This window comes from Streptomyces sp. AJS327 (assembly GCF_013450295.1).
Taxonomy (GTDB): domain Bacteria; phylum Actinomycetota; class Actinomycetes; order Streptomycetales; family Streptomycetaceae; genus Streptomyces.
The window spans coordinates 1,164,619-1,557,500 of the sequence record NZ_SKBR01000001.1 but is presented as its reverse complement, the minus strand read 5'-3'; the positions used below and the strand labels follow the sequence as shown (position 1 = coordinate 1,557,500).

Below are 392,882 nucleotides of genomic sequence, written 5' to 3'. Positions count from 1 at the left end.
CTCCAGGCGAAGGTGGAGGTGGAGACGGACGACGGGGAGACGAAACGCAACATCGACTTCGGGCAGCTGCGGCTCGGGGGCGCGTTCCAGTTGCACGAGGGCGCCGCGCACGTGGTGCCGTTCAGCCTTGAGGTTCCGTGGGAGACGCCGATAACCGCGTTCCTCGGCCAGCACCTCGCGGGGATGCAGATCGGAGTGACGACCGAGCTGGCGATCGCCCGGGCGGTGGACACCACCGATCTGGACCCGGTGACGGTGCATCCGCTGCCGGCGCAGCAGGCACTGCTCCAGTCGTTCGGTGAGCTGGGATTCCGCTTCAAGGCCGCGGACCTGGAGCAGGGCCACATCAGGGGGACCCGGCAGACGCTGCCGTTCTACCAGGAGATCGAGTTCCACGCGCCACAGCAGTACCGGGGACTGCGGGAGGTCGAACTGTCCTTCGTGGCCGACAGCCGGGAGATGGACGTCGTCCTGGAGATGGACAAGAAGCCGGGTGTGTTCACCTCCGGCGGAGACTCGTTCCGCGCCTTCCAGATGGACCTGGTCAACTACCCGCAGACCGACTGGACGGCCTACCTGAACCAGTGGCTCTCCGAGGTCGGCGGTAAGCGCAACTGGCTGTGACCGGCTGAGGGAGACGACCGGGGTCCGGTCCGTCTCCGGCCCCTCCCGGCGTACGACTCGTACGCGGTCTCGGTGCGCGTTCCCGCGGACCGCTTCCGGTTACCGGCGTCGGGGCGGGCCGCCCGGCGGACTCCCACGCCATGGCCGGGGCTCGGGGCGGCTCCTCCCGGGAGGGAGAACTCACCGGGAAGCGGGGGGCGGGCGAGACACCCGGAGGCGCTCACGCGAGAAGCGCGGTCAGCGGGGCGTCCCGGACGGCCCAGTAGCCGGTGGCGGCGGCGAGGGTCTCGGCCGCGGTGGCCGCCGTCGCCGGGTCGGTGGCGGCGAACTCCGTCCAGCTGGTGACCAGTACCAGATAGCCGTTGGTCTCACCCCACCAGGAGAGGTCGGTGAGACAGTCGGCGAGCGCGTCCCAGTTCCGTCCGAAGTATCCGGGCAGTTCGAGTCCGGCGGCGCAGCGGTCCATGAACTCCGCCTTGTTGCTCGCGCCCGTCAGGTCCACGACGGTGCCGACCCATCCCGCCGCCTCGGCCTGCATCAGCGCGTCCGGTCCGACGGAGGCGCACCGGTAGACACCGGGCGGAACCGTGCCGTCGAAAATGCCGGGCAGGTCGCCATAGGGCAGTTCGGGCAGTTGCGCGGAGCTGGTCATGATTGCACCACCGATATGAAGTGTCGTCGTGGTCACTGTCGTCACAGCACTCCGCCATGGTGGCAAACAGGGGTGCTGAGGGTCGTTAGGCTGGCCGTCACAGCGATTCGCGCGACGAGGAGGTCCTGACGTGTCCGAGCAGGTGCGGCGCCCACTTCCCCATGATTTCCACCCCCGGGTGCCGACGTTCGAGGTGACGAGCGATGACGTACCCACGGGTGGCCGACTGCACTCCGCGCAGCTGTACTCGGAGGGGAACACCTCTCCGCACCTGCGCTGGGAGGGTTTCCCGCCGGAGACCAGGAGTTTCGCCGTCACCTGTTTCGATCCGGACGCGCCGACGGGCAGCGGTTTCTGGCACTGGTCCGTCTTCGACATTCCCGCTTCGGTGACCGAACTGCCCACGGGCGCGGGCACGGGGGACATGAAGGGACTTCCCGAGGGCGCGGTGCACGTCCGGAACGACTTCGGCACCCGGGACTTCGGCGGGGCCGCGCCGCCCCCCGGAGACGGTCCGCACCGCTACGTGTTCACCGTCCACGCGGTGGACAGCGAGAAGCTGGGGCCGGACGCCGAGGGCTCCCCGGCCTTCGTCGGGTTCAACCTGCGGTTCAGGACGCTGGCGCGTGGTGAGCTGATCGCTGAGCACGAGGTGCCGGGCGAGGGCTGAGCGAACGGCGGATCTCCGGGCTGCCGGGCCGGTACGCGATGTGCGTGCCGGCCCTTCGCGTGTGCGGGTCCAGCGGTTCGCGTGTGCGGGTCCTGGGGTTCGTGGCGTTGCCTCACGGGGCGCGGCGGGCGGACCTCGGGTCGGCTCTCGCGAAGGGCTGGCGCGGTGAGCCGGGGGACGGGGTGAAGCCGCCACGTCGGGAAATTGCGTTGTTCCCCGGTGAGGGCCTCGGCACAGTGGAGCCACCTCGTCGCCCGGGCGGGGCACGGACGGGGAGGTGGACGGGATGCGGGAGACGCTGGTCCTCAACGCGAGCTTCGAACCGCTGTCGACGGTGTCGCTGCGCCGCGCGGTGGTGCTGATCATGCAGGACAAGGCGGTCGCGGAACGGTCCCACCCCGGTCTGCTGGTCCGGGCCGCACATCTGGAGTTGCCGGTACCCCAGGTGATCAGACTGCGCAGATACGTGAAGGTGCCGTTCCGACAACGGGCGCCGTGGTCGCGTCGCGGCGTCCTGGTGCGGGACCAGCACCGGTGCGCGTACTGCGGTCGCCGCGCGACCACGGTGGACCACATCGTGCCGCGCTCCCGGGGTGGCCGGGACGACTGGCTGAACACGGTGGCGGCCTGCGCGTCGGACAACCACCGGAAGGCCGACCGCACGCCGCAGCAGGCCGGGATGCGGCTGCTGACCAGACCGTTCGAGCCGACTCCGGCGGACGCGCTGGTGCTGGCGCTGGGGCCGCGCGGAAGCGAGCTGTTGCCGGACTGGCTGGCCGCCAGTGTGCGCGGGGCCTCGCCCGCGCCCGCCGCGGCCTAGCGGGGAGTCGGTGGGCGGCCCGACCGGCTGCCGGTGGGTCGCTCACCCGGCCGTGAACGGCCGGGAGTCCGGTGCCGTGAACGGCCGGGAGTCCGGTGCCGTGAACGGCCGGGAGTCCGGTGGGGTCGTGGTGGGCTGTTCAGCGCAGCAGGAGCTGCACGATGGCCACGCTGCCGACCGCGACGATGACGATCCGCAGCACCGTGGGGGCCAGCCGGCGCCCGATCCGGGCGCCGAGCTGGCCCCCCAGGGCCGCCCCCACCGCGAGGATCAGCACCGCCTGCCAGTGGAACTCAGCGACGAAGAGGAAGAAGAGGGCGGCCGTTCCGTTGGCGACCGCGCCGAGCACGTTCTTGACCGCGTTGATGCGTTGCAGGTCCTCAGGGAGCAGCAGCCCCATCAGCGCCAGGTAGATCACGCCCTGGGCCGCTCCGAAGTAACCGCCGTAGGCACTGGCGAACAGCATTCCGGAACGGAGGGTCAAGCCGCCGTCCGGGGGTGCCTCGGTTCCGTCGCGCTCCCGGCGGGCCTGGAGGGCGCGGGCCAGTCGCGGCTGGACGATGACGAGCACCAGGGCCAGCGCGACCAGGACGGGGACGATGGCGTCGAAGGCGCTGGAGGGCAGGGTCACCAGCAGGATGGCGCCGCCCAGCGATCCGACGAAGGTGACGACGCTGAGCCGGAGCACCCGGGATCGCTGGCCGCGCAACTCCCGCCGGTATCCGACGGCTCCGCTGATCGAGCCGGAGACCATGCCGAGCGAGTTGGAGACGTTGGCGGTGACCGGTGGCAGGCCGATGGCGAGCAGGACCGGGAAGGTCAGCAGGGTGCCGGAACCGACGATGGTGTTGATGGTGCCCGCGCCGATACCGGCCAGGCCCACGCCCAGCGCTTCCCAGAGAGTCACGCCTCACCCTTCGTCGTGCACAGATCAGTTCGTCTGGCACTGATCATGCATGAGCGTGAAGCGGCTTGGATACCGGAGTCCAGCAGACGGAACCGATCAGGAACGGTCGTCCGGGTGGGGAGCCGTACAGAGGCGGAGTTCGCGAGCCGCCGCTGTCGCGCGGCGCGGCGCACACGCACCGGGGCGCCCGGCCTCCGCTCGGCGGAGAGGCGGGCGCCCCGGCGTACGTCGCGCGCTCAGTCGATCGGCGGCTGCTCGCGGGGCGGTGTGGGCGGGGCGGGCGCGGTGGTGGCACTGGAACCGCCGTTGCCGCCGCCCGGCCGGAAGGTGTCCAGGGCACCACCGAGGCCCTTGAGCGCGTCGCCGATCTCGCTGGGCACGATCCAGAGCTTGTTGGCGTCGCCCTCGGCGATCTTCGGGAGCATCTGGAGGTACTGGTAGGAGAGGAGCTTCTGGTCCGGGTCGCCCGCGTGGATCGACTCGAAGACCGTCCGGATGGCCTGCGCCTCGCCCTCGGCGCGGAGCGCCGCGGAGCGCGCCTCACCCTCGGCGCGGAGGATGGCGGACTGCTTCTCACCCTCGGCCGTGAGGATCTCGGACTGCCGGACACCCTCGGCCTGGAGGATCGCGGCGCGCTTGTCGCGGTCCGCGCGCATCTGCTTCTCCATCGAGTCCTGGATGGAGGTGGGCGGTTCGATGGCCTTCAGCTCGACGCGGTTGACCCGGATGCCCCACTTGCCGGTGGCCTCGTCCAGCACGCCACGGAGCGCGGCGTTGATCTCCTCACGGGAGGTCAGCGTCCGCTCCAGGTCCATGCCGCCGATGATGTTCCGGAGCGTGGTGACCGTCAGCTGCTCGATCGCCTGGATGTAGCTGGCGACCTCGTAGGTGGCCGCCCGCGCGTCCGTCACCTGGTAGTAGATGACGGTGTCGATGTTGACGACCAGGTTGTCCTGGGTGATGACCGGCTGCGGAGGGAAGGGGACGACCTGTTCCCGCAGGTCGACACGGTTGCGCACGGTGTCGATGAAGGGGACGACGATGTTCAGGCCCGCGTTGAGTGTGCGGGTGTAGCGCCCGAAGCGCTCCACGATGGCGGCGCTCGCCTGCGGGATGACCTGGATCGTCTTGATGAGTGCGATGAAGACCAGCACCACCAGGATGATCAGGACGATGATGATGGCATCCATCGCGTGCCCCCTGACTGCGGTAGGAGTCGATGCGTATCCGATTGTCGGCCCACATCACATCACGACGGCGGTCGCTCCGTCGATTTCCACGACGTCCACCTGACTGCCCACGTCATAGGTGTCATCGACATCGAGTGAACGGGCCGACCAGACCTCGCCCGCGAGCTTGATTCGGCCTCCCTGACCGTCCACCCGCTCCAGCACGACGGCCCGACGCCCCTTCAGCGCGTCGACGCCGCTGCTGAGTTCGGGGCGCTCGGTGCGCATCCGCCGCGCCACCGGTCTGACCACGAGGATCAGGGCCGTGGAGACGACAGCGAAGACCACCACCTGGATCACCAGGCCACCGCCAAGTCCCGCCGCGATGGCCGCTGCCACCCCACCGACCGCGAGCATGCCGAACTCCGGCATCGCGGTCAGCACGAGCGGGATTCCCAAGCCTACGGCGGCGACGAGCCACCACACCCATGCGTCCACGCCCCCATGGTAGGCGCGGTGTCAGCCGAGCGGCAGGCCCTGTGCCGTCCAGCGGTCGCCCCGGCCTTCCAGTACCAGCGGCAGTCCGAAGCAGAGGGAGAGGTTCCGCGAGGTCAGTTCGGTCTCCAGGGGACCGGCGGCGAGGACGCGGCCCTGTCTGATCATCAAGACGTGCGTGAAACCTGGCGGAATCTCTTCGACGTGGTGGGTGACCATGATCATGGACGGGGCGAACGGGTCGCGGGCCAGCCGTCCGAGACGGCGCACCAGGTCCTCCCGGCCGCCGAGGTCGAGTCCGGCGGCCGGCTCGTCCAGCAGCAGCAGTTCGGGGTCGCTCATCATGGCGCGGGCGATCAGGGTGCGCTTCCGCTCCCCCTCGGAGAGGGTGCCGAACTTGCGCCCCAGGTACTCGCTCATGCCGAGCCGGTCGAGGAAGGCACGGGCCCGCTCCTCGTCCACCGCCTCGTAGTCCTCCTGCCAGTGCGCCGTCATGCCGTAGGCGGCGGTGAGTACCGTCTCCAGGACGGACTGGCCCCGGGGCAGTTTGTCGGCCATGGCCACGCCGGCCATGCCGATCCGGGGGCGCAGCTCGAACACGTCGACGCGGCCGAGGCGTTCACCGAGGATCGTCACCTCGCCGGACGTCGGGAACAGGTAGCTGGAAGCGAGGTTCAGCAGCGTGGTCTTGCCCGCGCCGTTGGGACCGAGGATGGCCCAGCGCTCCCCCTCCTTCACCGACCATGAGACATCGTCCACCAGAGCACGGCCCTCGCGGACCACGGATACGTCCCCCAGCTCCAGTACTTCGCTCATGAGCGCCCTGTCTCCTCAACCTGTCGTGTTGTCTGCGCCTGTGGGCACACTCCCCGGGTAAAACCTACGCCACCACGCGAATCACCGGTTCTCTAGGCTGGGTGCATGCTCAGGGAACCTCGTTCAGGGCGGCTGGCCGCCTGGGGAAACGCACTGCTCGCCGGAGCGGTCTCGCCGGACGCCGCGGCGGCCTCGATCACCGGCGAGGACGTCACACACCGCGTCACCGACCTCCCGCTCGCGGCGGGGCGGACCGGAGTGGAGCCGGTTCCCGTGGGGCTCACGCTGGCGCTCGGGCGGCTGCGCGCGCTGGGGGTGCGCGGTCTGCGGGTGGCGCTGCCCGCCGCCGGTCACCCCCTGGGGCTCACCGGACCACCGGAGTTCAACGAGCGGGCGCTGGAGGTGGGCGAGGCGGTGCTGGCGCCGGAGGCCGGGATCGGGCTGGTGCCGGTGGTCCACTCGGCGGGACCGGACGGCGGCGAGCCGGGGCAGCTGGCGGACCCGCGCTTCGGTCCGGCCGACACGCACACCGAAGTGGTGTGGGAGTGCCTGCCCGTCCGGGTGGCGCCACCGGCCGACGTGCCCACGCTGTCGGAGGCCGAACGGGAGCTCGCCGAGGCGATGAGGTCCGCCACCGAGGCGCTGACCCGCCTCGACGTGGCCGGTTCGGGCCCCGTGGCGGACGCCGCGCTGGAGGCGTACCGCGCCCGGGCCGAGGCGGGGCGGGAGGTGCTGGCGCCGGGCTATCCACCGCGTGCGGTGCGGGTGCTGGAGCTGGCGCAGCGGGTGGGCGCGCTGGTGTCGATCGCGCAGGGGGACGGCGGGGACGGACGGGCGTACGGCGGAGCCGTCAGCGCCTCCGAGATCGCCACCCGCTCCGCCCTGTTGCGGCCGGTCGAACGGACCGCGCGCCGGGCGCAGGTGGCCGCGTACAACGCGTACGCGGAGGAGCGGGAGCGGGACGCCGGGCGCTGAACGGCCGGGCGGCAAAGGCGAGTCGGGCGGGAACCGGGAAGACGGCGAGGGCGACGGGCACGGCGGTGCGGGGCCCCGGCCACGACGGGCCCGGAGCGTTCCCGTCGGGGCGCGGACAGCGGAACGGCCCCCCGATGGGGGGCCGTTCGCTGGGAGCGCCAGGACTCAGCCGAGGTTGGCGCCGGAGTTCCCGATGGCCGGGTTGAGCACACCGATCACGTTGACCGAGTTACCCACCAGGTTGACCGGCACATGCACCGGGATCTGAGCCGTGTTGCCCGAGATCACGCCCGGGGAGCCCTTGGAAACCCCTTCGGCACCGGACGAGGCGGCGGCGGCACCGGCTCCGGCGGCCACCAGACCGCCCGCGGCCATGGTCACCGCTACCGCTCTGTGCATGTTCCTCATGTTCGACCCTCCTCACGACTCGCCGCGGCCAACCGCCGCGACGCACACTGGAGAACGGGTCACGCGCCGTCAGGGTGCGCCATGCGCCCCCACCTCACACGACAGTATGAACCGGTGTCCGGTCGGCGGAACCGGGAACCGGTGGGGAATCAGGTGGTCAGCCCGTGGCGGACGGCCCAGAGCGCCGCCTGGGTCCGGTCGGCGAGGTCGAGCTTCATCAGGATGTTCGACACATGGGTCTTGACGGTCTTCTCCGAGAGCACCAGGGCCCGGGCGATCTCCCGATTCGAGCGGCCGTCCGCTATCAGGCCCAGCACCTCCCGTTCCCGGTCGGTGAGTTGGTCGGCGCGGGCCGTCGAACCCTCGCTCTCCTCGTCGCTCAGCAGCGCCCCGGCGACCTCGGGCTGGAGCAGGACGTGTCCGGCGTGTACGGAGCGGATCGCCCCGGCCAGCGCCTCCGGATCGACGTCCTTGTAGACGTACCCCGCCGCGCCGGCCCGGAGCGCGGGCACGACGGTGCGGCGCTCGGTGAAGCTCGTGACGACCAGGACGCGGGCCTCGTTGCCCCGTTCGCGCAGTCGGCGGAGCGCCTCGATGCCGTCGACGCCGGGCATCTTCACGTCCATCAGGACGACGTCGGGCCGCAGTTCGTCGGTCCGGGCGACGCCCTCCTCACCGTCCGCCGCCTCCCCGACCACCACGATGTCGTCCTGGATCTCCAGGAACGTGCGCAGTCCGCGCCGGACGACCTGGTGGTCGTCGACGAGCACCACGCGGATGGGTTCAGCCACCGGGCACCTCCATGTCGATCGTGGTGCCCTCGCCGGGCACCGACTGGATCGTCAGCCTGCCGCCGACTCCGGCGGCCCGGTCCCGCATCGACGCCAGACCCAGGTGGCGTCCGGCTCGGCGGACGGTGGAGGGGTCGAAGCCCCGGCCGTCGTCGGCGATCCGGAGCCGGTTGCCGTTCTCGGTGCGGACGAGCGTGACCGCCAGGCGGGACGCCTCGGCGTGCCGCAGCGCGTTGTGCATCGCCTCCTGCGCCACGCGCAGCAGCGCCTCCTCCTGGGCCGCCGGGAGGGCCCGGATACCGGCGGCCGAGAAAGTGACCCGGGCCGAGTGCGCGCGGTCGAGCACCTGGGCCTGGGCGCTGAGCGTGGCCACCAGACCGTCGTCGTCCAGGGCCGCGGGGCGCAGTTCGACGACGGCGGCGCGGAGTTCGTCGGCGGCCTCGGCGGACAGCCGGGCGATCTCGCGCAGTTCGTGCTTGGCGCGCCGGGGATCGCGGTCGACGAGCTTGGTGGCCGCCTGGGCGGTGAGGCGCAGGGAGAAGAGCTTCTGGGCGACGGCGTCGTGCAGTTCGTGGCCGATTCGGGCTCGTTCCTCGGCGATGGTCAGCTCCCGGCTGCGCTCGTAGAGCCGGGCGTTGGTGAGCGCGATGGCCGCGTGCTGGGCCAGCAGCCGCAGGAGTTGCTCGTCCTCGCTGGTGAAGCCGCAGCCGTCGGTGGCGGGCTGGCCGGGCGGGCGGCGTTTGTTGGCCAGGAACAGCGCGCCGAGCACCTCGCCGTCGTCGGCGATGGGGGTCCCGAGGAAGTCGGCCATCTCCGGGTGGGCTTCGGGCCAGCCCTGGAAGCGGGGGTCCTGCCGGACGTCGGCGAGGCGCTGCGGGGTGGCGTCGTGCAGCATCGCGGCGAGGATGCCGTGCTGGCGCGGCAGCGGACCGATCGCCTTCCACTGCTCCTCGCTGACGCCGTCCACCACGAACTGGGCGAAGCCGCCGTGGTCGTCCGGGACGCCCAGGGCGGCGTACTCGGCGTCGACCACCGTACGGGCGGAGGCGACGATGGTCTGGAGGACGTCCCGGACCGCCAGCTGGCGGTTCATCGCCAGCAGCGCCGCGCTGACCGCCGCGATCCCCGGGTGACTCTCCGGACTTCCCATGCCGCCACGGTACCGGTGTGATCGGATCCCGGTATCGGCCGCTGGGCCGGGGAGCGGGGGACCGGGGACCTAGGACGCGCACCGGGCGGCCTCCTCACCTCGCGGTACGGCCGGGCCCGTGGCGGGGCCGACGGGTACGGGCGCGGGTCGGGCGGCGCTGGCCGCCGCGCCGCCCGCGTGCGGAGGGTTCGGGTACCGACGTGGGCGGTCAGTGCGGGTGAGGAGCCGGGACGTCCCGTCCGGTGTCCGCTCAGACGCCGTTCGCGGGGCGGGGCGGACGCCGCATCGACCACACCACGGGCCCGCCACCGGGCAGTCGCGCCTCGCCGGTCACGGTGAAGCCGAAGTGCTCGTAGAAGGGAAGGTTGTTGGCCGAGGAGGACTCCAGGTGGGCGGGCAGGCCGGCCGCGTCAGCCTGGGCCAGTCCGGAGCGCAGCAGGGCGGCTCCGTGACCCTGGCCGCGGGCGGCCGGGTCGGTCCCGATCACGGCGAGGTACCAGGAGTCCTCGGTGGGGGCCTCCTCCCCGGCGCCCTCGACGGCGGCGCGGAACAGCGCGGCGCGGTCCCCGAGGATCTCCTCCAGCTCCCGGACGGTCTCCGCGTCGGGCACGGCCTTCTCCCTGCCCTCCGGGGGTACCCAGAAGGCGGCCGCCGCGTCGGTGCGCTCGCACACCCCGTGGTGGGCGTACTGCCGGGTGAGGAGCGTGGTGAAGTAGCGGCCCACCGCCGTCTCGCGGGAGGCGTCGTCGGGGAAGAACCAGCGGATCATCGGGTCGTCGGTGAAGGCACGGGCCAGTACGCGGCTGACCGGGGAAGCGTCCTCGGCGGTGATCACGCGCGGCGTGGCCGGGGCGACGGTCCGCGAATCGTTCGGCTCACGCGCCGTGTTCGGTTTGTTCGGCATACCCGACATTCTGCGTTTCCGCCGGTCACGGGTGACGACCGGGGTCGTTCTGGCGCGGGCGCCCGGCTGGCGGGTGCGATGAGCGAGCGGGGTGGGCGGTCGGAACGGCGCGGCGGGCGGTGACCCTCCGGGGGTCACCGCCCGCCGCGCGGTGTGGTGCTGGGCCGGGGGCCTGTCGGGGTCCCTCGGCCGGGTCGGTCACTTCCGCATGACCTCCGGCTCGTGCCGCCGCAGGAGCCGGGCGACGACGACGCCGCAGATGACGCCGAGCGCCAGCAGCACGCCCATGTCGAGCACCCAGGTGCTCATCTCGTGCTCCCACAGCGGGTCGAGATCGGTCGGGTTGTCCCGGTCCATGGGTGGCATGGTGTGCGAGAGGTCCAGCGAGGAGCCCGCGGCCGCGATGGCCCAGCGCGAGGGCATCAGCCAGGCGATCTGCTCGATCCCGAGAGAACCGAAGATCTTGAACAGCACACCGGTGAACACGACCTGGACGATCGCGAACATGACCAGCAGCGGCATGGTCTTCTCGGCGGTCTTCACCAGCGAGGAGATGATCAGGCCGAACATCATCGAGGTGAAGCCGAGCGCGATGATCGACAGGCAGATCTCGACGGCGGGCGGGAGGAAGAGGGCCTCCTCCGGCAACTCGCGGGGCATGAGGCCGATCACGCAGATCAGCACGCCCTGGAAGGCGGTGACCACGCCGAGCACGATGACCTTGGACATCAGGTACGCGGAGCGGGACAGGCCGGTCGCCCGTTCCCGTTCGTAGATGACCCGTTCCTTGATCAGTTCTCGTACCGAGTTGGCCGCGCCGGAGAAGCACATCCCGACCGCGAGGATCAGCATGATGGTGCCCGCGTCCGAGTTGAACATCCCCTTGTTGGGGTTGGGCGCGAGGCCGTAGTCGGACGGGATCACCGTACTCACGCCGCCGAGGATCAGTGGCAGCACCACCGTGAGGGCCAGGAAGCCCTTGTCCGAGGCGATCACCGAGATGTAGCGCCGTATCAGGGTCCCCAGCTGGGATCCCCAGCTCTGCGGTTTCTGCGTCCGGGCGGGTGGCGCCTGCACCGCCTGCGCCTGCGGCGCGACCGAGTCGAGGTCCGCCGCGTACAGCTGGTAGTGCTGGGAACCCTGCCAGCGCGCCATCCAGTCGTAGTCGCGGTAGTTCTCGAAGGCGGAGAAGACGTCGGCCCAGGTGTCGTAGCCGAAGAAGTTGAGCGCCTCCTCCGGCGGGCCGAAGTAGGCGACACCTCCACCCGGCGCCATCACCAGCAGCTTGTCGCAGAGCCCGAGTTCGGCCACCGAGTGGGTGACGACCAGCACCGTACGGCCGTCGTCGGCGAGGCCGCGCAGCAGCTGCATCACGTCGCGGTCCATGCCCGGGTCGAGGCCGGAGGTCGGCTCGTCCAGGAAGATCAGCGAGGGCTTGGTCAGCAGCTCCAGGGCGACCGAGACCCGCTTGCGCTGACCGCCGGAGAGCGAGGTGACCTTCTTGTCGGCGTGGATGTCGAGCTTGAGCTCGGCCAGCACCTCCTCGACCCGCGCGTTCCGCTCGGCCTCCGCGACGTCTCCGGGGAAGCGGAGGCGGGCGGCGAAGCGGAGGGCGGTGCGGACCTTCAGCTCCTTGTGCAGGATGTCGTCCTGCGGAACCAGGCCGATACGCTGCCGCAGCTCGGCGAAGTGCTTGTACAGGTTCCGGTTGTCGTACAGCACCTCGCCCACATCGGCTGGCCGGTAACCGGTCAGCGCGCGCAGCAGCGTGGACTTGCCGGAGCCCGAGGGGCCGATGACCCCGATCAGGGACTTCTCCGGGACCCCGAAGGTGACGTTGTTGAGGATCACCTTCCCGTTGTCCACCTTCACCGTCAGGTGGCGGGCGGAGAAGGAGACCTCACCGGTGTCGACGAACTCCTCCAGCCGGTCTCCCACGAGCCGGAAGGTGGAGTGGCCGACACCGACGGTGTCGTGCGGCGTGATGACGGCGCTGCCGGACTTGGGGAGCGGCTGACCGTTGACGTACGTGCCGTTGTGGCTGCCGAGGTCGCGGATCTCGAAACGGCCGTCGGGCGAGGCGTGGAACTCCGCGTGGTGCCGGGAGACCTGAAGGTCCGAGACGACCAGCTCGTTCTCCAGCGCACGGCCGATGCGCATCACCCGGCCCAGCGAGAACTGGTAGAAGCTCGTCGGACCACGGTCCCCCGTGGAGGGCATGTCACCGGCCTGCTGCTGCGGCATCTGCGGCGCCCCGTGCTGCGGGGGCATCTGCTGGGGCGGACCCTGGTACGGCATCTGCTGGGACGCCGCCTGCTGCGGTACCTGCTGGGGCGGGGCCTGGTGCGGAGCGAACTGCTGCTGCGGCGGGGGCTGCTGGCCCTGCTGCGGCTGGTGCGGGTGCTGGGGCTGGCCCTGCGGCGGCTGCTGCCAGCCGGGCTGCTGTCCCCAGCCCGGGTCACCACCGGGCTGTTGCCGCGGCGGCGCCTGCGGCGCGGCCTGCCCGCCGTACGCGTCGGCGCCCTGCGCGGCGCCCACCTGGGCCTGCGCGCCGGAGCCGGAGAAGGTGAGCAGCGGGCCGTCGGTGGCGTTGCCCAGGTTGATGCTGGTGCCGGGGCCCAGTTCCAGCTGCTGGACCCGCTGGCCCCCCACGTACGTGCCGTTGGTGCTGCCGTGGTCCTCGATGACCCAACCGCGCCCGCCCCACAGGATCGTGGCGTGCCGCCAGGAGACCCTGGCGTCGTCCAGCACCAGGTCTCCCTGGGGGTCACGACCCAGGCTGTACGTCCTGGACGGGTCTAGCGCCCAGGTTTGTCCATTCAATTCCAGTACGAGTTCCGGCACTCCATGCCCCACAAAGTTGTCCCCCGAGCTACTCCCTGCGTTGGGAGTCTAGGGATGGTGAACATCGTGGGGAACTATTCCAGGCTCAAGGGCGGGACAGAAAGCCACCCCTCGTGGAAGCCACTGTTCCCGGCACCGCGACGGCGGGGGAAAACCCAGCAGACAGCCGCAGTCCACCGGAAATCCGGTGAAGTACCCCCGCAGCGCCAGGAAAGCGGATCCATCCCCGATATCCCGGATCCCGCCCGGGCGGTGACCGACAAAGGGCCCATCGACGGATACGGAGGGCGGCTCGCGCCGCACCCATGCGCGATCTTCACCGCCTCCCCCTGGACCCTCCCCGTTCCGGCCACCGGCACGGACGGCCGGACACGGACAGGAACGGCGTCCCGACTGCTCTTCCGCGTCAGGCCGCCGGAAAACCCGTGCCACCTCTCGTTTCGATAACGGAAGGGCACGCGCCCGGCGCGACGACCTGTCCCCCACCGCCCCCACGGTCACCCGACCCTCCGCGCGTCCGTCGCCCCCACCCGCTCTCCGTACCCCCGAACGCCCCCGAACGCCCTCGACCGCCCCCGGCAGCCCTCGGCGCCGGAGAGGTGGTCTCGCGCTCTCCCCGGGGTCACCCGGTCCCGCCCCCGCCCTGGTGCCGGCACCAGTCCCGGTCAGCGCGGGGCCGTCCTCCCCCGGCCGTGCCTCACCCCAGCGGCGTAGCCGCCGGCGGGTACGGCCGCGAACCAGCGGCGCACGGCGGGGCCGGGGCGGGCGCGAAGCTGTGACCTGGCCCTCAGTACGCCCCCTGAACGATCCGCACGCCCCGCAACGGCTACTGTGAAATCACCATGACCACTTCGATGGCTCTCCCCCCTTCGTACGCGGACACCCCGACTCTCCTGGTCAAGATCTTCGGCAAGGACCGGCCCGGTATCACCGCCGGGCTCTTCGACACGCTCGCGGCCTACGGTGTGGAGGTCGTCGACATCGAGCAGCTCGTCACCCGCGGCCGTATAACGCTGTGTGCCCTGGTCACCGCTCCGGACGCGGGGTTGGCCACCGAGGGTGAGCTGCGGGCGACGGTGCACAACTGGGCCGAGTCGATGCGGCTCGAAGCGGAGATCATCTCCGGCGTGGGGGACAACCACCCCCGCGGCATGGGCCGCTCACACGTCACCGTCCTCGGACAGCCGCTGACCGCCGACTCGACCGCCGCCATAGCGGCCAGCATCACGGCGACCGGCGGGAACATCGACCGGATCTTCCGGCTCGCGAAGTACCCCGTACTCGCCGTGGAGTTCGACGTCTCCGGTACCGAGACGGCGGAGCTGCGCACCGCGCTCGCCATGGAGGCCGCACGGTACGGCGTGGACATCGCCGTCGTCGCCTCGGGGCTCCAGCGCCGCGCGCAGCGCCTGGTCGTGATGGACGTCGACTCCACCCTGATCCAGGACGAGGTGATCGAACTCTTCGCCGCCTACGCGGGCTGCGAGGAGGAGGTCGCCGCGGTCACCACCCGCGCGATGCGCGGCGAACTGGACTTCGCGGAGTCGCTGCACGCCCGGGTCGCCCTGCTGGCCGGACTGGACGTCTCGGTGGTCGAGAAGGTGCGGGCCGACGTGCGGCTCACCCCCGGGGCACGCACCCTGGTGCGCACCCTCAAGCGCCTCGGCTACCAGGTGGGCGTCGTCTCCGGCGGGTTCACCCAGGTCACGGACGCCCTCCAGGAGGAGCTGGGGCTGGACTTCGCCTCCGCCAACACGCTGGAGGTGGTGGACGGCAAGCTGACCGGCCGGGTCACGGGCGAGATCGTGGACCGGGAGGGCAAGGCCCGGCTGCTGCGCCGGTTCGCCACCGAGGCCGGGGTTCCCCTGGGGCAGACGGTCGCGATCGGCGACGGCGCCAACGACCTGGACATGCTGAACGCGGCCGGACTCGGGGTGGCCTTCAACGCCAAGCCGGTGGTCCGGAAGGCCGCGCACACCGCCGTCAACGTCCCGTTCCTGGACACCGTGCTGTACCTGCTGGGGATCACCCGGGACGAGGTGGAGGCGGCGGACGACGCGGACGGTGTGCTCGCCGAGTACGGCGAGGCCCCGGCCACGGGGCACCCCGAGCCCTCCACCCGGTAGCCCTCGACCGCCCGCGATCCGCGACCGCCAGCACCGGCGTCCACTCGGGCCCGCGTGGACGCGCCGACGGCCCCCGGCACTCGACGCCGGGGGCCGTCGGCGTGGGCGGACAGGCGGCGGCCGTCAGGCGTGCGGCGTCCAGAAGGTGGTGAGGGCTCCCGCGCCCGGGCCGAGCGACTTCCAGGCGCCGGTGTAGCTGACCACCGCCACCGCCGAGGTGGGGAAGCCCAGCGCCATCCGCGCTCCCGCCTCCTCGTCCGCGCTGCCGGACAGCACCTCGGAGACGTTCTGCATGCCCGGGTTGTGCCCGATCACCAGCACCTCCCGGACCTCGTCCGGGAGGTCGTTGAGCACCTCGATGACCTGTCCGGCCGGGGCGTCGTACAGCCGCTCCTCGTACACCGTGCGGGGGCGCCGGGGCAGCTTGGGCGCGGCCAGCTTCCAGGTCTCCCGGGTGCGGGCGGCGGTGGAGCAGAGCGCCAGCTGGGGATCGATCCCCTGGGCGGCGAGCCACTCACCGGCGACCGGGGCGTCCTTGCGGCCTCGCTCCGCGAGGGGGCGTTCGTGGTCCGGCACCTGGGGCCAGTCGGCCTTGGCGTGCCGGAGGAAGACGAGGGTGCGGGAGACATCGACGCTCATGCGTCCCAGCTTCGCACGAAACGATCCGCCGGGCCCGGGGTGTTGGTGCGCTCGACAGCTCCGTCAGGGGTTCGGGCGCGCGCGACCCGGCGCGCACCGCGCGAGCACGCGACCGGCACTCACCCGGCGACCACGCGCCACACCAGCTCGAACAGCTCCAGCGGGGACTGGGCGCCGGAGTCCCGCCACTCCGCCGCACCGGCCTCCCCGCCACTGGTCAGCAGCAGAAGCAGGGTGGCGAAGGCGATCGCCGGAAGGGCAACGGCCCACCACGGAAGGCGCGTCTGGGCGGCGGCGCACGCCTGGCCCGCGGAGGCCGGGCCCGGGCGCGATCCGCCGCGGTCGCCGTCGGGGCGGGTACTGCCGGGGAGCGGGCGGGCCGTCATACGGGGCCTCCGTGGGGTTGTCCGGAACCGTCCCGGCTGACGCTACGGAGCGCGGGGGCGCGCTCCCATCCGGTGACCCACCCAGTTCCCCCTGAGCCCAGCCCCCTAGGGGACGGTGGGGCCACCCCCACCCCCGGGCCCACGCGAGCGGTCCCGTACCAGGGGCCGAGGAGGAGCCGGCGAGGGGTGACGCTCGATCGAAACGGGACCGGGCAGAGCTGATCAGACCGGGTCACGCATGGTCACGGCGGGGGCCGTCGCCCGGGACGCGGTACGCGCCGCGCGGCCGTCGGCGACCGCCACGGGTGCGGGAGGGACGGACCGGTCGCGGCCGGGTGGCCGGGGCGCGGAGTGGGTCAGGGGGCCGCGATACTCGCGATGATCCCGATGACCACGGTCACGCCGATCATGGCGCCGAAGACGAGCAGCAGTTTCTTCCGCGGGTTGGGCGGATGGGGCTCAAGGACTGGCATGCCCGTCAGTGTCGCACTCAGCCGTCGTCCTCCACGACCCGGTCCCGGCCCGCGAGCACGCCGACGGCCATCTGCGTCAGCATCAGCCCCGTCATCAGCACCAGGGGGACCCGCCAGCCGCCGCTCGCGTCGTGCAGCGCCCCGACGAGCAGCGGCCCGGGGACGGAGATGAGGTACCCGGTGCTCTGCGCGAAGGCGGAGAGCTTGACGACGCCGTCGGCGGTGCGGGCCCGCATCCCGATCAGGGTGAGGACGAGCGGGAAGGTGCAGTTGGAGACGCCGAGCAGGATCGCCCAGAGCCAGGACCCGGCCCCCGGCGCGAACCACAGTCCGGCGTAGCTGGCGAGTCCGCACGTGGAGAGGGCGATCACCAGGGGGCCCTGGTGGCGCATGCGGACGGCCACCTTCGGCAGGACGAAGGAGAGCGGTATGCCGGTCCCCATCGTCACCGCGAGCATCAGTCCCGCCGAGGAGGCCGGTACGCCCGCGTCCCGGAAGATCTGCGGGAGCCAGCCCATCGTGATGTAGGCCGCGGACGCCTGGAGTCCGAAGAACACCCCGAGCGCCCAGGCGGTGGGCGACCGGGCGATCCGCACCCCGGCCCCGGCGGCGCCCGCCTCGCTCCCCTCTGGGGCGCCCGCGCGCGGATCGGCGGCGGGCCCGGACCGGGGGTCGTCCGAAGTGGTCGCGCGCCCGGCCGCGTTGGCGGCGTCCGGGCGGCTTCCCAGCACGGCGGCCGGTGACTCCCCCGCCGTCCGTCCCTCCGTCTCCCCGGCGCGGTCCCGTCCGCCGTCCGGGGCGGGCGCCCGGCCCGCCCGGCCGCCGAGGATGGCGGCCCACGGGACCAGCGCGCCGAGGGCGAGGAACGCCCAGGTCGCCAGCCCGACCCGCCAACTCCCGCCCAGCGCCTGGGTCATGGGCACGGTGACCGCGGCGGCGAGCGAGGTGCCGACCGCCAGCGCCATGGAGTAGAGCCCGGTCATCGCCCCGACGCGGTCCGGGAACCAGCGCTTGACGACCACCGGCATCAGCACGTTGCCCACCGCGATCCCCGCGAGGGCGAGCGCGCTGGCGGCCAGGAAGGTGACCGTGCCGTTCGCGAGGGGGCGCAGCGCCAGGCCGAGGGTGATCGCGGCCATTCCGGCGAGGACCACGGCGGCCGGGCCCCAGCGGCGGGCGAGTCGCGGGGCCAGCGGCCCGAAGACCGCGAAGCAGAGCGGCGGTACGGAGGTGAGCAGCCCGGCGACGGTGCCGTTCATGCCAAGGCCGTCCCGCACCTCCGCGAGCAGCGGCCCGAGGCCGGAGATGGCGGGACGCAGGTTGAGCGCGGCCAGCACCAGCCCGATCACGACGAGGCGCGGTCCCCAGCGCGAAACGGCCCCGGACGGAGTCGTCCGGGGCGCGGGGGGCACGGCCCCGGTACCGGGGGCGCGCTTGTCGAGATCGTCCTCTGCCATGACCATAGCGGCCATCATAGAATCATGGGATGAATCTGGGCCACCATGATTCCGGGGCGCCCTCGGCGGCGGTCCGGCGGCGCCGTCAGCCGGAGCCCCGGGCGCCACGGCCAGGGACGCGGCTCCGCGCCGGTCCCGTCCGACCAGACCCGACCCAGACCCGACCGATCGCGATCGGCACCAACCAGCACCGACCAGCACGGGCCAGAATCGGACGTGCCCGGCCGGGCCGGGTCCCCAGCCCCTCGCCTCCAGCGAGCGACGCGGCACCGGCGGCAGCCCGTCCGGCGACTCCCCGTCCGGCGGCGGCCCGCGGCCATCGGCCGCACCGCGTCAACCGTCGTGCCGTCGCACCCGGCCGCCGAGCGGGACCGCACGCCGCGCGGTCCGGATCGGGGGAGCCGCGCGCCGCGCGGGACATACGGCCAGCGGCCGTGTCCGTCACTCCGCCCACGTCCCTCACGCCCTCCACATACCGGGAGAGTCATGCCCCTGTCCGCACCGAACCGCTCCGCGCTCGCCGACCAGGTGATCGCGGCCCTTCGCGCGCAGATCACCTCCGGTGAGTGGCCGGTCGGGTCCCGCATCCCGACCGAACCGGACCTCGTGCGGCAGCTCGGGGTGGCCCGGAACACGGTGCGCGAGGCGGTCCGCGCGCTCGCGCACAACGGGCTGCTCGACATCCGGCAGGGGTCGGGTACCTACGTCGTCGCCACGAGCGAGCTGGCCGGGGTGATGCACCGCCGGTTCGCGGAGGCCGACCCCGGGCACGTGGGGGAGCTACGGGCGGCGCTGGAGACCTCGGCCGCCCGGCTGGCGGCGCTGCGCCGCACCGACCGGGACCTGCGTCAGCTCGACGCGCTGCTCGAACGGCGGGAGGCCGCCTGGGAGTCGGGGGACGCGGGGCGCTTCGTCGAGGCCGACGCCGGTCTGCACCTCGGCATCGTCGCGGCCTCGCACAACGAGGTGCTCACCGCCGTCTACGCCGACTTGGGCGACGTGATGCGGGCCTTCCTCCGGCACGACGTCGGCGAGGAGCTGGCGCCGGAGGAGCACATGGACCACGCGCGGCTGGTCGAGGCCATCCGCGCCGGGGACGCCGAGACCGCGGCGGACGAGGCGCGCTCCTACTCCGCGCAGTGGGGCTGCGGCGCCCGGCTCGCCACCGGAGGCTGAACCGGAGTCGTCCACGCCACGGGCCGGAGTCGTCCACGCCACGGGAGCGCGCCCCGGCCGGGGAGACGCGGGGCGGGCACGCGCGAGGTCCCGGCCCGGGGGTGACGGGCCGGGACCTCGGGTGATCCGGGTGGGAGCGCTCAGGCGCCCATCATGTGGACGCCGCCGTCCACGTGCACGATCTCGCCGGTGGTCTTCGGGAACCAGTCCGAGAGCAGGGCGACGATGCCACGCCCGGCCGGTTCGGGGTCGGTGAGCTCCCAGCCGATCGGGGCGCGGGCGTCCCAGACGTCGGCCAGCTGCTCGAACCCGGGGATGGACTTGGCCGCCATGGACTTGAGCGGACCGGCCGCGATCAGGTTGCAGCGGATGTTCTGGTGGCCGAGGTCCCGCGCGAGGTAGCGCGAGGTGGATTCGAGCGCCGCCTTGGCCACGCCCATCCAGTCGTACTTCGGCCAGGCGACCTGGGCGTCGAAGTCCAGCCCGACGACCGAGGCACCGCGCCCCTCCACCGAGCCGTCCTCCGGGGCCAGCAGCGGCAGCAGCGCCATGGTGACCGACTTGAGGGAGTAGGCGGAGACCTCGAAGGCCGTCGACACCGACTCCCACTCGGTCTGGAGGAAGTTGCCGCCCAGCGCGTCCTGCGGGGCGAAGGCGATGGAGTGCACCAGGCCGTCCAGCGGCACGCCCTCACCGAGGTGCTCGGCCACCCGCTCCGCGAGGGTGTCCAGGTGCTCCCGGTTCTGCACGTCCAGCTCGATCACCGGCGCCTCCTTGGGCAGCCGCCGGGCGATCCGCTGGACCAGCGAGAGCCGACCGAACCCGGTGAGGATGACCTCGGCGCCCTCCTCCTGGGCGAGTTTCGCGGCGTGGAAGGCGATCGAGGCGTCGGTGAGCACCCCCGTGACGAGGATGCGCTTGCCCGCGAGAAGTCCGCTCATGTTCAGTGACCCATGCCCAATCCGCCGTCGACGGGAATGACGGCTCCGGTGATGTACGCGGCCTCCTCGGAGGAGAGGAAGCGGACGGTGGCGGCGACCTCCTCGGGCTCCGCGTACCGCCCCAGCGGCACCTGCTGGAGGATTCCCGAGCGCTGCTCGTCGTTGAGCGCGCGGGTCATGTCGGTGTCGACGAAGCCGGGGGCCACGACGTTGCAGGTGATGCCGCGCGAGCCCAGCTCCCGCGCCAGGGAGCGCGCGAACCCGACGAGACCGGCCTTGGAGGCCGCGTAGTTGGCCTGCCCGGCGGAGCCCAGCAGCCCGACCACCGAGGAGAGCAGCACGATCCGGCCCTTGCGGGCCCGCAGCATCTGCCGGGAGGCGCGCTTTACCATCCGGAAGGTTCCGGTCAGGTTGGTCTCCAGTACCGAGGTGAAGTCCTCCTCGGACATCCGCAGCAGCAACTGGTCGCGGTTGACGCCGGCGTTGGCGATCAGCACCTCGACCGGGCCCTGCTTCTCCTCGATCTCCTTGAACGCCTGCTCGACCTGCTCCGCGTCCGTGATGTCGCACTTGACGGCGAGGAAGCCCGCGGGCGGGTCGCCGGAGCGGTAGGTGACGGCGACGTTGTCGCCCGCCTCCGCGAAGGCGTGCGCTATGGCCAGGCCGATACCGCGGTTGCCTCCGGTGACGAGTACCGAGCGGCTCAAGGTGGGACCACCCTTTCTGAGTTCTCCGCGCGGACGCGGCGGATGTGGGGCACAGCACCGGGGTGCGCCGCCGACGCGGCACCCGGGGGCCGGTCCGCCCGGCTCCGCCGCGCCGCTCACACGGCGCCGCCCGGAACGCTGTCCGTGAGAAAGCTATCGAATGCGGTGTGAGCACGCGGAATCGGGCGACGACAGGGGGGCAGCCGAAGCGCTGTGGGATGTCTACAGATGGTCGGGACATCAGGGGCGCGGAACGGGATGATTCCCTGACGGCCGTCCCCCGGCGGCCGCCCCGCGACGGACAGGAGGCTCCATGCCCCACTCCCCCGGTGATCCCCCCGGCGGTCCCCACGTCGGTCCCCCCGGCTCGCCGCCGGCTGGCTCCCCCGGCCGGGGCGCCGGACGGCAGCCCCTCGACGAGACCTTCCTCGCCCTCCCCCTGCGTCAGCTGGCCGACGCGGCGCTCGGGCGGGCCCGCGCGCTCGGCGTCACCCACGCGGACTTCCGGTTCGAGCGGGTGCGCGCGGCGGGCTGGCGGCTCCGGGACGCGAGACCGGCCGGTTCGGCGGACACCACCCGCACCGGCTACGCGGTCCGTGTGGTGCACCGGGGTGCCTGGGGCTTCGCCTCCGGCGTCGACGGCACCCCGGAGGCCGCCGTGCTGGTGGCCGAACAGGCGGTCGCGATGGCCGAGTTGTCCGCGCGGGTGCTGGCCGCCGGATCGGGTGCCGGGGCGGCCGACGCCGTGGAGCTGGCCGACGAGCCGGTGCACGGCGAGCGCACCTGGGTGTCCGCCTATGACATCAACCCGTTCGAGGTGCCCGAGGCGGAGAAGACCGCGCTGCTCGCCGAGTGGAGTGCCCGGCTGCTGGGCGCGGAGGGCGTCTCGCACACCGACGCCTCACTGCTCACCGTCCAGGAGAACAAGTTCTACGCGGACACCGCCGGGACCGTCACCACCCAGCAACGCGTCCGGCTCCAGCCCCAGTTGACCGCCGTCGCGGTGACCGACGGCGGTGAGTTCGAGTCGATGCGCACCCTCGCCCCGCCGGTCGGGCGCGGCTGGGAGTACCTGCTGGGCACCGGCTGGGACTGGGACGACGAGCTGGCGCGGATCCCCGGGCTGCTGGCCGAGAAGCTGCGCGCCCCCTCGGTCGACCCCGGCGTCCACGACCTGGTGATCGACCCGTCCAACCTGTGGCTGACCATCCACGAGTCGGTCGGCCACGCCACCGAACTCGACCGGGCGCTGGGCTACGAGGCGGCCTACGCGGGCACCTCCTTCGCCACCCCGGACCAGCTGGGCACCCTGCGCTACGGCTCGCCGCTGATGAACGTCACCGGTGACCGGACCGCCGAGCACGGCCTGGCGACCATCGGATACGACGACGAGGGGGTGCGCGCCCAGTCCTGGGACCTGGTGCGGGAGGGCGTCCTGGTCGGCTACCAGCTCGACCGGCGCATCGCGCGGCTGACCGGGATGGGCCGCTCCAACGGCTGCGCCCACGCCGACTCCCCCGCCCACGTCCCGCTCCAGCGCATGGCCAACGTCTCGCTGGCCCCGGCACCCGGCGGACCGGGGACCGAGGAACTGATCAGCGGGGTGGACCGGGGGATCTACCTGGTCGGGGACCGCTCCTGGTCCATCGACATGCAGCGGTACAACTTCCAGTTCACCCAGCAGCGGGCGTACGAGATCCGTGGCGGCCAGCTCCGCGGCCAGCTCCGCGACGTGGCCTACCAGGGCATCACCCCCGAGTTCTGGGGCTCGATGGACGCGGTGGGCGGCCCGGGCACCTACGTGCTGGGCGGCGCCTTCAACTGCGGCAAGGCACAGCCGGGGCAGGTGGCCGCCGTCTCACACGGCTGTCCCGCCGCCCGCTTCCGTGGTGTCAGCGTCCTCAACACCGCACGGGAGGCGGGCCGTTCATGAGCACGGCGGCAGTATCCACCACCGGCCGGGAGCGGCGTCCACGCTCCCCGGTGGCCGGGGCGGACCGGCGCACCGGCCCCCCGTCCGGACGTCCCGCGCGGGGAGCGGACCGCGCCGTGCCGTACGGCGCGCGGCACGACGCACGGCACGGCGGCACGACCAGCCCCACACCGCCCCGCACCGGCGGGCACGTCACGAGGGAGGCAGGATGAGCAGCGCGGCGAGCGCTTCCGTCAGCACACCGCACGAGGTGGTCGAGCGGGCCCTGGAGCTGTCCCGGACCGACGGCTGCGTGGTCATCGCGGCGGAGACCTCCTCGGCCAACCTGCGCTGGGCGGGCAACGCGCTGACCACCAACGGCGTCACCCGGGGCCGGGAGGTGACGGTGATCGCCACCGTGGACGGCGCCGAGGGCGCCGCCTCCGGGGTGGTCTCCCGCTCCGGCGCCACCCCCGGGGAGCTGGAGGGCCTCGTGCGGGCGGCGGAGGAGGCCGTGCGCGCCTCCGAACCGGCGGAGGACGCCCAACCGCTGGTCGAGGGCGGGCCACCGGCCGCCGACTTCACCGAGCCACCCGCGGAGACCTCGCACGCGGTCTTCGCCGAGTTCGCGCCGGAGCTGGGCGAGTGCTTCGCGCGGGCCCGCGCCGCGGGCCGGGAGCTGTACGGCTTCGCCTCGCACGAGCTGGTCTCCAGCTACCTCGGCAGCTCGACGGGGCTGCGGCTGCGGCACGACCAGCCCACCGGCTCGCTGGAGATGAACGCCAAGTCCACCGACCACACCCGGTCCGCCTGGGCCGGGCGCGCCACCCGCGACTTCAGCGACGTGCGCCCCTCCGAGCTGGACGCGGAACTCGCGCGGCGGCTCGGCTGGGCGGAGCGGAGCGTCCAGCTGCCCGCCGGACGGTACGAGACGCTGCTGCCGCCCACGGCCGTGGCCGACCTGCTGATCTACCAGCTCTGGTCGTCCGGCGCGCGGGACGCGGCGGAGGGCCGGACCGTCTTCAGCAAGGCCGGTGGCGGCACCCGCGTCGGCGAGCGGCTGGGGCGGCTGCCGCTGACCCTGCGCAGCGATCCGCACGCCCCCGGTCTGGAGTCGGTGCCCTTCGTGCTGGCGCACGCCTCGGGAGACACCAGCTCGGTGTTCGACAACGGCCTGCCGCTCACCGCGACCGACTGGATCCGGGAGGGCACGCTGACCACACTGCCCGCCACCCGGCACAGCGCCGGGCTGACGGGCCTCCCGGCGGCGGGGGCGCCGGACAACCTGCTGCTGGAGGGCGGGGGCCCACGGAGTCTGGAGGAGATGGTGGCCGACTCCGGCCGGGACGGCCCCTGTCTGCTGCTGACCTGCCTCTGGTACATCCGCGAGGTCGACCCGGCGACGCTGCTGCTCACCGGCCTGACCCGGGACGGCGTCTACCTCGTCGAGGGGGGTGAGGTGCGCGGGGCGGTGAACAACTTCCGCTTCAACGAGTCGCCGGTGGACCTGCTCGGCCGGGCCACCGAGGCCGGACGTACCGAGCGGACGCTGCCCCGCGAGTGGTCGGACTGGTTCACTCGCGCCGCGATGCCGCCGCTCCGCGTCCCGGACTTCAACATGAGTTCGGTCAGCCAAGGCGTCTGAGCGGTGCTCCCCCGCCCCGGCATAGACTCGGGCCCGACCCGTATCCACCGACCTCAGGAACGTGACGTGACACGCCTCGGCGACTCCGTACAGCGTGCCGGCGAACTGCTGGCACAGGACCTCTCCTCCGACCGGACGGCCGAGCGGCTGCTGACGGAAACGGGCTCGCGGCGCTATCTCGACCTGAGTGACCTGCCCGCCCCGGAACAGGCGGCGCTGATCGCGTCCCGCGCGGTCGACGTGCTGCCCTCCGAGGAGCGGCTGGCGGAGACGATCGAGGCCCGGCGAGCCGAGGGCGGGGGGCTGCACGTCAAGCTGGGGATCGACCCCACCGCGGCCGAGGTCCACCTGGGCCACGTGGTGCCCATGATCATCCTCAGCCGGTTCCAGCGGATGGGGCACCGGGTGACGCTGATCATCGGGGACTTCACCGCGAAGATCGGTGACCCCTCCGGGCGCAGCGCGGAGCGTCCGCCGCTGACCGACGCCGACATCGCGCGGAACCTGGCGGGCTACCAGGAGCAGGTGAAGCCCTTCTTCGACTTCGAGCAGGTCGGTTTCCGGCACAACAGCGACTGGCTCGGCTCCTTCGGCTTCCCCGAGCTGGTCACCCTGCTCGCCCAGGTCCCGGCCTCCGCGCTGCTCCAGCGGGACGACTTCCGCAACCGCCTCGCGGAGGGCTCCGGGCTGACGATGTCCGAGCTGATCTACCCGGTGGCGATGGCCCTCGACTCCGCCGAACTCGACTGCGACGTCGAGCTGGGCGGGATCGACCAGCTGCTGAACATGCAGATGGGCCGTCGGGTGATGGAGGTCTACGGCCAGCGTCCGCAGATGATCGTCACCATGCCGCTGATCGAGGGCACGGACGGCTCGGGCGCGAAGATGTCGAAGTCCAAGGGGAACGCGGTCGCCCTGACCGCCGCCGCCGACGAGGTGTTCGGCAAGGTCATGTCCATCCCGGACCGGCTGATGGTGCCCTACCTGCGAGCCTGGACGGAGTGGACCGACCCGGAGATCGAGCTGGTCACGGCCCGGATGGAGGCCGGGACGCTGCACCCGATGGACCTCAAGCGGATCCTCGCCGGGGAGGTCGTCACCGCGCTGTACGGGGTGGCGGCGGCGATGACCGCGCGCGCCGGGTTCTCCGCCCGGTTCTCGCGCAGGTCCTTCGCCGAGGTGGAGAGCCTGCCGGTGCTCTCGCTGACGGAACACGGCGCGGAGGGCGTCACCGCGATCCTCGCCCGGGTCCTGGAGTTCGCGCCCAGCGCCTCGGCCGCCCGCCGGGTCGCCAAGCAGAACGGGCTGCGGCTGGTCGTGGAGACGGCGGACGCGGGTCAGGTGACGCTGGTCCTCACCGAGGCGGACGCGCTGCGCCCGGCGGCCGAGGTGCTGCCGGAGAAGCTGGCCGAGGCCGGGGCGAGCGGCACCGTCTACCTGAAGGCGGGGCGCCGGGTGGCGGAGGTCCAGGGGCTCTGAGCCGGCTGAGCCGGCGCCGCTATCGGTGCCGGCCCCGGCTCCGCCCCCGGACCGCCTGCCAGAGGGGTGCGCCGAGCGCCACGATCACCACGGCGCCCGCGAGTTGCAGCAGGTGCCGGATCCAGTCGACGCCCTTGGTGTCGTGCACGCCGAGGCCGCTGGCCAGCGCGTTGCCGATCAGGCTGCCCAGGATGCCGAAGATCACGGTCAGCCAGAGCGGGATGCGCTGCCTGCCGGGGAGGATGGCCCGCGCGAGCAGACCCAGTACCAGTCCGACGATGATCGCCCACAGCCAGCTCATGGCGTCTCCCGGGTGACGTCTCGTGCTCGTCCGCGCCCCGGCACGTGGGGCGGTGCCGGTGTCCGCCCAGTCTGCGCCCGGCGGGGCTACGTCGCATGACGGAGGGCGCCATGCGTGCTCCGGCGGAGCCGGTCCGGTCGGCCCGGCTGGCCTCCCCCGCCTCGAACGCGGGGGAGGCGGGGCGTACCGTAGTAGCGGTCAGGGACCTCATATGCCGGGCCGGGTCCGGCATGAGGAACAGGTGGTGGAATGTGATGCGGAAGCAGGCTTCCCCCGAGGTCTTCCGGATCACCGGAGCCCGCCGGGGCCTTCAGGAGGACGTGCGCGGCCGTCAGCGGCGGTACGTGATCACGATGTTGGTGCGCACCCTGTCGGTGCTGCTGACGGTGGCCCTGTGGAACGTCCAGCGTCCGCTCGCCATCGCGGCCCTCGTCCTCGGCACCCTGCTGCCGTACGTCGCGGTGGTGATCGCCAACGCGGGCCGGGAGAACGCCGTATCGCTGCCGTCGACCTTCGGCGGGGCGCCCGCGCGGCCCGCCCTGGGCAGCGCGGAACCCGTGGCGGAGGATCCGGGAACGGAATCCAACGGACCGTCCACGACGCGTGGTTGAGCCCGGTACCCGAGCGAAGCTCAAGAAAAGCTCAGATCAATCCTTCGGTTCTGGTGCACCGCCCAGGGTGTCGCGTGCCATACTTCAAGAGCGCTCCGCATCCCCCGTCGGAGCGACAGACCGACGCCGGGCAGCTCCCCCCGTGGCTGCCCGGCGTCGCTTGTGTGCGGTCCTTCCACCGGCCGCGCTGGTCAGCGCGGTGCGGTCGACCTTTTGGCGGGGCCGGGGCGGCGAGGGATGATGGAGCGGTGATCTCTTTCCCCTCCTCCGACGAAGGCCCGTCCGGCTCGCCCGGTCCCGAGACGCCCGTCTGCTCGGCCAAGGGCTGCCGGGCCGACGCCGTGTGGGTGCTCGCCTGGAACAACCCGAAGCTGCACACCCCGGAGCGCCGCAAGACCTGGCTGGCCTGTGCCGAGCACCGGGAACACCTCTCCTCCTTCCTCAGCGTCCGCGGATTCCTGCGGGACGTGGTGGAGTTGGCGGAGTGGCGGGCCCGCCAGGCGGCCGGGTCGGACCCGGCGGACGGGCCGGAGGCGCCGGGCGCGACCGGCGGGCCGGAGCGCGGCGCCAGCTGAGGCGCGCGGCGGCACCGGCCGTCGGCGTCCCGCCCCGGGAGACCGGGGCAGGACGGGTGGGACGGGTGGGCCGGGTCAGCCCACCCACCGGGCGCCGGCGGGCACCGCCGAGCCGGGTCAGCCGCCGATCGCCGACATGGGGCGGCGGGGCTGGACGAACTCCGGGTCGTCGATCCCGGCACCGGCCTTCTTGCCCCACATCGCGGTCCGCCAGCGGGCGGCCAGCTCCTCGTCCGAGGCGCCGCCGCGCAGGGCGCCGCGCAGGTCGGACTCCTCGGTGGCGAAGAGACAGGTGCGCACCTGACCGTCGGCGGTCAGCCGGGTGCGGTCGCAGGCGCGGCAGAACGGCCGGGTGACCGAGGCGATCACGCCGACCCGGCCGGGGCCGCCGTCCACCAGCCAGCGTTCGGCGGGTGCCGAGCCGCGGGCCTCCTCGCCCTCCTGGGTCAGGGTGAACCGGGTGCGCAGCGCGGCGAGGATGTCCCCGGCGGTGATCATTCCGGCGCGCTGCCAGCCGCGCTGCGGGTCGAGGGGCATCTGCTCGATGAAGCGGAGCTCGTACTCGTGCTCCAGCGCCCAGGCGAGCAGGTCCGGCGCCTCCGACTCGTTCACCCCGGGCATCAGCACCGCGTTGACCTTCACCGGGGCGAGCCCGGCGGCCCGCGCCGCCGCCAGACCCCGCAGGACGTCGCCGTGCCGTTTGCGGCGCGTCATGCGCTGGAACACCTCGGGGTCGAGGGTGTCCAGGGAGACGTTGACCCGGTCGAGCCCGGCGTCGCGCAGCACCTCCGCGGTGCGCTCCAGGCCGATGCCGTTGGTGGTCAGCGAGATCCGGGGGCGCGGTTCCAGCGCGGCGCAGCGCTCGACGAGGCCGGTGAGGCCGGGGCGCAACAGTGGTTCGCCGCCGGTGAAGCGCAGTTCCTCGACGCCGAGCCGGGTCACGGCGATCCGCACGAGCCGGACGATCTCGTCGTCCGTGAGCAGCTCCGGCTTGGCCAGCCACTGGAGCCCCTCCTCCGGCATGCAATAGGTGCAGCGCAGGTTGCAGCGGTCGGTCAACGAGACACGGAGGTCGGTGGCGACCCTCCCGAATGTGTCGAGCAGCATGGCTGCGGCCCTCCCACGGTTGCTGGAACTGCTTGGCAGCGTACGTGAGGGTCGGCGGTTCGGGTACGGCGGTGGGCCTCCGGCCGGTGCCGGGCGCCGGTGCCGATCCGCAGGTGAGGGGGTGGTGGCGGCCGGTTCCCGGGGGTCGCGGCGGCCGCGGCGCCGCCTCCGCGCGTGTGCGGGGGCGGCGCCGGGTGGCGTCAGTGGGCGCCGGTGCCGGTCATGGAGCGGACCTCCAGCTCGGCGTACTTCTTGCCACCGGCTCCCTCGTCCTTCGTCAGCAGGGCGCCGATCCAGCCGAGCAGGAAGCCGACCGGGATGGAGATGAGGCCCGGGTTCTCCAGCGGGAACCAGGCGAAGTCCGCGTCCGGGATCATCGAGGTCTCCTTGCCCGAGACCACGGGCGAGAAGATCACCAGGCCCACGGCGGAGATCAGTCCGCCGTAGATCGACCAGAGGGCCCCCTGGGTCGTGAACCGCTTCCAGAAGAGGCTGTAGACCAGGGTCGGGAGGTTGGCGGAGGCGGCCACCGCGAAGGCGAGCGCCACCAGCCCGGCGACGTTGAGGTTGCCCGCCAGGGTGCCGAGTCCGATGGCCACCATGCCGATGATCACGGCCGAGATGCGCGCGGCCCGGACCTCCTCCTGCTCCGTCGCCTTGCCCTTGCGGATGACGTTGGCGTACAGGTCGTGCGCGAAGGACGAGGACGAGGCGAGGGTGAGCCCGGCGACCACCGCGAGGATGGTGGCGAAGGCGACCGCCGAGATCATCGCGAGCAGGATCGCGCCTCCGGTCGAGTCCGCCCCGCCGCCGATCTCCTGAGCCAGCAGTGGCGCCGCGGTGTTGCCCGCCTTGTCCGCGTCGGTGATCTCCTTGTTGGAGAGCAGCGCGGCGGCGCCGAAGCCGAGCGCGATGGTCATCAGGTAGAAGACACCGATGATGCCGATCGCCCAGTTCACCGACTTCCGGGCGGCCTTGGCCGTGGGCACGGTGTAGAAGCGGATGAGGATGTGCGGCAGTCCGGCGGTGCCGAGCACCAGCGCGATCCCCAGCGAGATGAAGTCGATCTTCGAGGTGGTCGTCAGCCCGTACTTCAGCCCCGGTTCGAGGAAGGCCGCGCCCTTGCCGCTGTTGTCCGCCGCCGCGCCGAGCAGGGTGGACAGGTTGTAGTTGAACTTGTGGAACACCAGGAAGGTGATGACGAGCGTGCCGCCGATCAGCAGCACCGCCTTCACCATCTGCACCCAGGTGGTGCCCTTCATCCCACCGATCGTGACGTACAGGATCATCACGATCCCGACGAACACCACGATGAGGTTCTTGCCCAGGTCGCCGGTGATGCCGAGCAGGAGGGCGACGAGGGCGCCGGCGCCGACCATCTGGGCCAGCAGGTAGAAGATCGAGACGGTGATGGTGGAGACCCCGGCGGCCGTCCGGACGGGACGCTGCCGCATCCGGTAGGCGAGCACGTCACCCATCGTGTACCGGCCGGAGTTCCGCAGCGGCTCCGCGACGAGCAGCAGCGCGACGAGCCAGGCCACCAGGAAGCCGATGGAGTACAGGAAGCCGTCGTAGCCGAACAGCGCGATGGCGCCGGCGATTCCGAGGAAGGAGGCGGCTGACATGTAGTCACCCGAGATCGCCAACCCGTTCTGGAAACCGGTGAACTGGCGGCCACCGGCGTAGAAGTCGGCGGCGTCCTTGGTGCGTCGGCCCGCCCACACGGTGATGGCCAGGGTCGCGACCACGAACAGCGAGAACAGCGTCACGATCAGCGGACGGTGCTCGCTCGCCCCTCCGGCGGCGAGTTGGTACGTGAGGCTCATGCGTCCGCCTCCAGGCGGGTCTTGATGGCTTCGGCCTTGGGGTCGAGCTTGGTCGCGGCATGCCGCGAGTACCACCAGGCGATCAGGAACGTGGTGACGAACTGCGCCAGCCCCAGCACGAAGGCGACGTTGATGTTCCCGACGACCTTCGTCGCCATGAACCCGCCCGCGTAGTTGGACAGCAGGACGTACAGCAGGTACCACGCGATGAACGCGAAGGTCAGGGGAAACGCGAACGAACGGTAGGAGCGGCGGAGTTCGGTGAACTCCGGGCTCTGTTGTACCTGCACGTAGTCCCGGGTGTCCCCGTTTTCCTGGGGACCGGAATTCTCGTGCTCCGGTGGGGTGTCCACAGTGACTCCAGACAGAACGTGACGATGGGGGACGGTGTGACGGACGTCTCCCTGGTCGTGCGGTGCGCGCATCGTAGATCCACGCTCGGCGGAACAACAGGGGTCGGTTGTTGAATCCCAAAGGTCACGGGCTTGTCACGCCCCGATAGCAGTCGCACTTTCTTTCGGTATCCATTGCTCGCCCGCAGTACACGGCGATAGCTTCGCTCGTCTGAGCGCACCTCAGCCGCACACTTGACGTACGGATGTGCGCCTGAGTACCGCTCAGCGGACAACTGCACACGAGACTCGGAGACCACATGGTTCCCAGACCTTCCAGATTTTCCGGACCCACGGGGTCCGCACGGCCCGCGAGACGCCGCCGCGCGCTCGCGATGCCGCTGGGGCTGGCACTGACCGCCTCACTCGGCCTGGCCGGGGCCGCCGTGGCCACGGCTCAGGACTCCCCGTCGGCGCCGAAGGCCGCCGACACCTTCAGCTACGTGGTGAACACCGAGACGGACTCGGACACCGTCAAGCGGGTGGAGAAGGAGATCGCCTCCGCCGACGGCAGTGTCGTCGAGACGTACGACCAGATCGGTGTCATCGTCGCCCATTCGGCCAATCCGGACTTCGGCAAGACCCTCCGCGCGGTGGACGGAGTGGACTCGGCCGGTGCCACCCGGACGGCTCCGCTGACTCCGGCGGCCTCCACGGACATCGGCAAGCCCGAGTACGTGAAGGCTCCCAAGGCGTCGGCGGCCGCCAACGCCAAGGCCAAGGGCGAGGAGCCGCTGGAGTCCCTCCAGTGGGACAAGCGGGCGATAAAGGCGGACAAGGCCAGCGAGATCAGCGGTGGCAGCGGCAAGGTGACGGTCGGTGTCATCGACACCGGCGTCGACGACACCCACCCGGACCTCAAGGCCAACTTCGCCAGCAAGCAGTCGGCGAACTGTGTCGGCGGCAAGGCGGACACCTCGAAGGGCGCCTGGCGCCCCTACACCGCCGAGGACTACCACGGCACCCACGTCGCGGGGATCGTGGCCGCGCCGCGCAACGGCGTCGGCGTCGCGGGCACCGCGCCGGGTGTCAAGGTCTCGTCCATCAAGGTGAGCGAGCCCGACACCTCGCTGTTCTTCGCCGAGGCCGTCGTCTGCGCGATGGTCTTCGCGGCCGAGAACGACGTGGACATCACCAACAACAGCTACTACGTCGACCCCTGGCTGTACGCCTGCCGCGATGACGCGGACCAGAAGGCGCTGGTCGACTCGGTGAGCCGCGCGATGACCTACGCACGCGACAAGGGCACCGCGCACATCACCTCGGCGGGCAACGACAACCAGGACCTCGCCGCCGAGGAGATCACCGACGAATCCAGCCCGAACGACAGCGAGCCGGTGACGCGCACCGTCGACACCGAGAACTGTGTCGACATGCCGACTCAGCTGGACGGAGTCACCTCGGTCTCCGCGACCGGGCCCGAGAAGAACCTCAAGTCGTTCTACTCGAACCACGGCCTGGGTGAGATCGACGTGGCCGGCCCCGGTGGCGACACCCGCTACCAGACGCCGGACGCCCCGGCCAAGAACGGCGGGGTGCTCTCCACCATGCCCGACGGGGACTACGCCTACCTCCAGGGCACGTCGATGGCCGGACCGAACGTCGCCGGTGTCGCCGCGCTGCTGAAGAGCCAGAACCCGAAGGCCACGCCGCAGGACATCAACTGGATGCTCAAGGCCCAGTCGAAGAGCGTGGCCTGCCCGACGGACTACGACCCGGACGGCGAGGGCACCTACGCGGCCGAGTGCACCGGCACCGACCGGGACAACAGCTTCTACGGTCACGGCATCGTGGACGCGTTGAAGGCCGTCTCGAAGTAACGTTCCGCTCGCTCCGTGCCGTCGTTGACGGCGGCCCGGGGCACCGGCGGTGACGCCCGGCGGGGTGTCGGATCGTCCGCGATCCGGCACCCCGCCTTCGTGCGCGCGCCCGCCGGGCCGACGCCTCCCGCACGCCCGACGGCCGCTCAGGACCGGGCGCGGCGACCGACGGGAGCGGCCGGTGAGACGAACGGCTGGCGACGGGAGCGGCCGGAGCCGTCAGGCCGGAGACGGGGGGGGAAGAGACGGACCGGAGGCAGCCGGAGGACGGCCGTGGTTGCCCGGGGCAACCGCCGCCGCGCCGCGTTGAGTTGAGTCTCCGTGACGGGTGCCCGGGTTCGCCCGGACGGGCCGGGCCAGCCGGGTCAGCCGGTGCTGGCCGGTACGGCCTCCTGGCCAGCGGGGCCGGAGTCACCGACGGGACCGGAGTCGGCCACGGGAGCGACACCGGCCGCCGTACCGGGGGCGGGCTCCGCTCCCCCCGGCTCGGGGGCGGGCTGCCATCCCGGCCCCCGGAAGACCCGTCCCGCGCGCTCCCGCCAGCTCCGCGCCGCGCGCAGGTCGCGTCCGATGGCCAGGTACTCGTGGGTGGCGACGCGCAGCGGGTTGTGGGTGCCGATGTTCTTGGTGAGGCCGAAGACACAGGGCTTGGTCTCGGGGACGAAGGTCCCGAACATCCGGTCCCAGACGATGAGGATGCCGCCGAAGTTGCGGTCCAGGTAGTCGCCCTGGGAGGCGTGGTGCACCCGGTGGTGGGAGGGCGTGTTGAAGACGAACTCCACCGGGCGCGGCAGCTTCCCGACCCGCTCCGTGTGCACCCAGAACTGGTAGACGAGGTTGGCGGAGGAGCAGAAGGCCAGTGCCGCCGGATGGACGCCCAGCGCGATCAGCGGCAGGTAGAACGGCCAGACGGTCCAGCTCGTCCAGGGCTGGCGCAGCGCGGTGGTGAGGTTGAACTTCTCGCTGGAGTGGTGCACCACGTGACAGGCCCACAGCACCCGGATCACATGGTGGCCCCGGTGCGACCAGTAGTAGAAGAAGTCCTGCGCGAGCAGCATCAGCGGCAGCGTCCACCACACGACCGGCACGCTCAGCGGCGTCAGTTCGTAGACGGCCACGTAGATGGCGACGATCGGGATCTTCCACAGCGCGTCGAAGACCAGGCTGCCGAGCCCCATGGTGACGCTGGTGGCCGCGTCCCTGGTGGAGTAGCCCGCCGCCCCCTCCTCGGGGCGGAGTCGGACACTCACCATCTCGACCACGGTGAGGAGCACGAAAGCGGGTATCGACCAGAGCACGACGTCCGGGAGACTTGACGGCATATCGGCACGGTAGACCGGAAACCACGTGCTTACCAGAGGGTGTTACCTGCAAGTAAGAAGTGATCACCGCCCGCACCCCGCCGCCGTCCCTCCACATCCCGGGCCCGTCGGCGCTCCGGTCCGGGCTCCCCCACGATCCGTCCGGAGCGGTGCCGCACTCCGCACCGTCGGCCACCCCGGGGGCTGGCGCGGGGGAGGCACGTAACCGACGACCCCTCAGTTTCCGGGCGCGCGCCCGCGCGTGGGGCCCTGGGCCCGGAGGGCGGCCCCCCGGATGTCCGGGGTGGGGCGGGCCGGGAGGGGGCCCACGGTGTCAGTCGGGACCCGTATTCTCTGGGACCATGCTCGAAGACCAGACGGCGCTCCCGGAAGAGACGGCCGGCGCGGCTCGCCTGCCCTCGCAACCCGCCGCGGCGGAGACCGAGGCGGCCCGCTGGCCCGCCCAATACCCCAGCGGCTACGCGGTCGTGGACGTCGAGACCACCGGTCTCCGGCGGGACGACCGCATCGTCTCGGCCGCCGTCTACCAGCTCGACGCCCGGGGGAACGTCCAGGATCACTGGTACTCCCCCGTCAACCCGCAGCGTGACCCCGGCCCGGTGTGGATCCACGGGCTGACCTCCGAGGCCCTGGCGGACGCCCCGCTCTTCGCCGAGATCGCGGACGCCTTCGCGGAACGGCTCGCGGACCGGGTCCTGGTCGCCCACAACGCCCTCTTCGACTGGTCGATGATCGCCCGGGAGTACGCCCGCGCCGAGCGCGAGGCCCCCGTGCGCCAGCGGCTGTGCACCATCGCGCTGGCGAAGGAACTCGCGCTGCCGCTGCCGAACCACAAGCTGGAGTCGCTCGCCGCGCACTACGGCGTGGTCCAGCGCCAGGCCCACCACGCCCTGGACGACGCCCGGGTGCTGGCCGAGTCGTTCCGGCCGAGCCTGCACCTCGCGGCCCAACGCGCGGCCCGGCTGCCGCTGCACGCCTGTCAGTCCCTCGCCGAGTGGTCGGACTCCGTCCTGCCCGGCACCGGGCAACCGGCGGACGGCCGGGGGCAGCGTCCGTACGCGAACAGCTGGCGGCCCTCCCGCAGACGGCCCGCCTGCCCCTACCCCAACCCGGGCCGTTACGAGCCGGGCGGCCGCCTGGTCCAGGGGATGCGCGTGGCCATCTCCGGCGACACCTCCGTCGACCGGGAACTGCTGGAGGACCGGGCGATCGAGGCCGGACTGCACATCGCGACCAGCGTCTCCCGCCTCACCAGCCTGGTGGTGAGCAACGACCCCCAGTCCCCCGCCGCCAAGGTGGCCAAGGCCCACTCCTTCGGCACACCGGTGATCGACGAGGCCGCCTTCAGCCAGCTCCTGCGGGACGTGGCCCCGGCCTCCGCGCGCTGAGGCCGGGCGCGCGGAGGGGCGTTCGGGCGGGACGGCCCGGTCCGCCGCCTCGGGCCCGCCCCGGCGGCGGGTGGCGCGGCCCCGCCGGGTACCGTCGGGAGGCGTGTACCGCTTCCTGCTGTCCCGGCAATGGGTGATGCTCACGCTCGTCGCGCTGCTGCTCATCCCGGTGACGATCCGGCTGGGCTTCTGGCAGCTGCACCGGCACGAGGACCGGGTCGAGCGCAACGACCGGGTGGCGGCCAGCCTCGACGCCCCACCCGTCCCCGTCACTCGGCTGACCAGCACCGACGCGGGCCCGCGCACGGAGGACAAGTTCCGCGCGGTGACGGCCACCGGCCGGTACGACGCGGAGCACGAGGTGGTGGTGCGGCAGCGCACCGCCTCCGACGAACAGTCCATCGGCTACTTCGTGGTCACCCCGCTGGTGCTGGCCAACGGGGACGCGCTGCTCGTCAACCGGGGCTGGGTGGACGCGGACAACGACCTCACCCAGCACCCCGAGGTGCCCGCCCCACCCCGCGGCGAGGTGCGGGTCACCGGGCGGCTGATGCCGGACGAGACCACCGCCGCCAGCGGCATCAAGGACCGGAAGGGACTGCCGCCCCGCCAGGTGATGCTGATCAACAGTCGGCAGCAGGCCGCCCGGCTGGACGGTCCGGCGCTGCACGGCTTCATCCAGCTGACCGCCACCTCCCCGAAGCCCGCGGGCACCCAGCCCGAGCTGCTGCCGAAGCCGGACAGCTCGGGTATCGGCCCGCACATGGCCTACGCGGTGCAGTGGTGGCTGTTCACCGCCGCCGTTCCGGTGGGGTGGATCATCCTGCTGCGCCGGGAGCGCGCGGACCGGCTGGCGGCACGCGCCAACGGCGGCGCGGACGGACCGGACGGCGCGGGCCCCGCGGGTGACACGGCCGTCCCGGACGGCGCAAGCGGTCCGGACGGTACGACCACCCCGGACGGACCGGACGGACCAGACGGACCGGACCCATCAGACGGACCGGACGGCTCCTCCCCGGCCGTTACGACTGACGGCGGGGGCGAGCCGGAACCGGGCGACACCGCTGACGCCCCCGAGCGGACGGCGGACGAGACGGCGGAGGGCGCGGCGGAGGGCGGCGCCCCGGCGGCCACCGCACGGCGCCCGGGCGGCGGTCCCGTGGCGGCCACCGCCGACTGACCGCCGAGCCGGGGCGCCCGCCGGGGACATGGGAGACGTCGGGGACGTCGGGGGCACCTCGCACACGTCGGGGCCGTGGGGTCCGGCGGGGTCATGGGCCCCTGGCACTGGGGGCACCTGGAGTGCCCGGGGTACCCGGGTCGCGTCCGCGGGACCGCCGGTTGTCCGGCGCGCGCCCCGCCGCGCTTCCGCGAACTCCGGCCGCTCCCGGGGGTCTTCCACGTCCCCCCTGGCCGGGTGCCGGGCGGCGGGAGGCAGACTGCTCCCATGGATCTCGGACTGACAGATCGCGTGTACGTCATCACCGGTGCCACCCGCGGCCTCGGTTTCGCCAGCGCCCAGCAGCTCGTCGCGGAGGGCGCCCGGGTGGTCGTCACCGGGCGCTCCGCGGAGGCCGCCGAGGCCGCCGCCGCCGAGCTGGGCGAGGGCCGGGCCGTGGGGGTGGCAGCGGACAACGCGGACCCGGCGGCCCCGGCTCGCCTCGTCGAGGCGGCCCGCTCGCACTTCGGACGGCTCGACGGCGTGCTGGTCAGCGTGGGTGGCCCGCCCGCCGGTGTCCCGGTGACGGAGGTGGACGACGAGCAGTGGCGGTCGGCCTTCGACAGCGTCTTCCTGGGCGCCGTCCGGATGGCACGCGCCGTCGCGGCCGAGCTGACCGAGGGCGGGGTGATCGGGTTCGTCCTCTCCAGTTCGGTGCACGAGCCGGTTCCCGGGCTGGGGATCTCCAACGGGCTGCGCCCGGGCCTCGCGGGCTTCGCCAAGACCCTCGCGAACGAGCTGGGCCCGCGCGGGATCCGGGTGCTCGGGCTGCTGCCGGGGCGCATCGGCACCGAGCGGCTGGCCTACCTCGACTCGCTGGCCGACGGCGCGGACGGCAGCGCCGCCCGGAAGCGCAACGCGGAGACGATCCCGCTGCGCCGCTACGGCAGCCCCGAGGAGTTCGGCCGCACGGCGGCCTTCCTGCTCTCCCCCGCCGCCTCCTACCTGACTGGCGTGATGCTCCCGGTCGACGGGGGCGCCCGGCACGGCTTCTGAACCGTCCGGCGGGCACCGGCCGTTCACCCGGCGCCCGCCGCCTGGGCCGTCCTCCTCAGACGACCCGGCGGGCGCGGTGCCGCGCGGAGCGCAGCCGGACCTCGGCCGGGAGGGCGGCCACCCCGATGGACGACCGGGCGTGCTCCAGCGCCTCGCCGTGCAGCTGACGGACGGCGGGGCCGGGTTCGGCGTGCGGGGCGAGCAGCAGCCCGATCCGGGTGCGCGGCCCGGTCCTCCGGCCGGTCAGCGTGACCCGGGCGCGCTCGACGCCCGGCTGGCCCTCGGCGTCGGCGGTGAGCGCGTCCTCCAGGGCCCGGCCACGCAGCAGTCCGGCCACCCCCTCCTCGCTCCCCTCGGGGGCGGCGATCAGCACCTCGCCGAGCCTGCGGCGGCGGGCCTGGGCCAGCACCCACCAGAGGGTGAGCAGGACGAGGGCGCTGAGCACCCCGATCACCACCGGCCACCACCAGCCCGTGTCCCGCCAGCGCGTGCGGTCGCCCTCGGCGAGGGGCACGTCCCCGCCCCGCGCCCACGGCCAGTCCGAGGGCAGGCCCAGCCCCCAGCGGTGGGGCAGTTCGAACCCGCCCGCCAGCAGGGCCAGTCCCACCGCCAGCGACAGCAGGCCGGTCAGTCCCAGCAGCACCCGGTTCACCACACGGAGCACGGCGCCCTCCTCACGGTCTCGCCGCTCGCCGTACCCGGACGGAGAGCGCGGGCTGGCGGTCGAGGCCGAGTTGCTCGATACCGCGTTCCAACTCCCCGTCCAGATCGGCCCGGACCGCGTCCAGCTCCCGGAAGTGCGCCTGGGCGCGGACGCGGACGCGGCGGCGCCGGACCCGCACCCGCAGCGAGTGCACCCCGGAGACGTCCATGCCCCGGTCGCGGAGCACCAGTGCGGCCGCGCGACGTTCCAGCCCGGCCCGGACGTGCGGGGAGACCCGCCGCATCGGCAGCAGTCCACGCCGTCCCGGGGTCAGCGCGAGCAGCAGCAGCCAGAGCCCCAGCAGGACGGCGAGGGCGGCGGCGATCCGCACCCCGGCGCTGTCGAGCCGGGCAGCCGCCAGCTCGTCCGCGAGCCAACGGCGCCAGGCCATCGCGGGCCGCCCGGCGCGGACGGCGGCGATGTCGTACAGCAGCAGCGCGCTCGCGGCGAGCAGCGCCAGCGCGAGCAGTCCGGCGGACAGCCGCCGGGTGGACCAGAAGCGGCCCGAGGCGCGTCCGCCGGAGGTCTCGCCCGGCTGGTAGGCGGCGGCCGAGGCGGACTGCTCCATACCGCCCGCGGGTTCGCCCTTGTCCAGTGTGGTGGGGCCGTCGCTCACGTCACCCTCCCGGGCCTCCGGCCGTCCAGCGCGGCGGAGCGCAGCCGCCGCACGGTGACGGCCACCTCCGGTACCGCCATGTCGACCAGTTCCCTTACCCGCGAAGTGACCTGACGACGCACGGCGGAGCACTGCGCGGCGATGTCGGAGGGGTAGGGCAGCTCGACGACGATCCGGATCCGCGCCGTCCGGTCGCCCACGGTGACCTCCGTGTGCGGCATCCGGTCCCCGGCGCCGGGCGGTCCCGTGGCGCGCAGGGCCTCCCGCGCGGCCTGCGCGGCGATCCTGGCGACCACCCGGTCGGCGACGGTGAGGGCACCCCGCTCGGCGGCGGGAGGGGCGGGGGGTGCGGCGGCCGGGCTCACCGGATCACCCGCGCCGCTCGCCGCGGCCCCGGAGCAGGTCCCCCGGGTCGAGGTCCCCCTCCAGGAACCTGCCCGCCACGAAGCCCACCACCCCCAACGCCGCCACCAGCAGGAACGCGCCGAAGCCGCCGAAGTACCCGGCGAAGCCCAGCGCCATGCCGGCGATCATGCCGATCACGGCCATGCTCATCTCGTACTCCTTCGTTCACCGGCGCCCGGGCGCCGGGGCACGTGTGCGGTGCGGTGCGGCGGCGTCGGGTGGGCGGCGGCGGGGCCGGTGCGGCTCCGCGCGGGACGGGCCGGGGTGCCGGTCCCCTCCGGCCCCGGGGACTCCGAGGGCGCCGGTACCGGGATCCGGGAGGGGGACCCGGGCGTCCGGCCAGCGGCGGCGGGCGACGGGGGCGGGAGGCTACTGGAGGCGACGCTGATCGTCGTTCTCCTCGCCGTCCTCCTCGGGCAGTTTCACGTCCCCGACCGCGATGTTGACCTCCACCACCTCCAGGCCCGTCATCCGCTCGACCGCGCGGATCACGTTCTCCCGCACGGCGCGCGCGACCTCGTCGATGGAGACGCCGTAGTCGACCACGATGTCCGTGTCGAGCGCCGTCTGGACCTCGCCGACCTCGGCCTTGACGCCCCGCTGGACGGAGCGGCCACCGCCGGGCACCCGGTCGCGCACCGCGCCGAGGGTCCGGGCCATCCCCGCCCCCATGGCGTGCACCCCGGGCACCTCGCGCGCCGCCATCCCCGCGATCTTCTCCACCACGCCGTCCGCGATGGAGGTGCGCCCACGCTCGGCCGGGGGTCCGCCACCTCCGCGCTCCCCCGGCCCGCCGGAGCCCCCTCCGCCCTCGCCCGAGCGGCGGCTCTCCTTACCCGAGGACGTGCCGGACGACCCTCGTTGCGCGGTATCGGACATCGCACTCACCCCTATCCGGTGCTCGCCGGTGGCGCGGAGCTGCGCCGCTCCGCTGACCACACTAGGCACGCCGAACGCCCCGCCCCGGGGTGATGCACGACCGAACGGGTGGGGGCGGGGACGGGGGACGGCCGGACCGGACGGCGAATCCGGGCCACGGACCGGAAAGGCGGGCCCGGAGCGCGGGCCCGGTCAACGGCGAAGTGGGGGCGGGCGGTTCAGTCGCCCAGGCCCACCAGGTCGCGCAGCCGTCGGCCCTGCGCGGCACGCTCGGCGGCGCGCTGCTCGTCGAGCGTGCGGGAGGCGGCTCCGGCGAGCAGCGCCTTGGTCTCGATCACCGCGTCCCGGGGGGCCGCCAGCAGCGCGGCGGACAGGTCGGCGAGGGCTCCGTCCAGCTCCTCGGGAGCGACCACCAGGTTGGCGAGACCGGTCCGCTCGGCCTCCTCCGCCGCGACGAAGCGGCCGGTGGCGCAGATCTCCAGCGCCCGGGCGTAGCCCACCAGGGCGACGAGCGGCTTGGTGCCGGTGAGGTCGGGGACGAGGCCGAGGCTCGTCTCCCGCATCGCGAACCGCGCGTCGGTGGCGCAGACGCGCAGGTCGCAGGCGAGCGCGAGCTGGAAACCGGCGCCGATCGCGTATCCCTGGACCCCGGCTACGGTGATCAGGTCGCTCCGGCGCCACCAGGTGAACGCCTCCTGGTACTCGGCGATGAGCGAGTCCAGCCGCTCCTCCGGCTCCCTGGCCATGTCGAGGAAGGACGGTTCGCCCTCGAAGCCCTCGGGCTCGAACGCCTGCCGGTCCAGACCGGCGGAGAACGCCGCACCCTCACCGCGCAGCACGACGACACGGACGTCGCCCGGCAGCACGCGCCCCGCCTCGGCCAGGCCGCGCCACATCGCGGGGGTCTGGGCGTTCCGCTTGGCGGGGTTGGTGAGCGTGACCGTGGCCACGGCACCGTCCACCGCCAGGTGTACGCCGTCCTTGTCGAGCAGGGTCATCGTGCGTCCTCCGGTGGCTACTCCACGGTTTAATTAACCGAAGAGTAACCACCGGGGACCGGTGCTCGGAAGTCCCGTCCCGACGGGCTGGCTCACGACGCGGCCGACTTCTTTCCCCTCGTCGCGCCGCCACGCCCACGCAGGGTCACCCCGGACTCGCTGAGCATGCGGTGCACGAACCCGTAGGAACGGCCCGTCTCTTCGGCAAGCGCCCGGATGCTCGCGCCGGATTCGTACTTCTTCTTGAGGTCTGCCGCGAGCTTCTCGCGTGTGGGGCCGGTCACCCGGCTGCCCTTCTTCAGAGTCTCGGCCACCCGTGCCTCCTCGTGGGAAGTGCGCTCTGTGCCTCTCATGATCACCCCTCCCCCCGCATCTGGCCACCCATTCGGCAAGGTCGGTACGGGCGGCGGCGGGCCGGGAACGCGGCACCAGCGGAACGGAATTTGACACTCCGGACTCTCCGGTAGCCCCGCCCGGCCGGGCCCCACGGCGAAGCGGCAGGTCAACAGCGCCCCACCGGAGCCAGCGGACGCGACGGCCGCGCCTGCCACAGCGCGGCCGGGCCCCGCTGGGCCCGCGCCGTGGTATGAGCCGTCCTCACTCAGATGAAGGATCACGGGTAGGCCGAATGATCCAGAACCGGGGGATCACGCCGCCTCAGGCGGCGACTGGACCCGCCCGCCCGCCGCCCGGCGGCCGCCCCGGACGGCTTCCGGCGGCGGGGCGCGGGGCCGCGCGGCCCGGGCGCGGGGCGGTCAGGCGAGGGCGACCAGGTCGGCGTAGCTCTCGTTCCACAGGTCCTCGACGCCGTCCGGCAGCAGGATCACCCGCTCCGGCTGGAGCGCCTCGACCGCCCCCTCGTCGTGCGTGACGAGGACCACCGCGCCGGTGAAGGTGCGCAGCGCCCCGAGGATCTCCTCGCGGCTGGCCGGGTCCAGGTTGTTGGTCGGCTCGTCGAGCAGCAGCACGTTCGCGGAGGAGACCACCAGGGTGGCCAGGGCCAGCCGGGTCTTCTCGCCGCCGGACAGCACCCGCGCGGGCTTGTCGACGTCCTCCCCGGAGAAGAGGAACGAGCCGAGCGTCTTGCGAAGCGCCACCAGGTCCATGTCCGGAGCGGCGGAGCGCATGTTCTCCAGCACGGTGCGGTCGGCGTCGAGCGTCTCGTGTTCCTGCGCGTAGTAGCCGAGCTTGAGGCCGTGCCCGGCGATGACCTTGCCGGTGTCCGGCTCCTCCACCCCGGCGAGCAGCCGCAGCAGGGTGGTCTTGCCCGCGCCGTTCAGGCCCAGGATGACCACCCGGGATCCCTTGTCGACGGCGAGGTCGACGCCGGTGAAGATCTCCAGCGAGCCGTACGACTTGGAGAGGTCCTCGGCCGTCAGCGGGGTCTTGCCACAGGGGGCCGGATCGGGGAAGCGGAGCTTCGCCACCTTGTCGTCCTGCCGCTCCGACTCCAGGCCGGAGAGCAGCTTCTCGGCCCGCCGGGCCATGTTCTTCGCGGCGACCGCCTTGGTGGCCTTCGCACGCATCTTGTCCGCCTGGGAACTGAGCGCGGCGGCCTTCTTCTCCGCGTTGGCCCGCTCCCGCTTGCGGCGCTTCTCGTCGTCCTCGCGCTGGATGACGTACTGCTTCCAGCCCATGTTGTAGATGTCGATCGCGGAGCGGTTGGCGTCCAGGAGGAAGACCTTGTTCACCACCGTCTCGATCAGCGCGACGTCGTGGGAGATCACGATCAGTCCGCCACGGTAGGTCCTGAGGAAGTCCCGCAGCCAGATGATCGAGTCGGCGTCGAGGTGGTTGGTGGGCTCGTCGAGCAGCAGGACGTCGGCGTCCGAGAAGAGGATGCGGGCCAGCTCGACCCGGCGCCGCTGACCGCCGGAGAGGGTGTGGAGCGGCTGGCCGAGCACCCGGTCGGGCAGGCCGAGGCTGGCCGCGATGGTGGCGGCCTCGGACTCCGCGGCGTAACCGCCCCGGGAGAGGAACTCGGCCTCCAGCCGCTCGTACTTCCGCATCGCCTTCTCGCGGGTGGCTCCCTGGCCGCCCGCCATGCGGTCCTCGTTCTCCCGCATCTTGCGGATGACGGTGTCCAGGCCGCGCGCGGAGAGGATCCGGTCCCGGGCGAGGACGTCGAGATCGCCGGTGCGGGGGTCCTGCGGGAGGTAGCCGACCTCGCCACCGCGGCTGATGGTGCCGCCCGCCGGGGTGCCCTCTCCGGCGAGGCACTTGGTCAGCGTGGTCTTGCCCGCTCCGTTGCGGCCGATCAGCCCGACGCGGTCACCCCTGCCGACGCGGAAGGTGGCGGACTCGATCAGGACGCGGGCTCCGGCGCGCAGCTCAAGGTCGGAGACGGTGATCACGGGAGGTACTCCAGGGCATGGGTGACGGGCGTACGTACGGACCGGGGCGCGGACGTACGGGGTCTAATGCACGAGGAGATGAGGCATGACCCCAGTCTAACCGCGCGCGGCAAACCGTTTTCCGGGGCGGTCGGGCGGGGGCGCCGGAGGGTGGGAGTCGCGCGTCCGGCCCCCCGGAACACGGGCCACGGCCACCGGCCTCGCCGGTCCCGGTCCGCACGGGCTCCGAAGGCCGGGGCCCGGGGCGGGGCCCGGGCCCCGAGGGGAGCCGGGCCGCCGCGTCCGGTGGGGCGGAGGCCCTCGCCCGGCAGACGGCCGGGGGGCCGGGACGGCCGGGGGGCCGGGACGGCCGGGGGGCCGGGACGGCCGGGGGCTGACGGGTCAGGAGCCGCCGCGGTGGACCTGGAAGGCCGCCCGCCGCACCGCCTTGGCCAGCGCCGCGTCCGGGTGCGCGGCGGCCAGCGCGACCAGGACCTGCACGGTACGGGGGTGGCCGGTGGCGCGGACCTCCTCCAGCAGCCTGGGCACCGACCCCTGCACGGCGGTGGCGAGGTGGTCGACGAGCAGCTGCTGTTCGCCGTGGTCGGCCACGGCCGCGGCCGTGTCCACCCAGAGCCAGGTCGCCTCGTCCCGGGTGAGCACGCCGGGCGCCCCGCCCGCCAGGTCCTCCGGGTCGGCGCCCTCGTGCTCGGCGAGCCACAGCAGCGCGTAGGGGCGCAGCGGGGCCTCGTCCGCCGCCTCGCGTACCGCGGACTCGGCGGGATCGCCGACCACCCGCAGCGCCTCGAAGGCGAGGCCACGGATCAGCGGGTCCTCGCCACGCGCCGCCTCCAGCAGCTCGGCCACGGCCGGTCCGGTCGGACGGACGGCGAGCCAGGCCCGGTACTCGTCGCGCGCGGGGCCGGGGGTCAGCCGGGCGCAGCCGCGCAGCATGTCCTCGGCGGGGCGCTCGAAGTTGCCCGCGGGGCTCTGCGCGGCGACGCAGACCTGCTCCAGCTTGGTCCACACCGACCAGTTGCCGAGCGGGGTGAGGACGGCCGAGCCCTGCCGCACCCCGGTCTCCTCGTCCGGGCAGCGGGTGAGGGCGCCGACCGCGGCGAGGCCGTCCAGCGCCCAGTCGAGGAGGCCGGGGAGGACCTCGGCCTCCTCCTCCGCGCTGCGTTCGGCGCGGAGTTCGGCGACGCGCTGGCCGAGCAGGTCGTAGAGGGCGGGGAAGGTGACGGGGCCGCCGGAGAGGTGCATGACGGCGAGGAACTGCGGCGCGGCGACGACGACTTCGGAGACCAGGCCCTGTTCGTGCGGGGTGGGCGCCGGATAGGCGAGCGACCAGGCGTCGAACAGCGCCACCCAGCCGCGCAGCGCGGCGCCGTCGTCCCGGTCCCAGGCGCTGAGCCGCCATCCGGCGCGCGGGGTCTCGCCGTGCAGTTCGACGAGTCCGGCGAGCCGGGCGCGGTCCCAGTGGGTGCGGACCGCCTCCGGCGGCAACCGCAGGGCGGCCGCGGCCTGTTCGACGCCCCCGGCGTCGAAGGGCAGCACGCCGGTGTCGGCGGCCCAGCGGGCCAGCCGCACGGCGTCCGCGAGCAGGGCCCGTGCCTGGCGGGCGAGTTCGGCGCGGGGCGGCACCCCGGCGGGCGGTGGCGGCGCGGGCTTCGCGCGTGGGGCTCGCATCGTCCGCCGAGCGGCGGCGATGGGGCGGCTCGGGACCAGTCGGAGGCGGGAGTCTCGCGGGTTACCGGACGGGGTCACGGGAGCAGTCTTCCCGCTGTGTGGAGGAAACCCAAAACCGGGGTGGCGACCGGGGGGTGGCCGATCCGGCGCCGCCGGGGGCCACCCGTCCACGAGGTGCGGCGACGCGTGGCGTCGCCGTTCCGGGGGCGGTCCGCCCGGTACGGAGGGCGGTGCCCCGGCGGCGGATGGCGTGGAACGGCCCCCGGAACGGGGAACGGCGGGGCGCCACGACAACGCCCCGGCGTGGCGGGAGCCGGGCACTCGGGCGGGGCGGGGGCTCCCGGGGAGCGGGCGGGGCCCGGTGTCACATCAGCGGGGTGAGGAAGCGGCGGAGCGTCTCCTCGTACGGTCCTGGGCCGGCGTTCCACATCGCGGCGTGCGGGGCGCGGTCGACGGTGTGCAGACTGACCAGCTCGGGGCGGGCGGCGGCGTACGTGCGGGAGGGGCCCCAGGGGGCGATGGTGTCGTCCGGCCCGTGGACCAGCAGCAACGGGACGTTCAGCAGGGCCGGGTCGGCGACCGCCGCCACCCGCTCCGCGTGCCCGGCGACCCGGCCGAGCGCGGCGCGCACGGCCAGCGGCAGCAGCCGTCGGGGCACGTGCCGCTCGGCGGCCAGCGCGCGCAGGGTGACGGGCAAGTCGAGCACCGGGGAGTCCAGGACGAGTCCGCTGATCCGGCCGCGTAGCGCCGAGTACACGGCGGCGTGCAGCGCCATGGTGGCCCCGCTCGACCAGCCGTAGAGGATGACGCGCTCCGCTCCGGACCGGAGGGCGTAGTGGATCGCGGAGTCGAGATCGCGCCATTCCGTGCCGCCGAGGTGGGCGGCGTTCTCCGGGGGGCGGGGCGCGCCGGGGTCGCCCCGGTAGGCCAGGTTCAGCACGGGGAACCGCTGCGCGTGGAGGAAGGGGACGAGGGCCAGCGGCGCCTCCCGGGTGGCGCCGAGGCCGTGCGCGGTGAGCACCCAGGTGTCCCGGTCCCCGGGGACGAACCAGGCGGGCAGCGGGCCGAGTTCGCCGGGGACGCGCACCTCGCTGACGGGCAGGCCGAGGGCGGTGCCCGGGTCGCCCGCGTAGATCTGCGGGGTGATCCGCACCTTGGTTCCCGGCGTCAGCTCGCCACGCAGGACCCGGCGCAGCTCCCGCACCACGGTGTCCGGGCCGGAGGCGGCGGACTCCTCCTCCAGCACCGGCCCGGCCACCGCGTGGCAGCCCCGTCCGACGAGTCCGTAGCGGCCGGGCAGCCCCGCGCTGAGCGAGCGGGTCAGGGTGACGGTGTCCTCGGTGGCCGCGTGGACCGTGAGGGCGGGGCCGTCGAACCCGGCGGGGAGCGGCGCCCGGCCGGGGCGTGGGCGGGCGGGCCGCAGCGCGGCGTCGGCGGCGTACCGGCTGGCCGCCACCGCGACCGCTCCGGCGCCGAGTACGGAGGTGGCGGCGAGGCCCGCCGCGGTACGCGTACGCATCGGGCCCAGTGTCGGTGGCCGCCCGGCGGCGGGCCAGCGGAACGGGGCCAGCCGGGTCCGGAGGCGGCGGTTCGCGCGCCGGGAGCGCGCGCGTCGGGGAACCCGGACGCCGGAGCCGCGGGTGTCGGCGGCTCAGGCGTCGGGGCGCTGGCCGTAGCCGCGCAGCCGCTCCGCCACGCGCTCCAGCTCCTCGGGCGGCAGCAGGCTGGGGGCGCGTCCGGGGAGGGCGGAGGCGGTGAGCCAGACCTGGCACATCCACTCCAGCTGGGCGGTGCGGTCGTACGCCTGGTCCAGGGTGGCCCCGTAGGTGACGGTGCCGTGGTTCTGGAGCAGGCAGCCGCTACGGTCCTCCAGCGCGGTGAGCATCCGCGCGGCCAGCTCCTCGCTGCCGTAGGTGGCGTACGGGGCGACGCGGACGGGGCCGCCGAGCGCGGCGGTCATGTAGTGGATGGCCGGGAGCTCCCCGACGAGGGTGGACACGGCGGTGGCGTGCACCGCGTGGGTGTGCACCACGGCGCCCGCGTCGGTGGTGCGGTAGATCGCGAGGTGCATGGGGAGTTCGCTGGTGGGGCGGAGTGATCCGGGCAGCGGCTCCCCCGCGAGGTCCACGGCGCACAGGTCGTCCGGGCCGAGGCGGTCGTAGGGGACGCCGGTGGGCGTGACCAGGACGAGGTCGGTCTCCCGGCCGCTCTCGGCGGCGGGGACGCGGACCGACACGTTGCCGGAGGTGCCCACCACCAGACCGTCGCTGACCGAGCGGCGCGCGGTCTCGACCAGGCGCCACCAACGGTCCCGCACCGCCCCAGCCTCCGGCCTCACCCCGGTCTCCGGCGTCTCCGGTGCTTCCGGTGTCTTCGAGGTGTCCCGCATGTGTGTCGTCCCTTCGGCCCGCTGTGCCCCACCCGGTACCCCCGCACGCACTGTAACGGGCGCCCGCGACCCGCCGGTCCGGCCGGGTAGCTGGACGCCGCTCCGGCGACGGGGTGAAATCCCCGCGTACGGCGGCTGATCGGCCGTCGATCACATGCTCACGAGAGGAGCCGGGTGGTGACACTTCGATGCCCGGCCCAGTTCACCTTCTGTTCACCCGGCGTCCTTACGTTCACCGGGTCCATGACCTTCGAGCGGATTGTGCCTGGTGAATGGAACACATCACGCTTCTCATCGGGATCGTGATCATCACGGCCTTGGTGTTCGACTTCACGAACGGCTTCCACGACACGGCCAACGCCATGGCCACCACCATCTCCACCGGCGCGCTCAGGCCCAAGGTGGCCGTGGGGATGTCCGCCGTCCTCAACCTCGTCGGGGCCTTCCTCTCCGTTGAGGTGGCCAAGACCATCTCCTCGGGAATCATCGACGAGGGGTCGGGTATCCGACCCGAAGTGATCTTCGCCGGTCTGGTCGGCGCCATCATCTGGAACCTGCTGACCTGGCTCGCCGGACTCCCCTCCAGCTCCTCGCACGCCCTGATGGGCGGTCTGATGGGCGCCACCGTCGCCTCCGTCGGCATCGGGGCGGTGAACGGCGGCGTGGTGGTGATGAAGGTCCTCATCCCGGCCCTCGCCGCTCCGCTCGTCGCCGGTATCGCGGCACTCCTCTCGACCCGGCTCACCTACCGGCTGGCCCGGAACGCCGACCCGGAGAAGACCTCGCAGGGCTACCGCGCCGGCCAGATCACCTCGGCCGCCCTGGTCTCCCTGGCCCACGGCACCAACGACGCGCAGAAGACCATGGGTGTCATCACCCTCGCGCTGGTGACCGGCGGTGCGCTGGCCCCGGGCTCGGACCCGCCGCTGTGGGTCATCGCCTCGGCCGGTATCGCCATCGCGCTCGGCACCTACCTCGGCGGCTGGCGCATCATCCGCACGATGGGCAAGGGCCTCACCGACATCCAGCCGCCGCAGGGCTTCGCCGCCCAGACCGGCGCCGCCGCGACCATCCTGGCCTCCTCGCACATCGGCTTCTCGCTCTCCACCACGCACGTGTGCTCCGGCGCCGTGATGGGCTCCGGGCTCGGCCGCAAGGGCGGCGTCGTGCGCTGGTCCACCGCGGGCCGCATGGTGGCGGGCTGGGCGCTGACCCTCCCGGCCGCGGGTGCGGTGGCGGCCGCCGCCGCGATCCTCGCGGACCAGGGTGACTGGGGCGTCACGCTCGTCGCGATCCTCACGGTCGTGATCTGCGGCGCCATCTGGCTGCGGTCGCGGCGCGAGCCCGTCGACCACACCAACGTGAACGACGTGGAGCCGATCAGCCCCGACGCCGGGACCCCGGAGACCTCCGCGGCCCCGGCGCACCCGGCTCCGGCCGCCGCTCCGGAGCCCGCCGGGGTCGTCACGACCGCGCTGCGGACCGTGGCCCCTCCCCCGCCGCCGGGGGCGGACAGCCAGCCGGCGGGTGAGCCGGTGGCCGTGGCGGAGACGGCCGAGGCCCCGGCGCCGGACGGCGCCGACCAGGTCCCGGCCCAGCGGGCGGCGCGGCCGTCCTCCGCGAGCAGCCTCACCTGACCCCGGACCCGCCGCCACACCACACACCGACGCGCACCGACAGACGAGAGAGAAGCACGCTATGGACATCGACTGGGCCGCACTGGGCCAGGTCTTCGGCGTCAGCCTGCTGGCGACCGTCGGCCTCGTCGGGGTGTTCACCCTGGGCATCGTGGCCAGCTCCCGGACCACCACCGGCGGCGGCGGGGCGGCGCTCGCCCGCACGAGCGCGTACGCCTGCTTCGCCGTGTGCGCGGCGGCCGTCGCGTACGGCATCTACCTGATCGCGGCCTGACCGGCGCGCGGTCAGCGCACGGCACCTCCACGCGGGGGAACGGGAGCGCTCCCGTTCCCCCGCGTGTGTCTGCTCACACTCTCCCGTCCCTGGTCACAGGCGAGTTGACGGCTCACCGGGAGCGTGGTGGACTTCCGGTGCCATACGGCGGCAACGAGAGGAAGCCGGTGCGATTCCGGCGCGGTCCCGCCACTGTCACCGGGGAGCGTCCCCCACGTCGAGCCACGGCCCACGGGCTGGAAGGCCGGGAGAGACGCCGATCCGGGAGCCAGGAGACTTTCGCCGCCGGTCACGTCGAGCCAGGGCGAGGACCCTGAGTGAGGACACACCATGCGCGGCCTGCCTGCCGTCCGCCCCGCTCCCGCCGTCGCCGGGTCCGGTGACGCCCTCCCGCGTTCCGGCCACCCGGCCCGCTCGCGCCCCGTACCGGGCCGCCCCGGCCGTCTCCGGCCCACGGCGCGCTGACGGTGCGGGCCTGGTACCGCCGCCCGCTCCGCTTCCCCCGCCCCTCCGGTCACGCCGGCCACCCCGCCGTCCCGGGCCTCTCCGGTACTTCCGGACGTCCCGGTCCGGCCGGGCTGTCCGCCCGGTCCGGTCCGCTCCCGGTGGTCAACTCCCCCGGGGCGCCCGGGTGGTGGCGAGGTCCGGTCCGCGCGGCCGGGGGCGCGCGCGCCTGCGGGCTGGCGCTCGGCTACCTCGCGGACCTGGCGCTGGGCGACCCGCGGCGCGGGCATCCGGTGGCGGCCTTCGGTGGCCTGGCGAACGCCCTGGAACGGCGGCTCTGGCGTGACCACCGGGGAGCGGGCGCGGCGCACACCGCGCTCTGCGTGACCGGGGCGCTCGCGGCGGGCGCCCTGTTCCGGTGGGCGGGGCACGCCCCGCCGGTCCGCCCACGGGTCCTCTCGCCGTCCCCGCGCGCGCGGACGGCCGGGGCGGCGGTGGACGTCCTGGTGACGGCGGCGGTGACGTGGAGCGTGCTGGGCGGTACCGGGCTGGCCCGGGCCGCGCGCGCGGTCGCCGGGGCGCTGGACGCGGGGGAACTGGCCCGGGCGCGCGCCCTGTTGCCCGCGCTCTGCGGCCGGGACCCGCGCGCGCTGGATGCGGAGGACCTCGCGCGCGCCGTGGTCGAGTCGGTGGCCGAGAACACCTCGGACGCGGTGACCGGCGCGCTGCTGTGGGGCGGACTCGCGGGCGACGGGGGCCTGTTGGTCTTCCGCGCCGTCAACACGCTGGACGCGATGGTCGGTCACCGCTCCCCGCGTCACCTGCGCTTCGGCTGGTCCGCCGCCCGGCTGGACGACCTGCTGGGCTGGCCCGGCGCCCGGCTCACCGCACTGCTCGCCACGGTGGCCGCGCCCGATCCGCGCGGCGCGCTGCGCGCCTGGCGCGCGGACGCGCACCGGCACCCCTCTCCCAACGCGGGCCGCGCGGAGGCCGCGTTCGCGGGGGCGCTCGGCCTGCGGCTGGGTGGTGTCCTCTCCTACGGCGGCCGGGTCGAGCACCGTCCGTCGCTGAACGCGGCGGGCGCCGCGCCCACGGCGGCCGACGTCGAGCGGGCGGTGCGGCTGTCGCGGCGGGTGGGCGCGCTGGCGCTGGCGGTCTCGGCGGCGGTGGCGGTGCTCCGCCGTCCTCCCGGACGGGGACGGCCGGGTGGTGTCCGACGAGACGGAACGGCAGGGGGCGGAACGGCGTGCGCGGGACGGACGGCATGAGTGGGACAGACGGCGTGACGGGCGAACGGGCGCGCGGTGGCGGGCTGTTGGTGGCGGGGACGACCTCGGACGCGGGCAAGAGCGTGGTCACCGCGGGCATCTGCCGTTGGCTGTCCCGGAAGGGGCTGCGGGTGGCGCCGTTCAAGGCGCAGAACATGTCGCTGAACTCGTTCGTCACCCGGGGCGGCGCCGAGATCGGCCGCGCCCAGGCCATGCAGGCGGCCGCGGCGCGCACCGAGCCGACCGCCGCGATGAACCCGGTGCTCCTCAAGCCCGGCGGGGAACGCAGCAGCCAGGTCGTCCTGCTGGGCAGGCCGGTGGGCGAGCTGAGCGCGCGCGGCTACCACCGGGGGCGGCAGGAGCGGTTGCTGGAGACGGTCACCGGCTGTCTGGAGGAGCTGCGCCGCACCCACGACGCGGTGATCTGCGAGGGCGCGGGCAGCCCCGCCGAGATCAACCTGCGCCGGAGCGACATCGTGAACATGGGCCTGGCGCGGGCGGCGCGGCTGCCCGTCGTGGTGGTGGGCGACATCGACCGCGGCGGCGTGTTCGCCTCGTTCTTCGGCACCACGGCGCTGCTGACGCCGGAGGACCAGGAGTTGCTCGCCGGGTTCCTGGTGAACAAGTTCCGCGGGGACGTCACGCTGCTGGAGCCGGGGTTGGCGCAGCTGCGCCAGCTCACCGGGCGGCCGACGCTCGGGGTGCTGCCGTTCCGGCACGGCCTCGGCATCGACGAGGAGGACGGGCTGCGGATCTCGCTGCGCGGCACCGTCCGCGAGTCGGACTCGGCCCCGCCGTACGGCGCCGACGTGCTGCGCGTCGCGGTACTGCCGGTCCCGCTGATGTCGAACTTCACCGACGTCGACGCGCTGGCCGCCGAGCCGGGGGTGCTGGTCCGCTTCTCGGACCGGCCGGAGGAACTGGCCGACGCGGACCTGGTGGTCGTCCCCGGCACCCGGGGCACCGTGCGGGCGCTGGACTGGCTGCGGCGCCGGGGCCTGGCGGACGCGCTGTGCCGCCGTGCCGCCGAGGGCCGCCCGGTGCTGGGGATCTGCGGCGGCTTCCAGCTGCTGGGCGAGCGGATCGAGGACGAGGTCGAGTCCCGCGCGGGCACGGTGCCGGGGCTCGGACTGCTGCCGGTGCGGGTGCGGTTCGCGGAGGAGAAGACCCTCGCCCGGCCGGAGGGCGTGGGCCTGGGCGAGCCGGTGGAGGGCTACGAGATCCACCACGGCCGGGCCGAGGTGCTGGGCGGCGCCCCGCTGTTCCACGACACGGCGGGCGCCGCGCTGGAGGGCTGCCAGCTCGGCACGGTGCGCGGCACGCACTGGCACGGTTCGCTGGAGTGCGACGGGTTCCGCCGGGCGCTGCTGCGGCGGGTGGCGGCGGAGGCCGGACGGGACTTCACGCCCGATCCCGGCACCAGCTTCGCCGCGCTCCGGGAACGCCAACTGGACCTGCTGGGCGACCTCGTGGAGGAGTTCGCCGACACCGACGCGCTGCTGCGGCTGATCGAGTCGGGGCCGCCCCCGGGGCTGCCGTTCGTCGGACCCGGGGCGCCGGAGCCCGTGGAGGTGGGCGGGTGACCGCCGGACCGGCGCGTCGCCGCCCACCCACCGTCCGCCGTCCCACCCGTCCCGGCCCGCGCCCGCGCGGGCCCCACCGTTCCCCCACCGAGAGGATGACGCCAGCGTGAGCGTCCCCTATCCGTTCACCGCCATCGTGGGTATGCGCGACCTCCAGCTCGGGCTGCTGCTGAACGCCGTCCACCCGGCGATCGGCGGCGTCCTCGTCCGGGGGGAGAAGGGCACCGCCAAGTCGACCGCGGTACGCGCGCTCGCGGCGCTGCTGCCGCCGGTCGCGGTGGTGCCCGGCTGCCGGTTCCGCTGCGACCCCGGGGCGCCCGACCCCGGGTGCCCGGACGGCCCGCACCCGGACGGGCCCAACAGCCCGGCGGCGTCCGCGCCGACCCGGATGGTGGAGCTGCCGGTCGGTGCGACCGAGGACCGGCTGGCCGGGGCGCTGGACATCGAGCGCGCGCTGTCCGGCGGGGTCACCTCCTTCGAGCCGGGGCTGCTGGCGGAGGCGCACCGTGGCGTGCTCTACGTGGACGAGGTGAACCTGCTCCACGACCACCTGGTCGACCTGCTGCTGGACGCCGCCGCGATGGGCGCCTCGCACGTGGAACGGGAGGGCGTGTCGGTGCGGCACGCGGCGCGGTTCCTGCTGGTGGGCACCATGAACCCCGAAGAGGGCGAACTGCGCCCGCAGTTGCTCGACCGCTTCGGGCTGACCGTCGAGGTCGCGGCGTCCCGCGCGACGGACGAGCGGGTCGAGGTGGTGCGGCGGCGGCTGGCGTTCGACGAGGACCCGGCCGCGTTCGCCGCCCACTGGGCCGCGTCGGAGGACCGGCTCCGGGCGCGCGTCGCCACCGCCCGCGAGGTGCTGCCCCGCGTACGGCTCGGGGAGGTGGCGCTCCGTCAGATAGCCGCCACCTGCGCCGCGTTCGAGGTGGACGGGATGCGGGCGGACCTGGTCATGGCGCGCACCGCGACGGCGCTCGCCGCCTGGGCGGGGCGGGAGGAGGTGCTGCCGGAGGACGTGCGGCAGGCGGCGCTGCTGGCCCTGCCGCACCGTCGGCGCCGCAACCCGTTCGACGCTCCCGGGCTGGACGAGGAGAAGCTGGACGAGGTCCTGCGCGAGAACGGCGGCGAGGACCCGCCCGAACCGGAGGACCCGGGTCCCGAGGACGGCCCCGGAACCGGCGGGCCGGACGGCGGACCCGGGGCGGAGGGCCCCGGCGGGCCGCCGCCGGAGGACGACGGCCCCGGGGAGGCGCCCGGCGCCGGGGACCTCCCCCGTCAGGACCGCCCCGGCGACCGGGAGCCGTCGGCCACCGAACCCGGCGGCGCGGCGGACGGCCCCGACTCCGGCCCCGCCAGCGAAACCGACCCCGAACACGCCGACGCACAGGGCGCGTTGCCGGGGTCCGGCGGTACGGGCGGCGCCGCGCCGGCGGCACCCGCCGGGGAGCCGTTCAGCACCCGGCCGCTGACCGTGCCGGGGCTGGGCGAGGGCGCCGCCGGCCGGCGCTCCCGCGCCCGCACCACGCACGGCAGGACGACGGGGGCGCGCCGCCCGGCTGGCACGGTGACCCGGCCGCATCTGGCGGCGACGATCCGGGCCGCCGCCCCGCACCAGCGTGCCCGGGGGCGGACCGGCCCGGGGCTGCTGCTCCGCCGGGACGACCTGCGGGAGGCGGTGCGCGAGGGCCGGGAGGGCAACCTGGTGCTGTTCCTGGTCGACGCCTCCGGGTCGATGGCCGCGCGGCGGCGGATGGGCGCCGTCAAGGGGGCGGTGCTCTCGCTGCTGCTCGACGCCTACCAGCGCCGCGACAAGGTCGGCCTGGTCACCTTCCGGCAGTCGGGCGCGGAGCTGGCGCTGCCGCCGACCTCCTCCGTGGACGTGGCCGCCGCGCGGCTGGAGTCGCTGCGCACCGGGGGCCGCACCCCGCTCGCCGACGGGCTCCTGCGAGCCCGGGAGGTGCTGCGGGTGGAGCGGCTGCGCGACCCGTCCCGGCGTCCGCTGCTGGTGGCGGTCACCGACGGGCGGGCGACCGGCGGGCCGGAGCCGCTGCCCCGGGCGCGCCGGGCCGCCCGGCTGCTGGCCGGGGACGGCACGGCCGCCGTGGTCGTGGACTGCGAGGCGGGTCCGGTGCGGCTGGGCCTCGCGCGGTCCCTGGCCGGGGAGTTGGGCGGTCCCGCCGTGACCCTGGAGGAGTTGCGCGCGGACGCGGTGGCGGGGGTGGTGCGCGCCGCCGGGGCCGCGCCCGGCCGCGCCGCCGCCCGCCGCGCCCCCGCGGAGGTACCGTCCCCCCGCCCGGCGCACGGCGCACCCGGCACGCCCGCCGTACCGTCCCACCATTCCGTCTGGAGGACCGCCTGATGCCGAAGGGCCAGCCCAGCTCCGTCCCACGGGACGGACTCACCACCCGGCAGCGCCGGAACCGTCCGCTGCTCGCCGTGCACACCGGCGCGGGGAAGGGCAAGTCGACCGCCGCGTTCGGCATGGCGCTGCGCGCCTGGAACCAGGGGTGGCCGGTCGGGGTGTTCCAGTTCGTCAAGTCCGCGAAGTGGCGGGTCGGCGAGGAGCGGGCGCTGCGGGTGCTGGGCGCCTCCGGCGAGGGCGGCCCCGTCACCTGGCACAAGATGGGCGAGGGCTGGTCGTGGATCCAGCGCAACGTCCGGGACGGCGAGTTGGGCAACGAGGAGGCGGCGCGCGAGGGCTGGGAGCAGATCAAGCGGGACCTGGCCGCCGAGACGTACCGGCTGTACGTGCTCGACGAGTTCGTCTACCCGCTGCGCTGGGGCTGGGTGGACACCGGGGAGGTCGTCGAGGTCCTGCGGGAGCGGCCCGGCTTCCAGCACGTGGTGGTCACCGGACGGGAGGCGCCGGAACCGCTGCTCGCGGCGGCCGACCTGGTGACGGAGATGACGAAGGTCCGGCACCCCATGGACGCGGGCCAGAAGGGCCAGCGGGGCATCGAGTGGTGACCCGGTGCTGAACGTTCCCCGGCTCGTGGTGGCCGCCCCCGCGTCCGGCAGCGGCAAGACCACCGTCGCGATGGGCCTGATGGCGGCGTTCACGCGCAGCGGGGTCGCCGTCTCGCCGCACAAGGTCGGTCCGGACTACATCGACCCCGGCTACCACGGGCTCGCCGCCGGGCGCCGGGGCCGGAACCTGGACGCCTACCTGTGTGGGCCCGAACGGATCGCGCCGCTCTGCGCGCACGGTGCCGCCGGTGCCGAACTGGCCGTCGTCGAGGGCGTGATGGGGCTGTTCGACGGGGTGAGCGGCGCGGGCGAACTGGCCTCGACCGCGCACGTCGCGAAGTTGCTGCGGGCCCCGGTGGTGCTCGTGGTGGACGCCTCGGCCCAGTCACGGTCGGTGGCGGCGCTGGTGCACGGCTTCGCCTCCTGGGATCCGGAGGTGCGGATCGGCGGGGTGATCCTCAACAAGGTCGGCTCGGCCCGGCACGAGGAGCTGCTGCGGGACGCCATGGAGGGCTCCGGGGTGCCGGTGCTGGGCGCGTTGCGGCGCGACGCGCCGCTGCGCACCCCGAGCCGCCACCTCGGGCTCGTCCCGGCGGCCGAACGGAACGCGGAGGCGCGGGAGTCGGTGAGCGCTGTCGGTGAACGGGTGCGCGCGGGCTGCGACTTGGCGGCGCTGTACGCGCTGGCCCGTACCGCCCCCGCGCTGCCGGTGACCCCCTGGGACCCGGTGGCGGAGACGCGGCGAGCGGAACCCGCCGCACGCCGGGGTCCGGCCGGACGGCGTCCGGTGGTGGCGGTCGCCGGGGGCGCGGCGTTCACCTTCTCCTACGCGGAACACGCCGAACTCCTCGGCGCCGCCGGGGCGGAGGTGGTCCCGTTCGACCCGCTGCGGGACGAGGCGCTGCCGCCGGGCGCCACCGGGCTCGTCATCGGCGGCGGCTTCCCCGAGACGTACGCGCCGGAGCTGTCCGCCAACCGGCCGCTGCGCGAGGCGGTGGCCGCCTTCCCGGGGCCGGTCAGCGCCGAGTGCGCGGGGCTGCTCTACCTCGCCCGCACCCTGGAGCCCGCCGAGAACGCCCCGGGCGAGGGGCCGTTGGCCCCCGCGCGGGCCGGAGAGCCCGCCGCGTCCGACGGCCGCACGACCCGGGAGTACCGGGGGCGGACGGCGAACAACGCGCCGTCCGGGGGCGGTTGGCCGATGTGCGGAGTGCTGGACGCCACCGGCCGGATGACCGGACGGCTCACCCTCGGCTACCGGGAGGCCGTGGCCACCACCGCCAGCGCGCTGGCCCCGGCCGGAGCGCGGGTGCGGGGGCACGAGTTCCACCGCACCACCGTCAGCCCCGGCGCGGGCGCCGATCCGGCCTGGGGGCTGGTGCGGCCGGAGCGCCGGACGGAGGGCTTCGTGCGGGACCTCCGCGCGGGCGTCGGCCGGGTGCACGCCTCCTACCTGCACCTGCACTGGGCGGCGGCACCGGAGCTGGTGACCCGCTTCGTGGAGCACTGCGCCCCGTGACGCGGGAGGCGGTGCCCGGTCCGGAGCGCCACCGGGACACGGTGCTCGGCCTCGGTCTGGCCCGGGGGGCGGGCGAGACCGAGGTGCGGGAGCTGGCCGCCCGGATGCTCCGCGCGGCGGGCGACCCGGCCGGGCGGCGGCTGGCCGCGCTCGCCACCGTCGAGGAACGGGCCCTGGAACCCGTGCTGTTGGCGGTGGCGGAGCGGTTCGGGGTGCCGCTGCGCGGCTACCCCGCCGGGGCGCTCGCGCGCGTCCCGGTCCCCCATCCCTCGCCGGTGCCTAGCCGTGCCCTGGGCACCGCCTCGGTCGCGGAGGCGGCGGCCCTGCTGGCCGCCGGGGCGGGGAGCCGGATCGTCGTCGGCAAGCGGAGGTCGGCTCCGCCGGGCGGCCCGGCACGCGCGACGGCCGCCGTGGCCCGGGGTGCGCCCGCCCCGGGTGGGACGCCCCGGAACCGGTGACCGGGCACGGCGATAGGCTCCTTCCGGCACCCGGCCCCGCGCCGCACGCCGGAGCGGTCCGTCGCGCTCCTCCCGTGCCCCGCCCGGCACTTCGCGGGGGCGCGAGGGGCGGCCCACCGGACGGCGGGTGGTACCCACCCGGTACCGCCACCGGGCCGGAGAGGCGCCCGCCGCCGCACTCCGGCACCGGACGTTCGCAGGAACAGCCAGCATCACCTCAAGGAGGCACCGTGACCGCCCCGCCCGCACTGCTACTCGTCGGTTCCGGCACCCGGGACAGCGCCGAGGCCGCCGCCTTCCGGTCCCTGGTGGAGGAGTTGGGCGAACACAGCCCGCGGACCCCGGTCGCCGGGGGCTTCGTCTCCGGCGTCTCGCCCACCCTCGGTGAGGCGCTGGACGAGCTGGTGGAGGGCGGGGCCGGGAGCCTCACCGCCGTCCCGCTGTCCCTGGCGCCCGGCCGCGCCGACGCGCCGGAGGCGCTGGCCCGTGAGGCGCTGCGCCACCCGGAGGTGGAGTACACCTGCGCCCGGGCGCTCGGCGGCCACTCCTCGCTGCTGCCGGTGCTGGAGCGGCGGCTGGAGGAGGCGCTGGACGGGGTGGCGCGGACGGCGAACGACCGGGCGGACACCTGGGTGCTGCTCGTCGGGCCCGGGTCGAGCGAGGCCGAGGCCAACGCCGAAGTGCTGCGCACCACCCGGCTGTTGTGGGAGGGCAGTGGATACGCGGGCGTGGAGGCGGCGTTCGCCTCGGTCGCCGCGCCGGACGTGACGTCCGGGCTGGACCGCTGCCACCGGCTCGGCGCCCGCCGGATCGTGGTCCTGCCGTACCTGCTGTTCGCGGGTGCCGCCACCCAGCGCCTCGGGCAGCAGCTCGCGGGCTGGTCGGCCGTGCACCCGGACACCGAGGTCCGGGAGGCGGCTGCCCTCGCGCCCGCGCGGGAGCTGGTGGAACTGGTGTGGGAGCGCTACCGGGAGGCCGCGGCGGGCGCGGGCGGCGGCGCCACGGAGGGGGCGGCCGAGCCGGGCGGGAGCCATGCCCGGATCAGCTGATCCCCGCCCACCGGCCACCGCCCCCGCACCTCCCCCGGCGGCGAGCGGCCCCTCCCGCCAGTACGCGCTGCGCCACCACGGCGACGCCGAAGTACGGGATGACGGCGCCGAGTTGACGGACCTCGCGGTCAACGTGCGGACCGGCACCCCACCGCACTGGCTGCGCGAGCGCATCGCCACCTCACTGGACGGGCTGGCCGCCTACCCGGACGGCCGCGCCGCGCGCCGCGCGGTGGCCGCCCGGCACGGACTGCCCGAGGAGCGGGTGCTGCTCACCGCGGGGGCCGCGGAGGCGTTCGTGCTGCTGGCCCGCGCCCTGCGCACGGCCCAACCCGTCGTGGTACACCCGCAGTTCACCGAGCCCGAGGCGGCGCTGCGGGACGCGGGCCACCGGGTGCGGCGGGTGCTGCTGCGCCCGGAGGACGGATTCCGGCTCGACCCCGCGGCGGTCCCGGACGACGCCGACCTGGTGGTGGTCGGCAACCCGACCAACCCGACCTCGGTGCTGCACCCGTCCGGCACGCTGGCGGCGCTGGACCGGCCCGGCCGCACCCTGGTCGTCGACGAGGCGTTCATCGACGCCGTACCGGGTGAACGCGAGTCGCTGGCACCGCTGTTGGCCCCCTCCCCGCCCGGCCCCGATGCGGCGGGAGCGGCCGGGACGGCCCTCGGACCGGGCCAACCCGCAGCTACGCGGGGGCGGTTGGTGGTACTGCGCAGCCTGACCAAGACCTGGGGCCTGGCCGGGCTCCGCGTGGGTTACGCGCTGTCCGACCCCGGAACGATCGCCGCGCTCGCCCACGAACAGCCGCTGTGGCCGGTCTCGTCCCCGGCGCTGGCCGCCGCCGAGGCGTGTGTCACCCCCGAGGCGCTGGCCGAAGCGGAGGCGGCGGCCCGGCGGTTCGGCGCGGACCGGGACCATCTGCTCGCCCGGCTGGGGGAGTTGCCCGGGCTGTCCGTCGCGGGGTTGCCGGAGGGCCCGTTCGTGCTGGTGCGCCACCCGCGCGCGGCGTGGCTGCGCTCCGCGCTGCGCGAGCGCGGGTTCGCGGTGCGGCGCGGGGACACCTTCCCGGGGCTGGGCCCGGAGTGGCTGCGCCTCGCGGTGCGGGACCGGGAGACGACCGGCCGGCTCGTCGCCGCGCTCGCCCGGCTCCTCGGCTGAGCCGGGCCGTTCGGGCACCGGACGACCCCGGCCGGCCCCGGACGGCTGACGGGACCGTGGGGCGCGCGGCGCCCCACGGCGTGGCCCACTACCGCAGGACGCGTCCGCGCAGCACCACGTGCCGGGGCGCGGCCAGCACCCGCACGTCGGCGCGCGGGTCGGTGTCGTAGACGACCAGGTCGGCCGGGGCGCCCTCCTCCAGCCCGGGGCGGCGCAGCCACTCCCGGGCGCGCCACACGGCGGCCGAGAGCGCCTCGCGCGGCGGGATGCCCGCGGTGACGAGTTCCCCGACCTCCTCGGCGAGCAGCCCGTGCGGCAGCGAGCCCCCGGCGTCGGTCCCGGTGTAGATCGGGATGCCCGCGTCGTACGCGGCGCGCACCGTCTCGTAGCGCCGCTCGTGGAGTCGGCGCATATGGGCCGACCAGCGGGGGTACTTGGACTCGCCGCCGTCGGCGAGCCGGGGGAAGGTGGCGATGTTGACCAGGGTCGGCACGATGGCGACCCCGCGCTCCGCGAAGAGCGGGATGGTCTCCTCCGTCAGGCCGGTGGCGTGCTCGACGCAGTCGATCCCGGCCTCCACCAGGTCACGCAGCGAGTCCTCGGCGAAGCAGTGGGCGGTGACCCGGGCGCCCTCCCGGTGCGCGGTCTCGATCGCCTCGTCGATCGCCCAGCGCGGCCAGCAGGCGGAGAGGTCGCCCTCGGACCGGTCGATCCAGTCCCCCACCAGCTTCACCCAGCCGTCGCCCCGGCGGGCCTCGCGCCGGACGTAGGCGGCGAGGTCCCCCGGCTCGATCTCGTGCGCGTAGTTGCGGATGTACCGGCGGGTGCGGGCGATGTGCCGTCCGGCGCGGACGATGCGCGGCAGGTCCTCGCGCTCGTCCATCCACCGGGTGTCGGAGGGCGAACCGGCGTCCCGGAGCAGCAGGGTGCCCGCGTCCCGGTCGGTCAGCGCCTGCTTCTCGGCGGTGGGGTCGTCGACCGGGCCGTGCGCGTCGAGGCCGACGTGGCAGTGCGCGTCCACCAGCCCGGGCAGCGTCCAGCCGGGCAGCCGCGTGGCGGTCGCGCCGGGGGCGCGTGGCCGGTCGAAGGTGATCCGTCCGTCCACCACCCACAGTTCGTCCCGTACGTCCTCGGGCCCGACCAGCACCGGCCCGGTCAGGTGCAGCAGCTCACGCTCGATCATGCGTGCACTGTACGAGGCGGGGCCGCGCGGGTGGAGTGGGGGAACGCGCCGGGACCGGAGGCGCCACCGGCGTGGGAGACCGGGCTCCCCGAGGGCTCCGCCGGACGGCCCGGCGAGGCGGGCGGCGGGACCGGCGGTGAGAAGGAGCGGCGCGGGGGCGGGACGCCGGGCCGGGGCACCGGGATGGGGGGCTCCGGGATGCGGCCCGGGGTTCCCGGTGATTCCCTGGAAATCCCAGATTTCTTCGGACCTGATCGAATACGATTGTTCACGGAATCGTTGCCGAGCACAGCTTTCCGACTTCTTCTGCCCGCTCTCGTGGTTCTCAAACGCAGATTTTTCGCTGGCCCGCGCTTCCGTAATTCGGACGGGTTCCACGGTCGTTACGCCACTGTGACTGACTCCACAACCCGCCCTTCCTGCCCGGGTAAAGCACCATTTGCCCGGCTGAATCGGACCCTCGTTGCGCGCCTGCGCGCTCCCGCGCGATAACACAGCACCCCGTTGTCGCGTAACCCCTTCCCGCCGTGCGGTTTCAGATTCTGCTAGGTAAATTTGATCCGCATGACCGCCGCACAAGCAGACCATGCACGTGCCCCTAGCGATTTCCTGGAAATGCCGGAGGGATTGAAGCTCGACACTCCACGGGTGGAGGACGGAGCCGCGATCTGGCGTATCGCCCGCGACTCCGGGACGCTCGACCTCAACTCCTCCTACAGCTACCTGCTGTGGTGCCGCGACTTCGCCAGCACCTCCGTCGTCGCCCGGAGCGCGGACGGCACGCCGGTGGGCTTCATCACCGGCTACATCCGCCCCGAGGACCCCACCACCCTGCTCATCTGGCAGGTAGCGGTGGACGAGGTGGCGCGCGGACGCGGACTGGCCGCCGCGATGCTCGACGGACTGAGCCGCCGGGTGGCCGAGGAGCTGGGCACCCAGGGAATCGAGACCACGGTCACCCCCGACAACACCGCCTCCAACCGCTTGTTCACCTCGTACGCCCGGCGGCACGGCGCCGAGGCGAAGAAGGAGGTGCTGTTCGACGCCGGCGCCTTCCCGGGCTCCGGGCACCAGCCCGAAGTGCTGTACCGGATCGGCCCGGTCGCGTTTTCCAGCGCCACGCGGCGCTGACGTACCGCGTACCAGGCCGTGCGCGCCCCGTGCGAGGCGACGGCGCGAGCGCGCCCGCCGGTCCGGGCGGGCACCGGCGCACGGCACCGCCGTGCGGGACCACCGGTGCGTGACCACCCGTACCGACCGCCGGGCCACCCCACAGACCTTCCCCCACGTGACTCACTCCCAGGAGCATGTCGTGACCATCACCCAGCCCGACCTGAGTGTCTTCGAAACCGTGGAGTCGGAGGTGCGCAGCTACTGCCGTGGCTGGCCCGCCATCTTCGACCGGGCCAAGGGCTCGCACATGTACGACGAGGACGGCCGCACCTACCTGGACTTCTTCGCGGGCGCCGGCACCCTCAACTACGGCCACAACAACCCCGTGCTGAAACGCGCCCTGCTCGACTACCTGGAGCGGGACGGGGTGACGCACGGACTGGACATGTCCACCTCGGCGAAACGCGCCTTCCTGGAGACCTTCCAGCAGGCCGTGCTCCAGCCGCGGGGCATGGACCACAAGGTCATGTTCCCCGGCCCCACCGGGACCAACGCCGTCGAGGCCGCGCTGAAGCTGGCCCGCAAGGTCAAGGGCCGCGAGTCGATCGTCTCCTTCACCAACGCGTTCCACGGGATGTCGCTCGGCTCGCTGGCCGTGACCGGCAACGCCTTCAAGCGCGCCGGTGCCGGTATCCCGCTGGTGCACGGCACCCCGATGCCGTTCGACGACTACCTCGACGGCAAGACCCCCGACTTCATCTGGTTCGAGCGGCTCCTGGAGGACCAGGGCTCCGGACTGAACAAGCCCGCCGCCGTGATCGTGGAGACGGTGCAGGGTGAGGGCGGCATCAACGTCGCCCGCCCGGAGTGGCTGCGCGCCCTGCGCGAACTCTGCGACCGCCACGACATGTTGCTCATCGTGGACGACATCCAGATGGGCTGCGGCCGGACCGGCGGGTTCTTCTCCTTCGAGGAGTCCGGCATCATGCCGGACATCATCACCCTGTCGAAGTCCATCGGCGGCTACGGTCTGCCGCTGGCGCTCACCCTCTTCCGTCCCGAGCTGGACATCTGGGAGCCGGGCGAGCACAACGGCACCTTCCGCGGCAACAACCCGGCCTTCGTGACCGCCACCGCGGCGCTGGAGACCTACTGGACCGACGGCCAGATGGAGAAGCAGACCCAGGTCCGGGGTGAGCAGGTGGAGTCCGCGCTGCGGGCCATCGCCGAGGAACACCCGGCGGAGATCGTCGACTTCCGTGGGCGCGGCCTGGTGTGGGGCCTGGAGTTCCGCGACAAGCCGCGCGCCGGCGCCGTGGCCCGCCGCGCCTTCGAACTGGGCCTGCTGATCGAGACCTCCGGCCCGGAGAGCGAGGTGGTGAAGCTGCTTCCGGCGCTCACCATCACCCCCGAGGAGCTGGACGAGGGCCTGCGCATCCTCACCCGGGCGGTACGCGAGTCCGCCTGACCCACCGGAACCGGCCGCGGGCGCCCTTCGGGGCGCCTGCCGTCGGTTGCGGCCCGCCCGCGCGGCCCGCCCGGGCCCGCACCCCCGTACGGACCGTCACCGACCGGCGGCCAACCGTCACCCACTGGAAAGGCGTTTATCCATGATCGTTCGTTCGTTCAAGGACATCGAGGGCACCGACCGGGACGTCCGGTCGGCCTCCGGTACCTGGCGCAGCAAGCGCATCGTGCTGGCCAAGGAGCGCGTCGGCTTCTCGCTGCACGAGACCACGCTCTACGCGGGCACCGAGACCTCGATGTGGTACGCGAACCACATCGAGGCCGTGCTCTGCGTCGAGGGCGAGGCCGAGCTGACCAACGACGAGACCGGTGAGAAGCACTGGATCGGTCCCGGCACGATGTACCTGCTGGACGGGCACGAGAAGCACACGATCCGCGCGAAGAGCGACTTCCGCGTCATCTGCGTCTTCAACCCGCCGGTCACCGGCCGGGAGGACCACGACGAGAACGGCGTCTACCCGCTGCTCACCGAGCCCGCGGCGGACTGACCGCGACACCCCCTTACCGGGCCCACGCCGACGGCCCGGACGGTCCGCCGACGCTCCCGGGTTGCCCCGGGACCGTCGGCGGACGCATCCTCGAAGGAACAGCTCCCCGACCGACACGGTGACCGCCCCGACCAGGCACCGCGTCGACGGCGCCGCTCCCCCGGCTCGCACCGGGTGGGGGCGCCGCCCGGGGCCCCGCCCCGGCGCCGCGGAGCGAACCGCTCCGGCCGCACCAGCCGGGTGCCCACCGGTCGCCGCGCGTCGCGGAACGGCCGTCAGCGCGGACAGCACACGCGAGGCGTGGGAGCGCCGGGAGGCGCGAACCACCGGACCCGCGTGGACCCCACGCGCGATCCGCGCGACGCCGCACAGTGACGCGGAGCGTCCCGTGGCCATCCGGTTCCGGAGCCACGCCAGAGCGGGAGAGACGACACCGCGCCGGGCCGTGCCCGGACGGTGCGGGCGGCGCCGCCGCCGCGCCCCTCTGAGAGGGCCTACGAGAGGAGAGGAAGGCACAGTCATGACCACCGCACCCGAGCGCACCGTCGACCTGTACCCGACCCGCGGAGCCACCGAGGTGGCGACCCCGCGGCAGGACCCCGTCGTGTGGTCCGAACCGGGTACCCGGGGGCCCCTGGGGGCCGCGGAGTTGGCGGGCTACGAGCGGAACGGGTTCCTCACGGTGGACCAGCTCATCACCCCCGATGAGGTCGCGGTCTACCGGGCGGAACTGGAACGGCTCACCTCGGATCCGGTTCTCCGCGCGGACGAGCGCTCGATCGTCGAGCCCGCCTCGCAGGACATCCGGACCGTGTTCGAGGTGCACAGGATCAGCGAGGTCTTCGCCGGTCTGGTGCGGGATCCACGCGTCGTCGGCAGGGCGCGGCAGATCCTGGGCTCGGACGTCTACGTCCACCAGAGCCGGATCAACGTCAAACCGGGCTTCGGCGCGTCCGGTTTCTACTGGCACTCGGACTTCGAGACCTGGCACGCCGAGGACGGGCTGCCCGCGATGCGCACGGTGTCGGTGTCGATCGCCCTCACCGAGAACCACGACACCAACGGTGGCTTGATGATCATGCCGGGGTCGCACCGCACCTTCCTCGGCTGCGCCGGGGCGACCCCCCGGGACAACTACAAGAAGTCGCTCCAGATGCAGGACGCCGGGACACCCTCCGACGAGGCGCTCAGCGAACTGGCCACGGCGCACGGCATCCAGCTGTTCACCGGCGCGCCGGGGTCGGCCACCTGGTTCGACTGCAACTGCATGCACGGCAGTGGCGACAACATCACCCCCTACCCCCGCAGCAACGTCTTCATCGTCTTCAACAGCGTCGAGAACCGGGCCGTCGAGCCGTTCGCCGCACCGGTCCGGCGCCCGGCCTTCATCGGCGCCCGGGACTTCACCCCGGTGCGCTGACCCGACGCGGCGGCGGTACGGCGGCGCTCCCCGGCGGGCACCGCCGTACCGCGCGCGGCGACGCTCAGTCGCCCACGCCCTCCAGGACGTTGAGCGCGTGGTCGACCTCGTGTTCGGTGTTGTACAGGTAGAAGGCCGCCCGCAGGTTGCCGTCCCGCGCGGAGGTCACCACCCCGGCGTCCGCCAACGGCCCCACGGCGTGCCCGAGTCCGGGCACCGCGACCACCGCTGACTCCCCGAACTCCGCGGCCACCGGCCGGTGTCCGAGCCGCAGCAGTCCGGCGCGGAACCGCGCGGCCAGCGCGCGGGCGCGCGCCCCCAGCGCCTCCTGCCCGACCTCCTCCACCAGCGCCAGCGAGCGCTCCGCCGCGAGGTACGGGAGCAGCGCGGGCCCCTCGTCGAACCGCCGGGCGTTCGGCGCCAGCCGGGTGAGCGGACCGTAGACGCTCTCCCAGGGGTGCTCCGCCGCCACCCACCCGGCGTGCAGCGGCGTGAGGAAGCCCGCCTCGTACGCCTCGTCCGAGACGGTCAGGAAGGCCACCCCGCGCGGGCAGAGCAGCCACTTGTAGGCGCTGCACACGGTGAGGTCGACCGCGCCCGCGTCCACCGGCAGCCACCCCGTCGCCTGCGTGGTGTCCACCAGGACGCGCGCCCCCACCGCACGCGCCGCGGCGCGGATCGCCGGGAGGTCGGTGATCCGCCCGTCGTCGGACCGCACGGCGCTGACCGCGACGAGGGCGGTTTCCGGCCCCACCGCCCCGGCCAGCTCCGGCAGCGGGACGGTACGCGACCGCAGATCGTCGCGGACCGAGAACGGGCCGACGAGCGAGCTGAACTCGCCCTCGGCGGCTAGGACTTCCGCGCCCGAGGGCAGCGCGGCCGCCACCAGCCCGACGTGCGTCGCGGTCGACACCCCGGTGGCCACCCGGGACGCCTCCACCCCGGCCAGCCGGGCGAAGGAGGCACGGGCCGCCTCGACCGCGGCGAAGGCCCCGGTCAGGTCGATCCGTCCACCGCTCATCCGGGCGACGGCGGCGTGCAGGGCCCCGGCGGAACGGGCCGGGAGCAGCCCGTGCGAGGCGGTGTTGAGGTAGCTGAGTCCGGGCTCGGGGGTGAACTCCCCGGCGGGCGGGCCCGGAACGGGCCCGGGGTCAGGGGTGACGGTGTCCATGGCGGCAGTCTCACCCCGGGCACCGGAGGCGTCCATCACCCCCGCACCCGCACCCGCACCCGACGTACGCCACGGCCCGGCGACCCCGCGCGCCGGTTCGCCGCGCCGCGTGGGCACCTGCCCGGGCCCATCCGCCAGCCCGGCCCGGGCAGCCCGACGCCCGGGCCCGTCCCGACAGTCCACGGCCGGGGCCCAACACCCCGGTTCAGCCTGTCGGTTCGGGACCCGGACGAGCGCGGTCCGTCCGGGACCCGGCCCACCGCACGGGCCCTGCCCGTCAGTTCACCGCGTCGGTACCGGAAACGGGCTCGGAGCGCAGGGGGATCGAGCAACGGTCGGAGAAGCCCTGCCCGGTGAGGCCGAAGGCGCTGTTCGCCCGCGAGCGGAGGTTCTCCACCGCGACCATCAACGTCAGCTCGACGAACGCCGGTTCGCCCAGCCGCTCCAGCAGCTCGGCCGCCAGCTCGTCGGTCACCGCGGGCTCGGTCTCCGTCATCGCCTCCGCGTACTCCATGACCAGCAGCTCCAGTTCGCCGAACAGCCCCCGGTGCGCACGCCACTGGGGCACGTGCCGCACCCGCTCCAGCGGCAGCCCCTTCTCCTCCGCCTCCCAGTAGCCGAAGTCCACACACCACGAGCAGCCGATCCGGGCCGCCGACACCATCACCGCCAGGTGCTTCAGCCCCGGGTCGAGCGCCTTCCACCGTTCCACCTGGGCCTCCAGCACCGCGTTGGCCAGCAGCGCCCGCGGGTGGTGCCCGGCGGCGGCCAGCGGGTCCAGCCGCGCGCCGAACCTGCGCCGCGAGTACCACTCGGCGATCCGTACGACGAGACCGCGCGGCGGGTCGAGCGAGATGCGGGCCATGGTCATCCTCCCTGTGCCGGGCCGTCTCCGGCCCTTCTCGGTTCCCGGGTCCGCGCCCTGGGAGGCCGGTTTCCGGCTTCCGTCTCCCGGACGCGCGGCCCCCGAGGGGGCCGGTTCCCGTCCTGTTCCGGCGGCGTCGCGCCGGTGCCACCCCTGTGACGGATCGCCGCGCCGGGATGTGACATCCGCGTGCGGCGGCCACCGCGCGGCCACCACACGTCTCCGGCTCCGGCGCGCGAGGCCGGGCACGGAGGTGGCGCGAGAGGCGACGGGACCGTGGGGCGAGAGGTGACGCGAGGGGCGACGGGACGGGTGACACGAAAGCGGAGGGGCAAACCCCGCGCAAAGGAACCGCAAAGCGCGCTCGCTCGTTGCCCCGCCATGACCGCAATGACTCCTGGCTCCAACCTTCCGCTGACCGCGCCCCGAGTGGCGGTCGATGTCACCGCGCCCACCCGGCTCGACATCTCAGGCCTGCTGCTCGGCCCGGACGGCAAGGTCCGCTCCGACAACGACTTCGTGTTCTACAACCAGCCCACGGGCCCGGGTGTGACACACGGCGGCGGCCAGGTCGACACCATCACGGTGGACACCGGAGCCGTCCCGGCGGACGTCGACAAGGTCGTCGTCACCGCCAGCCTGGACGCCCCGGGCGCCACCTTCTCCGGTACCGAGCCCACCGCCACCGTGCGGGACGCCGGTTCCGGAGCCGTCCTCGCCACCTTCACCCCGCCCCGGCTCGGCAGCGAGACCGCGCTGGTGATGGTGGAGGTCTACCGCAGGAACGGCGCCTGGAAGGTCCGCGCCGTCGGCCAGGGGTACGCCAACGGCCTCGGCGGTATCGCCACCGACTTCGGCGTCAGCGTGGACGAGGAGCCGAGCGCCCCCGCCCCGCGGGCTGCTCCCCCGGTGGCCCCGGCTCCCTCCGCGCCTCCGGCCCCCGCCGCCGCGCCGCCGCCCCCCGGCAAGATCAATCTGGACAAGGGCACCGTCAACCTGCGGAAGAACGAGACGGTCTCGCTGGTCAAGGGCGGCCAGCCGGTGCTCACCTCGGTGCGGATGGGACTCGGCTGGGAACCGGCCTTCCGCGCGGGGAAGCGGGTCAAGGAGATCGACCTGGACGCCTCCGTCATCGCGTACGACGCCAACCGCAAGAAGGTGGACGTCTGCTACTTCGGCAAGCTCCAGATCCTCAAGGGCGTCATCCAGCACTCCGGCGACAACCTCACCGGCGAGGGCGCGGGGGACGACGAGTCCATCACCGTCCACCTCGGTGACCTCCCGGCCGAGGTCTCCGGGCTGGTCTTCACGGTGAACTCCTTCTCCGGCCAGAAGTTCACGGACGTCGCCAAGGCGTACAGCCGCCTGCTGGACGGCCGGACGGGCGAGGAGCTGGCCCGCTTCGACCTGACCAACTCCGAGGCGCGCACCGGGGTTCTGATGTGCAAGCTCATCCGGCAGTTCTCCGGCGAGTGGGAGATGACCGCCCTCGGGGAGTACGTCGACTCGCGCACCGTGCGCGGCATGATCAAGCCAGGCGGCGCCGCGCTCTGACGCCCGGCCCGGGGAGCGCCCGTCGGTGCGGCGGCCGACGGGCGCTCCGGGCGGCGCGGGCCGTGGCCGTCCATACCCGCCCGGGCCCGTCCGTACCGGTCAGGCGGTGCTCAGCCCTCCTCGGCGTCCTCCGGGTACCAGCGCAGTTCGACGGTGTTCCCGTCGGGGTCGCGGACGTAGACCGAGTAGGCCGTGCCCCGCGCGCCGAAGCGCTCGACGGGCCCCTCCAGCACCGTGAAGTCGCCCGAGTCGACGACCTGCCGCCACTCCAGCGGCTCCACCACCAGGCAGAAGTGGTCGACGTTGGACTCGCCGCGCTCCCCCGCCAGTACGTCGATGATGGTGGTCCCGGAGACCCGGACGGAGGGGAACGGCACCTTCCCCGCCCGCCACTCGTCCACTCGGACCGGTTCCATTCCGAGCCGTCCGCAGTAGAAGTCCAGTGAGCGCTCCACGTCTCCCGTGGTGAGCACCAGGTGGTCGAAGTCCGTTACCCGCAGGGCGGTCTTCCGTTGGTTCACGTGTCCCCTCGTTCCTCAGTGACGTCGTCCCGGAGGCCGGTGCCCCGGCGACCCGGGAACCTCAGCGAGCAGGGGCCGGCGGCCCCCTCACGTAGTTCAGACGGACGAGTCCCCGAAGTCCAGACGTAACGGTCAACGCGTGGGATATCTCCGCCTGTTCGACGAGATCAACTGGACGCGGCCGGAACCGGACCCTCGGGTCCGAGTCCTCGGTCCCCGGCCTCGGCACCCAGGGTCAGCCCCCGGGTCTCGGGTTCGGAGACTCAGGTTCGGGCTCAGGTTCCGGGCAGCGCCTCCTGCTCGGTCTCGTTCGGCGGTGGGTCGGGCGCCAGGCGGAGCCGCACCTTCGCCCGGCAGTCGGGGCCGAGACCCCACATCCGGGAGACGCGGTCGCGCAGCACCGCGCCACACATCCGGCAGTGACGCGCGTCCGGTGGCTCGGGGACGCTGTCCGGCAGCGGTTCGTCGGGTCGGTGGCTCACCCCTCCGGTGTAGCATCCCGCGCCGACAGCCGGAGCCGACCAGTCCGAGCCGGACACCCGTTCCGCCCGGCCGTCGCCAACCACCGCTGCCACACGGCCCGTTCCGCACGGCCGTACACAACCACCGCTGCCGCGCGGCCTGTTCCGCGCCACGGGTACCGCGCGGCCGGTCCCCCGGCGAGCCCGCCCGGCCGCCCCGTCTCGTCCCGCCTCCCCGACGGGCGTTCCCCGGGCGGGAGTTCACGGACACCGGGGAGGCGGCCGCGCGGACCGCGCGCGGTGGCAGGGCTCGCCTCAGGCGCGGGAGCGGGCCTTGAATGCCGCCTTGCGGGCCTCCTTCGCCGTCCGGCGGTCGGGGTGGACACGGCCCATGGCCTCCAGGACGTCACCGGTCGCCGGGTGGTCGACCCGCCATGCCTTGTCGAAGAAGCCGGTGTGCTGGTCGACCAGGCCCTGGACCAGCTCCTGGAGTTCGGCGGCCTCGCCCACCGCCGTCAGCTGCGCGGCGATGGTGTCGACGGTCAGCCAGAAGACCATCTCCTCGTCGGGCTGCGGCACGTCGGCGGCGCCACGCTCGGCGAGCCACACCCGCGCCAGCCCGCCGAGCTGCCGGTCGGCCAGCACCTCCCGGAGCGCGGGCTCGGCGCTCGGCCCGATCAGGGTGAGCGCCTGCTGGCAGGCGAGCCGCCGGGAGGGCGCGTCCGCGTCGTTACCGCGCGCGGCGGTCAGCAGCTCCCGGGCGGCGCGGCCGTGCCCGTCGTCGCTGGCGTCCGCCGGGCGCGCCGCCAGCCAGCACTCGATCTCGGCCTGCGCGCTGGCCTCCGGGTAGCCGGGCAGGGTGTCCAGCAACTCCCGGGCGTCAGCGGTGGCGAGGTCCCCGACGGCGGGGGCGTCCAGCCCGGCCTCGCGCATCCGCGCGCGGACGCCGTGCAGGCCGAGCGGGGTGAGCCGGACCATGCCGTAGCGGGAGACGTCCTCGTCGTCGAGTTCGGGGAGTTCCTCGGACTCCTCCGCCTCGCGGGTCAGCTCCTCGTCGACCGGGCGGTACTCCAGCAGGCCGATCGGCGTCAGCACACGGAACTGGCCGTCCAGCCGCATCATCGCGGTGGAGACCTCCTCCAGCACCTCGTCGGTCGGCTCCTCCATGTCCTCGGGGACGGTCATCGAGGCGGCGAGGGCCGGGAGCGGCAGCAGCGCCCCGGAGGCCACCGTGGCGTCGCTGACGGTGAGCAGGTAGAGGTTGCCGAGCGCGCTGTCGAGGAACCCGGCCGCCTCCTCGGGGTCCCAGTCGAGCTGGTCCATGTCGATCGAGGACGGGTCGGCGGCCGAACCCTCCACGACGGCCTGGAGATCGCCCAGCAGCTCCTCGAAGGTCGGGGTCACCGCCTCGGCGAGCACGCACTCCATGCCCTCTTGCCAGATCTCCAGCACGTCGGCCGGGGAGCCGGAGAGGAGCCGGGGCAGCGCCTCGCCGGACGTGGCGGTGCCCACCGGCTCGTCGGCGGCCAGGCCCCCGGTCCCGCCGGAGGCGCCCTCCCCGCCCTCGGCCGGGTCGTTCTCCTCGAACTCGACGAGGCCGGTGTCCACCGCGAAGTTCCACGCCTCGGCCGCGAGGTCGGCGGCCTCCCGCTCCTCCTCCCCGGCGATGTCGCGCGCCGCCCCGGCCTCGGCGAGGCCGAGGTGGTCGGCGGCCTCCTTGAGCTGCCCGGCGAGCAGCTCGCCCCCGGCGCCGACGGGCACTCCGGACTCGGCCCAGCGGGCGAGCCGCGCGGCCCGGGAGAGCAGCGGCGCCGCTAGGGCCTCCCGGGCCAGCTCGGCCTCGGAGGGCAGCCGCACGGGCGGCATGGTGGAACGGGCGTCACCGGTCATCAGCGCGTTCATCTCCTAGAGCTGTTACGGGGGTTGGCCGGGCGGGTGGCCCCGGCCCCGGCGGTGGAGTGGGGTGGGGCCCCGGCGCGGCGGGACGGGACGAGTGGACGCTCCCGGTCGGGTCCGGGCTGACGTCGGCCCCCAGCGTAGACGGGATCTGTCCGCCGCTGCCCGAATCGTGCGCCCACCACACAACCGGAGGAGCACGTCCGTCTCCCACGATCCGTCACGCCCTTGACAACTGGCGTTTCCCGGCCAGGCTGAACGCGCGTAGACACTGCGCGACACATCCTCGTCCCCAACTCCCCCGCCGCCAGCGCGGGGTCCCCACACCGGAGGGAACCGTTGTCGTCTCGAACCAGCCGTACCTGCGCGATCACCGTCGCCGCGCTCTGCTCCTCGCTCCTGCTCGTCCCCTCGTCCGCGGTCTCGGCCGCCCCGCTCCCGGCGGACGGCCAGCGGATCCACGACATCCAGGGCAGTAGCCGGATATCGCCCCTCGTGGGGAAGGAGGTCACCGACGTGCCGGGCGTGGTGACCGCCGTCCGCGACTCCGGCTCCGCGCGGGGCTTCTGGCTCCAGGACCCGAAGCCGGACGACGATCCGGCCACCAGCGAGGGGATCTACGTCTTCACCGGCGAGGAGTCCCCCGACGTGACGGTGGGCGACGCGCTCCGCGTCTCGGGGAAGGTCGCGGAGTACTACCCCGGCGGCGAGGAGTCCGGCGGCCAGTCCGTCACCCAGCTCACCGGGGCCAGCTGGACGGCCACCGCGCGGGAGGCCGAACTGCCCGCCACCTTCCGGCTGTCGGCGGACAGCGTGCCGGACCGGTACGCCCCCGGGGCGGACGGCGAGAACATCGAACCGCTCACGCTCCACCCGAAGAAGTACGCCCTCGACCGGTACGAGGCGCTGGAGGGCATGCGGGTCGCCGTGGAGGACGCCCGGGTGACGGGCGCCACCTCGTCCTACGACGACCTCTGGGTGACGGCGGACCCGCGGCAGAACCCCACCCCGCGCGGCGGCACCCTCTACGGGGGCTACGACCAGCACAACGGGGCGCGGCTGAAGGTCACCTCGCTGCTCGACCCCGAGAAGAGCCCCTTCCCGCGGGCGAACGTGGGCGACACCCTGTCCGGCGCCACCGCGGGCCCGCTCGACTACGACCAGTTCGGCGGCTACACCGTGCGCGCCACCGCGCTCGGCGAGCACGAGGACGGCGGGCTGGAGCGTGAGCGCACCCGGCCGCACGAGAAGGACGAGCTGGCCGTCGCGACGTACAACGTGGAGAACCTCTCCCCGCGGACCGAGCCGGAGAAGTTCGACCAGCTCGCCGAGGGGCTGGTCACCAACCTCGCCTCGCCCGACATCGTGATGCTGGAGGAGGTACAGGACGACACCGGGCCGGACGACGACGGCACGGTCTCCGCGGGGAAGACGCTCGACCAGCTGACCGAGGCGATCGCGAAGGCGGGCGGCCCCGCCTACGAGTACCGCCAGATCGACCCGGAGGACAAGGCGGACGGCGGGCAGCCCGGCGGCAACATCCGGGTCGCCTTCCTGTACAACCCCGAGCGGGTCTCCTTCACCGACCGGGAGGGCGGCGACGCCACCACCCCGGTCGAGGTCACCGAACGGGACGGGGAACCGGCGCTCAGCGCCTCGCCGGGCCGCGTCACGCCGCAGGACGACGCCTGGGAGGCGAGCCGGAAGCCGCTGGCCGGGGAGTTCCGCTTCCAGGGACGGCCGGTGTTCGTGGTGGCGAACCACTTCAGCTCCAAGGGCGGCGGCGACCTAGAGGGCGACCAGCCGATGGAGGGCCGCTTCCAGCCGCCCACCCGGCACTCCGAGCCGCAGCGCGTCGAGCAGGCGAAGCTGCTCAACTCCTTCGTGCGGGACATCCGCGACGTCGATCCCGAGGCGCTCGTGGTCACGGGCGGGGACTTCAACGACTTCGGCTTCTCCCCCACCCTGGACGCGCTCCGCTCCGGCGGCGCGCTCACCAGCCCGATGGACCGGCTGCCGGAGGAGGAGCGGTACGGCTACGTCTTCAACGGCAACTCGCAGACCCTCGACCACATCCTCACCAGCCCGGGAGCGGGTACGCCGGAGTACGACATCGTGCACGTGAACGCCGAGTTCGCGGACCAGACCAGCGACCACGACCCCTCGGTCACCCGGATCACACTGCCCTGATCCGGCCCCGGTCACCGGACCCGGCGGGCTCCCGGCCCCCGGGTCCGGCCGGGCTCCGGGCCCGGTTCAGCCGCGTCTCCCGGCTCAGCCGCGCGGGGGCGCCCAGCCGGGGGCCGTCGCCGGGCCGCCCCCGGGCACCCCGGCCGCCGTCTCCGGGCCGCCGGGCGGGGCCGGTTCGGCGGCGCCGTCCTCCCCCATCAGGTCCCGCACCAGCAGCGCGGCGCCCGCCACGGCGCCGGGCATCAGCACCACCGCCGCGAGCGGCAGCAGGTAGAGCAGCACCAGCGGGACGCCGAAGCCCAGCGCGAGCGCCCGGCGGCCGCGCAGCAGCCGCAGCCGCTCCCGCACCGGTACGTCCCGGCGCTGGAGACCGACGGAGGCCAGCTCGACCGTGAGGAAGAAGCCCGCGACGGCGAAGCCCGCGGCGGGCACGACGGTCTGGCCGAGCACCGGCACGAAGCCGAGGAAGAACAGCGGGACGCCCCAGAGCGAGGCCCGCCACAGCAAGTAGAGGCTGTCCCGGAGGGAGATCCACAGCTCCTGCCAGAGCGGGCGGTCGGCCCCCTCGGGGCAGTCGCCCTCGGACCGCTCGACCTCCTCGGACAGCCGCTCGTAGAACGGGTCCCCGACAAGCAGGGTGACCGCGGTGAAGGTGAGGACCGCGAGCAGCAGCACCGCGACCCAGAGCAGCACAGCGAAGACCCCGCGCAGCAGCCCGGGCCAGGGGGACGCCCAGTCGTCGGCGAAGGGCGTCGCCCAGGCGACGACGTCGTCCGCCCAGAAGGCGAGCGCGGCGAGCGCCGCGGCGTAGAGCACCAGGGTGATGAGGGCGGGCAGCAGACCGAACCCCAGCCACCTGCCGTGACCGAGAACCCAGCGCTGACCTCGCCCCAAGTAGCGGATTCCCGCCGCCAGTTCACGCATCCGCACACCCTACCCAGGGTCGCGGGGCCGCCCGCGCGGGCCGCGCGCCGGCCCCGGCACGCCGACGGGCCCCGGCGCCACGCGGTCGGGGCGTGACGCCGGGGCCCGGCGGTGGCGCGTCAGTTGGCGTGCAGCGCCTCGTTGAGCCCGCCCCAGGAGCCGGTGCGCTGGAGGGCCTCGACCGTGCCCGTGGTCGAGTTCCGGCGGAAGAGCAGGTTGTGCGCACCGGACAGCTCCAGCGCCTTGACGACCTTCCCGTCCGGCAGCGTGACCCGGGTGCCGGCCGTGACGTACAGTCCGGCCTCCACCACGCAGTCGTCCCCGAGCGAGATGCCCACCCCGGCCTCGGCGCCGAGCAGGCAGCGCTCGCCCAGCGCGATGGTCTGCGTACCGCCGCCGGAGAGGGTGCCCATGATCGAGGCGCCGCCGCCGATGTCGGTGCCGTCCCCCACGACCACCCCGGCGCTGATCCGCCCCTCCACCATGGAGGCGCCCAACGTCCCGGCGTTGAAGTTGCAGAAGCCCTCGTGCATCACGGTGGTGCCGGAGGCCAGGTGGGCGCCGAGCCGCACCCGGTCGGCGTCCGCGATCCGCACGCCCAGCGGCGCCACGTAGTCGGTCATCCTGGGGAACTTGTCGACACTGGTGACGGCGAGGTGGGTACCGGCCGCGCGGGCCCGCAGCCGCGCCGCGTCCAGCTGGTCCAGCGGCACCGGACCGAGGCTGGTCCAGGCGACGTTGGCGAGCAGCCCGAAGACGCCGTCCAGGTTCTGCCCGTGCGGCCGCACCAGCCGGTGGCTGAGCAACTGGAGCCGCAGGTAGGTGTCGTGGGTGTCGAGCGGCTTCTCCTCCAGCGAGGCGATCACCGTGCGGACGGCCACCACCTCGACCCCGCGCACCGGGTCGGGGCCGAGCGCCTGGGGCGCGGCCTCGCCGAGCAGTTCGGCGGCGCGCTCCGGGGCGAGCCGCTCGGTTCCGGCTGGGCCCGGCCGCTCCACGAGCTCTGGCGCGGGGAACCAGGTGTCCAGCACGGTGCCGGCCGGGGCGGTGGCGCCGTCTTCCAGGGTGAGCGTGGCGAGCCCGGCGGCGACGGCGCCGGTGGTGCGAGTGGCGGATGCTTCGGTCATACCGGCACGCTATCGGCCTTCGGTGCGGGGGGACGAACCCGGCCCCCGGTGCGCCGACGTCACCAAGACTGCCAAGGCTGCCAAGGCTGCCAACACAGCCAACACAGCCGCGGGAGCCAGCCGGGCCGGGCCGGCCCTCAGCCGATGATCCGGGCGAGCGCCGAGCGGACCTCGTCCCGGTCGAGGGGCTGGTCGGTGAGGAGCACGCGGAGCAACAGGCCGTCGATCAGCGCGGTCAGCGCCCGGGCCGTGGCCATGTCCGGGACGTGCCGGGCGAGGACGGTGGCCATCGAGTCCATCCACGCCTCGGCGACCGGCTGGAGGGCGGGGCGGCGCAGCGCGGCGAGGTACAGCTCGTACTCGACGCGGATGCGGCCGCGCCCACCCGAGGTGTACTCCTCCAGCACCCCGGTCAGCGCTTCGGTCAGCGGGACGCCCTCCCCGAACTCCTCCTCCCAGCTCTCGACAGCCGCGCGGGGCTCCCCGGTGAGCTGTTCCAGGGCGGCGACGAGCAGGTCGTCGAGGCTGGCGAAGTGGTAGGTGGTGGAGCCGAGCGGTACGTCGGCCTCCGCCGCGACCGAGCGGTGGCTCAACGCCCCGATGCCCCGCTCCTCGACGATCCGGATGGCGGCGGTGATGATGCGCTGGCGCCGTTCGGGGTCGTAGCGGCGGGCCATCAGTGGGCTCCGCCCAGGTTGAGTACGACGACGCCGGCCACCACCAGCAGCACGCCGAGGATCTTGGCGGCGTTGACCGGTTCCCCGATGAAGACCATGCCGATGGCGGCGATGGCGGCGGTCCCGGCGCCGGACCAGATGGCGTACGCGGTGCCGATCGACATCTCCCGGAGGGTCTGCGCGAGCAGCCCGAAGGCGATGAGGTAGCCCAGCGCGGTGCCGAGCGAGGGCCAGAGCCTGGTGAACCCGTCGCTGTACTTCATGGAGGTGGTGGCGAGTATCTCGGCGAGGATCGCTCCCGTGAGCGTCGCGTACATCATGCGTACGAGTGTACACATCGATGCGTACGCCCGTACACACCCGCGTCTCCCCTTCCCGGGAACCGCTCGCCGCGCCGGAGTCGGGCCCACACAGCACGACGGCCGCACCACCCCGAACGGGGTGGTGCGGCCGTCGTCGCCCGGCCGGAACCGGGTCAGACGTTGAAGCCGAGCGCCCTCAGCTGCTCCCGGCCGTCATCCGTGATCTTGTCCGGACCCCACGGCGGCATCCAGACCCAGTTGATCTTGAGTTCCTTGACGATGCCCTCGGTGGCCGAGTGCGCCTGGTCCTCGATCACGTCGGTCAACGGGCAGGCCGCGGACGTCAGCGTCATGTCGATGGTGGCGATGTTCTCGGTGTCGATGTGGATGCCGTAGATCAGCCCGAGATTGACGACGTCGATCCCCAGCTCCGGGTCCACCACATCCATCAGCGCCTCGCGGACCTCGTCCTCGTTCGCGGGCTTCGTGGCCGCGTCCGTCATGCCGCGCCCCTCTCCTTCTCCGTGGACGGTTCCCCGCCCGTCTCGCCCAGCGCCTGGGCGGTCGCGTCCTTCCAGGCCATCCAGCTCAGCAGCGCGCACTTGACCCGCGCGGGGTACTTGGAGACGCCAGCGAACGCCACCGCGTCCTCCAGCAGTTCCTCCATCGTGTCGTCCGGCTCCAGCTGGCCCCTGGACTGCATCAGCTCCAGGAAGGACTCCTGGATCCGCCGGGCCTCCGCCAGCTCCTTGCCCACCAGCAGCTCGTTGAGCACCGAGGCGCTGGCCTGGCTGATGGAACAGCCCTGGCCCTCGTAGGACACGTCCTCGACCGTGTGCCCGGCGTAGCGCACCCGCAGGGTGATCTCGTCACCGCAGGTGGGGTTGGTGTGGTGCACCTCCGCGTCGCCCTCGCGGAGCCCGCGCCCGTGCGGATGCTTGTAGTGGTCCAGGATCACGTCCTGGTACATGGAGTCCAGCTTCACGAGTAAGTCCGTCCGTCAGCCTGAGGCACCGTGCTCGCCGCTTGCCTAACCGAAAAAGTTCCGTACGTACTCCAGCCCCTCGGCCAGGGCGTCAACCTCGGCCGGAGTGGAGTACAGATAGAACGACGCCCTCGTGGTCGCGGGAATTCCGTACCGCAGGCAGACCGGCCGCGCGCAGTGGTGGCCGACCCGCACGGCGATGCCCTGTTCGTCCAGCACCTGGCCCACGTCGTGCGGATGGATGTCGCCCAGGGTGAAGGAGATCGCGGCCCCCCGGTCGGCCGAGCTGGCCGGTCCGATGACCCGCAGGTCCGGGATCTCCGCGAGCCGCGCCAGGGCGTACTCCGTCAGCGCGTGCTCATGGGCCTGGATGCGCTCCATCCCGATGCCGGTGAGGTAGTCCACGGCGGCGCCCAGCCCCACCGCCTCCGCGACGGGCGGCGTACCCGCCTCGAACTTGTGCGGCGCCGGGGCGTAGGTGGACGAGTTCATGGTGACCGTCTCGATCATCTCGCCACCCCCCAGGAACGGCGGCAGGTCGTTCAGCAGCTCCTGACGGCCCCACAGCACGCCTATCCCGGTGGGACCGCACATCTTGTGCCCGGTGAACGCGACGAAGTCGGCCTGGAGCCGCTGGACGTCCAGCACCATGTGCGGCGCGGCCTGCGAGGCGTCGATCACCACGAGGGCGCCGACCTCCTGCGCCCGGCGGACGATGTCCTCCACCGGGTTGAGCGTCCCCATGATGTTGGACGCCAGCACGAAGGAGACCACCTTCGTGCGCTCGGTGATCAGCTCGTCGATGTTCGACAGGTCGAGACGGCCGTCGTCGGTCAGGCCGAACCACTTCAGCCGGGCCCCCGAGCGCTGCGCCAGCAGCTGCCACGGCACGATGTTGGAGTGGTGCTCCATCTCCGTGATGACGATCTCGGTGTCCCGCTCCACGCGGTAGGGCTCGTCGGCCCAGCCCAGCATGTTGGCCACCAGGTTCAGCGACTCCGAGGCGTTCTTGGTGAAGATCACCTCGTCCCGGCTGGGCGCGTTGACGAAGGCCGCGATCTTGTCCCGCGCGCCCTCGTACAGCGCGGTGGCCTCCTCCGCGAGGACGTGCACCCCCCGGTGCACGTTCGCGTTGTGCCGCTCGTAGTAACCGGTCATCGCGTCGAGCACCGGGGTGGGCGTCTGCGAGGTGGCGGCGTTGTCCAGGTAGACGAGCCGCGCGTCGTCGTGCAGCGTGCGATCCAGGATCGGGAAGTCCTTACGGATCGCGTCGGTGTCGAGCAGGCCGGTCAGGCCGTGGCCAGTGGTCTTCACGCGCTAGCAGCCCCCTTGACGTACCGCTCGTAGCCCTCCTCCTCCAGCCGGTCCGCCAGCTCCGGACCGCCGGACTCGACGATCCGGCCCCGCGCGAAGACGTGGACGTGGTCGGGCTTGATGTAGCGCAGGATGCGGGTGTAGTGCGTGATCAGCAGGGTGCCGACATCCCCGTCCTCCCGGACGCGGTTGACCCCCTCGGAGACCACGCGCAGGGCGTCCACGTCGAGCCCGGAGTCGGTCTCGTCGAGGATCGCCATCTTCGGCCGGAGCAGCTCCAGCTGAAGGATCTCGTGCCGCTTCTTCTCACCGCCGGAGAAGCCCTCGTTGACGTTCCGCTCGGCGAAGGACGGGTCGATCTGCAACCGCTCCATCGCCTCCCTGACCTCCTTGACCCAGGTGCGGAGCTTCGGGGCCTCGCCCCGCAGCGCCGTCGCCGAGGTGCGCAGGAAGTTGGAGACGGAGACGCCCGGCACCTCCACCGGGTACTGCATGGCCAGGAAGACACCGGCGCGAGCGCGCTCGTCCACCGACATCGCGAGGACGTCCTCGCCGTCGAGGGTCACCGATCCACTGGTGACCTGGTACTTCGGGTGACCGGCCAGCGAGTAGGCCAGGGTGGACTTGCCGGAGCCGTTCGGGCCCATGATCGCGTGCGTCTCACCCTGCCGAACCGTCAGGTCGACGCCGCGCAGGATCTCCTCCGGGCCGCTCTCGGCTTCGACGGAGACGTGCAGGTCGTTGATCTCAAGCGTTGCCATGGGGACTTCAGGACTCCTGGGTGACGGAGACGAGCACGTCGTCCCCTTCGATCTTTACGGGGTACACGGGGACGGGGCGGACGGCGGGCGGCCCGGAGGGCTCACCCGTCCGCAGGTCGAAGCGCGAGCCATGCAGCCAGCACTCGATCTGACAGTTCTCCACCTCGCCCTCGGAGAGGGCGACGTTCGCGTGCGAGCAGATGTCGTTGATCGCGAACACCGAACCCTCGGTGCGGACGACGGACACCGGCACGCCGTCGAGTTCGACCCGCTTGGGCAGATCCTCTTCCAGCTCACTCAGCGACGCCGCGCGCTGGTAGCCGAACACACTCTCCACGCTCATGCCACCGACGCCTCCAGCTCCGTCTCGATCCTGGCGATCAGCCGCTCCTGAAGCTCCGGAAGGCCGATCTGCTGCACCAGCTCCGCGAAGAAGCCGCGCACCACCAGCCGCCGGGCCTCCTGCTCCGGGATACCGCGCGCCATCAGGTAGAACAGCTGCTCGTCCTCGAAGCGCCCGGTGGCCGAGGCGTGCCCGGCTCCGACGATCTCGCCGGTCTCGATCTCCAGGTTGGGGACCGAGTCGACCCGCGCCCCGTCCGTCAGGACGAGGTTGCGGTTCAGCTCGTAGGTGTCGGTGCCGGTCGCCGCCGCCTGGATCAGCACGTCACCGATCCACACCGCGTGCGCGTCCGTGCCCTGGAGCGCCCCCTTGTAGGCGACGTTGCTCCGGCAGTTCGGCGCCTCGTGGTCGACCAGCAGCCGGTGCTCCTGGTGCTGGCCACCGTCGGTGAAGTACAGCCCGTACAGCTCGGCCTCCCCACCGGGACCGGCGTAGCTCACCCGGGGGTTGAGCCGCACCAGGTCGCCGCCGAAGGTGACGACGATCGACTTGAAGGTGGCGTCCCGCCCGACCAGCGCGTTGTGCTGGGAGCAGTGCACCGCGGTGTCCTCCCAGTCCTGCACCGAGACGACCGTCAGCTTCGCGCCGTCCCCGAGGACGAACTCGACGTTCGCGGCGCGGACGCCGTCCCCCTGGTGGTCGATGACGACGACGGCCTCGGCGAAGGCGCCGACGTCGAAGACGGTGTGGCCGTAGGTCACCCCGCCCTCGCCGTGCAGCCTGACCCAGACGGGCTGGTCCAGCACCGCGTCCTTCGGCACCGAGATCACCGTGGCCTTCTCGAAGGCCGAGAACGCCTGCGCCGCCACCCGGTCGACGGGCTTCCCGGCCCGGCCGACTCGGGCGTCGTCCCGCCCGGCCGCCTCGACGGTGACGACCTCCGGGGCGTCGACCGAACTCCGCAGGGAGCCGGACGCCTCGGCGGTGCCGTCGTGCAGACCGCGCAGCCGCTCCAGCGGGGTGAAGCGCCACTCCTCCTCGCGGCCGTGCGGCACCGGGAAGTCCGCCACGTCGAAGGAGGGCGGCGCGCTCATCCGGGTAGCGGTGGTGGACTCGGCCGTCACCGCTGGAAGGACCCCGGGTCGGAGCCTGGATCCGGCGGTCTCCGAACCGACCGGAATGTTCTGGGCCTCAGCCATGGCTGTCGTGTTGCTCGCTTTCTGCTTCAGTGATTTCGCCCGCCACCGGCGAGCGCCGACGGGTCGCCCCGCTGCTCGCGCACCGGCCGGTGCGCGCCCGCGGGGGTGTGCACCGGTCCGCCCGGCTAGCCGACCGCGCCTTCCATCTGGAGCTCGATCAGCCGGTTCAGCTCCAGCGCGTACTCCATCGGCAGCTCCTTGGCGATCGGCTCGACGAAGCCACGGACGATCATCGCCATCGCCTCGTCCTCCGAGAGGCCCCGCTGCATCAGGTAGAACAGCTGGTCGTCGCTGACCTTGGAGACCGTCGCCTCGTGCCCCATGGTCACGTCGTCCTCGCGGACGTCGACGTAGGGGTAGGTGTCCGAGCGGGAGACGGTGTCGACCAGCAGCGCGTCGCACAGCACGTTGGACTTGGAGTTCTCGGCGCCCTCCCCGATCTCGATGAGACCGCGGTAGGAGGTACGCCCGCCGCTCCGCGCCACCGACTTGGAGACGATGTTCGAGGAGGTGCGCGGCGCCATGTGGACCATCTTCGCGCCGGCGTCCTGGTGCTGTCCCTCGCCCGCGAAGGCCACGGAGAGCGTCTCGCCCTTGGCGTGCTCCCCCATGAGGTAGATCGCCGGGTACTTCATGGTGACCTTGGAGCCGATGTTGCCGTCGACCCACTCCATCGTCGCGCCCTCGTAGGCGACGGCACGCTTGGTCACCAGGTTGTAGACGTTGTTCGACCAGTTCTGGATGGTCGTGTAGCGGCAGCGGCCGCCCTTCTTGACGATGATCTCCACGACCGCCGAGTGCAGCGAGTCCGAGTTGTAGATCGGCGCGGTGCAGCCCTCGACGTAGTGCACGTAGGCGTTCTCGTCGACGATGATCAGCGTCCGCTCGAACTGGCCCATGTTCTCGGTGTTGATCCGGAAGTAGGCCTGGAGCGGGATGTCGACGTGCACGCCCGGCGGCACGTAGATGAAGGAACCGCCGGACCACACGGCCGTGTTCAGCGCGGCGAACTTGTTGTCGCCCGCCGGGATCACCGTGCCGAAGTGCTCCTTGAAGATCTCCGGGTGCTCGCGCAGCGCGGTGTCGGTGTCCAGGAAGAGGACGCCCTGCTTCTCCAGGTCCTCACGGATCTGGTGGTAGACCACCTCGGACTCGTACTGCGCGGCGACACCCGCCACCAGCCGCTGCTTCTCCGCCTCGGGGATGCCCAGCCGGTCGTAGGTGTTCTTGATGTCCTCCGGGAGGTCCTCCCAGCTCTGGGCCTGCTCCTCGGTGGACCGCACGAAGTACTTGATGTTGTCGAAGTCGATGCCGGAGAGGTCCGAGCCCCAGTTCGGCATGGGCTTCTTCTCGAACAGCCGGTGCCCCTTCAGCCGCAGCTTCAGCATCCACTCCGGCTCGTCCTTCTTCCCCGAGATGTCGCGGACGACCTCCTCGGACAGGCCGCGCTTCGCCGCGGCGCCCGCCGCGTCGGAGTCGGCCCAGCCGTACTCGTAGGTGCCCAGCCCATCGAGTTCGGGGTGGGCGGTCTCGGTCGGAGCAGTCATGCGGGGTTCCTCCCGGCGTCTTTCACGGATGGTGCGGGTTCTGAACGGTCTGCGGGTCCTGCGCGGTCCGCTGCTTCGAGGCGGCCGGCGGGAGCCGCGGACCGGGCGGTTCCGTCGGGCCCCGGGGCGCCGGAATCCGGCTCCCCCTCGGCCCCGGCGGCCGACCGGGGTCTGGTCCGCGGGATGAACGTGGTGCACACCCCGTCGCCGTGGGCGATGGTCGCCAGCCGTTGCACATGGGTGCCGAGCAGACGGGAGAAGACCTCGGTCTCCGCCTCGCAGAGCTGTGGGAACTGTTCGGCGGTGTGCACCACCGGGCAGTGGTGCTGGCAGAGCTGCTCGCCGGCCGAGCCGGGCGCGCCGCGCGCAGTGGCAGCGTACCCGTCCGCGCTGAGCGCTTCCGCCAGTGCGCGGGTGCGCTCCTCGGGCGGGACGCGCTCCAGCAGGTCGCGGTACTTCTCGGCTTGGTCGGCCAGGCGCGCGCGGGCGAACTCCGCGATCGCCGCCTCGCCCAGCTCGCCGCCGCCCGCGCTCCGCGCGATCCAGCGCAGGGCGTCCGCCGCCAGCTCGTCGTACGCCTGGTCGAAGGCGTCCCGCCCGCCGTCGGTGAGGGCGAAGACCTTCGCCGGACGGCCCCGGCCACGCGAGCCGTACACCCGCTTCTCCCGGGCCTCGACCACGCCCTCGGCGGCGAGCGCGTCCAGATGACGGCGGACCGCCGCCTGCGTCAGCCCCAGCCGACGGGCCAGCTCGGCCGCGGTGGAGGGGCCGTGGTCCAGGATGGAGCGCGCGACCTTGTTCCGGGTGCCGCTCTGCTCGTCCAGGGCGGAGGAGGACAGCGCCGAGCCGCCGACGGCCTGCTCAGCCGTCGGTCGCGTCCGCTGACCGTCACCCTGCTTTTTCACAACGTCATTGTTGCGTAATTCCGCGAAGCCGGGCAAGCGGCGCCGGGAGCCGGGCGGAATGGACTGCGTCACGTAAGGAGAGCCTTACCGCCACCGGACCCGGTTCGGCCTGGTCAGCCCCCGCTTCGGGACGGGCGCACCCGCCGTGCGCCCCGGCGCCCCGCACCCACCCCTCCCGTCCGGCCCGGGCGGCCCCGTCCGGCCCCGGGCGCCCGGTCCGCGCCGCGTACCCCCGCCGGACCGACCGGGGCCTCACCACACCAACCCCACCAACACCACCAGCACCACCAGCCCCACTCGCCCGATCCACCCCACCGGCCCGGCTCCTCGTGCTGCCCTCCACGGGCCGCGCGGGTCCCGTCACCTCGCCGCCCCTCAGCCCGTCACCCGTCATCTCCCCTCACCCGGGGCGGGCCCCCGCCCAGCCGCTCCCTAGACTTCCCCCATGCGAAGGACAGCGGCGGTCGAGGTCGCCGGGCTGGTGAAGCGGTACGGCGGGCACACCGCGGTGGACGGGCTGGACCTGACCGTCGACCGTGGCGGCGTCACCGCCTTCCTGGGCCCCAACGGGGCGGGCAAGACGACCACCGTCGAGATCTGCGAGGGCTACCGCAGACCGGACGCGGGCAGCGTGCGCGTCCTGGGGCTCGACCCGCTCGCGGACTCCGCCCGGCTGCGGCCCCGGATCGGCGTGATGCTCCAGAGCGGCGGCGTCTACCCCACCGTCCGCGCCGGGGAGATGCTGCGCCACATGGCCCGGCTGCACGCCCACCCGCTGGACGTCCCCGCGCTGATGGACCGGCTCGGCCTGGGCGGCTGCGGCCGGACTCCCTACCGCAGGCTCTCCGGCGGTCAGCAGCGGCGCCTCGCGCTGGCCATGGCCGTGGTCGGCCGGCCCGAGCTGGTCTTCCTCGACGAGCCGACCGCGGGCCTCGACCCGCAGGCCCGCCGCGCGACCTGGGAGCTGGTGCGGGAACTGCGCGCCGACGGCGTCACCACGGTGCTCACCACGCACCACATGGAGGAGGCCGAGGACCTGGCCGACGACGTCGCGATCGTCGACGGTGGCCGGATCATCGCCCGGGGCAGCCCCGAGGAGCTGTGCCGGGGTGGCGCGGAGAACACGCTGCGCTTCACCGGGCGGCCGGGCCTGGACCTCGACTCGCTTCTCAAGGCGCTCCCGGCGGACAGCACCGCCACCGAGCAGAGCCCGGGCGAGTACCGGCTGACCGGCACCGTCGACCCCCAGCTGCTGGCCACCGTCACCACCTGGTGCGCCCAGCACGGGGTGCTGCCGGGCCACATCGCGGTCGAACGGCACACCCTGGAGGACGTCTTCCTCGAACTGACCGGGAAGGAGCTGCGCTCATGAGCCCGGCCGGAACCCTCGCCCCCGCCCCGGGGGCCGCCCCGCTGGCCCGCATGATCGTGGCGCAGGCGGCGCTGGAGACCCGGATGCTCCTGCGCCACGGCGAGCAGCTGCTGCTGACCGTCGTCATCCCGACGCTGCTGCTGGTGGTCTTCAGTCTCGTCGACATCGTCAACGTCCCCGCGGGGAACGCCGGGGACGCCTCGGGCGGGGAGCGGGTCGACTTCCTCGCACCCGGGGTGCTGGCCCTCGCGGTGCTCTCCACCGCGTTCACCGGGCAGGCGATCTCCACCGGCTTCGAGCGGCGCTACGGGGTGCTGAAGCGCCTCGGCGCCTCGCCCCTGCCGCGCTGGGGACTGATGACGGCGAAGACCTGCTCGGTGCTGGTGATCGAACTCCTCCAGCTGGCACTGCTCACCGGGGTCGCCCTCGCCCTGGGCTGGTCGCCACGGGGCAACCCGGTCACCGTGGCGCTGCTGCTCCTGCTGGGCACGGCGGCCTTCAGCGGACTCGGGCTGCTGATGGCGGGCACCCTGCGGGCGGAGGCCACGCTGGCCGCCGCGAACCTCGTCTTCGTCCTGCTGCTGGTGGGCGGCGGGGTGGTGGTGCCGCTGGAGCGCTTCCCCGAGCCGGTCCGTGCCGTGCTGGAGCTGCTGCCGGTGGCGGCGCTCTCCGACGGTCTGCGCGAGGTCCTCCAGCACGGTGCCGGGACGCCCTGGGGCGCGGTCGGGATCCTCGCCTGCTGGGCGGTTGCGGGGCTGGCCGCGGCGGCGCGGCTGTTCCGCTGGGAGTGAGCCGGGCCCGCCGGGCGGTCCTCCGGCCGCCACCGGGGAGGTTCGGGTCAGGCGGAAGGCCGGGGGACACGGCGAGGCGGCCCGGAGGGTTCCGGGCACGTTCCCGGCCCCTTCTCTCCCGTCCTCCCCGGTTCTTCCCGGCCCCTCGTGAAAGCGCGCACAAGCGGCGTCCTACGATGTTCCCGTGCCGAAACTGCCCGAGTTCGTACGCAACCCGATCGCGTACATCGCGGCGCGCTGGACGCCGTCCCAGCGCGCCCTCCAGCGCGCCACCCTGGCCCCCCTGGTGATGAGCGTCGTCATCGTCGTGACCGGCGGCGCGGTGCGTCTCACCGGTTCCGGCCTCGGCTGTGACACCTGGCCCAAGTGCTCTGACGACAGCCTGGTCGCCACCTCCGAGATGGGGCTGCACGGCGTCATCGAGTTCGGCAACCGGATGCTGACGTACGTGCTCTGCGCCGCCGTCGGCTGGGCCATCATCGCGGCGCGCGCGGCCAAGCCCGGCCGTCCCCAGCTCAGCCGCCTCGCCTGGGCCCAGTTCTGGGTGGTGGTGGGCAACGGCGTGTGGGGCGGCGTCACGGTGCTGACCAAGCTGAACCCCTACACCGTCGCGGGCCACTTCCTGCTCGCCACGGGGCTGCTCACGCTCACCACGCTCACCTGGCTCCGCGCCCGCGAGGGGGACGAGCGTCCCCGGCCGCTGGCGGGCCGGCGGATCCGGCAGCTCGCGGTGGCGCTCACCGTGGTCACCTGTCTCCTGGTCGTGGTGGGCACCGGGGTGACCGGCGCCGGACCGCACGCGGGCGACAGCAGCGACGTCCCGCGGATGCCGTTCGACTGGGACACCGTGGCCCAGCTGCACTCCGCCCTCGCCTGGCTGGTGACGGCGCTGACCATCGCGGTGTGGATCGCGCTGCGCCTGGTCGACGGCCCCCACGGGCCGATCCGGCGGGCCCGCGAACTCTTCCTGGTGCTGGTGGCGCAGGGCGGTCTCGGGTACGTGCAGTACGCCATCGAGCTGCCCGAGTTCCTCGTCGGGCTGCACATGCTGGGCTCCTGCCTGGTGTGGATCGCGGTGCTGCGACTGCTGCTGTCCCTCCGCGAGCGCGGCCCCGCGCCCAGCGCCGCGCCGGGCACGGACGCCACCGGCGCGGCCACCGCTCCCCCGGCGGCGGAGGACGGCGCCGCCACCCCGGTGGACGACGGCCCCGTCGCCGCCACCCGGCGCTGACGGTCCCCCCTGCCCCGTCGGCATCCGTCAGGAGGGGCGGCGGGGCGCACCGGCGCGGGGTGTGTCCTCGGTCTCCCCCGGGGCACGCCCGTCGCCAGGTCTTTTACCCGTCGGTAGCATGCGGCGCATGGCAGACAGCAGCAAGCGGGCGGAACGGCTCGCGCACCAGATCACCGCCTTCGCCCGGTCGCACGGCGGCAGCGCCGACGGGCAGGTCTCCTACGTCGGCCAGCGGGGCGCCCGCCTCGTCCTGGTCGGCGCGGACGGCGGCTGGGGGGATCTGATGGCCCCGTCCATGGACACGGCCCGGCAGGCGGCGGAGCGCGCCGGGATCACCCTCCACGACACCCTCGACGGGGAACTCGCCGACCGCATGCGCACCGGCCCCTACGAGTGGACGCGCATGGCCGGAAGCCAGGTCGGCGGCCCGCCCAACCCCTGATCCCCCCGAGGACGTCCGCCACCCCACGCTCCTCCCGCCCGCCCCCTCGGCGGGCGCCCCCACCGCCCCTCCCCGCCGTCCTGTGGGGAGGGGCGCACGCGTGCCGTGGTGAACACGTCCGGGGGCGGGAACGAGGGGCGGGAGCCGCGGGGAACGGGCCCCCGACGGGAGGGCGTCGCGGTCGCGGGGCGGGAGGGGTCGCGGTGGCGCGGGGTGAACGCGGGGCGCGCGCCCGGGCGTTCGGGACACCCGGGCGTTCTTGTCCCGCGGGTCGCGAGCGGGGCGCCGGGGAGCGGCGGCCCGACCTCCCGGGCCCCGTCCCCCGGTCGCTCAGCGCAGGAAGGGGTCGACCGCGACGGCGAGGAAGAGCAGCGACACGTAGGTGATCGACCAGTGGAAGAGCCGCATCTCCTTGAGCTTGGCCCCGGTCACCCCGGCCTTGGCGCGGGCCTGGAGCGCGTGGGCCTCCCAGAGCCACAGTCCGCCGGCCAGCACCGCCACCAGCGGGTAGAACCAGCCGACGTATCCCAGCGGCCAGAGCAGCAGGGAGACCCCGACCATGACCCAGCTGTAGATGACGATCTGCCGCGCGACGACCCGGTTGGTGGCGACCACCGGCAGCATCGGGACACCGACCCGCTGGTAGTCCTCGCGCACCTTCATGGAGAGCGGCCAGTAGTGCGGCGGCGTCCAGAAGAACATCACCAGGAACAGGATGACGGCCGCCCAGCTCACCTCGTTGGTCACCGAGGACCAGCCGATGAACACCGGCATACAGCCCGCGATGCCACCCCAGACGATGTTCTGCGAGGTGCGCCGCTTGAGCAGCAGCGTGTAGACGAAGACGTAGAAGAGCAGGGCGCCCAGCGCCAGCCCGGCGGACAGCCAGTTGACCAGCAGGCCGAACCAGACGGTGGAGATCACCGCGAGCGAGATGCCGAAGACCAGCGCCTCGCGCGGGCTGACCATGCCGGTGACCAGCGGACGGCGCTCGGTGCGGTGCATCAGCGCGTCGATGTCCCGGTCGATGTACATGTTCAGCGAGTTGGCGCCGCCCGCGGAGAGGTAGCCGCCCACGCAGGTGGCCACGGTGAGCCACAGGTTGGGCACGCCCTCCGCCGCCAGGAACATCACCGGCACCGTGGTCATCAGCAGCAGCTCGATGATCCGGGGCTTGGTCAGCTCAATGAAGGCCAGGAGCCTGGCACGGAACGGTCGGCGCACGGTGCTGTGGTCGAGCACACCCGCGGGACGGGATTCGACGGCCGTCACGAACACCCCTGATCACTCAAGAACAAGCGAGCCCGAATAGGTGGACAGACGTGCGGTCCCGGTAAAGCTCGCGCGTACCACGCCACTTTAGACGTTGGCCATTGGTGACCCCCCACGGGGGTGGTCCGTGTTGGGCCGCCACCCGCCGCCCCTCTCCCGCCCCCCGGTCCCGGGGTCGCGCGGCGCCGTGACGCCCGGCCCACGGACTCGCGCCGGACGCCCCGTCAGCCCGCGCGGGCACATCCCCGTCCGGCGAACCGCCAGAGGAGAGGGGGAGAAGAGGGAGGAGGGGGAGAAGTGAGCGGGGGACGGAGCAGAGGGGAACGAGGGGGAACGGTAGGGAAAGGGGAGGGAGAAGGGCTGGAAACGGGGTGGTGGGGACCGGCGGGGGCCGTGATATCGGTTGCCCGGGGCAACCGATGCCCATCCTGCGAGCACTCGAATAGGTGCGCACCGGGTCGACGGTAGGCTCGGAACGGCCCGGTGAGCGCAGTGTCACCGGCGTAAACGGTCTTCGACCCGTACGTGAGACCTGTCCGTGAGAGGAGCCCTGACACAGGGTGAGCAGCGAGCCGACCACCACAGACCTTGAGTGGACCGAACTGGACCAGAAGGCCGTCGATACCGTCCGGGTTCTGGCCATGGACGCCGTGCAGAAGGTCGGCAACGGCCACCCCGGCACGGCCATGAGCCTCGCACCCGCCGCGTATCTGCTCTTCCAGAAGCTGATGCGGCACGACCCCGCCGACCCGTCGTGGGTGGGCCGGGACCGCTTCGTGCTGTCCGCCGGGCACTCCAGCCTGACCCTCTACATCCAGCTCTACCTCGCGGGGTACGGCCTGGAGCTGGACGACCTGAAGTCCTTCCGCACCTGGGGCAGCCGCACCCCCGGCCACCCGGAGTACGGCCACACCGTCGGGGTGGAGACGACCACCGGTCCGCTGGGGCAGGGCGTCGCCAACGCGGTGGGCATGGCGATGGCCGCGCGGTACGAGCGCGGGCTCTTCGACCCGGAGGCGCCGGCCGGCAGCTCTCCCTTCGACCACACCATCTGGGTGATCGCGGGCGACGGTGACCTCCAGGAGGGCATCTCCTCGGAGGCGTCCTCGCTCGCCGGTCACCAGCGGCTCGGCAGCCTGGTGCTGCTGTACGACGACAACCACATCTCGATCGAGGGCGACACCGCCACCGCGTACTCCGAGGACGTCCTCGGCCGGTACGAGGCGTACGGCTGGCACGTGCAGCGGGTCGACCAACTGCCGAACGGCGACCTCGACCCGCACGGGCTGTGCGCGGCGCTGCGGGCCGCGCGGGCCGAGACCGAGCGTCCGTCGATCATCGCGGCCCGCTCGATCATCGCCTGGCCCGCCCCCAACGCGCAGGGCACCGAGGCGGCGCACGGCGCCGCGCTGGGCGAGCCGGAGATCGCGGCCACCAAGGAGCGGCTGGGCTTCGACCCGGAGGCGCACTTCGCCGTGGCGGACGAGGTGCTGGAGCACACCCGCGCGGCGGGCGCGCGCGGCAAGGAGGTCCGCGCCGCCTGGGAGGAGCGGCTGGCCTCCTGGCGCGCGGCCAACCCGGAGCGCGGGGCGCTCTTCGACCGGGTCACCGCTGGCGAGCTGCCCGAGGGCTGGGAGGCGGCGCTGCCGTCCTTCGAGCCGGGCGAGTCGGTGGCGACCCGTAAGGCGTCGGGCTCGGTGCTGAAGGCGCTCGGGCCGGTCGTCCCCGAACTCTGGGGTGGCTCCGCCGACCTGGCCGGGTCGAACAACACCACGTTCGACGAGAGTTCCTTCCTGCCGGCGGACAACCCGCTGCCGAACGCCGGCCCGTACGGCCGGACCGTGCACTTCGGCATCCGGGAGCACGCGATGGGCGCCACCATGAACGGCGTCGCGCTGCACGGCAACACCCGGATCTACGGGGGGACCTTCCTGGTCTTCTCCGACTACATGCGTCCCGCGGTGCGGCTCGCCGCGCTGATGGGCCTGCCCGTCACCTACGTCTGGACGCACGACTCGATCGGGCTGGGCGAGGACGGGCCGACGCACCAGCCGGTGGAGCACCTCTCCGCGCTGCGCGCCATCCCCGGCCTCAACATCGTCCGCCCGGCGGACGCCAACGAGACCGCCGTCGTCTGGGCCGAGGTGCTGCGGCGGCACGCCACCCGGCCCGCGCCGCACGGCATCGCACTGACCCGGCAGGGCGTGCCGGTCTACGAGGCGCACCCGGAGGCGGCGCGCGGCGGTTACGTGCTGCGCGAGGCCGAGGGGGGCAACCCGCAGGTCGTCCTGATCGGCACCGGTTCTGAGGTGCAGCTGGCGGTCGCCGCGCGGGAGGAGCTCCAGGCGCAGGGCGTGCCCACCCGGGTGGTCTCGATGCCGTGCGTCGAGTGGTTCGAGGAGCAGGACGCGGAGTACCGGGAGAGCGTGCTGCCCTCCGGCGTGCGCGCCCGCGTGGCCGTGGAGGCGGGCAGCGGTCTGACGTGGCACCGTTACGTCGGCGAGGCGGGGCGCTTGGTGTCGCTGGAGCACTTCGGTGCCTCGGCGGACGGCAAGGTGCTCTTCCGCGAGTTCGGCCTGACCCCCGAAGCGGTGACGGCGGCGGCGAGGGAGTCCCTGGAAGCCGTGGCGAACTGACGCCCGGCGCCCGAGTCAACAGCTCCAACGAGCACAGGAGAAGCAATCCCATGACAGACGCACTCAAGCGCCTCTCCGACGAGGGCGTGGCGATCTGGCTGGACGACCTGTCGCGCAAGCGCATCAACTCCGGCAACCTCAGTGAACTGCTGGACGAGCAGCACGTGGTGGGGGTCACCACCAATCCGACGATCTTCCAGAAGGCCATCTCCTCGGGGTACGTCACCCCGGCCGACGGTGAGGAGGGCAGCGGTTACGAACGGCAGCTGGAGGACCTGGCGAGCCGCGGCGTCACCGTCGACGAGGCCATCCGCATGATCACCACGGCGGACGTGCGGGACGCGGCGGACGTGCTGCGCCCAGTCTTCGAGGCGACGGACGGCCGGGACGGCCGGGTGTCGATCGAGGTCGACCCCCGGCTGGCGCACCGTACGCGCGCGACGGTCGCCGAGGCCCGGCAGCTGGCCTGGCTGGTCGACCGGCCGAACACGCTGATCAAGATCCCGGCCACCGCCGCGGGGCTGCCCGCGATCACGGAGACGATCGGGATGGGCATCAGCGTCAACGTCACGCTGATCTTCTCGCTCGACCGGTACCGCGAGGTGATGGACGCGTACATGTCCGGCCTGGAGAAGGCGAAGGCGCTGGGGCTGGACCTGGGCGAGATCCAGTCCGTGGCCTCGTTCTTCGTCTCCCGGGTGGACACCGAGATCGACAAGCGGCTGGACGCGGTCGGCACGAACGAGGCGAAGGCGCTGAAGAGCAAGGCGGCCCTGGCCAACGCGCGGCTGGCCTACCAGGCGTACGAGGAGGTCATCGCCTCCGCACGCTGGCAGGCGCTGGAGAAGGCGGGCGCCAACGCGCAGCGCCCGCTCTGGGCGTCGACCGGCGTGAAGGACCCGGCCCTGCCGGACACCCTGTATGTCGCCGGGCTGGTCGCCCCGAACACCGTCAACACCATGCCGGAGGCCACCCTGGAGGCTACCGCGCACCACGGTGAGATCACCGGCGAGACGGTCCGCGGCAGCTACGAGGAGGCGCGTGAGGTGCTGGACGCGGTGGACGCGCTGGGCATCTCCTACGACGAGGTCGTCCGGGTACTGGAGGACGAGGGTGTGGAGAAGTTCGAGTCGGCCTGGCTCGACCTGCTCTCCTCCACCGAGGCCGAGCTGCGCCGCTTGGCCCCCAAGGAGGCGTAGGACAGGTGAACAGCGCAGCGAATCCGCTGCGTGACGCCGAGGACCGGCGGCTCCCGCGCATCGCGGGGCCGTCGGGCCTGGTGATCTTCGGTGTCACGGGCGATTTGTCACGAAAAAAGTTGATGCCCGCCATCTACGACCTGGCCAACCGCGGCCTGCTGCCGCCCGGTTTCTCGCTCGTCGGCTTCGCCCGCCGGGACTGGGAGAACGAGGACTTCGCCCAGGTGGTGCACGACGCGGTGCGCGAGCACGCCCGCACCGAGTTCCGCGAGGAGGTCTGGCGGCAGCTGTCCGAGGGCATGCGCTTCGTCCCCGGGGTCTTCGACGACGACGACGCCTTCGAGAACCTCCGGGCCACCATCGAGGACCTCAACAAGTGCCGGGGCACCGGCGGCAACTACGCCTTCTACCTCTCCATCCCGCCGAAGTTCTTCCCCACCGTCGTCTCCCAGCTCAAGCGGCACGGGCTGTCCGACGCCCCGGAGGGCTCCTGGCGCCGGGCGATCATCGAGAAGCCGTTCGGACACGACCTCACCAGCGCGCGGGAGCTGAACGCGGTGGTCCACGAGGTCTTCCAGCCGGACCAGGTCTTCCGCATCGACCACTACCTCGGCAAGGAGACGGTCCAGAACATCCTGGCGCTGCGGTTCGCCAACACCATGTTCGAACCGCTCTGGAACCGGGGCTACGTCGACCACGTACAGATCACGATGGCCGAGGACATCGGCATCGGCGGCCGGGCCGGGTACTACGACGGCATCGGCTCGGCCCGCGACGTGATCCAGAACCACCTCCTCCAGCTGCTGGCCCTGACCGCGATGGAGGAGCCCTCCTCCTTCGACGCGCGGGCCCTGCTCACCGAGAAGCTGAAGGTCCTCAACTCGGTGCGGCTCCCCGCCGACCTGGGCCTGCACACCGTGCGCGGGCAGTACGCGGCGGGCTGGCAGGGCGGCCGGAAGGTGCTCGGATACACCGAGGAGGAGGGCATCGACCCGCACTCCAGGACCGACACCTACGCGGCGATGCGGCTGGGGATCGACAACCGCCGCTGGGCCGGGGTCCCGTTCTACCTGCGCACCGGCAAGCGCCTGGGCCGCCGCGTCACCGAGATCGCGGTCGTCTTCCAGCGGGCCCCGCACTCTCCCTTCGACACTACCGACACCCAGGAGCTGGGCCAGAACGCGCTGGTCATCCGGGTGCAGCCGGACGAGGGCATCACCATCCGCTTCGGCTCGAAGGTGCCCGGCACCCAGATGGAGATCCGCGACGTCACGATGGACTTCGCCTACGGGGAGTCCTTCACCGAGTCCAGCCCGGAGGCGTACGAACGTCTCATCCTGGACGTGCTGCTGGGCGACGCGAACCTCTTCCCCCGCCCCCAGGAGGTCGAGCGCTCCTGGGAGATCCTCGACCCCATCGAGGAGTACTGGGACGCGCACGGCACACCCGAGCCGTACGCCGCGGGGACCTGGGGCCCGGCGGCGGCCGACGAGATGCTGGCACGGGACGGACGGAGCTGGCGGCGCCCATGAACATCGACCTCACCGACACCACCTCCAGCGATATCAACGCGGAGCTGGTCAGCGCCCGCCGGTCGCTCGGCTCACCGGCCACCGGCATGGTGCTGACGCTGGTCATCGTCACCGACGAGGGCAACCACTACGACGCGCTCAAGGCCGCCCGGGGCGCCTCCATGGAGCACCCCTCGCGCATCCTCGTCGTGGTGCGCCGCCCCGGGCGCTCGCCCCGGGACCGCGCGCAGCACCGGCTGGACGCCGAGGTGCGGATGGGCGGCGGCGCGGGCTCCGGCGAGACGGTCCTGCTGCGGCTGCACGGCGAACTCGCCGCGCACTCCTACAGCGTGGTGCTGCCCCTGCTGCTGCCCGACGCCCCGGTGGTGGTCTGGTGGCCGGACGACGCCCCGGACCACCCGTCCCGCGACAAGCTGGGCACCCTCGCCCAGCGCCGGATCACCGACGCCGCCGCGGCGGCGGACCCGGTGACCGCGCTGGCCCGGCGCGCCGAGACCTACGCCCCCGGCGACACCGACCTGGCCTGGACGCGGGTCACCCCGTGGCGCAGCATGCTCGCCTCGGCCCTGGACCAGCGGGCGTGCCGGGTGGCCGGAGCCGTGGTCGAGGGCGAGGGGTACAACCCCTCGACGGAGCTGCTGGCGCTCTGGCTCACCGGAAGACTGCGGGTGCCGGTGGAGCGCACCGTCACCGAGGGTCCCGGCATCACCGCGGTGCGGCTGCTCACCGACGACGGCGAGGTGCGGCTGGACCGCGCCGGTGGCACCCTGGCCGAACTGGCCATCCCCGGAGCCCCGGACCGGCACGTGGCGCTGCACCGGCGCACCACCGCCGAACTCCTCGCGGAGGAGCTGCGGCGGCTGGACCCGGACCGGGCGTACGAGCGGGCGGTACGGCTCGGGGTCGGACGCCTCGGCGACCCGCGCCACGAGACACCGTCGAAGGTCTCGGCTGCTCCCTCCCCCGTCGGCCCGCCCGGCCCCGGATCCGCGCCCCAGCGCGCAGCGGGCCCCGAAGAGCCGACGGAACCGGCGGGGTCGGCGGAGCCCGCGGGCTCAGGGGGTTCCGAGGACTCAGCGAACGCCCCCGGCACCGCCGACACGGGAGGCGGGACGTCCGGCAGGCGGAGGAACCGGCGGAGGGAGAGAGGGACATGACGGTCACGGAGGTACTGGTCTTCCCCGACGCCCAGCGGCTGGCGCGGGAGGTGGCGGCCCGGCTGCTGGCGGAGATCACCGAGGCCCAGCGCGCGCGGACCACGGCCTCCGTGGTCGTCACCGGCGGGCGGAACGGCAACGCCGTGCTGGAGGCCGTCGCCGAGGCACCGGCCCCGGAGACGGTCGACTGGGCCCGCGTCGACGTGTGGTGGGGGGACGAGCGCTTCCTCCCCGAGGGCGATCCGGAACGCAACGAGACGCAGGCGGGCGAGCGGTGGGGCAGGCTGCCCCTCGATCCGGCCCGGCTGCACCCGATGCCCGCCTCGGACAGCGGCTACCCGGACGTGGACGCCGCGGCCGCGGCGTACGCGGCCGAACTCGCCGCCGACCCCCGCGCGGAGGCAGGGGTGCCGCCCTTCGACGTGACGCTGCTGGGTGTCGGCCCCGACACCCACGTCGCCTCGCTCTTCCCCGGTTTCCCGGGGCCGCTGGAGCGCGGCCGCAGCGTGGTCGGGGTCACCGGGGCGCCGAAGCCGCCGCCGGACCGGATCTCGCTCACGCTGCCCGCGATCCGCGCGGCGCGGCAGGTGTGGCTGCTGGCGGCGGGCGCGGACAAGGCGAACGCGGTCGCGATGGCGCTCTCCGGGGCGGACGCGGAGCACTCCCCCGCCTCGGCCGCGCACGGCGGTCTGCGCACGCTCTGGTTGCTGGACGAGTCCGCCGCCGCCCAACTGCCCCCGGAGGTCTACCCCGGCGCCCCGGGCGCCCGGGCCTGAGCGGAACTCCCGGTCGCCGCCGGGACGGGCCGCGCGCCGCCTCCCGGCGGGCGCCCGGCCCCAACCCCGGCGGGACCTGGCGGGACCTGCTGGGAGGGCGTCTGGCGTGGGGCGTCTGGCGGGGCGGGGCCTCAGCGCCCGCGCAGCGCCCGGTACCTGCCGATCAGCCCCGCGGTCGAGCTGTCCAGTCCGGGGACGCCCGCGCCCCCGGACTCCGCGGTCAGCGCCGGTTCGAGCCGCCTGGCCAGCACCTTGCCCAGCTCGACCCCCCACTGGTCGAACGAGTCGATGTCCCACACCGCGCCCTGCACGAAGACCTTGTGCTCGTAGAGGGCCACCAACTGCCCCAGGACGGACGGGGTGAGCGCGGTCGCCAGCACGGTGGTGCTGGGCCGGTCCCCCGCGAACGTCCGGTGGGGCACCTGCTCCTCGGGAACGCCCTCGGCCCGTACCTCCTCCGCCGTCTTGCCGAAGGCCAGCGCCTGCCCCTGGGCGAAGAGGTTGGCCATCAGCAGGTCGTGCTGGGCGCGGAGCGGGCCGAGTTCGGCGATCGGCTCGGCGAAGCCGATCAGGTCGACGGGGACGAGTTCGGTGCCCTGGTGCAGCAACTGGTAGTAGGCGTGCTGGCCGTTGGTGCCGGGGGTGCCCCACACCACGGGCCCGGTGGGCCAGTTGACCGCGCGCCCGGACCGGTCGACCGACTTGCCGTTGGACTCCATGTCCAACTGCTGGAGATACGCGGTGAACTGTGACAGGTAGTGGCTGTAGGGCAGCACCGCGTGGGACTGCGCCCCGTGGAAGTCGCGGTACCAGATCCCCAACAGGCCCAGCAGCAGCGGGGCGTTCCGCTCCGGCGGGGCGGTACGGAAGTGCTCGTCCATCGAACGGAACCCGTCCAGCATGGCGCGGAACTGTTCGGGACCGATCGCGATCATCAGCGAGAGCCCGATGGCGGAGTCGTACGAGTACCGCCCACCGACCCAGTCCCAGAACTCGAACATGTTGGCCGTGTCGATGCCGAACTCCGCCACCTCGGCCGCGTTGGTGGACAGCGCGACGAAGTGCCGGGCCACCGCCGACGCGTCCGCGCCCAGCCCCTCCAGCAGCCACCGCCGGGCGGCCGTCGCGTTCGTCACCGTCTCGACGGTGGTGAACGTCTTGGAGGCGACGACGAACAGGGTCTCGGCCGGATCGAGGTCACGCAGCGCCTCGTGCAGATCGGCACCGTCCACGTTGGAGACGAAGCGGAAGTCCACCTCCCGCGTGGTGTACGCGCGCAGCGCCTCGTACGCCATCGAGGGGCCCAGATCCGAGCCGCCGATACCGATGTTGACGACCGTCCGCACCCGCGCCCCGGTGTGCCCCCGCCACGCGCCGGAGCGCACGGCATCCGCGAAGGCGGCCATCCGGTCGAGCACCGCGTGTACCCCGGGCACCACGTTCTCGCCGTCGACCTCCACCACCGCGCCCCGCGGGGCGCGCAGCGCGGTGTGCAGCACCGCCCGGTGCTCGGTGAGGTTGATCCGCTCCCCCCGGAACATCGCCTCCCGCAGCGCGGCCACCCCGGTGCCCTCGGCCAACTCCCGCAGCAGGCCGAGCGTTTCGTCGGTGACCAGGTGTTTCGCGTAGTCGATGTGGAGATCCCCGACCTGGAGGGTGTACCGCTCGCCACGGTCCGGGTCCTGGGCGAACAGCTCCCGTAGCCGCAGGTGCCCGACCTCCGCACGGTGCTCCACCAGCGCCCGCCACTGCGGCGACCGGTCGAGCCGGGGGTGGCTTTCAGCAGTCATCAACGCGTTCCGCCGTTTCTACTCGATTATCGCGATGCGAACCCCGCCGGGGCCCAACCTAGACGACGAACGGCCCGGCACCGCACCGTCGATGCGGTGCGGTGCCGGGCCGTCGGGACTGGTCGTCCGGGGATACGGGGGCTGTTCGCCCCAAGGCGGTGGGCCGGATACGCGAGAACGCGAAAGCGGGGGGAAGCACGGACCGGCGGACGGAAGAGCGTGGGAGGACGCGACCTCAGATCTCGCCACGGAGACGGGCCAGCGCCTCCGCGAGGATCGCCTCGCCGTCGGCGTCGCTGCGCCGCTCGCGGACATAGGCCAGGTGCGTCTTGTACGGCTCGGTGCGCGGCGGGTCCGGCGGGTTGTCCCGGTCCTTGCCCGCGGGGAAACCACAGCGCGGGCAGTCCCAGCTCTCGGGGATCTGCGCGTCACTCGCGAAGCTCGGCTGCGTCTCGTGCCCGTTGGAGCACCAGAAGGAGATGCGCAGGCGCGGGGCCGTGTCGCCGCGTTCCGCCTCGCCCATCGGCCCCGCACCAACCCGGCTTCCCCGGATCGCGTTGCCACCTGTCACGGTCGTAACTCCCTGCCTCATGGTGCCGCGGGGCATCACTGCACGGTCCCGCTGCGGGCGCCCTAGTGTACGTAGGGCCCAACGCGCGTCCGGTGACGTGAGTTACTGCGTCAGCTCGGGACGCGAGCCTCATGATAGGCAGCGCCCACGATCCCCTGTCAGCTCCTGTGCAGGGGTCAGTTTCAGTTCTGGAACTTCATCAGCAGACCGAGCACCACGATGATCCCGATCCAGACGAGACCGACGACGACCGTCATCCGGTCGAGGTTGCGCTCGGCGACGGAGGAGCCGCCGACGGAGGACTGCATGCCGCCACCGAACATGTCGGAGAGGCCGCCGCCCTTGCCCTTGTGCATCAGCACCAGCAGCAACAGCAACAGGCTGACGACGATGAGGGCGATCGAGAACCCCGTGACCACGGTTGGACCAACTCTCTCGGACTGTTAGCGGGACAACTCATCAAACTGGCCGGAAGCGCCGGCGCGGGACTCCGCACCCGGCCCCTGGCCGTCCCCCCGGGTCGGGGGCCAGGCCGTCCCGGCCCCCGACAGGGTACGACGGGCGGCGGCCCGCCGTCACTCGCTACTTCGCGTGGAACCGGACGATCTTGACGAACTCCTCGGTGTCCAGCGAGGCCCCGCCCACCAGGGCGCCGTCGATGTCCGGCTGCGCCATGATCTGCGACACGTTGTCCGACTTCACCGAGCCGCCGTACTGGATCCGCACGGCGGAGGCCACGTCCGGGCCGTACAGCTCGCCCAGCCGCTGCCGGATGGCGCCGCAGACCTCCTGCGCGTCCCCCGGTCCGCAGGTCTTGCCGGTGCCGATGGCCCACACCGGCTCGTAGGCGATCACGATGGACCGGGCGTGGTTCGCTGTCACGTCCTTCAGTGCCCCGTCCACCTGGGCCAGGGTGTGCGCGACGTGCTGGCCCGCCTCGCGCACCTCCAGCTCCTCACCGACGCAGAGGATCGGCGTCAGCTCGTGCCGGAAGGCCGCCTTGACCTTGGCGTTCACCAGCGGCTCGTCCTCGCCGTGGTACTGCCGTCGCTCGGAGTGACCGATGGTGACGTAGGTGCAGTTCAGCTTGGCCAGCATCGGGCCGGAGATCTCGCCGGTGTAGGCGCCGGAGTCGTAGGCCGAGACGTCCTGGGCGCCGTACCTGATCTTGAGCTTGTCGCCGTCGACCAGGGTCTGGACGGACCGGAGGTCGGTGAAGGGCGGCAGCACCGCGACCTCCACCGCCGCGTGGTCCTTGTCCGTCAGGGCGAAGGCGAGCTTCTGGACGTGCGCGATGGCCTCAAGGTGGTTGAGGTTCATCTTCCAGTTGCCCGCCATCAGCGGGGTGCGCCCCTGGGGGGTTTCAGTCACGGGGTCAGTCCTCCAGTGCGGCGAGGCCGGGAAGCGTCTTGCCTTCGAGGTACTCAAGGCTGGCGCCGCCGCCGGTTGAGATATGGCCGAATGCGTTCTCGTCGAAGCCGAGCTGCCGGACGGCGGCGGCGCTGTCGCCTCCGCCGACGACGGTGAAGGCGGAGCTGTCGAGCAGCGCCCGCGCGACGGCCCTGGTGCCCTCGGCGTAGTCAGGGTGCTCGAAGACACCCATCGGGCCGTTCCAGAAGACCGTCGCCGTGTCGGCCAGCTTGGCCGCGTAGAGCTTACGGGTGCGCGGGCCGATGTCCAGGCCCTGGAGGCCGTCCGGGATGGCGTCCGCCGGGACGGTCTCCGGGTGGGTGGGCGCCTTCGCCACCAGGTCGGGGAACCCGCGTCCGGCCAGCACGTCGACCGGGAGCACGAACTCCACACCCAGATGCTCGGCGCGCTCCAGGTAGCCACGGACCGTGTCCACCTGGTCCTCCTGGAGGAGCGAGTCGCCGATCTGGTGACCCTGCGCCCTGAGGAAGGTGTACACCATGCCGCCGCCGACCAGGATCCGGTCGGCCTTGCCCAGCAGGTGGTCGATGACCCCGAGCTTGTCGGAGACCTTCGCCCCGCCGAGCACGACGGCGTACGGGCGGCGCACGTCCTGGGTGAGCTTCCGGAGTACCGCGACCTCGTCCGCGATGAGGTACCCGGCGGCGTGCGGCAGCCGCGCGGGCAGGTCGTAGACCGAGGCGTGCTTGCGGTGCACCGCGCCGAAGCCGTCCGAGACGTACCGGTCGGCCAGGGCCGCCAGCTGGTCCGCGAAGGCGCCGCGCTCCGTGTCGTCCTTGCTGGTCTCGCCGGGGTTGAAGCGGAGGTTCTCCAGCAGCGTGACCTCGCCGTCGGCCAGTGCGCCGACGGTGGCCTTCGCGCTGTCCCCCACCGTGTCCCCGGCGAACGCGACCGGACGTCCGAGGAGTTCGCCCAGTCGCCGGGCGACCGGGGCCAGCGAGAACCGCGGGTCCGAAGCGCCCTGGGGGCGGCCCAGATGAGAGGCGACGACCACGCGGGCGCCGCTCTCCGCGAGCGCCCGGATGGTGGGAACGGCGGCCCGGATCCGGCCGTCGTCGGTGATGCGCTGTTCCTCGGGGGTCGTGGCACCGTCCAGCGGGACGTTCAGGTCAGCGCGGACGAGGACCCGCTCGCCCGCGACGCCCTCCGCGAGGAGTTCGTCGATCGTCTTCATGGTGGCTCCTGCCAGTCGTGGGGCAGGGCACGTGCGGCGCACGAGCCCTGCCGCTCACCTCGTGCTGCCGGGGCTCAGAGCTGGTTGCCGACGAAGACGGTCAGGTCGACGATGCGGTTGGAGTATCCCCACTCGTTGTCGTACCAGCCGACGATCTTGACCTGCTTGCCCTGCGCCATGGTCAGCAGCGAGTCGAAGACGCAGGAGGCCGGGAAGTTGACGATGTCGGAGGAGACGATCGGGTCCGCGGTGTACTCCAGGACTCCCTTGAGCTGCCCCTCGGCGGCCTTCTGGAAGACGGCGTTGATCTCGTCCCGGGTGACCTCGCGCTCCAGTTCCAGCACCAGGTCGGTGACGGAGCCCGTGGGCACCGGCACGCGCATCGCGATGCCGTCCAGCTTGCCCTTGAGCTGCGGGAGCACCAGCGCGGTCGCCTTGGCGGCGCCCGTCGTGGTCGGGATGATGTTCTCGGCGGCGGCGCGCGACCGGCGCAGGTCCTTGTGCGGGAAGTCCAGGATGCGCTGGTCGTTGGTGTAGGCGTGCACCGTCGTCATCAGGCCCTTGACGATGCCGAAGTTCTCCTCCATCACCTTGGCCATCGGCGCGACACAGTTGGTCGTGCACGAGGCGTTGGAGATGACGTTGTGCTTCGCCGGGTCGTACTGGTCCTCGTTGACGCCCATCACGACCGTGATGTCCTCGTCCTTGGCGGGGGCCGAGATGATGACCTTCTTCGCGCCCGCCTGGATGTGCTTCTCGGCGTCGGCCTTCTTGGTGAAGATGCCGGTGGACTCGATCACGATGTCGGCGCCCAGCTCGCCCCAGGGGATCTGCGCCGGGTCGCGCTCGGCCATCGTCCGGAAGGTCTGGCCGCCGACCGTGATGGTGTCGTCGGTGTGGCTGACGTCCTGCTGGAGACGGCCCAGGATGCTGTCGTACTTCAGCAGGTGCAGCAGCGTCGCGTTGTCGGTCAGGTCGTTGACACCGACGATCTCGATGTCCGCCCCCTGCTCCAGCAGCGCGCGGAAGAAGTTACGCCCGATGCGGCCGAAGCCGTTGATGCCTACGCGGATCGTCACGAACCGATCTCCTCGTTGGTGCGCCGGTAAGGACACCGGCGAAAGCTGTTTGGGATGTCCCCGACCACGTCCGACCCTACCGCGCGCGGATGAGGGAGGTGACATCGGCCGGAAGCGCCCGGCGCGGCGCACCGGAGCCGGTCCGCCGCGGCCCGGCAACCCCCGGGCGGCCGGGCCGTGTTGACCGCCGCGGGCCGATGTTCGGCCGCGGACGTCCGGCCGCCGACGCCCGGTGCTGGCCGGAGGCGGGACGGTACGCGTTGCCCACGCGCGCCGCCCGAAACCCCCTCGCGCCCCGCTTTCGCGGCGCGCCTCGGGCAACGGGCCGCGTCAGCCGACCATTTCCTCGGTGAGGCTGGCCTCGGTGCCGGGGATGCCCAGGTCCTGGGCGCGCTTGTCAGCCATCGCGAGGAGCCGCCGAATGCGCCCGGCCACCGCGTCCTTGGTGAGCGGCGGGTCGGCCAGCGCGCCCAGCTCCTCCAGGGACGCCTGCTTGTGCTCCATGCGCAGCCGGCCCGCCGCCGCGAGGTGTTCCGGCACCTCGTCGGCCAGGATCTCCAGCGCCCGCTGCACCCTCGCCCCGGCGGCCACCGCCGCCCGTGCCGAGCGGCGCAGGTTGGCGTCGTCGAAGTTGGCCAGGCGGTTCGCGGTCGCCCGCACCTCCCGGCGCATCCGCCGCTCCTCCCAGGCGAGCACCGACTCGTGCGCGCCGAGGCGCGTCAGCAGCGCGCCGATCGCGTCACCGTCCCGGACGACCACGCGGTCCACCCCGCGCACCTCCCGGGCCTTCGCCCCGACCTGGAGCCGCCGGGCCGCGCCGACCAGCGCCAGCGCGGCCTCCGGCCCCGGGCAGGTCACCTCCAGCGAGGAGCTGCGCCCGGGCTCGGTGAGCGAGCCGTGCGCCAGGAAGGCGCCGCGCCAGGCGGACTCGGCGTCGCAGGTGGCCCCCGACACCACCTGGGGTGGGAGGCCGCGGATGGGACGGCCCCGGCCGTCCACCAGTCCGGTCTGCCGGGCCAGTTGGTCACCGCCGCCGACCACGCGCACGACGTAGCGGCTGCCGCGCCGGAGGCCACCGGGCGCCATCACCACCAGGTCCGAGGAGTGGCCGAAGATCTCCAGGATGTCCTTGCGCAACCGCCGTGCGGCGATGCCGGTGTCGAGTTCCGCCTCGATCACGATCCGCCCACTCACCAGGTGCAGGCCGCCCGCGAAGCGCAGGATCGACGAGACCTCGGACTTCCGGCAGCAGGTCCGGGTGACGGGGAGCCGGGAGATCTCGTCCTTCACCGCAGCCGTCATCGCCATGGGCCGATCCTTCCATGCATCCGAAAAATACGGTCGTACGCGGCGGCCAGCAGCTCCGGGTCGTGCCGGGGCAGCCCGCCAGGGGCAGCCACCGGCGCCAGCTCGACCGTTGCCGCGAAGCGCTTCGCGGCTTCGCGTAGCGAATCCTGATCGGGCACGGCGGCCTGGTCGGCCAGCACCACGTCGAGGGTGAGTTTAGGGGCGTGTCGCGTCAAAACCTCCAAATGACGCTGCGGGGAGAAACCGGCGGTTTCGCCCGGTTGGGGCGCCAGGTTGAGCGAGAGCACCTTGCGGGCCTTCGTGTCGGTCAGCGCCTGGGCCAGCTCCGGCACCAGCAGGTGCGGGATCACCGAGGAGAACCAGGAGCCGGGGCCGAGCACCACCCAGTCCGCGTCGAGCACCGCGTTGACCGCCTCGGGGACGGCGGGCGGGTCGGCCGGCACCAGTTCGACGCGGCGCACCTCGCCGGGCGTGAGCGCGACGGTGGCCTGTCCGCACACCGTCGACAGCTCCCCGGGCAGCTCCGGGTCGTGTCCGCGCACCAGCGCCCGAAGCTCCAGCGGCACCGCGGACATGGGCAGCACGCGGCCGTGCGCGCCGAGCAACTTGCCGACCAGGTCCAGGGCTTGGACGTGGTCGCCGAGCTGCTCCCAGAGCGCGACGATCAGCAGGTTGCCCACCGCGTGGTCGTGGAGGTCGCCGCGGCTCTCGAAGCGGTGCTGGATGACCTCCGCCCAGGTGCGGCCCCAGTCGTCGTCCCCGCACAGCGCCGCCAGCGCCTTGCGCAGGTCGCCGGGGGGCAGGACACCCAGCTCGTCGCGGAGGCGCCCGCTGGAGCCGCCGTCGTCCGCCACGGTGACGACGGCGGTGAGGTCACCGGTGATCCGGCGCAGCGCGGTCAGCGAGGCGGACAGCCCCATGCCGCCGCCGAGCGCCACCACCTTGGGCTGTTTGCCCGCGGCGCCGGCCTTCCCCGCCTTCCCGGACCTGCCCAGCGCGCTTCCTCTGCCCCGCGCCCCGGGCGCGCCGACGAGGCGCCCCAGCCGGACGGTCCTGCGCGCCATACGACCTCACTCACGTCCCATATCCCGGTGCACGACGACGGTCTCCACGCCCTCGTCGGACAGCCTTCGCGCCAGTTTCTCGGATATCGCCACACTGCGGTGCTTGCCGCCGGTACAGCCGACGGCGATGGTCACGTACCGCTTGCCCTCACGCCGGTATCCGGCGGCGACGAGCTGGAGCAACTCCGTGTAGCGGTCCAGGAACTCCTTGGCCCCCGGCTGGTTGAGGACGTAGGCCGCCACCTCCTCGCTGGTGCCGGTGTAGGGGCGCAGCTCGGGAACCCAGTGCGGGTTGGGCAGGAAGCGGCAGTCGACCACCAGGTCGGCGTCGACGGGCAGACCGTACTTGTAGCCGAAGGACATCACGGTGGCCCGCAACTCGGGCTCCTCGTCCCCGGCGAACTGGGCGTCGAGTTTGGCCCGCAGCTCGTGGACGTTCAGGCTGGAGGTGTCGATCACCAGGTCGGCGTCGCCGCGCAGCTCCCGCAGCAGGGTCCGCTCGGCCTCGATGCCGTCCACGATCCGCCCGTCGCCCTGGAGCGGGTGCGGGCGGCGGACCGACTCGAACCGCCGCACCAGGGCGTCGTCCGAGGCCTCCAGGAACACGATGCGGCGCGCGACGCGCTTCGCCGCGAGGTCGGCGAGCGAGCCGCGGAGGTTGTCGAAGAAGTTCCGCCCGCGTACGTCCACGACCACCGCGATACGGGCCACGTTCCCCTGCGACCTGGCCCCGAGGTCGACCATGGTGGGGATCAGCTCGGGGGGCAGGTTGTCCACCACGAACCAGCCGAGGTCCTCCAGGCACTTGGCGGCCGTGCTGCGCCCGGCCCCCGACATCCCGGAGATGATCACAAGCTCGGGGATGGTCACCTCCGAGCCCTCCACCGGATTGGCCGTACTCACCTGTGCTCCGTCTCCACGTTCGTCCTCTGGCATCGTCATGTCCGCTCAGCCCCCGTCGTCATCCGCGGTGGCGGGGGCGGTGCGCTCCGTCGCGCCGGTCGCCCCCGGTCACCTCCCGAACACCGTCCGGTTCCCCCGGTCCCGTCCGGCTCAGCCGTCCTCTTCCACGATCTCACCGGTCGCCGTGTTCACCGCGGGCCCGGCGGGAGCGGCCCCGGCCAGCGCCGCGACGACCGTCTCGGCGGTCTTGCGGCCCACCCCCGGGACGGTGGTGATCTCGTCGACCGTGGCCGCGCGCAGCCGCTTGACCGAGCCGAAGTGTTTCAGCAGCGCCTTCTTACGACTCTCCCCCAGCCCGGGCACCGCGTCGAGCGGACCGGCGCGCAGCGCCTTGGCACGCTTTCCGCGCTGGTAGGTGATGGCGAAGCGGTGGGCCTCGTCCCGGACGCGCTGGAGGAAGTAGAGCCCCTCGCTGGTGCGGGGCAGCACCACCGGGTCCGTCTCGTGCGGCAGCCAGACCTCCTCCAGCCGCTTCGCGAGGCCGCAGACCGCCACGTCGTCTATCCCCAGCTCGTCCAGCGCGGAGCGGGCGGCGGCGACCTGCGGACGACCGCCGTCGACGACGATCAGCTGCGGCGGGTAGGCGAACTTCCGGGGCCTGCCGTCCTCGTCCCGGGCGGTGCGCGCCACCGGGGCCCGCTCCTCCCCCGCCGGGGAACCGGAGTCCGGGGCGGGGCCGGGCTCGGACGTGGGCCCGGGCTCGGGGGCGGGGGGCGCGGTGGCGTCCGCGGTCCCCTCGGGGACCGACCACTCACCGGTCCGCTGCCGCTCCTGGAGGTAGCGGCGGAAGCGGCGGCTGATCACCTCGTGCATCGCGCGGACGTCGTCCTGCCCGGCGAAGGAGCGGATCTGGAAGCGGCGGTACTCGCTCTTCCGCGCCAGCCCGTCCTCGAACACCACCATCGAGGCGACCACGTCCTCCCCCTGGAGGTGCGAGACGTCGAAGCACTCGACGCGCAGCGGGGCGGACTCCAGGTCCAGCGCCTCGGCGATCTCCTCCAGCGCCCGGGAGCGGGTGGTGAGGTCCGAGGCACGCTTGGTCTTGTGCAGGTTGAGCGCCTGCTCGGCGTTCCGCTGCACGGTCTCCATCAGGGCCCGCTTGTCGCCGCGCCGGGGCACCCGCAGACTCACGGCCGAGCCGCGGCGCTCGGCCAGCCAGCGCGCTATCGGCTGCGCGGCGTCCGCCGGGCGCTCCGGCTCCTCCAGGTGTCCCGGCTCCGCTGAGGCGGAGCCGTCCGGCGCCGCGCCCTCCCCGGCGGCCCCGTCCGGCGCGGTCCCGGCGGAGTCCGTCTCCGCCGACGCGGTCTCCTCCGGGGTCCCGGAGAACGAGGTGGCGGGCAGCACGGGGACCAGCACCTCCCGGGGCACGCCCCCGCTGCCGCCCTCGCCCTCGGTCTCGCCGCTCTCCTCGCCGTAGAGCTGTTGCAGGGCGTGCTCGACGAGTTCGGGGGCGCCGATGTCCTCCACCTTGTCGGTGACCCAGCCGCGCTGCCCGCGCACCCGGCCGCCGCGTACGTGGAAGATCTGCACGGCCGCCTCCAGCTCGTCCTCGGCGAGGGCGATGAGGTCGGCGTCGGTGCCGTCGGACAGCACGACGGCGTTCTTCTCCATCGCGCGGGTGAGGGCGTCGATGTCGTCGCGGATCCTGGCGGCCCGCTCGTACTCCATCTCCTCGGCCGCCTCCCGCATCCGCGCCTCCAGCCGCCGCAGGTAGGTGCCGGTGCGGCCGGCCATGAAGTCGCAGAACTCCTCGGCCAGTTCGCGGTGGTCCTCGGGGGAGATCCGGTCGACGCAGGGGGCGGAGCACTTGTCGATGTACCCCAGCAGGCAGGGGCGGCCGATCTGCGCGGAGCGCTTGAAGACCCCCGCCGAGCAGGTGCGGACGGGGAAGACCCGGAGCGTCAGGTCGACGGTCTCCCGGATGGCCCACGCCTGGCCGTACGGGCCGAAGTAACGCACACCCTTCCTCTTCTGACCGCGCATCACCTGCACGCGGGGGAAGCGCTCGTTCATGGTGACCGCGAGGTAGGGGTAGCTCTTGTCGTCGCGGTACTTGACGTTGAAGCGCGGCGCGAACTCCTGGATCCAGGAGTACTCCAGCTGGAGCGCCTCGACCTCCGTGTCCACCACGGTCCACTCGACGGAGGCGGCGGTGGTGACCATCGTGCGGGTGCGCGAGTGCAGGCCCGACAGGTCCTGGAAGTAGCTGGCGAGCCGCTGCCGCAGGCTCTTCGCCTTGCCGACGTAGATCACGCGCCGGTGCTCGTCACGGAAGCGGTAGACCCCCGGGGAGTCGGGGATCTGTCCCGGCTTGGGGCGGTAGCTGGAGGGGTCGGCCATGCCGACACCCTACGTCCGGGGACCGACGCCCCCTCCAGCCCTCGATCCCGGGCCTGTTCACCAGCCGCGCTCGCGCCACTCCCCGAGCTTGGGGCGCTCCGCGCCCACCGTGGTGTCACCGCCGTGGCCCGGATAGACCCACGCCTCGTCGGGCAGCCGGTCGAACAGCTTGGTCTCCACGTCGTTCAGCAGGGTGGTGAACGCCTCGGCGTCCCCCCAGGTGTTGCCCACCCCGCCGGGGAAGAGGCAGTCGCCGGTGAAGACGTGCGGGTGTCCCCGCGGGTCGTCGTAGACCAGCGCGATGGAGCCGGGGGTGTGCCCGGTGAGGTGGCGGGCGGTCAGCTCGACCTCGCCGACGCGCAGCGTGTCCCCGTCGGCCACCGGTACGTCGGTGGGCACCGGGATGCCCTCCACGTCGAACTCGCCCGCGTGGGTGCGCGCTCCGGTGGCGTCCACCACCTCGGACAGCGCCTGCCAGTGGTCGCCGTGCTGGTGGGTGGTGACGACGGAGGCGATGCCGTCCTTCCCGATGAGGTCCAGCAGCGTCCGGGGCTCGTTCGCCGCGTCGATCAGCAGCTGCTCGCCGGTGGCCCGGCAGCGCAGCAGGTACGCGTTGTTGTCCATGGGGCCGACCGCGACCTTGGAGATGATCAGGTGGGCCAGCTCGTGCACGTCGGCGGGGCCGCCGACCCGCACTGCTCCGGTGTACGTCATGGCGCCACCCTAGAGCGGCGGAAGCGCGGGCAGGGAACCCCGCACCCGCAGACTCCGGGTCCCGCCCCGGCCGGTGAGCCAGCCCAGCAGGGCGGCCGGGCTGCCGGAGACAGCCACCACCTCGCCGCCCGGAGCGCCCGTGCGGATCAGCGCGCCCTCCGAGCCGGTCCCCGCGCCCCCCGATCCAGGCCGCAGTTCGATGGCGGCCGCGATCCCCGGGTGCCCGGCGAACCGCTGGGCGAGCGCGGTGAGTTGCCGGTCGACGAAGTCCCGGGGCAGGTCGTCCACGTGGTAGCCGAGACCGAGGTCCACCCGGTGCAGCTCGACCTCCGCCCAGCGCCGGAAGGGCAGCCCCGACAGCCGGTCGGTGAGACCGCCGCGCAGCTCGACGGTGCGCCGCCAATCGGCCTCGGTCAGCTCCCCGAACGCCGCGTCCAGCCGCGCCGAGGCGGTGCGGACGTCCTCCAGCAGGGCGGCGAGGGGGCGGCCGGCGCCCCGCTCGATATCGTCGTCGCGCCGCGTCTCGCCGGCGTACATCGGGCGGCCGTTGACCAGGTTCACCAGGGCGTCGGCGTTCCGGGCCAGGTGGGTGAGGACGTGTCCCACCGTCCAGCCCGGCAGCAGCGAGGGCCTGCGCTCGACCGGCTCGGCGCCCGGGGGCCCCGCCCACCACGGCCGGGCGGCGCGGTCACGCTCCCCGGCGCCGGTGCGCCCGGGTCCGCCGCGGCCTCCGGTACTCCGGGCACCTCCGGTGGCTGCCGGATTACCGAGGTCCGCGGGGGCTGCCTGGGCTGTCGGGGCTGAGCGCTCCTCGGAGGGCGGGCTCAGCGCGGCCAGCAGGCGGCCGGTGGCCTCCCTGGCGCGCGCCGCGTCCTGGGCGGGCGGCATCGTGACCGTCATAACCGTCAACATAGCGCCCGCGAGGCCCATCCCACGGGCGAGTGAGGGCGATCGGTGGTGTGGTGTGCCGGGGAGCCGGTAAATCGAATGGGCGTGCTATAGAGTCGGTGGGGCGCTGGCTGGATCCACCGGGACACCCGGTCGGCGCCCCCCATACTCTTGGTCGGGGGCACCCGAACCGTCTCGGGAGTCCCGTTTTCTCACGAAAGGTGCCAACCGGCGTGGCCGACCGTCTTCTCGTCCGTGGCGCGCGCGAGCACAATCTGCGGAACGTCTCGCTCGACCTCCCCCGCGACTCGCTCATCGTCTTCACCGGTCTGTCGGGTTCGGGCAAGTCCTCGCTCGCCTTCGACACGATCTTCGCGGAGGGCCAGCGCCGCTACGTGGAGTCGCTGTCCTCCTACGCGCGGCAGTTCCTCGGGCAGATGGACAAGCCCGACGTGGACTTCATCGAGGGCCTCTCGCCCGCCGTCTCCATCGACCAGAAGTCGACCTCGCGCAACCCGCGCTCGACGGTCGGCACCATCACCGAGGTCTACGACTACCTCCGCCTGCTCTACGCCCGGATCGGCAGACCGCACTGCCCCGAGTGCGCGCGCCCGATCTCCCGGCAGTCGCCGCAGGCCATCGTGGACAAGGTGCTCGCGCTGGAGCCCGGCAGCCGTTTCCAGGTGCTCTCGCCGCTGGTCCGGGAGCGGAAGGGGGAGTTCGTCGACCTCTTCGCCGAGTTGCAGACCAAGGGGTACAGCCGCGCCCGGGTGGACGGGCGAACGGTGCAGCTCTCGGATCCGCCGAAGCTGAAGAAGCAGGAGAAGCACACCATCGAGGTGGTGGTCGACCGGCTCACGGTCAAGGAGAACGCCAAGCGGCGGCTCACCGACTCGGTGGAGACCGCGCTCGGCCTCTCCGGCGGCATGGTGATCCTGGACTTCGTCGACCTCGACGAGGACGACCCGCAGCGCGAGCGGATGTACTCCGAGCACCTCTACTGCCCGTACGACGACCTCTCCTTCGAGGAGCTGGAGCCGCGCAGCTTCTCCTTCAACTCCCCCTTCGGCGCCTGCCCGGAGTGCACCGGGATCGGCACCCGGATGGAGGTCGACCCCGACCTGATCGTTCCGGACGAGGAGAAGTCGCTCGACGAGGGCGCGCTCCACCCCTGGTCGCACGGGCACACCAGGGAGTACTTCGGGCGGCTGGTCAACGCCCTCTCGGACGCCCTCGGCTTCCGCACCGACATCCCGTGGGCCGGGCTGCCGCAGCGGGCGAAGAAGGCCCTGCTGCACGGGCACAAGACCCAGATCGAGGTGCGCTACCGCAACCGGTACGGCCGGGAGCGCGCGTACACCACCGCGTTCGAGGGCGTCGTGCCGTTCGTCCGGCGGCGCCACCAGGAGGCGGAGACCGACAGCAGCCGGGAGCGCTTCGAGGGGTACATGCGGGAGGTGCCCTGCCCCAGCTGCGAGGGGACCCGGCTCAAGCCGATCGTGCTCGCGGTCACGGTCCAGGGGAAGTCGATCGCGGAGATCGCCGCGATGTCCATCAGCGAGTGCGCGGACTTCCTGCTCGGCCTCCGGTTGGACGACCGCGAGAAGACCATCGCGGAGCGGGTGCTCAAGGAGGTCAACGAGCGGCTGCGCTTCCTGGTGGACGTCGGCCTGGACTACCTCTCCCTGAACCGCGCGGCGGGCACGCTCTCCGGTGGCGAGGCGCAGCGCATCCGGCTGGCCACGCAGATCGGCTCGGGCCTGGTCGGTGTGCTCTACGTCCTGGACGAGCCGTCGATCGGCCTCCACCAGCGCGACAACCACCGGCTGATCGAGACCCTGGTGCGCCTGCGCGACCTGGGCAACACGCTCATCGTCGTCGAGCACGACGAGGACACCATCAAGGCCTCCGACTGGGTCGTGGACATAGGGCCCGGCGCCGGGGAGCACGGCGGTCAGGTGGTGCACAGCGGCCCGTTGAAGGGGCTGCTGGCCAACCGGGCCTCGGCGACCGGGGACTACCTCTCCGGCCGGGCGGAGATCCCGGTCCCCACCGAGCGGCGGGCCCCCGAGCCGGGCCGGGAGCTGACGGTGGTCGGCGCCCGCGAGAACAACCTGCGGGACGTCGACGTCACCTTCCCGCTCGGCCTGTTCACCGCCGTCACCGGTGTCTCGGGGTCGGGCAAGTCGACCCTGGTCAACGACATCCTCTACACCCACCTCGCGCGGGAGCTGAACGGCGCGAAGTCGGTGCCGGGGCGGCACCGCAGGGTGGAGGGGGACGACCTGGTCGACAAGGTGGTCCACGTCGACCAGTCGCCGATCGGGCGCACCCCGCGCTCCAACCCGGCGACCTACACCGGCGTCTTCGACCACGTCCGGAAGCTCTTCGCGGAGACGACCGAGGCCAAGGTCCGCGGGTACCTGCCGGGCCGCTTCTCGTTCAACATCAAGGGCGGCCGGTGCGAGAACTGCTCCGGCGACGGCACGATCAAGATCGAGATGAACTTCCTGCCGGACGTCTACGTCCCCTGCGAGGTCTGCCACGGAGCGCGCTACAACCGGGAGACCCTGGAGGTGCACTACAAGGGCAAGTCCATCGCCGAGGTGCTCGACATGCCCATCGAGCAGGCGATGGACTTCTTCGAGGCGGTGCCCGCCATCTCCCGTCACCTGCGCACGCTGAACGACGTCGGTCTGGGCTACGTCCGGCTGGGCCAGCCAGCGCCCACCCTCTCCGGCGGTGAGGCGCAGCGGGTCAAGCTGGCCAGCGAGCTCCAGCGGCGGTCCACCGGCCGCACCGTCTACGTGCTGGACGAGCCGACCACCGGGCTGCACTTCGAGGACATCCGCAAGCTCATCGGGGTGCTGGACGGCCTGGTGGAGAAGGGGAACACCGTGCTCGTCATCGAGCACAACCTGGACGTGATCAAGACCGCCGACTGGGTGGTCGACCTCGGGCCCGAGGGCGGCAGCGGTGGCGGGACCCTGGTCGCCGAGGGCACCCCGGAGCAGGTCGCCGGGCTGCCCGCGAGCCACACCGGGAAGTTCCTCCGCGAGGTGCTGGGCAGCCGCGTCAGCGACGCCACCCAGCCCACCCGGGCGGGCGACGGCGCGGGGCGGGGCGGTGCGCGGAAGAGCGGTGCGAAGAAGGCGAGCGCTTCCGCGAAGGGGTCCGCGAAGGCGCCAGCGAAGGGTGCGCGGAGCGCCGGGCGGGCGGCGCCCAAGAAGCGCTGACCCGTGGCGGCCACCGGTCAGGGAGGACGTACAGTGCGGCGGATGACCACGAACGAACAGCACATCCCGCGCCGCACCATGCTGTGCGGCACCGCTCTGGCGGCGCTCGGCCTGACCGCGGCGGCCTGTTCCGGCCCCGCCGAGGACGACGGCGGGGACTCGAAGCGGGAGGGTCCGGAGGGCGAGATCCGGCTCGGGGCGGCGAGCGCCGTCCCGGTCGGCGGCGCGAAGCTGTACGCGGCGGAGAAGGTGCTGGTCGCGCAGGTGAAGAAGGACGAGTTCACCGCCTTCAGCGCGGTCTGCACGCACCAGAGCAATCCGCTGGGCGGCGTGGAGGGCAAGGAGGCGAGCTGCCCACGACACGGCAGCCGCTTCCGCGTCGACTCCGGCGAGGTGACGCGCGGCCCGGCGACGGCTCCGCTGCGGAAGCTGCCGGTCAGCGTGGAGAAGGACGGCACGCTGCTCGTCCGGCCCAGCGCCTGACCGGGGGCTCGCGCCCACCGCCCGGACGGGCCCCTGGCCGCCTCCCCGCCCGCACCGCCCGCCCGGCTCGCGTTCCTCCGGGCCTCCGTTCCGCCCGCCTCCGCTCCCATCCGGCAGCGGTGGCGGGCGGCCGTCGTTCGGGCGGCGCCGGGTGCGTCCCGTGGGGTCGCGGAGCGCGGGCTGGGTCCGGTCCGGTCCGGGCCCGCGCGGCCCCAACGGCCTGAACCGCCTGAACCACCTGAACCACCTGAACCACCTGAACCACCTGAACCACCTGAACCACCTGAACGGAGCCTCTCGGCCTGCCCGGCGCGCGGTGACCGAAACCCCGGGAGCCCTCGGCCACCTGGCGGGTTCTTACGGCCGATGGCGGGTTCGTGCCGTGTTCACCTCCGTCATCTGGTGCCTCTCACACCCTCCTTGGGAATCTGTGGGAACCGTGTGGAGATCGCATGGTGAACCCGTTTTTGTGGGGGTTGATGTGACGGAATCGCACCACAGCACAGGACGGCGCGGAGGACGGCACAGACAGGGCGCCCGGGCTCTGCTCGGCGCGGTGGTGACCACGGCGGTCGCCCTCGGCCTCACCCCGGCCGCGCAGGCGGCGCCGGGGGCGGCCCCGGCCCGGCAGCAGCCCGGGCCGGTGGCGGCGGCGCCCGGATCGTCCGCCGGGGAGTTGCCACGGCGCCCCCGGGCGCTCCCGGGCGACGAGGGGATGGAGCTGTCCCGCACCACCCGCCCGGTGGCGCCCGGCACCACGCTCACCTCCTTCGACCGGCTGCGCCCCGACGCCTGGCTGCGTGCCGACGCGCTGAGCGTGGACCTCGGGGGCGGCACGGAGGGCACGCGGACCGACTACCTCTCCTCCGGGGAGGTCTCCACGCCGCGGAAGGTGAGTGACCTGGCCGCCGGGCACGACCCGGGTGAGGGCCGTCGCACGGTCGCGGCCCTCAACGCGGACTTCTTCGACATCAACGAGACGGGCGCGCCGCTGGGTCCCGGCGTCCGGGACGGCGAGGCGACCCACTCCCCCGCGCCGGACGTCTCGGAGGCCGTGGGGATCGGCCCGGGCGCCGCGGGCCGGGTCCTCGACCTGTACTTCGAGGGCGGCCTGACGCTGCCGGACGGCAAGCGGAAGCTGGACGGCCACAACGCGGCCGACGTTCCGGAGGACGGCGTGGGCGCGTACGACACGCGCTGGGGCACCGCCGACCGCGCGCTGACCACCGACGGCGCCGCCGAGGCGGTCGAGGTCGTGGTGGAGGACGGCGCGGTCACCACCACGGCGCGGAAGCCCGGCGAGGGCGCCATCCCGAAGGACAGCACGGTGCTGGTGGGGCGCGGCGCGGGCGCGAGGGCGCTGTCGGCGCTGCGCGCCGGGGACCGGGTGAGCTGGGAGTACCGGGTGCGCACCGACGGCGGCCCGGTGCCGCGCACCGCCGTCGGCGGCCGGGGGCTGCTGGTGGTCGACGGGAAGCCGCAGGACTGGGAGGGCAGGCCGAACAACGCGGCGGCCCCGCGCACCGCCGTCGGCTTCTCCGCGGACGGCGGGACGATGCACGTCCTCACCGTGGACGGGCGGCAGGCGGCCTCCGGCGGGGTGACGCTCACCGAACTCGGGCGGCTGATGAAGGAGTTGGGGGCGCACAACGCGCTCAACCTGGACGGTGGCGGCTCCTCCACGCTGCTCGCCCGGGAGCCGGGCGCGGAGAAGCCCCAGCTGGAGAACTCCCCGTCGGACGGCGAGGAGCGGAAGGTGCCGAACGGCATCGCGCTGACCGCGCCCGAGGGCAGCGGGCGGCTCACCGGCCTCTGGGTCGAGACGGCCATCGACCCGGACCGGGCGCCCACGGCGGACAACGTGCCGGGCGGCCACCCCGAGCGGGTCTTCCCGGGGCTCACCCGGAGGCTGACGGCGGCCGGTCACGACGAGACGTACGGCCCGGCTCCCGCCCGGCCCGGCTGGCACACCGCCCGGGGGAACGTGGGCACGGTGGACGCGGAGGGGGTGTTCCACGCCCGCCGCTCCGGAGAGGTGGAGGTGACGGCCCGGCAGGGCGAGGCCACGGGATCGACGCGGCTGTCCGTCCTGGGTGAGCTGGACCGGGTGCGCCCGACGAGCGACCGGGTGGGGCTCGCCGACGCCTCGGACACCGGCTCCTTCGGGGTGACCGGGTTCGCCGCCGACGGCAGCAGCGCCCCGATCGACCCCGCCGACGTCCAACTGGAGTACGACAAGCGGCTGTTCACCATCGCGCCGGACCGTGACCGGGAGGCGGGGGCCTTCACCGTCCGGGCCGGTGCCGGGCGGAAGTCGGCCTCCGGAACGGTGACCGTCACGGTGCGGGGGAAGAGCGCCCAGCTGGCGGTCACCGTCGGCCTGCGCGACCAGGGGCTCGCCGAGTTCGAGGACGCCGACGACTGGGAGTTCAGCGCCGCGCGGGCGTCCGGCTCGCTCTCCGCCGACCCGGACGGACGGAACGGCCAGGGGCTCCGGCTCCGCTACGACTTCAGCGAGTCGACGGCGACCCGGGCCGCCTACGCCGCCCCGCCGGAACCCCTGCCGATCAGCGGCCAGCCGCGCTCCCTCACGCTGTGGATCAAGGGGGACGGGCGCGGGGCCTGGCCCTCCCTCCAGGTGCGGGACGCCACCGGGGCCGCGCACGCCCTCCGCGCCCCGCACGTCGACTGGGAGGGCTGGCGGCAGGTCACCTTCGAGGTGCCGGACGGCACCGCGTACCCACTGCGTGTCGACCGCTTCTACCTCGCCGAGACCCGGGCCGCCGAGCGGTACGCCGGTGAGGTCACCGTCGACGGCCTGGTGGCGCGCACCCCACCCGACGCCCAGCTGCCCGAACTGAGCCGCCCCCGGGACCGGTTGATCTCCACGGCGGCCGATGTGGACGGGCGGGACTGGCGGTTCGCGGTCCTCTCGGACGCGCAGTTCGTCGCACGGGAGCCGGACAGCGAGGCGGTGCGGCAGGCGCGCCGCACGCTCCGGGAGATCCGCGCCGCCGCGCCGGACTTCGCCGTCATCAACGGCGACCTGGTGGACGAGGGGTCGCCCGAGGACCTGGCCTTCGCCCGGCGTCTGCTGGAGGAGGAGCTGGGAGACGCCGTGCCCTGGTACTACGTCCCGGGCAACCACGAGGTGATGGGCGGATCGACCGAGGAGTTCGTGAGGGAGTTCGGTCCGGCGCGCCGGACCTTCGACCACCGGGGGACCCGGTTCATCACCCTGGACACCTCCTCCCTGACGCTGCGCGGCGGTGGTTACGAGCAGTACCGCGAGCTGCGGCGACAGTTGGACGCGGCGGGGCGGGACCGTTCGGTCGACTCGGTCGCGGTGATCTCACACGTGCCGCCCCGGGACCCGGCGCCGCCGCACGCCAGCCAGCTCACCGACCGGATGGAGGCGGACCTGCTGGAGGACTGGCTCGGCGACTTCCGGGCGCGCAGCGGCAAGGGCGCCGCGTTCATCGGCGCGCACACCGGCTTCTTCGACGCCTCGCGGGTGAACGGGGTCCCGTACCTGATCAACGGCAACGCGGGGAAGGCCCCGGCCACGGCGGCCGACGAGGGCGGCTTCACCGGCTGGTCGCTGGTCGGCGTCGACCGGAAGGCGCCGCGCGGCGGGGACTGGCTCGCCGTGCGGACCCGTGCCCATGTGGACGGGCTCACCCTCACCGCACCGGAGCGGCTGCGGGCCGGTGCGCGGGGTGAGGCGTCGGCCGAGGTGCTCCAGGGCGAGGGGAAAGCGACCCGGAAGGTACCGGTCAACTGGCCGCTCAGCGGCGACTGGTCGGGCTCGCGGGGGCTCTGCGTGAAGAACGGCGGCGCGGGCGCGGGCACGGTCACGCCGGGGAAGGGCGGCTGTGTGGCCACCTACCGGCCGGACTCCGGGAAGCTCGTCGCCCACCGGCCGGGGACGGTCACGCTGAGCGTGGAGGTCAACGGCGAGCGGGCCGAGCGGACGATCCGCGTGGTGCGCTGAGCGCCCCGAGCAACGGGGGACGGCGCCCGGCCGGGGAACTCCCGGCCGGGCGCCGTCGCGTCACCGTGTCGGCGCGGGCCGCTTCAGGAACCCACTCCGGCGTGCTCCCGGTCGGCCTCGGCGCGCTCCCGCTCCCGGCGGGAGGCGAGCAGCGAGGTGACCGTCGTGACCAGCAGCACCCCGAAGATCACGCTCAGCGAGACGGGGATGCTGATCTGCGGGACGTGCACCCCGGTCTCGTGCAGGGCGTGGAGCACCAGCTTGACGCCGATGAAGCCGAGGATCACCGAGAGCCCGTAGGACAGGTGCACCAGCTTCCGCAGCAGTCCGCCGATCAGGAAGTACAGCTGCCGCAGCCCCATCAGCGCGAAGGCGTTCGCGGTGAAGACGAGGTACGGGTCCTGGGTCAGCCCGTAGATCGCGGGGATGGAGTCCAGCGCGAAGAGCACGTCCGTGCTGCCGATCGCCAGCATCACGATCAGCATCGGCGTCATCAGCCGCCTGCCGTTCTCCCGGACGAATAGCCGCGTGCCGTGGTACTCGTCGGTGGAGGGGACGCGGCGCTGGACCAGCCGCAGGAAGCGGTTGCCCTCGTACGGCTCCTCCTCGCGACGGGCGTCCCGGATGAGCTTCCAGGCCGTCCAGACGAGGAAACCGCCGAAGAGGAAGAAGACCCAGGAGAAGGCGGAGATCATCGCGGCGCCCGCGGCGATGAACACGGCGCGCAGCACCAGCGCGATCAGCACCCCCACCATCAGCACCCGCTGCTGGTAGATGGAGGGAACGGCGAACTTCGCCATGATCAGCACGAAGACGAAGAGGTTGTCGACGCTGAGGGACTTCTCGGTGACGAAGCCCGCGAAGAACTCCCCGGAGGGGGTGGCTCCGCCGAAGAGGTAGACGCCGAGGCCGAAGAGCCCGGCGAGCACGACCCAGACCGTGGTCCAGATTCCGGCCTCCCGCAGGGAGACCTCATGCGGCTTCCGGCCGCCGACGAAGAAGTCGACGGCTATCAAGGCACAGAGACCAACAATGGTCAACGCCCATACGGGCAGGGATACATCCACGAGACAGCCCCTCCGGCTTGCGTACACGCATCGCCGGAGGTCTCTTCCGCCCGGGGCGCCAACGGCACCGGACCGACGCCCCGGGACCGGTCATGTTCGGCCCGTACTGACGAGACGCCGCGTGGTGGGAATACTCCCCTCCGCACCCAGAACAGTAAAGCAGAACCAAGGAAAGGTAAAGCCCCGGCCAAGCACCCGCCCTCCTGCGGGAACTCGGGCCGTCCGTGCCGGGCCCGGCCGTCAGCTCCCGGGCCCGGCACGGCGAAGGGCCGGTGCCGCGCCCGCACGGAGCGACGGCACCGGCCCACCGGCACGCGGTCAGTGCCCGTACGCCTCCCGGGCCGCCGCCACCTTGCGCAGCACCGACAGCAGGACCTCGCTGCCCTCCGGCGGGAGCGGCGGCTCGTACGTCCAGGCGTGCCCCACCCAGGGGTCGGCGAGGTGGTCGTCCGGCACCGGGCTCAGCCGCAGCAGCGTCCGCCACAGCGGATCCAGCACCGGGCCGTAGGCCCGCGCGTCCTCCCGGTCCGCGACCATCAGCAGGTTGACGCCGACGGCCGGGCCCTCGTCAGCGAGGTAGCGGAGCTGGGTGACCGCCCGGTCGTCGAAGCCGTGCGGGAAGTCGTGTACCACCAGCAGCTGTTCGGCGGTGTCCAGATCCGGCGGCAGGGAGTCCGTCGCCCCGCTGCGCACCGCCATCTGCACCAGGTCCACCCGCCGCGTCAGCTTCTCCAGCGTCTGCCGGACGCCCTCCGGGCCGGGCACCGGCAGCTCGCGCAGCGCCCCCGAACCCAGCAGCGGGGCGAGCGACTCGGCCGCCGAACCCGCGGGGTCGATGATGTGCACGGTGAAGTCCCCGACCGGGTTGACGGCGAGCAGCCGCGCCACGATCGCGGTCGCGGTGTGCCCCGCCAGGCGGCGCAGCTCCCCGGAGTCCACCAGCGAGGACTCCACACCGCTGCCCCGCCCGCTGTCGATCCACAGCCCCCGCTCCAGCGGCAGCCGCACCAGCATCGGGATCCGCAGCAGTGCGCTCTCACCGAGGCTGAGGTCGCCAAGCCGCATCGCCATCGGCGACTCCATGGGCACCCGGTACCCCTGCCAGCAGGGGTTGTCCCAGCGGGCGAAGGCGTGCGGCAGCGCGGGCTCCACCACCTCGGACTCGGCCATCAGCTGCGCCACGTCCCGCTCCAGGACCGCGCGCGCCTCGTCCACCAGCCGGTTGTGCTTGGCCCGCGCCTCGGTCCGCGCCGCGTCGGCCGCGTCCCCGACCCTGCTGCGCGGATCGGAGAGCACCTTGTCCAGCTCCTGCTCCATCCGCGACTCGGCGAAGTCGACGGCCGAGCGGTACGCGGCGGTGGACCGGGCCAGGTCCTCGAACATGCCCCAGACCTGGTTGTACAGCCGCTCCTCCGGCGACCACCCCGGGGCGTCGCCCGCGACGGGCTGGTGCTGACCGGCCTGCCCCGCGCCGCCCCCGCCGGGCGCCGCCGTCGTCTCCGGCGCGGGGGCGGTGCGCGGGTCCGGGCCGGAGGGCCGGGGCTCCGCCTTCTTCCGCCGGGGGTGCTGGTAGTTGATCGGGCCGCCGGACGCCGGGGCCGCGCCCCGTCCCGTGGTGTCCGGTTCCGCGCCGCCGGGTTCCGTGGTGTGCGCGGACTCCCCCGCCGGTGAACCGGACGGCCCCGCCGCGGAGTTCGGCGATCCGGTCCGCGGGTCGACGGTACGCGGATCGACGGCGCCGCGCGCCCCGCCGACGGTGGCCCCGCGCCGGGCGCGGTCGCCCTCGGAGCGCGGGGGCGGTGCCACTGACCGCGCCATGCCCGCCGCCACCGCCTCGTTGATGGTGGTGGCCAGCACCTCGGCCTGCGGCAGACCCTGGTCCGCCAGCATCGCCGCCAGACCACCCGCGTACCCCTGGCCGACGGCCCGCACCTTCCAGGCGTCGTTCCTGCGGTACAGCTCCAGCGCCACGACGGCGGACTCCTCGGTCAGCTCGATCACCGTGTAGCTGGCGATCTCGGTGCCGTCGAGCCCCGTCACGGCGACGAAGGGGGAGGCGAGCGTGGCGAACGTGGCCGGGCCACCGACCCCCGTCGGGAGCGCCAGCAGGACGTTGACCCGGTGGACGGCCTCGGGCAGCGCCTCTAGGTCCACCGCGAGCCGGTGGTCGGCCGCGGCCTGACGCGGCACCTCCAGCCCGGGGAGGTTCGGCCGCGCCGGATGCGCTATCCAGTCCGGCTCTCTCATCAGGCCCCGCTCGTCGTTGAGCGTGGCCCCGGCCACCACGGGCTTGCCGGTCGAGATCCGGATCTCCAGTCGTCTCGCTGGCAGCGGGTGGTTCTGCCCGCGGACCAGTTCGGCCGTCATCGTCGTGCGCCCCTCCCCAGAGCTGCTGTGCTGTCGTGCCGTGCCCGGCGCCGCGGCGCCGGTCCACCGGTGGCGGACGGGATCAGAGGTGCGGCTGGATGGTCGGCATCAGGTCCTGGAAGGTACGGCCGTTGGCCGCACTGCCGATGGCGGCCATCTGCCAGCCGCTGCCCTGCCGGGCCACCTTGGCCATGATCTGCGCGGTGTACTCCCCGCCGCCGTCCAGCGTGTAGCGGGCCAGCTCCTGCCCGTTGCTCTCGTCCACCAGGCGGCAGAAGGCGTTCTCCACCTCCGCGAAGGTCTGCCCGGTGAAGGAGTTGACGGTGAAGACGATCTGGTCGATGTGGACCGGGACCCGCTGGAGGTCCACCATGATCGCCTCGTCGTCGCCGCCCTGCCCGACGCCGCCGACCAGGTTGTCGCCGGTGTGCTTCACGGAGCCGTCGTCGCTCACCAGGTGCCGGAAGAACACCACGTCCACCGGCTGCTTGTCGGCGAAGAGCACCGCCGAGGCGTCCAGGTCGATCTCCTTGGAGCGCTTGCCGAACAGCCCGCGCCGCGGCGCCGCCTTCCAGCCGAGCCCCATCCGCACGGCGGTCAGCGTCCCCCCGTCACTCTTCTGAAGGTTGATCGCCTGGCCCTTGGACAGGTTGATCGTCACGTGTGTCCCCTCTCACGGTCCTACCCGCCGCCACTCCGCCGACGGCGTCACGGACGGCAACACTACGCATGCACGGGGAGCCGCCGACCGGTCCACCCCGGGTTTGTGTCGTTCTTGCAACACTCCACGCCGCGGGGTTTCACCGCACTGAGCAGGAACGGCCTCCCGGTCAGCGCAGCCCCGCCTCGCGCATCTGCCGCAGCTCCCTCTTGAGTTCGGAGACCTCGTCCCGTAGGCGGGCCGCCACCTCGAACTGGAGGTCCGCCGCGGCGGCCCGCATCCGCTCCGTCAAGTCCTCGATGGTCTCGGCCAGTTCGGCGGCCGGACGGTCGGTCGCCGCGACCGGGCCCCGGTCCTTCCGCCCCGCCCTGCCGGCCGTGGACGGCGACTTCGCCGGGGTGGGCGCCCTGCCCTTGCCGGTCTCCGTCTCCTTGCGGTAGCCGGTGCCGAGCAGTTCGCCGGTGTCGATGTCCTCGCGGATCATGTCCGCGACGATGTCCCCGATCTTCTTACGGAGCGGCTGCGGATCGATGCCGTGCTCCCGGTTGTACTCGATCTGCCGGGCCCGGCGGCGGTTGGTCTCCTCGATGGCCTGCTCCATCGCCGGGGTGCTCTTGTCGGCGTACATGTGCACCTGGCCGGAGACGTTCCGCGCGGCCCGCCCGATGGTCTGGATCAGGGTGGTGCCCGAGCGCAGGAAGCCCTCCTTGTCCGCGTCGAGGATGGCGACCAGTGACACCTCGGGCAGGTCCAGCCCCTCCCGCAGCAGGTTGATGCCGACCAGGACGTCGAACTCGCCCATCCGCAGCTCCCGCAGCAGCTCGACCCGGCGCAGGGTGTCGACGTCGCTGTGCAGGTAGCGGACCTGGATGCCGAGTTCGACGAAGTAGTCCGTCAGGTCCTCGGCCATCTTCTTGGTGAGCGTGGTGACCAGGATCCGCTCGTCCTTCTCGACCCGGGTGCGGATCTCGTGCACCAGGTCGTCGATCTGGCCCTCGGTCGGCTTCACCACGACCTCCGGGTCGACCAGGCCGGTGGGCCGGATGATCTGCTCGACGTACCCGTCGGAGCGGGACAGCTCGTACTGCCCGGGGGTGGCCGAGAGGTAGACCGTCTGCCCGACGCGCTCCAGGAACTCCTCCCACTTCAGCGGGCGGTTGTCGATCGCGGAGGGCAGCCGGAAGCCGTGCTCGACCAGGGTGCGCTTCCGGGCGGCGTCGCCCTCGTACATCGCGCCGATCTGCGGGACCGTCTGGTGCGACTCGTCGATCACCAGCAGGAAGTCGTCCGGGAAGAAGTCGAGCAGGGTGTGCGGCGCGGACCCGGGCTCCCGGCCGTCGATGTGCCGGGAGTAGTTCTCGATCCCCGAGCAGGTGCCGATCTGCCGCATCATCTCGATGTCGTAGGTGGTGCGCATCCGCAGCCGCTGGGCCTCCAGCAGCTTGCCCCGCTTCTCCATCGCGGCCAGCTGCTCCGTCAGCTCCGCCTCGATGGTGCCGATGGCGCGCTCCATGCGCTCCGGGCCCGCCACGTAGTGCGAGGCGGGGAAGACGTACAGCTGCTGGTCGTCGCTGATGACCTCGCCGGTGAGCGGGTGCAGGGTGGAGAGCGCCTCGACCTCGTCCCCGAACATCTCGATGCGCACCGCCAGCTCCTCGTACACCGGGAAGATCTCCACGGTGTCGCCGCGCACCCGGAAGGTGCCGCGGGTGAAGGAGACGTCGTTACGCGTGTACTGCATCTCGACGAAGCGGCGCAGCAGCACCTCGCGGTCGATCTCCTGGCCGACGCTGAGCGGCACCATCCGCTCGACGTACTCCTCGGGGGTGCCCAGGCCGTAGATGCAGGACACCGAGGCGACCACCACCACGTCCCGCCGGGTGAGCAGGGAGTTGGTGGCGCTGTGCCGGAGCCGCTCGACCTCGTCGTTGATCGAGGAGTCCTTCTCGATGTAGGTGTCCGTCTGCGGGACGTACGCCTCGGGCTGGTAGTAGTCGTAGTACGAGACGAAGTACTCCACCGCGTTGTTCGGCAGCAGCTCGCGGAACTCGGTGGCGAGCTGCGCGGCGAGCGTCTTGTTCGGCGCCATGACCAGCGTGGGCCGCTGGAGCTTCTCGATCATCCAGGCGGTGGTGGCGGACTTTCCGGTACCCGTGGCCCCGAGCAGCACGACATCCTTCTCGCCGCCGCTGACCCGCCGCTCCAGCTCGGTGATGGCGGTCGGCTGATCGCCGCTGGGCTGGTACGGGCTGACCACCTCGAAGGGGGCCACGGTGCGCTGGATCTCGGTATGGGGCCGCATGCATCCACCGTACGGCTCAGCACTGACATCGGCCGTCGAGGCCGGAGGGAGGCCGGAGCCCGGCCGACGACGACCCGACGGCGACCGCGCCGGGATCGCGTACCCCCGTGCGCACAGGTGCGCGGACGGTCACCGGACTTCGCGAATTCAACTGACGGCCACGTGATTCCTGCTTCGCCGTATCGGCTCTCAGGGAAGCTCTTCGCAGTCCGTGCACGAATCATCGCGAGGAGTCACACATGTCGATGCGCCTTGCCGTGGTCGCCCTCAGCGGAGGCCTCCTGGGCATGTCCGCGCTCGTCCTGTCCACCGCCCCCGCGGCCCACGCCGCCCCCTCCGCACCGGCCACCGCCCGGCTCCCGGACCCCACCGCCGGGCCCGGCGGTCAGGGGTCCCGCACCCCGCTCGTCGTCGCCCACCGGGGAGCCTCCGGCTACGCCCCGGAGAACACCCTCGCCGCTGTCGACAAGGCCGACCAGCTCGGCGTCGACTGGGTGGAGAACGACGTCCAGCGCACCAAGGACGGTGAGCTGATCGTGATGCACGACGCCACCCTCGACCGCACGACCGACGTGGAGGAGGTCTTCCCCGGCCGGGCCCCGTGGAAGGTCAGCGACTTCACCTCCCGGGAGATCGCCCGGCTGGACGCCGGCTCCTCGTTCAGCGAGGCGTACGCCGGTGAGCGGGTACCCACCCTCCGGCAGTTCCTCGACCGGCTGGAGCGGAACGGCCAGCGGCTGCTGCTGGAGCTGAAGGTGCCCGCGCAGTACCCCGGGATCGAGGGCCAGACCCTGCGGGCACTGGACCGGGCGGGATGGCTCGACGGACGGGCGGCCAGCCGGCTGGTCATCCAGAGCTTCGACGCCTCGGCCGTCAAGACCGTGCACAACCTGCGGCCCGCCGTGCGGACGGGCTACCTCGGCAATCCGGAGGCGGCCGAGCTCCCCGGCTACGCCCAGTTCGTCGACCAGATCAACCCCCGGCACTCCGCGGTGACCAAGGAGTACGTGCGCCAGGTGCAGCGGGTGCGCGGCGCGCACGGGAACCGGCTGGAGGTCAACACCTGGACGGTGGACGACGACAGCACGGCCCGGCAGGTCCTGGCCGCCGGGGTGGACGGCATCATCTCCAACAAGCCCGACGTCGCGCTGCGCGCCATCCGCGGCTGAGCCTCGCCCCGGTCGCGCGCCAGCACCGTCCCCGTACACGCCGACGGGCGTCACCGCCCGGTGCGCCACCGGCCCGCCCGCCCCGGGGACCAGCCGGGCGCGGGCGGGCAACCGGACCGGCTGTCGGTGCCGCCCCGTACGGTGGCGCCATGGCAGAGACACCGAGCCCCGCCCCCGGGGACCCCGTCTGTTCCTGGACGCCGCTGGACTCCCCCGTGGGGCCGCTGCTGCTCGCCGCGACCGGGGAGGGCCTCGTCCTGGTCACCTTCCACGCCGACGCCCGCCGGAGAGAGCACGCTCTCGCCCGGCTGACGGACCACCTCGGCGCCACCCCGGTCCACGCCCGGACCCCGTCCGGCCATCTGGCGACGGCCGTCGCCGAGCTGTCCGCGTACTTCCGGGGCGAGCTGCGGGACTTCACCGTCCCCCTGGACTGGTCGCTCTCCGGGGGCTTCAACGCCCGGGTGCTGCGCGAACTCGCCACCTCCGTGCCGTACGGCGCCACCACCGGGTACCAGGACCTCGCCCACCGGGTCGGGGAGCCGGGGGCCGCGCGGGCGGTGGGGGTGGCGATGGGCTCGAACCCGCTGCCCGTCGTCGTGCCCTGCCACCGGGTCGTGGAGAGCGGCGGCGGCATCGGCGGGTTCGGGGGAGGTCTGGAGACCAAGCGCACCCTGCTCGCCCTGGAGGGGCTGCTTCCGCGGCCGCTGTTCTGAGCCACGGGCGGCCCGGCCGACCGGGCCGCCGGCTCGCCGCCGGGCTTCCCACCCGCTGACCGGCTTCCGGCCGCCCGGCGTCCACCGGGCGGCCGCCACGGCTACGGCGTGTACACCTGGTAGGAGACGCAGCGGCGGCCGCCGAAGCGCCCGGCCGCCATCTCCACGCCCCGGGTGACGATGGACCGCGCGTACGCCACCGGATCGTCGCCGCTCAGTCCGGTGATGTAGGCGCGGTGCTCCGCCAGCGAGGCCACCGCCCTCTCGATCGCCGGATCGCCCACCTCGGTGGCGTGCGTCGCGTACGGCGAGGCGGCGACCGCGACCCAGCGCGTCCCACCCCACGGCTCCAGACCGCCCTCGCCCAGCTGCTCGGGGAAGATCCAGCGGTTGCCCGCGTCACCGACCGCGTCCAGCAGCGACCGGCCGACGGCCCGGTGGTCCGGGGTGTTCCAGCTGGTCCCACCCCAGGAGTCGTGGTGGTTGATGGTGAGGACCAGCTCCGGCCGGACCTCGCGGAGCACCGCGGCCAGGTCCCGGCGGAGCGCCGTACCCTCCTCGATCACCCCGTCCCGGTGGTCCAGGAACCGTACGTCCGAGACGCCGACCGCGGCCGCGCTCGCCCGCTGCTCGGCCTCCCTGATCGCGGCGCACTCGGCCGGACCGATCCCGTCGATCCCCGCCTCGCCCCGGGTCACCAGCGCGTAGACCACGCGCTTGCCCCGCCCGGTCCAGGTGGCCACCGCCGCCGCGGCGCCGTACTCCAGGTCGTCCGGGTGCGCGACCACCGCCAGCGCGCACTGCCAGTCCTCCGGCAGCGCCGCCAGCGGCTCCTCCCGTTCGCTGCTCATGTGACTCCGATCCGCGCGTCAGACGGCCGGGCTCCCCGGCCCCACGGCCCGGGCCCTCCGGCGGCGCACCGCCCGTGGCCCGGTTCCCTTCCAGGGGCCGCCGCACGCCGGTTCCGCGCGACCGGCCTCCACCGGTAGTGGAGCACGCGCGGCGGGACACCACCACCGCCGTGTCGGCCGCCTACCGCCAGCCGTACAGCTGTTGCAGGCGGTGTATGACGCGCTGGTACCGGGCCCGGTCGAGGGCGCACGCCTCCCGGCGCATCCCCTCCGGGTGGACACGCAGGACCCGGTCGAGCCCGGCCCAGGAGTCCCGCTCCTCGCGGTCCCAGGGGCCGGTGCCGAGCGCCATCCACTCCTGCCCCGCGGCTCGCTGCCGCGAGGTGAGCTGCACGGCGAGCACGGTCCCCGCGGCCTCCCGCGCCACCACCAGCACGGGGCGGTCCTTGCCCCGGCCGTCGGCCTCCTCGAAGGGAACCCAGGTCCAGACGATCTCGCCCGGGTCGGGGTCGCCGTCCGGGTCCGGCGCGTACTCGGTGCGCACCACGCCCACCGCCGACGGCTCGACCTCGACGGTGGCCGACGGACCGTGGCTGCCCGGGAGTTGGTCGGTGGAGGGGCTCTCGCGCTCTTCGGTGCCTCGTGTCATCCGGACACGCTACCGGCGCCGGACCGGGCGGTGATCAGCCGGGGCGCGGACGGTAGGTGGCCGTGGTCCGTGGCGTCTCGGAGACCGTCACCGCCGTCAGTTCGGGCAGGCTCTCGCACCACTGGCCGTAGATCCACCAGGCGAGGTTCTCCGCCGACGGGGAGAGACGGCCCCCGTCCAGCACCTCGTTCAGGTGCCGGTGGTCGAGCGTGGTGTCCACCCACTTCTTGAAGGCACCCAGGTCGCCGTAGTCCCGGACGAACCCGGCGTCCGTCAGCTCCCCGGAGCGGGCCGACAGCTCCAGCACCACCAGGTAGTTGTGACCGTGCATCCGGGCGCACTGGTGCCAGGAGGGGAGACGGTCCAGGACGTGACTGGCGGAGAAGTGGAACTCCTTGGTGATGATGAACATGCGGGCTCCGGTCCCCTCTCCTCGCCTCTGTCCGCGTCCACGCTCTCCGGCCACACCGCCTCGCCCCGCTCAGCCACCGGGCTCCGCGCCCCGGCCCGGCCGCCCCGACGGCCCGGCCCGGCCAGCCGCGACGCCCGCGCGCCCGGCGGCCCTCACCCCGCGCCCGTGCCGAGGATGAGCCGGTTCAGCGGCACGGCGGTGCGGAAGCGCTCCCGCCGCGCCGGGTCGGCCAGGTGGCCCGCTTTGCGCTCCACCTCGGCCCGCGCCCGGGCCAGCAGCGCGCGGGCGTCCTCCGGGGCGCCGCCCGCGTCCAGCGCCAGCGCCGCGTGGTACAGCACCTCCTCCGTCCGCAGGGCGGGCATGTCCCCCTTCTCGTCCAGGATGCGCAGCGCCTCCCGCGCCTGCCACGCGGCGGCGGCCGGGTGGCCGCCCCGCAGCAGCGCCCTGGCCCGCAGGGTGTGCGCGGCGATGCCGCTGCGCGCCATGCCGGTACTGCGCACCTCCTCGCAGGTGCGCTCGGCCAGCCGGTGTGCCTCCTCCAGCAGCGCCCGCTCCGCGGAGCCCGGGCCCTCCGAGGCCGCCGTCTCGATCAGGACCTCCGCCGTGAGGTTCCGGACGATCGGCACCAGGTTCACCAGCCAGGTGTGCAGCGTCTCCTCCCAGGCGCGCCCCGCGAGGGCGCGGGCCTCCGCCTGCCGTCCCGGCACCCGGCTGAGCAACAGGGCGCGCAGCGCGGTGTTGTAGGCGTGCCAGCCGCTCTCCGCGCCCCGCTCCTCCTCGAAGGCGAGCGCCTCGGACAGCACCTCGGCGGCGCTGTCCTCCTCTCCGAGCGCGATGTGCACCTGCGCGAGGTAGTTGAGCGCGATGGGCAGCTCCGCCTGGAGGGTCTCGGTACGCAGCCGGTCCACGCAGCGCAGCAGCCGGTCCCGCGCCTCGCCGAGGTGGCCGCTGTCGTACAGGGTGATGCCGAGCTGCATCTCGCCGAGGTTCCGGGCGTGCTGGAGCACCGGGTCCCGCGCGTCGCCCAGGCGGGGTTCGGAGGCGTACATCCGCTCCGCCTCGCGCAGTTCGGCCAGCCCGGCGGCGAGGTCCGACTTGGGCAGCTGCCGTCCGTACTCCACCGTGGCGACGAAGAGGCCGACCGCGTCCCCGCACTCGCGGGCCCGCTCGACCGCCTCCCGCAGCTTCTCCAGCGAGGGGTGCAGCCCCCGGGTGGCCAGCAGGGTCTTGCCGCGCAGCAGCGTGGTACGGGCGATCAGCTCGGGGTCGCCGCGGCGCGCCGCGGCCCGCTCCGCCTCGGCGGCGAGCGCGTCGATGCCGTCGACGCCCTCGATGTGCGGCCCACCGGTCTGCTGGTGCTGGCCACGCCAGCGCACCTCGGTCAGCGACAGCAGCAGCTCGACCGCCGCGACGATGCCGCGGTCCCGCTCCTCCCCCGGCGGCAGCCGCCGCGCGTCGGTGAACGCCTGGACGCCGTGCCGTTCCGCCTCCGCGAAGGACAGCCCCTCGGCGGCGACGCCACGGGCCAGCTCGACGTGTGCCCGGGCCGAGCGGGCCCGGGTCTCGGGGCCGCCCAGCCGCAGATGGCGGGCGGTCTCCAGGCGCAGCTCCAGCGGGGCCTCACTGCCCGGCCCGGCCGGAGCGGAGAGCCCGGCCAGCGCGTTCGCGGCGCGGGCGTGCCGGGAGCGGCGCTGCTGGGTGGTCTGCTGCTCGTAGATGGCGCGCTGGAGGGCGCGGTGCTCGAAGCGGTAGCAGTCGGTGACGAAGTCCGCGGCCCACCACGGCGGATCGGTCTCGTGGACCAGGCGGCGGGTGCGCGACAGACGGCGCAGCCGCTCCATCGTCTCCTCGTGGGACAGCCCCGCCATCTCGGCCGCCACACAGGTGAAGAAGGTCTCGCCCTGCACCGCGCCCGCGGTGAGCAGCGCGGACTCGCTGTCCGTCAGCCGGCCGACCCGGCGGGCCACGGCCTGGTCCACGTCGCGCGGGAGGGCGAGGTCGGCGCCGTCCCCCTGCCGCCACTCCTGGAGGCAGAGCGTGACGAAGATCGGGTGGCCGCGGGTCATGGCGTTCAGCCGGACCGTCAGGTCCTCCGGGGCCCGCCGGAGCCGGACGAGTTCGGCGACCGCCTCCTCGGGCAGCCCGGCGAGGGTCCGGCGGGTGATCATCCGGTCGAGTTCCCAGCTGCGCAGCGTCTCGTCGACGCCGGGGGTGGCGCCGTCCGCCGCCGCGTCCCCCGTGCCGTGGCCGAGGACGAAGGCGAGGGGTTCGCCGGGGATCAGCTCCAGCAGCCGGTGCAGGATCTGGAGGCTGCTGGGGTCCACGTACTGGACGTCGTCGATCAGGACCAGCACGGGCGGACCCGACCTGGCCTGCTCCAGCAGCGCCTGGACGATCTGGTTGGCGGCGCCGTGCTGGTACGGGAGCAGGCTGTCGCCGGGCATGGAGCCGGAGTCCAGCGCGGCCTGCGTCGCCTCCCGGCCGGTGGCGAAGAGCGCGCCCAGCCCGGGGACCAGGGCGGAGAGGACCTCCGGCGCCGAGCGCGCGGCGCCCCGGCCGGTGGCTCGCACCAGCCGCCGGATCCAGCCGTCCTCCCGCTCCGCGGGCGCCAGCCGCAGCAGCACCTCGACGATGGTGCCGTAGGCCGAGTCCGGCCCGCTGCCGGAGTAGCAGCGCGTGTGCACGACGCGGCAGCCGGAGAGCGCGGGGTCGACGCCGTCGGCGCGGCGCACCAGCTCGGAGAGCAGGGCGGACTTGCCCATCCCGAACACGCCGTCCACGACGCAGGCGCCGCCCCGCCCGCGGGCCAGCCGTTCCACCAGGGCGCGCAGGGCGACCAGATGCTCATCCCGGTCCACGAACTCGGTCGGCACCGATCCCCTCTCCACTCCGGTCTCCCCTCCGGGCAGCCCTGTCGGCGGCACACGCGGGTCAGTTGGGTCCGGTCACGATAGTCCGCGCGCTCCCGGCGCCGCCATTCACTCCCAGCCACCTCAGCCGTGGTCCCCCGCCCCGCCCCGACGGACGGGGGCGGGGGCGCGGAACGGGCGTGGGCGGAGGCGGCGCGGTGGCAGGGGCTCAGCGCGGGAACCGGCTTCCGAGCGGACGGCCCGGGCCACCGCCCGGGTGCGGAGCGTCCCGGCAGCCGGTGCACACCGTCCGGATCCAGGTGGCGCGGTGGTCCCCGTGGAAGCGCGGACGGCCGGGCGCGCCGCAGAGTTCACAGGTGCGCTCCGCCTCCACGGCGGCCTCGTCGGCCAGTTGGGCGACCGTGTCGGCCCAGGCGCCGTCGAACTCGCCGTCGGCGCCGAAGCGGTCGGCGACGTATATCCGCAAGCCACCGAGTTTGGGGGTGAGTTCCTCCAGGCGGTACTCCGGATCGAGCGCGGCGAGCCGGGTGTGCAGCCTGGTCAGCAAGGGGTGCCAGCCTCGCCCCACAGCGTCGAGCCGATGGGGAATCTGCTGGTCAGCATGGATACGGCAGAAGGTGGCGACGCTCATGCCCCCAGCATCCCGCACCCCACTGACAGCCCCGCCGACGCGCGGGGCACCCCCGTCCGCGTCCGAACCGCCCACCGCCACGGCGCCGTTGGGCCCGGTCGGAACGGCGCGCGGAGCCCGCCCGGGACGCGCCGTCCGTGGCCACCGCAGACCGTGCGCCGCGCTCCGGGACACCGTGCCGCGCACCACCGCGCTCCGGGCTCCGGGGTCCGCTGGCGCTCAGCGGAAGTGGATGTCCCCGTGGATGTCCCGGGCCTGGATAACCGGCCCGTTGACGGTGGCGTCCGGCGCCACGGTGTTGTGCACGGCGGACTGCTCGACCGTCAGCACGGCGTGGTGCTCGCCCGCCCAGCGGCAGAGCGCGGACGCGAACTCCGGGTCGCTCCGGGCCTGTTGGGTCATCCGGTCGACCAGCCACCGCACCGATCCGCCGTCCCCCGGATCCACCGGCTGGGGTTCCGGGCGTCCCGTCGTACGGCGCCAGAGCGAGAGCAGGCCCTCCCAGGCGCGCTGCCCGGCGGCGGTGGCGGCGCCCCCGGCCGCGGCGGTGACGAGGGCGAGCGCTGCGTCAACGTCCATCCACCCACGGTAGGGCGCGGGGCACCGCCCCACCAGGCCACTCACAGCCACCCCCGCGGCCGCCGGACAGCACCCGGACCGTGGTCCGGCGGGGGCTCAACGGCCCTGGCCGCCACCGGACTCGGGCGGCTCGGCCGGGGGGTTCGCGAACCCGGCCGCCTCGACGAAGTCGGGACGCGGGTCCAGCGCCGCGGCCAGCCGGAAGTGCCGCCGCGCCGCGTCCGCCCGGTCGGCGCGCTGGAGCGTGCGGGCCAGCGCGAAGTGCGCGAAGGCGTTGTCCGGCTCCCGCTCCAGGACGACGCCGAACTCCCGCTCGGCGGCGCCCAGTCGCGCCTGGAGGAAGTAGGCCCGGGCCCGGAGCAGGCGGGCCGCGGTGTTCTCCGGGTGCGCGTCCACGATCGGGTCCAGCAGGGTGAGCGCGCCCCGGGGATCGCGCGCGTCGAGCAGCTGCTCGGCGGCGCGGAAGCTGATGACGCGGGTCTGCGGCGTGGTCTCGGGCACGATGACGACCTCCTCGGAACGGAGCGCGGCTGGAGGGCCTGGTGGGGGCCGACCGGACGGTCCGGGCGGCCCGCGCCCTCCGGGACGGGACGGGAGAACGGCGACAGCTTGGCCGAAATCCGCCCACGGGCTCCCCGAGCCCAACACCCCGGAGTCAGCCGCTATTCCCGGCGTACCCCGTGGCGGCGGTGCGGCACCCCACGGGCTCCCCCGTGCCGGGACGCGTACGCCCGGCACGGACCGGGGTGGGCCGCCCCGCTCAGCGCTCCCCCCACGTGGCGATCCGCCGCCAGGCGTCCCGCGCGCGGGAGGCCAGCTCCTCCGGCGTACCGTCGTTGTCGATCACGATGTCCGCCACCGCCAGGCGTTCGGCCCGGTCGGCCTGCGCCGCCATCCGGGCCCGGGCCTCCTCGGCGTCCATGCCGCGCAGCCGCACCAGGCGGTCCAGCCGGACCTCCGGCGCCGCGTCGACCACGACCACCAGGTCGTACAGCGGTGCCAGGCCGTTCTCCACCAGCAGCGGGACGTCGTGCACCACCACCGCGTCCGGGCCCGCGGCCCGTTCCAGCTCCGCCGACCGCCCGCCCACCAGCGGATGGACGATCGCGTTCAGGGCGGCCAGCCGGTCCGTGTCGCCGAAGACGATCGCGCCCAGCCCGGCCCGGTCCAGCGTGCCGTCCGGCAGCAGGATCCCCGGCCCGAACTCGGCGACCACGGCGGCCAGTCCGGGGGTTCCGGGCTCCACCACCTCGCGTGCGATCCGGTCGGCGTCCACGATCACCGCGCCGTAACCGGCGAACAGTTCCGAGACCGCGCTCTTGCCCGCGCCGATGCCACCCGTCAGTCCGACCTTGACCATGCGGCCACCGTAACGGGTCGGCCACCGGCCCCGACCGGCGGTACGGACCGCCAGGCGAGGCCGGGGCACGGGCGGTCAGCCGGGCTCGCCGTCCTCCCGCTCGGCGAGGAAGCGCTCCAGCTCGGCCCCCAGCTCCTCGGCGGAGGGCAGCTCCACCGGCTCCGCCACCAGGCTGCCCCGGCTCTCCGCCCCGGCGACCGCGTCGTACTGCTGCTCCAGGCCCTGCACCACGGAGACGAGTTCCTCGTCTCCCTCGGCCAGCTGCCGTTCGATCTCGTCCTGGGTGCGCAGCGCCTCCCCGCGCAGCGCGTGCGCGACCTCCGGCAGCACCAGCCCGGTCACCGAGGTGATCGCCTCGACCACCACCAGCGCCGCGTCCGGATAGGTCGACCGCGCGATGTAGTGCGGGACGTGGGCGGCGATGCCCAGCACGTCGTGACCGGCCTCGCCGAGACGCAGCTCCACCAGCGCGGCGGCGCTCCCGGGGACCTCGGCCTCGTCGAAGAAGGGCCGCTGCCCGGGCACCAGGTCCATCCGGTTGCCGTGCGGGGTGAGCCCCACCGGGCGGGTGTGCGGCACACCCATCGGTATGCCGTGGAAGGTGACCGCGAGCCGGGCACCCACCCGCTCGGTGATCTGCCGCACCGCGGCGACGAACCGCTCCCACTCGACGTCCGGCTCCGGGCCCGCGAGCAGCAGGAACGGGGTGCCGGTGGCGTCCCGCACCAGGCGGAGTTCCAGCAGCGGGGCGTCGTAGGACACCCACTGGTTCCGCTTGAAGGTCATCATCGGGCGGCGCGCCCGGTAGTCGATCAGCCGGTCGGTGTCGAAACGCGCGACGGTGACGTGCGGCTGGGAGTCGAGGAGCCGCGCCACCACCTGTTCCCCGGTGTCCCCGGCGTCCATGAAGCCCTCGAAGTGATAGAGCATCACCAGCCCGGCGCTGTCCGGTTCGCCGACGATCTCGTCAACGGCGTCCAGGCCGCTCTGCTCCCACGTGTACAGCTCACGCGGATCCCGCACCGTCACCCCTCCTCGTGTCTCTCACCCTCCCCGAACGCATCCCGCGTCACCGGCATTCCCCGCCGGGTGCGCCCGCACCCCCACCGGGCCGGGCGCACACGTCCGCGAACGCGATCGGGCCCGCCTCCAGCAGGAGACGGGCCCGACGGCACCTGTCCGTCAGTTACCTGGCGGGTGGAGCCTCAGCTCTGACCACCGGCGAGCTTCTCACGGAGCGCGGCGAGCGCCTCGTCGGAAGCCAGCGCGCCGGCGTCCTCCTCGGACTCCGAGGAGTACGAGCCGCCACCGCCGCCCTGGCCGCCACCCGGGGCCGCCTGGGAGGCCGCGCCGCCGCCGGTCGCCGCCTCGGCCGCCGCCTGCGCGTCGGCCTCGCGGGACTTGACGACCTGCGCCTGGTGCTGCTCGAAGCGGGCGTGCGCCTCGGCGTACTGGCGCTCCCACTCCTCACGCTGCTTCTCGTAACCCGGCAGCCAGTCGTTGGCCTCCGGGTCGAAGCCCTCGGGGTAGATGTAGTTGCCCTGGTCGTCGTAGGACGCGGCCATGCCGTACAGGGTCGGGTCGAAGTCGGCGACCATCGGGTCGGCGCCGAACGACTCGTTGGCCTGCTTCAGCGAGAGGCTGATCCGGCGACGCTCCAGGTCGATGTCGATGACCTTGACGAAGATCTCGTCGTTGACCTGGACGACCTGCTCCGGGATCTCCACGTGGCGCTCGGCCAGCTCGGAGATGTGGACCAGGCCCTCGATGCCCTCGTCCACCCGGACGAACGCGCCGAACGGCACCAGCTTGGTGACCTTGCCGGGAACGACCTGGCCGATCTGGTGCGTGCGGGCGAACTGCTGCCAGGGGTCCTCCTGCGTCGCCTTGAGCGACAGGGAGACCCGCTCGCGGTCCATGTCCACGTCCAGGACCTCGACCGTGACCTCCTGGCCGACCTCGACGACCTCGGAGGGGTGGTCGATGTGCTTCCAGGACAGCTCGGAGACGTGGACGAGTCCGTCCACACCGCCGAGGTCGACGAAGGCGCCGAAGTTGACGATGGAGGAGACGACGCCGGAGCGCACCTGGCCCTTCTGGAGGGTGGTGAGGAAGGTCTGGCGGACCTCGCTCTGGGTCTGCTCCAGCCAGGCACGGCGGGACAGGACCACGTTGTTGCGGTTCTTGTCCAGCTCGATGATCTTCGCCTCAAGCTCCTTGCCGACGTACGGCTGGAGGTCGCGCACCCGGCGCATCTCCACGAGGGAGGCCGGAAGGAAGCCGCGCAGGCCGATGTCGAGGATGAGGCCGCCCTTGACGACCTCGATGACGGTACCGGTGACGATGCCGTCCTCTTCCTTGATCTTCTCGATGGTGCCCCAGGCACGCTCGTACTGGGCGCGCTTCTTCGAGAGGATCAGCCGACCTTCCTTGTCCTCCTTCTGGAGAACAAGGGCCTCGATCTCGTCACCGACGGCAACGACCTCGTTCGGGTCGACGTCGTGCTTGATCGAAAGCTCACGGGAAGGGATGACGCCTTCGGTCTTGTAGCCGATGTCGAGCAGGACCTCGTCCCGGTCGACCTTCACGATGACGCCGTCGACGATGTCGCCGTCGTTGAAGTACTTGATCGTCTCGTCGATCGCGGCGAGGAAGGCGTCCTCGGAACCGATGTCGTTGACCGCAACCTGCGGAGTGGTGGCGGTGGTCTCGGTGCTGCTCGTCATGTGGGAAAGGGTCTCCGGTACGGACATTGAGTCGTAGGCACTGCTACGCCGAGAGCCCTTGATCGCACTGCATGCAAGCCAGCCGGACAGCCTTGAGAGACAGTTACCGAGGGGACATACAACAGATGCGAGCGCGACCTGCTCCGTCTGAGGTGCGCAGGCCCGCAGCGCAACTTGTAGCATACGGGGGCCACTGGGCATGGTCAATGCACGAAAGAGCACACCCGGGATGGAACCTCCCATACCCGGCAATGTTCCGGGCGGATTCCCGTCCGGCGCCGCTCGGCCCCCGCTCCACCACCACCGCACAACACGCCCTGACCGGCGGTGACCCTCCTCCCGTTCCCCGCGCGGGAACCAGTCGCCCCCGGGGGGCCTCGCCGGTCGCGGCCGGTCGCGGTCCCGCCCGGCGGTTCGCGGCGCGCGGGCGGCGGTGCGGCGAGGGCCCGACCGCCCGGGGGCGAGACCGCCCGTGCCGACCCGACCAGCCAGCGGCGACAACCGACAGCGACGACGGAACACGATGACAGGTGCGATGAGCCAGCACGATACCTCCCCCGGCGGGCCGCGTCCCGGGTCCGGCTCGATCGGTCCGGCCCCCGGAGCGGGGACCTCAGGGCCCGCCGAGGCCGACGAGCCGGAGGCAGTCCGGCGCCCGGTGGGGGACGACGAGAGCAGCCGGGCCAACCGGGCCTGGTGGGACGGCAACGCCGACGAGTACCAGGCCGAGCACGGGGAGTTCCTAGGCGCGGCCCGGTTCGTCTGGTGCCCGGAGGGACTGGACGAGGCGGAGGCCGGGCTGCTGGGCCCCGCCCGCGACCTCGGTGGCCGGAGCGTGCTGGAGGTTGGCGCGGGCGCAGCGCAGTGCTCCCGCTGGCTCGCCGCCCAGGGCGCCCGTCCGGTGGCACTCGACCTCTCGCACCGGCAGCTCCGGCACGCGCGTTCCCTCGCCGCCGGGGAGCCGGGCGGCGCGGAGGTGCCGCTGGTGCAGGCGGACGCCAGGGCGCTGCCGTTCCCGGACGCCAGCTTCGACCTGGCGTGCTCCGCCTACGGGGTGCTGCCCTTCGTCGGGGACCCGGTGCGGGTGCTGCGTGAGGTGCACCGGGTGCTGCGCCCCGGCGCGCGCTGGGTCTTCTCCGTGACCCATCCCCTCCGGTGGGCGCTGCCCGACGAGCCGGGGCCGGAGGGGCTGACGGTGCTCGCCTCGTACTTCGACCGCACGCCGTACGTGGAGGAGGACGCCACCGGCCGCACGGTGTACGTCGAGCACCACCGCACGCTCGGGGACCGGGTGCGGGACCTGACCACGGCCGGTTTCCGGCTACTCGACCTCGTGGAGCCGGAGTGGCCGGACTGGAACACCCAGGAGTGGGGCGGCTGGTCTCCGCTGCGCGGGCGGCTGATCCCGGGCACCGCGATCTTCGTCTGCGAGCGTCCCTGAGGAACGCCGGGAGGAGCCGGGGACGGCGGGCCCGCGGCGGGCTGCCGGGCGGGGGCCGGCGGACGGTTCCGGAGCGTTGTCCGACCCGGGTGTCACGCTCGCCGCATGACGCCGAACCTTCAGCTGACGATCGACTGCGCCGGCCCTGTCCGGATGGTGGACTTCTGGTGCCTGGCGCTGGGATACGAGCCGGAATCCCCGCCCGGAGGGCACGCGAGCTGGCGGGAGTTCTGGCTCGCGACCGGGCTGCCGCCCGAGGAACTGCCCGAGGGCGCCGGGGAGTCACCCGAGTCCATCGTCGATCCGGCGGGCCGGGGGCCTCGCGTCTGGTTCCAGCAGGTTCCGGAGGCCAAGACCGTGAAGAACCGGATCCACCTCGACCTGAACGTGGGCGGCGGTCGCTCCGTGCCGCTCGCCACCCGCACCGAGCGGGTCGACGCCGCCGTGCGGCGGCTGACGGAGGCGGGCGCCACCGTCCTGCGGAACCTGGGCGAACCGGCGATGGACTACTACGGCGTGGTCCTCGCCGACCCGGAGTCGAACGAGTTCTGCGTGGTGTAGACGCTCCGGTCGAGCGGGGCCGGGGCGATCGGTCTGCCCGGGCACCCGACGGGGCCCGGGTCCCGGAGCGGACTCAGGCCGCCGGGGTGGGGCTCAGCCGACGGTGGAAGCAGACCCGGTCGTGGCCGGGGCCGTCGTAGTCGGTGTGGACGGGCAGCCCGTCGAGTTCGCGGTCCCCGGCCTCCGGGACGAAGCCCATCGCCCGGTGGAAGGCGATGGATCCGGTGTTGGTGGGCGAGGTGATCGCGCGCACCTCGGTGCGGCCCGCCGCGGCGGCGCGCTCGAAGAAGGCGGTGTACAGCTCCCGGCCCACCCCCGCTCCCCGCAGCCGGGGATCGACCCCGACGAAGTGGATGTACGCCTCCCGCTCGTCGTCCGGGGAGTGGAAGCCGATCAGGAAGGCGCTGATCCCGGTGCCGTCCTCCCGCACCAGGCTCGTGCGGGAGAAGAACTGGAGGAACAGCTTGGGCACCAGCAGGGACAGCTCCCGGGCCTGCTCGGGCGACCGGTCGGTCCACCACGTCTGGACCCGCTCGACCACCGCCCGGTGGTCGGAGGGGCGCGCCGCGCGCACGTCGGACATGGGATCCCCCTTCGCCTGGGCCCCCGGCCGGGGCCACCGCACCGATCATGACGCGGCCCGGGCCGGAGGGCGAAGGGAACCGGTCACCGGTCACCCGGCGCACGCGCCCGCCGGACGCCCGCGCCGGACCGGCCCGAGCGCTCGGGCCGGCGGGCGGCTCAGCCCGCGGTGACCGTGACCTTGACGCTGAGGAGCGCTCCGCCGGGCGCGGTGAGCCACAGCCGGTAGCTGCCGGTACCGCTGTCCGCGTGGAGCGGCGGCAGGGTGACTACGCCCTTGGCGTTCGTCGTCAGGCCCTTGAGCGTGCGGGTGTGCTTGCCGTCCTCGTCCTTGAAGTAGGGCGCGGCGCCGAGGCCGGTGATCCGGGCCGACACCGGCACGTCGGCGGCGGCCTCGCCGCGGTGCTCGGCCCGCGCCGCCACCCGCTCCTCGAAGGTCTCGCCGGCGGCGGCCTCCAGCGGGGTGTCCGAGGTGCGCTGGAGACGGTCCGCGACCGGGTCCGGGGCGGCCTCGACGGTCGCGGTGAACTCCACCGCGCGCAGCTTCTCCTGCCCGGGCACGGTCGCCAGCACGGTGAAGGTGCCGGCCTTCCCGCCCGCCCTCAGGACCGGGGCCTTCGCGGTGCCGTCCTCGCCGGTGCGGACCGTGACCTCGGTGGCCTTCTCGGGGAAGCGCGCCTCGGTCTCGCCCCGCACCGCGAACCGCACGCCGACGTCCGCCGCCGCCTTGCCGCCGGTGGTGGTGACCCGGACGGTGGGGCGCTCCTCGAAGCTCTCCCCGGTGGTCGCGGTGATCTTCGCGGGGCCGACGCGCTCGACGGCCGTGGGGTCGGTGGGGCTCGGGGTGGGCGTCGGTGTCGGTGTGGGGGTCGGTGAGGGGTTCGGCGACGGGCTCTCGCCCTTGCCGCCTCCCGGCCGCTCCCCACCGGGCTTCTCGGCGCCCGGCTTCTCGCCCTCTCCGCCCTTGTCTCCCTTGCCGCCGTCTCCGGAGGCGCCGCCGCGCTTGCCCGGGCCGCGCTCGCCGGAGCCCCCGGCGTCCGTGCCGTTCTTGTGGCCCGCGCCCGGCGACGTGGGCAACTGGCCCTTGCCGTCCGGCACTTCGTGGACGCCGTCGCGGTAGAAGGCGTACCAGGCGAGCACGGTGCGCAGGTAGGCGCGCGAGTTGTTGTAGCTCAGAATGGCGCGATTCAGGTCGGCGGTGGCGCTCAGATCGCGACCGTCGGCGCAGAGGTAGCGGCCCGCGGCGAGCGCCGCGTCGTGGATGTTGTTGGGGTCCCGGGCGCCGTCGCCGTTGCCGTCCGCGCCCCAGCGGTCCCAGGTGGACGGGATGAACTGGAGGGGGCCGACCGCCCGGTCGTAGGTGCGGTCGCCATCCCACCGGCCGTTGTCGGTGTCGGTGATCTCGGCGAAGCCCTGGCCGTTCAGCACGGGGCCGAGGATCGGCCTGAGGGTGGTGCCGTCCCGGTCGAGCGCGCCACCGCGCGCCTGCCCGGACTCGACCTTGCCGATCGCCGCCAGCAGCTCCCAGCGCAGACCGCAGCCCGGTGACGCGGAGTTGAGCGAGGCGGCGGCCTTCTTGTACGCGGCCAGCACGGAGGCGGGCACGCCCGCCTCGGCGCGGCCCTTGTCCTTCGGCTCACCGGGCTGCTTCGGCGCCTTGGGCGACTTCAGCGGGGGCAGGTCGGTGTGGTACGCGTCGTCCCCGGGGGTGGGCCGCTCGCGGAAGGCGCTGCCCTCCCGGCCCGGTTCGTCGTCCCCGTGCGGTGCGCCGAGTTCGACCCCGGGGGCCTGGGACGCGGTGAGCGCGGCCATCGCCACGGCCGCGACGGCGGTGCCGCCGAGTCCTCTGCGGAGCCTGCCACGCCCTCCGGGTTCCACGGCGGGTGCCTGTCCGGTGCCGGATGCGTTCTTGTCAGCTGCGTGCTTGCCGCGATAACGCGCCATCTGCCACAACCGTCCTCTCCCCTGCGGACGCCAACAGTCGTGACCCTACGACACGTCCTGGCCCCAAGTCATGGTGAAGCCGCCGTTGCCGGAGCAGACCGGGCCTTTCTGGCAACCCTCGGCAGATACGGCGCCCCGGCCCGGGACGGACCTGCCCGGCGACCGCGGCCGCCGTCGCCGCCCGCCCGGCCGCGCGGCGTTCCGGAGGCCGGGCGTCGCCGACGACGGCTCAGTGCGCCGCGGAGTCCCAGTCGAGGCCGGAGCCGACCGAGACGTCCAGCGGGGCGCGCAGTTCGACGGCGTCGGCCATCTCCCGGCGCACCAGCTCCTCGACCGCCTCCCGCTCCCCCGGGGCCACTTCGAGCACGATCTCGTCGTGTACCTGGAGGAGCATCCGGGAGGCGAGCCCCTCCGCGGCCAGCGCCTCCCCGACGCGCAGCATCGCGACCTTCACGATGTCCGCCGCGGTGCCCTGGATCGGGGCGTTCAGCGCCATCCGCTCGGCCATGTCCCGCCGTTGGCGGTTGTCGCTGTTCAGGTCGGGGAGGTACCGGCGGCGGCCCATGATGGTCTGGGTGTAGCCGATGGCCCGCGCCTCCTCCACCACGTGCTGGAGGTAGTCGCGGACGCCGCCGAAGCGCTCGAAGAAGGTGTCCATCAGACGGCGGGCCTCGTCCGGGGAGATGGACAGCTGCTGGGAGAGACCGAAGGCGGACAGTCCGTAGGCGAGGCCGTACGACATCGCCTTGATCTTCCGGCGCATCTCCGGGTCGACCTCGGTCTTCTCCACGCCGAAGACCTGCGAGGCGACCGTGGTGTGCAGGTCCTCACCGGAGGTGAAGGCGCCGATCAGCCCGTCGTCCTGGGAGAGGTGGGCCATGACCCGCAGTTCGATCTGGCTGTAGTCGGCGGTGAGCAGCGACTCGTACCCCTCGCCCACCCGGAAGCCCCGCCGGATCGCCCGGCCCTCGTCCGTACGGACCGGGATGTTCTGGAGGTTGGGATCGGTGGAGGAGAGCCGGCCGGTCGCGGCGACGGTCTGGTTGAAGCTGGTGTGGATACGGCCGTCCGGCGCGATCGTCTTGATCAGGCCCTCGACCGTGGTCCGCAGCTTCTGCTGCTCCCGGTACCGCAGCATGATCACCGGGAGTTCGTGCTCGGTCTGCCCGGCGAGCCAGGCCAGGGCGTCCGCGTCGGTGGTGTACCCGGTCTTGGTCCGCTTGGTCTTCGGCAGGCCCAGCTCCCCGAACAGCACCTCCTGGAGCTGCTTGGGGGAACCGAGGTTGAACTCGTGTCCCACCGCGGCGTGCGCCTCGCGTACCGCCTGCTCCACGGCGTCCGCGAACTGCCGCTCCAGCGCGGCGAGATGGTCGCGGTCGGCGGCGATCCCGGCCCGCTCCATCTCGGCGAGCAGCGCGGAGGTCGGCAGCTCCAGATCGCGCAGCAGCTCGGCGGCGCCGACCTGCTCCAGCCGGGACTCGAACGCCTCACCCAGGTCGAGGACGGCGCGGGCCTCCCCCATCAGCGCGTCGGCCGCGGCCTCCTCCTCGACGCCGAGCGCGAGCTGACCGTCCTCGGCCGGGGGCGGGCCCAGCTCGCGGCCTAGGTACTCCACGGAGAGGGCGTCCAGCGCGAAGGAGCGGCGGCCGGGCTTGTCCAGGTACGCGGCGAGCGCGGTGTCCATCCGGACGCCCGCCACGCTCCAGCCGTGTTCGCCGAAGGCGCGCATCAGCGACTTGGCGTCGTGCATCACCTTCTCGCGCTCGGCGTCCGCCAGCCACGCGGCGAAGGCCCGCTCGTCCGTCTCGTCCAGCGCGGACGGGTCGAAGGAGGCGGCCGGTCCCTCGGCGGTGGCCAGCGCGATCTCGCTGACGCCCTCCCGCGCTGAGGCGGCGCCGGAGCGCTTCGGGCCGCCGGCGGACTGGCCGACACTGGAGACGCCGAGCCGGGCGGAGCCGTGGCGCTCCAGCCAGGGGGCGACCTCGCCGGTGCCGAGCACCGCGCCGTCCACCGCGACGCCCTCGGCGGGCTCCCGCTCCGCCTCGACCCCGCCGGGGTCGGCGGCGAACAGCCGGTCGCGGAAGTTCTGGTGGCGGAACTCCAGGGCGTCCAGGATCACGGCGAGCGCCTGCTGGTCGTAAGGCTCCCGGGCGAGCTGGGCGGGGCGGAGCGGCAGCTCGACGTCCCGCACCAGCTCGGTCAGGCGACGGTTGAGCCGGACCGACTCCAGGTGGTCGCGGAAGTTCTGGCCCGCCTTGCCCTTCACCTCGTCCGCGTGCTCGGCGAGCGCGGCGAAGGAGCCGTACTGGCTGATCCACTTGGCGGCGGTCTTCTCCCCGACGCCGGGGATGCCGGGGAGGTTGTCCGAGGGGTCGCCGCGCAGCGCGGCGTAGTCCGGGTACTGCTCGGGCGAGAGGCCGTACTTCTCGTGCACCTTCTCGGGGGTGTAGCGGGTCAGCTCGGAGACGCCCTTGGTGGGGTAGAGCACCGTGACGTCGTCGGTGACCAGCTGGAAGGCGTCGCGGTCCCCGGTGACGATGGAGACCTCGAAGCCCTCGGCCGCCGCCTGGGTGGCGAGGGTGGCGATGACGTCGTCCGCCTCGAAGCCCTCGATGGCGAAGCGCGGCACCCGCATCGCGTCGAGCAGCTCGCCGATGAGTTCCACCTGGCCCCGGAACTCGTCCGGGGTCTTGGAGCGGTTCGCCTTGTACTCGGTGAACTCGGCGGAGCGCCAGGTCTTGCGGGACACGTCGAAGGCGACAGCGAAGTGGGTGGGCGCCTCGTCGCGCAGCGTGTTCGCCAGCATCGAGGTGAAGCCGTAGATCGCGTTCGTCGGCTGGCCCGTGATCGTGGAGAAGTTCTCCGCGGGCAGCGCGAAGAACGCGCGGTAGGCGAGGGAGTGCCCGTCCATCAGGAGGAGCCGCGGGGCTCCGGGGGTCTTCGGGGACGCTGTCTCGTGCGATGCCTTCTTAGCCACGTGCCGCATCCTCCCACGCGCCACCGACACTCCCCCGGCGCGCGCCACCGCCGGGCCCGTACCGCTCCGCCCGCGCCCGGGACGGCACGGGTGAGCGCGGCAACGGAAGCGGGACGGAGCGGAAGCGGGACGGGGGAACGGAACGGGGGCCGGCGGCAACCCGGGGGGAACCGGGAGAACCGAGCAAAACGGGATAATCCGGGTCGAGCCGGGAGTTCGAGGAGACCGGGGAGGAGCCTTCCCGGGCGGCTCATGGCAGCATCGTCATATGACGCGTAAGCCGCCTTCCAGCGATCCCCGACAGGACACCCCCGAGGTCAGCGCCCCGGAGCGGGCCGCGGCCGGGCTTCCGGCCATCGGCCACGCCCTGCGCATGGCCCAGCAGCAGATGGGTTCGCGGCGTACGGCGCTGACCCTGCTGCGGGTCAACCAGAAGAAGGGGTTCGACTGTCCGGGCTGCGCCTGGCCGGAGGGCGAGAAGCGGCACACCGCGGAGTTCTGCGAGAACGGTGCGAAGGCCGTCGCGGAGGAGGCGACGCTGCGCCGCGTCACCCCGGAGTTCTTCGCCGAGCACCCGGTGTCGGACCTGGCGGAGCGGTCGGGGTACTGGCTGGGGCAGCAGGGCAGGCTGACGCGTCCGATGTACCTGCCGGAGGGCGCCTCGCACTACGAACCGGTGTCCTGGGAGCGCGCGTTCGACATCATCGCGGAGGACCTGGGGGCGCTCGGCTCCCCGGACGAGGCGGTGTTCTACACCTCGGGCCGCACCAGCAACGAGGCCGCCTTCCTCTACCAGCTCTTCGCCCGGGAGTTCGGCACCAACAACCTGCCGGACTGTAGCAACATGTGCCACGAGTCCTCGGGGTCGGCGCTGACCGAGACCATCGGGGTGGGCAAGGGCAGCGTGCTGCTGGAGGACCTCCAGAAGGCGGACCTGATCATCGTCGCCGGGCAGAACCCCGGTACGAACCACCCCCGGATGCTCTCCGCGCTGGAGGAGGCGAAGCGCGGCGGCACCCGGATCATCACGGTCAACCCGCTGCCCGAGGCCGGGATGGAACGCTTCCGCAACCCGCAGAACGCCCGCGGCCTGGCGGGGGGCGGCACCCCGCTGACGGACCTGTTCCTCCAGGTGCGGCTCGGCGGGGACCAGGCGCTCTTCCGGGCGCTGAACCAGTTGATCCTCCAGACCGAGGGAGCGACGGACGAGGAGTTCGTCCGGGAGTACACCCACGGGTTCGAGGAGTTCGCCGCGGCGGCGAGGGCGACCTCCTGGGAGGAGACGCTCGCGGCGACGGGCCTGAGCCGCGAGGAGATCGAGCGGGCGCTGGAGATGGTGCTGGAGTCCCGGCGCGTCGTGGTGTGCTGGGCGATGGGGCTCACGCAGCACAAGCACTCGGTTCCGACCATCCGCGAGGTCGTCAACTTCCTTCTGCTGCGCGGCAACATCGGCCGTCCGGGCGCCGGGGTGTGCCCGGTGCGCGGCCACAGCAACGTGCAGGGCGACCGCACCATGGGGATCTTCGAGCGCCCCGACCCCGCGTTCCTGGACGCGCTGGAGGCCGAGTTCGGGTTCGCCCCGCCGCGTGAGCACGGCTTCGACGTGGTCCGGGCGATCCGCGCCCTCCGGGACGGCCAGGCGGGGGTGTTCTTCGCGATGGGCGGCAACTTCGTGGCCGCCAGTCCGGACACGGAGGTGACGGAGGACGCGATGCGCCGTGCCCGGCTCACCGTCCACGTGTCGACGAAGCTCAACCGCTCGCACTGTGTCACCGGGGCGCGGGCGCTGATCCTGCCGACGCTCGGGCGGACCGAGCGCGACACGAGCGGCGGGGTGGAGCAGTTCGTCACCGTCGAGGACTCCATGGGCATGGTGCACGCCTCGCGGGGGCGTCTCGCCCCGGCGAGCGAGGAGCTGATCTCCGAGACGGCCATCGTCTGCCGGATGGCCCGGCGGGTGCTCGGCTCCGGTTCGCGCACCCCGTGGGAGGAGTTCGAGCGGGACTACGGGCTGATCCGGGACCGGGTCGCCCGCGTCATCCCCGGCTTCGAGGACTTCAACGCCCGCGTGGCCCGTCCCGGCGGCTTCACCCTGCCGCACGCCCCGCGCGACGGGCGGGACTTCCCCACCGCCACCGGCAAGGCGAACTTCACCGCGGCCCCGGTGGAGTACCCGCGCCTGCCCGAGGGGCGGCTGCTGTTGCAGACGCTGCGCTCGCACGACCAGTACAACACCACGATCTACGGGCTGGACGACCGCTACCGGGGGATCAAGAACGGCCGCCGGGTGGTGCTGATCCACCCCGAGGACGCCGCCGCGCTGGGCTTGGCCGACGGCTCGTACGCGGACCTCACCAGCGAGTGGCCGGGCCCGGACGGCGCGGACGGCGTCCCGACGGAGCGCACGGCCCCCGGTTTCCGGGTGGTGCACTACCCGACCGCGCGCGGCTGCGCGGCGGCCTACTACCCGGAGACGAACGTGCTGGTGCCGCTCGACGCGACAGCGGACGTCAGCAACACCCCGGCGAGCAAGTCGGTGGTGATCCGCGTCACCCCCGCATGATCATGAGGCCGGGACCTGGTAGGTCTTGGTAGACGTCGGGAGAAGCGCGAGCAGTTGACGACAGCGCTGCGTACGGCCGCGTACGACAGCCACGGACCAAAGGCGATCGGAGCCGCTGCCCATGGGCGAACAGTCCGAGATCAAGTTCCCCCCGGAGCTGTCCGGGACCACCTTCCCATCGGAGGTCCTGGAGAGGTGGAGCGAGGTCGGCGCGGATCTGCCGGCGCTGTTCTCCGCCGGGCAGTTGGGGGCTCGGATGGGGCTCCGGATCCTGGAGGCGTCTCCGGACCGGGTCGTCGGCACCCTGCCGGTCGAGGGCAACACCCAGCCCTACGGTCTGCTGCACGGCGGCGCCTCGGCGGTGCTCGCGGAGACCCTGGGCTCGATCGGCGCGATGCTGCACGGCGGGCCGCAGAAGTACGCGGTCGGCGTGGACCTCAACTGCACGCACCACCGGGGGCTGCGCTCCGGGCTGGTGACGGGCGTGGCGACGCCCTCCTACCGGGGCCGTTCGGCCGCCACGTACGACGTCGTCATCTCCGACGAGCGGGACAAGCGGATCTGCACGGCCCGGCTCACCTGCATGCTCCGCCCGGGGCAGCCCGCGATGCCGGACCCGGAGGCCGGAGCCCCCTCCGCCTCCTGACCGGTCCCCGGCGTCGGGTGCCGCGCGGCTCCCGACGGGGATCGTCCCCCGGCGCCCGCGCGCGGGCACCCCGGCGGCGGCGAACTCCCGCCCGTCGGCGGGCACTTCACACGCACCCTCCCCTCGTGGCCCCAGCCACGGCGGGAGGGTGCGCCGCTGTCCGGGCGGCGCCCGCGGGGGCGGCTGACGGGCGGTGAGCGGACGCCTGACGGCCGGTCAGGTGGGGCGACGCGCGGACGGACCGCGACCGGGCGGACCGCGCCGTGGGCACTCCGCCCGCCATCCCGTACTCCCCAACGTCCGTTCCCCCAGGGCGAGTTCGGAGGCGCCCTGGGGAGGCACCCCCGCGTCGGGCGGCGCGGCGCGGGAGACTCGCCGCGCACCCGCCCGTGGCGGCTCCGGCGCGCCCGCCCCGTGACCGATTTCCGCCGGTCACCGCAGTCAGCCGGTTCCGGTTCCGGGCCGCCGCGCGTCACAATGCGTAATGTCCGTCCGGGGTGAGACTCCTGGCCGGATTTGACATTCCCACCCCCCTCCCTCAACAGGAAGCGATCACGCACGCTATGCGGACGCGGTGCGTGATCAGAAGAGTCCCCTCCGTATACCAACTGCGGCTTCTCACCGGAAAATCGTCCGCTCCACGGGCGACAGGACCGCCGTGATGCCCGAACACGGGGGTCATAACAAGAGAGTCACATCATTCACTCGACGTCTGCCCGTCCCGACTCCGCAGCAATAGAGTCACCGCCAGTCACCGCGCTCCGGGTCCGCCGGGGCCTCCCGCGTCTGTGCGGGACTTCGCGGCCGCACCGGTTCGCACCATTTCGTACGCCCCGGAACGGCCCCGAGCGCGATCCGGCCGCACGTAACTGACGGCCGTGCCTGGGGAAAGGACTGATCGTGCGTCACCGTTCCTTGTTCACACTCACCGCACTTGCCACGGTAGGTGCCCTCACACTGTCCGCGTGCGGTTCACGCGACGAAGGGGGAAGCGGTGACAGCGGCGAGAAGAAGACCGTCGTCATCGGGCTCGACTCCCCGCTGACCGGCGATCTCTCCGCGCTGGGGCTGGGTATCAAGAACTCGGCCGAACTTGCGGTCAAGGTCGCGAACAAGGAGAACGAGGTCGATGGCATCGAGTTCAAGCTGAAGGCGCTCGACGACCAGGGCCAGGCCGGTACCGGCCAGCAGAACGCCACCAAGCTGGTGGCGGACGAGGAGGTCTACGCGGCGGTCGGCCCGCTCAACTCGCACGTGGGCCAGTCGATGCAGAAGGTCTTCGCCAACGCCAACATGGCGCAGGTCTCGCCCGCCAACACCGCGCCCCAGCTGTCGCAGGGGCCGGACTGGCAGAAGGGCAAGAAGGAGCGCCTCTTCGAGAACTACTTCCGCACGTCCACCACGGACGCGGTGCAGGGGCCGTTCGCCGCCCGGTACCTGTACGAGAAGAAGAAGTTCACCAAGGGCTACATCATCGATGACAAGAAGACCTACGGCGCGGGTCTGGCCGGGACCTTCACCAAGGAGTTCAAGCGGCTCGGCGGGAAGGTCGTCGGCAGCGACAACGTGAACCCGGAGGACCGGGACTTCTCGGCCGTCGCCACCAAGGTCGCCAACTCCAAGGCCGACTTCGTCTACATAGGCAGCGAGTACCCGACGGGCGCCCCGCTGGCCGCGCAGATCAAGAAGGCGGGCGGGAAGATGCCCACCGTCGGCGGCGACGCGCTGTTCAGCGCCGAGTACGTCAACCTGCACAAGAAGAAGTCCGAGGGCGACATGGCCACCTCGGTCGGCGCCCCGCTGGAGACCCTCGACACCGCGCGCGAGTTCATGAAGAACTACAAGGCCGAGGGGTACAAGGAGGCCTACGAGGCCTACGGCGGCTACTCGTACGACAGCGCCTGGGCCATCATCCAGGCCGTGAAGGAGGTCGTCGAGAAGAACGACGGCGAGCTGCCGGGCGACCACCAGGAGGCCCGGAAGCAGATCGCCGAGGCCGTCCAGGACGTGAAGTTCGAGGGCGTGACCGGCACCGTCGGCTTCGACAAGTACGGCGACACCCTGAACAAGCAGCTGACCGTCTACGAGGTCAAGGGCGGCAAGCACAAGCCCGTCGAGACCGGCACGTTCAAGGAGAACTGAACCCACCGCCTTCCGTCCCCCTGACCGCGCTGCGCGGGGGCGCCAACAGCGCCCCCGCGCAGTCGTATCCGACACTTCTCCGGAGGAACCCCGGTGCACGATCTGCCGGATCAGCTGGCGAACGGCCTGGCGCTCGGCGCGCTCTACGGACTCATCGCTATCGGTTACACGATGGTCTACGGCATCGTTCAGCTCATCAACTTCGCCCACGGCGAGATATTCATGATCGGGGGCTTCGGCGCCCTCACCGCCTGGCTCATCCTTCCCGAGGGGACCGGGCTGGCACTCGCGCTGCCCCTCATGATCCTGTTCGCCGTCACCTGCTCGGTACTGGTCGCGGTGGGGGCGGAACGCTTCGCCTACCGGCCGCTGCGCGGCGGGCCCCGCCTCTCCCCGCTGATCACCGCGATCGGCCTGTCCCTCGCGCTCCAGCAGGCGGTCTGGGCCTTCTACCCGGACGCCAAGAAGGCCCGTCCGTTCCCGCAGTTCGGCGGCGCGGACATCAACCTGGGGTTCGTGCACATCCCCCGGGAGGACCTGTTCATCTTCATCGCGGCGCCGGTCTGCATGATCGCGCTCGGCTTCTTCGTCTCCAAGACGCGGACCGGCCGGGCGATGCAGGCCACCTCGCAGGACCCGGACACCGCCAAGCTGATGGGCGTCAACACCGACCGCATCATCGTCATGGCGTTCGCCATCGGCGCGGCCTTCGCCGCGATCGCCGCGATCGCGCAGGGCTTCAAGACCGGTGAAGTGCAGTTCCGCATGGGCTTCATCGCCGGTCTCAAGGCGTTCACCGCGGCGGTGCTGGGTGGCATCGGGAACATCTACGGCGCCATGGTCGGCGGGCTCGCACTGGGCGTCGCCGAGGCCATGGCCATCGCGTACATCGGGGACATCCCGGGCATGGAGCAGTTCGGTGGCGGGTCCTGGAAGGACATGTGGGCCTTCATCCTGCTCATCCTGGTGCTGCTGATCCGGCCACAGGGCATCCTCGGCGCACGCGTCACGGATCGGGCGTGATAGCGATGACCACGGACAGCACCACGATCACCGAGTCCGGCCGGGTACCCGGCGTCCTTCCGCTCTCCGCCCGCGCGGCGCGAGCGACCACCGGCGTCGGCGCGGTCATCGCCTTCGCCAGCACCTTCCTCCCGTGGACCTGGACCACCGCGTTCCCGGGGAACCTCACCGTCACCGCCTACCCCGGCGGGCTCCAGCTGCTGACCCTGACCGGCGCGGTGCTCACCGTCGCGCTGCTGCTGGCCGCGGCCGGCACGCGGGGGCTGCGCTGGCTGACCCCTGGCGGCCCGCACAGCGCGATCCTGCTGGTCGCGCTGGGGACGTTCGCCACCACCGGTTACACCGCGGGCGCCATCTCCGTCGAACTGGGCGGGCTGGTCAACCTGGAGCCCGGCGCCTACGTGGCGGTGGGCGGCGCGCTGATCGCGCTGGTCGGCGCGCTGGGACTCCCGGCCGACCTGCCGGCCGAGGGGGACGGGGGCCAACCCGCCGGAGTCTGGGGGCGGTTCCGCCACTCCCTCCGGGCGCCCCAGCCCGACGGCGCGCGGGAGCTGCCCTCCTGGGCGGAGATCCTGATCATCTGCGCCTCCTGCGCGATCGCGCTGTACGTCTTCGCGTACGGCATCGAGGCCGAGGACGGTCCGCCCTTCATCGGCTTCCTGGTCTTCGCCGCCTTCGGCGCCCCGGCGCTGGGCCGCGCGGGGCTCACCCGGCGGCTGTCCGGGCTGGCCGCCAAGCACCGCAACGTGACGCTGGCGGCGGCCTTCGTCGCCGCGATGATGTTCCCGTTCACGCAGGCCAACGAGGCGTACACCAGCATCGCCGTCAGCGTGCTGATCTTCGCCACGGTCTCGCTCGGGCTGAACATGGTGGTCGGCCTCGCGGGCATCCTCGACCTCGGCTACGTGGCCTTCCTCGGCGTCGGCGCGTACACCGCGGCGCTGGTGTCCGGGGCCCCGACCTCCGCGTTCGACGTGCAGTTCCCGTTCTGGGCGGCGGTACTGACGGGCGCGGCCGTGGCCCTGGTATTCGGGCTCATCATCGGCTTCCCCTCGCTGCGGCTGCACGGCGACTACCTCGCCATCGTCACCCTGGGCTTCGGTGAGATCTTCCGGATCGCGATGCAGAACCTGGACGGCGACTCGGGCCCGAACGTGACCAACGGCCCGAACGGCATCCCGAACATCCCGGACCTGGAGCTGTTCGGCTTCAACTTCGGTGAGACGCACACGGTGTTCGGGTTCGAGCTGGGCCGGTTCGCCAACTACTACCTGCTGATGCTGCTGTTCACCGCGATCGTGGTGACCATCTTCCGGCGGTCGGACAACTCCCGGATCGGCCGGGCCTGGCTGGCGATCCGGGAGGACGAGACGGCCGCGCGCGCCATGGGGGTCAACGCGTTCCGGCTCAAGCTGATGGCCTTCGCGCTCGGCGCGACCCTGGCCGGTATGGCGGGGACGGTGCTGGCGCACGTCGAGTTCTCGGTGAACCCGGAGTCGTACAAGTTCGTCCACTCGGCGCCGCCGAACTCCGCGTTCCTGCTGATCGCGGTGATCCTGGGCGGGATGGGCACGGTCAGCGGACCGCTGATCGGCGCCGCGCTGCTCTACCTGATCCCGGCCAAGTTGCAGTTCATGGCCGACTACCAGCTGCTGCTCTTCGGTATCGCGCTCGTGCTGCTGATGCGCTTCCGCCCGGAGGGTCTGGTGGCCGACCGGCGCAAGCAGCTGGAGTTCCACGCTCCGCCACCGGGTTCGACCGGCGGCGGGCCCAGCGTCCTCAGCAAGACGGAGGCGTGAGAAGAGATGACGACCACGACCACCACACCGGAGCCGGGTGCCCCGGCGGGCGGCGGCGCCACCGTGCTGGACGCCACCGGCGTGACCATGCGCTTCGGCGGGCTGACGGCGGTGCACGACGTCGACCTGACCGTGGGCGCCGGGGAGATCGTCGGGCTGATCGGGCCGAACGGCGCGGGCAAGACGACCTTCTTCAACTGCCTCACCGGGCTGTACGTCCCGACCGAGGGGACGGTCCGCTACCGGGGCACGGTGCTGCCGCACCGCTCGCACCTGGTCACCCAGGCGGGCATCGCCCGGACGTTCCAGAACATCCGGCTGTTCGCCAACATGACCGTGCTGGAGAACGTCCTCGTCGGACGGCACACCCGGACCAACGAGGGGCTGTTCTCCGCGCTGCTGCGCGGCCCGGGCTTCCGCCGGGCGGAGCGCGAGTCGGAGGAACGGGCCATGGAACTCCTGGAGTTCACCGGCCTCGCGAGCAAGCGGGACCACCTCGCGCGCAACCTCCCCTACGGCGAGCAGCGCAAGCTGGAGATCGCCCGAGCGCTGGCCAGCGACCCGGGACTGCTGCTGCTCGACGAGCCGACGGCCGGGATGACCGGCGCGGAGACCACGGCCACCCGGGAACTCGTCCTCTCCATCCGGGAGCAGGGCACCGCGGTGCTCGTCATCGAGCACGACATGCGGTTCATCTTCAACCTCTGTGACCGGGTCGCGGTCCTGGTGCAGGGCGAGAAGCTGATCGAGGGGACACCCGCGGTCGTGCAGAGGGACGAGCGGGTGGTGGCCGCCTATCTGGGCACCCCCTTCGAGGGCGAGCCGGGGGCCGAGGAGGCCGAGGAGGTCCGCGCCGCCGAGGAAAGGGCGCACGGCTCCGAGCCCTCGGACGGTCGGGGGACGCCGGGCCGGGACGCGAAGGACGGGACGGCCGCCCCGGAAGGAGACGATCACTGATGGCGCTGCTCGAAGTGGAGAACCTGCGGGTCGCCTACGGCAAGATCGAGGCCGTCAAGGGCATCTCGTTCCAGGTCGAGGAGGGCCACGTCGTCACCCTGATCGGGACGAACGGCGCGGGCAAGACCACCACGCTGCGGACGCTCTCCGGCCTGCTGAAGCCGGTCGCCGGGAAGGTCACCTTCAACGGCGAGGTGCTGAACGGGGTGGGCGCGCACAAGGTCGTCGCCAAGGGCCTCGCGCACTCCCCGGAGGGCCGGCGGATCTTCCCCCGGCTCACCATCGAGGAGAACCTGCTGCTGGGCGCGTTCCTGCGGAAGGACAGCGCGGAGATCGACCGGGACGTGGAGTGGTCCTACGAGCTGTTCCCGATCCTCGGCTCCCGCCGCAGGCAGCAGGCCGGCACGCTCTCCGGTGGTGAGCAGCAGATGCTGGCGATGGCGCGGGCCCTGATGTCCCGTCCGAAGCTGCTGATGCTGGACGAGCCGTCGATGGGCCTCTCCCCGATCATGATGCAGAAGATCATGGAGACCATCAGCGAGCTGAAGTCACAGGGCACCACGATCCTGCTGGTCGAGCAGAACGCGCAGGCCGCGCTCTCGCTCGCGGACCACGGGCACGTGATGGAGATCGGCGAGATCGCGCTCTCCGGAACCGGCGAGGAGTTGCTGCACGACGAGTCGGTGCGCAAGGCCTACCTCGGCGAGGACTGACGCCCGGGCGGTCCCGGAACCAGGCCGCGGCCCCCGTTCCCACCGGGAACGGGGGCCGCGGCGTGGGTGGCTCAGGCGTCGTCGCGCTGCTGCCGCTTCTCCTCGGAGTCGGCGATCACGGCCTCCGCGACCTGCCGCATGGAGAGCCGCCGGTCCATGGAGGTCTTCTGGATCCACCGGAACGCGGCGGGCTCGGTCAGTCCGTACTCGGTCTGGAGGACGGACTTGGCGCGGTCGACGAGCTTCCGCGTCTCCAGCCGCTGGGTGAGGTCGGCGACCTCCGACTCCAGCGCCCGCAGTTCGGTGAAGCGGGAGACCGCCATCTCGATGGCCGGGACCACGTCACTCTTGCTGAACGGCTTGACGAGGTAGGCCATGGCCCCGGCGTCCCGCGCCCGCTCGACCAGCTCGCGCTGGGAGAAGGCGGTCAGCATCAGCACCGGCGCGATGCTCTCGGCCGCGACGCTCTCGGCGGCCGAGATCCCGTCGAGCACCGGCATCTTCACGTCGAAGATGCACAGGTCGGGGCGGTGTTCGCGGGCCAGCTCGACCGCCCGCTGGCCGTCGCCCGCCTCACCGACGACGGTGTAGCCCTCCTCCTCCAGCATCTCCTTGAGATCCATCCGGATCAGCGCCTCGTCCTCGGCGATCACGACGCGGGTGGTGTGCGGGGGCACGTGCGCGCTGGCCTCGTCGGCGCCGTCCGCCTCCTGGGCGGTCCTGAGGTCCTGGGGGGTGGGGGGCTCGGGCTCTTCCGCGGTGCTCACTGTGATCCTCGTAGCTCCTGGTATTCACACCGGATGGGAACACGAGCTTACCTAGATCCTGTAAGGTGGCCTTACAGCGGGTGCCCGCTGACCTTCCTTTCGAAGGTTGCCCCGGTAGTCCAACGGCAGAGACGATGGCCTCAAAAACCATAAAGTGTGGGTTCGAATCCCACCCGGGGCACTTTACCTTCGATTCCTAGATCGCGACTCCTTTCGTCGCCCCCGCGCGCCCACCCCACGCCGCCGGACCACTCCCCACATGTCCCGTTTGCTCGACCAACTCGGGCCCGTCGTGGACGAGTTCAGGACGTCCCCGGAGAGCCGGACCGGGCACCGCACGCAATCATCCCTTCGGGCGAACAGCCGGGCAAAACCGCCGAAGCCCCCGCTTCACGGCCCTACGTTGGGTGCGCCTCTGCCCCCGCCGGACCGGTATCCCCACCGTCCGTCACGCGTCAGCGAAAGAGCCACCCATGCCCGCGCCCCCCGATCCCGCCTGCCCGCTCGCCGGTGGAGCCAGCGGCCCCGCCGCGCTCCGCCCGCTGGTCGACACGGTGCTCGACGCCCTCGCCGACGGCGCCGCCACCCGCTGTGGACCGCTGCCGCGCGGCGGACCGGCCCGCACCGCCGCCCGGCTCCGCGCCACCGTCGACCACGTCCTCCCGGAGCGGGGCACCGGCGCCCACGAGGCGCTCTACAGCCTGGTCCACGCGCTGGCCGAGGGCGCCGCCGACCCGGCCGACCCGCAGTGCGCCGCCCATCTCCACTGCCCGCCACTCGCCGTCGCCACCGCCGCCGACCTCGCCGCGAGCGCGCTCAACCCCTCGCTGGACTCCTGGGACCAGGCCCCCGCCGCGTCCGAACTGGAGGCGCTGGTCTGCCGGGAGCTGGCGACGCTGGTCTTCGGCCCGGCCGCCGCCCGGGCCGACTCGCTCGTCACCACCGGCGGCACCGAGGCCAACCAGCTCGCCCTGCTCCTCGCCAGGGAGCGCGCCCCCGCCCCGCCGCTGGTCGTCCGTGGGGCCGCCGCCCACCACAGCGTCCACCGCGCCGCCTGGCTGCTGGGGCTGCCCGAGCCGCTGACCGTCCCCACCCCGCGCGGGGTGCTCGACCCCGCGGCGCTGGACACCGCGCTGACCGCCGCGGCGGCACCGCCCGGCTCCGTCCTCGTGGTGGCGACGGCGGGCACCACCGACACCGGGGCGGTCGACCCGCTGCCCGAGGTCGCCGAGACCGCCCGGCGGCACGGCGCGCGACTCCACGTGGACGCCGCCTACGGCGGACCGCTGCTCTTCTCCTCCCGGCTGCGGCACCGGCTCGCCGGGCTGGAACAGGCCGACACCGTCAGCTTCGACCTGCACAAGTTCGGCTGGCAGCCGGTCGCGGCCGGGCTGCTCGCGGTGCCGGACCGCGCGGCGCTCCAGCCGCTGGGCCACCGCGCCGACTACCTCAGCGCCGAGGACGACGTGGACGCGGGCCTGCCCGACCTGCTCGGCCGCTCCCTGCGGACCACCCGCCGCCCGGACGTCCTCAAACTGGCCGTCACCCTACGGGCGTTGGGCCGGTCCGGGGTCGGCGCCCTGGTCGAGCGGGCCTGCGAGGCCGCCGGCTGGCTGGCCGACCTGGTCCGCGCCGACCCGCACTGGGAGCTGCGCGGCGAACCCGGCCTCTCCACGGTGCTGTTCCGCCCCCGGGGGGCCAGCGCGCGCGAGGTCGCGGCCGTCCGCCGGCGGCTGCTGTTCGACGGCCGGGCGGTGCTCGGCCGGGCCCGGGCCGGGGACGGCCTCTGGCTGAAGGCGACCCTGCTCAACCCGCATCTGACCCGGGACGACCTGCACGCGCTGCTCAAACTGGTGCGGGACGCCGCCCCCGAGCGGGGAGCGGCGCCGGGGCCCGGCCATCCGACCGCACCGGAAGGAGTCCACCCATGACCGCGTTCGAAGGCCCCGACGCCCAGCGACGGCGGTCCGCCCCCGCGTACCCGCCGGGCGCGCCGCGCGTGCCGCCGCCCGCCGTTTCCACGACGTCCATGGCGTCCGCGGCCTCCGCGAACCCCCAGCCCGGCCCGGCCACCCAGCGGTTCGGCCGTCAGCCCGCCCCGTACGACCTGGCCGGGATCGGCGTCGGGCCGTTCAACCTCTCGCTGGCCGCCCTCGGTCAGGGGGTGCCCCGGCTGCGGCTGGCCTGCTTCGAGCGGAACCCTGCCTTCCACTGGCATCCGGGGCTGCTCATCGAGGGCAGCACGCTCCAGGTGCCGTTCCTCGCCGACCTGGTGACCATGGCGGACCCGTCCAGTCCCTGGTCGTTCCTGCGCTACCTCCGCGCCCACGACCGGCTCTTCCCGTTCTACGTCGCCGAGCGCTTCCACATCGACCGGGCCGAGTACGACGCGTACTGCCGCTGGGTCAGCGAGGGGCTCGGCGCCGCTCCCGGCGGGGACGGCACCGGTCTGCACTTCGGCCACCGGGTCGACGCGGTGCGCTGGGACCCGGAGTTCGGCGTCTTCGAGGTGGACTACACCCGTACCGGCGAGCCGGAGGACTCCCCCACCGCCACCGGCCGGGCGCACGCGCGGCACCTCGCCCTCGGCATCGGCACCGCGCCGCACGTGCCCGGGCCGCTGCGCCCGCTGGCCGAGGCGCCGGAGACCCCGGTGATCCACTCGGCGGACTACCTCAGGCACCGGGAGACGCTGCTGGCGGCGGACCACGTCACGGTGATCGGCTCCGGCCAGTCCGGCGCCGAGATCCTGCTCGACCTGCTGCGCCGCCGCCCGCGGGGCCAGGAGGGCCTGCACTGGCTGACGCGCAGCGCCGCCTTCGCGCCCATGGAGTACAGCAAGCTCGGGCTGGAGCACTTCACCCCGGACTACACCCGCTACTTCCACGGACTCTCCGAACCCGCCCGGGACGTGCTGCTCCCGCGCCAGTGGCAGCTGCACAAGGCGGTCGACCACGAGACGCTCGCCGCCATCCACGACGAGCTGTACCGCCGCACCCTCGGCGGGGGCTGGCCGGACGCGGTACTCGTCCCGGGCGTACGGGTGCGCACGGCGGGCCGGATCGGCCCGGGCCGCGTCGAACTCCACCTGGAGCACGTCGAGCAGAACGAGCGCACCACGCTGACGACGGACGCGGTGGTGCTGGCCACCGGCTACCGCGAGCGCTCCTTCGAGGAGCTGCTGCCCACGCTCGCGCCCGCGATCCTCCGGGACGCCTCCGGGCGCCCCCGGATCGACGGGCGCTACCGCCTCGTCACGGACTCCCGGGTGCGCGGCTCGATCTTCGTGCAGAACGCGGAGCGGCACACCCACGGGGTGGGCGCCCCCGACCTGGGACTCGCCGCGCACCGCAGCGCGACCATCCTCAACACCCTCTCCGGCCGGGCGGTCTACCCCCTGCCCACCCGCACCGCCTTCACCACCTTCGGGCTGCGCGGCGCCACGGGACACACCCCTCCCCCCGCCGGTCCCCCCGCCGTCCAGCCCGCCCGTACTCCGGCCGCGCCGCCTCGTACGGAGGCCGGGGCGCAGAGCTGAGGAAGCGGTCGCGGAGCCCCGCCGCGCCCGCGCCCGGCGGTGCGTCCCGGGTCCCGGCGTGATCGGCGCCCCGCCGGGCGCGGCTCTGCCACGCTGTGGCCATGACGTCCATATCCACCGGGCCCGACGCGCCCGCCCAGGAGCCCGCGAGCGGGCCGCACTCCTACGGCACCCCGGAGGTGCCGAAGCTCATGGTCAAAGGCGAGGCGGAGTTCGAGACCGACCCGGAGACCGCGCGCCTCAGCGTGACCGTCAGCTCGCGCGGACCGGACCGGCGCGGCGCGCTGGAGGACCTGAACCGGCGCAACTCCCAGGTGCTGGACCTGACGCGGGAGTACGGCGAGGCGGTGGAGAAGGTGGAGACCGGCTCCCTCACCGTACGGCCGGAGTTGAGCGACCGGGGCCGCAAGGAGCGGGTGCGCGCCCACCTCGGGACCGTGCGGCTCACGGTCACCGTCCAGGACTTCACCGTGCTCGGTGAACTGACGGGCCGCCTGGCCGACTTGGAGCTGACGACGGTCAACGGGCCGTGGTGGGGGCTGCGTCCACGCTCCGCCGCGCACCGTGAGGCACGACAGCTGGCCGTACGCGAGGCCGTGTCCCGTGGCAGGGAACTGGCGGAGGCGCTGGGCAGCGAACTGACCGCGCTGCTGGAGCTGACGGACACCGGTGGCGGCGGCACCTCCCCGCCGCCCCCGCCCGCCCCGGGGATGACACGGTCCGCGTACGCCGGGGCCCCCGAACCGGCCCCGGCCTTCGACCTGGAGCCCCAGCGGCAGACGGTCACCGCGCGGGTGAGCGCGCGCTTCGCGATCAGCCCGCCCCGCCTGTGAGCGCACCCCGATCCGTGCGCCCGAGGGGACAGCGCCCTTCCTGAACGGCACCTTCCCTGAACGGCCACCCACTCGTGCGCGGCACCCACTCGTGCGTGCGGCCCCCTCCTGACCGGTCACCCGCTGGTCCGCCTCCGGCGCGGGCCTCGTCCGCCGCCGCCCCCTTCGGGCCCGCCGCCTCGCGCGGAGGCGGCGGGCCCGGGGCCGGGCCGGTATCCGGCCCCGTACCGGGCGCGGCGGCGGGGGTTCCGGGTGCCGTCCACGACACCGGTGGCCGCCGGTGCGACGTGGGAGTGCGGTGCCGGTGTGGGCCGGTGTGACGGTAGGGGGCGGCCGGGAGGCTCCGGCGTGCTCAGAAGAGCGAGTCCTCGCCCACTTTATTAGTTGTCAACCGCCTTCTCCCGGCGGAAGGTTGCCGCATTCTCCGAGCACGGCTCCCTACCGACAGGTAAGACGTAGGCTCGGCGGCATGCGCCGAGCAAAGATCGTCAGCACGCTGGGGCCCGCCACCGACTCGTACGAGCAGATCACAGCGCTTGTCGAAGCCGGGATGGACGTCGCCCGGTTCAACATGAGCCATGGTTCGCACGCCGAACACGAGGAGCGCTACCACCGGGTGCGAAACGCCGCCGAACGGACCGGGCGCAACGTCGGCGTTCTCGCGGACCTTCAAGGCCCGAAGATCAGACTCGGTACCTTCCGGGAGGGGCCGGTACTCCTTGAACGCGGCGACACCTTTGACATCACCGTGGAGGAGTGCGCGGGGGACGGCTCGGTCTGCGGCACCACCTACCCCGGCCTGACCTCGGACGTCGGCCCCGGCGACCAGATCCTGGTGGACGACGGCCGGGTCGCTCTGGAGGTCACGGACGTCAGCCATCCGCTGGTGCGGACGGTCGTCGTGGAGGGCGGGATGGTCTCCGACCACAAGGGCCTGAACCTGCCCGGTGCCGCCGTCTCCGTCCCCGCGCTGTCCGAGAAGGACGTGGCCGACCTGCGCTGGGCGCTGCGCGTCGGCGCCGACCTCATCGCGCTCTCCTTCGTGCGCGACGGCGAGGACATCCGCGAGGTCCACCGGGTGATGGAGGAGGAGGGCCGCTATCTGCCGGTCCTCGCCAAGCTGGAGAAACCCCAGGCGGTGCGGAACCTGGAGGCCATCGTCGACGCCTTCGACGGCGTGATGGTGGCGCGGGGCGACCTCGGCGTGGAGATGCCGCTGGAGGCGGTGCCGCTGGTGCAGAAGCGCGCGATCAAGCTGTGCCGCCGGAACGCCAAGCCCGTCATCGTCGCCACGCAGATGCTGGACTCCATGATCGACGCCTCGCGGCCGACCCGCGCCGAGGCGTCGGACGTCGCCAACGCCGTGCTGGACGGCACCGACGCGGTGATGCTCTCGGGCGAGACCAGCGTCGGCGCGTATTTCCTGGAGACGGTGCGCACCATGAGCCGGATCGTGGTGGCCGCCGAGGAGGAGACGCTCGCCAAGGGCCTCCCCCCGCTGACCCGTTCCGACAAGCCCCGTACGCAGGGTGGTTCGGTGGCCCGGGCGGCGGCCGAGCTGGGTGACTTCCTCGGTGCGAAATTCCTGGTCGCCTTCACCCAGTCCGGGGACACCGTCCGCCGGCTGTCCCGGTACCGCTCGCCGATCCCGGTGCTCGCCTTCACCCCGGAACCGGCGACCCGCGCCCAGCTCAACCTCACCTGGGGAGTGGAGAGTTTCCTCGGCCCGACGGTCGAGAGCACCGACGAGATGGTTGACCAGGTGGACGAGCAGCTGCTCAAGCTGGACCGCTGCGAGAAGGGCGACCTCGTGATCATCACGGCCGGATCCCCGCCCGGCGTCCCGGGCTCCACCAATCTGGTCCGCGTCCACTACATCGGCGAGGACGACACCGCCCCGCGCCTCTGATCCGCCCCTCGCCTCTGCTCCGTCCGGCGCCCCCGCTCCGTCACGCGTCCCGGCACGGACGGCGCCGCCATCCGCGCCGCGCCCGGACGTCCTCACCCCGGAGCCCCGCGCCGCGTCCGGACACCCGCGCCCAGCCCGCCCGCGTCCCGCCCAGCGCGCCGAGCCCCGACCGGACACCCGCACCGCGCCGCCCGCGTCCCGTGCGCGGGTAGCCCGGCGGGGAGCGCCGTGCCCGCCGGGCTTCCGCTCCCCGCGCCGCGCGCGCCCGGGTCCGCGCGGCGCGGGACTCCCCTCTGCCGCCAACGGGCCCACCCGGCGGGCCGGTTGGGCCCTCCCCGCGTGAGGCGGGTGGGCCGGGCGGGCCCTGCCGTGCGGAGGGCGTCACGGCGGCCGAACCACGATCTCTCGTCACGGGGCTTGTCCCGATATTCTCGCCCGAAGGGGACGAACCCGCCCGGTGGCCACCGCCCTCGCGGTGCGGACACCCGCCCGGCCTCCGCCACGACCGGCCCGGAACACCCAGGGGGCGGGACGGCGGACCGGAACGGGGCACCGGCGGGCCCGGCCCGGTCCCGGCAGCCCACGGTCGCGTCATCGCGGCTGGTCACGGCGGGGGCGTGGGATCGGCCTGGTGCGCACACCCCCGGTGCCCCGGCATAGGCTCGGGTCCGCGCGGCGGCCCCGTGGCCGGGAAGTCCCCGCACGACCGAACGACCCGGACAGGGACAGGCTGATGACGAAGACGAACAGCGGAACGAGCGAGACGGACGCGCGCGGCACGACGGACGGATCCACCCCGGACACCGGGGTCGACCCGGCGGTGCGGGAGGAGCTGACCTCGTTGCGGGACAGCATCGACAACATCGACGCGGCCGTGGTGCACATGCTCGCCGAGCGGTTCAAGTGCACCCAGCGGGTCGGCCGTCTCAAGGCGGAGCACGACCTGCCGCCCGCCGACCCGGAACGCGAGTCCCGGCAGATCGCCCGGCTCCGGCAGCTCGCGGCGAGCGCCCGGCTCGATCCGGCGTTCGCCGAGAAGCTGCTCAACTTCATCATCGCCGAGGTGATCCGGCACCACGAGCAGATCGCGGACGGCTCCGATCCGACCCCCGACCCGCTCGGCGGCCCCGGGTACCCCGGCGCCTCCTGACCCGCCCGTCCCTCGCCCCGTCCCCTCCCCGTCCCCTCCCCGTCCCCTCCTCGTCCCACCCGGGTCGCGCCTGTCCGCCCGGACCGGTGACGGATCGTCCCGGGGCTCCCGGGGGCCACGGGAGGCGTGTGCCGGACGGCGCCCGCGTGGGGGTGGTCGAACGGCGGCGCGGCGGCGGGTTTCGGCCATCCCGCGCCGGGCCGCGTGGTCCGGCCGATCCGACGGAACGGAGCGCCGCCCGGGCCACCGGCGCTCCCCGGCGGACAGCGCCTCCTCGCCACGTACGGCGGGGGCGGAGGCGGTTCGGACGTACGGCCGGGGCGTCATCCGTCTCCGGCCGTACGAGCGTCCCAACGACCGGCCCGGCGAACGGGGTTCGCCGGACGGCCGGGCGGACAGTTGGGTGGACGGCCGGGCGAGCGGGCCCAACGGGCGGGCCCCGGGCGGCCGTTCAGCAGCCGCCCCGGTCCCGTCCGGGGCCGCCGGAGGTGCCCGGGTCCCGTCCGGGGCCGCCCGAAGGCCCGCCCGGCCTCAGCCCGAGGCGGAGCGGACACGCAACGCCCGGCGCAGATCGTCGAGTTGGTCCACCAGCTGACGGCGCAGCGCGGGCAGCGGAGCGCCGGAGCGCAGACACTCCTCACCCCGCCGCCGGGTTTCCTCGTCGACGACGCGGGGGAAGGCGAAGCGGCCGGCGGCGTACGCGACGGCGGAGCCCCGGCGTTCCGCGAGCGGCAGCACGTCGGTGAAGTAGCGGTCGGCGAACTCCTGGACCAGGGGCTGCTGTTCGGGCTGCCAGAAGCCCTGCGCGGTGGCGATGAACAGGTAGTTGGAGAGGGTGTCCGGCTCGTCGAACATCGCGGCCCAGGCGGCGGCCTTGCTCGCGGGGTCGGGTAGCGCGGCGTGGCAACGGGCCGCCCCCTCCTGCCCGGTGGCGCTCGGGTCGTCGGCCAGCGCCCGGTCGACGCCGTCCGCGTCCACCCCGCCGAGGACGGCGAGCCGTAGCAACAGCCGCCAGCGCAGCTCCGCGTCGAGCCGGGGCCCGCCGGGGATGCCTCCGGCGGCGCGCCAGGAGCGCAGCCGCTCGGGGTCGGTGACGCTGTCGATCAGGTGCCGGGCCGCGGTCAGGGCGCGCCCCGCGCCGTCCTCGTCCGCGCCGCGCAGCAGTTCCTCGCAGACCCGGGCGAGCCCGGCGAGGGCGGCGTCCCGCTCCTCCGCGGGCAGGTAGCGGTCCGCGATCTGGGTGCGCGCGAAGCCGAGGACGCCGTGCACGACGGCGTTGTCGGTCTCCCTCGGCAGGTGGTCACCGAGCAGCTCCAGGTAGGCGCCGGGCGGCAGTTCGGCGTCCCGCACCTGGTCGCGCACGGTGTTCCACACCACGGCGCGGGAGAGCGGGTCGGGCAGCCCGGAGAGCGAACGGCGCAGCGTGGCCCAGGAGTCCGGGTCGAGGCGGACCTTGGCGTAGGACAGGTCCCCGTCGTTGGGCAGGACGAGGGCGGGGCGCGGCCCGCCGAAGCTGAGGACGGTCTCCTCGCTGGCGCTGAACTCGCCGCTCGCGCCGGGTTCCTGGCCGCCGCCGGGCAGGTCGCGCGCGGGGCGGTCGCGCGGCACCAGGCGTCCCGGGTCGCCGGGTGCCCAGTCGTAGAGGCCGAACGCCAGCCGGTGCGGGCGCTCGCCGGTGTGTGTCACGGTGAGCCGCCAGCCGTCGCCGCCCGCCGTGTCTGACGCGTCCGCCGTGCCGCTCGCCGCGTCCGCACCGTCGCTGACCCGGGTGGTGAGGGTGTCCACGCCGGTGGTGCGCAGCCAGCGCTCCGCCCAGCCGTGCACGTCGCGGTCGGTGGAGGCGTGCGCGAGGGAGTCGATGAAGTCGGCGAGGGTGGCGTTGCCGAAGCGGTGCCGGGCGAAGTGCTCGTTGATTCCGGCGAGGAAGGTCTTCTCGCCCAGCCAGGCGACGAGTTGGCGGAGCGCCGAGGCGCCCTTGGCGTAGGAGATGCCGTCGAAGTTGAGCCGGGCCGCCGCGGTGTCGGGGACCGCCTCCGGGTCGGGCGCCACCGGGTGCGTCGAGGGGCGCTGGTCCGCGTCGTACCCCCAGGTCTTGCGGGTGACGGCGAAGTCCGTCCATGGGTCGGTGAACCGGGTGGACTCGGCGAGCGTCTGGTACCCCATGTACTCGGCGAAGGACTCGTTCAGCCAGATGTCGTCCCACCAGCGCAGGGTGACCAGGTCGCCGAACCACATGTGCGCCATCTCGTGCGCGATGACCATGCCCCGGGTCTGCCGTTCGGTGTCGGTGACGGCGGAGCGGTAGACGAACTCGTCGCGGAAGGTGACGAGTCCGGGGTTCTCCATGGCGCCGGAGTTGAACTCCGGGACGAACGCCTGGTCGTAGGAGTCGAAGGGGTAGGGCTCGTCGAAGATCTCGTGGTAGCGGTCGAAGCAGCGCCGGGTGAGGTCGAGGAGTTCCTCGGCGTCGGCGTCCAGGTGCGCCGCCAGGGAGCGCCGTACGTGCAGCCCGAAGGGGATCCCGGCGTGCTCGGTCCGCACCGAGTGGTAGGGCCCGGCGGCGACGGCCATGAGGTAGGTGCTGATCGGTGGGGTCGGCGCGCACTCCCAGCGGCCCTCGTCCGGCTCCCCCAGCCGCCGGGCGACGCCGTTGCCCAGCACCGTCCATTCGGGCGGCGCGGTGACCCGCACCGCGTGCACGGCCTTGAGGTCCGGCTGGTCGAAGCAGGGGAAGACCTTCGGGGCGTCGGACATGCAGCACTGGGTGTAGAGGTAGGTGCGTCCGTCGGCCGGGTCCGTGAAGCGGTGCATGCCCTCCCCGACGCGGGAGTAGGGCATGTCGGCCCGCACCCGCAGCTCGTGCTCGCCCTCGGTGAGGCCGCGCAGCGGCAGCCGCCCGTCGGCGAGCGCGGCCGGGTCCAGCTCCGCCCCGTCCAGTACGGCGCGGCGCAGGGTGACCGGCCGCAGCTCCAGGAAGGTGTCCGCCTCCGGCTCGGACACGGTGAAGCGGATCACGGTGTCGGAGCCGAAGACCTCCTCGCCCCGGGTGAGGTCGAGGTCGATCTCGTAGCGCTGAACGTCCAGGAGCCGGGCTCGGTGCCGCGCTTCGGCGCGTGTCAGTACGGACATGCGCGCCATGGTGCCGCACCCGCCCGGGGCGCCGCACGGCGGTCCGGGAACGCCCCGGGCGGGCCGTCACGGTGGGGCGGGCGCCCGGCCTCCGGCCCGACGGGGCCCGTACAGTGGCGCTGACCGAGGAAGGGCGGGGGCGGATGGCGGCTGACACGTCCGGGACCTCCACGCCGGGCGCCGCCGGAGGGCGCGCGGCCTGGGAGGTGGAGCGCGGCTTCCCCCGGCTGGAGACGGTGCGCTCCGCCCTCACCGCGCTCTACCGGCACTTCCACGCCCCGCCCCCGGACGGCCGACCCGCCGCCGGGAGCGGTCGCCCCGGCCCGTCCTGCCCGGCGGACTCCACGGCGAGCACGCCGCTCGACGCGTACGCGAACAGCGTCCTCCCGGTGGAGGTGGCCTTCGAGGACACCGAGGACCCCCGGCTCGGCGCGGAACGGCTCGCGCGGGCGATGGTGCGGCAACTGCGGCTGCCGGAGGCGCGGGTGTCGGTCACCTTCCGCGCCATGGCGGACGCGGCCGCCGTCGAACTGACCGCGGGCCCGGAGTACGCGGTCGAGCTCAACTCCCGGTTCCTGCGCCACCGTCGGGACATCGGCGCGGCCCTGGCCCACGAGGTCACGCACGTCTGGCTGCACCGGAACGGGCTGGAGTGGCCGGAGACGGCGGACAACGAGATCCTGACGGACACCGCCGCCTGCTTCCTCGGCGCCGGGTGGCTGCTGCTGGACGCCTTCCGGCAGGACGCGGTCAGCTCACAGAAGCTCGGCTACCTCACCCCCGAGGAGTTCGGCTACGTCCTCGCGAAGCGGGCGCGGGTCTTCGGCGAGGACCCGGCGATCTGGTTCACCAGCCCGCAGGCGTACGAGGCGTACGTGCGTGGCCGGACGCGGGCCGAACGGGACGCGACCCGGCCGCCCCTGGCCGCGAGCGGACGCGGTGGGCGGCGCTGGCGCTACGCCCGGGAGCGAGCGCGCGCCCAGCGCGTGGGGCACGGTTCCGGCCCGGGCTACACGTTCGTGGCCGGCTCGCCGCTCCGCGTCGCCTTTCCGTGTCCCACCTGCTATCAGCGCATCCGGGTCCCGGTGCGTGGGCCGGTCCGGGTGCGCTGCGCGCTCTGCCGCGCGGTGCTGGACTGCGACACCTGAGGCGCCACCGACCCGCCGGGCACCACGCCCGCTCCCGCTCCCCGCTCCCCTCGGTCGCACCTCCTTCGCATACCGGTCAATCCGCCACCAAAGCGGCCATTCCAGGTTTTTCACGGACCCGGTCGGGGGCCTCCGGCACGCCCAGGGGCGGCGAACGAAAAGTCGGCACGCGGTGCCGTGATGCATCCCCTACAGCCGAGAAGCCGCGAACGACCACGGCGAGAGGCCCCCGAACCGGCGGCACGCGGTGCCGATCATGGAGCGTGAGGGGCTGGGAGCACCCTTTGAAGCCCTGGTCAATCCGTAATCGACCTGCGATTTTCGGCGGGCGGAGTCAGAATCGTTCGTGCGTGCCCCGCACTGACCGACGTGGTGTGGGAACCCGACAAAGCGCCGCGGGAGCGGGCCGGAGCCCACCGGCCGTACCGGAGAAGGGAATCGAGACACGATGAGCACCCCAGCACCAGCCCTGGAACGTCCCTACCTGAATGAGGAGCGGCACCAGACGTTCCCCGACGCCCCGACCCCCCTCCTCGCCGGAGCGGAGGACGACGAGCCCACCGAGTCGCACATCTGGCGCGGCATCGACTGAGGCGGCCCGGCCCCCTCCAGGCACCCGTCACTCCGGGTGATCCCCCGGACGTGCCCTGAGGCCACGAACCACCCCCGACGATCGCGCCACCCCCGCGATCCACCACCGCGCACCGGGGCTACCGGCACACCGTCCGGCCGCCCCGGCCCGGCCGCCCCGTCGGTCCGAGGTGAGTGACGCGATACGGACCAGACGCGCGGAGGGCGCGAACGCCCTCCGCGACAGCGTGCCCCGCCTCCGGGCACGCGGCGCGCCGAGCCGCCCGGCCCGCCACCGGCGAAGGCCCCCGGCCACGGAGCGCCACCTCGACAACCGCGCCCGTGCCCCACCCGGGGCGGACTCCACGGTCAACTCCCCACGGATCCAGGGCACTTTCCAGCTCCCACCGTTCATGTAGTCCTATTCGCGTCAACTCCCCACGGTTCCAGGGCACTTCGGAGACCCGTCGGAGACCCACGGGCCCCTGGCCGTGCGGAGCCGCACGGCTCCCGGACTTCTCGGACCGTCCACGCCCGGCCACCGCTTCGCCAGGGCGACCCGCGAACGGGCCACCAGGCCGGAACGCGGCGCCCCGCATGCGGCCATTCCGGCTCTGGGAGCACGCAGGGACGCCCTCGGGAGACGCGGGCCCACCGGCCGGGCGCACCGGGCCCACCGGCGACGCCGCGCACGCGCCCCGCGAACGGCCGTGCCCCGCACGCGCGTTGACCATCCGGTGCCCCATCCCTCCCCTCCCCCGCTCGCACCGCGTCACCCCTCGTGTCACGCACCGCGGGCTCGTCACGCACCACACGCTCGTCACGCACCGCGCGTTCGCCGCTCCCGCGGAGGCGGAGGGCAGGGCGTGCGCGGCGGCCGGGCCAGCCCACCGCCCCTCGGGTACGCCCCTCCGCGACCGCACGCGCCGCCCGACGGGCCGCACGGCCGCGCACCGCGTCGAAGCGCCCACCGCGCACCGGGGTACGGCACGCGCCGGAGGCACCGGCCCCCGCCACCTCCGTGTTCCCACCGCCTGCCGGGACGCCTCGACCGCCCTCAACTCTCCGTCGCACCCGGGCACTTGGACCCCGGGGCGGCGACGGCGACCCGGCGACCGCACCCGCCGCTCCCGCGTCCCACCGGGGACGCCGCGACGCCCACACCACGCGGTGGCCTCCGGCCGTCCGGCGGCGGTCGGATCCCCGTCCCCTCTCGCACACGGAACTCCCGCTCGCACACCAGGGGGTGACATTCGCGTCGGCGCTCACTCGATCGACGGAAACACCGCGACACGCGGCATGGAACCGGCCGGGCCGGGGTCAAGTAGCAGGCGGGTGCCCCAGCCCGCGTCCCTCCCTGACGACGTGTGCGGTCCCCAGGGGCGGTTGGCACGTCGGAGCGCCCGGAACCGTCGTGCTCGACCCGGTCGGGGACACCCCTCATGCGCCAACTCCCGTGCGCCACCCATCCGTTATGTCACCAGGGACGGCCCCCGCCGTTCCGCGCGAGCGTACGACCGGAGCGCCGCCGTCCTTCCGGCGTCCCCGCGGCCTCCCTCCGGCCGACCCCACACGGGACGGCGACGCCCCGGCACATCCGCGCGACACCCCGCGGCCGCACACCACGGCGACCCACCGCACGGGCCGGGACGCGGGGCGGGGCGGACCAGCACCGGCCCCGGGAGCGGCGGCGCGGGGAGAGACGGCGACGGGGAGAGACGGCGGGGGAGGGCAACACCGTTGCCCGGTACGACCGTTGGCACTACCGAGCCGGTGGACTCAGCGGGCTCAGCAGACTCGGCGACATCAGTGGAACCAGTGGAAACAGCGAGGCAGGTGGCATGGATCCGATGGTCAGGAACGCGTCCCCGTGGGCACGGTCCGGCGGCACCCCACGGCCGGACACGCGGTACCCCCGCCGCAACCCGGGTGTGGGGCCGCCGGGTTGGGGTGGGCGGCGGTGGCGAGCCGCCCACCGTCCGTACGCGCGCGGGATGTTCGGCGCCCATGGGTTACTGACATGAACGGCCACGAGCTGGACGCGGCGGGCATCACCGACCCGCTGCTCCGTGAGGCGTACGCGCTGTGCGAGGCGCTCTGCGGCGGCAGCGACCACACCGCGCACGCGCTGATGCGCTCCCAACTGGCCGTCGACCGGCAGCCGTACTGGGACGCGATGATCGCCTTCTGCGGTCACGCGGACGACCTGGCGGACGCCCCGGGCGTGCCGCTCGCCGAACGGCGGCGCGCATACGACGCGTTCGTGCGGCTGTTCTTCCGGCTGCTGGACACCGGGCCCGGCACCCGGTTCCGGACGCCGCGCAGATCCGGCTCCCGGCGGGAGGCCGCCCGGCGGCAGGAGTTCCTGATCGCCCTGGCCTTCGCGGACTTCGTCCAGAGCTGGCGTCTGAGCCTCGCGGACGTCCGGGAGGCCAGCGAGGCGCTGCGGCGCGACATGGAGTACACCGAGTACGGGACGGTGGCCGCGCTGGAGCGGTACATGCGGGGCGTCAGCGGTCATCCGGCGCGCTGGCTCACCCTGCTGCTCGGGCCGCGCGAGGGGACCCCGGAGCCGGACGCGCTGCGCGCCGCGGAGAGTTGGGGGCTCGGCCTCCAGACGCTGGACTTCCTGACGGACGTCGAGGAGGACCTGGCCCTGGGGAAGCTGTACCTGCCGCTCGTCGACCTCCAGCGCTGTGGTCTGTCCCGGCTGGACGTGGAACGGGCCGTCGCGGACCGCCGCGCCACCCTGCCGCTGCGGCGGCTGGCGGAGTGCCAGGCACGGCGCGCGCGGGAGTACTTCGGCAGCGCCACCCGGTGGATCGAGCGGGCGCAGCCGCGCGGTTGGGAGCCGGTGCGGAACTCGATCGCGCGGAGCCAGGAGGCGCTCGACGGCTTCGCCCGGTGCGAGCACGACCTCTTCGCGCTGCCCGCCGGGCACGGCTGAGCGGTGCGCCGCTGACGGGCGGTGCCCCCGCCGTCCCGGCGCGGGCACCGCCCCGCCGCCGCACGGGGTCAGGCGTGTGCTTCTGGGGCGGGTCGCTCGTCGGGGGGCGGCCGCTCCCCCGGCGCGTACCGTCGCTCGGGGGCGCCGGGCTCGGCGGGGCCGGGCAGGGTCAGCGCGGGACGGGCCGCCGCCCGCCGCTCGGCGCGCTTGACCAGCGCGAGGGCGACCAGATACCCGGTGTCCAGCACCAGGCAGGCGACCGCGCAGAACGGCATCCAGGGCCCGGGGTAGGCGGAGGTGTCCACGGCCCAGCTGGCACAGGCCGCGGCGGTCCCCACGAGCTTCGCGACGGCGACGACCAGCGACTGCCCCCGGCTGGAGCCACGGGAGGCCAGCATCGCCAGGAACATCCCGGCCATCGCGGTGTTGATGCCGAAGCTGGTGAGGACCACGTCCCCGTCGTCGAACTGCCGGGAGAGCACGGCGATCGCCGCGTACGAGAGGCACAGCGTCACCACGAAACCCGCGTGGAACACCGGGCGCGGGACGTGCGCGAACTGGGCCGGTCCGAATCGCAGGACGGTGTAGAGCAGTCCGCAGTCCACGACGAACCAGAAGACGGTGGCGAGGATCTGGGTCTCCTCCACCCCGGCGACGCCCGCGACGGAGGCGCCGCTGGAGCCGAAGACGCTGTACTGGAACTCCCAGGAGATATTGAGGGTGAGCGCGACGACCGGGATGCCGTGGATCCGGTCCCGCACCCCGACGCGGACCATCGCCGCGTAGGCGACGACCCAGCCGAGTCCGCAGACTCCGGTGAGGGCCAGCCGCGCCGCGCCCACGGCGTCCGCCGCCAGCGCCTCCGGCGCGGCGGCGGCCAGCGCGGCGCTCACACGCCGCGCCCGGGGCGGCGCGGAGCCCGCGCGGCGGGGGGTGAGGCCGCCCGCGCGGCGGCGGGCGCGGCGGGGGTGCGCGGGTGTTCTGGCTTCACGTGTCCTCCGTGGCGGGTCTGCCGGCCGGCCACGGAACGGCGGCGCCCGGGGCGAGCGCGCCCCTCGGTACCGGAGCGCGGCGGGCCGGGCACGGTGGACGGTGCGCCTCCGGACGGGGGGCGCGAGTTCCGGTTCTGGTTCCGGCGATGAGCGGTATATCCGGATCCGATTACAGGTGAGCCGTCCGGGCCGCACAACAGCGCGCGGTAGCTCGCCGGGGCGCGCCCCCGACGCTCGCGTCTCAGGACTTCCGTTTCAGCTCGCGCTTGTGCTCACGCATCCGCTGGAGCGAGCGCTCGTCGGTCACGTCGGCGGCCGAGCGGTACCCGTCGGAGGCGCCGTACTCTCCCGCCGCCTCCCGCCAGCCCGGTGGCCGGACGCCCAGCTGTTTGCCCAGCAGCGCGAGGAAGACCCGCGCCTTGGCGTCGCCGAAGCCGGGGAGCGCCCGCAGCCGGGCGAGCAGGTCCCGGCCGTCGGTGGCGTCCCGCCACACCGCCTCCGCCGCCCCGTCGTAGTGCTCGACGAGGTGCTGGCAGAGCTGCTGTACCCGTTTGGCCATCGAGCCGGGGAAGCGGTGGACGGCCGGGGACTCGGCGAAGAGGGCGGCCAGCCGCTCCGGGTCCATCCCGGCGATCTCCCGGCAGTCGAGATCGTCCTCCCCGAGCCGTTCGGCGAGCCGGTGGGGTCCGCTGAAGGCCCGCTCCATGGGGACCTGCTGGTCCAGGAGCGCGCCGATCAGGAGCGCCAGCGGGCTGCGGCTGAGCAGCGCGTCGGCTTCCGGCTGCTGGGCGAGCCGCAGGGTGGTGTCCATACCCCGATGGTGGACCGCCGTCCCCCGTCGCGCACCCCGGCCCGCCCACCCTTCTCTCGGGGGGAGCGGACGGGCCGGGGAGGGCGGGGCGCGGTCAGGCGCTGAGGGCGCGGTCGGTCGGGCGGACCGGGGCGTGCAGCGCGCTGGGGGTGCCGGTCAGCCACCGGTCGACGGCCTTCGCGGCCGAGCGGCCCTCGGCGATGGCCCAGACGATCAGCGACTGGCCGCGTCCGGCGTCCCCCGCGACGTACACCCCGTCGACGCTGCTGGTGTACGCGTCGTCGCGGGCGATGTTGCCGCGCTCGTCCAGCTCCAGGCCGAACTGCTGGACCAGGCCGTTGTCCTGGTCGGTCCCGGTGAAGCCCATCGCGAGGGTGACCAGCTCGGCCGGGATGCGCCGCCCGGTGCCGGGCACCGGCTCCGGCCTCCCGTCCCGGAACTCCACCTCGGTCAGGTGCAGCCACTGGACGCGGCCCACGGTCTCGCCCTCCTCGGGCTCGGTGCCCTCGAAGTGGGTGGTGGAGACGGAGTAGACCCGCTCACCGCCCTCCTCGTGCGCGGAGGTGACCTTGTAGAGCAGCGGGAAGGTCGGCCAGGGCTGGCCGGCGGAGCGCTCCTCGCCGGGCCGGGGCATGATCTCCAGCTGGGTCACCGAGGCGGCGCCCTGCCGGTGCGCGGTGCCCACGCAGTCGGCGCCGGTGTCGCCCCCGCCGATCACCACCACGTGCTTGTCCCGGGCGCTGATCGGCGACTCCACCAGGTCGCCCTCCCGCACCTTGTTGGCCAGCGGCAGGTACTCCATCGCCTGGTGGATACCGCGCAGTTCGCGGCCGGGCACCGGCAGGTCGCGGGGGGTGGTGGCGCCGACCGCGAGGACCACCGCGTCGTACCGCCTGCGCAGCTCCCTGGCCTCCATGTCGCGGCCGATCTCCACGCCGGTGCGGAACTTGGTGCCCTCCGCGCGCATCTGCTCGACGCGGCGGTTGATGTGCCGCTTCTCCATCTTGAACTCGGGAATGCCGTAGCGCAGCAGCCCACCGACCCGGTCGGCCCGTTCGTACACGGCCACGGTGTGGCCCGCCCGGGTGAGCTGCTGGGCCGCGGCGAGGCCCGCCGGTCCCGAGCCGACCACCGCGACGGTCTTGCCGGAGAGCCGCTCGGGCGGCCGTGGGGTGACGTGCCCGTTCTCCCACGCCTTGTCGACGATGGTGACCTCGACGTTCTTGATGGTCACCGGCTGCTGGTTGATGCCCAGCACACAGGCCGCCTCGCAGGGCGCGGGGCACAACCGCCCGGTGAACTCCGGGAAGTTGTTGGTGGCGTGCAGCCGTTCGCTCGCCGCCCGCCAGTCGTCGCGGTAGGCGTAGTCGTTCCACTCCGGGATGAGGTTCCCGAGCGGGCAGCCGTTGTGGCAGAAGGGGATACCGCAGTCCATGCAGCGGCTCGCCTGCTCGCTGACGATGGGCAGCAGCGAGCCCGGTACGTACACCTCGTTCCAGTCCCCCACCCGCTCGTCGACCGGGCGGGTCCGCGCGAGTTCGCGGTCGGTGGTGAGGAAACCCCTGGGGTCAGCCATGCGTCGCCGCCTCCATCATCTTCTCGTGGGTCTCGGACTCGGTGAGTCCCGCCCGCTCGGCGGCGTCCTTGGCGGCGAGCACGGCCTTGTACGTGGTGGGGAGCACCCGGCTGATCCGGCGGACCGCCGCGTCCCAGTCGGCGAGCAGCGCCTCGGCGACGGTGGAGCCGGTCTCCTCGTGGTGGCGGCGCACCACCGCGCGCAGCCACTCGCTCTCCTCGGCGGCGGCCTCGACTCCGGCGTCGGGGTGCCGGGGGGTGGTGAGCGGTTCGACGGCGTCCCGCAGGCCCACGTTGACCATCGCCGGGTCCAGGTCGACGACGTAGGCGGTACCGCCGGACATCCCGGCGCCGAAGTTGCGGCCGGTGCCGCCGAGGACGACGGCGGTGCCGCCCGTCATGTACTCGCAGCCGTGGTCGCCCACGCCCTCGGCGACCACGGTGGCGCCGGAGTTGCGGACGCAGAACCGCTCGCCGACCCGCCCGCGCAGGTACATCTCGCCGCCGGTGGCGCCGTAGGCGAGGGTGTTGCCCGCGATGGTGGAGAACTCGGCCAGGTGGTCGGCGGCCCGGTCCGGGCGGACCACGATCCGGCCGCCGGAGAGGCCCTTGCCGACGTAGTCGTTGGCGTCGCCCTCCAGGCGGAGGGTGATCCCGGCGGGGACGAAGGCGCCGAAGGACTGGCCCGCCGAGCCGGTGAAGGTGAGGTCGACGGTGCCGTCGGGCAGTCCGGCGCCGCCGAACCGCCGGGTCACCTCGTGGCCGAGCATGGTGCCGACGGTCCGGTTGATGTTGCGGATGGGCAGCTGGGCGCGGACCGGGCTGGCGTCCTCGGGGCTGACGGCGTTCAGCGCGTCGGCGGCCAGCTCGATCAGCTGGTTGTCGAGGGCCTTGGCCAGACCGTGGTCCTGCTCGGCGACCTGGTGCCGCGCGGCGCCGTCCGGCAGTTCGGGGACGTGCAGCAGCGGCGCGAGATCGAGGCCCTGGGCCTTCCAGTGGTCCACCGCCCGTTCCACGTCGAGCAGTTCGGTGTGGCCGACGGCCTCGTCCAGGGAGCGGAAGCCGAGTTCGGCCAGCAGCTCCCGGACCTCCTCCGCGATGAACTGGAAGAAGTTGACGACGTACTCCGCCTTGCCGTCGTAGCGCTCGCGGAGCAGCGGGTTCTGGGTGGCGATGCCGACCGGGCAGGTGTCCAGATGGCAGACGCGCATCAGGACGCAGCCGGAGACGACCAGCGGGGCCGTCGCGAAGCCGAACTCCTCGGCGCCCAGGAGCGCGGCGACGACCACGTCACGGCCGGTCTTGAGCTGACCGTCGGTCTGCACGACGATCCGGTCCCGCAGCCCGTTGAGCAGCAGGGTCTGCTGGGTCTCGGCGAGGCCCAGCTCCCAGGGGCCGCCCGCGTGCTTGAGGCTGGTGAGCGGGGAGGCGCCGGTGCCGCCGTCGTGCCCGGACACCAGCACCACGTCCGCGTGCGCCTTGCTGACCCCGGCGGCCACGGTGCCCACACCGACCTCGCTGACCAGCTTGACGTGGATGCGCGCCCGGGGGTTGGCGTTCTTCAGGTCGTGGATCAGCTGCGCGAGGTCCTCGATCGAGTAGATGTCGTGGTGCGGGGGCGGGGAGATCAGGCCCACGCCGGGCGTCGAGTGCCGGGTCCTCGCGACCCAGGGGTAGACCTTGGGCCCGGGCAGCTGGCCACCCTCGCCGGGCTTGGCGCCCTGCGCCATCTTGATCTGGATGTCGTCCGCGTTGACCAGGTACTCGCTGGTCACCCCGAAGCGGCCGGAGGCGACCTGCTTGATGCTGGAGCGCCGCGCGGGGTCGTACAGCCGCTCGGGGTCCTCGCCGCCCTCGCCGGTGTTCGACTTGCCGCCGAGCTGGTTCATCGCGATGGCGAGCGTCTCGTGCGCCTCCCGCGAGATGGAACCGTACGACATCGCACCGGTGGAGAAGCGCTTGACGATCTCGCTGGCGGGCTCGACCTCCTCGATCGGGACGGGGCCGCGTCCGGCGTCCGCGCCGGAGCGGAGCCGGAACAGGCCGCGCAGCGTCATCAGCCGCTCGGACTGCTCGTCCACCCGCCGCGTGTACTGCTTGAAGATGTCGTACCGCCGGGCCCGGGTGGAGTGCTGGAGCCGGAAGACGGTGTCCGGGTCGAAGAGGTGCGGCTCGCCCTCGCGCCGCCACTGGTACTCGCCGCCGATGTCCAGGTCGCGGTGGGCCGCGTCGACACCGGTCGCCGGGTACGCGGTGGCGTGCCGCGCCGCGACCTCCCGGGCGACGACGTCCAGCCCGGCGCCGCCGATCTTGGTGGTGGTGCCGTGGAAGTAGGTGTCCACGAAGGCGGCGTCGAGGCCGACGGCCTCGAAGACCTGGGCGCCACGGTAGGAGGCGACGGTGGAGATGCCCATCTTGGACATCACCTTCAGCACGCCCTTGCCCAGCGCCCGGATGAGGTTGTGGAGGGCGGTGTTCGGGTCGGTGTCGGCGGGCAGGAAGGTCCCGGCGCGCACCAGGTCCTCCACCGACTCCATGGCCAGGTACGGGTTGACCGCGGCGGCCCCGTAGCCGATCAGCAGCGCGACGTGGTGGACCTCGCGCACGTCACCCGCCTCCACCAGCAGCCCCACCTGGGTGCGCTGCTTGGTGCGGATCAGGTGGTGGTGGACGGCGGAGGTGAGCAGCAGCGAGGGGATCGGCGCGTGCTCGGCGTCCGAGTGCCGGTCGGACAGGACGATCAGCCGGGCCCCCTCCCGGATCGCGGTGTCCGCCTCGGCGCAGATCTCCCGGATCCGCTCGGCGAGCGCGGTCCCGCCGCCGCCCACCCGGTACAGCCCGGAGAGCGTGCTGGAGCGGAAGCCGGGCAGGTCGCCGTCGGCGTTGACGTGGATGAGCTTGGCCAGCTCGTCGTTGTCGATCACCGGGAAGGGCAGGGTGACGCTGCGGCAGGAGTCCGGTGTCGGGTCGAGCAGGTTGCCCTGCGGGCCGAGCGCGGAGTGCAGCGAGGTGACCAGCTCCTCGCGGATCGCGTCCAGCGGCGGGTTGGTGACCTGCGCGAACAGCTGGGTGAAGTAGTCGAAGATCAGCCGGGGGCGGTCGGAGAGGGCGGCGATCGGCGAGTCGGTGCCCATCGAGCCGATCGGCTCGGCGCCGGTCCGCGCCATCGGGGCGAGCAGGACCCGCAGCTCCTCCTCGGTGTAGCCGAAGGTCTGCTGACGGCGGGTGACTGAGGCGTGGGTGTGCACGATGTGCTCGCGCTCCGGCAGGTCGGCCAGCTCGATCAGGCCGTCCTCCAGCCAGCGCGCGTACGGCTGTTCGGCGGCCAGCCCCGCCTTGACCTCGTCGTCCTCGATGATCCGGTGCTCGGCGGTGTCCACCAGGAACATCCGTCCCGGCTGGAGCCGCCCCTTGCGGACGATCCGCGCCGGGTCGATGTCCAGCACGCCGACCTCGGAGCCGAGGACGACCAGCCCGTCGTCGGTCACCCAGTACCGGCCGGGACGCAGCCCGTTGCGGTCCAGGACCGCGCCGACCTGGGTACCGTCGGTGAAGGTCACGCAGGCCGGGCCGTCCCAGGGCTCCATCATCGTGGAGTGGTACTGGTAGAAGGCCCGGCGGGCCGGGTCCATGGAGTCCCGGGACTCCGGGCTCTCCCAGGCCTCCGGCACCATCATCAGCACCGCGTGCGGCAGCGACCGGCCGCCCAGGTGCAGGAGCTCCAGCACCTCGTCGAAGGCGGCCGAGTCGGAGGCGCCCGGGGTGCACACCGGGAAGATCCGCTCCAGGTCGCGGCCCTCGCCCGCCAGCGCCGCGCTGGCCAGCTGGGACTCCCGCGCCCGCATCCAGTTGCGGTTGCCCTGGACGGTGTTGATCTCGCCGTTGTGCGCGACGAACCGGTACGGGTGGGCGAGTGGCCAGCTCGGGAAGGTGTTGGTGGAGAACCGGCTGTGCACCAGCGCGACGGCGGTGGCGAACCGCCGGTCGGACAGGTCGGGGAAGAAGGGCTCCAGCTGGCCGGTGGTCAGCATGCCCTTGTAGACGAGGGTCCGCGCGGACAGCGAGGGGAAGTAGACCCCGGTCTCCCGCTCGGCGCGCTTGCGCAGCACGAAGGCGGGCCGGTCCAGCTCCAGGCCCCGCCGGGCGGCGTCCGCTCCCCCCGCGGCGTGCTCGGGGTGCTCGGCTCGCCCGGCGCCGTCGGCCACGAACAGCTGCCGGAAGGCGGGCATCGTCTCCCGGGCCCCGGCCCCCAGCAGCCCGGGGGCTACGGGCACCTCGCGCCAGCCGAGTACCCGCAGGCCCTCCTCGGCCGCGATCGTCTCGATGGCTGAGACGGCGGTGTCCGCCTCGGCGGGCTCCGGCGGGAGGAAGGCGATGCCGACGGCGTACGCCCCGGCCTCCGGCAGCGGGAAGGTGACGTTCTCCCGCAGGAAGGCGTCCGGGATCTGCGTCAGGATGCCCGCCCCGTCGCCGGTGTCCGGATCCGACCCGGTGGCACCCCGGTGCTCCAGGTTGCGCAGGACGGTCAGTGCCCGCTCGACCAGCTCGTGGCTGGCCTCCCCGGTGAGGGTGGCCACGAACCCGACCCCGCAGGCGTCGTGCTCGTGCCTCGGGTCGTACATCCCCTGGGCTGGTGGGTGGGCCGCCAAAGACGCAGCACGCATCGGCTCTCCCGTCGTCATCGTGGCAATGGAGCGTGCCGAGGGACGACGCTGGCCCTCTGCTGTACAAATTTCGCGCAGATTACATGATGGCGCACTTCCCGGGGAGCGGATACCTGGTTCCAGGATGCGGACCTACCGCTGGTTCTCGGGAGTCGCCCCGATCGGGGCCGCCGACGGCGGCGGGGATCCCCCGCCACACCGCGCTCAGTTCACCGGCCACCCGGGCTTCCTCGCTCGCGGGGCCTCCTGGCTTCTGCCCACGATCCGGCCATACGAAACCGGCGAGTAACAACGAGCCCACGGCCACCACCCGTTCCGCTCGCCCCGGCTACCCGACGGCCGTCCCGAACAGGGCGCCGAGTCCGTACGTCACCCCGGCCGCCGCCGCCCCCAGCAGCAGCTGCCGCAGCCCGCTGTACCACCAGGAACGCGCCGTGATCCGCGCCACCACCGCGCCGCAGACGAACAGCCCGAGCAGCGCCAGCGCCACGGCCGGCCAGAGCGCGGTGGCGCCGAACAGGTAGGGCAGCACCGGCAGGATCGCGCCGACCGAGAAGGACAGGAAGGACGAGACGGCCGCCACCACGGGTGACGGCAGCTCCGCCGGATCGACCCCCAGCTCCTCACGCGCGTGGATCTCCAGCGCCTGCTCCGGGTCCCGGTGCAGCTGCGTGGCGACCTCGTAGGCCAGCTCCGGCTGCACGCCCCGGGAGACGTACACCTCGGCCAGCTCGCGCACCTCGTACCGGGGGTTGCTGCGCAACTCCCGCCGCTCCACGTCGAGTTCGGCCAGGACCAGCTCACGCTGCGAGGCGACGGAGGTGTACTCGCCCGCAGCCATCGAGAACGCCCCGGCGGCGAGCCCGGCCAGCCCGGAGATCACGATCGTCTGCGAGGACGCCGCGCTGCCCGCCACCCCGGACATCAGGCCCAGGTTGGAGACCAGCCCGTCCATCGCACCGAACACGGCGGGCCGCAGCCAGCCCCCGGTCACGTCCCGGTGGTGGTGGGTGGCCGGCGGCGCCTCCGGCGGCTCGCCCGCTCCGGCGACGCTGTTCATCGCGCTCCCGCTCCCTTCGGCGAGCGGCGACACGCCTCGGCTCCGTCCGCGCCACCGCCCTCCGACGGTACGGCGCGGTCGCGGACCGCGCCAGCGAGTGAGGCCGAACTTACCGCGCTGACCTGCGCGAACGCTCCGGCCCCTCCGGTGGCACCCCCGGGCGGGATCGGCGGGCGGCCCTCAGCGCGGGCCGTCGTCCTCCGGGACGATCCCGCTCGGCGGCTCCGGCGGCAGCGGCACCTCCCGGCGGTCCGAGGACTCACGGAACGCCTCGGCCAGCTCGTCCGTGGTGATCGTGGAGTGGTCCAGCTGACCGGTGCGGTAGCCCGCCCGGCCGACCATGTGCGCGGCGACCGGGGAGGTCAGCAGCTGGAAGACGCCGACCAGCACCAGGGTGCCCAGGTCCAGCGGGGTACGCAGCCAGAGCCCGACCCCGATCAGCACCAGCAGCAGGCCGAAGGCCTGCGGTTTGGTCGCCGCGTGCATCCGGGTCAGCACGTCCGGGAGCCGCACCAGCCCGATCCCGGCCAGCAGACAGAGCAGCGCACCCGCCAGCATGAACAGCGCGCCGGTCCATTCGGCGACATCGGTCCAGCTCACAGCGCCCTCCCCGGGTCGTCCACCGAGCCGTCGGTCCCCGCCACGGTGCCGGAGGCGTGCTCCGGGCTCTCGGTGCGCTCGGCGCCGTCCTCGTCGATGTTCTCGCCGCCCGCCTCGTCCCGCAGCGCCATGAACCGGGCGATGCCCACCGAACCGGTGAAGCCGAGGAAGGACAGCACCAGCAGCACCGGCAGGTAGTACGGCACGCGCTCCGCCGCCGTCCACACGCCCACCCCGGCCATCACCACCGCGACCAGCGCGTCCAGCGCGACGCCCCGGTCCAGCGTGGTCGGGCCGAGTGCCAGGCGCACGGAGACCAGCACGCCCGAGATGATCAGCAGCGTCGCGACGATCACCAGGATCACGTCCACGGGCCCGCCCCCTTCCCCAACTCGGCGGCGGTCCCGGCCTGTTCGGCAGCGGTGACCGCGTTGATGTCCGTCCGGGTGCCGAAGGCCCGCACCACCCGGGATTCCAGCCGCAGCGCCTCGTGCCGCGCCCGCTGCCGCTCCGTCTCCGTGGGGGCTCCTATGACGTGCAGGTACAGGGTGCCGGTCGCCCGGTGCACCTCCAGCACGGTGCTGCCCGGGACGGCGGAGATCGCCACCGCCGTCGCCGTCAGCATGAGGTCGCCGGGGCAGCGCATCGGCACGGCCAGCACCGCGCAGGGCGGCTTCCCCGGCGCGAGGATGACGCGGCCCAGCCGCCAGCTGGAGGTCACCATGTCGGAGAGGAAGCGGGCGGCGAAGCGCAGCACGCCCAGCGGGTGCAGCCGCAGCTGCGTCTCGATGGCCGGGAGCGGGAAGACCGCGCAGACCAGCAGGCCGATCAGCAGCCCCGTCAGCACGTTGGCGAAGGTGACGTTGCCCCAGAGCAGCACCCAGAGCACCATCAGGCCGACCACCATCGGCCACTGGGTCGCCCGCAGTCCGCCGAAGCGGCCCCGCCGGACGGGGGGAACAGTCATCTCTCGATCACCGCCGACACGTAGGGGGAGCGCTCCATCAGCTCGTCGGCGATCCGGTCCGTCAGCCCGAACAGCGAACCGGCCAGCACCGTGAAGGCCAGCCCGAACGCCACCAGGGCGACCGTCGAACCCACCATGCTGCGCGGCAGCACGCTGGTGGTCGTGATGGCCTGACCGCCGAAGGAGGCCGTGCCCGCGTTGCCCGCCGGACGCGGCTCGGGCTCGGCGTCCGGCACCGGGACGGCGGCGGACGCCTCCGGCGTCTCCTTCGCCAGCCGCACCCCGGCCGCCGGGTCCGCTCCCCCGCGTGCGTCGCCCGCGGCTTTGGCGCCCTCCGGCGCGGGGGGACCGCCGGGCGCCGCCGGGGCGGTGGCCGGAGCGCCGCCCGCGCCGGTGACGGCCTCGGCCTCCGCCTCCTCGGTCTCCTCGTCGGTCTCCTCCGAGTCCAGCACCGTGCCGATCGCGCTCAGTTCGGGGGGCGCCGCCCGCCAGAAGGCCAGGTTCCACGCCTTGGCCACCGCGTACAGCGTCAGCAGGCTGGTCAGAGTGCCGCCCGCGACCAGGACGTAGGACAGCGTGCTGCCGTCCGCGACGCCCGCGCGCAGCAGCCCGAGCTTCCCGAGGAAGCCGGAGAGCGGTGGGATCCCCGCCAGGTTCATCGCGGGAATGAAGAACAGCAGTGTCAACATCGGCGAGAGCGTGGCCAGTCCGCCCAGCCGTTGCAGGTCGGTGGAGCCGCCGCGGCGTTCCACCAGCCCCGCCACCAGGAACAGCGTGGTCTGGACGGTGATGTGGTGGGCGACGTAGAAGACCGCGCCGGACAGGCCGTCCGGGGAGGCCAGCCCGATCCCGAAGACCATGTAGCCCATGTGGCTGATCAGGGTGAAGGACAGCATCCGTTTGAGGTCGGTCTGCGCCACCGCCCCCAGGATGCCGATCACCATCGACAGCAGCGCCACGATCATCAGCACGTCGTCGAGCCGTCCGCCGGGGAACAGCAGCGTCTGGGTCCGCAGCATCGCGTACACCCCGACCTTGGTCAGCAGGCCCGCGAAGACCGCGGTGACCGGTGCCGGAGCGGTGGGATAGGAGTCCGGTAGCCAGGCGGCCAGGGGGAAGACCGCCGCCTTGATGCCGAACACCGTCAGCAGCGAGATCTGGATCAGCGTCCGCACCCCCTGCGGCAACGCGTCCAGCCGCTCGGGCAGTTCCGCCATGTTCACGGTCCCGGCCGCCGCGTACACCATCGCGATCGCCGCGAGGAACAGCACCGAGGAGAGCAGCGACACGATGGTGTACGTCGCCCCGGCGCGGATCCGGGAGATCGTGCCGCCCAGCGTCAGCAGCACGTAGCTGGCCGTCAGCATGATCTCGAAGCCGACGTACAGGTTGAACAGGTCGCCCGCCAGGAAGGTGTTCGACACCCCCGCGACCAGCACCAGGTACGAGGGGTGGAAGACCGACAGCGGGGTCGCCCCCTCCCGGTCGGCCATGCCCTGGCCGATGGAGTAGAGCAGCACGCAGAGCGTCACCGCCGAGGAGACCAGCAGCATCAGCGCCGACAGCCGGTCGGCCACCAGCACGATGCCCACCGGCGGCGCCCAGCCACCCGCGTACATCACCTGCGGCCCGTGCTGGTCGGCGACGACCAGCAGCACCGCCGAGACGACCAGCACGACGGCGAGCACCACCGTGCTGATCACCCGCTGGGTGCGCTGGAGCCGCAGCCCGATCGTCAGCTTCAGCCCGGCGGCGGCCAGCGGCAGGATCACCGGCAGCGGTACCAGTGCCGAGGCGACGCTCGCCGCCTCCGAGGGCACCGCGCCGCTCATCGGGCACCTCCGGCGCGCGCGGCCCAGCTCTCGCTCGCGCTCCGCGGTACGCCCAGTTCACCCGGTGCGCCCGGCTGCGGCGGTGAGTCCGCATGTCGGGGCGTGTTCACCTGTCGCCTCCCAGAATCGTCTCCCACAGGTCGTCTTCCTCGGCGGTCTCCTCCGCCGTCTCCTCCGCCCGCGCCTGCCGGGCGCGGCGGGCGCGCGCGTCGGCCCGCTGGCGGTGGCGCATCTCGCGGTACTGGTCGCGGGCGCGGCCGAGTTGCTGGTAGGCGCGCCGCTCCCGCGCCTCCTCTTCCTCCTCGGCGTTGACCAGCGCGCGGTAGGCGTCCCGGCGTTCGCGGTACTTGGCCCGCAGTCGGTCGCGCTCCTCCACGTAGTCCGCGCGCTGGGCGACCCGCACGTCCTCCACGTCGTCCTGTACGTCGTCGGTGCCGGACAGCTGCCAGGCGCGGTAGGCCATGGTGACCAGGAAGGCGGTCAGCGCCAGGGTGATCACGATGGCGGTCAGGACCAGCACCTGCGGCAGCGGGTCGGGCATCCGGTCCGGGTCGGATCCGCGGTACAGCAACGGCGCCTGCCCGGCGGGGCCGGACGAGGCGAGCAGCAGCAGGTTGACGCCGTTGCCGAGCAGGACGGCGCCCAGCAGGATCCGGGTCAGCGGGCGGCTGAGCAGCAGCATGGTGCCGCCGGCGAACAGCGCGCCACCGGCGACCACGAGGGCCAGGGTCTCGGTCATCGGGCACCGCCTTCCCGGCCGCGCGGACCGTCGCCGTCGTCCGGTCGGCCGGAGTCCGGCCCCTCGTCGCCGGAGGCACCGGACGTTTCGGAAGTGCCGGACGGACCGGGGGTGTTGGGGGGCCGGGAGGTTCCGGGGGTCCCGCGCTCGGGCGGGCCGTTCTCCCGGAAGCCGCCGCCGGGTTCCGCCGGGGGCCCCTCGGCGGGCGCGTCCTCCCGGTGGGCGCCGCCCGTCCCGTTGGCGGAGGAGGCCGCCGCCCCCTCGCCGAGCCCGGCGGGTACCGGGGACTCGGTGCGCTGCCGGTGCTGACGCAGCAGCTCGCGCTCCACCCGCCGGTCGACCTCGGAGCCGAGGCTGCGCAGCACGTCCAGGACCACGCCGAGCACCAGCAGGTAGATCCCGGTGTCGAACAGGACCGGACTGGCCGCGTGGAACGGGCCGATCAGCGGCAGCTCTCCGGTCACCTTGCCGCTCTGGAGTACGGAGTCGCCCAGTACCAGGCCACCGATACCGGTGAGCGTCATGATCAGCAGGCCGAGGCCGAGCAGGAAGCCCGCGTCGGCGGGGAGGGCGGCGGCCAGCTCGTGGCGGCCGCCCGCGAGGTAGCGCACCGTCAGCGCCAGCCCGGCCACCAGCCCGGCGGCGAAGCCGCCTCCGGGCAGGTTCTCCGCGCAGAACAGCAGGTAGAGGGAGAGCACGATGATCGGGTGGAAGATCAGCCGGGCCAGCACCTCGAAGATCACCGATCGCCGCTCGGGCGCCAGCGTCGAGCTGGCGGCCAGCCAGGTGCGGCGGGGGGCTATGGTCGAGCCGCGCGTCGGACGGGCCCCGCCCCGACGCACCCCGGCCACCTTCCAGATGCCCGGCACCTCCTGCCCGGTGCCCTCGCGGCCCCGTGGCGCCGCGACCCGCTCCCCGGCGATCGGCCGGAGGCTCCCGCCCGGCCACGCGGGGGCGGCCGTCCCGCCCGCCGGGGGCTCCGGGCCGGTGGGGGCCAGGGTGCCGGGGGCGCCGAGCCGGGACACGCTGGCCGCGGTGGACACCGGCGAGCCGGGCGAACCCGAGCGGCGCCGCAGGTAGACGAGGCTGGTGACGCCGACCGCGGCCACCGCGAGGACCGCGGACTCGCCCATGGTGTCCCAGGCGCGGAGGTCGACGAGGGTGGTGGCCACCACGTTCTTGACGCCGTCGTGCTCGGTGGTCGCGGTGAGATGGGGCCCCGCGGGCTCCGCCATACGGGCGGAGGCGGCGAGGTAGGTGAGCCCGGCGGCGAAGGTCCCCGCGGCGATCCCGAAGACGAGTTGGGTGATCCGGCGCCGCCGTCCGGAGACCGGCCGGTCCGGGAAGCGCGCCGGGAGACGGCGCAGCACCAGCACGAAGACGATCACGGAGACGGTCTCGACCGCGAACTGGGTGAGCGCCAGGTCGGGCGCCCCGTGCAGGACGTACAGCACGGCCGTGCCGTAGCCGGTCACCCCGGCCAGCACCACGGCCTTCATCCGCTGCTGGGCCCGCACGCAGAGCACCGCGACCAGGCAGACCCCGATGGCGACGGCCAACTGCGGCAGCGCGTCGTAGATCCGGGGCGCGGCCAGGTGCTCCCAGGGCCGGTCGACGAAGATCGCGACAGCCTGGGTGCCGATCAGGACGAGCAGCGCGGTGCCGAGGTACAGGGGCAGCGAGCCACGCTGCACGGCGCCGGTGGCCTGGAGCGACACCCGCTCCAGCGCCCAGAGCGAGCGGGCGAAGGCCCGGTCGCCGTCCACCGAGGCCATCCACTCGCCGAGCCCGGCGAGCGGGCGCGCGAGGAGGAACAGCACGGCACCGGCCAGCCAGGAGATCGCGGAGATACCGAGGGCGGGGCCGAACCCGTGCCAGAGCGCGAGGTGGAACGGCTTCTCGTCGCCGGTGACGGAGACGAAGGTGTCGGCGAAGCGGCCCAGCAGCGGGTCGAGCCAGGTGACGCCGGGGCCGAGCAGCAGCCCGGTCAGCGCGCAGGTGACCAGCGGGGCCAGCAGCAGGACGCCCGCGCGGGCACGCAGCGGGGTGTCCTCGACCCCCGGCTTGCGCGCGAAGGCGCCCCACAGGAAGCGGAGGGTGTAGGCGGTGGTCAGCGCGGACCCCGCCACGACGACGACCAGCGCCCAGCCGCGCGCGGAGTCGCCGTGCAGCAGCGCGTCGACGGCCGCCTCCTTGGCGGCGAAGCCGAGCAGCGGCGGCAGCCCGGCCATCGACAGCCCCGCCAGAACCGCGGCCACGCACAACACCGGCTGTGAACGGGCCAGTCCGGAGAGGCGGTTCAGCTCCCGGGTGCCGGTGGTCTTGTCGATGACGCCGACGGTCAGGAAGAGCGGGGCCTTGAAGAGGGCGTGCGCCAGGATCATCGTGACCCCGGCCAGCGCGGTGTTCCGGCCGCCCTCCCCCACCAGCAGGGTGAGGAAGCCGAGCTGACTGACGGTGCCGAAGGCCAGCAGCCGCTTCAGGTCCGTCTCGCGCAGCGCCCGCCAGCCGCCGAGCAGCATGGTCGCACCGCCCAGCACCAGCACCGTGGCCCGCCAGGGCACCACGTCGGCGAAGGCCGGAGCGAGCCGGGCGACGAGGTACACGCCCGCTTTGACCATGGCCGCCGCGTGCAGGTAGGCGGAGACCGGGGTGGGAGCGGCCATCGCGCCGGGCAGCCAGAAGCTGAACGGCCAGACGGCCGACTTGGACAGCGCGCCCACCAGGGTGAGGACCAGCGCGACGGAGATCGTGGGGCTCGCGGAGGGCGGGTCGGCCACGATCGCGGAGATCCGGTAGGTGCCCGCCGCCTGACCGAGCATCAGGAAGCCGACGAACATGACCAGTCCGCCGAGGGTGGTCACGATCAGCGCCTGGAGCGCGGCCCGCCGGTTCGTCCTGCGCTCCGGGTTGTGCCCGATCAGCAGGAAGGAGAAGACCGTGGTCAGCTCCCACAGGACGTACAGCACGATCAGGTCGTCGGCGAGCACCAGGCCGAGCATCGCGCCGGTGAACGCGGTGAGTGTGCCCGCGAAGCGCGCGAGCCGCGGCTCGTCGTCCGGGAAGTAGGCGGCGCAGTAGAGCATCACCAGCGCGCCGACTCCGCCGGCGATGAGCGTCATCAGCAGCGCGAGCGGATCGCAGCGCAGGGCGAGGTTGACGCCCATGTCCGGGATCCACGCCCAGGTCTGGACGGATGCCTCCCCGGCCGCCACCGCGGACCACTGCGTGCCCGCCCAGACGGCCGCCGAGGCGGGGACGAGAGCGAGCACGACGAAGGCACGCGGACCGAGCCACCGCACAAGCGGCTGGGCACAGCACGCGGCGACGCAGTGGAGAACGATCAGCCAGAGCACAGTGCAGACAATTACACACTTATAGGTGCAATTGGTGAAGATATTGCCATGAATCCCGAGTTAGGAACATCACGTTCACCGCGCTGAGCTGGCATTCCCTGCACATCTGCCCGTTTTGCCGGGATGGTTCGATCCACACGACGGCCCGGGCTGACACGTCACACGGATCACCGTGATTCCCCGCGGGACACCGCCACCGTGACCCCGGGTCACAGCGGTCGCCCGACCTCGGGTCCACGAACGCCGTGCCCCGCACACACCGACCGAGGCCGGAGTTCTCAGGGAACCGTCGTTCGATCCGTCGTCGGTTCCTTCTCCCCGTTCTCGACGGGTTCAACCGTCTCCTCGCGACCGGGTGCCCGCCGATGCGAGATCACGATGTAGGCGACGGCCGCCAGGAAGACCACGATGGAGGTCCAGTTGTTCAGCCGGAGCCCCAGCACCTCGTGGGCGTCGTCCACCCGGAGGTACTCGATCCAGAACCGGCCGACGGTGTACCCCGCGACGTACAGCGCGAAGGCGCGGCCGTGGCCCAGATGGAAGCGCCGGTCCGCCCAGATGACCAGCAGCGCGATCGCGACGCACCACAACGACTCGTAGAGGAAGGTCGGCTGGTAGGTCGCCACGTCCGGGGTGTCGGCGGGGCGGTAGGCGGGAGCGATCTCCAGGGCCCAGGGCAGCTCGCTCGGACGCCCGTACAGCTCCTGGTTGAACCAGTTCCCCCAGCGGCCCAGCGCCTGGGCCAGCGCGATACCGGGCGCGACGGCGTCCGCGTAGGCGGGGAGGGGGATGCCGCGACGGCGGCAGCCGATCCAGGCACCCAGCGCGCCCAGCGCGACGGCCCCCCAGATACCGAGGCCGCCGTCCCAGATGCGGAAGGCGTCAACCCAGTTGCGGCCCTCACCGAAGTACAGCTGGTAGTCGGTGACGACGTGGTAGAGGCGGCCGCCGAGCAGGCCGAACGGCACCGCCCAGACGGCGACGTCGGCGACGGTGCCGACCTGCCCACCGCGTTTGACCCAGCGGCGCCCGCCGAGCCACACGGCGACGAAGACGCCGAGGATGATGCAGAGCGCGTAGCCACGCAGCGGGATGGGCCCGAGGTGGATCTCGCCGGACGAGGGGCTGGGGAGGAAAGCGATGGTCTCCATGACGCCCCAGACGCTACCGTGCCCCACCCCCCGCTGGGCAGTCAGCCCGCCAGAACGGCCGATCCACGCCCGCGATCAGGCGGAACGCACCCGCGTTCCGGGGCGGGGGACGCCGGTGCCGAGACCGGCGGGACCCCCGGGGCCGCCGGACCGGAGCGTGGGGCCGCCCGGACCGGGAGCCGGGGGCCGGCGCGGCTCGCACGGGGCCTCCCGCCGCACCGGCCACCCGGAGGCGCGCTCACGCCCGGCGCTCGACCAGCTCCCGCAGCCGCTCCGGCGTCAGCGGCTCACGCTGGTTGGAGTAGATGTCCTCACCGTCCAGCAGCACGGTGGGCGTGCCCCGGAAGTCCGAGCCGCGGAAGGCGTCGTTGGTGCTGTCCACCCGCTCCCTCTTCCGGTCACCGGTCACGCACTTCTCGAACCGCGCCGAGTCCAGGCCGGGCACCTTCCCGGCCAGCTTCAGCAGCCGGCCGGTGTCGGCGAAGGCGTCGTCCTGTTCCTCGGGCTGGTTCTGGTACAGCACGTCGTGGTACGGCGCGAACCGGCCCTCGTCCTCGGCGCAAAGCGCGGCGTTGGCCGCCTTCCGCGAACCGCTGCCACCCACGGCGCTGTCGATGATCGAGACGATGTGGTACTCGGTCCGCAACGCCCCCTCCTTCTCCAGCTTCTGGACGGTGTCGCGGAACTGGTTCTCGAACTGGGCGCAGGCCGGGCACCGGAAGTCCTCGTAGACGGTGAGCGTGGCGGGGGCGTTCGACGGGCCCGCGCTGACCGGCTTGGCGCTGGGCGCCGCCCCGCCCCCGGCGTCACCCCGCACCAGCAGTACCCCGGCCAGGGTTCCCAGGGCGAGCACCCCGGCCACCACCGCGCCGATCCTCAGCCCCCGGGCGCGCTTGTCCGCCACCCGCTGCCGCTCCCGCTGTTCGCGCAGCCGCTCCCGCGCGGCCCGCTTACCGTCGCTGTTCTGGTTGCTCATCACACCCGGGGGCAACGAGTGGCGAAGTGGCCCGCGAACCCTCCCCGCATGCTTTTCACCCGATCGGCTAGCCCTGCCGGGCGGCGGGCGCGGAGGACGCCCCCGCGCTCGAACTCACGGCGGAACGGGGCCGGTTCGGGCCGCACGACGGACCGCGAGGGCCGCACGGAAGCGGGCTGCCGGCCGCGGCGTTCCGGGCTCCCGGCCGGCGGGAGGCCCGGGGCGCGGGCCGCACCGTGGACGGTGCGGCCCGCGAGCGCGCCGCACCGGGTCAGCTCCGGCGCACCCCGCGCGCCAGCTCCCCGGCCAGCTCGCGCACCGAGGCCAGCCCCGTGGCGAGATCGTCGGGCGCGGCCAGCAGCCGCTTCACGAAGGCCGATCCGACGATCACGCCGTCCGCGAACTGGGCCACCTCGGCGGCCTGTCGGGCGTTGGAGACGCCCAGCCCGACGCAGACCGGCAGCGAGGTGGTCGCCCGCGTCCGGCGCACCAGGTCGCGGGCCTCGTCGCCGACCGACTCGCGGGTGCCGGTGACACCCATCAGCGACGCCGCGTACACGAAGCCGCTGCCCGCCGAGGTGATCCTCGCCAGCCGCTCGTCGGTGCTGCTCGGCGCGACCACGAACACGGTGCCGAGCCCATGCTGTTCGGCCGCCTTCCGCCAGCCCTCGGACTCCTCGACGGGCAGGTCGGGCAGGATGCACCCGGCGCCGCCCGCCTCCGCGAGTCCGGCGGCGAACCGCTCCGCGCCGTACCGGTCCACCGGGTTCCAGTAGGTCATCACCAGCACCGGCTTCCCGGTCGCCGCGTGCGCCTCGCGGACGGTGCGCAGCACGTCGGCGATCCGCACCCCGCCGCGCAGCGCGATGTCGTCGGCGGTCTGGATCACCGGTCCGTCCAGCACCGGGTCACTGTGCGGCAGGCCGACCTCGACCACGTCGCAGCCACTCTCCAGCAGCGCGGTGCAGGCCGCGATGCCGCCCTCCACGGTGGGGAACCCGGCGGGCAGGTAGCCGACCAGCGCGGCCCGGTCCTGCGCGCGGGCCGTCTCCAGCGCGCTGTTCAACAGCTCGATGTTGCCGTTCACTTGCCCACTCCCTCGTCGCCGGTGCCGCCCTGGCCCCGCCCGCCGTCCGGACCGGTCTCCGGCGGCCCGTCCTCGCCGTACAGCCCGAAGTAGCGGGCCGCGGTGTCCATGTCCTTGTCGCCCCGGCCGGAGAGGCTGACCACCAGCACGCCGTCCGGGCCCAGCTCCCGTCCCAGCTCCAGCGCGCCGGCGAGCGCGTGCGCGCTCTCGATAGCCGGGATGACACCCTCCTTCTCGGAGAGCAGCCGCAGGGCGTCCATCGCCGCCGCGTCGGTCACCGCGCGGTACTCGCCGCGACCGGTCTCCTTCAGGTAGGCGTGCTCCGGGCCGATGCCGGGGTAGTCCAGACCGGCGGAGATCGAGTACGGCTCGGTGATCTGCCCCTCGTCGTCCTGGAGGACGTACGAGCGGGAGCCGTGCAGCACGCCGGGCTCACCGGCGGTCAGGGTCGCCGCGTGCTCCCCGGACTCCAGTCCGTGCCCCGCGGGTTCGCAGCCGACCAGCCGCACCTCCCCGTCCGGGATGAAGGCGTGGAACAGCCCGATGGCGTTCGAGCCGCCGCCCACGCAGGCCACGGCGGCGTCCGGCAGCCGTCCGGCGCGCTCCAGCACCTGCCGTCGCGCCTCGACTCCGATGACCCGGTGGAAGTCCCGGACCAGCGCGGGGAACGGGTGCGGACCGGCCACGGTGCCGAACAGGTAGTGGGTGTGGTCCACGTTGGCGACCCAGTCGCGGAACGCCTCGTTGATGGCGTCCTTGAGCGTGCGGGAGCCGGAGGCCACCGGGATCACCTCGGCGCCCAGCATCCGCATCCGCGCGACGTTGAGCGCCTGACGCCGGGTGTCGATCTCGCCCATGTAGATCGTGCAGTCCAGGCCGAAGAGCGCGCAGGCGGTCGCGGTGGCGACGCCGTGCTGTCCGGCCCCGGTCTCCGCGATCACGCGGGTCTTGCCCATCCGGCGGGTGAGCAGCGCCTGGCCCAGCACGTTGTTGATCTTGTGCGAGCCGGTGTGGTTCAGGTCCTCGCGCTTGAGGAAGACGCGGGCGCCGCCGGCGTGCTCGGCGAAGCGCCGGACCTCGGTGAGCGGGCTCGGCCGCCCGGTGTAGTCGGCGAGCAGCGCGTCGAGTTCGGCGGCGAAGGCCGGGTCGGCCTTCGCCTTCTCGTACTCGGCGGCCACCTCGTCCACCGCGGCCACCAGGGCCTCGGGGATGAACTTGCCGCCGTAGGCGCCGAAGTAGCCTCCGGCGTCGGGCACCTGACCCACCGGATCGGGTACGAAGTGGTCGGACATCCGGTGTCCTCCTGAGAGTGAGAGCTGGATTCGCGTGTGGTCACGGACGGGCGACGGCCGCCACCCGGCGAACGACGGGCGGGGCGCGACGGGACGCCCGACGGAGCGGGCGATCTGACGGGACGGCGGGCACGGGCTCGGGCGCCGACCGCCCCGGAACTCCGCTCGGGCGCCACCGCCCGACGGCTGAACGAGGGCCGGAGCCACCGGGAAGCGCCGTCCCGGGGAGGGCCGGAGACGGCGGGACGGCGTCGCCCGAGCCGCGGACGTCCGAACCCCCCGGCGCGCGCCCCGTGTTCGGGCCCCGGCCCGCCGCGACCGGCCCGCCTCCCGGACGCGCGGTCACGACCAGCGCGGCCCAGCGCGACGGGAGAGGAAGGCCGAGGGAGAGCGGGGCGGCGCACGGCCGCCGGGCGTACGGGCACCGCGGCCCCCGGAGCGGGGCACCGCCTCACGCGACGCCGGTACGGGCCGCTGCCCGGTGCCGGCCGGAACGGAGACGGCGGGACGCCCACCACGGAGCGGGGTCCCCCCGGAACCGGAACGGAGCGCGGGGCTCCGCCCGGTGGGAGACCCGGCCGGACGCGGGGGTGTTCAGCGCCGGAGTGCGCCGCACGCGGCGCTTCGCCATCGGCGGCCGTTGATCTGGCCCGGTTCACTGCCGATGTGGTACCGCACCCGGCGGCCCCGCACCCGGCGCGCCGGAGCCCGGCAGCCGCGGGGCCTGCGCCCCCGGGCCAGCGCCGGATGGACCTCGGCCGAGACGGCGGAGGCCCGGACGCGGCCCCGCGCGCGGGGCGCGGGGCGAGGCGGGAGCGCGGCGCTCGCGCGGGCGGGGGTCACGGAGGGCTCAGCTCCGCCCGTGCCGCAGGGCGGGGTGCGCTCCGGCCGCCACCAGGTCGGCGACGGCGGAACGCGGGTCCTTGCCGGTGACCAGGGACTCGCCGACCAGCACCGCGTCCGCGCCCTCGTTCGCGTAGGCGATGAGGTCGTGCGGGCCGCGCACCCCGGACTCGGCCACCTTCACGATGTGGCTGGGGATGTCCGGGGCGATGCGGGTGAAGTTGCCGCGGTCCACCTCCAGCGTCTTGAGGTTCCGCGCGTTCACCCCGATGAGCTTGGCCCCGGCCTCGACGGCGCGCTCCGCCTCCTCCTCGTCGTGTGCCTCGACGAGGGGGGTGAGGCCCAGCGACTCGGCCCGCTCGATCAGCGAGACCAGCGCCTCCTGCTCCAGCGCCGCGACGATCAGCAGCGCCAGGTCGGCGCCGTGGGCCCGCGCCTCCCACAGCTGGTAGGAGGAGAAGATGAAGTCCTTGCGGAGCACCGGGATGTCCACCCGGGCCCGCACCGCCTCCAGGTCGGCGAGCGAGCCGCCGAACCGCCGCCCCTCGGTGAGCACCGAGATGACGGAGGCGCCGCCCGCCTCGTAGTCCGCGGCGAGACCGGCGGGGTCGGCGATCGCGGCCAGCGCGCCCTTGCTGGGACTGGAGCGCTTGACCTCACAGATCACCGTGACGCCGTCGCCCTTGAGGGCCGCCAGGCCGTCCCGCGTCTGCGGGGCGCGCGCCACCCGGTCCTTGAGTTCGTCGAGGCTGACCCGGGACTGCCGCTCGACGAGGTCTTCCCGCACGCCGTCCATGATCTCGTCGAGCACACTCACGCGAGGGCCCCTTTCTTGGCTGGTGCGGATCCCCGAGGCCAGGGCTCCGGGGATGGTCAGATCGGGCTCCTCGATGGTATCCGGCGCGGGACGGAGGCCCCACATCCGGTTGCCCGAAATCCCATATTACGGACATTGATTACCGCTGGACGGACTCCGGCTAGGTCCCGAGGGCCGCGCCGAGGGGAAGATTCCGGACAACCGTGAAGGCCAGCACCGCCACCCCGGCCACCCCCACCAGCCAGGCCCGCGAGCGGCCCGCCCCGCCGAGCGACGGCGGCCCGGGCCGCCCCCGCACCGCCCCCGCCAGCCAGACCAGACACCAGAGGGCGAAGCCCGCGAAGGCCAGCACGGCGAGCGCGTTGGCGCTCAGCGCGGCGAGCGGTTCGCCGTGGACGAGGGCGTGCGCCCCGCGCAGCCCACCGCAGGCCGGGCAGTCCAGCCCCAGCAGGCTCCGCACCGGACAGGCCGGATAGTGCCCCGGCTCGTTGGGGTCGACGGCCCCCACATACGCGAAGGCCGCGCCCGCGGCCACCAGGGTGGCGCAGGGCGCGGCGAGCCGCGACGCCAGGCCCCGGGGCCCGCGTCGCGCCGGGTGGGCGCGCTGGGTCAGACCCCCGCCCCGGTCCGGGTCCCCCGCTCGCTGTCCTCGCGCGCGCCGGCCCGCACCGTCTCGGGCTTCGGCATCCCAAGCCCGGCCGCCCGCATCGCCAGGCCGACGACGCCGCCGAGGCCGACCACGACCAGTCCGCCGATGACGCCCACCGGCTGCGCCATCACCATGAACATCCCGCTGACGCAGAAGCCGATGAAAGCGATGATGACGCCCGTCCAGGCGGCCGGGGTGTGTCCGTGGCTGCTGCCCGCCATGAGTGCTCCTTGTGTGACTGGTGTCCGCGTGGCCGGGCACGGGGTCGCCGTTCTCAGCGGCGGTGCCGTGCCCTCCGGGAACATTCTCTCCCGGGCGGTCGCCAGCTGGAGTCAGGGGGTCACCGGAACGGTCCGGCCGTCCCGGGTTCCGGGGTGGCTCAGGCGCCGTCCCGCCGGCCGGTGTCCGGTTCACCGGTGGGGTCCTCGCCCCGGTCGAGCGCCTTCCACAGGTCCTCCGGCCGGTCCGGGTCGACCCGGGGGGCGGCGCCGCGCCCGGACCGCGCGGCCACTCCGGCGCGCGTGGGCCGCGTGGGGGAACGGTCGTACCGTCCGGTGCCCGCCATCGAGGGCCAGGCGCGGCCGTAGCGGAGGGCGAGCAGCCCGGCGCAGAGCAGCAGGGCCCCGCCCGTGGCGGAGAGGTACGGCCAGGCGGTGAGGTCCACCGTGCCCACGCCGGACTCGGCGATCCCGCTGGCCTTGCTGGCCTTCTCCTCCAGCGCGCCGGTGTCGTCGGCGCCGAACAGGGCTGCCGCCAGCGTCGCCACGCCGCAGAGCGTCAGCAGCGCCGCCACCACCCGCCGGGCCACCCGCCGCACGGCGAAGACGGCGACCAGCGCGGCGAGGCCGACCAGGGCCAGCGCGCTGGGCAGCCCGGTGACCTCGCCGCCCTCGGCACTCACCGGCAGGGTGCCGCCCGCGAACGACGCCTCGGCCGAACTCCACCGCTGGCCGCCCGAGATGAGGGCGAGCGCGGCACCGGCAGCGGCGCACAGCAGGGCGAGCGCGAGCGAGCGCCGGGAGGCGCGGGCGGCGGAGACGACGCGGCCCCCGTCAGTACCGGCGGTGGTGGCGCCCTCCTCGCCCCGGGCCGCGCTTCCGGCCTCGGGCCCACCGCTCGGCTCCTCGGCGGCGGGGCGCGGTTCCGCGTCCGTCCCGTCGCTCTGCTCTGCCGCGCGGCCGGGGCCGCGCGCCGGGGTTGGGGAAGTCACCCCTCCACGCTACCGCCGAGCGCGTGGGCCGCGTGGACCGCCCTCAGGACCGCGGCCGCCTTGTTCCGGCACTCGGTGTCCTCGGCCTCCGGGTCGGAGTCGGCGACGACGCCCGCGCCCGCCTGGACGTACGCGGTGCCGTTCCGCAGCAGGGCGGTACGGATCGCGATGGCGGTGTCCGAGTCCCCGGCGAAGTCCAGGTAGCCGACGCAGCCGCCGTAGATCCCGCGGCGGGTGGGCTCCAGCTCCTCGATGATCTGGAGGGCGCGCGGCTTCGGCGCACCGGAGAGCGTCCCGGCGGGGAAGCAGGCGGTGAGCGCGTCCAGCGCGGAGCGGCCCGGGGCGAGCTGGCCGGTGACCGTGGAGACGATGTGCATCACGTGGCTGTACCGCTCGACCGACATGAAGTCGACGACCTCGACGCTGCCCGGCTCGCACACCCGGCCCAGGTCGTTGCGGCCGAGGTCGACCAGCATCAGGTGCTCGGCCCGCTCCTTGGGGTCGGCGAGCAGCTCCTCGGCGAGCGCGGTGTCCTCCCGCGGGGTACCGCCGCGCGGCCGGGTGCCCGCGATGGGGTGCATCATCGCGCGGCCCTCCTCGACCTTGACGAGGGCCTCTGGGCTGGACCCGACGACGTCGAAGCCGTCGAAGCGGAAGAGGTACATGTACGGGCTGGGGTTGGTGGCGCGCAGCACCCGGTAGACGTCCAGCGCGCTCGCCTCGCACCGGGTCTCGAAGCGCTGCGAGGGCACCACCTGGAACGCCTCGCCCGCCCGGATGCGCTCCTTCACGTCCTCCACCCAGCCCTGGTAGGTGGCCCCGCCGGAGCGTGCCTCGTACGGCGGGAGGGCGGAGGGCGGCAGCGGCGCGGGGGCCACGGGGGCGGGGCGGGCGAGGTCGGCGGCCATCCCGTCGAGCCGGCGGACCGCGTCCGCGTACGCCTCGTCGACCCCGGTGTCCAGGTCGTTGTGGTTGATCGCGTTGGCGATCAGCAGCACGGTGCCGTCGCGGTGGTCGAGCACCGCGAGGTCGGAGGCGAGCAGCATGGTCAGCTCGGGCAGCTCCAGGTCGTCCACCGGGCCCCCGGCGCCTCCGACCCTCTCCAGCCGGCGGACGATGTCGTAGCCCAGGTAGCCGACCATGCCGCCGGTGAAGGGCGGCAGGTCGTCCCGCTCGTGCAGGTCGCGGGGGGTGTGCAGGGTCTCGATGGTCTCGCCCAGGGCACGCAGCGGATCACCGCCGGTCGGGACGCCGAGCGGCGGTGTGCCCAGCCAGTGGGCGGCGCCGTCCCGGACGGTGAGAGTGGCGGCGCTGCGCACGCCGACGAAGGAGTAGCGCGACCAGGTGCGACCGTTCTCGGCGGACTCCAGCAGGAAGGTGCCGGTCCGCTCGGCCGCGAGTTTGCGGTAGAGCGCGATGGGGGTGTCCCCGTCGGCGAGGAGCCGCCGGGTCACCGGGATGACCCGGCGGTCCGCGGCGAGGGCTCGGAAGGTTCCGGGATCGGGGGAGATCTCCGCCCGGGTCGTCAGGGATGCGGTGCCCGTGGTCATGGCAGGGAGGGTACTTGAGGGGAGTCGGCCCCGGTGGCGCTCTCCGGGCGCTCACCCCCCAGCATGACCCGGGGCGGTGGTGCGCCCGGTGGGGGTCACCCGGCGCCGGTCACCGGGAGCGGGTCGGCGTCGAAGCAGGTGCGGTCGCCGGTGTGGCAGGCGGCGCCGGTCTGGTCGACCCGGACCAGCACGGTGTCCCCGTCGCAGTCCAGGGCGACCGAGACGACGCGCTGGACGTTGCCCGAGGTGTCGCCCTTGACCCAGTACTCCGCGCGGCTGCGGCTCCAGTAGGTGGCGCGGCCGGTGGTGAGCGTGCGGTGCAGCGCCTCGTCGTCCATCCAGCCGAGCATCAGCACCTCGCCGGTGTCGTGCTGCTGGGCGACGGCGGGGACCAGCCCGTCGGCGCCGCGCTTGAGACGGTCGGCGATGGCGGGGTCGAGAGAGGATCCGGGCATACGGCCATTGTCCCGCACCCAGGGAAGCCCCGGCCGCCCACCCGCCCGCTCCCCCGTGGCGGCGCCCCGGAGCGGGACGGACGCGCGGGAGCGCGGGCGGAGGTGCCCGGGCCCGGGCCGCGTGGGCGCCGTCCCGCTCCCGCCACCCCTCGCGCCGGTCCCGCGCCGGGGCGGCGCGCCTCGCCCCCGCCGTCCGCCCGCCGTAGGGTGGCGATATGTCCACCCATGCCAAGCGTGAACGTCTACTTCTGGCCGACCTGTTGGAGAGCGAGGGCCCGGAGGCCCCCACCCTGTGCGCGGGGTGGCGGGCCAGGGACCTCGCGGCGCACGTCGTGGTCCGCGAGCGACGGGCGGACGCGGCCGGCGGCCTGCTCGTCAAGCCGCTCGCCGCCCGACTCGCCCGGGTGCAGGCCGAGTTCACCAAGAAGCCGTATGACGAGCTGATCCAGCTCATCCGCACCGGACCGCCCCGGATGTCGCCCTTCGCGCTCAAGCAGGTCGACGAGGCGGCGAACACCGTCGAGTTCTTCGTGCACACCGAGGACGTGCGGCGGGCCCGCGCCGACTGGACGCCGCGCGAGCTGGACCCCGTCTTCGAGGACACGCTGTGGCGGCGGCTGGAGACGGTGGCGCGGGTCTACGGGCGCCGCTGTCCGGTCGGGCTGGTGCTGCGCCGCCCCAACGGGCAGACGGTGGTGGCGCATCGGGGCACCCCCGTCGTCACCGTGACCGGCGCCCCCTCCGAACTGCTGCTGTTCGCCGCCGGACGGCAGGAGGCGGCGCGGGTCGAGACGGAGGGCGAGAAGGAGGACGTCGCCCGGGCGCGGGAGGCCGCGCTCGGCGTCTGAGGAGGCCGCCCCCGGCGCCGGACCGGCGCCGGGGGACCGGACCGCACTCGCCGCTGGCCAGGGGGACGGCCCCGGCTGGCCGTCAGGGGCCGAGGGGGAACCCGTAGAGGTGCAGGGCCACGTTCTCGCGGCCCGCGGTGTCGCCCGCCCGGTCCGCCGCGCGTCCCCGCTCGATCCAGCGGTGCACCAACTCGCCCATCTCGCGGGACAGTTCGTTCAGCTCCTCGGCGGTGAGGCGGACCGCGTAGTCGGAGGAGATCGAGGCGTCGGCCCACTCCGCCGGCCAGGCGTCCCGCTGGTCGAGGAAGGCGGCGTAGCGCTCGCTGCGCGCCTCCAGCAGCCGCCGCATCACCTGGCTGACGACGGCGGCGCTCTCCGGCCGGTCGGAGAAGTCGCCGGTGCGGAAGGAGATTCCGCGTTCGTCCGCCTGGCGCCACCAGCGCTCCCGGCCGTCGGTGCCCCGGCCCTCGGCTTCGGTGATCAGGCCGTGTTCGGCCATCCTGCGCAGGTGGTAGCTGACGAGCGAGACCGCCTCGTCCACCTCCTCGGCCAGTTGGGAGGCGGTCGCCGTGCGGGCGGCGTGCAGCGCGTGCCAGAGCTGGACGCGCAGGGGGTGGGTGAGGACCTTCAGCACGGCCAGGTCGGTGACGCGGTTCGCGGGGGCAGCCATACCACCACGCTAGGCAGCCGGGGCGGGGCGCGCACCGGCGGGTGCGCGACTCCCCGCGCGCTCCGCCGGGTTCCGGCCGGTCCCGTACGTCCCCGCGGTCCCGTACGTATCGCGCGTCGCCGTGCGGAGCGCCTCGCTGCTGGCGCGGGCGCGTCCCAGGGGGCGAACGGTCAACCGGGGCTGAGGCGTTCGGTGAGGATGCGCCGCAACTCGCGGGCGGCGCGGGGCGGGGAGACGTCGCTTCGGTGCGCCACGGAGATGGTGCGGTGCGGCCCGGGTGGCTCGAACGGGGTCACCCGGAGACCGGAGCGCGCGGCCACCATGCTGGGCACCACGGCGAGTCCGAGCCCGGCGCGGACGAAGCCGAGTACGGCGTCCATCTCGCCGCCCTCCACGCCCAGTTGAGGTTCGAACCCGGCCTCGCGGCAGACGGCCATGGTGAAGTCACGCAGGTCGTAGCCGTGCCGGAACATCACCAGCGGCTGGTCGCGGAGGTCCCCGACGCGCATCCGGCGGCGGGTGACGGGCGGTGGACCGTCCGTCGGTGAGACCACCACCAGCTCCTCGCTGAGCAGTTCGGTGGTGGTGAGCGCCGGTCCCTGCCCGGGCAGCGGGGTGATGACCAGCGCCAGGTCCAGCTCCCCGGCGGCGAGCACCCGCACGAGGTCCTGGGAGCCGTCCTCGTGCACGGCCAGCTCGACGGCGGGGTAGGCGTCGTGGAAGGCGCGGAGCACGTCCGGGACGAGGCTGGCGCAGAGGCTGGGCGGCGCGCCGAGCCGCACCCGGCCCCGGCGCAGCAGCGCCACCTCCTGCACCTCGCGGCGGGCGGTCTCGGCGTCGGCGAGGATCCGCCGGGCGAGCGGCAGCAGGGCCTCCCCCGCGTCGGTGAGCGCGATGTGGCCGCGCGCCCGGTGGATGAGCTGGGCGCCCAGCTCCCGCTCCAGGGCCCGGATCTGCTGGGAGAGGGAGGGCTGGGCGACGTGTTCCCGCTGGGCGGCGCGGGTGAAGTGCCGGGTGTCCGCGACGGCCGCGAAATAGCGGAGCTGGTGGAGCTGCATACCGCCAGGGTACGGCAGCGATAGTTACCCCCTATCGAATACAGCGGTTCTATGTCTTGGACTGATGACGGGAGGTGTCCCTAGCGTCTCGGTCATGACCCTGGCAACGCGTGCGGAGCGCGCCGGAACGGCGCGGGTGATCTGGCGCTCGACCGTCGGCAAGAAGGCCGTCATGGCGGTGAGCGGCCTGGTGATGCTGCTGTACCTGGTCGTGCACATGCTGGGGAACCTCAAGGTGTTCTTCGGCCCAGAGGAGTTCAACGGCTACGCGCGCTGGCTGCGCACGCTGGGCGAACCGGCCCTGCACCACGGGTGGTTCCTCTGGCTGGTGCGCGTGGTGCTGCTCGGCTCGGTGGTGGCGCACGGCGTCAGCGCGTACCAGCTCAGCCGCCGGGACCGCGCGGCCCGCCCGATCGGCTACGCGCACCGGCGGCGCCGCTCCAGCTACGCGGTGCGCACCATGCGGTGGGGCGGGGTGATCCTCGCGCTGTTCATCGTCTGGCACGTGCTCGACCTGACGACCGGCACCGTCAACCCCCGTGGGGAGGCGGGCCGTCCGTACGAGAACGTGCTCGCGACGTTCGGCACCTGGTACGGCAACGTGATCTACGTCGTGGCGATGCTCGCCGTGGGGCTCCACGTCCGGCACGGTTTGCGGAGCGCGGCGCTGACCCTCGGGGTGACCAGGACCGGCCCGGACCGGACGCTGCGCGCCCTGGCCAACGGGCTGGCCCTGGTGCTGACCGCCGGTTTCCTGGCCGTTCCCCTCTCCGTCATGACGGGAGTAGTGAGCTGACATGCCCTCCGACATCCCCGCTTCCACCCCGCCCGCCTCCGGCGTCTCCGGGGGTCCCCCGGGCGCCCCGGCGCCCGGCCCGGCGGGGACGGACCTCCTCGACGGCCCGGCGTACGCCCGGTACACGGAGGGCGCGCCGCTCGTGGACTCCCGGGCCCCGGAGGGGCCGATCGCCGAGCGCTGGGACCGGCGGCGCTTCGAGGCGAAGCTGGTCAACCCGGCGAACCGGCGCGGGTTCCGGGTGATCGTGGTCGGCACCGGGCTCGCGGGCGCAGCCGCCGGGGCGACCCTGGCCGAACAGGGCTACCGGGTAACGCAGTTCTGCTACCAGGACTCCCCCCGCCGGGCACACTCGATCGCCGCGCAGGGCGGTATCAACGCGGCCAAGAACTACCGCAACGACGGTGACTCGGTGCACCGGCTGTTCTACGACACCGTCAAGGGCGGGGACTTCCGGGCGCGCGAGTCGAACGTGCACCGGCTGGCGCAGATCTCCGTGGAGATCATCGACCAGTGCGTCGCCCAGGGCGTCCCGTTCGCGCGCGAGTACGGAGGGCTGCTGGACACCCGGTCCTTCGGTGGGGTGCAGGTCGCCCGCACCTTCTACGCCCGGGGGCAGACCGGTCAGCAGCTGCTGCTCGGCGCGTACCAGGCGCTGTCCCGGCAGATCGCGGCGGGCGCCGTGGAGATGCACCCGCGCACCGAGATGCTCGACCTGGTGGTGGTGGACGGCCGGGCGCGCGGGGTCGTCACCCGGGACCTGGTCACCGGCCGGGTGGAGACGCACCTCGGGGACGCGGTGGTGCTGGCGACCGGCGGCTACGGCAACGTCTTCCGGCTCTCCACCAACGCGCGGAACTCCAACGCCACCGCGATCTGGCGGGCGCACCGGCGCGGGGCCCGGATGGCCAACCCCTGCTTCACGCAGATCCACCCCACCTGTATCCCGCGCTCCGGCGAGCACCAGTCGAAGCTGACGCTGATGAGCGAGTCGCTGCGGAACGACGGCCGCATCTGGGTGCCCGCGCGGGCGGGCGACACGAGACCCCCCGGACGGATCCCGGAGGCGGAGCGCGACTACTACCTGGAGCGCCGCTACCCGGCCTTCGGCAACCTGGTCCCCCGGGACATCGCCTCGCGCGCCGCCAAGCAGGTCTGCGACGAGGGGCGTGGGGTCGGCCCCGGTGGCGAGGGCGTGTACCTGGACTTCGCCGACGCCGTCCGGCGGCTGGGCCGGAAGGCCGTGGAGGAGCGCTACGGCAACCTCTTCGAGATGTACCAGCGCATCACCGCCGAGGACCCGTACGAGGTGCCGATGCGCATCTACCCCGCGATCCACTACACGATGGGCGGACTCTGGGTCGACTACGACCTCCAGACCACGGTGCCGGGGCTGTTCGCGATCGGTGAGGCCAACTTCTCGGACCACGGCGCCAACCGGCTGGGCGCCTCGGCGCTGATGCAGGGCCTGGCGGACGGCTACTTCGTGCTCCCGGCCACCCTTCCCGACTACCTGGCGCGGCTGTCGGAGGCCGGGCGAGCCGAGGTCGACCGGGACCATCCGGCCGTGCACGAGGCGGTGTTCGACGTCACCGACCGGCTGTACGCGCTGCTCTCCAACAACGGTGACCGCACGGCGGACAGCTTCCACCGGGAGCTGGGCGAGCTGCTGTGGGAGGCGTGCGGAATGGCCCGGGACGCGGCGGGCTTGCGCGGAGCGCTGGAGCGCCTCCCTGAGCTGCGGGCCGAGTTCTGGCGGCGGATCCGGGTGCCGGGCAGCGGCGAGCGGCTCAACCAGGAGCTGGAGAAGGCCCACCGGCTGGTGGACTACCTGGAGTTGGCCGAGCTGATGTGCCTGGACGCGCTGCACCGCGCGGAGTCCTGCGGCGGCCACTTCCGCACCGAGAGCCAGACCACCGGCGGCGAGGCGCTGCGCGACGACGCCTCCTACGCGTACGTCGCCGCCTGGGAGTTCACCGGTACCGGCCAGGCGCCCGTGCTCCACCGCGAACGGCTCGACTTCGAACACGTCCACCCCACCCAGCGGAGCTACACATGAGGCTCACCCTGCGCGTCTGGCGGCAGCCGGACTCCGGCAGCGAGGGCGCGATGGTGCCCTACGCGATCGACGACGCCGATCCGGCGATGTCCTTCCTCGAACTGCTCGACACCCTCAACGAGCGGCTGGCCGAACGCGGTGAGGAGCCGGTCGCCTTCGACCACGACTGCCGGGAGGGCATCTGCGGCGCCTGCGGCATGGTGATCAACGGGCGGGCGCACGGCCCCGAACCGACCACCACCTGTCAGCTGCACCTGCGGCACTTCCGGGACGGCGACACCATCGACGTGGAGCCGTGGCGGGCCGCCGCCTTCCCCGTCGTACGCGATCTGGTGGTGGACCGGAGCGCCTTCGACCGGGTGATCGGCGCGGGCGGCTACGTGACCGCGCCGACCGGAAGCGCGCCCGAGGCCCACGCCACCCCGGTGCCGAAGGCGGCGGCGGAGCGGGCGTTCGAGCACGCCGAGTGCATCGGCTGCGGCGCCTGCGTCGCGGCCTGCCCGAACGGCTCGGCGATGCTGTTCACCTCGGCGAAGGTCAACCACCTCAACGCGCTGCCGCAGGGCGCCCCGGAGCGGGAGAGCCGGGTGCTGGACATGGTCGGCCAGATGGACGCGGAGGGCTTCGGCGGCTGCACCCTCACCGGGGAGTGCGCCACCGCCTGCCCGAAGGGCATACCGCTGTCCTCCATCGCCGCGCTGAACCGGGAGTTCCTGCGCGCCGCCACCACCAGCCCACCCGCCTCCGGCCGCTAGGAAGGAGCCTCAGCGGACCGGCTGCCCGGCCTCCCGCAGCGCCTCCTTGACCTGCCCGATCCGCAGCTCCCCGAAGTGGAAGACGGAGGCGGCGAGCACCGCGTCCGCGCCCGCCTCGACGGCCGGGGCGAAGTGCTCCAGCCGCCCGGCGCCGCCGGAGGCGATCACCGGGACGGACACCCGCTCGCGGATCGCGGCGGTCATCTCCAGGTCGTAGCCGTCCCGGGTGCCGTCCGCGTCCATCGAGTTGAGCAGGATCTCCCCGGCGCCCAACTCGGCCGCGCGGTGGGCCCATTCGAGCGCGTCGAGGCCGGTGCCCCGGCGACCGCCGTGCGTGGTGACCTCGTACCCGCCGCCGGGGGTGCGCCGGGCGTCCACCGACAGCACCAGCACCTGGCTGCCGAAGCGCTCCGCGATCTCGCGGATCAGCTCGGGCCGGGCGATGGCGGCGGTGTTGACGCCGACCTTGTCGGCCCCGGCGCGCAGCAGCCGGTTCACGTCGTCGGCGGTGCGCACCCCGCCGCCCACGGTCAGCGGGATGAAGACCCGCTCGGCGGTGCGGCGCACCACGTCGTAGGTCGTCTCCCGGTCTCCGGAGGAGGCGGTGATGTCGAGGAACGTCAACTCGTCGGCGCCCTCGGCGTCGTACACCGTGGCCATCTCCACCGGATCCCCGGCGTCCCGCAGGTCACGGAAGTTGACGCCCTTGACGACCCGGCCGCCGTCGACGTCCAGGCAGGGGATGACTCGGACCGCGAGGGTCATGACCGTGCTGCTCCTTACCGGGTCGCGCCGCGCGACTCCGCTTCTCGGTACGCCTCGACCTCGACCTCGACGACCAGCGAGGGGTCGACGAAGCCGGAGACGATGATCATTGAGGCGGCGGGCCGCACCTCGCCGAAGAGCTCGCGGTGCGCCCGCCCCACCTCCTCCACGTCCCGGGCGTGCGTGACGTACATCCGGGTGCGGACCACGTCCGCGCGCCCCAGGCCCAGTTCCTCCAGCGCGCCGACGGCGACGCCGAAGGCGGTGACGGCCTGTTCGTACGGGCCGCCCTCGGCGATCCGCCCGTCCACCACCGAGGTGCAACCCGACACCAGGACCAGGCCGTTGGGGAGTTCGACGGCCCGGGAGTAGCCGAACTCCTCCTCCCAGGGGCCGTTCGAGGACACGCGACGCGGGGTGCTGGTCATGCTGATACGGCCTCCAGAGCCTCCTCCAAGGTGAACGCCTTGGCGTAGAGGGCCTTTCCGACGATCGCGCCCTCGACCCCCTCGGGTACCAGCGTCGCGATCGCGCGGAGGTCGTCAAGGGAGGAGACGCCCCCGGAGGCGACGACCGGGCGGTCCGTCGCCGCGCAGACCGAGCGCAGCAGCTCCAGGTTGGGCCCCTGGAGGGTGCCGTCCTTGTTGATGTCGGTGACGACGTACCGGGCGCAGCCCTCGGAGTCGAGCCGCTCCAGCGTCTCGAAGAGGTCACCGCCGTCCCGGGTCCAGCCCCGGCCGCGCAGCGTCCGGCCGCGCACGTCCAGCCCGACGGCGATGCGGTCACCGTGCTCGGCGATGACCCGCGCCACCCACTCGGGGGTCTCCAGCGCCGCCGTGCCCAGGTTGACCCGGCGGCAGCCGGTCGCGAGCGCGGCGGCGAGCGAGGCGTCGTCCCGGATGCCGCCGGACAGCTCCACCTTGACGTCCATCGCCGTGGCCACCTCGGTGATCCGGGCGCGGTTGTCGCCGGTGCCGAACGCCGCGTCCAGGTCGACCAGATGCAGCCACTCGGCACCGGCCCGCTGCCAGGCGAGCGCGGCCTCCAGCGGGTCACCGTAGGAGGTCTCGGAGCCGGACTCGCCGTGTACCAGGCGGACGGCCTGGCCGTCACGGACGTCGACGGCGGGGAGGAGTTCGAGGGTGCTCATCGCGGACGGAACCTCACGGGGTCGGGGGCGTGCCGGTGGATCGGACGGAAACGGGGAACTCAGGGGGAACACAGGGGACTTCGCGGGGGTTTCGCGGGCGTCGGGGGAACGCGCGGCGGAACCCCGGGGGACGGGAACGGGGACGGGAGCGGTCGGTAGGGACGGGGCCCGGCCGGAGTCGCCGGTGGGAGCGGCCGGGCCCGGGGCTCAGAGCGTGTCGACCCAGTTGCGCAGCAGCTGGGCCCCGGCGTCTCCGGACTTCTCCGGATGGAACTGGGTGGCCCACAGTGGGCCGTTCTCCACCGCGGCGACGAACGGCTCCGCGTGGGTGGTCCAGCTGACCCGGGGGGCGTTCATCCGCGGGTTGACCGTCTCCAGCTCCCAGTCGTGCGCGGCGTAGGAGTGCACGAAGTAGTAGCGCGCGTCGGCCGGGAGACCGGCGAACAGCCGGGAGTCCTCCGGCGCCCGCACGGTGTTCCACCCCATGTGCGGCACCGCGTGCCCGGCGTCGGCGGTGAGCGGGCCCACGGTGCCGGGCCACTCGTCCAGCCCATCCGCCTCCTGCCCGTGCTCCACACCGCGCGTGAAGAGGATCTGCATCCCGACGCAGATGCCGAGCACCGGCCGCCCACCCGCCAGCCGTCTGCCCACCACCCAGTCGCCCCGGGCGGCGCGCAGGCCCTCGACGCAGGCGGCGAAGGCGCCGACGCCCGGCACCAGCAGGCCGTCGGCGGACATCGCCCGTTCGTAGTCCCGGGTGATCTCGACGTCGGCCCCGGCGCGGACGAGCGCCCGCTCGGCCGACCGCACGTTGCCGAAGCCGTAGTCGAAGACCACGACGCTCCGGCGCCCGGCCGCGTCCGCCGTCATGACCACACCCCCAGTCGCAGCACCCCGGCGCCTAGCGCCATCGCGGCGCCGAGACCGAGCAACACCACCACGCCCCGGGGCAGTTCCTGCTTCCAGAAGGAGATCGCGCCGCCCAGCAGGAAGAGCCCGACGAAGATCAGGAGCGTCGACAGCCCGTTCACAGGGCTCCCTTGGTCGAGGGGACGCCGTGCTGCCGGGGGTCGATCTCGGAGGCGTACCGCAGCGCCCGCGCCAGCGCCTTGAACTGGCACTCCACGATGTGGTGCGCGTTCCTGCCGTACGGCACGTGGACGTGCAGCGCGATCTGCGCCTGGGCCACGAAGGACTCCAGGATGTGCCGGGTCATGGTGGTGTCGTACTCCGCGCCGATCATCGGCGCCATGCCCTCCGGCTCGCTGTGCACCAGGTAGGGGCGGCCCGAGAGGTCGACCGTGACCTGCGCGAGCGACTCGTCCAGCGGCACGGCGGCGTTCGCGAACCGCACGATCCCCCGCTTGTCGCCCAGCGCCTGCCGGAAGGCGGCCCCCAGCGCCAGCGAGGTGTCCTCGATGGTGTGGTGACTGTCTATGTGCAGGTCGCCGTCGGTCTTGACGGTGAGGTCGAACAGGCCGTGCCGGCCGAGCTGGTCGAGCATGTGGTCGTAGAAACCCACCCCGGTGGAGACGTTCACCTCGCCGGTGCCGTCGAGGCCGATCTCGACGAGGACGGAGGTCTCCTTGGTGGTGCGCTCCACGCGGCCCGTACGCGGGGATCGGGCGTCGCTCGCCCGCTCCTCCCGAGGGGCCCCGGGCGTCGGGGGGGTCCGGGGGGTCACTGTCGTCTCTCCTTCATCACTGCGCGCACCGCGTCCAGGAACGCGTCGTTCTCGGCCGGGGTTCCGGTGGTGACGCGCAGCCACCCCGGCACCCCGTTGTCCCGCACCAGCACACCGCGCTCCAGCAGCGCCTCCCACACGGCGTGCGCTCCGCCCTCCTCCTCGAAGAGGCCGAACTGGACGAAGTTGGCGTCGGAGTCGGTCACCGTACATCCGGCGGCGCGCAGCTCCCGCACCAGGCGGTCGCGCTCCTCCTTGAGCCGCCCCACGAACCCGAGCAGGGTGTCGGTGTGCTCCAGCGCCGCCAGCGCGGTGGCCTGGGTGACCGCCGAGAGGTGGTACGGCAGCCGCACCAGCTGCACGGCGTCGACCACCGCCGGGTCGGCGGCGAGGTAGCCCAGCCGCAGTCCGGCCGCGCCGAACGCCTTGGACATGGTGCGGGAGATGACCAGGGTGGGGCGGCCGTCCAGCAGCGGCAGCAGCGAGGGGCCGTGCGAGAACTCCTCGTACGCCTCGTCGACCACCACCAGGGCGCCCCGCTCCGGGCGGGCCGCCTGCGCGGCGTCGTACAGCGCGCGGACGGTGTCGGCGTCGACCGCCGTGCCCGTCGGGTTGTTCGGCGAGCAGACGAAGACGACCTCCGGCCGCCGCTCCGCGATGGTGCGCACCGCCGCCGCCACGTCGATCCGGAAGTCCGCGGTCCGGGGTCCGGACAGCCAGCCGGTTCCGGTGCCACGGGCGATCAGCGCGTGCATGGAGTACGAGGGCTCGAAACCGAGCGCGGTGCGCCCGGGCCCGCCGAACGCCTGGAGGAGCTGCTGGAGCACCTCGTTGGAGCCGTTGGCCGCCCAGACCTCGCGCGGGCCCATCTCGTGGCCGGTGACGCGGGTCAGGTACCCGGCCAGCTCGGTGCGGAGGGTGAGGGCGTCCCGGTCCGGATAGCGGTTGAGGGTGCGCGCGGCCTCGCCCACCCGCTCCGCGATCCGGGCGACCAGTTCCTCGGGCAGCGGATAGGGGTTCTCGTTGGTGTTCAGCCGCACCGGGACGTCCAGCTGGGGGGCGCCGTAGGGCGTCTCGCCGCGCAGTTCGTCCCGGATGGGGAGGTCGTCGAGGGCGGTCACCGGCCCGGCCGGGGCGTTCGGCGAGACCGCGGTTCCGTTCGTTCCGCTCGCGCTCACGGCCGCTCCCCCGCTCCGCTCCCGCGCGGGCCCGGGGCGCCGGACCCGGCGGGGTCCCGCTCGAACCGGGCGCTGACCGCCTCGCCGTGTGCCGGGAGGTCCTCGGCCTCCGCCAGCACCCGGACGTGCTCGGCCACCTCCGCCAGCGCCTCCCGCGAGTAGTCCACGACGTGGATTCCGCGCAGGAAGGACTGGACGGACAGGCCGGAGGAGTGGCAGGCGCAACCGCCGGTCGGCAGCACGTGGTTGGAGCCCGCGCAGTAGTCGCCCAGCGAGACCGGGGCGTGCGGGCCGACGAACACGGCGCCCGCGTTCCGCACCCGCGCCGCCCACCCGGCGGCGTCGGCGGTCTGGATCTCCAGGTGCTCGGCGGCGTAGGCGTTCACCACCGCGAGCCCCTCGTCCAGCGAGTCCACCAGGACGGTGCCGGACTGCTGGCCGGAGAGCGCCTCGGTGATCCGCTCCCGGTGCCGGGTCGCCGCGACCCGGACGGCCAGCTCCGCGTCCACCGCGTCGGCCAGCGCCTCGGACGGGGTCACCAGGACCGCGGCGGCCATCGGGTCGTGCTCGGCCTGGCTGATCAGGTCGGCGGCGACGTGCGCCGGGTCGGCGGTGTCGTCCGCCAGGATCGCGATCTCGGTCGGGCCCGCCTCCGAGTCGATGCCGATCCGGCCCTTGAGCAGCCGCTTCGCGGCGGCGACGTAGATGTTGCCGGGGCCGGTCACCAGCTGGGCGGGGCGGCACTCCTCGGTGCCGTAGGCGAACATCGCGACGGCCTGCGCCCCACCGGCCGCGAACACCTCGTCCACCCCGAGGAGCGCGCAGGTCGCGAGCACCGTCGGGTGCGGGAGGCCGGTGTCCGGACGCGGGGGCGAGGTCACCGCCAGCGACTCCACCCCGGCCTCCTGCGCCGGGACCACGTTCATCACCACGGACGACGGGTAGACCGCCCGGCCGCCCGGTACGTACAGACCGACGCGCTCCACGGGCACCCAGCGCTCGGTGACCGTGCCGCCGGGGACCACGCGGACCGTGGAGTCGGAGCGCCGCTGCTCGCGGTGGACCAGCCGGGCCCGCCGGACGGACTCCTCCAGCGCCGCGCGCACCTTCGGGTCGAGTTCGGCCAGCGCGCGTTCCAGCGCGGAGTCCGGCACCCGGGTCCGCTCCAGCTCCGCGCCGTCGAACCGCCGGGCGTACTCGACGAGCGCCGCGGTGCCGCGATGCTGGACCTCCGCGCAGATCGGCCGCACCTTCTCCAGGGCGGCCTCCACATCCAGCTCGGCTCGGGGCAGCAGGTCGGGATCGAGGCCACCGCCATCGAGGAGGGCGGAGCCACGCAGGTCGATTCGGGAGATCACACGTCCAGTCTCTCAAACCTCCTCCGTCGCCCCGCTCCGCGTATCACCTGGTGGACGCCGTTCCGGACCACCCCCGCGCGCGCCCCCGCGCGAGACCGCGCCGGACAGCCTCCAGGGCTGGGGCGGGGCGACGCCGGGCACCAGTATCGCCCCGCCCCGACCCCACCCCTCCCGACGCCCGGCCCCCGCCCGACCCCCACACGGACAGCCCGACCCGCACCCCCTCCGCCACCACCTCTCAGCACCCTCACCACCCTCACCACACGTGACACCACACGTGACCCACGTGACCACCCCGCCCCTCCTCCACCGCCCCCCGCCCCGTGCGCCCCCGGCCGCCCGCGCCCGTGGCCCGCGATGGCCACGGGACGCTCCGTGGTCAGGGCACTCCGCGCCAGAACCGCGTCATCGCGGCAAACCCCCTGAACCGGAACCAAGTTCCCGCCGAATCACCGGTGTTGACATCCTTAACCCCCGCCCCCGCGGGTACGGGGACAACGTTCGGCACACGACCGACGACGGAGCGAACGGACAGGAGGTCACGAGCGTGAGCGAGCCAGAGGGAACGGCCGAGCCACCGGCCGGGCTGACCACGGCCGAATGGGGGTTATGGCAGGCGTTCCGGAACGGCAGCCAGCACGATCTGCGCACCGGCCGGGCGGAGTGGGACGACCCCAACAGCGACCACCCCTGGGGTCCCGAACGGACGGTGCGCGCCCGGGTGATCGCGCTCCTGCTGCTGCACGGACCGCCACCACTGCTGGGGCGGGTGACCGCGCTGCACCTGTACGGCGCGTACGTCACCGGCTGCCTCGACCTGTCCGGCGGCTCCGTGGGCTCCTACGTCGAACTGGGCTTCTGCCGCTTCCAGAAGGAGGTGCGGATATCCGAGACGCGCCTCAACACGGCGCGTCTGGTGGACTGTTACCTGCCCCGGCTGGAGGCGGCGCGGCTGGCCACCGACGGCGACCTGCACCTGCCGCGCTGCACCATCCCGGAGGGCGTCAAGCTGACGGACGCCACGATCGGCACCGACCTGATGCTCAACGAGGCGACGGTGGGCAGCGGTCGGGGCAGCCGGGCGGTGGCCGCCGACGGCATCACCGTCTCCCAGGAACTCCAGGCCAGCCTGCTGGTCACCGACGGCCAGGTGAGTCTGCGGGGCGCGACGGTGGGCAGCTCACTGCACATGTACGGGAGCGTGTTGCGCAACCGGGGTGGCCAACACGCCCTGTACGCACCGCAGATCACGGTGGAGCAGGTCGCCAGCTTCGCCGAGGCCCGCCGCGACCGTTCCCAGCAGATCCTCGGCACCACCCCGCCGACCGGCACCGCCTACCCGTTCACCACCGAGGGCGACGCGCACCTGAACGGCAAACCCTTCGAGTGCACCGGCGGAATGGTGCTGGACGACGGCCGGTTCGGCTCCTCCCTGCTGATCGAGAACGCCCGGCTGACCCTCCGCAGCGACCAGGAACTGTCGCTCCGCCGCATCCACACCCCCGAGTTGGGCTTCACCCCGCAGCCGCCGGAGAGCGGCCGGGTGGTGCTCTCCGGCGCCTCGGTCGAGAAGTTGCTTGACCGCGTGGGGAGTTGGCCCAGCGGGCAGCGACTGTGGATGGCGGGCTTCACCTACCAGCAGGCGATACCCAAGGAGGGCCACTTCAACGTCCGTCAGCGCCTCCAGTGGGTCGCGAGCGCCACCCCCGAGTACTCCCCCGAGCCGTACGAGCAACTGGCCGCGATGTACCGCGCCACCGGCGAGGACACCAACGCCCGTACGGTGCTGCTGGAGAAGCACCGCCGGAGACGCGAGACGCTGCCGCTGCTGGGCAAGCTGTGGGGCTACCTCCAGGACTGGACGGTGGCCTACGGCTACCGCCCGGCCCAGGCCGCGCTCTGGATGGCGGTGCTGTGGGCAAGCGGCACCCTGCTCTTCTCGCAGCGCCCCCCGGGCGCGCTCAAGGGCGAGGAGGCACCGCACTGGAGCGCCGCGCTCTACGTACTCGACCTGCTGCTACCGGTCATCTCCCTGGGCCACGACTCGGCGTGGAACCCGGCGGGCGGCTACCAGTGGGCGGCGGCCGTCCTCATCCTGCTGGGCTGGACGCTGGCCACCACCATCGCCGCCGGCGCGACCAGACTCCTGAGCCGCCAGTGAGGCCCGGCGGCACGGCCATCGCGCAACACACCACCGGCAACCCGGCCGGAGGCTTTAGGCTTGCCCGTTGTGACTACCGCGCTTCCGCTCTTTCCCCTCAACTCGGTGCTGTTCCCGGGCCTCGTACTGCCCCTGAACATCTTCGAGCCGCGGTACCGCGCGCTCATGCGCGATCTGCTCAAGATCCCGGAGGACGCCCCGCGGCGCTTCGCCGTCGTCGCCATCCGCGACGGACACGAGGTCGCCCGCCCGTCCTTCGGCACCGGGCAGCTCGCCCCGCTCGACCCGGCGCGCGTGGAGCCCTCCCCACCGCCCGGCACCAGCCCCACGGCCGGTTTCGGGCCCGACCCCCTGAGTTCCTTCTACGACGTGGCCTGCGTCGCGGACGCCTCGACCATCCGCGAACGGGCCGGGAGCGCCGAGGAGGAGGCTTCGCCGGAGACGCCCGGTGAGCCGGACGACGCCGCGGCTGGATACGAGGTGCTGGCGACCGGCACCACCCGCTGCCGCCTGCTCTCCGTGGACGCCAGCGGGTCCTATCTGATGGCCGAGGTCGAGGAGCTGGAGGAGACCGAGGGCGAGGGCGCGGGCGCGCTCGCCTCCGGGGTGCTCCGGGCCTTCGCGGGCTACCAGAAGCGGCTCGCCAGCGCCCGGGAGCGGACCCTCGCCGCCGGTCAGGAGCTGCCCGACGACCCGTCGGTGATCTCCTACCTGGTCGCCGCGGCGACGGTGCTCGACACCCCGGCGAAGCAGCGTCTGCTGGAGGCCCCCGACACCGCCAGCCGGCTCGCGGCCGAACTGAAGCTGCTGCGCCGGGAGAGCGCGGTGATCGGCAAGCTGCCCTCGCTGCCCGCGCCGGAGCTGACCCGCGACCCGACCAGCCCCAACTGACCCCGGAATGACGGACGATGGCCAAGACGACGGGTAAGAGGAAGCAGTCAGCGGCGACCCCGGCGACGGTCGCCGCCACCCGGGCCGGGGTGGAGTTCACCACCCACTCCTACACACCCGACCCGGCCGCCGCCTCCTGGGGCGCGGAGGCCGCCGAGGCGCTCGGTGTCGATCCCGGGCGGGTGTTCAAGACGCTGGTCGCGGAGGTGGACAGCGCGCTCACGGTGGCGATCGTGCCGGTCTCCACCACGCTCGACCTCAAGGCGCTGGCCACGGCGGCCGGTGGCAAGCGCGCCGTGCTCGCCGACCCGGTGGCCGCCGAGCGCAGCAGCGGCTACGTACGCGGCGGCATCTCGCCGCTCGGGCAGCGCAGGCGGCTGCCCACGGTGCTCGACGACTCGGCGGACGACCACCCGACGGTCTGTGTCTCCGCCGGGCGGCGCGGACTGGAGATCGAACTCGCCCCGGCCGACCTCGCCGCCCTCACCGACGCCGTCACCGCCCCCATCGCCCGGACCTGAGCCCGGCGCGACCCGACGGCCGCTCTCCGGTGGCCGCGCGGGCGTCGTCCGAGCCATCCGACGTCCGCGCTGCCCGAGCCGCCCGCGCCGCCCCCGTAAGCGGGGCCCAGGCCCACCGCCCGCGCGGTTCCGGCGGCCACGGCCCACGGCCTCCCGGCGGTGCGCCCGTACGGCGGTGCGGCGCGCGGGGGCTTCCCAGCCCGTCCGTCCTCCGCTACGACCGAAGGAGCGCCGGGCACACGCCGGCCGGCGGACGCCCGGCACCACGGCCGAGGGGGTCACCACGATGTCGAAACGCACCCGCAAACGCCGCTGGCGCGTCCGCAAACGGCGCGCGAACCACGGCCGCCGCCCCGCCTGACGGCCCGCCGGAGGCGGCTGGGCGGGCCGCCGTCAGCGGCCGGTGTCCGCCCAGCCGCCGCCCGGCGCCCCCGGTCCGGCGGGTGGTGGCGGTGGCGGCAGGGGCTCGCGCTTGCCGAAGGCGACGGTGAGCACCATGTGCACCAGCAGCGCGGCGAACGGGAAGCCCAGCAGCACGCCCTTGGCCTGAAGCTTCAGCGGGCCGTCGAAGGTGGCGCCCGCGCCGGCGGCCCGGGCCGCCTCCACCAGGTCGGTCTCCGGGCCGAGCGCGACCCCGATGCCCCAGCCCCCCAGCGCGGCGAGCAGCGCGCCCACGGTCATCCCGATGACGAGCCCCACACCGCCCCGGCGTCGCACGAGGAAGACCACCAGTCCGACGAGGACGCCCAGGCCCGCCGAGATCAGCAGGAAGCTCCCGTCGGCGCCGACCACCTCCTCGCCCTCGGGGTGCTTGGGGTAGACCGCCGAACCGTCGGTGATCAACGGCGTCCGGGGGGCGAGCCAGGCCCACAGCGGGCCGAGCACCAGTGCCAGCAGCGCGACGGCGAGGCCGCACACCACTCCCTCACGTGCCTCGGCCTCGATCCCGTCCGACCCCGCCTCGGGCGGATCCGGGTCTCCGGCTCCGCCGGGGTACGCCGGATACGGGTCGGGCCGTCCTCCCGCTGATCCGCCGGTGGCGTCATCCCGGTTCCCCCAGCCGGGGCTGCCGGGCGCCGGGCGGCCGGATTCGCCGGTGGAGTCGGGGTCGGGGTTGGAGGACGAAGGCGTCGGTACGGTCACGGGGCCATCGTGCCAGGCCCGGCCGCCCGTTCGGGAACGGGGCGGCGCTCCGGACTGTCCCCACCCGCCCCACGCGCACCGCGCCCGGACACGGCCGCGAGCGGCCACGAGACGTCCACGGGCGCGGGTGTCGCCGGGTACGGGTGGACGGTGGTCGGGGGCGGTGCTCAGGGGCGGGGGTGAGCCGTGGGGGGGGTGCGGTGGCGGCGGTGCGCGACTCCGGTCGGGCGGGGGCGGGCGGCCGCCCGCGGTCGGCTCAGCGGACGGCGGCGCGCCGGTAGGCCCAGGTCGCCACGGCCAGCGCGGCCACCCCGACCGCCGCGCACACGCCCAGGTCGAAGCCGACGGCGGCCCAGTCGGGGCTGGCCTCGTAGGTCCGCGCCAGGGCCTCCACCCCGTACGTCGACGGCAGCAGGTCCCGCAGCCAGCGCACCGGCTCCGGCAGCTGCCCGGCGGGCAGCACCCCGAGCAGCAGCGCTGCGGACATACCCAACTGCCCGCACACCGTCGCGAGTTCGGGACGGGGCGCGAGCAGCCCCAGCGCCGCGCCGAGCCCGGCGAGCGCGGCACCCGTCAGCGGGATGACCGCCGCCAGCACCCAGAGCCCACCCAGCGGCAGCTGGAAGAGGACGCTCCCCGTGAGCGCCGTGACCAGCACACCGGGCACCGTGAACGAGGCGTACGCGCCCGCCGCGCCCAGCACCACGGCGGCGGCCGGGACCGGCAGCGTGGCGTAGTGGTCGAGGCCGCCGCTGGCCCGCAGCTGCCCGAAGTACTGGGCCAGCAGGTTCAGTGCGACGAAGGCCACCACCAGCACGCTGGACCCGGCGACCACCGCGCGGGCCTCCGCGCCGCCGTCCACCACCCCGCGCATCAGCACCATGATGCCGAGCGACTGGAAGGTGGCCACGAACAGCAGCGGCACCCGGGCCACCCGCGCCCGGGAGAGCTGTGCCCGGTAGACGGCGGTCAGCGCGGGCCACAGCCGGGTCCGCTCGGACAGCCGCTCCGGTTCGGCCGAAGGGAGTGACGGCTCCGCGACCGCGAGCCCACCGGGGCGGTCCCGCCCGGGACTTCCGGCGCTCCGCGCTCCGCGCCCACCGACGCCGTCTTCTTCCGCGCTCTCCACCGCGGCCGTGCTGCTCACGCCGTTCCGCTCCTCTGCGCCCCGCGCGTCCTCACCGCTTCACCAGACCTTCCGCACGGCCGCCGAGGGCCAGGTACACGTCCTCCAGGCTGGGCGTCGCCAGCCGGAAGTCGTCCAGCGCCGCGAAGGCGGCGCCCTCCGTGATCAGCGCGACCGTGTCGCGCGCCGCCTCCGGCGCCAGCCGCAGGGTCCAGCGCCGCCCGGAGACCACGGCCCGCTCCCCCAACTCCGCGATCGACGGCAGCTCCACCGGCGCCCGCTCCCGCCAGACCAGCTCCAGCCGGACGTCCGAACCGACCGTGGCCTTCAGTCCGCCCGGGGTGTCACAGGCGATGACCCGGCCGTCGTCCAGCACCGCGACCCGGTCGAGCACCGTCTCCGCCTCGATGACGTTGTGCGTCACCAGCACCACCGTCGTGCCCGTGGCGGCCCGCCGCCGGTCGATCGCGGACCACACCGCGCGCCGGGCGACCGGGTCCATCCCCGCCGACGGCTCGTCCAGCACCAGCAGCGGACGCTCGCCGACCAGCGCGGCCGCCACACAGGCGAGCCGCCGCTGACCACCGGAGAGCTTCTTCAGGGGCCGCCCCGCGAGCCCCCCGAGACCCAACTCGTCCAGGACGGCGTCCCGTTCGGCACGCGCGGCGGCCGGGCCGAGGCCCCGCAGGCGGCCCGTGGTCTCCGCCGCCAGCGCCACCGTGAGTTCGTCCAGGGCGCTCGACTCCTGCCCGAGGTAGGCGAGGAGCCGCGCGGCCCGCTCCGGATGCCGCACCAGGTCGTGGCCCAGCACCTCGACGGAACCGTCGTCCGGCCGGAGCAGCCCGGTGAGCTGCCGGACGAGGGTGGACTTGCCCGCGCCGTTCGGCCCGAGCAGGCCGAAGATCTCGCCCTGCCGCACCTCCAGGCTGACGCCGTCGCTGGCGCGCACCGGCGGAACGGGGGGCGCCCCGCGCCGTCCCCTGCCTCCGGGGTAGGTCTTGACCAGGCCACTGACGCGTACGGCGGCCCGCGCAGGCGTCTCCACGCTCTCCACCGTCCGCCGAGTGCCCTTGTTCACGGACTACGAGGGTACGCGTCCGCCCCCGAGCCGCCTCCTCCGGTCCCACCCGAGCGCGCCCCACCACCCCACCGCCCGGCACACCGGGCGCCGAACAGCCACGACGAGAGCCCGACGGGAACAACGAGAGCACCGCTCACGAACCAGAGCGGCACTCCACGACCGGATCACCGCGCGTGGTCAGGGAGAAACGGCCCGCGCGGGCTGTCCGGAGGAGGGAGGGGAGGTCCGGCCGGGACGGGTCGCCCGCCGCGAGACGGAACAGGGCGGTGCGAACGGGGCGCGGGGGAACGGGGCGGACGCGGGCGAGCGGGGGCCGGGCAGCACAGCGCGGTGCGGGCCCGTGCGACGGACGGAGGCGGCCGAAGGCGGACGGAGGCCGGGCGGCACAGGACGATGACGGCGCGCGGAGTGGGTGGAGGCGGACGGGGTGGGGCGGACGGGGTCGGCTACTCGCCGGTGGCTGCCGGTTCCGAGGCCACCTCGGTACCGGTGCGGTTGCCGACCTCGCGCCAGAACCCGGCCCTGATGGCGTACCTGTCGTCCTCGTCGATCTGGTCATCCTTGTGTGCCAGCAGGCCGAAGCGGGCGGCGTAGCGCAGCAGTTCGCCGTCGATCCGGTGCGGGATGCGCGGGTACTCACGGGAGAGCAGGCCCAGTTGCTCGGAGGGGGAGATCCGTTCGATCCAGCGCCGCGCGAAGACCTGGCCGACTTCGAAGGGGTCACCGCTGACGGCGGTGATGTCCTCCTCCCGGTCGGCCCAGCGCTGCTCAGCGGTGGTCAGCTGGGCCAGCATCGGCAGCGCCGCGACCTCCGGGGCCTCGCCCGGACCGGCCCGGTCCACCCACCCCTTGTCGGAGGACCAGCGCAGGGTCGCGTTGGGCGGGGTCGGCGGCGCGGGGGCCGAGGGAGGGTGGGCGAGCGGCGCGGGGCGGCCGAGTCCGGCGAGGTCCTTGGGGGTGGGGACTGCGCCGCCCTCGCCGCGTGGGCCGGAGCCGCTGCCCGTGGCCGGCGTGCTCGTGCGTCCGGTGTGCGCCGGGCCGCCGTTCTTGGTCTCCTCACCCGGACGGGCGGACGGGCCCTCGGTGTTTTCCGCGCCCGCCTCGGCGGCCGGAACGTGGGGTGGGTGGGCGGGCGGCGCCCCGTTCTCGGCGGGCTCGGGAAGCGGCGCGGAGAGGATCGCGGCGATGTCCGGCCGGGAGGCGGACGGGGGCGCGCACACCCCCGTCGGCTCCTTGGCCCGGACGACGCCGGTGAGCCAGCTGCGGTCGAGCACCCGCCGCTCGTCGGCCTCCGCGACCAGGTCCTCGGACTGGTTGTAGTCGCCGTCGGCCGCCTGCACGGCCCAGAGGTGGACGGCGACGCCGTGTTCCTTGGCGGACATCAGGCCGGGCAGCAGGTCCCCGTCCCCGGTGACCAGCACGATGTCCGAGCAGGCGCGGTTCCGGGCGAGTTCGGTGAGTTCGGCGTGCATCGCGGCGTCGACGCCCTTCTGCGCCCAGCGACCGTCACTGCGGGTGAGGGCACCCAGCCGGACGGTCACCCGGGGCATCACGCGCAGTCGCCGGTGCTCGGGCTGCGGCACCCGATCGGGGGCGCCGTCGAACCAGTAGATCCGCAGCAGCGCGCACTCGGTGTCCGCTTCCGCCCGTTCGCGCAGGCCCTGGATCAGCGCCGAGTGGTCCACGCTGATGCGGGAGCGGGACGGCTCGCCCGCCAGCAGACTCGCGGCGGCACCCAACAGGTATCCGGCGTCCACCAGGACGACGCAGCGATCCACGTTCCACCCACTCTCGGTCAACAACCACGGCCAGGACCGCGTTTCCTGTGAGTCTGCCCGACCGTGCGGAGCTAATCAGCCGGAACTCGATCGTCGGCGTGGCGGACGAGGGATGGCGCGGACCCCGGGGTACACCCGGCCCCCACGGGCTAATTACCCGAAATGCGCGTGATGTCAGAGCGTGCGAGGCTGATCTTGCCCACCGTGTGACACCAACAGGAGGCGGCTATGGGCAAGAACAAGAACAGGAACCGTCAGCAACGGCAACAGAGACCCCAGGAGCGGGAGCGCGAGGCGGACCCCACCCCCTCGAACTCGTCGACGGAGCAGCCCCGTACGCCGGGGAGCCCCGCCGACGTGGCGCGCAAGCACCAGCGGCGCTTCGGCCACAACTGATCCTGTCCACAGTGCGCTCGGGATCGCACGGCTAGTCGGGAGGGCGCGCTCCGCGAAGGCGCGCCCTCCCGTCCGTCTGGGGACCGGCGCGGCGGCCGGGCGGTCACTCCCGGCGGCGGGCCGCGCCGCACCCCGGCTTCCGGGCGCGCGGGACCGCGCGCCCGGGCGGCCGGGGCTCAACCCGCCAGGCAGGAGGGGCCGAGGAGTTCCTTGAGGTCGCCGAAGAGGGCGGGGTCGGCGGTGACCCGGTGCCGGTCGAGCCGGAGGACGGTGGTCTTCCGGGCGCCTTGCAGCTTGACCCGCACCTCGCTGGGCCCCCGGTGGTGCGAGAGCACCTCGCCGAGGCGCACCACCAGCGGCGGCGTGATCTTGACGGTGGGGATGGTGATCGTCACCAGGGCGCTGCTGGACGCCTCGCTCAGGTCCGGGATCATCAGCTCCATCGCGACCAGCCGGGGGACGTCCTCCCGCTTGTCCAGCCGTCCCTTGACGAATACCACCGCGTCCTCGACGAGTTGGGTGGAGACCAGCTGGTAGGTGGCGGGGAAGAACATGCAGTCGATGGAGCCCGCGAGGTCCTCGACGGTGGCGATGGCCCAGGCGTTGCCCTGCTTGGTCATCTTGCGTTGCAGGCCCGAGATGATGCCGCCGATCACCACGGTCGAGCCGTCGCTGTACTCACCGCCGGTGAGCTGGGCGATGGCGGCGTCGGCCTTGTCGTTGAGCACGTGCTCCAGGCCGAACAGCGGGTGGTCGGAGACGTAGAGGCCGAGCATCTCGCGCTCCTGCGCGAGCAGGTAGGTCTTGTCCCACTCGACGTCCGAGAACTCGACGTCCAGCCCGAAGCCGGGGCCGTCCGCCTCGCCGCCGCCCATGTCCCCGAAGAGGTCGAACTGGCCCTCGGCCTCCTTCCGTTTGACCTGTACCACGGTGTCGATCATCGTCTCGAACTCGGCGGTCAGGCCCTTGCGGGTGTGCCCCATCTCGTCGAAGGCGCCGGCCTTGATCAGCGACTCGACGGTGCGCTTGTTGCACACCACCGACTCCACCTTGTCGAGGAAGTCCGGGAAAGAGGCGTACTTCCCCTTGCCCCTGCGGCACTTCACGATGGAGTCGACGACGTTCTGGCCGACGTTGCGCACGGCGGTCAGCCCGAAGACGATCGTGGTGTCGTCCCGCGAGGTGAAGTTGGCCTCCGACTCGTTCACGTTCGGCGGGAGCACCTGGATGCCCATCTTCCGGCACTCGTTGAGGTAGACGGCCGACTTGTCCTTGTCGTCCCGCACCGAGGTCAGCAGCGCCGACATGTACTCCGCCGGGTAGTTCGCCTTCAGGTACGCGGTCCAGTAGGTGACCAGGCCGTACGCGGAGGAGTGCGCCTTGTTGAAGGCGTAGCCCGCGAAGGGGACCAGCACGTCCCAGACCGCCTTGATGGCCTCGTCGGAGTACTTGTTCTCGCGCATTCCGCGCTGGAAGTTGACGAACTCCTTGTCCAGCACCTCCTGCTTCTTCTTGCCCATCGCGCGGCGCAGCAGGTCGGCCTGGCCCAGGGTGTATCCGGCGAGCACCTGGGCCGCCTTCTGCACCTGCTCCTGGTAGACGATCAGGCCGTAGGTGATGTCGAGGACTTCCTTGAGCGGGTCGGCCAGCTCCGGGTGGATCGGGGTGATCTCCTGCTGGCCGTTCTTCCGCAGGGCGTAGTTGATGTGCGAGTTCATGCCCATCGGTCCCGGCCGGTACAGGGCCGAGACGGCGGAGATGTCCTCGAAGTTGTCGGGCTTCATCAGCCGCAGCAGCGAGCGCATCGGGCCGCCGTCGAACTGGAAGACGCCCAGGGTGTCGCCGCGCTGGAGGAGTTCGAAGGCGGGGCCGTCGTCCAGGGGGAGGTCGAGCAGGTTGAGGTCGACGCCCTTGTTCCGCCGGATCATCTTGACCGCGTCATCCATGATCGTCAGGTTGCGCAGGCCGAGGAAGTCCATCTTCAGCAGGCCGAGCGACTCACAGCTGGGGTAGTCCCACTGGGTGACGACGGTGCCGTCGTTCTTCGGGGAGAACACCGGAGCGTGGTCGATGACCGGCTCGCTGGACATGATCACGCCCGCCGCGTGCACGCCCATCTGCCGGACCAGGCCCTCGATGCCCTTGGCCGCGTCGATGACCTTGGTGACGTCCGGCTCGTTCTCGTACATCCCCCGGACCTCGGCGGCCTCGCTGTAGCGGGGGTGCTGCGGGTCGGTGATGCCGTTCAGCGGGATGCCCTTGCCGAGGACGTCGGCGGGCATCGCCTTGGTGATGCGGTCGCCCATGGCGTATGGGTAACCCAGCACCCGGGAGGCGTCCTTGATCGCGGCCTTCGCCTTGATCGTGCCGTAGGTGCCGATCATCGCGACCTTGTCGGCGCCGTACTTCTCGGTGACGTACCGGATCACGTCACCGCGCCTGCGCTCGTCGAAGTCGATGTCGACGTCCGGCATGGTGACGCGCTCGGGGTTGAGGAACCGCTCGAAGATCAGGCCGTGGTCGATCGGGTCGAGGTCGGTGATGCCCATCGCGTACGAGACGATCGAACCGGCCGCCGAGCCCCGGCCGGGGCCCACCGCGATGCCGTTCTCCTTGGCCCACATGATGAAGTCGGCCACCACGAGGAAGTACCCGGGGAAGCCCATCGAGATGATGACGTCCATCTCGTAGTCCGCCTGCCGCTGGCGGTCGGCGGGGACCCCGGCCGGGTACCGCCGGGCCATCCCGCGCCGCACCTCCTCGCGGAACCAGGACTCCTCGTCGTACCCCTCGGGGACGTCGAAGCGGGGCATCAGGTTCTTCGGCTCGAACATGCCCTCCGTCTCGACGCGTTCGGCGATCAGCAGCTGGGTGTTGCGGCAACCCCGCTGCCACGCCTCCGAGGAGTCGATGGAGTACATCTCCTGGGCGGTCTTGAGGTAGTAGCCCGCGCCGTCGAAGCTGAAGCGGTCGGGGTCGGAGAGGTTGCTGCCGGTCTGGATGCAGAGCAGGGTGTCGTGGGCCGTGGACTCGCGCTCGTAGGTGTAGTGGGAGTCGTTGGTCACCACGAAGGGGGCGTCGAGCTTCCGCGCGATGCGCTCCAGGCCGTCCCGGGCCCGCTTGTCGATGTCGATGCCGTGGTCCATCAGCTCGACGAAGAAGTTCTCCTTGCCGAAGATGTCCTGGTACTCCCCGGCGGCCTTGAGCGCCTCCTCCTCCATGTCCAGCCGGATCTTGGTGCTGACCTCGCCCGAGGGGCAGCCGGTGGTGGCCATCAGCCCCTCCGCGTACTCGGAGAGCAGCTCGCGGTCCATCCGGGGCTTGCGGAAGAAGCCCTCCAGGCTCGCGCGGGACTGCGCGCGGAAGAGGTTGTGCAGTCCCGTGCTGTTCCGCGCCCACATCGTCATGTGGGTGTAGGCGCCGTTACCGGAGACGTCGTCCCGCTTCTGGTGTGGGGTGCCCCACTTCACCGGGCGGTTGTTGCGGCGGTGGTCGGGGGCGAGGTACGCCTCGATGCCGATGATCGGCGTGATCCCGGCGTTCTTCGCGGAGTGGAAGAAGTCGTAGGCCCCGTGCAGGTTGCCGTGGTCGGTCATCGCGATATGCGACATGCCCATCTCGTCGCAGGCCTGGAACATGTCCTTGAGCCGGGCCGCGCCGTCCAGCAGCGAGTACTGAGTGTGCACATGCAGATGTGTGAACGGCTGCTCTGTCACGGCGGGGGCACCTCCGGGCACGGCTCTTACAGGCGGGTTCGGAGTCTACGTCCCGGTGGGCGCAGCGGTCCCGCCGGAACCGGTCCGTCCCACCGCGCGCCCGCACCCCGCCAGACGCCTCCCGCGAGCGGGCTCCCCACCAGTCCCGCCCGGACGCCCCACACCCGGCCCCGACCGCGGCGCGCGAGCCGCCGCGACCCCGATCCGCACGCTGCGCAATCTCACAACTCCCGTGCGTGACCACTCGATCGTGGGGTTCCGGGCCACTTCCCGTCGGCGCGGGGAGGGCGGGTCTCCCACCCCCCTTTGAGGCGCTGTTTATCCCTCCCCGTGGCAGACTCTCCAGGCGATGGACATGGGAGCGGCAGGTATACGCACGGCGCGCGCGGCGGTCTTCGCCGCGCTCTGCGTGCTGCTCTCCTCCGGCGCCCACGTGCTGCTGTCCGGCGCGCCCGTCCCGCTGAGCACGCTGCTGCTGGTGGCGGCCGTCATCTTCGCCGCGGCGTTCGCGCTGGCCGGGCGGGAGCGGCGCTTCGGCGCCATCGCGGGGCTGCTGATCCCGCTGGAGCTGGCCGCGGACACGATCTTCACCTCCGGTCAGCACGCCTGTTACGGGCAGGGCGGTGGCCCGGTGACCGGACCGCTGCGCTCCGTCGGCGTCGACCTGCTGTGTGGCGGGGGCGGACTCGGCACCCCGCTCGCCCGGGTCGCGGCGGGCCGGGAGGGCGAGGCCGGGCTGAGCGAGCTGCCCGGGCTGCCGGGCCTGCCCGGCGGCTGGACCACCGACGCCGCGGTCACGCCCTGGCTGCTGCTCGCCGCCCACGTGCTGGTGGGGCTGCTGGCGGCGCTCTGGCTGCGGCGCGGCGAGGCCGCGCTGGCCCGGCTGCTGCGCGCCGCGGCGGCGACCGCGTTCCGTCCGCTCCAGCTGGCCTGGCTGGTTCTGCTGGCCCGCCGGGCGCCGTCCGGCGCGGCACCCCGGAAGGGCGCCGAGCCGCGGGCGCTGGACGCCCCGGCGCCACCGACCCCGCCCCTGCTGACGCACTCCGTACACCGGCGTGGACCGCCGCTGACGCTCGCGAGCTGAAGCGGTAATCCATCCACGCGTCACCACGGAGTTATCACCATGAGCAAGCGGAACAGCCAGGAAGCCAAGCGCGCGGCCCGGGAGCGGCTGCGGGTCGAGCGGGAGAAGCAGGCGAAGAAGGAGAAGGTCCGCCGGCAGCTGACGGTCGCCCTGTCGATCGTCGGTGTGCTGGCCGTCGCGACCGGCATCGGCGTCGCCGTCACACAGCTGGGCGACGACAAGCAGAAGAGCGACGACGGCATGTCCGTCACCGCCGCCGGTCACAAGGCGAAGAAGACCATCGACGTCTACGAGGACCTGCGCTGCCCGGCCTGCGCCAACTTCGAGCAGAGCATCGGCGAGCAGCTGAAGGCGGGCGCCGAGCAGGGCAAGTACAAGCTCCGCATCCACCTCGGCTCGATCATCGACGACGGGATGGGCGGCAAGGGATCGAAGAACGCCGTCCGCGCGCTGGGCGCCGCGAAGGCGGTCAGCACCGAGGCGTTCAACGAGTACCACAAGCACCTGTACTCGGCGCAGTACCACCCGAAGGAGAGCGACGACAAGTTCGCCGACAACGACTACCTGCTCAAGGTGGCGGACGAGGTCGACGCGCTGAAGGAGAACGCGAAGTTCCAGAAGGCCGTCAAGGGTGGCAAGAAGTACACCAAGTGGGCCGAGGACATGATCGCCAGCTTCAACGGCGCGGGCGTGGAGAGCACTCCCACCGTCCGCATCGACGGCGAGGACGTCGACCAGCAGGAGCTCCCCGGGAAGCTGGAGGAGATGGGGGTCGACCTGAAGGCGAAGCCCAAGGAGCCGAAGGAGCCCAAGGAGTCCGACGGCAAGGACGACAAGGGCGGTAAGGACGAGAAGGACGGCGAGGGCGCCCGGGACGAGAAGGGCGAGAGCGGCGACGGACACGAAGGGCACTGAGGGGCACCGAGGGCCACCGGGGGCCGCTGAACTGATGGGCACCGAGGGGCACCGAGGAGCACTGATGGGCACTGAACACCGCTGAGGAGCACCGGCCGGATCGCTCCGTCGTACCGCGGAGCGCCGGTTCGCACGAGGGGCGGACTTCCCCTGCCGGAGGTCTGCCCCTCTGCTCTACCCAGAGGTAACATCACCGTTCGTGACTCATACACCCACCGGAACACCACAGGACGTCCACGGAGTTCGCCTCCCCAGCCGCCGCACCGTGGTGGCCGGTACGGCCGCGACCGCCGCGCTGCTGCCGGTCTCCGGCGCCCTCGCGCAGGGCAGCGTGGCCGCGGGCGCGGAGAGTCCCACCTTCGAGCACGGCGTGGCCTCCGGCGACCCCCTGCCGGACGGCGTCCTGCTCTGGACGCGTGTCACCCCGGAGCCCGGCGCCGTGCCCGGCTCGGGGACCGGCCCGGACACCGAGGTGGACTGGGAGGTCGCCGAGGACCGGGAGTTCACCACCCCGGTGGCGCGCGGCAGTCTCACCGCCACCGCCGCCGCCGACCACACCGTCAAGGCGGACGTGCGGGGGCTCCGGGCCGCCACCACCTACTACTTCCGCTTCACCGCGGGCGGCGAGCGCTCCCCCGTCGGCCGCGCCCGCACCGCGCCCGCCCCGGAGGCGTCGGCCGACCGGCTGCGGTTCGGGGTGGTCTCCTGCGCCAACTACGAGGCCGGGTACTTCGCCTCCTACCGCCACCTCGCCGCCCGCGACGACCTGGACGCGGTGCTCCACCTCGGCGACTACATCTACGAGTACGGCACCGGCGAGTACCCGGCGGAGGGCCAGACCGTCCGGACCGTCCAGCCCGAGCACGAGATCGTCACCCTCGCCGACTACCGCGCCCGGCACGGTCACTACCGCACCGACGCCGACCTGCGGGCACTGCACGCCGCCCACCCGGTCATCGCGATCTGGGACGACCACGAGTTCGCCAACGACGCCTGGTCCGGCGGGGCGGAGGCGCACGGCCCGGAGGACGGCGACTGGAGCGCCCGGGTCGCGGCCGCCAAGCAGGCGTACTTCGAGTGGATGCCGGTGCGCCCCTCGACCGAGGGCACCACCTACCGGCGGCTGCGCTTCGGCCGCCTGGCCGACCTGCACCTGCTCGACCTCCGCTCGTTCCGGGACAAGCAGGCCCGCTTCGGGGACGGTAAGGACGTGGACGACCCGGACCGCACCCTGACCGGGCGGCGCCAACTCGACTGGCTCACCAGCGGGCTGAGCGCCTCCCCGACGCGCTGGCGGCTGGTCGGCACCTCCGTGATGATCTCACCGATGGCCTTCGGCTCGGTGCCCGCGCGCTTCCTCGGCCCGCTCGCCGAACTGCTCGGCCTGCCGAAGGAGGGCCTGGCCGTCAACCTCGACCAATGGGACGGCTACACCGACGACCGTCGTGAACTCCTCTCCCACCTGCGGGACCGGCGGATAGACAACACCGTCTTCCTGACCGGCGACATCCACATGAACTGGGCCAACGACGTGCCCTTCCAGGCGGCCACCTACCCGGACGAGGCGCCGGTGGCCACCGAGTTCGTGATCACCTCGGTCACCTCGGACAACGTGGACGAGGTGCTGCGGGTCGCGCCGGACACCGTCTCCAGCGTGCCGGAGGCCGCCATCCGGGCCGCCAACCGCCACGTGCGCTGGCTGGACATGGACTCGCACGGCTACGGGGTCCTCGACGTCACCGCGGAGCGCGCGCAGATGGACTACTTCGTGCTCTCCGACAAGACGGACCCGGCGGCCACCGCCGAGGTGCGCCGCTCCTACCTCACCCGCTCCGGGACGCAGCGCCTGGAGCGCGCCGACCAGCCCGTACGCTGAGGGCATGGCTGGGGGATCCGAAGAGCGCGTGATAGACGGCCGGTTCGAGCTGCGGGGGCGGCTCGGCAGCGGCGGTATGGGGACGGTCTGGCGGGCCTGGGACACCGCGCTGCACCGCGAGGTGGCCCTGAAGGAGGCCCGCCCGGCCGACCCGGCACTCACCCCGGAGGACTCCGAGGCGGGCGCGCAGCTCCGCGAGCGGGTGCTGCGCGAGGCCCGCGCGCTCGCCGCGCTCGGTCACGACCCGCACGTGGTCACCGTGCACCACATCGTGGACGAGCGCCCCTTCCCTGGATCGTTCCCCTGGATCGTGATGGAGCTGGTCGCCGGGGAGTCCCTCCAGCAGCGGCTGGAGCGCGGCCGGCTGACCCCAGTCGAGGCGGCGGGCATCGGCCGTCAGGTGGCCGCCGCGCTACGCACCGCGCACACCGCCGGTGTCCTGCACCGGGACGTGAAGCCCGCCAACGTGCTGCTGCGCGACGGCGGTTCGGGCGCGCCGCCGGAGGCGGTGCTGACCGACTTCGGGATCGCCGCGCTCCAGGGCACCACCCAGCTCACGGCCACCGGTGAGTTCCTGGGCTCCCCCGAGTTCATCGCGCCGGAGCGGGTCCGCGGGACGCACGACCATCCGGCGAGCGACCTCTGGTCGCTGGGCATGACCCTCTACATCGGCGTCGAGGGCCACAGCCCCCTGCGCCGGGACACCACGCTGGCGACGCTCGCCGCCGTCCTGGAGGATCAGGTTCCGCCCCCGGCGCGTGCCGGGGCCCTCACCGGGGTGCTCGCCTCGCTACTGGCGCGGGACCCGGAGGCCCGGCCGGGGGCCGAGGAACTCGTGGGCATGCTCGGCGAGATCGAGGAGGGCCGGACCGCCACCCCGTACCTGCCCACCCAGGGCGGGGCGCTGCCCCGCGAGCCGTTCGCCGCGCCGCCGCTCCCCACTCCGGCGCCGGAGGCTCCGGGGCCCCTCCCCCACGAGCCGTACGCCCAGCCCAGCCAGCCCGGGCAGCCCAGCCAGCCCGGTCAGTACGGCCCGCCGGACCCGGTGGGCGCCACCCGGGCCCCGGGGCGGGCCGGGGCGAGTGGCGGCGGGCGGCGCCGCCTGGCGCTCCTCGCCGTTGCGGGCGTCGTACTCGCCGGGGCCGGGGTGGTCGCCGTCACCCAGTTCACCGGGGGCGGGGGCGACTCCACGGGCGGGTCGGCTGGCCCGTCCCCGGAGTCCCCCACGGTCTCGCCCACCGAACCGGACGACGGTCCGGAACCCGACGGCGGCTCCGCCCGCCCCACCGACCCCGAGTCCCCCGGCGACTCGCCCGCGCCCACGACCGACGCGCCCCAGGGACCGCTCTGGGTGGCCCAGTTGGCCTCGGTACCGAAGTCCGAGGGCCCCGCCGCCCGGGTGAAGCAGCGCAGGGAGCTGTCCGGGATCTCCGACGTGGTCCGGTGGGTCGACAGTGACGAGCACGCCTCGCTCCGCCCCGGCTACTGGTTCTTCTACAGCACCGGCGACCGGCCGCCCCGGGAGGGTTTCGCCGACGGCCACCGAGCCGCTGACTGGTGCCGGGAACAGGGCCGCGTCAAGGTCAACGACTGTGCCGGGCGGGTGCTCAGCGACTCCCCCGGCGACCGGGACCTCATCTGCGCGGTGGGCGGCAGCGGCGGCACCGGCCGCTGCGAACGCGACTGACGGGCCGCCCCGCGGCGGAGCGGGACGTCCGGGGAGGTCAGAGGGAGGCGAGGAAGCCGAGCGCGGTCCGCCAGGCCCGCTCGGCCGCCTCCTCGTCGTAGTCGTCCAGCTCGGGGTCGGTGAACAGGTGCCCGGCCCCGGCGTACCGGTAGACCTCCACATCGGCTCCCGCCCGCCGCATCCGCAGGTACCAGGTGTTCAGCCAGTCGTGCGGCTCGAACGGGTCCGGCTCGGCCACGTGCAGCTGCACCGGCAGTTCGTCGACGACCGCGTCGTCCGCGATGTCCGAGGTGCCGTGCATCAGCAGCAGCCCGCGCGCCCGCTCGTCCGCCAGCGCGAGGGTCTGCGCCACCGATCCGCCGAGCGAGAAGCCCGCGTAGACCAGACCCCGGCCGGAGAGCGGGGCGGTCGCGGCGACCGCCCGCCGCAGCAGTTCGTCCCGGCCGATCTCGTCCCGCAGCCGGGTGCCCTCGCTGACGCTCCGGGCGGTGCGGCCCCCGAACAGGTCCGGGGTGGACACCTCGTGTCCGGCGGCGCGCAGCCGCTCGGCGGCGTCCCGCACGGCAGGCCGCGGCCCGTACACGGAGTGGAGCAGTACGACGGTGGCCACGTGTCACGTCCCTCACACTTCGGCGCCCACGGTGCGCCCGGGGCGCATTCTCGCCAGGCGCACCCCATCGTGCCAGGTACGGTCGAGGCTTCCTGTTCCAGGCAAGGAGAACCTGTCCATGGAAGACGTGCTGCGCCCCGTCATCGTGTTCGGCGGAGCGATCACCCTCGCGTACCTCGTCGCCTGGGCGGTCGACCACCTGCTCCAGCGCATCGACACCCGGCGCCCCGAGACCCCGCTGTGGGGGCTGCTCCGAAAGGGGCGACTGCCACTGATCGCGGTCGTCTTCGTCGCGCTGCTGAACGGGTTCTCCTCCTCCGCCCACATCGCCCGCGGCCACCAGGAGACGATCAACCTGTGGCTGCGGATCGTCCTGATCGGCGCCGCCGCCTGGCTGGCCCTGCGGGTGCTGGCGGCCGTCGTGGAGGCGGTGGCGAGCCGGTACGCGGGCGTGGCCTCCGACGCGGCGCGCGCCCGGCGGGTGCGCACCCAGCTGACGCTGATCCAGCGGCTGGTGACGGCCATCGTCACGGTGATCGCCGCCGCCTCGATCCTCCTCCAGTTCCCCGCGATGAAGACCTTCGGCACCTCGATGCTGGCCTCGGCCGGTGTGCTGGGCATCGTCGCCGGTATCGCCGCGCAGTCCACCCTCGGCAACCTCTTCGCCGGGCTCTCCATCGCCTTCGGCGACATGGTGCGCATCGGCGACGAGGTGGTGATAGACGGCGAGTTCGGCACCGTCGACGAGATCACCGTCTCCTACCTCGTGGTACTGACCTGGGACGAGCGCCGGATCACCATGCCGGTCTCGTACTTCACCAGCAAGCCGTTCGAGAACTGGTCCCGTGGCGGGCCGCAGCTCACCGGCACCGTCTTCCTCCAGCTCGACCACACGGCGCCGATCGAGGAGCTGCGCGCCCGGACCGGCGAGGTGGTGCGCGCCAGCGACAACTGGGACGGCCGCCTCTGGAGCCTGGTCGTCACCGACTCCACCCCCACCACCATCGAGGTCCGGGCCGTCGTCACCGCGCGCACCTCGGGCGACCTGTGGACGCTGCGCTGCACCGTCCGCGAGGAGCTGCTGACCTGGCTCAGGGAGAAGCACCCCTACGCCCTGCCCGGCATCCGCTACTCGGCGGCCGAGCCGACGCCGCTCAGCAAGTCGGAGTAGCGCCCGGTCCCGCCGTCCAGGGAGCGCGGCGCGGAAGGGGGGTCCCGGCGCGGGGCGCCGCGTGGACTCGGCGAGCCGCGCCGCGCGCTCAGTCCCGCTCGCCGGACGGCCGCCCCCACACCCGTACGCTCCGCACGTCCAGCTGATGCAGCACCCGGTCCACGACCTGCGGGTCCGTCCCGGGCTCGCCGCGCGCCGCCAGCACCTCGTGGCGGGCGGCGGAGAGCAGCTCAGCCTGGAGCTTCCACACCGTGCGGGCCCGTTCGGTGCGCTGGGCCTGCGTCTCGCGCCGCTCCTCGTCCGCCAGGTCGGGGCAGATCCGCGCACCCACCTCCCAGGCGCGGCGCTCCAGCACGTCGAGCACCTCGTCGGGCAGCTCCTGTACCTCCTCGATCTCCCGGAGCCGCCGCCGCGCCGCCTTGGCGCAGCGCAGCGCGAGCTGCCGTTCCAGCTCCCGCTCGGCGGCGCTGTCCGTCCGCACCTCCAGCCGCCGCACCACCCAGGGCAGGGTGAGTCCCTGGCAGACGAGGGTGGCGAGCACCACCGCGAAGGCGACGAAGAGGATGGCGTCCCGCTCGGGGAACCCCCCGCCGCCCGCCTCCGCCTCGACGTGGAGCGGCACCGCGAGGGCCAGCGCGACGGTGGCGACCCCGCGCATCCCGGCCCACCAGACCACCACCGTCTCCCGCCAGCTGACCGGGATGTCCTCGTCCAGGTCCCGGTCGCGGTGCAGGCGCCCGGCGAGCCAGGCCGCGGGCAGCAGCCACAGCAACCGCACCAGCACGATGACCGCGACCACGGCGAGCGCGGTGGGCAGCAGCCACCGCCACTCCTGCCGCACCGCGTTGAAGACCACGTCCAGCTCCAGGCCGATCAGCCCGAAGGCGATGCCGGTGACCAGCGTCTCGATCACCGACCAGAAGGTGCGCCCGGCCAGCCTGCCCTGCACGTCGTCCGGGTCGGCCACCCGCGAGGAGCTGAGGTAGAGCGCCGTGACCAGCACCGCGAGCACCCCGGAGCCCATCAGCTCCTCCGCCAGCACGTACGAGGCGAAGGGGACGAGCAGGGTGAGGCCGGTCTGGAGGGTGGGGTCGCCGAGCATGCCCATGATGCGGCTGGCCGTCCAGCCCAGCCCGAAACCGACCACCACCGCGACGACCGCCGAGAGCACCAGCGCGCCCGCCGCCCGCGGCAGCGAGAAGGCGCCGGTCACCGCCGCCCCGATGGCGACGTGGTAGAGGGTGATGGCGGTGACGTCGTTGAAGAGGCCCTCGCCCTCCAGGATGGAGACCAGTCGTCTCGGCAGGCCGAGCCGCCCGGCGACGGCGGTGGCGGCGATCGGGTCCGGCGGGGCCACCAGCGCCCCGAGCGCCACCGCCGCGGCCAGCCCCAGCCCCGGCAGCATCGTGTGGGTGACCGCGGCGACGACGGCGGTGTTGACGAAGACCAGCGCCACCGCCAGCAGCAGGATCGGGCGCTTATTCGCCGCGAACTGCCGCCAGGAGGTGCGCTGGACGGCGGCGTACAGCAGCGGCGGGAGCACCAGCGGGAGGATGAACTCCGGCGGGACGCTCACCTCCGGGGTGAACGGCAACAGCGCCAGGAACCCGCCGAAGACCGTCATCAGCACGGGGGCGGGCAGCCCCGTCCGGTCGCCCAGCGGCACCATCAGCAGGGCAGCGAGCAGCAGGGCGAAGAACAGCGCGAGTTGGTCCACTCCTAGGCACTATCGGCCTCCACCCGCTCCAGCGCACCTCGGAGGTCCGCCGGATAGCCGCTGTGGTACTCCACCCAGGTCCCGTCCGCCGGGTGCTCGAAGCCGAGCCGGACGGCGTGCAGCCACTGGCGCTCCAGCCGCAGCCGCTTGGCGAGCGTCGGGTCGGCGCCGTAGGTCAGGTCGCCGACGCAGGGGTGCCGGTGGGCGGCCATGTGCACCCGGATCTGGTGGGTGCGGCCGGTCTCCAGCTTGATGTCGAGCAGGCTGGCGGCGCGGAACGCCTCGACGAGGTCGTAGTGCGTCACCGAGGGCTTGCCCTCGGCCGTCACCGCCCACTTGTAGTCGTGCTGCGGGTGGCGGCCGATCGGGGCGTCGATGGTGCCGCTCAGCGGGTCCGGGTGGCCCTGCACCAGCGCGTGGTACCGCTTGTCGACGGTCCGCTCGCGGAACTGCCGCTTCAGCAGCGTGTAGGCACGCTCCGACTTGGCGACCGCCATCAGCCCCGAGGTGCCCACGTCCAGCCGGTGCACGATGCCCTGCCGTTCGGCGGCGCCCGAGGTGGTGATGGTGTACCCGGCGGCGGCCAGCCCGCCGACCACGGTCGGCCCCGTCCAGCCGGGGCTCGGGTGCGCGGCCACGCCGACCGGCTTGTCGACGACGACCACGTCCGCGTCGTCGTGCACGATCTCCATCCCCGCGACGGGCTCCGCCACCACCCGCACGGGCCGCGGCTGCCCCGGCATCTCGACCTCCAGCCAGGCGCCCCCGCTCACCCGCTCCGACTTGCCGGCCCGCTCCCCGTTCAGCTGGACCTTTCCGCCGGTGGCCAGCTCGGCGGCCTTGGTGCGGGAGAAGCCGAACATCCGGGCGAGGGCCGCGTCGACCCGCTCGCCCTCCAGACCGTCCGGCACGGGCAGGGTGCGGATCTCAGGAACTGTGCTCACCCGATCGAGTATGCCGGACGGGCGGCCCCCGGCTCACCCACGCGGTCCGATCCGGAGTGCGCCCCGGCGGCCACCCCGCGGACGGTGGAGGAACCGTCCCGGGTCCGAGGAGCCGTCATGAGCACAGCGCCGTCCACCCGCCGGTCGCTGCCCCGCCGGGCCGCCCGGCACCTCGGGACGCTGCTCGGCACCACGGCGCTGCTGGCCGCCGGACTCGCGCTGGCCCCGGTCCCGAGCAGCGCGGCGGAGGGCATCTCCGGGCCGTGCGGCATCCTTCCGGGCGACGGCGGCGGCGTGGGCCCACGGCAGCCGGGCGCCCCACGCCCGGTGGGGCGGCAGCGGCCCGCGCTGCTCCTGGTCGACTTCCCCGACCGCCTGGCGCGGACCCCGCCCGCCCAGCGGGCCGCCTTCTTCACCGGGTACGCCGGTGACCAGCTACGCCAGGCGTCCTACGGCGCCCTCCGGCTGGGCTTCCACACCTCGCCCGGCTGGCTGCGGATGCCGCGCCCCTGGTCGGCGTACGGGCTGGACCGGGGCAGTCCGCCCAGCGTGGTGCGCGCCTACGTCCGCGACGCGGTGGACGCGGCCCGCGCCGCCGGCGCCGAGCTGGGGGACACCGGGCTCGTCTTCGTCGTCGCGGACACCAACGTCCCGGCCAGCCCGTCGGTCTCGCAGGCCCACCTGTTCGGCGACGTCCCCCACCTCGCGGGCGGCCCGGTGCGGGGCGCGGCGCTGATCTTCGGACGGCAGCGGGACGACCCGGCCTGGCAGCGCGGCAACTTCGTCCACGAGGCGCACCACCTGCACGGGCTGCCGGACCTCTACAACGCCGCGACCGGGGCGTCCGTCGAGTACGCGGGCGGCTGGGACACCATGAGCCTGGCGGGCGTCTCCGACCTGCTGGGCTGGCACAAGTGGAAGCTCGGCTGGCTCGCCGGGGAGCGGGTCGGCTGCTCCGAGGGCACCGCGCCGAGCGAACACCGGCTCGCGCCGGTGACCGCCCGGCGGGGCACGGCGCTGGCCGTCGCGCGGACCGGGCCGCACACCGCCGTGGTCGCCGAGGCCCGTACCAGGACCGGACGGGACCGGGGGATCTGCGCGGAGGGCGTGCTGCTCTACACGGTCGACTCCCGGGTGGCCAGCGGCGCGGGCCCGGTCCGGGTGGTGGACAGCCGCCCCGGAAGCCTGGGCGGCCCCGCCTGCGCCGGACGCGGACCGGCCGAGCACGCCGAGCTGGCGGACGCGCCGTTCCAGCCGGGCGAGCACCACACCTTCCCGGGCGGGGTGACCGTACGGATCCTCGACGGGCCCGGCCACTGCGGGCGGCCGGACAGCCGGAACACCCGGGACGACTGCGGCTACCGGGTGCGCGTCACGAAGTCCTGAGTCCGGGCCACACCCGGCCGGTCCCGTGCGGTGCGGGATCAGTCGCGGTGGACGGTGCCGTCCGGATCGAGGCCCCGGAAGGAGAGCAGCACGATCAGGATGCCGCCGCAGACGATCGCCGAGTCCGCGAAGTTGAAGACGGCGAAGTGCCGGGGGGCGATGAAGTCCACCACCGCGCCCTCGAAGACGCCGGGCGCGCGGAAGATCCGGTCGGTGAGGTTGCCGAAGGCGCCCCCGAGCAGCAGGCCGAGCGCGAGCGCCCACGGCGCGCTGTACAGCTTCCGCGCGATCCGCGCGATCACCACGACCACGATCACCGCGATCGCGGAGAGCAGGACGGTCAGCGCCTCGCCGATACCGAACGCGGCCCCCCGGTTGCGGACGACCTCCAGCTGGAGGGCGGTGCCGATCAGCGAGATCGGCTCCTGGTGCTCCAGCCGGGCCACCGCGAGCACCTTGCTGACCAGGTCGAGCGCGTAGACGAAGCCCGCGACGGAGATCAGCACGCCGATACGGCGACGCGTCCGCGCGCCCGCGCCCGACGCCTCGTCCGGCGCCCCCGACTCCGGCTCCCGGTCCGCGTCAGCGTCGGCGTCAGCGGCTCCGGCGTCCGCCGCCTCCCCGGACTCCGGTGCTTCGGACTCCCGTGCACCGGCGCCCGGGACGTCCGACGCGGACGCGTCCCGCGCGGCCGGCCGGCCGGGTTCCGCCGCGCCTCCGGCCCTCGGCGACCCGGGCCGCTCACCGGACTGTTCGTCCTCGGCTCCGTCAGGCACGCCCGCCCCTCGCGGCGTGCCGGTTCCCCGCTCCACCTCTGTCACGTGTTGAGGGTACGACACACCCGTACGCCCCCGTCCGGCGGCGTATTCCGGGGCCGCGGGGGCTCAGCGGCGCTCCTGCTTCTGCTTGCACTCGACGCAGAGCGTGGCGCGCGGGAACGCCTGCATCCGGGCCTTTCCGATCGCCATGCCGCAGTTCTCGCAGCGCCCGTAGGTGTTCGCGTCCAGCCGCTCCAGCGCCCGCTCCGTCTGGTACAGCATCTCGCGGGCGTTGTGCGCCAGGGCCATCTCGTGCTCCCTGGTGATGTTCTTGCTGCCGGTGTCCGCGTCGTCGTCGCCCGCGCCGTCCCCTGAGTCACGCATCAGGCCGGTCAGCGCCTCCTCGGAGGCGACGATCTCCGCGTGCAGCCGCTCGGCCTCGCTCTTCAGCTCGTCGCGCGCCTCCTCGACCTCCCCTGGCGTCCACGGCTCCTCGCCGGGCCGCACCAGGAGTTCCTCGGGCCGCGCCGCGTCCCCCTTGTCCGTACGGGCGGTGGGTACCGTCTCGGCCTGTGCCGGAGTGTTCTTCGCAGCCACCGTCTCGACTCCCGTCGTCTGGGCGGTGTCCTCGGCTTCGGACCCCGCTCGCTTGGCGGCGGCCTTCTTCCCGGGGGCCGCCCCGGCCGGTTTCCCGGCCTTCCCGCCTGGTGCCGCGGCCCGCTTCGCCGCCGCCTTGGTCGCCTTCGCACCGCCACCACCGGAGGCGGTCTTCTTCGCCGCGGTCTTCTTCGTGGCGCTCTTCTTCGCCGCGCTCTTCCGGGCGGCCGCCTTCTTGTCCGTGCTCTTCCTCGCCGGGGCCGTCCCGGTCTTCTTCGCGGGCGTGGCCCGCTTGTCGGCGGGCTTCCCCGCGTCCTCGGTCTCCTCAGCGGATCCCTGCGCCGAACCCGTTGAGCTGGACTTCCTCGCAGCGGCCGTCTCACCGACGGCGGACTCTCTCGCGACCATGGCCGCGGCCCCTTCACATATTGTGATCTTGCTCGCGAACGTGACCGGAACGATAAATCGACTTCGACCGTGCGGCAACGGGGCACGCCGGTCCCGGGACCACCTCGCCGATGGAGGACCACCGGCGGGCTCGGGTTCTGGTACCGGTCTCTCGGCTTCTGTTGTCGGATGGTTCCGGGGGTGTTCCGCGCTGACGGTCGGCCGGCTCCACGGACGGTTCGGTGACGGCGGCACGGGGCCCGATCCCGCCGGGGTGGGGCGGCCTCGGATCCCCGCGAGTCCGTTGTGCCCAGCCCGGGGTGTGGAAAACCGTTCCAACACCACTCCGGCCGCCCCGTACACTGGGCGCAGCGTCAGGCGACGAAGGGGACGAGTAGCGCCGTACGCGGCCACGAGCGAACCGGGGACGGTGGGAGCCCGGGGGCCAGCGCGTCGTGAAGATCACCCCGGAGCCGCCGGAGGAAAGCTCCCCGGAGCGAGTAGAACCGGCAGCGCTGGTCCAATGAGCGGGCAGCGGGCACACCGTCCGCCGCCAAGGAGGGTGGTACCGCGGGAGCCCGGCTCTCGTCCCTCCGACGGAAGGCCGTGACACCGACGTCACACCACGACTGTCCGCCGGAGGAAGTCCCGACGATGCGATACCACCAGGTGCCCGCCCAGGTTGATCTGCCCGCCCTGGAGCGGGCCGTGCTCAGCTTCTGGCGTGAGCACCGGATCTTCGACCGCACCCTCGAACAGTCCGAAGGGCGCCCGGAGTGGGTGTTCTACGAGGGCCCGCCCACCGCCAACGGCATGCCGGGCGCCCACCACATCGAGGCCCGGGTCTTCAAGGACGTCTTCCCCCGCTTCCGCACCATGCGCGGCTACCACGTCGCCCGCAAGGCGGGCTGGGACTGCCACGGCCTCCCGGTGGAGCTGGCCGTGGAGAAGGAACTCGGCTTCAACGGCAAGCAGGACATCGAGAACTACGGCATCGCCGAGTTCAACGCCCGCTGCCGCGAGTCGGTCACCCGGCACACCGACGCCTTCGCCGAACTCACCACGCGCATGGGGTACTGGGTCGACCTGGACGACGCCTACCGCACCATGGACCCCGAGTACATCGAGTCGGTCTGGTGGTCGCTGAAGGAGATCTTCCGCGCGGGCCTGCTCGTCGAGGACTACCGCGTCGCGCCCTGGTGCCCCCGCTGCGGGACCGGCCTCTCCGACCACGAACTCGCCCAGGGGTACGAGACGATCGCCGACCCCTCGGTCTTCGTCCGCTTCCCGCTGCGCTCCGGCCCGCTGGCGGGCGAGGCCTCCCTGCTGGTGTGGACGACCACCCCGTGGACGCTGGTCTCCAACTTCGCGGTCGCCGCCCACCCCGAGGTCACCTACGTCGTCGCGACCGACGGCGCGGAGCGGCTCGTGGTGGCCGAGCCGCTGCTGGAGCAGGCGCTGGGCGAGGGCTGGGAGGCCACCGGCGAGCGCTTCACCGGCGCCGAGATGGAGCGCTGGGCCTACCAGCGCCCCTTCGACTGGCTGGCGATCCCGGACGCCCACTACGTCGTCAACGCCGAGTACGTCACCACCGAGGACGGCACCGGCCTGGTGCACCAGGCACCATTCGGTGAGGACGACTTCTCCGTGGCCCGCGCCTACGGCTTCGACCCCGTCGTGCCGGTCCGCACGGACGGCACCTTCGACGCCGAACTGCCGCTGGTAGGCGGGCAGTTCTTCAAGAAGGCCGACGAGGCGCTCGTCGCCGACCTGGACGCGCGGGGCGTCCTGTTCCGGCACGTCGCCTACGAGCACAGCTACCCGCACTGCTGGCGCTGCCACACCGCGCTCATCTACTACCCGCAACCCTCCTGGTACATCCGCACCACGAAGGTCAAGGAAGCGCTGCTGCGCGAGAACGAGCGCACCAACTGGTACCCGGACTCCGTCAAGCACGGCCGCTTCGGGGACTGGCTGAACAACAACATCGACTGGGCGCTGAGCCGCAACCGCTACTGGGGCACCCCGCTGCCCATCTGGCGCTGCGCCGAGGGTCACCTGACCTGCGTCGGCTCGCTGGCGGAGCTGACCGAGCTGACCGGCAGCGACCAGAGCGGGCTCGACCCGCACCGCCCCTACATCGACGAGGTCACCTTCGACTGCCCCGCCGAGGGCTGCGCCCTGCGGGCGACCCGCGTCCCCGAGGTCATCGACGCCTGGTACGACTCCGGCTCCATGCCCTTCGCGCAGTGGGGCTACCCCTACCGCAACCGCGAACTCTTCGAGAAGCGCTACCCGGCGCAGTTCATCAGCGAGGCCATCGACCAGACCCGCGGCTGGTTCTACACGCTGATGGCCGTCGGCACCCTCGTGTTCGACCGCTCCAGCTACGAGAACGTCGTCTGCCTCGGGCACATCCTGGCCGAGGACGGCCGCAAGATGTCCAAGCACCTGGGCAACATCCTGGAGCCCATCGCGCTCATGGACCAGCACGGCGCCGACGCCGTGCGCTGGTTCATGGCGGCGGGCGGCTCCCCCTGGGCGGCCCGGCGGGTGGGGCACGGCACCATCCAGGAGGTGGTCCGCAAGACCCTCCTCACCTACTGGAACACCGTCGCCTTCCAGGCCCTGTACGCCCGCACCTCCGACTGGGCGCCCTCGGCCACCGACCCGGAGGCGGCCAAGCGCCCGCTCCTGGACCGCTGGCTGCTCAGCGAACTCCACGCGCTGACCGACCAGGTCACCCTCGCGATGGAGAACTACGACACCCAGCGCGCCGGAAAGCTGCTGTCCACCTTCGTCGACGACCTCTCGAACTGGTACGTCCGCCGCTCCCGGCGCCGCTTCTGGCAGGGCGACGCGGCGGCCCTGAGGACCCTGCACGACACCCTGGAGACGGTCACCCGGCTGATGGCCCCGCTGGTGCCCTTCATCTCCGAGCGCGTCTGGCAGGACCTCGTCGTCCCGGTCACCCCGGGGGCGCCCGCCTCCGTGCACCTCGCCAACTGGCCCGTGGCCGACCTCGGCATGGTCGACCCCGAACTGTCCCAGGACATGCTGCTCGTCCGGCGGTTGGTGGAGCTGGGCCGGGCCAGCCGCGCCGAGTCCGGCGTCAAGACCCGGCAGCCGCTCTCCCGCGCGCTGGTCGCGGCCCAGGGCTTCGAGACCCTCTCCCCCGACCTGCGCGCGCAGATCACCGAGGAGCTGAACGTATCCGGGCTCGCCTCCCTCTCGGACGTGGGTGGCTCGCTGGTGGACACCACGGCCAAGGCCAACTTCCGCGCGCTCGGCCGCCGGTTCGGCAAGGGAACCCCGGCCGTCGCGCGGGCCATCGCGGAGGCCGACGCCGCGGCGCTCTCCGCGGCGCTCCGCGAGGGCACGGCGGTGGTCGAGGTCGAGGGCGAGCCGGTGCCGCTCTCCCCCGAAGAGGTCATCATCACCGAAACCCCGCGCGAGGGCTGGTCGGTGGCCTCCGACCCGGGCGCGACCGTCGCGCTGGACCTGCGGATCACCCCGGAGCTGCGCCGCGCCGGACTGGCCCGGGACGCGATCCGCCTGATCCAGGAGGCGCGGAAGAACTCCGGGCTGGACGTGGCCGACCGCATCGCCCTGCGCTGGTCCTCCACGGACGAGGAGGTCAGCCAGGCCCTGACGGACCACGCCGCGCTGATCGCCGACGAGGTCCTGGCCACCGACTACTCCAGCGAACCGGCCGACGCCTCCTTCGGCGAACCCTTCGAGGACGAGACCCTCCTCCTCACCTTCCGACTGCGCCGCGCCTGACCGCACCCGGCGCCCACGCCCGTGCCGATCCGTCCTTCGGGGCGGGCGGCACGGGCGTCGTGTCCGCCCCAACTCCCGCCGCTCTCCCCGCAGTCGCGGGGGCGTCCAGCCGGTACGTCTCGGTCTCGCGCGCCGACGGGCCCTCCTCGCAACGCACCGGCCGGTGACCGCCGGAAGCGGGGCGCCCGCCCCGCGCTCCGGTGCGCGCGCCCCACACTCTGCCCAGCAGACGGGCCGGGCCCGGAGGCGTGTGCCTCCGGGCCCGGCCCGTACCGCTGTCGAAGGTCAGGCTGTCCGAAGACAGCCCGCCGCCTCGCTCAGTTGTCGTCCTCGTCGATCAGGAACCCACGCATCGGCGAGGGTGCCTGCTGGGTCGGCTGCGGGCCGCCCTGCGGGCGAACCGGCGCCATCGGCTGGGTCATCGCGGGCGACATCTGCTGCTGCCCACCGTACGAGGGGCCACCAGCCTGACCGTGCCCGGCACCGGCGGGCGCACCGCTCGGTGCCGCCATCGAGTGGTTGCCACCCATGGAGTGGTTCCCGCCCATGGAGTGGTTGCCACCCATCGAGTGGTTCCCGCCCATGGTGCCGCCGCCGTTCGAGGCCGCTCCGGCGCTCGCACCGGCCGGGGCACCCGCGGAGGCCATCGAGGGGGACGGCGGCAGCGAAGCCGTCGCCGGAGTCCGCGGCGGCGCCAGGGAGTCGTCCGCCTGGTTCTCCAACTGACGCAGCTGGCTCTCCAGATACGACTTCAGGCGCGTCCGGTACTCCCGCTCGAAGCCGCGCAGGTCCTCGACCTTGCGCTCCAACGTGGCCCGCGCGGACTCCAGGGAGCCCATCGCCACCCGGTGCTTCTCCTGCGCGTCCCGCTCCAGGGCGTCCGCCTTGGCACGGGCGTCCCGCTCCAGACCCTCGGCACGGCTGCGCGCCTCGCCGACGATCTTGTTGGCCTCGGAACGGGCCTCCGCGATCGCCTGGTCGGCGGTCTGCTGCGCCAGGGAGAGGACCCGCGCGGCACTGTCGTTGTTTTGACCACCACCGCCGGGCATCTGCGGGCCGTTGGGCCCACCCTGCTGCGGACCACCGGGACCCATCGGTCCACCCTGGGGCGGACCACCCTGCGGACCACCCGGGCCCATGGGACCACCCTGCGGCGGGCCGCCGGGACCACCAGGACCACCGGGACCGGCGGGCAGCTGCGGCGGGCCACCCATCGGACCGCCCTGCGGCTGACCGGGCGGTACCGGCTGCGGACCGGATATGGCGGCGGGCACGGGTGCCCCACCGGTGCGGTCCTGAGGCTCGGGCTTGCGCATCCCGCCCTGCTGCTGGCTCTGCGCGGCGGCACGCGTCGCCGCGGCCAACTTCGCGCGCAGGTCCTCGTTCTCCCGCAGCAGACGCGTCAGCTCCGCTTCGACCTCATCGAGGAAGGCATCGACCTCGTCCTCGTCATAGCCTTCTCGGAGGCGGACGGTCGTGAACTGCTTGTTCCGCACGTCCTCGGGGGTCAGTGGCATCTCTTCACCTCAACGTAAGTCGTCGGCATATCGGCAAGACCGCTCGATCGTTCACAGCCTGAGTCCAGCCACGACGTTGATCAGGATGTAGACGATGATCATGAGCACGAAGAAGGACAGGTCGAGCGCCACGCCCCCGAAGCGCAACGGCGGGATGAACCGCCGGAGAAGCTTGAGTGGCGGATCGGTGACAGTGTAGGTGGCCTCCAAGGCCACCACCATCGGCTTGCCGGGTTGCCACGAACGGGCAAACTGGAAAACGTAGTCCATCACCAGCCGGAAGATCAGTACGAGCAGGAAGACGTACAGCGCGATCTGAAGCACTCCAAGTGCGGCACTCATCTGCGCTTCCCTCTCCCCTTGCTCCCTCGTACGGCCTCGCGGCCCATTCCCTTGTCCCTGCGTCTCAGCTCTGGTTGAAGAACCCGCCCTCTGCGATGCGGGCCTTGTCCTCCGCCGTGACATCGACGTTAGCAGGAGACAGCAGGAACACCTTCTGCGTCACCCGCTCAATACTGCCGTGCAGACCGAAGACCAAACCGGCCGCAAAGTCGACAAGTCGCTTCGCGTCCGTGTCGTCCATCTCCGTCAGATTCATGATCACCGGCGTACCCTCGCGGAAGTGTTCCCCGATGGTACGGGCCTCGTTGTAGGTCCGCGGATGCAGCGTAGTGATCCGATACGGCTCCCGCTCGGAAACGACCTTGGGCATGATCACCGGTGCGTTCTTCTCCAGGCTCTGACGTTCAGGTGTGATGGATGACACGGGGGCAATCCTCCCGTGTCGTCCGCTTTCTTCGGCAGGTTCTGGGGACGGCACCCGCTCACGCTCCCGTTGGGCCGGCGGCTGGACAGCGCGCACCGGCTCCTCTGGCTCTGTCTTCTGGAGGGAATGATGTGACTCGTGGGCCTGATGCCGGCGACGGTCCCGCTCGGGGTCGGGCTCCGGCTCAAACTCGTCGTCGGGGTCGAACCCCGGGCCGTCATACCCATCGTCCTCCACGAGGCCGAGGTAGACCGCCATCTTGCGCATAGCGCCGGCCATTCTCTGCGTCCTCCGCTCTGTGGTGGATCGGCTCCGTCACCGGTGGCCTTGGATCCACGCGGCCTCTCCGCCTGTCCACTATGGGCGGAAATGACCATATTTTCTGCTGTGGTCCGACTCGTTTGGCGACGTTACCTGAGCAGGGGTCGCTCTCCGAGTACCGCACTGCCGACGCGCACATGTGTCGCACCGGCCCGCACCGCCTCTTCGAGGTCCGAACTCATCCCTGCCGAAACCATCGTGGCAGCAGGATGGGCCGCTCGCAGGTCCGTTGAGATTTCCATCAGACGCTCGAAGGCGGCGTCCGGTCGCCCACGGTACGGCCCGTCCAGTGGTGCGACCATCATCACCCCGTCCAGCCGCAGCCGTTGGGCACCGGCCACCGCCGCCGCCAGTTCGGGTACCAGGTCCGGTGCCACACCACCGCGCGCACCCATGGATCCTGAGTCGGCGTCAAGCGCGACCTGCACGAGACAGCCCAGCTCCCGCTCCCTCCGCTCCGCCGCCTGGGAGAGCGCGGTGACCAGCCGCGGCCGGTCGACGGCGTGCACCACGTCCGCGTAACCCGCCACCGAGCGGGCCTTGTTGGTCTGGAGCTGACCCACGAAGTGCCAGCGCAGTGGGAGGTCGGCACAGGCCTCGGCCTTGGGCGCCGCCTCCTGGTCCCGGTTCTCCGCGACCTCCCGCACACCGAGTTCGGCCAGCAGCCGTACGTCCTCGGCGGGCCGGGTCTTGGTGACGACGATCAGCGTCACGTCGTCCCGCGCGCGCCCGGCGGCGGCGCACGCGCGCGCGATGCGCTCCTCCACCTCCGCGAGGTTGGCGGCGAGTTGGGCCGCCCGCGAGGTCGGCTCGGTCATGCCGCTCCCTCCTCGATCCACACGTAGCTGGCCAGTCGGCCGGTGGTACCGGAACGCCGGTACGAGAAATGGTCGGGCGACTCCAGCGTGCACACCGTTGACTGCCGCGGAGCCGCGACGTCGAGCCGGGCCAGCTGCGCGCACACCCCCGCAGCGAGATCGACGGACGGAGTGCCCCACCGGGTGGTCGCGTACGCCTCCGGCACCACCGCGGCCACCTCCTCACGCATCCATTCCGGCACTTCGTAACACCGGCCGCAGACCGCCGGTCCGGTCCGGGCGAGCACCCGCTCCGGTACGGCGCCGAGCCGGACCATCGCCGCGATGGTCTCCGCCACGACCCCGGCCACCAGACCCGGCCGTCCCGCGTGCGCGGCCCCCACCACCCCGGCCACCGGATCAGCGAGCAGTACGGGAGCGCAGTCCGCGGTGAGGACGGCGAGCGCGAGGCCGGGCCGGTCGGTGACGATCCCGTCCAGCCCGGGCTCGTCACACGGATCGGAACCGGCGGGTGCGGAATCCCTGGATTCGCCCGGGAGGGGCGCGTCGACGACGGCGACGTCCTTGCCGTGCACCTGGCGCATCCAGACGACCCGTTCGGGTTCGAGGCCGAGTGCCCGCGCGGCGAGCGCCCGGTTCGTCCGCACCGCCGAGGGCTCGTCACCCACCGCGCCACCGAGATTGAGTGCCTCATACGGAGCGGCGCTCACCCCGCCCCACCGGTCGGTGAAGGCGAAGCGGGCGCCGCTGTCCGCTGTGTTGTCCGTTATCACTTCAGGAAGTCTGGCACATCCAGTTCCTCGGCCTGGCTGTCCTGGTACGGACGGGCCGTCGGGACCTGCGGGGTGTCGGTCGGGGGCGGCGGAACCTCACCGATCGGTGCGGGCTCCTCGCGCACCGGCTCGTCGTCCCGCCCGGTGACGCTGCCGAGCCCACCGAAGGCCGGTCGCTCGGGCGAATCGGAACCGGCGGCGGAGAGACCGATCGCCGAGCCGGAGTCATCCCGGCCGGAGACCGAACCCAGCGCCTTCTCCCGGCTCTTGGACGGGGGCTGCCCGCCGTCGAAGCCCGCCGCGATCACGGTGACCCGCACCTCGTCACCGAGGGCGTCATCGATCACCGCACCGAAGATGATGTTGGCCTCGGGGTGCGCCGCCTCGCTGACCAGTTGCGCGGCCTCGTTGATCTCGAACAGCCCCAGGTCGGAACCGCCCGAGATGGAGAGCAACACCCCGCGGGCGCCGTCGATCGACGCCTCCAGTAGCGGGGAGGAGATCGCCATCTCGGCCGCGGCCACGGCGCGGTCGTCCCCGCGGGCCGAGCCGATACCCATCAGCGCGGAACCGGCCTCGGACATCACGGACTTGACGTCCGCGAAGTCGAGGTTGATGAGGCCGGGGGTGGTGATGAGGTCGGTGATGCCCTGGACACCCGAGAGGAGCACCTGGTCGGCCGACTTGAAGGCGTCGAGAACGCTCACCTGCCGGTCCGAGATGGACAGCAGCCGGTCGTTCGGAATGACGATGAGGGTGTCGACCTCGTCCCGGAGGGAGGCGATCCCGTCTTCCGCCTGGTTGGCCCGGCGACGGCCCTCGAAGGTGAAGGGCCTGGTGACCACACCGATGGTCAGCGCGCCGAGCGACCGGGCGATCCCGGCGACCACGGGGGCGCCACCGGTGCCGGTGCCACCGCCCTCGCCCGCCGTCACGAAGACCATGTCAGCCCCCTTGAGGACCTCCTCGATCTCCTCCCGGTGGTCCTCGGCTGCCTTCCGGCCCACGTCGGGGTTGGCCCCCGCGCCGAGACCGCGCGTCAGCTCACGGCCCACATCGAGCTTCACGTCGGCGTCGCTCATCAACAGGGCCTGTGCGTCAGTGTTGATCGCGATGAACTCGACGCCCTTGAGACCGACCTCGATCATCCGGTTGATGGCATTCACGCCACCGCCGCCAATGCCGACGACCTTGATGACTGCGAGGTAGTTCTGCGGTGCTGCCACGTCGAAGGCCTCTCGCCTCGAGTTACGTATCCCTGTGGGGCGGTCCGAACGCCGACCCAGCCCCTAACCCTGAAGTTTAGGGTTTCCCGTGCCTGTCTTCCTTGGACTCTTGGGAACGGACACTAAGTCGACAAGTGGTGGGTGTTCAACGAACACGCCGAACCTCCCGTTTTTCTTTTCACCCTATGTGATCAAGCGCCGGGACGGTCATCCAGGGTGCTGGCCTGCGGCGACACTCGTCAACTCCCGGAGGCCGCAGGGGCGCTGGGGACGCTCACATCGAAGTGCTCGGCGTCCTTGGCGGCTTTCATCAGCGCGGTCAGCGACTTCGCCTTCGCACCCGGTCGCTCCGCGCTGCCCCACAGCACCGTCCGACCATCCGTCAACTCCACGGTGATGTCGTCGTAGGATCGGACGCGCACCGTCTCCGCCGCGCGGCGGACCGGCCGCGGAAGCCCCGCGGCCGTCTTCGCGGCCGCCTGCCGCAGCTTCTCGGCACCGAAGTGACGGGTACTCACCGCGGACCGCTCCAGCTCGAACACGAGGAGCGGAACGCCCTTGGGACGTCGCTCGGCCGTGGCGAACCGCACCCCCTCGCGATCCATTTCGACGTATATCCCGGCTCTTTTCATGACCAGTTCGGGCTGACGCTCAGTCACTTTGAGTCCGATTCCGTTTGGCCAGGATCGGACCACGCGCGCCTCCCGAATCCGGGGCAACTCGGCACGGAGTCGGCGTTCAACCGCTTCCTTGTCGACCGAGACGAGCGGGCCGCCCTCCTGGACCGCGGCGACCTCGCGCACCTGGCGCTCCGTCAACACGTCGGTACCGCTGACCGCGACGCGGTCCACCCGCAGCCAGGGCGAGCCGTAGAGCAGCCAGCCGCCGAGGCCGCCGAGTACCACCGCGAGCAGCAGGGCCAGCAGCAGCGTACGCCGCCGGGAGCCGCGCAGGAGACGTCCCAGACGGGAGCGGGTGGGGTCGGAGGGCTCGGACGGCGCGTCCCGCGCCTCCGTCGGCGCCCGACCGCCCCGGCCCCGCCGCTCGGCGGTCCGCGTCGACTCCGGCTCCCGTGTCCGTCCGGCCACGTGCCCTGCTTTCTCTCACGGCTCCTGACGGCGCCCGCCGCCTCATCCCTGACGGCGCGCGGCCACCGCCTCGTACACCATGCCGACCAGCAGCTCGTCGGCGTCCCGGCGGCCGAACTCGGCGGCGGCGCGGGCCATGTCGCGCAGCCGGTGCGGATCGGCGAGGACCGGGAGAACGCTCTCCCGGATCCACTCCGGGGTGAGTTCCGCGTCGTCCACGAGCAGTCCGCCACCCGCCTTGACGACAGGCTGGGCGTTCAGCCGCTGTTCGCCGTTGCCGATGGGCAGCGGCACGTAGGCGGCGGGCAGCCCGACTGCCGAGAGTTCCGCGACCGTCATCGCGCCCGCACGGCAGAGCATCATGTCGGCCGCGGCGTACGCGAGGTCCATCCGGTCCACATACGGTACCGGCACATACGGCGGCATTCCGGGCATGTTGTCGATCTGGGGGATTTCGTTCTTCGGTCCGACCGCGTGCAGCACCTGGATGCCCGCGCGCTGGAGGTGCGGCACGGCCTGCTGCACCACCTCGTTCAGTCGGCGGGCGCCCTGCGAGCCGCCGGTGACGAGCAGGGTCGGCAGGTTCTGGTCGAGTCCGAACGCCGCCCTGGCCTCGGGGCGCGCCTGCCCGCGGTCGAGGGTGGCGATGGCGCGGCGCAGCGGGATACCGACGTACCGGGCGTTCCGCAGCTTGCTGTCCGGGGTGGAGACGGCGACCAGGCGTGTGTAGCGGGATCCGATCTTGTTGGCCAGCCCGGGGCGGGCGTTGGCCTCGTGGACCACGATCGGCACACCGAGCCGCTTGGCGGCGAGGTAGGCGGGCAGCGCCACGTACCCGCCGAAACCCACGACGCAGTCGGCCTTGGCGGACTCCATGACCTGCTCCGCGGCCTTGATGGTGCCGCGGAGCCGCCCGGGCACGGTGATCAGCTCCGGGGTGGGCTTACGGGGCAGCGGTACCGCCGGAATCAGCTCCAGCTGGTAGCCGCGTTCCGGAACGAGCCGCGTCTCCAGGCCGCGCTCCGTTCCCAGGGCCGTGATGCCCACGGTCGGGTCCTGCCTGCGCAGGGCGTCCGCGAGGGCGAGCGCCGGCTCGATGTGGCCGGCGGTCCCCCCGCCGGCGAGTACGACGTGCACCACTCATTCACCGCTCTCCGGACGGCGGCCGTTCGGCCCCCGTCTCATCGTCTTCCGTCTCACCCCTGTCAGCCCCCTCCGCAGAGCGGACTGCCTCAGGGCGGGCTGCCGCATGGCCAGCGCCGCCCGAGCCGCCGGATCGCCGCGCGCGAAGGCGATCAGCAGGCCGATGGCGAACATCGTGGGCAGCACCGCTGACCCTCCGTAGGAGAACAGCGGGAGGGGGACACCGGCGATCGGCAGCAGACCGAGCACCGCACCGATGTTGACCACGGCCTGCGCCGTGATCCAGGTGGTCACTCCTCCCGCGGCGTACCTGACGAAGGGGTCCTCCGTGCGTCCGGCCACGCGGATACCCGCATAGCCTAGAGCCGCGAAGAGGGCGAGCACCGACAGCGTCCCCGCGAGACCGAGTTCCTCCCCGGTTACGGCGAAGATGAAGTCGGTGTGCGGCTCGGGGAGTTGACCCCATTTTTCCACACTGGCGCCCAGACCGGAACCGAACCATCCGCCGGAGGCCAGCGCGTAGATGCCGTGCACCGCCTGCCAGCACTCGTCGTTCGCGCCCGGGTCGGTCGCGCCGATGCAGCCCAGCCGCGACATCCGGTTCGGGTTGGTCTTGATGAGCAGGACGACGGCGGCCAGCGCCGCCAGCAGCACCCCGGCGAACAGCCTGGTCGGGGCGCCGACGAGCCAGAGGAAGCCGAAGAGGATCGCGGTGAGGATGATGGCGGTGCCCATGTCGCCGCCCAGCATGATCAGGCCGAGCAGCAGCAGGGCGAGGGGAACGAGCGGCACCAGCATGTGCTTCCACTGGGTCAGCAGCCGCTTCTCGCTCTTCCGAGCCAGCAGGTCCGCTCCCCACAGGACCAGCGCCAGCTTGGCGAACTCGCTGGGCTGGAGCTGGAACGGGCCACCCAGGTAGATCCAGTTCTGGTTGCCGTTCACCTCCTGCCCTATCCCCGGCACCTGTACCAGGCAGAGCAGGAAGACGGAGCCGAGCAGCAGCGGGTACGACAGCGCCCGGTGCAGGGCGAGCGGCATCCGGGAGGCGAGCAGCAGCAGGCCGGTGCCGAGGACGACGGCCACCAGCTGCTTGCGGAAGAAGTACGTGGAGGCGAGGCCGCGTTGCAGCGCCTCGATCTGCGAGGCGGAGAAGACCATCACCAGGCCGAGCACGGTGATGAGCAGACTGCCGCCGAGCAGGAGGTAGTACGCGGTCAGCGGCCGGTCCCAGACCTGCCTGAGCCGCGTGTGGAGGCCGCGTGGGCCCCCGCCGCCCCGCCGGGGGGCCGGGGGGCGTACCCGGGCGGGGCTCGCGGGGGTTCGGCGGGCGGGTCCACGCCGCGTGGGCCGCGCCGGTCTAGCCGTCATCCGTCTCTCCTCCTCGGAGGCCCGCGCGGCGGTGGCGGGAGCGGTTACCGCCCCCGCTCGTCCCGCTCGGCACCCGCGGCGGCCAGTGACCGCACGGCGTCGGCGAACGCGTCGCCGCGCGCCGTGTAGTTCACGAACATGTCCATGGAAGCGCAGGCGGGTGCGAGCAGAACCGTGTCCCCCGGCCTGGCCAGCGCCGCCGCCTCGCGGACCGCCGCTTCCATCGCCCCAGTGTCGGTCCGGCCGAGATCGGCCACCGGCACATCCGGGGCGTGTCGCGCCAGGGCCTCGGCGACGAGCGCGCGGTCGGCGCCGAGCAGGACGACTCCGCGGAGCCGTCCGGCGGCGGCGGTGACCAGCTCGTCGAAGGTGGCGCCCTTGGCCAGCCCGCCGGCGATCCACACGACGGAGTCGTAGGCGGTCAGGGACGCCTGCGCCGCGTGGGTGTTGGTCGCCTTGGAGTCGTTGACGTAGGCCACCTCCGCCACGTCCGCGACGTGGGCGATGCGGTGGGCGTCCGGGCGGAAGGCGCGGAGCCCGTCGCGGACGGCGGTGGGCGGGACGCCGTAGGCGCGGGCGAGCGCGGCCGCGGCGAGCGCGTTGGCGATGTTGTGCGGGGCCGGGGGGCGTACATCGGAGACCTCGGCCAGCTCCTGGGCGCTCTCCCGGCGGTTCTCCACGAACGCCCGGTCCACCAGGATGCCGTCGACCACGCCGAGTTCGGAGGGGCCGGGGGTGCCGAGGGTGAAGCCGACCGCGCGGCAGCCCTCGACCACGTCGGCGGCGCGGACCAGTCGCTCGGTGGCCGGGTCGGCCACGTTGTAGACGCAGGCGACCTCGTTGCCCTCGTAGATCCGGCCCTTGTCGGCGGCGTACTCCCGCATGCCGCCGTGCCAGTCGAGGTGGTCCGGGGCGAGGTTGAGCACGGCGCCGGAGTGCGCCCGGACGCTGGGCGCCCAGTGCAGCTGGTAGCTGGACAGCTCCACGGCGAGGACGTCCAGCCCGGCGTGCTCGCCCTCCCCGAGCACCGCCTCCACCAGCGAGACGCCGATGTTGCCCACGGCGGCGGTACGCAGCCCGGCCGCGGTCAGGATGGAGGCGAGCATCCGCACGGTGGTGGTCTTGCCGTTGGTGCCGGTGACCGCGAGCCAGGGCGGCGGCGGGGAGCCGTCCGGCCCGGGGCCGCGGAGCCGCCAGGCGAGTTCCACGTCGCCCCACACCGGGACGCCCGCCGCCTCGGCCGCGACGAACAGCGCGCTGCCGGGCGGGAATCCGGGCGTGGTGACGATCAGGTCGGTGCCGTCCGGGAGGGTGCGGTCGTCGCCGAGCCGCACCGTCATCCCGGAGCCCAGCGCGGTCAGCTCGTCGGCCTGGCGCCGGGCACCCTCCCCCTCACCGCCGTTGACGACGGTGACCCGGGCGCCGAGCCGGTGCAGCGCCCGGGCGGCGGGCACCCCGCTGACGCCGAGCCCGGCGACGGTGACGTGCGTTCCGGCGAGGCGCTTCGCCAGTTCCTCCGCGCTCACTTGGTGGCCGCCCACCCGGCGTAGAAGATGCCGACACCGACGATCGCGCACATCCCCTGGATGATCCAGAAGCGGACCACGACGAGGACCTCCGACCACCCCTTGAGTTCGAAGTGGTGCTGGAGGGGCGCCATCTTGAAGACGCGTTTGCCGGTGAGCCGGAAGGACCCGACCTGGATGACGACGGAGAGCGTGATCAGGACGAAGAGCCCGCCGAGGATGGCGAGCAGCAGCTCGGTGCGGGAGACGATGGCCAGACCGGCGAGCGCGCCACCGAGCGCCAGCGAACCGGTGTCGCCCATGAAGATCTTGGCGGGCGAGGTGTTCCACCACAGGAAGCCGAAGCAGGCGCCCATCAGCGCCGCGCTGACGACGGCGAGGTCGAGTGGGTCCCGTACCTCGTAGCAGCCGCGGCCCGCGGTGAGCGGGTTGGCGCAGGACTCCTGGTACTCCCAGATGCAGATGAACACGTAGGCGCCGAAGACCATGACGGAGGCGCCGGTGGCGAGCCCGTCCAGGCCGTCGGTGAGGTTCACGCCGTTCGACATCGCGAGGATCATGAACAGCGCCCAGATGACGAACAGCACCGGGCCGATGGACCAGCCGAAGTCCTGGGTGAAGGAGAGCTTGGTGGAGGCCGGGGTCTGTCCCCGGGAGTCCGCGAAGTTCAGCGAGAGGATGGCGAACGCGACGCCGACGATCAGCTGACCGGCCATCTTCGCCTTGGCCCGCAGCCCCAGGCTGCGCTGCTTGACGATCTTGATGTAGTCGTCGAGGAAGCCGACGAGTCCCATGCCGGCGAAGAGGAAGAGCACCAGCACGCCGGAGAAGGTCGGCTGCTCACTGGTGATCACCTTGGTGGCCGCGTACGCGACGAGCGTGGCCAGGATGAAGGCGATACCGCCCATCGTCGGCGTACCGCGCTTGCTGTGGTGGTTCTGCGGCCCGTCGTCGCGGATGAACTGCCCGTAGCCCTTGGAGGCCAGCAGCTTGATCAGCAGCGGGGTTCCGACCAGCGAGAGGAAGAGTCCGATGACTCCGGAGACGAGGATTTGCCTCATCGGGCAGCGACCTCGCCCTCTGCGTCGGCTGACCCGCGCTCGTCCAGCAGCGCCTGTGCCACCCGTTCCAGACCCACCGACCGGGACGCCTTCACCAGTACGACATCCCCCGGACGCAGCTGACCGCGCAGCAGGTCGACGGCCGCCTCAGCGTCGGACACGTGCACCGACTCCTCACCCCACGAACCCTCGTTCTTGGCGCCCATGTCGATCCAGTGGGCCTCCCGGCCTCCGACCGCCACGAGCTTGCTGACGTTGAGCCGGACGGCGAGCCGCCCGATCGCGTCGTGCTCGGTGAGCGCTTCCTCACCGAGTTCGGCCATCTCGCCCAGCACCGCCCAGGTCCGGCCCCCCGGGGCCTTCGCGGCCCCGCCCATCGCGACGAGGGCGCGGAGCGCGGCCCGCGTGGAGTCGGGGTTGGCGTTGTAGGCGTCGTTGACGACCGTGACGCCGTCGGCGCGCTCGGTGACCTCCATCCGCCAACGGGAGAGCGTGCCCGCCGCGGAGAGCGCTTCGGCGATCCCCTCGGCGGACATGCCCAGTTCGTGGGCGACGGCCGCCGCTGCGAGCGCGTTCGACACGTGGTGCTCACCGTACAGCCGGAGCGTCACCTCCCCGCACCCGGTGGGGGTGTGCAGCGTGAAGGTGGGACGTCCTTCCTCGGTGAGCCGGACATTTACGGCGCGGATCTCCGCCTCCTCCGCCTCCCCGAAGAGCAGGGGACGCGCCGCGGTCCGCGCGGTCATGGCGCGCACCAGCGGGTCGTCGGCGTTGAGCACCGCGACGCCGCCGTCAGCCGCCGAGGGCAGCGCCTCGACCAGCTCGCCCTTGGCGGTGGCGATGGCCTCCCGGCCACCGAACTCGCCGACGTGCGCGGTGCCGACGTTCAGCACGACCCCGATACGCGGCGGCGTCAGCTCGGCGAGGTAGCGGATGTGGCCGATGCCCCGGGCGCCCATCTCCAGGACCAGGTGCCGGGTCTCGGCGCCGGCCCGCAGGGCGGTCAGCGGCAGCCCGATCTCGTTGTTGAGCGAGCCCGGTGGCCACACTGTGGGGCCGAGCCGCTCCAGCAGCTGGGCGATCAGGTCCTTGGTGCTGGTCTTGCCCGCGGAGCCGGTGAGCGCCACGACCTGGGTGCCCAGCCGGGCGACCGAGTCACGGGCCAGCGCGCCCAGCGCGCGGGTCACGTCCTCGACCACGACGGCGGGCACCGCGGGGTCGTCGAGGGGGCGCGTCGCCAGCACGCAGGTGGCGCCCTGTGCGAGGGCGTCGCGCGCGAAGTCGTGGCCGTCGACGCGGGCTCCGGCGAAGGCGGCGAAGAGGCTGCCCGGCTCCGCCTCGCGGGAGTCGATCACCGCGGGGCCGGTGACCCGCGCTTCCGGGTCCGTTATGCCGTACTGCCGTCCGCCGGTGAGGGCGGCGATCTCAGCCAGGGTGAGAGGGATCATCGCTTCGGTTGTCAGTCCGGTTCGTCACGGGCGCACTGCCCTCGGTTGCCTGATGGGTGAGCCCGGTGCGCTGGTGCGGCCCGGGGTGGCGCTGGATGGCGGCGCGGAGCACCTCACAGTCGTCGAAGGGGCGCAGCACGCCCGCGATGTCCTGGCCCCGCTCGTGGCCCTTGCCGAGCACCAGCACCGTGTCGCCGGGCTCGGCCCGGGCGACGGCGGCGTCAATGGCGGCGGCGCGGTCCTCCTCCAGCAGCACCGTGCCGCGCTCGTGGGCGGGCACCCCGGCGGCGCCCGAGAGCATGGTGGCCAGGATCGCGAGCGGGTCCTCGGAGCGGGGGTTGTCGGAGGTGAGCACGGCGGTGTCGGAGAGCCGGGCGAGCGCCGACCCCATGGCCGTGCGTTTGTGGGGGTCGCGGTCGCCGCCGCAGCCGAGCACGGCGTGCACCCGGCCGTCGGTGACCTTGCGCATCGCGTGCAGGACCGATTCGACGGCCTCCGGCTTGTGCGCGTAGTCGACGACGGCCAGGTAGGGCTGGCCCGCGTCGATCCGCTCCAGCCGGCCGGGGACGCCGGGGACGGCAGCGATGCCCTCCGCCGCGAGGTGCGGGTCGATCCCGGCGGAGGCCAGCGCGGTGAGCGCGGCCAGCGCGTTGGCGACGTTGAACGGCCCGGGGAGGGGCGCGGCCGCCCGCACCCGCTGGCCGTCCGGGCCGAGCGCGGTGAACTCCGAGCCGAGTGGCCCGATCTCGACGTCGGCGGCGCGCCAGTCGGCGTCCGGGTGCCCCTCGGCGGAGAAGGTCGTGACGGGCACCTCGGACTCGCCGGCCACCCGCTGGCCGTACTCGTCGTCGATGTTGACGACCCCGGCGCGGGAGCGGACTCGGGTGAACAGCTGCCGCTTGGCGCGGTAGTAGTCCTCCATGTCCGGGTGGAAGTCCAGGTGCTCGGGGCTGAGGTTGTTGAAGACGGCGACGTCGAAGACGCAGCCGTCGACCCGGCCCTGGACCAGCGCGTGGCTGGAGACCTCCATCGCGACGGCGCGCACGCCGCGTTCACGCATCACCGCGAACAGCGCCTGGAGTTCGGTGGCCTCCGGGGTGGTGCGCTCGGACTTGAGGCGGTCGTCCCCGATCCGGGACTCGACGGTGCCGATCAGTCCGGTGAGCGCGGGGCCCGCCGGGTCGGCGGCGGACCCGGCTGACGTGCCGGACGCGCTGGGCGTGCCGGACGTCCGGGAGGCCGCCGTCACCTGGGCGAGGCCGTCCGACGCGGCGAGCGCCCGGCGCAGCCCGCCCTCGATGAGGTACGCGGTGGTGGTCTTGCCGGAGGTGCCGGTGATGCCGATCTGGAACAGCTCGCGCCCCGGCTCGCCGTAGAGGGTGGCGGCCAGTGTCCCCATGTGCGCCCTCGGGTCGGCCACCGTGAGCACGGGCAGTCCCGTGGCGGCGGACCGTTCCGCTCCGCTGGGGTCCGTCAGCACCGCGACGGCGCCGAGGCTGGCGGCCTGCGCGGCGAAGTCGGCGCCGTGGAACCGGGCGCCGGGGCGGGCGATGTAGATGTCGCCGGGGCGGACCGCGCGGGAGTCGTGGGTGATGCCGGTGGCGGCGACTCCGTTGCCGCCCTCCGGGAGCTTCGCCCCGGCCTGCCGCGCGAGGTCGGCGAGGGCGACGGGGTGGACGCGCTCGGGGCGGGGCGGGCCGGGGTAGCCCTCCTGGGAGGTCCGGGCGGGTCGTTCGGTCGGGATTTCCTCCGCCGGGGGCGCGGAGGTCTGATCAGCGTGTGGCACGGCGGTGAGCGTACCGGGCGGACGGTCCCGGCGGCGAAGCGAGGGGCGCGGCGCGCGCGCTGGGCCGGGGCGTTCCCGCGGCTGCTCGTTCATCGTCGGCTCACCGCCCGTCCGTCAGTTCTGGTCCTGGCCGGACCTGGCCAGGACCGGGAGCCGCGCGGGAGCCGCGCCGGTCGGGGGGACCTGGAGGGACTTCAGCGTGAACCGCATGACCTGCTTGTACACCGGTCCGCACACGTCGCTTCCGAAGTAGCTGCCCTTGGTGGGGTTCTGCACGGCGCAGTAGACGGTGACCCGGGGTTTGTCGGCGGGGGCGAACCCGGCGAAGGACGAGGTGTAGCCCTTGTAGCCACCGGTCCGCGGATCCACCCGGTTGGCCGTCCCGGTCTTGCCCGCGACCCGGTATCCGGGCAGCTTCGCGGTGGTCCCGGTGCCCTCCATGTCGTCCACCACGGACTCCAGCATCCGCGCGAGGGTCTTCGCGGTCCTCTCGCTCACCACGCGCTGCTTCCCGGGCTCGGAACGGGGGGTGTAGCGGCCGTCCGGTCCGGTCGTGCCGCGCACCAGGGAGGGGGTGACGCGGACACCGCCGTTGGCGATGGTCGAGTAGATGGAGGCGGCCTGGACGGCGTTGAGCGAGAGGCCCTGACCGAAGGGGATCGTGTACTGCTGGGAGGCGCTCCACTCACCGGGCTTCGCGAGGATGCCCTTCGTCTCGCCGGGCAGGCCGAGCCCGGTGGGCCGTCCGATGCCGAACTTCCGCAGGTAGTCGTAGAGCACGCGGTTGGCCCGCGCCTGGGTGTCGCCGAGCTGTTCGGTGGCGAGGATCGTGCCGATGTTGCTGGACTTGGCGAGCACCCCGTTGAGCGTCAGCTGCCAGGTGGGGTGGTCCACGTCGTCGGCGAAGGAACGGTCGGCGCGCTTGAGCCGGTTGGGCACGGTGACATGGGTGCGGGGGGTGGCCTTGCCCTCCTCCAGGACGGCGGCCATGGACATCAGTTTGCTGGTGGACCCGGGTTCGTAGGCGTCCTGCACGGCGGGGTTGCCGAGCGCGGCGGCGTCGGTGCGCGAGAGGTCGTTGGGGTCGAAGCCGGGCGCGTTGGCCATCGCGAGCACCTCGCCGCTGCGGGTGTCCTGGACGATGACGTAGCCCCGGTCGGCCTTGGACCGGGCCACCTGGTCGGTGATGGCGCGCTGCGCCGCCCACTGGATGTCGCGGTCCAGCGTCAGCTCTATGTCGCTGCCCGGCTTGGCCGCCTGCTCCCGCACCCCGGCGGTGGGCACCTGGCGCCCGCCGGACTGCGCGTAGGTGATCTTGCCGTCCTCGCCGGCGAGTTGCTTGTCCAGCCGGGCCTCGACGCCCGCCCCGCCCTTGCCGCGCGCGTCGACGAAGCCGAGGACGGAGCCGGCCAGCTGCCGGTTCGGGTAGACCCGCTTGGGGTGCTTCTCCTGGTAGATCCCGGCCAGCACGTTGGCGCCGCGACCCTTGGCCGCCTCGGCGGCGAGCTTCCGCTTCTCGTCCTTGATCTGCCGCCACACCCGCGGCGTGCGCTGCTTCGCCAGCAGGACGTACCGCGTGCCGGTCTTGGCGAGCTTCCGGGCGAGGTCCCGCTCGTCCTCGTCGAGCAGCGGGGCGAGCAGGGCGGCGGCGCGGGCCGGGGCGTTCCGGACACCACTCTGCCCGGGGGTGAACAGGTAGGGGTCGGCGGTGATGTCGTAGGCGTCGACGGTGGAGGCGAGGGCGGTGCCGTCCCGGTCGGTCACGGTGCCGCGCTCGGCGGCGAGCGGCACCGTGATGTAGCGGTTGACGGCGGCCTTCGCGACGTACGCGTCGGCGTCGACCGCCTGCACCTGGAGCAGGCGCCCGGTGAAGACCACCATCACGATCGTCAGCCCCAGCGCGACCAGCCGCAGCCGGGGGCGGGGCTGGGCCAGCCGCAGACCGGAACGGCCGCGCGGGGGCTCGCCGCCGTCGCCCCGGCGGGAACCCGCCGGACGCGGAATGCGGCGCGCCGCCGACGACCCAGCCGCCGCGGACGAGTTGGCGCCGGAGCCGCGGGCGGACGGCTGGCTCCGCGCGGACGGCCGGGACCGCTCGCCGGAGGCGGACCGCCCCGCCCCCTCACCGCGTCCGGACGGCCGCCCCTGGCCCGAGGGCTTCGCCTGACCCGTCGCCCTGGACTGGCTCGCCCCGGGCTGGCTGGACCTGGACGCACCCGGCCTGTCGGAACCCGGCCTGGCCTGGCGGGACTGGCTGGGCTGGCGGGACTGGCGGGACTCGGACTGCCCGGAGGGTTTGGACGTGCTCGGCTTGCCCTGACCGGAGGGCTTCCCCTGGCCGGAGGGCTTCCCCTGGCCGGAGGGCTTGCCCTGGCCGGAGGGCTTGGGCTGGCCGGAGGGCTTGGGCTGGCCCGGAGGGCGGGGCTCGCCCGAGGAGGTGGCCCGGCCGCGCCCGGAGGATCCCCCCGGGGCGGACCGCCCCTGCGACGACCGGCCCGGCGGACGGGACCCGCCGGCCCCGCCGGACGGCTCGCGGCTCACTCCGGCACCTGCCAGGAACCGGTGGCCCCCTCGGACCGCGCGCCGCCCCGGGTTCCGGTGCCGGGGGCGTCGGGCAGGATCGGCGCGCCCGGCTCCACGGCCTCCCGGTCCGCTCCGGACTGGGGCCGCGCGCCCGGCTCCCGCGCCGCACCGCGCGACGCCCGCTCGCCGACGGCGGGTTCGGGCTTGCCGCGCACCGTGCCGTCCGGGGCGAGAAACGCGGGGTTGCCGCCGGGGACCAGGCCCAACTCACGGGCGCGGCGCTCCAGTACGTCGGGGGCCGAACGCCGGTCGACCTCCTGCTGGAGGGCCTGCTGCTCGTCGGTCAGCTCCTCCGTCTCCTTCTCCAGCTTGCTCAGCCGGAACGAGCCCTGGTTGACCGAGGCGTTGAGGAACAGCAGCGCCAGCAGACCAGAGCCGAGCAGCACCACCACCAGCAGGACGAACGGAGTGCGGGAGGCGGCCGGTCCACCGGGCCCCGAGGGCACGATGCGCGCCAGCCGCGCGAGACGGGGCGGGGCACTCATGTGACGGCCTCCCTGATCCGTTCCGCGCCGCGCAGCCGGGCGGGCGCGGCACGCCGGTTCTCGGCGATCTCTTCCTCGGTGGGCAGTTCGGCGCCGCGGGTCAGCAGCCGCAGCCGCGGCTGGTACTGCTCGGGCACCACGGGCAGTCCGGCGGGGGCGGTGTTCGCGGCGCCCGCGGCGAGCGTCCGCTTCACCAGCCGGTCCTCCAGCGAGTGGTAGGAGAGGACGGCGATCCGGCCCCCGACGGCCAGCGCCCCCACGGCGTCGGGAACGGCCCGTTCCAGTACCGCGAGTTCGCCGTTGACCTCGATGCGCAGGGCCTGGAAGGTGCGCTTGGCCGGGTTGCCGCCGGTGCGCTTGGCCGCCTGCGGCAGCGCGTCCCGGATCAGCTCGACGAGCCGGGCGCTGTGGGAGAACGGCTCCCGGTCGCGCTCCCGCACCACGGCCTCGACGATGCGTTTCGCCTGCTTCTCCTCGCCGTACGCCCGCAGGACGCGCACGAGTTCGCCGGGCGGGTAGGTGTTGAGCACCTCGGCGGCGCTGACACCGCGCGTCTGGTCCATCCGCATGTCCAGCGGGGAGTCCCGGGCGTAGGCGAAACCGCGGTCCTCCTCGTCCAGCTGCATGGAGGAGACGCCGAGGTCGAAGAGGACGCCCTGCACGCGGGGGGTGTTGAGCCGGTCCAGCACCTCGGGCAGCTCGTCGTAGACGGCGTGTACCAGCGTGGCGCGGTCGGCGAAGGGGGCGAGCCGCTCCCCCGCGAGGTCCAGCGCGCGGGGGTCGCGGTCCAGGGCGATCAGCCGGACCGCGGGGAAGGTGGCGAGCAGCGCCTCGCTGTGTCCCCCCAGCCCCAGCGTGCAGTCGAGGACGGTGGCCCCGGGTTCCGCGAGCGCGGGGGCGAGCAGGTCCAGGCAGCGCTGGAGCATCACCGGCCGGTGCCGTTCCCCCACGGGCCGCTCGTTCGTCGTCATGTGCCCTCTCAGCTGTGCCGGGCACGGGAGTGCCGCCCACCCCGCGCGTACGCCCCGGAGGCGACCGCCCCACGGGTCACCGCGCGGGCCGGTGGACGGGACCGGGGATCCGCGACCGGTGCCGGGCGGGGGCGGCGGAAGCGGGAGGAGGCCGGGTCACGCGGTGGTGACCGGGTGTCCGAGGGGTCCGGGGCCGTGGGATGTGCCTCGGCTCCCACTTCGCGTCACTTTAGTCCACTCGTCCCCGCGGTCAACTACGGGCCGGGGCGCGTCACCCCGGAGCGGGGCACCCCGGACGGGCGGGGGTGCTGTGGCCTCGCTCACATCGCGGCACGCCGCCCTGTTTGACAGCTTTCGCCCCTTCTCGCGGCAGGCCGACCGCGCTCCCGCCGTCTACCGTCGTAGGTATGCCAACACCCGCTCCCCAGCAGACGACCGCCCCGGCCGACGGCGACGCCCGACGCGAGGACGGCGTCACCAACCGGCTCGTCGACGCGAACCGGGAGTACGCCGACACCTTCACGGATCCGGGGATGGACGCCCGCCCGGTGCTGAACGTCGCCATCGTCGCCTGCATGGACGCCCGGCTCGACCTGCACGAGGCCCTGGGCCTGAACCTGGGCGACTGCCACACCATCCGCAACGCGGGCGGGGTGGTCACCGACGACATCATCCGCTCGCTGACCATCAGCCAGCGCGCGCTGGGCACCCGCTCGGTGGTGCTCATCCACCACACCGACTGCGGCCTGCTGAACCTCACCGAGGACTTCCGGCACGAGCTGGAGCTGGAGGTCGGCCAGCGCCCCTCCTGGGCGGTCGAGGCGTTCAAGGACCTGGACCAGGACGTGCGCCAGTCGATGGAGCGCGTGCGCACCTCCCCGTTCCTCCCGCACCGGGACGACGTACGCGGCTTCGTCTTCGACGTGACGACGGGGCTGCTCCGGGAGATCGACCCGGAGATCACCCGGGAGCCGTGACGGATGACCCCGGCAACGTGAAGAATGCGCGGCAGAACGACACGAGAACCACGGGGATGGGGCCGAGGAGGGCCGGTGACGACCTATGACCAGCGAGCGGACCTGAGCGAGCTGAGCTCCACGGCGGACCGGGTGCGACGCTCGATGGAGACCGTGATCGAGGGGAAACCCGAGGTCGTCGGGTTGTCGCTGACGGTGCTGCTCGCCGGGGGGCACCTGCTGATCGAGGACGTGCCCGGCGTGGGCAAGACGATGCTGGCGAAGGCGCTCGCCCGTTCCGTCGACTGCTCGGTGCGGCGCATCCAGTTCACGCCGGACCTGCTGCCCTCGGACATCACCGGGGTCAGCGTCTTCGACCAGCAGCGGCGGGACTTCGAGTTCAAACCCGGCGCGATCTTCGCGCAGATCGTGATCGGGGACGAGATCAACCGGGCCTCCCCGAAGACCCAGTCCGCGCTGCTGGAGTCGATGGAGGAACGCCAGGTCACCATCGACGGGCAGACGCACCAGCTACCCGAGCCGTTCATGGTCGTCGCCACCCAGAACCCGGTGGAGATGGAGGGCACCTATCCGCTGCCGGAGGCGCAGCGGGACCGCTTCATGGCGCGGGTGTCCGTCGGCTACCCGAGCGTCGCCGCCGAGCTGGAGATGATCGGGGTACACGGCGGCGCCTCGCCGCTGGCCGACCTCCAGCCGGTGACGCACGCGCGGGACATCGTGAAGCTGGTGGAGGCGGTGCGCGGGGTCCACGTGGCGGAGGCGGTGCGGCGGTACGCCGTGGACCTGGTGGCGGCCACCCGCTCGCACCCCGAGCTGCGGCTCGGCGCCTCCCCGCGGGCGACCCTGCACCTGGTGCGCGCGGCCCGCGCCGCCGCCGCGCTCGCCGGGCGCGCCTACACGCTGCCGGACGACGTGCAGGCGCTGGCGACGCCGGTGCTCGCGCACCGGCTGCTGCCGACCGCGCAGGCCCAGCTGAACCGGCGCACCGCGGAGGCCGTCGTCGCGGACATCGTGCAGCGGGTGCCGGTCCCGGCGGCCGCCCCGCCCGTGCCGCCCGGTGGCGCGCCGCCGCCCAACGGATACGGCCCGCCGCACCGGGGGCACTGATGTCGGGGGCACAGCCGCCGCCCGGCGCCTCCCCCTCGTCGCCCTGGTCGCCCCCGCCGTCCCCGCCCCACTCGCCCCCTCCGTACGCCCCGGGTCCCGCGCCGCCCTCGCATGCCGGGCATCCCGCGCACTTCTCGTCCCCGTCGGCCCCACCGCCCCCGCCGGGGTGGCGGCCGGGTGGCGGGGGACCGCCGCCCGTCCCGTCCTCCGCGCCGCCGGGCGCCGGGCAGCCGCCGCCGTACGTCCAGCCGGGCGGGGCCCCCGGCCCGGGTGGCGCCCCGCCCGGCGGTACCGAGCGGGGCTCGCTGCGGCGGGCGTTCGGCGGCCTCACCACGCGCGGGCGCTCCTTCCTGGCCGCGGGGGTGGCGGCGGCGGTGTGCGCCTACGCCCTGGGCCAGGCCGACCTGTTGCGGGTGGGCGTCCTGCTGGCCGCGCTGCCGCTGATCTGCGTCCTGGTGCTGCACCGCACCCGCTACCGGGTGGCGGGCTCGCGGATGCTCAGCCCCTCGCGGGTGCCCGCCCGCGTCGAGGCGCGGGTGCGGCTGCGGGTGGACAACATCTCGCGGTTCCGCACCGGCCTGCTGATGCTCCAGGACCAGGTGCCCTACGTCCTCGGGCCCCGCCCCCGCTTCATGCTGGACCGGGTGGAGGCCGGGGGCCACCGCGAGGTGTCCTACCGGGTCCGCTCCGACCTGCGCGGCCGGTACGCGCTGGGCCCCCTCCAGCTGCGGCTGACCGACCCGTTCGGGATGTGCGAACTGACCCAGTCGTTCAGCGCCTACGACACGTTGACGGTGGTCCCGCCCGTCGAGTCGCTGCCGCCGGTCCGCCTCTCCGGCGAGACCAGCGGCCACGGCGACGGCCGCCAGCGCTCCCTCGCCCTCGCCGGGGACGACGACGTCATCCCGCGCGGCTACCGGCACGGCGACGACCTGCGCCGGGTCCACTGGCGTTCGACCGCGCGCCACGGCGAGTTGATGGTGCGCCGCGAGGAGCAGCCGCAGAAGACACAGTGCACGGTGCTGCTCGACACCCGGCGCGACGCCTATCCGGGCTCCGGCCCGGACTCCCCGTTCGAGTGGGCGGTCTCCGGGGCGGCCTCGGTCTGCCTGCACCTGCTCGAACGCGGCTACGCCGTGCGGCTGCTGACCGACACCGGGGTGCTGACCCCCAGCCCGGAGAGCGGCGTCGGCAGCGACTCCGCCGACCTCCCGGGCGTCCTCCTCGACACCCTCGCCGAGCTGGGGCACTCGGAGGCGCCGGACCTCGCGCCCGCCTACGACATGCTGCGCGGAGCCGCCTCCGGCGGCCGGGAGGGGCTGCTGGTCGCTTTCCTCGGCGGCCTCGACGAGCGGCAAGTGGCCACCGTGGCCCGGATGCGGCACCGGGCCCGGCGGGCGGTCGCGTTCACCACCCGCGGCTCCGCGCCGGTCCCGCCGGGCGGCCCCGCGCCGGTGGAGGGCCGCCCGGCGAACCCGGCCCCGGCCGCCGACGGCACGGCCGCGGCGGCTCCGGCGGCCACCGCGCCCGGTCCGGCGGCGGACGAGGAGGCGGCGCGCACGCTGCGCGAGGCGGGCTGGCGGGTCATCGCGGGCGGCCCCGGTGTCCCGCTGGCCACGCTGTGGCAGGAGACGGACAAGGCGACCGAGAAGGGGCTGGGCTGATGAGCGGGCGGGCACGGCTGACGATCTGCGCGGTGGTGGCCACGCTCGCCGCCGCCTGCGCGCTGCTGCCGCTGGTCACCCCGGCCACCTGGATGTTCCAGGCGGCGGCGCTGCTCGCGGTGCAGGCCGGGGTCGGCACGGCCGGACGCCGGGTGCCGCTTCCCCGCCCGTTGACGGTCGGGGCGCAGGCCCTGGTCTCACTGCTGCTGCTCACCGTGGTCTTCGCCCGCGAGGTCGCCCCGGCCGGGGTGCTGCCAACTCCCGCGGTCCTCACGTACTTCGGGGAGCTGCTGGAGCGCGGCACCCAGGACGTCGGCCAGTTCGCCATACCGGCCCCGGTCACCGACGGCATCCGGCTGATGCTCGTCGGCGGGGTGCTGGTCATCGGCCTGCTGGTGGACGTTCTCGCGGTGACGTACCGCAGCGCCGCCCCCGCCGGGCTGCCGCTGCTCGCGCTGTACTCGGTGGCCGCCGGGCTCGCCCAGGACGGCACCCGCTGGCTGTGGTTCGTCTGCGCCGCGGCCGGATACCTGCTGCTGCTCCTCGCGGAGAGCCGGGACCGGCTCGCCCAGTGGGGGCGGATCTTCTCCGACCGGAGCCGCTCCGGCCCACCGCGCTCCTCCCCACCCGGCGGGGCACCGGAACCCGCGGTGGCGCCGGTGCGGACCGGCCGCCGCATCGGCGTGCTGACGCTCGGCATCGCGCTGGCCGTCCCCGCGGTGCTGCCCTCGCTGGACGGCGGGCTGCTCGACGCCGCCCGGGACGGCGGTGGGCGCGGCGGCAAGGACGGCGGCGGCACCGTATCCGCCGTCAACCCGCTGGTCGCCCTCCAGGACAGCCTGAACCAGCCGGAGAACCGCACCGCCCTCACCTACACCACCTCGGCTTCCAGCAACGAGGAGCTGTACTTCCGGATCGTCGCGCTCGACCAGTTCGACGGCTCGGCGTGGAAGCCGTCCGAACGGCGCATCCGCGAACTGCCCGGCACCCTGCCGCCCGCTCCCGGGCTGGGCCCCGCCGTCCGCGCCCAGAAGGTCACGAGCACCGTGAAGGCGGCCGACTGGTACGCGCAGAACTGGCTGCCCATGCCCTATCCGGCCGACCAGGTGCGAATCAACGGCCGGTGGCGGTACGAACCGGAGGGCCGCACCCTGGTCGGCGACCGGGGCCAGACCACCAAGGGCGCCGAGTACGAGGTGGAGAGCCTCCAGGTGTCGCCGACCGCCGAGCAACTGCGGCAGGCGCCCTCCCCGCCCGAGCGGCTGCGCCGCGAGTACACGGACGTCCCCGACTCCCTGCCCTCGGTGGTGCACCGGACGGCGCTGCGCCAGACCCGCGGCGCCGACACCGACTACGACCGCGCGGTCAAGCTGCAGAACTGGTTCGCGCGGGACGGCGGGTTCACCTACGACACCGAGGTGGACGCGGGCAGCGGATCGGCCGCGATCGCCAACTTCCTCCGGAAGAAGGAGGGGTTCTGCGTCCACTTCGCCTTCTCCATGGCGGCCATGGCCCGCACCCTGGACATCCCGGCGCGGGTCGCGGTCGGCTTCACCCCGGGCACACCCACCGGGGACGGCACCGTGGAGGTCGGCCTCCAGGACGCCCACGCCTGGCCCGAGCTGTACTTCGAGGGCGCCGGGTGGACCCGGTTCGAGCCGACCCCCTCGCGGGGCAGCGCCCCGCCCTACGCGCAGCCGAACATCCCCGACAGTTCGCAGCCCCCGTCCGAGCCGAGCGCGGAGCCGGAGGAGAGCGAGACCGCGGCGCCCTCCCCCACCCCGTCCGAGGAGTGCGACGCCGAGGCGCGGCGGCAGGACCCGGACTGCGGCCAGGCGGCGGCGCCGCCGAACGCCGGGCAGGGCGGCGGTGGCTTCCCCACCGGCACCGTGGTGGGAGGCGGACTCGTGGTGCTCGCGGCGGTACTCCTGCCGCTGCTGCCACTGCTGTGGCGCACCCGCGTCCGGGCGAGACGCCTCACGGGCCCGCCGGGCCCAGCCTCCGGACCGGCGGTGCTGGCGGCCTGGCGTGAACTCGTGGACTCCGGCTGGGACTTCGGCGTGCAGCCGGAGGAGTCGGCCACCCCGCGCAAGGCGGCGGCCCGGATCGCCCGGATCGGTGAGCTGGACCCGGAGGCGGCCGAGGCGGCCCACCGGGTGGCGCTCGCGGTCGAGGAGGTGCTGTACGCGCCACGCCCCCGGCCGGTCGAGGGTCTCACCGAGGACGTGCTCCGCGTACGGGCCGGGCTGCGGGAGGCCGCCCCGCGCGGTCTGCGGCTGCGCGCGGTTCTGCTGCCGCGTTCCTCCGTCCGGGTGGCGTGGGCCGCGAGCCGACGCTGGGTGCGCGTCCGGGAACGCTGCGCGTCCCTGTTCCGCGGCGCCCCCGAACCGGCCCCACCTCCTGAGCCCGGCCCCACCTCCTGAGCCCGGTCCCACCGCCCGTGTCCGGTCCCAGCGCCCGAGTCCGCCGCTCGCCCCGCCCCGGCTGGTGACGGGCGGAGGCGGGGCGGGGCCGCGGACGCGGAGACGCCGACGGAGACGCTGCCCCCGCCGGGCCCGGCCGGAGGCCGCGGCAGGCACGGCCGCCGGGCCGGGCGGGTGAGCGAGCGGCGGCGTGGACGGCGGGGCCCACGGGTCACGCCCGCGACGGGCGCCGTCGGCACGGCGCCGCCGGACGGATCGGCGCCGTGCCGCGCCGGACCGGCGAGGACGGCACCACCAGTCCGCCGCCGGACGCGCGGAGTGGCGACGGCGCGGGACGGCGCGGACTCGGGGCGGTGACGGCGCGGGTCAGGGGCGGCACGGAAACACCGGGAGAGCCCGGGCCCGGGCGGGCCGGGACGTCGAGTGGGCGGCGACCGCTCACACGGTTGCCGCCCACATCTCGTGGATCGCCGGTCGCACCGGCGGCCGGATCACGCCCCCGGTTAGTGGGAGCCCTCGTCCCGGCGCCGCTGCCAGCGGTCCTCGATCCGGTTCATCATCGACCGGCGTGGCCTGGACTGGCGACGGGCCCGCGTATCGCCCGACCCACCCCCGGACTCGCCACTTCCGCCCTCGGTCTGCTGCTCCCCCGCCTTGGGCACCTTGCGCCAGCCGGTCACCGCGAGCACGGCGCATCCGAGCATGACGAGGAAACCCACGACGCTGACCCAGATCTGCTGCGCGACCATCCCGGCCATGAGGAGCGTGATGCCCACAAGAAAGCCCGCCGCCGCTTGATACAACCGCTTGCGGGTATACCGGCGCAGCTCACTTCCTTCGAGCGCTGTCGCGAACTTGGGATCTTCGGCATACAGCGCTCGCTCCATCTGCTCGAGCATCCGCTGCTCGTGCTCAGAGAGCGGCACGGAGTCCTCCTACTCGTCGGTCGCGGGGGCGACCGGATGCGACCCTTTCAGGATAGGCAGGGAATCGCCCCCGTGAAACCCGCCCCTCTACGCCAATTCCTCGCACCTGACCGGAGACGCCGGACGGCAACGCGGAACACCGCAAATCGTTCATTCCCGCACCGCCATTCCGCCATGCCGACAGTGTCCCTCGATAATACGGCGCGCGCGGAGTGATCGGGCGGGCCGCGTCCCCCGGCCGCCGACCGTCCGGCCAGCGGATACGCCGGGTACACGCCTCGTCGCGCGACGGGTTCCGGTCTCATCCCGCCTCGGGTACCCCGGACTCGGCGAGGACGTGCAGCTGGCTCGCGATCGACTGGAAGGCGGGCAGCTCCGCCGCCGCCGCCTCCAGCCGGCCCAGCGCCGCGACCGCGTCCGGCTCGGTGTCCACCAGGGCCCCCGGGACGAGGTCGGCGAAGACCCGCACGCCGTGGACCGCGGCGGGCCGCAGACCGGCGTCGGTCACCAGCTCCGTCAGCTGCTCCAGAGTGAAGCGCCGGGGGACCGGATCGCTCTCCCCCCAGCGGCCGTCCGGTGCGGTCAGCGCGTGCCGCGCCTCGGTGAAGTGCCCCGCCAGCGCCCGGCCCAGGACGGCGCCGCCGAGTCCGGCGGCGAGCAGGCTGAGGGTGCCCCCGCCGGGGCGCAGGGCGGCCACCGCGTTCCGCAGGGCCTCGACCGGATCGTCGACGTACTCCAGCACTCCGTGGCAGAGGACCGCGTCGTACCCGCCGGGCTCGACGACCTCGAACAGGCCGCTCGCGTCGCCCTGTACACCGGTCACCCGGTCCGCGACCCCGGCCTCGGCGGCCCGCCGCTCCAGCCCGAACAGCGCGTTCGGACTCGGGTCGACCACGGTGACACGGTGGCCGAGCCGCGCGACGGGCACCGCGAAGTTGCCGGTGCCACCGCCGGTGTCCAGGACGCGCAGCGCGGGGCGCCCCGCGCTCCCGGCCCGGCGCTGGAGCGCGGCGTGCAGGACGTCCCAGACCACGGCGGTACGAAGGGATGCGCTGGGTCGGGACATCGCGGGTGCTCCTCGGCGGTTCAGAGGTCTGGCCGCTCCCACCCTATTGTCTCCGGATCACCGGCGGCTCCGGGCGTCGCCCCGGCCCGGACGGACACCACCGGGGCGGCCCACCCGGCACCCCCGGGGCCGCCCCGGCTCCTCCCGGGGCGGCCCCGGCCAGGCCGGACGGCCGAGCCGCCCAACCACCGGCCCGCCGGGGGCGCGCGGACGCGCCACGCTCCCGGCACCGATGCGGCCGGGCGTCAGCCGCTGTCGGCGGCGGCGATCCGGGGCTGGGGCAACGCGGGCTGGGATATCAGCATCCGCTCCACGAGGCGGAGGAACATCTCGGCGGCGCCGAGGAGTTCGTCCGCCTCGGGCCAGTCGGCGGCACCCTGGATCCCGGCCTCGGCCCTCGCCCTGCGCTGCGCACCCGAGGCGAACAGGGCGCTCCACTCGGCGAGTTCGGGCGCCGCCTCGGGGAGGACGGACCAGGCGCTGCGGATGCGCCGCCGCCCCCGCGGGGTGGTCTCCGGCCTGCCGCGCACCGCGAGTACGGCCGCCGCCGTACGCAGCGCGGCGAGGTGCGCGAGGGCGTACCGCTCGTTGGACGTCTCCATCGCCGCCGCCTCGTCCAGCCCGTGCTGGGCCTGAGCGAGGAGTTCCCGGGCGGCGGGTGGGGCCGAGGCCCGGCGCAGCACGGGGTGCACGTCGTTCGCTGACCGCTCGCCGGGGGACGCCGGGCGCCGGGACGGCGGGGACGCCGCTTCCGGGGAACCCGCGCGGTGCGCGGGGCGGGGCCGGGACCCTGGAGAAGGTCGCCGCACAAGAACCAACCTCCTGTAGCCGTCTGCCAGTTCCGAATGGATCGCTCGCTCCCGGTGGCCCGGTGTCACCACCGCCACCGGCCTGTCAATGGTTCATCTGTTCGCACCCATTCTGGGGCAGCCCACTGACAATCCACCTGACCTGGGCGAACAGCCCTTCTCCGACGAGTGCGGCGAGAGCGGCGCGGGATCGGCGCGGGACGGTACGAGACCGGGGCGAGGCGGGAGGGGCGGAACCGGCGAGGTCGCCCTGGGCGCGTCCCGGGTCCGGACGGTCCGGACGACCGGCGGGGGGCTCGCGGCGCGCGGCGTCCGCTCCCACGAACAGGGAACGGCCGCCCACCGGGCGCCTCTTCACGGGAGGATCCGTACGGAGAGAATCGAACTCATGACGAGCGGGACGATGCCCGGCACACCCGGCGGTGACGGCACAGCCGGGTGAACCCCGGTGAACGGGGCGAAGACGGCGAGCACCCCGAACGGCCCGGCGGACGGCGGCACTCGCCGCGCGTCCGCCGGGCCGGGTGGGGTCCGGTGGGCGGGTACGCGCTGGCGACGGTGGGGAGAGCGACGACGGTGGACACGGCGGAGGCGGCAGTGGAGCGCGCGGGAACGACCGGGCGGGCGGCGGAGGATGGCGGGGCGCGCGACACGGTGGCGGCCCAACGCGCGGGCCTGGCGCGGGAGTCGGGACCGCCCGGCGGGGTCCGTACCCGGCGCGGCCGGGACACCACCCGCAACCGGCTCTTCGCCGCCGCGGTCACCCTCATCGCCGAACAGGGCTTCTCCTCCACGACGGTGGAGCAGATCGCGGAGCGGGCGGGCGTCGCCAAGGGCACCGTCTACTACAACTTCGCCGGCAAGGACGAACTCTTCGAGGAGTTGCTGCGGCACGGCGTGCGGGTGCTCACCAGCCAACTCGACGCGGCCGCGCGGCGATCGGCGGCCGAGGGCCGGAACGCGCCGGAGACCCTGGACGCGCTGGTCCACACCGCGCTGGTGTTCATCGACCGCTTCCCGGACTTCACCCGGCTCTACGTCGCCGAGCTGTGGCGCGCCCACCGGGCCTGGAACGGGACGCTGACGGCGGCCCGGCGCCGGGCGGTGGCGGTCGTGGAGACCGTGCTGCGGCGGGGCGTCGCGGACGGCGAGCTGAGCGAGGAGGCCGACGTCCCGCTGACGGCGGCGACGTTGGTGGGGACGGTGCTGGTGGCCGCACTGGACTGGAAGACCTTCCAGCCGGAACGGTCGCTGTCCGAGGTGCACGGCGCACTCTCGCTGCTGCTCCAGGGCCGGTTGACGGGTCTGGTCCGCGACGGGTGAGACACCGTCGGCCGCCCGGGAGAGCTTCGGTGCCCCCCTCAGCCCGCGACTCCGCGCCGGACGCCGGGTGTTGTGGCGCCGCCCCCGCCGCCGTACGAACCGAGCCCCATGTCGCGGGACGAACTCCGGCTGGTTGGCGGCGGGTTGGGCACACGGGTTGGGGCGGGGCGTCCCGATGTGCCCAACCGCCCCTCACCGTGGGGGAGTCGGTTCTCGCCGCGCCGTGCGGGAGCCGGCGGAGGAGCGTGACGTCCGGTGTGGCCCGTGGAGTTCGGGGCCGGGGCGCGGGGGTGGACGGACCGCCCGGGGTGACGGTCCCGGGCGGGCCGCCAGCCCGCCTCCGCGCCCCTTCCGGGGACGAGCGGAGACGGGCGGCGCTGGTCATCGGCCTCGCTGGCGTGTTCCCCCGCCGTAGCCGCCCTCCGAGCCGAACTCGCCCCGGGCGCACGGTGGTTCGCGTGCCGAGGAGCGGGTACGGAATGAGGGTCCGGACCGGGAGGCCCGGCGAGCGACGGCGGCGCCCGCTCCGCCGCCCCGTGCCGTCGGTGCGGGCGCCTGCCCTCGCTGTGCCCCACAGTCTGCCGAGCCGGGAAGCCGCGCCCATCCGCGTGCCTACTCATGCGGTGCCCTAGGTAGCGGTACTCACCCCTGGGTGGTTCAGCTCAGTCCCGTCGTCCCGGCCCCTGACCGGCGGGTCCCGTCGCCGCCGGGCCACACGCGGCCGCTCCCCCGGCGCCTTGGGGGAACGCGGGTGCGGCGGGGCGCCACGGGGTGGCTAGGGTCTGGTGCCATGGCACGTATTGCGGTGATCGGCGCCGGCATGGGCGCGATGGCGGCGGCGGCGCGACTGGCCACCGCGGGGCACAGCGTCTCGGTCTACGAGCGGACCGGCGACTACGGCGGCGCCGTGCGCCGGTACGCCCGGAAGGGCTTCGGTTTCGACACCGGGCCGGGGCTGCTGCGGCTGCCCGCCGTCTACCGGGACCTGTTCCTGAAGACCGGCCGGGAGCCCCTGGAGGAGTGCGTCGACCTCGTCCAACTCGACCCGGCCGTACGGCACGTCCTCGCGGACGGCACCTCCGTCACGCTGCCCGGCACCTCCCGTGGACGGCTGACGGACGCGCTGGACACCGCGTTCGGCGCCGGGTCCGGGGAGCGCTGGGCCGAGCTGCTGAACCGCGCGGGCACGGCGTGGGAGGCGTCCCGTCGCCCGCTGCTGGAGGAGCCGCTGCCCGTGGGGCGGGCGGCGGAGGGCGCGGCACCGGGACGGGAGGACCCGTACCCGGCGACGCGCCGGCGGGGGCTGCTGCGCCGCCGCGCCCCCACGCTGGCCGAACTCGCCGCCGACGAGCTGGGGGACGAGCGGCTGGCCACGCTGCTGGAGAGCCACGCCCGGGAGTTGGGCCTCGACCCGGCGACGGCGCCGGGCTCCACCGCTGTCCTGGCCTACCTGGACGACGCCTTCGGCTGCTGGTACGTGCGCGGCGGGATGCGCCGCCTGGCGGACGCGGTCCACGAGCGGTGCCGGGCGCGCGGGGTCACCTTCCACTTCGGCCGGGAGGTCTCCCGGGTGGTGGAGCGGGACGGCCGCGCCGCGGGGGTGGAGCTCAAGGACCCGGAGGGCCGTGGCGGGGACGAGACCGTCGCCGCCGACGTGGTGGTGGCGAGCGGGCCGCCGGAGCGGTGGGCGGGCGCCGGTCGGGACGCGGGAAGGCGGTCCCGGTCGGTGAGCGACGGCGCGCAGCCGGAGGGCTGGCTATCCGGCCGGTTCACGGTGCTGGTGGCGCTGCGCGGAGCGCGCCCCGAGGGCACCCCGCACCGCACCGTGGTACACGAACCGGATCTGCCCGGGCGGCAGTTGACGGTGCTGCGGCCGGATGACCCGGCCTCGCGGCCCGGCCCGGCGTACGAGTCGGCGGTGCTGCGGGTGACCCTGCCGACGCCCGGCGCCGGTATGCCGGGGCACTCGGCCGAGGACGCCGAGGAGCTGGCTGGTCAGCTGCTCTCCGCCGCCGACGAGGCCGGGCTGGGGCTGCGCGGGCGGCGGCTCTGGCACGAGGTCCGCACCCCGCGGGAGAACGAGGAGGAGACGGGCGCCCCGGGCGGCGCCGTCCCCGCCCCGGCGCTCGCCGGGGCGCGCGGGGGCCTGCTGCGTCCAGCCAACCAGTCGGAGCTGCCGGGGCTGTACCGGGTCGGCGGCTGGGCGCACCCCGGCGGGGGGCTGGCCCACGCCGGGATGTCCGGGGCGCTGGTCGCCGGGCTGATCACGGAGGGCGACGACTGGCGCGGCTCCGCCTGAGCCGGACGCCCGGCCGCCCCGCACCGGGCCGCTTCTCCGGATCCGCCCGCCGTGTCGGGGAGCCGGGGCCGGACCAGGAGGTCGAGACGGGAGGCCGGCCCGGGAGCGGGCCAGGTCCGGAGAGGTCAGTAGCCCCGGCCGTCGTGGTAGCCGTTCTGCCGGTAGGTCTGGTGCTCCGGGTACTCGTCGGCGTACGGGTCGTAGGGCTGGCTCGGGTGGTACGGCGGCTCCGCGTGGACGGGTTCCGGCGCGTACGGGTCGAGGTGCGGCGCCGCCAGGGGGTCGGCCGCGCCGTAGCCGTTGCCGAACTCCGTTCCGTACGGGGGCTGTTCGGGCGGCAGGGGGGCGGAGGGGTCGCGCTGCTGGGGCACCCACACCCCGCCCGGTGGGGTCTCCTGCCAGCCCTGCCCGCCGGGGGCGTAGCCCTGCGGGCTGGCGGGCTGGCCGAGGTGCGGGTCGTACTGCCCGCCGTAGCCGTCCTGGTAGGGCGGGGCGCCGGGGGCCGCCGGATCGGGGAGGCCGCCCGGCGGGTAGCCGTCGTAGCCGTAGCCGGTGTCCGCCGGTCCGCCGTAGGGGGCGGGCTCGCCGGTGGGGTAGCCCGGCTCCATGCTCTCGGGTCCGTAGCCGGAGGCGTACGCCGCCGCGTCGTACCCGATGTACGGGTCGGAGTAGGCGGCGTAGGGCTGCGGCTCCTCCCAGGGCTGGCCCGGCGCGGGGGCGAGCGGCTGCTCGGGGAAGGTCTGCCAGCCGGAGCCATCGTCGTACGGGGCACCCGGGTAGGTGGGCTCGCCGGGCCCGGCGGGGTAGCCGTCGCCGAGCGGGGCGTCCGGGCCCTGGGGGCCACCGGGGGCGTAACCGTCGGGCGGGAGTGGGGCGCCGCCGGGCGGCGGCTGGTCCGGGGAGCCGGGATACTCGGGGTAAGCGGCGAACTCGGCGTACTCGGGATGCCCGGGGTACTCCGCGTAGGCCAGGGAGCCGGGGTGGCCCGGGGCCTCCGGCGGCGGGCCGGGCGGGGCGAACCCGCCGGACGCGGAGCCGCCGCCCGGCGGACCGGGCGGCGGCGGGTGCGCCTCAAGGTCGGAGACCTCCAGCGCGGGATCCGCGTCGGGCGCCGCCTCGCGACGGCGCTGGCTGGAACCGGGCAGGCCCCCGAGGGCCCAGCCGGTGGAGAACCCACGGCGGTAGGAGAGCGTGACGAAGGTCTGGCCGACGGCGAAGGCGGCGATGCCCCCACCGATGACCAGCACCGAGCTGAGCAGCACGCCGACGACGACGACGCTGAACCCGCAGAAGGCCAGCAGTCGCCAGCGCAGCCGCGCCTTGTACTGCAACAGCACCTCGCCGAGCAGCCACAGCGCGACGACTCCAAAAGCGATGTAGAGGACCGTCCAGCCCATTGCGTCCCTCTTCCCGCTGCCCTCGGCCAGCTCTCCGCGCGGCTCAGGACCTCTGCTGAAGTCCCAGGTTCTGGTGGATCTCAAGCGTCGCCGTGGAGTGGTTCAGCGTGATGAAGTGCAGTCCTGGCACCCCCTCGGCCAGTAGCCGCGCGCTCATCTCCGTGGCGTACTCGATGCCGACCGAGCGTACCGCCGCCGGATCGTCCTCGACCGCCCGGAGTCGGTCCTGTAGCGCGCGGGGGATGGTCGCGTTACTGAGCTGTGCGAATCGCTCGATCTGCCCGACGTTCGTGATCGGCATGATCTCGGGAATGATCGGCGTCTCACAGCCCGCCGCCGCCGCGCTGTCCCGCAGCCGCAAGTAGTCCTCGGGACGGAAGAACATCTGCGTGATGGCGTAGTCGGCGCCCGCCCGGCACTTGGCGACGAAGTGCCGCACGTCGGTGTCCCAGTCCGTGGAGCGCGGGTGCATCTCCGGGAACGCGGCGACGCCGACGCAGAACTCCCCCGCCTCCCTGATCAGTTCGACCAGTTCGTAGGCGTAGGTGAGCCCCTCGGGGTGGCGCGTCCACTCCCCCATGGGATCGCCGGGGGGATCGCCCCGGATGGCGAGGACGTTCCGGATCCCCGCGTCGGCGTACTGGCCGATGACGTTCCGCAGTTCGGCGCGGGAGTGGTTGACCGCCGTGAGGTGCGCGACGGGCGTGAGGGTGGTCTCGGTCGCGATGCGCTCGGTGTTCCGGACAGTGCCCTCACGCGAGGATCCGCCCGCGCCGTACGTCACGGAGACGAACGTCGGTGAGACCCCCTCGATGCGGCGCAGCGCGTCCCACAGGGTGCGCTCGCCCTTCGCGGTCTTCGGCGCGAAGAACTCGAAGGAGAAGGACTGCTCACCGGAGGCGAGCAGCTCTCGTACGGTCGGCGGACGGTCGGTCCTGGTAGCTGAGATACCGATGGCCATACAGGCAGGCTAGCCGCCCGGAGTGGAGAGTGGGTGGGGCGCGGAGGCTTCCGTCCGTTTCCTCCGCCTTCCCGCCGCGCTCCCGTCCACGCAGTGGACTACCGGTCCGCCGTACCGCTGTGCGCAGCGCGTTCGTGGAGACGGCGGGCCAGTTCCGCCGCCGCGGCGCCCGGATCCGCGGCCTCCGTGATCGCCCGGACCACGACCACCCGGCTCGCCCCGGCGTCCAGCACCCGGTCCAGGTTGGCGGCGTCGATCCCGCCGATGGCGAACCAGGGCCGCGCCCGGCCCGGTTCCGGAGCGTGGGCGCTCGCCTCCGCCGCGTACTCGACCAGCGGGAGGCCGGGGGCGAGGCGGCCCGGCTTGGTGGGCGTGGGCCAGCAGGGGCCGACACAGAAGTAGTCGACGCCGGGTTCGGCGAGCGCCGCCGCCGCCTGCTCCGGAGAGTGCGTGGACCGGCCGATCAGCACCTCCTGGCCGAGCAGGGCCCGCGCGTACGAGACGGGCAGGTCGCCCTGGCCGAGGTGCAGCACGTCGGCCCCGACCGCGTGGGCGACGTCCGCCCGGTCGTTGACGGCGAGCAGCGCGCCGTGCCGACGGCAGTACTCCGCGAACACGGCGAGGTGCTCCAGCTCCTCGGCCGCCTCCAGGGTCTTGTCCCGCAGCTGCACGACGTCCACCCCTCCGCCGAGCACCGCGTCCAGGAAGTCGGGCAGGTCGCCCCGCTCCCGCCGGGCGTCGGTGCAGAGGTAGAGGCGGGCGTCGGCCATCCGCTCCCGGGTGTTCAGCGGGTTCCGGGGGGTGTGCGGGCCGGTCTGGCTCATGGGGCGCTCTCCGGTGGGGCGTGGGTGCGGACGGGCCGCGTTCCGAGCCGCCGCCCGCGCTCCGGAAACGGGCGGGGGGGGGCGGGCGGTCGTGAGGTGGGAGAAGACAGGGGAGACGGGTGGGGAAGGGGTACCAGCGGCGCCCGGTCGCGCGGGGCGGGTCCGGGCGCCGGGCGGTCAGACGGCGAGGGCCTGGGCCCGCCGCTTCACTTCCGTTCCGCGGTTCTCACGGAGCGCGTGCACCGGGGCGCCGGGCAGCGAGTCATCCTCCGTGAACAGCCACTCCAGCATCTCCTCGTCGGTGAAGCCGTCGTCCTTGAGCACCGTGATGGTGCCGACCAGGCCCTTGATGATCCGGCCGTCCCCCAGGAAGGCGGCGGGCACGTGCAGTGCCCGGTTCTCTCCCCGCCGCACGGCGATGAGCTGGCCCTCCCTGACCAGTTGCCGGACCCGCGTCACCTCGACGCCGAGCAGTTCGGCGGCGTCGGGCAGGGTCAGCCAGCTGGGAACGAGCGCCTCGGTTTTCGCGTCAATCTCGGTCACGCGTCCCAGCCTGCCATCCCGCGATGACAGTCACTACTGGACCGTCGTTACGACGCCGCCTTCTTCAGTGGTACGGACGCGTCGGCCGCCAGGACGGGATCCAGCCGGGCGCCGCTCTCGATCAGCCTGCGCCCCTGCGCCAGGTCGCGGGGCCGCCCGACGGCCAGCAGCGCGGTGAGCCGCCCGTCCCGCAGCCAGCACACCGCCCAGGAGCGGTCGGCCGGGTCGCCGCGCCACAGCGTGGCGTCCCCGGCGTCCCCGGCGGTGGGGCCGCCCGCGTCCGGGGCCGGGGCGTGGTGGCCCGCGTACTGCACGAACCGGCCGAACTGCTCGGACCAGAAGTACGGCACCGGGTCGTGGGCGACCAGCTCCCGCTCCCCGTCCGCGTGCCCCTCGGCCACCAGGTTGGCGGCGACGACGCGGGGGCCCTGGAGCGCGTTGTCCCAGTGGTGGACCAGCAGCCGCTCGCCGAACCGGCGGGAGGGGAAGGAGACGCAGTCGCCCACCGCGTACACCCCGGGGGCCGAGGTACGCAGGAAGGCGTCGCCCCGCAGCGCACCGTGGCCGTCCAGCTCCAGTCCGGAACCGGCCAGCCAGCCGGTCGCCGGACGGGCCCCGACGCCGAGCACCACCGCGTCCGCCGGGATCCGGGTGCCGTCCGCCAGCAGCACCGCGCCCGGCTCGACGGCGGCCACGGCGGTGCCGGTGCGCAGTTCGGCGCCCCACTCCGCGTACCAGGGGCGCATCGGCTCGGTCACCTCGGCGGGCAGCGCCCCGGCCAGCGGGCGGTCGGCGGCCTCCACCACCGTCACCGCGCAGCCCGCCTCCCGGGCGGCCGTCGCGAACTCGGCGCCGATCCAGCCCGCGCCGACCACCACGATCCGGCCGCCCGCCGCCAGCACCGGACGCAGCCGCACCGCGTCGTCCAGGGTGCGCAGCTGGTGCACGTCCGGCGAGGCGGCGACGCCCGGCAGCGCCACCGGCTCGGCGCCGGTGGCGATCACCAGCCGGTCGTAGCCGATCCGGCCCTCCGTCGTCTCCAGCTCCCGCTCCGCCGGGTGCAGCGCCCGCGCCGTACACCCCAGCGCCACCTCGACGTTCAGGGACGGGAAGTCGACCTCGAAGGCGGCGCTGTCCGCCTGGCCGAGCAGCAGCGCCTTGGAGAGCGGCGGCCGGTCGTACGGCTCGTGCCGCTCCGCGCCGAGCAACCTGATCTCCCCCGGCCACCCCTGGTCCCGAAGCTGGACGGCGGTCTGCACCCCCGCCATCCCGGCCCCGACGATGACGATCCGCTGGTTTCGCTGACTGTCGTTCACGCGGTCACTCTAGGGTGACGGCCAGCGCCCGCCCGCCCCGCGACCGGCGACCCCGCGTCCGCCCAGGCCACGGCCCTGGACCGCGCCGCGCGCCCCGGACCGCGCCCGGCGCCCGGAGGGCCGGAGCGGGCGCGGGGGCCGAGGGGCGGCGCAGTAGGGTGGGTCACGGACGGTGGAGGCGCCAGCGCGCCCGGCACCGGGCGGCGACGGAACCCCGGTTCGCGCGGCGGGGAACGCGCGGCCCGCACCGCCCGCTCGCGACCGCACGGCGGCGGGCGGCGGCCCCACCACCACGCACGGCACACGCGGGAGCCCGGACGACCGGGCTGAGAGGGAGGCCGCGGCCTCCGACCGTACGAACCTGATCCGGGTCATTCCGGCGAAGGGAGGAGGCGGAACCCCATGCGCACCGGCACCCCCCGACCGCACCCGTCCGGCCCGCCGGAGGTGGCGGTCCTCGGCGGCGGGCTGATCGGCCTGGTCACCGCGTGGCGCGCGGCCCAGCGCGGACTGCGGGTCACCGTCGTCGACCCGGCGCCCGGCGGCGGGGCCGCGCTGGTGGCGGCCGGGATGCTCGCGGCCGTGACCGAGCTGCACTACGGCGAGGAGACGCTGCTCCGGCTCAACCTCGCCTCCGCCCGCCGGTACCCGGAGTTCGTCCGGGAGCTGGAGGAGGCGAGCGGGCGGGAGGTCGGCTACCGCGCCTGCGGCACGCTCTCCGTCGCCCTCGACGCGGACGACCGGGCCCACCTGCGCGAACTGCACGCCCTCCAGGCCCGCTGCGGACTCGACTCCCGGTGGCTGACCGGCCGCGAGTGCCGCCGTCTGGAACCCCTGCTCGCCCCCTCCGTGCGGGGCGGAGTGCGGGTGGACGGCGACCACCAGGTGGACCCCCGGCGGCTGGTAGCGGCGCTGCTGCGCGCCGGGGCGGCGGCCGGGGTGGAGTTCCGCCACGCCACGGCCCGGCGGCTGCTGACCGAGGACGGCCGGGCGGCGGGCGTCGCACTGGACGACGGCACCGAGCTGCGCGCCGGTCAGACGGTCCTGGCCGCCGGGGCGCACGCCGCGCGGCTCGCCGGCGTTCCGGCCGGGCTGCTGCCTCCGGTGCGCCCCGTCAAGGGGCAGGTGCTGCGGCTGCGGATGCCCACCCCCCGCACGCCCCCGCCCGGCCGGGCCCCGGACGGCGACACCGCGCCGCGCCCCTCCGGCCCGGCGGACGGGGCGCCGGAACCACCCGGCCCGGCGGACGGCGGGCCGTCCGGCGCGGCGCTCGCGACGGTCGGCGCCCCCTACCACCCGGGAGCCGACCCCGCCCCGGCCCCCACCGCCCCCGCCGGGGGCTTCCCCTCGCTCGCCGCCCCGCTGCTCTCCCGTACGGTGCGGGCCGTCGTCCGGGGCACCCCGCTCTACCTCGTGCCCCGGGCCAACGGGGAGCTGGTGGTCGGGGCGACCAGCGAGGAGACGGGGTTCGACACCACCGTCACCGCCGGTGGCGTCTACGAGCTGCTGCGGGACGCGCACGAGCTGGTGCCGGGCGTCACCGAGCTGCCGCTCGCCGAGGTCCGGGCCGGGCTGCGCCCGGGCTCACCGGACAACGCCCCGCTGCTCGGCCCCACCGCCCTGCCGGGGCTCCATCTGGCCACCGGCCACTTCCGCAACGGGGTGCTGCTCACCCCGATCACCGGGGACGCGATGGCCGAGCTGCTGCGCACCGGCGAGGTGCCCGAGCCGATCCGGCCCTTCACCCCGGAACGCTTCACCCCCGACCCCGAGGAGCGGCCGTCATGACCCACCAGACCCCCGCGACCCCCACGTCCCCCGGCTCCGGTGGCGCCGTCGGGGGCCCGGCCGAGCCCACCAGACCCGCCGTGCTGGTGTCGGTGAACGGCGACACCCGTCCGGTGCCCACCGGGACCACCCTCGACCGGCTGGTGGCCGAGGTCACCCAGGCCAGCTCGGGGGTGGCCGCCGCACTCAACGAGACGGTCGTCCCGCGCGGCCGCTGGCCGCGGACCGCGCTCGCCGAGGGCGACCGCGTCGAGATCCTCACCGCTGTCCAGGGAGGCTGAACCGCCATGACCCAGGCCACCACTCCCGGTCCCCCGCGAGGGCCGGGCGCCGACGCCACGGAGCCCACCGGCGGCCCGGCCGGAACGGCCTCGCCCGCCGACCCCCTGGTCCTCGGCGGGACCACCCTCACCTCCCGGCTGATCATGGGCACCGGCGGCGCCCCCAGCCTCGACGTGCTGGAGCGGTCGCTGCTGGCCTCGGGCACCGAACTCACCACCGTCGCGATGCGGCGCCTGGACCCGGGCACGCACGGATCGGTGCTCTCGGTCCTGGCCCGGAACGGCATCCGCCCACTGCCCAACACGGCGGGCTGCCACACGGCGGGCGAGGCGGTGCTCACCGCGCGGCTCGCCCGCGAGGCGCTGGGCACGGACTGGGTGAAGCTGGAGGTCATCGCCGACGAGCGGACGCTGCTGCCGGACCCGGTGGAGCTGCTGGACGCCGCCGAGACGCTGGTCGACGACGGCTTCACCGTCCTCCCGTACACCAGCGACGACCCGGTGCTCGCCCGGAAGCTGGAGGAGGTGGGCTGTGCCGCCGTGATGCCGCTGGGCTCCCCCATCGGCTCCGGCCTGGGCATCCGCAACCCGCACAACTTCGAGCTGATCACCGCGCGGGCCGGAGTGCCGGTCGTGCTGGACGCGGGCGCGGGCACCGCCTCCGACGCGGCCTTCGCCATGGAGCTGGGCTGTTCCGCGGTGATGCTCGCCTCCGCCGTCACCAGGGCGCAGCACCCGGTGCTGATGGCGCGGGCCATGCGGCAGGCGGTGGACGCTGGACGGCTCGCCTACCGCGCCGGACGGATCCCCCGGCGGCACTTCGCGGAGGCGTCCAGCCCCGAGGAGGGCCGCGCGGTCCTCGACCCGGAGCGCCCCGCCTTCGTCTGAGGCCCGCCGTACCGGACGGACGGCCGCCCCGGGGCTGCCACCGTCCCGAGGCGGCCGCCGAGCGCCCCCGTGACCGGCGCCTGTCGTCCCGCGCCGCGCGGCTCCCCCGTTCGGCACGCGCCACGCCGAACGCGGGACCGTGCGCCGGGTTCGCGGGACACCTCGCCCGCCGACCGCCCGGCGCTGTCCGTCCGTGCCGGACCGGGCCCAGCGGCCCCGCGTGCCCATGTCACCGTTGCGCTGCAATACGCGCGGACGAGGGCACTCCGCGTCTCCCGGTCGGTGACGGCTCGTAGACTCTCCACGATGGATACGACCCTTCAGGACCCGCTGATCGGGCAGGTACTCGATGGCCGCTACCGGGTCGACGCGCGCATCGCCGTCGGCGGCATGGCCACCGTGTACCGCGGGCTGGACACGCGCCTCGATCGCGAGCTGGCCCTGAAGGTGATGCACCCCTCCCTCGCGAGCGACGGCGTCTTCGTGGAGCGCTTCATCCGCGAGGCCAAGTCGGCGGCCCGGCTGGCGCACCACAACGTGGTCGGCGTCTTCGACCAGGGCACCGCGAGCGGCTACGTCTACCTGGCCATGGAGTACATCTCCGGCTGCACCCTCCGTGACGTGCTCCGGGACCGTGGCGCCCTCCAGCCCCGCGCCGCGCTGGACGTCCTGGAGCCGGTGCTGGCGGCGCTGGGCGCCGCGCACCGCGCCGGGCTGGTCCACCGGGACATGAAGCCGGAGAACGTCCTGATCGGGGACGACGGCCGGGTCAAGGTGGCCGACTTCGGGCTGGTCCGCGCGGTGGACGGGCAGACCGCCAACACCGACTCCATCCTCGGCACCGTCTCCTACCTCGCCCCCGAGGTGATCGAGGAGGGCCGCGCCGACCCCCGCTCCGACCTGTACGCCTGCGGCGTGATGCTGCACGAGATGCTGACCGGCTCCAAGCCGCACTCGGGGGGCACCCCGGCCCAGGTGATCTACCAGCACCTCCAGCAGGACGTCCCGGCCCCCTCGGTGCTGGTTCCGGGGCTGCCGCCGGAGCTGGACCAGGTGGTGGCCCGGGCCGCGGCCCGCGACCCGGAGCGGCGGCCGGTGGACGCGGTGGCGCTGCTGGCCGAGGTCCGCACGGCGCGCTCCGGTCTCACCGACACCGAGCTGGACACCTTCCCGCCGCAGGCCAAGCGGCAGCGGCCGAGCAACCCCGAGGACCGTACGACACTGGTCACCCGCCCGCGCGCGGGCCAGGGCGCGGCGGTGACCCCCCTTCCGGGCGCCCCGGAGGCGGAGAGCGTCGAGCCGGAGGACGCCGTACCGGCCGTGGGGGAGCCGGACGCCGAGAGCACGCCGTCGGGCACCGCGCGGCCGGCGGACGTCGACACCTACGACATGAGCGTCCGCTCGCCGCTGCGCGTGGAGAGCATGGACGACGAGCGGCTGAACCAGACCTTCCGCCTCTCCCTCCAGCAGCAGGACGACGGAGACGGCTCCTCCGGCGGCCGCTCGCGGCGGCGGCCGCGCTGGGCGCTGCTGGCCCTGGCGGGGGCGCTGCTGGTGACCCTGCTGGGCACCGGCGTCTGGTACATCAACTCCGGCCAGTTCACCAAGACCCCGGCGGTGCTGGACAAGACGGAGGCCAAGGCCAAGCGGGAGCTGGAGAAGGCGGGGCTCAACGTGGACGTCGAGACCGGCTTCAGCGAGCGGGTCAAGCGCGGGCACGTCATCTCGACCGACCCCGCGCCCGGGGAGCGCATCCGGAACACCGGGACGGTCACCCTGCGGGTCTCGCGTGGGCCGAACATCGTCAAGGTGCCCGACCTCACGGGCGTGCCGCTGGTCAACGCCAAGCGGCAGCTGGCCGACGCCGGGCTGAAGACCGGCCAGATCCAGCGGAAGTTCGACGACCAGATCCCCCGGGGCTCGGTGATCTCCTCCGAGCCCGGCGCGGGCGGCAAGAAGCGCCCGGACTCGGCGGTGGCGCTGACCGTCTCCAAGGGCGAGCCGGTCGACGTACCGGACGTCGTCGGGGACAGCGAGGACGACGCCCGGGAGGAGCTGACCGAGGCCGGGTTCAAGGTCGAGGTCGCGAAGCGGCGGGTCTTCTCCACCGAGGACGAGGGCAACGTCGCCCGGCAGTCCCCCACCGAGGGCTCGGTGCGGGCCGAGGGCGAGACCGTCACGCTGACCCTCTCCAAGGGCCCGGACATGGTCACCGTGCCCTCCGTGAAGGACCAGAGCCTCGACGAGGCGCGCGGAAAGCTGGAGAGCGCCGGATTCAAGGTCACGGTGCGCCGGATCTTCGTCGGCGAGAAGGTGTTCAGCCAGTCACCGGGCGGCGAGGAGAAGGCGCCGCGCGGCTCCGAGGTCACCATCTGGCTGCGCTGACCTGCAACGATCCGCCCCGGGCCGACCACGAGCAGAACGGTCGCCCGGGGCTACTTTTTTCATCAGCTTCTCCCTGAATCAGCTCAGAACTCGTCACCGTGCGCACGGATCCGACGACATCGCGTGGGGCGGAAGCCGGTGCCCTGTGACGCCCGGCACGGGACCCACGTCACGTACGAAAGCGTTTAGTTGAACGGCTTTCCGGGGGCTGCGCTGGAATTTCTCGGTATTTGATCACCCTTCGCGGGGGCCTTTCCACGAAGTCGGGTAGTACGTCACATCCTTGATTCCGATTTCTCCAGCCTTTAACAATTGCCCCCGTCGCACTCGCCGGGACCGAACTCGGCGCCCCGCCGACCGGCTTTTGCGACATCCGCGAGGGAAAGGTTCCGCTCACCATGCCCAGCATTTCCGGCTACATCCGTAACCCCCGGGTTCAGAAGCTCTCCGCAGCCGGTATCAGCGCCGCTGGTGCCGCCGCCATCGCCCTCACCGTCGTCCCCGCCACCGCGGCGCACGGCGAGGCGAGCCAGGCGACCGCCAAGACGGTCTCGGCCGAGCCGGTCGCCTTCACCGCGCAGAACAGCACCGTCAGCGGTCAGGGCAAGAGCTTCGCCCAGCAGTCCGAGGCCACCGAGCAGCGGGTCCAGGACGAGGCGGCGGCCAAGAAGGAGGCCGCGGCGGCTCAGGAGAAGTCCGACCAGCAGGCCCTCCAGCAGCGCGTCGCCGACAAGCGGGCCGAGCGCGCGGCCAAGGAGTCCCGCGAGGACCGCAAGGCCGACCGTTCGGAGAAGCGCGAGGCGCCGCGCAGCTACCCGAACAACCTGGACGGGTGGATCCGCGAGGCCCGCTCCATCATGAAGAAGCACGACATCCCGGGCTCCTACGACGGCATCAAGCGGAACATCATCCGCGAGTCCGCCGGTGACCCGAACGCGATCAACGACTGGGACATCAACGCCCGGAACGGCATCCCGTCCAAGGGTCTGCTCCAGGTGATCCAGCCCACCTTCGACGCCTACCACGTCAAGGGCACCCCGAAGAAGCTGACCGACCCGGTCGCGAACATCGTCGCCGCCTGCAACTACGCGGCCGACCGGTACGGTTCGATGGACAACGTCGACTCGGCATACTGAGTCGTGTGACAACGACGCAGCGACGCAATCCCATTGGCGGCCATGTCCCCGTAGCCGGGGGCCTGGCCGCCAAGGGAATTTCCTACGCAGAAGATATCGATGCCGAATCCGTCCAGGTATTCGTCGCGAATCCACGGGGCTGGGCCACGCCCGCCGGTTCACCGGAACAGGACGAGGAATTCCGGCGGCAATGCGCCGAACAGCGCCTGCCCGCCTTCATCCACGCGCCCTATCTGATCAATTTCGGTTCCCATACCGAGGCCACAGCCGACAAGTCCGTGCACTCCCTGCGCCATTCGCTCCGCCGGGGCCGCGCCATAGCGGCGAGCGGGGTCGTGGTGCACACCGGTTCGGCCACCGGCGGACGTACGCGGGACCGCGCGCTGGCCCAGGTCCGGGAGTTGCTGCTCCCCCTGCTGGACGAGCTGACCGACCCGGCCGACCCCTGGCTGCTGCTGGAGCCGACCGCCGGACAGGGCGCCTCCCTCTGCGGGCAAGTCGGCGAGCTGGCACCGTACTTCGACGCGCTCGACCACCATCCGCGGCTCGGCGTCTGCCTCGACACCTGCCACGCCTTCGCCGCCGGGCACGACATGGCGAGCCCGGGCGGCACGGCACGCATGCTGGACGAACTGGTCGAGGTGGCCGGTCCGGGGCGGCTGCGCCTCGTCCACGCCAACGACTCCCAGGACGTACGCGGCGCCCGAAAGGACCGGCACGCGAACATCGGCGCCGGGCACATCGGGTCCGCCGCCTTCGCCGAGCTGCTGGCCCATCCGGCCACCGAGGGCGTACCGCTGGTCATCGAGACCCCGGGTGGCAAGGAGGCCCACGCCGCCGACGTCGCCCATCTCAAGGAGCTGCGCTCCGGGACGGGCGCGGAGGCGGGCGCGCGGCTCCGCTCGGGAACGGCCACGGAGGCGGGCGCCGGGGCGGCGGAGGCGCCCCTCCCAGCCCGGGCCGCCGGGGTCCCCTCCTCCGGCTGACCCACACGCGCGGCCGCCGACACGGACGGCCGGGCCCCGCCCGGCCCCTCCCCGGCCTCCCTCTCCCCCTCCGGGAACACGCCACCCGCACTCACTCTCCGTGGCTGGGGTGACGCGGGTGGAGCAGCCCGCGCGGTGGCGCGCGCCGCCGGGGCATACGGTTCCGGCAGGGCGGACGGCCCGGCAGCCCCGCTGACCCCGATGACAGGGCGTGATCGATGGCACGGCGGCACGACGAGCACGACACCCCGCGAGGGTCCGAGCGGGCACGAGCCGATCCGGCTCCCGGCGCCGCGCACGCCGGTTCCGGCCCCGCCTCCGGCGGCGGCGCCGGGGACGGGGCCACCGGCTCCGCCCCCGACACCGCGCACGCCCGGCACGCCCAGCACCCGCCGGACGCCCGCGAAGCGCCGCACGCCGCGCACGACGGGGACCGGTCCGACTCGTCCACCGGGCGGCTGGCCTCCTGGGCCACGGCCGTCAAGGCGACCCTGCACTGTCTGACCGGCTGCGCCGTGGGCGAGGTGCTGGGCATGGTGATCGGCACGGCGCTGCGCTGGTCGACGCCACCGACCACGGTGCTGGCCATCGTCCTGGCCTTCCTCTTCGGCTACAGCTTCACCCTCTACGCGGTCCTGAGCGCCGGGCTGGGGCTGCTGAGCGCGGTCAAGGTGGCGCTGGCCGCCGACACGGTCTCGATCGCGGTGATGGAGCTGGTGGACAACGCCGTCATCCTGCTGACGCCGGGCGCGATGGAGGCCCACCTCACCGAGTGGCTGTTCTGGGGGACGCTCGCCCTGGCCTTCCTGATCGCCTTCCTGGTGACGACGCCGGTCAACCGCTGGCTGATCGGCCGGGGGAAGGGGCACGCCGTGGTGCACCGCCACCACTGACCGGCCAGCCACCGACCGGGAAACGAACGCCGCTGACCGGGGAGGACCGCCCGGCGGGCCGGAAGCCGGTGACCCCGGGCCGGGTCAGAGTTCCGGTCCCTCGCCCCGCTGCTCCTGGTAGGAGTAACGCTGCTCGCGCCAGGGGTCGCCGATGTTGTGGTAGCCGCGCTCCTCCCAGAAGCCGCGGCGGTCGGCGGTCATGTACTCGATACCGCGGACCCACTTGGGGCCCTTCCATGCGTACAGGTGCGGGACGACCAGCCGCAGGGGGAAACCGTGTTCCGCGGTGAGGAGTTCGCCGCCGCAGTGGGTCGCGAACATCGTCTGCTCGGCGGTGAAGTCGGACAGTCGCAGGTTCGAGCTGAACCCGTACTCCGCCCACACCATCACGTGGGTGACCTCGGGCGCGGGGGGCGCGAGGTCCAGTACCGCGCGGGCGCGGACCCCGCCCCACTCGGCGTCGAGCATGCTGAACTTGGCGACGCAGTGCAGGTCGGCGACGACCGTCTCGTACGGGAGGGCCGCGAACTCCTCGTGTGTCCAGCAGTGCTTCTCACCGTCGGCGGTCGCGCCGAAGACCCGGAACTCCCAGCGGTCCGCCCGGAACTTGGGGACCGGCCCGTAGTGCGTGACCGGCCAGCCGCGCTGCACCCGCTGTCCCGGCGGAAGCCGCGGGTCCCACACTGCACGGCTGTCCGGCTGACCCATTCCCCCATGGTGACAGACACCCGGCCGCCGCCCTTGACCGGCCCCGCGCCGGGCCCGGCCGGGCGCGACGACGTCACGCGGCGACGAGCCCCCGGCGTCCCGTCCCGGGGAACCCCGGCGGGGCGGCGCCGAGCGGGCGGGCCGCACCCCGAGCGAGGCCCGGCCCCGGCACCCTCACCACAGAAACGGACCACCCAGGCTAAACAGACCCATACCGATCAACTCAGCGCAATCCATCTCAATACGAAGCAATATTCGCCTATTTGGTAAGCCTGTACTTACTGGACTGTTTTGCCACGGCAGTGCGAGGATGCGCCGAGCGCGCGCACCCACCCTCTCTCCGCCCCCTGGAAGGAGCCTGCCGCGATGCAAGGCGACCCCGAAGTCATCGAGTTCCTCAACGAACAGCTCACCGGCGAGCTGACGGCGATCAACCAGTACTTCCTGCACGCCAAGATGCAGGAGCACTTCGGCTGGCCGAAGCTCGCCGAGTACACCCGGCACGAGTCCTTCGACGAGATGCGGCACGCCGAGCGGCTGACCGAGCGCATCCTCTTCCTGGAGGGCCTGCCCAACTACCAGCGGCTGTTCCACGTCCGGGTGGGCCAGACCCTCACCGAGATGTTCCAGGCCGACCGCCAGGTGGAGGTCGAGGCCATCGACCGGCTGCGGCGCGGGATCGAGGTCATGCGGGCCAAGAGCGACATCACCTCCGCCAACATCTTCGAGGACATCCTCAAGGACGAGGAGGAGCACATCGACTACCTGGAGACCCAGCTGGACCTCGTGGAGAAGCTCGGCGAGGCGCTCTACATCTCGCAGCTGGTGAAGCAGCCGGACACCTGAGCGGAGTGGCGGGCACCGGGAGCGGCGTCACCGGCACGGGGTCACGGGCCGACGGCCCGTCCCTCAGACGGCGACGGGAAGGCGGGGTGGGTCCGCCACCTCAGGAGCGGGGGACGGGGCCGGGGCGCATCCGGCGGACTCCGGCTCCGAGGTCCCGGCGCGGCCAACGGGCTGTTCGGCGGTCTCGGCGGCGCTGGGTCCGGCGTCCTGGAGCACGGCCCGGCGCGAACAGCCGCCCCGGCCCAGGAGCCCCTGGATCCGGCGGACGCACGAGCCGCAGTCGGTGCCCGCCTTGCTGAGGGAGGCGATCTGGCGCGGTGTGCAGGCACCGGCCTCGGCGTGCTCCCGCACCTGCTCCTCGGTGACACCGAAGCACGAACAGACGAACACCCGGCTCACCTCCGTGCGCGACAGTCGACCAGTACTGAGGTTAACCTAACCTTAGTGGGCGCCGGGTGTCCAGAACGGCCCCGTGGGGCCCGCGTCACACGCGGACGCGGGCCCCACGGCGTGTACCAACTCCCCTTCGGCCAGGGCCCGTTCGACGGGTGGCCCGCCCCGGCCGCCGGAGGCGTCCAGGCGGGCACGGCCGGGCCCGGCGGCCGGGCTACTGGTCCCGGTACATCTCCGCGACCAGGAAGGCGAGGTCCAGCGACTGACTGCGGTTGAGCCGCGGGTCGCAGGCCGTCTCGTACCGCTGGTGGAGGTCGTCGACGAAGATCTCGTCACCACCGCCCACGCACTCGGTGACGTCGTCACCGGTCAGCTCGACGTGGATGCCGCCGGGGTGGGTGCCCAGCTCCTTGTGCACCTCGAAGAAGCCCTTGACCTCGTCCAGCACGTCGTCGAAGCGGCGGGTCTTGTGGCCGCTGGCGGCCTCGAAGGTGTTGCCGTGCATCGGGTCGCAGACCCACACCACTCGGGCGCCGGAGGCGGTGACCTTCTCCACCAGCTCCGGCAGCCGCTCGCGGATCGTGTCCGCTCCCATCCGGGTGATGAAGGTCAGACGGCCCGGCTCGCGCTCCGGGTCCAGCCGGTCGATCAGCGCGAGGGCGTCCTCCGAGCTGGTGCCCGGGCCGAGCTTCACCCCGACCGGGTTCCGCACCCGGGCGGCGAACTCGACGTGCGCGCCGTCCAGCTGCCGGGTGCGCTCACCGATCCAGACCATGTGCCCGGAGACGTCGTAGAGCTGGCCACTGCGCGAGTCGGTGCGGGTCATCGCCGACTCGTAGTCGAGCAGCAGCGCCTCGTGGGACGAGAAGAACTCGACCGCCTTGAACTCCTCCGGGTCCGCTCCGCAGGCGTGCATGAACTTCATCGCCTGGTCGATCTCGCGCGCCAGCGCCTCGTACCGCTGGCCGGAGGGGGAGGTGCGCACGAAGTCCTGGTTCCAGGCGTGCACCTGCCGCAGGTCGGCGTAGCCGCCGGTGGTGAAGGCGCGCACCAGGTTCAGAGTGGAGGCGGAGGCGTGGTACATCCGCTTCAGCCGCTCCGGGTCCGGGGTGCGGGCCTCGGGGGTGAACTCGAAGCCGTTGACCGAGTCGCCCCGGTAGGAGGGGAGGGTGACGCCGTCCCGCGTCTCGGTGGGCTTGGAGCGCGGCTTGCTGTACTGCCCGGCGATCCGGCCCACCTTGACCACCGGCACCGAGCCCGCGTAGGTCAGCACCGCGCCCATCTGGAGCAGGGTCTTCAGCTTGTTCCGGATGTGCTCCGCGCTGACCTGGTCGAACGCCTCGGCACAGTCCCCGCCCTGCAACAGGAACGCCTCGCCGCGGGCCACCGCGCCCAGCCGCGCGCGCAGCTGGTCGCACTCGCCGGCGAAGACCAGCGGCGGATAGGACTCCAGCTCGGTGAGGACCTCGCTGAGCGCCTTGGCGTCAGGCCACTCGGGCTGCTGCGCCGCGGGGAGGTCGCGCCACGTGTGGGTACCGGCATCGGTCTTGGCGTTCACAGTCACCCGGCCAAGATTACGGTGTGCGCGCCGCACGGCGGGAGGCTGACCGACAGCTGAGACGGAACGCACTCCGTCACGAGACGTGGCGCGCGCGTCACCGCGCGCCCGGCCCGCTCACCGGCGTCCCGGCGCGTCCGCCCCGCGCGCCGGGACGGGCGCGGGAGCCGACGGACGGCGGGCCGGAGAGGCGCGTCACCCCGGGACGAGGGTGCCCGCGTCGACGAGGACGTTCTCGCTGGCCCGCCCGGCCAGGTAGTCCTCCACGTTGTTCACCGTGGTGCCGACGATCTGGCCGACCGCCTCCCGGGTGTAGAACGCCTGGTGCGAGGTGAGCAGCACGTTGTTGAAGGTCATCAGGCGGGCGAGGGTGTCGTCGGCCACCACGTCGAGCGAGCGGTCCAGGAAGAACAGTCCGGACTCGGCCTCGTAGACGTCCAGGCCGACGCCCCAGAAGCGGCCGGCGCGCAACTCCCCCACCAGCGCGTCGGTGTCCACCAGCCCGCCACGGCTGGTGTTGACCAGCAGCGCCTCGTCCCGCATCGACCGCAGCTCCTCCGCGCCGAGCAGGTGGTGTGTCGCGTCCACCAGCGGGACGTGCAGGCTGACCAGGTCGGACTCGGTGAGCAGCCGGGACAGCGGGACGTACTCCAGGCCCAGCTCCTCGCAGCCCGGGTCGCGCGCCACGTCCCAGCCCAGCAGCCGCATCCCGAAGCCGTGCGCGATCCGGGCGAAGGCCGAGCCGATCTTGCCGGTACCCACCACACCGGCCGTGCGGCCGTGCATGTCGCGGCCCATCAGCCCGTCCAGCCGGAAGTCGAACTCGCGGGTGCGGCGGGTTGCGCGGGGCACCCGGCGGTTGACCGCCATCGCCAGCGCCCAGGCGAACTCCGCGACGGAGTACGGCGAGTAGTGGGCGACGCGGGCGACGGTCAGCCCCAACTCGGCGGCGGTCTCCAGGTTGATGTTGTTGAAGCCGGTGGCGCGCTGGGCGATCATCCGGCTGCCGCCCGCTGCGAGGGTGCGCAGCACCGCGTCGTCCAGCTGGGCGTTGACGCTGACCGAGACGACCTCGTGTCCGGCGGCGAGCGGCGCGGTGTCGCCGTTCAGGAAGACGTCCAGACAGTGCACGCGGTGCTCGCGGTCGGCGCACGCCTTCTCCAGCAGCGGTCGCTCGTCGGGCTGCACGCCGAACGCCAGGATCCGCACGGAACACTCCAGAGGCTCGGTTCTCTCGGACGGGGTGGAAGCGGCATTCGACGGGAACACCGCGTTTCCGGAATATACGGCGGCACACTCCGCCCCGCCGCCCGACCTGCCGCCCCACCCCGTCCGGGGAACCGTCAGCCGAAGAAGACGCTGGCCTCCTCGTACAGCTCCGGGTCGACCGTCTTGAGCTTCGCGGTGGCCTCGGCGAGCGGCACCCGCACGACCCGGGTCCCGCGCAGCGCGACCATGGTGCCCCAGGCGCCGTCCCGCACCGCGTCGATCGCGTGCAGCCCGAACCGGCTGGCCAGCCAGCGGTCGAAGGCGCTGGGGGTGCCGCCGCGCTGGATGTGGCCGAGCACCGTGGTGCGGGCCTCCTTGCCGGTGCGCTCCTCGATCCGCTTGGCCAGCCACTCCCCCACGCCCGAGAGCCGGACGTGGCCGAAGGAGTCCGTCGACTCGTCCTTCAGCACCATCTCGCCGCCCTTCGGGGTGGCCCCCTCGGCGACCACCACGATGGGCGCGTAGCTCGCCCTGAATCGGGAGGTGACCCAGTCGCAGACCTCGTCGACGTCGAAGCGGCGCTCGGGGATGAGGACGCAGTTGGCGCCGCCCGCCAGGCCGGAGTGGAGGGCGATCCATCCGGCGTGCCGGCCCATGACCTCCACCACCAGCACCCGCATATGGGACTCGGCCGTGGTGTGCAGCCGGTCGATGGCCTCGGTCGCTACCCCGACGGCCGTGTCGAAGCCGAAGGTGTAGTCGGTCGCGGACAGGTCGTTGTCGATGGTCTTCGGCACCCCGACACAGCGGATGCCGTACTCGTCGGTCAGGCGGGCGGCGACTCCGAGGGTGTCCTCGCCGCCGATCGCGATCAGCGCGTCGACCTCGTACTTCGCGAGGTTCTCGCGGATCCTGCGGACCCCGTCCGCCGCCTGGAGGGGGTTGGTGCGCGAGGAGCCCAGGATCGTGCCGCCGCGCGGGAGCGTGCCGCGCACCGCCGGGATGTCGAGCCGCACCGTGTCGCCCTCCAGGGGACCGCGCCAGCCGTCCCGGAAGCCGAGGAAGTCGTAGCCGTACCGCTGGACGCCCTTACGGACGGCGGCCCGCAGCACCGCGTTGAGTCCGGGGCAGTCACCGCCGCCCGTCAGCATTCCCACCCGCATGGAATCTCCCTTCGCCGCGAACACGCGACAGTGGACACAACTGCCGTCACGCTAGCGGTGATCCAGGTCACACGGGATGGGGTGGATTACGGAACTCATCTGCCATATCGGGCAGTTGACTTATCGCACCTCACTCGTACGAGGGAGAGGAAACGGACGGGCGGCACGTGGCGCGCATTTCACCCGGCGTCCCCGCCGAGCCGTACGGGCGGCCGCACGCGGAACTCCGGGGCGTTTCCGTCTGCTGCGGGAGGCTCCGTGCTTTCGGGCGCACACCGGGGGTTCCGGGTACTCCGTGGTGTGCCGGTCAGTCGGTGTCGAGGCCGCGCTCGATCGCGTACCGCGCCAGCTCCACGCGGTTGTGCAACTGGAGCTTGCCCAGGGTGTTCTGCACGTGGTTCTGGACCGTGCGGTGCGAGATCACCAGGCGCTCGGCGATCTGCTTGTAGCTGAGACCCTTCGCCACCAGCCGGAGCACCTCCGTCTCGCGGTCCGTCAGCCGGGGCACCCCGGGCTCGCCGGGGGTACCCCGGACCGGCTCCCCGCCGTCCACCGCGAGCCTGCGGTACTCGCCGAGCACCAGCCCGGCCAGCCCCGGGGTGAAGACGGGCTCGCCCCGCGCGGTGCGGCGGACCGCGTCCAGCAGCTCCTCCGGGCTCGCGGACTTCACCAGGTAGCCGGTGGCCCCGGACTTGACGGCCTCCAGCACGTCGGCGTGCTCCCCGCTGGCCGAGAGCACCAGCACCCGTGGCGCCGGTCCGGCGCCGCCGACCAGCTCCCGGCACACCTCCACCCCCGGCAGGCTCGGCAGGTTCAGGTCCAGTACCAGGACGTCGGGGCTGGCGGCGCGCGCCCTGCGCACCGCCTCCGCGCCGTCGCCCGCCGTGGCGACCACGGGGAACCCGGCGCCCTCCAGGTCCCGCGCGACGGCGTCCCGCCACATGGGGTGGTCGTCGACCACCATCACCGTGACCGGAGCGGTGTCGCCGCGCTCCGCGCTTCCGTCCGTCCCGTCCGATTCAGACATGCTTCGGCACCCTCAGCTCCACTTCCGTCCCCTGTCCCGGGATCGAGACGACCTCCGCCGAGCCGCCCAGGTCCCGCAGCCGTCCCCGGATGGAGAGCGCCACCCCCATCCGGCCCTCGCGTTCGGCGTCCGCCAGGCGTCCCTCGGGGATACCCGGGCCGTCGTCGCGCACCGTGACGAGGACCGCGTCCGGCTCGTCCTCCAGCAGGATCCACGCCCGCGCCGCCTCGCCGTCGGGGTGGGTGGCGTGCCGTCGCACGTTGTCCAGCGCGGCCGCGACGGCGGCGGTCAGCTCGGCGGCTCGCGGCACGGGCAGCGGCACGGGGCCGCCGGGTTCGGCGAAGGAGGTCCGGGCACCGCGGAACGGGGCGAGCAGCGCCCGCAGATCGCGCTCCGCGTCCGCCGCGTCCCCCTCCGCCGGGGGCGGGGCGGCGTCGGCGTCCCTCGCGGCGTCCCCGGCCGGTTCGGCGCGGGACGGTCCGGACGGCGGGCCCTCGGGGAGGGCCGTGCCCGGCGCGATGCCGCTGGAGACCAGGGAACGCAGCGCCGCCTCCTGCTCACCCGCCAGCCGCCCCAGTTCGGCGGCCTCCCCTCCGGCCTCGGTGCCCCGGCGCTGCACCATGGCGAGCACCTGGAGCACGTTGTCGTGGATGTCCCGCGCGAGCCGTTCCCGCTCCCGGGTGGCCGCCTCGATCTGCCAGGCGCGTGCGAGGGTGCGCTCGCTGGCCCGCGCCACCTCGACGACGTAGCCGATCGCGACGCTGGCCACACAGACCAGCAGCACGTTGTGCACGGTGATCCGGGTGACGTCCCCGCGTTCCAGGAGGTTGGCGACCCCGGCCAGCAGGGAGCCCGCCGCCGCCCAGCGCCAGCCGCCCTTCAGCGCGCAGGCCAGCACCGGTCCGGCGATCCAGATGGAGGGCAGGGTGGGGCCGACGCGGTCGTGGGCGTCGGCCAGCGGGGAGAGCAGCACTCCGGCCAGGCCGAGCGTCATGTCGGCGGCGAGGAAGCGGCGCGTACAGCGTCCGGCCGAGGAGACCTTCCGCAGCGTCAGCAGGTTCCAGACGGTGAGGACGAGGAGGTAACCCCCGGCCAGGAGACGGTTGCTGTACCCGTCGTTCTCCCAGCCGAAGACGGCCAGCGCGTAGCCGAGTGCCAGCAGCCGGTAGCCCGCCAGCGCGCGCCACAGCGGCAGTTCGACGACCCGCTTCACGCCCTCTCCCTCCTCTGCCACGCTCTCGCTGTCCCGGGTGCCGACGGTCCCGGGGTGGTGGTCGTCGGCGCCCGCCGCCCCGCTGGCTGTCGCCCCGGACGGGCCCCCGTCCCGTGGCCCCGTCCCGGACGGGCCCGTGGGCCTGATCCCGGGTGGGTCGGTGGTTCTCCCTCGGCGGTCGTGGATCCGTCGCCGTGCCCGGACAGCCGCCCGGCCGTGACCGCCGCCGTTCGCGGGCGCCGCGGGGACGCCGTCAACGCCCCGCGACGGAACGGTGGTTCGGGGAGGCGACGGGCGGACGGCGCGGACGGACCACCGGCGCCACCGCATCCCGGCGCCACCGCGCACCCGGCAGACCGGCGCCCGCTCCCGGGTCCGGGGTTCCGGGTTCCGGGGCCGCTCAGGCGGCCCGGCTGCCCGTCTCGCCGCTGTCGCTGTCGCCCCGTTCGCGCTCCACCGCGCCGCCGGTCTCGGGCCGCGCGCCGCCGCCCGCCCGCGTCGCCGGGCCGGTGCCGGAGTCCCGTAGGCCGGAGCCCGGGGTGTCGGAGTCCCGCGAACGGGACTCCCTGGCACCGGAGTTGGCGGTGCCAGAGTCAGCAGCACCGGAGTTGGGGGTGCCAGAGTTAGCAGCACCGGAGTTGGCGGTGCCAGAGTCAACGGCACCGGAGTTGGCGGGGCCGGGGTCCGGGGCGTCCGCCGGGCGTCCGCCGCGCGCGCGTCCGCGCGCCGCGCCCTGGGCTCTGGCCTCGGCCTCCTTCGCCTCGGCCTCCTTGGCGGCCTCCGCGATCTGCCGTTTGGCCGCCGTCGCGTAGATGTCCACGTACTCCTGGCCGGACAGCCGGAGGATCTCGTACATCACCTCGTCGGTCACGGCGCGCTGGATGAACCGGTCCTTGTCCATCCCCTGGTACCGGCTGAAGTCGAGCGGCTCACCGATCCGGATCCCGGGGCGCATCAGCTTCGGGACGACCTTGCCGGGCGGCTGGATCTTCTCCGTGTCGATCATCGCCACGGGGAGCACCGGCGCCCCGGAACGGATCGCCAGCCGGGCCAGCGCCCCGGGCTTGCCCCGGTAGAGACGGCCGTCGGGCGAGCGGGTGCCCTCCGGGTAGATGCCGAACAGCTCGCCGCGCTCCAGCACTTCGAGGCCGCTGCGGATCGCGGCCTCGCCCGCGCCGCGCGCCCCGGAGCGGTCCACCGGCAGCTGTCCCACGCCCTTGAAGAACGCCGCCGTCAGCTTGCCCTTCACCCCGGGCGTCGTGAAGTACTCGGCCTTCGCGATGAAGGTGACCTTGCGGTCGAGCACCGCCGGGAGGAAGAAGGAGTCGGAGAACGACAGGTGGTTGCTGGCCAGGATCGCGGGGCCGGTGGCCGGGATGTTCTCCAGGCCCTCCACCCAGGGACGGAAGGCCAGTTTCAGCGTGCTGCCGACTGACAGCTTCATCGCGCCGTAGAACAACCGAGACCTCCTGTGTGTGACGCGCAGACCCTATCTCGACGTGCCGGGCCCGTCTCCGCCGAGACGGCAGCGGAGCTACCCGGTCACGGTACGCCCGCGTAGGGTGGAGCGTCCCGCGCCGATGCTGCGGCCCCGGCTCTCCGGGGCCGACCACCGACGATCTGGAGGCCCGCGTGCCCATCCTTCCCGGAGCCGAGCCACTGCGCCGCGACGGCGGTGATACCGGCGTCCTGCTGTGCCACGGCTTCACCGGGTCACCCCAGTCGATGCGCCCCTGGGCCGAGTACCTGGCGGACCGGGGCCTGACCGTCTCCGTGCCGCTGCTGCCGGGGCACGGCACCCGCTGGCAGGACCTCGCGGTGACGGGCTGGCAGGACTGGTACGCCACGGTCGAGCGGGAGCTGCGGGTGCTGGACGAGCGCTGCGCGCGGGTCGTGGTGTGCGGGCTCTCCATGGGCGGCGGGCTCGCCCTGCGGCTGGCCGCCCGGCACGGGGCGCGGGTGAGCGGTGTGGTGGTGGTCAACCCGGCGGTCACCTTCCCGCGCGCCGCGGGGGCGGTGCTGCCCGTCGGCCGCTTCCTGCTGCGCTCGGTGAAGGGGATCAGCAGCGACATCGCCAAGGAGGGCGCGGCGGAGGTGGGTTACCAGCGCGTGCCGACCCAGGCCGCGTACGGGATGCGGGCGCTGGTGCGCGAGGTGCGCCGGGACCTCCCCCGGGTCACCCAGCCGCTGCTGGTGGCGCACAGCAGGACGGACCACGTGGTGCCGCCGTCCGACTCGGCCCTGGTGCTGAACTCCGTCTCCTCCACCGACGTGACGGAGACGGTGCTGGAGCACAGCTACCACGTCGCCACCCTGGACCACGACGCCGAGCGCGTCTTCGCCGACTCGTACGGCTTCATCGACCGGGTCACCCACGCCGCCACGCCGGGCGGGCGGCTGCCCCGGCAGCGGGTGGGTTCGGCGGCCGACGAGACGGGCGGTTCGCGGGAAGGGGCCGGGCAGTGACGGAGCGCGATCCGGACGCGGAGGGCGAGGACCGGGAGCCGACGCGTCCCCCGCGCCGCGAGCCCACCCTCCCGGCGGACGAGGAGGCGGCCTGGGCGGCGATCGTCGCCGGGTACGACCAGGCGCCGGCCGACCGCGCGGACGCCCCCGGCGCCCCGAGGACCCCCGCCGAGCGGGACACCACCGACCCGGCGGACACCGGCCGCGAGACCAGCGGTCCGGCCACCGCGAAGGCCGCCACCGACCCGGCGGACACCGGCGGCGAGACCGGCACGACCGGCGCCGACGCCCCCACCGCCGAGGAGGGCGCCACCGGCGCCCCCACCGGCGCGGAAGCCCCCACCGGCGCGAAGGACGGCGCCCCGGACGCGGGCGAGAACGCCCGCACGTCCGCGTCCCCGTCCACGTCCCCGGCGGCGGACGGCGGTTCCGGCCCGGCGGACACCCCGAAGTCCGACGGCGGGGAGTCCGCCGCCGAGGACGACCGGGTGCGGAACATCGGCCCGCCCTCGGTGCGGGGCTTCACCGTGCTGACGCTCAACGCCACGCCCGCTCCCGGTCCCCGGGACTGGAGCCCCGCGGAGGACGACGACGAGGGTCACTTCGTCCCGCCCGAGCCGCCGCCCGTCCCCCGGGGGGACGCCACCACGACCTTCGCCTGGATCGCGGCGCTCGGCGGCCCGCTGCTGCTGTTCGGCAGCATCGTCTTCCAGGTGGAGCTGGTGTGGTGGATCGTCACGCTCGGGGTGGGGGGTTTCCTCGGCGGCTTCGGCACCCTGGTGGCCCGTATGCGGGACGGCCGCGATGACGACGACTGGGACGACCCGGGGCGCGGCGCCGTCGTCTGATCGCCCCGGCCGACGCTCCCCGCCTCGGCGGTCGTCCGCTCTCCCCGCCCGCTCGTCCCGGCGTCCGCCCGTTCCGGCGTCCGGCGTGCCCGCGCGCGGGCGCGGGATCACGCGGAGGGCGGCACCCGGAGCGCGGCGAGGACGGGCAGGTGGTCGGTGGCCGCCCGCAGGTCGTCCGGCTGAACGCCGGGCAGCCCGAACGGCACGCCACAGCCGAGGACTTCGACGCCCTGCGAGGCCAGCACCGCGTCGATGCGCTGCCACGGCCGGTCGGCCATCGCCGTGTGCTCGGCGCCCCAGGGCGCCACCCGCCAGCCGTCCCGCAGCGCGGTGCTGAGCCGGGTGAACGCCCGTCCGCCGGGGCGGTCGTTGAGGTCGCCGGCGAGGACGGTGTGCGGGACGCCCATCGCCTTCAGCTGGTCGAGGGCCATCCCGGCCTGCGCGTACCGCTCGCTCGCGCGCAGGCTGAGGTGGCAGCTGAGCACCCCGAGGCGGGCGGCCGGGCCGAACCGGAGCACGGCGGTGGCGAAGCCCCTGCGGTGCAGCCCGGGCGTCAGCGGCAGCAGGACGTCCTCGGTGCGCTCGACGGTCGCCCGCAGCCTCGCCATGATCATGGGGCCGGTGGCGGTGGCCCCGCCCGTGACGTAGTACGTGCCGGTGGCGCGGCCCAGCCAGGCCGCGTGCTTGCGCCAGCGGAAGAACCGGGGCGCCTCCTGGACGCAGAGGACGTCCGGGGCGCACGCCCGGATCACCCGGGCGAGCGCACCCCTGTCGTCCCGCAGGGAGCGGACGTTGTAGCTGAGCAGCCGGACGACGGCGGAACCGTCCGGCGCGGTGCGCGAGGCGGGCAGGTCCGCCAGGAACTCCGGGCCCGCGGGCTCCGGCGGCGCCGTGGAGTCCCGTCCGTGCGTGCCTCGCGGGTGCCGCCCGGGCGCGGGCCGCGCGCCGCCGGTGTCCTCCTCGCGCTGGGTCACGTCCGCACCCCGCTCCCGCTCAGCCCTGGCGGGCCAGGTCCGCGACCCCCACCAGCCCGGCGCGGCCGCCCAGTTGGGCGGCGAGGACCTCGGCGTGCGGGCGCCAGCGGCTGCCGACCAGCCAGCGACGGTAGGACTTCCGGACCGGGTCGAGCACCAGCTCGCCCTCGTCGGACACCCCACCGCCGACGATGAAGGCGCCCGGGTCGAAGAGCGCGGCCAGGTCGGCCAGTCCGGCACCGGCCCAGCGGGCCAGCTCCCGGAAGGCGTCCACGGCGACCGGGTCGCCCTGCCGCGCCGCCTCGCTGACGTGCTTGCCCTCGACCCCTTCCGGGCTGCCGTCGCCCAGGCCGAGCAGGAGTTCCGCGCGCTCCGGGGTGGCCGCGGCCCGCTGTCGGGCGTACCGGACGAGGGCGCTGCCCGAGGCGTACTGCTCCCAGCAGCCCTGGTTGCCGCAGCCGCACAGCAGCCCGTCCGGAACCATCCGGATGTGCCCGAACTCCGCGGCGACACCGAAGCGGCCGCGGTACAGGCGGCCGCCGATGATGATCCCGCCGCCGAGTCCGGTGCCGATGGTGACGCAGACGACGTCGTCGTGGCCGGTGCCCGCGCCGAAGCGGTACTCGCCCCAGGCGGCGGCGTTGGCGTCGTTCTCGACCACCACGGGGAGCCCGACGCGCTGCTCGACCCGGTCCTTCAGCGCCTCGTGCCGCCAGTTGAGGTTCGGGGTGAAGAGGACGGTGGCCCGCTTGTCGTCGACGTACCCCGGGGCTCCGATGCCGACGGCCTCGACCTGGTGCTCGGCGCCGGCCCTCCGGACGGCCTCGGCGATCGAGTCGATCACGGCGTCCAGGGTGGGCGGGGTCGGCAGGGTGGCGCGGTCCAGGATCGTTCCCGCCTCGTCGACGACGCCTGTCGCGATCTTGGTTCCGCCAATGTCGACGCCGATGGTGAGTCCCATTTGTCCCTCGGTTTTCGGTCGAACCCCGCCGTGGCCAACCGTACCGGAGGGGTCCCTCCACCAGCCCGCCGCTGGCCCGCCACCGCCCGGTTCCGCCCGCGCCGACCGCGCCCCCGCGCGGGGGCGTCGGGACCGGCGGTAGCGACGGGCGCGAGGGAGGGCGGTCCGGGCGGGCGGACGGTACGAGACGGGGTGGGGCAGCCGGGCGACGGGCGGGCCGGTCAGTCGTCCCGGGGGTCGTCCAGATCGACGCGTTCGGTGCCCGGGGTGCCGTCCGGGCCCGCGCCGCCCTGCCCGGCCGCGTCCCGCGTCCACCGCCGCTCGGCCTCGCGCACGGCGGACCGGTAGGCGGCCAGCAGCTCGCCCCCGGCGGTCGCGAGGTGGTCGAAGACCTCCGGGTTCCGCTCGATGACCGGCTCCACCGACTTCCTGGCCCGCTGGACCAGTTGCTCGGCCACGCCCTGCGCGACCGAGGCCGCGGGCGAGCCGGCGAACGGCCTGCCCAGCTCACCGATCCGCTCGGAGACCGCGTCGGCCAGCCTCCGCAGTTCCTCGGCCGCGCTCGCGGGCGGCGGACCGTACTGGGCGCGGCGGCGGGCCCGCTCGGCGGCCAGGTCCTCCTCGCAGGCGGTGGCCCAGGCGTCGGCGGTGGCGTCGGCGTCGCGCGCCTGGTGTTCGGCGGCATCGCTCATGGCGGACTCCCTCGGGAACATCGGCGGCGCGCGGGCGCGCTTCCGGCTCTGGCTCGACGGTACCGGAAGGGCCCCGAACCCCCGGCCGGTACGGGCACCCCGGCGTCCGGCGGGAACAGCGGGAACAGTGGGACGGGGGCGGCCGGTCAGGAGGGGGTGGGCCAGAGGCCGGGGTCGGGCACGAAGCGCACCCGCAGCTCGCCCTCCTCCAGCGCGGCGCCCGCCACCCGGCAGCGGCGCAGCGCGGACGGCAGCTCCAGCACCCGGCGGTGCGGACCGACGTCGACGATCAGCTCGTCGCCCCGGCGCACCAGCCCCAACTCGGCCTTGTCCGCGCCCGGTACGGGCAGCGGCCACACCAGTTCGCCGTCCTCGTCCAGCCGGTCCTCCACCTGCGGGGCCGCACCCGGCGCGGTGGCGGCGGAGGCGGGTGTGGACGCGGGGCTGTCCGGCGGCACGGCGGGCAGGTCGAGCGCGGCGAGGTCGCCGGGCCCGCACGGGTCGTGGCCCAGGTGGGGCAGTTCGAGCAGGGGGACGCCGTCCGCCGCGCACTCCGCGCGCAGCTCCCGCAGCGCCCGCCGCTGTGTCCCGGCCGCCTCGGCGAGCCACGGGTCCGCTGACCCGTCGGGCAGCAGCCGGTTGACGGCCACGCTGTCGACCGGCAGCCCGTGCAGCGCCAGCGCGGCCCGGGCGGTCCCCAGCGCGCGGAGCGCCAGCGGCCCCGCCTCGGTGACCAGCCGCACCCGGACGTGCGGGCCGGTCACGGCCCGGCGCACCCCGGCGAGGGCGCGCTGCCACTCGGCGGTCGTCTCGTAGAGCCGGGCGCCGGGCACCGGTACCCCGGCGAGCTGCGCCAGGACGGGGCGGAGCGCGCGGGCGGCCTGCCGCTCGGGCGGCGCCAGACGGCGCAGATAGCGCGGAAGCACCTCGGGCAGCGCCAGCAGCGGGACGGTCTGCCGTACCGGGGGAAGGTCGGCGACGACCGTGTCCCAGCCCCCCGGCCGTGCGGGCCCGCGCTCCCCCTCGGCCGCGCCGCCGGGCTCGGCCACACCGCCGGGCTCCTCGCCGGTGGCGGCGCTCGCCTCGGTCAGCGCGCGGAGCAGCGCGAACTCCCCGGCGCCCGGCAGCTCCAGCAGTTCGTCCTCGTCCAGCGGGGTGGCGCCCAGGTGGTCGAGGGCGCCGCGCAGCCGCTCCTGGAGGCCGAGCAGCGCGGTACGGAAGGCGCGGACCGCGTCGACCTGGAGCGTCCAGAGTCCGGGGGCGGCCTCCCACGGGGAGCCGGGGTGCTCGGGGGGCGCGCAGCCGAGCAGCGCGGCCAGCCGGTCCGCCGGTTCCTGGCTGAGCAGCAGGGTCCGGTGGCCCCGGCGGGCGGCGGCGCTGGCCGCGGCCGCCGCCAGGGTGCTGCGTCCGGCTCCGCCAGCCCCGGTCACCAGCAGGGTGTGGGGACGGGGTGGCCGGGCGGGGCCGGGCACCGCGCTCAGCTTCCGGACACGGGGGCGCCGCCGGACTCGACGCGCTTCTTCAGTCCGGCCAGGGCGCGGTCGATGATGACCTTCTCCGCCTTGCGCTTGATCATGCCGAGCATCGGGATCTTGACGTCGACGGTGAGCTGGTAGGTCACCTCGGTACGGGCGCCGCCGTCGAGCGGGGCGAGCCGGTAGACGCCGTCCAGGGCGCGGAGCATCTGGGAGGTGACCAGGGACCAGCGCACCTCGTGCGCGCCCACCCACTCGTAGGCCAGGGTGTGTTCGTCCTTGATCGCCCCGGCGTCCAGCAGGAGGCGGACCCGCTCGGCGCGGCCCTCGGCGTCCTCGGAGAGCACCTCGGCCTCCTTCACCTCGTCCGTCCACTCCGGGTAGCGGGCGAAGTCGGAGATCACCCCCATCACGGCTGCGGGCGCCGCCTCGATGGTGATGTTCGAGCTGGTGTGTTCCGCCATGTGCATGGCCCTCCGGTCGCCCCTCTGCCGTCTGCCGTGGAAGGTTACCGCGCCCCCGGACCCCGGCCGGATGCCCCCGCCGCCCACCCCGCCGGGTGGTCTCGGGCGGGCGACCAGGGACGGTCCGCCGCGCGGGCCTCCGACGCTCCCCGTGCGGCACCCCGGCTTCCGCGCGTTCCGGCACCCCGGCGCCCGGGAACACCGGCACCCGGACACCCCGGCCACGGCGCCGCACCTCCGCCCGGGGTCCACCGGCCCACCGCGTGCCGACCCCGGCCCCGACCACAGACCCGCGGCCACCGCCCCCGCGGTTCAGCGCGCCGGGCGGTGGCTCACCACTCCAGGACCCAGGGCCTGCCGGTCGACTTGAAGTGGCCGACGTTCACGCACTCGGTGGCCCCCACGCGCATCCGGCGCGCCAGCGGCTGATGGACGTGGCCGAAGAGGTGGTAGCGCGGGCGGATCGCGTGGATCGCCTCCAGCAACGCGGAACTTCCCTGCTCGAACCGGCGGGCGACGGTGTCGTAGCAGAGTTCCGGGACGTCCGGCGGGATGTGGGAGCAGAGCACGTCGACCTCGCCGAGCGCGGCGATCTTCGCGGCGTAGGTCGCGTCGTCCACCTCGTAGGGGGTGCGCATGGGGGTGCGCAGGCCGCCGCCGACGAAGCCGAAGCGCAGTCCGCCGATCTCCACGCACTCGCCGTCCAGCACGGTGGTGCCGCCCCCCGCGTACTCCGGCCAGAGCGGCGGCATGTCGACGTTTCCGTAGGTCGCGAAGGTGGGCGTGGGGAAGGCGGCGAAGAGCCGCGCGTACTGGGTGCGCACCGCGGCCTCGGTGGCCGCCGCCCGGTCCACCCCGGCCCACAGCCGCGCGGACAGCTCCCGGGCCTCGGTGAAGCGGCGGGCGGTGCGCAGCGCGACGATGCGGTCGGCGTTCTCCACGCCGAACAGGTCGGGGAATATCCCGCGCGAGTGGTCGGCGTAGTCCAGGAACAGGATGAGGTCCCCGAGGCAGACGAGGGCGTCGGCGCCCTCCCCGGCCTTCGCGAGGTCCTCACTGTTCCCGTGCACATCGCTCACTACGTGGATTCGGGTGCCGGGCATGGGCTCAGCGTAGGACGCCGTGGGCAGGGTGCGGGAGGGCCCGGAGCACGCGACGCTTCCCGCTTCCGGAAGGCGTGGATTAGGCTTCCATCAGCGGTCCAGGGGCGTGTGACGCACGAGACATCTCCGCGCCACCCCCTATCCCGAGTGCTCTACCCATGGGTAACGTCCGGGCCGTCATTCCTTCAGGGTTTTCCGAGGATCCTGGACTAGAGCCAATGGAGGCCGCCCCTCGACGGCCCCCACGTCCGGCGCCGACGAGGAGCAACAGTCTTGCGCGAGTTCAGCCTTCCGGCACTTTACGAGGTCCCGGCCGACGGAAACCTCACGGACCTCCTCCGGCGCAACGCGACCCAGCACCCGGACGTCGCGGTCATCGGCCGCAAGCGGGAGGGCGGGCGCTGGGAGGACATCACCGCCGCCGACTTCCTGGCGCAGGTGCGGTCCGTCGCCAAGGGGCTGATCGCCGCCGGAGTGGAGCCGGGCGACCGCGTCGGGCTGATGTCCCGCACCCGCTACGAGTGGACCCTCTTCGACTTCGCGATCTGGAGCGCCGGCGGGGTCACCGTCCCGGTGTACGAGACCAGCTCCCCGGAGCAGATCGCCTGGATCCTCGGCGACTCGGGCGCCGTGGCCTGCGTGGTCGAGTCGGAGCACCACGCCGCCGCCGTCGAGGAGGTGCGCGGCACGCTGCCGGAGGTGGCGAACGTCTGGCGGATCGAGCCCGCCGAGGGCGCGCCCGGCGCCGTCGAGGAACTCGTCACGCGAGGCGCCGAGGTGCCGAACACCACGGTGGACGAGCGGAGTTCGGTGGCGAACGCCGACTCCCCGGCGACGATCGTCTACACCTCGGGCACCACCGGCCGCCCGAAGGGCTGCGTGCTGACGCACCGCAGCTTCTTCGCGGAGTGCGGGAACGTCGTCGAGCGGCTGCGCCCGGCCTTCCGGACCGGCGAGTCCTCGATCCTGCTGTTCCTGCCCGCCGCGCACGTCTTCGGCCGGCTAGTCGAGGTCGCGGCGGTGATGGCGCCGATCAAGCTCGGCCACGTCTCCGACATCAAGACGCTCACCGACGACCTCGGCGCCTTCCGGCCCACGCTGGTGCTGGGCGTGCCCCGCGTCTTCGAGAAGGTGTACAACTCGGCGCGCGCCAAGGCCCAGGGAGACGGCAAGGGCAGGATCTTCGACCGCGCCTCGGACGTGGCCATCGCCTACAGCCGCGCGCTGGACGACCCCGCGGGCCCGTCGCTGAAGCTGCGGATCCAGCACAAGGTCTTCGACAAGCTGGTGTACACCAAGCTGCGCGCGGTCCTCGGCGGACGGGCGACGCACGCGATCTCCGGTGGCGCCCCGCTGGGCGAGCGGCTCGGCCACTTCTACCGGGGCATCGGCTTCACCGTCCTGGAGGGCTACGGCCTGACCGAGTCCTGCGCCGCCACCGCCTTCAACCCCTACGACCGGCAGAAGATCGGCACCGTCGGCCAGCCGCTGCCCGGCTCGGTGGTGCGGATCGCGGACGACGGCGAAGTGCTGCTGCACGGCGAGCACCTGTTCACCGGCTACTGGAACAACGAGGCGGCCACCGCCGAGGCGCTGTCGGACGGCTGGTTCCACACCGGTGACCTCGGCACCCTGGACGCCGACGGCTTCCTGTCCATCACCGGGCGGAAGAAGGAGATACTCGTGACGGCCAGTGGCAAGAACGTCGCGCCCGCCGTCATCGAGGACCGTATCCGCGCCCACGCGCTGGTCGCGGAGTGCATGGTGGTGGGCGACGGTCGTCCGTTCGTCGCCGCGCTGCTGACGCTGGACGAGGAGTTCCTCCCCCGGTGGGCGGAGGAGCACGGCAAGTCCGGGCTCTCCCCCGCCGAACTGCGCGAGGACCCCGAACTGCTGGCCGCCCTCCAGGGCGCGGTCGACGAGGGCAACGCAGCGGTCTCACGGGCCGAGTCGGTACGTAAGTTCCGGGTGCTGAAGAGCCAGTTCACCGAGGAGTCGGGGCATGTGACGCCCTCCCTCAAGCTCAAGCGGAACGTGGTCGCGAAGGACTTCGCGGAGGACATCGAGTCGCTCTACGGCTGAGCCCCGGCCGCCCCACGGCGCACGCGGCCGCCCTCCCCGGACCACCGGGTGGGCGGCCGTCGACGTCCCGGCTCCGGCATCCCGGCACGGACGAACGAGCGGACGGGCGGCCGTCGACCGTCCGCCGCCGCCGGACAGCCGGGGCGAGGCCAACACGGCCGTCCGGACCGGGAGTCAGGACCGGACGCCAGGACCGGGACGTCAGAGCAGCTGGCGGAGGCGTTCGGCGAGGAGGTCCCAGCGCCAGCGCTCCTCCACCCAGACGCGCCCGCGGGCGCCCATCCGGGCGCGCAGCTCCGGATCGCGCAGCAGCGTCACGATCCGCTCGGCGGCCTCCTCCGGCCGCTCCCCGCGCACCACCCAGCCGGTCCCCCCGTCCAGTACGGCGTCCGGCGCGCCACCCGAGTCCCCGGCGACGACGGGCCGTCCGGTGGCCGACGCCTCCAGGTAGACGATGCCCAGCCCCTCGACGTCCAGCCCCCCGCGCCGGGTGCGGCAGGGCATCGCGAAGACGTCCCCGGCCGCGTGGTGCGCGGGCAGCTCGGACCACGGCACGGGGCCGGTGAAGCTCACCGCCTCGCGCACCCCCCGCGCGGTGGCCAGCTTCTCCAACTCCCCCCGGTAGGGCCCGTCTCCGACGATCAGCAGCGCGGCGTCCGGCACCTCGGACAGCACCCGGGGCAGCGCGCGGATCAGGGTGTCCTGCCCCTTGCGCGGCACCAGCCGGGAGACGCACACGACCACCGGCCGCCCGGTGAGCCCGAACCGCTCCCGTACGGCGGCGCCGTCCGCGCCCGGGTGGAAGGTCTCCTCGTCGACGCCGGGCGGCAGTTGGACCATGCGGGCCGCCGCCTCGGGGGTGAGCGCGCCCGCGATCCGGGAGCGGGTGTACTCACCGAGGTACGTGACGGTGTCCGTCCCCTCCCCGACACGGCGCAACAACTGCCGCGCGACGGGCAGTTGGGCCCAGCCCGCCTCGTGCCCGTGGCTGGTCGCCACCAGCCGTTCCGCACCGGCGGCACGCAGCGCGGGGGCGAGCAGCCCGAGCGGCGCGGCGGCCCCGAACCACACCGCGCGGCAGTCGTGCGCGCGGAGCAACGCGGCCGCCCGCCGCCGCACCCGGGGGGTCGGCAGCAGCATCGTCGTACGGTCGCGGACGACGGCGAAGGGCTGCTCCGCGTCGAACGCCGCCGTGGCCTCGGCGCCCGCCCGACCGCGCTTCCAGGTGGAGGCGTAGACGACCACCCGGGACGGGTCGAGGCGCAGCGCCATGCTGTGCAGGAACGCCTGGATGCCACCGGGGCGGGGCGGGAAGTCATTGGTGACGATCAAGGTCTTGCGCATCGGCCGACAGTACCCGGTGGCGGGGGCCCGTCCGGTGTGGCCGGTACCGTCTTCAGGATGCGCCTCGCCACCGCCGCATGGCTCCTCACCCGGTCCGTGCTGCTGCTGTGTGTCCTGAAGGTGCTGACGGTTCCGGGACCGGACGTCACGAGCGACGTCTCGGTGATCTACCAGGGCTGGTACGAGGTCCTGCGCTCCGGCTCCTTCCCGCGGGTCGACGTGTCCTGGCAGTACCCACCCGCGGCGGCGCTCGCGATCCTCGCGCCCGGGCCGCTCGTCGGGCTCGGCCCGCTCGACTACACCACCGCCTTCTACGTCCTGGCCTGCGTCGCCGACCTGCTGGTCCTCGTGGCGCTGCTGCGCGCCGGGGCGAGGCGCGGGGGCGGGACGGGGCGCGGCCCGGGCGCGGGCGTCCGGGGCGGGCGCACCGCGAACGGGGAGCGGACGGACGGACGTTGGAGGGGGCCCGGGCGCCGGGGGGTGCCCGGCGGCGGAGGGAGCGCCGGACGCGCACCGGGGCGCCACGCGGGCGCCTGGGTCTGGGTGCTGGGCGTCCCGCTGCTGGGCCCCACCGCGTACGCCCGGTACGACCTGCTGGTGACGGCCGTCGCGGTCGCGGCGCTGCTGGCGGCGGCCCGGCGGCCCCGGCTGTCCGGCGGACTGGCCGCGTTCGGCGCGCTGTTGAAGGTCTGGCCCGCGCTGCTGTTGCTCGGCACCCCGCGCGGCCGGGACACCCGGCGCGGCTGGACGACGGCGCTGCTGACCGCCGCCGCGCTGACCGTGGCGCTCACCGTCACGCTGCCGGGCGCGCTCGGCTTCCTCACGGCGCAGCGGGACCGGGGTACCGAGGTGGAGTCGCTGGGCGCGATGGTCTTCCACGTCGCGCGGCACCTCGGCTGGGAGGGGGAGGTCGCGCTGCACTACGGGTCGGTGGAGTTCCTCGGCCCCCACGTGGCCACGGTCAGCGCGGCGGCGCTGGGGCTGAGCGCGCTCGGCTTCGGCTGGCTGCTGCTCTGGCGACTGCGCGCGGTGGAGTGGACGCCGACCACCCCGGCGGAGGCGGCCTTCGCGGCGGTGCTGGTGTTCGTCACCACCAGCCGGGTGCTCAGCCCGCAGTACCTGATCTGGCTGGTCGGGCTCGCGGCGGTCTGCCTGGCGCTGCGCTCCCGCGCGCAGCTCCTCCCCGCCGTCCTCGTGCTCCTGGCGAGCGGGCTGACGCTGCTGGGGTTCCCGGTCTGGTTCGCGGACGTGGCCGCCAGCGAGGGCCCGGGCGTGGTGGTGCTGTTCCTCCGGAACGGGCTGCTGGTCGCCGCCACCCTCATCTGCTGCACACGGCTGTGGCGTTCGACCGTGACGTTGCCGAACCGGCGCCGCGCCTCCACCGCCGACCGGCCCCCCGCCGCCCGGCACGCCGACGAGCACCTGCTGACCTGGTGAATCGCGGCCCGCACCGCTCCGGGCCACACCAGCCCACCCCCGCGAACCGGTTGCCGTCGATGTGGCACCGCGCTCCCCCGTCCGTACGCCGTGGCCGCCGGTCAGCCCCGACCCCTCGTCGCGGAGCCCTCCCGGCCCCCGCCTCCCCGACCGACACCACGGAGACCCATGCCAGGCGAGAACGCGGACCCCCGGAACCGCGAAGCCGACCAGGAGCCACCCACCGGGACCGACCGGGCGGACCCGGGCGGAGACAAGCCCCGAGGCCACCACACCGGAGTCCGAGGCCACCACAACCCCATCCAGCACCGCCGACCCGGACGCACCCGATCCCGACGCGCCTGCCCCGGACGCGCCCGATCCGGGCTCCGGCTCCCCGGCGCTCGCCTACGGCCTCACCCACGAGCCGAACACCGGGACCCAGCGGTTCTGCTGGGGAGCCTGGAGTGCCGACGACGAACGGTGGAGTTCCCCTCCTTCGATCCGACGCGACCGATCGGACGCGAAGGTGCGGCGTCTGCTCCAGCGCTACGCGACGGCGGAGATACGACGCATCGGCTGCGGCCAGCCCCGCGCCACCATCCCGCAGAGGTGAACCGCCCGCCACCGCCCTACGGGAGTCCCGGAAACCGGCGGCCCATCGCCCGACCCACCACCACGCGGCGGCGCGAAGACGGGACGGCGGAACGGCGCGGCGACGGGAGACCAGGAACGGGAGGTCGGGGGCGGGTCAGCCGAGTTCGTCCTCCACGTAGGCGCGCCAGCGCTCGGTGAACTCCGCCTCCCCGATTCCGAGCACCTCCCGCAGCGCCCGGTCGATCTCCGGGCGCTCGCCCTCGCCGACCGTGAGGTAGAGGTCGATCAGCCGCCGCTCGCCCCAGCGTTCGGCGATCATGCGGCAGGCCAGCCAGCCCCCCTCGTACGCCCGTCCCAGCGCCTCCGGGTCCCGGCCGAACCGGAAGGCGCGGTCGCCGGGGAGCCGTGCGGGGGCCGCGCCTCCGACGCCGTCGGCACCCCGGACGAAGCGGGTCAGCACCGGCGCGGCCGCCGTAGCCGTCCGCCCGCTGCCCCGGTAGCCGACCCAGTCCGCCACGCCCTCGGACAGCCACAGCGGGGTGCCGGAGGTGGTGTGGGCGCGGGTGGCGACGTGCACCGCCTCGTGGGTCAGCACCGAACGCCGCCCGCTCGGGCCGAGCAGCCCGTACGCCTCGGGGTTGACGACCACGCGGTCGGCGGGGGCGCCCCGGTCGCTCTCGGCCGTGCCGGTGGTGACGGCGGCGATGCCCTGGTACGTCTCGGGGGTGCCGTCCAGCAGCCGGGCCATGTCCCGCAGGTTCCGGGGGGCTTCCAGCACCATCCGCCCGGGCCACTGGCGCGGCCAGGACCGGTTGACGGCGCGCACCGCCCCGTCCGCGACCCGGGTGAAGCGTTTCAGGCTCGCGCGACCGGCGCCGACGCCGAGCACCAGACTGCGGTCCCCCTCGACGACTGACAGCTCGCCCTGCTCCCATAACTGGCTCCGGCTGCCCGGGGCTTCGGAGTGGAGATACCAGCGGTCAGCACGGCGTACGAAGGTCAGCCGCTCGTTCGCGATGACCGGTTCCGTGTCGTACCCGCTGAGGCGGTAGCGCAGCCGGACCCGCGCGGTGACGGACTCGCCCTCGCGCACCCGCGGTTGCCCCGTCCTCGGGCCTCCGGTGCGGTGGACGCCGGAGACCTCGTCCACCACGTGGCTCAGCTCCGCCAGCGGAAGCTTCCGCAGGTTCCGGAACACCACGCGCTGCCGGGTGCGGTACTCCTCCGCTCCGCTGTCGACCGCGGCGAGGAACCGGCGTTCGTCACCCTCGCGGACCGCGGCGGCCTGCTGGTCCAGCACCCGCTGCACGGAGCCCCGGGTGCCGTCCGCGCCTTCGCCCGGCTGACCGCAGGCGGTGGCCAGTCCCGCCACGAGGGCGACGGCGAGCGCCGTCGGCAGAGTCCGCCATGTCCCGTGCTCCCGCCCTCGCGCCACCACCCGGTGATCGTACGCGGCGGACATACCCACCCGGAAAGGGCAAGAACCGGCCACGGTTGACCGAATACCGGAGCCGGACCGTCCGCGAGGTCCGTCCTCGACCCTTCGCCGCCGCTCCGCCGGTTCGGACGGTTCCGCGTCCGTCCGCCGTCCGCCCCTCGTCCGTCCGCCGTCTCCGGCCGGAGCGGGAAGCCCCCGTCGGCCGACCGGGGACGCGCCCCCGCCAGCCGCCGGAACCTCCGCCGCCGCACTTCCGTGGAGGCGCCGCCCCGCCTCCGGTTCGCCAACCGCCGGGCGCCGCACGGCGGTTCCGGATCACACCCCGTGGGCGCCCGGGCGATCGCGCCAGGTCGGCCGGGGTCCGGGCGTCAGGAGCCGGGGCGGACGACCGCCGAGACCGGCATCATGCCCACCGGGTCAAAGCGCACCGAGGCGCCCGGGTACGGCGCGTGCACCACCCGGCCCCCACCGACGTACATCCCGACGTGGCTGGCGTCCTCCCGGTACAGCACCAGGTCGCCCGGCTGGGCCTGACCGAGCGGCACCCGGCTCCCGGCCGAGCGCTGCCCCTGCGAGGTGCGGGGCAGCGCCACCCCCGCCTGCCGGTAGGCCCACTGCGTCAGTCCGGAGCAGTCGAAGGAGGACGGGCCGCTCGCACCCCAGGAGTAGGGGGCGCCGATCACCGACCGCACCGCGGCGACCGCCGCGCCCGCCCGCCCGGAGAGCTTCTGCTCGGCACCGCCGAGGACGGTCCGCGCGGCGCCGCGGGCCGCCCGCTCCCGCTCGGCCCGCTGCTCGGAGGTGAGCTGGTTGAGCAGCCGCCGCGCCGAGCCGAGCTTCCGCCGGACCTCCTGCTTACGCCGCTTCAGCTCCCGCCGCTCCCGCTCCAGCCGGACGAGCTTGTCCGCCGCCTCCGACCGCCGCTGATCCAGTACCCGGGTGACGCCCTGGAGTTGGCGGATCTTCCCGCGCTGGAGACTGCCGATGCGGTCGAGGGTCGCGGCCTTGTCGAGATAGCCGCCCGGGTCCTCGGTGAGCAGCAGCGCCAGCGACGGGTCGAGCCCGCTGGAGCGGTACTCCGCGCCCGCCAGTGCGGCGAGCGCGCCTCGCATCCGGTTCACCTGGGCCTGGCCGCGCGCGATCCGGTCCTGCGCCCGCTCGGCCTGGAGGCGGAGCGCCCGGGTCCGCTCGGCCACCGCGTTGTACGCCTCGATGGCGCCCTCGGCCCGCTCGTACAGCCGGTCGACCCGGGCGTTGATCCCGGTGGGCCGATCGGCCTCGGCTTCGGGCTCGGCCCCGGCGGGGGTGGCCGGGAGCACGGCGGCGGCTCCGGCCGCGGCGGCCGTGAGGGCGGCGGCCCGGCCGGACCAGCCATGGCCCGGCCGCCAGGCACGGGAAGTTCGGGGTGACCGGTGCGATGCCACTGGAGGACGGGTCCCTTCCGCTAGGCGACTGCGCCCGCAATGTAGCGGCGCCGTGACGGAGGGTCCACGATCCGCGCGGGAGGCGGATGTTCGGGGCGCACCGGCGAGCCCCGCCGACGACGCAGGTCATCGACGGGGTTCGACGTCATCGGAGTCCGGGGCGATTCACCCGCACGAACGACGCGCTACCGTCCGCCCGCGGCGGCGGCGCGGGGCGGCGGACGTCCGGTGGCCACCGGACGGCGCGAGGGGCGACGGGACGGATCGCGGCGCGCGCCCGGGAGCGCGGTGAACGCCGGTGGAGCGCGGTGCGGGCGCACACCGACGCGCGGCGGCGGAGGCACGGCGAACCGACCGGCGGCGGTCCGGCCGGTCCGGTGCGTGCGGGCGCCCCACGGGCGCGCCGCCCGGGGGCGGGCGGCGCGGTGCGGGGATGCGGGGAATGCGAGGAAGAGGGAGCCTCTGGAGGCGAGTGGGTCAGCCGACCCGCTGGCCGAACATGAACGGCATGTTGTTGATCGACTCGTACCGCACGTTCGCGCCGGGCTTGGGGGCGTGCAGGATCTGCCCGTTCCCGGCGTAGAAGCCGACGTGGTGCAGGTCGTCGTAGAAGAAGACGAGGTCGCCCGGGGCCAGTTCGCCCTTGCCCAGCCGGGTGCCGACGTTCGCCTGGTCCTGGGAGATCCGCGGGAGCGAGACGCCCGCCTGCTTGTACGCCCAGGAGGTGAGCCCGGAGCAGTCGAAGGAGCTGGGGCCGGTGGCGCCCCAGACGTAGGGGGTGCCGATCTTGGTCTTGGCCGCGTTGAAGGCGGCGGCCGCCCGCTGTGAGGCGGACTTGTCGTCGCCCAGCTCGACGCGGTCGTTGGAGTCGCGGTTGGCGCGCTCCTCGTCCTCGGCGAGTTCCTCACGCTCCTCGGCGGTGAGCGAGTTGAGCAGTTCACGGGCCTCGGCGAGCTTGCCCTGGATCTTCTTCTTCTTGCTGCCGAGTTCCTTGCGGGTCTCGGCGAGATCCTTCAGCTTGTCCGAGGCTTCCTGACGCTTCTGCGCCAGGCCGCGCTGCTTGTTCTTGATCTTCTTGAGGGCCTCGGCCTGCTTGCCGCTCAGCTGGTCCATCGTCGCGGCCCGGTCGAGGTAGTTGTCCGGGTCGGAGGAGAGGAACAGCTGGACGGACGGGTCGACGCCCCCGGTGCGGTACTGCGCGGTGGCCATCGAACCGAGGCCGTCCCGCATGGAGTTCAGCGAACCCTGACCGCGGGCCACGGAGTCCTGGAGGTTGTTGACCTGCTTCTGGAGCTTCTTGTGCTTCTCCTTGGCGCCGTTGTACTTCTCGGTCGCCCCCTCGGCCTCCTCGTACAGCTTGTCGACCTTCTTCTTGACCTCCTTCTTGGAGGGAGTCGGGTCGGCGTGTGCTGCCTGGGAGGTGAGCGCGACAGCCGCGGCGGCGGTCATGGTGAAGACACTCACCCGGGTGCGGCTCGGCTGCTTGGGACGACGGTGGGACGCCACTGGGGCGATCTCCTTCTTCCTCAGCCGCCTGCCGGTTAGTCACTCCGGCTCCGCGCCGTCGGGAGGACTTCGCGGAACTAGGCGGGCCCCCGCCGTCACCCCGGATAGGTGATCAACCGAGCGGAGGTTCGGGCCAGACACTAGCCACGTCAAACTGATCGGATCAAATCCCCCCGGGAAAAAACCTGTCCGGGAACGGCATTCTTTACCCGTTCGGCACGCGGAGCGACAAGCGTGTCACGGACCGCGCAACATCCGGCCCACAACACGACGTTCACCTCTCCCACCCCGCTCACCGCCCGCTCTCCACGTTCCCCCCACACTCCGCTTCCGCCACCCGGAGCGGCCGGACGCACACCGGGAGGATGGCGGCATATGGGGGCGCACGGGACTCTCCGGGCGCCGTACGCCCCGGAGTTCGGCGCCGGAGCGCGGGAACGCTGCTCCGCGAAAGCGGCCGCGCCCACGCCCGGGCCAGCCGCCGCGACCGGACGGGCGCTCGGCCACCGATGCTCAACAGGGGTGCCCGGACGCGGAGTTCGGGCGGGGCTCCCGACGGCGGCGCCGGGCGGGCGAGTTCGCGCGCGGCGGCCGAGTTCGGGTACGGAGCGCCCGAGTCCAGGCGCGGCAACCGAGTTCAGGTGCGGGCGGCCGAGTTCAGGTGCGGGCGAGTCGGTTGAGCAGCGTGGCCGAGGCCACCGGGCGGCCACCGACCGCGGCGCAGCCCTCCGCGACCTCCCGGTCGGAGGAGACCACCAGCACCGGACGGCCCGGGGGTTCGGCCCGCACGAGCTGGTCGATGAGTTCGTCCGCGGTCTGCCCGGACTTGGAGAACAGCACCCGTACCCCGCGCGGCGGCGCGAGCAGGACCGGCGCCGCCAGGTCCGCCCCGTCGAACACGCAGGTGATCTCGGCGCCCGACTGGGCGGCCAGCACCGCGAGTCCGCCCAGCAGCCGCATCCGCTGCTTCTCCAGCGGGATCGTCGGATACCCGGACTTTGTGACGTTGTAGCCGTCCACCAGCAGATGCGCCTGCGGCAGCGCGAGCAGCTGGTCGAGCAGCGCCGGATCGGTCGCGGACAGGGCGCGCGCGGCGACCTCGTTGGGCGAGACCCGTCCCGGCCGCACGGCGTCCACCGCGTCCGCCGGACGCTCCTCCACGGGGGGCAGGGCCAGCTCGCGGCGCAGCCCCCGGGCCGCGTCGAGCACCGTGTCCAGCAGCAGCCGCACCCGCATGTCCTCGATGCTGCGGCTCTCCCGGGCCGCGCGCCGCCCGGCCTCCAGCGCCGCGTCCGCCTCGGAGAGCCGGGCGCGGAGCCGCCGCGCCTCGTTCTCCGCGGCCGTCCGCTCGGCCGCGGCCTCCGCCCGCGCCGACTCCACCTCGGCGCGGGCCTTGCGCACGGCCGCCTCGCCACGCTGGACGTCGTTCTGCGCGCTGCGCAACTTCCGCCGGGTGGACTCCAGTTCCTTGCGGAGCGCGTCCGCCTCGGCGCGGATCCGGTGGGCCTGTGACCGCGACTCCGCGCGGGCGTCCGCCAGTTCGCTCCGGAGCCGGGCCAGTTCGGCCTGCGTCTCCTCGTCGGCGCGTTCGGCGCGGGCGCGCTGGGCCTCCTCACCGGCGGCGGCCACCAGCTTGACCCAGCCGTCCGGCCGCAGGACGTACGCGACGGCCGCCACGTCCACCGGATCGGCGGCCGGGGGCGGCGTCCCCTCCTCCATGGCCCCGGTCAGATCCGGGAGCCGCTCCCGCAGGCGGGCGGCGATCCGGTGCCGGAAGGCCGCGTCACTCTCCAGCGACGCGGCCATCGCGTTGCCGCCGAACTTCGCGCGGCGCTGTGGGGTGAACCGGGCGTACTGCCGGAGCGGGGCCGGGAGTTCACCGACGGTGAGCCCCCCGACGACGTCCCCGGTGAGCGCGATCACCCGGCGGCGGACACCCTCCGGCAGCGGGCCGTCGAGCGCCTCGGCCCCCTCGGCGGGGGACCCTGAGGATCCCGAGGACCCAGCCTCCCCGGCGGAGGACCCGATCCCGGCGGGGTGTCCGGGGGCGGCCCCGGCGGGGGTCCCGCCGTCGGCGGACCCTCCCGCGGTGGAGTCTCCTCCCCCCGCGGGCGGGGCGTCAGCGGAGCCGGACGGAGCCCGCGCCCCCTCCGGATCGGCTCGCCCGTCCGGGAGACCGCGCTCGTCGCCCGTCCTCTCCACCACCGCTCACACCCGCCGTTCCTCAGACCTGTGCGCCCGGGCGGTCCACCAGCTCGACCTCGTCCACGGCGTTGCACCAGCGGCAGCGCACCGCCTCGATGCTCTCACTGAGCACCTCGCGCTCCTCTATCTTCGGCTCCCCCGCCAGGTCCAGATGGACGTACTCGACGACTTTGCTGGACCGGGTCACGTCGAACCGGGTGAGGTTGCCGCAGAGCGTGCAGCGCCAGCGGGTGTCGGCCGTCGGGGTGGGCACCGCCATCGTCGTTTCCTCATTCCTTCGTTCATCGTGTCTCGGACTGTCGGTCGTGCGGCCGGTCGCCGGGCTGACCGGTGTAAGGAGCATGCAAGGTGTCCTCAACCCTACGGCCTGCCGACCTCCTCGTGTGTCGAGGAGCATGCCCACTGAGCGAGCGGTCATGATCCGCACATGGACGGCACGGAGGGCGACACCGGAGTCACGGACAGCGGCCGGGGGCGGTGTGGCCAGCGGCGCGACGCCACCTCCCGGCCCCGGCCCCCGCTGCTCACCTACGGGCTGATCGGCTGCTGCGCCCTGCTGTTCCTCGTCGGTCCGGCCTCCGGGCTCCTCCCCGTCCACGGCACCGGCGAGGAGTTGCACCGGGCCCAGAACGCGTACTTCGAACGGTGGGGAGTGCTGCCCCGACGGCTGTGGGGCGGCGGGTGGCGGCCGCTGCTCTCCCCCCTGACGGCGATGTTCCTGCACGGGACGTGGGCCCATCTGCTGGGCAACCTGCTCTTCCTGTTCGTCTTCGGCGGCATGGTGGAGCGGCGGATGGGCGGGCCGCGGTTCCTGCTCTGCTACCTGGGCACCGGTGTCCTCGCGATGCTCGGTTACGCCGCCGCGTACGCCGACTCGGACGAGACGGTGGTCGGCGCCTCCGGCGCCATCTCCGGGGTCCTGGGGGCGTTCCTCTACCTCTTTCCCCGCGCCCGGGTCACCAGCGTCTTCCCGTTCCTGTTCTTCCTGCCGCTGCGCTTCCCCGCCTGGGTGGTGCTGCTGTTCTGGCTGGCGATCCAGTGGGGCGCGCTGCGTGGCGCGGCGGACGGCCCCGGGGTGGCGTATCTGGCGCACGTGCTCGGTTTCCTGCTGGGGTTCCTCGGCGCCTGGCTGGGATTCCGTACGGATACAGTGGTCAGGCCCGCCCCGGCGACCAAGGGAGAGCCCGCACCGTGATCACCTCGATCGTGCTCATCAAGACCAGCACCGACCGCATCCCCGAGATCGCCGAGCAGATCGCGGCGCTGGACGGGGTCAGCGAGGTCTACTCGGTGACCGGCGCCCACGACCTGATCGCGATGGTGCGCGTCGCCCGGCACGACGACCTGGCCGAGGTCATCCCGGGGCGCATCAGCAAGGTGCCGGGCGTGGAGTCCACGGAGACACACATCGCCTTCCGCACCTACTCGCAGCACGACCTGGAGTCGGCCTTCGCCATCGGCCTGGACGCCTGACCGGCCTCTCCAGCCCCTCCCGGGCGCCGCGCGGTGCGCCCACCCCGTCCCTCCAGCCGGGCCAACCCCGTCGGCCAGGCACCGCTCCGGTCCCTCGCCGCGCCCGCCTCGCGCATCCGGCCAGGCGCCTTCCCGGCCCGGCAGCTCCCAGGCCCGTCAGCAACGGCCTGACGCCTCTCCGGTCCGGCACCTGTCCGGCCGAACACCTCTCTGGCAGTGCGGTTCCCCGGTCGGGCACCTCTCCGGCTGTCCGGTGGGTTCCGCCAGTCCGGTTCTCCGGGGCCTCGCGGTTCCCCGGGAGCGGCCGCCCCTGAGCGGGGCCGCATCCGATCCAGGCGGGGCCGTCCGGAACGGCCGCTGCCCGTACGGCCGTTCACCGGTGGCCGGGCACCGGTACGACGTCCACCGGCCGTCGCGCCCCGTACGGCCGTTCGCCATTCGCCGTGTCCGTACGGCCGTTCACCATTCACCATTCGACGTTCGACGTTCACCCGGGGCAGGTGAACGGGTGGCGAACTGCTCGGGAACGTCGGGCGCCTGACCTTGCGGAACCCGGGGCGCCTACCGGTAGAACCGGTCCTATGAAGATTCCCTCATCCGTCCTTCATCCGGCGTGCCATCGGGGGCGGGCAGCCTTCCCCGTATGGCGTTCTCACACCGCATAGCCGCACTCACCGCCGTCGTCGCCATCCCGCTCGGTATCGCGGCGACCAGTTACGCGCTCAACGACAGCCCTGACCCGCCTGAGTCACCGGCCACGGTGGAGCTGGAGAGCGAGAGCCCGGACCCCTCGGGCTCCCCCGGCCCCTCGGACTCCGGTGGTCCGTCGCGTAGTCCGGGCGCCAGCAGCCCCGGCGACGAGTCGGTCCCGCAGCCACCGGCGACCGACGAGGGCGCCTCAGACGACTCCGACGACGACCGGGACGACGACCACGATGACCGCGACGACGACGGGGACGACCGACGGGACGGCTGACGGCACCCCCGTCCGGACGGACGGACGGCACGGTTCCGCCCCTCCGGACGAGCCGCCCCGGCCACGCGGCCGGCTCTCGGCCCGCGTCCGGATCGTGCTGTGGCTGCTGGTGGTGATGGCGGTGGCGCTCACCACCGTGGCCACCACCACCCGCTCCATCCTGCTGCGCGACACGGAACAGCGGGTGACCCGGCTCCTGGCGCAGGAGACCGGGGAGTTCGCCAACTTCGTGAAGCGCGGCCAGGATCCGGAGACCGGCGGGCCGTTCACCACCGCGCGGCGGCTGCTGCGGGTCTTCCTGGAACGCCAGTACTCCGACCCGGACGAGGAACTGCTCGGGGTGGTGGGCGAGGACTCGGTGATCCGGCAGCGCCGGGACCTGCCCACCCAGCTCCCCCTCTACCGGGACAAGCCGGCGCTGCGGAGCATCACCGGTGACTCCGAACGCAGCGGCACCCTGCACCGGCCCGAGGGCGAGATCCGCTGGGCGAAGGTGGACGTGAAGCCGGGTGGCGACCGCAGCGAACGCGGCACCTTCGTGGTCGCCTTCCACGCCGACCGCGAACAGGCGCGGGTGGGCGAGGTGTTCCGGGTGCTGCTCGCCATATCGGGCGTGGCGCTGCTGCTGACCTGCGTCATCGGCTGGGGTGTCGCGGGCCGCATCCTCGCCCCGGTGCGGCTGGTACGGACGACGGCGGCGCAGCTCACCGAGCAGGACCTGACCCGGCGGATCCCGGTCCACGGCCACGACGACGTCTCCGCGCTCGCGGAGACCTTCAACTCCATGCTGGACCGGCTGGAGCGGGCCTTCGCCGCGCAGCGCCAGTTCGTCGACGACGCCGGGCACGAGCTGCGGACACCGATCACCATCGTGCGCGGCCATCTGGAGCTGATGGACCAGAGCGCGTCGGGGGTGCGGGAGCGCGAGGAGACGGTGCGGGTGGTCACCGACGAGCTGGACCGGATGAGCCGCATCGTCGAGGACCTGCTGATGCTCGCCAAGGTGGAGCGGCCCGACTTCGTGACGCCGGAGCCGGTGGAGCTGGCCGAACTGACCGCCGACGTGTTCGTCAAGGTGCGGGCTTTGGACACCGGGGACTCGCCGGGCGAGGGCCCGCGCCCCTGGGAGCTGGACCAGGTGGCGGAGGGCACGGTCTCGCTCGACCCGCAGCGGGTGACGCAGGCCATGGTGCAACTCGCGCAGAACGCCGTGCAGCACACCCCGCCGCGCACCGCCGTCCGTATCGGCTCCCGCAGGTCGGCGGCGGGAGAGGTGGAGCTGTACGTCGCCGACAACGGGCCGGGGGTGCGGGAGGAGGACGCCGAGCGCGTCTTCGAGCGCTTCCGCCGTGGCTCGGCCCGGCGCGGGGCCCGGGGCAGCGGCGCCGGACTCGGGCTGGCGATCGTGCGGGCCATCGCCGAGGGACATCCGGGAGGCCGCGTCGACCTGCGGCGCACCACGGACGACGGCGGCGCCACCTTCGTCCTGGTCCTCCCCGCCGCCGAGCCACCCTCCGTAGCAGAACCGGGAGATGAGACGTGAACCGCATCCTGATCGCCGAGGACGAGGAGCGCATCGCCACCTTCGTGGACAAGGGGCTGCGCGCCAACGGCTTCACCACCACCGTCGCGGCGGACGGCAACACCGCCTTCGACTACGCCCGCACCGGCGGCTTCGACCTGGTGCTGCTCGACATCGGACTGCCCGGCCGGGACGGCTTCTCGGTCCTGCGGGAGCTGCGCGAGTCCCGGGTGACGGTGCCGGTGATCGTGCTGACGGCGCGCGACACGGTACGGGACACCGTCGCCGGTCTGGAGGGGGGCGCCGACGACTGGATGACGAAGCCGTTCCGCTTCGAGGAGCTGCTGGCCCGGGTACGGCTGCGGCTGCGGACGGCGGTGGCCGCGCCCGAGGTGACGGTGTTGCGGAACGGCGGGATCACCCTCGATCTCCGTACCCGCAAGGCGCGTTCGGGCGAGCACACGGTGGATCTGACGGCCCGGGAGTTCGTGCTGCTCGAACTGTTCCTGCGCCATCCGGGACAGGTGCTCTCCCGGGGCCAGATCCTCTCCCACGTCTGGGGCTACGACTTCGACCCGGGCTCGAACATCGTCGACGTGTACGTGCGGGCGCTGCGCAAGAAGCTCGGCCCCGGGTGTGTGGAGACGGTGCGCGGTATGGGCTACCGCCTGCCCTGACCCAGCGGGACCGCCTCCAGGTCCGACCGGACGTCCCCCGGTTTCCGGCCGCCGGACCACGGACCACGGACCCACGAAGCCGCGGGGGTGCGGGGACTACGGGAGCTACGGGCTACGGGGTCTCCGGACGCGTCCGGGGACCCGGATGAACCGGGATGAAGCAGATGAAGCGCTCTTCATGATCGGCTCATGGCGGACTCACGGTGGAGCGTCAGCCTTTCGGGTATGGCACTGAACCTCCGGCAGAGCGTCCTGCTGTGCACCGCGCTCAGCGTCTGCGCGCTCCTCGCCGTCCCGGGGAACTTCCCCGGGCTGAGCGGTGACGCCCGCCTCACGCTGGTCATCTTCACCCTCGCCACCTGCGCCTGGGTCGGCAGCTCGGTCGACGACACCTACATCGCGCTGGGCGCCGGACTCGCCCTCGCCATCACCGGGGTGATCAGCAGCGACGCGCTGTTCGGCACCCTCGGGGAACCCACCGTGTGGCTGCTGATCTGCGCGTTCGTGCTGGCCGCCGCGGTGTCGCGGACGGGGCTGGCCGGACGGGCCGCGGCCTTCCTGGTCAGCGGGGCGCGCACGGTCCGTCAGCTGACCCATCTGACCACCGCCGCCCTGGTGGTGAGCGCCTTCGCGATCCCCGCGACCTCCGGCCGCGCCGCGCTGGCGCTGCCCGTCTTCCTCGCGCTGGCGAAGGCGCTGGCGGACCGCGCCCGGCTGGTGGTGATGCTGGCGCTGCTGTTCCCCACCGTGATCCTGCTCTCCGCCGTCGCCACGCTGATCGGCGCGGGCGCCCACCTCATCACCGTCAACGTGCTGTGGCAGACCACCCAGGAGCAGATCGGGTTCACCCAGTGGCTGCTACTGGGGCTGCCGCTGGCCGTCGTCAGCTCGCATCTGGCCGCCGAGGTGGTGCTGTTGACCACCACCCGCCGGGCCGACCGGCGCGGGCCGGTCCGGATCACCGTCGAACAGCTCCAGGAGCACTCGGAGACGCCGGTCAGCGGCCCGCTCTCGCAGGCTGAGTCCCGGGCGGCACTGCTGCTGGGCACCGTGGTGGTGCTGTGGTGCGCCGAGCCGCTGCACGGGGTGCCGCCCGCGCTGGTGGCGCTGATCGGGGCGGTGGTCGCGGCCTCCCCCGCGCTGGGCACCGTCCGGCTCAAGTCGGCGCTCTCCACCGTGCCCTGGTCGTTGCTGCTGTTCATGGCGGCGACGATGGCGATGGGCGTGGCGCTCTCCGAGTCGGGCGCCGCCGGCTGGCTGGTGGGCGGGCTGCCCGGTGGCGAGGCGGTGCCGCCCTGGCTGTTCCTGACCGGGGTGGTGGTGGTCAGCACCGCCGCCCACCTGGTGCTCCAGTCCCGTTCGGCGCGGTCGAGCGTGCTGGTGCCGCTGGTGGTGGCCGCCGCCGCGAGCGCGGGCGTCAACCCCGTGGCGGCGGCGCTCGCCTCCACCGCGGCTGCCGGGTTCTGCCACACGCTGCCCGCCTCGGCCAAGCCCGTCGCGCTCTTCTCCGACGTACCGGGCGTCACCACCTATACCCCCCGCGACCTGCTGCGCCTCTCCGCGCTGCTCGCCCCGCTGACGGCGGGACTCGTCCTGCTCTTCGCCCTGACCGTGTGGCCGCTGCTCGGCGTCCCGGTTCTCACCCCCTAGGAGCTTCGCCATGCGCGGTACGTCCCGTCCGCACCCCTCCCCCGGCGCCACCGCCCCCACCGGCCGGGCCGTCCCCGCCAGTTCGGCGGGTTCAGCCGGTCCGGCGGATTCAGCGGGTCCGGCCGGTGCGGCCGGGGTGTCCGGTGCGGCCGGTTCCGCCCGGTCGTACCACCTCGCGATCGCTCCGAGCGGCTTCAAGGAGTCGCTCTCCGCCGAGCGCGCGGCCGAGGCGATCGCCGAGGGGCTGCGGCGCGCCGCCCCGACCGCGACCCTCGACCTCATCCCGCTCGTCGACGGAGGCGAGGGCACCGCGCGGGCGCTGGCCGCCGCCGGGGACGGCCGGGTGGTCCGGCGCACCGCCACCGGTCCCGTCGGGCTGCCCGTCCCGGCCCACTTCGCGCTGCTCGGCGCCCGGGAGACGGCGCGGCGCACCGCGGTCGTCGAGATGGCGGCCGTCGCCGGTCTCTCGCTGGTCCCCCGGGACCGCCGCGACCCCGGCCGCACCACCACCCACGGCGTCGGGGAACTCATCCGCGCCGCGCTGGACGCGGGGGCGCGGCGGATTCTCGTGGGCTGCGGCGACTCCGGCACCTCGGACGGAGGTGCCGGGGCCCTCCAGGCGCTCGGGGCCCGGCTGCTCGACCCGAGCGGCGCCGAACTGCCCCCCGGCGGACGGGCGTTGCCGTTTCTGGACCGGATCGACCCGACCGGGCTCGACCCCCGGCTCCGGGAGACCGAACTCGTCGTGGCCTGCAACCCGTTCAACGTGCTCTGCGGGCCGCGTGGGGTGGCGCGGGTCTTCGGGCCGCAGAAAGGCGCGACCCCGGCGCAGGTCGAGCAGCTGGCGTTCGGCCTGGAGCGCTGGGCCGGGCTCCTCACCCGGGACGTCCTCCCGTACACCGCTGCCGTCCGCTCCGCCGCGGCTCCGGACGGCGCCGGTTCCCCTGACGCTCCCGATCTGCGGTTCGCGCCGGGCAGCGGCGCCTCCGGCGGGCTCGGGGCCGGTCTCGCCGCGCTCGGCGCGCGGCTCCTGCCCCGCTTCGAGGCGCTGTTCGACGGGATGGAGGGGCTGGACCTCGACGCCCGGCTGGCCCGCGCCGACCTAGTGGTCACCGCCGAGGGCTCGCTGGACGGGCAGACCACCCGGGGCAAGATCCCGGCGGAGGTCGCGCGCCGCGCGAAGGCGGCTGGCCGCCCGGTGCTCGCGCTGGCCGGGACGCTCGGCACCGGCGTTGAGGAGGTACGGGCGGCGGGCATCGACGCCTTCCGTTCCATTCAGCCCGGTCCGGTGCCGCTGGCCGAGGCCATCGACCGGGGCGCCGAGTACCTCGCCGACGCGGCGGAACACTCCCTGCGGATGGTCCTGTTGGGCACCCAGCTCGCCCAGGGCGCGCGCCCGCGCCCCCCGGTCCGCCCCCGCGCCGGAACGTGGACGGGGTCACCCGCCCCGGCCCACTGAGCCCCGGACAACGCGAGACGGGGTGGGGCCCCGGACGAGCGGGGCGGGCCGGGGTCTCCCCGATCCGGCCCGGTCCGGGGCCCGCCCCGGGGCCCGCCCCGGACCCGCGCTATCCCCGGGCCGCCACCTCCCGTACGGCGTCCAGGAAGCGGGCGAGGTGCCCGTCCGGCGTGCCGACGCCGAAGCTGACCCGGACCGCGCTCAGCGGAACGCCCGGCCGGGCGTCGGGCCCGGCTCCCGGGGCTGGGCGCCCGGCGGGCGGCGGACCGGCCACCTCCGGCCCGGCGCCGTCCCCCGTCAGCGGCGCCGAACCCGGCCCGGAATCCGGCCCGGAGTCCGCGCCGCCCGGGCCGAGCAGCGCGGTGACCAGCGGGTGGGCGCAGAACAGCCCGTCCCGTACGCCGATGCCGAACTCCTCGGCGAGCGTGGCGGCGAGCCGCGCGCTGTCCCACCCCGCGAGGACGAAGGAGACCACTCCGACCCGGTCCGCCGCCGGACCGAACAGCGACAGCACCCGCACCCCCGGCACCCGCGCCAGCTCGTCGAGCAGCCAGGCCGTCAGCGCGCGCTCTCGGCGCACCAGCCGCGGGAAGTCCGCGCCCGTGAGCGCCTCGCACGCCACGGCGAGCGCCCGGGCGCCGATCACGTTGGGCGAACCCGCCTCGTGCCGCGCCGGTCCGGTGCGCCACTCGACCTCCACCCCACCCCGTGCCGGGCGGGAGACCCGGCCGCTGGCACCGCCGCCCGCCAGGTACGGCTCGGCCGCGTCCAGCCAGTCGGCTCGTCCGGCGAGCACCCCGGCGCCGAAGGGGGCGTACAGCTTGTGCCCGGACAGCGCCACCCAGTCGACCCCGAGCCGCTCCACGTCCACCGGCCGGTGCGGGGCGAGCTGGGCCGCGTCCAGTACGGTGCGGGCCCCGAACCGGCGGGCGGTGGCGGCCAGTTCGCGTACCGGCCAGAGTTCACCGGTGACGTTCGAGGCCCCGGTCACGCAGACCAGCGCGGGCCCGGCGGGGGCCGCCGCGCGCAGCGCCTCCTCCAGCACCGCGACCGCCTCGTCCGGCGAGCCGGGGGCGGGCAGCCAGACGGTGTCCCGCCCGCGCCAGGGCAGCAGCGCCGCGTGGTGCTCCGTCTCGAAGACGAACACCCGGGTACCGGCGGGCACCGCCCGGGCCAGCAGGTTCAGCGCGTCCGTCGTGGACCGGGTGAACACCACCTGGTCGTCCGCGCGGCAGCCGAGGAACCGGGCGACCGTCGCGCGGCTCTCCTCGAACAGCTCGGTCGAGAGTCGGGAGAGCTGCCCGGCTCCCCGGTGCACGCTGCCGTAGTACGGCGCGTACTCGGCCACCGCGTCCCACACCGGACGCAGTACGGGGGCCGAGGCCGCGTAGTCCAGCGCGGCGTACTCCACCTCGCCGCCCCCGGCGAGCGGCACCCGCACGTCGAGCCCGAGCACCGGCAGCGGCCCACCCGCCCGCCGCACCGCGTCCGGGGCGGCCGTGCGGTTCGGGCGGTCCGGGCTGTTCGGGCTGTTCGGGACGTCCGGAGTGTTCGGACGGTCCGGACAACCGGCGGCCTCCGCGTCCGGGTTGGCGAGCCGGACGGCGGCGGACGGCGAGACGGCGGGAGCCGGGACGGGCGGGGTGGTGGTAGCGGTGGTGGCGGTGGTCGGCATGACGAACTCCTGGAACACGGCGGATGTGCCCGGACCCGGTTCACCGGGGCCACCCGGGGCGGCGGGGCCAGCGCGGGGCGCGGAGGCACCGTGTCGGGACGGCCGAGACGGGTCGCGCGGCTGACCCGGCTCGTACGCGGCCGGGTGCGGCGGCCCGGCACCGGGCCGGGGCCCGGAGACGGCCGCGCGACCCCGGAGACGACCGGTCGGACGCGGGCCCGGGGCAGGCGGGGCACGGACGGAAGGGGGTGACGCTCCGCACGGAGCGGACGGTCGGGGCCACGTCCGCGCGTCACACCGGGCGCCCGCGCACCACGGACGCGGCCGGACCGACGGGCCCGGGCGAACCGGTGGGCGGTGACGCCGGGCGGAGGGAAGCGGCCCGGCGCACGTCTCACGGAGCCCACGGAACGGACCGCGGACCGGAGAGACGTGCTAGCGCATTCGCTGACTCACGGGGAACTCCTCGAAGACCAGGACCCCGGAGAGGGGATCCGTGCTTGCCGCGGGCCTCGCTGCCGTGCGGCCTGGTCATCACCCGGGGCACCCCACCACGGAAGGAGGGTTGCCGGACAGCGGGCCGGGGCCTTGATCGCTGTCACTCGTGACCTGCGCAGCAGTATGCCATACCTACTGATCCGCACCATCCGTCCCCGTAGCGCCTCCCCGGCGCCCACCCGCCACGGCTGTCCGGGGTGACGTTGGACGCTGTCCCGACCGCCGGCTCGACCGCCGATCGACCGCCAACTCCCGTTCCCCCGGGCCCCGATGGGCACCGGAGTGGGAGCGGCGGCACACGCCCCCCGAGCGCGCCTCCCTCCCGTGCCTCCGCCCGCACACCCCCGCCACAGAACGGATATCCACGCGTTTTGTCAGACACACGGCAAAGATGGTCGGCGGATGGCACATCACCCCGCCTATCCCCCACCCCACCCCGTTACGGACGAAAGGCGCACCCGTGCGACACCTCACTCGCCTCACCCTGCTCGGCAGCCTGCTCACCCTCACCGCCCTCGCCCCGCTGAGCGGCGCCGAGACCGCCACCGCGGTGGACAGGGAGGGCCCGGCCGCGCACTCGCTCTACCCACCCTCGGCGCTCGCGCTCACCGTCGCCCCCGGGACCTCCGCCCGGACGGCCACCCCGGACCGCGCGGTCACGCTCTCGTGCGCTCCCCGGCCCAGCGGAACGCACCCCGCTCCGGAGCGGGCCTGTGCCGAGATCGCCGCCGCCCAGGGCGACCTCGACGGGCTCCCCGGACAGCGCGACCGGTTCTGCACCAGGGAGTACCGGCCGGTGGTCGTCACCGTGCAGGGGGTGTGGCGGGGGGAGCGCGTCGACTACGAGCGCGCCTTCGACAACAGCTGCCTGAAGGACGCGCACGGCGGTGGCGTCCTCGCCTTCTGAGCCGGTCCGCCCACTCCAGCCGCGAGGGCGGACGCCCGCGAGGGCTCCGTCCGGTGCACCGGACGGAGCCCTCGCCCGCGCCCCCACACCACCGGCCGACGACCCAGCGGGCGGGCGACGCCCCAACGACGTGCGGATCGGCGGTGGATGACCCAGCGGTCGGCGGTTCAGCGGTGGGTGGCGGCGACCCAGCGCTCCAGCGCGGCCGCGGCGGCGCCCGAGTCGATGGACTCGGCGGCGCGCTCCATCCCCTCCGCGATCTCCTCGGCGAGCGGACGGCCGGACGGCTCCAGCGCCACCAGCGCGGCGGCGGAGTTCAGCAGCACCGCGTCCCGGACCGGCCCCCGCTCCCCGGCGAGCAACCGCCGCGCCACGTCCGCGTTGTAGGCGGCGTCCGCCCCCCGCAGCGCCTCCACCGGCACCAGGTCGATACCGACCGAACGCGGGTCGAAGGACTCCCGGCGGACCGCGCCGTCCCGCACCACCCAAACCGTCGAGGACGCGGTGGTGGTCAGCTCGTCCAGCCCGTCGTCCCCGCGGAAGACCAGCGCGGAGGAGCCGCGCTCGGCGAGCACCCCGGCGAGGATCGGCGCCATCCGGGCGTCCGCGACCCCGGTGGCCTGAGCCCCGACCCGAGCCGGATTGGTGAGCGGCCCGAGGAAGTTGAACGAGGTGGGGATGCCCAACTCCCGCCGCGTGGCGGCCACATGCCGCAGCGAGGGATGGAACCGCACCGCGAAGCAGAAGGTGATCCCGGCCTCCGTGGCCACCTCGGCGACGCGCGAGGGCGACAGCTCCAGGTTCACCCCGAGCTTCTCCAGCACGTCGGAGGCGCCGCTCGCGCTGGACGAGGCCCGGTTGCCGTGCTTCACCACGACGGCTCCGGCACCGGCCACCACGATCGACGACATGGTGGAGATGTTGACCGTCCGGGCCAGGTCCCCACCCGTGCCGACGATGTCGACCGTGGGCCCGGGGACCTCCACGACGTTCGCGTGCTCGTACATCGCCCGGACCAGCCCGGCGACCTCCCCCACCGTCTCGCCCTTGGCGCGAAGCGCCACCGCGAATCCGGCGATCTGCGCGTCCGTCGCCTCGCCCCGCATGACGCGGTCCATGGCCCAGGCGGTGGCGTCCGGGCTCAGGTCCTCACCGGCCAGCAGGGTTCCGAGGACGTCCGGCCAGGTGCGCGCCGCCACGGGGTCGCCTCCGGCGGGGATAGCAGCGCTCATACGGATCACTCCTGGCTGTGGTCTGACGGACGGCTCCCACCCTATCGATTCGGCCACCCCGCCCCTCCGTCCCCACCTGGCGGTGGACCAGGCCCACCCCCGGCCGGCAACGCGACGGCGCCCCGGGACAGTTCCCGGGGCGCCGTCGTACGACAGGACGCGGGGGCTCGCGCGGCGCCCGTGGCGGAGGCGGCGCGCGGTGCCCGCCCGGACCGGACGGGCACCCTCGCGAGCGGGTGGCTAGTGGTGACCGTCCCCGCTGGTGATCTCGCGGTACTCCTCGGCGGTCGGCTTCGGAATCTGGCCGCCCTCCCCGAAGTAGCCCTTCGAGATCTTGGCGCGCAGCTTCTCCCCACGGGAGACCTTGCGCCGCACGCCGTTCTCGTCGGTACTGGGAGCGATCTCCTGCGGCGTGTACTGCTCGTGCGCGGTGAGCGTGTGCAGCTGCTCCTGCGAGAGCGGCTCGTGCACCTCGACGAACTCGCCGTGCGGCAGCCGCTTGATGATCCCCGACTCCAGGCCGTGCAGCACCTTCTCCCGGTCCTTCCGCTGGAGGCCCAGACAGATACGGCGGGTGACGATGAAGACGACGAGCGGCACCGCGAAGAAGCCGATGCGGACGAACCAGGTGATCGCGTTGATCGACAAGTGGAAGTGCGTGGCCCACAGGTCGTTACCGCCACCCACCAGCAGGACGAAGTACCAGCTGATCCAGGCCGCGCCGAGACCCGTGCGGGTCGGCGCGTTCCGCGGCCGGTCCGCGATGTGGTGCTCGCGCTTGTCCTTGGTGACCCACGACTCGATGAACGGATAGACCGCGATCGCGGACAGCACCAGGGGCAGCAGGAGCAGCGGGATGAACACGCCCAGGACCAGGGTGTGGCCCCAGAGGTTGATCTCCCAGCCCGGCATGAACCGGATCAGGCCCTCGGGGAAGCCCATGTACCAGTCGGGCTGCGCGTTGGTGGAGACCTGGTCCGGCCGGTAGGGGCCGATCGTCCAGATCGGGTTGATCGTGAAGGTCGCGGAGATCATCGCGATCACACCGAAGACGAGGAAGAAGAACCCGCCCGCCTTGGCCATGTACACCGGCATGAACGGCATGCCGACCACGTTCTTGTTCGTCCGGCCGGGACCGGCGAACTGGGTGTGCTTGTGGTAGAAGACCAGGATCAGGTGCGCGACCAGCAGGCCGAGCATGATGCCGGGCAGCAGCAGCACGTGTGCGGAGTAGAACCGCGCGATGATGTCGTGCCCGGGGAACTCCCCGCCGAACAGGAACATCGCGATGTAGGTGCCGACCACCGGGACCGACAGGATCGCTCCGTGGATGAAGCGGACGCCGGTGCCGGACAGCAGGTCGTCCGGGAGCGAGTAGCCGGTGAAGCCGGTGAACATGCCCAGGAAGAAGAGCAGGAACCCGAAGACCCAGTTGATCTCACGCGGCTTCCGGAAGGCGCCGGTGAAGAACACCCGCATCATGTGGACGAACATCGCCGCGAGGAAGATCAGCGCGGCCCAGTGGTGGATCTGCCGGACCAGCAGACCACCGCGCACGTCGAAGCTGATGTTCAGCGTGGAGGCGTAGGCCTCCGACATCAGCACGCCCTGCATCGGAACGTACGGGCCGTGGTACTCGACCTCGTTCATCGACGGGTGGAAGAACAGCGTCAGGTAGACACCCGTCAGGATGATGATGATGAAGCTGTAGAGCGCGACCTCACCCAGCATGAAGGACCAGTGGTCCGGGAAGATCTTGCGCATGTTGGCCTTGGCGAGGCTGTAGATCCCCAGCCTGCCGTCGGCCCAGTCGGCGACCCGCTCACCGGCGGGCGCCTTCTTCGCGTTCGAGCTGCTGGGGCTCGACGTCTCGGTTGCAGTACTCATCCGCGCTCCCAGAAGGCCGGGCCGACGGGCTCATCGAAGTCGCCCTGCGCTTCGAGATAGCCGTCCTTGTTCACGCTGATCTTCAGCTGGGGCAGCGCGTGCCCGGCAGGGCCGAAGATCACCTTCGCCCCGTCACTCATGTCGAAGGTCGACTGGTGGCACGGGCACAGCAGATGGTGGGTCTGCTGCTCGTACAGGCTGACCGGGCAACCCACGTGGGTGCAGATCTTCGAGTACGCGACGATACCGTCGTACGACCAGTCGAGTTCGCGCTTGTCCTTGATGTCCTTGGGCTCCAGCCGCACCAGGACCAGGGCGGCCTTGGCGATCTCCTTCTGGAAGTCCTCGTCGTGGTGCTCCAGCCCCTCGGGCTTGGCGAAGGCCAGCGAGCCCACGGTGATGTCCTCGGGACGGAGCGGCTCGTTGGTGTTCTCGTTGACGAGCAGCTTGCCCTTGGACCACATGGTGTGCCGGAGCTTGTCCTCCGGCAGCGGGCCGAGGTCACGCAGCAGCACCACACCGGAGAGCGGCACCAGGGCCACCGCGCCGAACATGGTGTTCCGGATGAGCTTCCGGCGTCCGAGTGCGGACTCCTTCGCGCCCTGCCGGAAGTCCTCCAGGACCTTCGCGCGCACCTCAGGCTCGGCCGCGATCGGGTGCCGTTCGTCCGCGATCTCCACGTCGGACATCAGCGTGCGGGCCCAGTGGATGGCGCCCGCGCCGATGCAGAACAGCGCGACACCCAGCGTCAGGCCGAGCGAGAGGTTCAGCGCGCTGACCCGGCCCAGCGGCCAGACGTACACGATCTTGTCGATCGGGAAGATCACGAAGGAGGCGATGAAGCCGACCGTCGCCAGCATCGACAGGGTGAACAGCAGCGCGACCGTGCGCTCGGAGCGCTTGGCTGCCCGCTCATCCGTGTCCTGGATGCGGTGTTCGTGCGGCGGCAGGCCGGGGTCGGCGAACGGATCCTTCTCCGTACCGCTGACCGCGCCCCGCCCCGCTTCCTGCGCACTGGGCAGGTTCTCGTCTGACACGTTCTCGTCCGGTCCAGTCTGGCTACTCATGACTTCTTGGCCTTTGCGGTCCGAGCGGCAACCCAGACAGCGAGGGCGACCATCCCGCCGATACCGAACACCCAGGCGAACATGCCCTCGGCGACCGGGCCGAAGCCACCGAGCTTGAAGCCGCCGGGGTTGTCGGAGGTATCGCTGTTCACCGTCTTCAGGTAGGCGACGATGGCGCCCTTGTCCTTCTCGGGCATCTCGCCGTCGGAGAAGGAGGGCATGTTCTGCGGACCGGTCTGCATCGCCTCGTAGACGTGCTTCGGGTCCACGTCGGTGAGGTCCGGGGCGTACTTGCCCTTGGTGAGCGCCCCGCCCTCACCGGTGAAGTTGTGGCACTGCGCACAGTTCGTGCGGAACAGCTCGCCGCCCTTGGCGACGTCCGCGTCGCTCGGGTCGTACTGACTCTTGGTCGGGATCTCGGGACCGGCACCCAGAGAGGCCACGTACGCCGCGAGCTGCTTGGTCTCGTGCTCGTCGTAGACCTTCTTCTTCTTCGGCGCCTGGGCCCCGGGCTGCTGCATCGGCATGCGCCCGGTACCGACCTGGAAGTCCACGGCGGCGGCCCCGACCCCGACCAGGCTCGGGCCGTCGCTGGTCCCCTGCCCGCCGGTTCCGTGGCAGCTGGAGCAGCCGGTGGCGTAGAGCTTCTTGCCCTCCTCGATAGCGAGGGACTGGGAGGACTCCTGGTCGGCCTTCGCTTCACCCGCGGGAGCGAACGCGGTGTACAGCCCCCCGGTGGCCGCCAGCGCGAAGATGAGAACGACGAGCGCCGCCAGCGGATGGCGCCGTCGTGCGGAGAGCTTTTTCACGGATTACCCCGGTGTCAGGATCTTCTGCGTCGATGCTTCTGTGTATGTCTGCTGCGCGGCCTCCGCCCTGGTGGCGGCTTCGCGGCCCGACCGGTTACTTGATCACGTAGATCGTGACGAAAAGGCCAATCCAGACAACATCGACGAAGTGCCAGTAGTAGGACACGACGATGGCCGCGGTGGCCTGCTGGTGGGTGAAGCGCCGGGCCATGTAGGTCCGGCCCAGCACGAACAGGAAGGCGATCAGCCCGCCCGTCACGTGCAACCCGTGGAAGCCGGTGGTCAGGTAGAACACCGAGCCGTACGGGCCAGAGGAGAGCGAGGTGCCCTCCTTGACCAGCTCGGTGTACTCGAAGACCTGGCCGCCGATGAAGATGGCACCCATGACGAAGGTGACGATGAACCAGGTGCGGAGCTTCTTCACGTCCCCGCGCTCCGCGGCGAAGACGCCGAGCTGGCAGGTGAGAGAGGAAAGCACCAGGATCGTCGTGTTCGTCAGCGCGAACGGAAGGTTCAGTACATCTGCGTGCTCCTTCCAGTAGTCCGCGCCGGTCACCGATCGCAGGGTGAAGTACATCGCGAAGAGGGCCGCGAAGAACATCAGCTCGGAACTCAGCCAGATGATGGTTCCGACGCTGGTGAGGTTCGGTCGGTTGACCGACGGGTGCGCGTGCCCGGTTTCTACTGCTGTTGCTGTCGCCACGACCGACATTATGTCGGTCGCTTATGCCGCCCTCACTTCGGGGGTACCGTTCGGTGTGTCCGTCGCCGCTGTCCAGCTCAGACAGGCCGTTCCGGCGCCTCGCGCACCGGTGTTGACGACGCGTCGGGGGGAGTAGCATCCGGGCTGCGCCCCGCGCGCCGCACGACGGGCCAGCCCGGCCAACTCGGGCCCCCGGAACGCCCCGACGACGTGGAGGAACCATGCAGCCGACCGCCACGGTGCTGGTCTACAGCGACAACGCCAACACCCGCGAGCAGGTGCGGCTCGCCGCCGGGCGTCGCCCCGCGGCCGACGTGCCCTCCGTCGAGTACATCGAGTGCGCCACCCCGCACACCGTGCTCGACACCCTGGACAAGCGCGAGGTCGACCTCTGCGTGCTGGACGGCGAGGCCACCCCCGCCGGGGGCATGGGCGTCTGCCGCCAGATCAAGGACGAGATCTTCCGCTGCCCCCCGGTGCTGCTGCTGATCGGCCGCCCCCAGGACGCCTGGCTGGCCACCTGGAGCCGCGCCGAGGCCGTGGTCTCCCAGCCCGCCGACCCGGCCGTGCTGGCCGAGACGCTGGCCGGGCTGCTGCGCGAGAAGCGCCAGTTGGCCGGGGCCTGACCCCGGCGGGAGGCCCAGCACCCTCCCCACCCTCTCCGGCCCCGGCCCGCGCCGGGGCCACCGGACGGTGACGGCCCCGGCGCACTCCACGCCGGGGCCGTCTTCACGAGGTCACGCGCTCATGTCCGGATCGCACACCGGGCGCGCCCGGTCACACCCGCGGCCGCAGCCGCGCCGCCTCCGCCGGGCCGCTGCCCTCGCGGGTGCCCTTCTCGATGGCGCTGCCCTCCCGCCACTTCTCCCAGGGCATGTTCCAGTCCCCGAACCCGTTGCCAAAGGCGGGCATCGACTCGCCCTCCGTGTTCACGTGCTCCACCAGGTCGCCCTGCCGGACGGTCTTGAAGAACCACTCCGCGCTGCCGCTGCTCATACCGGTGCACCCGTGGCTGACGTTGGCGGCCCCCTGGGACCCCACCGACCAGGGCGCCCCATGGACGTACTCCCCGGTCCAGGTGAGCCGGGTCGCCCAGTGCACGGGCAGGTCGTAGAAGTCGGAGGCGCCGATGCTGGCGCTGGTCATCCGGACGAACGGCTCCTTGGTGAGGATCACCTTCACACCGTTCCTGGTGCGGTAGCCGGCCTTGCCCGTGGTGATCGGGAACGACTTGATGACCTTCCCGTTCTTCTTGACCCGCATCTCCAGCGAGGAGGCGTCCGCGACGGCCTCCACCCGGTCGCCCGTCCGCATCCGGAGCGGCTTCGAGGGCCCTCCGTGCACCCCGCCACCGACCGGCAGTCCGTCGAGCCGGGAGTAGGCGTTGATGGTGGCGTGCGCGGGCCAGTACTCCTTCGGGCGGTAGTGCAGCTCCTTGCTGTTCACCCAGTGCCAGGCGCCCTCCACCCGGGGCTGGGAGTCGACCTTGAGCGCCCGCTCGACGAGCTGCCGCCGCTCCGGGTCCTTCACCGGATGACTGAGCTCGGCAGTGATGGGCTGGCCCACCCCGTAGGTGCCGCTGTCCGGGCCGAAGGACACGGAGAGCTTCTTGCTCGCCGCCTTGGTGGCGAACCGCACGGTACGCCGTCCCGGTGCCCCGCTGTCGTTCTCGGTGCTCACCCGGACGCTGTAGCTCGTCCCGGCGGCCAGCGGGCCCGTGCTGCGCCAGGTGTGTCCGTCGGCCGACAGCTCGCCGCTGACCACGCGTCCGGCGGAGTCGGTCGCCAGCACGTCGGCGATGGAGTCCCCCGTGCCGGAGGTGGTGACCTCCAGTGGCTTGGCGGGGTCGACCCCACGGCTCTCGTGGGAGGCGCTGACCTTGACGCTGTCGCTCGCGTCGTAGGGGGCGTTGGAGAGCGGATCCGAGCTGTTGCCACAAGCGGTGACCCCCACCGCCAGCGGTGCCAGTGTCAGAGCGCAGCCCATCGCCATTCGGTGTCTGGTTCTGTCCGACCTGTGACTCATGGTCACAAAATATGATTTATATGCGACGCAGACCCGGTGAGCGCGTACAAACGGGTCGGCCCCCGGTGTGTCCGGGGGCCGACCCTTGCATCTCGGACCCACGCCGACTAGGGGCGCGTGACCGTCGGAACCGCTACTGGTTCTGGCTCTCGCCGTGGTAGTACTCGAAGACCCAGCCGAAGAGCCCGATCAGCACCAGTGGCGCCGAGACGAAGGCGAACCACCAGCCGATCGCCACGCCCAGGAAGGCGCAGGCCGTGCCAGCGCCGAGCGCCAGCGGCTGCCAGCTGTAGGGGCTGAAGAAACCGACCTCACCGGCGTCGTCCGCGACGTCGGCCTCCTTGTTGTCCTGCGCGCCGGTGTCCACCCGGCGCGCGGTGAACGCCAGATAGTAACCGATCATGATGGACAGCCCGAAGGCGAGGAAGAGCGCCGTGGTGCCCACCGGCTCCTTCGACCAGAGGCCGTAGATCACGGCGACGGCGAGGAGAAAGACGGAGAGCCAGATGAACAGCTTGCCCTGGATCTTCACTTCCCGGCCTCCTTGCTGCTGCCGGACAGCACCGAGCTACCGCCCTGACCACCGTGGCCGAGCTGGTCGGCCTCGGAGATCTCGGGGTGATGCAGGTCGAACGCCGGGGATTCGGAGCGGATACGCGGCAGCGTGAGGAAGTTGTGCCGCGGCGGCGGGCACGAGGTGGCCCACTCCAGCGATCGGCCGTAGCCCCAGGGGTCGTCCACCTCGACCTTCTCGCCGTACTTGTGCGTCTTCCACAGGTTGTAGAAGAACGGCAGCATCGACAGACCGAGCAGGAACGAGCTGATGGTGGAGATGGTGTTCAGGGCCGTGAAGCCGTCGGCGTCCAGGTAGTCCGCGTAACGGCGGGGCATGCCCTCCGCACCCAGCCAGTGCTGGACCAGGAAGGTGCCGTGGAAGCCGATGAACAGCGTCCAGAAGGTGATCTTCCCGAGCCGCTCGTCCAGCATCTTGCCGGTGAACTTCGGCCACCAGAAGTGGAATCCGGCGAACATCGCGAAGACCACCGTGCCGAACACCACGTAGTGGAAGTGCGCCACCACGAAGTACGAGTCCGAGACGTGGAAGTCGAGCGGCGGCGAGGCCAGGATGACGCCGGTCAGACCACCGAAGAGGAAGGTGATCAGGAAGCCGATCGTCCACAGCATCGGCGTCTCGAAGGAGAGCGAGCCCTTCCACATGGTGCCGACCCAGTTGAAGAACTTCACACCGGTCGGTACCGCGATCAGGAAGGTCATGAAGGAGAAGAAGGGCAGCAGCACACCGCCGGTGACGTACATGTGGTGCGCCCAGACCGTCACCGAGAGACCGGCGATCGCGATCGTCGCGGCGATCAGGCCGATGTAGCCGAACATCGGCTTACGGCTGAAGACCGGGACGATCTCGGAGACGATGCCGAAGAACGGCAGCGCGATGATGTACACCTCTGGGTGGCCGAAGAACCAGAAGAGGTGCTGCCACAGCAGTGGACCGCCGTTGGCCGCGTCGAAGATGTGCGCACCGAACTGTCGGTCCGCCTCCAGCGCGAACAGCGCGGCGGCCAGCACCGGGAAGGCCAGCAGCACGAGCACCGCGGTGAGCAGGACGTTCCAGGTGAAGATCGGCATCCGGAACATCGTCATGCCGGGGGCCCGCATGCAGATGATCGTGGTGATGAAGTTGACCGCACCGAGGATCGTGCCGAAGCCGGAGAGCGCGAGACCCATGATCCACAGGTCGGCGCCGACCCCCGGCGAGCGGACCGCGTCCGACAGCGGGGAGTAGGCGAACCAGCCGAAGTCGGCCGCGCCCTGCGGGGTGAGGAACCCGCCGACGGCGATCAGCGAACCGAAGGAGTACAGCCAGTACGCCAGCATGTTCAGCCGCGGGAAGGCGACGTCCGGGGCACCGATCTGGAGCGGCATGATCCAGTTCGCGAAGCCCGAGAAGAGCGGCGTCGCGAACATCAGCAGCATGATCGTGCCGTGCATGGTGAACGACTGGTTGAACTGCTCGTTCGACATGATCTGCGTGCCCGGCCGGGCCAGCTCGGCGCGCATGGCCAGCGCCATGACACCGCCGATACAGAAGAACACGAACGACGTGACGAGGTAGAGCGTGCCGATCGTCTTGTGGTCCGTGGTCGTCATCCACTGGATCACTCGGTTACCGGGACTCCGCCGGCGCGGTGCCGGCTGCCCCGGTGCGGCGGCACCCTGGGTTTCGGTGGGGATGCTCACGGGTTATTCGTCTCCGCGTCCTTGGCGCCGCCCTCGGTGGCGGTACCCGCTGGGATGTAGCCGGTCTGGCCCTTCTCGGCCAGCTCCTCCAGGTGCTTCTGGTAACGCTCCGGGGAGACGACCTTCACGTTGAAGAGCATCCGGGCGTGGTCGACGCCGCACAGCTCGGCGCACTTGCCCTTGAAGGTGCCCTCCTTTTCGGGGGTGACCTCGAAGCGGTTGACGTGCCCGGGGATGACGTCCTGCTTCATCAGGAACGGCACCACCCAGAAGGAGTGGATGACGTCCCGGGAGGTGAGGATGAACTGGACCTTCTCACCCTTGGGCAGCCACAGCGTCGGACCCGGGTCGTTGTTCTGCGGGTTCCGGTCACCCGGGGTGCCGACCACGTTGACGCCCTCGGCGCCCTCGGGGAAGGTGCCCCGCATGCGGTTGGGGATGGCGGACAGCGGGTGCTTCTCGCTGTCGTCCCCGGCCGCGATCGTCGCGGAGGTGGACTTGTCGCCGTCCACGTCCGCGATGTAGTTGAAGCCCCAGCTCCACTGATAGCCGACCACGTTGATGACGTGGTCCGGCTTCTCGGAGGTCTCCAGGAGCTTCGTCTCGTCCCGGGCGGTGAAGTAGAACAGCACCGAGATGATGATGAGCGGGACCACCGTGTACAGCGCCTCGATGGGCATGTTGTACCGGGTCTGCGGAGGAACCTCGACCTTGGTCCGGGAGCGCCGGTGGAAGATGACGCTCCACAGGATCAGGCCCCAGACCAGCACGCCCACGGCGAGGGCGGCGAACCAGGAGCCCTGCCACAGGGAGAGGATCCGCGGCGCCTCTTCAGTGACCGGGGTGGGCATCCCGAGACGAGGAAAGTCCTTGTATGTGCAACCGGTCGCGGTCGCCAGGACCAGGCCCGCGGCCAACGCCTGGTGCAGCTTCCGCCGCATCGGGCGCCGCGACGAGCGGTCGGAGCCGTTGGGACTCACGTAGCGCCTTCCCGAGAGTCTCGCCCGCGCCGGTCGCGCGCGGCCCTCGTACGTGGTCGGGCGCCGGCCCTGGCGCGGGCAGGGGTTTGGATGTTTATGCGGACCAAACCCTACTGGACGCTATTTGGGGTCGCGCGGGGAGGGGGCGTAACGCGCCGCGCGCCTCCCCGATGGGGTGGAATGACCCGTTCCGGGAGGGGGTCTGACGGGGCGCCGGACGCCCCGCGCCAGGGCGTGGCGTACGTCGTACCCCCGCCCGCGTGGCGGTCGTTCGCCGCCCCGGCACGTCGCGGCCGGACGGTCGGACCGCTGGGCCGCCGGGGCGTGTCGTCGGTCGCCGGGGCTCGTGAACGTCCCGGCGTCCGCGGGCTGGTGGGGAGCGGGCAGTCCAGACGGGTCCAGACGGGACCAGACGGGACCAGACGGGACCAGACGGGCTGGATGGAGCCCGTCGGTGTTCTCGGGAGGTGGGGCGCGGCGGCCGGAAGTGCCCGCCCGGGGGCGTGCGCCGGGACGGTACCGTGCCGCCGTGGCCTACTTCGACGCGGCTTCCTCGCTCCCCCTCCATCCCGTCGCACGGCAGGCTCTGCTGGCCGCACTGGACGAGGGGTGGGCCGATCCGGCCCGTACGCACCGGGAGGGCCGCCGGGCCCGGGTGCTGTGGGACGCGGCCCGGGAGAGCGCCGCCGACTCCGTCGGCTGCCGTCCGGACGAGCTGAGCTTCACCCCCTCCGGAACCCACGCGCTGCACACCGCGCTCGCCGGGGCGCTGGCCGGACGGCGGCGCGTGGGGCGGCGGCTGGTGGTCTCCGCCGTGGAGCACTCGGCGGTGCTGCACGCGGCGGAGGCGCACGAGCGGGACGGCGGGGCGGTGAGCCAGGTGCCGGTGGACGAGCGTGGCCGGGTCGAACCGGCCCGGTTCGCGGCGCTGCTCCGGGGACCGGCGGAGCCCGTGGGCGACGTGGCCCCGGGGGGCGGCCACGTCGCGGGGGCGGCGGTGGCCGCGCTCCAGTCGGCCAACCACGAGGTGGGTACCGTGCAGCCGGTGCCGGAGGTGGCCGCGGCCTGCGCGGAGGCTGGCGTACCGCTGCTGGTGGACGCGGCGCAGTCGCTGGGCTGGGCTCCGGTGACGGGCCCCTGGTCGCTGCTGGCCGCCAGCGCGCACAAGTGGGGTGGCCCGCCGGGCGTGGGTCTACTGGTGGTGCGGAAGGGCGTGCGCTTCGCGCCGCCCGCCCCGGCGGACGAGCGGGAGTCGGGCCGGGCGCCCGGGTTCGGCAACCTGCCCGCGGTGGTCGCGGCGGCCGCCTCGTTGCGGGCGGTGCGGGCCGAGGCCCCCGCCGAGGACGCCAGACTCCGGGGGCTGGTGGCGCGGATCCGGCGGCGGCTGCCGGAACTGGTGCCGGACGTACGGGTGGTGGGGGATCCGGAGCGGCGGCTGCCGCACGTGGTCACGTTCTCCTGCCTGTACGTGGACGGCGAGGCGCTGCTGGACCGGCTGAGCCGGGCGGGGTTCTCGGTCTCCTCCGGTTCCTCCTGCACGTCCAGCACGCTCACCCCGAGCCACGTGTTGCGGGCGATGGGGGTGCTGTCCGAGGGCAACGTGCGGGTCTCGCTGCCGCCCGGCACGAGCGAGGAGGACGTGGAGCGCTTCCTGGCGGTGCTGCCGGAGACGGTGCGCGGGGTCCGCGAGCTGCTCACGACGGGCGCCGCGCCCACGGCTGACGCCTCCTCCCCTGACGCGCCGTCATCGGACGCTGGGCCGACGGCCGGGACCGGAGCCGGGGCCGCCGCCGAGAGGGCGGAGGCGGCCACGGAGGTGACGGGCACGGCGGAGCACGGGCCGGGTGCACCGGAGAGTGAGGAGAGTAAGGAGGCCGAGGGGGACGGGGGCGGCGCGGGTTCCGGGCGGACGCTGGACGCGCGGGGAACGCTCTGCCCCGTACCGGTGATCCGGCTGGCGCGGGTGATCGGGGAGGTGCCGGTCGGCGGCGTGGTCACGGTACTGGCGGACGACGAGGCGGCCCGGCTGGACATCCCGGCCTGGTGCGAGATGCGCGGGCAGCGCTTCCTCGGTGTCGAGGGGACCCGTTTCCGGGTGCGGCGCGAGAGGTGAACCGGCCGCGAGCGACCAGCGCTCCGCGCGAGCCCACCGGGCCGGTCGGCCCCACCGTCCCCGGCGACGCGGATCGGGCGGACACGACGACGGCCCGCCGCCGCCCGGTGGGGCGGGGCGGGCCGGGGCGGCGCCTCAGGCCAGGAACTGCTTGACCTCGGAGGCCGCGTCCTCGCCGTACGCCTTGGTGTAGCGCTCCATGAAGTGGCTGCGGTGCAGCTCGTACTCCTGGGTGCCGACGGTCTCTATGACCAGTGTCGCCAGCATGCAGCCGACCTGGGCGGCGCGCTCCAGGCTGACGCCCCAGCTGAGGCCGGACATGAACCCGGCGCGGAAGGCGTCCCCCACACCGGTCGGGTCGGCCTTGCGCTCCTCCGCCGGGACGGGGACCTCGATCGGCTCCTGGCCCTGGCGGTCGATGCGGACGCCGCGCTTGCCGAGGGTGGTGACCCGGGTCTCGACGTTGCCGAGGATCTCGGCGTCGGTCCAGCCGGTCTTGGTCTCGATCAGCTCCTTCTCGTACTCGTTCGAGAAGAGGTAGGTGGCGCCCTCCACCAGACCGCGGATCTCCTGGCCGTCCATGCGGGCGATCTGCTGCGAGAAGTCGGCGGCGAAGCGGATGCCGCGGGCGCGGCACTCCTCGGTGTGCCGGGTCATGGCCTCGGGGTCGTCGGCGCCGATGCAGACGAGGTCGAGCCCGCCCACCTGTTCGGCGATCCGCTGGATCTCGATCAGCCGGGCCTCGCTCATCGCACCGGCGTAGAACGAGCCGATCTGGTTCTGGTCGGTGTCGGTGGTGCAGACGAAACGCGCGGTGTGCAGCACGTCCGAGATGTGGACGTGGCTGGTGTCCACTCCGTGCCGGTCGAGCCAGGCGCGGTACTCGGCGAAGTCCTCTCCCGCCGAACCGACGAGAATCGGCCGGGCTCCGAGCTGCCCCATACCGAAGGCGATGTTGGCCCCGACTCCGCCACGGCGGATTTCGAGGTTGTCGACCAGAAAGGAGAGCGAGACCGTGTGAAGCTGGTCGGCGACCAGTTGGTCGGCGAACCGGCCGGGGAAGGTCATCAGGTGGTCGTTAGCGATAGAGCCGGTGACTGCAATGCGCACGACGATATCTGCTCCTGAGAGACGAAGGTGGGCGTCTGCCACGCTACCCCCTTCCCCGCGATACTCGAACAGGACGGAACTACCAGATAGTAGGGCCTTCCTGGCAGCGTTCGAACTGCGTAGCGTCTCCCCCATGGAAAATTCCATGCACCCAGCAACCGGACGTCCCGGAATGGTGTTTCCGGAGGCTGAGCCGGAATCCCTGGCCCAATTACGGGGAGACTGCGCCCGGATGGCACCGTACTGGCCCGCCGCCCGGGCGGCGACCGGTTCGCAGTGCGCCGCTCGCTCTCACGCCCCCGCTCGCCCCCCGTCGCTCCGGGGCGTGCGCGTCCCGCCGGGCACCGCGCGGATGCTGGAGGGCATGTCGGAGTACGGCGACTGACGTTCGGAACCCGAGGGAACCGATCGTCACGCCGCCCCGTCCCACTCGCGTCCCCCACATGAGGAACCGGCCTCACGTGACGAACGGAGCCGAAGGAGCGACGCGGTGAGCACTGACCACTCCCCCGATGCCCCCGAAGAGGAGCCCCGGCGGCGGCATGGGCGGCGACTGACCGTGGTGTCGGTCGCGGCCGCCGTACTGCTGGCCGGCGGAGGAACGTACTGGGCCGCGACGGGTTTTGGCGGGTCGGACTCCGCCCCCTCCGGCGACCAGGCCGAACCCCCGCCGCTCTCGCTGGACAGCGCCGCCCTCGCGCCCGCGAGCGCGGGCGAGAAGCGGGGTCCGGACCCGTACCAGGCGAAGGGTGAACTGCCCCGGGGCCCCGGGTCGTTCGCCGTGCACCACCCCCAACAGCGCCTGAGCAAGGACGGGGTGGCGAAGCTCGCGAAGGCGCTCGGACTGCGCGGCGAACCGCGGCGGGACGGCGAGCGCTGGGAGGTCGCGGGCGAGGACGACGGTCCCCGGCTGACCGTGAGCGACAGCCGCTGGGCGCTGTCCCGCGCCGGTGACGGGAACGCGCAGGCCTGCGCCCAGCCGCTGCCGCGGCCGAAGCAGGACTCGGCGACCTCGGACAGCACCGCGCGCGACGCCCCCGGCCCGGCCGAGACCGGGCTGCGGGCCAGCGACGAGCGGGCCAAGCGGCTCCAGGAGGAGCGGGAGTGCCCCGACCCGTCCGCCGGGCGGGGCGATCCGGTCTCGGCCGGCGAGGCGAAGAAGGCGGTGAAACCGCTGCTGAAGCGGCTCGGTATGACGGACGCCCGGCTGAGCACGGAGTCCTCGATGGGCTCGCTGCGGGTGGTGAGCGTGATACCGAAGGTCGACGGAGTGCTGACGCACGGCTGGAACTCCATCTTCCTGGTGGACGAGAAGGGGAAGCTCTCCCGGGCCAACGGCCCGCTGGTGGGCGTCTCGAAGGGCGCGGAGTACCCGGTGGTCTCGGCGGCCACGGCGCTCAAGCAGCTGAACGCCACCCGGCAGCAGCCCCAGGAGCGGATCGCCTGCGCGACGGTCGCGCCGAAGGCGGAGCGTGACGGGGACCGTGCGAGCGGCGCGGGGCGGAGCGCCGGGTCGGCGAAGCCCTGCGGGCCCGCCCGGAGCGGCGACAGGGGCCGGGTGACGGACGCGACCTTCGGACTGGCCTCGCACTACTCGAACGGCAAGCCGGTGCTCGTCCCCTCCTGGTTCTTCGAGGTGAAGCGGGCGGGCTCCGGTCCCAGCTCGCAGGTGACGCATCCGGCGGTGGAGCGGAAGTACCTGAAGCGTGGGGAGACCGCGCAGGCGCCGGGCGCCCCGCCGGTGGACGGCGACCCGCGGCCCGGCACCCCCGCGAAGCCGGACTCCCCCACGGAGCGCCCCGGCTCGCCGGGAGAGCGCCCGGCGGATCCCGGGCGGGGCGGCGGGATCGGCGCGGGCGGCGGGGCCGCCGCGCCGCAGGCGGTCGAGGCGTACTCGGTGAAGGGGCGGACGCTGAGCGTCTGGTTCTGGGCGGGCGTCTGCGACAAGTACGAGGCGAAGGCCACCGAGACCGGGAAGCGGGTCGAGGTGCGGGTCGAGCCGCGGAAGGCGCAGGGATCGAAGGTCTGCGTGAAGATGGCCAAGCGGCGCTCGGTCGAGGTGGAGCTGGACAAGCCGCTGGGTGAGCGCACCGTCGTCGACGCGCGGGACGGAGACACGCTGCCGAAGGACGAGAAGGTGAAGTGAGCCGCGTCGGCCCCGTGCCCCGAGGGGCCACGGGACCGACGGAGACCATGCCGCCCGCATCCCCGCCCGGGGTGGAGGTGGCCGGCGAACGACGGGGCGGCGGATTCCTGGTGGGGGGAGTCCGCCGCCCCGTCCCTTTCTGACCCCGGGCGCCCCCGCCGCCGGTCCACCGGGTGGTGAGGGGCCGGAACGCACGTCGGCACCGGCTCGCGGGGCTGCCGAGGCCGCCTCGCCCAGCCGGTGCCGATGGCTGCCGGAAGGCTCAGTTGAAGGAGTCGCCGCAGGCGCAGGAGCCGGTGGCGTTGGGGTTGTCGATCGTGAAGCCCTGCTTCTCGATGGTGTCGACGAAGTCGATGGAGGCGCCGCCGAGGTACGGGGCGCTCATCCGGTCGGTGACCACCTTGACCCCGTCGAAGTCCTTGACCACGTCGCCGTCGAGCGAACGCTCGTCGAAGAACAGCTGGTAGCGCAGTCCGGAGCAGCCACCGGGCTGAACGGCGACGCGCAGCGCGAGGTCGTCCCGGCCCTCCTGCTCCAGCAGGCTCTTGACCTTCGCCGCCGCGGCGTCGGACAGGATGATGCCCTCGCTGACAGCGGTCTCGTCCGAAACGGACATCTGCTTCTCTCCCGGGTTGTACGGACTGGTCTGCCGTCAACTGCAACCGGTGCCACCCGGTGTTCATTCCGGAGGAGCGCGACGCTCTCGATGCGTCGGGCCCAGATGCGGCCGGTGCGGTCGTGTCCAGTTGGCTGGCGTTCTCGGTGTCGCTCTGCGGTATGCGGTTGTCGGCGCGGCCTGACCCCGTGGTGCTGGTGGACCTGGGTTCCGACGGGTCCCGGCTCCCGGGGCGGGCGCCGGTTCATCGGGCCCGGGCACGCCCTCGGCCTCCGTTCATGCTCGCACACGGCCCCGAGGGCTGGGAACGCGTCACTTCGACGCTATGGGGCCGCTGGGTATCGTCACCATGACGCAAAGGAGCTATGATAGATAACGTCAATTAGACGATAAGCCCTTGTGTGGGGCTCAACAGAAAGGGTGGGTGCCGTGAACACCGCCCAGCCAGTCGACGCCCAGCCCACACCGTCCACGCCGGCCGCGTCCGCCGCGTCGTCGGCGCCCGCTGAACCCGGCACCGCCCTCACGCTGCTGCTGCTCGGCCGGGAGTCCGACCCGCACAGCGAACGCGGGGTGGAGTGCCCCGGCGACCTCCCGGCCGCCTCCGACCCCGACCTGGTGGAGCGCGCCCGGGCGGCCAAGGAGCGGCTGGGCGAGCGGGTGTTCGTCCTGGGCCACCACTACCAGCGCGACGAGGTCATCGAGTTCGCCGACGTCACCGGCGACTCCTTCAAGCTCGCGCGGGACGCGGCGGCGCGGCCCGAGGCCGAGTACATCGTCTTCTGCGGCGTGCACTTCATGGCGGAGTCGGCGGACATCCTGACCGGCCCGGACCAGCGGGTGATCCTCCCGGACCTCGCCGCCGGGTGCTCGATGGCGGACATGGCGACGGCGGAGCAGGTCGCCGAGTGCTGGGAGGTGCTGGAGGAGGCCGGAGTGGCGGACGTCACCGTGCCGGTCTCGTACATGAACTCCTCCGCCGACATCAAGTCCTTCACCGGCCGGCACGGCGGCACCGTCTGCACGTCCTCCAACGCCCGGCGGGCGCTGGAGTGGGCGTTCGGGGAGCGGCCCGCGGGCGAGGGCAAGGTGCTCTTCCTGCCCGACCAGCACCTCGGCCGGAACACCGCGCTGCGGGAGCTCGGGATGTCCCCCGAGGACTGCGTCGTCTACAGCCCGCACCGGCCGAACGGCGGGCTCACCGCCCAGCAGCTCCGGGACGCGCGGATGATCCTCTGGCGCGGCCACTGCTCGGTGCACGGCCGGTTCTCGCTGGAGTCGGTCGAGGACGTCCGCGCCCGCATACCCGGGGTCAACGTGCTCGTCCACCCGGAGTGCCGGGCGGAGGTGGTGGCCGCCGCGGACCGGGTCGGCTCCACCGAGTACATCATCCGGACCCTGGAGGAGGCGCCCCCCGGATCGTCCTGGGCGATCGGCACCGAGCTGAACCTGGTGCGGCGGCTCGCCCGGCGGTACGCGGCGGAGGGCAAGGAGGTCGTCTTCCTCGACCGGACCGTCTGCTTCTGCTCCACCATGAACCGCATCGACCTACCCCACCTGGTCTGGGCGCTGGAGTCGCTGGTGGAGGGGACCGTCGTCAACCAGATCTCGGTGGACGCCGAGACGGAGTACCACGCCCAGCGGGCGCTGGAGCGGATGCTCGCCCTCCCCTGAACCCGCTGAGCCGCTGAACCCGCTGGGCCCCGGCGGTCCGCACGGCGGCCGGGGCGGACGCCCCCGTGACCCCCGGTGTGCCCCACGGGGAGTGGGGGCGCCGGTCAGTGCGGGACGCGGCGGCCGAGGAACGCGGCTACGTTGTCAAGGGCCGGGGCGTGCTCGGGGGCGGGCCGCGCGGCGACGAAGGATCCACCGGCGGTGCGGGGCAGGTCACCGTAGATCTCGCGAACGACCGGCAGGGCCGCACGCGCGATATCGGGTTCCAGATCGCGGTCGTGGCCGAGCGTGGCCGCGAGGTCCCAGCCGTGCACGAGCAGCTCGACGAGGAGTTGTTCGACCACGCGGCGACCGGGGGCGGGGCCGAAGGAGCGGTCCAGCAGGCCCGGCTGCCGGAAGGCATCGCGAGCCTGGGAGGCGGCGGTCTCGAAGGCGGTGACGTGGTCGTCACCGAGGTGGTCCTCGGTGTGCGCGGTGGTGGGCGGCGTGCCCTGGGCCAGGCCGCCCCAGACGATGTTCTCCCACACCAGGTGGTCCAGCAGATTCCGCAGGGTCCAGTCCTCGCAGGGAGTCGGCAGGCCGAACTGGTCCGGCGCCGTCGCCCGCACCAGGTCGCCGACGGTGTCCTGGACGCGCGTGAACGCGTTCAGGACACCGTCCGGCCAGGGGTCGGTACCGGCGGTGTAGAGGGCCTGGAGTCGGGCGTCGCGCGCGCCGGGCACGGGGTTGGCACGCAACGCGGTAGCGAGCCACTGACCTTCCTCGGCGATCCCAGGGGGCACGGGGCGGCCGCCGAGGACGCACAGCAGTTGCCAGAAGCGCTCGACGGCGGGCTCGGCCGCGCTGGTGAGCTGCTCGTGCAGGAGTGCGCGGGCCTCGGGGCCGTCGGAGGCCACGTCGGGGGCGGTGTTCGCGCCGCTGGGCAGCCAGGCGGCGATGACGTCGGCGACGACCTGGTCGGCGGCCGGGGAGTCCGCCGCGGTGCCAGCCCCCATCGCCTCCCGGACCCGCGCGGTCCAGATACCGGTGAGGGCGCGCATCTCCTCCGCCGTCGCGGAGTCCCGCGCTTCCCGCCCCTGCCGGGCGGCGTACTCCGCCAGGCGCCGCATGGCGGGACCCAGCTCCCCGTCGGCGACCAACTCGCCCAGTTCCAGCCACGCTTCGATCTGCTCGTCGGTGGGGTCCTCCGGAAGATCGGAGCCGGCCGCGAGGAGCCCCTCGCGGAAGTGCGGCACGTCCAGGTCGCCGAGCGTGGTGGTGAGGAAGTCGTGGACCAGATCGCGACGTTCGTCGGGGGACATGTGGGCGGTGCGGGTCATCAGAGCGAGTCCTTCGTGGGTGGTACGACGTGTGACGGTGCGCAGGACGGCCTGGTGGGTCCGCAGGCGGCGGATCCGCGTCTCCAGAGCCTCGACGTGTGCGGCCGCCACCTCCGAGAGCCCGTCCCCGCGATCCAGGGCGGCCCGGATGTCACCGAGCCCCATCCCCAGGTCCCGCAGCGTGCGAGCCAGCCGCAGCCGGGCCACGCCAGCGGTGTCGTAGCGGCGGTAGCCGCCCGCGGTCCGGCTGATCGGTGCCACGACGCCCGCGTCCGACCAGTGCCTGACCACTTTCACCGACAGTCCGGTCTGCCGCGCCACGGCCCCGATGCCCCACGTGGGCCGCGACGTGTTGTCCTCGCGCATGTGGTCCACCCTCGACTCTCCCTTCGGGGGAGAGTCAAGCAGCCGATGACTCCACCACGGGAGAGACGCCGTTCCCCCGAGGTGGGGCCACTGTCTTGAGCATCGCGATCCGCGACGGGCCGGTACGTTCGCCCGGGGTGAGGTGTACGGCATACGGCCCGTTGTCCCGCACCGACCGCGAAGCTCCGGCCGGACGCCGACGCCCGGCGGGTGCCCGGAGAGCGGGCCGCCCCGCGCCCGGCGGCGTTGCGGCCGCCGGGCTGGCCGTTCCGGGCGGGGTCGGGAGCGCGCGACCGGACGTACACTGCGCCGGTGCTGATCCGGCCGGTCCAGGACACTCCGGGCGACATCGCCGCCGTACGGTCCCTCATCCTCAACTCGTTCACCGATCCCGGGGCGCCGGGCGGAGCGCCCGACGCCGCCCGGATCGCCCGGCTCGACCAGACGGTCCGGCACCTGATCGTCACCGACCCGGGCGGCAGCTGGATCGCCGAGGCCGACGGCCCGGCGCTCGCCGCCACACCGGACGGCGGCGCGGCGGGCGAGGGGCAGCCGCCGGGCGCCGAGCCGGCGCGGCGGGTGGTGGGGGCCGCGCAGGCGCTGGTCCGGGAGGGGACGTGGGGGCTGGCGCTGCTCGCCGTCGTCCCCGGGGCCCAGGGCGACGGGATCGGTGGGGCGCTGCTGCGGCACGCGGTGCACCACGGGCGCGGCACGCTGCGCGGGCTGATATGCGTCTCCACACATCCGGCCGCGACCCGCGTCTACCGGCGCTACGGCTTCGACCTGCACCCGGCGATGCGGCTCCAGGGCCCTCTCGACCGGGCCCGGCTCGGCAGCCCGGAGCTTCCGGCGGACGGTGGCCCGGCGGTCGAGGGCAACTCCTCGCACCGGGACCTGCTGGACTCGGTCGACCGGCGGCTGCGCGGCGGCGCGCACGGCCCCGACCACGAGTTGCTGCTCCGCCACTTCCGGCTGGTCGTCGCGGACGATCTGGCGGGCAGCGGCTACTGCTACGTCCGGGAGGACGGGGACCGCGCCATGGTCGAGCTGCTCGCCGCGACCTCCCGCAGGGTGGCGACCCGGGTCCTCAGCTCGGCGCTGCTGCGGCTGCCGGAGGGAACCGAGGTGACGGTGGGGCGGCTGACGGCGGAGCAGCAGTGGGCGCTCGACGTGGGCTTCGCCGCCGGGCTCACCCTCGCGCCGGACGGCTTCGTCGGGGTGCGGGGGATGCGCGCCCCGGCTCCGTACATCCCCTCGGGCGCCTTCCTCTGAGCACCGGCGCCGGTGCCCCGGCCGGTGAACCGGCCCGCGCACGGGGCCGGTTCGGGTGATCTCGCCGGGTGGGTCAGTCGAGCCGCGCGTAGGACATGACGGCGACACCGCTGTCGTAGACCCGGCCCCCGATGGTGGTGAAGGGCCACGCGGAGTACTCCGCGTCGAACAGCGGAACGCCCGAGCCGATCGCGACCGGGTTGACCTTCAGCACGAGTTCGTCGATCTCCTCGCGGAGCGCGCCCGCGAGCTTTCCGCCGCCGCAGAGCCAGATCTCCATCCCGTCCTCCCGCTTCAGCTCGCGGACGAAGTCCACGGCGTCCCGGGAGACGACCTCCACGGCGGGGTCCGCCGCCTTCTCCAGGCTCCGGGACAGGACGTACTGCCGCAGGTGCGCGTAGGGGCTGGCGGCGCCGTCGCGCAGTCCGCGCTCGTAGGTGCCGCGCCCCATCAGCACGGTGTCGAAGCGGACGTTCTCGCGCTCCGCGAGGCCGGGCACGAGCCGCCGGTAGGCCGTGGGGACGGTCTCCGGCATCCGCGAGAGCGCCCAGGCGCCGTGATCCTCCCCCTCCAGGAACATGGAGTGGTCCGAGTCGGGCGAGGCGATGAAGCCGTCCAGAGTCGTCGCGACGAAGTACGTGAGCCGGCGCACGGGTGCCCCCTCGGGGAGTCGGTCGAGGACGCCGGGACATCCGGGACCGGCCCGGCGACGTCGCGGGAAGGCGCTCACCGTATACCCGAGGCGGACACGCGGGCGCGGCGGGCGGCCAACCGGGGAGGAGCCCCTGGGCAAGGCCCCGGGAGAGCCTTCGGGGGCTCCGCCACGGTCCGGGCGGCGGGCGCTATCCGCCGGGGCGCACCAGACCGCTCTCGTAGGCGGCCACCACCAGTTGCGCGCGGTCGCGCGCCCCCAACTTGCCCATGGTGCGGTTGACATGGGTCTTGATGGTGAGCGGGCTGACCGCGAGGCGGACGGCGATCTCGTCGTTGGAGAGCCCGCCCGCGACCAGGACCAGCACCTCACGCTCGCGCCCGGTCAGCGTGCTCAGCCCCGGCACCTCGCGGAACGGGCCGTCCGCCGGGTCGCCGCCGCCGCGCGCCAGGAAGGTCGAGATGAGGCCCCTGGTCGCGGCGGGCGAGAGCAGCGCCTCCCCGCGGGCGGCGGTGCGGATCGCGGCCAGCAGCTCGTCCGGCTCCGCGCCCTTGCCGAGGAAGCCCGCGGCGCCCGCGCGCAGCGCGTCGACGACGTACTCGTCGACCTCGAAGGTGGTGAGGATGACCACCCGCACCCCGGCGAGGGCCGGGTCGGCGCTGATCTCGCGGGTGGCGGTCAGTCCGTCGGTGCCGGGCATCCGGATGTCCATCAGCACCACGTCCGCGCCGCGCTCGCGCACCAGCGCCACCGCCTCCGCGCCGTCCGACGCCTCCCCCACCACCCGCATGTCCGGCTCGGAGTCGACGAGCACGGTGAAGGCGCTGCGCAGCAGCGCCTGGTCGTCGGCGAGCACCACCCGGGTCGTCACGCGCGTCTCCCCTTCCCCGCCGGTCCGTCGAGGGGCAACCGTACGCGGACCCGGAAGCCGCCACCGGCGAGCGGTCCCGTCTCGCACTCCCCGCCCAGGGCCGTCGCCCGCTCCCGCATCCCGAGCAGTCCGTGTCCGCCCTCCGGGGCGCGGGCGGCGGCGGCCCCCGCGGAGTCGGCGGCGCCCGCCCCGTCGTCCTCCACGATCACCTCCAGGGCGGCGCCGTCCCGGAGGATCGTCACCTCGGCGTGGGCGCCTCCGCCCGCGTGCTTCCAGACGTTGGTCAGCGCCTCCTGGACGACCCGGTAGGCGGCCAGATCGACGGCGGAGGGCAGCGGTTGCTCTCCGGCGGGCGCCCCGGCCGGGACGCCGCCCCCGGTGGACGGGGGCTCCGGCAGGGTCTCCGGGCTCCCCCGGCGCGGGGTGGGCACCGTCGGCCCGGCGGGGTCGACGGCCGTGGCGGGTCCGGCGGTCCGCGCGCCCCCGGAGCGCCCGGAGCGCCCGGCGGGCTCCGGTCTCGGCTCGGGCTCCGGCGGACCGGCGGATTCCGGCAGGTCGGGGGACGGCGGCGGCCCGGGGGACGGCTCGCTCGTCTCCCGGACCGCCGCGTCGTCCACCAGGGTCACCGAGAGCCCGGCCCGGGTGAAGCCCTCCAGCAGATCGCCCAGGACGTCGAGGCCCGGGGCGGGCTCGGTCGGCGCGGTGCTCTCCCCGGACTGCCGCAGGACGCCGACCGTCGTCTGGAGTTCGGCCAGCGCGTGCCGGCTCGCCTCCCGTACGTGGGCCAGCGCCTGTTTCGCCTGGTCCGGGCGGCGGTCCAGAACGTGGGACGCCACCCCGGCCTGCACGTTGACCAGCGCGATGTGGTGGGCGACCACGTCGTGCAGCTCCCGGGCGATGCGCATGCGCTCCTCCGCGACCCGCCGCCGCGCCTCCTCCTCACGGGTGCGCTCGGCGCGCTCCGCCCGCTCCCGGATGGCGTCCACCGCGGCGCGGCGGCTGCGGACGGCCTCGCCCGCCGCCGCGGCCATGCCCGTCCACGCGAATATGCCGAGATTCTCCTGGGCGTACCAGGGACGGGCGCCGAACAGCATGCCCGCGCCGGTGACCACCAGGACCGTCGCCGCCCCCAACCGCCAGCTGGTTCCGCGGTCGGTGCGGTCCGCGACGGTGTACAGCGCGACGGCGGCGGCCAGCACGATCGGCGCCCGCTCGGAGGCGGCGCCGGTGCCGGGGGCGAGCGCGAAACCCGCGACCGTCACCAGACAGGTGACCGCCAGCACCCGGCGCGGCGCCCGGCGCCGCAGCACCAGCACGCCGCAGGCGAGGGCGGCCAGCAGCACCGTCTGGGCGTTCAGCTCACGCTCACCGAAGCCGGGCTGGCCGTCCGGGCCGTGGGGTTCGGTGGCGGCGCCGACCAGGATGAGGGCGAAGGCCACCACCGCCAGCAGGCCGTCCACTCCGTAGGGGTGTCCGCCCAGCCAGGCGCGCGCCGCCGCCGTCCGGCCGGTGCGTTCCGGCGGGGCGTTCACCGCGCCTCCGGCGCGCCAGGCCGGGGTGCGGCGGCCGCCGCGCCGAGGGGGCACACGGGGCGGCCGCGACGGGACGGCGGGGCGGGTCCGGAGACCGCCGATACGGGCTGGGCGGCGGGTACGGCGGTGACCGTGGCGGTGGACCAGGCGGGGGAACGGGAGGAGGGCCGCCGGAGGCGGATGGTGTTCAGGGTCGTCAGCCCGGGATGAGCCCGTCGTCACCCAGCATGTCCCGCACTTCCTCCAGGGACGCGTCGGCGGCGGGCAGGATCAGCTCGGAGGGTTCCAGGGCGTCGGCGGGCAGCGGGGTGCCAAGGCGGTGCACCGCCTCCAGCAGGGCGGCGAGGGTTCGGCGGAAGCCCTCCCCGTCCCCCGCCTCCATCTCCGCGAGCAGTTCGTCGTCCAGCTTGTTCAGCTCGGTGAAGTGGCTGTCGTCCAGCTTCACCTGGCCTTCCCCCATGACCCGTACGATCATGTCGTTCTCCTTCTGGCACGGTGCACCGCGCCCACGGGGTGCGGCGGTCGCGGGACGCGCGGTGGGCACGCCACCACGCGGATCACTGCTTGTCGAACCGGGGGCTCTGCTGCGCCTGCGGGGACTGCTCCTCCTGCTGGGCGCCGCCCTCGATGGCCTGCGGACCGCCGGTCGCGCTGCCGCCTGACAGCTCGGCCTTCATCCGCTCCAGCTCCAGCTCGACGTCCGAGCCGCCGGAGATGCGGTCCAGCTCGGCGGTGAGGTCGTCCTTCGCCATGCCCGTCGGGTCGTTGAGCGCGCCGGACGCCAGGAGTTCGTCGATCGCGCCGGAGCGGGCCTGCATCTGCGCCGTCTTGTCCTCGGCGCGCTGCACGGCCATGCCGACGTCGCCCATCTCCTCGGAGATGCCGCTGACCGCCTCGCCGATCCGGGTCTGCGCCTGGGCGGCGGTGTAGGTGGCCTTGATCGTCTCCTTCTTGGTGCGGAAGGCGTCGACCTTGGCCTGGAGGCGCTGGGCCGCGAGCGTCAGCTTCTCCTCCTCGCCCTGGAGGGTCTGGTGCTGCGTCTCCAGGTCGGAGACCTGCTGCTGGAGCGCCGCCCGCCGGGACAGCGCCTCCCGCGCCAGGTCCTCACGGCCGAGCGCCAGCGCCTTCTTGCCCTGGTCCTCCAGCTTGGAGGACTGCGAGCGCAGCTGGCCGAGCTGGAGTTCCAGCCGCTTGCGGGAGGTGGCCACGTCAGCCACCCCGCGCCGCACCTTCTGGAGCAGCTCCAGCTGCTTCTGGTAGGAGTAGTCGAGCGTCTCGCGCGGGTCCTCGGCCCGGTCCAGGGCCTTGTTGGCCTTCGCGCGGAAGATCATTCCCATACGCTTCATGACACCGCTCATGGGCCTCGCGCGCCCCCTTCGTAACGGACTCAAGCCTCAGCACGTCTACCGCCCCCCAGCCTACGGGGCCTGCCTCCATTACCGCACTGTTCGGGTACGGAACGGCTCCTCCCCAAGGACGATCGCCGCCCAGGCCCCTCCAGCGCAGGGAGGAGGGAGGCGAACAGGGTGACACCGGAGACGGCCGGGGTGCGGGTCCGGCGCCGGGAGCGGGCGTCGGCGCGGCCTCGCCCGGGCCGGCGCCGGGAGGACGGCGCGGCGGGTGTTGCCGGATCGTGCCCCTGGGGGCTGGGGCCGACACCAGCGCACACCGTACTCTTGAGGTGTGTTCCGAAGCCGTTCGAAAGACGGGCAGGCCGCGACCACCCAGGTGAACGACGCAGCCGAGCCCCAGTCCGATACCCGCGATCCCGAGGCGCCCAAGGGCCGCCCCACGCCGAAGCGCAGCGAGGCGGAGGCGCAGCGCCGCGCCCTGGCGAAGCCGCCCGCCAACCGGAAGGAGGCGGCGAAGCGCCAGCGGCAGGAGCGCCGCACCAGCATGGCCAAGCAGCGCGAGGCGCTGGCCACCGGTGACGAGCGCTATCTCCCCCCGCGCGACAAGGGGCCGGTGCGGCGCTTCGTGCGGGACTTCGTCGACTCGAAGTGGGCGGTGGCCGAGTTCTTCCTGCCGTTCGCCGTGGTCATCCTGATCCTCAGCATGATGCCGTCGATGGCGATGCGGAATCTCTCCCTGCTGTTCTGGCTGCTGCTGATCGTCCTGATCGTGGTGGACTCCTTCGTCACGGCGTTCCGGCTGAAGAAGCGGCTGCGGGAGCGCTTCCCAGACGAGCACAAGAAGGGCGCCGTGGCCTACGCCCTGATGCGGACGCTCCAGATGCGCCGGATGCGTCTGCCCAAGCCGCAGGTCGCCCGCGGCGAGAAGCCCTGAACGCGCTGAACGCCGTGAACGCCGTGAACGCCGTGAACAGAGCCGGCCCCGCGTCGCTGATCCGGCAGGAGGTCGTCGCGCGCCAGCTGGAGCTGGAGATCGCGGAGCACTTCCCGGTGGGTCGGCGGCTGCGGGTGCTCGACACGGGCCTCGGCGACGGGGACCAGGCGCTCCGCCTGGCCCGCGCCGGGCACACCGTCACGGGCCTGGAGTCCGACCCCGCGCTGCTGGCCGGGGTGCGGGAGGCGCTGGAGCGGGAGCCGGAGGGGATCAGGGAGCGGGTTCGGGTGGTCGCGGGCAGTGGCCAGGACACCGGCGCGCACTTCCTGCCGGGCTCCTTCGACGTGGTGCTCCGCCACGGCCCGGCGCTGGCCACCGGCAACGCGGACACCACCCTCGCGGGGGTGGCCCGGGTCCTCGGGCCCGGCGGTCTGCTCTCCCTGCTGATCGAGAACGAGGCGGCGCGCGCCATGGAGCCGGGCCACCTCGGTGACTGGCCGACCGCGCTCGCCGCGCTGGAGGGCGCGGGGTCCGCCGAGGGGGCGAGCCCGGTCGCGGCGCCGGGGCCGGAGGCGCTCGCCGCCGCGCTGTCCGGGCTCGGCACCCCGCTGACCCGCTGGTACGGGGTGCAGGTGTTCACCGGCGCGGAGGCCGTGGTGGACGACGAGCGCGCGGTGGACGCCGAGGAGCTGGCCGGGCGCACCGATCCGTACCGGGGGGTGGCGCGGCTGCTGCACGTCTGCGGGACCCGCCCGAGCGGGGAGGCCGACCGCGACCCCTCCGACGGGGGCCACGAGAACCGCGCCTGAGACGCCCGGGCCGGAGCGCTGGGCGGACCGCCGCGCTGGGAAGGTCTCGAACCGGGCGGGGACGTCCGGGGCCTGGGACGTCCGGGTTCGCGAGTCCGGGCCTGACGGGAGCGCGCCACCGGGCACCGCGCGCTCCCCGTCCACCGGGGCCCACCGGCTCCGCCCACCGGGGGCCCACCGGGACCGCCCGGCCCGGCCGACGGATCCGCGGGCCGGACCGACGGGGCTAGGCCTCCGGCTCCGCTCCGCTGAGCGGCATCGGCCCGTACACCTGGGTGTCGTCGTTCAGCAGGGTCACCTGATCGGTTCCGCCGTCCAGCAGCTCCTGCCAGCACTCGCCGATCCAGGACTCGGCGTCCCCCTGGGTCGGGAACTCCTCCGGCTGGACCGCGGGTTCCGTCCGCGTGCCGTCCGACTTCTCAAACCGCCAGGTCCACGCCATCTGTACCTCCCGAGATCGGCTGCGTCAGCCCGCAGGGTAGTCCCCCGTGGGCGTCGGCCGCCGGGCCACGAGACGATCGGGGGGTGGAACTCACTCTGCTCGGCACCGGCGCTCCCGCCGGTCTACCCCGCGCCGGCTGCCCCTGCGCCGCCTGTGCCACCGCCGTCGGGGAGGAGGCGCGAGCCGCCACCGCCCTGCTGGTCGACGGCGTACTGCTGCTCGACCTGCTCCCGGGGCCGGCGTTCGCCGCCGCCCGTGCCGGTCAGTCGCTCCAGGGCGTGCGTCAGGTGGTGCTCTCCCACCCGCACGACGGTCCCGCGCTGGAGATCCCCGCCGGGCTCCCGGCCCCGGTGCGCGTCCCGGACCGGCAGGAGCTGGCGCTCATCAGCGGGCACCGGGTACGGGCGCTGGCGCTGGACTCGCCGGGCACCGGCTACCTGGTGACCGGCCCGGAGGGGGAACGGCTGCTGTACCTGCCGCCCCGCGCCGCGCCCGCCGGGCTCGACGAGCACTCCGTGGAGGGCGGCGAGCGGCCGTGCGACCTGGTCCTGCTGGACGTCGTACGGCGTCCCGAGGCGCTGGCGCGGCTGCGCGCGGCCGGGCTGGTGGGCCCCGCGACGGACGTGCTCGCCGTGCACCTCGGCCACGAGGTGCCGCCGGGGCCGGAGGTTCACCGCCAAGTGGCCGCCGCCGGAGCCCGCGCGGTGCCTGACGGCACCACCCTGGAGGTGGGCGCCTACCAGGAGGTTCCCGATCTGCCCCGGCGCACCCTGGTGCTGGGGGGCGCCCGCTCCGGCAAGTCCGCGGAGGCGGAGCGGCGGCTGGCCACCTTCCCCGGGGTCACCTACGTCGCCACCGGCGGGAACCGCCCCGGCGACGCGGACTGGGCCGCCCGGATCGCCGCCCACCGGGAGCGGCGTCCCCCGTCCTGGCGCACCGAGGAGACCTGCGACCTGGTGCCGCTGCTCACGGCGGACGGCCCCCCGCTGCTCGTCGACTGCCTCGCGCTCTGGCTCACGCACACGATGGACGCCGTCCGCGCGTGGGACGACACCCTCTGGCAGAACGGCGGGTCTCGCGAACTGACGGAGCGCACCACGGAGTTGGTCGCGGCGCTGCGCACCACCTCCCGCACGGTGGTGCTGGTGAGCAACGAGGTCGGCTCGGGCGTGGTGCCCTCGACCCCGGCGGGCCGCCGCTTCCGGGACGAACTCGGGCGGCTGAACGCGACGGTCGCCGCGGAGTGCGAACACGTCCTCCTCGCGGTGGCGGGCACGGTCCTCCGGCTGCGCGGCTGACGGCTCGCGCGGACCACCCGCTGACCACCACGTGACCGCCCCTACCTGACGGCTCCCGCCGCGCGAGGCCGCCCGCGCCCCCGGCACGCGGGGTTGACGGCCGCGCCGCCCACCGCCGCGTACCGTCCGGCACCCGGGCCGCGCAGGGCTCCACTGCCGCCCACGGTGCCCAACTCCGGCTGAGGGCAGAGGCGTTCGGGGTATTCGCCGGAGTGGGAACGCGTGGCCGGTCCGGCGGTGGGAGGACGCCCTGGGTGGCGAAGGCCCCGGCCCGGGGTGGTGCCGTACGCTTCGCCAGCATGAGTGATCGCAGCCTCGACCTGGACGACTTCACCGACCTCATCGAGCGTCCCCAGGGCAGCCTCCGCCGGGCGTCGGAGGCGCGGCGGGAGCGGATGGTGGTGCCCCCCGGGGCGCTGGGACGGCTGGACGACCTCGGCGAGTGGCTGAGCACCGCCCAGGGGCAGGTGCCGGTTCGCCCGATCGTCCAGCCCCGCGCGGTGGTGTTCGCCGGGGACCACGGGATCGCCGAACTCGACGTCTCGGCGCGGGCCGCCGGTTCGGCGCACCAGCTGGTGCGCGAGGCGCTGGACGGCACCTCCCCCGCCGCGATCCTGGCGCGCGGCCAGCAGGTGCCGGTTCGGATGGTCGACATGGCGCTGGACTGCGACCCGGGGACGCTGCCCGCCGAGGTGACCCGCTACCGGGTGCGGCGCTCCTCCGGCCGCTTCGACCGCGAGCCCGCGCTCACCGAGGAGGAGGCGGAGCAGGCCTTCCGCACGGGCATGGCCCTCGCCGACGAGGAGGCCGACCGCGGCACCGACCTGGTGCTGCTGGGCGATCTGAGCGTGGGCGGCACCGCCGCCGCGGGCACCCTGGTGGCCGCGCTCTGCGGCACCGACGCCTCCGTCGTCACCGGGCGCGGGGGCGGCGGGATCGACGATCTGGCCTGGATGCGCAAGTGCGCGGCCATCCGGGACGGGCTGCGCCGCGCGCGTCCGCTGCTCGGGGACCAGTTGCGGCTGCTCGCCGCCGTCGGGGGCGCGGACCTCACCGCGATCACCGGCTTCCTGCTCCAGTCCGCGGTCCGCCGTACTCCGGTGGTGCTGGACGGCGTGGTGTCGGCGGCGTGCGCGCTGGTCGCGCAGCGGGTCGCCTTCCGGGCTCCCGACTGGTGGCTGGCCGGGCAGGCCGGCGGGGAACCCGCGCAGGCCAGGGCGCTCGACCGGATGGCCATCGAACCGCTCCTCGACCAGCGGATCGCGGTCGGCGGCGGCACCGGCGCACTGCTCGCCTTCCCCCTGGTGCGGGCCGCCGCCCAGCTGTCCGCCGAACTCCCCGAGCGGGACGAGGAGTCGGAGCCGGAGGAGGCGGAGGCGTCCGGCGACCAGCCCGGTCCGGACATCTCCTACGACGCCACCTGACGAGCGGCGGCGGTACGGGCGGGCCGGGGCGGCGCGCGCCCGTCGGCGGCTGACCGTTCCGCCCGTCCCGCTGGCCCGGGCGCGGGGGCGGCTAGGGTGGCCGGTCGATGCAGCCCCCACCGACCCCGCCGACCCAGCCCATGCCGCCCGGTGACCCCGATGAGCCCGGTGGCCCCGGCGGCACCGGCCTCCCCGGGCCACCGGACCAGCCACCGGGCACTCCGCCCGTTCCGCGCACCCCGCCCGGCGAGCCGCCCCGGCCGGTGGGGGACGCCGCCGAACTCCCCCACGACACCCGGCTCCCCGAGACGGCCGAGGAGCCGACGCCGCCGACCGGCCCCCCGGCCGCGCCCACTCCGGTCCCCCCGTCCTCCCCTCCCTCCCTTCCTCCACCCCCTCCGCCCCCTCCGCCGTCGAATCCCCCGAGCCCGCCGGGGGCAGGACCGGAGCCAGCGGACCCCGCGCACGCCGGGGAACGACCTGACCCCGAGGTGCCCCCTGCCGCGTCGGACGGGGCGCGGTTCGCCTTCGGCACGCTGACGGTGCTGCCGGTGCGGGTGCGCCGGTGGGACCGGGAGGCGGCGCGGGGCGGCATGCTCTGCGCCCCGCTCGCCGGGGTCGTCGTCGGGCTCTGCGCCGCCGCGCTGGGAGGGCTGCTGTCGGTGCTGGGCGCCGGTCCGCTGGTCGCGGCGGTGGCGACGGTCGCGGTGCCCGCCGCGCTGACCCGGGGCCTGCACCTGGACGGACTCGCGGACACCGCCGACGGGTTGGGCAGCGGCAAGCCGCCGCCGGAGGCGCTGCGCGTGATGCGCCGGTCGGACGTCGGCCCGTTCGGCGTGGTTGCCCTGCTGCTGGTGCTACTCGCGCAGATCGCCACGGTCGGCGAACTGTACGCGGACGGCTGGGCGGTGGGGGCGCTCGGCTTCGCGGCTGCCTCGGCCGTGGGCCGCGCCGCGCTCACCCTCGCCGCCCGCGCCGGGGTGCCCGCCGCGCGGCCCGACGGGCTCGGCGCCGTCGTCGCCGGAACGGTGCCGGGCCGCGCGGCCGTCGCGCTCGCCGCCGGGGTGACGCTGGGCTGCGCGGGCGCGGCCGCCGCCGTGCTGGGCGCCGCCAGCGCCGCGCCCCACGCGCTGGCGGCGCTGGCCGGACTGGGCGCGGCGGAGGCGCTCGCGCGGCACTGCCGTCGCCGGCTCGGCGGGATGAGCGGGGACGTGTTCGGGGCGCTCTGCGAGACGGCGGTGACGGCGGCCCTGCTCGTGCTGGTCCTGGGGTGAGCCGGTCGAACCCCCGCCCCGGCCCGCGCGTCACTCCTCCCCCGCCGTATCTCCGGGCGCTAGGCGGCGGCACGCTCAGCGCGCCGGGCGGATGAGCCGTACCCGTACCGTCCGGGCCCGGAGCACACGGCGACGGCGACGGCGAGCGGGCGGGCCGGACGCCCCCGCGCTGGCGAGGGCGGGTGACCGACGGTGCGCCGACCGTCGCGGGGCCACTCACCGCCGGGCCCCGGCCGGGCATACGATGCCCGAAGTGCCCGGAAGCACGTACCCCCCACGCAACTTCCAACGGAAGAAGGACTGTTCCACCGTGTCTGCACCGACTGCACCGACCGCACTCACTCTCAGTACCTCGTCCGTCGCGACACTGCGCGCGGACGCCGTCGTCATCGGCGTCGTCAAGGGGCGGAAGGGGCCCGCTGTCGCTTCGGGTGGCGAGGCCGTCGACGAAGCGTTCGGCGGCGGGCTCACCGCCGCGCTGGACGCCCTGGGCGTGAGCGGCGCCGAGGCCGAGGTCGTCAAGCTCCCCGCCCCGGCGGACGGCGTGAAGGCCCCGGTGGTGCTGGCCGTGGGGCTGGGCGACGCCCCGGGCAAGCGGGAGTCGTACGGCCTGGAGGCGCTGCGCCGGGCGGCCGGAGCGGCGGCGCGCGCGCTGGCCGGGTCGAAGAAGGCGGCGTTCGCACTGCCGGTGGAGGACGCGGAGGCGGTGTGCGCGGTCGCGGAGGGCGCGCTGCTCGGCTCGTACTCCTTCGTCCCGGGCAGGGGCCTGCCAGGGGTGCCGAGCCTGTCCGAGGTGGCGCGCGGCAAGGGCTCCGGCGGTGGCAAGGACGGCGGCCGCACGGCGCCGCTCGCCGAGGTCGCGATCCTCGGCGCGAAGCCGCGGGACAAGGCGCACAAGGCGGCGGCGGAGCGCGCCCAGGTGCTCGGGTACGAGATCAACCGGGCCCGGGACCTGATCAACCTGCCGCCGAACGAGCTGACGCCACGGACCTTCGCCGACCACGCCAGGACGGCCGCCGAGGAACACCGGCTGGAGTACGCGGTCCTGGACGAGAAGAAGCTGCTCAAGGACGGCTACGGCGGGATCATGGGCGTCGGGCAGGGTTCGCAGAACCCGCCGCGGCTGGTCCGGATCGCCTACACACACCCCGCGGCGGAGCGCACCCTCGCGCTGGTCGGCAAGGGGATCACGTACGACTCGGGCGGCCTGTCGCTGAAGCCCCCGGGGCACAACGAGACGATGAAGTGCGACATGAGCGGCGCCGCCGCCGTGCTCGCGGCGACGGTGGCCGTCGCCCGGCTGGGGCTGCCGGTCAACATCACCGGCTGGCTGGCCCTCGCGGAGAACATGCCCTCCGGCGCGGCGGTGCGCCCCGGTGACGTGCTGACGATGTACGGCGGCACCACCGTCGAGGTGCTGAACACCGACGCCGAGGGGCGCCTGGTGATGGCGGACGCGCTGACCAGGGCGTGCGAGGAGGAGCCCACCTCGATCGTCGACGTGGCCACGCTGACCGGGGCGATGGTGCTCGCCCTCGGCCAGCGCACCTTCGGCGTGATGGGCAACGACGAGGCGTTCCGCACGGCCGTGGTCGAGACGGCGGACGAGGCGGGCGAGGACTCCTGGCCGATGCCGATGCCCGGGCACCTGCGCAAGGCGATGGACTCGCAGGTCGCCGACTTCTCCAACATGGGCGAGCGGCCGGGGAACGGGCTGCTGGCCGGGATCTTCCTCAAGGAGTTCATCCCCGAGGACCTGCCCTGGGCGCACCTGGACATCGCGGGTCCGGCGTTCAACGAGTCGGGCCCGTACGGCTACACGCCGAAGGGCGGCACCGGTTCCGGGGTGCGGACGCTGGTCCGGCTGGCCGAGCGGGCCGCGGACGGCGAGCTGGGCTGAGCGGACGGCGAGTTGGACCGGGCCCGGCCGGGGCTCGCTGGGCCGCCCACGTGCCCACGGGACCGCGCCGGGTCCGCTGGCCCGAACCGGACCGGACCGAACGGCACCGACCCCGACCGAAGCACCGACCGAAGCGGCGCTGAAGCGATCTGAACCGATCTGAACAGCGCTGAACTGTCCCGAACGGCGCTGGAACGGACTGAACCGGCGTGAACCAACCGAACCGCGATGAACCGAGCCGAACCGCGTGTTCCCGGCGCCCCCGTGAGGTCACGTCCACGACCCCGTGGGGGCGCCGGTCCGTCGTACCCGGTCCCGTCGCGCCCGGTCGTGTGGGCCCGTCGCGCGGGGGCGTCCCGGCGGCGATCGCCAGCGGACGGTGGCCGAGGGCGGATCGGGGCGGGTGGTGGTCGCCACACCGGTGATCGCTACCGGCGAACGGACTCGTACCAGCCGGTATCCCGGCCCCGCGTCCCGCTCCTCGCCGACTAGTGCGAAGATGGATCCTCGGCAGGACAGGGCCCCGAACGGCTTCACCATGAGCCGACACCAGGGCCGTGCGAACAGCGGCCGAGACAGCCAACCGGTCAGAGGAGACCGGCTCCGGCGTACCCATGCATGGAGGACGTGACGTGGCGAAAGACGCCAGCACCGTTTTCGACCTAGTGATCCTCGGGGGAGGGAGCGGTGGCTACGCCGCCGCCCTGCGCGCCGCGCAGCTGGGTCTGGACGTGGCCCTGATCGAGAAGGACAAGCTGGGCGGCACCTGCCTGCACTACGGGTGTATTCCCACCAAGGCGCTGCTGCACGCCGGGGAACTGGCGGACCAGGCGCGCGAGGGTGCCGAGTGCGGGGTGAAGACCACCTTCGACGGCATCGACATGGCCGGTGTGCACAAGTACAAGGACGGCGTGGTCTCCGGGCTGTACAAGGGCCTTCAGGGTCTGATGGCCAGCCGAAAGGTCACCGTGGTCGAGGGCGCGGGCTACCTCTCCTCCCCCACCTCGGTCGACGTGAACGGCCAGCGGTACGAGGCCCGCCACATCCTGCTGGCCACCGGCTCGGTCCCGAAGACCCTGCCGGGGCTGGAGATCGACGGCGAGCGGATCATCTCCTCCGACCACGCGCTGCTGCTGGACCGGGTCCCGAAGTCGGCCATCGTGCTCGGCGGCGGGGTCATCGGCGTCGAGTTCGCCTCCGCCTGGAAGTCCTTCGGCACCGACGTGACCGTCATCGAGGGCCTCAAGCACCTGGTCCCCGCGGAGGACGAGAACAGCTCCAAGCTGCTGGAGCGGGCGTTCCGGAAGCGCGGCATCGGCTTCAACCTCGGCACCTTCTTCGAGAAGGCCGAGTACACGGCGGACGGCGTCAAGGTGACGCTGGCCGACGGCAAGGAGTTCGAGGCCGAGCTGCTGCTGGTGGCCATCGGCCGCGGCCCCGTCTCGGAGGGCCTGGGGTACGAGGCGGCCGGCGTCGCGACCGACCGCGGTTACGTCCTGGTCGACGAGTACTGCCGCACCAACGTGCCGACGATCTCGGCGGTGGGCGACCTCGTCCCGACCCTCCAGCTGGCGCACGTCGGCTACGCGGAGGGCATCATGGTCGCGGAGCGGCTCGCGGGTCTCAACCCGGTGCCGGTCGACTACGACGGCGTTCCGCGGGTGACGTACTGCCACCCGGAGGTCGCGTCCGTCGGGATGACCGAGGCGAAGGCCAAGGAGGTGTACGGCGCGGACAAGGTCGTCACCCTGAAGTACAACCTCGCCGGGAACGGCCGCAGCAAGATCCTGAAGACCACGGGTGAGATCAAGCTCGTCCAGGTCCGCGACGGTGCCGTGGTCGGCGTCCACATGGTCGGTGACCGGATGGGCGAGCAGGTCGGAGAGGCCCAGCTGATCTACAACTGGGAGGCGCTGCCCGCCGAGGTCGCGCAGCTCATCCACGCTCACCCGACGCAGAGCGAGGCGATGGGCGAGGCTCATCTCGCCCTCGCCGGCAAGCCGCTGCACGCTCACGACTGAGTACCGGGCGCACCCATCCGCACATCCCGTAAGGAGCAACCGAAACCATGGCGGTTTCCGTAACCCTGCCGGCGCTCGGCGAGAGCGTCACCGAGGGCACCGTCACCCGCTGGCTGAAGGCCGAGGGTGAGCACGTAGAGGCCGACGAGCCGCTGCTGGAGGTCTCCACCGACAAGGTCGACACCGAGATCCCGGCCCCGGCCTCCGGCATCCTGGCCTCCATCAAGGTCGCCGAGGACGAGACGGTGGAGGTCGGCGCCGAGCTGGCCCTCATCGACGACGGTTCGGGCGCGCCCGCCGCGGCGCCCGCGCCCGCCGCCGAACCGGCCCCGGCCGCGCAGCCCGAGGCCGCTCCGGCCCCCGCCGCGCAGCCCGAGCCCACCCCCGCCCCGGCCGCCGAGGCGGGCGGCTCCGGTGCCTCCGGCACCGACGTGGTGCTGCCCGCGCTGGGCGAGTCGGTCACCGAGGGCACCGTCACCCGCTGGCTGAAGCAGGTCGGCGAGGAGGTGCAGGCCGACGAGCCGCTGCTGGAGGTCTCCACCGACAAGGTCGACACCGAGATCCCGGCGCCCGCCTCCGGCACCCTGCTGGAGGTCGTGGTCGGCGAGGACGAGACGGCGGAGGTCGGCGCGAAGCTGGCCGTCATCGGCGTCTCCGGCGCCGCCCCGGCCGCCCCCGCCGCCCCGGCGGCTCCCGCCCCGGCTCCGGAGCCCACCCCGGCACCGCAGCCCGCGGCGGCTCCGGCGCCCGCACCGGCCCCGGCCGCTCCGGCGGCGCCCGCGCAGCCCGCTCCGGCACCGGCGCCCGCCCCCGCGGCCGCCGCGCCCCAGCAGGCTCCGGCGCCGAGCGCCAGCGAGACGGAGGGCGCGTACGTCACCCCGCTGGTGCGGAAGCTCGCGGCGGAACACGGCGTCAACCTGGCCTCGGTGAAGGGCACCGGCGTCGGTGGCCGGATCCGCAAGCAGGACGTGGTCGCGGCCGCCGAGGCGGCGAAGGCGCAGCCGACGCAGGCTCCGGCCGCCGCGTCGAGCCGTCCGCAGTCGCCGACGCTGACGCCGTCCCCGCTGCGCGGGCAGACGGTGAAGATGCCGCGCATGCGCAAGCTCATCGCGCAGAACATGATGAAGGCGCTGCACAGCCAGGCGCAGCTGTCCACCGTCGTCGAGGTGGACGTCACGCGGATCATGCGGCTGCGGGCGCGGGCCAAGGAGAGCTTCGCGGCCCGCGAGGGCGTCAAGCTCTCCCCGATGCCGTTCTTCGTGCAGGCGGCGGCGGAGGCGCTGAAGGCGCACCCGGCGGTCAACTCCCGGCTGAACGACGACGGCACCATCACCTACCACGACGTCGAGAACATCGGCATCGCGGTGGACTCCGAGAAGGGGCTGATGGTCCCGGTCATCAAGGAGGCCGGGAACCTCAACCTCGCGGGGATCGCGCGGAAGACCTCCGAGCTGGCCAAGAAGGTCCGCGAGGGCGGTCTGGGCCCGGACGACATGGCCGGTGGCACCTTCACCATCAGCAACACCGGTTCGCGCGGCGCCCTGTTCGACACGATCATCGTCAACTACCCGCAGGTCGCCGAGCTGGGCATCGGGGCGACGGTCCGCCGTCCGATGGTCATCGACCACCCGGAGCTGGGCGAGACCATCGCGATCCGCGACATGGTGTACCTGACGCTCTCCTACGACCACCAGATGGTGGACGGGGCGGACGCGGCCCGGTACCTCAACGACGTGAAGGCCCGTCTGGAGGCCGGTGAGTTCGAGGGCGAGCTGGGTCTCTGACCCGTCGCGCGGGCTCCGCACACGGCGGCCCCGTCCGGTCACGTACCGGGCGGGGCCGCCGACGTCCGCGCGGGCGGACGCGCCGGAGGACGCGGGCGCGGGGCGATACCGCCACGGTCACGCACACCGCCGCGGGCTCGCGCGCGGACGCGGGCACGCGTACGGACCGGACGGGACGGCGCTCGCGGGAGGGCGCGCGGGCTGGGCCGGGTAGCGCGGTGTGCGCGAGCCGACACTCGTTCGGGCGCTTTCCGGTGTCCGGGGAGCCGTATCGTCTAGGGGCACATCCCCCCGGCCGAGGAGCACACCCATGACGCCGCCCGTTGTCCACTCGCTGCGCGAGCAGATCCGCGAGCACATCGTGGAGGGGATCGTCAGCGGGCGGTGGAAGCCGGGCGAACGGATCGTGGAGCGGCGGATCGCCGGTGAACTGGACGTCAGTCAGACGCCGGTCCGTGAGGCGCTGCGGGAGCTGGAGTCGCTGCGGCTCATCGAGACGGCGCCGAACAAGGGCGCCCGGGTCCGGGAGCTGTCGGCCGCCGACCTGGAGGAGATCTACCCGGTGCGGGCGGGCCTGGAGCAGATGGCGGCGGAGCTGGCCGCCCCCCGGCTGGCGGAGGACGCCTCGGCGCTGCGCCCGCACGTCACGGCGCTCTACGCGGCGGACCGGGCGGACGACGGGGAGGCGCAGGTCCGGCACACCGTCGCCTTCCACCGGGAGCTGGTGCAGGCGGCGGGGAACAGTGTGCTGCTGCACACCTGGGAGTCGTTGGGCATCGAGGTGTGGACGGCGCTGTCCATTCGCTGGCTGGGCACGAAGCAGCAGTCCTACGCGGAGGAGCACGCGGCGGTGCTGGAAGCCTTCGAGCGGCGGGACCCGGACATCGCCTCGCTCGTCAAGCGGCACGTCCTGGGCTGCGCCCCGGCCCCCCGCCCCTGAACGAGCCGGGCAGCCGTTCCCGACAGCGAACTGGACCACGACTCCGGCAGGTTGACCCGACGGGTTGACCCGCGGGTTGACCCGCCGGTTCGGGTCCCGGTCCGCTCCGGGCACCCTCGCGGCGACCGGATCGGAACGGCGACGGGAACGGGAACGGCGACGGAAGCCCAGCGCCGCCGGGAGCTGAGCGGTGGCCAGCACCGTCCGGCTCCGGTCGGCTCCGGTCACCGCCAGCCAGCACCGGCCACAGCCGGCTGGCCACGGTCAGCCCCACCCGGCGCTGACCAGATCCGATCAGGCCGGAGCGGACCCGAGCACATCCGGCCAGCCCTGTTCATATGGAACAGGTCCGTGCACACCCGTCAATAACCGTGCACACTCGGCCAGATCCGGCTCGGTCGGGGGGCCGCCCGGCACTCCGGAGCGAGCCCCGGACGGCTCGTGTCGCGCGGGGAACCCCATCCGGAGAGTCCGGAATCGCACGGATATCACCGGGATTTGCCATCGGCACCGAGTGTCGACTTCCGAGGCACGGAATGCCAATTTCACGCGGAGCTTTGATCGATCATCGATCGTGAGCGTATGGTCGATCGTCGGGGTCCTCCCCTGTCCTGCCCTGTCAGGGATCACCCCTCCCACCCCTTGAGCGGATGCGTTCCGCCCGTCCGGAAGGTGGCCACCATGCCCGACTCCGCCGACGCCATGGCGTCACCGATCCCCGCTCCGCGCACCCAGCCGAGCGAGTTCGACCAGTTCCCGGACCGGGACCCGCAGGAGACCGCCGAGTGGCGCGAATCGCTGGACGCGGTCACCGAGCACGCCGGGCCGGAACGCGCCGCCTATCTGCTCCGCCGCACCGCCGAGCACGCCAGGGACCGCGGGCTGGACGTGCCCGAGCCGCTGGAGACGGCGTACGTCAACACGGTCCCCACCTCCGCCGAGCCCGCCTATCCGGGCGACGAGGAGCTGGACACCCGGATCACCGCGTGGAACCGGTGGAACGCCGCCGCGATGGTCTCGCGCGGCAGCAAGGACGGCCTGGGTGGGCACATCTCCACCTTCGCCTCCGCCGCCTGGCTCTACGAGATCGGCTTCCAGTACTTCTTCCGCGGCAAGCGGGACGCGGCCACCGGCGGCTCCGGCGACCAGATCTTCGTGCAGGGCCACGCCTCGCCCGGGGTCTACGCCCGGGCGTTCCTGGACGGCCGCCTGACCGAGGCGGACCTCGACCGCTTCCGCCGCGAGGCGGACGGCGGCGGGCTGCCCTCGTACCCGCACCCGCGGCGGCTGCCGTGGCTGTGGGAGTTCCCCACCGTCTCCATGGGCATCGGCCCGATCTCGGCGATCTACCAGGCCCGGTTCAACCGCTACCTGGCCAGCCGGGGGATCAAGGACACCGCGGACTCCCGGGTGTGGGCGTTCCTCGGGGACGGCGAGATGGACGAGCCGGAGTCCACCGCCGCGCTGGCGCTCGCCGGGCGCGAGGGCCTGGACAACCTCACCTTCGTCATCAACTGCAACCTCCAGCGGCTGGACGGTCCGGTCCGGCCCAACTTCAAGATCGTCTCTGAGCTGGAGGCGCAGTTCCGGGCGGCGGGCTGGAACGTCGTCAAGCTGCTCTGGGGCGAGGCGTGGGACGCGCTCTTCGCGATGGACACCTCGGGCGCGCTGGCCCGTCGGCTGCGCGAGGTACCGGACGCCCAGTTCCAGACCTACGCCACCCGGGACGCCGCGTACATCCGCACCCACTTCTTCGGCGCCCACCCCGAACTGGCCCGCCTGGCCGAGCGGTTGACGGACGAGCGGATCGTCGAGTGCTTCCACCACTCGCGCGGCGGGCACGAGCCCCGGAAGGTGCACGCGGCCTACCGCGCGGCGGTCGAGCACACCGGAGCGCCGACGGTGGTCCTCGCGCAGACGGTCAAGGGCTGGTCGCTCGGCCCGGGCTTCGAGTCCCGGAACGCCAACCACCAGATGAAGAAGCTGACGAAGGACGAGTTCAGCGCCATGCGCACGCTACTCGCCCTACCGATCAGTGACGAGGCGCTCGCCGGGGCCGAGGTCGCGCCCTACGCCCACCCCGGCCAGGACGCCCCGGAGGTCCGCTACCTGCACGAGCGGCGGACCGCGCTCGGCGGGCTCGTCCCGGCCCGCGAGGTGCGCCCGGCCGGGCTGCCCACCCCGGCGGACAAACCGTTCGCCGCGCTGCGCAAGGGCTCGGGCAGCCAGGAGATCGCGACGACGATGGCCTTCGTCCGGCTCGTCAAGGACCTGATGCGGGAGAAGGAGAGCGGGCGGCGCTGGGTGCCCATCGTCCCGGACGAGGCCCGCACCTTCGGCATGGAGTCGCTGTTCCCCTCCGCCGGGCTCTACTCCCCGGTCGGGCAGACCTACGATCCGGTCGACCGCGACCAGCTCCTGTACTACAAGGAGGCGACGGACGGCCAGATCCTCAACGAGGGGATCACCGAGGCCGGTTCGCTCGCCGACTTCACCGCGGCGGCCACCGCGTACGCCACGCACGGCGAGCCGATGATCCCGTTCTACATCTTCTACTCGATGTTCGGCTGGCAGCGGACCGGTGACCAGTTCTGGGCGCTGGCCGACCAGCTCGGGCGGGGTTTCGTCATCGGGGCGACCGCTGGCCGCACGACGATGACCGGTGAGGGCCTCCAGCACGCCGACGGCCACTCCCATCTGCTCGCCTCCACCAACCCGGCGGCGCTCTCCTACGATCCGGCGTTCGCCTACGAGGTCGGCGCGATCGTCAAGGACGGGCTGCGTCGGATGTACGGCCCCGACCCGGAGCGACAGGAGGACGTCTTCTACTACCTGACGGTCTACAACGAGCCGAAGACGCAGCCCGCGCAGCCGGAGGGCGTCACCGACGAGCAGATCGTCCAGGGTCTGTACCGCTTCCGGACGGCCGGCGAGCTGGAGCGGCCCGCGCCCCAGGACGCCCCCCGGATCCAGCTGCTGGCCTCCGGCACCGCGATCCACTGGATCCTCGACGCGCAGCGGATGCTGGCCGAGGAGTGGGGGGTGGCCGCCGACGTGTGGTCCGCGCCCTCCTGGACCGAGCTGCGCCGGGAGGCGCTGGAGTGCGACGCCGCGGCGCTCCGCGGCGAGGAGCGGCTGCCGTACGTGACGCGGGCGCTGGAGGGCGCGCCAGGTCCGGTCCTGGCCGTCAGCGACTGGATGCGTGCCGTTCCCGACCAGATCAGCCAGTGGGTTGAGCAGGACTGGTACTCGCTGGGCACCGACGGTTTCGGCCTGTCGGACACCCGCGAGGCCGCCCGGCGGCACTTCGGTGTCGACCCCCAGTCCATCGTCGTCACCGCGCTGGCGCGGCTGGCCCGCCGGGGCGAGGTCAAGCACGAGACGGTGCGCCGCGCCGCGGAGACCTACGGGCTCGGCTGAGCCGGACGGCGCGACGCCGGTGGTCGGGCGGCGGTGTGGGGCTTCGGCCCGCCGCGCCCGGAACGGCCCACCGGCGAGCGCGCGGTGGGCGGCACTCCCGGCGGACCCGCCGCCCACACGCGAACGGCCGCCGTGCCCCCGGAGGGGCGCGGCGGCCGTCGTCGTCAGACCGTTCCCGGTCCGGTCACTGCTCCCGTTGCATGTCCGGGTGGGTGCGCAGCTTGAGGAAGGCCGCGATCAGGCCGCCCCACACCACGACGATGGAGATGGTCATCATGATGATGGCTCCGGTGGACATCAGCTCTCCCTCCTCTTGCTGACCTGGCCCTGACCACCGGCTCCCGCGCCGGAGGAGGCGCCGTCGGCGGCGTCGTCAGCGTCGATGTTGGTGTCGTCGGTGGCGACGGGCTTGCGGGAGGACACCAGCGCCAGCAGCACGCCGACCAGGATCGCGCCGATGGCGACGCTCCAGCCGGTCCAGATCAGGAAGCTGGTGGAGTAGCCCTCGTAGTTCTCCTCGAACTCGCCACGGAGGCTGTCGAAGAGCATCCAGCCCAGGCCGACCGGGGTGATGACCCCCAGGCAGACCCGCCACCAGGTGCCCAGCCGGACGGCCGAGGTCTCGTTGACGTGCTCCTGGAACGCCGGGAGCTTGCGCACTCCCCAGCCCACCACCAGCAGGAAGACCAGCGCCGCGAGCACGATGCCGTAGGCGTTGATGAAGTGGTCCGCGGCGTCGAGGACCGGCAGGCCGACGTCCGTCGGGAAGATCGCCAGCGAGACGACGGCCAGCGCGCCGGTCACGCTCAGCACCGCGGTGCTCCGGCTCAGGTTCAGCCGGTCCTGCACGGACGAAACCACCACCTGCACGATGCTGATCAGCGAGGTGAGTCCGGCGATCGCCAGCGAGACGAAGAAGAGCACGCCGAACAGCTCGCCCATCGGCATCTCGGAGATCACCGTCGGGAAGGTGACGAAGGCCAGACCGGGGCCGCCGCCCACGACCTCGCCGACGCCGACGCCGTTCGCCTGGGCCATGAAGCCCAGTGTCGCGAACACGCCGATACCGGCCAGGATCTCGAAGGAGCTGTTGGCGAATCCGGCGACCAGTGCCGAACCGCTCAGGTCGGCCTTCCGCCCCAGGTAGGAGGCGTAGGTGACCATGATGCCGAAGCCGATGGAGAGCGAGAAGAAGATCTGGCCGTAGGCCGCGACCCAGACGCTGCCCTCCCCGAGCGCGCTCCACTCCGGCGAGAAGAAGGCGTCCAGGCCCTTCGAGGCGCCGTCCAGCGTGAGGGCCCGCACCACGAGGGCGCCGAAGAACAGCACCAGCATCGGGATGAAGACGCGGTTCGCCAGCTCGATGCCGCGCCGCACCCCCAGCCAGAGGATCACCAGCACGACGAGCCAGATGACCACCATGGGCCAGAAGACGCCGCCGACCCACTGGGTCGGCATCCCGGGCTCTCCGGTCTTCAGGAACTCACCCGCGAAGAACTCGTCGGGCTTGGACCCCCAGTCCTTGCCGAAGGAGAAACCCGCGTAGCGCAGCGCCCAGGCGAGGATCACCGAGTAGTACGCGGCGATGACGAAACAGATCGCGACCTGCCACCAGCCGATCGACTCGGCGGGCCGGGTCAGCCGCCGAAAGGCGAGTGGTGGCGACTTCCGGTACTTGCGACCGACGCCGTACTCCAGGATCAGCAGCGGTAGCCCAGCAGTGAGCAGCGCGATCAGGTACGGCAGCAGGAACGCCCCACCGCCGTTCTTGTAGGCCTCGGCGGGGAACCGCCAGATGTTCCCCAGCCCGACGGCCGACCCGATCGCGGCGAGCAGGAACCCGGAACGGGATCCCCACTGCTCACGAGTGTGGTTTGGCATAGTCAGATTCCTTGTTGTCTGTATAGGTAACAGAACGTTAGCAGCGGGCCCGTATTCTGCCCCTGGTGTTCACATTTCGGGAAGGCTTCAGAGCGGGATCTTTCGTTCGGTCCACCGCCGCACTGTGGGAAACGAGCCACTCCTCCGGTCCACGGTGTCCGCGACCCCTCCCGGAACACGGCCTTCCGGTGCCGGACGCGGGCCGCGCGCCGGTCGCCGTGAGGTACGTCACCGGACGCCGCCGCCCTGACCGTCCGCGTTCGCTCCCCCACCCGCCGCGCACCCGGCGTCCGGAATCCGAACCGGAGGCGGAGGGGACGGCGGACGAGAGAGGCTACCGGCGGCCACGCGGGCGACACGGATCCGAAGGGGAACCCGCGCGGACCCGGCGGGGGTGCCGGAGGGCCGCTCCGGCGGGCCCCGCGATGGTCCTCCCACCTGATCGCTTCACGAACGGTCCCGGTCAGGGGAGTTCACGAAGCCCGGCAGAATGACCACCATGCGCGCCTCGCGACTGATCCACATGGTGCTGCTCCTCCAGGCCCGCCGGACGATGACCGCCGCCGAACTCGCCGCCGAACTGGAGGTCTCCGAACGGACGGTGGCCCGCGACGCCCTCGCGCTCTGCGCGGCGGGCGTGCCGGTCTACTCGGACCGGGGACGGCTCGGCGGCTATCGGCTGGTCGACGGCTACCGCACCCGGCTGACCGGAATCGAGCGGAACGAGGCCGAGGCGCTGTTCCTCTCCGGTGTCCCCTCCGCCCTGCGCGACCTGGGCCTGGCCGACGCCGGTTCGGCCGCCCGGCTCAAGGTCTCCGCCGCCCTCAGCCCCGGGCTGGGGGACGCGCCGGAGAGCGCGGCGCAGCGCTTCCACCTGGACGCCCCCGGCTGGGACCGTGAGCAGGAGGCCCCGGCGCTGCTGCCCGAACTCGCGGAGGCCGTGTGGAGCGACCGCCGCGTCACCGTCCGTTACCGGCGGCGGAGCGGGGACCGGCCCGCGCGCGAGGTCGAACGCGAGCTGGAACCGTACGGCCTGGTGCTCAAGGCGGGCGTCTGGTACCTGGCGGCCCGCACCCGGGGCGACTGGCGGGTCTACCGGGTGGACCGCTTCACCTCGGTGACGCCCTGGACCACCGGAACCGGCCCCGAGGCCCCGCCTCCGGCCGGACCCGGCACCGACGGCGAGGAGGCGGGCGCCGAACCCGGACCGGACGGCGGACGCGCCGAGCCCGGTACCGAACCTGTTTCCCGACCCGGTACCGAACCCGGCGGGCCCGGGGGCGAGACGGCGTGCTCCGGTCCGCCGGAGGAGCTGGCCACCTCGCGGCAGGTCCCGGGGCAGCGGCACGGACCGGCCCGGCGCACCGGCCCGGAGCCGGGCGGCCCCGGGTCCGCCCAGCCGCCGCGCACCGCGCGGGACGCGGGGGCGCACTTCACCCGGGACGCCGCGTTCGACCTGGCCGCCTTCTGGGCGGAGCGGGCGGCGGAGTTCAACCGCTCGCTCCTCCGGGAGGAGATCACCATCCGGCTCTCCCCCGAGGGCGTACGGCGGCTGCGGCACGTGACGAGCCAGAGCGCGGCCGAGGCGGCGCTCGCCTCCGCCCCTCCCCCCAGCGACCCCAACGCCACCACGGCCCCGGCCCTGGTCCCGACCCTCCTTCCGGAGCCGGACCACGCCGCCCCGGACGCGGACCTGGACCCGGGCCCCGCCCCGGACACCGGCCCCTTTCCGGAGCCGGGCCTCGCTCCGGAGTCCGGGAGTTCCGGCTGGTCACCCGGCGCCGACTCCGCCACCGGCGCCGGGGTGGACGCCTCGGGGCGCCGTACCGTCCGTCTCGGGGTGGAGAACCTGGACGTCGCGTACTCCCAGCTGCTGGCGCTCGGCCCCGAGTGCGAGGTGCTGGACCCGCCGGAGCTGCGCCGCCGCTTCGCGGAGTCCGCCGCACGACTCCACGCCCTGTACCGGAACTGACCCCGCGAGAGGGGCACCGGCCAGCACGGCGGATCACCGGAGCTGTCCGAGCACGTCCGCACCTCCGCCCCGCCCCGCTCCCGGGGCGCCCGCCGCCAGTCGTCAACCGTCAACCGTCAGTCACCCGGGGACTCCGGGCTCCGGGCGCCCGGGCACCACCGGGTGCCGGGCGCCTCCGGCCAGCGGTAGCCGGTGGTCAGCGGTAGCCGGTGGTGTCCGCGGGCTTGCCCGGGAGCTGCACCTCGTCCCGGTACCGCCAGCAGTCCGGCGCTGAGCCGTCGACGTCGGTGAAGCCGTACTCGCGCGCCAGTCCGCCGCTGCTGAGCGCCTGCCCGTTCCAGCGGGCCACCTCGGGGTCGCTGGCCAGCGCCACCAGGGCCCGGCCGACGAACGCGGGGGACTCGGAGATCGCGAAGTACGGGTCCGTCGCCGTGCCGTCCCGCCAGTTCTCCTCGGTCACCCCGAAGTGCGCCAGCATCATCTCTGAGCGCAGCCAGCCGGGGGTGAGGCAGAGCGCGGTCGCGCCGTGGGCGGGTACCTCGTGGGAGAGGTCGAACGCCATCCGGATCGGCGCGCTCTTGGCCAGGTCGTAGTAGAAGGGCTCGCGGTAGTCGCGGTTGGACTCGGCGGTGCCGTCGGTGACCTCGACCACCAGCCCGCCGGGGTTCCGCAGCAGCAGCGGCAGCGCGAACCTGCTGGTGACGATGTGCGTCTCGATGCCGAGGCGCAGCATCCGCAGCCCGTCGTCCAGGTCGTGTTCCCACATCGGCCGGTCCCACTGGACGAGGTTGTCGCCGCCCCAGCAGTCGTTGACCAGGATGTCCAGCCGTCCCCGCTCCCGGTCGACGCGCTCGACCAGCGCCCGCACCGCCTCCGGGTCTAGGTGGTCGGTGGGGACGGCGACGCCGGTGCCGCCCGCCGCCGTCACCAGCTCACCGGTCTCCTCGATGGTCTCGTCCGCCCGGCCCGTCTCGCTGGTCCGCTCCCGGGTGGTGCGGCCGGTGACGTAGACCGTGGCCCCGGCCCGGCCCAGCTCCACCGCCATGCCCCGTCCGGCGCCCCGGGTGGCTCCGGCGACCAGCGCGATCTTCCCCTCCAGTGCCTTCCGCGTCTCCACGCCCTGCCTCCGTTCCGTTCCGTGCCGCGCCCCGTGCGCGGCACGGACAGCAGTCTGCGGGGGAAACCCGACGTCTCCTGTCCGGTTTCCGGCGTGGTTCCGACGAGCCTGGCCGGGGGGGAGCGGAAGGGCTCCGTGGCCGCGCGGTACCGGCATGCGCGGTACGGACACGCACGGCGCGGCATAACGACTGGGCACGTCCCGGATAACGACCGGGCCGCATCCGGGGGACTCCAGGTGCACGGCCGCGCCGTGGGGCGGATGCTGGGGGCGTGATGGACGAGATGGAGTTCTGGGCGCTGATCGACTCGACCCGGGCGGCGGCCGAGGGCGATCCGGACGAGCAGGCCGACCTGCTGGTCGAGCGGTTGACGCAGCTCGACCGGACGCGGTGACCTGCTTCGCGCAGCACTTCGAGTCCCGTCTCAACCGGGCTTTCCAGTGGGACCTGTGGGCGGCCGCCTGGATCCTGCTCGACGGGGCGAGCGACGACGTGTTCGACGCCTTCCGCTGCTGGCTCATCAGCCAGGGCCGGGAGGTCTTCGAGGGCGCCGCTCACGACGCCGACTCCCTCGCCGATACCCTGCCGGAGTTCGACGAGGAGCTGGACGGCGACGCGGAGGACCTCGGCTACGCCGCCGACGAGGCGTACGAGCGGCTGACCGGCCTCGAACTGTCCGAGGCCGACCTTCCCGACCCGCCGGGCGACCCGCTCGGACAGCCGCTGGATCTGGAGGACGAGGAGGCGCTCGCGGAGCGGCTGCCCCGGCTCTGGCAGCGTTTCCGCGCGCCCTGACGACTCCGGGCCTGCCGAACGGCGACGGCGACGGTAACGGCGACGGGCCAGACGGACGGACGCGCTGGCCGGACTGCGGCTCGCCCGGACTGCGGCTCGCGCCGGAGGGCGGGGTCTGGACGGGCGGGGGCTAGGCGGGCGGGGCGGGGCGCGGGGGGCCCAGCCAACGGCCCATCAGTATGTCGTCGACGTACTCCCCCTCCAGCAGGAACTCCCCCGGCAGCACGCCCTCCACCTCGAATCCGGCCGCCGTGTACAGCCCCCGCGCGGGGACGTTGTGGCCCAGCACCCGGAGCGTCACGCGCTCGGCGCCCTGGGCGCTCGCCCACTCGCAGGCGGCGTCGAGCAGCGCACGGGCGACCCCCTGGCCACGCGCCCACTCGTCGACGGCCAGCCCCTGGATCTGCCGCACGTGCGCGTTGCTGGCCAGCGGCGTCGCGAGGGCGACCTGGACGTAGCCCGCGATGCCCGCCTCCCCCAACTCCGCGACGAGGAAGTCCTGGAACGGGTGGGTGGCGTCGTAGAACGCCGGGTACGGGGGGCGCGGCCGGGGCAGCACGGAGTGCAGCGTCGACCAGGTGCGCCGATCCAGTTCAGCGAGCGCGGGCTCGTCGTCCGGGCTCGCCGCGCGGATGCTGATCTCAGAGGCCATGGTCGATACGGTGCACCGCCACGCGCCGCACGTCCAGCACGCCCCGGGGGGCTGGCCCACGGCGGGCGGGCGTCCGACGTCCCGTCAGACGGGTCACCCGGGCGCCGCCGGTCGCCGGGATGACGGGGGAAGTGCCGCGCGGGCGTGGCCCGTCGGCGGGGGCGGGAGGGCAGGATGGGGCGCATGCGTATCGCGGTCACCGGTTCCTCCGGACTCATCGGCAGCTCGCTCCTCCGCTCCCTCCGTGCCGACGGACACGAGGTCGTCCGGCTCGTCCGGCGCCCCGCCCAGGCCGGGGACGAGGTGGAGTGGAACCCGAAACGGCAGTACGTGGACGCCGACGGGCTCGTGGGCTGCGAGGCGGTGGTGCACCTGGCGGGTGCCGGGGTGGGTGACCACCGCTGGACCGCCGCCTACAAGAAGGAGCTGCGGGACAGCCGGGTGCTGGGTACCGCCGCCCTCGCCGAGGCGCTGGCCTCGCTCGACTCCCCGCCGCACACCTTCCTGGTGGGCACCGCCATCGGCTACTACGGGGACACCGGGGACCAGCGGGTCGACGAGTCCGCCCCGCCCGGGCGCGGGTTCCTGGCCGACCTGGCGCAGGAGTGGGAGGAGGCCGCCGCTCCGGCCGAGGAGGCGGGCATCCGCACCGTCTACGCGCGCACGGGACTGGTGGTGTCCCGGAAGGGCGGGGCCTGGGGCAGGCTCTTCCCGATCTTCAGGGCGGGGATCGGTGGCCGCCTGGGCGACGGCCGCCAGTTCTGGAGCCATATCGCGGAGCACGACCACATCGCCGCCCTCCGGCACATCCTGGATCACGACGGTCTCTCCGGGCCCGTCAACCTCACCGCCCCGGAGCCGGTGACCAACCGGGAGGTGACGGCCGCGATGGGGCGGGTGCTGCACCGCCCGACGCTCTTCGCCGTGCCCGCGCCCGTACTGCGGCTCGTCCTCGGGGAGTTCGCGACGGACGTGCTAGGCAGTCAGCGGGTGATTCCCCGTCAACTCCTGGACTCTGGCTTCGACTTCGCCTTCCCAGCCATCGACGACGCGATCCGCGCGGCGGTCCACGGCTCCTCCTGACCCCCACACCCCGCTTCTCACGCCCGGCTTCCCACGCCCCTCACTTCCGCCATCCCCGCTCCCCCGGGCCGCGCGGCCCTCTCCCCCCGCTCCTCCCTACTCGCTGCTTCCCGCTGCTCCCCCGCTCCGCGCAGGCGCGCGATGCGGGGGAGGCGCACGGGGGGCGCGTGGCGGAGGCGTACGGGAGGGGGGCCGGGGACGTACGGGAACGTACGGACCCGGGGTACCCGGAGGGGTACGGGGAGGTGCGCGGACGCGCGGGGCACGGGACGCCAGGGCCCGGGCGTACGGGAGGAGAGAGGGAGAGGCGGGCCGTGGGGACGGACGGGGACGGGAGGGGGACGGGAACGAGGGGGGTGGACGGGGCGGGCGCGCGAGGCGAGGCACGGGGGATGCCCGAGGAGTGCGGGACGGCGCACAACATCGCAGCTCAGCATGTGAGGGCGCACTGTTGAGGAGACGCGCGCCCCACCGTTTCGAAGTATGCGCCGCTGTGCCACCGTGATGCGCGGCACGCGACTGGCCGCCACGGTCACCCTGCGTAGAGTCCTCGGGGACGCCGAGCGGGGAACCACGCGCGGCAGTCGGAGGACCCATCCCGGTGGGGGCAACCTGGGGCGCCCCCACCGCGCGGCGACCACGGGAGGCACCGTGTCTGGCAGCACCGCACGCGCGAACACCGGCCGCACACCCACCCCGGACACCGATGTGGTCATTGTCGGGGCCGGACTCGCCGGACTCGCCACCGCCCACCAACTCACCACCGCGGGGCTGCGGGTGACGGTGCTGGAAGCCGAGGACCGGGTCGGCGGACGCATGGCCACCGACCGGGTGGACGGCTACCGCCTCGACCGGAGCACCGGGCTCGTCAGCGCCGACTGGTCGGAGATGGCCCAACTCCCGGGCCTGGCCGGGCTGGTGCTGCGGCCCTTCAGCCCCGGAGCGCTGCTCCACGCGGACGGCCGCACCCACCGGGTGGGCAGTCACCAGCGGTCCACCGCCGTCCGACTCCCGTACACACCCCAGCAGTTCACACCCCGCACCCGCGCGGGCCGGATCCGCGCCGACCACAGGACCCGGGGCGCGCTCGACGCGGCGCGCGTGCTGACCAGCACCCGGGGCCGGACGGCGCGGACGGAGGCGCTCGACCTGGTACGACTGCGGGTGGCGCTGGCCCGCCTCGCCTCGCTGCCCGTCGATGAGCTAGCCGGACGCGTCGAACTCCCCACCGCCCAGGCGCTGTCCCAGCGCGGGCTCCCGGCCCGTACCGTCGAGTCCCTGGTCCGGCCGCTGTTGGAGGCGCTGCTCTGTGATCCGGAGCTGGGCACCTCCAGCCGGGTCGCCGACCTGACGCTGCGGAGCTTCGCGCGGGCCGGGCTCTGCCTGCCCGCCGGGGGCCTCGCGGCCGTCCCCGAACTCCTCGCCGCCGGGCTGCCGGAGGGCACCATCCGCACGGGGGTGCGTGCCGAGGCGCTGACCACGCACGCGGTCACCACCGAGAGCCACGGCACGCTCAACTGCCGGGCCACGCTGGTCGCCACCGGTGCGGTGGACGCGGCCCGGCTCCTTCCGGGGCTGCGCGTACCGGAGTTCCACCCGGTGACGGTGCTGCACCACGCCGCGCACGAGCCACCGCCCCGGCACTGCTCGGCGCTGCTGGTCGACGCGGACGCGCGTGGCCGAACCGGGGACCGCGCGCACGCGGGTCCGGTGAGCCACTCCTGGGTCAGCACCGCCGTCGACCCCTCGCGCGCGCTGCCCGGCCGCACCCTGGTGACGAGCGTGGTGCTGGGCCCGCGCGCCGCCGAGGCGACCGCCACCCTGGACGCCGCCGCCCGGCCCCAACTCGCCGCGCTGCACGGGGCGTCGACTGCCCGTTGGGAGCTGCTGGCGGCCTTCCACGACCCACGGGCGGTGCCCGCGACGCCCACGCCCCACGATCCGAACCGTCCGGTGCGGCTGCTCTCCGGGCTGTACGTCTGCGGTGACCACCGGGACACGAGCACCGCGCAGGGCGCCCTGACCTCGGCGGGCCGCGCGACCCGGGAGATCCTGCGCGACTTCGGCATCCCCCTCACCGACACCGACAGCTCCCTGAACGCCGTCGCCTGAGTCTCCCCACGTCCCAACCACCGCCGTCAGAAGGGTGGTTGACGGCACCCGCGAACTCACCCCCGGTGGGCGGGGGCTGGACCCGGAGTTCGGGACGGACCCGGCGGGCGGGCGTCAGTCCGGTGCGACGCGGGTGCCCCAGCCCATGGTGACGCTGAGATCGTCGGCCCATGCGAGGCGGTGGGCACCGACGCCCTCGGCGGTGTCCGGCCGCATCCGCTCCACGACGCGACGGGCGCCCTCCGCGTCCAGCCCGGTGGCGCGGAGCACGGCCTGGGCGAACATGCCGGTCCGGTGCACGCCAGCGGAGCAGTGGATGACCACTCCGGCGCCCTCCCACAGCGTGCTGGCGACCCGCGTGGCAGCGCCCGCGAGTTCGCCGTCGCGGGTGGCGGGCGGGACGCAGCCGTGCGCGAGGTCCACCCACGTCCACTCAAGTCCCGCCCGACGGGCGGCCGTTCCGACGACACGGGCGCCCTCCCGGGCCGAGAGCAGGGTCACCAAATGGGTCACGCCGAGCGCGGACAGACCCGGTAGCGCCCGCACTTGGGGGCGACGGCTCGGACCCAGCGCGCCACCACCCACCGGCACCAGCCGCACCGTCGCCGTTCGTGTCATGTCGTCAGGCTAGGACGCGCGGCTCGTCCCGCTCCAGCGCTTTCGGCACAGGCACCGCACAGGCCGCGTCGGGGCCGCACGAGGCGCGGAGGGAGGCGGCTCGGGTACCGCCGCCGCGTCCCGCCGGCCGCCCGCCGGAGGCGGGTGGGACGGGTGGCGACGAGGGGGCCACGGGACACCCAAGAGAATCGAACACATCTCCCGAACTCCCGGATGACCAGCGGGTTCTGTCAGTGCCCGGCGGTATTCTGGAGTCAGAATCCAGGAGGGTTCACCTCGATTCCAGGAGGTCGCTGATGTCCGTTTCCAGCTCCACTCCGACGTTCCAGACGACATTCCCGATGACCTTCCCCGTGGCCCTGCGCAAGCAGCCACTCCCCGCCGGTCAGCCCCGCGAGTGGTACGAGGCACACAACCGTCAGCTCAAGGCGATGCGGATCGCGATAGCGCTGCTCGACACCGGCGTCTACACCGCCCGGCAGGCGCGGGACCGCACCATCGCGGCGACGGCGGCCAAGATCGGCGTGCACCCTCCGTCCCGTACCACCTGCCGTCTGGTGCGGAGCCTGCTCCCGGCCGACCAGCCACGGTGAACCGCCGCGCCCGGCGGCTGGCCGACCAGCCGGGCGGTTCCCCCTAACGCGACGCCGCACACGGCCAGTTCGACGGGCAGGCGCGCCCGGCCCCTTCGGTGGGGACACACACCCCAGCCTGTTCGGTGCGGACGTGCACCCCGTCCGTCCGGCGGGGTACGGGGCGGCCGTCTCGGCACGGCCGCCCCGCCCCCGCCCCGTCGGCGGCGTCACGGGGCGTGGCTGAGCATGGGCCGGGGAGACAGCAGCACGGCGGCGCCCGCGGCCAGTGTCGGCAGCACCGCGGCCGTCGCCGGGACGACCTGCGCCAGCAACGCGCCCGGGAGCAGCAGCCGTTCAAGGAAGTGCCAGACCAACGCGGGGCGGGTGCACGGCGCGTGGCCCGGAGGACGGAGGAGGCCGAGCACCCGGAGAGCGCACAGCACGGCGCATCCCAGCAGCAACAGCGTGGCGCTCGTGGGCGGTTCGGTCATGGTCGCCGGAAGCGCGAGGCAGAGCAGGTAGGTGGCGAGCGCGAGCGTGGTCAACAACCGGACGGTGCGGCGCGGCCCGTGGCGAACGGGGAAGGTGCCACAACCAGCCGCGCGGTCGGTGCCCAGGTCGTGCAGGGCCAGCAGCAGGTTGCTGAACACGCCCTGTAGACCCAGCAGTACGGCGGTGAACCACAGCCACCCCGGGGGCCAGGGCGCGCTGTAGCAGGCGCCCGCGAGGAAGGCGCAGACCGGGCCGGACACGCCGGACAGCAGGTCGCCGAGAAGGCCCCGGCGTTTACCCCAGCGCCCGTAGAGCCCGTAGAGGCCCACCGCCGCGCCGAGGAACACCAGCGCGTGCCAGTTGACGGCGAGCGCCGTGCCCAGCACGGCCACGGCGGCGACTCCGGCGCACCGCGCGACGGTGGCGCCGGAGATCCGGCCGGAGGGGATCGGGCGGTGCGGCTTGGCCAGTTGGTCCTCGTGCCGGGTGAGGTAGTCGGCCATGTACAGGGCGGCGGCGCAGGCGAGCGCGCCAGCGCAGGCGGCGAGACCCAGCACCGGGAGCCGAGCGCCGCCCGGCGGCGCGGACATCGCGGCGCCGAGCCCGGTGACCAGGGCGATGACCGTGAGGTCGTAGATCCGGAGCGTCTCCAGATGACCGGCGGTACGGGAACGGGACGGCTCGGGGCGCGGGAGGGGAGAGAAGGGGGACGTGCTGGCCTCCGGGCTCGAAGGGCTCGCCGGTGAGGGCGAGTTGCCAACCGTCCACCGACCGCGTTTCCGAATCGGCACTGCCATCGGGCGGGATCCTTCCCGGGCCGTCGACGAATCCACCCGCACCCCGGTTCACCACTCGTTCGAGTGATGGCCGGTCCGCCCACCCCACGGGAGCCCGCCCCACATCGGCCGCCGCCACCCCAGCTCACCCGTCCACCACCACTCACTCGTCCACCGCCGCTGCCGCCGAGCCCACCGAGCCCTCCGGACCGTCCCGACCACGCAGCTCATCGCCACCGGCTCGGCCCCCAACAGGGGGATCCTCCAAGCCACTTGCCCGCGCAGCGGCCTCCCGGCACCCGTATCCGGGCCCGCTCCCGCACAAAGAGGCCGCCCGGACGTGGAGAGATCACCTCCCGTCAGTCAGCACCCGCTCCCGCACGGCGGGCCAGCCCGATCCAGCCCACCCCGGTTTGCGCAGGGCGGCTCCGCTCCCGCAAGGCCCTCCCAGGCTCCGCAGGACCGTCCCCGTTCCGCGGTGACCTCCCATTCCCACTGGCCGTACCGGTTCGACGGCATCCTCGCGAAGGCCACCCCGAGTGTGGGCAGGCCACTTACCCCACATTGGCCTGCGCTCCCTACTCCCGGCCGTTCTACCGTTCCCGGCACGCGCCGCTTCCTCGTCGACACCTTCACCAACCGCCCCCTCCCCGGCAACCCAGCGGGCGACTGCCCGTTCCCCGGCCCCCCACTTGGCCGGAGGACGGCCAGACGCAACGGGTGGCCGCCGAACTGAACCAGTCCGAGACGGCGTTCGCGCTGCCCGTACCGGGTGAGGGCGCGACGGACCGGGAGGTCCGCTGGTTCACCCCGGCCGCCGACCGGCTCCCAGGCGTCGGCCCGCACGGGGCGCGTTCTGCGGCGACGGCGACACCGTGGGGGTCTCGAAGCAGGGACGGGTCTACCACTGCCGCGACGGTCGTTGGAGGCGCTGACACACGGCAGCAGCAGTGTCCCGATCCGCTGGGCCGAGACACTGCTGACCGGTAGGGCTACGTGACGAGGTTCTGGAGCCGAGTCACACTGGCGTGCCAAGTGCCGTCACAGCAACTCAGCTTGGCTCCGAGTTCGTGTGTTCGGGTGGCTCCCTCGGCCAGCCACTGGCGGGTGAGTGAGTGGAGCCGTTCGAGCGCGGGCGAGTCGGGAGCATCCGCGATGACGAGTTCGTCGGTGGCGATGGCCGCGTGAGCTGAGCCGTCCGCGGTCCGCATTCCGACTCCGATGCCGACGCCCTCGTCGTGGACTGCTTCGAGGAGTCCTTGAGGCCCGGCTGCGATGAGCCAGTTCTTGAAGTGGGAGTAGTCGTCGCCGGACGCTCGCCCCTGGATGGTGTGGGGCCGGTCCCGGAGTACGGCCAGGAGTGCGGCGGCCGTGCGGGGTAGGTCGGCTCCGAGAATGGTGAGCTCGAACTCGGGCCGTCCCGGGTCGACTGCTCGGGAGACGGATGTCGCGGGCCGCGGGGCGACCATCGGGGTGTAGCCGCCGTGGTGGACGGCGACCTGCCGCGGCAAGTGGTGTTCGTCCACCGTGACATGGGCGATGGCGTAGGCGCCAGGCAGGTCGGCGATGCGTATACCGCTGATCAATGACCCGCCGGGCTTGAGTTGTTGGAGCCACGCGTCCGGGATGGCGGGCGGGGTGGTCCCGATGAGGATGCGGTCGTACGGCGCCTGGGACGGGTGGCCGAGGAGGCCGTCCGCGGTGACCGCCCTGGCCCGGTAGCCGTGCTCGGCGTACAGCTTCTGGGCCCGCTCGGTGAGCTTGGGGTCGATGTCGACGGTCGTGACCTGCCCCTGTGGTCCGACGATGTGGTCCATGAGGGCGGCCGAGTAGCCGGACCCGGTGCCGATCTCCAGGACGTTCACGCCGGGGCGTAGGTCCAGCGTGCGGACGTGGCGGTGTGTGACGGCGGCCGGGGTGCACGGGCGTACCGCCTGGCCGTCGGCGCCGTGGAAGGGCTCGGCGGGCACAGCACGGGCCGCCTTCGCGACGGAGTCCTGCCGGGGTGTTGCTTCGTTCATCGGTCGGTCCTCGGTCTTCAGATGCGAAGGGTGACGTGGAAGGGGCGGTCGGCGGTCTCGGGCTCGCCGACCGGGCCCAAGCTCGCCGACCCACGCCCGTACTACCTGCTGGACCCCGCGGCGCTCACGGTCGCACCGGCGGAGGCCGCGTCGAGCAAGATCGCGGCGACCGTCGCCCCGAAGGTGGACGTCGATGCCCTACGGCCCGTGGCCATGGGTGGCGGTCGGGAGCGTTGCGATGAACCGGGCCGGCGTTCGCGTCGGGAAGGCCGCTGGCTACTCCGACCTGGAGTTCGCCTTCCTCATGGAGGCGGGACTGATCAGTCCGCGGACGGTGGCGGTGACGCGCCCGTCTCCACGTGGGGGGCGCGCTCACCGAGCGGCAGCTCACGCACACCGACCCGGCGCACCCATGCGCGTGCTCACGCGCGCGGCCACGCCCCGCCGAACCAGGAAGAGGTCCACCCATCTCCAATTGGACTTTGATGTCGAGTGATTGGCCTCCTACTGTGCCGGGCATGCGCCTTTACATCGTTGACGCCTTCACCGACCGGCCCTTCCTCGGCAACCCCGCGGGCGTCTGCCCGCTCCCCGGCCCCACGTGGCCGGACGAGCACTGGATGCAGCAGGTGGCCGCCGAGGTGAACCACTCCGAAACGGCGTTCGCGCTGCCCGTGGCGGGCGGCGGGGCGACGGACTGGGAGATCCGCTGGTTCACCCCACGCGTCGAGACCAACCTCTGCGGCCACGCCACACTGGCCACCTCCCACATCCTCCGCACCGAACACGGGCTGGCCGGCACCCTGCACTTCGCCAGCCGGTACAGCGGCCCGCTCCACGCCCAGCTGCTTCCGGATGGCGAGATCACCCTGGACTTCCCCGCCGCCCCCGGTGAGGAGGCACCCGTACCGGACGGGCTGGCCGAAGCGCTGGGCGTCCAGCCGGAGTCCGTCCACCGCACCGGGGCGCTCGGCGACCTGCTGACCGTCCTGCCCGACGAGGCCGCCGTGCGGCGCCTCGACCCCGACCTGTCCGCCCTCGCCGAGGTGATCCGGAACGCGGGGCTGCGCGGCGTGATCGCCACCGCCCGGGCCACGGAGGGCGCGGTCTACGACGTGGTCTCGCGGTTCTTCTCCCCGGCCGAGGGCATCCCCGAGGACCCGGTGACCGGCAGCGCCCACACCGCGGTCGCCCCCTACTGGTCCGCCCTGCTCGGCCGGAAGGAGCTGACCGCCTTCCAGGCGTCCCCGCGCACGGGGGTGATCCGCACGGCGGTGCGGGGTGACCGCGTCGACCTCACCGGGCGCGCGGTGACCGTCTGGTCCGGAACCCTCCACAACGAACCCACATACAGCGCGGGTTGAGCCGGTCGGACCGTTCGGTCCCGTGGAGCCGGGAGGTTCGCGGGGTGGCGCGCCCTTCGCGGTGCGTGGTGCGCCACCCCGCTCCGCCACGGTCTGGCCACCGCCCGCCCCTCCACGGCCTCCCTCTGGTAGACCGCCGGGCCTACGCCGATCAACCGGCGGACGCCCAGCGTCCGTTGCCGCCGTCGCGCCACCCGTACCGCCCCTTGCCGCCCCTCTCCGCCCTGCCGTTCGTGGGACCCGTGCCGCTCGTCACGGCTCGTCGGCGGCCGCTCCGCACGGTGATCCGTCCGGTCAACTCGACCAGGGCAGCCGGACGTCGACGCGGAACACCACTCCGCCGGAGGGGTCCCGGTGCATGCCGTGGTCGGCGGTGCCGCCCACCAGCCGCACCCGTTCGACGAGCCCCGTCAGTCCGGCGCCGGAACCCGGTACACCACCCGCAGCCGGAACGGTGGAGGCCGCGCCGTCCGGCTTGCCCCCAACCACCCCTTGTACGTGTCCGGTTCGTACGTCCTTCGGACGCTGCCGCGAGGCGGGCTGCGAACCCTCGGCACCCGGAACCGGGTTGCTGAGGCTGACCAGCAACTCCCCGTCCCCGGCGGGGTGCAGGGAGACCGACACCGATTGTCGGGGGGCGTGCTTCCGGGCGTTGGTCAGCCCCTCCTGCACCACCCGGTACACCGCGCGGCTCACCGCCGGGGGCACCGGCACCTCTCGTGGAGCGCGGTCGTCGAGCACGACCGGCGTTCCCGCGCTCCGGGCCTCCTCCACCAGCCGCTCCAGCGCCTCCACTCCGGGCTGCGGAACGGTCCGCGTCCGCTCACCACCGTCGTTCCGCAGCACCCCGAGGATGTCGCGCAGCTCCTCCAGCGCCTCGTGCGCGCTGGTGCGGATGGTGTGGGCCACGTACTCCACCTCCTCCCGGGGCATGTCGGCACGCAGCTCCAGCGCTCCCGCGTGCACGCTCACCAGCGAGAGACGATGCGCCAGCGAGTCGTGCATCTCCCGTGCTATGCGCTGCCGTTCGAGCGCGCGGTGCTGCTCGGCGTCCCGCTCGGACGCCTGCTCCGCCTGGACGACGGCGGTGCGCAGCCCGCCGATCAGCTCCCGTCGGCGGCGCACCCGGACCCCCCAGTACAGGACGGGGACCGGTATCACCAGTGAGAGGAGCACGAACAGCAGCGCCGAGCCGAGCGCGTTCAACTCCAGTGCGGCGAAGTCCGGATCGGGCCGTACCGCGCCGAGCGGAGCGGTGGCCACCGCATGCACCAGCCACACCCAACACGTCGTCCGCCACGACCGGTTGGCGGCCACGGTGAACAGCGAGACGAGGACCGCCAAACCGACGATGTCCGTGACCGCCACGCCCGGCAGCACGGCGACGGCCACCCCCACCGGATGGCGTCGGCGCCACCACAGCGCGAGGCAGCCAGCGGAGGTCAGCGCCAGCGAGGTGGCCCCGTAGGCGAGGGAGACCTGGCCACGGTCGAACTCATCGGCCGCCATCATCCACGCGAACAGTGCGGCCCCGAGGACCGCGAGGACGTCCACGACACGCTGCCGCCCGGTCAGCCGGCCCGTCGGCTCGGCGGCGGTCCTCCCCCGCCTCGCCTTCTTCAACCCGCCTGCCGGTGGCACGGGTTCGGGACCGGTGTCCAACTCACGGGAGTCGGAGGGCGGTTCGGGCTCGGACGGCCGGGTCGGCGGCGGCGGGGCCGACAGCGGTCGGGTCGGCCGCCCGGTGGACGGGACGCCCGTCATGAGCGGACCAGCGGACGCCAGAACTGCCGCGTGGACTCGTCCCGTACGACGTACCCGAGCTTCTGCACCTCGTGGCGCAGCTCCCGGATATCCGTCCGGGACTTCTTACGCAGCGCCGTCTCCCGCGCCTTCAGCAGGACATGGACGGCGTACGGCAGATCGGGGAGGTCCGGCACCCACCGCCGGTACAACCCGGCGTACGGATCCCCCTCCCGCCACGCGTAGCCGTGCTCGGTGAAGGCCACCGCGACCGCCTCCACGGGCGGTTCGCACTTCTCCCGCAACAGCTGCCTCGACTCCGCGTCCAGTAGCACGAGTTGACCCCCGTCGACGAAGACGACGTGCACCTCGGTACCGTCCACGCGCTGAGTGTCACCGTCCGCCTCCACCTGGATCGTCGTCCCGTCGACGGTGAGCCGCATGCACATCAGCAGCAGCACGCAGCCGACGCCGATACCCAGCACTCCCCCACCACCCACACACGCCAGCCGCGTTCCGAACCCGTCACCGAAGGAGGCGACCAGCTCGAACGGGCCCTGCATAGGAGCCCAGCGCAGCCCCGCGACCCAGTCGGCCACCCACGGCAGCACCAGCCCCAACACCGCGCCCAGCAACGGCACTCCGAGCAGCAGCACCGCCCGGTCAGCCGGGGTCGGCCCCACGACCGTCGGCTCCCGCCGCCCCTTGCCCAACGAGACTCCCGCCGCCCCCTCGGCACCACCATCGACCCCGTCGGCGGCCGCGTGGGCACCCGCCGTACCGGCCGAGCCGTCGTCCCCACCAGACCCGTCATCCGTCAGGTTGGTCTCCCTGGGGGCCCGATCGGCGCGGCCGTGGGCCTTGTGGACCCCGATGGCGCTCCCGTCGGGGACCCTGTTGGCAGCCCCGTCGGGGGTCCCGTCGGCGGCGGCGGCGGCCGGTGCGCCGGGCTCGTCCGCCGACTGCCCGTGCGGGCCGCGCACCCCGGCGGCGTCCCCCAGACCCTCCGGCCCGTCCCGGCCCTCGGGCCCATCCAGTCCCCTCGACCCATCCGGCCCGCTCAACCCACCGGGCCCACCGCCGGGTCCCCGACCCCCTCGCTGCTGGCTCTCGTCCGCGCTGGTCACGCTCTGCTCCTCCACCCGGGCACGGCCCACCTCCGCTGGCCGGAGGGGCCGGATCAGTCATCCCCGCCGACGCTAGAGGACGGTCACACGCTCCGAACAGCCAACGAAAGTCGAGAACCCCGCCGCCACCCCCCACCTTTCGCCACCCCACCCCGCCGGACGGACCCCGGCCGCCTCCCCCGCTCCCACCGCCCGCCCACACCCCACCGGGGCACCCACACCCCACCGGGACGAGCGAGGGCTCGAACTCAGCCCGCGCCCAGCTCGCCACGTCCGACGGCCGACGTGAACGAGACCCAAGTGACCAACGTGAACGTCACGTTCGGCCCCTTCGGCACCTCGGAGTCCCGGAAGGGCACGGTTCCCTGGGCGACCAGCCCCGGCGCCCATTCGACGCAGTCGCCGTTCTGGCCGCTGTGGCTGGGACTTGAACCAGGTGACGTGACAGGCGGTGCTGTGCGGCATGTGGCCTCCATCAGCCACCGGATGGCTACCCACGACACAGGCCCCGCCATCCGTGGGAGGGATGACGAGGCCAGCGGGGGTCTGGAGTCGGCTCGCGCTCAACTCGCCACGATCGCAGGCGGCGAACGGTCGGGGGTGAACGGTGAAGGATGCGCGGGGCGTCCGGAACCGACCCCGGTCCCATCAGCCCCGCCGTGCGCTAACGCGTGGGAAGGTCGCCGTTCTTGAGAGACGAGACGAACGACGTCCACTCGTTCGCGGAGAACACGAGCGCCCCGGTCTCCGGGGTCTTCGAATCACGAACCGGCACCGCCCCGAGGAAGCCGTCAGCGACCTCTACGCACTCGCCGTTCCCCTGACTCCTGCTGGACTTGCGCCATGTGGCGCGGGTGAGGTCCATTCCCGCGCCTCCTGTGTTGTTCGGCAAGTGGCCTCCTTCGGTGGCCCCATGGCTACCCGCACACGTGCCGTGGGATCCGTGAAGCGAACGCCGCGCCGTGGGACTCAGCGTGAGCGGCCGTGAGCTGACGCAAGAACGCCCCGAGACAGACCAGTTGGGACCGTCCCGAGGCGCTTCGTGATTCATCAGGTCACCGTTGGCGCATGCCTACAGCTCGACGAGGCACAGGTGAGGGCGGGGCGGCGGGTTCCTCCCACTGACCCGACAACCGGCCCACACAAGACATTTGGGAGCGACAACGTGAGCACGTCAGAGGTACGCGATGCGAAGACGGACCCGGTGTCGAAAGCGGAGCGGGAGCACCGCGAGTGGAAGCGGGAGCGGTGAGCGTGTATCGGGTGTTGGCCCGGGCGTGGGTGGCTGGGCGGTTACTGCTGTGGAGGCGTTCGTGAACGGGTGGGTGGTGACGTTCGGTTACGCGGTCGCGGTCGGTGCGGGGTGACGGTCTACCTGTGGTGTGTGCTGGCTTCTCGGGCCTCAAAAGGTGATACGGCCGGTGTGGGTGTGGGGTCGGCGGAGGGGTTTGTTGGGGTGGGTGCGGGGGTGTGGTCTGAGGGGCGGTGCGGGTTGTACTGCGGGCGGGACGGTGTACGGGTGACCGCTTTCCGTACGGTCGCGATGCCGTGGGGCCGGCTCCAGTTGTTCGGGGGTGTGCCGTGTTTGCGTCAACTGATCGTGTCACCCCACCACGACCACGACCACGCCCACCTGAACCCACCCTCACCAGCCCACCCCCGCCTCAACCCGCAGCCACCACAACGGCGTTGATCGCGCCACGCCACACCAGCCCGCTCCGGGAACGCCACCGTCACCCTTCTCCCCACGGGACGCCCCCGGAGCGACCCCACGGCAGGGGCAACCGGGGGTCGGTGTGGGCGAAGGGGATGGCGATCACGCTGACGCCATGTGGGTACTCTGGGCGACATGCGTTCCTGACTCCGCCCTCCCCACGCGCGAGGCGTCCCTGCCCCGTGGGGTGACGTGTCCGACGGACCAGGTCACGCATGCCTTCCTCACCGCCCTCCCCCACGCCGACCCGACGTCGGCCACCCCCGCCCGCCCACGGGCGCCAGTGCCGCGCCCGGGCTCCACCTCGCGTGACGTGGCCGTCGGCGCCTCCGCGTCGCACGGCTCATATCCACCACCACCCGGCGGAACCCCAGGGAGACACACATGATCAACACCCGACTCGACGGAGCGAACGTCCTGGTCACGGGCGGCGCGGGGAACATCGGCGGGGCCATCAGCCGCGCCTTCGCGGCGCAGGGCGCGCGGGTGGCGATCCACTACCTCGCGCAGGACCCTCCCGCCCCGCAGGGGACGGAATGGGGGCATTTCACACCCCGGCCGGAAGCCGCCGAGGCGTTGGCGCGGGAGCTGGGCAACGGTTCGTTCGCCGTCAGCGCGGACCTCTCCCGCCCTGAGGCGACAGGTCAGTTGGTGACGGAGGTGGTCCAACGCCTGGGCACACTCGACGTGTTGGTGAACAACGCGGCCCACTGCGAGCTGCCGGACGACGTGGACACCTACACACCCGACTCGTTGCGACGGCACTACGAGGTGAACACGATCGCTCCCGCGACGCTCATCGCGGAGGCGGTGCGGAGGCGGACGGACGACCAGCCGCTGTCCGTCGTCAACATCTCGACGGACGCCGCGCGGGCCTTCCCCGGCCAGACCGGCTACGGCACGTCGAAGGCCGCCCTCGAAGCGGTCACCCGGGGCACCGCCCTGGACCTGGGCGGACGGGGCGTCCGCGTCAACGCCGTCGCCCCGGGGCCGGTACAAACCGGGTGGATGGGTGAGGAACTGCTCGCCCAGGTACGGGAGATGGTGCCGCTGGGACGTGCCGGGGAGCCGGAGGACATCGCGGACGCCGTGGTCTTCCTCGCCTCACACCAGGCCCGGTGGATCACGGGTCAGGTCCTCCAGGTGGCCGGGGGTCACGCCCTCTGACAGCCACCGGAGCATCCCCCGCAGCACGAGGGGACACCCGGGACGGTCCACCAGCAGCGGTGGACCACCCCGGCTCCATCCGACCGCCGGGTGACCACCGGCCGTTCGCCGCGATCCGGAGCCCCGCTGCCCGGATACGCTGACCAACCAGGCATCCCCGCCGGGGACTTCCCCGCCGCCACAGGTGGGACTTCCCCCAGGCATCCCCGCCGGGGAGTTCCCCACCGCCACAGGTGGGACTTCCCCACTGCCACGGGGGCACCACCGCACGCCCAAGCTTCCGGTCTGGCATCGCGAGGAGGGACCTCCACGTCGCCGACGCCCACGTCGCGGCCATCCACCGGGTCGCCCGCCACCACAGGGAACTCCGCACATGACTGCTTCCGTCGACCCCCTCCTGCTGGACGAACTCGCCCGTACCGCCGCTGCCGACGGCATCACCAAGCGTGTGGTCGGGGCCGTCATCGCGGACCCGGAGGGGAGGGTTCTGCTGCTGCGCCGCACGGCCGACGACTACCTCGGCGGGCTGTGGGAACTTCCCTCCGGCGGCGTCGAGGAGGGCGAGAGCCTCATCGGGGCCCTACGGCGGGAGGTGGAGGAGGAGACCGGGTTGAGCGTCATCGCCGTCGGTGGCTACCTGGGCCACTTCGACTACCTCTCCAACAGCGGCAGGAAGACCCGCCAGTTCAACTTCACCGCCACCGTCACCACCGTCGGGCGGACGGTGCGGCTGACCGAACACGACGCCCACGCATGGGCTGACCGCACCGGGCAGGAGAAGGTCTCCACCGCCGTCCGCGAGGTCCTGGACACCTGGCACGAGCGGACAGCCTGACCGGTCACGTTCGTCGCGTTCGTCGCGGACCCGCGAAGGGCGCTGGCCCCTGTTCCGCCGAACGGGAACGGCCCGCCGGGTGGCGGGCCGTTCCCGTTCCTCGGGTGGGGCTCTGGAGCCGAACGGGGCTCAGGAGCCGGTGGGTTGGGGGGCCATCGCCTCGCGTGCCAGCGTCTCGCGCAGCGCGGCGACACTCGACCGCCACGGCCCAGGCTGCTCTCCCTCGCCCCACAGGTCCACGAGTTCGGACGGGGCGCTGACCACACGGTCAAGTGCCTCAACGGCCACCTCGCGCAGCTCCAACGGCAGTTCGGGGAGGGGCTGTTCGGGCCCGTATCCGGGCTTCAGGGGCTCGCCGGAGGGGCACTGCGCCGCGATGAGGGCCGCCGCCGCCACCGCCTCCTGCGCGAGGTCCGCGTCCAGATAGCCCTTGGCCTTGGTCACGGCGAGAAGCGCGGCGCGGATGACGCTCGCCCGCTCGCTCTCGGCCGCCTTGTCGAGGTCGCCGCACAGGTCGGCCGCGCAGTCGCTGTCGAAGGGGCCGACATCCCAGGTGCCCATGGTGTCTCCTGCTCAGGTTCTCCGCTGCCCCGGGCGGTCCGCCCGCTGGGTCAGCCGGTCGCGGCCCTTGCCGGGCTGGCTCCGCCGGGCCGCGCTCCCGCTGTTCGCGGGGCTCCGCGCGCTCTGGGCGCCCGCCGCTCAAGGTCACCGCTACTCAGGGTTCCGAATAGTGATCGGGGCATCATGCCAGCGATTGGCGGGAGTTGCCCAAGTGAGCAGGTCTCTGATGGGGTTTCAGCTTTCTCTCGAACGTATCGGCGTGGACGGGGAGTTGGGGGATTGGGGGGGCGGGGACTGCGAGGGGGCGCGGGTTGGGTCTCGGGCCAGTGGTCTCCCCGCGGCCACCCTCCGGGGTAGCCGTACACCCGGCACGCTCCTCTCTACGGACGGTCCGGGTGGCGGTCCGGATGGCGGTCGGGGGTCCAGCCGCCCTGGGCCCGTCGGGCGGTGTCCGTCCGTTCCTCGAGGGGCGGGGATCCGGCCACGCGGGATGGGCGATCCGGCCGCGTGGGACGGGGGTGTCCGGCCGCCGGGGGCGGGGGCGCGGGGGTGTGGAAGACTGTGGACCGTACATCGAGGCGACAGTGGCCAGGAAGCCGGTGCGAGTCCGGCGCGGTCCCGCCACTGTGACGGCCGGTGCGAGAGCACCGCCGGAGTCAGACACTGGGCTGTCGCCTTCCTCACCCACCGGGGACGCGGATCCCCCGAGGAGGCAGACGGCCATGTCCCGTCCTCTGTCCGGCTCCACGCCGGACCCGCAGCGCACGTCCGGCCACGCGCCCGCTCCCGGCCCGGGCCCGCGCGGCGCCCCCGTCCCCTCCGGCCCGGCGGCCTCGCGCGAGGCCGTACCCCGGGCGGGCAGCCGCGTCCGGCGCCCCGCGCGGCGCTCGCGCGCCGTGCTCCGGGGGCTGTTGGCGGCGCTGCTGCTGATACCGCTCGCCGCCTGCGGGGAGAGCCCGGAGGAGGTCCAGTCGGGGTCCGGCGGGGGCGGAGGCGGCGAGGCGAAGGGCTTCCCGCGCACCATCAGCAACTGCGGCGTGCGGACCACGTTCGACGAGCCGCCGCGCCGCGTCGTCGCCATGAACCAGCACGCCACCGAGGCCATGCTGGCGCTCGGGCTGGAGGACCGGCTGGTCGGCACGGCGTACCTGGACGACGCGGTGCTCCCCCGCTACGAGAAGGCGTACCGCTCGGTCAAGGTGCTCGCCAAGCGGTACCCGTCCCGCGAGGTGCTGCTCTCCGCCAACCCCGACTTCGTCTACGGCGGTTACAGCAGCGCCTTCGACAAGGGCGAGGGGCGGGACCGGGCGGCGCTGAAGGAGAGCGGTATCCGCTCTCGGCTCAACATCGAGGGCTGCCGTGACGATCGGACGGGACCGGCCGAGCTGCGCCGCGAACTCCTGGAGCTGGGGCGCACGTTCGGGGTGGAGAAGCGGGCCGAGAAACTTGTCCGGGACGGCGAGCGGCAGTTGGCCAGGACCGCGGCCCGGCTGAAGGGCGTCAAGCGGCCCTCGGTGTTCGTCTACGACGGCGGCGACGCCTCGGCGTACACCTCGGGCGGGCACGGCATCGGCAACGAGATCATCAAACGTGCCGGTGGCCGCAACGTCTTCGCCTCACTCCGCAGGCCGTTCGCGGACGTCTCCTGGGAGCAGGTCGTCAAGAAGCGGCCGGAGGCGATCGTCATCTACGACTACGGCGGCACACCGCTCGCGGCCAAGAAGCGGAAGCTGCTGGAGGATCCGGCGCTGCGGGACATCCCGGCGGTGAAGAACAAACGGTTCGCGGTGCTGCCGCTCTCGTCCGCGGTGCTCGGGGTACGGGTCCCCGACGCGGTGGACGAGCTGGCCGGGCAGTTGCATCCGGACACCGCCGAGTAGCCGATGCAGCGCGAGCCGACTCTCGATGCCCCCGGCCCGGACCGTCCCGACTCCCCGGCATGCGGCCACGGTTCACCGCCATCAGCCCGTACCCCATCGTCGTCCGATGCCGCGCCGTCGGCCCATGCCGTGCCGTCAGCCGGTCGACCGTCCACTGGGGACGCCGCGTCCGGGGGCGGTGCCGACCCTACGGGCGGCGCCCCGACTCCCGGCGGCGCGGCGGACGTTGGTGGAACGCCGTCCGGTGACGACACGCGAGACGGTCGTGGTGCGCCGACGGTTGGCGGAACGCCAACCCCGTCCCGCTCGGGGCGCGTTGGGTCCGGGGCGGCGCGCAGACTGCCGGGCGGGCTGGTGTTGCCGGTGCTGGGCGCGCTGCTGGCGCTCGGCATGCTCGCGGGGCTGATGTTCGGCTCGGTGCGCGTACCGGCCGACGACGTGCTGCGGGTGCTCACGGGGAACGCGGAACCCGGTGCCGCGCGGACCATCGTGTGGGACGTGCGGGTGCCCCGGGTGCTGCTCGGCGCGATCGTCGGCGCGGGCCTCGCGGCGGTCGGCACGGTCCTCCAGGCCCTGGTCCGTAACCCGCTGGCGGACCCGTTCCTGCTCGGCATCTCCTCCGGCGCCTCGGCGGGCGCGGTGCTGGTGATCGTCCTCGGTCTCGGTGCCGGGGCGCTGACCATGCCCATGGGCGCCTTCGCGGGCTCGCTGTGCGCGCTGCTCGCGGTCTACACGCTGGCGCGCTCCGGCGGGTCCATGACCACCGGGCGGCTGATCCTCGCCGGGGTGGCCGTGCAGTACGTCCTGTCCGCGCTGACGAGCCTGCTGCTGGTGACCTCAGCGCAGGCCGAGCACCTGCGAGCGATCATGTTCTGGACGCTGGGCGGTCTCGCGGACGCCCGCTGGAGCACCCTGCCGCTGCCCGCGCTGGCACTCTGCGCCGGGCTCGCGCTGCTGCTGGCGCTGGCCCGCCCGCTGGATCTGCTGCTGGTGGGCGAGGAGGGCGCGACCGTGCTCGGGCTGGACACCGGCCGCTTCCGGGCCGCCGTCTTCCTGCTGGCCTCACTCGTGACGGCGGTACTCGTGACGGTGAGCGGGGCGATCGGCTTCGTCGGGCTGATGGTGCCGCACGCCGCGCGGATGCTCGTCGGGCCCGGGCACCGGACGTTGCTGCCGGTGGCGGCGCTCGGCGGCGCCACGTTCCTGGTCCTCGCGGACCTCGCCGCGCGCACCGTCGCCATTCCGCAGGAGATCCCCGTCGGCGTGCTGACCGCGCTGGTCGGGGGCCCGTTCTTCCTGTGGCTGCTGCGCCGCGACTCCCGGCTGGAGAAGGCGGGTTCACGATGACGGGACAGCGCGCGACGGGCCATTCGGCCGCCTCGGCCCACTCGACGCGCTCGACCCACTCGGTGAACGTCAACCAGCGGACGGACGTGGACGGTTCGGTGGACGTGGACGGTTCGGCGGCTCCGGGGCGCTCGGCGGGTCCAGCCGGTCCGGTCCGCGCGGCGGCGCTGCGGGCCGAGGGGGTCTCCTACCGCGTCCCGGGCCGGACCCTGCTCGACGGGGTCGGGCTGCGGGCGTCGCCGGGCGAGACGATCGGCCTGGTCGGGCCGAACGGCAGCGGCAAGACCACCTTCCTGCGCTGCGTCTACGGCACGCTGCGCCCAACGGCCGGGCGCATACTGCTGGATGACGAGGACGCGACGCGCCTCGGCGCGAAGCGGCGGGCGCGGCGGATCGCTACCGTGCCGCAGGAGGCCTCCGGGGCCTTCGGGTTGAGCGTGCGGGAGCTGGTCGCGATGGGCCGCTCCCCGCACAAACGCTTCTGGGAACAGGACGGACCGGACGACGCGGCCCGCGTACGGGAGGCGCTGGCCCGGGTGGACGCGACGGTGCTGGCGGACCGCCCGTTCGGGCAGCTGTCCGGCGGCGAACGCCAACGCGTCCTGGTAGCCCGGGCGTTGACGCAGGAGCCCGCGCTCCTCGTACTGGACGAGCCGACCAACCACCTGGACGTCCGCTTCCAGTTGGAGATCCTCACCCTGGTGCGGTCGCTCGGGGTGACGAGTCTGCTCGCCCTGCACGATCTGAACCTCGCCGCGTACTACTGCGATCGGCTGTACGTGCTCGACGGTGGCCGGGTGGTGGCCTCCGGCCCACCGGAGACGGTGCTGACGGAGGAGTTGCTGGCCCGGGTCTACGGGGTCCGCGCCCAGGTGTCGGTCCACCCGGCCACCGGCGCGCCCACCGTCGTCTACCTCCCCAACCCCCGCTGATCCGGGGGCAGGACCGACCCGGTGGGCGGGCCCGGCCCCGGCGGGTCACACCGCCGGGGTCAACGGGCCTCGCGATGCCGGGAGTTCGCCGCCCGGCGCGGGTCACCGGCGGATCAGCGGGAGCCACCGGGGACGGAGAGGGTGTGGCGGAAGACGCCGCGCGGGTCCCAGCGCTCCTTGACGCGGCGCAGCCGGGGGGCGTTCTGCTTGTAGTAGAGGGTGAGCCAGGAGGTGTCCGAGGTGTTCCAGCGCTCGTCCGCCAGGTCCACGTCCGGGTAGTTGATGAAGGCGCCGTCGGCGGTCCGGCCGGGAACCGGGACGCCGCCGGTCTCGGCGAAGGTGTCGCGGTAGCACTCCCGTACCCAGGCCAGGTACTCCTTCGCCTGCTCGGGTCGCTGCCAGGACGCGAAGTAGGCGGTTTTCAGCACCGCGTCCCGGTGCGGCATCGCGGTGGCGGTGGAGGAACGCTTGTTGACGGCGCCACCGTAGGTGTTGATGGCCACGCTTCCCGCGACCACGGAGGTGTCGGTGCGGGTGAGGTGGCGGTAGAGCGTGCTGATCTGACGGTCGGTGAACCGGCGGCGCAGGAACGCGGACTTGATCTTGACGTGCCAGTCGCCGACCGGCTCGCCCGAACCGTTCAACGCGGCCGTCAGCCAGGGCAGTCGCCGCACCTCCAGACTGC

327 protein-coding genes, 1 tRNA gene, 2 pseudogenes and 4 riboswitches (2 of these 334 only partly in view) are annotated in these 392,882 nt (G+C 73.6%); of the genes and pseudogenes, 130 read left to right on the top strand and 200 right to left on the bottom strand.

The annotated features are described in order from the left end of the window. Nucleotides 1-624 carry the 3' portion of a sporulation protein gene (locus E0L36_RS06300; protein WP_180927832.1) on the top strand. Its footprint begins 159 nt before the window's first position, so the window shows 624 of its 783 coding nt (coding positions 160-783); its start codon lies beyond the left edge, outside the window; the stop codon is at nucleotides 622-624. 220 nt (nucleotides 625-844) lie between these two features. Here E0L36_RS06300 and E0L36_RS06295 read toward each other — a convergent pair whose 3' ends face one another. Further along, nucleotides 845-1,276, bottom strand: a complete 432-nt coding sequence (locus E0L36_RS06295) for a barstar family protein (RefSeq protein ID WP_180927831.1) — start codon at nucleotides 1,274-1,276, stop codon at nucleotides 845-847. A gap of 130 nt (nucleotides 1,277-1,406) precedes the next feature. Between E0L36_RS06295 and E0L36_RS06290 the strand changes: the two genes are divergently transcribed. Next, complete coding sequence (locus E0L36_RS06290; protein WP_180927830.1) at nucleotides 1,407-1,946, top strand: YbhB/YbcL family Raf kinase inhibitor-like protein; 540 nt, start codon at nucleotides 1,407-1,409, stop codon at nucleotides 1,944-1,946. 286 nt (nucleotides 1,947-2,232) lie between these two features. After that, nucleotides 2,233-2,766 carry an HNH endonuclease gene (locus E0L36_RS06285; RefSeq protein WP_180927829.1) on the top strand — a complete coding sequence of 178 codons (534 nt, stop codon included), beginning with the start codon at nucleotides 2,233-2,235 and terminating at the stop codon, nucleotides 2,764-2,766. A gap of 139 nt (nucleotides 2,767-2,905) precedes the next feature. Here the strand turns inward: E0L36_RS06285 and E0L36_RS06280 are convergent, their stop codons facing one another. From E0L36_RS06280 to E0L36_RS06265, 4 genes are all read right to left on the bottom strand, one after another. Next, nucleotides 2,906-3,673 carry a sulfite exporter TauE/SafE family protein gene (locus tag E0L36_RS06280; protein ID WP_180927828.1) on the bottom strand — a complete coding sequence of 256 codons (768 nt, stop codon included), beginning with the start codon at nucleotides 3,671-3,673 and terminating at the stop codon, nucleotides 2,906-2,908. Between the two features lie 236 nt (nucleotides 3,674-3,909). After that, nucleotides 3,910-4,863 carry an SPFH domain-containing protein gene (locus tag E0L36_RS06275; protein ID WP_180927827.1) on the bottom strand — a complete coding sequence of 318 codons (954 nt, stop codon included), beginning with the start codon at nucleotides 4,861-4,863 and terminating at the stop codon, nucleotides 3,910-3,912. A gap of 54 nt (nucleotides 4,864-4,917) precedes the next feature. After that, nucleotides 4,918-5,340, bottom strand: coding sequence for an NfeD family protein (locus E0L36_RS06270; protein WP_180927826.1), 423 nt, complete (start codon nucleotides 5,338-5,340; stop codon nucleotides 4,918-4,920). A gap of 21 nt (nucleotides 5,341-5,361) precedes the next feature. Further along, nucleotides 5,362-6,153 (bottom strand): ABC transporter ATP-binding protein, encoded by a 792-nt coding sequence (locus E0L36_RS06265; RefSeq protein ID WP_180927825.1) that lies wholly within the window; start codon nucleotides 6,151-6,153, stop codon nucleotides 5,362-5,364. A 105-nt stretch (nucleotides 6,154-6,258) separates the two neighbouring features. Between E0L36_RS06265 and E0L36_RS06260 the strand changes: the two genes are divergently transcribed. Continuing rightward, nucleotides 6,259-7,128 carry a hypothetical protein gene (locus E0L36_RS06260; RefSeq protein ID WP_180927824.1) on the top strand — a complete coding sequence of 290 codons (870 nt, stop codon included), beginning with the start codon at nucleotides 6,259-6,261 and terminating at the stop codon, nucleotides 7,126-7,128. Nucleotides 7,129-7,293: 165 nt separating this feature from the next. Here E0L36_RS06260 and E0L36_RS06255 read toward each other — a convergent pair whose 3' ends face one another. The 5 genes from E0L36_RS06255 to E0L36_RS06235 form a co-directional block, all read right to left on the bottom strand. Then, nucleotides 7,294-7,536 carry a chaplin gene (locus E0L36_RS06255; protein WP_180927823.1) on the bottom strand — a complete coding sequence of 81 codons (243 nt, stop codon included), beginning with the start codon at nucleotides 7,534-7,536 and terminating at the stop codon, nucleotides 7,294-7,296. Between the two features lie 149 nt (nucleotides 7,537-7,685). Continuing rightward, on the bottom strand, nucleotides 7,686-8,327 hold the full coding sequence (locus E0L36_RS06250; RefSeq protein ID WP_180927822.1) for a response regulator transcription factor: 642 nt from the start codon (nucleotides 8,325-8,327) through the stop codon (nucleotides 7,686-7,688). Beyond that, nucleotides 8,320-9,477, bottom strand: coding sequence for a GAF domain-containing sensor histidine kinase (locus E0L36_RS06245; protein ID WP_180927821.1), 1,158 nt, complete (start codon nucleotides 9,475-9,477; stop codon nucleotides 8,320-8,322). Before E0L36_RS06245 ends, E0L36_RS06250 begins: the two co-directional genes overlap by 8 nt. A 250-nt stretch (nucleotides 9,478-9,727) precedes the next feature. Further along, on the bottom strand, nucleotides 9,728-10,381 hold the full coding sequence (locus E0L36_RS06240) for a GNAT family N-acetyltransferase (RefSeq protein ID WP_180927820.1): 654 nt from the start codon (nucleotides 10,379-10,381) through the stop codon (nucleotides 9,728-9,730). A 198-nt stretch (nucleotides 10,382-10,579) separates the two neighbouring features. Beyond that, complete coding sequence (locus E0L36_RS06235) at nucleotides 10,580-13,225, bottom strand: FHA domain-containing protein (protein WP_180927819.1); 2,646 nt, start codon at nucleotides 13,223-13,225, stop codon at nucleotides 10,580-10,582. 842 nt (nucleotides 13,226-14,067) lie between these two features. Between E0L36_RS06235 and serB the strand changes: the two genes are divergently transcribed. After that, complete coding sequence (serB, locus tag E0L36_RS06230) at nucleotides 14,068-15,351, top strand: phosphoserine phosphatase SerB (RefSeq protein WP_180927818.1); 1,284 nt, start codon at nucleotides 14,068-14,070, stop codon at nucleotides 15,349-15,351. 123 nt (nucleotides 15,352-15,474) lie between these two features. On the opposite strand, the gene E0L36_RS06225 is transcribed toward serB, so the two are convergent. From E0L36_RS06225 to E0L36_RS06215, 4 genes are all read right to left on the bottom strand, one after another. Further along, complete coding sequence (locus tag E0L36_RS06225; RefSeq protein ID WP_180927817.1) at nucleotides 15,475-15,990, bottom strand: histidine phosphatase family protein; 516 nt, start codon at nucleotides 15,988-15,990, stop codon at nucleotides 15,475-15,477. A gap of 119 nt (nucleotides 15,991-16,109) precedes the next feature. Continuing rightward, on the bottom strand, nucleotides 16,110-16,376 hold the full coding sequence (locus tag E0L36_RS06220) for a hypothetical protein (RefSeq protein WP_180927816.1): 267 nt from the start codon (nucleotides 16,374-16,376) through the stop codon (nucleotides 16,110-16,112). A 356-nt stretch (nucleotides 16,377-16,732) separates the two neighbouring features. Beyond that, the gene (locus E0L36_RS27450; RefSeq protein ID WP_258015915.1) at nucleotides 16,733-16,849 is read right to left on the bottom strand and encodes an SGM_5486 family transporter-associated protein; all 117 of its coding nucleotides are present in this window, start codon (nucleotides 16,847-16,849) and stop codon (nucleotides 16,733-16,735) included. Nucleotides 16,850-16,866: 17 nt separating this feature from the next. Beyond that, nucleotides 16,867-18,312: a CynX/NimT family MFS transporter gene (locus E0L36_RS06215; RefSeq protein WP_374705491.1), complete on the bottom strand. Its 1,446-nt coding sequence runs from the start codon at nucleotides 18,310-18,312 to the stop codon at nucleotides 16,867-16,869. A gap of 480 nt (nucleotides 18,313-18,792) precedes the next feature. Here E0L36_RS06215 and E0L36_RS06210 point away from each other — a divergent pair, with 480 nt between their 5' ends. Continuing rightward, a complete protein-coding gene (locus E0L36_RS06210; RefSeq protein WP_180927814.1) occupies nucleotides 18,793-19,482 on the top strand; it encodes a FadR/GntR family transcriptional regulator in 690 nt (229 codons plus the stop codon). 140 nt (nucleotides 19,483-19,622) lie between these two features. On the opposite strand, the gene fabI is transcribed toward E0L36_RS06210, so the two are convergent. Both fabI and fabG read right to left on the bottom strand, forming a co-directional pair. Then, complete coding sequence (gene fabI, locus E0L36_RS06205; protein ID WP_180927813.1) at nucleotides 19,623-20,423, bottom strand: enoyl-ACP reductase FabI; 801 nt, start codon at nucleotides 20,421-20,423, stop codon at nucleotides 19,623-19,625. 2 nt (nucleotides 20,424-20,425) lie between these two features. Then, entirely contained in the window at nucleotides 20,426-21,130 is a 705-nt protein-coding gene (gene fabG, locus E0L36_RS06200) for a 3-oxoacyl-[acyl-carrier-protein] reductase (RefSeq protein ID WP_180927812.1), read from the bottom strand. A 313-nt stretch (nucleotides 21,131-21,443) separates the two neighbouring features. Here fabG and E0L36_RS06195 point away from each other — a divergent pair, with 313 nt between their 5' ends. From E0L36_RS06195 to tyrS, 3 genes are all read left to right on the top strand, one after another. Then, nucleotides 21,444-23,063, top strand: coding sequence for a TldD/PmbA family protein (locus tag E0L36_RS06195; RefSeq protein ID WP_180927811.1), 1,620 nt, complete (start codon nucleotides 21,444-21,446; stop codon nucleotides 23,061-23,063). A gap of 208 nt (nucleotides 23,064-23,271) precedes the next feature. Continuing rightward, nucleotides 23,272-24,687 carry a metallopeptidase TldD-related protein gene (locus E0L36_RS06190; RefSeq protein WP_180927810.1) on the top strand — a complete coding sequence of 472 codons (1,416 nt, stop codon included), beginning with the start codon at nucleotides 23,272-23,274 and terminating at the stop codon, nucleotides 24,685-24,687. Between the two features lie 66 nt (nucleotides 24,688-24,753). Further along, on the top strand, nucleotides 24,754-26,166 hold the full coding sequence (gene tyrS, locus E0L36_RS06185) for a tyrosine--tRNA ligase (protein ID WP_180927809.1): 1,413 nt from the start codon (nucleotides 24,754-24,756) through the stop codon (nucleotides 26,164-26,166). A gap of 19 nt (nucleotides 26,167-26,185) precedes the next feature. On the opposite strand, the gene E0L36_RS06180 is transcribed toward tyrS, so the two are convergent. Beyond that, nucleotides 26,186-26,467 (bottom strand): GlsB/YeaQ/YmgE family stress response membrane protein, encoded by a 282-nt coding sequence (locus E0L36_RS06180; RefSeq protein ID WP_180927808.1) that lies wholly within the window; start codon nucleotides 26,465-26,467, stop codon nucleotides 26,186-26,188. A gap of 254 nt (nucleotides 26,468-26,721) precedes the next feature. On the opposite strand from E0L36_RS06180, the gene E0L36_RS06175 reads away from it, so the two are divergent. Together E0L36_RS06175 and E0L36_RS06170 are read left to right on the top strand one after the other, a co-directional pair. Continuing rightward, entirely contained in the window at nucleotides 26,722-27,078 is a 357-nt protein-coding gene (locus E0L36_RS06175) for a DUF3099 domain-containing protein (protein WP_180927807.1), read from the top strand. 251 nt (nucleotides 27,079-27,329) lie between these two features. Beyond that, entirely contained in the window at nucleotides 27,330-27,653 is a 324-nt protein-coding gene (locus tag E0L36_RS06170) for a hypothetical protein (protein WP_308416706.1), read from the top strand. 117 nt (nucleotides 27,654-27,770) lie between these two features. Here E0L36_RS06170 and moaA read toward each other — a convergent pair whose 3' ends face one another. From moaA to E0L36_RS06155, 3 genes are all read right to left on the bottom strand, one after another. Then, nucleotides 27,771-28,760: a GTP 3',8-cyclase MoaA gene (moaA, locus tag E0L36_RS06165; RefSeq protein ID WP_180927806.1), complete on the bottom strand. Its 990-nt coding sequence runs from the start codon at nucleotides 28,758-28,760 to the stop codon at nucleotides 27,771-27,773. Between the two features lie 200 nt (nucleotides 28,761-28,960). Next, the gene (locus tag E0L36_RS06160) at nucleotides 28,961-30,586 is read right to left on the bottom strand and encodes a cation acetate symporter (protein WP_180927805.1); all 1,626 of its coding nucleotides are present in this window, start codon (nucleotides 30,584-30,586) and stop codon (nucleotides 28,961-28,963) included. After that, nucleotides 30,583-30,939 (bottom strand): DUF485 domain-containing protein, encoded by a 357-nt coding sequence (locus E0L36_RS06155; protein ID WP_308416647.1) that lies wholly within the window; start codon nucleotides 30,937-30,939, stop codon nucleotides 30,583-30,585. The genes E0L36_RS06160 and E0L36_RS06155 overlap by 4 nt, the downstream gene beginning before the upstream one ends. Before the next feature lie 374 nt (nucleotides 30,940-31,313). Here E0L36_RS06155 and E0L36_RS06150 point away from each other — a divergent pair, with 374 nt between their 5' ends. Next, nucleotides 31,314-32,798 carry a S8 family serine peptidase gene (locus E0L36_RS06150; RefSeq protein WP_180927803.1) on the top strand — a complete coding sequence of 495 codons (1,485 nt, stop codon included), beginning with the start codon at nucleotides 31,314-31,316 and terminating at the stop codon, nucleotides 32,796-32,798. A gap of 365 nt (nucleotides 32,799-33,163) precedes the next feature. Here the strand turns inward: E0L36_RS06150 and E0L36_RS06145 are convergent, their stop codons facing one another. Continuing rightward, nucleotides 33,164-34,120, bottom strand: coding sequence for a sterol desaturase family protein (locus E0L36_RS06145; protein ID WP_180927802.1), 957 nt, complete (start codon nucleotides 34,118-34,120; stop codon nucleotides 33,164-33,166). Between the two features lie 341 nt (nucleotides 34,121-34,461). Here E0L36_RS06145 and E0L36_RS06140 point away from each other — a divergent pair, with 341 nt between their 5' ends. The 3 genes from E0L36_RS06140 to E0L36_RS06130 all read left to right on the top strand — a co-directional run bounded on the left by E0L36_RS06140 (nucleotide 34,462) and on the right by E0L36_RS06130 (nucleotide 37,723). Then, nucleotides 34,462-35,508 carry a DEDDh family exonuclease gene (locus E0L36_RS06140; protein ID WP_180927801.1) on the top strand — a complete coding sequence of 349 codons (1,047 nt, stop codon included), beginning with the start codon at nucleotides 34,462-34,464 and terminating at the stop codon, nucleotides 35,506-35,508. Nucleotides 35,509-35,611: 103 nt separating this feature from the next. Further along, entirely contained in the window at nucleotides 35,612-36,688 is a 1,077-nt protein-coding gene (locus E0L36_RS06135) for an SURF1 family protein (protein WP_180927800.1), read from the top strand. Nucleotides 36,689-36,955: 267 nt separating this feature from the next. After that, nucleotides 36,956-37,723: an SDR family oxidoreductase gene (locus E0L36_RS06130; protein ID WP_180927799.1), complete on the top strand. Its 768-nt coding sequence runs from the start codon at nucleotides 36,956-36,958 to the stop codon at nucleotides 37,721-37,723. A 55-nt stretch (nucleotides 37,724-37,778) separates the two neighbouring features. Here the strand turns inward: E0L36_RS06130 and amaP are convergent, their stop codons facing one another. From amaP to E0L36_RS06075, 11 genes are all read right to left on the bottom strand, one after another. After that, the gene (gene amaP, locus E0L36_RS06125; protein WP_180927798.1) at nucleotides 37,779-38,387 is read right to left on the bottom strand and encodes an alkaline shock response membrane anchor protein AmaP; all 609 of its coding nucleotides are present in this window, start codon (nucleotides 38,385-38,387) and stop codon (nucleotides 37,779-37,781) included. Nucleotides 38,388-38,397: 10 nt separating this feature from the next. After that, on the bottom strand, nucleotides 38,398-39,042 hold the full coding sequence (locus tag E0L36_RS06120; protein WP_180927797.1) for a DUF6286 domain-containing protein: 645 nt from the start codon (nucleotides 39,040-39,042) through the stop codon (nucleotides 38,398-38,400). Then, nucleotides 39,039-39,407, bottom strand: coding sequence for an Asp23/Gls24 family envelope stress response protein (locus E0L36_RS06115; RefSeq protein WP_180927796.1), 369 nt, complete (start codon nucleotides 39,405-39,407; stop codon nucleotides 39,039-39,041). Before E0L36_RS06115 ends, E0L36_RS06120 begins: the two co-directional genes overlap by 4 nt. Nucleotides 39,408-39,411: 4 nt before the next feature. Next, nucleotides 39,412-39,597, bottom strand: coding sequence for a hypothetical protein (locus E0L36_RS06110; protein WP_180927795.1), 186 nt, complete (start codon nucleotides 39,595-39,597; stop codon nucleotides 39,412-39,414). Nucleotides 39,598-39,816: 219 nt separating this feature from the next. Then, nucleotides 39,817-40,326, bottom strand: coding sequence for an Asp23/Gls24 family envelope stress response protein (locus E0L36_RS06105; protein ID WP_180927794.1), 510 nt, complete (start codon nucleotides 40,324-40,326; stop codon nucleotides 39,817-39,819). Nucleotides 40,327-40,544: 218 nt separating this feature from the next. After that, nucleotides 40,545-41,324 (bottom strand): enoyl-CoA hydratase/isomerase family protein, encoded by a 780-nt coding sequence (locus tag E0L36_RS06100; RefSeq protein ID WP_180927793.1) that lies wholly within the window; start codon nucleotides 41,322-41,324, stop codon nucleotides 40,545-40,547. A gap of 92 nt (nucleotides 41,325-41,416) precedes the next feature. Then, nucleotides 41,417-41,638 carry a helix-turn-helix domain-containing protein gene (locus tag E0L36_RS06095; protein ID WP_180927792.1) on the bottom strand — a complete coding sequence of 74 codons (222 nt, stop codon included), beginning with the start codon at nucleotides 41,636-41,638 and terminating at the stop codon, nucleotides 41,417-41,419. Between the two features lie 441 nt (nucleotides 41,639-42,079). Beyond that, on the bottom strand, nucleotides 42,080-43,678 hold the full coding sequence (locus E0L36_RS06090) for an ABC-F family ATP-binding cassette domain-containing protein (RefSeq protein ID WP_180927791.1): 1,599 nt from the start codon (nucleotides 43,676-43,678) through the stop codon (nucleotides 42,080-42,082). 381 nt (nucleotides 43,679-44,059) lie between these two features. Continuing rightward, nucleotides 44,060-45,346, bottom strand: coding sequence for a hypothetical protein (locus E0L36_RS06085; RefSeq protein WP_219636110.1), 1,287 nt, complete (start codon nucleotides 45,344-45,346; stop codon nucleotides 44,060-44,062). 364 nt (nucleotides 45,347-45,710) lie between these two features. Further along, nucleotides 45,711-46,865 carry an alpha/beta hydrolase gene (locus E0L36_RS06080; protein ID WP_180927789.1) on the bottom strand — a complete coding sequence of 385 codons (1,155 nt, stop codon included), beginning with the start codon at nucleotides 46,863-46,865 and terminating at the stop codon, nucleotides 45,711-45,713. Nucleotides 46,866-46,997: 132 nt separating this feature from the next. After that, nucleotides 46,998-47,735, bottom strand: a complete 738-nt coding sequence (locus E0L36_RS06075) for a class II aldolase/adducin family protein (RefSeq protein ID WP_180927788.1) — start codon at nucleotides 47,733-47,735, stop codon at nucleotides 46,998-47,000. A gap of 272 nt (nucleotides 47,736-48,007) precedes the next feature. On the opposite strand from E0L36_RS06075, the gene E0L36_RS06070 reads away from it, so the two are divergent. The 10 genes from E0L36_RS06070 to cobC all read left to right on the top strand — a co-directional run bounded on the left by E0L36_RS06070 (nucleotide 48,008) and on the right by cobC (nucleotide 60,093). Further along, nucleotides 48,008-49,372 (top strand): inorganic phosphate transporter, encoded by a 1,365-nt coding sequence (locus tag E0L36_RS06070; RefSeq protein WP_180927787.1) that lies wholly within the window; start codon nucleotides 48,008-48,010, stop codon nucleotides 49,370-49,372. A 61-nt stretch (nucleotides 49,373-49,433) separates the two neighbouring features. Further along, complete coding sequence (locus tag E0L36_RS06065) at nucleotides 49,434-49,646, top strand: hypothetical protein (protein WP_180927786.1); 213 nt, start codon at nucleotides 49,434-49,436, stop codon at nucleotides 49,644-49,646. Nucleotides 49,647-49,802: 156 nt separating this feature from the next. Then, nucleotides 49,803-49,925, top strand: a riboswitch (cobalamin riboswitch). A gap of 401 nt (nucleotides 49,926-50,326) precedes the next feature. Then, nucleotides 50,327-51,358: a cobalamin biosynthesis protein gene (locus E0L36_RS06060; RefSeq protein ID WP_374705510.1), complete on the top strand. Its 1,032-nt coding sequence runs from the start codon at nucleotides 50,327-50,329 to the stop codon at nucleotides 51,356-51,358. Beyond that, entirely contained in the window at nucleotides 51,355-52,941 is a 1,587-nt protein-coding gene (locus tag E0L36_RS06055) for a cobyric acid synthase (RefSeq protein ID WP_180927784.1), read from the top strand. The genes E0L36_RS06060 and E0L36_RS06055 overlap by 4 nt, the downstream gene beginning before the upstream one ends. 106 nt (nucleotides 52,942-53,047) lie before the next feature. Continuing rightward, nucleotides 53,048-55,300, top strand: a complete 2,253-nt coding sequence (locus E0L36_RS06050) for a putative cobaltochelatase (protein WP_180927783.1) — start codon at nucleotides 53,048-53,050, stop codon at nucleotides 55,298-55,300. Further along, the gene (cobO, locus tag E0L36_RS06045) at nucleotides 55,300-55,908 is read left to right on the top strand and encodes a cob(I)yrinic acid a,c-diamide adenosyltransferase (RefSeq protein WP_180927782.1); all 609 of its coding nucleotides are present in this window, start codon (nucleotides 55,300-55,302) and stop codon (nucleotides 55,906-55,908) included. Before E0L36_RS06050 ends, cobO begins: the two co-directional genes overlap by 1 nt. Nucleotides 55,909-55,912: 4 nt before the next feature. Next, a complete protein-coding gene (locus E0L36_RS06040; RefSeq protein ID WP_180927781.1) occupies nucleotides 55,913-57,424 on the top strand; it encodes a cobyrinate a,c-diamide synthase in 1,512 nt (503 codons plus the stop codon). Continuing rightward, nucleotides 57,421-57,882, top strand: coding sequence for a cobalamin biosynthesis protein (locus E0L36_RS06035; protein ID WP_308416646.1), 462 nt, complete (start codon nucleotides 57,421-57,423; stop codon nucleotides 57,880-57,882). Before E0L36_RS06040 ends, E0L36_RS06035 begins: the two co-directional genes overlap by 4 nt. 230 nt (nucleotides 57,883-58,112) lie before the next feature. Beyond that, nucleotides 58,113-58,931, top strand: a complete 819-nt coding sequence (locus E0L36_RS06030; protein WP_180927780.1) for a sirohydrochlorin chelatase — start codon at nucleotides 58,113-58,115, stop codon at nucleotides 58,929-58,931. Beyond that, complete coding sequence (cobC, locus tag E0L36_RS06025) at nucleotides 58,915-60,093, top strand: Rv2231c family pyridoxal phosphate-dependent protein CobC (RefSeq protein ID WP_180927779.1); 1,179 nt, start codon at nucleotides 58,915-58,917, stop codon at nucleotides 60,091-60,093. The genes E0L36_RS06030 and cobC overlap by 17 nt, the downstream gene beginning before the upstream one ends. Before the next feature lie 88 nt (nucleotides 60,094-60,181). Here cobC and E0L36_RS06020 read toward each other — a convergent pair whose 3' ends face one another. Continuing rightward, nucleotides 60,182-61,276, bottom strand: a complete 1,095-nt coding sequence (locus E0L36_RS06020; protein WP_180927778.1) for an amidohydrolase family protein — start codon at nucleotides 61,274-61,276, stop codon at nucleotides 60,182-60,184. A 564-nt stretch (nucleotides 61,277-61,840) separates the two neighbouring features. Here E0L36_RS06020 and ectA point away from each other — a divergent pair. From ectA to thpD, 4 genes are all read left to right on the top strand, one after another. Next, on the top strand, nucleotides 61,841-62,407 hold the full coding sequence (gene ectA / locus E0L36_RS06015) for a diaminobutyrate acetyltransferase (RefSeq protein ID WP_258015913.1): 567 nt from the start codon (nucleotides 61,841-61,843) through the stop codon (nucleotides 62,405-62,407). Nucleotides 62,408-62,588: 181 nt separating this feature from the next. Beyond that, entirely contained in the window at nucleotides 62,589-63,857 is a 1,269-nt protein-coding gene (gene ectB / locus E0L36_RS06010) for a diaminobutyrate--2-oxoglutarate transaminase (protein WP_180927776.1), read from the top strand. A 142-nt stretch (nucleotides 63,858-63,999) separates the two neighbouring features. Next, a complete protein-coding gene (locus E0L36_RS06005; protein WP_180927775.1) occupies nucleotides 64,000-64,404 on the top strand; it encodes an ectoine synthase in 405 nt (134 codons plus the stop codon). Nucleotides 64,405-64,924: 520 nt separating this feature from the next. Then, nucleotides 64,925-65,824, top strand: coding sequence for an ectoine hydroxylase (gene thpD / locus E0L36_RS06000; RefSeq protein ID WP_180927774.1), 900 nt, complete (start codon nucleotides 64,925-64,927; stop codon nucleotides 65,822-65,824). Between the two features lie 64 nt (nucleotides 65,825-65,888). Here thpD and E0L36_RS05995 read toward each other — a convergent pair whose 3' ends face one another. Both E0L36_RS05995 and E0L36_RS05990 read right to left on the bottom strand, forming a co-directional pair. Beyond that, nucleotides 65,889-66,995 (bottom strand): aminotransferase class V-fold PLP-dependent enzyme, encoded by a 1,107-nt coding sequence (locus tag E0L36_RS05995; protein ID WP_180927773.1) that lies wholly within the window; start codon nucleotides 66,993-66,995, stop codon nucleotides 65,889-65,891. Between the two features lie 277 nt (nucleotides 66,996-67,272). Further along, entirely contained in the window at nucleotides 67,273-67,860 is a 588-nt protein-coding gene (locus E0L36_RS05990) for a carboxymuconolactone decarboxylase family protein (RefSeq protein ID WP_180927772.1), read from the bottom strand. Between the two features lie 381 nt (nucleotides 67,861-68,241). On the opposite strand from E0L36_RS05990, the gene E0L36_RS05985 reads away from it, so the two are divergent. After that, nucleotides 68,242-69,414, top strand: a complete 1,173-nt coding sequence (locus E0L36_RS05985; protein WP_180927771.1) for a TerD family protein — start codon at nucleotides 68,242-68,244, stop codon at nucleotides 69,412-69,414. Between the two features lie 110 nt (nucleotides 69,415-69,524). On the opposite strand, the gene E0L36_RS05980 is transcribed toward E0L36_RS05985, so the two are convergent. The 3 genes from E0L36_RS05980 to E0L36_RS05970 all read right to left on the bottom strand — a co-directional run bounded on the left by E0L36_RS05980 (nucleotide 69,525) and on the right by E0L36_RS05970 (nucleotide 72,286). Further along, entirely contained in the window at nucleotides 69,525-69,914 is a 390-nt protein-coding gene (locus E0L36_RS05980) for a VOC family protein (RefSeq protein ID WP_180928633.1), read from the bottom strand. Between the two features lie 296 nt (nucleotides 69,915-70,210). Continuing rightward, nucleotides 70,211-70,417 (bottom strand): DUF6011 domain-containing protein, encoded by a 207-nt coding sequence (locus E0L36_RS05975; protein ID WP_180928719.1) that lies wholly within the window; start codon nucleotides 70,415-70,417, stop codon nucleotides 70,211-70,213. A 294-nt stretch (nucleotides 70,418-70,711) separates the two neighbouring features. Continuing rightward, nucleotides 70,712-72,286 (bottom strand): hypothetical protein, encoded by a 1,575-nt coding sequence (locus tag E0L36_RS05970; RefSeq protein WP_180928632.1) that lies wholly within the window; start codon nucleotides 72,284-72,286, stop codon nucleotides 70,712-70,714. Between the two features lie 345 nt (nucleotides 72,287-72,631). Here E0L36_RS05970 and E0L36_RS05965 point away from each other — a divergent pair, with 345 nt between their 5' ends. Next, on the top strand, nucleotides 72,632-74,482 hold the full coding sequence (locus E0L36_RS05965; protein WP_180927770.1) for an endonuclease/exonuclease/phosphatase family protein: 1,851 nt from the start codon (nucleotides 72,632-72,634) through the stop codon (nucleotides 74,480-74,482). 84 nt (nucleotides 74,483-74,566) lie between these two features. On the opposite strand, the gene E0L36_RS05960 is transcribed toward E0L36_RS05965, so the two are convergent. The 12 genes from E0L36_RS05960 to E0L36_RS05905 form a co-directional block, all read right to left on the bottom strand. Next, entirely contained in the window at nucleotides 74,567-75,406 is an 840-nt protein-coding gene (locus E0L36_RS05960; protein WP_180927769.1) for an EI24 domain-containing protein, read from the bottom strand. A gap of 119 nt (nucleotides 75,407-75,525) precedes the next feature. Next, complete coding sequence (dapD, locus tag E0L36_RS05955; RefSeq protein WP_180927768.1) at nucleotides 75,526-76,533, bottom strand: 2,3,4,5-tetrahydropyridine-2,6-dicarboxylate N-succinyltransferase; 1,008 nt, start codon at nucleotides 76,531-76,533, stop codon at nucleotides 75,526-75,528. A gap of 137 nt (nucleotides 76,534-76,670) precedes the next feature. Then, nucleotides 76,671-77,210 carry a TetR/AcrR family transcriptional regulator gene (locus tag E0L36_RS05950; RefSeq protein WP_180927767.1) on the bottom strand — a complete coding sequence of 180 codons (540 nt, stop codon included), beginning with the start codon at nucleotides 77,208-77,210 and terminating at the stop codon, nucleotides 76,671-76,673. Beyond that, nucleotides 77,210-77,530, bottom strand: coding sequence for a multidrug efflux SMR transporter (locus E0L36_RS05945; RefSeq protein ID WP_180927766.1), 321 nt, complete (start codon nucleotides 77,528-77,530; stop codon nucleotides 77,210-77,212). Before E0L36_RS05945 ends, E0L36_RS05950 begins: the two co-directional genes overlap by 1 nt. Before the next feature lie 155 nt (nucleotides 77,531-77,685). Further along, nucleotides 77,686-78,015: a metal-sulfur cluster assembly factor gene (locus E0L36_RS05940; protein WP_180927765.1), complete on the bottom strand. Its 330-nt coding sequence runs from the start codon at nucleotides 78,013-78,015 to the stop codon at nucleotides 77,686-77,688. After that, nucleotides 78,012-78,497, bottom strand: a complete 486-nt coding sequence (gene sufU, locus E0L36_RS05935; protein ID WP_180927764.1) for a Fe-S cluster assembly sulfur transfer protein SufU — start codon at nucleotides 78,495-78,497, stop codon at nucleotides 78,012-78,014. Before sufU ends, E0L36_RS05940 begins: the two co-directional genes overlap by 4 nt. Before the next feature lie 45 nt (nucleotides 78,498-78,542). Further along, nucleotides 78,543-79,811: a cysteine desulfurase gene (locus E0L36_RS05930; RefSeq protein WP_308416645.1), complete on the bottom strand. Its 1,269-nt coding sequence runs from the start codon at nucleotides 79,809-79,811 to the stop codon at nucleotides 78,543-78,545. Next, entirely contained in the window at nucleotides 79,808-80,572 is a 765-nt protein-coding gene (gene sufC, locus E0L36_RS05925) for a Fe-S cluster assembly ATPase SufC (protein WP_180927763.1), read from the bottom strand. Before sufC ends, E0L36_RS05930 begins: the two co-directional genes overlap by 4 nt. Before the next feature lie 7 nt (nucleotides 80,573-80,579). Continuing rightward, nucleotides 80,580-80,915, bottom strand: coding sequence for a non-heme iron oxygenase ferredoxin subunit (locus tag E0L36_RS05920; protein ID WP_180927762.1), 336 nt, complete (start codon nucleotides 80,913-80,915; stop codon nucleotides 80,580-80,582). Continuing rightward, a complete protein-coding gene (gene sufD, locus E0L36_RS05915; protein WP_180927761.1) occupies nucleotides 80,912-82,114 on the bottom strand; it encodes a Fe-S cluster assembly protein SufD in 1,203 nt (400 codons plus the stop codon). Before sufD ends, E0L36_RS05920 begins: the two co-directional genes overlap by 4 nt. A gap of 125 nt (nucleotides 82,115-82,239) precedes the next feature. Then, complete coding sequence (gene sufB / locus E0L36_RS05910) at nucleotides 82,240-83,661, bottom strand: Fe-S cluster assembly protein SufB (protein WP_180927760.1); 1,422 nt, start codon at nucleotides 83,659-83,661, stop codon at nucleotides 82,240-82,242. Continuing rightward, entirely contained in the window at nucleotides 83,658-84,566 is a 909-nt protein-coding gene (locus E0L36_RS05905) for a metalloregulator ArsR/SmtB family transcription factor (protein ID WP_180927759.1), read from the bottom strand. Before E0L36_RS05905 ends, sufB begins: the two co-directional genes overlap by 4 nt. Before the next feature lie 445 nt (nucleotides 84,567-85,011). Here E0L36_RS05905 and E0L36_RS05900 point away from each other — a divergent pair, with 445 nt between their 5' ends. The 4 genes from E0L36_RS05900 (at nucleotide 85,012) to E0L36_RS05885 (ending at nucleotide 88,402) form a co-directional block, all read left to right on the top strand. Then, complete coding sequence (locus E0L36_RS05900; RefSeq protein ID WP_180927758.1) at nucleotides 85,012-85,938, top strand: ABC transporter ATP-binding protein; 927 nt, start codon at nucleotides 85,012-85,014, stop codon at nucleotides 85,936-85,938. Next, on the top strand, nucleotides 85,935-86,729 hold the full coding sequence (locus E0L36_RS05895) for an ABC transporter permease (RefSeq protein ID WP_180927757.1): 795 nt from the start codon (nucleotides 85,935-85,937) through the stop codon (nucleotides 86,727-86,729). Before E0L36_RS05900 ends, E0L36_RS05895 begins: the two co-directional genes overlap by 4 nt. A 184-nt stretch (nucleotides 86,730-86,913) precedes the next feature. Beyond that, nucleotides 86,914-87,960, top strand: coding sequence for a COX15/CtaA family protein (locus E0L36_RS05890; protein ID WP_308416644.1), 1,047 nt, complete (start codon nucleotides 86,914-86,916; stop codon nucleotides 87,958-87,960). Nucleotides 87,961-88,087: 127 nt separating this feature from the next. Beyond that, complete coding sequence (locus tag E0L36_RS05885) at nucleotides 88,088-88,402, top strand: hypothetical protein (RefSeq protein ID WP_258015911.1); 315 nt, start codon at nucleotides 88,088-88,090, stop codon at nucleotides 88,400-88,402. 330 nt (nucleotides 88,403-88,732) lie between these two features. Here E0L36_RS05885 and E0L36_RS05880 read toward each other — a convergent pair whose 3' ends face one another. Beyond that, nucleotides 88,733-89,674: a heme o synthase gene (locus E0L36_RS05880; RefSeq protein WP_180927755.1), complete on the bottom strand. Its 942-nt coding sequence runs from the start codon at nucleotides 89,672-89,674 to the stop codon at nucleotides 88,733-88,735. 560 nt (nucleotides 89,675-90,234) lie between these two features. Between E0L36_RS05880 and tkt the strand changes: the two genes are divergently transcribed. Genes tkt through pgl form a run of 5 tightly spaced genes read left to right on the top strand, consistent with a single transcriptional unit; the run spans nucleotide 90,235 to nucleotide 96,974 of the window. After that, complete coding sequence (gene tkt, locus E0L36_RS05875; protein ID WP_180927754.1) at nucleotides 90,235-92,310, top strand: transketolase; 2,076 nt, start codon at nucleotides 90,235-90,237, stop codon at nucleotides 92,308-92,310. 50 nt (nucleotides 92,311-92,360) lie between these two features. Beyond that, nucleotides 92,361-93,509, top strand: a complete 1,149-nt coding sequence (gene tal / locus E0L36_RS05870) for a transaldolase (RefSeq protein ID WP_180927753.1) — start codon at nucleotides 92,361-92,363, stop codon at nucleotides 93,507-93,509. 5 nt (nucleotides 93,510-93,514) lie between these two features. Further along, a complete protein-coding gene (gene zwf / locus E0L36_RS05865; protein WP_180927752.1) occupies nucleotides 93,515-95,041 on the top strand; it encodes a glucose-6-phosphate dehydrogenase in 1,527 nt (508 codons plus the stop codon). Then, the gene (gene opcA / locus E0L36_RS05860) at nucleotides 95,038-96,198 is read left to right on the top strand and encodes a glucose-6-phosphate dehydrogenase assembly protein OpcA (protein WP_180927751.1); all 1,161 of its coding nucleotides are present in this window, start codon (nucleotides 95,038-95,040) and stop codon (nucleotides 96,196-96,198) included. Before zwf ends, opcA begins: the two co-directional genes overlap by 4 nt. Next, nucleotides 96,195-96,974, top strand: a complete 780-nt coding sequence (gene pgl, locus E0L36_RS05855) for a 6-phosphogluconolactonase (protein ID WP_180927750.1) — start codon at nucleotides 96,195-96,197, stop codon at nucleotides 96,972-96,974. The genes opcA and pgl overlap by 4 nt, the downstream gene beginning before the upstream one ends. Before the next feature lie 131 nt (nucleotides 96,975-97,105). On the opposite strand, the gene pgi is transcribed toward pgl, so the two are convergent. The 12 genes from pgi to E0L36_RS05795 form a co-directional block, all read right to left on the bottom strand. Continuing rightward, on the bottom strand, nucleotides 97,106-98,764 hold the full coding sequence (gene pgi / locus E0L36_RS05850) for a glucose-6-phosphate isomerase (protein ID WP_180927749.1): 1,659 nt from the start codon (nucleotides 98,762-98,764) through the stop codon (nucleotides 97,106-97,108). A 235-nt stretch (nucleotides 98,765-98,999) separates the two neighbouring features. Next, nucleotides 99,000-99,335, bottom strand: a complete 336-nt coding sequence (locus E0L36_RS05845; RefSeq protein WP_180927748.1) for an RNA polymerase-binding protein RbpA — start codon at nucleotides 99,333-99,335, stop codon at nucleotides 99,000-99,002. Between the two features lie 182 nt (nucleotides 99,336-99,517). After that, entirely contained in the window at nucleotides 99,518-99,754 is a 237-nt protein-coding gene (secG, locus tag E0L36_RS05840; protein WP_180927747.1) for a preprotein translocase subunit SecG, read from the bottom strand. A gap of 163 nt (nucleotides 99,755-99,917) precedes the next feature. Continuing rightward, on the bottom strand, nucleotides 99,918-100,673 hold the full coding sequence (tpiA, locus tag E0L36_RS05835) for a triose-phosphate isomerase (RefSeq protein ID WP_180928629.1): 756 nt from the start codon (nucleotides 100,671-100,673) through the stop codon (nucleotides 99,918-99,920). 37 nt (nucleotides 100,674-100,710) lie between these two features. After that, a complete protein-coding gene (gene pgk, locus E0L36_RS05830) occupies nucleotides 100,711-101,940 on the bottom strand; it encodes a phosphoglycerate kinase (RefSeq protein WP_180927746.1) in 1,230 nt (409 codons plus the stop codon). 74 nt (nucleotides 101,941-102,014) lie between these two features. Next, nucleotides 102,015-103,019 (bottom strand): type I glyceraldehyde-3-phosphate dehydrogenase, encoded by a 1,005-nt coding sequence (gene gap / locus E0L36_RS05825; protein WP_180927745.1) that lies wholly within the window; start codon nucleotides 103,017-103,019, stop codon nucleotides 102,015-102,017. Between the two features lie 330 nt (nucleotides 103,020-103,349). Next, nucleotides 103,350-104,327, bottom strand: coding sequence for a DNA-binding protein WhiA (gene whiA, locus E0L36_RS05820; protein ID WP_180927744.1), 978 nt, complete (start codon nucleotides 104,325-104,327; stop codon nucleotides 103,350-103,352). After that, nucleotides 104,318-105,391 (bottom strand): uridine diphosphate-N-acetylglucosamine-binding protein YvcK, encoded by a 1,074-nt coding sequence (yvcK, locus tag E0L36_RS05815; protein WP_180927743.1) that lies wholly within the window; start codon nucleotides 105,389-105,391, stop codon nucleotides 104,318-104,320. The genes whiA and yvcK overlap by 10 nt, the downstream gene beginning before the upstream one ends. Nucleotides 105,392-105,397: 6 nt before the next feature. After that, entirely contained in the window at nucleotides 105,398-106,333 is a 936-nt protein-coding gene (gene rapZ, locus E0L36_RS05810) for an RNase adapter RapZ (protein WP_180927742.1), read from the bottom strand. Between the two features lie 111 nt (nucleotides 106,334-106,444). Continuing rightward, the gene (uvrC, locus tag E0L36_RS05805; protein ID WP_180927741.1) at nucleotides 106,445-108,694 is read right to left on the bottom strand and encodes an excinuclease ABC subunit UvrC; all 2,250 of its coding nucleotides are present in this window, start codon (nucleotides 108,692-108,694) and stop codon (nucleotides 106,445-106,447) included. A 57-nt stretch (nucleotides 108,695-108,751) separates the two neighbouring features. Further along, on the bottom strand, nucleotides 108,752-109,408 hold the full coding sequence (locus E0L36_RS05800; protein ID WP_180927740.1) for an MBL fold metallo-hydrolase: 657 nt from the start codon (nucleotides 109,406-109,408) through the stop codon (nucleotides 108,752-108,754). Nucleotides 109,409-109,417: 9 nt separating this feature from the next. Then, nucleotides 109,418-110,308, bottom strand: a complete 891-nt coding sequence (locus tag E0L36_RS05795) for a maleylpyruvate isomerase family mycothiol-dependent enzyme (protein WP_258015910.1) — start codon at nucleotides 110,306-110,308, stop codon at nucleotides 109,418-109,420. Between the two features lie 221 nt (nucleotides 110,309-110,529). Between E0L36_RS05795 and uvrA the strand changes: the two genes are divergently transcribed. From uvrA to E0L36_RS05780, 3 genes are all read left to right on the top strand, one after another. Beyond that, nucleotides 110,530-113,532, top strand: coding sequence for an excinuclease ABC subunit UvrA (gene uvrA / locus E0L36_RS05790; protein WP_180927739.1), 3,003 nt, complete (start codon nucleotides 110,530-110,532; stop codon nucleotides 113,530-113,532). Between the two features lie 42 nt (nucleotides 113,533-113,574). Next, a complete protein-coding gene (locus E0L36_RS05785) occupies nucleotides 113,575-114,015 on the top strand; it encodes a Rieske (2Fe-2S) protein (RefSeq protein ID WP_258015909.1) in 441 nt (146 codons plus the stop codon). A gap of 559 nt (nucleotides 114,016-114,574) precedes the next feature. After that, nucleotides 114,575-118,009, top strand: a complete 3,435-nt coding sequence (locus E0L36_RS05780) for a phosphodiester glycosidase family protein (RefSeq protein WP_374705509.1) — start codon at nucleotides 114,575-114,577, stop codon at nucleotides 118,007-118,009. An 83-nt stretch (nucleotides 118,010-118,092) separates the two neighbouring features. On the opposite strand, the gene E0L36_RS05775 is transcribed toward E0L36_RS05780, so the two are convergent. The 4 genes from E0L36_RS05775 to uvrB all read right to left on the bottom strand — a co-directional run bounded on the left by E0L36_RS05775 (nucleotide 118,093) and on the right by uvrB (nucleotide 124,406). After that, nucleotides 118,093-119,076: a TerC family protein gene (locus E0L36_RS05775; protein WP_180927738.1), complete on the bottom strand. Its 984-nt coding sequence runs from the start codon at nucleotides 119,074-119,076 to the stop codon at nucleotides 118,093-118,095. Between the two features lie 318 nt (nucleotides 119,077-119,394). After that, a complete protein-coding gene (locus tag E0L36_RS05770) occupies nucleotides 119,395-121,443 on the bottom strand; it encodes a TerD family protein (RefSeq protein ID WP_180927737.1) in 2,049 nt (682 codons plus the stop codon). A gap of 82 nt (nucleotides 121,444-121,525) precedes the next feature. Further along, nucleotides 121,526-122,104: a TerD family protein gene (locus E0L36_RS05765; protein ID WP_180927736.1), complete on the bottom strand. Its 579-nt coding sequence runs from the start codon at nucleotides 122,102-122,104 to the stop codon at nucleotides 121,526-121,528. 169 nt (nucleotides 122,105-122,273) lie between these two features. After that, a complete protein-coding gene (uvrB, locus tag E0L36_RS05760) occupies nucleotides 122,274-124,406 on the bottom strand; it encodes an excinuclease ABC subunit UvrB (RefSeq protein WP_180927735.1) in 2,133 nt (710 codons plus the stop codon). A gap of 239 nt (nucleotides 124,407-124,645) precedes the next feature. Between uvrB and E0L36_RS05755 the strand changes: the two genes are divergently transcribed. Together E0L36_RS05755 and E0L36_RS05750 are read left to right on the top strand one after the other, a co-directional pair. Next, nucleotides 124,646-125,575 carry a glycerophosphodiester phosphodiesterase family protein gene (locus E0L36_RS05755; protein ID WP_180927734.1) on the top strand — a complete coding sequence of 310 codons (930 nt, stop codon included), beginning with the start codon at nucleotides 124,646-124,648 and terminating at the stop codon, nucleotides 125,573-125,575. A gap of 149 nt (nucleotides 125,576-125,724) precedes the next feature. After that, a complete protein-coding gene (locus tag E0L36_RS05750; RefSeq protein ID WP_180927733.1) occupies nucleotides 125,725-126,291 on the top strand; it encodes a methylated-DNA--[protein]-cysteine S-methyltransferase in 567 nt (188 codons plus the stop codon). Between the two features lie 101 nt (nucleotides 126,292-126,392). Here the strand turns inward: E0L36_RS05750 and E0L36_RS05745 are convergent, their stop codons facing one another. The 10 genes from E0L36_RS05745 to rpsA form a co-directional block, all read right to left on the bottom strand. Next, nucleotides 126,393-127,142 carry a PIG-L deacetylase family protein gene (locus tag E0L36_RS05745; protein ID WP_180927732.1) on the bottom strand — a complete coding sequence of 250 codons (750 nt, stop codon included), beginning with the start codon at nucleotides 127,140-127,142 and terminating at the stop codon, nucleotides 126,393-126,395. A 181-nt stretch (nucleotides 127,143-127,323) separates the two neighbouring features. Further along, nucleotides 127,324-127,791, bottom strand: a complete 468-nt coding sequence (locus tag E0L36_RS05740) for a type II toxin-antitoxin system PemK/MazF family toxin (RefSeq protein ID WP_180927731.1) — start codon at nucleotides 127,789-127,791, stop codon at nucleotides 127,324-127,326. A gap of 34 nt (nucleotides 127,792-127,825) precedes the next feature. Further along, complete coding sequence (locus E0L36_RS05735) at nucleotides 127,826-128,203, bottom strand: 6-carboxytetrahydropterin synthase (protein WP_180927730.1); 378 nt, start codon at nucleotides 128,201-128,203, stop codon at nucleotides 127,826-127,828. A 152-nt stretch (nucleotides 128,204-128,355) separates the two neighbouring features. After that, on the bottom strand, nucleotides 128,356-131,076 hold the full coding sequence (locus E0L36_RS05730; protein ID WP_180927729.1) for an AAA family ATPase: 2,721 nt from the start codon (nucleotides 131,074-131,076) through the stop codon (nucleotides 128,356-128,358). Between the two features lie 205 nt (nucleotides 131,077-131,281). Further along, the gene (locus tag E0L36_RS05725; RefSeq protein WP_180927728.1) at nucleotides 131,282-131,704 is read right to left on the bottom strand and encodes a TraR/DksA family transcriptional regulator; all 423 of its coding nucleotides are present in this window, start codon (nucleotides 131,702-131,704) and stop codon (nucleotides 131,282-131,284) included. 219 nt (nucleotides 131,705-131,923) lie between these two features. After that, nucleotides 131,924-132,283, bottom strand: a complete 360-nt coding sequence (locus E0L36_RS05720; protein WP_180927727.1) for a hypothetical protein — start codon at nucleotides 132,281-132,283, stop codon at nucleotides 131,924-131,926. Nucleotides 132,284-132,379: 96 nt separating this feature from the next. After that, a complete protein-coding gene (locus E0L36_RS27445) occupies nucleotides 132,380-132,784 on the bottom strand; it encodes a tetratricopeptide repeat protein (RefSeq protein ID WP_180927726.1) in 405 nt (134 codons plus the stop codon). 259 nt (nucleotides 132,785-133,043) lie between these two features. Next, nucleotides 133,044-133,643 carry a dephospho-CoA kinase gene (gene coaE / locus E0L36_RS05710; protein ID WP_180927725.1) on the bottom strand — a complete coding sequence of 200 codons (600 nt, stop codon included), beginning with the start codon at nucleotides 133,641-133,643 and terminating at the stop codon, nucleotides 133,044-133,046. A gap of 75 nt (nucleotides 133,644-133,718) precedes the next feature. Continuing rightward, nucleotides 133,719-134,666: a PAC2 family protein gene (locus tag E0L36_RS05705; RefSeq protein WP_180927724.1), complete on the bottom strand. Its 948-nt coding sequence runs from the start codon at nucleotides 134,664-134,666 to the stop codon at nucleotides 133,719-133,721. Between the two features lie 182 nt (nucleotides 134,667-134,848). Further along, on the bottom strand, nucleotides 134,849-136,369 hold the full coding sequence (gene rpsA / locus E0L36_RS05700; protein ID WP_180927723.1) for a 30S ribosomal protein S1: 1,521 nt from the start codon (nucleotides 136,367-136,369) through the stop codon (nucleotides 134,849-134,851). A 535-nt stretch (nucleotides 136,370-136,904) separates the two neighbouring features. On the opposite strand from rpsA, the gene E0L36_RS05695 reads away from it, so the two are divergent. Both E0L36_RS05695 and E0L36_RS05690 read left to right on the top strand, forming a co-directional pair. Further along, complete coding sequence (locus E0L36_RS05695) at nucleotides 136,905-137,810, top strand: class I SAM-dependent methyltransferase (RefSeq protein ID WP_180927722.1); 906 nt, start codon at nucleotides 136,905-136,907, stop codon at nucleotides 137,808-137,810. Nucleotides 137,811-137,915: 105 nt separating this feature from the next. Then, nucleotides 137,916-138,371: a VOC family protein gene (locus E0L36_RS05690; RefSeq protein ID WP_180927721.1), complete on the top strand. Its 456-nt coding sequence runs from the start codon at nucleotides 137,916-137,918 to the stop codon at nucleotides 138,369-138,371. Between the two features lie 73 nt (nucleotides 138,372-138,444). On the opposite strand, the gene E0L36_RS05685 is transcribed toward E0L36_RS05690, so the two are convergent. The 3 genes from E0L36_RS05685 to polA all read right to left on the bottom strand — a co-directional run bounded on the left by E0L36_RS05685 (nucleotide 138,445) and on the right by polA (nucleotide 143,883). Then, a complete protein-coding gene (locus E0L36_RS05685; RefSeq protein ID WP_180927720.1) occupies nucleotides 138,445-138,954 on the bottom strand; it encodes a GNAT family N-acetyltransferase in 510 nt (169 codons plus the stop codon). Nucleotides 138,955-139,112: 158 nt separating this feature from the next. Further along, nucleotides 139,113-140,897, bottom strand: a complete 1,785-nt coding sequence (locus E0L36_RS05680) for a lytic murein transglycosylase (protein ID WP_180927719.1) — start codon at nucleotides 140,895-140,897, stop codon at nucleotides 139,113-139,115. 229 nt (nucleotides 140,898-141,126) lie between these two features. Continuing rightward, on the bottom strand, nucleotides 141,127-143,883 hold the full coding sequence (gene polA / locus E0L36_RS05675) for a DNA polymerase I (protein WP_180927718.1): 2,757 nt from the start codon (nucleotides 143,881-143,883) through the stop codon (nucleotides 141,127-141,129). A gap of 259 nt (nucleotides 143,884-144,142) precedes the next feature. Here polA and E0L36_RS05670 point away from each other — a divergent pair, with 259 nt between their 5' ends. From E0L36_RS05670 to E0L36_RS05640, 7 genes are all read left to right on the top strand, one after another. Beyond that, nucleotides 144,143-146,437, top strand: a complete 2,295-nt coding sequence (locus E0L36_RS05670) for an FdhF/YdeP family oxidoreductase (RefSeq protein ID WP_180927717.1) — start codon at nucleotides 144,143-144,145, stop codon at nucleotides 146,435-146,437. Between the two features lie 121 nt (nucleotides 146,438-146,558). Then, nucleotides 146,559-147,083: a PaaI family thioesterase gene (locus E0L36_RS05665; protein WP_180927716.1), complete on the top strand. Its 525-nt coding sequence runs from the start codon at nucleotides 146,559-146,561 to the stop codon at nucleotides 147,081-147,083. A 900-nt stretch (nucleotides 147,084-147,983) separates the two neighbouring features. Then, nucleotides 147,984-149,225, top strand: coding sequence for a branched-chain amino acid ABC transporter substrate-binding protein (locus E0L36_RS05660; protein ID WP_180927715.1), 1,242 nt, complete (start codon nucleotides 147,984-147,986; stop codon nucleotides 149,223-149,225). Nucleotides 149,226-149,318: 93 nt separating this feature from the next. Next, nucleotides 149,319-150,248, top strand: coding sequence for a branched-chain amino acid ABC transporter permease (locus E0L36_RS05655; protein WP_180927714.1), 930 nt, complete (start codon nucleotides 149,319-149,321; stop codon nucleotides 150,246-150,248). Between the two features lie 5 nt (nucleotides 150,249-150,253). Beyond that, nucleotides 150,254-152,047: a branched-chain amino acid ABC transporter permease gene (locus E0L36_RS05650; RefSeq protein ID WP_180928625.1), complete on the top strand. Its 1,794-nt coding sequence runs from the start codon at nucleotides 150,254-150,256 to the stop codon at nucleotides 152,045-152,047. A 6-nt stretch (nucleotides 152,048-152,053) separates the two neighbouring features. Further along, on the top strand, nucleotides 152,054-153,004 hold the full coding sequence (locus E0L36_RS05645) for an ABC transporter ATP-binding protein (RefSeq protein ID WP_180927713.1): 951 nt from the start codon (nucleotides 152,054-152,056) through the stop codon (nucleotides 153,002-153,004). Beyond that, entirely contained in the window at nucleotides 153,001-153,717 is a 717-nt protein-coding gene (locus E0L36_RS05640; protein WP_180928624.1) for an ABC transporter ATP-binding protein, read from the top strand. Before E0L36_RS05645 ends, E0L36_RS05640 begins: the two co-directional genes overlap by 4 nt. Before the next feature lie 71 nt (nucleotides 153,718-153,788). Here the strand turns inward: E0L36_RS05640 and E0L36_RS05635 are convergent, their stop codons facing one another. Continuing rightward, nucleotides 153,789-154,484, bottom strand: a complete 696-nt coding sequence (locus E0L36_RS05635) for an ANTAR domain-containing response regulator (RefSeq protein WP_374705490.1) — start codon at nucleotides 154,482-154,484, stop codon at nucleotides 153,789-153,791. A 108-nt stretch (nucleotides 154,485-154,592) separates the two neighbouring features. Here E0L36_RS05635 and E0L36_RS05630 point away from each other — a divergent pair. From E0L36_RS05630 to E0L36_RS05605, 6 genes are all read left to right on the top strand, one after another. Further along, nucleotides 154,593-154,665, top strand: a tRNA-Leu gene (locus tag E0L36_RS05630). 292 nt (nucleotides 154,666-154,957) lie between these two features. After that, nucleotides 154,958-156,415, top strand: a complete 1,458-nt coding sequence (locus E0L36_RS05625; protein WP_180927712.1) for an aminotransferase class V-fold PLP-dependent enzyme — start codon at nucleotides 154,958-154,960, stop codon at nucleotides 156,413-156,415. Between the two features lie 98 nt (nucleotides 156,416-156,513). Then, complete coding sequence (locus tag E0L36_RS05620; RefSeq protein WP_180928622.1) at nucleotides 156,514-158,022, top strand: SidA/IucD/PvdA family monooxygenase; 1,509 nt, start codon at nucleotides 156,514-156,516, stop codon at nucleotides 158,020-158,022. Nucleotides 158,023-158,123: 101 nt separating this feature from the next. After that, nucleotides 158,124-158,855 (top strand): SIMPL domain-containing protein, encoded by a 732-nt coding sequence (locus tag E0L36_RS05615; RefSeq protein WP_180927711.1) that lies wholly within the window; start codon nucleotides 158,124-158,126, stop codon nucleotides 158,853-158,855. 469 nt (nucleotides 158,856-159,324) lie between these two features. Continuing rightward, nucleotides 159,325-160,764 (top strand): pyruvate kinase, encoded by a 1,440-nt coding sequence (pyk, locus tag E0L36_RS05610; protein WP_180927710.1) that lies wholly within the window; start codon nucleotides 159,325-159,327, stop codon nucleotides 160,762-160,764. Nucleotides 160,765-161,497: 733 nt separating this feature from the next. Then, nucleotides 161,498-161,914, top strand: a complete 417-nt coding sequence (locus tag E0L36_RS05605; protein WP_180927709.1) for a chorismate mutase — start codon at nucleotides 161,498-161,500, stop codon at nucleotides 161,912-161,914. 531 nt (nucleotides 161,915-162,445) lie between these two features. Here E0L36_RS05605 and pepN read toward each other — a convergent pair. Then, the gene (gene pepN / locus E0L36_RS05600) at nucleotides 162,446-165,043 is read right to left on the bottom strand and encodes an aminopeptidase N (RefSeq protein WP_180927708.1); all 2,598 of its coding nucleotides are present in this window, start codon (nucleotides 165,041-165,043) and stop codon (nucleotides 162,446-162,448) included. Nucleotides 165,044-165,186: 143 nt separating this feature from the next. Between pepN and E0L36_RS05595 the strand changes: the two genes are divergently transcribed. The 3 genes from E0L36_RS05595 (at nucleotide 165,187) to E0L36_RS05585 (ending at nucleotide 169,708) form a co-directional block, all read left to right on the top strand. Next, on the top strand, nucleotides 165,187-166,191 hold the full coding sequence (locus E0L36_RS05595) for a hypothetical protein (RefSeq protein ID WP_258015907.1): 1,005 nt from the start codon (nucleotides 165,187-165,189) through the stop codon (nucleotides 166,189-166,191). Between the two features lie 448 nt (nucleotides 166,192-166,639). After that, nucleotides 166,640-166,783 (top strand): hypothetical protein, encoded by a 144-nt coding sequence (locus E0L36_RS05590; RefSeq protein ID WP_180927707.1) that lies wholly within the window; start codon nucleotides 166,640-166,642, stop codon nucleotides 166,781-166,783. 1,998 nt (nucleotides 166,784-168,781) lie between these two features. Continuing rightward, the gene (locus tag E0L36_RS05585; protein ID WP_180927706.1) at nucleotides 168,782-169,708 is read left to right on the top strand and encodes a squalene/phytoene synthase family protein; all 927 of its coding nucleotides are present in this window, start codon (nucleotides 168,782-168,784) and stop codon (nucleotides 169,706-169,708) included. A 68-nt stretch (nucleotides 169,709-169,776) separates the two neighbouring features. Here the strand turns inward: E0L36_RS05585 and E0L36_RS05580 are convergent, their stop codons facing one another. From E0L36_RS05580 to hisI, 22 genes are all read right to left on the bottom strand, one after another. Beyond that, nucleotides 169,777-170,601: a hypothetical protein gene (locus tag E0L36_RS05580; protein WP_180927705.1), complete on the bottom strand. Its 825-nt coding sequence runs from the start codon at nucleotides 170,599-170,601 to the stop codon at nucleotides 169,777-169,779. Between the two features lie 340 nt (nucleotides 170,602-170,941). Further along, on the bottom strand, nucleotides 170,942-171,511 hold the full coding sequence (locus E0L36_RS05575; RefSeq protein ID WP_180927704.1) for an HhH-GPD-type base excision DNA repair protein: 570 nt from the start codon (nucleotides 171,509-171,511) through the stop codon (nucleotides 170,942-170,944). Between the two features lie 94 nt (nucleotides 171,512-171,605). After that, a complete protein-coding gene (locus E0L36_RS05570; protein WP_180927703.1) occupies nucleotides 171,606-173,087 on the bottom strand; it encodes a glutamate synthase subunit beta in 1,482 nt (493 codons plus the stop codon). After that, the gene (gltB, locus tag E0L36_RS05565; RefSeq protein ID WP_258015906.1) at nucleotides 173,080-177,750 is read right to left on the bottom strand and encodes a glutamate synthase large subunit; all 4,671 of its coding nucleotides are present in this window, start codon (nucleotides 177,748-177,750) and stop codon (nucleotides 173,080-173,082) included. Before gltB ends, E0L36_RS05570 begins: the two co-directional genes overlap by 8 nt. A gap of 328 nt (nucleotides 177,751-178,078) precedes the next feature. Continuing rightward, nucleotides 178,079-178,810, bottom strand: coding sequence for a VIT1/CCC1 transporter family protein (locus tag E0L36_RS05560; protein ID WP_180927702.1), 732 nt, complete (start codon nucleotides 178,808-178,810; stop codon nucleotides 178,079-178,081). Nucleotides 178,811-178,990: 180 nt separating this feature from the next. Next, entirely contained in the window at nucleotides 178,991-179,410 is a 420-nt protein-coding gene (gene mnhG, locus E0L36_RS05555) for a monovalent cation/H(+) antiporter subunit G (RefSeq protein WP_180927701.1), read from the bottom strand. Then, a complete protein-coding gene (locus E0L36_RS05550; RefSeq protein WP_180927700.1) occupies nucleotides 179,407-179,781 on the bottom strand; it encodes a monovalent cation/H+ antiporter complex subunit F in 375 nt (124 codons plus the stop codon). The genes mnhG and E0L36_RS05550 overlap by 4 nt, the downstream gene beginning before the upstream one ends. Beyond that, nucleotides 179,772-180,377 (bottom strand): Na+/H+ antiporter subunit E, encoded by a 606-nt coding sequence (locus E0L36_RS05545; RefSeq protein ID WP_180927699.1) that lies wholly within the window; start codon nucleotides 180,375-180,377, stop codon nucleotides 179,772-179,774. The genes E0L36_RS05550 and E0L36_RS05545 overlap by 10 nt, the downstream gene beginning before the upstream one ends. Beyond that, on the bottom strand, nucleotides 180,374-182,209 hold the full coding sequence (locus E0L36_RS05540; RefSeq protein WP_180927698.1) for a Na+/H+ antiporter subunit D: 1,836 nt from the start codon (nucleotides 182,207-182,209) through the stop codon (nucleotides 180,374-180,376). Before E0L36_RS05540 ends, E0L36_RS05545 begins: the two co-directional genes overlap by 4 nt. 106 nt (nucleotides 182,210-182,315) lie before the next feature. Next, on the bottom strand, nucleotides 182,316-182,948 hold the full coding sequence (locus tag E0L36_RS05535) for a Na(+)/H(+) antiporter subunit C (protein ID WP_180927697.1): 633 nt from the start codon (nucleotides 182,946-182,948) through the stop codon (nucleotides 182,316-182,318). Beyond that, nucleotides 182,945-186,304 carry a Na+/H+ antiporter subunit A gene (locus E0L36_RS05530; protein WP_180927696.1) on the bottom strand — a complete coding sequence of 1,120 codons (3,360 nt, stop codon included), beginning with the start codon at nucleotides 186,302-186,304 and terminating at the stop codon, nucleotides 182,945-182,947. Before E0L36_RS05530 ends, E0L36_RS05535 begins: the two co-directional genes overlap by 4 nt. 278 nt (nucleotides 186,305-186,582) lie before the next feature. Then, nucleotides 186,583-187,455: a prolipoprotein diacylglyceryl transferase gene (gene lgt / locus E0L36_RS05525; protein WP_180927695.1), complete on the bottom strand. Its 873-nt coding sequence runs from the start codon at nucleotides 187,453-187,455 to the stop codon at nucleotides 186,583-186,585. A 238-nt stretch (nucleotides 187,456-187,693) separates the two neighbouring features. Then, nucleotides 187,694-188,431 carry a thioredoxin domain-containing protein gene (locus tag E0L36_RS05520; protein ID WP_180927694.1) on the bottom strand — a complete coding sequence of 246 codons (738 nt, stop codon included), beginning with the start codon at nucleotides 188,429-188,431 and terminating at the stop codon, nucleotides 187,694-187,696. 271 nt (nucleotides 188,432-188,702) lie between these two features. After that, nucleotides 188,703-189,518: a tryptophan synthase subunit alpha gene (gene trpA / locus E0L36_RS05515; RefSeq protein WP_180927693.1), complete on the bottom strand. Its 816-nt coding sequence runs from the start codon at nucleotides 189,516-189,518 to the stop codon at nucleotides 188,703-188,705. After that, nucleotides 189,515-190,810, bottom strand: coding sequence for a tryptophan synthase subunit beta (gene trpB / locus E0L36_RS05510; protein WP_258015905.1), 1,296 nt, complete (start codon nucleotides 190,808-190,810; stop codon nucleotides 189,515-189,517). Before trpB ends, trpA begins: the two co-directional genes overlap by 4 nt. Before the next feature lie 594 nt (nucleotides 190,811-191,404). Further along, on the bottom strand, nucleotides 191,405-191,653 hold the full coding sequence (gene trpM, locus E0L36_RS28200; protein WP_308416643.1) for a tryptophan biosynthesis modulator TrpM: 249 nt from the start codon (nucleotides 191,651-191,653) through the stop codon (nucleotides 191,405-191,407). Between the two features lie 7 nt (nucleotides 191,654-191,660). Next, nucleotides 191,661-192,470, bottom strand: a complete 810-nt coding sequence (gene trpC / locus E0L36_RS05505) for an indole-3-glycerol phosphate synthase TrpC (RefSeq protein ID WP_180927692.1) — start codon at nucleotides 192,468-192,470, stop codon at nucleotides 191,661-191,663. Nucleotides 192,471-192,630: 160 nt separating this feature from the next. Further along, nucleotides 192,631-193,005 (bottom strand): DUF2752 domain-containing protein, encoded by a 375-nt coding sequence (locus tag E0L36_RS05500; protein WP_308416642.1) that lies wholly within the window; start codon nucleotides 193,003-193,005, stop codon nucleotides 192,631-192,633. Nucleotides 193,006-193,079: 74 nt separating this feature from the next. Next, entirely contained in the window at nucleotides 193,080-193,340 is a 261-nt protein-coding gene (locus E0L36_RS05495; RefSeq protein WP_258015904.1) for an HGxxPAAW family protein, read from the bottom strand. A 158-nt stretch (nucleotides 193,341-193,498) separates the two neighbouring features. After that, entirely contained in the window at nucleotides 193,499-194,329 is an 831-nt protein-coding gene (locus tag E0L36_RS05490; protein ID WP_180927691.1) for a TIGR02234 family membrane protein, read from the bottom strand. Then, complete coding sequence (locus tag E0L36_RS05485; protein WP_180927690.1) at nucleotides 194,326-195,879, bottom strand: anthranilate synthase component I; 1,554 nt, start codon at nucleotides 195,877-195,879, stop codon at nucleotides 194,326-194,328. The genes E0L36_RS05490 and E0L36_RS05485 overlap by 4 nt, the downstream gene beginning before the upstream one ends. Nucleotides 195,880-195,974: 95 nt before the next feature. Beyond that, a complete protein-coding gene (hisI, locus tag E0L36_RS05480) occupies nucleotides 195,975-196,334 on the bottom strand; it encodes a phosphoribosyl-AMP cyclohydrolase (RefSeq protein ID WP_180927689.1) in 360 nt (119 codons plus the stop codon). A 215-nt stretch (nucleotides 196,335-196,549) separates the two neighbouring features. Between hisI and E0L36_RS05475 the strand changes: the two genes are divergently transcribed. After that, nucleotides 196,550-197,182, top strand: a complete 633-nt coding sequence (locus E0L36_RS05475; protein ID WP_180927688.1) for a TIGR03085 family metal-binding protein — start codon at nucleotides 196,550-196,552, stop codon at nucleotides 197,180-197,182. A gap of 82 nt (nucleotides 197,183-197,264) precedes the next feature. On the opposite strand, the gene E0L36_RS05470 is transcribed toward E0L36_RS05475, so the two are convergent. Continuing rightward, on the bottom strand, nucleotides 197,265-197,852 hold the full coding sequence (locus E0L36_RS05470; protein ID WP_180927687.1) for a transcriptional regulator: 588 nt from the start codon (nucleotides 197,850-197,852) through the stop codon (nucleotides 197,265-197,267). Nucleotides 197,853-198,022: 170 nt separating this feature from the next. Continuing rightward, complete coding sequence (locus E0L36_RS05465; RefSeq protein WP_180927686.1) at nucleotides 198,023-198,910, bottom strand: LysR family transcriptional regulator; 888 nt, start codon at nucleotides 198,908-198,910, stop codon at nucleotides 198,023-198,025. A gap of 94 nt (nucleotides 198,911-199,004) precedes the next feature. Here E0L36_RS05465 and E0L36_RS05460 point away from each other — a divergent pair, with 94 nt between their 5' ends. Genes E0L36_RS05460 through E0L36_RS05450 form a run of 3 tightly spaced genes read left to right on the top strand, consistent with a single transcriptional unit; the run spans nucleotide 199,005 to nucleotide 202,520 of the window. Continuing rightward, the gene (locus E0L36_RS05460; RefSeq protein ID WP_180927685.1) at nucleotides 199,005-199,706 is read left to right on the top strand and encodes a succinate dehydrogenase cytochrome b subunit; all 702 of its coding nucleotides are present in this window, start codon (nucleotides 199,005-199,007) and stop codon (nucleotides 199,704-199,706) included. A 1-nt stretch (nucleotide 199,707) separates the two neighbouring features. Continuing rightward, a complete protein-coding gene (locus E0L36_RS05455) occupies nucleotides 199,708-201,765 on the top strand; it encodes a fumarate reductase/succinate dehydrogenase flavoprotein subunit (protein WP_180927684.1) in 2,058 nt (685 codons plus the stop codon). Continuing rightward, nucleotides 201,762-202,520 (top strand): succinate dehydrogenase/fumarate reductase iron-sulfur subunit, encoded by a 759-nt coding sequence (locus E0L36_RS05450; protein WP_180927683.1) that lies wholly within the window; start codon nucleotides 201,762-201,764, stop codon nucleotides 202,518-202,520. Before E0L36_RS05455 ends, E0L36_RS05450 begins: the two co-directional genes overlap by 4 nt. Before the next feature lie 9 nt (nucleotides 202,521-202,529). On the opposite strand, the gene hisF is transcribed toward E0L36_RS05450, so the two are convergent. The 8 genes from hisF to hisD all read right to left on the bottom strand — a co-directional run bounded on the left by hisF (nucleotide 202,530) and on the right by hisD (nucleotide 208,655). After that, on the bottom strand, nucleotides 202,530-203,285 hold the full coding sequence (gene hisF, locus E0L36_RS05445) for an imidazole glycerol phosphate synthase subunit HisF (RefSeq protein ID WP_180927682.1): 756 nt from the start codon (nucleotides 203,283-203,285) through the stop codon (nucleotides 202,530-202,532). A 14-nt stretch (nucleotides 203,286-203,299) separates the two neighbouring features. After that, the gene (locus E0L36_RS05440; RefSeq protein WP_180927681.1) at nucleotides 203,300-203,713 is read right to left on the bottom strand and encodes a RidA family protein; all 414 of its coding nucleotides are present in this window, start codon (nucleotides 203,711-203,713) and stop codon (nucleotides 203,300-203,302) included. After that, a complete protein-coding gene (priA, locus tag E0L36_RS05435; protein WP_180927680.1) occupies nucleotides 203,710-204,435 on the bottom strand; it encodes a bifunctional 1-(5-phosphoribosyl)-5-((5-phosphoribosylamino)methylideneamino)imidazole-4-carboxamide isomerase/phosphoribosylanthranilate isomerase PriA in 726 nt (241 codons plus the stop codon). The genes E0L36_RS05440 and priA overlap by 4 nt, the downstream gene beginning before the upstream one ends. A 207-nt stretch (nucleotides 204,436-204,642) precedes the next feature. Then, on the bottom strand, nucleotides 204,643-205,305 hold the full coding sequence (gene hisH / locus E0L36_RS05430) for an imidazole glycerol phosphate synthase subunit HisH (protein WP_180927679.1): 663 nt from the start codon (nucleotides 205,303-205,305) through the stop codon (nucleotides 204,643-204,645). Beyond that, on the bottom strand, nucleotides 205,302-205,466 hold the full coding sequence (locus E0L36_RS05425; protein ID WP_180927678.1) for a hypothetical protein: 165 nt from the start codon (nucleotides 205,464-205,466) through the stop codon (nucleotides 205,302-205,304). Before E0L36_RS05425 ends, hisH begins: the two co-directional genes overlap by 4 nt. Beyond that, nucleotides 205,463-206,038 carry an imidazoleglycerol-phosphate dehydratase HisB gene (hisB, locus tag E0L36_RS05420; protein WP_180928618.1) on the bottom strand — a complete coding sequence of 192 codons (576 nt, stop codon included), beginning with the start codon at nucleotides 206,036-206,038 and terminating at the stop codon, nucleotides 205,463-205,465. Before hisB ends, E0L36_RS05425 begins: the two co-directional genes overlap by 4 nt. Nucleotides 206,039-206,115: 77 nt before the next feature. Continuing rightward, nucleotides 206,116-207,240: a histidinol-phosphate transaminase gene (locus tag E0L36_RS05415; RefSeq protein WP_180928617.1), complete on the bottom strand. Its 1,125-nt coding sequence runs from the start codon at nucleotides 207,238-207,240 to the stop codon at nucleotides 206,116-206,118. Between the two features lie 53 nt (nucleotides 207,241-207,293). Further along, on the bottom strand, nucleotides 207,294-208,655 hold the full coding sequence (gene hisD / locus E0L36_RS05410) for a histidinol dehydrogenase (RefSeq protein WP_180927677.1): 1,362 nt from the start codon (nucleotides 208,653-208,655) through the stop codon (nucleotides 207,294-207,296). A gap of 547 nt (nucleotides 208,656-209,202) precedes the next feature. Here hisD and E0L36_RS05405 point away from each other — a divergent pair. From E0L36_RS05405 to ybaK, 3 genes are all read left to right on the top strand, one after another. Continuing rightward, nucleotides 209,203-210,816, top strand: a complete 1,614-nt coding sequence (locus E0L36_RS05405; RefSeq protein ID WP_180927676.1) for an oxidoreductase — start codon at nucleotides 209,203-209,205, stop codon at nucleotides 210,814-210,816. Between the two features lie 69 nt (nucleotides 210,817-210,885). Continuing rightward, complete coding sequence (locus E0L36_RS05400; RefSeq protein WP_180927675.1) at nucleotides 210,886-211,707, top strand: LON peptidase substrate-binding domain-containing protein; 822 nt, start codon at nucleotides 210,886-210,888, stop codon at nucleotides 211,705-211,707. A 17-nt stretch (nucleotides 211,708-211,724) separates the two neighbouring features. Next, nucleotides 211,725-212,228, top strand: a complete 504-nt coding sequence (gene ybaK / locus E0L36_RS05395; RefSeq protein WP_180927674.1) for a Cys-tRNA(Pro) deacylase — start codon at nucleotides 211,725-211,727, stop codon at nucleotides 212,226-212,228. A gap of 393 nt (nucleotides 212,229-212,621) precedes the next feature. Here ybaK and E0L36_RS05390 read toward each other — a convergent pair whose 3' ends face one another. The 4 genes from E0L36_RS05390 to E0L36_RS05375 form a co-directional block, all read right to left on the bottom strand. Further along, nucleotides 212,622-213,371, bottom strand: a complete 750-nt coding sequence (locus E0L36_RS05390; protein WP_180927673.1) for a hypothetical protein — start codon at nucleotides 213,369-213,371, stop codon at nucleotides 212,622-212,624. 256 nt (nucleotides 213,372-213,627) lie between these two features. Next, nucleotides 213,628-214,518 (bottom strand): ABC transporter permease, encoded by an 891-nt coding sequence (locus E0L36_RS05385; RefSeq protein ID WP_308416641.1) that lies wholly within the window; start codon nucleotides 214,516-214,518, stop codon nucleotides 213,628-213,630. 31 nt (nucleotides 214,519-214,549) lie between these two features. Next, a complete protein-coding gene (locus E0L36_RS05380; protein ID WP_180928615.1) occupies nucleotides 214,550-215,551 on the bottom strand; it encodes an ABC transporter ATP-binding protein in 1,002 nt (333 codons plus the stop codon). Between the two features lie 473 nt (nucleotides 215,552-216,024). Next, nucleotides 216,025-217,356, bottom strand: a complete 1,332-nt coding sequence (locus tag E0L36_RS05375) for an NYN domain-containing protein (protein ID WP_180927672.1) — start codon at nucleotides 217,354-217,356, stop codon at nucleotides 216,025-216,027. 228 nt (nucleotides 217,357-217,584) lie between these two features. Here E0L36_RS05375 and E0L36_RS05370 point away from each other — a divergent pair, with 228 nt between their 5' ends. Beyond that, nucleotides 217,585-217,752 (top strand): hypothetical protein, encoded by a 168-nt coding sequence (locus E0L36_RS05370; RefSeq protein ID WP_180927671.1) that lies wholly within the window; start codon nucleotides 217,585-217,587, stop codon nucleotides 217,750-217,752. 176 nt (nucleotides 217,753-217,928) lie between these two features. Here E0L36_RS05370 and dnaE read toward each other — a convergent pair whose 3' ends face one another. Further along, a complete protein-coding gene (gene dnaE, locus E0L36_RS05365; protein WP_180927670.1) occupies nucleotides 217,929-221,468 on the bottom strand; it encodes a DNA polymerase III subunit alpha in 3,540 nt (1,179 codons plus the stop codon). 349 nt (nucleotides 221,469-221,817) lie between these two features. On the opposite strand from dnaE, the gene E0L36_RS05360 reads away from it, so the two are divergent. The 4 genes from E0L36_RS05360 to E0L36_RS05345 all read left to right on the top strand — a co-directional run bounded on the left by E0L36_RS05360 (nucleotide 221,818) and on the right by E0L36_RS05345 (nucleotide 227,030). Beyond that, on the top strand, nucleotides 221,818-222,552 hold the full coding sequence (locus E0L36_RS05360) for a hypothetical protein (RefSeq protein ID WP_180927669.1): 735 nt from the start codon (nucleotides 221,818-221,820) through the stop codon (nucleotides 222,550-222,552). A gap of 39 nt (nucleotides 222,553-222,591) precedes the next feature. After that, entirely contained in the window at nucleotides 222,592-223,467 is an 876-nt protein-coding gene (locus tag E0L36_RS05355) for a thioredoxin domain-containing protein (RefSeq protein ID WP_180927668.1), read from the top strand. A 199-nt stretch (nucleotides 223,468-223,666) separates the two neighbouring features. Continuing rightward, entirely contained in the window at nucleotides 223,667-225,343 is a 1,677-nt protein-coding gene (locus tag E0L36_RS05350; protein ID WP_180927667.1) for an alkaline phosphatase, read from the top strand. Between the two features lie 4 nt (nucleotides 225,344-225,347). Then, nucleotides 225,348-227,030 (top strand): serine/threonine protein kinase, encoded by a 1,683-nt coding sequence (locus E0L36_RS05345; protein ID WP_180927666.1) that lies wholly within the window; start codon nucleotides 225,348-225,350, stop codon nucleotides 227,028-227,030. 37 nt (nucleotides 227,031-227,067) lie between these two features. Here the strand turns inward: E0L36_RS05345 and E0L36_RS05340 are convergent, their stop codons facing one another. Beyond that, entirely contained in the window at nucleotides 227,068-227,640 is a 573-nt protein-coding gene (locus E0L36_RS05340; protein ID WP_180927665.1) for a dienelactone hydrolase family protein, read from the bottom strand. A 118-nt stretch (nucleotides 227,641-227,758) separates the two neighbouring features. Between E0L36_RS05340 and E0L36_RS05335 the strand changes: the two genes are divergently transcribed. Then, the gene (locus E0L36_RS05335) at nucleotides 227,759-228,811 is read left to right on the top strand and encodes a mechanosensitive ion channel family protein (RefSeq protein ID WP_180927664.1); all 1,053 of its coding nucleotides are present in this window, start codon (nucleotides 227,759-227,761) and stop codon (nucleotides 228,809-228,811) included. Between the two features lie 88 nt (nucleotides 228,812-228,899). On the opposite strand, the gene E0L36_RS05330 is transcribed toward E0L36_RS05335, so the two are convergent. Further along, nucleotides 228,900-230,528 (bottom strand): Na+/H+ antiporter, encoded by a 1,629-nt coding sequence (locus E0L36_RS05330; RefSeq protein WP_180927663.1) that lies wholly within the window; start codon nucleotides 230,526-230,528, stop codon nucleotides 228,900-228,902. Nucleotides 230,529-230,530: 2 nt separating this feature from the next. Beyond that, nucleotides 230,531-231,472, bottom strand: coding sequence for an RluA family pseudouridine synthase (locus E0L36_RS05325; RefSeq protein ID WP_180927662.1), 942 nt, complete (start codon nucleotides 231,470-231,472; stop codon nucleotides 230,531-230,533). A gap of 117 nt (nucleotides 231,473-231,589) precedes the next feature. On the opposite strand from E0L36_RS05325, the gene E0L36_RS05320 reads away from it, so the two are divergent. Further along, complete coding sequence (locus tag E0L36_RS05320; RefSeq protein ID WP_180927661.1) at nucleotides 231,590-232,858, top strand: peptidase M6; 1,269 nt, start codon at nucleotides 231,590-231,592, stop codon at nucleotides 232,856-232,858. Nucleotides 232,859-232,896: 38 nt separating this feature from the next. Here E0L36_RS05320 and lspA read toward each other — a convergent pair whose 3' ends face one another. Together lspA and E0L36_RS05310 are read right to left on the bottom strand one after the other, a co-directional pair. Next, on the bottom strand, nucleotides 232,897-233,679 hold the full coding sequence (gene lspA / locus E0L36_RS26910; RefSeq protein WP_374705489.1) for a signal peptidase II: 783 nt from the start codon (nucleotides 233,677-233,679) through the stop codon (nucleotides 232,897-232,899). A gap of 63 nt (nucleotides 233,680-233,742) precedes the next feature. Further along, nucleotides 233,743-234,621 carry a TraR/DksA C4-type zinc finger protein gene (locus E0L36_RS05310; protein ID WP_180927659.1) on the bottom strand — a complete coding sequence of 293 codons (879 nt, stop codon included), beginning with the start codon at nucleotides 234,619-234,621 and terminating at the stop codon, nucleotides 233,743-233,745. 633 nt (nucleotides 234,622-235,254) lie between these two features. On the opposite strand from E0L36_RS05310, the gene ileS reads away from it, so the two are divergent. Next, nucleotides 235,255-238,383: an isoleucine--tRNA ligase gene (gene ileS, locus E0L36_RS05305; protein WP_180927658.1), complete on the top strand. Its 3,129-nt coding sequence runs from the start codon at nucleotides 235,255-235,257 to the stop codon at nucleotides 238,381-238,383. A 317-nt stretch (nucleotides 238,384-238,700) separates the two neighbouring features. Here the strand turns inward: ileS and E0L36_RS05300 are convergent, their stop codons facing one another. From E0L36_RS05300 to rsmH, 16 genes are all read right to left on the bottom strand, one after another. Continuing rightward, complete coding sequence (locus E0L36_RS05300; RefSeq protein ID WP_180927657.1) at nucleotides 238,701-239,900, bottom strand: DivIVA domain-containing protein; 1,200 nt, start codon at nucleotides 239,898-239,900, stop codon at nucleotides 238,701-238,703. Nucleotides 239,901-239,951: 51 nt separating this feature from the next. Then, the gene (locus E0L36_RS05295; protein WP_180927656.1) at nucleotides 239,952-240,242 is read right to left on the bottom strand and encodes a YggT family protein; all 291 of its coding nucleotides are present in this window, start codon (nucleotides 240,240-240,242) and stop codon (nucleotides 239,952-239,954) included. Between the two features lie 64 nt (nucleotides 240,243-240,306). Then, nucleotides 240,307-240,945 (bottom strand): cell division protein SepF, encoded by a 639-nt coding sequence (sepF, locus tag E0L36_RS05290; RefSeq protein WP_180927655.1) that lies wholly within the window; start codon nucleotides 240,943-240,945, stop codon nucleotides 240,307-240,309. 131 nt (nucleotides 240,946-241,076) lie between these two features. Then, entirely contained in the window at nucleotides 241,077-241,805 is a 729-nt protein-coding gene (locus tag E0L36_RS05285; RefSeq protein WP_180927654.1) for a YggS family pyridoxal phosphate-dependent enzyme, read from the bottom strand. Further along, the gene (pgeF, locus tag E0L36_RS05280) at nucleotides 241,802-242,578 is read right to left on the bottom strand and encodes a peptidoglycan editing factor PgeF (protein WP_180927653.1); all 777 of its coding nucleotides are present in this window, start codon (nucleotides 242,576-242,578) and stop codon (nucleotides 241,802-241,804) included. Before pgeF ends, E0L36_RS05285 begins: the two co-directional genes overlap by 4 nt. Further along, nucleotides 242,575-243,804, bottom strand: a complete 1,230-nt coding sequence (gene ftsZ / locus E0L36_RS05275; protein WP_180927652.1) for a cell division protein FtsZ — start codon at nucleotides 243,802-243,804, stop codon at nucleotides 242,575-242,577. Before ftsZ ends, pgeF begins: the two co-directional genes overlap by 4 nt. Before the next feature lie 239 nt (nucleotides 243,805-244,043). Next, a complete protein-coding gene (locus E0L36_RS05270; protein ID WP_308416640.1) occupies nucleotides 244,044-244,892 on the bottom strand; it encodes an FtsQ-type POTRA domain-containing protein in 849 nt (282 codons plus the stop codon). 42 nt (nucleotides 244,893-244,934) lie between these two features. Then, nucleotides 244,935-246,029, bottom strand: coding sequence for an undecaprenyldiphospho-muramoylpentapeptide beta-N-acetylglucosaminyltransferase (gene murG / locus E0L36_RS05265; protein WP_180928613.1), 1,095 nt, complete (start codon nucleotides 246,027-246,029; stop codon nucleotides 244,935-244,937). Nucleotides 246,030-246,032: 3 nt separating this feature from the next. Next, nucleotides 246,033-247,403, bottom strand: a complete 1,371-nt coding sequence (gene ftsW / locus E0L36_RS05260) for a putative lipid II flippase FtsW (RefSeq protein WP_180927651.1) — start codon at nucleotides 247,401-247,403, stop codon at nucleotides 246,033-246,035. Between the two features lie 44 nt (nucleotides 247,404-247,447). Beyond that, nucleotides 247,448-248,929 carry a UDP-N-acetylmuramoyl-L-alanine--D-glutamate ligase gene (murD, locus tag E0L36_RS05255; RefSeq protein WP_180927650.1) on the bottom strand — a complete coding sequence of 494 codons (1,482 nt, stop codon included), beginning with the start codon at nucleotides 248,927-248,929 and terminating at the stop codon, nucleotides 247,448-247,450. Continuing rightward, nucleotides 248,926-249,990: a phospho-N-acetylmuramoyl-pentapeptide-transferase gene (gene mraY, locus E0L36_RS05250; RefSeq protein ID WP_180927649.1), complete on the bottom strand. Its 1,065-nt coding sequence runs from the start codon at nucleotides 249,988-249,990 to the stop codon at nucleotides 248,926-248,928. The genes murD and mraY overlap by 4 nt, the downstream gene beginning before the upstream one ends. Beyond that, the gene (gene murF / locus E0L36_RS05245) at nucleotides 249,987-251,438 is read right to left on the bottom strand and encodes a UDP-N-acetylmuramoyl-tripeptide--D-alanyl-D-alanine ligase (protein ID WP_180927648.1); all 1,452 of its coding nucleotides are present in this window, start codon (nucleotides 251,436-251,438) and stop codon (nucleotides 249,987-249,989) included. The genes mraY and murF overlap by 4 nt, the downstream gene beginning before the upstream one ends. Next, nucleotides 251,416-253,317, bottom strand: coding sequence for a Mur ligase family protein (locus E0L36_RS05240; protein ID WP_180927647.1), 1,902 nt, complete (start codon nucleotides 253,315-253,317; stop codon nucleotides 251,416-251,418). The genes murF and E0L36_RS05240 overlap by 23 nt, the downstream gene beginning before the upstream one ends. A 21-nt stretch (nucleotides 253,318-253,338) precedes the next feature. Further along, the gene (locus E0L36_RS05235; protein ID WP_308416705.1) at nucleotides 253,339-255,228 is read right to left on the bottom strand and encodes a penicillin-binding protein 2; all 1,890 of its coding nucleotides are present in this window, start codon (nucleotides 255,226-255,228) and stop codon (nucleotides 253,339-253,341) included. Nucleotides 255,229-255,761: 533 nt separating this feature from the next. Beyond that, on the bottom strand, nucleotides 255,762-256,292 hold the full coding sequence (locus E0L36_RS05225) for a septum formation initiator family protein (RefSeq protein WP_258015903.1): 531 nt from the start codon (nucleotides 256,290-256,292) through the stop codon (nucleotides 255,762-255,764). Beyond that, nucleotides 256,289-257,263: a 16S rRNA (cytosine(1402)-N(4))-methyltransferase RsmH gene (gene rsmH / locus E0L36_RS05220; protein WP_180927644.1), complete on the bottom strand. Its 975-nt coding sequence runs from the start codon at nucleotides 257,261-257,263 to the stop codon at nucleotides 256,289-256,291. Before rsmH ends, E0L36_RS05225 begins: the two co-directional genes overlap by 4 nt. Before the next feature lie 407 nt (nucleotides 257,264-257,670). Between rsmH and E0L36_RS05215 the strand changes: the two genes are divergently transcribed. The 4 genes from E0L36_RS05215 (at nucleotide 257,671) to E0L36_RS05200 (ending at nucleotide 263,434) form a co-directional block, all read left to right on the top strand. Beyond that, a complete protein-coding gene (locus E0L36_RS05215; protein ID WP_180927643.1) occupies nucleotides 257,671-258,240 on the top strand; it encodes a carbonic anhydrase in 570 nt (189 codons plus the stop codon). Between the two features lie 75 nt (nucleotides 258,241-258,315). Next, entirely contained in the window at nucleotides 258,316-259,347 is a 1,032-nt protein-coding gene (locus E0L36_RS05210; protein ID WP_180927642.1) for a MoxR family ATPase, read from the top strand. Then, complete coding sequence (locus E0L36_RS05205; protein ID WP_180927641.1) at nucleotides 259,347-261,011, top strand: DUF58 domain-containing protein; 1,665 nt, start codon at nucleotides 259,347-259,349, stop codon at nucleotides 261,009-261,011. Before E0L36_RS05210 ends, E0L36_RS05205 begins: the two co-directional genes overlap by 1 nt. Then, on the top strand, nucleotides 261,011-263,434 hold the full coding sequence (locus tag E0L36_RS05200) for a DUF3488 and transglutaminase-like domain-containing protein (RefSeq protein ID WP_180927640.1): 2,424 nt from the start codon (nucleotides 261,011-261,013) through the stop codon (nucleotides 263,432-263,434). The genes E0L36_RS05205 and E0L36_RS05200 overlap by 1 nt, the downstream gene beginning before the upstream one ends. 503 nt (nucleotides 263,435-263,937) lie before the next feature. Here E0L36_RS05200 and E0L36_RS05195 read toward each other — a convergent pair. The 3 genes from E0L36_RS05195 to E0L36_RS05185 form a co-directional block, all read right to left on the bottom strand. Then, the gene (locus E0L36_RS05195) at nucleotides 263,938-264,360 is read right to left on the bottom strand and encodes a DUF3040 domain-containing protein (protein WP_180927639.1); all 423 of its coding nucleotides are present in this window, start codon (nucleotides 264,358-264,360) and stop codon (nucleotides 263,938-263,940) included. A gap of 301 nt (nucleotides 264,361-264,661) precedes the next feature. Then, nucleotides 264,662-265,426: a methyltransferase gene (locus E0L36_RS05190; RefSeq protein ID WP_180927638.1), complete on the bottom strand. Its 765-nt coding sequence runs from the start codon at nucleotides 265,424-265,426 to the stop codon at nucleotides 264,662-264,664. A 245-nt stretch (nucleotides 265,427-265,671) separates the two neighbouring features. Then, nucleotides 265,672-266,235: an SAV_6107 family HEPN domain-containing protein gene (locus tag E0L36_RS05185; RefSeq protein WP_180927637.1), complete on the bottom strand. Its 564-nt coding sequence runs from the start codon at nucleotides 266,233-266,235 to the stop codon at nucleotides 265,672-265,674. A 675-nt stretch (nucleotides 266,236-266,910) separates the two neighbouring features. Here E0L36_RS05185 and E0L36_RS05180 point away from each other — a divergent pair. Beyond that, on the top strand, nucleotides 266,911-267,558 hold the full coding sequence (locus E0L36_RS05180) for a TetR/AcrR family transcriptional regulator (protein WP_180928612.1): 648 nt from the start codon (nucleotides 266,911-266,913) through the stop codon (nucleotides 267,556-267,558). A 790-nt stretch (nucleotides 267,559-268,348) separates the two neighbouring features. Further along, nucleotides 268,349-269,857 carry an NAD(P)/FAD-dependent oxidoreductase gene (locus tag E0L36_RS05175; RefSeq protein WP_180927636.1) on the top strand — a complete coding sequence of 503 codons (1,509 nt, stop codon included), beginning with the start codon at nucleotides 268,349-268,351 and terminating at the stop codon, nucleotides 269,855-269,857. 125 nt (nucleotides 269,858-269,982) lie between these two features. Here E0L36_RS05175 and E0L36_RS05170 read toward each other — a convergent pair whose 3' ends face one another. From E0L36_RS05170 to E0L36_RS05150, 5 genes are all read right to left on the bottom strand, one after another. Beyond that, the gene (locus tag E0L36_RS05170; protein ID WP_180927635.1) at nucleotides 269,983-271,254 is read right to left on the bottom strand and encodes a hypothetical protein; all 1,272 of its coding nucleotides are present in this window, start codon (nucleotides 271,252-271,254) and stop codon (nucleotides 269,983-269,985) included. A 43-nt stretch (nucleotides 271,255-271,297) separates the two neighbouring features. Next, nucleotides 271,298-272,215, bottom strand: coding sequence for a methylenetetrahydrofolate reductase [NAD(P)H] (metF, locus tag E0L36_RS05165; protein ID WP_180927634.1), 918 nt, complete (start codon nucleotides 272,213-272,215; stop codon nucleotides 271,298-271,300). A gap of 98 nt (nucleotides 272,216-272,313) precedes the next feature. Continuing rightward, nucleotides 272,314-273,039 (bottom strand): thiamine phosphate synthase, encoded by a 726-nt coding sequence (gene thiE / locus E0L36_RS05160; RefSeq protein ID WP_180927633.1) that lies wholly within the window; start codon nucleotides 273,037-273,039, stop codon nucleotides 272,314-272,316. 177 nt (nucleotides 273,040-273,216) lie between these two features. Continuing rightward, nucleotides 273,217-273,582, bottom strand: coding sequence for an Rv2175c family DNA-binding protein (locus E0L36_RS05155; protein ID WP_180927632.1), 366 nt, complete (start codon nucleotides 273,580-273,582; stop codon nucleotides 273,217-273,219). Between the two features lie 47 nt (nucleotides 273,583-273,629). Further along, on the bottom strand, nucleotides 273,630-274,898 hold the full coding sequence (locus E0L36_RS05150; RefSeq protein WP_180927631.1) for an NAD(P)/FAD-dependent oxidoreductase: 1,269 nt from the start codon (nucleotides 274,896-274,898) through the stop codon (nucleotides 273,630-273,632). Nucleotides 274,899-275,193: 295 nt separating this feature from the next. Next, a riboswitch (TPP riboswitch) is annotated at nucleotides 275,194-275,303 on the top strand. On the opposite strand from E0L36_RS05150, the gene E0L36_RS28195 reads away from it, so the two are divergent. From E0L36_RS28195 to E0L36_RS05110, 7 genes are all read left to right on the top strand, one after another. Further along, nucleotides 275,301-276,686: an FAD-dependent oxidoreductase gene (locus tag E0L36_RS28195; protein ID WP_308416639.1), complete on the top strand. Its 1,386-nt coding sequence runs from the start codon at nucleotides 275,301-275,303 to the stop codon at nucleotides 276,684-276,686. (Overlaps the previous riboswitch by 3 nt.) A gap of 80 nt (nucleotides 276,687-276,766) precedes the next feature. Next, nucleotides 276,767-276,967, top strand: a complete 201-nt coding sequence (thiS, locus tag E0L36_RS05135; RefSeq protein ID WP_308416704.1) for a sulfur carrier protein ThiS — start codon at nucleotides 276,767-276,769, stop codon at nucleotides 276,965-276,967. A 6-nt stretch (nucleotides 276,968-276,973) separates the two neighbouring features. Then, on the top strand, nucleotides 276,974-277,855 hold the full coding sequence (locus E0L36_RS05130) for a thiazole synthase (RefSeq protein ID WP_180927629.1): 882 nt from the start codon (nucleotides 276,974-276,976) through the stop codon (nucleotides 277,853-277,855). 306 nt (nucleotides 277,856-278,161) lie between these two features. Continuing rightward, nucleotides 278,162-280,240: a Stk1 family PASTA domain-containing Ser/Thr kinase gene (pknB, locus tag E0L36_RS05125; protein ID WP_180927628.1), complete on the top strand. Its 2,079-nt coding sequence runs from the start codon at nucleotides 278,162-278,164 to the stop codon at nucleotides 280,238-280,240. 398 nt (nucleotides 280,241-280,638) lie between these two features. Beyond that, nucleotides 280,639-281,376, top strand: coding sequence for a transglycosylase SLT domain-containing protein (locus E0L36_RS05120; RefSeq protein ID WP_180927627.1), 738 nt, complete (start codon nucleotides 280,639-280,641; stop codon nucleotides 281,374-281,376). A 5-nt stretch (nucleotides 281,377-281,381) separates the two neighbouring features. After that, a complete protein-coding gene (locus tag E0L36_RS05115) occupies nucleotides 281,382-282,362 on the top strand; it encodes a deoxyribonuclease IV (RefSeq protein ID WP_180927626.1) in 981 nt (326 codons plus the stop codon). A gap of 218 nt (nucleotides 282,363-282,580) precedes the next feature. Further along, nucleotides 282,581-283,255: a DUF4396 domain-containing protein gene (locus E0L36_RS05110; RefSeq protein WP_180927625.1), complete on the top strand. Its 675-nt coding sequence runs from the start codon at nucleotides 282,581-282,583 to the stop codon at nucleotides 283,253-283,255. Nucleotides 283,256-283,339: 84 nt separating this feature from the next. Here E0L36_RS05110 and E0L36_RS05105 read toward each other — a convergent pair whose 3' ends face one another. Beyond that, entirely contained in the window at nucleotides 283,340-283,963 is a 624-nt protein-coding gene (locus E0L36_RS05105; protein ID WP_180927624.1) for a sulfite oxidase-like oxidoreductase, read from the bottom strand. A 366-nt stretch (nucleotides 283,964-284,329) separates the two neighbouring features. On the opposite strand from E0L36_RS05105, the gene bfr reads away from it, so the two are divergent. Beyond that, nucleotides 284,330-284,809 carry a bacterioferritin gene (gene bfr / locus E0L36_RS05100; RefSeq protein WP_180927623.1) on the top strand — a complete coding sequence of 160 codons (480 nt, stop codon included), beginning with the start codon at nucleotides 284,330-284,332 and terminating at the stop codon, nucleotides 284,807-284,809. Nucleotides 284,810-284,872: 63 nt separating this feature from the next. Here the strand turns inward: bfr and E0L36_RS05095 are convergent, their stop codons facing one another. The 7 genes and pseudogenes from E0L36_RS05095 to E0L36_RS05065 all read right to left on the bottom strand — a co-directional run. Beyond that, nucleotides 284,873-285,199, bottom strand: coding sequence for a bacterioferritin-associated ferredoxin (locus E0L36_RS05095; protein WP_180927622.1), 327 nt, complete (start codon nucleotides 285,197-285,199; stop codon nucleotides 284,873-284,875). Nucleotides 285,200-285,416: 217 nt separating this feature from the next. Next, complete coding sequence (locus E0L36_RS05090; protein WP_180927621.1) at nucleotides 285,417-286,766, bottom strand: class II 3-deoxy-7-phosphoheptulonate synthase; 1,350 nt, start codon at nucleotides 286,764-286,766, stop codon at nucleotides 285,417-285,419. Nucleotides 286,767-286,955: 189 nt separating this feature from the next. Beyond that, nucleotides 286,956-287,969 carry a 2-hydroxyacid dehydrogenase gene (locus E0L36_RS05085; RefSeq protein WP_180927620.1) on the bottom strand — a complete coding sequence of 338 codons (1,014 nt, stop codon included), beginning with the start codon at nucleotides 287,967-287,969 and terminating at the stop codon, nucleotides 286,956-286,958. A gap of 134 nt (nucleotides 287,970-288,103) precedes the next feature. Then, entirely contained in the window at nucleotides 288,104-289,132 is a 1,029-nt protein-coding gene (locus E0L36_RS05080; protein ID WP_180927619.1) for a 6-phosphofructokinase, read from the bottom strand. Nucleotides 289,133-289,439: 307 nt separating this feature from the next. Next, nucleotides 289,440-290,159: a response regulator transcription factor gene (locus E0L36_RS05075; protein WP_180927618.1), complete on the bottom strand. Its 720-nt coding sequence runs from the start codon at nucleotides 290,157-290,159 to the stop codon at nucleotides 289,440-289,442. After that, nucleotides 290,152-291,393 carry a MacS family sensor histidine kinase gene (macS, locus tag E0L36_RS05070; RefSeq protein ID WP_308416638.1) on the bottom strand — a complete coding sequence of 414 codons (1,242 nt, stop codon included), beginning with the start codon at nucleotides 291,391-291,393 and terminating at the stop codon, nucleotides 290,152-290,154. The genes E0L36_RS05075 and macS overlap by 8 nt, the downstream gene beginning before the upstream one ends. A gap of 703 nt (nucleotides 291,394-292,096) precedes the next feature. Further along, nucleotides 292,097-292,831 (bottom strand): annotated as a pseudogene (locus tag E0L36_RS05065) (lysophospholipid acyltransferase family protein); the annotation flags it as partial. A 173-nt stretch (nucleotides 292,832-293,004) separates the two neighbouring features. Between E0L36_RS05065 and E0L36_RS05060 the strand changes: the two are divergent. Both E0L36_RS05060 and E0L36_RS28190 read left to right on the top strand, forming a co-directional pair. Continuing rightward, nucleotides 293,005-293,838: a carboxylesterase gene (locus E0L36_RS05060; protein WP_180927616.1), complete on the top strand. Its 834-nt coding sequence runs from the start codon at nucleotides 293,005-293,007 to the stop codon at nucleotides 293,836-293,838. After that, nucleotides 293,835-294,686 (top strand): hypothetical protein, encoded by an 852-nt coding sequence (locus E0L36_RS28190; protein ID WP_308416637.1) that lies wholly within the window; start codon nucleotides 293,835-293,837, stop codon nucleotides 294,684-294,686. Before E0L36_RS05060 ends, E0L36_RS28190 begins: the two co-directional genes overlap by 4 nt. 107 nt (nucleotides 294,687-294,793) lie before the next feature. Here the strand turns inward: E0L36_RS28190 and E0L36_RS05050 are convergent, their stop codons facing one another. The 6 genes from E0L36_RS05050 to E0L36_RS05025 form a co-directional block, all read right to left on the bottom strand. After that, a complete protein-coding gene (locus tag E0L36_RS05050; protein ID WP_180928611.1) occupies nucleotides 294,794-295,546 on the bottom strand; it encodes an endonuclease/exonuclease/phosphatase family protein in 753 nt (250 codons plus the stop codon). Between the two features lie 133 nt (nucleotides 295,547-295,679). Then, complete coding sequence (locus E0L36_RS05045; protein ID WP_180927615.1) at nucleotides 295,680-296,621, bottom strand: ROK family glucokinase; 942 nt, start codon at nucleotides 296,619-296,621, stop codon at nucleotides 295,680-295,682. A gap of 221 nt (nucleotides 296,622-296,842) precedes the next feature. Beyond that, on the bottom strand, nucleotides 296,843-297,313 hold the full coding sequence (locus tag E0L36_RS05040; RefSeq protein ID WP_258015902.1) for a DUF5304 domain-containing protein: 471 nt from the start codon (nucleotides 297,311-297,313) through the stop codon (nucleotides 296,843-296,845). A 146-nt stretch (nucleotides 297,314-297,459) separates the two neighbouring features. Beyond that, a complete protein-coding gene (locus tag E0L36_RS05035; protein ID WP_180927613.1) occupies nucleotides 297,460-298,785 on the bottom strand; it encodes an ArsA family ATPase in 1,326 nt (441 codons plus the stop codon). Nucleotides 298,786-298,790: 5 nt separating this feature from the next. Then, a complete protein-coding gene (locus E0L36_RS05030) occupies nucleotides 298,791-299,252 on the bottom strand; it encodes an SRPBCC family protein (RefSeq protein ID WP_180927612.1) in 462 nt (153 codons plus the stop codon). A gap of 332 nt (nucleotides 299,253-299,584) precedes the next feature. Beyond that, nucleotides 299,585-300,355 carry a metallophosphoesterase gene (locus tag E0L36_RS05025; RefSeq protein ID WP_180927611.1) on the bottom strand — a complete coding sequence of 257 codons (771 nt, stop codon included), beginning with the start codon at nucleotides 300,353-300,355 and terminating at the stop codon, nucleotides 299,585-299,587. Between the two features lie 273 nt (nucleotides 300,356-300,628). Between E0L36_RS05025 and E0L36_RS05020 the strand changes: the two genes are divergently transcribed. Further along, nucleotides 300,629-302,437, top strand: coding sequence for a long-chain fatty acid--CoA ligase (locus E0L36_RS05020; RefSeq protein ID WP_180927610.1), 1,809 nt, complete (start codon nucleotides 300,629-300,631; stop codon nucleotides 302,435-302,437). Between the two features lie 201 nt (nucleotides 302,438-302,638). Here E0L36_RS05020 and E0L36_RS05015 read toward each other — a convergent pair whose 3' ends face one another. Next, nucleotides 302,639-303,781 carry a glycosyltransferase family 4 protein gene (locus E0L36_RS05015; RefSeq protein ID WP_180927609.1) on the bottom strand — a complete coding sequence of 381 codons (1,143 nt, stop codon included), beginning with the start codon at nucleotides 303,779-303,781 and terminating at the stop codon, nucleotides 302,639-302,641. A gap of 57 nt (nucleotides 303,782-303,838) precedes the next feature. Here E0L36_RS05015 and E0L36_RS05010 point away from each other — a divergent pair, with 57 nt between their 5' ends. Next, the gene (locus E0L36_RS05010; RefSeq protein ID WP_180927608.1) at nucleotides 303,839-305,218 is read left to right on the top strand and encodes a glycosyltransferase 87 family protein; all 1,380 of its coding nucleotides are present in this window, start codon (nucleotides 303,839-303,841) and stop codon (nucleotides 305,216-305,218) included. A gap of 730 nt (nucleotides 305,219-305,948) precedes the next feature. Here E0L36_RS05010 and E0L36_RS05005 read toward each other — a convergent pair. The 5 genes from E0L36_RS05005 to E0L36_RS04985 form a co-directional block, all read right to left on the bottom strand. Next, entirely contained in the window at nucleotides 305,949-307,232 is a 1,284-nt protein-coding gene (locus E0L36_RS05005; protein WP_219636101.1) for a hypothetical protein, read from the bottom strand. 368 nt (nucleotides 307,233-307,600) lie between these two features. Beyond that, nucleotides 307,601-308,656, bottom strand: a complete 1,056-nt coding sequence (locus E0L36_RS05000; RefSeq protein WP_180927607.1) for a C40 family peptidase — start codon at nucleotides 308,654-308,656, stop codon at nucleotides 307,601-307,603. Nucleotides 308,657-309,133: 477 nt separating this feature from the next. Then, a complete protein-coding gene (locus E0L36_RS04995) occupies nucleotides 309,134-310,162 on the bottom strand; it encodes an NlpC/P60 family protein (protein ID WP_180927606.1) in 1,029 nt (342 codons plus the stop codon). 657 nt (nucleotides 310,163-310,819) lie between these two features. After that, on the bottom strand, nucleotides 310,820-312,190 hold the full coding sequence (locus E0L36_RS04990) for an NYN domain-containing protein (RefSeq protein ID WP_308416703.1): 1,371 nt from the start codon (nucleotides 312,188-312,190) through the stop codon (nucleotides 310,820-310,822). Nucleotides 312,191-312,386: 196 nt separating this feature from the next. Further along, nucleotides 312,387-312,626, bottom strand: coding sequence for a hypothetical protein (locus tag E0L36_RS04985; protein WP_180927605.1), 240 nt, complete (start codon nucleotides 312,624-312,626; stop codon nucleotides 312,387-312,389). 168 nt (nucleotides 312,627-312,794) lie between these two features. Between E0L36_RS04985 and E0L36_RS04980 the strand changes: the two genes are divergently transcribed. The 7 genes from E0L36_RS04980 to E0L36_RS04950 all read left to right on the top strand — a co-directional run bounded on the left by E0L36_RS04980 (nucleotide 312,795) and on the right by E0L36_RS04950 (nucleotide 320,124). Then, entirely contained in the window at nucleotides 312,795-313,562 is a 768-nt protein-coding gene (locus E0L36_RS04980) for a rhomboid family intramembrane serine protease (RefSeq protein WP_180927604.1), read from the top strand. Beyond that, on the top strand, nucleotides 313,559-313,840 hold the full coding sequence (locus E0L36_RS04975) for an Lrp/AsnC family transcriptional regulator (RefSeq protein WP_180927603.1): 282 nt from the start codon (nucleotides 313,559-313,561) through the stop codon (nucleotides 313,838-313,840). Before E0L36_RS04980 ends, E0L36_RS04975 begins: the two co-directional genes overlap by 4 nt. Before the next feature lie 643 nt (nucleotides 313,841-314,483). After that, nucleotides 314,484-314,816, top strand: a complete 333-nt coding sequence (locus E0L36_RS04970; RefSeq protein ID WP_180927602.1) for a hypothetical protein — start codon at nucleotides 314,484-314,486, stop codon at nucleotides 314,814-314,816. 115 nt (nucleotides 314,817-314,931) lie between these two features. Then, the gene (locus tag E0L36_RS04965; protein WP_180928608.1) at nucleotides 314,932-316,359 is read left to right on the top strand and encodes a cell wall metabolism sensor histidine kinase WalK; all 1,428 of its coding nucleotides are present in this window, start codon (nucleotides 314,932-314,934) and stop codon (nucleotides 316,357-316,359) included. Further along, a complete protein-coding gene (locus tag E0L36_RS04960; RefSeq protein WP_180927601.1) occupies nucleotides 316,356-317,015 on the top strand; it encodes a response regulator transcription factor in 660 nt (219 codons plus the stop codon). The genes E0L36_RS04965 and E0L36_RS04960 overlap by 4 nt, the downstream gene beginning before the upstream one ends. 225 nt (nucleotides 317,016-317,240) lie before the next feature. Next, nucleotides 317,241-318,665 carry an SLC13 family permease gene (locus tag E0L36_RS04955; protein ID WP_180927600.1) on the top strand — a complete coding sequence of 475 codons (1,425 nt, stop codon included), beginning with the start codon at nucleotides 317,241-317,243 and terminating at the stop codon, nucleotides 318,663-318,665. A gap of 10 nt (nucleotides 318,666-318,675) precedes the next feature. Next, complete coding sequence (locus tag E0L36_RS04950; protein ID WP_219636100.1) at nucleotides 318,676-320,124, top strand: glycerate kinase; 1,449 nt, start codon at nucleotides 318,676-318,678, stop codon at nucleotides 320,122-320,124. A 109-nt stretch (nucleotides 320,125-320,233) separates the two neighbouring features. On the opposite strand, the gene E0L36_RS04945 is transcribed toward E0L36_RS04950, so the two are convergent. Beyond that, the gene (locus E0L36_RS04945; protein ID WP_180927599.1) at nucleotides 320,234-321,799 is read right to left on the bottom strand and encodes an aminotransferase class V-fold PLP-dependent enzyme; all 1,566 of its coding nucleotides are present in this window, start codon (nucleotides 321,797-321,799) and stop codon (nucleotides 320,234-320,236) included. A gap of 491 nt (nucleotides 321,800-322,290) precedes the next feature. Continuing rightward, nucleotides 322,291-322,409: riboswitch (SAM riboswitch) on the bottom strand. 348 nt (nucleotides 322,410-322,757) lie between these two features. On the opposite strand from E0L36_RS04945, the gene E0L36_RS04940 reads away from it, so the two are divergent. Further along, on the top strand, nucleotides 322,758-323,204 hold the full coding sequence (locus E0L36_RS04940) for a subtilase-type protease inhibitor (RefSeq protein WP_374705488.1): 447 nt from the start codon (nucleotides 322,758-322,760) through the stop codon (nucleotides 323,202-323,204). A gap of 167 nt (nucleotides 323,205-323,371) precedes the next feature. Here the strand turns inward: E0L36_RS04940 and trpD are convergent, their stop codons facing one another. The 5 genes from trpD to E0L36_RS04915 form a co-directional block, all read right to left on the bottom strand. Continuing rightward, nucleotides 323,372-324,436, bottom strand: a complete 1,065-nt coding sequence (gene trpD / locus E0L36_RS04935; RefSeq protein ID WP_180927597.1) for an anthranilate phosphoribosyltransferase — start codon at nucleotides 324,434-324,436, stop codon at nucleotides 323,372-323,374. A gap of 240 nt (nucleotides 324,437-324,676) precedes the next feature. Further along, the gene (locus E0L36_RS04930) at nucleotides 324,677-326,323 is read right to left on the bottom strand and encodes a ubiquinol-cytochrome c reductase cytochrome b subunit (RefSeq protein ID WP_180927596.1); all 1,647 of its coding nucleotides are present in this window, start codon (nucleotides 326,321-326,323) and stop codon (nucleotides 324,677-324,679) included. After that, entirely contained in the window at nucleotides 326,320-327,390 is a 1,071-nt protein-coding gene (locus E0L36_RS04925) for a ubiquinol-cytochrome c reductase iron-sulfur subunit (protein ID WP_180927595.1), read from the bottom strand. Before E0L36_RS04925 ends, E0L36_RS04930 begins: the two co-directional genes overlap by 4 nt. Beyond that, nucleotides 327,387-328,199, bottom strand: coding sequence for a c-type cytochrome (locus E0L36_RS04920; protein WP_180927594.1), 813 nt, complete (start codon nucleotides 328,197-328,199; stop codon nucleotides 327,387-327,389). Before E0L36_RS04920 ends, E0L36_RS04925 begins: the two co-directional genes overlap by 4 nt. A 94-nt stretch (nucleotides 328,200-328,293) precedes the next feature. After that, a complete protein-coding gene (locus E0L36_RS04915) occupies nucleotides 328,294-328,911 on the bottom strand; it encodes a heme-copper oxidase subunit III (RefSeq protein WP_180927593.1) in 618 nt (205 codons plus the stop codon). Nucleotides 328,912-329,123: 212 nt separating this feature from the next. Here E0L36_RS04915 and E0L36_RS04910 point away from each other — a divergent pair, with 212 nt between their 5' ends. Further along, nucleotides 329,124-329,528 (top strand): hypothetical protein, encoded by a 405-nt coding sequence (locus tag E0L36_RS04910; protein WP_180927592.1) that lies wholly within the window; start codon nucleotides 329,124-329,126, stop codon nucleotides 329,526-329,528. A gap of 151 nt (nucleotides 329,529-329,679) precedes the next feature. Here E0L36_RS04910 and E0L36_RS04905 read toward each other — a convergent pair whose 3' ends face one another. The 4 genes from E0L36_RS04905 to coxB form a co-directional block, all read right to left on the bottom strand. Beyond that, nucleotides 329,680-330,888, bottom strand: coding sequence for an Ig-like domain-containing protein (locus tag E0L36_RS04905; protein ID WP_258015901.1), 1,209 nt, complete (start codon nucleotides 330,886-330,888; stop codon nucleotides 329,680-329,682). Nucleotides 330,889-331,060: 172 nt separating this feature from the next. Then, entirely contained in the window at nucleotides 331,061-331,459 is a 399-nt protein-coding gene (locus E0L36_RS04900) for a cytochrome c oxidase subunit 4 (RefSeq protein ID WP_180927590.1), read from the bottom strand. Continuing rightward, nucleotides 331,456-333,183 (bottom strand): cytochrome c oxidase subunit I, encoded by a 1,728-nt coding sequence (ctaD, locus tag E0L36_RS04895; protein WP_180927589.1) that lies wholly within the window; start codon nucleotides 333,181-333,183, stop codon nucleotides 331,456-331,458. The genes E0L36_RS04900 and ctaD overlap by 4 nt, the downstream gene beginning before the upstream one ends. After that, the gene (gene coxB, locus E0L36_RS04890; RefSeq protein WP_180927588.1) at nucleotides 333,180-334,163 is read right to left on the bottom strand and encodes a cytochrome c oxidase subunit II; all 984 of its coding nucleotides are present in this window, start codon (nucleotides 334,161-334,163) and stop codon (nucleotides 333,180-333,182) included. The genes ctaD and coxB overlap by 4 nt, the downstream gene beginning before the upstream one ends. Before the next feature lie 529 nt (nucleotides 334,164-334,692). Here coxB and E0L36_RS04885 point away from each other — a divergent pair. Continuing rightward, nucleotides 334,693-336,276, top strand: coding sequence for a cysteine desulfurase/sulfurtransferase TusA family protein (locus E0L36_RS04885; protein ID WP_180927587.1), 1,584 nt, complete (start codon nucleotides 334,693-334,695; stop codon nucleotides 336,274-336,276). Between the two features lie 135 nt (nucleotides 336,277-336,411). Here the strand turns inward: E0L36_RS04885 and E0L36_RS04880 are convergent, their stop codons facing one another. Next, a complete protein-coding gene (locus E0L36_RS04880) occupies nucleotides 336,412-337,386 on the bottom strand; it encodes a carbohydrate kinase family protein (RefSeq protein ID WP_180927586.1) in 975 nt (324 codons plus the stop codon). Between the two features lie 490 nt (nucleotides 337,387-337,876). Between E0L36_RS04880 and E0L36_RS04875 the strand changes: the two genes are divergently transcribed. Then, complete coding sequence (locus tag E0L36_RS04875; RefSeq protein ID WP_180927585.1) at nucleotides 337,877-339,532, top strand: hypothetical protein; 1,656 nt, start codon at nucleotides 337,877-337,879, stop codon at nucleotides 339,530-339,532. A 262-nt stretch (nucleotides 339,533-339,794) separates the two neighbouring features. Here the strand turns inward: E0L36_RS04875 and E0L36_RS04870 are convergent, their stop codons facing one another. Beyond that, nucleotides 339,795-340,148, bottom strand: a complete 354-nt coding sequence (locus E0L36_RS04870; protein WP_114017239.1) for an iron-sulfur cluster assembly accessory protein — start codon at nucleotides 340,146-340,148, stop codon at nucleotides 339,795-339,797. A 429-nt stretch (nucleotides 340,149-340,577) separates the two neighbouring features. Here E0L36_RS04870 and nadA point away from each other — a divergent pair, with 429 nt between their 5' ends. Continuing rightward, nucleotides 340,578-341,822, top strand: coding sequence for a quinolinate synthase NadA (gene nadA, locus E0L36_RS04865; protein WP_180927584.1), 1,245 nt, complete (start codon nucleotides 340,578-340,580; stop codon nucleotides 341,820-341,822). Between the two features lie 104 nt (nucleotides 341,823-341,926). Here nadA and E0L36_RS04860 read toward each other — a convergent pair whose 3' ends face one another. After that, a complete protein-coding gene (locus E0L36_RS04860) occupies nucleotides 341,927-343,507 on the bottom strand; it encodes a TIGR03086 family metal-binding protein (RefSeq protein WP_180927583.1) in 1,581 nt (526 codons plus the stop codon). A gap of 312 nt (nucleotides 343,508-343,819) precedes the next feature. Between E0L36_RS04860 and E0L36_RS04855 the strand changes: the two genes are divergently transcribed. Beyond that, nucleotides 343,820-344,779: a GNAT family N-acetyltransferase gene (locus E0L36_RS04855; protein ID WP_180927582.1), complete on the top strand. Its 960-nt coding sequence runs from the start codon at nucleotides 343,820-343,822 to the stop codon at nucleotides 344,777-344,779. Nucleotides 344,780-344,852: 73 nt separating this feature from the next. On the opposite strand, the gene E0L36_RS04850 is transcribed toward E0L36_RS04855, so the two are convergent. The 5 genes from E0L36_RS04850 to E0L36_RS04830 form a co-directional block, all read right to left on the bottom strand. Then, nucleotides 344,853-345,431, bottom strand: coding sequence for a dihydrofolate reductase family protein (locus E0L36_RS04850; RefSeq protein WP_180927581.1), 579 nt, complete (start codon nucleotides 345,429-345,431; stop codon nucleotides 344,853-344,855). A 190-nt stretch (nucleotides 345,432-345,621) separates the two neighbouring features. Continuing rightward, entirely contained in the window at nucleotides 345,622-346,302 is a 681-nt protein-coding gene (locus tag E0L36_RS04845; RefSeq protein WP_180927580.1) for a response regulator transcription factor, read from the bottom strand. Further along, nucleotides 346,299-347,834, bottom strand: coding sequence for a sensor histidine kinase (locus E0L36_RS04840; RefSeq protein WP_180927579.1), 1,536 nt, complete (start codon nucleotides 347,832-347,834; stop codon nucleotides 346,299-346,301). The genes E0L36_RS04845 and E0L36_RS04840 overlap by 4 nt, the downstream gene beginning before the upstream one ends. A gap of 196 nt (nucleotides 347,835-348,030) precedes the next feature. Next, on the bottom strand, nucleotides 348,031-348,309 hold the full coding sequence (locus tag E0L36_RS04835; RefSeq protein ID WP_180927578.1) for a hypothetical protein: 279 nt from the start codon (nucleotides 348,307-348,309) through the stop codon (nucleotides 348,031-348,033). A gap of 82 nt (nucleotides 348,310-348,391) precedes the next feature. Next, a complete protein-coding gene (locus E0L36_RS04830) occupies nucleotides 348,392-349,180 on the bottom strand; it encodes a PspA/IM30 family protein (RefSeq protein WP_180927577.1) in 789 nt (262 codons plus the stop codon). Between the two features lie 337 nt (nucleotides 349,181-349,517). Between E0L36_RS04830 and E0L36_RS04825 the strand changes: the two genes are divergently transcribed. After that, nucleotides 349,518-350,120, top strand: a complete 603-nt coding sequence (locus E0L36_RS04825; protein ID WP_180927576.1) for a DUF3043 domain-containing protein — start codon at nucleotides 349,518-349,520, stop codon at nucleotides 350,118-350,120. A 23-nt stretch (nucleotides 350,121-350,143) separates the two neighbouring features. Further along, nucleotides 350,144-350,929, top strand: coding sequence for a class I SAM-dependent methyltransferase (locus E0L36_RS04820; protein ID WP_374705508.1), 786 nt, complete (start codon nucleotides 350,144-350,146; stop codon nucleotides 350,927-350,929). A gap of 226 nt (nucleotides 350,930-351,155) precedes the next feature. Here E0L36_RS04820 and E0L36_RS04815 read toward each other — a convergent pair whose 3' ends face one another. Further along, nucleotides 351,156-351,371, bottom strand: a complete 216-nt coding sequence (locus tag E0L36_RS04815) for a hypothetical protein (RefSeq protein WP_180927575.1) — start codon at nucleotides 351,369-351,371, stop codon at nucleotides 351,156-351,158. An 83-nt stretch (nucleotides 351,372-351,454) separates the two neighbouring features. Here E0L36_RS04815 and E0L36_RS04810 point away from each other — a divergent pair, with 83 nt between their 5' ends. The 8 genes from E0L36_RS04810 (at nucleotide 351,455) to aceE (ending at nucleotide 365,432) form a co-directional block, all read left to right on the top strand. After that, on the top strand, nucleotides 351,455-352,669 hold the full coding sequence (locus tag E0L36_RS04810) for a bifunctional adenosylcobinamide kinase/adenosylcobinamide-phosphate guanylyltransferase (protein ID WP_180927574.1): 1,215 nt from the start codon (nucleotides 351,455-351,457) through the stop codon (nucleotides 352,667-352,669). Between the two features lie 299 nt (nucleotides 352,670-352,968). Continuing rightward, nucleotides 352,969-354,093, top strand: coding sequence for a nicotinate-nucleotide--dimethylbenzimidazole phosphoribosyltransferase (locus tag E0L36_RS04805; protein ID WP_180927573.1), 1,125 nt, complete (start codon nucleotides 352,969-352,971; stop codon nucleotides 354,091-354,093). Nucleotides 354,094-354,584: 491 nt separating this feature from the next. Beyond that, on the top strand, nucleotides 354,585-355,367 hold the full coding sequence (locus tag E0L36_RS04800; protein WP_308416634.1) for an adenosylcobinamide-GDP ribazoletransferase: 783 nt from the start codon (nucleotides 354,585-354,587) through the stop codon (nucleotides 355,365-355,367). 244 nt (nucleotides 355,368-355,611) lie between these two features. Then, nucleotides 355,612-357,267, top strand: coding sequence for a leucyl aminopeptidase (locus tag E0L36_RS04795; protein ID WP_180927572.1), 1,656 nt, complete (start codon nucleotides 355,612-355,614; stop codon nucleotides 357,265-357,267). A 614-nt stretch (nucleotides 357,268-357,881) separates the two neighbouring features. After that, nucleotides 357,882-359,288, top strand: coding sequence for a dihydrolipoyl dehydrogenase (gene lpdA / locus E0L36_RS04790; RefSeq protein WP_180927571.1), 1,407 nt, complete (start codon nucleotides 357,882-357,884; stop codon nucleotides 359,286-359,288). 47 nt (nucleotides 359,289-359,335) lie between these two features. Next, nucleotides 359,336-361,072 carry a 2-oxoglutarate dehydrogenase, E2 component, dihydrolipoamide succinyltransferase gene (gene sucB, locus E0L36_RS04785; RefSeq protein ID WP_180927570.1) on the top strand — a complete coding sequence of 579 codons (1,737 nt, stop codon included), beginning with the start codon at nucleotides 359,336-359,338 and terminating at the stop codon, nucleotides 361,070-361,072. A 310-nt stretch (nucleotides 361,073-361,382) separates the two neighbouring features. After that, nucleotides 361,383-362,012, top strand: coding sequence for a GntR family transcriptional regulator (locus E0L36_RS04780; RefSeq protein ID WP_180927569.1), 630 nt, complete (start codon nucleotides 361,383-361,385; stop codon nucleotides 362,010-362,012). Nucleotides 362,013-362,693: 681 nt separating this feature from the next. Further along, nucleotides 362,694-365,432 carry a pyruvate dehydrogenase (acetyl-transferring), homodimeric type gene (gene aceE / locus E0L36_RS04775; protein ID WP_258015900.1) on the top strand — a complete coding sequence of 913 codons (2,739 nt, stop codon included), beginning with the start codon at nucleotides 362,694-362,696 and terminating at the stop codon, nucleotides 365,430-365,432. Nucleotides 365,433-365,616: 184 nt separating this feature from the next. Here the strand turns inward: aceE and E0L36_RS04770 are convergent, their stop codons facing one another. Together E0L36_RS04770 and E0L36_RS04765 are read right to left on the bottom strand one after the other, a co-directional pair. Next, nucleotides 365,617-365,730, bottom strand: coding sequence for a methionine/alanine import family NSS transporter small subunit (locus E0L36_RS04770; protein ID WP_180927568.1), 114 nt, complete (start codon nucleotides 365,728-365,730; stop codon nucleotides 365,617-365,619). After that, nucleotides 365,730-367,313 carry a sodium-dependent transporter gene (locus tag E0L36_RS04765; protein ID WP_180927567.1) on the bottom strand — a complete coding sequence of 528 codons (1,584 nt, stop codon included), beginning with the start codon at nucleotides 367,311-367,313 and terminating at the stop codon, nucleotides 365,730-365,732. Before E0L36_RS04765 ends, E0L36_RS04770 begins: the two co-directional genes overlap by 1 nt. A gap of 499 nt (nucleotides 367,314-367,812) precedes the next feature. Here E0L36_RS04765 and E0L36_RS04760 point away from each other — a divergent pair, with 499 nt between their 5' ends. Then, on the top strand, nucleotides 367,813-369,285 hold the full coding sequence (locus tag E0L36_RS04760; protein WP_180927566.1) for a WYL domain-containing protein: 1,473 nt from the start codon (nucleotides 367,813-367,815) through the stop codon (nucleotides 369,283-369,285). A gap of 196 nt (nucleotides 369,286-369,481) precedes the next feature. Here the strand turns inward: E0L36_RS04760 and E0L36_RS04755 are convergent, their stop codons facing one another. Further along, entirely contained in the window at nucleotides 369,482-370,402 is a 921-nt protein-coding gene (locus E0L36_RS04755) for an SDR family oxidoreductase (protein WP_308416633.1), read from the bottom strand. Nucleotides 370,403-370,677: 275 nt separating this feature from the next. Here E0L36_RS04755 and E0L36_RS04750 point away from each other — a divergent pair. Next, a pseudogene (locus tag E0L36_RS04750) lies at nucleotides 370,678-371,198 on the top strand (DUF4240 domain-containing protein). Nucleotides 371,199-371,328: 130 nt separating this feature from the next. Here E0L36_RS04750 and E0L36_RS04745 read toward each other — a convergent pair. Then, nucleotides 371,329-371,850 (bottom strand): GNAT family N-acetyltransferase, encoded by a 522-nt coding sequence (locus E0L36_RS04745; RefSeq protein WP_180927564.1) that lies wholly within the window; start codon nucleotides 371,848-371,850, stop codon nucleotides 371,329-371,331. A 174-nt stretch (nucleotides 371,851-372,024) separates the two neighbouring features. On the opposite strand from E0L36_RS04745, the gene E0L36_RS04740 reads away from it, so the two are divergent. Next, entirely contained in the window at nucleotides 372,025-372,933 is a 909-nt protein-coding gene (locus tag E0L36_RS04740) for a TIGR01777 family oxidoreductase (protein ID WP_180927563.1), read from the top strand. A 651-nt stretch (nucleotides 372,934-373,584) separates the two neighbouring features. Beyond that, nucleotides 373,585-375,045 carry an NAD(P)/FAD-dependent oxidoreductase gene (locus tag E0L36_RS04735; protein ID WP_308416632.1) on the top strand — a complete coding sequence of 487 codons (1,461 nt, stop codon included), beginning with the start codon at nucleotides 373,585-373,587 and terminating at the stop codon, nucleotides 375,043-375,045. Between the two features lie 114 nt (nucleotides 375,046-375,159). On the opposite strand, the gene E0L36_RS04730 is transcribed toward E0L36_RS04735, so the two are convergent. Further along, on the bottom strand, nucleotides 375,160-375,663 hold the full coding sequence (locus tag E0L36_RS04730) for a tyrosine-protein phosphatase (protein ID WP_180927562.1): 504 nt from the start codon (nucleotides 375,661-375,663) through the stop codon (nucleotides 375,160-375,162). A 341-nt stretch (nucleotides 375,664-376,004) separates the two neighbouring features. On the opposite strand from E0L36_RS04730, the gene E0L36_RS04725 reads away from it, so the two are divergent. Then, entirely contained in the window at nucleotides 376,005-376,256 is a 252-nt protein-coding gene (locus E0L36_RS04725; protein ID WP_258015899.1) for a hypothetical protein, read from the top strand. A gap of 209 nt (nucleotides 376,257-376,465) precedes the next feature. Here E0L36_RS04725 and E0L36_RS04720 read toward each other — a convergent pair whose 3' ends face one another. Together E0L36_RS04720 and E0L36_RS04710 are read right to left on the bottom strand one after the other, a co-directional pair. Beyond that, entirely contained in the window at nucleotides 376,466-377,527 is a 1,062-nt protein-coding gene (locus tag E0L36_RS04720) for a UbiA family prenyltransferase (RefSeq protein ID WP_180927560.1), read from the bottom strand. A gap of 971 nt (nucleotides 377,528-378,498) precedes the next feature. Beyond that, nucleotides 378,499-379,527, bottom strand: a complete 1,029-nt coding sequence (locus tag E0L36_RS04710) for a protein-L-isoaspartate O-methyltransferase (RefSeq protein ID WP_180927558.1) — start codon at nucleotides 379,525-379,527, stop codon at nucleotides 378,499-378,501. Nucleotides 379,528-380,045: 518 nt separating this feature from the next. Between E0L36_RS04710 and E0L36_RS04700 the strand changes: the two genes are divergently transcribed. Next, nucleotides 380,046-380,891, top strand: coding sequence for a PhzF family phenazine biosynthesis protein (locus E0L36_RS04700; RefSeq protein WP_180927557.1), 846 nt, complete (start codon nucleotides 380,046-380,048; stop codon nucleotides 380,889-380,891). Nucleotides 380,892-381,185: 294 nt separating this feature from the next. Here E0L36_RS04700 and E0L36_RS04695 read toward each other — a convergent pair whose 3' ends face one another. The 4 genes from E0L36_RS04695 to E0L36_RS27425 all read right to left on the bottom strand — a co-directional run bounded on the left by E0L36_RS04695 (nucleotide 381,186) and on the right by E0L36_RS27425 (nucleotide 384,653). Continuing rightward, nucleotides 381,186-382,514, bottom strand: a complete 1,329-nt coding sequence (locus tag E0L36_RS04695) for a sensor histidine kinase (RefSeq protein WP_180927556.1) — start codon at nucleotides 382,512-382,514, stop codon at nucleotides 381,186-381,188. 137 nt (nucleotides 382,515-382,651) lie between these two features. Further along, the gene (locus tag E0L36_RS04690) at nucleotides 382,652-383,761 is read right to left on the bottom strand and encodes a hypothetical protein (RefSeq protein WP_180927555.1); all 1,110 of its coding nucleotides are present in this window, start codon (nucleotides 383,759-383,761) and stop codon (nucleotides 382,652-382,654) included. 248 nt (nucleotides 383,762-384,009) lie between these two features. Next, nucleotides 384,010-384,237 carry a DUF397 domain-containing protein gene (locus tag E0L36_RS04685; protein ID WP_180927554.1) on the bottom strand — a complete coding sequence of 76 codons (228 nt, stop codon included), beginning with the start codon at nucleotides 384,235-384,237 and terminating at the stop codon, nucleotides 384,010-384,012. Nucleotides 384,238-384,425: 188 nt separating this feature from the next. Beyond that, nucleotides 384,426-384,653, bottom strand: a complete 228-nt coding sequence (locus E0L36_RS27425; protein WP_374705487.1) for a DUF397 domain-containing protein — start codon at nucleotides 384,651-384,653, stop codon at nucleotides 384,426-384,428. Between the two features lie 1,206 nt (nucleotides 384,654-385,859). Here E0L36_RS27425 and E0L36_RS04675 point away from each other — a divergent pair. Both E0L36_RS04675 and E0L36_RS04670 read left to right on the top strand, forming a co-directional pair. After that, nucleotides 385,860-386,642: an SDR family NAD(P)-dependent oxidoreductase gene (locus E0L36_RS04675; RefSeq protein ID WP_180927552.1), complete on the top strand. Its 783-nt coding sequence runs from the start codon at nucleotides 385,860-385,862 to the stop codon at nucleotides 386,640-386,642. A gap of 373 nt (nucleotides 386,643-387,015) precedes the next feature. Further along, nucleotides 387,016-387,477 (top strand): NUDIX hydrolase, encoded by a 462-nt coding sequence (locus tag E0L36_RS04670; RefSeq protein ID WP_180927551.1) that lies wholly within the window; start codon nucleotides 387,016-387,018, stop codon nucleotides 387,475-387,477. 129 nt (nucleotides 387,478-387,606) lie between these two features. Here E0L36_RS04670 and E0L36_RS04665 read toward each other — a convergent pair whose 3' ends face one another. Continuing rightward, entirely contained in the window at nucleotides 387,607-388,038 is a 432-nt protein-coding gene (locus tag E0L36_RS04665) for a DUF4259 domain-containing protein (protein WP_180927550.1), read from the bottom strand. Nucleotides 388,039-388,603: 565 nt separating this feature from the next. Next, nucleotides 388,604-388,726, top strand: a riboswitch (cobalamin riboswitch). A 34-nt stretch (nucleotides 388,727-388,760) separates the two neighbouring features. On the opposite strand from E0L36_RS04665, the gene E0L36_RS04660 reads away from it, so the two are divergent. The 3 genes from E0L36_RS04660 (at nucleotide 388,761) to E0L36_RS04650 (ending at nucleotide 392,197) form a co-directional block, all read left to right on the top strand. Then, a complete protein-coding gene (locus tag E0L36_RS04660; RefSeq protein WP_180927549.1) occupies nucleotides 388,761-389,918 on the top strand; it encodes an ABC transporter substrate-binding protein in 1,158 nt (385 codons plus the stop codon). 351 nt (nucleotides 389,919-390,269) lie between these two features. Continuing rightward, nucleotides 390,270-391,265 (top strand): iron ABC transporter permease, encoded by a 996-nt coding sequence (locus E0L36_RS04655; protein WP_258016036.1) that lies wholly within the window; start codon nucleotides 390,270-390,272, stop codon nucleotides 391,263-391,265. Continuing rightward, on the top strand, nucleotides 391,262-392,197 hold the full coding sequence (locus E0L36_RS04650) for an ABC transporter ATP-binding protein (RefSeq protein ID WP_180927548.1): 936 nt from the start codon (nucleotides 391,262-391,264) through the stop codon (nucleotides 392,195-392,197). The genes E0L36_RS04655 and E0L36_RS04650 overlap by 4 nt, the downstream gene beginning before the upstream one ends. Before the next feature lie 113 nt (nucleotides 392,198-392,310). On the opposite strand, the gene E0L36_RS04645 is transcribed toward E0L36_RS04650, so the two are convergent. Beyond that, a protein-coding gene (locus tag E0L36_RS04645) for an FAD-binding oxidoreductase (RefSeq protein ID WP_180927547.1) crosses the window boundary here: on the bottom strand, nucleotides 392,311-392,882 show its end. 1,126 nt of this gene lie beyond the right edge of the window; only the last 572 of its 1,698 coding nucleotides appear in the window; its start codon lies off the right edge, out of view; its stop codon occupies nucleotides 392,311-392,313.

Excerpts from the sequence above, each read along its gene's own strand:
- E0L36_RS05560 (WP_180927702.1), bottom strand. The coding sequence starts at position 178,810 with ATGAACAGCGTCGCCGGAGCGGGCGAGCCGCCGGAGGCGCCGCCGGCC.
- mraY (WP_180927649.1), bottom strand. The coding sequence starts at position 249,990 with ATGAGGCAAATCCTCGTCTCCGGAGTCATCGGACTCTTCCTCTCGCTG.
- E0L36_RS06295 (WP_180927831.1), bottom strand. The coding sequence starts at position 1,276 with ATGACCAGCTCCGCGCAACTGCCCGAACTGCCCTATGGCGACCTGCCC.
- pgk (WP_180927746.1), bottom strand. The coding sequence starts at position 101,940 with ATGAAGACGATCGACGAACTCCTCGCGGAGGGCGTCGCGGGCGAGCGG.
- E0L36_RS05995 (WP_180927773.1), bottom strand. The coding sequence starts at position 66,995 with ATGGACACCGTCACCCCTGACCCCGGGCCCGTTCCGGGCCCGCCCGCC.
- E0L36_RS05750 (WP_180927733.1), top strand. The coding sequence starts at position 125,725 with ATGGCAGAGACACCGAGCCCCGCCCCCGGGGACCCCGTCTGTTCCTGG.
- E0L36_RS06255 (WP_180927823.1), bottom strand. The coding sequence starts at position 7,536 with ATGAGGAACATGCACAGAGCGGTAGCGGTGACCATGGCCGCGGGCGGT.
- E0L36_RS04955 (WP_180927600.1), top strand. The coding sequence starts at position 317,241 with ATGGCACTGAACCTCCGGCAGAGCGTCCTGCTGTGCACCGCGCTCAGC.
- E0L36_RS05885 (WP_258015911.1), top strand. The coding sequence starts at position 88,088 with ATGGCAGACAGCAGCAAGCGGGCGGAACGGCTCGCGCACCAGATCACC.
- E0L36_RS04780 (WP_180927569.1), top strand. The coding sequence starts at position 361,383 with ATGACGCCGCCCGTTGTCCACTCGCTGCGCGAGCAGATCCGCGAGCAC.
- E0L36_RS06175 (WP_180927807.1), top strand. The coding sequence starts at position 26,722 with ATGCGGAAGCAGGCTTCCCCCGAGGTCTTCCGGATCACCGGAGCCCGC.
- E0L36_RS04950 (WP_219636100.1), top strand. The coding sequence starts at position 318,676 with ATGCGCGGTACGTCCCGTCCGCACCCCTCCCCCGGCGCCACCGCCCCC.
- E0L36_RS05205 (WP_180927641.1), top strand. The coding sequence starts at position 259,347 with ATGTCGGGGGCACAGCCGCCGCCCGGCGCCTCCCCCTCGTCGCCCTGG.
- E0L36_RS06005 (WP_180927775.1), top strand. The coding sequence starts at position 64,000 with ATGATCGTTCGTTCGTTCAAGGACATCGAGGGCACCGACCGGGACGTC.
- sufD (WP_180927761.1), bottom strand. The coding sequence starts at position 82,114 with ATGGCTGAGGCCCAGAACATTCCGGTCGGTTCGGAGACCGCCGGATCC.
- pgl (WP_180927750.1), top strand. The coding sequence starts at position 96,195 with ATGACGGTCACGGAGGTACTGGTCTTCCCCGACGCCCAGCGGCTGGCG.
- E0L36_RS04805 (WP_180927573.1), top strand. The coding sequence starts at position 352,969 with ATGAGTGATCGCAGCCTCGACCTGGACGACTTCACCGACCTCATCGAG.
- E0L36_RS05605 (WP_180927709.1), top strand. The coding sequence starts at position 161,498 with ATGACGAAGACGAACAGCGGAACGAGCGAGACGGACGCGCGCGGCACG.
- E0L36_RS04760 (WP_180927566.1), top strand. The coding sequence starts at position 367,813 with ATGCGCGCCTCGCGACTGATCCACATGGTGCTGCTCCTCCAGGCCCGC.
- E0L36_RS06150 (WP_180927803.1), top strand. The coding sequence starts at position 31,314 with ATGCCGCTGGGGCTGGCACTGACCGCCTCACTCGGCCTGGCCGGGGCC.
- E0L36_RS05725 (WP_180927728.1), bottom strand. The coding sequence starts at position 131,704 with ATGAGCGTCGCCACCTTCTGCCGTATCCATGCTGACCAGCAGATTCCC.
- E0L36_RS05120 (WP_180927627.1), top strand. The coding sequence starts at position 280,639 with ATGCCCAGCATTTCCGGCTACATCCGTAACCCCCGGGTTCAGAAGCTC.
- hisI (WP_180927689.1), bottom strand. The coding sequence starts at position 196,334 with ATGCCCGGATCCTCTCTCGACCCCGCCATCGCCGACCGTCTCAAGCGC.
- E0L36_RS05450 (WP_180927683.1), top strand. The coding sequence starts at position 201,762 with ATGAGGCTCACCCTGCGCGTCTGGCGGCAGCCGGACTCCGGCAGCGAG.
- E0L36_RS05175 (WP_180927636.1), top strand. The coding sequence starts at position 268,349 with ATGGCACGTATTGCGGTGATCGGCGCCGGCATGGGCGCGATGGCGGCG.
- E0L36_RS05030 (WP_180927612.1), bottom strand. The coding sequence starts at position 299,252 with ATGGCGGAACACACCAGCTCGAACATCACCATCGAGGCGGCGCCCGCA.
- E0L36_RS05240 (WP_180927647.1), bottom strand. The coding sequence starts at position 253,317 with ATGAACGAGCAGCCGCGGGAACGCCCCGGCCCAGCGCGCGCGCCGCGC.
- E0L36_RS06285 (WP_180927829.1), top strand. The coding sequence starts at position 2,233 with ATGCGGGAGACGCTGGTCCTCAACGCGAGCTTCGAACCGCTGTCGACG.
- E0L36_RS05215 (WP_180927643.1), top strand. The coding sequence starts at position 257,671 with ATGCCAACACCCGCTCCCCAGCAGACGACCGCCCCGGCCGACGGCGAC.
- E0L36_RS06275 (WP_180927827.1), bottom strand. The coding sequence starts at position 4,863 with ATGGATGCCATCATCATCGTCCTGATCATCCTGGTGGTGCTGGTCTTC.
- E0L36_RS06245 (WP_180927821.1), bottom strand. The coding sequence starts at position 9,477 with ATGGGAAGTCCGGAGAGTCACCCGGGGATCGCGGCGGTCAGCGCGGCG.
- uvrB (WP_180927735.1), bottom strand. The coding sequence starts at position 124,406 with ATGCGGCCCCATACCGAGATCCAGCGCACCGTGGCCCCCTTCGAGGTG.
- E0L36_RS05520 (WP_180927694.1), bottom strand. The coding sequence starts at position 188,431 with ATGAGCAACCAGAACAGCGACGGTAAGCGGGCCGCGCGGGAGCGGCTG.
- E0L36_RS06075 (WP_180927788.1), bottom strand. The coding sequence starts at position 47,735 with ATGCGGGACACCTCGAAGACACCGGAAGCACCGGAGACGCCGGAGACC.
- E0L36_RS05170 (WP_180927635.1), bottom strand. The coding sequence starts at position 271,254 with ATGGGCTGGACGGTCCTCTACATCGCTTTTGGAGTCGTCGCGCTGTGG.
- gltB (WP_258015906.1), bottom strand. The coding sequence starts at position 177,750 with ATGCGTGCTGCGTCTTTGGCGGCCCACCCACCAGCCCAGGGGATGTAC.
- E0L36_RS04700 (WP_180927557.1), top strand. The coding sequence starts at position 380,046 with ATGCGCCTTTACATCGTTGACGCCTTCACCGACCGGCCCTTCCTCGGC.
- E0L36_RS04925 (WP_180927595.1), bottom strand. The coding sequence starts at position 327,390 with ATGAGTAGCCAGACTGGACCGGACGAGAACGTGTCAGACGAGAACCTG.
- E0L36_RS05010 (WP_180927608.1), top strand. The coding sequence starts at position 303,839 with ATGCGCCTCGCCACCGCCGCATGGCTCCTCACCCGGTCCGTGCTGCTG.
- E0L36_RS06195 (WP_180927811.1), top strand. The coding sequence starts at position 21,444 with ATGCCCCACTCCCCCGGTGATCCCCCCGGCGGTCCCCACGTCGGTCCC.
- E0L36_RS05575 (WP_180927704.1), bottom strand. The coding sequence starts at position 171,511 with ATGGACACCACCCTGCGGCTCGCCCAGCAGCCGGAAGCCGACGCGCTG.
- pyk (WP_180927710.1), top strand. The coding sequence starts at position 159,325 with ATGCGCCGAGCAAAGATCGTCAGCACGCTGGGGCCCGCCACCGACTCG.
- whiA (WP_180927744.1), bottom strand. The coding sequence starts at position 104,327 with ATGGCGATGACGGCTGCGGTGAAGGACGAGATCTCCCGGCTCCCCGTC.
- hisF (WP_180927682.1), bottom strand. The coding sequence starts at position 203,285 with ATGACCCTCGCGGTCCGAGTCATCCCCTGCCTGGACGTCGACGGCGGC.
- E0L36_RS05900 (WP_180927758.1), top strand. The coding sequence starts at position 85,012 with ATGCGAAGGACAGCGGCGGTCGAGGTCGCCGGGCTGGTGAAGCGGTAC.
- E0L36_RS05475 (WP_180927688.1), top strand. The coding sequence starts at position 196,550 with ATGTCCACCCATGCCAAGCGTGAACGTCTACTTCTGGCCGACCTGTTG.
- E0L36_RS05360 (WP_180927669.1), top strand. The coding sequence starts at position 221,818 with ATGGACATGGGAGCGGCAGGTATACGCACGGCGCGCGCGGCGGTCTTC.
- E0L36_RS05985 (WP_180927771.1), top strand. The coding sequence starts at position 68,242 with ATGACCGCAATGACTCCTGGCTCCAACCTTCCGCTGACCGCGCCCCGA.
- E0L36_RS05285 (WP_180927654.1), bottom strand. The coding sequence starts at position 241,805 with ATGACCGAGCCGACCTCGCGGGCGGCCCAACTCGCCGCCAACCTCGCG.
- E0L36_RS06210 (WP_180927814.1), top strand. The coding sequence starts at position 18,793 with ATGCCCCTGTCCGCACCGAACCGCTCCGCGCTCGCCGACCAGGTGATC.
- E0L36_RS05025 (WP_180927611.1), bottom strand. The coding sequence starts at position 300,355 with ATGCCCGGCACCCGAATCCACGTAGTGAGCGATGTGCACGGGAACAGT.
- E0L36_RS05645 (WP_180927713.1), top strand. The coding sequence starts at position 152,054 with ATGACGACCACGACCACCACACCGGAGCCGGGTGCCCCGGCGGGCGGC.
- priA (WP_180927680.1), bottom strand. The coding sequence starts at position 204,435 with ATGAGCACCCTCGAACTCCTCCCCGCCGTCGACGTCCGTGACGGCCAG.
- E0L36_RS05670 (WP_180927717.1), top strand. The coding sequence starts at position 144,143 with ATGACGCGTAAGCCGCCTTCCAGCGATCCCCGACAGGACACCCCCGAG.
- E0L36_RS05795 (WP_258015910.1), bottom strand. The coding sequence starts at position 110,308 with ATGACGGTCACGATGCCGCCCGCCCAGGACGCGGCGCGCGCCAGGGAG.
- E0L36_RS04985 (WP_180927605.1), bottom strand. The coding sequence starts at position 312,626 with ATGGCGGTGCCCACCCCGACGGCCGACACCCGCTGGCGCTGCACGCTC.
- E0L36_RS04670 (WP_180927551.1), top strand. The coding sequence starts at position 387,016 with ATGACTGCTTCCGTCGACCCCCTCCTGCTGGACGAACTCGCCCGTACC.
- E0L36_RS05735 (WP_180927730.1), bottom strand. The coding sequence starts at position 128,203 with ATGTTCATCATCACCAAGGAGTTCCACTTCTCCGCCAGTCACGTCCTG.
- E0L36_RS05335 (WP_180927664.1), top strand. The coding sequence starts at position 227,759 with ATGGAAGACGTGCTGCGCCCCGTCATCGTGTTCGGCGGAGCGATCACC.
- trpB (WP_258015905.1), bottom strand. The coding sequence starts at position 190,810 with ATGTCCGACCACTTCGTACCCGATCCGGTGGGTCAGGTGCCCGACGCC.
- moaA (WP_180927806.1), bottom strand. The coding sequence starts at position 28,760 with ATGCTGCTCGACACATTCGGGAGGGTCGCCACCGACCTCCGTGTCTCG.
- E0L36_RS05570 (WP_180927703.1), bottom strand. The coding sequence starts at position 173,087 with ATGGCTGACCCCAGGGGTTTCCTCACCACCGACCGCGAACTCGCGCGG.
- sufB (WP_180927760.1), bottom strand. The coding sequence starts at position 83,661 with ATGACTGCTCCGACCGAGACCGCCCACCCCGAACTCGATGGGCTGGGC.
- thpD (WP_180927774.1), top strand. The coding sequence starts at position 64,925 with ATGACCACCGCACCCGAGCGCACCGTCGACCTGTACCCGACCCGCGGA.
- ybaK (WP_180927674.1), top strand. The coding sequence starts at position 211,725 with ATGGCCAAGACGACGGGTAAGAGGAAGCAGTCAGCGGCGACCCCGGCG.
- E0L36_RS06160 (WP_180927805.1), bottom strand. The coding sequence starts at position 30,586 with ATGAGCCTCACGTACCAACTCGCCGCCGGAGGGGCGAGCGAGCACCGT.
- E0L36_RS05620 (WP_180928622.1), top strand. The coding sequence starts at position 156,514 with ATGGCGTCCGCGGCCTCCGCGAACCCCCAGCCCGGCCCGGCCACCCAG.
- E0L36_RS05595 (WP_258015907.1), top strand. The coding sequence starts at position 165,187 with ATGGCGGCTGACACGTCCGGGACCTCCACGCCGGGCGCCGCCGGAGGG.
- E0L36_RS05190 (WP_180927638.1), bottom strand. The coding sequence starts at position 265,426 with ATGTCCCGACCCAGCGCATCCCTTCGTACCGCCGTGGTCTGGGACGTC.
- E0L36_RS05540 (WP_180927698.1), bottom strand. The coding sequence starts at position 182,209 with ATGAGCGGCGCGGTGCCCTCGGAGGCGGCGAGCGTCGCCTCGGCACTG.
- E0L36_RS05295 (WP_180927656.1), bottom strand. The coding sequence starts at position 240,242 with ATGAGTGCCGCACTTGGAGTGCTTCAGATCGCGCTGTACGTCTTCCTG.
- sucB (WP_180927570.1), top strand. The coding sequence starts at position 359,336 with ATGGCGGTTTCCGTAACCCTGCCGGCGCTCGGCGAGAGCGTCACCGAG.
- E0L36_RS05895 (WP_180927757.1), top strand. The coding sequence starts at position 85,935 with ATGAGCCCGGCCGGAACCCTCGCCCCCGCCCCGGGGGCCGCCCCGCTG.
- E0L36_RS06055 (WP_180927784.1), top strand. The coding sequence starts at position 51,355 with ATGAGTGGGACAGACGGCGTGACGGGCGAACGGGCGCGCGGTGGCGGG.
- E0L36_RS06100 (WP_180927793.1), bottom strand. The coding sequence starts at position 41,324 with ATGACCCTGCTCGACAAGGACGGCGTACACCTGGCGGTGGACGGTGCC.
- E0L36_RS04910 (WP_180927592.1), top strand. The coding sequence starts at position 329,124 with ATGCAGCCGACCGCCACGGTGCTGGTCTACAGCGACAACGCCAACACC.
- E0L36_RS05945 (WP_180927766.1), bottom strand. The coding sequence starts at position 77,530 with ATGATGTACGCGACGCTCACGGGAGCGATCCTCGCCGAGATACTCGCC.
- E0L36_RS05485 (WP_180927690.1), bottom strand. The coding sequence starts at position 195,879 with ATGACCACGGGCACCGCATCCCTGACGACCCGGGCGGAGATCTCCCCC.
- E0L36_RS05625 (WP_180927712.1), top strand. The coding sequence starts at position 154,958 with ATGCCCGCGCCCCCCGATCCCGCCTGCCCGCTCGCCGGTGGAGCCAGC.
- E0L36_RS06140 (WP_180927801.1), top strand. The coding sequence starts at position 34,462 with ATGCTCGAAGACCAGACGGCGCTCCCGGAAGAGACGGCCGGCGCGGCT.
- E0L36_RS05690 (WP_180927721.1), top strand. The coding sequence starts at position 137,916 with ATGACGCCGAACCTTCAGCTGACGATCGACTGCGCCGGCCCTGTCCGG.
- E0L36_RS04870 (WP_114017239.1), bottom strand. The coding sequence starts at position 340,148 with ATGTCCGTTTCGGACGAGACCGCTGTCAGCGAGGGCATCATCCTGTCC.
- sufC (WP_180927763.1), bottom strand. The coding sequence starts at position 80,572 with ATGGCAACGCTTGAGATCAACGACCTGCACGTCTCCGTCGAAGCCGAG.
- bfr (WP_180927623.1), top strand. The coding sequence starts at position 284,330 with ATGCAAGGCGACCCCGAAGTCATCGAGTTCCTCAACGAACAGCTCACC.
- E0L36_RS05960 (WP_180927769.1), bottom strand. The coding sequence starts at position 75,406 with ATGCGTGAACTGGCGGCGGGAATCCGCTACTTGGGGCGAGGTCAGCGC.
- E0L36_RS05465 (WP_180927686.1), bottom strand. The coding sequence starts at position 198,910 with ATGCAGCTCCACCAGCTCCGCTATTTCGCGGCCGTCGCGGACACCCGG.
- E0L36_RS06215 (WP_374705491.1), bottom strand. The coding sequence starts at position 18,312 with ATGGTCATGGCAGAGGACGATCTCGACAAGCGCGCCCCCGGTACCGGG.
- E0L36_RS06065 (WP_180927786.1), top strand. The coding sequence starts at position 49,434 with ATGGACATCGACTGGGCCGCACTGGGCCAGGTCTTCGGCGTCAGCCTG.
- E0L36_RS04835 (WP_180927578.1), bottom strand. The coding sequence starts at position 348,309 with ATGATCGTACGGGTCATGGGGGAAGGCCAGGTGAAGCTGGACGACAGC.
- E0L36_RS05105 (WP_180927624.1), bottom strand. The coding sequence starts at position 283,963 with ATGGGTCAGCCGGACAGCCGTGCAGTGTGGGACCCGCGGCTTCCGCCG.
- polA (WP_180927718.1), bottom strand. The coding sequence starts at position 143,883 with ATGCGGCACGTGGCTAAGAAGGCATCGCACGAGACAGCGTCCCCGAAG.
- E0L36_RS06260 (WP_180927824.1), top strand. The coding sequence starts at position 6,259 with ATGCTCAGGGAACCTCGTTCAGGGCGGCTGGCCGCCTGGGGAAACGCA.
- E0L36_RS05200 (WP_180927640.1), top strand. The coding sequence starts at position 261,011 with ATGAGCGGGCGGGCACGGCTGACGATCTGCGCGGTGGTGGCCACGCTC.
- E0L36_RS05770 (WP_180927737.1), bottom strand. The coding sequence starts at position 121,443 with ATGACGGCCGAACTGGTCCGCGGGCAGAACCACCCGCTGCCAGCGAGA.
- E0L36_RS04765 (WP_180927567.1), bottom strand. The coding sequence starts at position 367,313 with ATGCCAAACCACACTCGTGAGCAGTGGGGATCCCGTTCCGGGTTCCTG.
- pknB (WP_180927628.1), top strand. The coding sequence starts at position 278,162 with ATGGATACGACCCTTCAGGACCCGCTGATCGGGCAGGTACTCGATGGC.
- E0L36_RS05970 (WP_180928632.1), bottom strand. The coding sequence starts at position 72,286 with ATGACCGGTGACGCCCGTTCCACCATGCCGCCCGTGCGGCTGCCCTCC.
- thiE (WP_180927633.1), bottom strand. The coding sequence starts at position 273,039 with ATGAGCCAGACCGGCCCGCACACCCCCCGGAACCCGCTGAACACCCGG.
- E0L36_RS05665 (WP_180927716.1), top strand. The coding sequence starts at position 146,559 with ATGGGCGAACAGTCCGAGATCAAGTTCCCCCCGGAGCTGTCCGGGACC.
- ftsW (WP_180927651.1), bottom strand. The coding sequence starts at position 247,403 with ATGACGGCTAGACCGGCGCGGCCCACGCGGCGTGGACCCGCCCGCCGA.
- E0L36_RS06070 (WP_180927787.1), top strand. The coding sequence starts at position 48,008 with ATGGAACACATCACGCTTCTCATCGGGATCGTGATCATCACGGCCTTG.
- E0L36_RS05440 (WP_180927681.1), bottom strand. The coding sequence starts at position 203,713 with ATGACCAGCACCCCGCGTCGCGTGTCCTCGAACGGCCCCTGGGAGGAG.
- E0L36_RS05320 (WP_180927661.1), top strand. The coding sequence starts at position 231,590 with ATGAGCACAGCGCCGTCCACCCGCCGGTCGCTGCCCCGCCGGGCCGCC.
- E0L36_RS06130 (WP_180927799.1), top strand. The coding sequence starts at position 36,956 with ATGGATCTCGGACTGACAGATCGCGTGTACGTCATCACCGGTGCCACC.
- sepF (WP_180927655.1), bottom strand. The coding sequence starts at position 240,945 with ATGGCCGGCGCTATGCGCAAGATGGCGGTCTACCTCGGCCTCGTGGAG.
- E0L36_RS05695 (WP_180927722.1), top strand. The coding sequence starts at position 136,905 with ATGAGCCAGCACGATACCTCCCCCGGCGGGCCGCGTCCCGGGTCCGGC.
- aceE (WP_258015900.1), top strand. The coding sequence starts at position 362,694 with ATGCCCGACTCCGCCGACGCCATGGCGTCACCGATCCCCGCTCCGCGC.
- E0L36_RS05460 (WP_180927685.1), top strand. The coding sequence starts at position 199,005 with ATGACCCTGGCAACGCGTGCGGAGCGCGCCGGAACGGCGCGGGTGATC.
- E0L36_RS05785 (WP_258015909.1), top strand. The coding sequence starts at position 113,575 with ATGACCACGAACGAACAGCACATCCCGCGCCGCACCATGCTGTGCGGC.
- E0L36_RS06105 (WP_180927794.1), bottom strand. The coding sequence starts at position 40,326 with ATGTCCGATACCGCGCAACGAGGGTCGTCCGGCACGTCCTCGGGTAAG.
- pgi (WP_180927749.1), bottom strand. The coding sequence starts at position 98,764 with ATGACTGCTGAAAGCCACCCCCGGCTCGACCGGTCGCCGCAGTGGCGG.
- E0L36_RS05920 (WP_180927762.1), bottom strand. The coding sequence starts at position 80,915 with ATGAGCGTGGAGAGTGTGTTCGGCTACCAGCGCGCGGCGTCGCTGAGT.
- E0L36_RS05590 (WP_180927707.1), top strand. The coding sequence starts at position 166,640 with ATGAGCACCCCAGCACCAGCCCTGGAACGTCCCTACCTGAATGAGGAG.
- E0L36_RS05800 (WP_180927740.1), bottom strand. The coding sequence starts at position 109,408 with ATGACGTACACCGGAGCAGTGCGGGTCGGCGGCCCCGCCGACGTGCAC.
- pepN (WP_180927708.1), bottom strand. The coding sequence starts at position 165,043 with ATGTCCGTACTGACACGCGCCGAAGCGCGGCACCGAGCCCGGCTCCTG.
- E0L36_RS05310 (WP_180927659.1), bottom strand. The coding sequence starts at position 234,621 with ATGGTCGCGAGAGAGTCCGCCGTCGGTGAGACGGCCGCTGCGAGGAAG.
- E0L36_RS05015 (WP_180927609.1), bottom strand. The coding sequence starts at position 303,781 with ATGCGCAAGACCTTGATCGTCACCAATGACTTCCCGCCCCGCCCCGGT.
- E0L36_RS05585 (WP_180927706.1), top strand. The coding sequence starts at position 168,782 with ATGAACGGCCACGAGCTGGACGCGGCGGGCATCACCGACCCGCTGCTC.
- E0L36_RS28195 (WP_308416639.1), top strand. The coding sequence starts at position 275,301 with ATGCGCACCGGCACCCCCCGACCGCACCCGTCCGGCCCGCCGGAGGTG.
- E0L36_RS04710 (WP_180927558.1), bottom strand. The coding sequence starts at position 379,527 with ATGAACGAAGCAACACCCCGGCAGGACTCCGTCGCGAAGGCGGCCCGT.
- E0L36_RS05130 (WP_180927629.1), top strand. The coding sequence starts at position 276,974 with ATGACCCAGGCCACCACTCCCGGTCCCCCGCGAGGGCCGGGCGCCGAC.
- lpdA (WP_180927571.1), top strand. The coding sequence starts at position 357,882 with ATGCATGGAGGACGTGACGTGGCGAAAGACGCCAGCACCGTTTTCGAC.
- E0L36_RS05300 (WP_180927657.1), bottom strand. The coding sequence starts at position 239,900 with ATGCCACTGACCCCCGAGGACGTGCGGAACAAGCAGTTCACGACCGTC.
- hisH (WP_180927679.1), bottom strand. The coding sequence starts at position 205,305 with ATGACGGCGGACGCGGCCGGGCGCCGGAGCGTCGTGGTCTTCGACTAC.
- E0L36_RS05685 (WP_180927720.1), bottom strand. The coding sequence starts at position 138,954 with ATGTCCGACGTGCGCGCGGCGCGCCCCTCCGACCACCGGGCGGTGGTC.
- E0L36_RS04650 (WP_180927548.1), top strand. The coding sequence starts at position 391,262 with ATGACGGGACAGCGCGCGACGGGCCATTCGGCCGCCTCGGCCCACTCG.
- E0L36_RS05110 (WP_180927625.1), top strand. The coding sequence starts at position 282,581 with ATGGCACGGCGGCACGACGAGCACGACACCCCGCGAGGGTCCGAGCGG.
- E0L36_RS04815 (WP_180927575.1), bottom strand. The coding sequence starts at position 351,371 with ATGGCGTGGACCTGGCGGTTTGAGAAGTCGGACGGCACGCGGACGGAA.
- E0L36_RS05535 (WP_180927697.1), bottom strand. The coding sequence starts at position 182,948 with ATGACCGAGACCCTGGCCCTCGTGGTCGCCGGTGGCGCGCTGTTCGCC.
- E0L36_RS06180 (WP_180927808.1), bottom strand. The coding sequence starts at position 26,467 with ATGAGCTGGCTGTGGGCGATCATCGTCGGACTGGTACTGGGTCTGCTC.
- E0L36_RS05745 (WP_180927732.1), bottom strand. The coding sequence starts at position 127,142 with ATGAGCAGCGAACGGGAGGAGCCGCTGGCGGCGCTGCCGGAGGACTGG.
- E0L36_RS04915 (WP_180927593.1), bottom strand. The coding sequence starts at position 328,911 with ATGTCGGTCGTGGCGACAGCAACAGCAGTAGAAACCGGGCACGCGCAC.
- ileS (WP_180927658.1), top strand. The coding sequence starts at position 235,255 with ATGCGATACCACCAGGTGCCCGCCCAGGTTGATCTGCCCGCCCTGGAG.
- E0L36_RS05940 (WP_180927765.1), bottom strand. The coding sequence starts at position 78,015 with ATGACGGACGCGGCCACGAAGCCCGCGAACGAGGACGAGGTCCGCGAG.
- E0L36_RS05470 (WP_180927687.1), bottom strand. The coding sequence starts at position 197,852 with ATGGCTGCCCCCGCGAACCGCGTCACCGACCTGGCCGTGCTGAAGGTC.
- E0L36_RS06145 (WP_180927802.1), bottom strand. The coding sequence starts at position 34,120 with ATGCCGTCAAGTCTCCCGGACGTCGTGCTCTGGTCGATACCCGCTTTC.
- E0L36_RS05080 (WP_180927619.1), bottom strand. The coding sequence starts at position 289,132 with ATGCGGGTGGGAATGCTGACGGGCGGCGGTGACTGCCCCGGACTCAAC.
- opcA (WP_180927751.1), top strand. The coding sequence starts at position 95,038 with ATGAACATCGACCTCACCGACACCACCTCCAGCGATATCAACGCGGAG.
- E0L36_RS05345 (WP_180927666.1), top strand. The coding sequence starts at position 225,348 with ATGGCTGGGGGATCCGAAGAGCGCGTGATAGACGGCCGGTTCGAGCTG.
- E0L36_RS05225 (WP_258015903.1), bottom strand. The coding sequence starts at position 256,292 with ATGAGTGCCCCGCCCCGTCTCGCGCGGCTGGCGCGCATCGTGCCCTCG.
- E0L36_RS04665 (WP_180927550.1), bottom strand. The coding sequence starts at position 388,038 with ATGGGCACCTGGGATGTCGGCCCCTTCGACAGCGACTGCGCGGCCGAC.
- E0L36_RS05370 (WP_180927671.1), top strand. The coding sequence starts at position 217,585 with ATGGGCAAGAACAAGAACAGGAACCGTCAGCAACGGCAACAGAGACCC.
- E0L36_RS04675 (WP_180927552.1), top strand. The coding sequence starts at position 385,860 with ATGATCAACACCCGACTCGACGGAGCGAACGTCCTGGTCACGGGCGGC.
- E0L36_RS04730 (WP_180927562.1), bottom strand. The coding sequence starts at position 375,663 with ATGACACGAACGGCGACGGTGCGGCTGGTGCCGGTGGGTGGTGGCGCG.
- rpsA (WP_180927723.1), bottom strand. The coding sequence starts at position 136,369 with ATGACGAGCAGCACCGAGACCACCGCCACCACTCCGCAGGTTGCGGTC.
- E0L36_RS04725 (WP_258015899.1), top strand. The coding sequence starts at position 376,005 with ATGACCTTCCCCGTGGCCCTGCGCAAGCAGCCACTCCCCGCCGGTCAG.
- E0L36_RS06020 (WP_180927778.1), bottom strand. The coding sequence starts at position 61,276 with ATGATCGAGCGTGAGCTGCTGCACCTGACCGGGCCGGTGCTGGTCGGG.
- rsmH (WP_180927644.1), bottom strand. The coding sequence starts at position 257,263 with ATGACGACGAACGAGCGGCCCGTGGGGGAACGGCACCGGCCGGTGATG.
- metF (WP_180927634.1), bottom strand. The coding sequence starts at position 272,215 with ATGGCCATCGGTATCTCAGCTACCAGGACCGACCGTCCGCCGACCGTA.
- E0L36_RS05740 (WP_180927731.1), bottom strand. The coding sequence starts at position 127,791 with ATGACACGAGGCACCGAAGAGCGCGAGAGCCCCTCCACCGACCAACTC.
- E0L36_RS04860 (WP_180927583.1), bottom strand. The coding sequence starts at position 343,507 with ATGCGCGAGGACAACACGTCGCGGCCCACGTGGGGCATCGGGGCCGTG.
- E0L36_RS06220 (WP_180927816.1), bottom strand. The coding sequence starts at position 16,376 with ATGACGGCCCGCCCGCTCCCCGGCAGTACCCGCCCCGACGGCGACCGC.
- murF (WP_180927648.1), bottom strand. The coding sequence starts at position 251,438 with ATGATCCCTCTCACCCTGGCTGAGATCGCCGCCCTCACCGGCGGACGG.
- E0L36_RS06240 (WP_180927820.1), bottom strand. The coding sequence starts at position 10,381 with ATGCCGAACAAACCGAACACGGCGCGTGAGCCGAACGATTCGCGGACC.
- E0L36_RS04970 (WP_180927602.1), top strand. The coding sequence starts at position 314,484 with ATGGCGTTCTCACACCGCATAGCCGCACTCACCGCCGTCGTCGCCATC.
- E0L36_RS06080 (WP_180927789.1), bottom strand. The coding sequence starts at position 46,865 with ATGCGTACGCGTACCGCGGCGGGCCTCGCCGCCACCTCCGTACTCGGC.
- E0L36_RS04930 (WP_180927596.1), bottom strand. The coding sequence starts at position 326,323 with ATGAGTACTGCAACCGAGACGTCGAGCCCCAGCAGCTCGAACGCGAAG.
- E0L36_RS04795 (WP_180927572.1), top strand. The coding sequence starts at position 355,612 with ATGCCCGAAGTGCCCGGAAGCACGTACCCCCCACGCAACTTCCAACGG.
- E0L36_RS05950 (WP_180927767.1), bottom strand. The coding sequence starts at position 77,210 with ATGGCCCGCCGCTACGACCCCGAACGGCGCCAGCGCATCATCACCGCC.
- E0L36_RS05650 (WP_180928625.1), top strand. The coding sequence starts at position 150,254 with ATGACCACGGACAGCACCACGATCACCGAGTCCGGCCGGGTACCCGGC.
- E0L36_RS04745 (WP_180927564.1), bottom strand. The coding sequence starts at position 371,850 with ATGGCCTCTGAGATCAGCATCCGCGCGGCGAGCCCGGACGACGAGCCC.
- tpiA (WP_180928629.1), bottom strand. The coding sequence starts at position 100,673 with ATGGCGGGCAACTGGAAGATGAACCTCAACCACCTTGAGGCCATCGCG.
- E0L36_RS06265 (WP_180927825.1), bottom strand. The coding sequence starts at position 6,153 with ATGAGCGAAGTACTGGAGCTGGGGGACGTATCCGTGGTCCGCGAGGGC.
- uvrC (WP_180927741.1), bottom strand. The coding sequence starts at position 108,694 with ATGGCCGACCCCTCCAGCTACCGCCCCAAGCCGGGACAGATCCCCGAC.
- yvcK (WP_180927743.1), bottom strand. The coding sequence starts at position 105,391 with ATGGCGCGCAGGACCGTCCGGCTGGGGCGCCTCGTCGGCGCGCCCGGG.
- dapD (WP_180927768.1), bottom strand. The coding sequence starts at position 76,533 with ATGACCGAAGCATCCGCCACTCGCACCACCGGCGCCGTCGCCGCCGGG.
- cobC (WP_180927779.1), top strand. The coding sequence starts at position 58,915 with ATGCCCGGATCAGCTGATCCCCGCCCACCGGCCACCGCCCCCGCACCT.
- E0L36_RS04945 (WP_180927599.1), bottom strand. The coding sequence starts at position 321,799 with ATGCCGACCACCGCCACCACCGCTACCACCACCCCGCCCGTCCCGGCT.
- E0L36_RS05680 (WP_180927719.1), bottom strand. The coding sequence starts at position 140,897 with ATGGCGCGTTATCGCGGCAAGCACGCAGCTGACAAGAACGCATCCGGC.
- E0L36_RS04740 (WP_180927563.1), top strand. The coding sequence starts at position 372,025 with ATGGGGCGCATGCGTATCGCGGTCACCGGTTCCTCCGGACTCATCGGC.
- ectA (WP_258015913.1), top strand. The coding sequence starts at position 61,841 with ATGACCGCCGCACAAGCAGACCATGCACGTGCCCCTAGCGATTTCCTG.
- E0L36_RS05615 (WP_180927711.1), top strand. The coding sequence starts at position 158,124 with ATGACGTCCATATCCACCGGGCCCGACGCGCCCGCCCAGGAGCCCGCG.
- lgt (WP_180927695.1), bottom strand. The coding sequence starts at position 187,455 with ATGGAGACCATCGCTTTCCTCCCCAGCCCCTCGTCCGGCGAGATCCAC.
- E0L36_RS27450 (WP_258015915.1), bottom strand. The coding sequence starts at position 16,849 with ATGCCAGTCCTTGAGCCCCATCCGCCCAACCCGCGGAAGAAACTGCTG.
- E0L36_RS04965 (WP_180928608.1), top strand. The coding sequence starts at position 314,932 with ATGGCGGTGGCGCTCACCACCGTGGCCACCACCACCCGCTCCATCCTG.
- E0L36_RS06190 (WP_180927810.1), top strand. The coding sequence starts at position 23,272 with ATGAGCAGCGCGGCGAGCGCTTCCGTCAGCACACCGCACGAGGTGGTC.
- rapZ (WP_180927742.1), bottom strand. The coding sequence starts at position 106,333 with ATGACGATGCCAGAGGACGAACGTGGAGACGGAGCACAGGTGAGTACG.
- E0L36_RS05720 (WP_180927727.1), bottom strand. The coding sequence starts at position 132,283 with ATGGACGTTGACGCAGCGCTCGCCCTCGTCACCGCCGCGGCCGGGGGC.
- trpD (WP_180927597.1), bottom strand. The coding sequence starts at position 324,436 with ATGAGCGCTGCTATCCCCGCCGGAGGCGACCCCGTGGCGGCGCGCACC.
- E0L36_RS04980 (WP_180927604.1), top strand. The coding sequence starts at position 312,795 with ATGGACGGCACGGAGGGCGACACCGGAGTCACGGACAGCGGCCGGGGG.
- E0L36_RS05355 (WP_180927668.1), top strand. The coding sequence starts at position 222,592 with ATGAGCAAGCGGAACAGCCAGGAAGCCAAGCGCGCGGCCCGGGAGCGG.
- cobO (WP_180927782.1), top strand. The coding sequence starts at position 55,300 with ATGCCGAAGGGCCAGCCCAGCTCCGTCCCACGGGACGGACTCACCACC.
- tal (WP_180927753.1), top strand. The coding sequence starts at position 92,361 with ATGACAGACGCACTCAAGCGCCTCTCCGACGAGGGCGTGGCGATCTGG.
- fabI (WP_180927813.1), bottom strand. The coding sequence starts at position 20,423 with ATGAGCGGACTTCTCGCGGGCAAGCGCATCCTCGTCACGGGGGTGCTC.
- E0L36_RS05755 (WP_180927734.1), top strand. The coding sequence starts at position 124,646 with ATGTCGATGCGCCTTGCCGTGGTCGCCCTCAGCGGAGGCCTCCTGGGC.
- E0L36_RS04905 (WP_258015901.1), bottom strand. The coding sequence starts at position 330,888 with ATGGGCTGCGCTCTGACACTGGCACCGCTGGCGGTGGGGGTCACCGCT.
- coaE (WP_180927725.1), bottom strand. The coding sequence starts at position 133,643 with ATGGTCAAGGTCGGACTGACGGGTGGCATCGGCGCGGGCAAGAGCGCG.
- E0L36_RS06225 (WP_180927817.1), bottom strand. The coding sequence starts at position 15,990 with ATGAGCGTCGATGTCTCCCGCACCCTCGTCTTCCTCCGGCACGCCAAG.
- E0L36_RS05990 (WP_180927772.1), bottom strand. The coding sequence starts at position 67,860 with ATGGCCCGCATCTCGCTCGACCCGCCGCGCGGTCTCGTCGTACGGATC.
- E0L36_RS04720 (WP_180927560.1), bottom strand. The coding sequence starts at position 377,527 with ATGGCAGTGCCGATTCGGAAACGCGGTCGGTGGACGGTTGGCAACTCG.
- E0L36_RS05495 (WP_258015904.1), bottom strand. The coding sequence starts at position 193,340 with ATGGCGGGCAGCAGCCACGGACACACCCCGGCCGCCTGGACGGGCGTC.
- E0L36_RS05545 (WP_180927699.1), bottom strand. The coding sequence starts at position 180,377 with ATGACTGTTCCCCCCGTCCGGCGGGGCCGCTTCGGCGGACTGCGGGCG.
- E0L36_RS05455 (WP_180927684.1), top strand. The coding sequence starts at position 199,708 with ATGCCCTCCGACATCCCCGCTTCCACCCCGCCCGCCTCCGGCGTCTCC.
- E0L36_RS05075 (WP_180927618.1), bottom strand. The coding sequence starts at position 290,159 with ATGTCTGAATCGGACGGGACGGACGGAAGCGCGGAGCGCGGCGACACC.
- E0L36_RS05040 (WP_258015902.1), bottom strand. The coding sequence starts at position 297,313 with ATGAGCGATGCCGCCGAACACCAGGCGCGCGACGCCGACGCCACCGCC.
- E0L36_RS06110 (WP_180927795.1), bottom strand. The coding sequence starts at position 39,597 with ATGAGCATGGCCGTGATCGGCATGATCGCCGGCATGGCGCTGGGCTTC.
- E0L36_RS04830 (WP_180927577.1), bottom strand. The coding sequence starts at position 349,180 with ATGAAGCGTATGGGAATGATCTTCCGCGCGAAGGCCAACAAGGCCCTG.
- E0L36_RS05045 (WP_180927615.1), bottom strand. The coding sequence starts at position 296,621 with ATGGGACTCACCATCGGCGTCGACATTGGCGGAACCAAGATCGCGACA.
- E0L36_RS04660 (WP_180927549.1), top strand. The coding sequence starts at position 388,761 with ATGTCCCGTCCTCTGTCCGGCTCCACGCCGGACCCGCAGCGCACGTCC.
- serB (WP_180927818.1), top strand. The coding sequence starts at position 14,068 with ATGACCACTTCGATGGCTCTCCCCCCTTCGTACGCGGACACCCCGACT.
- E0L36_RS04770 (WP_180927568.1), bottom strand. The coding sequence starts at position 365,730 with ATGTCCACCGGAGCCATCATCATGATGACCATCTCCATCGTCGTGGTG.
- E0L36_RS06085 (WP_219636110.1), bottom strand. The coding sequence starts at position 45,346 with ATGCGAGCCCCACGCGCGAAGCCCGCGCCGCCACCGCCCGCCGGGGTG.
- E0L36_RS04685 (WP_180927554.1), bottom strand. The coding sequence starts at position 384,237 with ATGGAGGCCACATGCCGCACAGCACCGCCTGTCACGTCACCTGGTTCA.